At 68.2% G+C, this 461373-nt stretch carries 432 protein-coding genes, 7 tRNA genes and 5 pseudogenes (2 of these 444 cut by a window edge); 231 read left to right on the plus strand and 213 right to left on the minus strand.

The annotated features are described in order from the left end of the window. From lysS to tilS, 12 genes are all read right to left on the minus strand, one after another. Nucleotides 1-744, minus strand: the start of a protein-coding gene (gene lysS / locus BKA10_RS10580; protein WP_183499861.1) for a lysine--tRNA ligase. It extends 780 nt beyond the left edge of the window; 744 of the gene's 1524 nt are visible here — the first part of the coding sequence; it begins with the start codon at nt 742-744; its stop codon lies off the left edge, out of view. A 46-nt stretch (nt 745-790) separates the two neighbouring features. Further along, nucleotides 791-1468, minus strand: coding sequence for a DUF2520 domain-containing protein (locus BKA10_RS10585; protein ID WP_183499862.1), 678 nt, complete (start codon nt 1466-1468; stop codon nt 791-793). Then, nucleotides 1465-3285 carry a PH domain-containing protein gene (locus BKA10_RS10590; RefSeq protein ID WP_308221582.1) on the minus strand — a complete coding sequence of 607 codons (1821 nt, stop codon included), beginning with the start codon at nt 3283-3285 and terminating at the stop codon, nt 1465-1467. The genes BKA10_RS10585 and BKA10_RS10590 overlap by 4 nt, the downstream gene beginning before the upstream one ends. Beyond that, the gene (locus BKA10_RS10595; protein WP_183499863.1) at nt 3282-3869 is read right to left on the minus strand and encodes a PH domain-containing protein; all 588 of its coding nucleotides are present in this window, start codon (nt 3867-3869) and stop codon (nt 3282-3284) included. The genes BKA10_RS10590 and BKA10_RS10595 overlap by 4 nt, the downstream gene beginning before the upstream one ends. Continuing rightward, entirely contained in the window at nt 3814-4308 is a 495-nt protein-coding gene (locus tag BKA10_RS10600; RefSeq protein ID WP_183499864.1) for a DUF3180 family protein, read from the minus strand. The genes BKA10_RS10595 and BKA10_RS10600 overlap by 56 nt, the downstream gene beginning before the upstream one ends. After that, nucleotides 4305-4844, minus strand: a complete 540-nt coding sequence (folK, locus tag BKA10_RS10605; RefSeq protein ID WP_183499865.1) for a 2-amino-4-hydroxy-6-hydroxymethyldihydropteridine diphosphokinase — start codon at nt 4842-4844, stop codon at nt 4305-4307. Before folK ends, BKA10_RS10600 begins: the two co-directional genes overlap by 4 nt. Beyond that, nucleotides 4841-5203: a dihydroneopterin aldolase gene (gene folB / locus BKA10_RS10610; RefSeq protein ID WP_183499866.1), complete on the minus strand. Its 363-nt coding sequence runs from the start codon at nt 5201-5203 to the stop codon at nt 4841-4843. Before folB ends, folK begins: the two co-directional genes overlap by 4 nt. After that, the gene (folP, locus tag BKA10_RS10615) at nt 5200-5997 is read right to left on the minus strand and encodes a dihydropteroate synthase (RefSeq protein ID WP_183501160.1); all 798 of its coding nucleotides are present in this window, start codon (nt 5995-5997) and stop codon (nt 5200-5202) included. Before folP ends, folB begins: the two co-directional genes overlap by 4 nt. 11 nt (nt 5998-6008) lie before the next feature. Then, complete coding sequence (folE, locus tag BKA10_RS10620) at nt 6009-6599, minus strand: GTP cyclohydrolase I FolE (RefSeq protein ID WP_183499867.1); 591 nt, start codon at nt 6597-6599, stop codon at nt 6009-6011. Between the two features lie 9 nt (nt 6600-6608). Beyond that, entirely contained in the window at nt 6609-8618 is a 2010-nt protein-coding gene (gene ftsH / locus BKA10_RS10625; RefSeq protein ID WP_183499868.1) for an ATP-dependent zinc metalloprotease FtsH, read from the minus strand. Between the two features lie 74 nt (nt 8619-8692). After that, nucleotides 8693-9244: a hypoxanthine phosphoribosyltransferase gene (gene hpt, locus BKA10_RS10630; RefSeq protein WP_183499869.1), complete on the minus strand. Its 552-nt coding sequence runs from the start codon at nt 9242-9244 to the stop codon at nt 8693-8695. Nucleotides 9245-9321: 77 nt separating this feature from the next. Beyond that, nucleotides 9322-10308 carry a tRNA lysidine(34) synthetase TilS gene (gene tilS, locus BKA10_RS10635; RefSeq protein WP_183499870.1) on the minus strand — a complete coding sequence of 329 codons (987 nt, stop codon included), beginning with the start codon at nt 10306-10308 and terminating at the stop codon, nt 9322-9324. A 156-nt stretch (nt 10309-10464) separates the two neighbouring features. On the opposite strand from tilS, the gene BKA10_RS10640 reads away from it, so the two are divergent. After that, entirely contained in the window at nt 10465-10998 is a 534-nt protein-coding gene (locus BKA10_RS10640; RefSeq protein ID WP_183499871.1) for an inorganic diphosphatase, read from the plus strand. A gap of 56 nt (nt 10999-11054) precedes the next feature. Here the strand turns inward: BKA10_RS10640 and BKA10_RS10645 are convergent, their stop codons facing one another. After that, a complete protein-coding gene (locus BKA10_RS10645) occupies nt 11055-12479 on the minus strand; it encodes a peptidoglycan DD-metalloendopeptidase family protein (RefSeq protein ID WP_248199313.1) in 1425 nt (474 codons plus the stop codon). 258 nt (nt 12480-12737) lie between these two features. On the opposite strand from BKA10_RS10645, the gene BKA10_RS10650 reads away from it, so the two are divergent. The 3 genes from BKA10_RS10650 to BKA10_RS10660 all read left to right on the plus strand — a co-directional run bounded on the left by BKA10_RS10650 (nt 12738) and on the right by BKA10_RS10660 (nt 13049). Continuing rightward, nucleotides 12738-12810 (plus strand) — tRNA-Glu (locus tag BKA10_RS10650). Nucleotides 12811-12831: 21 nt separating this feature from the next. Beyond that, nucleotides 12832-12905: transfer RNA gene (locus BKA10_RS10655), tRNA-Asp, on the plus strand. 71 nt (nt 12906-12976) lie between these two features. After that, a tRNA-Phe gene (locus BKA10_RS10660) sits at nt 12977-13049 on the plus strand. 42 nt (nt 13050-13091) lie between these two features. On the opposite strand, the gene BKA10_RS10665 is transcribed toward BKA10_RS10660, so the two are convergent. Continuing rightward, complete coding sequence (locus BKA10_RS10665; RefSeq protein ID WP_183499872.1) at nt 13092-14225, minus strand: site-specific integrase; 1134 nt, start codon at nt 14223-14225, stop codon at nt 13092-13094. A gap of 770 nt (nt 14226-14995) precedes the next feature. Between BKA10_RS10665 and istA the strand changes: the two genes are divergently transcribed. Together istA and BKA10_RS10675 are read left to right on the plus strand one after the other, a co-directional pair. Beyond that, on the plus strand, nt 14996-16558 hold the full coding sequence (istA, locus tag BKA10_RS10670) for an IS21 family transposase (protein WP_183498613.1): 1563 nt from the start codon (nt 14996-14998) through the stop codon (nt 16556-16558). After that, nucleotides 16555-17301 (plus strand): ATP-binding protein, encoded by a 747-nt coding sequence (locus tag BKA10_RS10675; RefSeq protein WP_183498614.1) that lies wholly within the window; start codon nt 16555-16557, stop codon nt 17299-17301. Before istA ends, BKA10_RS10675 begins: the two co-directional genes overlap by 4 nt. Nucleotides 17302-18289: 988 nt before the next feature. Here the strand turns inward: BKA10_RS10675 and BKA10_RS16925 are convergent. Together BKA10_RS16925 and BKA10_RS10680 are read right to left on the minus strand one after the other, a co-directional pair. After that, nucleotides 18290-18373: pseudogene (locus BKA10_RS16925) on the minus strand (GNAT family N-acetyltransferase); the annotation flags it as partial. A 76-nt stretch (nt 18374-18449) separates the two neighbouring features. Then, complete coding sequence (locus BKA10_RS10680) at nt 18450-18830, minus strand: ArsR/SmtB family transcription factor (protein WP_183499873.1); 381 nt, start codon at nt 18828-18830, stop codon at nt 18450-18452. A gap of 65 nt (nt 18831-18895) precedes the next feature. On the opposite strand from BKA10_RS10680, the gene BKA10_RS10685 reads away from it, so the two are divergent. The 15 genes from BKA10_RS10685 to BKA10_RS10755 all read left to right on the plus strand — a co-directional run bounded on the left by BKA10_RS10685 (nt 18896) and on the right by BKA10_RS10755 (nt 33748). Continuing rightward, on the plus strand, nt 18896-19177 hold the full coding sequence (locus BKA10_RS10685; protein WP_183499874.1) for a metal-sensitive transcriptional regulator: 282 nt from the start codon (nt 18896-18898) through the stop codon (nt 19175-19177). A 29-nt stretch (nt 19178-19206) separates the two neighbouring features. Continuing rightward, nucleotides 19207-19533: a heavy-metal-associated domain-containing protein gene (locus tag BKA10_RS10690; protein ID WP_183499875.1), complete on the plus strand. Its 327-nt coding sequence runs from the start codon at nt 19207-19209 to the stop codon at nt 19531-19533. Beyond that, nucleotides 19502-21808, plus strand: a complete 2307-nt coding sequence (locus BKA10_RS10695) for a heavy metal translocating P-type ATPase (RefSeq protein WP_277816606.1) — start codon at nt 19502-19504, stop codon at nt 21806-21808. Before BKA10_RS10690 ends, BKA10_RS10695 begins: the two co-directional genes overlap by 32 nt. A gap of 258 nt (nt 21809-22066) precedes the next feature. Beyond that, entirely contained in the window at nt 22067-24070 is a 2004-nt protein-coding gene (locus BKA10_RS10700; RefSeq protein WP_241740234.1) for a heavy metal translocating P-type ATPase, read from the plus strand. 35 nt (nt 24071-24105) lie between these two features. Beyond that, nucleotides 24106-24543, plus strand: coding sequence for a DUF6153 family protein (locus BKA10_RS10705; RefSeq protein ID WP_241740176.1), 438 nt, complete (start codon nt 24106-24108; stop codon nt 24541-24543). A 100-nt stretch (nt 24544-24643) separates the two neighbouring features. Then, nucleotides 24644-25252: a DUF305 domain-containing protein gene (locus BKA10_RS10710; protein ID WP_183499877.1), complete on the plus strand. Its 609-nt coding sequence runs from the start codon at nt 24644-24646 to the stop codon at nt 25250-25252. Between the two features lie 68 nt (nt 25253-25320). After that, nucleotides 25321-26154 carry a F510_1955 family glycosylhydrolase gene (locus BKA10_RS10715; RefSeq protein WP_241740175.1) on the plus strand — a complete coding sequence of 278 codons (834 nt, stop codon included), beginning with the start codon at nt 25321-25323 and terminating at the stop codon, nt 26152-26154. Nucleotides 26155-26243: 89 nt separating this feature from the next. Next, entirely contained in the window at nt 26244-26666 is a 423-nt protein-coding gene (locus tag BKA10_RS10720) for a hypothetical protein (protein ID WP_183499878.1), read from the plus strand. Nucleotides 26667-26776: 110 nt separating this feature from the next. After that, complete coding sequence (locus tag BKA10_RS10725; RefSeq protein WP_372491450.1) at nt 26777-27418, plus strand: TlpA family protein disulfide reductase; 642 nt, start codon at nt 26777-26779, stop codon at nt 27416-27418. Next, nucleotides 27415-28164, plus strand: coding sequence for a cytochrome c biogenesis CcdA family protein (locus BKA10_RS10730; RefSeq protein WP_372491449.1), 750 nt, complete (start codon nt 27415-27417; stop codon nt 28162-28164). Before BKA10_RS10725 ends, BKA10_RS10730 begins: the two co-directional genes overlap by 4 nt. Beyond that, nucleotides 28145-29866: a cytochrome c biogenesis protein ResB gene (resB, locus tag BKA10_RS10735; RefSeq protein ID WP_183499879.1), complete on the plus strand. Its 1722-nt coding sequence runs from the start codon at nt 28145-28147 to the stop codon at nt 29864-29866. Before BKA10_RS10730 ends, resB (BKA10_RS10735) begins: the two co-directional genes overlap by 20 nt. Then, nucleotides 29863-30519: a DsbA family protein gene (locus tag BKA10_RS10740; protein ID WP_183499880.1), complete on the plus strand. Its 657-nt coding sequence runs from the start codon at nt 29863-29865 to the stop codon at nt 30517-30519. The genes resB (BKA10_RS10735) and BKA10_RS10740 overlap by 4 nt, the downstream gene beginning before the upstream one ends. Further along, nucleotides 30491-32077: an apolipoprotein N-acyltransferase gene (lnt, locus tag BKA10_RS10745; RefSeq protein WP_183499881.1), complete on the plus strand. Its 1587-nt coding sequence runs from the start codon at nt 30491-30493 to the stop codon at nt 32075-32077. The genes BKA10_RS10740 and lnt overlap by 29 nt, the downstream gene beginning before the upstream one ends. Beyond that, on the plus strand, nt 32070-33083 hold the full coding sequence (gene ccsB / locus BKA10_RS10750; RefSeq protein WP_183499882.1) for a c-type cytochrome biogenesis protein CcsB: 1014 nt from the start codon (nt 32070-32072) through the stop codon (nt 33081-33083). Before lnt ends, ccsB (BKA10_RS10750) begins: the two co-directional genes overlap by 8 nt. Before the next feature lie 197 nt (nt 33084-33280). Next, nucleotides 33281-33748: a signal peptidase II gene (locus tag BKA10_RS10755; protein WP_241740174.1), complete on the plus strand. Its 468-nt coding sequence runs from the start codon at nt 33281-33283 to the stop codon at nt 33746-33748. 25 nt (nt 33749-33773) lie between these two features. Here the strand turns inward: BKA10_RS10755 and BKA10_RS10760 are convergent, their stop codons facing one another. After that, complete coding sequence (locus tag BKA10_RS10760) at nt 33774-34364, minus strand: vitamin K epoxide reductase family protein (RefSeq protein WP_241740173.1); 591 nt, start codon at nt 34362-34364, stop codon at nt 33774-33776. 68 nt (nt 34365-34432) lie between these two features. On the opposite strand from BKA10_RS10760, the gene cmtR (BKA10_RS10765) reads away from it, so the two are divergent. Continuing rightward, nucleotides 34433-34792, plus strand: coding sequence for a Cd(II)/Pb(II)-sensing metalloregulatory transcriptional regulator CmtR (cmtR, locus tag BKA10_RS10765; RefSeq protein WP_183499884.1), 360 nt, complete (start codon nt 34433-34435; stop codon nt 34790-34792). Beyond that, nucleotides 34789-35394 (plus strand): cadmium resistance transporter, encoded by a 606-nt coding sequence (locus BKA10_RS10770; protein ID WP_183499885.1) that lies wholly within the window; start codon nt 34789-34791, stop codon nt 35392-35394. The genes cmtR (BKA10_RS10765) and BKA10_RS10770 overlap by 4 nt, the downstream gene beginning before the upstream one ends. Nucleotides 35395-35712: 318 nt before the next feature. Here BKA10_RS10770 and BKA10_RS10775 read toward each other — a convergent pair whose 3' ends face one another. The 5 genes and pseudogenes from BKA10_RS10775 to BKA10_RS10790 all read right to left on the minus strand — a co-directional run bounded on the left by BKA10_RS10775 (nt 35713) and on the right by BKA10_RS10790 (nt 39103). Next, nucleotides 35713-36522 carry an AAA family ATPase gene (locus BKA10_RS10775; RefSeq protein WP_060921758.1) on the minus strand — a complete coding sequence of 270 codons (810 nt, stop codon included), beginning with the start codon at nt 36520-36522 and terminating at the stop codon, nt 35713-35715. Beyond that, nucleotides 36522-37613, minus strand: coding sequence for a TnsB C-terminal domain-containing protein (locus BKA10_RS10780; protein WP_308221581.1), 1092 nt, complete (start codon nt 37611-37613; stop codon nt 36522-36524). Before BKA10_RS10780 ends, BKA10_RS10775 begins: the two co-directional genes overlap by 1 nt. Nucleotides 37614-37775: 162 nt before the next feature. After that, nucleotides 37776-38003 (minus strand): annotated as a pseudogene (locus BKA10_RS16930) (helix-turn-helix domain-containing protein); the annotation flags it as partial. Next, nucleotides 37918-38513: pseudogene (locus tag BKA10_RS10785) on the minus strand (recombinase family protein). The pseudogenes BKA10_RS10785 and BKA10_RS16930, both read right to left, overlap by 86 nt. A gap of 185 nt (nt 38514-38698) precedes the next feature. Then, nucleotides 38699-39103 (minus strand): heavy metal-responsive transcriptional regulator, encoded by a 405-nt coding sequence (locus tag BKA10_RS10790; RefSeq protein WP_183151636.1) that lies wholly within the window; start codon nt 39101-39103, stop codon nt 38699-38701. A gap of 54 nt (nt 39104-39157) precedes the next feature. Here BKA10_RS10790 and BKA10_RS10795 point away from each other — a divergent pair, with 54 nt between their 5' ends. Both BKA10_RS10795 and BKA10_RS10800 read left to right on the plus strand, forming a co-directional pair. Further along, nucleotides 39158-39472 (plus strand): hypothetical protein, encoded by a 315-nt coding sequence (locus BKA10_RS10795; protein WP_060921760.1) that lies wholly within the window; start codon nt 39158-39160, stop codon nt 39470-39472. Next, a complete protein-coding gene (locus BKA10_RS10800) occupies nt 39469-40818 on the plus strand; it encodes a dihydrolipoyl dehydrogenase family protein (protein WP_082750005.1) in 1350 nt (449 codons plus the stop codon). The genes BKA10_RS10795 and BKA10_RS10800 overlap by 4 nt, the downstream gene beginning before the upstream one ends. 117 nt (nt 40819-40935) lie before the next feature. On the opposite strand, the gene BKA10_RS10805 is transcribed toward BKA10_RS10800, so the two are convergent. The 3 genes from BKA10_RS10805 to BKA10_RS10810 are packed head-to-tail and all read right to left on the minus strand — an operon-like array spanning nt 40936 to nt 41783. Next, the gene (locus BKA10_RS10805; protein WP_183499887.1) at nt 40936-41316 is read right to left on the minus strand and encodes a MarR family transcriptional regulator; all 381 of its coding nucleotides are present in this window, start codon (nt 41314-41316) and stop codon (nt 40936-40938) included. A gap of 45 nt (nt 41317-41361) precedes the next feature. Beyond that, nucleotides 41362-41493: a hypothetical protein gene (locus BKA10_RS16690; protein ID WP_277816593.1), complete on the minus strand. Its 132-nt coding sequence runs from the start codon at nt 41491-41493 to the stop codon at nt 41362-41364. Continuing rightward, entirely contained in the window at nt 41490-41783 is a 294-nt protein-coding gene (locus BKA10_RS10810) for a metal-sensitive transcriptional regulator (protein ID WP_183499888.1), read from the minus strand. The genes BKA10_RS16690 and BKA10_RS10810 overlap by 4 nt, the downstream gene beginning before the upstream one ends. Nucleotides 41784-41884: 101 nt before the next feature. Between BKA10_RS10810 and BKA10_RS17020 the strand changes: the two genes are divergently transcribed. The 14 genes from BKA10_RS17020 (at nt 41885) to BKA10_RS10870 (ending at nt 52977) form a co-directional block, all read left to right on the plus strand. Continuing rightward, on the plus strand, nt 41885-42070 hold the full coding sequence (locus tag BKA10_RS17020) for a DUF8730 family Cys-rich protein (RefSeq protein ID WP_227991668.1): 186 nt from the start codon (nt 41885-41887) through the stop codon (nt 42068-42070). Nucleotides 42071-42075: 5 nt separating this feature from the next. Continuing rightward, nucleotides 42076-42444, plus strand: a complete 369-nt coding sequence (locus BKA10_RS10815; protein ID WP_183499889.1) for a thioredoxin family protein — start codon at nt 42076-42078, stop codon at nt 42442-42444. A gap of 12 nt (nt 42445-42456) precedes the next feature. After that, nucleotides 42457-42576 (plus strand): DUF8730 family Cys-rich protein, encoded by a 120-nt coding sequence (locus BKA10_RS17025; RefSeq protein WP_488192547.1) that lies wholly within the window; start codon nt 42457-42459, stop codon nt 42574-42576. Nucleotides 42577-42597: 21 nt separating this feature from the next. Next, nucleotides 42598-44007 (plus strand): MBL fold metallo-hydrolase, encoded by a 1410-nt coding sequence (locus BKA10_RS10820; protein ID WP_183499890.1) that lies wholly within the window; start codon nt 42598-42600, stop codon nt 44005-44007. Nucleotides 44008-44049: 42 nt separating this feature from the next. Then, on the plus strand, nt 44050-44796 hold the full coding sequence (locus BKA10_RS10825) for a sulfite exporter TauE/SafE family protein (RefSeq protein WP_241740172.1): 747 nt from the start codon (nt 44050-44052) through the stop codon (nt 44794-44796). A gap of 75 nt (nt 44797-44871) precedes the next feature. Beyond that, a complete protein-coding gene (locus BKA10_RS10830) occupies nt 44872-45333 on the plus strand; it encodes a DUF4395 family protein (protein ID WP_183499891.1) in 462 nt (153 codons plus the stop codon). 162 nt (nt 45334-45495) lie between these two features. Next, nucleotides 45496-46263: a TetR family transcriptional regulator gene (locus BKA10_RS10835; protein ID WP_183499892.1), complete on the plus strand. Its 768-nt coding sequence runs from the start codon at nt 45496-45498 to the stop codon at nt 46261-46263. After that, nucleotides 46260-46835 carry an ECF transporter S component gene (locus tag BKA10_RS10840; RefSeq protein ID WP_183499893.1) on the plus strand — a complete coding sequence of 192 codons (576 nt, stop codon included), beginning with the start codon at nt 46260-46262 and terminating at the stop codon, nt 46833-46835. Before BKA10_RS10835 ends, BKA10_RS10840 begins: the two co-directional genes overlap by 4 nt. 1 nt (nt 46836) lies before the next feature. Further along, nucleotides 46837-47571 carry an SIP domain-containing protein gene (locus tag BKA10_RS10845; RefSeq protein ID WP_183499894.1) on the plus strand — a complete coding sequence of 245 codons (735 nt, stop codon included), beginning with the start codon at nt 46837-46839 and terminating at the stop codon, nt 47569-47571. A gap of 26 nt (nt 47572-47597) precedes the next feature. Then, nucleotides 47598-48083: a CinA family protein gene (locus BKA10_RS10850; protein ID WP_183499895.1), complete on the plus strand. Its 486-nt coding sequence runs from the start codon at nt 47598-47600 to the stop codon at nt 48081-48083. Between the two features lie 123 nt (nt 48084-48206). Then, the gene (locus BKA10_RS10855; protein WP_183499896.1) at nt 48207-49346 is read left to right on the plus strand and encodes a glycosyltransferase; all 1140 of its coding nucleotides are present in this window, start codon (nt 48207-48209) and stop codon (nt 49344-49346) included. A 4-nt stretch (nt 49347-49350) separates the two neighbouring features. After that, nucleotides 49351-49608, plus strand: a complete 258-nt coding sequence (locus BKA10_RS10860) for a glutaredoxin domain-containing protein (protein WP_183499897.1) — start codon at nt 49351-49353, stop codon at nt 49606-49608. Between the two features lie 86 nt (nt 49609-49694). Then, nucleotides 49695-51152, plus strand: coding sequence for an MFS transporter (locus BKA10_RS10865; RefSeq protein WP_183499898.1), 1458 nt, complete (start codon nt 49695-49697; stop codon nt 51150-51152). Nucleotides 51153-51324: 172 nt separating this feature from the next. Further along, nucleotides 51325-52977 carry an aldehyde dehydrogenase family protein gene (locus tag BKA10_RS10870; protein WP_183501169.1) on the plus strand — a complete coding sequence of 551 codons (1653 nt, stop codon included), beginning with the start codon at nt 51325-51327 and terminating at the stop codon, nt 52975-52977. 121 nt (nt 52978-53098) lie between these two features. On the opposite strand, the gene BKA10_RS10875 is transcribed toward BKA10_RS10870, so the two are convergent. The 3 genes from BKA10_RS10875 to ypfJ form a co-directional block, all read right to left on the minus strand. Next, complete coding sequence (locus BKA10_RS10875; RefSeq protein WP_183499899.1) at nt 53099-54655, minus strand: DEAD/DEAH box helicase; 1557 nt, start codon at nt 54653-54655, stop codon at nt 53099-53101. Between the two features lie 202 nt (nt 54656-54857). After that, nucleotides 54858-55832 carry a prolyl aminopeptidase gene (gene pip / locus BKA10_RS10880; RefSeq protein WP_183499900.1) on the minus strand — a complete coding sequence of 325 codons (975 nt, stop codon included), beginning with the start codon at nt 55830-55832 and terminating at the stop codon, nt 54858-54860. After that, entirely contained in the window at nt 55829-56701 is an 873-nt protein-coding gene (gene ypfJ, locus BKA10_RS10885; protein ID WP_183499901.1) for a KPN_02809 family neutral zinc metallopeptidase, read from the minus strand. Before ypfJ ends, pip begins: the two co-directional genes overlap by 4 nt. Before the next feature lie 173 nt (nt 56702-56874). Here ypfJ and BKA10_RS10890 point away from each other — a divergent pair, with 173 nt between their 5' ends. After that, complete coding sequence (locus BKA10_RS10890) at nt 56875-58560, plus strand: cation:proton antiporter (RefSeq protein WP_183499902.1); 1686 nt, start codon at nt 56875-56877, stop codon at nt 58558-58560. A gap of 103 nt (nt 58561-58663) precedes the next feature. Then, complete coding sequence (locus tag BKA10_RS10895; RefSeq protein ID WP_183499903.1) at nt 58664-59113, plus strand: recombinase family protein; 450 nt, start codon at nt 58664-58666, stop codon at nt 59111-59113. A gap of 427 nt (nt 59114-59540) precedes the next feature. Here BKA10_RS10895 and BKA10_RS10900 read toward each other — a convergent pair whose 3' ends face one another. The 23 genes from BKA10_RS10900 to BKA10_RS11010 all read right to left on the minus strand — a co-directional run bounded on the left by BKA10_RS10900 (nt 59541) and on the right by BKA10_RS11010 (nt 96290). Further along, nucleotides 59541-60290 (minus strand): hypothetical protein, encoded by a 750-nt coding sequence (locus tag BKA10_RS10900; RefSeq protein WP_183499904.1) that lies wholly within the window; start codon nt 60288-60290, stop codon nt 59541-59543. Next, complete coding sequence (locus BKA10_RS10905) at nt 60287-61936, minus strand: protein kinase domain-containing protein (protein WP_183499905.1); 1650 nt, start codon at nt 61934-61936, stop codon at nt 60287-60289. Before BKA10_RS10905 ends, BKA10_RS10900 begins: the two co-directional genes overlap by 4 nt. Continuing rightward, nucleotides 61933-63615, minus strand: coding sequence for an FHA domain-containing protein (locus tag BKA10_RS16700; protein ID WP_241740170.1), 1683 nt, complete (start codon nt 63613-63615; stop codon nt 61933-61935). Before BKA10_RS16700 ends, BKA10_RS10905 begins: the two co-directional genes overlap by 4 nt. After that, nucleotides 63615-64442: a PP2C family protein-serine/threonine phosphatase gene (locus tag BKA10_RS10915; protein WP_183499906.1), complete on the minus strand. Its 828-nt coding sequence runs from the start codon at nt 64440-64442 to the stop codon at nt 63615-63617. The genes BKA10_RS16700 and BKA10_RS10915 overlap by 1 nt, the downstream gene beginning before the upstream one ends. Beyond that, on the minus strand, nt 64439-65695 hold the full coding sequence (locus BKA10_RS10920; RefSeq protein ID WP_183499907.1) for an RDD family protein: 1257 nt from the start codon (nt 65693-65695) through the stop codon (nt 64439-64441). Before BKA10_RS10920 ends, BKA10_RS10915 begins: the two co-directional genes overlap by 4 nt. Then, complete coding sequence (locus tag BKA10_RS10925) at nt 65692-67989, minus strand: transglutaminaseTgpA domain-containing protein (protein ID WP_183499908.1); 2298 nt, start codon at nt 67987-67989, stop codon at nt 65692-65694. The genes BKA10_RS10920 and BKA10_RS10925 overlap by 4 nt, the downstream gene beginning before the upstream one ends. Next, nucleotides 67986-69362, minus strand: coding sequence for a DUF58 domain-containing protein (locus BKA10_RS10930; RefSeq protein WP_183499909.1), 1377 nt, complete (start codon nt 69360-69362; stop codon nt 67986-67988). The genes BKA10_RS10925 and BKA10_RS10930 overlap by 4 nt, the downstream gene beginning before the upstream one ends. After that, nucleotides 69362-70333: an AAA family ATPase gene (locus tag BKA10_RS10935; RefSeq protein ID WP_183499910.1), complete on the minus strand. Its 972-nt coding sequence runs from the start codon at nt 70331-70333 to the stop codon at nt 69362-69364. Before BKA10_RS10935 ends, BKA10_RS10930 begins: the two co-directional genes overlap by 1 nt. A 51-nt stretch (nt 70334-70384) precedes the next feature. Further along, a complete protein-coding gene (locus BKA10_RS10940; protein WP_183499911.1) occupies nt 70385-76447 on the minus strand; it encodes an Ig-like domain-containing protein in 6063 nt (2020 codons plus the stop codon). Between the two features lie 154 nt (nt 76448-76601). Continuing rightward, nucleotides 76602-78947, minus strand: coding sequence for an ATP-binding cassette domain-containing protein (locus BKA10_RS10945; RefSeq protein WP_183499912.1), 2346 nt, complete (start codon nt 78945-78947; stop codon nt 76602-76604). A 55-nt stretch (nt 78948-79002) separates the two neighbouring features. Next, nucleotides 79003-79431 (minus strand): TA system VapC family ribonuclease toxin, encoded by a 429-nt coding sequence (locus tag BKA10_RS10950; RefSeq protein WP_183499913.1) that lies wholly within the window; start codon nt 79429-79431, stop codon nt 79003-79005. Further along, on the minus strand, nt 79428-80003 hold the full coding sequence (locus tag BKA10_RS10955; protein ID WP_183499914.1) for a DNA-3-methyladenine glycosylase I: 576 nt from the start codon (nt 80001-80003) through the stop codon (nt 79428-79430). Before BKA10_RS10955 ends, BKA10_RS10950 begins: the two co-directional genes overlap by 4 nt. A 223-nt stretch (nt 80004-80226) precedes the next feature. Continuing rightward, nucleotides 80227-82332 carry an acyl-CoA dehydrogenase family protein gene (locus BKA10_RS10960; protein WP_183499915.1) on the minus strand — a complete coding sequence of 702 codons (2106 nt, stop codon included), beginning with the start codon at nt 82330-82332 and terminating at the stop codon, nt 80227-80229. A gap of 323 nt (nt 82333-82655) precedes the next feature. Further along, entirely contained in the window at nt 82656-84344 is a 1689-nt protein-coding gene (locus BKA10_RS10965; RefSeq protein ID WP_183499916.1) for a formate--tetrahydrofolate ligase, read from the minus strand. A gap of 92 nt (nt 84345-84436) precedes the next feature. Next, complete coding sequence (gene recQ / locus BKA10_RS10970; protein WP_372491448.1) at nt 84437-86485, minus strand: DNA helicase RecQ; 2049 nt, start codon at nt 86483-86485, stop codon at nt 84437-84439. Between the two features lie 200 nt (nt 86486-86685). Continuing rightward, nucleotides 86686-87222: a DUF1697 domain-containing protein gene (locus BKA10_RS10975; protein WP_183499918.1), complete on the minus strand. Its 537-nt coding sequence runs from the start codon at nt 87220-87222 to the stop codon at nt 86686-86688. Nucleotides 87223-87385: 163 nt separating this feature from the next. Next, nucleotides 87386-89878: a DEAD/DEAH box helicase gene (locus BKA10_RS10980; protein WP_183499919.1), complete on the minus strand. Its 2493-nt coding sequence runs from the start codon at nt 89876-89878 to the stop codon at nt 87386-87388. 67 nt (nt 89879-89945) lie between these two features. Continuing rightward, a complete protein-coding gene (locus tag BKA10_RS10985) occupies nt 89946-91403 on the minus strand; it encodes a sodium:solute symporter family transporter (protein WP_183499920.1) in 1458 nt (485 codons plus the stop codon). Further along, nucleotides 91400-91774: a heavy metal transporter gene (locus BKA10_RS10990; RefSeq protein ID WP_183499921.1), complete on the minus strand. Its 375-nt coding sequence runs from the start codon at nt 91772-91774 to the stop codon at nt 91400-91402. The genes BKA10_RS10985 and BKA10_RS10990 overlap by 4 nt, the downstream gene beginning before the upstream one ends. Next, nucleotides 91771-92487 carry a response regulator gene (locus tag BKA10_RS10995; RefSeq protein ID WP_183499922.1) on the minus strand — a complete coding sequence of 239 codons (717 nt, stop codon included), beginning with the start codon at nt 92485-92487 and terminating at the stop codon, nt 91771-91773. Before BKA10_RS10995 ends, BKA10_RS10990 begins: the two co-directional genes overlap by 4 nt. A 14-nt stretch (nt 92488-92501) precedes the next feature. Then, nucleotides 92502-93686, minus strand: coding sequence for a sensor histidine kinase (locus tag BKA10_RS11000; protein ID WP_183499923.1), 1185 nt, complete (start codon nt 93684-93686; stop codon nt 92502-92504). Between the two features lie 68 nt (nt 93687-93754). Further along, nucleotides 93755-93994 (minus strand): YbdD/YjiX family protein, encoded by a 240-nt coding sequence (locus BKA10_RS11005; RefSeq protein ID WP_183499924.1) that lies wholly within the window; start codon nt 93992-93994, stop codon nt 93755-93757. Nucleotide 93995: 1 nt separating this feature from the next. After that, nucleotides 93996-96290, minus strand: coding sequence for a carbon starvation CstA family protein (locus tag BKA10_RS11010; protein ID WP_183499925.1), 2295 nt, complete (start codon nt 96288-96290; stop codon nt 93996-93998). A gap of 211 nt (nt 96291-96501) precedes the next feature. Between BKA10_RS11010 and BKA10_RS11015 the strand changes: the two genes are divergently transcribed. The 9 genes from BKA10_RS11015 (at nt 96502) to BKA10_RS11055 (ending at nt 103685) form a co-directional block, all read left to right on the plus strand. Next, nucleotides 96502-96849, plus strand: a complete 348-nt coding sequence (locus BKA10_RS11015) for an N-acetyltransferase (protein WP_183499926.1) — start codon at nt 96502-96504, stop codon at nt 96847-96849. Next, nucleotides 96846-97835, plus strand: coding sequence for a pirin family protein (locus BKA10_RS11020; RefSeq protein ID WP_183499927.1), 990 nt, complete (start codon nt 96846-96848; stop codon nt 97833-97835). The genes BKA10_RS11015 and BKA10_RS11020 overlap by 4 nt, the downstream gene beginning before the upstream one ends. Nucleotides 97836-97901: 66 nt before the next feature. After that, entirely contained in the window at nt 97902-98450 is a 549-nt protein-coding gene (locus BKA10_RS11025) for an ECF transporter S component (protein ID WP_183499928.1), read from the plus strand. Between the two features lie 62 nt (nt 98451-98512). After that, a complete protein-coding gene (locus tag BKA10_RS11030) occupies nt 98513-100462 on the plus strand; it encodes an ATP-binding cassette domain-containing protein (RefSeq protein ID WP_183499929.1) in 1950 nt (649 codons plus the stop codon). Beyond that, complete coding sequence (locus tag BKA10_RS11035) at nt 100459-101268, plus strand: CbiQ family ECF transporter T component (RefSeq protein WP_183499930.1); 810 nt, start codon at nt 100459-100461, stop codon at nt 101266-101268. The genes BKA10_RS11030 and BKA10_RS11035 overlap by 4 nt, the downstream gene beginning before the upstream one ends. A gap of 61 nt (nt 101269-101329) precedes the next feature. Beyond that, entirely contained in the window at nt 101330-102193 is an 864-nt protein-coding gene (locus tag BKA10_RS11040) for a siderophore-interacting protein (protein ID WP_183499931.1), read from the plus strand. A 1-nt stretch (nt 102194) separates the two neighbouring features. Then, a complete protein-coding gene (locus BKA10_RS11045; protein ID WP_183499932.1) occupies nt 102195-102749 on the plus strand; it encodes an ECF transporter S component in 555 nt (184 codons plus the stop codon). Nucleotides 102750-103319: 570 nt separating this feature from the next. Next, entirely contained in the window at nt 103320-103538 is a 219-nt protein-coding gene (locus BKA10_RS11050) for a hypothetical protein (RefSeq protein ID WP_183499933.1), read from the plus strand. A 74-nt stretch (nt 103539-103612) separates the two neighbouring features. Further along, nucleotides 103613-103685: transfer RNA gene (locus tag BKA10_RS11055), tRNA-Arg, on the plus strand. 104 nt (nt 103686-103789) lie between these two features. Here the strand turns inward: BKA10_RS11055 and BKA10_RS11060 are convergent. Next, the gene (locus BKA10_RS11060; RefSeq protein WP_183499934.1) at nt 103790-104179 is read right to left on the minus strand and encodes a helix-turn-helix domain-containing protein; all 390 of its coding nucleotides are present in this window, start codon (nt 104177-104179) and stop codon (nt 103790-103792) included. A gap of 247 nt (nt 104180-104426) precedes the next feature. Between BKA10_RS11060 and BKA10_RS11065 the strand changes: the two genes are divergently transcribed. Beyond that, nucleotides 104427-105140, plus strand: coding sequence for a phage integrase central domain-containing protein (locus BKA10_RS11065; RefSeq protein WP_183499935.1), 714 nt, complete (start codon nt 104427-104429; stop codon nt 105138-105140). Here the strand turns inward: BKA10_RS11065 and BKA10_RS11070 are convergent. Then, complete coding sequence (locus tag BKA10_RS11070; protein WP_183499936.1) at nt 105137-106384, minus strand: IS256 family transposase; 1248 nt, start codon at nt 106382-106384, stop codon at nt 105137-105139. The genes BKA10_RS11065 and BKA10_RS11070 overlap by 4 nt on opposite strands. A 52-nt stretch (nt 106385-106436) precedes the next feature. Here BKA10_RS11070 and BKA10_RS11075 point away from each other — a divergent pair, with 52 nt between their 5' ends. The 10 genes from BKA10_RS11075 (at nt 106437) to BKA10_RS11120 (ending at nt 120111) form a co-directional block, all read left to right on the plus strand. Then, a complete protein-coding gene (locus tag BKA10_RS11075) occupies nt 106437-106973 on the plus strand; it encodes a tyrosine-type recombinase/integrase (RefSeq protein ID WP_308221578.1) in 537 nt (178 codons plus the stop codon). 58 nt (nt 106974-107031) lie between these two features. After that, nucleotides 107032-107499: a DUF1643 domain-containing protein gene (locus BKA10_RS11080; RefSeq protein ID WP_183499937.1), complete on the plus strand. Its 468-nt coding sequence runs from the start codon at nt 107032-107034 to the stop codon at nt 107497-107499. A 352-nt stretch (nt 107500-107851) separates the two neighbouring features. Further along, on the plus strand, nt 107852-108955 hold the full coding sequence (locus BKA10_RS11085) for a TY-Chap2 family putative peptide chaperone (RefSeq protein WP_183499938.1): 1104 nt from the start codon (nt 107852-107854) through the stop codon (nt 108953-108955). 223 nt (nt 108956-109178) lie between these two features. After that, nucleotides 109179-111866 (plus strand): AAA family ATPase, encoded by a 2688-nt coding sequence (locus BKA10_RS11090; RefSeq protein WP_183499939.1) that lies wholly within the window; start codon nt 109179-109181, stop codon nt 111864-111866. After that, on the plus strand, nt 111863-112810 hold the full coding sequence (locus BKA10_RS11095) for a hypothetical protein (protein WP_183499940.1): 948 nt from the start codon (nt 111863-111865) through the stop codon (nt 112808-112810). Before BKA10_RS11090 ends, BKA10_RS11095 begins: the two co-directional genes overlap by 4 nt. 243 nt (nt 112811-113053) lie before the next feature. Further along, nucleotides 113054-115267: a sigma factor-like helix-turn-helix DNA-binding protein gene (locus tag BKA10_RS11100; RefSeq protein WP_183499941.1), complete on the plus strand. Its 2214-nt coding sequence runs from the start codon at nt 113054-113056 to the stop codon at nt 115265-115267. A gap of 23 nt (nt 115268-115290) precedes the next feature. Next, nucleotides 115291-117393 (plus strand): DEAD/DEAH box helicase family protein, encoded by a 2103-nt coding sequence (locus tag BKA10_RS11105; protein WP_206686897.1) that lies wholly within the window; start codon nt 115291-115293, stop codon nt 117391-117393. A gap of 35 nt (nt 117394-117428) precedes the next feature. Next, nucleotides 117429-117590: a hypothetical protein gene (locus tag BKA10_RS11110; protein WP_183499942.1), complete on the plus strand. Its 162-nt coding sequence runs from the start codon at nt 117429-117431 to the stop codon at nt 117588-117590. Then, entirely contained in the window at nt 117587-119650 is a 2064-nt protein-coding gene (locus BKA10_RS11115) for an AAA family ATPase (protein WP_183499943.1), read from the plus strand. The genes BKA10_RS11110 and BKA10_RS11115 overlap by 4 nt, the downstream gene beginning before the upstream one ends. After that, nucleotides 119647-120111 (plus strand): DNA phosphorothioation-associated protein 4, encoded by a 465-nt coding sequence (locus BKA10_RS11120; RefSeq protein ID WP_183499944.1) that lies wholly within the window; start codon nt 119647-119649, stop codon nt 120109-120111. The genes BKA10_RS11115 and BKA10_RS11120 overlap by 4 nt, the downstream gene beginning before the upstream one ends. A gap of 105 nt (nt 120112-120216) precedes the next feature. On the opposite strand, the gene BKA10_RS11125 is transcribed toward BKA10_RS11120, so the two are convergent. From BKA10_RS11125 to dndB, 10 genes are all read right to left on the minus strand, one after another. After that, a complete protein-coding gene (locus BKA10_RS11125; RefSeq protein WP_183499945.1) occupies nt 120217-121959 on the minus strand; it encodes an ATP-binding protein in 1743 nt (580 codons plus the stop codon). Next, the gene (locus BKA10_RS11130; RefSeq protein ID WP_183499946.1) at nt 121956-122327 is read right to left on the minus strand and encodes a GIY-YIG nuclease family protein; all 372 of its coding nucleotides are present in this window, start codon (nt 122325-122327) and stop codon (nt 121956-121958) included. Before BKA10_RS11130 ends, BKA10_RS11125 begins: the two co-directional genes overlap by 4 nt. Further along, nucleotides 122327-122803: a hypothetical protein gene (locus BKA10_RS11135; RefSeq protein WP_183499947.1), complete on the minus strand. Its 477-nt coding sequence runs from the start codon at nt 122801-122803 to the stop codon at nt 122327-122329. The genes BKA10_RS11130 and BKA10_RS11135 overlap by 1 nt, the downstream gene beginning before the upstream one ends. 216 nt (nt 122804-123019) lie before the next feature. Then, nucleotides 123020-123409, minus strand: a complete 390-nt coding sequence (locus BKA10_RS11140; protein WP_183499948.1) for an HIT family protein — start codon at nt 123407-123409, stop codon at nt 123020-123022. Continuing rightward, nucleotides 123409-124068 carry a hypothetical protein gene (locus tag BKA10_RS11145; protein WP_183499949.1) on the minus strand — a complete coding sequence of 220 codons (660 nt, stop codon included), beginning with the start codon at nt 124066-124068 and terminating at the stop codon, nt 123409-123411. Before BKA10_RS11145 ends, BKA10_RS11140 begins: the two co-directional genes overlap by 1 nt. 9 nt (nt 124069-124077) lie before the next feature. Further along, a complete protein-coding gene (locus BKA10_RS11150; protein ID WP_183499950.1) occupies nt 124078-125535 on the minus strand; it encodes a DNA phosphorothioation-associated putative methyltransferase in 1458 nt (485 codons plus the stop codon). 1 nt (nt 125536) lies between these two features. Further along, entirely contained in the window at nt 125537-125920 is a 384-nt protein-coding gene (gene dndE, locus BKA10_RS11155) for a DNA sulfur modification protein DndE (protein WP_183499951.1), read from the minus strand. Further along, on the minus strand, nt 125917-127887 hold the full coding sequence (gene dndD / locus BKA10_RS11160; RefSeq protein WP_183499952.1) for a DNA sulfur modification protein DndD: 1971 nt from the start codon (nt 127885-127887) through the stop codon (nt 125917-125919). The genes dndE and dndD overlap by 4 nt, the downstream gene beginning before the upstream one ends. Beyond that, nucleotides 127884-129395, minus strand: coding sequence for a DNA phosphorothioation system sulfurtransferase DndC (gene dndC, locus BKA10_RS11165; protein WP_183499953.1), 1512 nt, complete (start codon nt 129393-129395; stop codon nt 127884-127886). Before dndC ends, dndD begins: the two co-directional genes overlap by 4 nt. Further along, nucleotides 129392-130528: a DNA sulfur modification protein DndB gene (gene dndB / locus BKA10_RS11170; protein ID WP_183499954.1), complete on the minus strand. Its 1137-nt coding sequence runs from the start codon at nt 130526-130528 to the stop codon at nt 129392-129394. Before dndB ends, dndC begins: the two co-directional genes overlap by 4 nt. Nucleotides 130529-130614: 86 nt before the next feature. Between dndB and BKA10_RS11175 the strand changes: the two genes are divergently transcribed. Then, nucleotides 130615-131778 (plus strand): aminotransferase class V-fold PLP-dependent enzyme, encoded by a 1164-nt coding sequence (locus BKA10_RS11175; protein WP_183499955.1) that lies wholly within the window; start codon nt 130615-130617, stop codon nt 131776-131778. 524 nt (nt 131779-132302) lie between these two features. Here BKA10_RS11175 and BKA10_RS11180 read toward each other — a convergent pair. After that, nucleotides 132303-133103, minus strand: coding sequence for a hypothetical protein (locus BKA10_RS11180; protein ID WP_183499956.1), 801 nt, complete (start codon nt 133101-133103; stop codon nt 132303-132305). Nucleotides 133104-133429: 326 nt separating this feature from the next. Between BKA10_RS11180 and BKA10_RS11185 the strand changes: the two genes are divergently transcribed. Continuing rightward, nucleotides 133430-134659, plus strand: coding sequence for an ApeA N-terminal domain 1-containing protein (locus BKA10_RS11185; RefSeq protein ID WP_183499957.1), 1230 nt, complete (start codon nt 133430-133432; stop codon nt 134657-134659). Nucleotides 134660-134895: 236 nt separating this feature from the next. Here BKA10_RS11185 and BKA10_RS11190 read toward each other — a convergent pair whose 3' ends face one another. From BKA10_RS11190 to BKA10_RS11205, 4 genes are read right to left on the minus strand one after another with little or no spacing between them, the layout of a single operon-like run. Further along, nucleotides 134896-136908, minus strand: coding sequence for a zinc-ribbon domain-containing protein (locus BKA10_RS11190; protein ID WP_183499958.1), 2013 nt, complete (start codon nt 136906-136908; stop codon nt 134896-134898). A gap of 31 nt (nt 136909-136939) precedes the next feature. Continuing rightward, nucleotides 136940-137995 carry a TniB family NTP-binding protein gene (locus BKA10_RS11195; protein WP_183499959.1) on the minus strand — a complete coding sequence of 352 codons (1056 nt, stop codon included), beginning with the start codon at nt 137993-137995 and terminating at the stop codon, nt 136940-136942. A gap of 15 nt (nt 137996-138010) precedes the next feature. Then, nucleotides 138011-139996 (minus strand): TnsB C-terminal domain-containing protein, encoded by a 1986-nt coding sequence (locus BKA10_RS11200; RefSeq protein ID WP_183499960.1) that lies wholly within the window; start codon nt 139994-139996, stop codon nt 138011-138013. 26 nt (nt 139997-140022) lie between these two features. Next, nucleotides 140023-140775 (minus strand): TnsA-like heteromeric transposase endonuclease subunit, encoded by a 753-nt coding sequence (locus BKA10_RS11205; protein WP_241740227.1) that lies wholly within the window; start codon nt 140773-140775, stop codon nt 140023-140025. Between the two features lie 84 nt (nt 140776-140859). Between BKA10_RS11205 and BKA10_RS11210 the strand changes: the two genes are divergently transcribed. Further along, nucleotides 140860-141255, plus strand: coding sequence for a hypothetical protein (locus tag BKA10_RS11210; RefSeq protein ID WP_183499962.1), 396 nt, complete (start codon nt 140860-140862; stop codon nt 141253-141255). A gap of 1117 nt (nt 141256-142372) precedes the next feature. Then, on the plus strand, nt 142373-143050 hold the full coding sequence (locus BKA10_RS11215; protein ID WP_183499963.1) for a GntR family transcriptional regulator: 678 nt from the start codon (nt 142373-142375) through the stop codon (nt 143048-143050). Between the two features lie 331 nt (nt 143051-143381). Here BKA10_RS11215 and BKA10_RS16705 read toward each other — a convergent pair whose 3' ends face one another. After that, complete coding sequence (locus BKA10_RS16705; protein ID WP_241740169.1) at nt 143382-143906, minus strand: hypothetical protein; 525 nt, start codon at nt 143904-143906, stop codon at nt 143382-143384. A gap of 204 nt (nt 143907-144110) precedes the next feature. Here BKA10_RS16705 and BKA10_RS16935 point away from each other — a divergent pair, with 204 nt between their 5' ends. The 4 genes from BKA10_RS16935 (at nt 144111) to BKA10_RS11235 (ending at nt 147578) form a co-directional block, all read left to right on the plus strand. After that, nucleotides 144111-144878, plus strand: a complete 768-nt coding sequence (locus BKA10_RS16935) for a zinc-ribbon domain-containing protein (protein ID WP_366932112.1) — start codon at nt 144111-144113, stop codon at nt 144876-144878. Nucleotides 144879-145338: 460 nt separating this feature from the next. Next, nucleotides 145339-146175: a metallophosphoesterase gene (locus tag BKA10_RS11225; RefSeq protein ID WP_183499965.1), complete on the plus strand. Its 837-nt coding sequence runs from the start codon at nt 145339-145341 to the stop codon at nt 146173-146175. Beyond that, on the plus strand, nt 146172-147071 hold the full coding sequence (locus tag BKA10_RS11230; protein ID WP_183499966.1) for an HAD domain-containing protein: 900 nt from the start codon (nt 146172-146174) through the stop codon (nt 147069-147071). The genes BKA10_RS11225 and BKA10_RS11230 overlap by 4 nt, the downstream gene beginning before the upstream one ends. A gap of 78 nt (nt 147072-147149) precedes the next feature. Continuing rightward, entirely contained in the window at nt 147150-147578 is a 429-nt protein-coding gene (locus tag BKA10_RS11235; RefSeq protein ID WP_183499967.1) for a hypothetical protein, read from the plus strand. A gap of 119 nt (nt 147579-147697) precedes the next feature. Here the strand turns inward: BKA10_RS11235 and BKA10_RS16940 are convergent, their stop codons facing one another. The 3 genes from BKA10_RS16940 to BKA10_RS11250 all read right to left on the minus strand — a co-directional run bounded on the left by BKA10_RS16940 (nt 147698) and on the right by BKA10_RS11250 (nt 151094). Beyond that, nucleotides 147698-147964: a helix-turn-helix domain-containing protein gene (locus BKA10_RS16940; RefSeq protein ID WP_183499968.1), complete on the minus strand. Its 267-nt coding sequence runs from the start codon at nt 147962-147964 to the stop codon at nt 147698-147700. An 811-nt stretch (nt 147965-148775) separates the two neighbouring features. Beyond that, entirely contained in the window at nt 148776-149939 is a 1164-nt protein-coding gene (locus BKA10_RS11245) for an acyl-CoA dehydrogenase family protein (RefSeq protein WP_183499969.1), read from the minus strand. Between the two features lie 141 nt (nt 149940-150080). Then, nucleotides 150081-151094 carry a D-alanyl-D-alanine carboxypeptidase family protein gene (locus BKA10_RS11250; protein WP_248199294.1) on the minus strand — a complete coding sequence of 338 codons (1014 nt, stop codon included), beginning with the start codon at nt 151092-151094 and terminating at the stop codon, nt 150081-150083. A 102-nt stretch (nt 151095-151196) separates the two neighbouring features. On the opposite strand from BKA10_RS11250, the gene BKA10_RS11255 reads away from it, so the two are divergent. Next, nucleotides 151197-152240: an Rv2578c family radical SAM protein gene (locus BKA10_RS11255; RefSeq protein WP_183499970.1), complete on the plus strand. Its 1044-nt coding sequence runs from the start codon at nt 151197-151199 to the stop codon at nt 152238-152240. 165 nt (nt 152241-152405) lie between these two features. On the opposite strand, the gene BKA10_RS11260 is transcribed toward BKA10_RS11255, so the two are convergent. From BKA10_RS11260 to BKA10_RS11285, 6 genes are all read right to left on the minus strand, one after another. Then, entirely contained in the window at nt 152406-154631 is a 2226-nt protein-coding gene (locus BKA10_RS11260; RefSeq protein WP_183499971.1) for a DEAD/DEAH box helicase, read from the minus strand. A 339-nt stretch (nt 154632-154970) separates the two neighbouring features. Further along, nucleotides 154971-158762 carry an efflux RND transporter permease subunit gene (locus BKA10_RS11265; RefSeq protein ID WP_183499972.1) on the minus strand — a complete coding sequence of 1264 codons (3792 nt, stop codon included), beginning with the start codon at nt 158760-158762 and terminating at the stop codon, nt 154971-154973. A gap of 94 nt (nt 158763-158856) precedes the next feature. Further along, nucleotides 158857-159234, minus strand: a complete 378-nt coding sequence (gene crcB, locus BKA10_RS11270) for a fluoride efflux transporter CrcB (RefSeq protein WP_183499973.1) — start codon at nt 159232-159234, stop codon at nt 158857-158859. Beyond that, a complete protein-coding gene (locus BKA10_RS11275) occupies nt 159231-159662 on the minus strand; it encodes a CrcB family protein (protein ID WP_248199291.1) in 432 nt (143 codons plus the stop codon). Before BKA10_RS11275 ends, crcB begins: the two co-directional genes overlap by 4 nt. Before the next feature lie 20 nt (nt 159663-159682). Further along, complete coding sequence (locus BKA10_RS11280) at nt 159683-160645, minus strand: DNA topoisomerase IB (protein ID WP_183499974.1); 963 nt, start codon at nt 160643-160645, stop codon at nt 159683-159685. A 2-nt stretch (nt 160646-160647) separates the two neighbouring features. Further along, nucleotides 160648-160917: a DUF7218 family protein gene (locus BKA10_RS11285; RefSeq protein ID WP_183499975.1), complete on the minus strand. Its 270-nt coding sequence runs from the start codon at nt 160915-160917 to the stop codon at nt 160648-160650. 214 nt (nt 160918-161131) lie between these two features. Here BKA10_RS11285 and BKA10_RS11290 point away from each other — a divergent pair, with 214 nt between their 5' ends. After that, nucleotides 161132-161296 carry a hypothetical protein gene (locus BKA10_RS11290; RefSeq protein ID WP_183499976.1) on the plus strand — a complete coding sequence of 55 codons (165 nt, stop codon included), beginning with the start codon at nt 161132-161134 and terminating at the stop codon, nt 161294-161296. A gap of 82 nt (nt 161297-161378) precedes the next feature. On the opposite strand, the gene BKA10_RS11295 is transcribed toward BKA10_RS11290, so the two are convergent. Continuing rightward, the gene (locus BKA10_RS11295) at nt 161379-162143 is read right to left on the minus strand and encodes a MerR family transcriptional regulator (RefSeq protein ID WP_183499977.1); all 765 of its coding nucleotides are present in this window, start codon (nt 162141-162143) and stop codon (nt 161379-161381) included. 138 nt (nt 162144-162281) lie between these two features. On the opposite strand from BKA10_RS11295, the gene BKA10_RS11300 reads away from it, so the two are divergent. After that, complete coding sequence (locus tag BKA10_RS11300) at nt 162282-163139, plus strand: DUF4097 family beta strand repeat-containing protein (RefSeq protein WP_183499978.1); 858 nt, start codon at nt 162282-162284, stop codon at nt 163137-163139. Between the two features lie 2 nt (nt 163140-163141). Further along, complete coding sequence (locus tag BKA10_RS11305; RefSeq protein WP_183499979.1) at nt 163142-163768, plus strand: PadR family transcriptional regulator; 627 nt, start codon at nt 163142-163144, stop codon at nt 163766-163768. Between the two features lie 137 nt (nt 163769-163905). On the opposite strand, the gene BKA10_RS11310 is transcribed toward BKA10_RS11305, so the two are convergent. After that, nucleotides 163906-164472, minus strand: a complete 567-nt coding sequence (locus BKA10_RS11310; protein WP_183499980.1) for a universal stress protein — start codon at nt 164470-164472, stop codon at nt 163906-163908. A 169-nt stretch (nt 164473-164641) separates the two neighbouring features. Here BKA10_RS11310 and BKA10_RS11315 point away from each other — a divergent pair, with 169 nt between their 5' ends. Continuing rightward, nucleotides 164642-164806 (plus strand): DUF3073 family protein, encoded by a 165-nt coding sequence (locus tag BKA10_RS11315; protein WP_183499981.1) that lies wholly within the window; start codon nt 164642-164644, stop codon nt 164804-164806. Between the two features lie 6 nt (nt 164807-164812). Here the strand turns inward: BKA10_RS11315 and BKA10_RS11320 are convergent, their stop codons facing one another. From BKA10_RS11320 to purM, 3 genes are read right to left on the minus strand one after another with little or no spacing between them, the layout of a single operon-like run. After that, the gene (locus tag BKA10_RS11320; RefSeq protein WP_183499982.1) at nt 164813-166036 is read right to left on the minus strand and encodes an MFS transporter; all 1224 of its coding nucleotides are present in this window, start codon (nt 166034-166036) and stop codon (nt 164813-164815) included. Next, complete coding sequence (gene purF / locus BKA10_RS11325; RefSeq protein WP_183499983.1) at nt 166033-167496, minus strand: amidophosphoribosyltransferase; 1464 nt, start codon at nt 167494-167496, stop codon at nt 166033-166035. The genes BKA10_RS11320 and purF overlap by 4 nt, the downstream gene beginning before the upstream one ends. A 23-nt stretch (nt 167497-167519) precedes the next feature. Then, nucleotides 167520-168620: a phosphoribosylformylglycinamidine cyclo-ligase gene (purM, locus tag BKA10_RS11330; RefSeq protein WP_183499984.1), complete on the minus strand. Its 1101-nt coding sequence runs from the start codon at nt 168618-168620 to the stop codon at nt 167520-167522. A gap of 119 nt (nt 168621-168739) precedes the next feature. Between purM and BKA10_RS11335 the strand changes: the two genes are divergently transcribed. Then, nucleotides 168740-169348: a zinc-binding alcohol dehydrogenase gene (locus BKA10_RS11335; RefSeq protein ID WP_183499985.1), complete on the plus strand. Its 609-nt coding sequence runs from the start codon at nt 168740-168742 to the stop codon at nt 169346-169348. Between the two features lie 8 nt (nt 169349-169356). Here the strand turns inward: BKA10_RS11335 and BKA10_RS11340 are convergent, their stop codons facing one another. Both BKA10_RS11340 and BKA10_RS11345 read right to left on the minus strand, forming a co-directional pair. Then, entirely contained in the window at nt 169357-169671 is a 315-nt protein-coding gene (locus BKA10_RS11340; protein WP_183499986.1) for a potassium transporter Trk, read from the minus strand. A 147-nt stretch (nt 169672-169818) separates the two neighbouring features. Continuing rightward, nucleotides 169819-170175, minus strand: a complete 357-nt coding sequence (locus tag BKA10_RS11345; protein ID WP_183499987.1) for a sterol carrier family protein — start codon at nt 170173-170175, stop codon at nt 169819-169821. A gap of 183 nt (nt 170176-170358) precedes the next feature. On the opposite strand from BKA10_RS11345, the gene purD reads away from it, so the two are divergent. Next, a complete protein-coding gene (purD, locus tag BKA10_RS11350) occupies nt 170359-171633 on the plus strand; it encodes a phosphoribosylamine--glycine ligase (RefSeq protein ID WP_183499988.1) in 1275 nt (424 codons plus the stop codon). Nucleotides 171634-171640: 7 nt separating this feature from the next. Here the strand turns inward: purD and BKA10_RS11355 are convergent, their stop codons facing one another. Both BKA10_RS11355 and BKA10_RS11360 read right to left on the minus strand, forming a co-directional pair. Further along, entirely contained in the window at nt 171641-172165 is a 525-nt protein-coding gene (locus BKA10_RS11355) for a hypothetical protein (protein WP_183499989.1), read from the minus strand. Between the two features lie 112 nt (nt 172166-172277). Continuing rightward, a complete protein-coding gene (locus BKA10_RS11360; RefSeq protein WP_183501175.1) occupies nt 172278-173177 on the minus strand; it encodes a LysR family transcriptional regulator in 900 nt (299 codons plus the stop codon). A gap of 127 nt (nt 173178-173304) precedes the next feature. On the opposite strand from BKA10_RS11360, the gene BKA10_RS11365 reads away from it, so the two are divergent. Further along, nucleotides 173305-176739 (plus strand): bifunctional proline dehydrogenase/L-glutamate gamma-semialdehyde dehydrogenase, encoded by a 3435-nt coding sequence (locus tag BKA10_RS11365; RefSeq protein ID WP_183499990.1) that lies wholly within the window; start codon nt 173305-173307, stop codon nt 176737-176739. Nucleotides 176740-176750: 11 nt separating this feature from the next. Here the strand turns inward: BKA10_RS11365 and mgtE are convergent, their stop codons facing one another. Beyond that, the gene (mgtE, locus tag BKA10_RS11370) at nt 176751-178094 is read right to left on the minus strand and encodes a magnesium transporter (protein ID WP_183499991.1); all 1344 of its coding nucleotides are present in this window, start codon (nt 178092-178094) and stop codon (nt 176751-176753) included. 403 nt (nt 178095-178497) lie between these two features. Here mgtE and BKA10_RS11375 point away from each other — a divergent pair, with 403 nt between their 5' ends. From BKA10_RS11375 to BKA10_RS11390, 4 genes are read left to right on the plus strand one after another with little or no spacing between them, the layout of a single operon-like run. Then, complete coding sequence (locus tag BKA10_RS11375) at nt 178498-179946, plus strand: aldehyde dehydrogenase family protein (protein WP_248199288.1); 1449 nt, start codon at nt 178498-178500, stop codon at nt 179944-179946. Further along, the gene (lhgO, locus tag BKA10_RS11380) at nt 179946-181148 is read left to right on the plus strand and encodes an L-2-hydroxyglutarate oxidase (protein WP_183499993.1); all 1203 of its coding nucleotides are present in this window, start codon (nt 179946-179948) and stop codon (nt 181146-181148) included. Before BKA10_RS11375 ends, lhgO begins: the two co-directional genes overlap by 1 nt. Nucleotides 181149-181157: 9 nt before the next feature. Continuing rightward, nucleotides 181158-181604 carry a flavodoxin family protein gene (locus tag BKA10_RS11385; protein WP_183499994.1) on the plus strand — a complete coding sequence of 149 codons (447 nt, stop codon included), beginning with the start codon at nt 181158-181160 and terminating at the stop codon, nt 181602-181604. Further along, a complete protein-coding gene (locus BKA10_RS11390) occupies nt 181601-182863 on the plus strand; it encodes an MFS transporter (RefSeq protein ID WP_241740168.1) in 1263 nt (420 codons plus the stop codon). The genes BKA10_RS11385 and BKA10_RS11390 overlap by 4 nt, the downstream gene beginning before the upstream one ends. A gap of 37 nt (nt 182864-182900) precedes the next feature. On the opposite strand, the gene BKA10_RS11395 is transcribed toward BKA10_RS11390, so the two are convergent. From BKA10_RS11395 to BKA10_RS11470, 16 genes are all read right to left on the minus strand, one after another. Next, a complete protein-coding gene (locus tag BKA10_RS11395) occupies nt 182901-183191 on the minus strand; it encodes an antibiotic biosynthesis monooxygenase (RefSeq protein WP_183499995.1) in 291 nt (96 codons plus the stop codon). Continuing rightward, nucleotides 183188-184240: a uroporphyrinogen decarboxylase/cobalamine-independent methonine synthase family protein gene (locus BKA10_RS11400; RefSeq protein ID WP_183499996.1), complete on the minus strand. Its 1053-nt coding sequence runs from the start codon at nt 184238-184240 to the stop codon at nt 183188-183190. Before BKA10_RS11400 ends, BKA10_RS11395 begins: the two co-directional genes overlap by 4 nt. 3 nt (nt 184241-184243) lie before the next feature. After that, nucleotides 184244-184714: a GlcG/HbpS family heme-binding protein gene (locus BKA10_RS11405; RefSeq protein WP_183499997.1), complete on the minus strand. Its 471-nt coding sequence runs from the start codon at nt 184712-184714 to the stop codon at nt 184244-184246. A gap of 1 nt (nt 184715) precedes the next feature. Then, entirely contained in the window at nt 184716-185486 is a 771-nt protein-coding gene (locus BKA10_RS11410) for an alpha/beta fold hydrolase (RefSeq protein ID WP_183499998.1), read from the minus strand. 60 nt (nt 185487-185546) lie between these two features. Next, nucleotides 185547-186002, minus strand: coding sequence for a VOC family protein (locus BKA10_RS11415; protein ID WP_183499999.1), 456 nt, complete (start codon nt 186000-186002; stop codon nt 185547-185549). Next, nucleotides 185999-186808, minus strand: a complete 810-nt coding sequence (locus tag BKA10_RS11420; RefSeq protein WP_183500000.1) for a fumarylacetoacetate hydrolase family protein — start codon at nt 186806-186808, stop codon at nt 185999-186001. The genes BKA10_RS11415 and BKA10_RS11420 overlap by 4 nt, the downstream gene beginning before the upstream one ends. 24 nt (nt 186809-186832) lie before the next feature. Continuing rightward, nucleotides 186833-188323 carry an NAD-dependent succinate-semialdehyde dehydrogenase gene (locus BKA10_RS11425; protein ID WP_183500001.1) on the minus strand — a complete coding sequence of 497 codons (1491 nt, stop codon included), beginning with the start codon at nt 188321-188323 and terminating at the stop codon, nt 186833-186835. Beyond that, nucleotides 188320-189258: a VOC family protein gene (locus tag BKA10_RS11430; protein WP_183500002.1), complete on the minus strand. Its 939-nt coding sequence runs from the start codon at nt 189256-189258 to the stop codon at nt 188320-188322. The genes BKA10_RS11425 and BKA10_RS11430 overlap by 4 nt, the downstream gene beginning before the upstream one ends. A gap of 15 nt (nt 189259-189273) precedes the next feature. Next, a complete protein-coding gene (locus BKA10_RS11435) occupies nt 189274-189873 on the minus strand; it encodes a MarR family winged helix-turn-helix transcriptional regulator (protein ID WP_183500003.1) in 600 nt (199 codons plus the stop codon). Between the two features lie 87 nt (nt 189874-189960). Continuing rightward, nucleotides 189961-190866 carry a LysR family transcriptional regulator gene (locus BKA10_RS11440; RefSeq protein ID WP_183500004.1) on the minus strand — a complete coding sequence of 302 codons (906 nt, stop codon included), beginning with the start codon at nt 190864-190866 and terminating at the stop codon, nt 189961-189963. A 96-nt stretch (nt 190867-190962) separates the two neighbouring features. Next, the gene (locus BKA10_RS11445) at nt 190963-191871 is read right to left on the minus strand and encodes an ATP-binding cassette domain-containing protein (protein ID WP_183500005.1); all 909 of its coding nucleotides are present in this window, start codon (nt 191869-191871) and stop codon (nt 190963-190965) included. Continuing rightward, the gene (locus BKA10_RS11450; RefSeq protein ID WP_183500006.1) at nt 191868-193772 is read right to left on the minus strand and encodes a dipeptide/oligopeptide/nickel ABC transporter permease/ATP-binding protein; all 1905 of its coding nucleotides are present in this window, start codon (nt 193770-193772) and stop codon (nt 191868-191870) included. The genes BKA10_RS11445 and BKA10_RS11450 overlap by 4 nt, the downstream gene beginning before the upstream one ends. Further along, a complete protein-coding gene (locus BKA10_RS11455; RefSeq protein ID WP_183500007.1) occupies nt 193769-194716 on the minus strand; it encodes an ABC transporter permease in 948 nt (315 codons plus the stop codon). The genes BKA10_RS11450 and BKA10_RS11455 overlap by 4 nt, the downstream gene beginning before the upstream one ends. 111 nt (nt 194717-194827) lie before the next feature. Further along, nucleotides 194828-196381, minus strand: a complete 1554-nt coding sequence (locus tag BKA10_RS11460; protein WP_183500008.1) for an ABC transporter substrate-binding protein — start codon at nt 196379-196381, stop codon at nt 194828-194830. 184 nt (nt 196382-196565) lie between these two features. Next, entirely contained in the window at nt 196566-198143 is a 1578-nt protein-coding gene (locus BKA10_RS11465; RefSeq protein ID WP_183500009.1) for an arylsulfatase, read from the minus strand. 139 nt (nt 198144-198282) lie between these two features. Then, nucleotides 198283-199668 carry an aminomethyl transferase family protein gene (locus BKA10_RS11470; RefSeq protein ID WP_183500010.1) on the minus strand — a complete coding sequence of 462 codons (1386 nt, stop codon included), beginning with the start codon at nt 199666-199668 and terminating at the stop codon, nt 198283-198285. A gap of 158 nt (nt 199669-199826) precedes the next feature. Between BKA10_RS11470 and BKA10_RS11475 the strand changes: the two genes are divergently transcribed. Continuing rightward, on the plus strand, nt 199827-200309 hold the full coding sequence (locus BKA10_RS11475; protein ID WP_183500011.1) for a MarR family winged helix-turn-helix transcriptional regulator: 483 nt from the start codon (nt 199827-199829) through the stop codon (nt 200307-200309). 31 nt (nt 200310-200340) lie between these two features. Here BKA10_RS11475 and BKA10_RS11480 read toward each other — a convergent pair whose 3' ends face one another. The 4 genes from BKA10_RS11480 to purU all read right to left on the minus strand — a co-directional run bounded on the left by BKA10_RS11480 (nt 200341) and on the right by purU (nt 204922). Continuing rightward, on the minus strand, nt 200341-201693 hold the full coding sequence (locus BKA10_RS11480; protein ID WP_183500012.1) for an AAA family ATPase: 1353 nt from the start codon (nt 201691-201693) through the stop codon (nt 200341-200343). A 63-nt stretch (nt 201694-201756) separates the two neighbouring features. Further along, nucleotides 201757-203112 (minus strand): aminomethyltransferase family protein, encoded by a 1356-nt coding sequence (locus BKA10_RS11485; RefSeq protein ID WP_206686894.1) that lies wholly within the window; start codon nt 203110-203112, stop codon nt 201757-201759. A gap of 23 nt (nt 203113-203135) precedes the next feature. Further along, nucleotides 203136-203984: a methylenetetrahydrofolate reductase gene (locus BKA10_RS11490; protein WP_183500013.1), complete on the minus strand. Its 849-nt coding sequence runs from the start codon at nt 203982-203984 to the stop codon at nt 203136-203138. A gap of 38 nt (nt 203985-204022) precedes the next feature. Next, on the minus strand, nt 204023-204922 hold the full coding sequence (purU, locus tag BKA10_RS11495; RefSeq protein ID WP_183500014.1) for a formyltetrahydrofolate deformylase: 900 nt from the start codon (nt 204920-204922) through the stop codon (nt 204023-204025). A gap of 368 nt (nt 204923-205290) precedes the next feature. Here purU and BKA10_RS11500 point away from each other — a divergent pair, with 368 nt between their 5' ends. Next, nucleotides 205291-206622, plus strand: coding sequence for an aminomethyl transferase family protein (locus tag BKA10_RS11500; RefSeq protein WP_183500015.1), 1332 nt, complete (start codon nt 205291-205293; stop codon nt 206620-206622). Nucleotides 206623-206667: 45 nt separating this feature from the next. On the opposite strand, the gene BKA10_RS11505 is transcribed toward BKA10_RS11500, so the two are convergent. Both BKA10_RS11505 and BKA10_RS11510 read right to left on the minus strand, forming a co-directional pair. Beyond that, complete coding sequence (locus tag BKA10_RS11505) at nt 206668-207723, minus strand: hypothetical protein (RefSeq protein WP_183500016.1); 1056 nt, start codon at nt 207721-207723, stop codon at nt 206668-206670. 67 nt (nt 207724-207790) lie between these two features. Continuing rightward, on the minus strand, nt 207791-208357 hold the full coding sequence (locus BKA10_RS11510) for a carboxymuconolactone decarboxylase family protein (RefSeq protein ID WP_183500017.1): 567 nt from the start codon (nt 208355-208357) through the stop codon (nt 207791-207793). Nucleotides 208358-208516: 159 nt separating this feature from the next. Between BKA10_RS11510 and BKA10_RS11515 the strand changes: the two genes are divergently transcribed. Both BKA10_RS11515 and BKA10_RS11520 read left to right on the plus strand, forming a co-directional pair. Continuing rightward, nucleotides 208517-211345 (plus strand): family 78 glycoside hydrolase catalytic domain, encoded by a 2829-nt coding sequence (locus tag BKA10_RS11515; RefSeq protein WP_183500018.1) that lies wholly within the window; start codon nt 208517-208519, stop codon nt 211343-211345. Continuing rightward, nucleotides 211342-211779: a cupin domain-containing protein gene (locus BKA10_RS11520; protein ID WP_183500019.1), complete on the plus strand. Its 438-nt coding sequence runs from the start codon at nt 211342-211344 to the stop codon at nt 211777-211779. The genes BKA10_RS11515 and BKA10_RS11520 overlap by 4 nt, the downstream gene beginning before the upstream one ends. A 12-nt stretch (nt 211780-211791) precedes the next feature. Here the strand turns inward: BKA10_RS11520 and BKA10_RS11525 are convergent, their stop codons facing one another. The 5 genes from BKA10_RS11525 to BKA10_RS11545 form a co-directional block, all read right to left on the minus strand. Continuing rightward, nucleotides 211792-212532, minus strand: coding sequence for a GAF and ANTAR domain-containing protein (locus tag BKA10_RS11525; protein WP_183500020.1), 741 nt, complete (start codon nt 212530-212532; stop codon nt 211792-211794). Between the two features lie 43 nt (nt 212533-212575). Beyond that, nucleotides 212576-213673 carry a fatty acid desaturase family protein gene (locus BKA10_RS11530; protein WP_183500021.1) on the minus strand — a complete coding sequence of 366 codons (1098 nt, stop codon included), beginning with the start codon at nt 213671-213673 and terminating at the stop codon, nt 212576-212578. A 144-nt stretch (nt 213674-213817) separates the two neighbouring features. Then, nucleotides 213818-214855 (minus strand): Ldh family oxidoreductase, encoded by a 1038-nt coding sequence (locus BKA10_RS11535; RefSeq protein WP_183500022.1) that lies wholly within the window; start codon nt 214853-214855, stop codon nt 213818-213820. Between the two features lie 65 nt (nt 214856-214920). Beyond that, nucleotides 214921-216642: a thiamine pyrophosphate-dependent enzyme gene (locus BKA10_RS11540; protein ID WP_248199281.1), complete on the minus strand. Its 1722-nt coding sequence runs from the start codon at nt 216640-216642 to the stop codon at nt 214921-214923. A 1-nt stretch (nt 216643) separates the two neighbouring features. Further along, nucleotides 216644-217543, minus strand: coding sequence for an amidohydrolase family protein (locus BKA10_RS11545; protein WP_183500023.1), 900 nt, complete (start codon nt 217541-217543; stop codon nt 216644-216646). 194 nt (nt 217544-217737) lie between these two features. On the opposite strand from BKA10_RS11545, the gene BKA10_RS11550 reads away from it, so the two are divergent. Beyond that, nucleotides 217738-218610 carry a siderophore-interacting protein gene (locus BKA10_RS11550; RefSeq protein ID WP_183500024.1) on the plus strand — a complete coding sequence of 291 codons (873 nt, stop codon included), beginning with the start codon at nt 217738-217740 and terminating at the stop codon, nt 218608-218610. Between the two features lie 18 nt (nt 218611-218628). Here BKA10_RS11550 and BKA10_RS11555 read toward each other — a convergent pair whose 3' ends face one another. From BKA10_RS11555 to BKA10_RS11570, 4 genes are all read right to left on the minus strand, one after another. Beyond that, nucleotides 218629-219201: a carboxymuconolactone decarboxylase family protein gene (locus BKA10_RS11555; protein ID WP_183500025.1), complete on the minus strand. Its 573-nt coding sequence runs from the start codon at nt 219199-219201 to the stop codon at nt 218629-218631. A gap of 104 nt (nt 219202-219305) precedes the next feature. Beyond that, entirely contained in the window at nt 219306-220832 is a 1527-nt protein-coding gene (locus tag BKA10_RS11560; RefSeq protein WP_183500026.1) for an MFS transporter, read from the minus strand. Next, nucleotides 220829-221449: a PadR family transcriptional regulator gene (locus BKA10_RS11565; protein WP_183500027.1), complete on the minus strand. Its 621-nt coding sequence runs from the start codon at nt 221447-221449 to the stop codon at nt 220829-220831. Before BKA10_RS11565 ends, BKA10_RS11560 begins: the two co-directional genes overlap by 4 nt. A gap of 98 nt (nt 221450-221547) precedes the next feature. Continuing rightward, on the minus strand, nt 221548-222261 hold the full coding sequence (locus BKA10_RS11570; protein ID WP_183500028.1) for an MBL fold metallo-hydrolase: 714 nt from the start codon (nt 222259-222261) through the stop codon (nt 221548-221550). A 70-nt stretch (nt 222262-222331) separates the two neighbouring features. On the opposite strand from BKA10_RS11570, the gene BKA10_RS11575 reads away from it, so the two are divergent. After that, nucleotides 222332-222925 (plus strand): TetR/AcrR family transcriptional regulator, encoded by a 594-nt coding sequence (locus tag BKA10_RS11575; RefSeq protein ID WP_183500029.1) that lies wholly within the window; start codon nt 222332-222334, stop codon nt 222923-222925. A gap of 3 nt (nt 222926-222928) precedes the next feature. On the opposite strand, the gene BKA10_RS11580 is transcribed toward BKA10_RS11575, so the two are convergent. Further along, nucleotides 222929-223915 carry an intradiol ring-cleavage dioxygenase gene (locus tag BKA10_RS11580; RefSeq protein WP_183500030.1) on the minus strand — a complete coding sequence of 329 codons (987 nt, stop codon included), beginning with the start codon at nt 223913-223915 and terminating at the stop codon, nt 222929-222931. Nucleotides 223916-224101: 186 nt separating this feature from the next. Between BKA10_RS11580 and BKA10_RS16945 the strand changes: the two genes are divergently transcribed. After that, nucleotides 224102-226258, plus strand: a complete 2157-nt coding sequence (locus tag BKA10_RS16945) for a phosphoribosylaminoimidazolesuccinocarboxamide synthase (protein ID WP_345048310.1) — start codon at nt 224102-224104, stop codon at nt 226256-226258. A gap of 149 nt (nt 226259-226407) precedes the next feature. Continuing rightward, on the plus strand, nt 226408-227754 hold the full coding sequence (locus BKA10_RS11595) for a uracil-xanthine permease family protein (protein ID WP_183500031.1): 1347 nt from the start codon (nt 226408-226410) through the stop codon (nt 227752-227754). 42 nt (nt 227755-227796) lie between these two features. Here the strand turns inward: BKA10_RS11595 and BKA10_RS11600 are convergent, their stop codons facing one another. The 5 genes from BKA10_RS11600 to BKA10_RS11620 all read right to left on the minus strand — a co-directional run bounded on the left by BKA10_RS11600 (nt 227797) and on the right by BKA10_RS11620 (nt 233619). After that, the gene (locus BKA10_RS11600) at nt 227797-228810 is read right to left on the minus strand and encodes a LacI family DNA-binding transcriptional regulator (RefSeq protein ID WP_183500032.1); all 1014 of its coding nucleotides are present in this window, start codon (nt 228808-228810) and stop codon (nt 227797-227799) included. A gap of 8 nt (nt 228811-228818) precedes the next feature. Next, the gene (locus tag BKA10_RS11605; RefSeq protein WP_183500033.1) at nt 228819-230279 is read right to left on the minus strand and encodes a GH1 family beta-glucosidase; all 1461 of its coding nucleotides are present in this window, start codon (nt 230277-230279) and stop codon (nt 228819-228821) included. A gap of 31 nt (nt 230280-230310) precedes the next feature. Beyond that, nucleotides 230311-231225: a carbohydrate ABC transporter permease gene (locus BKA10_RS11610; protein ID WP_183500034.1), complete on the minus strand. Its 915-nt coding sequence runs from the start codon at nt 231223-231225 to the stop codon at nt 230311-230313. Further along, complete coding sequence (locus tag BKA10_RS11615) at nt 231222-232274, minus strand: carbohydrate ABC transporter permease (RefSeq protein WP_183500035.1); 1053 nt, start codon at nt 232272-232274, stop codon at nt 231222-231224. The genes BKA10_RS11610 and BKA10_RS11615 overlap by 4 nt, the downstream gene beginning before the upstream one ends. 79 nt (nt 232275-232353) lie before the next feature. After that, the gene (locus tag BKA10_RS11620) at nt 232354-233619 is read right to left on the minus strand and encodes an ABC transporter substrate-binding protein (protein WP_183500036.1); all 1266 of its coding nucleotides are present in this window, start codon (nt 233617-233619) and stop codon (nt 232354-232356) included. A gap of 219 nt (nt 233620-233838) precedes the next feature. On the opposite strand from BKA10_RS11620, the gene purS reads away from it, so the two are divergent. Next, nucleotides 233839-234084 carry a phosphoribosylformylglycinamidine synthase subunit PurS gene (purS, locus tag BKA10_RS11625; protein WP_183500037.1) on the plus strand — a complete coding sequence of 82 codons (246 nt, stop codon included), beginning with the start codon at nt 233839-233841 and terminating at the stop codon, nt 234082-234084. Further along, a complete protein-coding gene (purQ, locus tag BKA10_RS11630) occupies nt 234081-234788 on the plus strand; it encodes a phosphoribosylformylglycinamidine synthase subunit PurQ (RefSeq protein WP_183500038.1) in 708 nt (235 codons plus the stop codon). The genes purS and purQ overlap by 4 nt, the downstream gene beginning before the upstream one ends. A gap of 31 nt (nt 234789-234819) precedes the next feature. On the opposite strand, the gene BKA10_RS11635 is transcribed toward purQ, so the two are convergent. Next, nucleotides 234820-235251: a DUF1761 domain-containing protein gene (locus tag BKA10_RS11635; protein ID WP_183500039.1), complete on the minus strand. Its 432-nt coding sequence runs from the start codon at nt 235249-235251 to the stop codon at nt 234820-234822. Between the two features lie 65 nt (nt 235252-235316). Here BKA10_RS11635 and BKA10_RS11640 point away from each other — a divergent pair, with 65 nt between their 5' ends. After that, nucleotides 235317-236228: a 2-hydroxyacid dehydrogenase gene (locus tag BKA10_RS11640; RefSeq protein WP_183500040.1), complete on the plus strand. Its 912-nt coding sequence runs from the start codon at nt 235317-235319 to the stop codon at nt 236226-236228. 486 nt (nt 236229-236714) lie between these two features. Here BKA10_RS11640 and BKA10_RS16710 read toward each other — a convergent pair whose 3' ends face one another. Both BKA10_RS16710 and BKA10_RS11650 read right to left on the minus strand, forming a co-directional pair. Further along, nucleotides 236715-238553: a chromosome partitioning protein gene (locus BKA10_RS16710; protein ID WP_241740167.1), complete on the minus strand. Its 1839-nt coding sequence runs from the start codon at nt 238551-238553 to the stop codon at nt 236715-236717. 36 nt (nt 238554-238589) lie between these two features. After that, nucleotides 238590-239114, minus strand: coding sequence for an adenine phosphoribosyltransferase (locus BKA10_RS11650; protein ID WP_183500041.1), 525 nt, complete (start codon nt 239112-239114; stop codon nt 238590-238592). Between the two features lie 65 nt (nt 239115-239179). On the opposite strand from BKA10_RS11650, the gene BKA10_RS11655 reads away from it, so the two are divergent. The 8 genes from BKA10_RS11655 (at nt 239180) to sufU (ending at nt 246597) form a co-directional block, all read left to right on the plus strand. Next, nucleotides 239180-240874: a glycoside hydrolase family 13 protein gene (locus BKA10_RS11655; protein WP_183500042.1), complete on the plus strand. Its 1695-nt coding sequence runs from the start codon at nt 239180-239182 to the stop codon at nt 240872-240874. A 1-nt stretch (nt 240875) separates the two neighbouring features. After that, the gene (locus BKA10_RS11660) at nt 240876-241886 is read left to right on the plus strand and encodes a LacI family DNA-binding transcriptional regulator (RefSeq protein ID WP_183500043.1); all 1011 of its coding nucleotides are present in this window, start codon (nt 240876-240878) and stop codon (nt 241884-241886) included. 143 nt (nt 241887-242029) lie between these two features. Then, the gene (locus tag BKA10_RS11665; RefSeq protein WP_183500044.1) at nt 242030-243301 is read left to right on the plus strand and encodes an amidohydrolase; all 1272 of its coding nucleotides are present in this window, start codon (nt 242030-242032) and stop codon (nt 243299-243301) included. Beyond that, on the plus strand, nt 243298-244026 hold the full coding sequence (locus BKA10_RS11670) for a hypothetical protein (protein ID WP_183500045.1): 729 nt from the start codon (nt 243298-243300) through the stop codon (nt 244024-244026). The genes BKA10_RS11665 and BKA10_RS11670 overlap by 4 nt, the downstream gene beginning before the upstream one ends. Before the next feature lie 62 nt (nt 244027-244088). Next, a complete protein-coding gene (locus tag BKA10_RS11675; protein WP_183500046.1) occupies nt 244089-244574 on the plus strand; it encodes a DUF3237 domain-containing protein in 486 nt (161 codons plus the stop codon). A 69-nt stretch (nt 244575-244643) separates the two neighbouring features. Next, nucleotides 244644-244802 (plus strand): hypothetical protein, encoded by a 159-nt coding sequence (locus BKA10_RS11680; protein WP_183500047.1) that lies wholly within the window; start codon nt 244644-244646, stop codon nt 244800-244802. 50 nt (nt 244803-244852) lie between these two features. Next, on the plus strand, nt 244853-246154 hold the full coding sequence (locus BKA10_RS11685; RefSeq protein WP_183500048.1) for a SufS family cysteine desulfurase: 1302 nt from the start codon (nt 244853-244855) through the stop codon (nt 246152-246154). Further along, on the plus strand, nt 246151-246597 hold the full coding sequence (sufU, locus tag BKA10_RS11690; RefSeq protein ID WP_183500049.1) for a Fe-S cluster assembly sulfur transfer protein SufU: 447 nt from the start codon (nt 246151-246153) through the stop codon (nt 246595-246597). The genes BKA10_RS11685 and sufU overlap by 4 nt, the downstream gene beginning before the upstream one ends. 51 nt (nt 246598-246648) lie before the next feature. On the opposite strand, the gene BKA10_RS11695 is transcribed toward sufU, so the two are convergent. Together BKA10_RS11695 and BKA10_RS11700 are read right to left on the minus strand one after the other, a co-directional pair. Then, nucleotides 246649-247614, minus strand: coding sequence for an SRPBCC family protein (locus BKA10_RS11695; RefSeq protein WP_183500050.1), 966 nt, complete (start codon nt 247612-247614; stop codon nt 246649-246651). Between the two features lies 1 nt (nt 247615). Continuing rightward, entirely contained in the window at nt 247616-247996 is a 381-nt protein-coding gene (locus tag BKA10_RS11700) for an ArsR/SmtB family transcription factor (RefSeq protein ID WP_183500051.1), read from the minus strand. A gap of 329 nt (nt 247997-248325) precedes the next feature. Between BKA10_RS11700 and BKA10_RS11705 the strand changes: the two genes are divergently transcribed. Together BKA10_RS11705 and BKA10_RS16950 are read left to right on the plus strand one after the other, a co-directional pair. Continuing rightward, nucleotides 248326-249453 carry a class I SAM-dependent methyltransferase gene (locus BKA10_RS11705; protein ID WP_183500052.1) on the plus strand — a complete coding sequence of 376 codons (1128 nt, stop codon included), beginning with the start codon at nt 248326-248328 and terminating at the stop codon, nt 249451-249453. A gap of 32 nt (nt 249454-249485) precedes the next feature. Then, complete coding sequence (locus BKA10_RS16950) at nt 249486-250520, plus strand: alpha/beta fold hydrolase (RefSeq protein WP_183500053.1); 1035 nt, start codon at nt 249486-249488, stop codon at nt 250518-250520. Here the strand turns inward: BKA10_RS16950 and BKA10_RS11715 are convergent. Beyond that, complete coding sequence (locus BKA10_RS11715) at nt 250423-250728, minus strand: response regulator transcription factor (protein WP_372491446.1); 306 nt, start codon at nt 250726-250728, stop codon at nt 250423-250425. The two genes, BKA10_RS16950 and BKA10_RS11715, sit on opposite strands and share 98 nt — an antisense overlap. Nucleotides 250729-250881: 153 nt before the next feature. Next, entirely contained in the window at nt 250882-251430 is a 549-nt protein-coding gene (locus BKA10_RS11720; RefSeq protein ID WP_183500054.1) for a hypothetical protein, read from the minus strand. Between the two features lie 140 nt (nt 251431-251570). On the opposite strand from BKA10_RS11720, the gene BKA10_RS11725 reads away from it, so the two are divergent. The 3 genes from BKA10_RS11725 to BKA10_RS16720 all read left to right on the plus strand — a co-directional run bounded on the left by BKA10_RS11725 (nt 251571) and on the right by BKA10_RS16720 (nt 254312). Then, the gene (locus BKA10_RS11725; RefSeq protein ID WP_183500055.1) at nt 251571-251753 is read left to right on the plus strand and encodes a hypothetical protein; all 183 of its coding nucleotides are present in this window, start codon (nt 251571-251573) and stop codon (nt 251751-251753) included. A 94-nt stretch (nt 251754-251847) separates the two neighbouring features. Continuing rightward, nucleotides 251848-254181 carry a phosphoribosylformylglycinamidine synthase subunit PurL gene (gene purL, locus BKA10_RS11730; RefSeq protein WP_183500056.1) on the plus strand — a complete coding sequence of 778 codons (2334 nt, stop codon included), beginning with the start codon at nt 251848-251850 and terminating at the stop codon, nt 254179-254181. After that, on the plus strand, nt 254178-254312 hold the full coding sequence (locus BKA10_RS16720) for a hypothetical protein (RefSeq protein WP_277816607.1): 135 nt from the start codon (nt 254178-254180) through the stop codon (nt 254310-254312). Before purL ends, BKA10_RS16720 begins: the two co-directional genes overlap by 4 nt. Before the next feature lie 369 nt (nt 254313-254681). On the opposite strand, the gene BKA10_RS11735 is transcribed toward BKA10_RS16720, so the two are convergent. Then, complete coding sequence (locus BKA10_RS11735; protein ID WP_183500057.1) at nt 254682-256043, minus strand: stress response protein; 1362 nt, start codon at nt 256041-256043, stop codon at nt 254682-254684. Between the two features lie 603 nt (nt 256044-256646). Between BKA10_RS11735 and BKA10_RS11740 the strand changes: the two genes are divergently transcribed. Beyond that, nucleotides 256647-257027, plus strand: coding sequence for a VOC family protein (locus tag BKA10_RS11740; RefSeq protein ID WP_183500058.1), 381 nt, complete (start codon nt 256647-256649; stop codon nt 257025-257027). 150 nt (nt 257028-257177) lie between these two features. Here BKA10_RS11740 and BKA10_RS11745 read toward each other — a convergent pair whose 3' ends face one another. Together BKA10_RS11745 and BKA10_RS11750 are read right to left on the minus strand one after the other, a co-directional pair. Then, nucleotides 257178-257804 carry a LuxR C-terminal-related transcriptional regulator gene (locus tag BKA10_RS11745; protein ID WP_183500059.1) on the minus strand — a complete coding sequence of 209 codons (627 nt, stop codon included), beginning with the start codon at nt 257802-257804 and terminating at the stop codon, nt 257178-257180. Beyond that, nucleotides 257801-258988 carry a sensor histidine kinase gene (locus BKA10_RS11750; protein ID WP_183500060.1) on the minus strand — a complete coding sequence of 396 codons (1188 nt, stop codon included), beginning with the start codon at nt 258986-258988 and terminating at the stop codon, nt 257801-257803. The genes BKA10_RS11745 and BKA10_RS11750 overlap by 4 nt, the downstream gene beginning before the upstream one ends. 163 nt (nt 258989-259151) lie before the next feature. On the opposite strand from BKA10_RS11750, the gene BKA10_RS11755 reads away from it, so the two are divergent. After that, nucleotides 259152-260222: an FtsX-like permease family protein gene (locus tag BKA10_RS11755; protein WP_183500061.1), complete on the plus strand. Its 1071-nt coding sequence runs from the start codon at nt 259152-259154 to the stop codon at nt 260220-260222. After that, on the plus strand, nt 260219-260914 hold the full coding sequence (locus BKA10_RS11760) for an ABC transporter ATP-binding protein (protein ID WP_183500062.1): 696 nt from the start codon (nt 260219-260221) through the stop codon (nt 260912-260914). Before BKA10_RS11755 ends, BKA10_RS11760 begins: the two co-directional genes overlap by 4 nt. A gap of 196 nt (nt 260915-261110) precedes the next feature. Here the strand turns inward: BKA10_RS11760 and BKA10_RS16725 are convergent, their stop codons facing one another. Next, on the minus strand, nt 261111-261239 hold the full coding sequence (locus BKA10_RS16725; RefSeq protein ID WP_277816592.1) for a hypothetical protein: 129 nt from the start codon (nt 261237-261239) through the stop codon (nt 261111-261113). A gap of 253 nt (nt 261240-261492) precedes the next feature. On the opposite strand from BKA10_RS16725, the gene BKA10_RS11765 reads away from it, so the two are divergent. The 3 genes from BKA10_RS11765 to BKA10_RS11775 all read left to right on the plus strand — a co-directional run bounded on the left by BKA10_RS11765 (nt 261493) and on the right by BKA10_RS11775 (nt 263075). Next, complete coding sequence (locus BKA10_RS11765) at nt 261493-261957, plus strand: hemerythrin domain-containing protein (protein WP_248199278.1); 465 nt, start codon at nt 261493-261495, stop codon at nt 261955-261957. 120 nt (nt 261958-262077) lie between these two features. Next, nucleotides 262078-262716 carry an HD domain-containing protein gene (locus BKA10_RS11770; RefSeq protein ID WP_183500064.1) on the plus strand — a complete coding sequence of 213 codons (639 nt, stop codon included), beginning with the start codon at nt 262078-262080 and terminating at the stop codon, nt 262714-262716. A gap of 71 nt (nt 262717-262787) precedes the next feature. Beyond that, nucleotides 262788-263075: a putative quinol monooxygenase gene (locus BKA10_RS11775; RefSeq protein WP_183500065.1), complete on the plus strand. Its 288-nt coding sequence runs from the start codon at nt 262788-262790 to the stop codon at nt 263073-263075. 89 nt (nt 263076-263164) lie between these two features. Here the strand turns inward: BKA10_RS11775 and BKA10_RS11780 are convergent, their stop codons facing one another. Next, nucleotides 263165-263311: a hypothetical protein gene (locus BKA10_RS11780; RefSeq protein WP_183500066.1), complete on the minus strand. Its 147-nt coding sequence runs from the start codon at nt 263309-263311 to the stop codon at nt 263165-263167. Nucleotides 263312-263434: 123 nt separating this feature from the next. Here BKA10_RS11780 and BKA10_RS11785 point away from each other — a divergent pair, with 123 nt between their 5' ends. The 4 genes from BKA10_RS11785 (at nt 263435) to BKA10_RS11800 (ending at nt 267299) form a co-directional block, all read left to right on the plus strand. Then, the gene (locus BKA10_RS11785; RefSeq protein WP_183500067.1) at nt 263435-264052 is read left to right on the plus strand and encodes a TetR/AcrR family transcriptional regulator; all 618 of its coding nucleotides are present in this window, start codon (nt 263435-263437) and stop codon (nt 264050-264052) included. Continuing rightward, nucleotides 264049-265245 carry a nucleotide disphospho-sugar-binding domain-containing protein gene (locus tag BKA10_RS11790; protein ID WP_183500068.1) on the plus strand — a complete coding sequence of 399 codons (1197 nt, stop codon included), beginning with the start codon at nt 264049-264051 and terminating at the stop codon, nt 265243-265245. The genes BKA10_RS11785 and BKA10_RS11790 overlap by 4 nt, the downstream gene beginning before the upstream one ends. Before the next feature lie 119 nt (nt 265246-265364). Then, on the plus strand, nt 265365-266546 hold the full coding sequence (locus tag BKA10_RS11795) for an efflux RND transporter periplasmic adaptor subunit (RefSeq protein WP_183500069.1): 1182 nt from the start codon (nt 265365-265367) through the stop codon (nt 266544-266546). A 9-nt stretch (nt 266547-266555) separates the two neighbouring features. Beyond that, entirely contained in the window at nt 266556-267299 is a 744-nt protein-coding gene (locus BKA10_RS11800; RefSeq protein WP_183500070.1) for a hypothetical protein, read from the plus strand. A 133-nt stretch (nt 267300-267432) separates the two neighbouring features. Here BKA10_RS11800 and BKA10_RS11805 read toward each other — a convergent pair whose 3' ends face one another. The 3 genes and pseudogenes from BKA10_RS11805 to BKA10_RS11815 all read right to left on the minus strand — a co-directional run bounded on the left by BKA10_RS11805 (nt 267433) and on the right by BKA10_RS11815 (nt 270654). Continuing rightward, on the minus strand, nt 267433-268344 hold the full coding sequence (locus BKA10_RS11805) for a glycine betaine ABC transporter substrate-binding protein (RefSeq protein ID WP_183500071.1): 912 nt from the start codon (nt 268342-268344) through the stop codon (nt 267433-267435). Nucleotides 268345-268416: 72 nt separating this feature from the next. Continuing rightward, a complete protein-coding gene (locus BKA10_RS11810) occupies nt 268417-269349 on the minus strand; it encodes an ABC transporter permease (protein ID WP_183500072.1) in 933 nt (310 codons plus the stop codon). Further along, nucleotides 269349-270654: pseudogene (locus BKA10_RS11815) on the minus strand (quaternary amine ABC transporter ATP-binding protein). Before BKA10_RS11815 ends, BKA10_RS11810 begins: the two are co-directional and overlap by 1 nt. Nucleotides 270655-271025: 371 nt before the next feature. Between BKA10_RS11815 and BKA10_RS11820 the strand changes: the two are divergent. From BKA10_RS11820 to BKA10_RS11830, 3 genes are read left to right on the plus strand one after another with little or no spacing between them, the layout of a single operon-like run. Further along, on the plus strand, nt 271026-271412 hold the full coding sequence (locus BKA10_RS11820) for a GntR family transcriptional regulator (protein WP_183500073.1): 387 nt from the start codon (nt 271026-271028) through the stop codon (nt 271410-271412). Then, a complete protein-coding gene (locus BKA10_RS11825) occupies nt 271409-272305 on the plus strand; it encodes an ABC transporter ATP-binding protein (protein WP_183500074.1) in 897 nt (298 codons plus the stop codon). Before BKA10_RS11820 ends, BKA10_RS11825 begins: the two co-directional genes overlap by 4 nt. After that, entirely contained in the window at nt 272302-272997 is a 696-nt protein-coding gene (locus BKA10_RS11830; RefSeq protein WP_183500075.1) for a hypothetical protein, read from the plus strand. Before BKA10_RS11825 ends, BKA10_RS11830 begins: the two co-directional genes overlap by 4 nt. 64 nt (nt 272998-273061) lie before the next feature. On the opposite strand, the gene BKA10_RS11835 is transcribed toward BKA10_RS11830, so the two are convergent. Beyond that, nucleotides 273062-274138 carry an ATP-binding protein gene (locus BKA10_RS11835; protein ID WP_183500076.1) on the minus strand — a complete coding sequence of 359 codons (1077 nt, stop codon included), beginning with the start codon at nt 274136-274138 and terminating at the stop codon, nt 273062-273064. Between the two features lie 17 nt (nt 274139-274155). Beyond that, a complete protein-coding gene (locus BKA10_RS11840) occupies nt 274156-274458 on the minus strand; it encodes a chorismate mutase (protein WP_183500077.1) in 303 nt (100 codons plus the stop codon). Nucleotides 274459-274535: 77 nt separating this feature from the next. Between BKA10_RS11840 and BKA10_RS11845 the strand changes: the two genes are divergently transcribed. Continuing rightward, entirely contained in the window at nt 274536-275723 is a 1188-nt protein-coding gene (locus BKA10_RS11845) for an AI-2E family transporter (RefSeq protein WP_183500078.1), read from the plus strand. A 19-nt stretch (nt 275724-275742) separates the two neighbouring features. On the opposite strand, the gene BKA10_RS16730 is transcribed toward BKA10_RS11845, so the two are convergent. Continuing rightward, on the minus strand, nt 275743-277173 hold the full coding sequence (locus BKA10_RS16730; protein WP_241740166.1) for a lactonase family protein: 1431 nt from the start codon (nt 277171-277173) through the stop codon (nt 275743-275745). Continuing rightward, nucleotides 277173-278459: an adenylosuccinate synthase gene (locus BKA10_RS11860; protein ID WP_183500079.1), complete on the minus strand. Its 1287-nt coding sequence runs from the start codon at nt 278457-278459 to the stop codon at nt 277173-277175. Before BKA10_RS11860 ends, BKA10_RS16730 begins: the two co-directional genes overlap by 1 nt. 150 nt (nt 278460-278609) lie before the next feature. Between BKA10_RS11860 and BKA10_RS11865 the strand changes: the two genes are divergently transcribed. The 8 genes from BKA10_RS11865 to BKA10_RS11900 all read left to right on the plus strand — a co-directional run bounded on the left by BKA10_RS11865 (nt 278610) and on the right by BKA10_RS11900 (nt 288755). Next, the gene (locus BKA10_RS11865; protein ID WP_183500080.1) at nt 278610-279320 is read left to right on the plus strand and encodes a DUF1684 domain-containing protein; all 711 of its coding nucleotides are present in this window, start codon (nt 278610-278612) and stop codon (nt 279318-279320) included. A 28-nt stretch (nt 279321-279348) separates the two neighbouring features. After that, a complete protein-coding gene (locus tag BKA10_RS11870; protein ID WP_183500081.1) occupies nt 279349-280845 on the plus strand; it encodes an ABC transporter substrate-binding protein in 1497 nt (498 codons plus the stop codon). 64 nt (nt 280846-280909) lie between these two features. Next, complete coding sequence (locus BKA10_RS11875; protein ID WP_183501181.1) at nt 280910-281872, plus strand: ABC transporter permease; 963 nt, start codon at nt 280910-280912, stop codon at nt 281870-281872. After that, nucleotides 281869-282741, plus strand: a complete 873-nt coding sequence (locus BKA10_RS11880) for an ABC transporter permease subunit (protein WP_248199275.1) — start codon at nt 281869-281871, stop codon at nt 282739-282741. Before BKA10_RS11875 ends, BKA10_RS11880 begins: the two co-directional genes overlap by 4 nt. Beyond that, a complete protein-coding gene (locus BKA10_RS11885; protein ID WP_183500082.1) occupies nt 282738-283547 on the plus strand; it encodes an ABC transporter ATP-binding protein in 810 nt (269 codons plus the stop codon). Before BKA10_RS11880 ends, BKA10_RS11885 begins: the two co-directional genes overlap by 4 nt. Beyond that, nucleotides 283544-284299, plus strand: coding sequence for an ABC transporter ATP-binding protein (locus BKA10_RS11890; RefSeq protein WP_183500083.1), 756 nt, complete (start codon nt 283544-283546; stop codon nt 284297-284299). The genes BKA10_RS11885 and BKA10_RS11890 overlap by 4 nt, the downstream gene beginning before the upstream one ends. Before the next feature lie 57 nt (nt 284300-284356). After that, a complete protein-coding gene (argG, locus tag BKA10_RS11895; RefSeq protein WP_183500084.1) occupies nt 284357-285799 on the plus strand; it encodes an argininosuccinate synthase in 1443 nt (480 codons plus the stop codon). A gap of 346 nt (nt 285800-286145) precedes the next feature. Next, complete coding sequence (locus tag BKA10_RS11900; RefSeq protein WP_241740165.1) at nt 286146-288755, plus strand: penicillin acylase family protein; 2610 nt, start codon at nt 286146-286148, stop codon at nt 288753-288755. Between the two features lie 9 nt (nt 288756-288764). On the opposite strand, the gene mnhG is transcribed toward BKA10_RS11900, so the two are convergent. From mnhG to BKA10_RS11935, 7 genes are read right to left on the minus strand one after another with little or no spacing between them, the layout of a single operon-like run. Then, on the minus strand, nt 288765-289121 hold the full coding sequence (gene mnhG / locus BKA10_RS11905; protein ID WP_183500085.1) for a monovalent cation/H(+) antiporter subunit G: 357 nt from the start codon (nt 289119-289121) through the stop codon (nt 288765-288767). After that, nucleotides 289118-289378: an MrpF/PhaF family protein gene (locus BKA10_RS11910; RefSeq protein WP_206686946.1), complete on the minus strand. Its 261-nt coding sequence runs from the start codon at nt 289376-289378 to the stop codon at nt 289118-289120. The genes mnhG and BKA10_RS11910 overlap by 4 nt, the downstream gene beginning before the upstream one ends. A gap of 5 nt (nt 289379-289383) precedes the next feature. After that, nucleotides 289384-289947: a Na+/H+ antiporter subunit E gene (locus BKA10_RS11915; protein WP_183500087.1), complete on the minus strand. Its 564-nt coding sequence runs from the start codon at nt 289945-289947 to the stop codon at nt 289384-289386. Next, the gene (locus BKA10_RS11920; RefSeq protein ID WP_183500088.1) at nt 289944-291500 is read right to left on the minus strand and encodes a Na+/H+ antiporter subunit D; all 1557 of its coding nucleotides are present in this window, start codon (nt 291498-291500) and stop codon (nt 289944-289946) included. The genes BKA10_RS11915 and BKA10_RS11920 overlap by 4 nt, the downstream gene beginning before the upstream one ends. After that, nucleotides 291497-292030: a Na(+)/H(+) antiporter subunit C gene (locus BKA10_RS11925; protein WP_183500089.1), complete on the minus strand. Its 534-nt coding sequence runs from the start codon at nt 292028-292030 to the stop codon at nt 291497-291499. Before BKA10_RS11925 ends, BKA10_RS11920 begins: the two co-directional genes overlap by 4 nt. Then, on the minus strand, nt 292027-294939 hold the full coding sequence (locus BKA10_RS11930; RefSeq protein ID WP_183500090.1) for a Na+/H+ antiporter subunit A: 2913 nt from the start codon (nt 294937-294939) through the stop codon (nt 292027-292029). The genes BKA10_RS11925 and BKA10_RS11930 overlap by 4 nt, the downstream gene beginning before the upstream one ends. 40 nt (nt 294940-294979) lie before the next feature. Further along, entirely contained in the window at nt 294980-296092 is a 1113-nt protein-coding gene (locus tag BKA10_RS11935; protein WP_183500091.1) for a substrate-binding domain-containing protein, read from the minus strand. A gap of 57 nt (nt 296093-296149) precedes the next feature. Here BKA10_RS11935 and BKA10_RS11940 point away from each other — a divergent pair, with 57 nt between their 5' ends. Beyond that, nucleotides 296150-297385 (plus strand): MFS transporter, encoded by a 1236-nt coding sequence (locus BKA10_RS11940; RefSeq protein WP_183500092.1) that lies wholly within the window; start codon nt 296150-296152, stop codon nt 297383-297385. Between the two features lie 166 nt (nt 297386-297551). On the opposite strand, the gene nucS is transcribed toward BKA10_RS11940, so the two are convergent. Beyond that, complete coding sequence (gene nucS, locus BKA10_RS11945) at nt 297552-298241, minus strand: endonuclease NucS (RefSeq protein WP_183500093.1); 690 nt, start codon at nt 298239-298241, stop codon at nt 297552-297554. Nucleotides 298242-298293: 52 nt separating this feature from the next. Here nucS and BKA10_RS11950 point away from each other — a divergent pair, with 52 nt between their 5' ends. After that, on the plus strand, nt 298294-298974 hold the full coding sequence (locus BKA10_RS11950; RefSeq protein WP_183500094.1) for an HAD hydrolase-like protein: 681 nt from the start codon (nt 298294-298296) through the stop codon (nt 298972-298974). Then, nucleotides 298971-300221, plus strand: coding sequence for a hypothetical protein (locus tag BKA10_RS11955; protein ID WP_183500095.1), 1251 nt, complete (start codon nt 298971-298973; stop codon nt 300219-300221). Before BKA10_RS11950 ends, BKA10_RS11955 begins: the two co-directional genes overlap by 4 nt. Nucleotides 300222-300268: 47 nt before the next feature. On the opposite strand, the gene BKA10_RS11960 is transcribed toward BKA10_RS11955, so the two are convergent. Further along, the gene (locus BKA10_RS11960; protein WP_183500096.1) at nt 300269-300475 is read right to left on the minus strand and encodes a cold-shock protein; all 207 of its coding nucleotides are present in this window, start codon (nt 300473-300475) and stop codon (nt 300269-300271) included. Nucleotides 300476-300648: 173 nt separating this feature from the next. Here BKA10_RS11960 and BKA10_RS11965 point away from each other — a divergent pair, with 173 nt between their 5' ends. Beyond that, nucleotides 300649-301290, plus strand: coding sequence for a GntR family transcriptional regulator (locus BKA10_RS11965; RefSeq protein ID WP_183500097.1), 642 nt, complete (start codon nt 300649-300651; stop codon nt 301288-301290). 332 nt (nt 301291-301622) lie between these two features. Here the strand turns inward: BKA10_RS11965 and BKA10_RS11970 are convergent. After that, nucleotides 301623-301706 (minus strand) — tRNA-Leu (locus BKA10_RS11970). A gap of 146 nt (nt 301707-301852) precedes the next feature. Between BKA10_RS11970 and BKA10_RS11975 the strand changes: the two genes are divergently transcribed. The 7 genes from BKA10_RS11975 to pknB all read left to right on the plus strand — a co-directional run bounded on the left by BKA10_RS11975 (nt 301853) and on the right by pknB (nt 310729). Continuing rightward, on the plus strand, nt 301853-302587 hold the full coding sequence (locus BKA10_RS11975) for an FhaA domain-containing protein (RefSeq protein WP_183500098.1): 735 nt from the start codon (nt 301853-301855) through the stop codon (nt 302585-302587). After that, nucleotides 302584-303114 (plus strand): FHA domain-containing protein FhaB/FipA, encoded by a 531-nt coding sequence (locus BKA10_RS11980; RefSeq protein ID WP_183500099.1) that lies wholly within the window; start codon nt 302584-302586, stop codon nt 303112-303114. Before BKA10_RS11975 ends, BKA10_RS11980 begins: the two co-directional genes overlap by 4 nt. Nucleotides 303115-303127: 13 nt before the next feature. Next, a complete protein-coding gene (locus tag BKA10_RS11985; protein ID WP_183500100.1) occupies nt 303128-304369 on the plus strand; it encodes a PP2C family protein-serine/threonine phosphatase in 1242 nt (413 codons plus the stop codon). Next, nucleotides 304366-305745 carry an FtsW/RodA/SpoVE family cell cycle protein gene (locus tag BKA10_RS11990; protein ID WP_183500101.1) on the plus strand — a complete coding sequence of 460 codons (1380 nt, stop codon included), beginning with the start codon at nt 304366-304368 and terminating at the stop codon, nt 305743-305745. The genes BKA10_RS11985 and BKA10_RS11990 overlap by 4 nt, the downstream gene beginning before the upstream one ends. Further along, nucleotides 305742-307199 (plus strand): peptidoglycan D,D-transpeptidase FtsI family protein, encoded by a 1458-nt coding sequence (locus BKA10_RS11995; RefSeq protein WP_183500102.1) that lies wholly within the window; start codon nt 305742-305744, stop codon nt 307197-307199. The genes BKA10_RS11990 and BKA10_RS11995 overlap by 4 nt, the downstream gene beginning before the upstream one ends. Continuing rightward, nucleotides 307196-308962: a serine/threonine-protein kinase gene (locus BKA10_RS12000; RefSeq protein ID WP_183500103.1), complete on the plus strand. Its 1767-nt coding sequence runs from the start codon at nt 307196-307198 to the stop codon at nt 308960-308962. Before BKA10_RS11995 ends, BKA10_RS12000 begins: the two co-directional genes overlap by 4 nt. Nucleotides 308963-309034: 72 nt before the next feature. Then, on the plus strand, nt 309035-310729 hold the full coding sequence (pknB, locus tag BKA10_RS12005) for a Stk1 family PASTA domain-containing Ser/Thr kinase (RefSeq protein WP_183500104.1): 1695 nt from the start codon (nt 309035-309037) through the stop codon (nt 310727-310729). Here pknB and BKA10_RS12010 read toward each other — a convergent pair whose 3' ends face one another. Genes BKA10_RS12010 through BKA10_RS12020 form a run of 3 tightly spaced genes read right to left on the minus strand, consistent with a single transcriptional unit; the run spans nt 310730 to nt 312308 of the window. Next, complete coding sequence (locus tag BKA10_RS12010) at nt 310730-311365, minus strand: anthranilate synthase component II (protein ID WP_183500105.1); 636 nt, start codon at nt 311363-311365, stop codon at nt 310730-310732. Beyond that, nucleotides 311362-311520, minus strand: coding sequence for a hypothetical protein (locus BKA10_RS12015; protein ID WP_183500106.1), 159 nt, complete (start codon nt 311518-311520; stop codon nt 311362-311364). The genes BKA10_RS12010 and BKA10_RS12015 overlap by 4 nt, the downstream gene beginning before the upstream one ends. Beyond that, nucleotides 311520-312308 carry a class E sortase gene (locus BKA10_RS12020; RefSeq protein ID WP_183500107.1) on the minus strand — a complete coding sequence of 263 codons (789 nt, stop codon included), beginning with the start codon at nt 312306-312308 and terminating at the stop codon, nt 311520-311522. Before BKA10_RS12020 ends, BKA10_RS12015 begins: the two co-directional genes overlap by 1 nt. Nucleotides 312309-312363: 55 nt before the next feature. Here BKA10_RS12020 and BKA10_RS12025 point away from each other — a divergent pair, with 55 nt between their 5' ends. After that, entirely contained in the window at nt 312364-312612 is a 249-nt protein-coding gene (locus BKA10_RS12025; RefSeq protein ID WP_183500108.1) for a cell division protein CrgA, read from the plus strand. Nucleotides 312613-312696: 84 nt separating this feature from the next. Here the strand turns inward: BKA10_RS12025 and BKA10_RS16955 are convergent, their stop codons facing one another. After that, nucleotides 312697-313578, minus strand: a complete 882-nt coding sequence (locus tag BKA10_RS16955) for a rhomboid family intramembrane serine protease (protein WP_183500109.1) — start codon at nt 313576-313578, stop codon at nt 312697-312699. 22 nt (nt 313579-313600) lie between these two features. Beyond that, nucleotides 313601-314158 (minus strand): peptidylprolyl isomerase, encoded by a 558-nt coding sequence (locus tag BKA10_RS12035; RefSeq protein ID WP_183500110.1) that lies wholly within the window; start codon nt 314156-314158, stop codon nt 313601-313603. An 89-nt stretch (nt 314159-314247) separates the two neighbouring features. Here BKA10_RS12035 and BKA10_RS12040 point away from each other — a divergent pair, with 89 nt between their 5' ends. Further along, complete coding sequence (locus tag BKA10_RS12040; RefSeq protein ID WP_183500111.1) at nt 314248-314823, plus strand: DNA helicase; 576 nt, start codon at nt 314248-314250, stop codon at nt 314821-314823. Nucleotides 314824-314826: 3 nt separating this feature from the next. Beyond that, nucleotides 314827-315303 carry an aminoacyl-tRNA deacylase gene (locus tag BKA10_RS12045; RefSeq protein ID WP_183500112.1) on the plus strand — a complete coding sequence of 159 codons (477 nt, stop codon included), beginning with the start codon at nt 314827-314829 and terminating at the stop codon, nt 315301-315303. 99 nt (nt 315304-315402) lie between these two features. On the opposite strand, the gene BKA10_RS12050 is transcribed toward BKA10_RS12045, so the two are convergent. The 10 genes from BKA10_RS12050 to dnaA form a co-directional block, all read right to left on the minus strand. Beyond that, nucleotides 315403-315834 carry an NUDIX hydrolase gene (locus BKA10_RS12050; RefSeq protein WP_183500113.1) on the minus strand — a complete coding sequence of 144 codons (432 nt, stop codon included), beginning with the start codon at nt 315832-315834 and terminating at the stop codon, nt 315403-315405. Between the two features lie 45 nt (nt 315835-315879). After that, nucleotides 315880-315952: transfer RNA gene (locus BKA10_RS12055), tRNA-Ala, on the minus strand. Nucleotides 315953-315967: 15 nt separating this feature from the next. After that, nucleotides 315968-316041 (minus strand) — tRNA-Ile (locus BKA10_RS12060). 80 nt (nt 316042-316121) lie between these two features. Further along, nucleotides 316122-316526: a DUF3566 domain-containing protein gene (locus BKA10_RS12065; RefSeq protein WP_183500114.1), complete on the minus strand. Its 405-nt coding sequence runs from the start codon at nt 316524-316526 to the stop codon at nt 316122-316124. 8 nt (nt 316527-316534) lie between these two features. Further along, the gene (gene gyrA, locus BKA10_RS12070; RefSeq protein WP_241740163.1) at nt 316535-319108 is read right to left on the minus strand and encodes a DNA gyrase subunit A; all 2574 of its coding nucleotides are present in this window, start codon (nt 319106-319108) and stop codon (nt 316535-316537) included. A gap of 55 nt (nt 319109-319163) precedes the next feature. Then, complete coding sequence (gene gyrB, locus BKA10_RS12075) at nt 319164-321206, minus strand: DNA topoisomerase (ATP-hydrolyzing) subunit B (RefSeq protein WP_183500115.1); 2043 nt, start codon at nt 321204-321206, stop codon at nt 319164-319166. 124 nt (nt 321207-321330) lie between these two features. Then, nucleotides 321331-321849 (minus strand): DciA family protein, encoded by a 519-nt coding sequence (locus BKA10_RS12080; RefSeq protein WP_241740162.1) that lies wholly within the window; start codon nt 321847-321849, stop codon nt 321331-321333. Continuing rightward, nucleotides 321842-323047, minus strand: a complete 1206-nt coding sequence (gene recF / locus BKA10_RS12085; protein ID WP_183500116.1) for a DNA replication/repair protein RecF — start codon at nt 323045-323047, stop codon at nt 321842-321844. Before recF ends, BKA10_RS12080 begins: the two co-directional genes overlap by 8 nt. Nucleotides 323048-323237: 190 nt before the next feature. Further along, entirely contained in the window at nt 323238-324380 is a 1143-nt protein-coding gene (dnaN, locus tag BKA10_RS12090) for a DNA polymerase III subunit beta (RefSeq protein WP_183500117.1), read from the minus strand. A gap of 424 nt (nt 324381-324804) precedes the next feature. After that, nucleotides 324805-326220 (minus strand): chromosomal replication initiator protein DnaA, encoded by a 1416-nt coding sequence (gene dnaA, locus BKA10_RS12095; RefSeq protein WP_183500118.1) that lies wholly within the window; start codon nt 326218-326220, stop codon nt 324805-324807. Nucleotides 326221-326527: 307 nt separating this feature from the next. Here dnaA and rpmH point away from each other — a divergent pair, with 307 nt between their 5' ends. The 9 genes from rpmH to BKA10_RS12140 all read left to right on the plus strand — a co-directional run bounded on the left by rpmH (nt 326528) and on the right by BKA10_RS12140 (nt 333313). Next, nucleotides 326528-326665 (plus strand): 50S ribosomal protein L34, encoded by a 138-nt coding sequence (gene rpmH / locus BKA10_RS12100; protein ID WP_026302947.1) that lies wholly within the window; start codon nt 326528-326530, stop codon nt 326663-326665. A 9-nt stretch (nt 326666-326674) separates the two neighbouring features. Further along, nucleotides 326675-327013, plus strand: a complete 339-nt coding sequence (gene rnpA / locus BKA10_RS12105) for a ribonuclease P protein component (RefSeq protein ID WP_183500119.1) — start codon at nt 326675-326677, stop codon at nt 327011-327013. Beyond that, nucleotides 327010-327366, plus strand: coding sequence for a membrane protein insertion efficiency factor YidD (yidD, locus tag BKA10_RS12110; protein WP_183500120.1), 357 nt, complete (start codon nt 327010-327012; stop codon nt 327364-327366). The genes rnpA and yidD overlap by 4 nt, the downstream gene beginning before the upstream one ends. A 6-nt stretch (nt 327367-327372) precedes the next feature. After that, on the plus strand, nt 327373-328548 hold the full coding sequence (yidC, locus tag BKA10_RS12115; RefSeq protein ID WP_372491453.1) for a membrane protein insertase YidC: 1176 nt from the start codon (nt 327373-327375) through the stop codon (nt 328546-328548). Between the two features lie 44 nt (nt 328549-328592). Beyond that, nucleotides 328593-329099 carry a Jag family protein gene (locus tag BKA10_RS12120; RefSeq protein ID WP_183500121.1) on the plus strand — a complete coding sequence of 169 codons (507 nt, stop codon included), beginning with the start codon at nt 328593-328595 and terminating at the stop codon, nt 329097-329099. Nucleotides 329100-329118: 19 nt separating this feature from the next. After that, a complete protein-coding gene (gene rsmG / locus BKA10_RS12125; RefSeq protein WP_183500122.1) occupies nt 329119-329742 on the plus strand; it encodes a 16S rRNA (guanine(527)-N(7))-methyltransferase RsmG in 624 nt (207 codons plus the stop codon). 1339 nt (nt 329743-331081) lie between these two features. Further along, nucleotides 331082-331972, plus strand: a complete 891-nt coding sequence (locus BKA10_RS12130) for a ParA family protein (RefSeq protein ID WP_183500123.1) — start codon at nt 331082-331084, stop codon at nt 331970-331972. Continuing rightward, on the plus strand, nt 331972-332952 hold the full coding sequence (locus tag BKA10_RS12135; RefSeq protein ID WP_183500124.1) for a ParB/RepB/Spo0J family partition protein: 981 nt from the start codon (nt 331972-331974) through the stop codon (nt 332950-332952). The genes BKA10_RS12130 and BKA10_RS12135 overlap by 1 nt, the downstream gene beginning before the upstream one ends. Before the next feature lie 19 nt (nt 332953-332971). Continuing rightward, complete coding sequence (locus BKA10_RS12140; protein WP_183500125.1) at nt 332972-333313, plus strand: tryptophan synthase subunit alpha; 342 nt, start codon at nt 332972-332974, stop codon at nt 333311-333313. A 7-nt stretch (nt 333314-333320) separates the two neighbouring features. Here the strand turns inward: BKA10_RS12140 and trxA are convergent, their stop codons facing one another. The 4 genes from trxA to BKA10_RS12160 form a co-directional block, all read right to left on the minus strand. Beyond that, entirely contained in the window at nt 333321-333644 is a 324-nt protein-coding gene (gene trxA, locus BKA10_RS12145; RefSeq protein ID WP_183500126.1) for a thioredoxin, read from the minus strand. A gap of 105 nt (nt 333645-333749) precedes the next feature. Continuing rightward, a complete protein-coding gene (gene trxB / locus BKA10_RS12150) occupies nt 333750-334736 on the minus strand; it encodes a thioredoxin-disulfide reductase (RefSeq protein ID WP_183501186.1) in 987 nt (328 codons plus the stop codon). 109 nt (nt 334737-334845) lie between these two features. Next, nucleotides 334846-336444, minus strand: coding sequence for a murein biosynthesis integral membrane protein MurJ (murJ, locus tag BKA10_RS12155; RefSeq protein ID WP_183500127.1), 1599 nt, complete (start codon nt 336442-336444; stop codon nt 334846-334848). Then, nucleotides 336437-338599 carry a DUF6049 family protein gene (locus BKA10_RS12160; protein WP_183500128.1) on the minus strand — a complete coding sequence of 721 codons (2163 nt, stop codon included), beginning with the start codon at nt 338597-338599 and terminating at the stop codon, nt 336437-336439. The genes murJ and BKA10_RS12160 overlap by 8 nt, the downstream gene beginning before the upstream one ends. A 147-nt stretch (nt 338600-338746) precedes the next feature. Here BKA10_RS12160 and BKA10_RS12165 point away from each other — a divergent pair, with 147 nt between their 5' ends. The 13 genes from BKA10_RS12165 (at nt 338747) to BKA10_RS12225 (ending at nt 353122) form a co-directional block, all read left to right on the plus strand. Further along, nucleotides 338747-340312, plus strand: a complete 1566-nt coding sequence (locus BKA10_RS12165) for a DUF7059 domain-containing protein (RefSeq protein ID WP_183500129.1) — start codon at nt 338747-338749, stop codon at nt 340310-340312. A gap of 10 nt (nt 340313-340322) precedes the next feature. Continuing rightward, entirely contained in the window at nt 340323-341750 is a 1428-nt protein-coding gene (locus BKA10_RS12170) for a CCA tRNA nucleotidyltransferase (protein WP_183500130.1), read from the plus strand. Nucleotides 341751-341760: 10 nt separating this feature from the next. Beyond that, entirely contained in the window at nt 341761-343953 is a 2193-nt protein-coding gene (gene malQ, locus BKA10_RS12175; protein WP_308221577.1) for a 4-alpha-glucanotransferase, read from the plus strand. Between the two features lie 99 nt (nt 343954-344052). Further along, nucleotides 344053-344364: a hypothetical protein gene (locus BKA10_RS12180; protein ID WP_183500131.1), complete on the plus strand. Its 312-nt coding sequence runs from the start codon at nt 344053-344055 to the stop codon at nt 344362-344364. Next, nucleotides 344364-345536 (plus strand): hypothetical protein, encoded by a 1173-nt coding sequence (locus BKA10_RS12185; protein WP_183500132.1) that lies wholly within the window; start codon nt 344364-344366, stop codon nt 345534-345536. The genes BKA10_RS12180 and BKA10_RS12185 overlap by 1 nt, the downstream gene beginning before the upstream one ends. Beyond that, nucleotides 345533-346078 (plus strand): hypothetical protein, encoded by a 546-nt coding sequence (locus tag BKA10_RS12190; RefSeq protein WP_183500133.1) that lies wholly within the window; start codon nt 345533-345535, stop codon nt 346076-346078. Before BKA10_RS12185 ends, BKA10_RS12190 begins: the two co-directional genes overlap by 4 nt. Continuing rightward, a complete protein-coding gene (locus BKA10_RS12195; protein ID WP_183500134.1) occupies nt 346075-346680 on the plus strand; it encodes a hypothetical protein in 606 nt (201 codons plus the stop codon). Before BKA10_RS12190 ends, BKA10_RS12195 begins: the two co-directional genes overlap by 4 nt. Beyond that, the gene (locus BKA10_RS12200) at nt 346677-347195 is read left to right on the plus strand and encodes a hypothetical protein (RefSeq protein WP_183500135.1); all 519 of its coding nucleotides are present in this window, start codon (nt 346677-346679) and stop codon (nt 347193-347195) included. Before BKA10_RS12195 ends, BKA10_RS12200 begins: the two co-directional genes overlap by 4 nt. Nucleotides 347196-347288: 93 nt before the next feature. Then, on the plus strand, nt 347289-348251 hold the full coding sequence (locus BKA10_RS12205; protein ID WP_248199273.1) for a glycosyltransferase: 963 nt from the start codon (nt 347289-347291) through the stop codon (nt 348249-348251). Next, entirely contained in the window at nt 348248-349612 is a 1365-nt protein-coding gene (locus tag BKA10_RS12210) for a polysialyltransferase family glycosyltransferase (protein ID WP_183500137.1), read from the plus strand. The genes BKA10_RS12205 and BKA10_RS12210 overlap by 4 nt, the downstream gene beginning before the upstream one ends. Then, nucleotides 349609-350820, plus strand: a complete 1212-nt coding sequence (locus tag BKA10_RS12215) for an acylneuraminate cytidylyltransferase (RefSeq protein ID WP_183500138.1) — start codon at nt 349609-349611, stop codon at nt 350818-350820. The genes BKA10_RS12210 and BKA10_RS12215 overlap by 4 nt, the downstream gene beginning before the upstream one ends. Nucleotides 350821-350912: 92 nt before the next feature. After that, on the plus strand, nt 350913-351785 hold the full coding sequence (locus BKA10_RS12220) for an N-acetylneuraminate synthase family protein (protein WP_183500139.1): 873 nt from the start codon (nt 350913-350915) through the stop codon (nt 351783-351785). Further along, on the plus strand, nt 351782-353122 hold the full coding sequence (locus BKA10_RS12225) for a DUF6716 putative glycosyltransferase (RefSeq protein WP_183500140.1): 1341 nt from the start codon (nt 351782-351784) through the stop codon (nt 353120-353122). The genes BKA10_RS12220 and BKA10_RS12225 overlap by 4 nt, the downstream gene beginning before the upstream one ends. Nucleotides 353123-353127: 5 nt before the next feature. Here the strand turns inward: BKA10_RS12225 and BKA10_RS12230 are convergent, their stop codons facing one another. Both BKA10_RS12230 and BKA10_RS12235 read right to left on the minus strand, forming a co-directional pair. Next, nucleotides 353128-354306, minus strand: a complete 1179-nt coding sequence (locus tag BKA10_RS12230) for a hypothetical protein (protein WP_183500141.1) — start codon at nt 354304-354306, stop codon at nt 353128-353130. A 237-nt stretch (nt 354307-354543) separates the two neighbouring features. Further along, nucleotides 354544-355536 carry a hypothetical protein gene (locus tag BKA10_RS12235; RefSeq protein ID WP_183500142.1) on the minus strand — a complete coding sequence of 331 codons (993 nt, stop codon included), beginning with the start codon at nt 355534-355536 and terminating at the stop codon, nt 354544-354546. A 205-nt stretch (nt 355537-355741) separates the two neighbouring features. Between BKA10_RS12235 and rpsF the strand changes: the two genes are divergently transcribed. The 4 genes from rpsF to rplI all read left to right on the plus strand — a co-directional run bounded on the left by rpsF (nt 355742) and on the right by rplI (nt 357373). After that, nucleotides 355742-356080 (plus strand): 30S ribosomal protein S6, encoded by a 339-nt coding sequence (rpsF, locus tag BKA10_RS12240; protein WP_183501188.1) that lies wholly within the window; start codon nt 355742-355744, stop codon nt 356078-356080. A gap of 5 nt (nt 356081-356085) precedes the next feature. Then, entirely contained in the window at nt 356086-356589 is a 504-nt protein-coding gene (locus BKA10_RS12245) for a single-stranded DNA-binding protein (protein WP_183500143.1), read from the plus strand. A 65-nt stretch (nt 356590-356654) separates the two neighbouring features. Then, on the plus strand, nt 356655-356909 hold the full coding sequence (rpsR, locus tag BKA10_RS12250; RefSeq protein WP_005054609.1) for a 30S ribosomal protein S18: 255 nt from the start codon (nt 356655-356657) through the stop codon (nt 356907-356909). 11 nt (nt 356910-356920) lie between these two features. Then, nucleotides 356921-357373 (plus strand): 50S ribosomal protein L9, encoded by a 453-nt coding sequence (gene rplI / locus BKA10_RS12255; RefSeq protein ID WP_183500144.1) that lies wholly within the window; start codon nt 356921-356923, stop codon nt 357371-357373. Between the two features lie 68 nt (nt 357374-357441). Here rplI and BKA10_RS16740 read toward each other — a convergent pair whose 3' ends face one another. After that, nucleotides 357442-357567, minus strand: a complete 126-nt coding sequence (locus BKA10_RS16740) for a hypothetical protein (protein WP_277816591.1) — start codon at nt 357565-357567, stop codon at nt 357442-357444. Between the two features lie 333 nt (nt 357568-357900). Here BKA10_RS16740 and dnaB point away from each other — a divergent pair, with 333 nt between their 5' ends. Beyond that, nucleotides 357901-359271 (plus strand): replicative DNA helicase, encoded by a 1371-nt coding sequence (gene dnaB / locus BKA10_RS12260; RefSeq protein WP_183500145.1) that lies wholly within the window; start codon nt 357901-357903, stop codon nt 359269-359271. Nucleotides 359272-359808: 537 nt separating this feature from the next. Here dnaB and BKA10_RS16960 read toward each other — a convergent pair. Beyond that, nucleotides 359809-359937: pseudogene (locus BKA10_RS16960) on the minus strand (hypothetical protein); the annotation flags it as partial. A gap of 121 nt (nt 359938-360058) precedes the next feature. Continuing rightward, entirely contained in the window at nt 360059-360445 is a 387-nt protein-coding gene (locus BKA10_RS12270) for a four-helix bundle copper-binding protein (RefSeq protein WP_241740161.1), read from the minus strand. 263 nt (nt 360446-360708) lie between these two features. On the opposite strand from BKA10_RS12270, the gene BKA10_RS12275 reads away from it, so the two are divergent. The 10 genes from BKA10_RS12275 to ccsB (BKA10_RS12320) all read left to right on the plus strand — a co-directional run bounded on the left by BKA10_RS12275 (nt 360709) and on the right by ccsB (BKA10_RS12320) (nt 375371). Beyond that, a complete protein-coding gene (locus BKA10_RS12275) occupies nt 360709-361152 on the plus strand; it encodes a DUF6153 family protein (protein ID WP_183500147.1) in 444 nt (147 codons plus the stop codon). A gap of 302 nt (nt 361153-361454) precedes the next feature. After that, nucleotides 361455-362303, plus strand: coding sequence for a F510_1955 family glycosylhydrolase (locus BKA10_RS12280; protein WP_183500148.1), 849 nt, complete (start codon nt 361455-361457; stop codon nt 362301-362303). Nucleotides 362304-362317: 14 nt separating this feature from the next. Then, nucleotides 362318-364747 carry a phosphoketolase family protein gene (locus BKA10_RS12285; protein ID WP_183500149.1) on the plus strand — a complete coding sequence of 810 codons (2430 nt, stop codon included), beginning with the start codon at nt 362318-362320 and terminating at the stop codon, nt 364745-364747. 69 nt (nt 364748-364816) lie between these two features. Further along, nucleotides 364817-367213, plus strand: a complete 2397-nt coding sequence (locus BKA10_RS12290) for a heavy metal translocating P-type ATPase (RefSeq protein ID WP_241740208.1) — start codon at nt 364817-364819, stop codon at nt 367211-367213. Continuing rightward, nucleotides 367210-370134: a glycosyl hydrolase family 65 domain-containing protein gene (locus BKA10_RS12295; RefSeq protein WP_183500151.1), complete on the plus strand. Its 2925-nt coding sequence runs from the start codon at nt 367210-367212 to the stop codon at nt 370132-370134. The genes BKA10_RS12290 and BKA10_RS12295 overlap by 4 nt, the downstream gene beginning before the upstream one ends. Continuing rightward, the gene (locus BKA10_RS12300) at nt 370131-371162 is read left to right on the plus strand and encodes a type II glyceraldehyde-3-phosphate dehydrogenase (RefSeq protein WP_183500152.1); all 1032 of its coding nucleotides are present in this window, start codon (nt 370131-370133) and stop codon (nt 371160-371162) included. Before BKA10_RS12295 ends, BKA10_RS12300 begins: the two co-directional genes overlap by 4 nt. Before the next feature lies 1 nt (nt 371163). Further along, a complete protein-coding gene (locus BKA10_RS12305) occupies nt 371164-371829 on the plus strand; it encodes a TlpA family protein disulfide reductase (RefSeq protein WP_183500153.1) in 666 nt (221 codons plus the stop codon). Then, a complete protein-coding gene (locus tag BKA10_RS12310) occupies nt 371826-372650 on the plus strand; it encodes a cytochrome c biogenesis CcdA family protein (protein WP_183500154.1) in 825 nt (274 codons plus the stop codon). Before BKA10_RS12305 ends, BKA10_RS12310 begins: the two co-directional genes overlap by 4 nt. Continuing rightward, on the plus strand, nt 372631-374340 hold the full coding sequence (resB, locus tag BKA10_RS12315) for a cytochrome c biogenesis protein ResB (protein WP_183500155.1): 1710 nt from the start codon (nt 372631-372633) through the stop codon (nt 374338-374340). Before BKA10_RS12310 ends, resB (BKA10_RS12315) begins: the two co-directional genes overlap by 20 nt. 2 nt (nt 374341-374342) lie before the next feature. Further along, on the plus strand, nt 374343-375371 hold the full coding sequence (ccsB, locus tag BKA10_RS12320) for a c-type cytochrome biogenesis protein CcsB (RefSeq protein ID WP_183500156.1): 1029 nt from the start codon (nt 374343-374345) through the stop codon (nt 375369-375371). A gap of 64 nt (nt 375372-375435) precedes the next feature. On the opposite strand, the gene BKA10_RS12325 is transcribed toward ccsB (BKA10_RS12320), so the two are convergent. The 9 genes from BKA10_RS12325 to BKA10_RS12365 form a co-directional block, all read right to left on the minus strand. Beyond that, nucleotides 375436-375687 carry an SHOCT domain-containing protein gene (locus tag BKA10_RS12325; protein ID WP_183500157.1) on the minus strand — a complete coding sequence of 84 codons (252 nt, stop codon included), beginning with the start codon at nt 375685-375687 and terminating at the stop codon, nt 375436-375438. A gap of 41 nt (nt 375688-375728) precedes the next feature. After that, the gene (locus tag BKA10_RS12330) at nt 375729-376043 is read right to left on the minus strand and encodes a metal-sensitive transcriptional regulator (RefSeq protein WP_183500158.1); all 315 of its coding nucleotides are present in this window, start codon (nt 376041-376043) and stop codon (nt 375729-375731) included. Between the two features lie 16 nt (nt 376044-376059). Beyond that, nucleotides 376060-378279, minus strand: coding sequence for a heavy metal translocating P-type ATPase (locus BKA10_RS12335; RefSeq protein ID WP_206686888.1), 2220 nt, complete (start codon nt 378277-378279; stop codon nt 376060-376062). Between the two features lie 14 nt (nt 378280-378293). Then, entirely contained in the window at nt 378294-380594 is a 2301-nt protein-coding gene (locus BKA10_RS12340; RefSeq protein WP_183500159.1) for a heavy metal translocating P-type ATPase, read from the minus strand. A 29-nt stretch (nt 380595-380623) separates the two neighbouring features. Beyond that, a complete protein-coding gene (locus BKA10_RS12345) occupies nt 380624-381388 on the minus strand; it encodes a DUF8832 domain-containing protein (RefSeq protein ID WP_248199271.1) in 765 nt (254 codons plus the stop codon). A gap of 170 nt (nt 381389-381558) precedes the next feature. Next, entirely contained in the window at nt 381559-381768 is a 210-nt protein-coding gene (locus BKA10_RS12350; protein ID WP_183500161.1) for a heavy-metal-associated domain-containing protein, read from the minus strand. Between the two features lie 81 nt (nt 381769-381849). After that, entirely contained in the window at nt 381850-382692 is an 843-nt protein-coding gene (locus BKA10_RS12355) for a F510_1955 family glycosylhydrolase (RefSeq protein WP_241740205.1), read from the minus strand. 66 nt (nt 382693-382758) lie between these two features. Next, a complete protein-coding gene (locus BKA10_RS12360) occupies nt 382759-383355 on the minus strand; it encodes a DUF305 domain-containing protein (protein ID WP_241740159.1) in 597 nt (198 codons plus the stop codon). 106 nt (nt 383356-383461) lie between these two features. Then, nucleotides 383462-383878 (minus strand): DUF6153 family protein, encoded by a 417-nt coding sequence (locus BKA10_RS12365; protein WP_183500163.1) that lies wholly within the window; start codon nt 383876-383878, stop codon nt 383462-383464. 1273 nt (nt 383879-385151) lie between these two features. Here BKA10_RS12365 and BKA10_RS12370 point away from each other — a divergent pair. The 3 genes from BKA10_RS12370 to BKA10_RS12380 are packed head-to-tail and all read left to right on the plus strand — an operon-like array spanning nt 385152 to nt 387198. Then, complete coding sequence (locus tag BKA10_RS12370; RefSeq protein ID WP_183500164.1) at nt 385152-386135, plus strand: arsenic resistance protein; 984 nt, start codon at nt 385152-385154, stop codon at nt 386133-386135. Nucleotides 386136-386161: 26 nt separating this feature from the next. Beyond that, complete coding sequence (gene cmtR / locus BKA10_RS12375; protein WP_183500165.1) at nt 386162-386518, plus strand: Cd(II)/Pb(II)-sensing metalloregulatory transcriptional regulator CmtR; 357 nt, start codon at nt 386162-386164, stop codon at nt 386516-386518. Beyond that, nucleotides 386479-387198: a cation efflux transmembrane domain-containing protein gene (locus tag BKA10_RS12380; protein ID WP_183500166.1), complete on the plus strand. Its 720-nt coding sequence runs from the start codon at nt 386479-386481 to the stop codon at nt 387196-387198. Before cmtR (BKA10_RS12375) ends, BKA10_RS12380 begins: the two co-directional genes overlap by 40 nt. 403 nt (nt 387199-387601) lie before the next feature. Here the strand turns inward: BKA10_RS12380 and BKA10_RS12385 are convergent, their stop codons facing one another. Next, nucleotides 387602-387991 carry a heavy metal-responsive transcriptional regulator gene (locus tag BKA10_RS12385; protein ID WP_183500167.1) on the minus strand — a complete coding sequence of 130 codons (390 nt, stop codon included), beginning with the start codon at nt 387989-387991 and terminating at the stop codon, nt 387602-387604. Between the two features lie 101 nt (nt 387992-388092). Between BKA10_RS12385 and merA the strand changes: the two genes are divergently transcribed. Continuing rightward, nucleotides 388093-389469: a mercury(II) reductase gene (gene merA, locus BKA10_RS12390; RefSeq protein WP_183500168.1), complete on the plus strand. Its 1377-nt coding sequence runs from the start codon at nt 388093-388095 to the stop codon at nt 389467-389469. Between the two features lie 151 nt (nt 389470-389620). Here merA and BKA10_RS12395 read toward each other — a convergent pair whose 3' ends face one another. From BKA10_RS12395 to BKA10_RS12435, 9 genes are all read right to left on the minus strand, one after another. Then, a complete protein-coding gene (locus tag BKA10_RS12395; RefSeq protein ID WP_308221576.1) occupies nt 389621-390679 on the minus strand; it encodes a DMT family transporter in 1059 nt (352 codons plus the stop codon). Between the two features lie 889 nt (nt 390680-391568). Then, nucleotides 391569-391868: a hypothetical protein gene (locus tag BKA10_RS12400; protein ID WP_183500169.1), complete on the minus strand. Its 300-nt coding sequence runs from the start codon at nt 391866-391868 to the stop codon at nt 391569-391571. Between the two features lie 85 nt (nt 391869-391953). Next, entirely contained in the window at nt 391954-392973 is a 1020-nt protein-coding gene (locus BKA10_RS12405) for a Gfo/Idh/MocA family protein (RefSeq protein ID WP_183500170.1), read from the minus strand. A 2-nt stretch (nt 392974-392975) separates the two neighbouring features. After that, nucleotides 392976-393614, minus strand: coding sequence for a transaldolase family protein (locus BKA10_RS12410; protein WP_308221575.1), 639 nt, complete (start codon nt 393612-393614; stop codon nt 392976-392978). Further along, nucleotides 393611-395116, minus strand: a complete 1506-nt coding sequence (gene xylB / locus BKA10_RS12415; protein ID WP_183500172.1) for a xylulokinase — start codon at nt 395114-395116, stop codon at nt 393611-393613. The genes BKA10_RS12410 and xylB overlap by 4 nt, the downstream gene beginning before the upstream one ends. Nucleotides 395117-395135: 19 nt before the next feature. After that, the gene (locus BKA10_RS12420) at nt 395136-395774 is read right to left on the minus strand and encodes a KpsF/GutQ family sugar-phosphate isomerase (protein ID WP_183500173.1); all 639 of its coding nucleotides are present in this window, start codon (nt 395772-395774) and stop codon (nt 395136-395138) included. 15 nt (nt 395775-395789) lie between these two features. Further along, complete coding sequence (locus BKA10_RS12425; protein ID WP_345047996.1) at nt 395790-397340, minus strand: sugar ABC transporter ATP-binding protein; 1551 nt, start codon at nt 397338-397340, stop codon at nt 395790-395792. 1 nt (nt 397341) lies between these two features. Continuing rightward, complete coding sequence (locus BKA10_RS12430) at nt 397342-398340, minus strand: substrate-binding domain-containing protein (RefSeq protein WP_183500175.1); 999 nt, start codon at nt 398338-398340, stop codon at nt 397342-397344. Between the two features lie 80 nt (nt 398341-398420). Then, on the minus strand, nt 398421-399476 hold the full coding sequence (locus BKA10_RS12435) for an ABC transporter permease (RefSeq protein ID WP_206686885.1): 1056 nt from the start codon (nt 399474-399476) through the stop codon (nt 398421-398423). A gap of 121 nt (nt 399477-399597) precedes the next feature. Here BKA10_RS12435 and BKA10_RS12440 point away from each other — a divergent pair, with 121 nt between their 5' ends. The 3 genes from BKA10_RS12440 to BKA10_RS12450 all read left to right on the plus strand — a co-directional run bounded on the left by BKA10_RS12440 (nt 399598) and on the right by BKA10_RS12450 (nt 401918). Beyond that, nucleotides 399598-400626 (plus strand): sugar-binding transcriptional regulator, encoded by a 1029-nt coding sequence (locus tag BKA10_RS12440; protein WP_183500177.1) that lies wholly within the window; start codon nt 399598-399600, stop codon nt 400624-400626. Continuing rightward, nucleotides 400623-401261, plus strand: a complete 639-nt coding sequence (locus BKA10_RS12445; RefSeq protein ID WP_183500178.1) for a beta/alpha barrel domain-containing protein — start codon at nt 400623-400625, stop codon at nt 401259-401261. Before BKA10_RS12440 ends, BKA10_RS12445 begins: the two co-directional genes overlap by 4 nt. Before the next feature lie 453 nt (nt 401262-401714). Beyond that, a complete protein-coding gene (locus BKA10_RS12450) occupies nt 401715-401918 on the plus strand; it encodes a DeoR/GlpR family DNA-binding transcription regulator (protein ID WP_183500179.1) in 204 nt (67 codons plus the stop codon). Nucleotides 401919-402479: 561 nt separating this feature from the next. On the opposite strand, the gene BKA10_RS12455 is transcribed toward BKA10_RS12450, so the two are convergent. The 4 genes from BKA10_RS12455 to BKA10_RS12470 all read right to left on the minus strand — a co-directional run bounded on the left by BKA10_RS12455 (nt 402480) and on the right by BKA10_RS12470 (nt 405900). Continuing rightward, on the minus strand, nt 402480-403193 hold the full coding sequence (locus BKA10_RS12455) for a DUF2332 family protein (RefSeq protein ID WP_183500180.1): 714 nt from the start codon (nt 403191-403193) through the stop codon (nt 402480-402482). A gap of 223 nt (nt 403194-403416) precedes the next feature. After that, a complete protein-coding gene (locus BKA10_RS12460) occupies nt 403417-403812 on the minus strand; it encodes a tautomerase family protein (protein WP_183500181.1) in 396 nt (131 codons plus the stop codon). Between the two features lie 7 nt (nt 403813-403819). After that, a complete protein-coding gene (locus tag BKA10_RS12465; RefSeq protein WP_183500182.1) occupies nt 403820-404887 on the minus strand; it encodes a methionine synthase in 1068 nt (355 codons plus the stop codon). A 20-nt stretch (nt 404888-404907) separates the two neighbouring features. Then, nucleotides 404908-405900 (minus strand): putative oxygenase MesX, encoded by a 993-nt coding sequence (locus BKA10_RS12470; protein ID WP_183500183.1) that lies wholly within the window; start codon nt 405898-405900, stop codon nt 404908-404910. 124 nt (nt 405901-406024) lie between these two features. Between BKA10_RS12470 and BKA10_RS12475 the strand changes: the two genes are divergently transcribed. Then, a complete protein-coding gene (locus BKA10_RS12475; protein ID WP_183500184.1) occupies nt 406025-406966 on the plus strand; it encodes a LysR family transcriptional regulator in 942 nt (313 codons plus the stop codon). A 183-nt stretch (nt 406967-407149) separates the two neighbouring features. On the opposite strand, the gene BKA10_RS12480 is transcribed toward BKA10_RS12475, so the two are convergent. Then, nucleotides 407150-407314 carry a type II toxin-antitoxin system VapC family toxin gene (locus tag BKA10_RS12480; protein ID WP_206686884.1) on the minus strand — a complete coding sequence of 55 codons (165 nt, stop codon included), beginning with the start codon at nt 407312-407314 and terminating at the stop codon, nt 407150-407152. A 115-nt stretch (nt 407315-407429) separates the two neighbouring features. On the opposite strand from BKA10_RS12480, the gene BKA10_RS12485 reads away from it, so the two are divergent. Together BKA10_RS12485 and BKA10_RS12490 are read left to right on the plus strand one after the other, a co-directional pair. After that, the gene (locus BKA10_RS12485; RefSeq protein WP_183500185.1) at nt 407430-408620 is read left to right on the plus strand and encodes a Fic family protein; all 1191 of its coding nucleotides are present in this window, start codon (nt 407430-407432) and stop codon (nt 408618-408620) included. A gap of 44 nt (nt 408621-408664) precedes the next feature. Beyond that, complete coding sequence (locus BKA10_RS12490) at nt 408665-408856, plus strand: hypothetical protein (protein ID WP_183500186.1); 192 nt, start codon at nt 408665-408667, stop codon at nt 408854-408856. A 104-nt stretch (nt 408857-408960) separates the two neighbouring features. On the opposite strand, the gene BKA10_RS12495 is transcribed toward BKA10_RS12490, so the two are convergent. Next, complete coding sequence (locus BKA10_RS12495; RefSeq protein WP_183500187.1) at nt 408961-410352, minus strand: LLM class flavin-dependent oxidoreductase; 1392 nt, start codon at nt 410350-410352, stop codon at nt 408961-408963. A 141-nt stretch (nt 410353-410493) separates the two neighbouring features. Here BKA10_RS12495 and BKA10_RS12500 point away from each other — a divergent pair, with 141 nt between their 5' ends. Genes BKA10_RS12500 through BKA10_RS12510 form a run of 3 tightly spaced genes read left to right on the plus strand, consistent with a single transcriptional unit; the run spans nt 410494 to nt 414438 of the window. Then, nucleotides 410494-411744: an acyl-CoA dehydrogenase family protein gene (locus BKA10_RS12500; protein WP_183500188.1), complete on the plus strand. Its 1251-nt coding sequence runs from the start codon at nt 410494-410496 to the stop codon at nt 411742-411744. Next, complete coding sequence (locus tag BKA10_RS12505) at nt 411741-412931, plus strand: acyl-CoA dehydrogenase family protein (protein WP_183500189.1); 1191 nt, start codon at nt 411741-411743, stop codon at nt 412929-412931. Before BKA10_RS12500 ends, BKA10_RS12505 begins: the two co-directional genes overlap by 4 nt. Nucleotides 412932-412968: 37 nt before the next feature. Then, entirely contained in the window at nt 412969-414438 is a 1470-nt protein-coding gene (locus BKA10_RS12510) for an APC family permease (protein ID WP_183500190.1), read from the plus strand. 47 nt (nt 414439-414485) lie between these two features. Here the strand turns inward: BKA10_RS12510 and BKA10_RS12515 are convergent, their stop codons facing one another. Further along, nucleotides 414486-415085 carry a YdcF family protein gene (locus tag BKA10_RS12515; protein WP_183501192.1) on the minus strand — a complete coding sequence of 200 codons (600 nt, stop codon included), beginning with the start codon at nt 415083-415085 and terminating at the stop codon, nt 414486-414488. A gap of 70 nt (nt 415086-415155) precedes the next feature. On the opposite strand from BKA10_RS12515, the gene BKA10_RS12520 reads away from it, so the two are divergent. From BKA10_RS12520 to BKA10_RS12540, 5 genes are all read left to right on the plus strand, one after another. Next, nucleotides 415156-415815 carry a VOC family protein gene (locus BKA10_RS12520; protein ID WP_183500191.1) on the plus strand — a complete coding sequence of 220 codons (660 nt, stop codon included), beginning with the start codon at nt 415156-415158 and terminating at the stop codon, nt 415813-415815. Nucleotides 415816-415841: 26 nt separating this feature from the next. After that, nucleotides 415842-416189, plus strand: coding sequence for a DUF2200 domain-containing protein (locus BKA10_RS12525; RefSeq protein WP_183500192.1), 348 nt, complete (start codon nt 415842-415844; stop codon nt 416187-416189). Nucleotides 416190-416276: 87 nt separating this feature from the next. Beyond that, nucleotides 416277-417293: an arsenic resistance protein gene (locus tag BKA10_RS12530; RefSeq protein ID WP_241740158.1), complete on the plus strand. Its 1017-nt coding sequence runs from the start codon at nt 416277-416279 to the stop codon at nt 417291-417293. A 174-nt stretch (nt 417294-417467) separates the two neighbouring features. Further along, on the plus strand, nt 417468-417932 hold the full coding sequence (locus BKA10_RS12535; protein ID WP_183500193.1) for an SRPBCC family protein: 465 nt from the start codon (nt 417468-417470) through the stop codon (nt 417930-417932). Beyond that, nucleotides 417929-419011 carry a hypothetical protein gene (locus BKA10_RS12540; RefSeq protein ID WP_183500194.1) on the plus strand — a complete coding sequence of 361 codons (1083 nt, stop codon included), beginning with the start codon at nt 417929-417931 and terminating at the stop codon, nt 419009-419011. The genes BKA10_RS12535 and BKA10_RS12540 overlap by 4 nt, the downstream gene beginning before the upstream one ends. 77 nt (nt 419012-419088) lie before the next feature. On the opposite strand, the gene BKA10_RS12545 is transcribed toward BKA10_RS12540, so the two are convergent. Both BKA10_RS12545 and BKA10_RS12550 read right to left on the minus strand, forming a co-directional pair. After that, nucleotides 419089-420111, minus strand: coding sequence for an NADPH:quinone reductase (locus BKA10_RS12545; protein ID WP_183500195.1), 1023 nt, complete (start codon nt 420109-420111; stop codon nt 419089-419091). 72 nt (nt 420112-420183) lie between these two features. Beyond that, complete coding sequence (locus BKA10_RS12550) at nt 420184-421278, minus strand: hypothetical protein (protein WP_183500196.1); 1095 nt, start codon at nt 421276-421278, stop codon at nt 420184-420186. A 179-nt stretch (nt 421279-421457) separates the two neighbouring features. Here BKA10_RS12550 and BKA10_RS12555 point away from each other — a divergent pair, with 179 nt between their 5' ends. The 7 genes from BKA10_RS12555 to BKA10_RS12585 all read left to right on the plus strand — a co-directional run bounded on the left by BKA10_RS12555 (nt 421458) and on the right by BKA10_RS12585 (nt 427591). Beyond that, on the plus strand, nt 421458-421673 hold the full coding sequence (locus BKA10_RS12555; protein WP_183500197.1) for a dodecin: 216 nt from the start codon (nt 421458-421460) through the stop codon (nt 421671-421673). Between the two features lie 42 nt (nt 421674-421715). After that, nucleotides 421716-422531 carry a DNA/RNA non-specific endonuclease gene (locus tag BKA10_RS12560; RefSeq protein WP_183501194.1) on the plus strand — a complete coding sequence of 272 codons (816 nt, stop codon included), beginning with the start codon at nt 421716-421718 and terminating at the stop codon, nt 422529-422531. Between the two features lie 207 nt (nt 422532-422738). Next, complete coding sequence (locus BKA10_RS12565; RefSeq protein WP_206686934.1) at nt 422739-423740, plus strand: siderophore ABC transporter substrate-binding protein; 1002 nt, start codon at nt 422739-422741, stop codon at nt 423738-423740. Nucleotides 423741-423750: 10 nt separating this feature from the next. Next, nucleotides 423751-424731 (plus strand): ABC transporter permease, encoded by a 981-nt coding sequence (locus BKA10_RS12570; protein WP_183500198.1) that lies wholly within the window; start codon nt 423751-423753, stop codon nt 424729-424731. Nucleotides 424732-424744: 13 nt separating this feature from the next. Then, on the plus strand, nt 424745-425770 hold the full coding sequence (locus BKA10_RS12575; RefSeq protein ID WP_183500199.1) for an iron chelate uptake ABC transporter family permease subunit: 1026 nt from the start codon (nt 424745-424747) through the stop codon (nt 425768-425770). Further along, nucleotides 425767-426522: an ATP-binding cassette domain-containing protein gene (locus BKA10_RS12580; RefSeq protein ID WP_183500200.1), complete on the plus strand. Its 756-nt coding sequence runs from the start codon at nt 425767-425769 to the stop codon at nt 426520-426522. Before BKA10_RS12575 ends, BKA10_RS12580 begins: the two co-directional genes overlap by 4 nt. A 97-nt stretch (nt 426523-426619) precedes the next feature. Then, nucleotides 426620-427591: an epimerase gene (locus BKA10_RS12585; protein ID WP_372491444.1), complete on the plus strand. Its 972-nt coding sequence runs from the start codon at nt 426620-426622 to the stop codon at nt 427589-427591. Nucleotides 427592-427655: 64 nt separating this feature from the next. Here BKA10_RS12585 and BKA10_RS12590 read toward each other — a convergent pair whose 3' ends face one another. Next, nucleotides 427656-427832, minus strand: coding sequence for a CsbD family protein (locus BKA10_RS12590; RefSeq protein ID WP_183500202.1), 177 nt, complete (start codon nt 427830-427832; stop codon nt 427656-427658). Nucleotides 427833-427973: 141 nt separating this feature from the next. Then, the gene (locus BKA10_RS12595; protein ID WP_183500203.1) at nt 427974-428894 is read right to left on the minus strand and encodes a DUF808 domain-containing protein; all 921 of its coding nucleotides are present in this window, start codon (nt 428892-428894) and stop codon (nt 427974-427976) included. A gap of 81 nt (nt 428895-428975) precedes the next feature. On the opposite strand from BKA10_RS12595, the gene BKA10_RS12600 reads away from it, so the two are divergent. The 8 genes from BKA10_RS12600 (at nt 428976) to helR (ending at nt 439942) form a co-directional block, all read left to right on the plus strand. After that, the gene (locus tag BKA10_RS12600) at nt 428976-429257 is read left to right on the plus strand and encodes a metal-sensitive transcriptional regulator (protein ID WP_183500204.1); all 282 of its coding nucleotides are present in this window, start codon (nt 428976-428978) and stop codon (nt 429255-429257) included. A 19-nt stretch (nt 429258-429276) separates the two neighbouring features. Then, nucleotides 429277-429504: a heavy-metal-associated domain-containing protein gene (locus BKA10_RS12605; protein ID WP_183500205.1), complete on the plus strand. Its 228-nt coding sequence runs from the start codon at nt 429277-429279 to the stop codon at nt 429502-429504. Further along, the gene (locus tag BKA10_RS12610) at nt 429501-431642 is read left to right on the plus strand and encodes a heavy metal translocating P-type ATPase (RefSeq protein ID WP_183500206.1); all 2142 of its coding nucleotides are present in this window, start codon (nt 429501-429503) and stop codon (nt 431640-431642) included. The genes BKA10_RS12605 and BKA10_RS12610 overlap by 4 nt, the downstream gene beginning before the upstream one ends. Next, nucleotides 431642-433792 (plus strand): heavy metal translocating P-type ATPase, encoded by a 2151-nt coding sequence (locus tag BKA10_RS12615; RefSeq protein WP_183500207.1) that lies wholly within the window; start codon nt 431642-431644, stop codon nt 433790-433792. The genes BKA10_RS12610 and BKA10_RS12615 overlap by 1 nt, the downstream gene beginning before the upstream one ends. A gap of 110 nt (nt 433793-433902) precedes the next feature. Next, on the plus strand, nt 433903-435423 hold the full coding sequence (locus tag BKA10_RS12620; protein ID WP_183500208.1) for an MATE family efflux transporter: 1521 nt from the start codon (nt 433903-433905) through the stop codon (nt 435421-435423). 316 nt (nt 435424-435739) lie between these two features. Further along, nucleotides 435740-436537 carry an alpha/beta fold hydrolase gene (locus tag BKA10_RS12625; protein ID WP_248199267.1) on the plus strand — a complete coding sequence of 266 codons (798 nt, stop codon included), beginning with the start codon at nt 435740-435742 and terminating at the stop codon, nt 436535-436537. A 39-nt stretch (nt 436538-436576) separates the two neighbouring features. Beyond that, entirely contained in the window at nt 436577-437662 is a 1086-nt protein-coding gene (locus tag BKA10_RS12630) for a DNA glycosylase AlkZ-like family protein (RefSeq protein WP_183500209.1), read from the plus strand. A 114-nt stretch (nt 437663-437776) separates the two neighbouring features. Then, complete coding sequence (gene helR / locus BKA10_RS12635) at nt 437777-439942, plus strand: RNA polymerase recycling motor ATPase HelR (RefSeq protein WP_183500210.1); 2166 nt, start codon at nt 437777-437779, stop codon at nt 439940-439942. Here helR and BKA10_RS12640 read toward each other — a convergent pair whose 3' ends face one another. Further along, on the minus strand, nt 439943-440233 hold the full coding sequence (locus BKA10_RS12640) for a DUF4287 domain-containing protein (RefSeq protein WP_183500211.1): 291 nt from the start codon (nt 440231-440233) through the stop codon (nt 439943-439945). Between the two features lie 115 nt (nt 440234-440348). Between BKA10_RS12640 and BKA10_RS12645 the strand changes: the two genes are divergently transcribed. The 3 genes from BKA10_RS12645 to BKA10_RS12655 are packed head-to-tail and all read left to right on the plus strand — an operon-like array spanning nt 440349 to nt 441644. Then, the gene (locus BKA10_RS12645) at nt 440349-440783 is read left to right on the plus strand and encodes a helix-turn-helix transcriptional regulator (protein ID WP_183500212.1); all 435 of its coding nucleotides are present in this window, start codon (nt 440349-440351) and stop codon (nt 440781-440783) included. 5 nt (nt 440784-440788) lie between these two features. After that, a complete protein-coding gene (locus BKA10_RS12650; RefSeq protein WP_183500213.1) occupies nt 440789-441205 on the plus strand; it encodes a VOC family protein in 417 nt (138 codons plus the stop codon). A gap of 1 nt (nt 441206) precedes the next feature. Then, on the plus strand, nt 441207-441644 hold the full coding sequence (locus BKA10_RS12655; protein WP_183500214.1) for a hypothetical protein: 438 nt from the start codon (nt 441207-441209) through the stop codon (nt 441642-441644). A 25-nt stretch (nt 441645-441669) separates the two neighbouring features. Here BKA10_RS12655 and BKA10_RS12660 read toward each other — a convergent pair whose 3' ends face one another. Beyond that, nucleotides 441670-443091 carry a PQQ-dependent sugar dehydrogenase gene (locus tag BKA10_RS12660; RefSeq protein ID WP_308221573.1) on the minus strand — a complete coding sequence of 474 codons (1422 nt, stop codon included), beginning with the start codon at nt 443089-443091 and terminating at the stop codon, nt 441670-441672. A gap of 113 nt (nt 443092-443204) precedes the next feature. On the opposite strand from BKA10_RS12660, the gene BKA10_RS12665 reads away from it, so the two are divergent. Together BKA10_RS12665 and BKA10_RS12670 are read left to right on the plus strand one after the other, a co-directional pair. Beyond that, complete coding sequence (locus tag BKA10_RS12665; protein ID WP_183500215.1) at nt 443205-443843, plus strand: acyl-CoA synthetase; 639 nt, start codon at nt 443205-443207, stop codon at nt 443841-443843. Then, entirely contained in the window at nt 443840-444214 is a 375-nt protein-coding gene (locus tag BKA10_RS12670; protein WP_241740157.1) for an amino acid transporter, read from the plus strand. The genes BKA10_RS12665 and BKA10_RS12670 overlap by 4 nt, the downstream gene beginning before the upstream one ends. Before the next feature lie 364 nt (nt 444215-444578). Here BKA10_RS12670 and purB read toward each other — a convergent pair whose 3' ends face one another. Together purB and BKA10_RS12680 are read right to left on the minus strand one after the other, a co-directional pair. Then, nucleotides 444579-445961: an adenylosuccinate lyase gene (purB, locus tag BKA10_RS12675; RefSeq protein WP_183500216.1), complete on the minus strand. Its 1383-nt coding sequence runs from the start codon at nt 445959-445961 to the stop codon at nt 444579-444581. A gap of 28 nt (nt 445962-445989) precedes the next feature. Further along, nucleotides 445990-446505, minus strand: coding sequence for a low molecular weight protein-tyrosine-phosphatase (locus tag BKA10_RS12680; protein ID WP_183501198.1), 516 nt, complete (start codon nt 446503-446505; stop codon nt 445990-445992). Nucleotides 446506-446610: 105 nt separating this feature from the next. Between BKA10_RS12680 and BKA10_RS12685 the strand changes: the two genes are divergently transcribed. Both BKA10_RS12685 and BKA10_RS12690 read left to right on the plus strand, forming a co-directional pair. Next, a complete protein-coding gene (locus BKA10_RS12685; protein ID WP_183500217.1) occupies nt 446611-446904 on the plus strand; it encodes a hypothetical protein in 294 nt (97 codons plus the stop codon). Then, nucleotides 446901-448205: an alpha/beta hydrolase family protein gene (locus BKA10_RS12690; RefSeq protein ID WP_183500218.1), complete on the plus strand. Its 1305-nt coding sequence runs from the start codon at nt 446901-446903 to the stop codon at nt 448203-448205. Before BKA10_RS12685 ends, BKA10_RS12690 begins: the two co-directional genes overlap by 4 nt. Here the strand turns inward: BKA10_RS12690 and BKA10_RS12695 are convergent. Then, nucleotides 448202-448600, minus strand: coding sequence for a phage holin family protein (locus BKA10_RS12695; protein ID WP_183500219.1), 399 nt, complete (start codon nt 448598-448600; stop codon nt 448202-448204). The genes BKA10_RS12690 and BKA10_RS12695 overlap by 4 nt on opposite strands. 49 nt (nt 448601-448649) lie before the next feature. Here BKA10_RS12695 and BKA10_RS12700 point away from each other — a divergent pair, with 49 nt between their 5' ends. The 13 genes from BKA10_RS12700 to BKA10_RS12760 all read left to right on the plus strand — a co-directional run. After that, nucleotides 448650-449315, plus strand: a complete 666-nt coding sequence (locus BKA10_RS12700) for a peptidoglycan DD-metalloendopeptidase family protein (protein WP_248199264.1) — start codon at nt 448650-448652, stop codon at nt 449313-449315. Nucleotides 449316-449470: 155 nt separating this feature from the next. Then, nucleotides 449471-450544 carry a histidinol-phosphate transaminase gene (locus BKA10_RS12705; RefSeq protein ID WP_183500220.1) on the plus strand — a complete coding sequence of 358 codons (1074 nt, stop codon included), beginning with the start codon at nt 449471-449473 and terminating at the stop codon, nt 450542-450544. A gap of 63 nt (nt 450545-450607) precedes the next feature. After that, nucleotides 450608-451738 carry a thiamine pyrophosphate-dependent dehydrogenase E1 component subunit alpha gene (locus tag BKA10_RS12710; protein WP_183500221.1) on the plus strand — a complete coding sequence of 377 codons (1131 nt, stop codon included), beginning with the start codon at nt 450608-450610 and terminating at the stop codon, nt 451736-451738. Continuing rightward, nucleotides 451735-452715 carry an alpha-ketoacid dehydrogenase subunit beta gene (locus tag BKA10_RS12715; protein ID WP_183500222.1) on the plus strand — a complete coding sequence of 327 codons (981 nt, stop codon included), beginning with the start codon at nt 451735-451737 and terminating at the stop codon, nt 452713-452715. The genes BKA10_RS12710 and BKA10_RS12715 overlap by 4 nt, the downstream gene beginning before the upstream one ends. 144 nt (nt 452716-452859) lie before the next feature. Then, entirely contained in the window at nt 452860-454197 is a 1338-nt protein-coding gene (locus BKA10_RS12720; protein ID WP_183500223.1) for a dihydrolipoamide acetyltransferase family protein, read from the plus strand. A gap of 82 nt (nt 454198-454279) precedes the next feature. Beyond that, nucleotides 454280-455275 carry a metal ABC transporter solute-binding protein, Zn/Mn family gene (locus BKA10_RS12725; RefSeq protein WP_183500224.1) on the plus strand — a complete coding sequence of 332 codons (996 nt, stop codon included), beginning with the start codon at nt 454280-454282 and terminating at the stop codon, nt 455273-455275. 92 nt (nt 455276-455367) lie between these two features. Beyond that, nucleotides 455368-456162: a metal ABC transporter ATP-binding protein gene (locus BKA10_RS12730; RefSeq protein WP_206686930.1), complete on the plus strand. Its 795-nt coding sequence runs from the start codon at nt 455368-455370 to the stop codon at nt 456160-456162. Beyond that, a complete protein-coding gene (locus BKA10_RS12735; RefSeq protein WP_183500226.1) occupies nt 456159-457052 on the plus strand; it encodes a metal ABC transporter permease in 894 nt (297 codons plus the stop codon). Before BKA10_RS12730 ends, BKA10_RS12735 begins: the two co-directional genes overlap by 4 nt. Before the next feature lie 9 nt (nt 457053-457061). Continuing rightward, nucleotides 457062-457466 carry a Fur family transcriptional regulator gene (locus BKA10_RS12740; protein ID WP_183500227.1) on the plus strand — a complete coding sequence of 135 codons (405 nt, stop codon included), beginning with the start codon at nt 457062-457064 and terminating at the stop codon, nt 457464-457466. Next, nucleotides 457453-458496 (plus strand): permease, encoded by a 1044-nt coding sequence (locus BKA10_RS12745; protein WP_372491443.1) that lies wholly within the window; start codon nt 457453-457455, stop codon nt 458494-458496. The genes BKA10_RS12740 and BKA10_RS12745 overlap by 14 nt, the downstream gene beginning before the upstream one ends. A gap of 16 nt (nt 458497-458512) precedes the next feature. Further along, nucleotides 458513-459301: a TIGR03943 family putative permease subunit gene (locus BKA10_RS12750; protein WP_183500229.1), complete on the plus strand. Its 789-nt coding sequence runs from the start codon at nt 458513-458515 to the stop codon at nt 459299-459301. A 1-nt stretch (nt 459302) separates the two neighbouring features. Continuing rightward, on the plus strand, nt 459303-460712 hold the full coding sequence (locus BKA10_RS12755; protein ID WP_183500230.1) for a hypothetical protein: 1410 nt from the start codon (nt 459303-459305) through the stop codon (nt 460710-460712). 92 nt (nt 460713-460804) lie between these two features. Further along, nucleotides 460805-461373, plus strand: partial view of a DNA-3-methyladenine glycosylase gene (locus BKA10_RS12760; RefSeq protein ID WP_183501200.1) — the 5' portion only. Its footprint extends 106 nt past the window's final position; only the first 569 of its 675 coding nucleotides appear in the window; its start codon is at nt 460805-460807; the stop codon falls past the right edge of the window.

Here is a 461373-nt window from a genome sequence, read left to right on the forward strand (position 1 = left end):
ATACAGCTCGGGGGCGATGCGCAGGTACAGGTCGGCGTCGAACGCATTCGAGCGGGTGACGAACGGGCGGGCGGCGGCGCCGCCGGGCTGCACCTGCAGCATCGGGGTCTCCACCTCGACGAACCGGTGGGCGGTGAACGTCTCCCGCAGGCTCGCGTTGACCTTCGCGCGGGCGAGCATCGTCGTGCGGGCCTGTTCGCGCACGATCAGGTCGAGGTAACGCGAGCGGACGCGGCCCTCTTCGCTCAGCTCGGTGTACATGTTCGGCAGCGGCAGGAGTGCCTTGGCGGCGATGGTCCAGTCGGTGGCCATGATCGACAGCTCGCCGCGGCGGCTCGAGATGACCTGTCCGGTGACAGAGACGTGGTCGCCGAGGTCGACGAGTTCTTTCCAGGCCTGCAGCGACTCCTCGCCGACTTCGGCGAGCGAGACCATGGCCTGGATGCGACTGCCGTCGCCGGCCTGCAGCGAGGCGAAGCAGAGCTTGCCGGTGTTGCGGCTGAACACGATTCGGCCGGCGACCGACGCGGTCACGCCGGTCTCGGCGCCGGCCTCGAGGTCGGCGTAGCGCTCACGCAGCGCAGGGATCGTGTCGGTGACCGGCACATGGACCGGGTAGGCGCCGCCCGCGGCATCCACCCGCTCGGCAAGCAGCCGCTCCCGCTTGGCCAGGCGGACGGCCTTCTGCTCGAAGACGTCGTCTTCGGCGGTGGCGGGCGCGGGCGCGGGCGTCGTGTCGGTCATGCTGCTCCTAGGATTTCGACCCCTCAGTCTACGTCGAGCGGATATCTCACCCGTCGGGCGCCGTGAGGGCGCGATCGACGGTCGAGTGGATCAGGGCCGAGAGGTAGCGGCCGGGCTCCTCGATGCCGGCCTGGGCGAGCAGCGCCGATGATTGACGGACGATCGAGGCCGAGAACTCGGTCGCCGTCGTGATGGCCTCGGCGTAGGCGGCACGGTCGGCCTCGGCGATCACGATCGGCTCGCACCCGAGCTCGACCGCGAGCGCCTGCGCGATCGGCTGCACCGCGGCGGGCGCCGTGACCGCGGCGTATGCGCCGTGCAGCTGCCGCACGTCGATCGAGGTCCCGGTGAAGGTGATCGCCGGGTGCACCGCCAGCGGGATCGCCCCCCGGGTGGCCGCCGGCGCGAGCACGTCGATGCCGTAGGCAGGATCGACGTGCATCACCAGCTGGCCCACCTGCCATGCGCCGAGCTCCGCGAGGCCGGCCACGAGGCCGGGCAGCTCGTCGTGCGGCACCGCCAGCACCACCAGCTCACTGCGACGCACGACTTCGTCAGCCGTCAGGGTCGGGATGCCGGGGAGCACGGCCTCGACCCGGTCGGGGTCGGAGCCGCCCGTGATCCCGGTGAGCGCGTGTCCTGCACCGGCGAGCGCGGCGGCGATCACCGGCCCGACCCGGCCGGCGCCGATCACGCCGACGCCGAGGCGTCCGGCGCGACTCATCGCTGCACTCCGCCCGCGGGCTCCTCCGGGCCGTCGACCCGGAGCTCCACCGGCACGTCTCCCGGGCTCCCCGACCGGCCGGCCCGGTGCTCCTGCGGATCGACCACCGCATGCGCCTGCGGCTCGACGGCCAGACCGGCCGCAGCGGCATCGGCGACTCCGGTCTCGGCATCGGCGATGCCCTCGCCTGCACCGTCGGCACCGTCGGCACCGTCGGCACCCGCGATCACCGCGTCACCGGCATCCACATTCCGGGATTCCCACCGGTGCGACCGGTCATCGGCCGAGGCCACGATCACCCCGGCCGCGGTCGATTCCCAGGCCCGCATCGCATCGTCGCGGTCGATGATCCCGAGAGTGCCCGACACCTGGCCGAGCACGGTGTGTCCGGTGATGTTCGCGACGCGGTTCCGCCGGTCGACCGGCCCCTGGCCGATCCGGACCGACTGCAGGCGCGCGAGCGGCAGCATGACGAGCGCCCGGCGGAACACGCCGTGGCGCAGCAGCAGAGCGCCGGGGGTCAGCAGGAAGCCGTTGCGCTTCCACGAGAACGGCCGCAGCCACCGCGCCCGGCGGGGCGTCGTCGTGTACGGGTCGTCCGCGGCAGGCCCGAGCAGCCCGTGCACCGAGAGCTCGGCCCAGAGCTCGTCGGGCACGCCGGGCAGGAACAGCCGCATCACGCGCTCGACGTCCTCCCGTGTGCCGGCCGGCAGCACATCGGCGAACTGCTGCGTGGCCGAATCGGTCGCCGACCGGCCGCTGAGCCGGTTGACGCGGATGCGCCACCAGCCGAACCTGCGCCACAGGATGGGCTGTGCGATCTCGAACGCGTGGATACGCCCGGGCGGCAGCGTCTCGGTGATCGTCGTGAACAGGCCGAACGTGATCCGCACGCCGCCGCGGGCCGGGGCGATCGAGTACCGCAGCGACCGGGTTATCTGCCGGAACCAGTACGCGCCGAAGCCGATCAGCGTGGGGATGATCGTGAACAGGACCCACGGCGTGCCCAGCACCGACCCGACGATGACGGCCGCGATCAGCAGCAGGAGCCAGATCGTGCTGCCCGAGATCAGGTGCGCGGCGACCACCCTCCCGGGTGGGATGTGGACGACGGATGCCGGTTCCTCGACCGGCTCCTCCGCTCCTTCGATCAGCCCGGTGAGCCCGGCGGCCACCGTGGCGGCAGCGGCGTGCGTCAGCGGCACTCCGGCCTTCTCGGCACGGGCCGCCGCCTCCCCGAGCTGCCGGCCCGAGGCGAGCCGGAGGATGTCACCGCGGATCGTCTCGGCGTTCACGGTCGACAGGTACTCGAGCTTGACGTTGGCGTCGAGCCCCGCCCCGACCACCTCGAGCTTGCCCAGCCCGAAGAGCCGCGCGACCATCGGGCGGGTCAGGTTCACGCCCTGCACGCGGTCGAGCGGCGCACGACGGTGCGTACGGAAGATGACCCCGCTGCGCACCTCGACGTCGTCGTCGGTGATGCGGAACGTGTGGAACCGCCACGACAGCCAGAACAGCGCCAGCAGGATCAGCAGCACGCCCAGCACGACGAGGGCTGCGACCAGGATGAGGTTGTTGTCGAGGATGAAGTCGATCGGATCGCCCTCGTAGTCGACGTCGATGCCGGTCGGCACAAACAGTGCGATCAGCCGGTCGCGCAGATTCGCGACTACGATGCCGATGACCACGACGAGGAACAGCCCGCCCTTGAGCAGCGGCGACAGCGGGTGCATGCGGTGCCACTCGCCGTCGCTGAGCGGCGATCGGACGCTCGACGGCGGCGGTGCGGGCGACGGGGACGGCGCGGGGAAGGTCACAGGCCGGTCCGCCGGGTCTCGGCGACATCGATCAGCGTGTCGCGCAGCTGCTCGGCGGCGGCCTGCGTGAGCCCCGGGATCGTCACCCCCGTCGACGCGGCGGCGGTCACGAGCTTGAGCTGCGCGATTCCGAATCCGCGGTCGAGCGGACCATGGGTGATGTCGACGAGCTGCATGCGGCCGTAGGGGACGGCGACCATGCGCTGCCACAGGATGCCGCGGCGGAAGACGAGGTCGTCTTGACGCAGCTGGTAGCCGATCGAGCGCGCCTGCCGCGGCAGCACGATCATGATGACGACGGTGATCGCCGCGACGACGGCGGCGGGGATCCACACCCACGTCTGGTCGGCGAACAGGTACAGCCCGAGGGCGACAGCGGCGACGATGACCAGCACGGCCGCGTTGGAGATGAACTGCACCACGATGTACTTCTTCGACACCTGGTACCACGTCCCGTCGCCGAGCGGCAGCCGGTTCTGACTGCGCGGCTCGATGATCTTCGTGTACGTGCCGGCGTCGAAGGCGGCGTCAGTCGCGATGGGTGAGTCCGAAGCCGGGCTCGTCGGGTCCGGGCTGTTCGTCATCATCGTCCTTCCGGGTGGTGCACATGTGCTCGGCGACCAGACTGCCGACGACGAGGACGAGTCCGCCCACGCCTGCCGCGATGACCGCGCTCAACGAGCCTAACGAGGGCGGCACCGGTCGTGTGAGAAGGAACAGCACGAGCCCGGCTCCGAAGCCGGCAACGAGCGCCCCGACGAGGCTCGATGCCTTCGCCAGCATCGCGATGCGCACGGCCTGGAACGGGTTGACCGGCGGCGCCCCCGGCGTGCGCGTGGCCCGGCGGATCGGCAGCGCGAGGATGACCAGCACCATGGCGAGCAGTGCCAGCAGGATCGCCAGCAACACCGATGGGGTGAAGGTGGGCCGGCCGCCCGCGGTTAGCAGCTGGTCGATGAGGAACCCGGCCACCAGGCCCACGAGTGCCGCGATCGCGAGGGCCCCCGCACCGGTGCGCTTCACGAAGCGCCCTCCGCCCTGACCCGCTCGAGCAGGTCTGCGACGCGACCGGCGCCGGGCAGCACCGCGCCCGGTTCGATGCGTAGCCACGGTTCGAGCACGAAGTCGCGCTCGGCCGCCCGCGGGTGCGGCAGGGTCAGTACCGCAGTGTCGCTGCGCACATCACCGTAGGCGATGAGGTCGAGATCGAGCGTGCGGTCGCCCCATCGCTCCCGGCGCTCGCGACCGTTCCGGTCTTCGATCGCATGCAGGTAGCCCAGCAGCACGGTCGGCGCGAGGCGTGTCTCCACCAGGGCGACCGTGTTCAGGTAGGCCGGGGCCGTGGCATCCGGACCCGACAGGGTCACCGCCACCGACTCGATCGGATCGGCCGCCGCGGTCACCCGGCTGAGGGGCATCCGGTCGAGTTCGGCGAGCGCAGCGGCCATCGTCGCCGTGCGGTCGCCGAGGTTCGCGCCCAGTGCGATCACCGCGACGCTCGGCGACGTCGCGGCATGCGGTTCTTCAGGTGTGAGCCCTTCGGCCAGGCGGCGGTTCATGCGCGGCTCCGCGTGATCGTGACGGTCACATCGTCGAACGGCACCACGATGGGCGCACGCGGCTTGTGGATCGTCACGGTCACGCGCTCCACGAGCGGGCGCGTCAGCACGATGTCGGCGATGCGCTGCGCGAGGGTCTCGATGAGGTTGACCGGTTCGCCGGTGAGCACTGCGGCCACATCCTCGGCGACCTCGCCGTAGTGCACCGTGTCGGTGACGTCGTCGGTGGATGCCGCGGCCCGCAGCGACAGCCCGAGGACGACGTCGGCGACGAACTCCTGCCCGTCACGCCGCTCGTGCTCGTACACGCCGTGGAAGCCCGTGGCGCGGATGCCGGTGATCGCGATCTCGTCGGTCATCGTGGCCCCCCGGTCTGCAGCCGGGAGATGTGCAGGGCGTCGCGGGTCGCGGTGACGTCGTGGACGCGCACGGCCCACGCCCCGGCCTGCGCGGCGCGGACGCTCGTGACGGCGGTGGCCAGATCGCGGCGCGGCTCGGTGGCCTCGCCGTCGATCTCGGCGAGCGCCTCGGCGAGAAACCCCTTGCGGCTCGTGCCGACGAGCACCCGTGGGCCCATCGCGACGATGCGCTCGAGGCCGCGGAGCACCGCCCAGTTCTGCGGGCCGCGCTTGCCGAACCCCAGCCCCGGGTCGAGGATGAGGCGGTCGGGCGGGATGCCGGCGGCGAGCGCCTCGTGGTGGCGTCCGCCGAGTTCGGCGATGACTTCGTCGACGACGTCGTCGTACTGGGCTCGCGCGTACATGTCGGAGGACGGTCCGCGCCAGTGGCCGATCGCGTAGTGCGCCTCGGTGTCGGCGACCGCGTCCAGGATCTCGGGGTCGGCCGCGCCGCCCGAGACGTCGTTGACGATGAGGGCGCCGGCGGCGATCGCGGCGGCGGCCGTCGACGCGTTCAGGGTGTCGACGCTGATCACGGCCCCCTCGGCGGCGAGCGCCTCGATGACCGGCAGCACGCGCTCCTGCTCCACCCGCGCCGAGACGCGCTGCGAGCCGGGGCGGGTGGATTCTCCGCCGATGTCGAGGATGTCCGCCCCGGCCGCGGTCAGGGCGCGGCCGTGCGCGACGGCATCAGCGGTGGCGAGGTAGCGTCCGCCGTCGCTGAACGAGTCGGGTGTCGCGTTGACGATGCCCATCACGAGTGTCGTCACGCCGCTCCCCCGGTGAGGAGGGCGATGATCTCGGTGCGGGCGACCGGGTCGGTGAACACCCCTCGCGCGGCGATCGTGACCGTCGACGCGTCGGGCTGGCGGCCGCCGCGCATCGTCACGCATTCGTGGACGGCGTCGAGCACGATCAGCACGCCCCGGGTGTCGAGGGCGCCGGCGATCGAGTCGGCGATCTGCTCGCCCAGCCGCTCCTGCACCTGAGGGCGGGCAGCCAGCACGTCGACCACGCGAGGCAGCGCGCCGAGGCCGACGACCTGTTCGCCGGGAAGATACGCGATGTGGGCGTGGCCGGCGAACGGCAGCAGGTGATGCTCGCACATCGAGCGGAACCGGATGTCGCGCAGCATGACCGCCCCGGAGGGCAGCGTGTCGGGGGCCGGACCCCGCGAGACCGAGATGGTGTGCTGCAGCGGCTCCGCGGCATCCACCCCCACCCCGGCGAAGAACTCCGCGTACGCATCGGCGACGCGCTGCGGGGTCTGCTTCAGGCCGGGACGGGCAGGGTCCTCCCCGATCGCCTCGAGGAGTTCACGCACCGCCGCGGCGACGCGATCACGGTCGACGGGCACGTCACGAGCCTACGCGGTCGCCGGTCGCGCCTGCCCGCTCGGGCGGCGCGCCGGAGCCTTGTCGGCGGCCGGCTCGGCCTCAGCCTCGGTCGAGGCGGCCAGCCCCGCTTCACCCTGGCGGCGCGGGACCTCCACCGGCGGCAGCGTCGAGACCGGGCGCTCCTGGCTGGACAGCCACTGCGGGCGCGGGGGCAGGCGCTTGATGTCGGTGAAGATCTCGGCGAGCTCGTTGTGGTCGAGCGTCTCCTTCTCGAGCAGCTCGAGGGCCAGCTTGTCGAGGATGTCGCGATTGGCGTTGATGACCTCGTAGGCCTCGTTGTGCGCCTGCTCGATGAGGTCGCGGACCTGCTCGTCGACCCGCTCGGCGATACGCTCGCTGAAGTCGCGGCCGTGGCCCATGTCGCGGCCCATGAAGACCTCGCCCGACGAGGAGCCCAGCTTGATCGGGCCGACGTCGGTGGTCATACCGTACTCGGTGACCATCTTGCGGGCGATGCCGGTGGCCTTCTCGATGTCGTTCGCGGCCCCGGTGGTCGGGTCGTGGAAGACGATCTCCTCGGCGACGCGTCCGCCCATGGCGTAGGTGAGCTGGTCCTGCAGCTCGTTGCGGGTGACTGAGTACTTGTCATCGAGCGGCAGCACCATCGTGTAGCCCAGCGCCTTGCCGCGCGGCAGGATGGTGACCTTCGTGACCGGGTCGGTGTTGTTCATCGCCGCGGCCGCCAGGGCGTGGCCGCCCTCGTGGTACGCGGTGATGAGCTTCTCCTTGTCGCGCATGACGCGGGTGCGGCGCTGCGGGCCGGCGATGACGCGGTCGATCGCCTCGTCGAGGGCCCGCATGTCGATGAGCTGCGCATTGGAGCGCGCGGTCAGCAGCGCGGCCTCGTTGAGGACGTTCGCGAGGTCGGCGCCGGTGAAGCCCGGGGTCTTGCGGGCGATGACGGACAGGTCGACGCCCGGCGACAGCGGCTTGCCGCGGCCGTGCACTTCGAGGATGCGCTGGCGACCCTTGTGGTCGGGGGCGTCGACGCCGATCTGACGGTCGAAGCGGCCCGGGCGCAGCAGCGCCGGGTCGAGGATGTCGGGGCGGTTGGTCGCCGCGATGACGATGACGTTCGCCTTGGGGTCGAAGCCGTCCATCTCGACGAGCATCTGGTTGAGCGTCTGCTCGCGCTCGTCGTGGCCGCCGCCCATGCCGGCGCCGCGGTGGCGGCCGACGGCGTCGATCTCGTCGATGAAGATGATGGCGGGGGCGTTCTCCTTGGCCTGGCTGAACAGGTCGCGCACGCGGCTGGCGCCGACGCCGACGAACATCTCGACGAAGTCCGAACCCGAGATCGAGTAGAACGGCACGCCGGCCTCACCGGCCACGGCGCGGGCGAGGAGGGTCTTGCCGGTTCCGGGAGGGCCGTACAGCAGCACGCCCTTCGGGATGCGGGCGCCGACGGCGGCGAACCGCGCGGAGTCCTTCAGGAAGTCCTTGATCTCCTGCATCTCTTCGATCGCCTCGTCGGCGCCGGCGACGTCGGCGAAGGTGACCGTCGGCGTCTCCTTCGTGACGAGCTTCGCCTTCGACTTGCCGAACTGCATGACCTTGCTGCCGCCGCCCTGGGCGCTGGACAGCAGCCACCAGAAGAGCAGACCCAGCAGGAGGATCGGGATCATCAGCGAGAGCATGCTGTCCCAGAAGGTCGCCCGGGGCACCACGTCGTTGAAGCCGTCCGCGGGCGCGGCGCTGTCGATGGCCGCGACGACCTCGGCGGCGCGGGGCTCGACGTAGTAGAACTGCACCTGCGTCGATCCCTCGAACTCCTTCGAGAGGGTCATGTCCACGCGCTGGTCGCCGTCGGTCATGACGACCTCGGAGACGGTGTCGCCGTCGAGCAGCTCGAGTCCCTGCTGCGTCGTGATCTGCTTGGCGCCGGTCAGACCGCTGATCAGTGTCATGCCGATGAGCAGGAGCACGCCGATGAGCAACACGTACATGAACGGGTTGCGGGACAGCTTCTTCAGATTCATGGTCCGATCAGGCTACCGTGCACCGTTATGCACCGCCTGAGCATTCGCCCACGGCGTACGCGGCGCCGATCGCCTCAGGAGTAGACGTGCGGGGCGAGCACGGCGACGTCGCGCAGGTTGCGGAACCGCTCGTCGAAGTCGAGCCCGTATCCGACGACGAAGTCGTTGGGGATGTCGAATCCGACGTATCGGCAGTCGATCTCGACCTTCGCGGCGTCGGGCTTGCGCAGCAGCGCCAGCACCTCGATCGAGGCCGCGCCGCGCGAGGCGAAGTTCTCGAGCAGCCAGCTCAGGGTCAGGCCGGAATCGATGATGTCCTCGACGATCAGCACGTGCTTGCCGGTCAGGTCGGTGTCGAGGTCCTTGCGGATCTGCACGACGCCGCTGGATTTCGTGCCCGCCCCGTACGACGAGACGGCCATCCAGTCCATCGTGATGTCGCGCGGGAGCTTGCGCGCGAAGTCGGCCATCACCATGACCGCCCCCTTCAGCACGCCGACCAGCAGCAGGTCTTTGCCCTCGTAGTCGGTCACCACCTCGGCGGCGAGCTCCTCGAGCCGCTCGGCGATCTGCTCCTCGGTGACGAGGACATTCGACAACTGGTCAGCGATTTCGGCCGCACGCATGGGTCGAGTCTAGGCAAACACCGAGGGTGCATGAACACCCGAGGCAGCGACGAGACCGGGGTGCGGACGGACGCGGGTCAGGATGCCGTGAACTCGATGCGGCGGCCCACGCGGCGTGCGCGGCACGCGGGCAGGTCGATCGGGCCCTGGCCCGACCAGTCGGTGACCAGGCGTGCGACCTCGAGCGTCTGAGCGCGGGTGAGGCTCTCGCCGAATTCACTGGCGACCACGTGCCGGATGATCCGGTGCCGCAGCGCCGGCGGGTTCGCAGCGAGCGCGGGCACCGACACGGCGATGCCGGCCTCGACGTGCTCGACGATGTCTTCGATGGTCTCGTCGATCATCGCGGCGAAGGCATCGGCGTCCTCACGCAGCTGGTCGGCGGTGCGCGCGAGCGCTTCGGCGACGCCCGGTCCGAGTTCGCGCTCGAGCACCGGCAGCACGTCGGCCCGCACCCGAACGCGGGTGAAGCGGCGATCGGCGTTGTGCGGATCCTGCCAGGACCCGAGGCCTTCGGCGGTGCACGCCGCCTGGGTCGTGTCGCGGCGCACGCTCAGCAGCGGCCGCAGCCACACCACGCCGTCCTCTTCGCGGGCCGGGGCCATGCCGGCCAGGCTCGTCGCGCCGGCCCCGCGGGCGAGACCCAGCAGCACGGTCTCGGCCTGGTCGTCGAGAGTGTGGGCGAGCAGGATCGCGGAGGCACCGGCATCCCTCGCCGCCTGGTGCAACGCGGCCCGGCGCGCGGTGCGGGCCGCGGCTTCGGGACCGCCGTCGTCACCCACGTCCACGCGGACCACCCGGGCCTGCAGGCCGAGCGCGTTCGCCTGCTGTGCGGCGCGGGCGGCGACGTCTGCCGAGCCGCCCTGCAGTCCGTGGTCGACCACGACGGCCGTGGCCGCGATGCCGGCCTTGGGCGCCTCGAACGCCACGGCCGCGGTGAGCGCGAGCGAGTCGGCACCGCCGGAGAGTCCCACGATCACGGTGCCCGTGACGCCTGCCAGCGCGGCGCGCACCGCGCGGCGGATGTCGGCGACCGCAGGGTCGAGGCCGGGCCGGTGCTCCATCCGCCTACCGTACCGACTGCATCGCGTGCACGACTCCGCCGGAATCGCCCGGACAGGCTGCCTGCCGGTCTCCCACACGATCTCAGGCGGAGTTCTGGACGGGCGACCCCCCGACTAGGCTTGTCCGCGGCATTCCACACACGAAGGAGAACCCCTATGGGCGCCTACGACGCCGTCATCGAGATCCCGCGCGGCAGCCGCGTCAAGTACGAGGTAGACCACGGCACCGGCCGCGTGTTCCTCGACCGCGTGCTGTTCACACCCATGGGCTACCCCGCCAACTACGGCTTCTTCGAAGACACGCTGGGCGAGGACGGCGACCCGCTCGATGTCCTGCTGCTGCTCGACCGCGACCTGTACCCGGGCATCATGGCCAAGGTGCGCCCCGTCGGCGTGCTGAAGATGAGCGACGAGGCCGGGGGCGACGACAAGGTCGTCGCGGTGCTGGCGAAGGACCCGCGCTGGGCCCACATCCAGGACGTCGACGACATCGACGAGTGGACCAAGGGCGAGATCGGCCACTTCTTCGAGCACTACAAGGATCTCGAGCCCGGCAAGTGGGTCAAGGTCGACCAGTGGGGCGACGCGGCCGAGGCCGAGCGTCTGGTCAGCGAGGCGTTCGACCGGTTCCCGGCCGAGGGTGCGCAGACCGCGACGCAGGGTGAGGGTCACGCGCCGAAGACCATCTGAGTGTGTTCAGAGGGGAGAGTGGATGCCGCGGCATCCACTCTTCTTTCGTTTCGGCGTCAGACCGAGATGCCGCGGTTGCGCAGGAACGGCGCCGGGTCGATGCGCACGCCGCCGGAGTAGACCTCGAAGTGCAGGTGGCAGCCGGTGGAGGCGCCGGTGTTGCCGACATGGGCGATGACCTGGCCGGCGGAGACGCGCTGTCCGTGGCTCACCGCGAACCCGCCGGGCGCGATGTGCGCGTAGCCGGTGATGATGCCGCCGCCGTGGTCGACCTTGATGTAGTTGCCCCACGAGCCGCTGTTGGCCGCGAACACGACGCGGCCCGATGCCGCGGCGTAGATGGGCGACCAGCATCCGGCTGCGAAGTCGATGCCGCGGTGCCCGCTGCCGGTGCAATAGCCATTGGCGCACAGGCCGCCGCGGTTGCCGAACCATGAGCTGATCCAGCCCGCTGCCGGACGGACCCAGCCGGAGTTCTGCACTTCGCCCGCGGGGCTTCCGCCGCCGCCGGACGAGCTGCCGCCACCGCCACCGCTGGATCCGCCACTGTTGTTCTTGGCGGCTTCCTCGGCAGCCTTACGGCGCCGTTCCTCTTCTTCGCGGGCCTTCCGGGCAGCCTCTTCGCGGGCCTTCCGGGCAGCCTCTTCACGCGCCTTGCGGGCGGCTTCGACGCCGGCCTGGTAGTCGGCGATGGTCTTGGCGGTGGTGTCTTGGAGCGCGGCCAGCTGAGCCTGCAGGGTCTCACGGTGCGCGGACTGCGCCTCGAGTGCGGCCTGCGCGGCGCTGGCGGCTTCTTGCGCGGCCAGCATCTTGCCCTCGGCCTCCTGCTGCAGCCGGTCACGCTCATCGCGGGCGACGGCGGCCTGCGCGTAAAGGTTCAGCGCGTTGTCACGCGCACCGACCGCTTCGGCGTACACCGAGCGGTTCGCCGCAAGAAGCTGATCCATCGTGCCGAGGCGGGCGAGCAGGTCGTCGGCGCTGGCGGCCGAGTCCGAGAAGAAGAGTTCGAGCGACGTGTTGTCTCCGCCGGTGCGGTACTGCTGGGCGGCCAGGCGCCCGAGCTTGGCCGCCGTCTCCTCGGCGCGTGCCGCCTCGGCATCGGCCTGCTCCTGCAGAGAGACCGCGCGCGCCGCGGCATCTTCGAACTCCTCCTGCGCGAGCTGATACTCGAGGCCGAGCTGCTCGGCGAGCGCCTGCTTCTGGGCCACGTCGTTCTCGAGCTGCGCGATGAGCCCCTCGATGCGGGTGACCTCGGCGGCCTTGGCCGACTGGTTCGCCTTCGCCCGCTCGACGTCGTCCCACGAGGGATAGCTCGTGGCGGCGAAGGCGGGGGATGCCAGGAGGAACCCGGTGCTGGCCAGGCCGATCACGCCGAGCCCGATCGCTCCGCGCCGCGACAGCGGCCTGCGGAAGGAGCGCATCTCATCGGCCGTCGGCGCGCAGCCGCAATCCACGGCCGCTTCGGCGCTATCGGGTCGCACGACGGGTACCTCTCCTGACGGTCATCGGGTTGCACGCGGCCGCTGATGGCCGCAGACAACAGCATTCACAGTAGCAACATCTGTAACATTCGCCCAGAGTCACTTTCTGAAGACATCATCCCGCGTTCGAAGGCGAAGCACACCGGCATCCTTCCCTCCCTCGAACGCCAGCGCGCGCGGGCGCGCCCTCGATTGGTATTTTCATCGTGTGGCACGTATGCTTGTCCCTCGGTAAGCGTGAGCCTTTCGGGTTCGCTCGGCCCCATCGTTTAGCGGCCTAGGACGCCGCCCTTTCACGGCGGTAGCACGGGTTCGAATCCCGTTGGGGTCACTCCCATAATTGAATATGCATGGCCCTGTAGCGCAGTTGGTTAGCGTGCCGCCCTGTCACGGCGGAGGTCGCGGGTTCAAGTCCCGTCAGGGTCGCTCCACAGCGACGGGCCCTTTGATTCTTCAGAGGGCCTTTCGTCTAGGACATGGCTTTTCGGATGCCATGCGGCTCTGTAGCTCAGTTGGTAGAGCGCACGACTGAAAATCGTGAGGTCACGGGATCGACGCCCGTCGGAGCCACTGCCCCCGATTCCAGGCTTCTACTGGGATCGGGGGCTTTTTCTATGCGTGCGTGCGAGGCGCCACCGGGTCTTCTGGCCACATTTTGGCCACCGCATCGAGGGCACGTGCGCCAAGAGCCGCTGCAACGCTGTTCAGGTCGTCGTCAAACAGGTCAGCGTAGACATCCAGCGTCATGGCTGCAGACGCGTGGCCGAGCATCCGCTGCACTGCTTTGACGTGGGCACCGGCAGAGACAGCGAGCGATGCGGCCGTGTGTCGAAGATCATGCGGGGTGATGACGGGAAAGGTCGGGTCGGCCTCACGACATCTCGCAACCGCCGGCTGGAATACCCGGCGTCGAAAGTTGCCGTTCCGCATTGTCACGCCGAGCGCAGAAGTGAAGATCAGATCGTCTTGGCCTCTACTGGCCACCCGCTCGATGAACCTGTCAGCAAGGAATTGCGGAACGGGAACAGACCGCCGCTCGTGCGATTTCGGTGTTCCCCACACCAACTCACCACGGACGTCCACCACCGCCTCGTCGACCACAATCCGATTGCGCTGGAGATCCACCGACCGCCTGCGAAGCGCCGCCAGCTCACCCCACCGCAGGCCGGTGTACGCCAGAGTGAGAATCAGGTCGGCGTAGTCACCGCATTGCGAAGCAAGCTCGACGACCTGTTCGTGAGTCAGGTACCCACGCCGGTCGCGCGTGATGCGCGGCAGCCGCAAGTCGGCGACCGGGTTGGATTGAAGTCTGCCGTCACGGATCGCCAGCTTGAAGATGCCGCCGAGGACCAGCACGACCTGGCGCAAAGTGGATGGACCCAGTGTCTTACTCAGCTCGGTCGCCCAACGCTGAACATCGCCATGCGATACGTCGCTGACTCGGGTGGTTCCCCAACGCGGAAGGATGTGCTTCGCGAGGGAGTATTCATAGCCGGATCGGGTGGACGCCTTCACGTGCACCTGGGCGGCTATCCAATCGGCGGCGACGATCGCAACATCGACACGAGAGCGACGGGGGTCAACCCACTCCCCGCGCATCTGAGCGACCTCTTGCGTTGCGAGATATTGCTCGGCGTCGCGTTTCGTTCGGAACCCCCGCTTTTGCGTTTGCGAGCGGTCGGGCTTGCGGTATCGCACTCGATACCGTCTGCCGGCTGCTGTTTCGTACGGCTCAATCGATCCCATGACCTCAGCGTTGACCTGACGATGCGACGTGGCCAGCGAAAGCCGCAAAGTAATCGTCACGGTGCTACTGCCGCTACGGCGCAACATCCCTAGCGTGTGTTCGACGAGCTGTTGCGCTCGTAGCGCCGGGTGCCGCTACGCCTTTGTCGATCCGACTGATTCGACCAGCCTCGCCTTGCGTCGGACCACAGCAGTTGAGTGGATAGGCGAGTGTCTCTCAGCGAATCGCAGCAGCAACCGGGTGATCGCGCGGTGTCATCGGTCTTGCGTCGGCTCGAGTACTACTTTCCCGGCGATCCATCGGCGACCGGGATAGCGGCGGCTGTGAGGTCCGGTGCAGCGGGGCCATCGGAGTTGCAGCGCCTGTTTCGCGCCTTGGTCGACGAGGGCGGCAAGCCAGCTCCAAAGCCGTACGTACGCCCTTACGACGCGGAGCTCGACGAGGCCCTGAGCCTCAGAGGCTGGCGATCGCGACGAGATGAAGGCTGGGACTCCCACACGTTCGATATGTGGACGTGGCCTCCGTCCCAGCGATTTGCGCAGCCCACGGTGGTTCACCACGAAGGGCTTCAGTTGCGGGTCATCTACGCCATCTCTCCGATCCTGGCTGAGTATTCGCTCCTCTGAGGGCCACTGATATTGCGGTTCAGGGCCACTCGCTCATCGACGCGATCGTGTCGGTGAGGGCCACCGAATATTGGGGTTGAGGGCCACCGTTCCTAGGCTCCTTCTGCCGCGTGGCCAATCACACGGCAGAAGGAGTGATTCGGATGGTACGCAAGATCAAGGCGAAGCTGGTGCTTCGGCTTCGCGCGGAGGGGTTCACGGGGAGGCAGATCGCCGCGCAGGGCATGTCCCGGACGAGTGTGGCGGCGGTCATCGACGCCGCCGACCGGGAAGGGATCGGTTGGGACGACGTCGCCAAGCTCGAGGAAGCGGACGTGTATGCGCGGCTGTTTCCTGGTCGTGGTGAACATGACAGCGTTCACGCGCAGCCGGACTGGGACAGGGTGCACCGGGAGCTCGCGCGGGTCGGGGTGACGCTGAAGCTGCTGCATGGCGAGTATGTCGACGCCTGCCGGGCGGCGGGATCGACGGCGATGGGATACGACAGGTTCTGCAAGGCCTACCAGCAGCACGTCCTCATCTCCGGGGCGGCGTCGCGGGTGGGGCACAAGGCGGGGCAGACGGTCGAGGTCGACTGGTCGGGCAAGACGATGCAGCTGACCGACCCGGTCACCGGGCAGCAGACGCGGGTCTACTTGTTCGTTGCGACGCTGCCGTTCTCCCGCTACTCGTTCGTGGAGCCGACGCTGGACATGCAGCAGGACGCCTGGTTGCGCGCGCACGTGTCGATGTTCGACTGGTTCGGCGGGAGTGTCCCGCGTGTCGTCCCGGACAACCTCAAGACCGGGGTGCTGAAGCACCCGGCGGAAGGTGAGGTGGTGCTCAACGATGCGTATCGGGAACTCGCGGCGCACTACTCCGCGGCGGTGCTCCCGGGGCGGGTGAAGAAGCCGAAAGACAAGGCCAGTGTCGAGAACACGGTCGGGAACGTCGCGACCTGGGTGATCGCATCCCTCCGCGACCGAAGCTTCGCGAGCTTGGCGGAGTTGCGGGCGGTCGTCTACGAACGCGTGGCCGCTTACAACGCGGAGCCGTTCCAAAAGCGCGCCGGGTCAAGGCTGAGCGTGTTCGACTCGGAGGAGAAGCCGCTGCTGCGGCCGCTTCCGGTGGTCCCGTTTGAGATCTCGAGGTGGTTCTACCGGCGCCGGGTTCAGAAGAACGGGCACGTCGTGTTCGAGCGCAACTTCTACTCCGTGCCCTACCCGAACATCGGTCGGAGTGTTGATCTGCGGGTCACCGACACCACGGTCGAGATCTTCGCCGGGCAGGAGCGGCTGACGAGCCACCTGCTCGCTCCGGTCGGGATGGTGAACGAGTATCGCACCCACGACAGCGATCTGCCCGACGGTCCCCGCTACCGGCAATGGGACGCCGAACGTGTTCGCGAGTGGGCGGGCCGGATCGGGGAGGACACCACGATCGTGGTGAATCGGATCTTCGAGTCCGTGCCCGTCGACGAGCAGGGCCTGGACGCGGCTTTGGCGGTGTTGCGGCTCACCCGCCGCTACTCCGCCGCTCGGGTCGAAGCCGCCGCCGGGATCGCCCTCGCGTCCCGGGTGAGATCTCCGCGCTACGCGCATCTGCGGCCCATCCTCGAGACGAACCAGGACCAACCCGACGGGAGGAGCCCATGGGCTGAACCCGCGACTACGGGGCCGACCGGATACGTCCGCGGCGCGGACTACTACGCCGGTGACATCCGATGAGCCGGCTCGACTCGGAGACGAAGCGGAAGCTGCGTGAGATGGGGGTGACGTCGCTGGTCGACGCGTTCGAGGTCCAGGACGACAGCCTCACGTTGGGAATGGCGTTCGAAGAACGCGTCAAGCTCGCCGTCGACGACGCCCACGCCACCTTCACCCACGCCAAGGTCGAAGGCCTCATCCGGCGGGCCGGTCTCCGCTACCCGAACGCGGACCTGCGGCGAGTCGACCTGCTCGAGCAGCGGGGTCTTGACCGCGGGGTGATCGCGCAACTCGGCACCTGCCAGTTCATCACCCGGCAGCAGAACGTCGTCTTCCAAGGCTTCACCGGGTCCGGGAAGAGCTACCTCGGATCGGCGTTGGCGAAGCAGGCCTGTCAGCACCGCTACCGGGCGCACTACATCCGCATGCCCGACCTCGAAGAATCCTGGGCCACCGCCCGCGACCGGCCCGCGGGGAAGGAGAAGTGGCTCCGCAAATACGCGGCGTTCACGCTCCTCGTGATCGACGAATGGCTCCTCGACAACCCCGATGACAGCGTTCGCGGCATGCTGCTCGAGCTGCTCGAGCGCCGCTACGACGCCACCTCGACGGTGTTCTGCACCCAGTACGCGAAGAAGGACTGGCACCAACGCCTCGGCGGCGGAGTCCACGCCGACGCGATCATGGACCGCATCGTCCACAACACCATCTGGATCGAGACCGGCAGCACCAACATGCGCGAACACACCGCCAGGACGGCCTGACCGGCGCCGGTGAGCGTTGCCATCACCGGGTGGCGCTCACCGGCAATACCGGGCGGCCCTGAATCGCAATATCGAGTGGCACTGAACCCCAATATCGACTGGCCCTCAACCCTTCAAATACTCACCTGGCAAGAGCCCCGCACGTCGTCTTTGAGAATCGATCCCAGCTTCTCGACCAGATCGAATACATCGAGGCATGGTCGTGATGCTTCCCTTCCACCGGCCTAAAGCGGCTCCCCCGTTCAGCGACACATCTCGTCGGTTGGCGCAACGACTAGCCGAAAAGGCGCAGCGAACCTACGGCTGTCTGGCTGGACCGTCGACGTTGACGGCTCGGGGCGGTACCGCGTTCATCGTCCTTCAAAGGGAGACGTGACCAGTGGCTCAAGCGGATAACGGGCTACATGGAACCCTTCACGCGATACCGGAAGATCACGCCATTTCTGCGCTCGGTCAAGGGCGCGCGGCGTCGCAAGCGACGCCCAGGTGGGGCACTCTGGGAATGGGAAGAAGACGCGAAGAATCGCTGACTATCGAGAGGATGCTCCAGCAATATCGCTCTGGCAGCTCGAAGGACGGCGACGCAGAGCGACCAGTACATGGCGGGGTCACTCCAGCAAACGACCGGGAGGTGAACGCAACTGTGCCCAGTGTCTACAGCGAAGCGGCGCGCATCGCTGCTCGCGAGTTGCGGGTTCGACTCCAGCAAGACCTGGCGGCCGGGCGATTCGTCTCGTCATCCCCGGTAACCGACCAATGCCATCCCGTCGCGACAGATAGGAAGCGGAGTACTCGACGAACCAGCGATGGCCGGAAGGGCTGAGACTCCGTCCAGGTTGCCCGCGCTATATCGTTGCCTTGCCAGGAGCAGCGGGGTCGGACAAGCTGAGTGTGCGGACCCGCCCCACACTCGTGGACAGGCGGGTCTAGCTGTTCTCGGACCAGCGACCTTGCAGGCCCGGTGGGTGTCACCGCACGGTTGAGATAGTCACTCCGCCCGCCGCTCGACGAGGATGGTGTCGCGCCACTGTCCCGCCCAAGGGCCGTAGGTCATGAGGGCGATGCGTTCTCGGTGCCGGTGACGAAGATCGAGGGCGGTTTCGCCAGAGTCCGTTCTCCGGCGCGGACCGGCGCATCGGTCAGCGTGCTCATGGCTCCACCACCGCTCGCGACTCCTCGGCTTGACGATGGTGGTGGGGGGTGCCCCCGAGAGAGTGCTCAGCCTGGAAGATTGCGTCGGCCACAAGCTGTTGTGCGTGCTCGTTCGCGAGCCGGTAGAAGATCCGTGTGCCGTCTTGGCGGGTCGACACGATGCGCGCCAGGCGCATCTTCGCCAGGTGCTGCGATACCGCGGCCGGGGACTTGTCCACGATGTCGGCCAAGTGATTCACCGATAATTCGCCGGCATCTCGCAATGCCATGATGATCCGCACCCGCGTCGCGTCAGCCAGCATCGCGAAGACCTCTACCGCGAGTTCAACGTATTCGCTTTCCGGGAGGCGACCACATCCGGAACTATCTGCAAACATACGCAGATTATCTCAAAAGGGAGTAGCGGGCTTGACAAAGTACCATAGGGGGGTATGGTATTTATATGAACGGTTATGTGGCGAATAAGGACGATTTGCTGAAGCGACTGAGCCGCGCCGAGGGTCAGGTCCGGGGAATCGCCCGGATGGTGGAGGACGACAAGTACTGCATCGACATCCTCACTCAGGTCTCCGCAGCGACGAAGGCGCTGGAGAACGTCGCATTGTCGCTGCTGGGAGACCACCTCACGCACTGTGTAGCCGAGGCCAGTGCCGAGGGTGGCCGGGTTGCCGCGGAGAAGATCCGTGAAGCCAATGACGCGATCGCTCGCCTCGTCCGTTCCTGACTAACCGATCACCACACGAGGAGACTGTGATGAACATTGACAACCGCGACGACCTGGGCCTGAAGGACTCGGCTGGCTGTGCGTGCTGCTCGACCGCATCTGCCCCCACGACCACTGACGTGTCGGCGGCGGCGGTGACCTCTGAGGTTCTGGTGGCGGGTATGACGTGCTCGCACTGCGTGATGAGCGTCACCGAGGAGCTGGCCTCGATCGAGGGCGTGGAAAGCGTTGATGTGGACCTGAACGCCGGCGGAGCCTCGCGTGTCACGATCCGCAGCACCGCACCGGTGGACACCGCTGCGGTGACGGCAGCGGTGGAGGAGGCTGGCTACTCCCTGGCCAGCAGCTCGTCATGAGCACGGTGATGTCGAGCTCGACATCACCGGGATGACGTGCGCGTCCTGCGCGACACGGATCGAGCGCAAGCTCAACAAGCTGCCCGGCGTGGAAGCGACCGTCAACTACGCCACCGAGAAAGCCCGGGTGCGCGGGCAGGACGTCGACCCTGCGGCGCTTATCGCCGCAGTGCAATCGGCCGGGTATCAAGCCGCCGTTCCCGCCCCACCGGCCGCCGACCCCTCAGGCGAGGGTGCTGCCGCGCCGGCCGCGGATGGTGAGTTGGTGTCGTTGCGGCAGCGTCTGCTGATCAGCACCGCCCTGGCGGTGCCGGTCGCAGTGCTGTCGATGGTCCCGGCGTTGCAGTTCGAGTACTGGCAGTGGCTGGCGCTCACCCTCACCGCCCCCGTCGCGGTGTGGGGGGCGTGGCCGTTTCACCGCGCCGCGGCCGTCAACGCCCGCCACGGCGCAGCGACGATGGACACGTTGATCAGTGTCGGCGTGATCGCCGCGTTCGGCTGGTCGCTGTACGCCCTGTTCTTCGGCGGCGCCGGGATGCCGGGAATGACGATGACTTTCACGCTTGTCGGCACCCCGCAGGCAGGCGGGCACGAGATCTACCTCGAGGTCGCCGCGTTGGTGACGGTCTTCATCCTCGCCGGCCGGTACGCCGAAGCCCGCGCCCGCAAGTCGTCGTCCGAGGCGTTGCGTGCGCTGCTGGAACTGGGCGCGAAAGACGCCGTGAAGATCGTCGGCGGGGTGGAGCAGCGGGTTCCGGCGGCGCAGCTGGTCGTCGGTGACACCGTGCTGGTCCGGCCGGGGGAGAAAATCCCCTCCGACGGGCTCGTCGTCGACGGGTCGTCCGCGATCGACGCGAGCATGCTCACCGGCGAATCCACGCCGGTCGAAGTCGGCGTCGGCTCTCGGGTGGTGGGCGCCACCGTGAACGTCGGCGGCCGCCTCACGGTGGAGATCACCCGTGTCGGCGCGGACACCGAGCTGGCACGGATGCGGCGGCTGATGGAGGAGGCGCAGACCGGGAAAGCCAAGGTGCAGCGTCTCGCCGACCGGGTCTCGGGTGTGTTCGTGCCGGTGGTGATCCTGCTCGCAATCACCGCGTTCGTCGGGTGGCTGCTGGTCGGTGGCTCGATCGAGCTGGCGTTCACCGCCGCGGTAGCAACCCTGATCATCGCCTGCCCGTGCGCACTGGGACTCGCAACCCCCACCGCGCTGCTGGTGGGCACCGGTCGCGGCTCCCAGCTGGGCATCCTCATCCGGGGACCGCAGGTGCTGGAGCAGACCCGCAAGGTCGACACGATCGTGCTGGACAAGACCGGCACCGTCACCTCCGGCACCATGACCGTCACCGCGGTACACCCCGCCCCCGGCGTCACCACCGCCCAGTTGCTGGCCACGGCCGCGGCGGTGGAGTCCGGGTCGGAGCACCCCGTCGCGCGGGCCATCGTCACCGAGTCCGGCCCGGTGCCGGCGGCCGAGACGTTTGCCTCTCACGCCGGGCTCGGGGTGCAGGGCATCGTGGACGAGTCGCTCATAGTCGCCGGTCGCCCTTCATGGCTGCAAGAACAGTGGGGCATCACTCCTCCTGCTGACCTGCAGCGGGAAGCGGACAATCTGGAAGCGGCCGGGGCGACAGTGGTCGCGATCGGCCGCGACGGGGAGCACCTGGGCATCATCGCGGTCGCGGACACGGTCAAACCCACCAGTGCCGAAGCCGTTGCCCGGTTCAAGGCGCTGGGGATGACGCCGGTACTGCTCACCGGCGACAACGACGGCGCCGCCCGCCACATCGCCGCGACTGTCGGGATCGACCAGGTCCACGCCGGTGTCACCCCGGCCGGCAAGCTCGATGTCGTCCGCCGGCTGCAGGACGAGGGCCGGGTGGTGGCGATGGTCGGTGATGGTGTGAACGACGCCGCCGCGCTAGCGGCCGCTGACCTGGGTCTTGCGATGGGCGGCGGCACGGACGCCGCAATCGCCGCCAGCGACATCACCGTCGTCTCCGGCGACCTGCTGGTCGTGGCCGACGCGGTCCGGCTGGCTCGCCGCACCCTGGGCACCATCAAGGGCAACCTGTTCTGGGCATTCGCGTACAACGTCGCCGCCATCCCGGTGGCGATGGCCGGGCTGCTCAACCCGCTGGTCGCCGCGGCCGCGATGGCATTGTCCTCGGTGTTCGTGGTGACCAACAGCCTGCGGCTGCGCGGCTTCCGCGCCACCCCGGCCACCACACCCGCTCTCACCTCACCGGACTCCCGCGTTCCTGCCCGAGTCTGACCCGCATCCCCCCGGATGCATCGTGGAAGGAGGCTCGCCATGAGCCAGCACGACCACCACCCCGCGGGGCAGACCCCTGCCGGGCCCGCCGACGACGAGAACACCGCCCGCGGCATGCGGGAAGCCGTCGCCGAACCCGACACCCAGCACGCGCACCACGCGCCGGCTGCCGCCCCACACGACGAGCACGCCCAACCGACGCACGGCGGGCATGCCGGGCATGATGAGCACGCCGGTCATGAGGGTGCACATGCGGGGATGGCGCACGGCGGACATGGGGGGCATGCCGGTCACGGGGACCATGTGGGTCAGTTCCGACGGCTGTTTTGGATCATGCTGATCCTTGCCATCCCGGTGGTCGCTTTCTCGGGCATGTTCTCGATGCTGCTGGGGTATCCGCTGCCCGATGCCGCCTGGGTGGGGTGGATCTCTCCGGTGCTGGGCACCGTCATGTACGTGTGGGGTGGTGCCCCGTTCCTGACCGGCGCGGTCAGCGAGCTGCGAAACCGCAAGCCCGGCATGATGCTGCTGATCGGGCTGGCGATCACCGTCGCGTTCGTCGCGTCCTGGGGGGCCAGTCTCGGCCTGCTGCACCACGAGCTGGACTTCTGGTGGGAACTGGCGCTGCTGATCGTCATCATGCTGCTGGGCCACTGGATCGAGATGCGGTCCCTGGCGCAGACCACCTCCGCGCTGGACTCCCTCGCCGCGCTGCTGCCGGACGAGGCTGAGAAGGTCGACGGGGATACCACGGTGACCGTCGCGCCTTCGGACTTGCAGGTTGGGGATGTGGTGGTGGTCCGCCCCGGCGGGCGCGTACCTGCAGATGGGCGGGTGGTGCAGGGGTCGGCGAGCATGGACGAGTCGATGATCACCGGCGAATCGCGCCCGGTACGCCGCAGCGACGGTGACCCGGTCGTGGCCGGCACCGTCGCCACCGACTCCGGGGTGCGGGTGGAGATCACCGCGGTGGGGGAGAACACCGCTCTGGCCGGTATCCAACGCTTGGTCACTGAGGCGCAGAACTCCTCTTCGAAGGCGCAGCGCCTCGCCGACCGGGCCGCCGGGTGGCTGTTCTGGTTCGCTCTCATCGCCGCCGGGATCACCGCCGTGGTGTGGACACTGGTCGGTCTGCCCGACGACGCGGTGATCCGCACCATCACCGTGCTGGTCATCGCCTGCCCTCACGCGCTGGGCCTGGCCATCCCACTGGTGGTGTCGATCGCCACCGAACGAGCCGCCCGCGGCGGTGTGCTCATCAAGGACCGGCTCGCGCTGGAAAGCATGCGCACCGTAAACACCGTGCTGTTCGACAAGACCGGCACCCTCACCAAGGGCGCCCCTGCCGTGACCGGTGTCGAACCAGTGGACGAGATCGACGCGGACCGGCTGGTGGCCCTGGCCGCTGCGGCAGAGTCCGATTCCGAGCACCCGCTGGCGCGCGCCATCGTCACTGCTGCGCGGGACAAGCACCTGCCGGTGTCGGCGTCGACCGGCTTCGAGTCCTCACCCGCGGTCGGGGTGCGTGCGACCGTTGACGGCCAGGTGGTGCAGGTTGGCGGACCGTACCTGCTCAAGCAGGCCGGCGCGCACGAGCTGCCCATCGCGGACCGGTGGCGGGAAGAGGGTGCCATCATCTTGCACGTCCTCATCGACGGGAAGGTCGCCGGTGCGTTGCGGTTGGCCGATGAGATCCGCCCGGAGTCCCGGCAGGCCGTCGACGCGCTGCACGAGCGGAACGTGCAGGTTGTGATGATCACCGGTGATGCCGACGCGGTCGCCGCGTCGGTGGCTACTGAACTGGGCATCGACCGGTTCTTCGCTGGGGTGCGCCCGGAGGACAAGGCGTCCAAGGTGAAGCAGCTGCAGGACGAAGGCCGCAAGGTCGCAATGGTCGGCGACGGGGTGAACGACGCCCCCGCCCTGGCCCAGGCTGATGTGGGTATCGCCATCGGCGCGGGAACCGATGTCGCGATCGCGTCCGCGGGGGTCATCCTTGCCAGCGACGACCCCCGGTCGGTGCTGTCGGTGATCGAGTTGTCCCGCGCCAGCTACCGCAAGATGAAGCAGAACCTGTGGTGGGCCGCCGGATACAACCTCATCTCGGTGCCCTTGGCTGCCGGCATCCTCGCCCCGATCGGTTTCGTGCTACCGATGTCGGTCGGCGCGATCCTGATGTCACTGTCCACCATCGTCGTCGCCCTCAACGCGCAGCTGCTGCGGAGGCTTGACCTTAGCCCGGACGCAGTTCTCGACCGGTGACGGGTGTGCCGTACCGTGGAAGGGAGGGAGGTGACATGTCGCTGATCGCACTGACGGACCGGCTGTACGCTGGCCGGTCGATGGCGCGCACGCTGCTGCTGCTCATCGCCCTCACCGCCGCGGTCATCGCCGGCCTGCTGGCCATGCACTCCCTCAACGCCCACACCGCCGCGGACACCGGTCACCAGACCACCCTCACCGCCGCTGCTGCGAGCACGGCTGTGGATGACCATCATCCCGGCGCTCCCGCGACGGATGAACCGTGCCCGGACTGCGGCACCGGCCACACCGACATGCTCACTATGGCGTGCGTGCTCGCTCTGCTGGCGGCCGTGCTGCTACTGTTTGGGCCGCGCAACGCCCTGCGGTGTCTGTCCACACAGCCCCGCCCCAGGCCGCTCGGCACCGCCGTCTTCCCCTTCACGCTCCTGCGACCACCCTCCCTCAACGTTCTCTGTATCAGCCGTACGTGATGCGACCCGAGTCGGCCCCCTCGTGGCACCGGCTCTCTCGTCGCGCGCCCGTCATCCCGACCGGCGTCCTTTCACGTACCCCTGTTTGGAGAACCCCCTTATGAAGATTCGTACCGCGGCGACCGCCGCGCTCACCCTCGCCGCCGCGCTCACCCTCGCAGGCTGCGCCGGCAGCACCGGCTCCGGTTCGGAATCCATGCCGGGCATGGATCACGGCGGAAGCTCGTCGTCCACGTCGGCAGCGGACTTCAACGGCGCGGACGTCATGTTCGCGCAGATGATGATCCCGCACCACCAGCAGGCCATCGAGATGTCCGACATGCTCCTCGCGAAGGACGGCATCGACGAGCAGGTGATCGCTCTGGCCGAGGACATCAAAGCCGCCCAGCAACCCGAAATCGACCAGCTGCAGGAATGGCTGGACGAGTGGGGTGCCGACAGCGGCACCGAGTCCATGGAAGGCATGGACCACGGCGGCGACATGATGATGAGCGAGGACGACATGGCCGCCCTCGAATCGGCCACCGGCGCCGACGCGGCCCGACTGTTCCTCGAGCAGATGACGATGCACCACGAAGGCGCCATCGAAATGGCTCAAGACGAAGTCGACAACGGTCAGAACCCGGACCCGGTAGAGATGGCTCAGACCATCGTCGACACGCAGACTGCCGAGATCGCTCAGATGCAGGAACTGCTCGGCCAGCTCTAACCGCACCCGGTGAGGACGCCCAACCCGACGGGCGTCCTCACCCTCAACTCGAAAGGGTATATATGCGCATGCCTCTGCGCGAGACAGCCAGCGTTGTCGCGCTCCTCACTCTGGCCCTCACCGGTTGTGCAGGTACCGCGCCACCGTCCACCGGCGCCGACCACACGGCCGCCACCGCTACCGCACACGTGCACGCCATCGTGCCTGACCCGAACGGCGAGGGGTTCCTGCTCGGCACCCACGAGGGCCTCTACGCGGCGACCGCCGACGGGCAACTCGCCTCACGAGTCGGGAGCTACGGCTTCGACGCAATGGGACTCACTGCCATTGACGACGACCTCATCGCCTCCGGCCACCCGGCCAGAGGCACCCCAGCCGAACTGGGGGAAGGGAACCTTGGCATCATCCGCAGCGGCGATGGTGGCACCACCTGGGAACCGGTCGCATTCACGGGCGAGAAAGACTTCCACGTCCTCGCTGCCGGGCCCGACGACACCCTGTACGGACAAGAAACCGGCAGCGCACTGATCATGGCCAGCGCTGATCGTGGTGTCACGTGGTCTCCCACGGGAGCGACCCTGCTCATCTTCGGTCTCGTCGTCGACGCCGCGGGACGAATCATCGTCACGACCCCCGATGGCCCCCAGGTCAGCACCGACGGAGGGGCAACGTTCGATCCGCTACCCGGTGCGCCGAACCTGTATCCCATCGCCAACTCCCCGAACCACCAGCAACTCATCGGCGTCGACAACAAAGGCACCATCTGGGCCAGCACGAGCGGAGATCCGTCCTGGGAAAACGTCGGAACCGTACACGGCTCCGCGCAAGCAATCACCGTCACCGACGCCGGCGACATCCTCGTCGTAGACGACAGCGGACTCAGCCGGGTTCCCTCCGCCTAGCGACCTCAGCATCGGCTGACTATACAGTTGATAGTGTCTGATAACTGGATATTCCACTTCCCTGATCCCTGAGCGTAGGACCGTTTGCGATGATTCGCCCCGACCGCGCTGGCCGCGCAATCGCCCCGAGCGTGCGCTGGCCGGTGGCAAGGCTGCTGGTAGGGCTGGGTCTCGTCCTGGCGCTCCTGATGTGCTCGTGGGCAGCGACGCACTCTGAGACCGAAGGCCGTCAGGCCGCGTCGATCGCAGAGCCGATCATCATCATGGACGAGGCGGGCGCCGTCCCGACGGTGACGTCAGGTGGGCACGCCAGCGAGGCCGGAGATCTCGGCGCCGCCCTCTGCCTGTTGGGAGTGGTGTGCGCGCTGATGCTTGTCGTGCTGGCCTGGCGGGCACCCTCGCGGCCCTACAGCGTCGAGCGTGTCGCGAAGATGATGCTTGAGCTGATCACGGTCGCGCCGTCCCGAATGCCGGCGCTTACTCTTGCGCAGCTGGGCGTCTCCCGAACCTGATCCACCACTCAACCCACTCGCCCCTGTGAGAGCGTGCGGTCGCTGGCGCCGCCAGACCGCACGCCTGTTGAGTCCTGGTATTGGAGAACGTCGTGGCAAACCCATTCCGGGTGACTTCCGTCACCCGCACCGTCCCCCCGGTTGCCCATCGGAGATCCTGGCGCGCGTTCCGTGCGGCCGCCGCGATGCTCGCCGCGACCGCTGTACTCGCGGTCGCAGGGTGCACATCGCAGGACGGGCTGGCCGCCACGGCAAACAACGGCACCGGTTCCACCAGCGTTGACGAGCGCATCGTCGAGATCTCCGCGGAAAAGCGCGGCGAGACAGTGGTGTTCGCCGGCGTCGACGAGCGCGGCAATCCGGTCAGCAGCGACGAGTTCGCCGGCGAGGTGTACGTCGTGAACTTCTGGTATGCCGCGTGTGGCCCGTGCCGGGTCGAGGCTCCTCTGCTCGAAGAGGTGTGGCAGACCTACCAACCCGAAGGGGTGGGGTTCATCGGGGTGAACATCTACGACCAACCCGCCACCGCGCTGTCGTTCGCGGAGGACTACGGGATCACCTACCCGAGCGTGATCGACATCGTCGACGGGAAGACGAAGCTCGCCTTCGCCGCGGTCACCCCCATCCAGGCGACCCCGACGACCCTGGTGATGGACAGGCAGGGCAGGGTCGCCGCGCGGATTATCGGGCAGCTGCCGGCCGCGTCAATCCTGTCCACCCTCGTCGCGGACGCGCTGGCGGAGAGCCAGTGAGCGCCGAAGGGTTCATCTTCGACGGCGCGCTATGGGTGGCCGTGCTCATCGCCATGCTCGCGGGCCTGATCTCCTTCGTCTCCCCGTGCGTGCTCCCGCTTGTCCCCGGATACTTCGGCTACCTCGGGTCCTCCCTCTCCACCTCCCCGACACAAAGCCATCCCGCCGGCCGTGGACGGCTGCTCGGAGGGGTGGCGTTGTTCGTCGCCGGATTCACCCTCGTGTTCATGACCGTCACAGTGCTCGGTGGGGTCGCGGGACTGTTCTTCCTCGAATACGCGAACATCCTCACCCGGGCGCTCGGGGTCGTCGTCATCGTTCTGGGCCTGGTTTTCATTGGCGCGTTCCCTCGCGCGCAACGCACCCTCCGCCCCCGTTTCCGCGGCAACCTGGGTCTGCTCAGCGCGCCACTGCTGGGCATCGCGCTCGGGATCGGCTGGACCCCCTGCATCGGACCGACGCTGGCGGCGATCATGTCGGTGTCCTGGAATCTCGGCGACCCCGGTCGTGCCGCGCTGCTGGGACTGGCGTACTCCCTCGGCCTGGGCATCCCGTTCTTCCTGCTCGCGCTCGGACTGGGCTGGGCCACCCGCTCGGTCACCTTCCTCCGCCGTCACATCCGCGTGGTCAACATCATCGGCGGCAGCCTGCTCATCGCCCTAGGCGTGCTGATGGTCACCGGCATCTGGGGCACGCTGATGTCCGTCCTACAGGGGGTGATGCTCAGTGTCACGCTCCCTCTCTGATCAGGCACCCACCGACCCCTCCCGCCCCGCCGATCACATCGAACAGGACGAGCCTGACACCGTCACCTCCCCGACGCTGGGACCCGTCGAGTGGCTGCGATGGGGATGGCGGCAGCTGACCAGCATGCGCACCGCGATCCTGCTGCTGCTCCTGCTGGCCATCGCCTCAGTTCCCGGGTCGATCTTCCCGCAACGCACCGCGGACCCCAACGGGGTCCTCCAATACTTCCGAACCAACCCCGACCTGGCCCCGATCCTCGACGGGCTCCAGGTGTTCGACTTGTACAACTCCGCCTGGTTCTCAGGCATCTACCTGCTGCTGTTCATCTCATTGATCGGCTGCATCATTCCCCGCACCCGTCACCACTGGAAAGCCCTCCGCACCCGGCCACCACGCACCCCGGTACGTCTCAGCCGGCTGAGCGCCCACCTTCTCGCAGACGTCCCGGCAAAGGCCGAGGACCCCGCCGCGGACGCGGCGGCCACGATCACCGCCGCAGCCGCCGATCTGCGCCGCCGCGGATACCGCATCGAGCGGTACGACACCGCACGGTCTTGGTCGGTGTCGGCCGAGCGCGGCTACCTCCGGGAGACCGGCAACCTGGTTTTTCATGCCTCCCTGGTCGGAGTGTTGGTCGCTGTGCTCGCGGCCAGCGGTTTCTCCTATACCGGGCAGCGGGTCATCGTCGAGGGGACCACGTTCGTCAACACCCTCAACGACTACTCCTCGTTCACCCCGGGCAGGTTCGTCGACGGAACGCAGCTGGACCCGTACTCGCTGACCCTCGACAGCTTCGACGTCAGCTACGTGCCACCGGGAGAAGCCGGTGCCGGCCAAGCAGGCGACTTCGCCGCGAACCTCACCATCCGCGACGCCCGCGCCGGGACAGAGGACACCGAAAGCGTGCGCGTGAATTACCCCATCACGGTCGGCAATGACCGGGTCTATCTGCTCGGCAACGGCTACGCACCCACCATCACCGTCCGAAACTCCGAGGGCGCGGTCGTGTACAGCGAGTCACAGCCCTTCCTCCCGCAAGACACCACGATGACCTCGCTTGGCATCATCAAGGTCCCAGACGGGCTCCCCGAACAGGTCGGGCTCGTCGGATTCTTCTACCCCACACAGGGCGCCCTCGACACCGGGGCGTTCACCTCGGTGTATCCCGATCTTGTGAACCCGGTCGTCACCTTCAACGTGTTCTCCGGCAGCCTCGGCATCAACGACGGCGTGCCCCGATCGGTGTACACCCTCGACACCAGCGGAATGACCCAACTCACCGGCGGCACGAGCGGCGCCGAGTCGATCCAGCTCACTCCCGGGCAGACCGCCGACCTGCCCAATGGGTGGGGCACGGTCACCTTCGAGGACGCCTCCAGCGGCACGAATCCCCTGGCGGCGGTGAAACGATTCGCGTCGCTGGACATCAAACGCGACACCGGCGGTCCTTGGGTGCTCGGCTTCGCCACCCTGGCCACACTGGGTCTGATCACCGGCCTTCTCGTTCCCCGACGCCGCGTGTTCGTCAAAGCATCCGTCACCGGCGACCCGGACGAGCCCACCCTGCGCCTGGAATACGCCGGTCTCGCGCGCGGAGAGGACCCGCAACTGCCCGACGCGATCGCCGGCATCCGCAACGCCCACCTCGCCGCCCGTGATCGCCTGAGCTCACAGACACCCAGCCGAAGGAACCCACGATGAAGACCCCCATGAAAGTGACCCTCATTGCGATCGCCGCCGTGGTCGTGCTCGTCATCGGCGCGATCATCTACACGGTCTCCGCCCGCCCTCAAGCGCCCGCAGGCGACAACGCCGCGGACGCGTTACCGGGTGCCCGCAGCAACTCCCACGTCCTGGACAGCGCCGGCCCGAACGCGCCGACCCTGGTGGAGTTCCTCGACTTCGAATGCGAGGCGTGTGGGGCGTTCTACCCGTACGTCGAACAGATCCGTGAGCAGTACGACGGACAGATCAACTATGTGTTCCGGTACTACCCGATCCCCAGCCACTACAACTCGATGAACGCCGCCCTCGCGGTGGAAGCGGCCGCGCAGCAAGACCGGGTCGAGGACATGTACCACCGCATGTTCGAGACGCAGGCCGAGTGGGGCGAGCAGCAAGTCTCCGAAGCTGACCTGTTCCGCAGTTTCGCCGAGGACCTTGGCCTGGACATGGCTGCCTACGACCAGGCGGTGGCAGACCCCGCCACCCGGGAGCGGGTCGAGGGAGACTTCGCCGAAGGGCAGCAGATGGGTGTGCAGGGCACGCCCACGTTCTTCCTCAACGGCGAACGACTCGAGCTCAACCAGCTGACGGATCTCACCGATGCTCTCGACCGCGCCCTCGCTGACTGACGCGGCGGCGGAGGCATTTCCCGCCGCGCGCCGGAAGGTACCGCTCTGGGCGGCGCTCCTCGTCGCCGCGGCTGCTGGTGGGCTCCTGGACCTGTCCTTCCCCGCTGTGGGGTGGTGGCCGCTCGCGTTTGTGAGCATCACCCTCGCGTTGGGCACGATCATCGGCCGCAGCATCGGCGGCGCGTTCCTGGTCGGTGTTGCCTTCGGTGCGGCGTTCTTCTTCACCCACCTGGTGTGGGTGGGCACATATCTCGGACCCGTCCCGTGGGTGGCGTTGGCCGGTCTGGAAACGGTGCTGTTCGGGGTCGGTGCGATCCCCATCGCTCTCGCGTACCGGTGGACCGACCGCGCCCGCGGACGCGCCGTCCTGTGGTTTGTCGGGGTGCCGCTGCTGGTAGCGGGGCTGTGGAGCGTCCGAGAGCTGATGATGGGGTCCTGGCCGTACTCCGGGTTCCCGTGGGCGCGGATCGGGATGACCCAGGCGAACGGCCCGCTCCCGGAGGCGGCGTCCTGGGTCGGGATGACCGGTCTGGGCTTCCTCATCGTCGCCGCCTGCGCGTGCCTGGTGCAGTGGTGGCGGGCCGGCGGGTTCCGACGCATGCGCGGCGTCCTGCCCGCCGCGATGATCGTGACCGCTCTGGTACTCGTGCCGCAGTTCCCCACCGGGGACGCCGGTCAGATGGACATCGGCTGGGTGCAGGGCAACGGGCCCTCCGGGTACTTCGACGACCGCACCCCCGGGGATGTGCTGGCCGCGCAAACAACCGCGACCGACCCCCTGCTGGGGGAGGACATGGATCTGCTGGTGTGGCCCGAGGGTGCCGTCGACAGCGACCCCCTTACCGACCCGGCCACCGCCCGGCGGCTCACTGATCTCGTCGCCCAGGCCGGCGCACCGCTGCTGATTAACGCCGCCACCGCACGCGACGGTGACGTGTTCAACACCTCGATACTGTGGGGCGGGCAAGGCGACCCGCAGTTGCATGACAAGGTCAACCCCGTCCCGTTCGGGGAGTACGTCCCGGACCGGTGGTTCTACGAGCGGATCGCGCCCGACCTCATCGGCCTGATCCAACGCGAATACACCCCCGGACAGAACCCCCCGTTCGTGACCGTCGACGGGGTGAAAGTCGGACTGGCGATCTGTTTCGACGTCATCTATGACTCCGTCATCTGGGACGGCGCCCGCCAGGGCGCTCAGGTCTACGTGTTTCAGACCAACAACGCCGATTTCCGCGGCACCGACGAGAATCTTCAACAGCTCGCGTTCGCCCGGATGCGTGCGATCGAGACCGGCCGTGCCGTGGTGAACGTCTCCACCGTCGGCACCAGCCAAGTCATCGCCCCGGACGGGCAGATCATCGACGGCGCCGGCGTCGACCAGGCAGCCGCGGCGATCACCCGCGTCCCGCTGCGAGACGGTCTCACCCCCGCCGTCGTGCTCGGCGGTGCCCTCACCGCCCTGATCGCCCTCGGCGCGATCACCGGTCTCACCATCGCCGGAATCAGCCGCCACCACCACCGCCACCGATCTGCACGAGGAGCAACCGATGCCTGACCCCGAATCCCTGACCCTGGACAGCATCTCCCTGCTGTTGGTGTGGACCGCGATCGCCGTGTACCTGCTCGCGTTCGTGGCCTACGCCATCGACCTTGCACAACGCTCAGTACGCCGCGACGAACCCCAGCGGGTGCCCGCGCTCGTGACCGCGGGCGGAGACACGCAGAACACAGGCGACGAACGCGCCGCGCTGAACGAGGTCCGCACCCGGCCGGGCCAGCGGCAACGTCTGCTCTGGGCGCGAATCGGCACCGTCCTGACCGGGTTCGCGTTCGTATTTCACCTCGCCGGCACGATTGGGCGAGGACTCGATGCGGGAAGGGTCCCGTGGGCGAACATGTACGAGTTCGCGCTCACCGGGACATTGCTGATCGTTGCGGTCTACCTGTCCGTGCTCCGCCGGTACGACCTACGATTCCTGGGCTCGTTCCTCATCGGTATGGTCGCGTTGCTCCTCGGTGGTGCGACCCTTGCGTTCTACGTCGAAGTTACCCCGCTGATGGACCCGCTCAAAAGCGTCTGGCTCGTCATCCACGTCTTCGTCGCCTCCCTCGCTACCGCCCTGTTCGCGATCTCCTGCGGCCTTTCCGCCACACAGCTCATGCAAGCCCGACGCGAACGACAGGCTGCGCGTCGCAAGGATGAGGGCACGAAGAGATCCGGCCTGGGATACTTGCGCACGCTGCCGACCGCGGAGACGCTGGAGTCACTGGCGTATCGGTTCGCGATCGTCGGGTTCATCTTCTGGACCTTCACTCTGATCGCCGGCTCAATCTGGGCCAACGATTCCTGGGGACGATACTGGGGATTCGACACGAAGGAAGTATGGACGTTCGTGATCTGGGTGCTCTACGCCGGCTACATCCACGCCCGCGCGACCCGCGGCTGGCGGGGCACCCGCTCCGCATGGCTGTCGATCATCGGCTTCACCGCCGTCCTCTTCAACTTCACCATCGTCAACATGTTCTTCAAAGGCCTGCACGCCTACTCCGGCCTCAGCTAACGACCAACGTTCGACTTTCAAAGGACTTTTTCCTCAATGCTCACACCACTGTTCGATCCCGAGTGGTCTCCACGTTCGCGGGCGGGGACGGACACGGAAGCTCGGCACGGCGTTTCCTTGGCCTCCGTCGTGCGGGGCGCACGATGAGGCGGCGTCGGAGCTGGAGATTGGCCGTCGCGTGCCTGGTCGCGCTTGTTATGACTGTCGTGGACCAGGGCACGAAAGCCCTCGCGCTCGCACAGCTGAGCGAGCAAGAACGCATTCCACTGATCGGCGACGTGCTGGGGCTGCAGCTCGCCTTCAACCCCGGCACCGTCATGTCTCTCGGCTCGAACAGCACCTGGGTGTTCACTCTGGTCGGAATGGTGGCAGTGATCGCCTTGTTCTACGCCGCCTGGCGGGCGACATCCACGTTGTGGGCGGTCGCCATCGGTTTCGTCTGGGGTGGAGCGATCGGCAACCTCATCGACCGTCTCTTCGCCCCTCCAGGGTTCGGCCGCGGTCACGTCACCGACTTCCTCGCCTACGGCAACCTCTTCATCGGAAACATCGCCGACATCGCCATTGGAGTCGGCGTCGGACTCGGTATCCTCCAGATGCTCCGCACCAACCGATCTCAGCCGCGCAGCGAACATCCGGCCGCGACCCCCGCCCACGAGAAGTAACCTCGGCCCGAATGGGTCGTTCGCGCTAGATGATGCTCGCCAGGACATTCAGGCGGAGCTGAGCGAGCACCGCGACAACCAGGTATGCGGCGACCGTCACGAGGGTCATCCACGGCCACAACAACGCACCGACTCGTCTTGCTCTGCGACCAAAGACGCCCTCACGCAGGTTCCGAGCGGTCACGAAGAAGAACAGCGGGAGCGTCGTCAGCCACACCACAAGGCACCAGGGGCAGAGCGTACCCAGCACGTAGATGCTCTGCCCAATCAGCCAGACCACGAAACCAAAAGCTCCTGCGACACCGATGTTGAACAGCATCCAGAACCAGCGCGCGAAGTGCGGGACCGCCCACACCGTGACGCCGACACACACCACGAGCGCGAACCCGACCAGTCCGAGGAACGGATTGGGAACCCCGAGTGCGGCTCCCTGAGCGCTGTCGAGGTTCGCGGAGCATTGCACCAACACGGAGAAGTCGCAGCTGAGGCCCGTATCGGGGTTGGTCAGCTTTTCGATCTTCTCGATGGACAGCGCCATCGCTGCCGTCAACCCGATGGCGCCGGACAGCATGAGGAACAGGCCGAAGAAGAATTCACGGCCGACGAACTGTGACAACTTTCACCCATCGCGAGATTTGTACGGGACGGTTAGCAATCATACAGTGAACCGTGTATGTTCATCGTGTGCTGACTATAACTGATCGTCTGGACGTGATGAACCGACTCGGCCGAGCCATGGCCGACCCCACACGCTCACGAATTCTCATGACCCTGCTTGAGGGCCCGATCTATCCTGCGGCACTCGCTCGCGAGCTGGGCCTCAGCCCGTCCAACGTGTCCAACCACCTGACCTGCCTCCGTGACTGCGGCATCGTCGTCGCCGAGCCCGAGGGCCGCCGAACCCGGTACGAGGTCGCCGACCCCCGTCTGAGCCGGGCGCTTACTGCGCTGCTGGACACGACCTTGGCCGTTGACCATGCAGCCGGGTGCATCGATCCCTCCTGCGCGGCCCCGGAATGCTGCACGACGGAGGCGACCGCATGATCTTCCTCTCCATCCTGCAAGCGATCGGCCTGTTCCTTGCCACGAACATCGACGACATCATCGTGCTGTCGCTGTTCTTCGCCCGCGGCGTGGGACAACGGGGCACGACCGCTCGAATCCTGCTCGGGCAGTATCTGGGATTCGCCGGCATTCTCGGCGCAGCCGTACTCGTAGCTCTCGGCGCCGGAGCATTCCTGCCTCCAGAGGTCATCCCCTACTTCGGCCTGATCCCCTTGGCGTTGGGGCTATGGGCGGCCTGGCAGGCATGGCGTCGACGTCGCGACGACGACGATGACGATGAGGGCAAGATCGAAGGCAAAAAGGTCGCCGTCTGGGCTGTAGCCGGGGTCACCTTCGCAAACGGCGGGGACAACATCGGGGTCTACGTGCCGGTCTTCCTGAGTGTCGGACCCGCCGCCGTGGTCGCCTACTGTGTTGTGTTCCTCGCGCTCGTCGCGGTCCTGGTGTACGTCGCCAAGTTCATCGCTACCCGACGTCCGATCGCGGAAATTCTGGAGCGCTGGGAGCACATCCTGTTCCCGATCGTTCTGATCGGCCTCGGCATCTTCATCCTGATCAGCGGCGGCGCATTCGGGCTCTGACGCGCCAAGAAGGCGATGCAGCCGGAACCAGTCTGTCGCCGCGCCTCTCGGGCAGTAACGACCCGGTGGGATGTCGTGCAAGTTGCGATTTAGGCGCGGGAGCGTGGAGTGTCTTTCTCGCCGATCCCGGCGGGCTAGTCCAGAACGAAAACGATCGTTTTTTGCCCCGTCGCTCGGAGTAACCGACATCGCCCGCCGAAAACGTGGATCGAAACCGAGTTTCGGCGGACGTTTCCGGCGAGCTGTGAAGCTGCCCCCGAGGCAGATCGCTGTGGAGTTGATCGCTCGGTGGCGGTGTTCTGTGATCGCTTGGCGGCGTTAGTTGCCGATGACGAGGATGCTAGCTGCGGCTTCGATGACGTCGTCGGTGATGGTCTCAAGCCCGTTGATCTTCAGCACTCGGGCGATCTGAGGGAAGAGCCGTTCAAGGAGACGAAAGTTGCCACGGGTGATGCGTTCGATCGCAGCTATCGCCTGCGCGTCGGTGAAGTCCTCTGGGTCGAGTTGCTGTCCTAGGTGTTTCCAGTGGCGGTCGAGGACGAAGAGGAGTTCTTCTCGGCCGAGGGTTCGGTAGTGGTGGGAGAAGCCGAGTCGGCTGTAGAGCTGTGGGTAGTGGCGGAACCGTTGGTCGATGCCGGGCATGCCAATGAGGATCATAGAGAGGTGTTCACGGTCGTGGCGGTCGCGGAGCAGCTCGAGCGCAGTCGGTGTGAGCCTTTCGGCTTCGTCGATGATGAGCAGATCCACGAGGTGAGACATGCCGATCGGCGTGGTGGTCGGTTCGGTCTCACGCGAGCGGAGGTGTTCGTCGGCGCAGATCTCGACCTTTGCCTGCCAGCGGTCGATGTCGTGCATGAGATCTTTGGGTCTGCAGAGGACCTCGGGTGTGTAGAAGACAGTCCGGGATCGGTTGGCGAGGGCGTAGTGCTTGGCGTCGTGCTCGCCGCGAGGTCCCCACTTGTTGATGTAGGGCTCCAGAGCGTCCCAGTTTGCGTAGCGGCGGGCGGAGTTGGTCTTGCCGACGCCGGCGTCGCCGTGGCAGATGCCGATGGTTTTCTCTTTGCGGACGGCGTTCGCGAATTCGGTGAAGCGTCGGTGCTCTTTGGTGACGATGAATGGCTGGTTCATCACTCGTCCTCTTCGTAGGTGCGTAGCCGGCGGCGATGCGGAGGTGCCGCGACGTCGCGTGGCTCGTCGCGGGTGACGGCGGTGAGGATGCGGTCGTTGATGGTGTGTCGGAGTGCGCGGCGGCGGGCTCGGCGGGCGGTTTCGATGTCGCGGAGGCTGAGGCGGAGATTGGGGTGGGCTTCGTCGACGGCGATGCAGACGAATGTGTCGCGGTCGTACACGCGGATCTCGGAGATGTCGCGCGGGTCGTAGCGGATTGTGATCGTGTGCCCGACGAAGGGGGCGAGTGTCGGAGCGAGGTAGCGCTGGCCCTGGAAGTGAATGCCGTCGCGCTGCACGACCCGGTTCTTGGGGACCGTGAGCAGGAGGCCGTCGAGTTGTTCCAGACTGTCGGGCATTCGCGGAAGCCAGCCGTTCGCGACCCACGCGTCCCGAGGCGATACTCCGAGCTCCCGGTGCGGGCGTGCGTTGTACATCCCGATGAACCCGCCGATCGCCTGGTCGAGGGCGGCCAGATCTAGAGCGGGGTGAGGATTCCTGTCGCCTGGTCTGAGGTGCCCGGGGAGAGTGGAGAGAAGCTCTGTGTTGATGGTGCGGAAGAAGCGTTCGATCTTGCCGCGGCCTTGGGGCCGAGCCACGGTGGAGTGGATGATCCGGATGCGCAGCTCGATGGCGGTGCGTTCGAGGTGATGGCTGGTAAAGTCGGAGCCGTGGTCGACGTGGAGCACGTCGGGTATTCCACACATGGCCCACGCGGGGTCGGTCTTGCGCCAGATCGCCTGCCTGAGCGCGAGGGCCGTGTTCATCGCTGATGGTGCACCGGTGAAGACGGTGTATCCGCAGATCGCGCGTGAGTGGTCGTCGATCACGATCGTGAGCCAGGGTCGATCAGATTTGCCGCCTACGGCACTGGTGATGAGGATGTCGAGTTCGGTGTGATCGGCCTGCCAGATCTGGTTGGGCCCGTCGGCTCGGCGCCGGTATACGAGCTCGTATCGATCGCGATACGCAATGGGTCCATCCAACGCGAGCGTTACCAGTGCCGGGTCGAGGGACTGCACGATATCTCTGACAGTGGCGTAGCTGGGCACCACCAGGCCTTGCCGCTCCGCTTCGGTACTCGCAAGGCGGTGCAGCGTCGCGATCGCTGGCCTCGGCCTGGTCAACGCGAGGTGCTCGATGAATCTGACCAATTCGCCCCTCGTGCGACGAATGCCGGCGTCGGCTCTCGGTTGAGGGTCGAGTGCAGTGATGCCGTGGTCTCGGTAGAGCTGGTGCCAGCGTTGGAGCGTGCGCAGGCCAATCCCGGTTTCTCGGGAGAGAGCGGTGAGAGGTATCTGGTCCTCGACGTGTAGTCGAAGAATTCGCCACCGCTCCCCGCCGCTCATCACATCGCTAGATGGTGATGCTCTCGCGGCTGGCGAGGGCTTGCTGGTGGCGGTAGAGCGTGGCGCGACTCCACCCGACGAGCCGTGCTGCATCTTCGGCGGTGCGACCTTTCGCTCGGGCGTCGGCGGCGATCGCGAGCTTGTCGGCGATTACCGCTGGGTCCGAGAGTGGACGACCGAAGCGAGTGCCGCTCTGCCTGGCGGCGGCGATCCCAGCATTTACCCGCTCGACAATCAGTTCACGCTCGTACTCCGCGAGCGTGGCGAGCATGTTCAGCATCAACCGGCCCGTCGATGTCGCTGGATCTACCCATCCGAGACAGAACGCACATGGATGCCCCGCTCGCGCAGCAGGTTTACGGTGTTCAGCACGTCGATGAGGGAGCGGCCGAGGCGGTCCACGCGCCAGACGACGACGGTGTCACCGGCTTCTGCGTGCTCGAGGAGTTTTTTCATCCCACGACGCTCGATCGCGGTCTTGCTCCCGGAGGTGACATCGGCGAACACGTCGCGCTTCTGAACACCAGCGGCGACGAGTGCGTCGAGCTGCAGCTGCGCATCCTGGCTCGATGTGCTCACGCGGGTGTATCCAAGAAGTCTCACTCGGCCATTGTGCCTCACAAACCCCGCCGCGTCATCGCGCTGAGACACTTTCCGGTGAGACGCATTGTTGAGACAGACGCTGACCGAGGATCACACGGATCAGCGATCACACAGCCGGGATCCGGCCGATGTCTCGAAAAGCTGTAGCTTTTCGAGATGCCCTGCTGGTGCGTACAACGACGGGTTTACGGTAGCGGCCGCGGGATGACGTTGCAGATGCTGCGCTCCGAGCACGTCGCTGGGTCGACGGCCGAACTGGTGGTGAGCATGTCGACGAGTTCTGTTTCGAGACGGGCGAGTTCTTGTTGACGGACCCTGACTTCATTGAGTTTGCCATCGAGCAGCGAGTGCACGTGCGAGCAGGGCGCCTGCCCGTCTTCCCGGAGAGTGAGGACTCCGGCGATGTCGGCCAGCGTCAATCCGGCAGATTGAGCGGCGCGAATGAATCCGACGCGGGAAGCGACCTCATCGTCATAGACCCGGTATCCATTGCTTTGTCGACTCGGTGCAGAAAGTAGCCCTTCGCGTTCGTAGAAACGAAGGGTCTGGGTGCTGACTCCCGTGGTGGCGGCGAGGTCTCCAATGCGCATACCCCCATTTCACCACTTGACCTTGTACCGGGCTGCAACGTTTACGGTCGATGCATGCAGATCACGTTGCAGTACTTCGATGGGTGCCCGAACTGGGAGACGGCCGCGGATCGCCTCACGGTGATCGCCGCGGAACGATCCGACGTCACGGTGAGCCGGCAGCTCATCGAGACGCAGGAGGAAGCGGAAGCTCTCGACTTCCGCGGGTCCCCGACTCTCCTGGCCGACGGTGTGCCGCTGTTTCCCGCGCCAGAAGCTCCGCCCGGCCTGTCGTGCCGGGTGTATTTGACACCGGCAGGTCTTGCCGGGTCGCCCACGACAGAGCAGATCCGGGACGCCATCAGGACCGTCGAAGCGGGTATCCGGTGAGTGACGCGTTCGATCTGCTGGTCATCGGTGCAGGCATGGCGGGCACGTCCGCTGCGAACAAGTGTGCGGCGCAGGGCTGGCGGGTCGGGATTGTCGACGCGTTGCCCTACGGCGGTACCTGCGCGCTCCGGGGATGCGACCCGAAAAAGATCCTCCGCCGCGGCGCCGAAATCGTCGATGCCGCCCGGCTGATGAACGACACCGGCATTACAGAAGGCGGCCTCCGTGTCGACTGGCCGGCCCTGATGCGGCGCAAGCGCGGCTTCACCGACGGTGTCCCGAAAGGCATGGAAGACGAACTCACCGGCAACGGTGCCACCACTTTTCACGGCCACGCCGAGTTCACTGGCCCGAACACCCTCACCATCGATGGCACTACCCACCACGCCGACCGCTTCCTCATCGCCACCGGGGCCACCCCGAGGCCGTTGACGTTCCCCGGTGCGGCACACCTCATCGACAGCACCCAATTCCTCGACCTCGATGCTCTACCGCAGCGGATCGTGTTCATCGGCGGCGGCTTCATCTCGTTCGAGTTCGCGCACATCGCCGCCCGCGCCGGCGCGCAGTGCACGATCATCGACCACGGCCCGCGACCCCTGCGCGAGTTCGACCCCGACCTGGTGGAGTTGCTGACCTCCCGCACCGAGCAAGCCGGCATCCACGTCTACCGAAACACCAACGTCACCGCCATCGAGGCCGCCCCCGCCGGGTTCCAGATCAGCATCAACACCCACGGCACGACCACCCGTCTTGACGCGGACCTCGTCGTTCATGGAGCAGGTCGCGTCCCCGCCCTCGATGGCCTCCATTTGGACGCTGCCGGTATTGCCGGCAGCCTACGTGGAGTCACCGTCGCCGGGCACCTGCAAAGCACCACCAACCCCGCCGTCTATGCCGCAGGAGACGCCGCCGACACCGCGGGACGTCCCCTGACTCCGGTGGCCGTGTTTGAGGGGAAAGTCGCCGCGTCGAACATGCTCAAAGGAACCACCACAGCACCCGACTACACCGGGGTCCCCACGACCGTGTTCACCATCCCGGAGCTGAACCGGGTCGGCCTCCTCGAAGAAGAAGCCGCCACAAGCCACAACACCGCCGTTCGCTTCACTGACACCAGCAACTGGTACTCCACCTACCGGGTCGCCGAAACCACCGCCGCCGCGAAGATCATCATCGATACCGACACCGATCAGATCCTTGGCGCGCACCTGCTCGGCCCCGGCTACTCCGAACTGATCAACACCTTCGGCATCGCCATCAAACTGGGTCTCACCACCCGGCAACTCAAATCCACCACCGCCACCTACCCCTCCCTCGGCTCCGACCTCGGCTCCCTACTCTGACCAACTAACACACAGAGCCGACTACCTCTGCTTTCCGTCAGTCGCCGGCCAGCCACACCCGTCACTAAGCGATCACAAAACACCGCCAAAAAGCGACAATGTCCACAGCAGATCGCTTTATCGAGCGTCGACGGAGTCGATCGCTTCGGTCATGGAGGCGAGGAAGCCTGCGACGTGCCGGTGTTGGGTGGGGGTGAGCTTCATCGCGGCGGCGTACATGCGCAGGTGCATGCCGTTCAGCGTGTTGCGGACTTCGGCGTCCGCGGTATCGGTGGCGCGGATGGAAGCGCTGCGGCTGATCGCGAACCCGGCGACGCGTTCAACGCGGCCGTCTTGTTCGAGCTTGTCCACTAGATCGTTTGTCGCTGCTGCCGGGATCCCGAGGTAGTTGCTGAGCTCAGCCGGTCGCGCGGTTCGATCGGCGCGACGGAGTAGGAACCGGAGGGCGAGCATCTCGTCCTCAGCCATCGACATCGCCTCGCGGGTGCGGCGGCGCATGGCGACCTCTGCCGCCCGGTAGGTGCGGAGCGCTTCGGGGGTTTGTCAGGCGAGGGCTTTCTGCTCCGAGACGTCGTCCTGCCAGTAGTGGCGCGTCGCTGAGCTCCCCGTCTCCGGCCGCGCAGGGGTGGGTGGAGGCTGCGTCGCGTTCGGGTCGAACGGGTGCGCGTCACTCATGCGAGGGAGAGGAAGAGCTTTTCCAACTCGTCCGGGGTGGTGACGCCCTCGGCCTCGGGGTCAGTCATGCAGTCGCGCAGCGCGGTGGAGATGACGAGGAACCCCGCCCGGTCGAGGGCCTTGGAGACGGCGGCGAGCTGCTGGACGACGTCGCGGCAGTGTGCGTCGCTTTCCACGGCCGTGATGACGGCGGCGAGCTGCCCTTGAGCGCGCTTGAGCCGGTTGACGACCTTCCGCTTGGCCTCAGCGTCGTGGGCGAACTCTGCGATGGGGGTCTCGATTGCGCTCATCTTCGGTCCTTCCGTGGAGTTGACAATCACGATACCCCCTGGGGTATGCTGAGTCCACTCCAACCCGATACCCCCAGGGGTATTACAGATTGAGGATTCACATGTGCAGAGCAACGAAGTGCCGGACCTGCGGGAAGACCACGTGGACTGGCTGCGGGCAGCACGTCGCGTCCGTGCGCAAGGGCGTGCCGGCGTCGGATTGGTGCAACGGCCAACACACCCGCGGTGAGGTCCAGGCCGCGCAGTCGCAGCGTGGCGGGTTCCTCTCCCGCCTGTTCGGGAAGTGACGCGCATGGCCACGATCGATCTGACCGGTGAGAGCTTCGGCGGCACGGTCGCGGGGGAGGGCATCGTCCTCGTCGACTTCTGGGCGGCGTGGTGCGGCCCGTGCCGCGCGTTCGCTCCCGCGTTCGAGGCCGCGTCCGAACGTCACCCCGACGTCGTCTTCGCGAAGGTCGACACCGAAGCGGAAGTCGGTCTCGCCACGGCGAACCGCATCACTTCCATCCCCACGCTGATGGTCATCCGTGACGGTGTCCTGGTCTACAAGCAGCCCGGCGCGCTCCCCGAACCCCAGCTCGAGCTTCTGATCAGCAAGGCCCGCGAACTCGACATGGACGACGTGCGCCGGCAGATCGCCGAATCGCCCACCGCGGCCTGAAAGGACCCCCCTATGTGTGCACAGATCACCTGCTCAACCTGCGGCAAGCCCACCTGGGCCGGCTGCGGACAGCACATCGAACAAGCCCTCGCGGGCATTCCCAACGACGAGCGCTGCAGCTGCGCTCACTGACAGCGACACGAAAGCCGAACCATGCTCCTCGAACGCCTCTATGACGACGACCTCGCCCACGCCAGCTATGTCACCGGCTGCCAGCGCACCGGCGAAGCGATCGTGGTCGACCCGCGCCGCGACGTGCAGGTCTACCTCGACCTCGCCGCGAAGCACGGCATGACCATCACCGCCGTCACCGAAACCCACATCCACGCGGACTACCTCTCCGGCACCCGCGAGCTCGCCGCCCGCACCGGAGCGACAATGTACGTCTCCGGTGAGGGCGGACCCGACTGGCAGTACGGTTCCGGGTTCCAGGAGGCCACCCGGATGATGCACGGCCACCGCATCACTGTCGGGAACATCACCGTTGAGGCGGTCCACACCCCCGGGCATACTCCCGAGCACCTGTCCTTCCTGGTCACCGACGGCGCCGCCTCCTCTGAGCCGGGCTACGTCCTGACCGGTGACTTCGTGTTCGTCGGTGACGTCGGGCGACCGGACCTGCTCGATGAGGCCGCCGGCGGTGTCGACACCCGCTTCGACGGTGCTCGCGACCTGTTCGCCAGCCTCCGCGACCGTTTCCTCACCCTGCCCGACTACGTGCAGGTTCTCCCCGCTCACGGGTCGGGTTCCGCATGCGGTAAAGCGCTCGGCGCCGTCCCCAGCTCGACCGTCGGCTACGAACGGCGCTTCGCGTGGTGGGCACCGTACCTTGCAGCGGGCGACGAGCAGGGGTTCATCGACACGCTGCTGAACGATCAGCCCGACGCGCACGCGTACTTCGCGCGCATGAAGCGGCAGAACCGCGTCGGGCCGGCCCTGCGTGGCCAGCTCAGCCCGTTGACCGAGTACTCGGCGTCCGAGCTTCGCGCGGACATTGAGGGCGACCGGGTCATCGTGGTCGACACCCGCCACCACTCCCTCGTCCATGAGGGCACCGTGCCGGGCGCGCTGAACGTCCCCGGGGTTGCGAAAGCGGCCAGCTACGGCGCGTGGGTCTACGACCCCGAGGTCGAAACGCGTCCGCTCGTGCTGCTCATCGACTCCGCGAACGCCGCAGCCCAGTTCCGGGACCACCTGCTGCGCGTCGGTATCGACCAGGTCGACGGGTTCACCACCCCCCTCGACGGTCTTCCCACGGTGCAGCCCAAGACGATCGCCCCGACCGACCTTGACCAGGTCGACGCGGCGCTCCTCCTCGATGTCCGCAACCGCACCGAGTACACCGCGGGCCACATCCCCGGCGCCAAGCAGCTCTCCGGCGGCCGTGCGCTCTGGCACACCGACGAACTGCCCGCCGGCAAGATCCTGACCTACTGCCAGAGCGGGGTTCGTAACAGCGTCGTCGCCAGCGCCCTCCGCCGCGCCGGGCACGACGTCATCGAAATCGAAGGCAGCTACAACGCCTGGGTCGCCGCCAACACGCCCCAGGCCACCGCGGCCTGATCAGACCGGGGAGCTCGAGTGAGTACGTCCATGGTCATCGCCATGACCCTCGCGGTCCTGGTCGGTGTCGCACTCGGGCTCCTCGGCGGCGGGGGCTCCATCCTCACCGTCCCCATCTTCACTCTCGTCCTCGGCACCGGAACACGAGAAGCGATCGTCTCCTCCCTCTTCGTCGTCGCTATCACTAGCGCGGTCTCCACCGCGCTCCGGATCGGTCGACGCGAGGTGCGGTGGAAGGTCGCAGCGATCTTCGCCGCGACCGGGCTGATCGGGGGCGTAGCTGGCGGGGTGGTCGGCCAGTTCCTCCCGGAACCCGTCCTCACGGTCCTGTTTGCTGCGATCATGATCGTCACCGCAATCGCCATGATGCGGCCCCGGGAAGAGCACACCGAACCTCGTCAGACGCGGCCGATCGTGCGGACAACCCGAACGGCAGCCACCGGCCTCGGCGTGGGAGTCCTCACGGGAGCCCTAGGAGCCGGCGGCGGGTTTCTCATCGTCCCCGCACTCACCTTCCTCGGCCTCCCCATTGCCGCGGCCGTGGGGACCTCGCTCCTGGTCATCGTCGTGAACTCGTCCGCCGGGTTCCTCACGCAAATCAGCACCGTGGCCATCCACTGGCCCACCGTCCTCACCTTCACCGCCCTCGCGGTCGCCGGATCGTTCATCGGCCTGGCGCTCTCGTGCCGCCTCCCCGCCGCCGGCATCCGCACCGGATTCGGAGTCCTCGTGCTGGCCGTGGGGCTGACCATGCTCACCGCCCTCATCATTCAGACCCTCTCCGCCTGACCGCCACAGGAAGCCCCACATGCCCAACGCGACCGACACCGCGCCCCGCACCGGGAACACGTCGACGGATACGAGGTGCCCGTCCTCGACGAGCACGCCATCCGCACCGCCGCCGGCATCCTCCTCGCCACAGGCATCACCGCCTTCACGATCACACTCGTCTCCGGCAGCGTTCGGCCGCTGCAGACGTTCGGCATGTTCTTCCTTCTCGACATGACCACCCGCATCCTGATCAGTGACCGGCTGTCTCTCACCCTCGCCCTCGGCCGTGCGCTGAAGCGCCGACGCCGCCCGCTCTGGGTCGGTGCGCCGCAGAAGGTGTTCGCGTGGTGGCTCGCGCTTGGCATCGCTGCCGTCTCATGCGTGACGATGAGCGCCGGAATCGTTCCCCTCGCCGTGACCCTCGGTCTCTGCGGGATCTGCTTCACCCTCCTCCTTCTAGAAGCCGTCTTCGGGTGGTGCGCGGGATGCGCCCTGCACCAACGCTTCAGCAGGCAACCCACCCGCCACTGCGCCACCGGCGCCTGCGACCGATAACCCTCCACCCCAAGCCCGAAAGGACGCGCATGCGCCGCCTCGCCCTCACCACCCTTACCGTCATCGCCGCGATCACCCTCACGTCCTGCGCCGCCACACCCGCACCGTATAGTAGGAACCGGCGACAGAATTCAACATAGCGTGTAAAACGAGGAGGACGAGATGCGGGAACACACCGGCGTTGACGTCCCTGTTGAGCCTCGGCTCCGCTCCTATGCGGGTCGTCCCGTGCTGACCCGGGAAGCCATTTTCGACACCGCGCTGCAGATTGCGGGAGAAGAAGGTCTAGCAGCGCTCACGATGCGACGTCTCGCCGCCGCGGTGAACGTGACCGTGCGTGCGCTGTACCACCACGTCGACGACCGGCAAGACGTGATCGACGGTGTCGCACGCCTGCTGGTGGCAGGCCTCCCAGAGCACGACTTCGATGTCGACGACTGGCGTGGGAGCATCCGCGGTGTGTTCCGCGACGCACGAGAGGCCTACCGGCGGCATCCGCGTGCCCTGCTGATCGGCATGGAGGAGCAGGTCACGCCGGCCGGCGTCGAGGCTGAAAGGATCCTCTCCCCGGAATGGATGCTCGCCTACTTCGTGCGCATCGGGCTCCCCCTACCCGACGCCCTCGCGCTGCGGATGCAGCTTCTCACCCAGGTGCTCGGGTTCGTGCTGTCGGTGGACTACCCCGCCGACCGTGCGTCGCCTGCCCAGCGTGAGCGTCTGCTGGATCCGGTGCCGTCCGCCTGGCTCGCCGCCTTCCCCGAGCTCACCGCGCCGACCGTGCGTGCCGCCGCGGCCCGGCCGGCACTGACGCCCGACGAAGCGTTCGAGCACATTATCGACACCATCATCCGCGGTCTCGAGCCACGGATCGGCCAGACGATGGATGACGAGGCGCAGCAGCGCCCACCAGAGGACGAGGAGAACTCATGAAGCGCGTCACCACACGGACTCTGCTCACTTGCGCCGCCATCGGTGTCGCCTTCGGCGTCATCGGCATCGGCGACAGCGCGCTGATGGCCGCTGTCGCCCTCGCCGCCCCGCCGTTCTACCCCGTCCTCAGCGGCGTGTACCTGATGCCGGGGATCATCGCCGTCTCGCTGCTGAGACGGCCGGGTGTCGCCATCCTCACCCGGGTGCTCGCCGGGCTGGTCTCCGTCGGGGCGACATCGGCGATCATGGCACCGGGACTTGCGTTCATCCTGTTCGGGGTCGTGCTCGAGGTGGCTCATCTCGCCACCCGCTATCGCAACTGGTCGGCGTGGCCCGTCTACATCGCAGCCGCTCTCGTCGGTCTGCTGGGTGCGGTCAGTTCGTTCGCACTGCTGGGCGGATCGACACTGCCCGTCGCCGTCATGATCCTCGCCCCGATCACCATCGTCGGCGCCACCCTGCTGTGGGCGCTCCTGGCCCGCACCATCGCCGCCGCCCTTCGCCGGACCGGCGTGGGCGCACCTCCCGCTCACCCGCAGCAGACGGCGACCGTCACCGCTGACGCAGACTGACGTGCCTTCCGCCCCCGCGCTGCTCGCCGACAGCATCGAACGGGCCGGCGTACCCTCCGTCGTGGTCGATACGCGACCGTTGTGCCGCTCACTATTGCGGGTGGAATTCGAACTGGAGACAGTGCCCGCGATCGCTGCCGAGCCCGGCGCACACGCCGCGTTTCGTGTCGCCCAGACCCAGTTCCGGCACTTCACGATCGCCGAGATCGACCCGGTCCGCTTTCGTGCGACGATCATCGCCCAGCAGCACCGCGGCCACAAGGGTGAGTCGACCGGCGCTGAGCAGGCACTCGCCACCTGGGCGCCCGGAGACCACGTGAACTGGTGTGGAATCCAGGTTTCACGAGGCCTGCGCTGGCGCCCGAACAGCGATGCCGTGCTGCTCGGAGACGCAAGCACGGTCGGCCTGGCATCCGCCTTCGCACGCCGGGCCCTGCGTGACGGATGCAGGCTGACTGGCGCTGTGGAAGTCGAGGCGGATGCCGTAGCAGCCGCCAAGCACCTGCTCCCGGCATTCGAGGTCCTGACCTCGCAGACTCTCCCCGGTCGAGGGTTGGATGCGTGGCTGGCGGACTTCGGTGCGGAAGGGAAAGGAGCAGTGGCGCCGCTGTACTATCTCGCCGGCGGCGCCCACATCATCCAGCGGCTGCGCGCTGACCTTCGATTTCTGGGTGTGCCGCGGAAGTCCATTCTCAGCCACCCCTTCTGGGCTGCCGGGAAACAGGGGCTGGGGTAGACCCGCGCGGCACTAGTGTCTGTCTCATGAGCGCCGTGGATGCCATCGTCGACGACATCGCGAACGCGTGCCTCGCCCGTGAGATGACCGTCGGCGTCATCGAGTCGCTCACCAGCGGCGCCGTCGCCAGCGCACTCGGGCGCGGGCATGAGGCCGCGGAGTGGTTCCGCGGAGGTGTGGTGGCGTACGAGACTGAGACGAAGCAATGGGTGCTCGGCCTCGTGCCGGGAACCGACCCCTGCTCGCCGTCGTGCGCCGCGCAACTCGCGGCGAACGGCCGCGCGCTGTTGCGTGCTGACGTCTGCGCGTCGGTCACCGGCATCGGCGGGCCCGAGCCGGTGGATGACCATCCTGCCGGCGAAGTGCACGTGGGCGTCTCGACCGCGCAGGGCTGGACGACGCGGGTCCATTACTTCGACGGGCCACCGGAAGATGTCGTCGAGCAGAGCGTCCTGGCCACGCTGTCGAGACTGTACGACACGCTGACCCCGACTCCGGGGCCGGGCGCCTGAGGGCCGCATCCCCGGCATCCAGCGAGCCCCTGATTCCACAGCCTCCGGCATCCCCAGCCATCGCACTGACAGCGCAGGTAGTCTGAACTGACCCCGGCCCGCCCCCGATTCGCGAGCGCTCATATGGATCTGTCGATCATCGTTCCGACCTTCAACGAAGGTCCGAACGTCGGCGAACTGCTGCGCCGCATCGGCGAGGCGATGGGCGATCGCCGGTTCGAGGTCATCTTCGCCGACGATTCGACCGACGACACCCCCGCGATCATCGCTGCCGCCGCGGCGAAGGCCCCGTATCCGGTGCGGCTGCTGCACCGCGAAGAAGCGACCGCCGGCCTCGGCGGCGCCGTCGTCGAGGGCGTGCACCTGGCCGCCGCGCGGTGGTGCCTGGTCATGGACGGCGACCTGCAGCATCCGCCCGAGGACATCCCCCGACTGCTCGATCGCGCCGCCCAGGGGGACGTCGACGTGGTCGTCGCCTCGCGGTACATCGCCGGGGGCGACTCGAACGGGCTCGCCGACGCGACGCGCAGCACGGTCTCGCGTGCGTCGACGCTGCTGACGAAGTCGATGTTCCCCCGCAAGCTCCACGGCTGCTCCGACCCGATGACCGGGTTCTTCCTGGTCGATCGCGAGGCCGTCGACGTCGACGCGCTGCGCCCGCGCGGCTTCAAGATCCTTCTCGAGATCCTCGCGCGACGCCAGTTGCGCGTCGCCGAGGTCCCGTTCCAGTTCGCGAGCCGCCACGCCGGCGAGTCGAAGGCGTCGATCCGGCAGGGGCTCCGCTTCCTCACGCAGCTGGCCATGCTGCGCTTCGGCCGCATGTCGGCGTTCGCCCTCGTCGGGGGCGCCGGCGCCGTCGTCAACCTCGTGATCATGTGGGGCCTCATCCGCCTCGGCGTGGACTACGTCGTCGCCGCCATCATCGCCAGCGAGCTGACGATCATCGGCAACTTCCTGCTGCTCGAGTTCCTCGTGTTCGCCGACATGCGCGCCGAGTCCGGGCGCATGTGGCACCGATTCCTGAAGTCGTTCGCGTTCAACAACGTCGAGGCGATCATCCGCATCCCGGTCATGTGGGTGCTGGTCGAAAGTGCCCACATCCCGAGCGTGCTCGCCGCGGGGCTGACGCTGATCGCCGCGTTCGTGCTGCGTTTCGTGTTCCACGCGCTGGTCGTCTACGCACCCAAGCGCGTGATCAAGCCCCCGCCGGAGCCCGCCCCCGCGCCCTCACGGCCGACGCTCAATGTGGGTCAGGAAGAATAGGGGGATGACCTCCCCCGACACGATCACCGTCTTCGGCGCCGACTGGTGCCGCGACTGCCGCCGCACGAAGTCCCAGCTCGAAGAGCTGGGCGTCTCGTTCACCTACGTCGATCTCGAGGCCGACCCCGCCGCCGCGGACGTCGCACGCGAGATTTCGGGCCGCACGAATATTCCGGTGGTCGTATACCCCGACTCCTCGCACCACGTCGAGCCGGCGAACATCGACGTCGAGGCGAAGCTGCGCGAGCTGTCCCTCATCTGACCGGGTGCCGGGGTCATGCGACTCCGATGGCCAGTGGATGCCGTGGCCTGCCCACCCGGCATCCACACCCTCACTAGGGTGATGCCATGGCACCCGATGCAGCGTCGCCCTCGGACCTGACCCGCGGCACGATCGCCCGCTATGCGGCCGGCTCGCTCGGCACGGGCGGGTTCGCCACGCTGCCGGGCCTGGTCCTCACCTACTATCTGACCGACAACCTCGGCGTCGCCGCGCTCATGGCCGGTGTGATCGTCGCGGCGGCCAAGATCTGGGACGTCGTGATCGACCCGGTGATCGGTGCGCTGACCGACCGCGACCTGGCCCGGCATGGCAACCGCCGTCGGCTCATGCTGCTCGGGTCGCTGACGATCCCGGTGCTGTTCGCGCTGACGTTCGCGGTGCCGCCGGCGCTGGGGCCGGCGTGGGGCGGGGTCTGGGCGCTCGTCGCGTTCCTGATGACGGCCACGGCGTTCAGCCTGTTCCAGGTGCCGTACATCGCGCTGCCCGCCGAGCTCACCGCGCACTACGATACCCGTACGACGCTGCTGAGCTGGCGGGTCGTGGTGCTCACGTTCGCCATCCTGCTGTTCGGCGCGGGCGGCCCGGTGCTGCGCGGCGTCACCGGCGACCCGGCCACCGGGTACCTGCTGATGGGAATCGTCGCCGGCGTCGTGATCGGCCTGGGCATGCTCGTCGCGACCGGGGTCGCCAGCCGTGCTCGCCGGGTCAGCTCGGCCATGACCGCCGGCGGCACCAGCCACGCCGAGGCGGCTGAGCTGATGCATGACACGGTCACGCGGCCGAACCGGATTCGGGTGGGCAGGGATGCCACGACCCCCGGCGGCGGGATCCGCGACAACTTCCGCTCGGCGTGGGAGACGCTGCGACGCAGCCAGCCCTTCCGGGCACTGCTGTCGACCTTCGTGCTGCAGGCCCTCGCGACGGGCATGATGCTCGCCGGCGCCCAGTACCTGGCGACCTGGGTGCTGCGCTCGGAAGACGCCGTGACGCTCCTGTTCGTCGCGCTCATCGCCCCGGCTCTGCTGGCGGCGCCCGCCTGGGGCGTGGTCGCCCGCCGCGTCGGGAAGGAGCGCGCATTCGCGATGGCCAGCGTGCTGTTCGCGGTCGCCGCCCTGTCCACAGCGGGGGCGCTGTGGGTGCCGGGAGCGTGGATCTACGTGCCGGTGGGCGTCGCGGGCATCGCCTATGCGGGCATGCAGTCGCTGCCGATGGCGATGCTCCCCGATGTGATCAGCCATGACGCCGCCCGGCACGAGCCCGGCCGCGCCGGCGCATTCGGCGGCGTGTGGACCGCGGGTGAGACCACCGGCTTCGCCCTCGGCGCGGCGGTGCTCTCGATCGTGCTGGCCACCACCGGATACGTCGCGTCGACCGGCGAGCAGACGGTGACTCAGCCCGAATCGGCCGTCGCGGGCATCGTGATCAGCTTCAGCGTCGTGCCCGCGGCACTCATCGCGCTGAGCCTGATCGGGCTCGCCCGATACCGGCTGCGGCGCAGCGACATCGAGCCGGATGCCCGGTGACCGGGCGCGGAGGTCGGCCGCCGGTGGCGACGTAGGCTGAGATGTCCGACCCGAAGGAGAGCCCGTGACGACCGACCTGCCCGACGCGCGATCCGCGGTCGCGCCATCGCCCGATGCGGCGTCGCATGCCGCACCGTCGTCTGCTGCGCCGTCTGCCGATGACCGGAGGCGAATGGATGCCGCGATCGCCGACCTCGGCACCGGCAGCCGCACCTGGAGCCTCCTGACGCTCGGCCAGCGCCGAACGGTCATCCGCCGGATCCGGGCTGCGGTCGTCGGACTCGTCGAAGAGTGGGCGGACGTCGCGGCGACCTCGAAGGGACTGGAACCGGGTCACCCGCTGCGCGGCGAGGAGTGGCTGTCGGGGCCCTACGCCGCCCTGGTCGCGCTGGACGCGTATGCGGACACGCTCGGTGCGCTGGCGCGCGGTGCGAGTCCGCTCGACGGCGTCAAGTTCGGCGCGGCTCCGGGTGGTCGTACCGTGGTGCACACCTCGCCGCTGAACGGGACCGATGCTCTGCTGCTGTCGGGGTTCACGACCGAGGTCTGGCTCGAGCCGGGCGTCTCACCGCAGCGGGCGCGCGACAGTGCGGGCCTCGGGCAGCGTACCCCGTCGACCGCCGGTGGGGTCGGGATCGTCCTGGGCGCCGGGAACGTCTCGTCCATCCCATTCCTGGACGTGCTCTACGAGCTGCTGGCGTTCAACCGGACCGTGCTGCTGAAGGTGAATCCGACGCAGGATGCGCTCGTTCCGGTCTTCGAGCGCGCCCTCGCCCCGCTGATCGAGCCGGGTTTCCTGCGCATCGTGACCGGTGGGGGCGATGTGGGCGCATACCTCACCCGGCATCCATCGATCGACCACGTCCACGTCACCGGATCCGAGGCCACCTTCCGGGCGATCGTCCCCGAACTGGCGGTGCCGATCAGCGCGGAACTCGGCGGGGTGTCGCCGATCATCGTCGTGCCCGGCCCGTGGAGCGATGCCGACCTGCGCTACCAGGCCGAGCACATCGTGACGATGCGACTGCAGAACAGCGGCCACAACTGCATCGCCGGTCAGGTGGTGCTTGTGAGCGCCGACTGGCCCCAGCGCGAGGCCTTCCTGCGCGAGCTGCGGGCGGCATACGAGCGGGCACCGCAGCGGCCGATCTGGTATCCGAACAGCGAGAAGAGCATGGCGCGGGCGCGCGAGGCGTACCCGGATGCGACCGTGTGCGCGGGTACGCGTCTGCTGGTGGAACTGGACGAGGGGGCGGATGCCACGGCAGTGGAGTCGACGGAGTACTTCGCCCCGGTGCTCGGCGTGGTGTCGTTGCCGGGTCGCGGGCGCGCCTTCCTCGACGCCGCCGTCGACCATGCGAACGAGAAGCTGCACGGCGCCCTCGGTGCGAACATCCTGATCGAGCCGCGAGTTCATGCCGCACTCGGCATGGACTTCGAGCGCGCGCTGGAGCGGCTGCGCTACGGGACGATCGCGGTCAACGCGTGGACGGCCTTCGGGTTCTTGACGCCCACCGCGACGTGGGGCGCGTTCCCGGGCGGCACCGTGGACGATGCGCCCAGCGGCATCGGCGTCGTGCACAACGCCCTGCTGCTCGACAGGGTCGAGCGGACTATCGTGCGCGGGCCGTTCCGGCCGTTCCCGCGCTCGATCATCTCGCTGCTCGACACCCGTCGGCTGACGCACGGGTCGGTGCTGCCGAAGCCGCCGTGGTTCGTGACCGCACGCACCGGTGCCGCCGTATGCGAGGGCTTCACCCGCTTCCGCGCCGACGGCAACTGGCCGCGCATGGCCGTGACACTGGTGAAGGCCTTCGGCGCCTGAGCGCACGTGCCGTCGTTCCGGCGCCGAGTGCGTATGAGCGACGTCGAGTGCGTGCGTTCCACCGGCGTGAGGCCGATGGGCGCATCACTCGACGCGCGTCATGCGCGATCGGGGCGAGGGGTCAGCGACCGCCGCGGCGGTTGCCGCCGTTCGGGCGGACGACCGAGCCGACCGTGAGCTTGCTTCCGGACTGCGAGGCGCGACGCCCCGCGGTGCGGGCGTTACCCGAACCGGCGGGCCGATCCGACGCATGAGTGCGCTCGGTGTGCGGACGCGCCGGACGATCGGTGCGGGCGCCGCCGGCTGCAGCCGGACGACCCTGGCGCTCCGTGCGCGGCTGACCCTGGCCACCGCGCCCGGACTGACCGCGACCGCCCTGGCCCTCGCGACGCTGTCCGTCACGACCCTGGCCGTCGCGCGCGGCGCGCTTGCGCTGCGCGTTCGCGCCCTGGCTCTTGCCGCCACCGCGCTGCGGCTCGACGCGCGGCACGGGCTTCACGTATTCGGCCACCTCACCCACGAGCTCGGTGACCTCGGCCGACGTCGCCGTCACCGCGATGGGGCTCACGGAGATCGCGGCCTTGCGCAGCAGATCCTTGACATCGCGCTGCTGCTCGGGAAGGACGATCGTGACGACCGAGCCCTCCGCGCCCGCGCGCGCCGTACGGCCCGAGCGGTGCAGGTACGCCTTGTGCTCGGCAGGCGGGTCGACGTGGATGACCAGTTCGACATCGTCCACGTGCACGCCGCGGGCGGCGACGTCGGTGGCGACGAGAACCCGGGCCGTGCCGGCCGAGAACGCGGCGAGGTTGCGGTCGCGCTGCGGCTGCGACAGGTTGCCGTGGAGGTCGACGGAGGGGATACCCTCGTCGGTCAGCTGGCGGGCCAGCTTCTTGGCCTGGTGCTTGGTGCGCATGAACAGGATGCGCCGTCCCGTGCCCGATGCGAGCATCTTCACGAGGTCTTTCTTGGCATCCGTCCCACTGGCGAGGAACACGTGGTGGGTCATCGCGGCCACGGGCGAGTGCGCCTCGTCGACCGAGTGCATCACCGGGTTCTGCAGGAAGCGCTTGACGAGCTTGTCGACCCCGTTGTCCAGCGTCGCGCTGAACAGCAGGCGCTGGCCGCCGGTGGGCGTCTTGTCGAGGATGCGGGTGACCACCGGGAGGAACCCGAGGTCGGCCATGTGGTCGGCCTCGTCGATGACGGTGATCTCGACGGCGTCGAGCTTCGCGTAGCCCTGCTTCATGAGGTCTTCGAGACGGCCGGGGCAGGCCACGACGATGTCGACACCGGAGTTCAGCGCCTGCACTTGGCGGCTCTGATTGACCCCGCCGAAAATGGTGGTGGTCTTGAGGCCGTAGGCCGCGGCGAGCGGCTCGAGAACGGCGTTGATCTGGGTGGCCAGCTCGCGGGTCGGGGCGAGCACGAGGCCCAGGATCCGGCCCGAGCGGCGGGTGCCGCCGGCGAGCTCGCCGCCGAGGCGGGCGACCATGGGGATGGAGAAGGCGAGGGTCTTGCCCGAGCCGGTCTTGCCGCGGCCGAGCACGTCGCGCCCGGCGAGCGTGTCGGGCAGCGTGTCGACCTGGATCGGGAACGCGGAGGTCTTGCCCTCGGCGGCGAGCGCCTCGACGAGAGCGGTGGGCACGCCGAGCGTGCGGAAAGAAGTATCAGTCATCAGGGAGTTTCTGAGCACACGGTGGTGCCCTGTCGGTGGCCCGGGTGCGGAAGTGCACACGGGGTCGCCGTACGAAGAATGTCAGCCGACTTCGTCCCAGAGGACGGCGGCGAGGGAAGCGTTCTACGACGCGAGAAACGCGGGTGAGAGCGTTGCAAGTGCTTTCAGCGTAGCAGTAGCGGGCTGAGTGGATGCCGGGGCGTCAGCGGAAGCGGTCGGTGGCAGCCCGCAGCGCGCGGGCGATGCCGGGCTCCGATGCCGCGTGCGACGCATCGGGGACGACGACGAACTCGGCCTCGGGCCACGCCCGGTGCAGATCCCATGCGGTCATCATCGGCGTGCACACGTCGTGACGCCCCTGCACGATCACGGCCGGGATGTGCCGGATCGCGGCCACGTCCTCGATCAGCTGCCCCTCGCGGAACCAGCCGCCGTTGACGAAGTAATGATTCTCGATGCGGGCGAATGCGACAGCGGCATCCGGAGTCGACATGGATGCCACGAGGTCGGGGTCCGGGTTCAGCGTGAGCGTCGCCGCCTCCCACGTGGTCCAGGCCACGCCGGCGGGCCGGTGCACGGCAGGGTCGGTGTCACTCAGCCGCCGGTGGTACGCATCGATCATGCGCGAGCGCTCGAGCACCGGGATGGGCCCGAGGAACTGCTCCCACAGGTCGGGGTACAGCGCTGCGGCACCGCCCTCGTAGAACCACTCCAGCTCGTGCCGGCGCAGGGTGAAGATGCCGCGCAGCACGATCTCGGTCACCGCGCCGGGGTGACACTGCGCGTACGCGAGCGCCAGCGCGCTGCCCCACGAGCCGCCGAAGACCTGCCAGCGGTCGATGCCGAGGTTGCGGCGCAGCAGTTCCATGTCGGCGACCAGGTGCCAGGTCGTGTTGAACCGCAGGTCGGGGGCCGGTTCGCTGACATGCGGCGTGCTCTTGCCGCAGCCGCGCTGGTCGAACAGCACGATGCGGTAGACCTCGGGGTCGAAGAACCGGCGGTGCCAGTCGCTCGTGCCGCCGCCGGGCCCGCCGTGCAGGAAGACGACCGGCTTGCCGTCCGGGTTGCCGGACTGCTCCCAATACACCCGCTGCCCGTCCCCCGCCAGCAGGAAGCCTGTCTCGTAGGGCTCGATCGGCGGGTACAGGATCTCGTCGAGGTGGGCGGGCGCGGTCACAGGTCTCCTCCCGAGACGCCGAAGGTGTCGCACGCTCCGGCGCCGTACTGGTAGCCGACGGTGAACCAGCGCTGCCGCTGCTCACTCGATCCGTGGGTCCAGCTCTCGGGATTGACCACGCCGGACTGCGACTGGATGTTGTCATCGCCCACCGTCGCCGCCGCGGCCAGCGCGTCCTGCAGCTGCGCCTCGGTCGGCTCCTGCAGGAATGTCACCCCGTTCTCGTCCTCGACGGTCGCGGCGTCGGCCACCCACGCCCCGGCAAAGCAGTCGGCCTGCAGCTCGATCCGCACGCCGTTGCTGTCGGGACCGGTGCCGTTGCTGGGATTGGCGTCCATGACACCGGTGATCTGCTGGATGTGGTGGCCCCATTCATGCGCCAGCACGTACATCTGCGCGAGCGGGCCGGCCTCGGTGCCGAACTGCTGCCGCAGGATCCCGAAGAACGTAGGGTCGATGTAGACGGTCTCCTCGGGTGGGCAGTAGAAGGGCCCTGTCGCGTTGGACGCCGTACCGCACCGGCTCGACGCCTGACCGTCGACCACGATGAGCTGTGGTGCACGGTACCCCTGCACGGTGTCGTCCCAGAACCCGTTGAGCACGAGCTCGGTCGCCGCCATGCGGCAGTCGTCGTTCGCGTTGGCGTCGGCCCCGGTGTCGCACTGCGCGATCTCGGCGCCGCCGTCACCCGCGGTGCCGAGTCCACCGCCGGCCAGCAGCGATCCGGCGTCACCGCCGGTGAACAGCTGCAGCAGGATCACCGCGATGACGCCGAGGCCGCCGACGCCGGCACCGCCGGCGATCAGTCCGCCGCGGCCGCGCCGCTTGGCGGTGTGGCCGCTCACGTCCGCGTTGCTGTTGAACGTCATGCGCTCACCGTACAACGGCATGAGGGTGCGGGCGAGGAGGATGGATGCCGGTGGCGCACACCGCTTCTCCCCGATATGCCGGCACGGCAATAGGCTCTGTCCATGAGTTTGTGCGCGACAGCCGGTGCCGCCGACGCGACAGCTCTGCGGCCGGCAGACGGAACGCCGCGCTGATGGAGCCGCTGACCGCATTCGTGATCGGTGTGATCGTGATCGCCGTCTCCACGGTGCTGGCGCGGCGCCTGGGCATCGCCGCGCCGCTCATCCTCGTCGCGATCGGGCTGCTGGCCTCGCTGTTCCTCCCGCCGATCGAGGTCGATCCCGAGCTGATCCTCGTCGGCATCCTGCCACCCCTGCTGTACTCCGCCGCGGTGCGGATGCCGGCGCTCGAGTTCCGCCGCGACGCACTGCCGATCACGGGCCTCGCGGTGCTGCTCGTGGTGATCAGCGCGCTGCTGCTGGGCGCGCTGTTCTTCGTCGCCGTGCCCGGCCTGGGCTTCCCGCTCGCCGTCGCGATGGGCGCGATCCTGAGCCCGACCGACGCCGTGGCGACCTCGATCGTCAAGAAGCTCGGCGTCTCGCCGCGCGTGGTCACGATGCTCGAGGGCGAGAGCCTGCTCAACGACGCGACGGCACTCGTGCTGCTGCGCAGCGCGGTCGCCGCCGTCGCCGCCGGTTTCTCGTTCTGGGGCACGGTCGGCGCTTTCGCGTGGGGCGTGCTGGCCGCCGTCGTGGTCGGCGTCTTCATCGGACTCATCAACCTGCGGGTGCGCCGCTGGATCACCGACCCGGGCGCGAACACCGCTCTCGGGTTCGTCGTGCCGTTCATCGCCTACTTCCCCACCGAGCACCTCGGCGGCTCGGGCCTGGTCGCCGCCGTCGCGGCCGGCATCACGACGGGGCAGGGCGCGACCCGATGGTTCACCCCCGAACAGCGACTCTCCGACGAGCACAACTGGCGCACCGTCGAACTGCTGCTCGAGGGCGCGGTGTTCCTCATCATGGGCCTCGAGCTGCGCGACCTCGTCACGGCCAACCTCGAGGAGCACAACGGCGTCGGCACCGCTCTGGCCCTGGCGGCCGCGTCGCTCGGCATCGTGCTCGCCGTGCGGGCTGTGTACGTCTCGGTTCTGGTGCTGTGGCAGGGGAGGCGCGCACGAACCCATCAGCGCGAGCGCCTCCACCTGATCTCCGACCGGCTCGACCAGCTCGACGAGGTCGCGCTGCCCGGCCGCGCACGCAGCCGGGTGGCCGGCATGCGCTCCCGCCTCACGCGTGGGTTCAACGACCTGGACTACTACCAGGCGTCCGCGCTCGGCTGGAAGCACGGCACGGTGATCGTCTGGGCCGGCATGCGCGGCGTCGTCACGCTGGCCGCGGCCCAGACGCTGCCGGCATCCACCCCCTCCCGCGAACTCGTCGTGTTCACCGCGTTCCTCGTCGCGCTGCTGAGCCTGCTCGGTCAGGGACTCACGCTGCCTGCACTGATCCGGTGGCTGCGGATTCCGGCATCCATCGACCCGATCGCGGGGCGCGCCGAGCAGGAGCAGCTCGACGACGAACTTCACGCCGCCGCCCTCGAGGCCCTGCGGCCGGGCCTGACCGACGCGCACGGTGTGCCGTTCCCGGCCGAGCTGCTCGAGACGGTCAGCGAGCGACTGGCCCAACCGCCTCGCGAGGATCCGGCGGTGACCACTCGGGCCGTCATCGACCTGCGGATCGCGCTGATCGAGGTGATGCGCAGGCACCTCACCGAGCTGGCGAAGGAGGGTGGGTACTCCTCGGCCACGGTGCGTGTCGTGCTCGCCCAGCTCGATGCGGATCAGCTCAGCCTCGAGGTGCGGCGCGGCGAGGAGTGAGACTGCGGCGCGACGTGTCGGCCGTCGTTGCGGCGCATGCCACAAGATGTGGCGCACAGCGCGCCGGTCGACCTGTGAGAATGGACGCGAGCAAGGAGTGAGCATGAGCAGCGATCAGGTGGATGCCGCGACCCACGCGCCCGGCGACTATGCCGAGAGTCACACGATGCCGCTGCCCGCCGACGTGGCAGAGCTGCCCGAGGGACTGGCCGAGCTGCAGCAGAACCCGGAGTGGTGGGCGGCGCGTCCGGCCGGCGCCCGTCTGGTCGGCCTGGTCGTCTCACGCGACAACATGCCCAGTGTCGCGGTGCAGCGCGAAGCACTCGCGCAGTTCGGGGTGGCGATCGACGGCTTCCGGCATCCCGCACCCGAGACCGGGGAGAGCTGGATCGAGCGCCTCACCCGCCTCTTCGGCCGCCTCGGGCCCGGCGACGTGGTGGTGGTCGCCGACAAGCACGCACTCGGGCGCAACACCGACGAAGAGGTGCGGACGATCGGCGAGCTCCGCCGCCGCGGCGTCATCGTGAAGGTGCTCGGCACCGACCGGCACTGACCGGGCCGCAGTCGAGGCGACGCCCCGGTTCGCGGTAGCCCCTCGGGGCGCGGTTCGCGGTAGCCCCTCGAATCGTGGTCGCTCGTGGCCGCCTCCTCACACGTGACCCAGCAACACGCGACCCCAAAACCGCCCGCAAGCACGCCGTCGGCAGAAACGTGGTCACGTCTGGCCGCCTCCTCACATGTGACCCGGCAACACGCGACCACAAACCGCCCGCAAGCGCGCCGCCGGCAGAAACATGGTCACGTCTGGCCGCCTCCTCACACGTGACCCAGCAACACGCGACCCCAAAACCGCCCGCAAGCGCGCCGTCGGCAGAAACGTGGTCACGTCTGGCCGCCTCATCACGCGTGACCCAGCACCACGCGACCCCAAAACCGCCCGCGAGGCGAGCCAGCCACCCGCCCGCGCCGAGAAGCCCGGACTACTCGACGTTGCCCACGAGTTCGGGGTCGTCGAGCAGTTCGAGATCCTCGCGGGTGACGATCCGCGAGGCGATCGCGTGCTCGACGAGCCGCACGCGGCGGTTGGTGGCCGACGACGACACGCCGCCGCGCAGCCCGGGCACGCCCTGCCGGTCGAGCTTGTCGCACACGTTGTCGAGCTTGCGGTTGAAGCGCGTGAGGGTCCAGCCGAGGCGTTCCGCCGCCTTCGCCGACCCGGGCAGCTCGCTCATACCCGTGCCCTCGCGGCGCAGCAGCGGCTCGGCGAGCGCCAGGATCAGCAGCTTCTGCGAGATCGTGAGCGGCACCGCGCCGATCGTCGACACGCCGTCCTCGTCGACGTGCGTCACGTTCTCGCGGAACGCGGGCTGCTCGATGTGCACCGAGAGTTCGTACGTGGTGGGCCCGGCGCTGAACACCACCGCCATCGCGGCGAACACGATGGGCAGCCGGGCACCCGGCGCCAACTGCGCCTGCACGCGGCCTTCGGTGTCGGTCACGGTGGCCGACAGGCGCGACCCGATGTTGATGAGCCACCACAGCCCGCCGGTCTCCTCGATGCACAGGAAGTGGCGGTGCAGGAACCGGTTGTCGTCGAGGGCGAGGTCGCCTTCGCGGCCGATCGTGAACCGCTCGCCCCGCGTGATGGTGAACAGCTCGCCGGCGAACTCGACGGTGACGCCGTCGGGCCGGGCCGCGGTCGGGGGGACGGTGTCGCCGAGATCTGTCACGATTCCACACACTCTCGTTCCGGTTGGCTGCTCGTGCCACCGGCGCGCACGAGCTCGATCTCGATGCACGTCGTACCAGAGGGATCGACGGGCACTGTCAGCTCGGTCTGATCAGTGCGCTGCGAGTCCCCGGCGCCCTCGAGCGTGTACGTGTGCCACGCGAACCAGTCGCCGTCCTGCGGGTCGGGGTTGGTCCACGTGAACCGCGCCTGGTCGCCCTCGACCTCACCGGCCAGGTCTGCGGGCACCGGCACGACACCCTCCACCGGGTTCTGCGGGTTGACCACGCCGCTCGAGGTCGGGGCGGGCTCGGGCGTTCCGCCCAGCGCGCTGGCCAGCGCCACGCCCCCGACCACGAGGACAGCGGCAGCTCCGACGCCGAGCCCGATCCACAGCCCACGTTTCGAGCGGGGGCCGCGGGCGGATGCCGGTGCTGCCGGCGCCGCGCTCTGCACCGGCGGCGGTGGGGCGACTGTGTCACCGGCGACCGGTGCACCCACGATGGGTGCCCGCCGGACGGTGGCGGAGACGTCCTCGGCGGGGATCGATGCGACCGGCGCCCGCAGCACGGTCGATTCTGCCGCCGGGGTCGTGGCGTATCCGGTCGTGCCATAGCCCGTGGTGCCCGATGACGTCGTCGTGCCGGGGGCGAACGCATCGACCTCGCCGCGGCGTGTCTGACCGGCCGAGGGTGAGGTCGACGGCTCGATGCTGACGATCCCGCGCACGCGGGTGAGTTCGCCGTCTTCGTCGTCGTCCTCGTCGTCGATGGGCGAGTCGTCGAGGATGTCGATCGGCGTGACCGAGTGCGCGAGCTCGATCTGCACGCGCTGCAGAGCGCGGGCGAACGCGACCGCGCTCTCGAATCGGTCGGACGGGCGCTTGGACATCGCGCGCTCGAGCACGAGCTGCAGCGACTCGGGGGCATCGGCGCGCTCCAGGCGCGGCACCGGCTGCGTCTCGATGCGCTGGATCAGGTCCGCGCCGCCGTTGCGGCCGCCCGGCACCTCGAACGGCGACCGGCCGGCCAGGAGGGTGTAGACGGTCGCGCCGAGTGCGTAGACATCCGATCGCACGCCCGACTCGGGCACGTCGGCGAACGACTCGGGCGGCGACCACGGGATCGACATCCCCGCCGAGGAGTCGGCGCTGTCCGCAGTGGTCGCGATTCCGAAGTCGGTCAGCGCGGGCCGGTTGTATTCGGTGACGAGGATGTTCGCGGGCTTGATATCGCGGTGCAGGATGCCGGCACGGTGCGCCGTCTCGACCGCGGCGCCGACCTGGATGCCGACCCGCAGCGCCTCTGCCACCGAGAACGCGGCCGCCCGCGACCGGATCTGCAGGTTGGGGCGCGGGCAATACTCCATCACGAGGTACGGGCGCTGGTCCGCGGAGACGCCGGCCTGATAGATCGTGACGATCGCGGGGTGCGTCGACAGCAGTGCCATCACGTTCGCCTCGGCGGTGAACTGCTCGGCCGAGCCGTCGGTCATCCGCTCGGCGAGCAGCACCTTCACCGCGACGCGACGCCGTGGCAGCTGCTGTTCGTACAGGTACACGTCGGCGAAGCCGCCCGACCCGAGCACCTCGACGTAGGTGAATCCGGGCAGCTGGGGCGGCGGCGCCGGAGGGCGCTTGGCGCTCACGGCAGATCCTCGAAGGCGACGGTCACACCGTCTCCCATGTCGAGGATGTCACCGCTGACCACCAGCGTCGGCTCGCCCGGGTGCAGTCGTACCGGATCGTTCCCGGCGCGCAGCAGCACGGTGCCGTTGGTCGTGTCCAGATCGGTGACCAGCACGTGCTCGCCCTCGGCGCGGATCTCGACGTGGCTGCGCGAGATGTCCTGCTGGGGGCTGTCGACCGCGATCAGGGTCGGCAGTTCATCGCCGGCGACCCGGGTCGACTTCGGCCGGCGCCCGATGACGACCGGGCGTTCGAGTTCGACGACGCGGCCGGTCGACAGCCGGATGCGACCCTGCGACGGGCGTCGTGCCGGGACGTTCTCGGTGGATTCGAACTGCTCACGCTCGGCGTCGCGCAGCCTGCGCATCTCCGAGACGGCGATGGTCGCGCCGTCGTGGTCGCCGAGATCGGGTGCGGGTGGCAGCGGAGGCATCGGCGGTACCGAGATGGATGCCGGTGCCTCAGCGGCAGGGGGTATGGGTGCCGGGGGTGCACCGGCGGGCCGAGCCACTGTCGCGCCGAAGACGATGTCGTCGTCGGCCGGGACCGTGCCGGTGGCCGCGGGCAGCCACGTCTCGCCAGCGGCCTGTGAAGCCTCGGGGGCGTGCTCGGCCTCGGAGGCGGGCCCATCGACGGTCAACTCCGCGGGAACGGCGGAGACGAGGCCCGCGCCGCCGTCGCCCGCGTCGGACTCGTCGTCTTCGTCGTCGGCCGACCAGCGACTGCCCAGGAACGGTGCCACGGCAGGAACCGCCGTCGCACCCGGATCCACAGCACCGGCACCCGCGGCCGCGGTGGCGCCACCGCCGCCGACCGCATCGGCGCCTGCGTCCGCGTCTGCATCTGCGGAGCCGTCGCCGGCATCCGCACCACCCGCGGCCTCCTGGCCGCCGTCGGCATCTGGGCCATCGCTGGAACCGGTGTCGCCAGCGGCGTCCGGGGCGCCACCGGCATCGCGGTCACCGGCATCTGCGCCTGCGGAATCCACCTCACCGGCATCCGCATCCGCGGCATCCGCACCTGCCGTGTTCAGTGCGTCCGCGTCCCTATCATCGGCGCCCGGGCCACCGGCATCCACCGGTCCACCCGCAATGCCGACGTCCGCACCGGGTACCACAGCTCCGGCATCCATCCCGGCACCGGCGGCAGCGCCGCCCCCCGCCCCGACGGGCGAGGCGGGCGGAATCGGGCCGGCGACGAGCACGAGCCCGGCGATGGGTGCGACACCCTCGACCAGCGGGAGCGACTCGGCGTCGTCCACGGCGCCGTCGACCGTGAGCGTGACCCGGTAGGTGCCGGGGATGAGACGCTCCACCCAGGTGGCGACGCCGGCGCCCGAGACGGCCTCGGTGCCGGCCGTTCCCTCGACGATGAGCTCGATCGGTCCGCGCACGGCGACGCGCACGCCGTCATCCTCGACGGTCGCGAGCGCGAACGGCGGAATCGCGGTCAGCGACGTGCCGAATGCGCCGGTGAGGCCTTCGATGAGCGCGGCGATCCCGCCGCTGGCCAGGCGACGCCAGACGGCCTCGGCGGTCTGGGCGGTGGTGGTCGGCGGCAGCACGGCGACGGTCTGCCCCGACACGGCGGCCCGCCATGACTCGGCCTGCACCGCGGGCCGGTATCGCACATCCACCATCAGGCGTTCCCCTTCGCCCCGGACCGCGGCCGGGTGTCTTCGTCGATGTCGGCGCTGCGACCGCCGGCCGGTGCAGTGTCGTAGATGTCGTCGTGCCCGTTGACGGAGAGCGCGTCCACGACGATGGCGGTCACGTTGTCGCGGCCGCCGTGGACGAGGGCCTCGTGCACGAGCCGCGTGGCCGCGGCTTGCGGGTCGTGCTCTTCGGTGAGGATGCCGGCGATCCGCACCGCGTCGAGCTCTCCGGACAGCCCGTCCGAGCACACCAGCATGCGGTCGCCCGGCTCGGCGGGCACCATCCAGTAGTCCGCCTCGCCGTTGCTCCCCGCGCCGATGGCGCGCGTGATCTCGTTGCGCCGGCGATCGGTGGCCGCCGCCGCTCCGTCGAGCGCGCCGGCGTCGACGAGTTCCTGCACGACGGAGTGGTCGACGCTGATCTGCTCGAGCACACCCCGGGCGAACCGGTAGGTGCGCGAATCGCCGACGTTCAGCGTCAGCCAGTAGCCGACACCGCCGACCTCGCTGACGGCCACGCCGCTGAGCGTGGTGCCGGCCGCACGCGCACCGCTGACGATCGCGCCGACCTGCGCGCGGGCGCGCTCGAGCGCGGCGCGCATGTCGTCGATGTCGACGGTGCGGCGCCCGGCGAAGGCCGCGAACTCCCCCACGACCGCGGCACTGGCCCGGTCGCCCGCATCGTGGCCGCCCATGCCGTCCGCGACCAGGAACAGGGGCGCCTGTGCGAGCAGCGCGTCTTCGTTCACCCGTCGCCGCAGCCCCGGGTGGGTCGAGGTTCCGGCGGCGATCTCGATGGGTTCGTCGCTCATCGGCCGACCTCGATCGTGATGCGACGGTCCCCGATCTCGAGAATGTCCCCCGCGTAGACGGTGGCCCGCTCGCCGGGCGTGACCGCCTGGGTCTGCGCGCCGCGACGGATGACGACGCCGTTGGTGGAGTGCCGGTCGACGATCCACACGCTGCCGTCGCCCGGGCCGACCTCGAAGTGCGTCTTCGACAGCGACAGGGTCTCGTCACGGATCGGTGCCACGTGCGCCCCGGTCTCGGGTGTGGGGTTGCGGCCGAACAGCGTGCGGCCGTAGAGCGCGTGGCGCGCACCGTCGTCCCAGACGAGCGTCGCGAACGCGCGGGCACCGGTGGACATGCGCGTCTCGTCGACGGGCACCTCGTCGGGCACCACGGGCCGCGGCTCCGGCTGCGCGGGCGCGCGCGATGAGGTCACGCCGGGGACGAACGCGATCGGACCGTCGGGCTGAGGCTGCGGCGCGCGCGGGGGCGCGACGACGGTGGCGGCGGGCGTCTCGGGCGACGCCGGGTCGACGACCGACAGGCCGGGGGACGCCGGGTTCGCGGTCGCCGCCGGGTACCCTGCCGGCGCGGCCGGATAGGCGCCGAACCCCGAGTCGGCGGCAGCCGAGGGAGGGAGGGATGCCGCGGGAGCGGCCGCCTGGGGCGAGATCACATGTGCGGGGGCGGCGGGCGGCTGCGCGTACGCCACACCGGCCGGTGCAGGTGCCGACGTTCCCGGTGCGCCCTGCATGCCGGGTGCGCCCTGCGTGCCGGGTGCGCCCTGGGGGGCCGGCAGATCGGGCAGCGGCGGCGCGAGGGGCACGGCGGGCGGTGCGTAGGAGCCGGGTACCCCGCGCACGTCGGTCATGACGGCGCCGGAGAGCTGATCGTGCCAGCCGCGATGCCATGCCGTCTGGTCGAACAGCGGCGAGAACATACCGACGATGATGACCGAGCCGCCGGCCCACACCAGGTTGCGGCCGAGCGCCCGGCCGAAGCCGAGGGCGTCGCCATCGATGTGGGCGAGCTCGAGCCCGAGCAGGCGCATGCCGATCGAACCGGCCCCGCCCTGCATGAAGGTGTACACGAAGAACCAGGCGATCAGCGCCAGATAGGCGCCGGCAATGGCCAGCAACGGCGAGAAGCCTCCCTGGGTGGCCAGCGACACGGCCGTCAGCAGGCTCACGACGATACCGCCGAGGATGCCCGCGATCGCGCCGTCGATGACGTACGCCATCACACGGCGGCCGAGCTCGGCCGGACGCCCCGTCATGACGCGCCCCTGCCCGAGCGGCGCAGCGACCGCAGACTCAGCCGGGCTCGCAGCCGCTGCCACACCGTGGTGGTCCCCTTCATCTCACTGACGATATCGTCCACCTCACGCCAGAACGCGGCCACGTCCTCGGGTGAGGGGTCGCCGGGGCCGTATACATCGGCATCCGCCCGCACGGCCAGCTCCGCGACCCGCGGCTGGGTGAAGGTCTCCTGCACGACGGTGGCGCTCTCGGAGCGAGTGGCGCCGGCGACCACGGGCGCCCGCAGGTCGATGGCCGAATCGACCAGTTCGTCCCAGCCGCCGGAGATGCGGTCGGCGGTCCGATCGGCGCGCAGGCGTCGCAGGCGACGGGTGCCCTTGATGAGTCCCATCACGATGAACGGTGCCATCAGCAGGATGACCACGCCCAGACCCATCGCGCTGTACAGCAGGATCGGACCCAGCCAGTCGACACCGGCCTCCTCTTCCTCCTCCTGCTCGCGGTCGTTCGCGATGGCGGGCGGCAGCTCGGCGGGCTCCTGCGCGGGTGGCGGAGGCTGCAGCACCTGTGGCTTCGGGTTCGCGCGCGGCTTCGTCGACTGCTCGTTCGGCTTGTTGTCCTCGTCGGGCGTCGGGTCGAACGGAATCCAGCCGTACCCGTCGAAGGCGACCTCCACCCACGCGTGCACGTTGTCACCCGTGGCGGTGAACACGCTCTCGGGGGTGTCGTCGTCGTTCGGATGCCAGCCCATCACGACACGGGCGGGGATGCCCAGCTGGTTGGCCATGAGAGACATGGCCACGGCGTACTGCTCGTCGTCGCCGATCAGCTGGTCGGCCGCGAACATCGAGATGACGCGCGCCGCGCCGTGCCCGGACGGCGAGAGCACGTCGCCCTCGAGTCCGTGGCTGAAGAACCCGTCGGTGCTCAGCCAGTCCTCCAGCGCCCGCACCCGCTCGATCGGGGTCTCGGCGTCGACGGTCGCCTCCGAGGCGAGCTCGGCGAGGTTCTCGGGGATGCCGGCCTGCTTGGGCATCTTCAGCGGCGCGAACGGCACATCGGCCAGCGCAGCGTCGCTCGGCAGGTTCGGCAGCACCGTGTCGACGGTGTACTGGTCGCCGGCGGTGAGGCCGACCGTGGTGACCGCGGTGCCGGTGGCGTCGTTGTAATGCGCCGCGCGGCGCAGCTCTTCGCCCCGTTCACCGTCGAAGGTGAACTCGCGCACCGCCCCGGCATCCGGAACCCAGACGCCGTCGAGCGACTCGATCGCGAACTGCAGTGTCGTGGTTTCGCCCTCTGCGGCCGGCGACATGTTGGAGCGCACCGGGGTGAACGAACTGGACGACCCCGCCCCGTCGTCGGACACGTTGTAGACGATGCCGTTGTAGGTGTCCATCGTGGCGAGGCGGATGCGGGCGTCCTCGGGCAGGCCGGTGACGGTGAACAGCGTCTCGTCCTCGAAGTCGCGCACCGTCGCGCGGAACGACTGCAGCGGGCTCGGGTACTGGCGGATGTCGAACGGCGGGACGACGAAGTCGCGCAGCACGTACCGCGGCACCGGCGGGCTTGCGACCGCTGCCGTGGTCACGCCCGCGCCGGCGGCGACGGCGAGCAGGATCGCACCGGTGATGACCCGCCGCGAACGGGAGTGGCGGACGGCGCCGGCATCGGCAGTGCCGCTGGCCTCGACCCGGACGGCGGCGCGGTCGCCTGCCCAGGCATGACGCACCGACAGCCACAGCACCGCGACGATGCCGAACAGCACGCCCTGCACGATCGGCGCCGCGGGCTCGGCGACGCCGAGCAGGATCTGCGCGGCCAGCAGAAGGGAGGCCGGCAGCAGCGCCCACGCGGCCGTGCGCACGCGCAGGGCGAGCGATCCGGCCAGCACCGCGGCCACGAGGGTGAGCAGGAAGGGGACCATGAGGTGCCCGTCCGATGCCGCGACCGGCGGCACCGTGGTCAGCAGCTGCTTCCACGAGGTAACCGTGCCGAGGCCGAGCTGAGCCCATGTGTCGAGGGTGGGGATCACGCCGAGCATCGCCGTGTGCGGCAGCGCGAGCGCGCCGCCGAAGAGGAAGTAGGCCGCGACGGTCACGCCGGCGACGGGGAGCACGCCCCAGCGCAGGTATCCGCCGAGCCACGCGATGCCGAGCCCGAGCGCGAGTCCGCCGAACCCGGCGACGAGGTACTGCGGCCCGTCGAACGTGGGACCGAAGCCGATCACCGCGACCGACAGCAGCAGCGCGATCGCCACAAGGTCCAGGACGACGATGCGCAGCGGACGCAGAGTACCGGGCCGGGCGTTCACGACAGGACCTTTCGAACGGCGCCGGGGAGCTGCTCGAGGTCCCCGAGGGTGATGACATCGGCTTCGCCGATGCGGCGCAGCGCCGGGGAGTCGACCCGGGCATCGGCGACGACAGCCAGCACGCGCACACCGTACGGCAGTCGCGAGCAGGCCAGCCGCAGCTCGGCGGTGTCGGTCTTCGATCCGGTCACGAGCACGGCGACAGCCGCCTGCGGCGAGTGCGCCGAGACCGCACCGGCCAGCGACACGATGCCGCCCTCGCGGGGGCGGGAGTGGTCGAGGGCCGACAGCTCGTCGAGGAAGCGGCGGCCGGACTGGGCGCGCAGCGCACCCTTCTGCACCCGCGCGTCGAGGGTGCGCGAGTCGCGGATCGCGCGCAGGCCGATGGAACCCGCCACCGAGATCGCAAGCTCGAACTCCTCGTCGAGGCGGTACTCGTCGGGGTGGGTGGACAGGCCGACGACGAAGTGCGAGCGGCGGGTCTCCTCATACTGACGGACCATGACCTCGCCGACCCGGGCGGTCGACTTCCAGTGCACGTGCCGCAGGTCGTCGCCGGGCTGGTACTCGCGCAGCGCGTGGAACGAGACGTCGTCGCGGGCGAGCTGCTGCGACGGCAGCCCCTCGAGGTCGCGAAGGTGGCCGAGCGAGAGGCCTTCGAGGTTCTTGGTGCGCGGGTGCACGTAGAGGTCGACGGCCTGACGGCGGTCGTGCGTGCGCTCGAACAGTCCGATCGGATCGCCGCGGAGCACGCTGACGGGCCCGACTTCGAGCACTCCGCGCTTGCTGGTCGGGATCGCGAAGAGCTCTTCGTGCGTCTCGTTCGGCGCCAGTCTCGGCACCTGGAACAGGCCGCGGCCGGCGCCCACCGGAAGCACGACCTGCGAGGGCAGGATCGCGCGCGAGGTCGTGTTGCTGAGCGTCAGGGCTCCGACCGCGCGCTCACCGACCACGACATGCGAGCGGGTGAGGTCGAGGTCGACGTCGTAGGTGGTGCGGCCGAACAGGAAGGGCAGGCTCAGCACGACGACCGCGGTGACGACGGCGGCCGCGATCATGGCCTCTTCCCACCCGAGGGTGAGCGCCACGACCCACAGCAGGATCGCCGCACCGATGAGCACCCAGCCGAGCGGTCGGATCACGGCGGCGACGTCGCGGACACCGCGCCAGACCACTCGCGCGATCTCTCCGGCGTCCTCTCGCAGCTTCTCCGCGCGCGACAGCTCCTTCGGCTTCCGCAGCGGCGCGGGCGCCTCCGGCTCGGGCGCCGGGGCGACCGCGTCGAAGACCGGCGCCGCGGACACGTCCGAAGGCGCGGCAGCACTCCGCCGCGCCTTGCGCGACGGTGCCTGCGTCTCCGGTGTGGTGGTCATCAGGCGGTCGCCCGCGCCAGGGGTGCCTCGACGTCGGCCAGTGCACGCTGGATGACCGTCTCGCCGGTGATGCCCGAGAACTCGGCCTCGGGGTCCAGCACGAGGCGATGGGTCCACACGGCGCCGGCCAGCGACTTGACGTCGTCGGGGATGACGTAGTGGCGGCCCTGCGCGGCGGCGAACACGCGTGCCATGCGCATCATCGAGATCGCACCACGCACCGAGACACCGAGCCGGGTGGCGTCGGCGGCACGAGTGGCCTCGACCAGCTGAGCGGCATAGCGGGCCACGGCCGGGTCGACGTGCACGGTCGCGGCGAGGTCGGCCATGTCGGCGACCGCACCGGTCGTGATGACGGGCTTGAGCTGCGCCGACGGGTTGCGGTCGACCACGCCGGCCAGAATGCGTTCGGCGATGGCCAGCGACGGGTAGCCGATGGACGTCTTGATCATGAAGCGGTCGAGCTGCGCTTCGGGCAGCTTGTAAGTGCCCGCCTGTTCGATCGGGTTCTGGGTCGCGATCACCAGGAACGGGCGCCCCACCTCGTGCGCGACGCCGTCGACGGTCACGCGGGATTCCTCCATGACCTCGAGCAGTGCCGACTGCGTCTTGGGCGAGGCGCGGTTGATCTCATCGGCGAGCAGGATCGAGGTGAACACCGGTCCGCGGTGGAACTCGAACTTGTGGTTCGCCTGGTCGTAGATCGTGACGCCGGTGACATCGGACGGCAGCAGGTCGGGCGTGAACTGGATGCGGTTCGACGTGCCCTGCACGCTCGCGGCGAGCGCCTTCGCGAGGCTCGTCTTTCCGGTGCCCGGCGCGTCTTCGAGCAGCACGTGGCCCTCGGCCAGCATCGCCGACAGCACGAGTCCGACGACATCGCGCTTGCCCATCAGCGCGATGTCGACGTTGTCGACCAGCCGCGTGAAGGTATCGCGGAACCAGGCGGCCTGTTCGGGGGTCATGCTCATGTGTCGTGTGTCCTTTGTCTTCTGTCGTCTGCTGTGGAGGGGATGCCGGTGCTACCAATTGGCATGCTCGGAGTTGCCCCACCCCTTGATGTTCACGTGCGCGTCGTTGCCGTCCGCGCCCAAATAGCACGTCAGATCGACCGTCCCATTGGCCGGGACGTTGAACGGCCCGTCGTAGTCGTTGAACTTCCGGCCGTTCGTGTAGCAGTCGATGCGGTAGCTTCCGGCGGGGAAGTTCTCGGTGTGCAGACGGAAGTAGTAGCAGCCGTTGACGCACCCGCTCTTAGGCGTGCCCTTGCTCAGCCACGCCCGCGGCTGGGGCGGCGGGGGCGCGTCCTGCGTCCTCGCCGAGGCGGAGTCCGAGGTGGTGGTGCTGCCGGCCGCGCTGGTGCGGACCTGAACGTTGAGCGTCGTGCTGTAGCCCACGTTCCTCGATCCACTGCCCGACGCTGCCACGGTCTTCCACGCGTCACCGCCGATCTTGATCTGGGTCGTGACGTCACGGCCGTTCTTCGCCGGGGAGGACCACGACCACGACACCGTCGTACCACTGGCCGACGCGGAGATCTTGGGGTTCCCGATCTGCCCGTAAGGCGCAACCGAGTTGGACGCCCCCGACGCCGGACTCGTGTAAGTGGCACCGTCGACGGTCGCGACCGCACGGATGCGGATCGTGTAGCTGCCGTTGTTATTGACCTGACCGTTGCCGATCGTGCCGCTGCCGTTGCCTCCCGAGACCCAGTCGCTGCGCCATCCGCCGGTGCCCACTGAGTACTGGTAGGTGACCTCGCCCGCGCTCGCACCACCGCGGTCGCCCGCGCTCCACGTCACTCCGACGGTGTTGTTGCCTTCCGTGGCCGAAACGCCGGTCGGCGCAGCGAGCTGCGTGAACCCGCGGCGCGGGGCCGATGCGGGGCTCCACTCGCCCCAGCCCGCCTTGTTCTGGGCGCGCACGCTGAATGTGTAGTTGGTCTCGGATGCCGCGACCACGACCGCCTGGGTGGTCTGGCCGGCCGCCACGTTCACCGTGTTGACCACCGTGGAGCCCTGCATGACTCGCAGCTGGTAACCCGAGATCGCGTCGCCGTTGTTCGCCGGCGCGTTCCACGAGGCCTGAAGCTGAGCCTGGCTGCCGACCGGCTCCAGTCGCGAGGTCGTCGGGGCGCCGGAGGCCGCGGGCGGTGCAGCAGGGATCTCGGCGGCGGACCACGGACTCCAGGCCGACGGCTCGGGCGCCCGGTTGTGCGCCTGGACGCGCACTGTATACGACGCGCCGTTCTCCAGACCCTCCCACTTCACGCTGTTGCCGGTCAGGCCGGTCTTCTGCACGACGCCCGAAGGAGGAGCCGGTGAGATCTCGAGCGTGAAGCTCTCGACGGGCGAGCCCTCCGTGGCCGGAGTCGCCCACGTGACATCGAGGCTGCGGTCGCCGAACTTCAGGCTCGGCGGCGCCGGCGTCTCGGGGCGCACATCGGGGCGGGCCGTCTCGGATGGCACCGACGGGTCGGAGGTTCCCACGCGGTTGGTCGCAGTGACCACGAAGTTGTACTCGACGTTGTTGGTCAGCCCGTCGAGTGTGCACGTGGTGGCCGCGCACTCCTTCGTGTAGTTGCCCGCCGTCGAGGCGACGGTATACCCGGTGATGGGGGTCCCGTTGTCGATCGGAGGGGTCCACGAGAGCACGACCTGGCGGCTCTGCACGCTCGACACAGTCGGCTTGCCCGGCGCGTCGGGGCGCCCCTGCACGGTGATGCGGATGTGACCGTCGACCTCGCGGTCGCTGTCGGCAGTCGCGTCCTGGATGCGGTAGCGCACCACGACCGTGCCGACGAATGTCGAGCTGCTCGTCACCTCGACGTGGTCGCCGGCGATCACCGCGTTGGCATCTCCGGTCTCCGTGCCCGCCCAGACGACCTTCAGCGGGGTGTCCGGGAACGGGTTCACGTCGTTGGCGAGCACCGGCACGCTGATGGTCTCACCCTGATCGGCCTCTTCGATGACGTCGTCGTTCGCGCTGGCCAGCTCGCGCGTCGACGCGGTCACGGTGACGGTGATGTCGGCGGTGACGGGGTCGGCCTCGCCGTCGCTCACACTCACGCGCAACGGAACCTGCGTGCCCTTGGGCGTATCGGTCTCGGCCGAGACGCTGAGGACGTTCCCGTCGACCGATGCGGACATGCCATCGGGCGCGCTGCCGGCCAGATCGAAGGTGAGGGTGTCCTCCGGGTCGGGGTCGGTGGCCAGCGCCGACAGGTCGAGCGTGGACGCGTCTTCGCCCGGGGCCACGCTGATCGCTGCGCCGACGAGCGTCGGCGGCACGTTGTCGGGCGGTGTCACGGTGATCGGGATCGTGAGCGTCGCCTTGCGGCCGTCGGGATCGTCGGGTCCGTTGCCGTCCGTCACCTCGAACGTGATCGCGTCCTGACCGTGGTAGCGATCGGCCGAGGTGTAGACAAGCGTCTGCTGGTCCTGGACGAGGCTGTCGCCGTTGGAATGGGATGCCGAGACCTTGGCGGCTTCGGTGATGACCACGTCGCGGCGCCCGGCGGCCTGGACGTACTCCGACAGCGGCAGCTCGATCGTCTCACCGCTCTTGACCTCCACCGCGGCGGTGGACAGCAGACTCGGCGGCAGCGACGTGAGCGCCGGGACGTGGATGAACGCCGTCGCGGTCTGGCCGTCGACATCGGTCACTGTATAGCTGATGAGCTGGCGCTCGTCGGTGAGCGTCACCCGCACGACGCCGTCGGCACGTACGGCGGCGTCTGCTCCGCCGGTGCCGAGCGAGATGTCCAGCGCGCTCTTGGTGCCGTCGGGGTCGTCGTCGTTCTCGAGCACGGAGACGTCGGCGACGCCGTCCTCGTTCACGTCCTCCGAACGGACGCGATCGTCGCGGGCGATCGGCTTCAGAAGCGGCACGTCCTCGTCCACCGTGATCTGCACCGACGTGGTGGCCCGGAGCCCGCGCTCGTCCTCGATCGTGTACTGGACGCTGGTGTTCATCTCAGAGTCCGGCGACGTGATCAGGAGATACTCGCCTGAGACCTTCGCATCCAGCCCCTCGACATCGGCCACCTCGACCGCGTTGGCGGCGAAGCCGAACAGGTCGCCGTCAGGATCCGAGTCGTTCACCAGAACGGGAAGGGCGACCTCGCGACCGGGACGCATCACGACCGAATCGCGCACGGCGTATGGCGCCTGGTTGGTGGTGGCGGCGGGCGCGATACCGACCTGGATCGTCGCGGTGCCTTCCTTGCCGAGGCGATCACGCACACGGTAGGTGAACGTGTCCACGCCGATGGAGTCCCCGAACGCCTCGTACGTGAAGCTGTCGGCACCGGTCTCGGTGATACGGCCCTTCGCGGGGGCCGACGCGATCCCGACGAGTTCGACCGAGTCGCCATCCTCGTCGATGCCGTCGAGCTCCACCGGAATGGTCACCTTCGACCCGGCGAGCGTGCGTGAGGTGACATCGCGCGGCCGCGGCGCCGCGTTGGTGTCGTCGGTGAGGGGAAGGATCTGGATGGTGACATATCCGGCGTCGCGCTGCCCCGTCGAATCCTCGACCTCGTACGTCGCGTACACCGTCTTGGGTTCGTCGCCGGCACGGAAGCGCAGAGTGTCCTCCGAGATGACCATCTCACCGTCGGCGTCATCCGGCAGCGGCGGAACCAGCTCCGGAGCGACATGGATGGTGTCGCCGTTGGGGTGGTAGTCGTTGTCGAGCACCGGAATGGTGACGACGTCGCCGGCACGCACGACAGCCTGGTCGTCGTTCGCCACCGGCGGGCGCAACCGGTCCGGTGCCGGCACCGGGATCACGACGATCTCGCCCTGGGCCTGCTGCGCCCCGTTGGAGATCGTGTACGTGACGCGAATCTGCTGGGTGAGCGTGCCCTGGTCACTGATGCGCACGGTTTCGTGACCCAGGACTGCCGCCGCGACACCGCCGCCGTCTTCGACCGAGACCGACTGCACGACCAGAATCCCACCGGACGGGTCGGTGTCGTTGGACAGCACGTTGACCAGGACCTCATCACCGGTGGGCAGCAGTGCCACGTCGCGCACGGCGATGGGTGGCAGGTTGCTCTCGCCTTCGGGCAGGACGTCCACCCGCACCAGTCCCGGAACCGAGTTGGCGCCGGCAGAGGCCAGATACTGCACGTAGTAGGTGCCGACCTTGTCGGACACGAAGCTGAAGGTCTTGTCGGCGAAGTCGGGGGTGATCGTGGCGCCGTCGACCTCATCGACGCGCGTCAACCGCAGCGGCTCGCGCCCTGAGCTGGTGTCGTTGGCCAGCGGGGAGACGGATACGGCCCGGTCGACACGGGTGACGACATGGTCGGAGTTGGTGATGGGCACAGTGCTGCCCAGCGGGCGGATGTCGTAGCGCGCGATGCCGGCACCGTCGTCGGTGCCGTCCGACATCACGATCGGCACATCCTTGCGCCCCTGCATACCGCCGATCGCGCGATAGGTGATCTGGCCGTCCGACGTGAAGTCGGCCTCGTCGCCGCCGTCGGGCACGACCGACTTGAGGAAGATGTCGTCGCCGTCGGGGTCGATCCAGTCAGGCAGCACGTTGTACGACGCGGTGCCGCCGGTCTCGACTGTGACGGGAGTCTTGCGCTGCTGGACGGGAGCGGCGTTCGTCTCCCAGCCGTGGACGGCGAGAGACACCTTGGCCGTGGCCTCGCCGCCGCGGCCGTCTTCCACCGTGTAGGTGAACGACGTCGCGCCGGTCTGATCCTCGTCGATCGCGATCTGCAGTGCCGCGCCGTTGTGGATGGGCTCGACCGTGCCGAAGCTCGGCTCGGTCTTGACCGAGGCGACGAGCACGTCGCCGTCGGCGTCGGTGTCGTTGGAGAGGATCGGAAGCACCGTGGTCCGGCCGGGGCGCACGCCGAAGGTGTCGTCCTCGGCCAGCGGCGGGGTGTTCTTGTCGGTGCGCTCGGGGAGGGTGGTCTGCACCGTCTCCTCGGTGGTCTCCTCCTCTTCGTCGCCCTCACCCTCGGGCGGGGTGAGGTCGAGCCAGTTGTCCACCCGCTGCATGCTGTCGCTGGCCATCCAGGCGGCGCCGCCGACCACGTCGTTGAGCACCACGACGTCACGATTGACACGGAACTGCAGCACGCTGGTCGGTTCGATGCCCTCCACCGCCTGCACCAGATCGTCCTTCTCGCCCGGGCAGTCGCGCACGAACTGGCCCGAGCCCGACCATGCGCCGTAGGCGCAGCCGCCGACGTGCACGGGCTCTGCCGCCGTGCCTTCACCGTCGACGGCCACCGTGGAGACCTCGCCATCGCTGGACACTCGGATGAGTCCGTCGGCGGCGCTCAAGGTCACGGCGTCCGTGACGTCGGACGGCAGCTGGAGCACAGCCCCAGCCGGGACTTGGGCGCGAGAGCCATCGCTGCCGTACAGCGTGTTCGTATCGGCGTCCAGCACGTAGGCCGTCTGCCCGACGGCACTCACCGTCAGTTCATCGCGCTCGTCGACGCCCTCCAGAGCATGCTCGGACTGCTGCTGGATCTCTCCATCGTCGCCGGAGCGGGAGTAGGTGTACAGGTGTGCGGTCTCCGGCGACACGGCGTACACGGTGCCGTCCGTGCCCACCGTCGCTTTGGCCCCCTCGCCCAGCTCGCCGATCGGGTCGAACGCATCTGGCGCGAACGAACCCACCGACGTGAACGGCAGCGCCCACAGCATGCCCGATGCGTCGACGATGGCGACGTTGCCGCCGCCCATCGTGATCTGCGCCCCGGGTGGCAGGTCGGCGCTGTCGGCCAGCAGGACGCGGGCAGGATCGATGGCCGTAGCCGAGGATTCCTGCGTGTCGACGACGAGGACCTGCGCACCCGCCTGCAGGATGTCGTACTCGCTCGAGGTCGCCCGCAGCCCGCCGTCGAGCACGCTCGACTCGTGGTTCAGGTGCCCCACCAGAAGGCTCGACTGCTTCGTCACCCAGACGCCGCCGTCGTGGAGGTCGAGCTCGGTGGTGGGCTTACCCTCGTAGACGAGGGCCAATGTGCCCAGCGCCACGGCCGCGACCGACACTGCACCGATGGACGCCAGGGTGCGCGGGCGCGCTCGAAGCCACGCGAATGACGTCATGAGGGCTCGGCTCGCTTTCTTGTTGGCGTCTTGCGTGGCTCGGGAACTGATCGCTGAATCAGTCGCTCACATGGGGGGACGTGAAGACAGAATACGTGGGCTTCCTGAAAAGTGCCGCCCTCGGGTGTGGGGAGAACTCCCCATCCGCGTCGACTCAGCCCCCGACATACGCCCGTAGATGCTGTGCGGTGAGCGTCTCGCCGCGGGCGACGAGGTCGGCTGGAGTGCCTTCGAAGACGACCTTCCCGCCGTCGTGGCCGGCTCCGGGGCCGAGGTCGATGATCCAGTCGGCGTGCGCCATCACCGCCTGGTGGTGCTCGATGACGATGACCGAGTTCCCGGCATCCACGAGTCGATCCAGCAGTGCCAGCATGTTGTCGACATCCGCGAGGTGCAGCCCCGTGGTGGGCTCGTCGAGCACATAGACCGCGCCCTTCTTCGACATCGAGATCGCGAGCTTGAGCCGTTGCCGCTCGCCGCCGGACAGCGTGTTGAGCGACTGACCGAGCGTGAGGTAGCCCAGGCCCACGTCGACCATGCGGGCCAGCGTCGTGTGCGCCGGTCCCTTCGTGATGAAATCGGCCGCCTCAGCGGCGGACATGGCCAGCACCTCGGCGATGTTCTTGCCGTCCAGGCGGTACTCCAGCACCGTGTCGCTGAACCCCGACCCGTCGCACAGGTCGCACAGGGTCTCGACGGTCTGGGTGAACCCGAGGTTCGTGATGATCACACCGAGCCCTTTGCAGGCGGGGCAGGCACCCTCGGAATTCGCGCTGAACAGGCCGGGCTTCACGCCGTTCGCCTTCGCGAACGCGGTGCGGATCGCATCGAGGACGCCGGTGTAGGTCGCCGGGCTCGACCTGCGGTTGCCCTTGATGGGTGCCTGATCGACGATGATCACATCGTCGACGCCGGTCAGATTGCCGTGGATCAGCGACGACTTGCCCGAACCGGCGACGCCGGTGACGACGGTCAGGATGCCGAGCGGGATGTCGACGTCCGCGTTCTGCAGGTTGTGCTGGTTCGCGCCACGGATGGGATGGATGCCGGTGCCGGCACGCACGGCGGGCTTCAGCTGTGCGCGGTGGTCGAAGAAGCGCCCGGTGATCGTGTCGGAGGTCCGCAGCCCTGCGACGTCGCCGGCGAACATGATCTCGCCACCGGCGCGCCCGGCGCCGGGCCCCAGGTCGATGACGTGGTCGGCGATCTCGATGACCTCGGGCTTGTGTTCGACCACGAGCACCGTGTTGCCCTTATCGCGCAGGAGGACGAGCAGATCGTTCATGCGCTGGATGTCATGCGGATGAAGCCCCGCCGTGGGCTCGTCGAACACGTAGGTGATGTCGGTGAGCGACGAGCCGAGGTGGCGGATCATCTTGATGCGCTGCGACTCACCGCCCGACAGGGTGCCGCTCGCGCGGTCGAGCGAGAGGTAGCCCAGGCCGATCTCGAGGAACGAGGTGACCGTCTGCCGCAGGCCCGACATGAGCGGCGCGACCTCCGGGTCGTCGACGGTGCCGAGCCACGTCGCGAGATCGCTGATCTGCATCGCGGCGGCATCCGCGATCGACACGCCCTTGATCTTCGACGAACGCGCCCCCTCGTTCAGCCGGGTGCCGCCGCAGTCGGGGCAGGGCATGAACTTCACGGCGCGGTCGACGAACGCGCGGATGCCCGGCTGCATCGCGTCGCGGTCCTTCTGCAGCAACGACTTGGTGATCTTGGGCACGAGGCCCTCGTAGGTCATGTTCATGCCCGCGACCTTGATCTTCGTGGGCTCCCTGTAGAGAAAGTCGTGCAACTCCTGCTCGGTGTAGCCGGAGATCGGCTTGTCGGGGTCCATGAGCCCCGATTCGCTGAAGCCCTTCACCATCCAGCCGCCGGTGTTGTAGCCGGGAATGGTGATGGCGCCGTCGTTGAGCGACTTCGTGCGGTCGAACAGCTCATCCAGGTCGACGTCGCTGACCTCGCCGAGGCCCTCGCAGCGGGGGCACATGCCGCCGGTCACCGTGAACGACCGGCGTTCTTTGACCTTCTCGCCGCCCTTCTCGAAGGTGACCGCGCCGGCACCCGACACCGAGGGGACGTTGAACGAGAACGCCTGCGGCGAGCCCACGTGCGGCTGCCCGATGCGGCTGAACAGCAGCCGCAGCATGGCGTGGACGTCGGTGGCGGTGCCGACGGTCGAGCGGGAGTTGGCGCCCATGCGCTCCTGGTCGACGAGGATCGCCGGACTGATGTTGTGCAGGGCGTCGACGTCGGGACGCCCGAGCTGGCCCATGAACTGCTGCACGAAGGTGGGGTAGGTCTCGTTGATGAGCCGCTGCGACTCGTTCGCGATGGTCGCGAAAACGAGGCTCGATTTGCCCGAGCCGCTGACACCGGTGAAGACGGTGAGCCGGCGCTTGGGGATGGCGACGTCGATGTTCTTGAGGTTGTTCTCCCGGGCGCCGGTGACGACGATCCGGTCGTGCGTGTCGGCGATGTGCTGTTCGGCCATGGGAGTCAGTCTGCCGTCATCTGCGGGCGGAATGTGTCCTCATTCCGGGCCGCGCTCACGGGATGGTGAAGACGACTTTCGATCCGGACGGTACGGCCGTGGTGACCATGCGGGTGTCGAACGTGGCCAGCAGAACGTCGTGCGACGCGGCGAGGTGCAGGAGATAGGTGTCGCTCACCTGCGAGCTGGCCAGCAGCCGCTCGGTGTGCACCGAGCTGTCGAGCAGGCTGACCGAGTCGGGCAGGAAGACATGCCCGTCCTGCGCCGCGAGGCTGGCCAGACTTGCCAGCACGACCGGCGCGGGCTGGGTGTTCGGGTATTTCGGGTGGCTCACCACGCGGACGACGCCGTTCTGGACGAGCGGGCAGGTATGCCAGGGAGCACCGGCGCGCGAGGCGAACCAGGCGTGTGCGCGGTCGTGATGGATGTGGAGCGGATCGATCAGGGCGATCACCGCGTTGACGTCGAGCAGGTGGCCGCTCAACCGTCGGCGCGATGGCAGCCGGTGAGGTGGTCGTCGACCATGCCGGCCGACTGCATGAGCGCATACATCGTGGTGGAGCCGACGAACCGGAACCCCGCCTTGCGCAGGGCCTTGCTCATCGCGTCCGAGTCGCCGGTGGTGGCGGGAACGTCGGCGAAGGATGCCGGGCGCCGGCGCTTCTCGGTGGGCGCGAACGACCACATCAGGGCGTCGAGGGCACCCGGCTCCATCTCGGTGACCAGCTGCGCGTTGGAGATCGTGGCGAGGATCTTGGCGCGGTTGCGGATGATCCCGGCATCCATCATCAGACGCGCGACGTCGGATGCGCCGTACCCGGCGACCACGGCGGGGTCGAACCCGTGGAACACCTCTCGGAAGCGCGGCCGCTTGCGCAGGATGGTGATCCAGCTCAACCCGGCCTGGAACCCCTCGAGGGCCATCTTCTCGAACAGTGCACGGTCGCCGTGGAGTGCGCGCCCCCACTCCTCGTCGTGATAGCGCATGTACTCGGGGTCGTCGCCGACCCATGCGCAGCGCGCGACGCCGTCGGTTCCTATGCGGAGGTCACTCACGCCCTCACCTTAGAAGAGACCTCCGACGGCGGTGCGGAAAGGAGAAATGGGGCCGCGCGCCCGTAGCGCGGCCCCAGGAAGGCGTGGGCTTGCCCGCAGAAGCCGAACGGCGGGCAGGCGCCTCATGGTGCCTTCATAGAGGTAATGTCCGCACGATGCGATTCCTGACGCACAGATCTCGCATCGTTACCATTCCGTGACATTCACGCCGTCAGGCCCGGGATCACTTCTTCTTCAGTGACTTCTCCGAGACCGGGGCATCGCCTGCCTCGGCCCGGGCGGCGAAGTAGGCCCGAGCCTCGTCCTGGCGCTCGCGCTCACCGCCGAGCGCGATGGGCGCACGGACGTGCTCGGGCTCGAATCCGAAGGCGTCGACGAGGTCCTGCGCGTGCGGGCGCAGCCGCGCGCCGAGCCGGTCGATGTACCGCGAGACGGCCGCGGCGCGCTGGGTCGAAAGGCGCCCGTTGATCAGGTACCAGGCCAGGTGGTTCTCGATCAGGTGCAGCCCGAAAAGGTCGCGCAGCCAGATCAGCACCTGCCGGGTGTCATCGTCCTCGATGGCGTTGACGCCGTCGGTGAAGGCCTCCCATTGCAGCAGTTGGCCGTGCGCGCGGGCGGCTTCGATGAGTTCGGTCTGGTGCTCGTTGAACAGCGCCGCGGCATCGGCGGCGGGGAGCTTGGATGCCGGGCGCACCGCCCCCGCGATGTCGGAGACCATCTGCTCGACGCGCCCCGCGAGCAGTTCGTGCTGCTGGTCGGCGCGCAGTCCGAGCTCGACCGAACGAGCGGTGGAGCCCAGGTCCGCCACCGCCTGCCCGAACTGCCGGAGCCCCGCGCCGTGGAAGATCTTGCCCGCGGTCTGGCCGAGGGCGAACTTGGCCAGCTTCGCGGCATCCGCCCCCTTGAACTGCTTTGCGAAGTCCGACAGCAGCCGCTTTCCGACCAGCTGCAGCAGGACGTTGTTGTCGCCCTCGAAGGTGACGTAGACGTCGAGGTCGCTGCGCAGCCCGGTGAACCGGTTCTCGGCGATGAAGCCGGCGCCGCCGCATGCTTCACGGGCTTCCTGGATGGTATCGAGCGCGTTCCAGGTCGACAGCGGCTTGAGCGCTGCGGCGAGGGTTTCGAGATCTTCGCGCTCGGCCGGCGTGTCGTGGGTGCCGCCGAAGACGCCGTCGAACTTGCGCAGCAGCTCGTCGTGAGAGAAAAACTGCGCGTAGGTCTGTGCGAGGCGCGGCAGCAGGCGGCGCTGGTGCTTGCCGTAGTCGAGCAGCACGACCTCCTCGGTGCCGGCACCCGAGTCGAACTGGCGGCGCTGGTTGCCGTACGTGATCGCGATGTGCAGCGCCAGGGCGGTGGCCGTGGTCGAGGCGCCGTCGAGCGACACGCGACCTTGAACCAGGGCGCCGAGCATCGTGAAGAACCGGCGGCCGGGGCTGGCGATGTCGCTCGAATAGGTGCCGTCGGCGGCGACATCGCCGTACCGGTTGAGCAGGTTGAACCGCGGGATGCGCACGTGGTCGAACGCGAGACGACCGTTGTCGATGCCGTTGAGACCGCCCTTGACGCCGTCGTCCTCGCTGGTGATGCCCGGCAGGTTCTGTCCGTTCTCGTCGCGGATCGGCACGAAGAAGCAGTGCACGCCGTAGTTGACACCGCCGGTGATCAGCTGAGCGAACACCGTGGCCGCCCGGCCGTGCAGGGCCGCGTTGCCGAGGTACTCCTTGGTCGCCGCGCGGAACGGCGTGTGGATCACGAACTCCTCGGTCGCAGCGTCGTAGGTGGCCGTGGTGCCGAGGGCGGCGACGTCGGAGCCGTGGCCCATCTCGGTCATCGCGAATGCGCCCGGCAGGTCCATGTTCATGACGTCGCGCAGCCACGCCTCGTGGTGCTGGGCGGTGCCCAGCTGGTGGATGGCCGAGCCGAACAGGCCCCACTGCACGCCGCCCTTGATCTGCATGCTGGGGTCGGCCAGCACCAGTTCTTCGAAGCCGGCGAGGTTCGCACCGTCGTTGGCCTGGCCGCCGTACTCCTTCGGGTAGGCGCGGCCGGAGGCGCCCTTCTCGGCGAGGAGCCGCAGCTGGCTGAGGGTGCGCTCGCGGTGCTCGGCCATCGGCTGGCCTTCGACACGCCAGAACACCGGGTCCTTGATCATCTCGCGTGCCTCACGGCGGGTGGCGGCCCACGTTCCCAGCAGCAGATCGGTCACAGCCGGGATGTCGATGCGCGCCTCGTGCGCCTCGGCTGCGGTGTGCGCAGCGGTCGGGGCGCCGCCGGCGGGCGTGCGCTTGTTCATTGCGGGCTTCTTGGGGCGGACGACGGTGTCGGTCATGGGGCGGCATCCTTCGCAGAGACGGACAGGGAAGTTCGGTATCGACGGTAGGAGTTCTACAAGATGGCGCCAAGACGTATGGCGTGCTTCCACAATCGACGCGGTCCGATTCGCGTTGACGGGTTGTACACGACACACAGACCGCGCCGGTGACGGGTGGTCGCGGGCCGACGCCCGGCGGCCGGGTGCGGTATCGGGTCGGCCGTGTCTCGCCTCGTGCTCCGCCGGTCAGGCGGCGCGCCAGTGGGGTCTGGGGGTCCCATGCCCATTTCCAGGTCGCTTTGGAGACGAGGGCCACCGGTGGTGTGGTGCCGAGGTCGGACTCAGAACAGACCGGTGATACGGCCGTCGTCGGTCACGTCGATCGACTCGGCAGCGGGCACCTGTGGCAAGCCGGGCATCGTCATGATCGTGCCGCACACCAGCACCACGAACTCGGCGCCGGCGGCCAGCCGCACTTCGCGGATGTCGACGTGGTGGCCCGTGGGAGCTCCGCGCAGGGCCACGTCGGTCGAGAACGAGTACTGCGTCTTGGCGATGCACACCGGCAGGTGGCCGTACCCGTCCTGCTGCAGCCGCTTGAGCTGATCCCGCACCGCAGTGGATGCCGTGATGCCGGCCGCGCCGTAGATCTTGGTGGCGATGGCTTTGGCCTTGTCCCAGAGGGAGGCGTCGTCGGGGTATGTGAACTGCAGATCGGAGACCCCGGCATCCACCCCCTCATTCAATTCGGCGAGCACGGCACGCGCGAGATCCTCGGCACCGGCCCCACCCTCGGTGAAGTGGCGGGCGGGCACCGCAGTGACGCCGAGCCGGGCTGCTCCTGCGATGAGCGCGTCGATCTCTGCCGGGGCGTCCTCGACGCGCTGGTTGATGGCCACGACGCAGGGTAGCCCGAACACCTCGCGCACGATGTGGATGTGCCGTTCGAGGTTCACGAGGCCGCGCTCGAGGGCGGGCACGTCCTCGGTCGCCAGGTCGGCGACGGCGACGCCGCCGTGGTACTTCATCGCTCGGACGGTGGCGACGATCACGGCGGCGCTGGGTCGTAGCCCCGAGGTACGGCAGAGGATGTCGACGAACTTCTCGGCCCCGAGATCGGCGCCGAATCCCGCCTCGGTGATCACGTAGTCGGCCAGGCGCAGCGCCGACCCTGTCGCCATGAGCGAGTTGCAGCCGTGGGCGATGTTCGCGAACGGGCCGCCGTGGACGAACGCGGGCGTGTGCTCCAGGGTCTGCACGAGGTTGGGGGCGAGCGCGTCCCGGAGCAGCGCGGCCATCGCGCCGTGCGCGTTCAGGTCGCTCGCGCGCACCGGCAGCCGATCGCGCGTGTATGCCACGACGATGCGGCCCAGCCGCTGCTTGAGGTCGCCGAGGCTGGTCGCCAGGCAGAAGATCGCCATCACCTCGCTGGCGACGACGATGTCGAAGCCCGTCTCGCGCGGGTATCCGTTGCCGGTGCCGCCGAGCCCGGCGACGATGTCGCGCAGCGCGCGGTCGTTGACGTCGAGCACGCGGCGCCAACTGACCCGGCGCACGTCGATGCCGAGAGCATTGCCGTGGTGGATGTGGTTGTCGATCATCGCGGCGAGCAGGTTGGTGGCGACGCCGATCGCCGCGAAATCGCCGGTGAAGTGCAGGTTGATGTCCTCCATCGGCACGACCTGCGCGTAGCCACCGCCGGCCGCGCCGCCCTTCATGCCGAACACCGGCCCGAGCGCAGGTTCGCGCAGGCAGATCATCGCCTTCTCGCCGAGCCGGGTGAGGGCGTCGCCGAGGCCGACGGTGGTCGTGGTCTTGCCCTCACCAGCCGGGGTGGGCGACACGGCGGTCATCAGGATGAGCCTGCCCTGCCGCCGGTCGGCCAGGCTTGCGAGATACGGGAGAGCGACCTTGCCCTTGAATCGGCCATACGGCACGACGACGTCTTCGGGGATGCCGAGGCCTTCGGCGACCCGGGTGATCGGCCACAGGTCGGCCTGCTGTGCGATCTCGATGCTGCTGATGGTCACGTCCGCCCCTGCCCGCGGGCGCCGTCGCCCGCTCCGATCAGCCTATGCGGGTCGTCCCAATCAGAACGGTGCACTGATGCAGACTGCCGGCCTCACCCCGCAGTGATCACCGCCAGCACCGCCTCGCCGTAGGCGTCGCGCTTCTTGGCGCCGATGCCGGTGATGCCGTCGAGGTCGGCGAGCGTCGCCGGGCGGTGCTCGGCGAGCGCCCGCAGCGTCGCATCACCGAACACGATGTACGCGGGCACGCCCTGCTCCTTGGCCGTCGCGGCGCGCCAGGCCCGCAGCTGCTCGAAGAGATCGCGGTCGCCTTCGGGCAGCGCATCGGATGCCGCGGCCTTTCGCGCGCGCGCCGTGCCGCCGCCGCGGCCGAGAACGTCGCGCCGCAATGGCACTTCGGCCTCGCCGCGCAGCACCGCCGCGCCCTCGTCGCCGACTGCCAGCACGCCGTACTCGCCACGGGCGACGAGGATGCCATGTGCCAGCAGCTGCCGCACCACCGAGCGCCAGTCCTGATCGGACATGTCGGACCCGAGTCCGTAGGTCGCGAGCTTGTCATGGCCCTGCTGGCGGATGCGCTCGGTCGACGCACCGCGCAGGATGTCGATGAGGTGCCCGGCACCGAATGCCTGGTTCCGTTCGCGCTGCAGCCGGACGATCGTCGACAGCAGCTTCTGCGCGGCGACGGTGCCGTCGAACGTGTCGGGCTTGGTCAGGCAGGTGTCGCAGTTGCCGCAGGGACCGGAGTCCTGACCGAAGTAGCCGAGGAGGTTCTGCCGCCGGCATCCCACCGTCTCACACAGGGCGAGCATCGCATCGAGGTGCTGCCCCATCCTCATCTTGTAGGTGCGGTCGCCGGGCGACTGGTCGATCAGCCGGCGCTGTTGCACGACGTCGCCCAGGCCGTACGCCATCCACGCGATGGCCGGGTCGCCATCGCGACCCGCGCGACCGGTCTCCTGGTAGTACCCCTCGACCGACTTCGGCAGATCGATATGGGCGACGAACCGGACGTCGGGCTTGTCGATGCCCATGCCGAACGCGATCGTGGCGACCATGACCACGCCGTCGTCGCGCAGGAACCGGGACTGGTTCGCCGCCCGCACCTCGGCGGGAAGGCCCGCGTGGTACGGCAGCGCGTCGATGCCCTGTGCCTGCAGGTGGGTCGCCGTCTGCTCGACAGATTTGCGACTCAGCGCGTAGACGATGCCGGCCGACCGCTCGGGCTGCGCGCGGATGAACTGCACCAGCTGCCGGCGCGGGTCGACCTTGGGCTCGATGCGGTACTGGATGTTCGGCCGGTCGAAGCTGGCCACGAAGTGCCGGGCGTCCGGCAGATGCAGCCGCTCGGTGAGCTCGGTGTGGGTTGCACGGGTCGCCGTCGCGGTGAGCGCCATGCGCGGCACCCCGGGAAACCGCTCGTCGAGGTCGCCGAGAGCGAGATAGTCGGGCCGGAAGTCGTGGCCCCATTGCGACACGCAGTGGGCCTCGTCGATCGCGATGACGCTGAGCTGGGCCCGCTGAAGCAGCCGGGTGGTGGCCGCGTTCGACAGCCGCTCGGGCGCGACGTAGATCAGGTCGAGTTCACCGGCCAGCAGCGCCTGCTCGACGCCGGCCCGCTCGCCTGCCGACTGCGTCGAGTTCAGATATGCGGCCCGCACGCCGTTGGCCACGAGCGCATCGACTTGGTCGTGCATGAGGGCGATCAGCGGCGAGACGACGAGGCCGGTGCCGGGGCGCACGAGGGCCGGCACCTGGTAGGTGATCGATTTGCCGGCGCCGGTGGGCATGAGCACGACGGCGTCGCCGCCCGCGATGACATGCTCGACGATGTCGCCCTGGTCGCCGCGGAACGCGTCGTAGCCGAAGACCTCCGCCAGGACGGCGACGGGATCGGCTCCGGCATGGTCGCGCTTGTCGAGGGTGAGGACGGATGCCGCGACCGCGGCCGCAGCGGTCTGTGCTGCGTAGACGGGCGCAGACGCGGGCACGGTGTGCGTGGCCCGGGCGATCGCACCGGCGTACCCGTCGAATGCGGGATCGGGCGGAGGCGGTGAGTCGTCGTCGTCGGGCGGGACGAGTTCGTCGGCGTCCCAGGGGACGTCAGCGTAGGGGTCGTCGCTCCGGCTGCCGTCAGTCACCCGGTCCACGATAGCTCCGGCATCCGACATCCGCTCCCGTCATCCCCCGCGACGACCTCGCATTCCCGACGGAGACACCCCCCGCGACGCACGCGGGGCGCCGTCAGCCGCCCAACGCGCTCTGCAGATCGGTGTGCGCGAAGTCATCTCCGACGTACCGCAGAGGCCTCGCCGCGTTCCTCGGCGAGCGCAGAGGCTGCTCAGCACCACTTCGCGGCGAGGGTCTGGATCACGTTCAGATTGCGGTTGGTGGCGACGCCGAGCAGCCGCGCGGCGCCCAGCGGGTCGACCGTGCCGTTCTGGTAGCCCGGAGTCAGCAGCGCGTGGGCGGCGCGGTCGCGGACGAGCATCCTGCCGTGCTCGGTGCGGGTGGCCTCGACCGCGGCACACTGCTCGACGGCCAGCGGCTCTTTGAGCAGGTACACGTAGTGCCGAGCCAGTCCGGGGTGGTCAGCGTTTATCTGCTGCGCCTCGGCGGCGAGGTCGGCGAACTCGGTGGCCGAGAACGTCACCGTGGGCACGTCGAATCCGCGGTCGGAGGCGAAGGCCTGCTCGAGCGTCGCCTCGATGCGCGGGCGCGAGCGCATGCGGGTGTCGAACCGCACGTTGCCGGTGTTGATGTGGGTCGCGACGTCTTCGAACCCGACCGAGGTGACCACACGCAGGATGTCAGCCTTCGGGAACACCCGCTTCGCCCCGAGATTGATTGCCCGGAGGAATGCGAGTCGGGTGGCCATCGACCCATTGTGCACCTCGACCGGATGATGCGACACCCCGGTGGCACCCCATCGCGGCCACGAGATTCGGAGTCCCGATGACACCCCCGCGGCCGACCCGTCGCGCGGATCGGGCCGCAGCCCCGGAGCCTGGGGACGACCTGGTCGCCGAGAACGGCACGCGTCAGAGCCGCAGCACCTCGGTGACCCGCACGACAGCCGTGCCCTGGTCGATGGATGCCGGCAGATCCACCTCCGCGCGGATGCGCCAGTCGTGGTTTCCGTCCGGGTCGTCGATGGTCTGCTCGACCCGCCACACCTCGGACTCCTCGGTGATGCGGCACATCCGCGGCGAGCGCGCGGGTCCGCCGGTGAGGATCTCGTCGTGCTCGTCGTAATACCGGTCCAGGGCGTCCGGCCAGCCGGCATCCGGATCCAGCTCGACCAGCGCATCGTCGCTCTGCAGCGCCGCGAGCTGCACCCGGCGGAACAGCTCGTTGCGCACGAGCACAGTGAACGCGCGCCGGTTCGTCAGCACCGACGGGGGAGCCGGCGGGACGACGGGGGCGGTCGGGTCGTCGACAGGATGGATCAGCGTCTCCCACTCGTCGACCAGGCTCGAGTCGACCTGACGCACGAGCTCGCCGAGCCACTCGATGACGTCCATCAGCTCGTCGGTGCGCGCGTCGGCGGGAACGGTCTGGCGGATGGCGCGGAAGGCGTCGCTGAGGTAGCGCAGCACCAGCCCCTCGCTACGACCGAGCTCGTAGAAGGAGACATATTCCGCAAACGACATGGCCCGTTCGAACATGTCGCGGACGACGGATTTCGGGCGCAGTTCGAAGTCGCGCACCCACGGCTGGCTGGAGGCGAACACCTCGAACGACTGGCTCAGCAGCTCGTCGAGCGGCTTCGGGTAGGTGACCTCTTCGAGCAGCTCCATGCGCTCCTCGTACTCGATGCCCTCCTGCTTCATCGCGCCGATCGCCTCGCCGCGCGCCTTGTGCTGCTGTTGGTTCAGGATCGCGCGGGGGTCGTCGAGCGTCGCCTCGATCACGCTCACGACGTCGAGCGCGTAGTGCCCGGTGCCCACGCCCCCGGGCGCATCCTCGGGGTCGAGCAGATCGATGGCGGCCAGCGCGAACGGCGAGAGAGGCTGGTTGAGCGCGAAGTTCGGCTGCAGATCGACGGTGAGATGGATGCCGGTATCGAGCGTCTCGACGATTCCGGCGTCCAGCAGGGTGCGGAAGATCGCGATCGCCCGGCGGGCGAGCGCATACTTCCTCGCGCGGGGCTCGTGGTTGTCGAACACGAGCGATCGGACGTTCGCGAACACATCGCCGCCGCGTCCGATGATGTTGATGAGCATCGCCGCGGTCAGCTGCAGCTGCGGCATGAGCGGCTCGGGCGGGGCCTCGATGAGCCGCTCGAACGACCCCTGTCCCCAGTTGACGACGCCGACCGGCGCCTTCTTGCGGACGATCTTCTTGCGCTTGGCGGCGTCGTCGCCGGCCTTGGCGAGGGCGACGGCGTTCTCGATCTCCCACTCCGGCGCCATCACGACGACGTTGCCGTAGGGATCGAACCCCGCCCGGCCCGCCCGGCCGGCGACCTGATGGAACTCACGGGCGGACAGCTGCCGCATCTTCGTGCCGTCGTACTTCGACAGCGCGGTGATCAGCACGGTGCGGATCGGCACGTTGATCCCGACCCCGAGGGTGTCGGTGCCGCAGATGACCCGCAGCAGGCCGCGCTGGGCGAGGGTCTCGACGAGCCGGCGGTAGCGGGGCAGCATGCCGGCGTGATGGATGCCGATACCCGCGCGCACCAGTCGCGACAGGGTCTTGCCGAATCCGGTCGTGAACCGGAAGCCTCCGATGGCGGCGGCGATCGCGTCGCGCTGCTCGCGCGTGGAGACCTTCGCCGACGACAGCGCCTGCGCACGCTCGACGGCAGCGGCCTGGGAGAAGTGCACGATGTAGACGGGCGTCTCGTGCTCTTCGAGCAGCGCGCCGACCACCTCGTGCACGGGGCGCCGCTCGTAGGAGAAGTGCAGCGGCACCGGTCGCTCCACACCGGTGATCTGCGCGACCGGGCGCTCCGTGCGACGCTCGAGGTCGGTGACGATATCGCTGACGTCGCCGAGGGTCGCCGACATCAGCAGGAACTGCGCCCGGGGCAGTGTGAGCAACGGGACCTGCCAGGCCCAGCCGCGCTCAGGGTCCCCGTAGTAGTGGAACTCATCCATGACGACCTGGTCGATCGCGGCATCCTCCCCCTGCCGCAGGGCGATGTTCGCGAGGATCTCAGCGGTGCAGCACACGATCGGTGCCTCGGAGTTCACCGACGAGTCTCCGGTGACCATGCCGACGTTCTCGGCGCCGAAGACCTCGGCGAGCGCGAAGAACTTCTCGCTCACGAGGGCTTTGATGGGCGCGGTGTAGTACGAGCGGCCACCGGCGGCCAGGCACGCGGCGTGCGCGGCCACCGCGACGAGTGACTTGCCGGTGCCGGTCGGGGTGGACAGGATCACGTGGGCACCCGAGGCGAGCTCCAGGACCGCCTCGTCCTGCGCCGGGTAGAGCGTGATGCCCTGCGCGGTGGTCCAGTCGGCGAAGCCGTCGTAGACCGCGTCCGCGGACGCGCCGGCCGGGATCGCGTCGGTGAGAGTGGTCATCCCCCGAGTCTGCCCCACGCGGGGAGCCGGGCGCTGCTCGCCGGCAGCACTCCCCGGGTCACAGCCCTCACGCGCGTTCGGGTGCGTGCAGTCGGGCGAGATAGCGGTCGGCGCGCAGCGGGGTGCCGCGGCGGTCGAGGAGCGACACGGCCACCATGACGGCGATGGCGAGGGGGATCGTCCAGGCCGCGGGCTGGGCCAGGTACGGGGCCGCGAGACCCACACCGTCGATCGCCGCGTGCACGAGCAGTGCGAGACCGCACGAGAGCGCCCCGGTGATCATGCCGGCGACCGCCCCTCTCGCGGTGAGCCGCCGCCACCACACGCCCAGCAGCACGACCGGTGACAGGCTCGACGCGGCGAAGACGAACACGACTCCGACGCTGGAGACGAGTCCGGCCGGAGCGGTCAGCAATGCGACCAGCAGCGGTACCAGCGTGCACAGTACGGCCGAGCCGCGGAAGGAGCGCACCGAACCGGAGAACACGTCCTGGCTGATCACACCGGCAAGCGAGACCACGAGCCCGGCTGATGTCGCGAGGAATGCCGCGAACGCGCCCGCGACCACGAGTGCGGTCAGCAGTTCGCCGCCGAGACCGGGGAAGACGCGCGAGGGCAGCACGAGCGCGACCGTGTCGGCGAGACCGGGTTCGGCGAGGTCGGGGGTGACCCGGCGTGCGAGCAGGCCCACGATGCTCGAGACGGCGTAGAAGATGCTCACCATCGCGATGACCAGAACGGTGGTCCGGCGCGCCGACACCCCGGTCGGGCTCGTGTAGAACCGCACGAGCACGTGGGGCAGGCCCATCGTGCCCAGCAGCAACGCCAGCATGAGCGATCCGGTCTCGTACACGTCCATGCGCGACGGGCCTGCCTCGATCGGGAAGACGACCGCCGGGTCGACGTCGTGGGGGCCGCCGCTGAGGGCGAAGAAGATGAAGATGACGGGCACCAGCAGCGCCGTCAGCTTGAGCCAGTACTGGAAGGCCTGGACGTAGGTGATCGCTCGCATACCGCCGGCGGCGACGGCGATGGCCACCAGGACGGCGACGACCACCGCACCCACCCAGGGCGGCATCCCCGCCACCACGACGAGCGTGATGCCTGCGCCGTGCAGCTGCGGCACGATGTAGAGCCACCCGATGATGAGCACCGCCGCGCTCGTGACACGGCGCGCCGCCGTCGACTCCAGCCGTGCTTCGACGAAATCCGGAATGGTGTAAGCGCCGCTGCGGCGCAGCGGTGCGGCGACGAACACCAGGACGAGCAGGTAGCCGGCCGCGTAGCCGATCGGGAACCAGAAGCCGCGCGCACCGGCGAGCAGGATCATGCCCGACAGCCCCAGGAACGTGCCGGCCGAGAGGTACTCGCCGCTGATCGCGGATGCGTTCCACACCGGCCGCACGGTGCGTGAGGCCACGAAGAAGTCACTCGTTGTCCGCGAGATGCGCAGTCCGTACACGCCGATGATGAGCGTCGCAGCGACCAGGAGGGCGACCGCGGTGAGGTCGAGGACGGCGTTCACTCGCGCTCCCGCAGTGCGCGATACAGCCGCTCGTTGCGACCCGCCGCTCGTGCGTAGAGCAGCGCGAACCCGAGGATCACCGGATAGAACGCGAACGCGTGCAGCAGCCACGACAACGGCACGCCGAGCAGCACGATGTCGTTGAGTTCGGGGATCAGCGCGATGGCAGCGGCCAGAGCGGCACCGACCACGACGAATCCCGCCACGGTGCCCAGCGCCAGCCGCAGCTGCGACCGCCGCAGGGCGCGGGCGTAGACGGCGTCCGCCTCGTCGACCGGGGCGCCGGGCAGCGCGATCCCGCGCGTCGACGGGCCCACCCGCCGCACCGTGGTGTCAGCGGTCACTCGCACGCGCCGCGGCGGGTCGGTCATCGTGCGCCTCCGGGCAGCAGCGCCTCGCGCACGGCGGGAACCAGACGCCGGCTGACCGGCACCACCACATCCCCCACCGAGACGGACGGCTCCGGTCCGGTGAGGCGCACTTCGGTGATGGATGCCGCGTGCACGAGATAGGACCGGTGGACGCGGACGAAACCGGCATCCGACCACCTCTGCTCGAGCTCCGAGATCGGAATGCGCACGAGATGACCCGACCCGTCGTCGAGGTGCAGCCGAGAGTAGTCACCCTGCGCATGCACCCACCGCACATCGCGCCGATGAACGAAGCGGACGACCGCGCCGACGGTCACCGGGAGAACCTCGTCGTCCTCTGAGTCGCCGGCACCGCCGAGTTCGAGCGCCCGATCGACGGCACGGCGAAGCCGTTCGGCGCGGACGGGCTTGAGCAGGTAGTCCGCCGCGCGCAGATCGAACGCGTCGACCGCGCGGGCCTCGTCGGCGGTGACGAAGACGACGGCCGGCGGCTCGGCCAGGCTGCGCAGCGCGCGGGCGAGTTCGAGGCCGTTCAGACCCGGCATGTGGATGTCGAGGAACGCGATCACGACCGTACGCTCCGACAGCAGACGCAGGACATCGGCGCCGGTGGATGCGGTGAGGATCTCGCCGATGCGATCATCGGCCCGCAGCACATGGGCGAGCTCGTCGAGCGCGGGCCGCTCGTCGTCGGCGACGAGAACATCGATCACGGGGTCCCCCTCACTCAGACCGGATCGGGCTGGTGCAGCGGCTGCGACTTCGGGATCCGCATCTTGACCAGGGTACCGGCGCCGGTGTTCGTCTCCACGACCAGCCCGCCGTCGGCGCCGTACAGCTGACGCAGTCGCGTGTCGACATTTCGCAGTCCGATGTGCGCACCGTCGTCGGCCGCTGTCAGCAGCGTGCGCAGCGCGCCCGGATCCATGCCCACGCCGTCGTCCTCGACGGTGATCTCGGTGTGTGTCGCCTCGTCGCGCGAGGCGATGCGGATGGTGCCGCCCGCCTCGCCGGGCTCGAGGCCGTGCCGGACCGCGTTCTCGACCAGTGGCTGCACCGACAGGAAGGGGATGACCGTGGCCAGCGTCTCGGGCGCCATGCGCAGCGTGACCTGCAGGCGGTCGCCGAAGCGGGCGCGCTCGAGCTCGAGATAGGAATGGATGCTGCGCAGTTCTTCCGCCACGGTCGTGAACTCGCCCTGACGCCGGAACGAATAACGGGTGAAATCGGCGAACTCGAGCACCAGTTCGCGCGCTCGAGTCGGATCGGTGTGGATGAATGAGGCGATCGCGGTGAGGGCGTTGTAGATGAAATGAGGGGATATCTGCGCCCGCAGCGACCGCAGCTCGGCCTCGGCGAGCGCGGCGCGCGACGCGTCGAGGTCGCCGAGCTCGACCTGTGCGGCGCACCAGTCGGCGACCTCGCCGGCCGCGCGCACGAGCGCGGCTCGCACCGGCACGGCGAACGCGACGACGGCGCCGATGACGATCCCGTCGACGGTGATGGGCGCGCCGACCGCCTCGAGCGAGTCGTTACCCTCACTGCGCGGGAACACCTGGCGGCGGCCGGTCTCGCGGACGCGTTCGGCGATACGCAGCGCCGCCGCCTCGAGCCCGGTGGGGTGCCCGTCGAGTGCGACCACGCGGCCTTCACTGACGAGCGCCACGGCGGCGCTGCCGAGCAGGACGCGCAGGTGCCGTGCGGCGGGCGCGACATCGGGTGCGACGAGACCACCGCGCAGGTGCGGAGCGGCCAGACTCGCCTGGTGGAGCGCGGCGTACGCACCCTGCTCCGCATCGCTGCCGAGATCGGTCGAGCCGCGGGCGAGGCGCCACGCGAACACGAGCAGCAGTGTCAGCACGATTCCGCCCGCGACGCCGAGCACCGCGGCGAGGACGACGGCGTCGGTCATGGCGTCAGCCTACGGACCCGGGGCGGCCGCGTGTCGACGGTGATGCACTCGACGCGAGAGGCACGCGGTCAGCAGCAGCGGGCGCCGGGGTTGCGGTCCTGGTCGTCCATCCGCTGTCGCCAGAACTGCCGCTCGGTGAGCACCTCGACGCCGGGGTGCGTGCGCCGCTGATGGGCGACGTAGGTCGCGTAGGCGCTGTCGCCCATCAGGTTGGTCATGTACCAGCGGATGCCGCGGCCCGCCCGGCCCGCGGCGGCCACGAGGGCACGCAGCGGGCGGGAGACCGCGGCATCCATTCGGTATGTCATCTCAGTGCCCGCGGCGCGCGATCTCGCGACGTTCCTGTTCGAGGATCGGCTCCCACTGCTTCTCGAGCTCGCGCTCGGACGGCGTCGGAATGAATCCCGCCGGCGCGTATCGGCGCGACGCGACAGGCGCCTCTTCGGTGTTCTCACCGCCCCCGGCGAGGATCGCCCTGATCGTGACGACCACCGCCGCGATGATCACGACGATCGCGAGCGTGACGAACACGATCGACAGCGTTCCCTGGACCGCGGTGTTGCGCATGACGGCCTCGACGACCTCGGGCGTGCCGAGGCTGTCGTCGCCGGACTCGAGCGCCGCACGGTACTTGAAGTGGTTCGCCCAGTACCCGATCGCCGGGACCGGCGAGAAGATCTTGTACAGCGAGGCCGTGATGGTGATCACCGCGGTGAAGGCGAGCGGCGCTGCCACGATCCACAGCCACTTCACGTAACTGCGCCCCCGTTTGGCGACGACCGCCATGACCACGGCGAGCGCGATCGCGGCGAGGAGCTGATTGGCGATGCCGAACAGCGGGAAGAAGGTGTTGATGCCGCCGAGCGGGTCGGTCACACCGAGGATCAGGATGTATCCCCAGCCGGCGACCATGATCGCCGTGCAGATCCACACACCCGGCCGCCACGACACGTCCCGGAACTTCGGGAAGAAGGCGCCGAGAGAGTCCTGCAGCATGAAGCGCGCCACCCGTGTGCCGGCATCGACGGCGGTGAGGATGAACAGCGCCTCGAACATGATGGCGAAGTGGTACCAGAACGCCATCAGAGCGTTTCCGCCGAGGACCTGCTGCATGATGTGCGCCAGGCCGAGGGCCAGAGTGGGCGCACCGCCGGTGCGCGAGACGATCGACTCCTCGCCGACCGCGGCGGCCGTCGAGGTGAGCATCTCGGGCGTCAACGGCGGGCCGGTCAGACCCAGCGTGTTGACGAAGGCCACCGCGCCCTCCACCGTGCCGCCGGTCAGCGCGGCCGGAGAGTTCATCGCGAAGTAGATGCCCTGGTCGATCGAGATCGCGGCGACGAGCGCCATGATCGCCACGAACGACTCCATGAGCATGCCGCCGTAGCCGATGAAGCGGGTCTGACGCTCCTTCTCGATGAGCTTCGGCGTCGTGCCCGACGCGATGAGCGCGTGGAAGCCCGACAGCGCGCCACAGGCGATCGTGACGAACAAGAACGGGAACAGCGGTCCGGAGAACACCGGCCCGAGTCCCGTTTCGGCGAACTCGGTGACCGCGGGAACCGTGATCTCCGGGCGCACCAGCACGATGGCGCCGGCGAGCATGACGATGACACCGATCTTCATGAACGTCGAGAGGTAGTCACGGGGGGCGAGCAGCAGCCACACCGGCAGGATCGCCGCGATGAAGCCGTAGATGATGATGCCCCACGCGATCGTGGTCTTGTCGAGGTGGAAGATCGCCTGGCCCCACTCGGTGCCGGCGACCCAGCCGCCGCCGATGATCGCGAACATCAGCAGCACGAACCCGATGAGCGAGACCTCGGTCACCTTGCCGGGGCGCAGATAGCGCAGATAGACACCCATGAACAGGGCGATCGGGATCGTCATGGCCACCGAGAAGACGCCCCACGGGCTCTCGCCGAGAGCATTGACGACGACGAGTGCCAGGATCGCCACGATGATCAGCATGATCAGCAGCGAGGCGATGATCGCGGCGGTGCCGCCGATGCGGCCGAGCTCCTGACGGGCCATCTGGCCGATCGTGCGGCCGCCGCGGCGCATCGAGAAGAACAGCACCAGGTAGTCCTGCACGGCACCGGCGAGCACGACGCCGACGATGATCCAGATCGTGCCGGGCAGGAAGCCCATCTGCGCGGCCAGGACCGGACCGACCAGCGGCCCCGCGCCGGCGATCGCGGCGAAGTGGTGCCCGTAGAGCACGCGGCGGTCCGTCGGCACGTAGTCCTTGCCGTCCTGCTTGACCTCGGCGGGCGTGGCGCGCCTGTCGTCGGGGCGCGCGATGAAACGCTCGATGACCTTGGAGTAGAAGCGGTAGCCGATCAGGTAGGTGCACACCGCGGCGAACACGAACCAGATCGCGTTGACGGTCTCGCCCCGCACGATCGCCAGCATGACCCAGGCCACCCCGCCCAGCAGCGCGATGATCACCCACACCGCGATCTTCAGCGGAGTCCAGCGGCCGTCTTTGGTGTGTTCGGCTTCGCTGAGAGCGACAGGGGGAAGTGCCGGGTCGGTGACGATGTCCGGCTCGTCGATATCGGGCGCGGCGCCGCGGCCACGGCGCGACGAGGATTCGGTCATGGGGGTTCTCCTTGGATGACGCAGCATTGCGTACCCCCCACGTTAGGAACAAGTCCGTGGACGAGCGAGGCGCGCGTCGGTCCGCCGCGACGAGCGGCATCGCCGGCGCGACAAGCGGTTCAGCACACCGGCATCCACCCCTCCCTGGCGCAATGCCGCCGACCACGCCTACGGTGGAGTCACCCGCGCAGGACCGAGCAGAGGAGCCGCCGTGACCGATGCCCCCGAGATCACCGTCAGCCGCAATGACGAGCGTGGCCGGTACGAGATCCACCTCGATGACACCGTCGCCGGGTTCACCGAGTTCATCGTCGATCGCGAGGGCCGCCTGGTCTTCCCGCACACGCAGGTCGACCCCGCGTTCTCGGGACGGGGCTTGGCCAAGATCCTCGTCTCGCGCGCACTGACCGATGTCGCAGCCCGCGCAGAGACGGTCGTGCCGGTGTGCCCCTACATCGTGAAGTTCCTCCACTCGAACACCATCGAGGGGCTCGACGTGCACTGGCGCCCGACGGCTGACGAAGCCGGCAGCGCAGCCATCGACGCCGCAGAGCGATGACCCGCCTGGGCGAGGGGGCGCTCGCGCAGGGCACGGATCCGCAGATCGAATCGCCCTCGCCGTGCGACGGTCCGCGCGCACTGATGCTGCACGCACGCGAAGTGCCGCTGGGCGGGGTGCGCAACATGCAGGTGCACCGCAGCCTGCCGCAGCGCGCGCTGCCGATGGTCGGCGCTTGGTGCTTTCTCGACCGGTTCGGCCCGCAGACCGCGAAGATGCGCGTGGAGCCGCATCCGCACATCGGCTTGCAGACGGTCACCTGGCCGTTCGTCGGCGACACCCGGCACCGCGATGTGCTCGGCAACGACGTCGTCATCCACCGCGGCGAACTGAACATCATGACCAGCGGCGCGGGGATTGCGCACTCCGAGTACTCGGTCGGCGACGGCGAGGCCGAGATCGATGCGCTGCAGTTCTGGGTGGCGCTGCCCGAGTCGCGCCGCCACGGTCCGCCCGCCTTCGCGCAGTACCGCGAGCTGCCGGTCGTCGACCTCGGCGACGGCGCGACGGCGGCCGTCGTCGTCGGCTCGTTCGCCGGCGTCGACTCGCCCGCGGAGATGTACACGCCGATCGTCGGCGCCGAGGTGTTCATCCCGGCCGGCGTGCGGGTCACGCTGCCCCTGAACCCGGCGTGGGAGCACGCGCTGGTCGGTATCGACGGCACACCTTCGGTGGTGACGGATGCCGCCGACGCGGTCGAGCTGGCTCCGCAAGCGCTCCTGTATCTGGGCATCGCCCGCTCGGGCATCGAGGTGGCGGCCGCCGGCGACACGACCGTGTTCCTCATCGGCGGTGAGCCGTTCGAGGCCGACATCGTCATGTGGTGGAACTTCGTCGGCCGCACCCACGAGGAGATCGTCGAGGCGCGCGAGGCGTGGGAGGCGGACACCGACCGCTTCGGCCACGTCGTCGATCACGGCGACGAGCGCATCCCCGCCCCGCCGATGCCGGGCGTGCGCCTCACGCAGCGGCGCCGGCGCCCCTGACCGGCGAGACGAATTCTCACGGACGCGGACCACCGCATCGCGCGCAGCCACGGATACGCTGGTGTCGTGGCCCGAACCTCCGCCCTCTCGACGCGCGTCCTGCTCGTATGCGCGGCGATCGGCGTCGCCACCGGGATCGCGACCGCGCTGTGGACTCCCCTCCACGGCGCCTCCGCGGGAGTGGCCATCCCCCTCTACGGACTCGTGCTCGGATTCCACGCGTTGCCGGGCGTGATCGCGCAGCAGGTGCTGCGGCTGCCCTGGGTCGCCCTGCTCACCCACGCCCTCGCCGCGCTGATCGCGTGCGCCTTCGTGCCGGTCATGACCGGGCGCTACCTTCTGGCGGCGCTGGTCTTCGGCGGCGTGCAGGAAGGTGTGTCCGCGCTCACCCGCTACCGGCACTGGGAGGCCTGGCGGTTCCTGCTGTCGGGCGTTATCACCGGCGCGGTGCTCGCCCTCCCGCTGTGGTTCGCCTTCGACGTGAGCGCGCTGGCGCCGTGGGCCGGAGTCCTGTTCGTCGTGTTCTTCCTCGTGGGACCGGTCGCATGGACCGCGGTCGGATTGGCCATCGGATCTGCCCTCCGTCGCGCCGGAGTGGCCCGTCGAACTGCTTGAGCGCCTAAGTTAGGGCAGGCTAAGCTGGCAAGGCCCGTATTCCTCCTTCGTTGGGACCGCTCGTGACCGCTGCCGCGTCCGGCGCCACCGCGGCCGACGCCCCGGATCACGCCCTCGCCGGCACCGCCGTGCTGCGCGCCGTCGACGTCGCGGTGCGACATGAGGGGACGGATGCCGCGACACCGGCATCCGCGACTCTCGAAGTTCTTCCGGGTGAACTCGTGCTGCTGCTCGGGCCGAGCGGATCGGGCAAGTCGACCCTTGCGCTCACGACCAACGGGCTGATCCCGCAGGCGGTGCCGGCCACGATGACCGGCACCGTGCACGTCGGCGGGCTCGATGCCGCGACGACGCCGGTGCCGCAGCTGAGTGCGCACGTGGGCATGGTGTTCCAGGACCCCGACGCCCAGCTGGTCACCGGCACCCTGTTCGACGAGGTCGCGTTCGGGCCCGAGAACCTCAAGCTGCCCGTCGACGAGGTGCTGTCGCGCACCGAGCGGGCGCTGCGGCAGATGGGGCTGTGGGGGCGCCGGAGCGAGAACCCCGACCGCCTCTCGGGCGGCGGCAAGCAGCGACTGGCGATCGCCTGCGCGCTGGCCCTCGGGTCCGAGCTGCTGGTGCTCGACGAGCCCACCGCGAACCTCGACCCGGCCGGTATCGAGGACGTGTACTCGGCCCTGGCCGACGTCGTCGCCGCCGGTCGCGCGGTGCTGCTCGTCGAGCACAATCTCGACGCCGTCATCGCGATCACCGACAAGGTCGTGGTCCTCGACGCCGAAGGCCGTACGTACGCGGCCGGGTCGGTCGACGAGGTGCTGCGCGCCCGGGCCGGCGAACTGCACGAGATGGGCGTCTGGCTGCCGGTATCGACCATCGCTGCGCTGCGGCTGAGAGATGCCGGCTGGGTTTTCGACCGGCTGCCACTGACCCCCGTCGAACTGCGCGATGCGCTCGACGCCGCACCCGCGGCATCCCACCCCGTCGAACTGCGCACTATCGCGCGAAGTTCGCACGATTCGGCCGAATTCCTGCGAACTTCGCGCGATTCTGCGCAGATGGGCACGCCCCAAGCCGGCCCGGCAGCGCTGCCGGCCATCGAAGTGCACAACCTGACCCTCAAGCGGGGGCGCACCGAGGTGCTCCATGACGTGAGCCTGAGAGTGGATGCCGGGGAGTTCGTCGCCGTCGTCGGGGCGAACGGCGCGGGCAAGACGAGTCTGATCCAGGCGATCGCGGGGGTGGTCGATCCGCCTCGCGGCGCGATCCGGGTGCAGGGCGTCGACCCGGCGCGCACCGACCTGCGACGGCTGTCGCGGCGCATCGGGTTCGTGTTCCAGAACCCCGAGCACCAGTTCATCGCGCACACCGTGTTCGACGAGCTCGCCCACGGGCTGCGCCTGCAGAAGCTGCCCGAAGACGAGGTGCGCGAGCGCGCTCTCGAGGTGCTGCGCCGGTTCGGGCTCGAGGGCAAGGCCGGTGTGCACCCGTTCCTGCTGTCGGGCGGGCAGAAGCGCCGGCTGTCGGTGGGCACGGCGCTGGTCGCCGGCGCCCCGATCCTGGCCCTCGACGAACCCACGTTCGGGCAGGACCGCGCCCGCGCCGACGAACTGCTGCGCCTGTTGCAGGATCTCAATGCCGAGGGCACGACCATTCTCGTCGTGACCCACGACATGCAGCTCGTAGCCGAGTACGCCTCGCGCACGGTCGTCGTCTCTGGCGGCCGCATCACGGCCGACGCCCCCACCGCCGACATCTTCGCCGACGAGGCACTGCTGCGAGGAGCCGGCCTCCGCCTGCCGCCGCTGGTCACCGCCTTGCACGGCGTCACGCGGCATCCGTCCCTCGCCACGGCGACGCGTCTGGCGGACTTGCCGGGCGGCCCGCCGACCACGCCTCCGCACCACGCGCCCACCGCCGCGCCCCCACACCAGGCGCCCACCACCGCCGCGCCGCACCAGGCGACGCCCACCCCACCGCTCAGCCGGCCCGCAGGTCCGGAGGCGACCCCGTGACCTCCGTCCTCGATCCGTACGCCACCGCGCCGGCACCCGGGCGCTTCCTGACCGGGCTGAACCCGCTCGCCAAGTTGGCCGCGCCGCTGCCCGTGATCGTGCTGCTGGTCTTCGTGCGCGACCTGGCGACCCCGCTCGCATTCATCGCGCTCAGCTACCTGCTCCTGCTGGTCGGTGCCCCGCTGGGCCGGATGGTCTGGCTTCTGCTCGGCGTCGCCCTGCCGGCTGCCGCACTCGTCATCGGACTCGGGATGTCGCTGTGGGCCGATCCGGCGGGCGTCGAACACACCGTCCCGCTCCTGTCGATCGGCTCATGGACCCTCTACAGCGGCGCCATCCAGATCGGCCTCGCGACCGGTCTGCGCCTGGCGGCGATCTTCGCGCTCGCCCTCATCGCGGGACTGACCACGACCGGGCCCGACCTGGTCCGCTCGACCGTTCAGCAGCTGCGCGTGCCGTACCGGATCGGGTACACCGCCCTGGCCGCCTTCCGCTTCGTGCCGCGGTTCGGCTTCGAGCTCGAGGTGATCCGTCAAGCGCACCGGGTCCGCGGATCGCACGGCGGGCGCGGCCCCTTCGCCGCGATCGCCCGCTGGTGGGGCTACATCGTCCCGCTGCTGGCCGGGGCCATCCGCCACGCCGAACGCGTCGCGCTGGCCATGGACGCGCGGGCGTTCGGTGCGTACGCCGACCGCACCGAGCGCTACATCGTGCCGTGGCGCATCCGTGACACCGTCTTCGTCTTCGCCTTCTGGGTTGCCTCGGCCGGCATCCTGATCGCCTTCTTCCCGTGGGTGCTCCCGTGACGGCGTTCCCGTGCTCAGGCGCCGGCATCCCCGGCATCCACCCCCACCGAAAGGACCCGGAATGGCCCGGACCAACGGCATTGTGAAGCCCGCCTCGCAGGACCTCGTGCATGTGACGGTGCTGCGGACCGAACGGCTCAGCCCGCACTGGATGCGGATCACCCTCGGCGGCGGCGAGATCGATCGGTTCACGCCGATGGGTTATGACCAATGGTTCCGCATCTTCTTGCCGCTCGGCGGCGACGAGGGGCTCGAACGCCTTCCCGCGAAGGCGCACAAGATCTTCGGGTATCTCAAGTACCTGCGCATCCCCGACGGCGTGCGGCCCGTCATGCGCAATTACACCGTGCGCGAGTTCCGCCCAGGTACGGGGGATGCCGGGGCCGAACTCGACGTCGACTTCGTGCTGCACGGGTCGGGGCCGACCGCCGGCCCGGCCTCACGCTGGGCGCAGGCAGCCGAGCCGGGCGAGAGCGTCGTGCTCATCGACGAGGGCCTGCGGTTCAACCCCGAGCGCGGCGTCGACCGGGTGCTGCTGGTCGGGGACGAGACCGCCGTGCCCGCGATCGCCGGGATCTGCGCGTCGCTGCCGGTCGATGCCACCGGGGTCGCGATCCTCGAGGTGCCCACCGCGGACGATGTGCTGGAGTTCCCGGCTCCGGCCGGCATCGACGTCCGCTGGATCGCGCGCGACGCCGACGCGAAGCCCGGAACCGCGGCGCTCGAAGCTCTGCAGGCGCTGCCCTCCCCGGCATCCGGAACGCATGCGTACATCGCCGGCGAGCAGGAGCTGCCGACCTCGGCGCGCCGGCACCTCGTCGCGCAGGGCATGGACAAGAACGCCGTCAGCTTCCTCGGCTACTGGCGGGTGGGCGCAGCATCGCCTGCGCCCAAGTCGCAGCAGGCCGTCGCTGCGGAGCACTGACGTGGGCACGGTCACCACCGCCTACCTGCTGACCTGCGCCGCGATCGGCGTCGCGTCGGCCGCGGTGCTCGCGATCGGCTGGTGGGTCTCGCTCGTGCTGTTCGCGGCCGTGCCGTTCGTGTCGGTCGGCATCGCCGGCCTGTGGGTGCTACCCGCGGTGATCGCGCTGCGGCTGATCCAGCGACCGTTCGCCGGCGTGCTCGTCGGCCTCATCTCGGGACTCGTGCTCGCGCCGTTCTACACGGTCACCGCCATCGCGACGACGCTGTTCTGGTCGGCGTTTCCCGAGCTGCCGTTCCTGGTGACCCTCTATCGGCGGTGGTCGACCTGGCTGCACTACGCCGGCGGGGCGGCAGTGGGCATCGCCTATCCGTTCCTCGCGGCGCAGTCGTTCGACCTGTGGGCCATGAGCGCGCCGCTTCTGGTCGCGTTCGTGGCGCTGTGCTTCGTGTCGTGCCTGGCCGGCACGTGGCTCGGCATCTTCATCGCCGATCGGCTGAGGGATGCCGGAGTCGCGCGCCTCGCCCGGCGCCGCGTCGCGGCGGGTCCCGCCTGACCGCGGCATCCACCCCCGACGGCGGACTTCATCCGTCGCGAAACGTCGCCAACCTGCCGGATAGCGGCACTCTGCGACGGATGACGCGGCGGCAGACGTCCGCTGACCGCGGCATCCACCCCGACAGCAGACCTCATCCGTCGCAGCGGCAGACGCATGGATGCCGGAGCCCGAGGCCCCGGCATCCGTTCCGCTGATGTGAGACGTCACTCGACCTGCGCCCAATCTGCACTACCTGATCCATGGAGGTAGCGCCCTCGCCCGAGCGACCCACTCGTGGACTCGTCAAATGACTTGATCTCTTGTACCGGCCGTCTCACCCGTACGAGACGGCATGACCTAGCCGCGACTTCACTGGCCCTACCGACCGTGATCACGTCTGGGCACGACCTGGCGTTCGTATCGTTGCGCTTTGAGAAGTATGCGTCGGTTGCCTCATCCGCGGCGCCAAGGAAATCGGGTCTTCGAGTGTCCGCATCGGACGGGCTCACCACCCTCTGGCGCTGACCGGTGTCACACGGCGCGATGCACACCGCGCATGTAAGGGGCATGACTCAAGAAGCCACCCCTATGTCCAAAACAGCCGCTGCGGCCGTGCTCGCCGAGTTCATCGCCGAGCGTGTGCGTCGCCTCGACCTCGACGACCGTGAACTCCTGGACTTCGACATCGAAGACGCCGTGCACGAGGCCAGGGCGTCCGGCCGCCGTCGGGTCAGGCGGGCAGCAGACGTTGGCCCCTCACCGCGGAGCATCCGAATCGCGTATCGCCGTCGCGCCGGTATCATCTGAGCGGGCGCCGCGGCATACCGAGCACCCTTCCCCGACGAACGGGGCTCGAGTGGGTCGAATAGGCTGGGTCAAACGCCTCCGTAGCTCAGTGGATAGAGCAACGCACTCCTAACGCGCAGGTCGCAGGTTCAAATCCTGTCGGGGGCACCTTGACGCCGCGCGTCGCGAGCTGGGTTCGTCGGTGATCCGTCGGTTATGGCTAGGCTGGCGCATAGGACGCAACTGCTCATCGAGGATCGCCCGGAGAGATGCTATGGTGTCGAGCCTCTCCGGGTATTCTCACGGATGAAGTCGTCGATGGCCTCCCGTGAGATCAGGACCCTGGAACCCACGGACGTCGACCTGATGTCGCCTCTCGTGATGAGCTTGTGGAGCGTCCCGTAGGAGACTCCAAGCGCTTGAGCAGCGTCCTTGAGCTTGAGCATCCCTCCACCGGGCCCTGCCAGCGCGCTCGCATCAAGGGCGACGGCATCCTCCGCGGCGACGATGCGCACCTCTGTTGCCTGACACTCCCACTCTCCAATAAAGGCGTAGGGACGTTCCAGCTGCTCTTTGACCTTCTGGTAGGCATCATCCTCATCGGTCGCTCGCACCCAGCGCTCGACCGTCTCGACTCGCGTTGCCACAAACTTGAATCGCATGAGCCTTCTCCTCCCTAGGCTGCGCAGACTTGCAGGAATCGCCGACAACCGCAGTGCGTACCGCTGCTCCGCATCTTCATTGCACCGCATCGGCTGGCCGAAGACAACGGACCGATGATCGGCCCAACTACCCGTCTCAATGCGTCGTCCAGATCACTCACCCGCAGGAGGTTCGCTACAACTGCATGCATTGACGCTCCCGCTACCGCGGCTCACACTGAGGTGGAAGCAGGTTTGCGAGGCCGAAATGGGCAGTATCGCGCCATACGAGACGGTGCACGGGCGCCGGTATCGCGTCCGCTACCGAAAGCCCGACAAGACCGAAACTGAGAAGCGGGGCTTCGCTTCGCTGCGGGAGGCGAAGCTCTTCTTGGCGACCGTCACCGTGTCGACGGCGACCGGTGACTACATCGACCCTGCTCTCGGCAAAGTGGCCCTGGGTAGCTTCGCTGACAGCTGGTTCCGGTCGAAGCGACCCCCCATGCTGAAGCCCTCGTCGTTTGCCGCGCTCGAGCACTCCTGGCGTGCGCACGTCGCTCCAGCGTGGTCAAATCGCGAGCTGTCCTCTATACACAGGTCAGAGGTACAAGCGTGGGTGGCGGAGCTCGCGTCCAAGCGGTCGCGTACCGTCGTGCTCCGTGCGCTCGGGGTGCTCGCCGGCATCCTGGACCTTGCCGTCGACGATCGCCGGCTGGCCGCAAATCCCGCGCGCAATCTTCGCAGCCTGCCGCGGAGAGCTCCCGCGAAACGCCGCGTATATCTATCGCACGAACAGGTGAGCGTTCTCGCCGGAAACTGTGCGCATCCGACGCTCGTATTGGTGCTCGCATACACAGGGCTGAGATGGGGTGAAGCTACGGCGTTGCGGGTACGCAATGTCAACCGAATTCGCCACCGCTTCGGTCAAGCCCCGGCGAGTGGTGTAGCGGTCGGTGATCCTTCTGCTGTTGGTTTCGGTTAGGCGCTGAGTTCGAGGACGGGCTGGTCGGTCACCTCATCTCCGGTGTCGGGGACGAGGGTGAGGCGGGACTTGGCGAGGATGTCGAGTCCGAGGTAGCGGCGTCCTTCGGCCCATTCGTCGGTCTGCTCGGCGAGGACGGCGCCGACGAGCCGGATGATCGCGTCGCGGTTGGGGAAGATGCCCACGGAGTCGGTACGGCGGCGGATCTCCCGGTTCAATCTCTCGTTCGGGTTGTTGGACCAGATCTGCTGCCAGAGCCCGTCGGGGAACCCGGTGAACGCGAGGATGTCGGCGCGGGCGGCGTCGAGGTGAGAGAAGGCGTCGGGGAGTTTCTCGTCGACGTAGTCCAGGAGCCGGTCGAACTGGGCGTTGACGGCGTCGGCGTCGGGCTGGTCGTAGACGGAGTGCAGCATCGCTTTCACTGCCGGCCACATGGCCTTCGGTGTCACGCTCATCAGGTTCGCGGCGTAGTGGGTGCGGCATCTTTGCCAGACGGCGCCGGGCAGGTTCGCCGCGATCGCCTCCACGAGGCCGGCGTGGGCGTCGCTGGTGACCAGGCGCACCCCGCCGAGGCCGCGGGCGACGAGGTCGGCGAAGAACGAGTTCCACGCCGCTCCGGTCTCGCTTGTGGCAACGCGGAGGCCGAGGACTTCCCGGTGGCCGTCGGCGTTCACCCCGGTCGCGACCAGCACGACGGCGTTGATGACACGGCCGCCTTCGCGGACCTTCATGGTCAGCGCGTCGGCGGCGACAAACGTGAACGGGCCAGCATCGCCCAGGGGGCGGTGCCGGAACTGGTCGACGTGCTCATCGAGATCCGCCGCCATCCGCGACACCTGCGACTTCGACAAGCTATGGATCCCGAGGGTCTTGACGAGCTTGTCCATCCGACGGGTCGAGACACCGGCGAGGTAGCAGTCCGCGACCACGGTGATCAGCGCGGTCTCGGCGCGCTTGCGGCGCTCGAGCAGCCATTCCGGGAAGTAGGTGCCGGTGCGCAGCTTCGGGATCTGCACGTCGATCGTGCCGACCCGGGTATCAAGGTCGCGGTGTCGGTAGCCGTTGCGCTGCGCGACACGGTCCGGGGACGCCTGCCCCCATTCCGCGCCGACAACGGCGTCCGCGTCCGCGGACAAGAGCGTGTTGATCATCGTCTGCAACAGTTGCCGCATCAGATCCGGCGACGAATCGGCGAGGGCTTCACCAAGCAGGCGGGCAGGGTCGAGAATATGAGGTGCGGTCATCGTGATGATGCCTTTCGAGTGGGATGTGAGAGTTTCCTCGAAGGATCACGCGGTGACCGCACTTCGTCGCGATCGACGAGCCGGCCACCACGGGCTACACCACTTTATGGGGCACTACTACCGCTTCAGCGTGGAGGAGAACGCAGTCCTAGTGGGTTGGCAGATACAGGTCGGCACACCGAAGAGCTCTCAACGCAGATCTGTGCCCTACCCTGAAGGTCTCGATCCACTGTTGGCGGCAGCCTGCGCCGGGAAGCCGTCAGACGGCCTGCTGTTCGGCAATGGGAATACACACATGAAGAAGGAAAACGGCGAGCGCAGCTGGTTTGCCACAGCAGTGCGCCGGGCGCAACGAATAGATCCCTCGATTCCGCGACTGACGCCCCACGACCTTCGCCACACAGCCGCATCACTCGCAATCAGCTCAGGCGCTAACGTGAAGGCCGTTCAGCGTATGCTCGGGCACGCCTCAGCGGCAATGACGCTGGACACATACGTCGACCTTTTCGACGACGACCTAGATTCAGTGGCGTCGAAGCTGAATGAGGCGATGGTGGCCGCCAGTCTGCGACACCAGGGGCCCACCTAACGGCGGCGTTCCACCTGGCATTCCACGACGACATCGAGGATAGAGCTAGCATCTCCCCGTGAGCATCGACCCGGACTTCATCTCGGCGACCGCCGACATCCAGGGCGACTACCGCTACTCGCTCACTCGAGTCTGGAATGATTCCGTCCCCCAGGTCACCTACGTGCTCCTCAACCCGAGCACCGCCGACGGGTACGAGCTCGACAACACGCTCAAGCGCTGTGTGAGCTTCGCCAAGGGCTTCGGTTTCGGGGGTATGAAGATCCTCAACTTGTACGCGTTCCGGACGAAAAGCCCAAAGATCATGCTCGCGGCCAAAGACCCCGTCGGCCCGGAAACCGACCGCGAGCTCGCCGCAGCAACTGGTACCGTCATCGCCGGCTGGGGAACGAATGCCGAACCTGCACGAGTGTTGCACGCGCTGACGCTACTCCCCCAGCTTCACGCCCTCGCCATCACGAAGGATGGCCACCCCGGCCACCCCCTCTACGTGCATAGTTCCGCTCAACTCGTCGAATGGCCGTAACTGGTTGGCCAGTCTTGTCCCGTTCCGGGCATACTGACGCCGACCTTCGAGCGACGATCGTGTTGGTGTTCGCCGCGTTGCGATGGGCTACGTGCGGACAGGTTCGCGTCGCCTCGGCACATTGCCGACGAACCGTTGCGACGCGGCGATGTACCGGGGATCCGAGGTACCCGCCAGCGTCGACGAGGCAGGGTGGGCGTACGTCTCAGACGGCGCTCCCCCGATCGACGACATCCGTGTCGGACACACCGCGTGTGGTCACTCCTGATCGTCAACGGCCGCGCGCATCTGCGAGATGATCGACCCATCCAGCAATGCGCAGAGCCAACCGAGCCGCCAAGGGAGACTGTGAATGCCGCTGATCGCGATCCACCAAGTCCGAAGGACGAAGGGCGCGCGTCCAGAGCCCGTGGGAGCGTGGGAAGTACACGGCACAACCGCCGTTCCCTACTATCCGCCTGAACACCAGAAATACCTCAAGCGCGGTGAGAAGGCGCTGCTGGAACGCCCAACAGAGTCGCTCGAAGAGTGGGTGCACTTCCTCGCCCATAAATCCCCGAGCTGGCGAATTCACAACCACAACAGCGAGTCACTCTTCGATACAGCCGACCCCGACGTTATTGCGGCGTACCGCGAAGAGCACTGGGCTTTTCACCAGCACGTCGCGCTGCTGCAGGAGAAGCAAGCTGCGATTCGTGCCGCCGCCGCTGAAGCTGCAAACGACACTGCCCACGACATGACCCCAGGCTGGGGTGCTACTCGCATCGCGCTCGCACAATCGTGGTGGATCGCATCAGAACTCGTCCGACGGCAACCTCAACTCCTTGCGTACGAGATGCACCCTGGCGGAGGACAGTACGACGTACTGTGCGTCACCGACCCCGCCTCGTTCTCGCCACACCTAGCATCCGGAGACCTACCACGCGTGATGCTGAACCGAAACGGCACACTTCAGGTCCATCAGGGCGCCAAAGCAGAAGTCGTCGCAACCTGGATCCAGGCGCTCGAATCGCCCACGCCATACAGCATCGTGAAGGACCTCGAACGGCGCGCAGGATGGCCCCCGCCCCAAACAACGCCGGCCACGACGAAGCGAGCGCTCGCCTACCGCCTCTTCGCGTCAGCGCTGACCATGACACTCAACGATCGTTTTCGGTGGGATGTAAGGAGTGAGTTCCTCGACACTTCGGAATACGGAGCGCCCCGCGCCGGCTATCTTGCTGCCTTCCCCGTAGCCGTTGAGTCCGCGAGGACGACACCTACTCTCGGAATCCCAGGCGAGCCCGAAAGCCACTTCTGGGCACTCCGCCGCGGCGCCGAGACAGTCGTCATCGTGTCGATAGACGGTCAGGCGTATTTCGCGGACGGCAAGCAGGCCGACCTCATGACCGAGTATCACAAGCACAACCGCCGCATCAATCCGACGACAGTCGCATTGCTCAAGAACTGGATCTGATATCGGGCGCTCAACGATCGTCAATGGCCTTCATCGAAGCCGTCAGTTCCTAAATGTCGCATCTGCGTCGAGAAGGATGTCATGATCAAATCCCTACGGATAGGGCGTCCCGCGCCTTGGACTGTAGCCGCATGATGAGGGGTTCAGCGCAGTGATAAAGCCAGCGGTGCTGCAGAGGCAGATCGATGGGGCTGTCGCACGGTACGTTGCCGCTGCACGAGGCATGAACCCTGTCGACGCCGAGAGCCTGGTCCTCTACGGGTTCTGGACAGTGGCGATGGTCTGGAACGCCAGGCCTGGCTTAGACGAAGACGAACTCGCAGAAGAAGTCGTCGAACGAGTCCTGCACAGTTCGGAGCTCGCGCCCGATGAATCAGCGATGCGCGAAGCTCTGGACATCGATCGGATAGTCGAGGGCTACGCGTCCGATTCTCGCTTCGGGCGCCGGGCGCGCGCGCAATTGCCGCGGGCATCGTGGGGCTGGGATAGCGATGTGGACATCATCGGCCGCGACCGCGCCCAGGAGTTGATCAGCCTCGGGTGCGAAGTGCTGTACGAAGAGGGCGCCTCCCTTGAAGATCTTGGTCAACTGTGCGAAGCCGTCGTCAATGCGGCACGCTCACCCAGCGACCTAGTGCGATCGGCCCAATCGACTGCGACGGGGATTGCCACTCTTCTCGTGGCAATCGGGGACGAGATTGCCGGTCCGGTGCGCGACCTCGCCTGCGGTACCGGGGCTGTGCTTGTCGAAGCGGCACGTCGAGGGCGGCAGGAGCTGATCGGACGCGATATTGATGCCAGCGTCTTGCCGTTGACGCGGGCACGGGTAGAAGTTTGGCCCTCCTCTGTTGCCTTTGAAGCGGCGGACGCGCTCGATGGGTTCGACCAACCGGACCTTGACGGACTCGTCATCTTCGATCCGCCGCTCGAGGAATCGCTTCCTCCTGACATTCCCGCGCAAACCGCGGAACGTGCCGGCATCGGAAGCCGGGACGTTCGATTCACATTGGACGACGTGTGGATGGCTGCGGTTGCGGAGCGGTTGGCGGCGGGCGCTGTCGGTGCCGTGGTGTTATCCGCCGACTCCCTTATCCAAGACAGCCCAAACTCGTACATTCATGGGCTTGTCGAGCGGGGCGCGGTCGCTGCCGTGGTCATCCTCCCCCCAGGATCACGTCCACTGTCCGATGGCCCTACCGTCGCATGGGTTGTTTGTGGAACCCCAGATACCAAGCGTGGGGCGCTTGTCGTCGATGCTAGGCACGCGCCACGGGATCCTTTCGTCGCGTTGCACCGTTCCGACAGTGAGGCTCTCGGCCTCGCCGTTCGCGATTGGATGGCGGGGAGAGAGGTTGCCGTCCCGGAATGGGCTGTGGTCGCGCGATGGGGCGGCGAGAAGCGACCTGGACAGGTTCCGCAGGAGGACCCGGACTTCGCCATTACGTCGGTTGCGGGGGAGGCAGCAAAGGGCCGACTACTGCGAGGGTTGGCGGTGTCTCACTTTAAGAGCATCCATGACGCTGAGGTGCCACTGCGACCACTCACGCTTGTTTTCGGCCCTAACTCTGCTGGGAAGTCGTCGCTCATCCAGGCCCTCTTGGCGTTGGCCCACTCACTAGAAGTCGGCGGCATCAGGGCCGCTTTCGGTGAGATCGACCTGGGTTCCTTTGAGAACGCGATCTCCGCTCATAACACGGCCTTCACCATGGGGGTGAGCGCTCGATTCGCTCTGGACCGTGCCCCCGGAGGCTCGATCGCTGATGAAGCGTCCTACGGCGCAGACTTCGCGGCCTCAGGCAACGGAGCCGATTGGGAGTCATTGAGGGTCGGCATCGGCTCACGCGGGTTGCGAATGGATAATCCTCGACTCCGATCTGGTGCAACAACCCTTAGTTTCAAGCACGTTCGATCTCTCCTCGACCTTCGGTACCCCTTCCAGGAAGACCACCAACGCGTGCTGGACGATGTGCGCGATGCGTTCGGGATATCCGGTGCGACGCGATCCCCCGGGTTTGAGCCTGCGTGGGAGGAACTCCGCGAACGCTTGCGGAGTGAAGAACCGGAACTGATAGACCTGCGGCGATTCCAGGAGCTCGACGAAGGCGCGTCCGCGGACGTTAAACTCCGCGGTCTGCTCGTAGGCTCCGTCGGCCAGGCATCGGGCGACAAGGTGACTGACGCTCGCCGGGCGGCCTTCGAACTACTTGGGACGGTCCTGCGCGAAGTGAGCGAGCGAGCGTATGACGTTCTGCAGCGTGTCGACTACTTCGGCCCCCTCCGGCCGATGCCGCAGCGGCTGTACCCGGTCAGCGCCGACATCACGGACTGGAACAGTGAGTTGGCACGGCTGGCGCGGGATCCGCGCGCACTCCGCGCGGTCAACGGATGGCTAGCGCGGGTCGAGCTTCCATATGAGATGCGACTCACGGAGGTGCAGTACGGATCGCACTCCGCGGTAGACGCCATCGCGGTGACGCTTACTGACACGCGGTCTGGTGTCGCCGTCACTCCACGGGATGTCGGTTTCGGCGTATCTCAAGTGCTTCCGCTCGTTGTCGCGCTAGCAACCAAGAGCTCAAGGATTGTGTGTATCGAGCAACCGGAGCTTCATCTACACCCCGCGCTTCAGGCAACCTTAGGGGACCTGCTGATCGAATCGACTCACGACCTTGGGCGCGGCATGCAGGTGATCGCCGAGACCCATTCGGAGCATCTCCTCCTACGTATCCAGCGGCGTATCCGCGAGGGCGCCATCGACCCCGAGCGCGTATGCGTGCTCTACGTGGACAACTACGACAACTCGGGGGCGGTCATCCGGCGGCTTCGGCTGGGTAGTGACGGTGGATTCATCGATGAATGGCCGAACGGATTCTTCGAGGAGCGCCTTCACGAGCTGTTCGGCGACGCATGATCACTGACTTCGAGGTCCACCTCTCGGCAATCGCTGAGCTCCAAGAGATGGATCCAGGCTTCGCCCAAGTTCTCAGCGACCGCTTGCGCGACGACCTGATCCGGCATGGCGTGCTCGACGTGCTCGACGAAGCCCACAGGGTGGAACTCGCGAGGTTTGTGCGGTCCCAGCCCGGGCTGAGTGGGCAGCGCTGGATCGAGGTACTCCTGACCCTAGGGAAGCTAAACCGATTCAACGTTCTGTCCGAACCCATCGATTGGGGGGTGAGGCTACAGGGTGCCGCCGGCGACGACCGGCCCTCGATCGCTGACCCAACCTTCGATGACACCCGGCCGAAGGTAGAACTTTGTACCGTTCGCGACCTGTCGCGCTCATCGACCCTGCAGGCCCTACGAGATCTCGATGCCGACGCACACCTCTCGTTCGGAGGGGTGCGAAAAGAGTTCTGGGCACAGGTCCTCGAACCATTGGCCGTGCGATCGCGAACGGTCCACATCGTCGATCGATTCATCTTTCGACGCCTGGACCAAAACTCGTCGGAGCGCGATCACGTCTTGCCATGGCTTATCACTCGCCTCGGTCAACTTGATAACAATGACGGGATCGAGGTAACGCTCACCAGCGACGACGCCGAGGGTTTCACTCCGGAAGAGGGGCTCCGCTTGCTTCGCCCATGGTTTCAATCCGGGAACCTCAAATTCATCGAGGTGGTCACCGCGCCTCGCAACGATTTGCCCCACGACCGGCACATTAGGTTCGGCTGTGGAGCGGCGATCCTTCTTCCCGCGGGTTTCGACCGGCTTGCCAGGGCGGATGTCAGAGCGCGGGACGGTGTCAACTGGATCTACCGTGACCTCCGTCAACTAGGACCGCTGCGGAATGCGGAGCAGATGGCCCTCCGATCGAAACGAATGCGCTCTGCGCGGGCAACTCTCCGCGAATGACGTGCCGGGACACACAGCGGGCCGTACTTTGATCCAGTTGACAAGATCATGCCTCGTTTACAAAGGTACTGTTCGGCATGCGGACTGACGTAACGAACGCGACCGGCCAGCGGGCCGACTAGTCATCGCCGCTCCGGGTACGACCCATCGGACGCGGAACCGCCCCCAACTGCCATATGACGCCGCGGTGTGTCGCTCATCCGGATATAAAGGAAGTGGCAACGCACCTGGGGGGAGCTCTACATGCTCGAAGCGCTCGACGAATCGAGTTCATTACGGGCCGCATCGACGTGGCTGGATGCCTTCCCCTGGTTGCCGGCCATTGGGCGGTCGTACGATGAAGCGTGGAACTCGCCCATCGAGCTTGCCGGCGAAGAGGTGGCCGAGCGTCTTGCTGGAGTCATCGCGGAGCTCGCGAGCGAGCGGCTGCCACACTGGACCATCGGCCAAATCCTCCCGAGCCTTCCGCCGGATGTAGAGCTGTCTACCCTTGACCTGCCAACGAGGGCGGCCAACTCGATGGCCCGGCACGGGATCTTTACGACCGGGGAGCTGGCGAACGAGTTCCTCGAGTCGCTCATGGGCTGGCGTGGCATCGGCGCGGGGACCATTAACGCCATCATTTCTCGGCTCGTCCGGGTCTCGACGTCGGCGTCTCCGCCCGTCCTGAGCACCGGCGTGCCTACGGCCGCCGCGCCAGCCGGCCTGGATTGGCCCTTCCACGAACGCCCCAACGACCAGTGGTTGCACGCGGTCGGCAATGACCTCAAGCTCATCGCCGACTGGTGCGCACTTATCGGCATCGAGGACAAGGCGCTCCTGGATCGCTCGGCCCTCGCGTCCGCTCCGGATGAGGTGAGACGCGCTGCCGAGCACGTACTCGCTCTTCGCCTGAGCGATATCTCCGCGGACGCACGAGCGAAGTCGCTAAGTGTGGTCCTCAACGACGCACTCCTCCGCTTGGAGCCTCGAGCTCTAGAGATCCTCAAGCTCCGGCTACTAAGCGGCTCTCCGATGACCCTCGAGGACTTGGGCCGACAGTTCGGCGTCACCCGTGAGCGCGTCCGGCAGATTGAGGGGAAGGCCCGCGGAGCACTCCTAACTGCAGTCTCACAGTCGACTGGTCTGGCTGACGTCGCGGCGTCCGTTGCTTCGTCCACCGGGACCATCCGTCCTCTTGCAGACTTGCTCGAGGCCTATCCCGCGTTGGCTGATACTGTGCCGAGCGCTGACCAGCCAGCATGGCGAGTACTAGATCAGCTGGACGACGCCTACGAAATCGTGGACGGGTGGAGGGTGTCCCCGTCGATGGCGGCCGCGGAGGCTGCAACTCTGGCGCTCATCACCGAGTCTGCTGACACGTACGGGGTTGCTCGAATCTCAGATCTCAACGTCGTTTCGGTCGCGGGCACCACCGATGCCGAAAGTACCTCAAAGCAGTGGTTGACTCGTTGCGGGTATGTCGTCGACGGCGACTTCGTTCTGCTGCGTACACGGTCCGTTGGTGATTACGGGGCAGCTGTGCTTTCGATAGCGGGTAGTCCAATGAGCGTCTCATCGATCCTGGAGCGATTCGCATTCGAACGTAGTGCTGGATCCCTCAAGAACGCGATGAGCCAGGATGAGCGATTCGAGCGGGTGGATCGCGAGCTTTGGGGATTGAAGGAATGGGGGCTGGGCGCGTACGGCGGAATCCGCTCAGTGATCCGCGAACATCTCGCCCGGAATGGGGGCCAAGCACCCCTCGACGAATTGGTCGAGGGGATCACTGGCCGCTATTCGGTTAGCGCCAGCAGCGTTATCGCATACGCCAACGCTGCCCCGTTTGAGACCGTCGATGGCACGGTGCGAACGATGCGCGCGAGCCGAACGGCCGAGAAGCCTCCCGAGCGTACGCGTCGCCTATTCCGACGCACCGATGGCTGGGCGTACCGGATCACCGTGTCGCAAGACCACCTCCGGGGCAGCGGGTTTGTCGCACCTACCGCGATGGCGAGCCTGCTGGGCCTCGGCGCGGGAGCCTCGATTCAGCTCGACTCTCGCCTAGGACCTCAGGTCATAGCGTGGACCGGGATTCAGCCCTCCTTCGGCAGCATCCGGCGCTTCCTCCTGGATGCCGACATCGAAGCAAACACCGACGCCTTCCTGACCATCAGCGACGAGCTCGTATTCGACTTCGAGGAAGCGGGGTCGAAGACGGGCGATCCCACGCACGACCTCCTCACACTCATTGGAGCTCCCGAGGACGCTCAAGACGCTTGGCATCACGTTACGTTGGCGGCGAATCAGGATCTGTCGACGCCGTTCGTGAGCGTGGTCGACGTCTTCCGCGGGCGCGGCGATGACGATATCGCCGATCTCCTCATCGCGCTGCGAAACGAACTGGACCCCGGCGCACCGATTGCCGAGAGCCCTACCTCTGCGCCTGACGTCTCGTACATCATGGATCTTCTGTGACGCGTCTGAGGGGTCTGCGCTCGGTGAACTTCGCCACGCGCTACCGCAGCGACATGGAGGACGTCGTGGCGTCCTTCTACCTGCCCGCGTTCTCCGCAGCGTCGGTGTACAAGCGCGCGGTCGGCTACTTTTCGTCGACAAGTCTTGCGTTGTATTCGCGCGGCCTCGAGGAGTTCGCCGAACGGGGCGGAAGCATGCAGCTCATCGCATCGCCAAACCTCAATGGGGACGACATCGCGGACATCGAGCGCGGGTACGATCTTCGAAGCGTCATCGAACGCGCCGCCCTGCGCGAGCTGACAGATGAGCAGCCAGACACACTTCTGGACGGACTTGGGCAGCTCGGCCGCTTCATCGCCGAAGGCCGGCTGGACATCAAGCTGGCCTTCGTGCAGCGCGACGGACGCGTTGGGATCTATCACGAGAAGTTGGGGATTTTCCGCGACCAGGAAGGCGATGTCGTCGGCTTCACGGGCAGCAGCAACGAGACCCTCGGCGGCCTTCTCGCCAATTTCGAGTCAGTCGAGGTATACCCGGGGTGGCACGCCAGTGACGGTGAACGGGCTCTCCGGCTCGAGGCCGACTTCGGCATGCTCTGGACGAATCAGACACCAGGGTTGAGCGTCGAGGCTTTCCCCGATGTTGCCCGCGAACGGCTCATCGAGATCGGCCAGCAACGGCCGGCAGCGAAGCTTGAGGCCTCGGAGTACGCACTCGTTCCGAGAGTCGCAGAAACCGCACCCGCCGAGCTCCAAATCCCAACCTGGCTAGCCCCGCGCGACTACCAGAAACAAGCCGTCAAAAGCTGGCTGGCCAACCGCGGCCGCGGGATCTTGAAGATGGCGACGGGCACAGGCAAGACGAAGACCGCCATGATCGCGGCGACACAACTGAGCCAAGTCCTCCGCAAACGCGAAGAACCCCTTGTCGTCCTCATCATCGCGCCCCTCCAACACCTTGTAGACCAGTGGATCTCCGAGGTCGAGGACTTCGGCGTGCGCCCAATCGCGGTGTACGAATCAAGCGCAACGTGGCTTCCTCTCGTCGAAGAACAGCTCGCCGCGGCCCGACTCGGTCGCCGGCCGGTCGTCGCTCTCGTCGCGACCAACAGCTCCTTCTCGGGGGAGCGGTTCCAGTCCATCCTTCAGCGGATGACGCTTCCCCTGCTGGTGATAGCCGACGAAGCGCACAACCTTGGCTCCGCGGCCTACCGCAACAGCCTTCCCGATAACGCCCCGTACCGCCTGGCGCTGTCCGCAACCCCGGAGCGATGGTTCGACGAAGAGGGCACCGACGCTCTCATCGACTACTTCGGTGAGGTCGTGTTCGAGTTGAATATGGAGCGTGCCATCGAGATGGGTGCTCTCACCCGCTACCGCTATCGACCACAGCTTGTGGAGCTCGACTATGCCGAGACGCAGTTCTACGTCGACCTCACTGCACAAATCGCCACCCGAATGGCGATGGGAAGCGATCCCGAGAAGCCAGACTCAGATGCGACGCTGGGATACCTCCTGCGTCAACGCGCGGGAATCCTCGGACACGCCGCGGGCAAGCTCGAGGCAGTACGGAGAGACGTAGCATCACGGCGCGACGCGCACTTCCAGCTCGTGTACTGCGCGGAGGGTTCCCGGCCTGCCCCGCGCGGCGAGGAACCAGGGCCCAATCAACTCCGGGACGTGTTGCGGCTCGTCGGTCGAGACCTCGGCCTGGCCGCCCATCAATACACCTCGGAGACCCCCCGTGCGGACCGCAAAGCACTGATGCGCCGCTTCGCCACCGGAACAGACCTCCAAGCGCTCGTCGCAATGCGGTGTCTCGACGAAGGTGTGGACATCCCCGATGCGAGAATCGGCTACCTGCTGGCGAGCAGCAGTAACCCGCGCCAGTTCATTCAACGCCGAGGCCGGCTCCTGCGCCTGGCTGAAGGCAAACAGTACGCCGAGATCGTGGACTACGTCGCCGTGCCCCCGTCGGACGCGCCCGTGGAATTCGAAGTAGAGCGACGCCTGCTCATTCGAGAGCTCGAGCGGACCAACGAGTTCGCTCGCCTGTCGGAAAACTATGGCGATACCCTCGCCACGTTGAGACCGCTCAAAGAGCGCTACCAGCTCATGGACATGTGACAGCGGCTGCGTCATGAATGCGAAAGGAAACCGAAGTGCCTGAGAACAGAAGCGAGCGACGTGTCCTCGAGGAACTGTCCGACGATGAGAGAGCGCTCCTCACACGGGCTCTGGAGATCGAACGGTCGAAACTCCACATCCCGGGTTATGACGCGACCGAAGAACTCCTGGCAGCGGTGAAGGTGATCCTGCCGTGAAGCTGCAGCGGATCACGCTTCGAAACTTCCGCCAGTTCGCCGATGAACAGTCGTTCGATCTCGACTCCAGTTCACTCAAACCGGTATCGCTGATCTTTGGGGCCAATGGTTCGGGAAAGACCACCTTTCTCAACGCGTTTAGTTGGGCGCTGTACGGAACGTTGTCCGATGACGTCGAGCAGCACCACCGTCTCATCAACGACGATGCGTGGCGAGAAGCGTCGATGGGCGACACCGTCGAGGTGTCCGTGGACCTAGTCTTCGATCACGAGGGCGAAACGTATCGGATTCTCCGGTCCGCATCCGTGCGGAAAGAGTCCGACCAGCAGTCCGTGCGCGGCACATCGGTGAAGTTGGAAGGGTGGCGTACCGGCTCCTCCGGGGCCTCCGAGGTGCTTGGCTCTCCACAAGAGATGGTGTCATCGATCCTCCCCCAGGGGGTGAGTCGCTTCTTCTTCTTCAACGGTGAACGCATCGAGAACCTTGTGAAGAAGAGTGCGTACGCGGAGGTCCAGAAAGACATCAAGGTACTCCTGGGGCTCGAGCAGGTGGAGCGCGCGTTGACTCATCTTCCGAAAGTCGACCGGAAACTGACCGCCGAGCTCCGGAGATACGGCGGTGCACGCGCCTCCGAGATACAAGACGTCATCGACGCGAAGCAAGAAGAGGAGACTCAGCTCGCGGAGGAGGCCACTCTCACCGCCCGCAATATCGTCGCGTTGAAGGAGGAGCGCGACGAGGTGGCAGGCCTCCTTCGCAAGCACGCCGACTCGGCGCCGATCCAGACCGCCCTGGACACGGTGAATCGGGAGCTCGAAGAGGCGCGGCAGTCGCTGGAGGCGGCCGAGGCCGCTCGTTCAGCTCTTGTTGCCACAAGAGGTTTTCAAGCGTTCACGAAGGCGCTTGGCGACTCGACCGAGTCAATGGCTGAGGGCCTGTACGAAAAGGGTGCACTGCCCGCGCCGCTCAAGCGGGAGTTTGTCGACAAGCTGCTCGCAGACGGCGTGTGCATCTGCGGTGCGCACTTGACGGCCGACTCGGAGGGGTCCGCACACGTCCGTGAGTGGCGCCATCGCGCGGGCCTGCAGGTTGTAGAGACCTCCTGGCAGCAGCTCTCCGGCCAGTTGCGCCCCCTCGCATCGTCCCGCACCGAGTTGCGAGAGTCGCTCACGGAGCTGTTCGGCCGAGTTGGCAGCGAGAAGGACCGTCTCGTCCGGCTCCAAGAGCAGCAGGGGGAGCTCACAGGTCAGCTCAAGGACAGCCCAGCCGAAGATGTTCAAGCGCTGCAGACCAAGTCCATGGATTTGGAAAGCCGCATCGCAAACAAGCAGCAGAGGCTCGGCCAGATCACCGTCCAACGGCAGAACCTCGACCGGGAGATCGAGCAGAAGACCCGCGACCGTTCCAAAGCAGCCGTGGAAGACGAACTCGCAGAAAAGGCCCGTAGCCGCTCCGACCTCGTACAGTCCGTGACCCGAGCATTGAAGGAGATCCTCAGTATCCGCGAAGACGACATGCGTCGCCGCTTGGACGCGGAACTGAAGGCAATCTTCGCGAAGATCACGCACCAGAATCACCAACCGATCCTGGACGAGGGCTTCGAGCTGCGGCTGGAGAAGGAGATCGACGGGGTCATGCTGCCTGTGCCCAAGTCGACCGGCGAAAATCAGATTCTCAGCCTGAGCTTCGTGACCGCCGTCTCACAGATCGCGCGGCAGATCCGCACCGAGGCGCGCGCGGAAGGTGCTTCGCGGGAGGGCGCTGGCGAATACCCCATCGTCATGGACGCGGCGTTCGGCTCACTCGATGAGGACTACCAAGAGTCCGTCGCACGCGCTCTCGCGGAGATGGCGCCGCAGCTCGTCGTCCTCGTCAGCAAGAGCCAGGGCCTCGGAAAGGTCGTCGAACAGTTGATGCCGCACGTGAGTCACGTCGGAATCATCGAGACGCACACGACCAGCGACGGCGACGTCGCTGACGACGTCGAGCTGAGGGGAAATTCGTATCCATATATCGTCAAGTCCTCCCGTGACCGCTCCGAACTGAAGGAGATCCAGTGACCGCGTCCGCCGATGTTCGCATGCGCCGGCCCGCCGAACATGAAGCGCTGATGAAGGAACTGCAAGACGAAGGAGCCTTCCCGACCTTCAGGGACGTGCTGCTCCTCGCCGGAGCAGTGGGATTCCGCCAGGGCCGCCGCTCCCCCTTCACAGCGACCGCCGGGGATCCCATCCGATTCGAGACGCTGAGTGCGCGCACCTTCAGCGACACGCTCATCAACATGATTGCGGTGAACACGGTCGATGATCCGGAGGTCATGGACGATACCCGTCTGGAAGAACGAGTCCGGATCTTCGAGGAGTATGCGAACGGGGGCCTGGAGTACATCCAGGAGCAGAGGAATGTTCGCCATCAGCCGGCCGCGCTCGTCGTGATGGACCTTGTTGTCGAAGCCCTCGATGATGAGAAGGGTGCAGCCGCCGTCTCGGTGGACGAACTGCTCGACGGTTTGAAGTGGTGAGGGCCTGACGGCCGCCGGACTGTCCGAATCGCTTATCGGCGTCGCGCCGGCACCAGATGAGCGAGAGGCCGTGGGATTGATCGACCGCCTCTCGCTCGGTATCTCTCAAATGTCCTCGACTCGGAGGATCTCCTTCATATACGCGCTGAGGTGCTGTCCCCAGTAGGAGCGCAGGTCCTCGAACTGCTCCGGGTTGTGCTGCATGTTTTCCGCCTTCGCGTAGGCAAGGAACATCGCCTCCAGGGCGTCCGCGGAACGCAATATCAGGGCATGCAGGTCAGCGGGGTCCTGCTCGTCCACCGGCTTGAGAGCCGACGCGCGCAGCGGTCCGTAGACGGCCGTCAGGAACGGGTGCCGGTGGTTGAGCCGTACGACCGCCTTGCCATTGAGGTGCTCAATTTCGAGCATCTCCTTGCCCGGCCAGGACGTGTCCACGATGGTCAGCGGGTGGGACATAATCTGATCCCGGACGCGCTGTGCCGTAGTGCCGTCGACTTCCTCGTCGAGACCGAGATCTTCGATGATCTCGTTGACCTTGCCTTGTTCTTCTTCGGCGGTCATTCCTGCACCGGCGTTGCCGCGTGGCATCGTCTTCTCTGCCGTCTCCACTGCGCCCTGCACCAAGGGGGAACCGCCGACAGGCTCGGCCTTCTCTTCTGCCTCCTCGACTGCACTCCAGTGGTCGCGGATGCGATTGCGGGCGACCTTGACGGGTCGCTCGAGCCAGAGACGCAGCTTGTCGCGCAGCTTGTCCATCGGCTCGGCGCCGCGCTTGACGTGACGAACCTGGAAGAACTCGTCGAGCTCCGCGGGGAACGACACCTCGATGCCGATGTAACGGTCACCGCGGGTGACACCGCCCTGCAACATACGGGGGACGATGTCGTAGTAGATCTCGCGCCCGTTGCGCAGGAAGCTGATGCGGCCTTCGTTCTCGGTGTTGATCTGGAATTCGCGGATGTCCCGTCCGTTGAAGTCCTTTGCGCCACCGGCTCCACGGTGGTGGCGGAAGATCTCGGGTGCGACGGTGACAACGACGTGTACTTTCTCGCCGTTGATGTCGATGTCGGTCTCCTGGATGACAGTCCCCTTCAAGCGGTCAGGTTCCAGACCGCTCAACCCGTACTGCTCCTCGATGCGCGGGTCGTCGAGGAGGAAGGTCGGGTCGTGAAGCACCGCCGTCTTGCCGTCGAGGACGATCTGCAGGCCGTTGTCGATGAACTTCCGATATGCGCGGGCGAGGAACTTCCGCAGCTCCGCGATTCTCGCGTCGATAGAGCGGCCGTAGTTGCCACCGTTGGCGAGCCGGTCGATCTTCTGCCACAGCACGAGCGTGCCGCTGACGAACGGCTCGCCTTTTGCGTCCACCATCAGCTCCGCGTACTCCGCAGGCCACCCGCCTACCTCCTCGGCCTGGATAAGCTCCTGCTCCCCGCTGGAGATGAGATCCAGGTCGATGTACGAGCGGTAGAACTTCTCCTGACCAAACGGCCTGGTGATGACCTCGATGCGCTTGCCGACGCTGAGTGCCGCGAGCTTCAGTCCGACGCCGAACCGTCCCAAACCTCCACGCTGGCCATAGCGAGTTGAGTACCCCATCTTAAGGACCTGGGCGAGGGTTTCCAGCTCAATGCCGCGGCCGTTGTCGGCGAACGCGATGTCGGTGATCTGGCTCTTGTTGGCCGCGTAGCGGGGCTCGATACGGATGATGGTGGCGCTTGCCTCGATGGAGTTGTCGACGGGCTCACCGACGGCGGCGGTGAGGTCGAAGCCTGCATCACGCATGCTTTCAAGGGCCTTGTCGACCTCGATGATGTTCGAGGTGTAAGGGGTGGGGATGGCGGTCATTGGTTCATTCCTTGGGTGAGTCGGTTGTCGAGGATCGCGGTGACGGTGCTGCGGCAGAACGGGCAGGCCGGGTCACTACGGCTGGCGCGGGGCGGATGCTCGACGTTCGAGGTGCTGTCGCCGAGAGCGTGGAAGAGACTGCACTCCATGGCGAAGGCGTCCTGGGCAGTGCGGGATACGTCGAATGTGAACCGTGTATCGGGCGCCCATGTCGCGGTGTGCTCGATGAGGCGGCGGCGCAGGCATGTGTCGCTGCGGCCGATGTAGATCGGCGCATCCGGGGCCCACAGCGTGTACGTGCCGATGGTGTGCTCAGGGATCATGGCGCGCACGAGCCACGACGTGAGCAGGTAGCGGCGGCCCGGCATCAGAACCCCACCTCGGCGCCGTAGGCGAGGCGGCCGACGCGGCGGGCGCGGGAGATCTGTTCCCGCATGCGCTTGACGGGGATGCCGGTGAGTGAGGCGAGGCTCATGGCGTCTTCGCCACGAGCAAGGAGGACGAGGATGGATCGTTCGTCCTCGGTGAGGGACGTTGTGGTCCGCAGCCACCAGAGAATGCCGAAGGATTCGACGGTGTCGGTGTCGCCCGTCAGGCGTTGTTGCGCGTATTCGACTTCCGCACGATGCGTCTCATGGAGGTCCTCATCGTCGAGCCGGTATACCTCACGTGCACGACGTTTCTTTAGGACCTTGCTGGCGTTGGCGCGGGCGTCACGCAACTGCCACTCCGGCAGTTTGGTATTGCTGGGATGTGCGACGAGCTGGTCGAGAGCCCGGTCAATCCGGTCGAGTTCGAAGACATCCCTTGCCGACGTTGCGTCGGCAGACTGCTGCAGAATCATCACAGCAGCCTCGGTTTCGAGGCTAATCATTGTTCTTTCCCTACGTGTCTGACGGTGGTCGCCTGCGGCGTTCACGGTCGGTAGTTCTGGCGAATGGCGTGTTGAGTTGTGCTGATCACCTCAACGGTGATCAGGTGCAGCGTGGGCCCGATTTCTCAAGCACACCCTGGCATGAGGTAAGGGGGTGTGGCGGACGTGTTTGTTGCAACAGTGCCGTCAACCGGCTGCGGACAAGTAGTTGCGGCGATTGGGGATGACGCCTCGAATCCCGCCGACCGGGTCGCTGACGTCGCCAGCCCTACGCGGGATGAGGTGGCAGTGGGCGTGGCCGACGGTCTGGCCGGCGGCGGTGCCGGCGTTCCAGCCGACGTTGAACGCCGTCCACCCCTCCGCGCCGAGCTCGTCGCGGAGCGCATGCAGTGCCTCCTGCGTGTCGAGCATCTCCTGCGGGCTGAGGTCGAACACATCCGCGCGGTGACGCACGGGAATGATGAGGTGGTGGCCTTCGGCCACGGGGTACGCGTCAGGGATCGCGTAGACGGAGCCGAACCGAACGGCCTCGTCGCTGTCGCGGAGGGTGCAGAAACGGCAGGTGTCGCGGCTCATCAGGTCTCTCTCTTCTTGTCGTTATTGTTCGCCTTGGGGGCACTATGCGCGCCGAACTGTCCCGCCAACACATCGAAGTTCTTGTTGATCTGCGTCTCGAACTCGGTCGGGAAGTAACTCAGGTCCGTCCGCGGCACCTCCTCCGGGTTCGCGAGAGCACCCTTCAGCAATGATTGGTGCACGCGCCACCGTCCGGATGCGGGCACCGCGCCGCGAGCAAGACCGGACTTTTCATCCAGGAGCTGCTTGATACGTTCGTTCGTCGCGACCATCGCTTCGAACAACGCCCAGGAGACCTTGTCGTTCTTGATCTCTGGTACATGGTCGAGGGTGTGCCAAGCCAGCTCGTTGGCTACGGTGACGCGGCGATTGATCTCGTCGCGGAGAACCTTCACCTCGTTCAGCAGCTCGCGGATTGGCGAGTAGAACTCGTTGAGGGCACGAACGTTCAACTCGCGAGCCGCAGCTTCGGTGGCTTCGTCGCGACGGAGCTTCCTTGAGATGTATGGCGCAAGGAGGGTTATGAGTCCACTGATTACTGCGGCGATGACCGCGGGGGCGAGGAGGAGCGCCCAGATAGCGCCGACGTCGAGGCCGACAGTCGACGATGATTCGGCGAGAGGCGTAGCCGCAGACGTAGCGAGCAGATTATCGAGCACGCGTTGAGGTTACCGCCTGCTCCCGACATCATTCGGAGCAGCACCTATGCGGTGCCCGGAGATCTTGAGACCCCGTGCCCGCAGCTGCTCCTCCCAGGCCCCGGCCGTTCGGATCGCCGAGGGGTTGTCATACAGACCGTGGCGGTCTTCGGCACGCGACAGCGCCGCGAACAGGGCGTGACGTGGGTAGTCCGGGGCCACGAACTCCTCCTTGCGGTGCAAGACGGGACGCGTCCGCGGATCGAGGAACCGCGCCCATCTCACGTCGAGGTCGCCGATGGCGACCGTGGACGAGGAGAGCAGTTGCGGGTGCGCGTAACGGTCGAAGTCGTCGTAGACGCGATACTCCACTTCCGCCCTCACGAACGACAGCCGGACAATGTTAACTCCGACGCTCGTTCCAGCAAGCAGCCTGGCGCAGCCGTCGAAGACCCGCAGCACCGGCGGCAGCTGGGCAAGCGCGGACGTGTGGACGTAAATGGACGTGCCGCTGAGTCTGCCGACCGGAGAGGCGAGCGCGTTCACGTAGCGGACGGCGGGGTCGCTGCACGCGAGCAGAAGTCGGTATGCCTCACCGTGGGCGACGTCTTCCGACCCGAACAGCTGTCTGGCGTCGAGACGGGTGGTGGGGTCGGAGCGGAGGTTCACGCCGCGGAACCTGCCAAGGGCGAGCATCACGAGCAGCTCGTTCCGACGGTGCATAATGACTTCTTCCCAGAAGCTGTCGTCGGTGACGGCACGGATGATCCGTGCCGCCCGGGCGACGCCGCCGACCGCGACACGGAGGTCCTCACGGTGCTCTTCGGTGAGCTCGTCCGAGCGTGGGGATCTGCCGTGCGAGGTCATGAAGTCCAGCAGCGGCTGTATGACGTCCCTGTGCGCGTCGAACTCGTGGTGCGGGTCGATGCGCACACGGGGCCGATAGACGGGGACCCGCGACCGCAGGAATGACAGCGCGTCCTCGTCGTCGCGGAAAACGTAGAACACGCCGGGTGCCGCAGCGTGTGGGCGGACGCCGAGGACGTCGGCGATCCAGCCCCCAAGCTCCGCGTGCGTGAACAGCTTTTGGAACGTACGCCGCGCCGTCAACAGGCCGTCGCCGTGCACAACGCCGGCGGGCGCGCGGTCCTCACCGATGGTGCGGCCGGCGACAACTAGGGCCCGACTGCTCAGACCCCACGCTTCGGCGAGGGCGGTGCGCCGCTCGCGGGGGTCTTCGATGACGTTGACGACGTAGCCGAGGTTCACGATGTCCGCGGGAGCCTTCGCGACCTGCGGCCGGTGAACGGGGTCCCATCCGGTGGCCTGGTAGCCAAGGTGGTGCAGACGGTCAACGTCACCGCCACGGCCACACCCGTAGTCGAACACCGATGTGCCCTCGCTGATGATGCCGTCGGCGAGGGCGGTGGCGACCGGTCGAGAAAACGCTGTTCGGGTCATGGCCGTCCGATGCCGCTCAACGCGCATGTCAGTGGCCGGTGGAACTCATTCGAGCGAGCGACGCGATGTTGGTGAGCGTCGAGTCGCCGACCAGGTACCCGATTCCACGGTGCAGGTGGAGGCGGAACTGCTGCGCGAGGGTCTCGTCGTCGAGGTCGAACCCGTCCACATGGCACCGGTAGCGCAGGAGTGCCCAGTAGACGTCGCCGTGTTCGCCGGCGAAGGTCCGCCAGGACATCTCTACGTTACTGTCCAGGGTGAGCTTCACCGCGGGGGGCACGTTCGGTTCGGCAAGTGACCGGCACAGCGCCCATCGACATAGAACGTTCCAGTGCGCGATGCCGGTACGTCGCTTCAAGGTAATCAGCTGGTCGCGCGCTTGTTGGGTGACACGGATGTGCTCGAGCGTCATGACTGCTCCCAGAAGTAGCCAGGCACGACCGTGGTCGCACCATTGGCGAACTCGAGCCGGTACTCCCGTCCGATGAAGGGGTGCAGCGCCTCACGTGACGGTTCGTCGATCTCCGTGTCCGTGGACAGCAGGATCACCTGGTGACTCGCGTGCGGGAAGTACCTCTCGAGCAACCGGTCCCGGTGCGAACGATCAAGCCGGCCCAGGGGCGTGTCGATGACGACGGGGAGCGGCTGCCCTGCTGCGCGTGCGAGACCCCACAGCAGCGCGACGGCCAGGAGTTGCCGCTCACCGGCGGACAGGTCGCCGGCGGACAGGGGCAGCGAGTCAGATCCTACGAGCTCGACGGAGGTGGTCTCCGAGTCGATGGTCACCCCGGTAATGAGTCGGTCTTTGCGCAACAGCATCTGCAGCGCTTCCAGCACGAGGTCGGCGATTCGCGCGAGGTGTCTGCGGGTCCCCGCGATCCGCAGACGCTCGAGCGTGTGCTGCGCGCGGCTGACATGCTCGACGATGCGACGGTCGTCCGCGGCCGCCAGGTCCGCCTGCGTGAGCCGCTCCAGCGACTTGTCATAGGCCGCTGACGCGCGCTCCCGCGTCGCTCGCGCCTTCTCGGCCGCGTCCTCGGCGACGGCCACCATCGCGCGCGCGAGCGTGCAAGCGTGCGCGGCATCATCACGGGCCGCCGCAACCGGGGCCAGTGCTTCCGGGTGCGGGATGGAGGCGAGCACCCGGTCCGCTTCGTCGGCAGCCTCCACGGCGGCCCCGTGCGCGGTGAGCAGCGACGCAACGCTATCGCCGGTTCCCGGAAGAAGGTGGGAGGTGAGCAGTGAGACGGGGGCTGCGCCAGCGAGGCCGGTGACGCTCTCTACTGGGGCGCCGGTGCGTCCGGAGCGGTCCGCATCAAGCTTCCCGCGCACCGCTGAAACAAGTTCCGGATCGGCGTTCGACTCCTCGAGCCAGCGGAGCACCTCGGCATCCCGGTCGTCGAGGACGCCGACCAACAGGCTGTCACGGGCGGATATCTCCTCCCGCTGCGCCTGCGTCAACAGTTCGGTCAGCAGCGGCAGAACGAGGAGGAGGGGTGCGTCGCCGGCCGCGAGCGCGCGGAGGTCATCCTCGATGCTTCGCTTCCTGGTCGTTGCCTGCTCGGCGACACGTTCGGCGTCGTCGCGGCGGTCTGCGAGATGCCCACCGGCATCCCGGTAGGCCTCATCCGCCCGCCGGAGTGCTTCGTCTGCACGCGCGGCAGAAGTGCGAGCGTCGGCGAGAGTGTGGAGGGCTACTTCCTCCACGTCACGCGCGGCGTGCAGGGCAGCTTCGACCTGTGCGACGGACTCCTGGTCGACGGAAGACAGCTGCTCACTCTGGTGACGTTTGCGCAACACGGCGAGGTCCGCGGTGAGCCTGGTGACCAAGTCCATTCCAAGGAGCGCATCGAGAGCTGAGCGGAGCACTTCGCGGGATCGATCCAGGTCAGCGAGCGCTTCGATCTGCTCACCGTCGAAGAAGAACAGTCCCGCGATCCCGCGGGGCAGGAACGTCTCGACATACTCCTGCCAGTTCTCGGTCAGGACCGCGTCATGGCGACCGTCGACGGACACCAGAAGGATCTCCCTGAGCGACGCACCGGCGGGCTTCCAGCTGCGTCGGATCCAGTAGTGGTGCTTCTCACCCGCCTGGTATGCGGTGAACTCCAGCTCGATGGCAGCGCCCTTCGTGGCATCCGCGTGCCGGTGCACCAGACCGCGGAGATAGCGTTCGTAGCTGCCCTTCCCGCGGGCGTTGGTCCGAAGCAGTGGTCCGTAAAGCGCGAGCTGGATGGCCTCCAGCACGGTGGTCTTGCCCGCGCCGTTGAGGCCACCGATGAGGAGGACAGGGTGGTTCCGGTCGGGTGGGGTGAGGTCGAGGGTTTGCTTGCCGGCGAACGTGCCGACGTTCTGGAGAGTGAGGCGGTTCAGGATCACGCGGGGACCTGACGCACGTAACCATCGGCGACGTCGACGGGGTCAGGCTCGGAGGAGCTTGCCGTCGCAGCAGCGCGGGACCGGGCACGCTCGAGCGCGTCCTCCTCACCGTCATAGAAGCCGCGGCGGACCGCCTTGTTCAGCGACTCGAACAGTCCCGCGCGACGCACCTGCGCGCGGTGCCGCTGTTCAATGTCGAGCATCTCCCGCACCATCTCCAGGTGAAGGCGGTCCTCCCCTGCGACCTCTTCCAACGCCGCCATCATCTCAGCGCCCAGCGGCAGGTGCTCGTCAAGAGGACGGCCCGGGTAATTATCCCCGACGGCCGTCTCGTAGATGCCGGGGACGCTGTCTTCGAATTCGTGCTTCTCCACCACCCACAGCCTGCGGATCTCCTCCAGCTCGGGGAGGCTCACAAGCTCGAGGTCGCGCACGTAGTCGGGCCCATTGGCGCGGATCCAGGTCTGCGCTTCCAGCAGGCGGCGCAGCCAATCCTCCCGTGCAGCCTGCGTGTACGGACCGGGGATGGTGCGGTCGTGGAACAACTGCACGTTGCCGTTCATACGGCGGAAGTCCCGCAGGTGCCGATCGTCGGCCACGTCGAGCGCGTTGCGCAGCTCCAAGAGAGGGAGCATCCACTCCTTCTCTTCGTCGTTCTGGATCATCGCGCTCATCGACTTGTCCTTCTCCACGAGCGTGCAAGTCCAACAGCCGAACCTGCTGTCACCGCAGCTGGGAGTGCTGGCGTCCACGACCAGGGGGCACTCACCATCAGGCGATGCGCCCTGGTACATGGTGAGCAGTTCCTTGTTGGAGTAACCCCACGGGTTTCCCGCCTGCATGAGGAACGTCCACACGTCGTCGTTCGTCCAGTTCTCCACCGGCGAATACACGAGGCAGTTGGGAAGCGAGTCGTTGGGGCTGAGCAGATCGCGCACGCGACGGGATTCGAGGGCCTTCATCCGCGCGGCACGACCCGAGGACTCCGCCTTCCTAGTGCCGAGGACGAGGATCGCCTCACCGTTGGCTTTCACCATCTCGCGAATGAAAGCGTTGGACGGCTTGATCTTCAGCCGATTCGTGCACCATCGGAACTTCGGCCGAGGCGCCGGGTATCCGCGACCGATGAGATTCACCCAGAACGTGTCGCCAACAGCGGGCGTCAAACGGTTCGGTGTGATGGGCAGGCCCTGCGCGCGCGCCTGCTCCGCCATCTGGTCCAGCGAGTGTGTCACCCAGGCGGCGACCACAGGGTTCTCCACGAGCGTGTCCGTGCTGATGACGTGCACCGGCTTGGTGCGCTGCTCAGCGGGGAGAGACTTCAACGCGAGCCATACGACCTGGAGGACCGCGGTGGAGTCTTTGCCGCCGGAGTAACCGACGACCCATGGGACGGAGTCGGCCAGGTAGAGCTCTTTCGTCTGCTCGACGATGGCGCCGACGGTCTCGTTGAACCCCAGGTCGTCGAAGGCGGACTTCGGTCGGATGGGCAGCTTGATGGTGGTCATGCGGGTGTTCCGATCCGCCGCTCACGGCTCATCTGGTCGAGGCCGAGGACCTCGGCAATGTAGTCACTTGTCATCTGAACGTTGGCGCGGTTCTTCGCAACCCTGCCGCCGGTCATCGCCTTGCCCTCCCACGTAGCGGTCGCGTTGCGGCGCCAGTCGATAGTCTGGAGGCGGCCAAGAATGTCGGCCCACTCATCGTCGGGGACCTCGGTGAGCAATGTGTTCCCGACGATGCCGAGCGCGTGGATGACGACGGCGTGCGTGTGAATGAAGTCCTTGCGGATCCCGCCCGCGGTGATCTCGGACCGCTGAACCAACTGCCACTGCGGGAACTGCTCCGCGACCAGCTTCCAGAAGTGTGATGCGCGCTCTACCATCTTCGCCGGCTCCCGCTCATCCACACCTTCCAGGAGGGAGGCGGTCGCCGAGTGCAGACCCGACAAGGTGAACAGGTTCCGAGAACGTGCGGAGAGGTTGTTCGACTCGAAGTCGGTGAGGTCGCGGAACACTGGTGTCTGCGCGACGACCAGCCGGGTCACGGAGGAGAGTTCGTCCCGGTGGTCGTAGAGCACGCTGATGGACTTGGACGGTCGGATGGCGTAGCGGTTCAGGTCGGCGAACATCTGCTGGCAGCGCTCGAGGCCGATATCGATGAACAGAACTATAGCGATGGTCTCGTCACCGAGTTCCGGATTCTCAGCCAGCGCTTGTTGAATCGCGGCGCGACGATGCTGCCCGTCGTTGATGACGAACTTCGCCTCCATCGGGACGCTGAGCGTACCAACCCGCTCCCCGGGACCGGACAGTTCCGGGATGAGCGATTCGAACGTCACCTCGGCGTTCACGGACGCGGTGAGGGCGGAGAATATGTAATTCTCCGGGTTCTCGGTGATGTACCGAGCGATCTCCGGCACCCGTGCCCTATTCAGTGAGCGCTGCGCCCGCATCTCGGCCGGGAGCTCCTCCTCGTCGAAGAGAAACAGCCGCGGGATCATCCGCAGCGGGCACATCGTGATGTAGTAAGTCCGACCAGCTTGAATGCCGCGGATGGCGGGGAAGTTGTACTCGAACTGCGCGGACCGCGACTTCGGCGCCAGACGCTCGTCGGTCGCTAGGGGGTTCTCGCTGGCCATAACCCCATCTAAGCATGTACGGAAGACATCGTCCGTACATGGCGGAGATCCGGTCCGCACCACTTCCGTACAGGTACACTTCGAGAATGCAAGAGATCTCCGACACTACTACCGGGATCATCTACCTCGACCACAACGCCACAACCCCGGTCGACCCGCGTGTGGCGGATGAGGTTGTGAAGTTCATGCTCCTCGAATACGGCAACGCGGGCAGTCGGACCCACACTTTCGGTCAGATGGCAAAGGATCGTGTACAGCGCGCGCGAACGGAGATCGCTGAGCTCCTCGCCTGCGACCCGGCGGAGGTCATCTTCACGAGCGGCGCGACGGAGAGCAATAACCTCGCCACCCTCGGCCTAGCCGCGCACGGCGAAGCCACCGGACGCAAGCACATCGTTTCCACGCTCATTGAGCACAAGGCCGTGCTGGAACCACTCGCCGAGCTCGAGAAGAAGGGGTTCGAGGTTGAACTCGTCGCTCCCGATCCGGGTGGGTGGGTGGACCCCGACGATGCCATCCGCCGCTTGCGACCGGACACACTGCTTGTGTCGATGATGGCGGTCAATAACGAGACCGGCGTCATTCAACCGATCGAGCAGGTCGCGGACGCACTCCGCGGCACGGACACGTTCTTCCACGTTGACGCCGCGCAGGCATACGGGAAGCTCATCGAACCTCTCCGGCACGAGCGGGTTGACCTCCTGTCATTCTCCGGGCACAAGATTGGCGCCCCCAAGGGCATCGGCGGACTCCTCACCCGCAGACGCGGGTATAAGCGTCCTCCCCTGACTCCGCTCATGTATGGCGGCGGCCAGGAACGCGGACTCCGGCCGGGGACACTCCCAGTCGCGCTCATCGCCGGCTTGGGCCTGGCATCATCGCTCGCGGTCAAGGAATCGTCTGAGAGGCATGCGCGCGCTCGTGAGACGAGGGACCTGCTTTTGAAGGCACTCACACCGTTGAACCCTCAGTTCAACGGTGACCTAGACCGCACCATTGACTCAACCCTGAACTTCTCAATCCCCGGTGTCGACTCTGAGGCCGCCATCGTCGCGCTGAAGGACATCGTCGCGATCTCCAACGGCTCCGCATGCACGGCCCAGACCTATGAACCCAGCCACGTGCTGCTGGCGAGCGGCATCGGCGACGAGCGCGTCGCAGGCGCCCTGCGCCTGTCCTGGGGGTATGACCAGATACTTCCCGACATCGACGAGCTGGTCAGCCGCCTTCGCAGCCTCAGCAGCAATTAGAGAATGAAGATCCGCAGAGCCTACGCAATGAGGTGCGTCTCCCAGGCGGTGACTTCCTCGCGGCCCACGCCGCTCGCGACGAGGTGAGTCGCACGCCCCTCTGTGGACAGTGGTGTTCGCGTTTAGTGGAGAACGATCTGTCCACGGCCGCATAGTGGTCGTTGCCGCTGAAGAAGGACAGCCCCGAGCTGATGCTTGATTTCCTCCATCTACGGCACCCGCCCAGCGCCCCGGCGATCGGGGATGATGACTCCACACGAAGCGGTTAGGGAGTGGTGGGACCCGCACGCCGACGGGGGAACCCATGGCGCGCAACCTCACTGTCAGTTTGCATAGTTAGCTCGGATATTCCAGATCTAGGTGGGGCTGATCTCCAGGTTCGCCGGCGCCCATGCACCGTTCAAGGGGCCTTCAGCGGCCGACAGAGTGGGCCGGGCTTTCGAGAACGCACCTGCTTGCGGGAAACAGGAAACAGCGGCGCCGCCGCCCACCCAAGGACCGGCATCCGTGCGCTGAGGATTCGGTCAGCGCGTCGGCGATGTGAACGGCGCCAGCTCGGGCAGCGCGGCTTCGGCCAGGAATGTGAGTATGGTTCGCCCAATACCGACCAGCTGCTCCGTGAAGCCGGCGTCGGGCTCTCCGAGCACAACCGTGTACGACCACGTCCCAGCCATGGCCGCCGGGACATGCATCTCTTCTGCGGTCACCGTAAAGGTCTGAGGTTGCTCGGGAAGTAAACGGACCGTGTGCCTGCGTTGCTCCTGGGTTGTAGGCACCGTTGGGTCGAGCGGAGCGGGGACGAACGCGACGCCGCCGGCCCCGCTCAGCGACGTCACATGAAGCAGTCGATGCTTGTCGATATTGTTTAGCTCGCTCAGACGCCACAGTGGGTGACTCCGAGGATCGTCGTGGAGGAAGGGCTGCAGCGAGGTCAGCACCGTTCGAGCACGGTCCGAGATACCCGGGCTGATCGTGACCGGTCTTCCTGGGTCCGCCATATGGATGGGGAACATCGTCGCCCCCGGCGGCCTATCGACAGGTTGCCCGCCGTGCGCGACAACCAGAAGCCTCGCGAGATGGTCAAGCACTGATCGCATATTGTGGAGCGCGTCTCCGAAAACGACCGCAAGCCGCAGCGGTGGCGGGTCGACGTGAGCGGTGACCGTATAGGAGTTGGATTCGGGGTGTGGAACCACATCGAAGCTCGCCGGGTGGGCAATCAGGTACTCGAGCGCAAGGCCATCCAGTTCGTTCAAGAGATCGCGCGCGCGAATGAACTTCGCGACAACTCCAGCAAGATGCTCGGGTACTGATAGGTCGTTCACGACTTCCACCTTGGCGCGCTCAGACGTCTTTCGCATCTCGCTGGGTCGTGCTCGCAAGCGGGCCGCCTCACGCACAGATTGGCGGAGCCACAACCGCGTTCACGCATAGGCCCGAATTCGGGCATCGTGGCGTTAAGTTTCTTTCAAGCCCAATCGGCCCGACGTCCGATCAGTCGTGAACCGCGCTGGCAGCATTCGACCTCGACAGCTGAAGCCAAGGGCGCACACAACATGGCGAGAGAGGCCGTGGAAGCAAAATGCCAGACGCACCCACAGAACGGCACCGGATCGGCTTTCTGGTCGACGGTAACCCCGACACCGACCTCATGACCGCACTCTACGAGTACGACAACCTCGGCGTCCGGGTCCGAGTTCCCTATCACGTCGGGAGCGACGACCCGCGGGGCCGATGGTGGAGTCAGGGCATTCTGTTCGCGGACGACCCCGGCCGCACCAAATACAGCTATACCCCACCGAACGAACTCGACTACTACGACAGCAAGGGGACTGTAGGCCTCATCGGTTGTCGAAGCGGGCCGTCAACCCAGAGGTTCGGCGGCATAGGGCCTGACGCAGGGGTCGGGATGATCCGTGCGTCCTTCGCCGTAGAGGGCGCGGGCCTAGCGAAGCACTATCTCAAACCCAACGGCCTCCGCTCGGAGATCGACGGTCTTGCCTACTGGCTGGGCTACTCAGCTCTCCGATCCACCGTTACCGTCAGGAGGGGCGGGTCCACCGGGGAGATGACGACGACCGCCGCTCCTGTCGATGACATGGCACTAGGTCGAGCGCTAAACCTGCGGGCCACAGCCCGGGCCACCGCCTTTGGGCAGCAGACCCCCGAGTTGACCTACCGAAGCCGGGTATTTCTCCAGACGTTCGCCAAGGCCCCCACCGAGTGGAGCGACCACTTTTCTCTCCACTTCGGGCTACGCGACCTATTACGGATCGCCGCCTGGAAGTCTTTGGATTTTCAGTCCCATGAGGCCGCGAGCACGAAGGAGACTTTCAAACAGGGGGGTGTGGAGAAGCAGTGTTGGTATCCGGTTCGGACGGCTGCGACCTCCATATCGGAGGCAACATGGACAGTCAGCGACAGGTTTCTCTTCAACTACTCGGACATCGACCGAGTAGGGATAGGACGCTGGCTGAGGCTCACAAGGCAGTATTCGCGTGGGATCGACCCTCTGATTCGCCTGCTAGACCTTGAGGGAGCCACGGTCGATGCCCACATGATGCAGCTGGGCATCGCGATGGAGGCGATCGGCTATCAAGCACTAATTGATTCGGGACAGACGCCTGCCTCAGCAAACTCAACCCCCGTCAAGAGCCGAGTCGACTTCGTAGTCGCGGAAGTAGGCAATGCCATCACCTTCAGCACAACCTCATTCGCTCAGGACTTCGCGGACTCGTACAACTCCGTGAAGCACGCCAACCGCACTCCTGTCGCTCCCGCGACGAAACTGGAGCACTACCGCCAAGGGGTCCAGCTGCTCCGTGCCTGGATCGGGTTGCGCCTAGGACTCAAGAAGGCCGTCCTGCGAGATCGCTGGTAGAGGCGGAAGTGCGCGCGGTGGCGGACCCGCGACCGCACGACGCGATGACGCTAGAGCCCGCTGAGTAAGCTTGGCGGGCGACGAGACCACCAACATCTGGCCATGTGCCGTATCGCTCTCGTCTTGCCTTTGCTTGCCGAGGGCTGTCCCGGAGTCTCGACACGAGGATGTCACCTGCCTCAAGCTCCTCCAGTAGCCCGATCTAGTTCTGGAAATCACCACCTCACTGACCGGAGTCACCCCTTCTTTCGTGAGCACGAGGGGCAAGCGACCGTTACGCGCTGACGCCGCCCTTGCGTTGTGACGTAGCTGAGCCCGCACGTGCATAGCCACCACAGCCGCGCGAAGGACGTGGCGAGTACCTGGGAAGGGGTCAGCGTGCCGTTGTTCGTGGGGTGCCACTCTCGGACGAGCTCCGGGTGGACAGTGGCGAGGTCGTTGAATCCCGATAGCAGCTTGCGTCTCCGGCAATAAGGGCACGCGGTCCCCCGTCGGACGGCACTGATGTGCCCGTTCCATTCATGCTGCTGGGCGCAGCGCCACCACAACTTGCGTCGCGAAGTCGCCGCGGTGTTGTCGGGCGTGCAGTCCCCGTTCCGCGTCGGATGGAACTCGGCGAGACGGTCCGGGCGAAGGGTGCGAATGCTGTTCGCGGTATCCACCGCCTGCCCGCTGCAGATGAGGCACTCGCCGCCCTCGGCCTGCGTGCGGATTTTGCTGCGGAACTCGTGACCCTTGTCGCAGACCCACCACACGGGTGCCGCGCTACGGGGCCCCACTTTGTCAGGCGTGAGGCCACCGTTGCGGGCTGAGTGCCAGCGGCCGGCGACCTCAGGGTGGCGGGCCGCGAGGCTGGATGCGTCCGTGAGAGTACGCCCGGTGCATACGGTGCACACACCTGACTTCACGCGCTTGCCGACAGCACGCTCGAGTTCATGCCCTTCAGGGCATACCCACCAGGCTCTCCGACTGGAACCGGCAACCACGTCGTGGGCGGTGAGCGTTCCGTTGCGGGTCGGGTGCCAGTGAGCGGCGATGTGAGGGTGGGTGAGGCTGAGGGCGTTGATAGCAGGGTCCGCCCGTTGGTTGCTGCAGTAGCCGCAGGTCACGCCACCGGTGGTCGTGCGCTGGTTGGGGGTGCAGACAAACGTATGGCCAGCGTCGCACAGCCAAGTGACGGGGGTGCCGGAGCCGCCCGCGACCTGGGTAGCGCTCAGTTCACCGTTCGCCGTGGGGTGCCACTGGGCGGCGATCGGCGGGTGGGTGTCCGCGAGCGAGTTGATTCCGCTGATGACGATGCGTTTGCTGCACACTGCGCACCCGTCGGAGGACCCGGCACGTGCGAGCTTGGACATCGGTGTCGCGAACCGGTGTCCCTTGCTGCACGCGTAGTCCACAACGTGGTGCCCCGTTGTGCGGGTACGCCCAGTCCGTCCAGTGGACGAGAGGTATTGCGACTCGTGCAAGTGCACACCCCGGGGATAGGTGCAGGTGCGGCGCTGGCCCAGGTGCTCGGTCGCATCGACACCGTCGGAGGACGGTGTGAGTGCGAAGTCGTGGATGCCACGTGGTGCCCCTTCGGGCACCGGCCGGCGCAAGACCCAGACAGCGTCAGCGAGCACGGTGCATGGTCCCCCGACGATCCCGCGAAGGAGCGCGTCGAGCGTCGTGTATTGGTCGGAGACCGTGCCGCGTGACGGGGTGGTGGCTGCGAGCATCTGAGCGATCCGTACGGCGAGGGTAAAGCGTGCGGGCGCTGCCAGCGGCGCACCGAGTTCGGCGGCCGCCCACCGGTCGAGCATGTCTTCCAGCTCGGTGAGCCTGTTCGCATCCACGCGCCCGAGGCGTCGCAGCGCCCGGTAGCGCGCGTCGGCCTTCATGACCGCGTGCGCGACCTGTATCTGCGTGTCGACGGGTCCCGGCCCTGTCCACCGGCGGTGGCGGCGACAGACCCGAGGGCCGTCGTGCGCGTACTGGCGGGCGTTGGCACCCGCTGTGCAGCGCACGCACGCGTACCGTTCGTCGACTCCGGTCACACATTTCTCGCACGCGTCGCCGTCCTCGTGACAAGGGAGCCGGGACCGCTGCGCGGCGAAGTGACCGGGGGTGAGACCGCCGAAACGTTCGACGGCCCGCTCCTGCCGGGCGGGGTCGGCGCGCCACAGCAGTACCAGCGCCCTCTCGTTCGGCTGCATGCCGTTCGCCGCATGCAGCCGACGTTCGAATGACTCTGGCGTCTCGTACGTCATTGGCCGCACGCGGACGGGAAGGGGTCCGGGTTCAGGCAGCACGGGGCGCTCCGTCCTCGCCGGCGTCGAGCTTGCGCTCGGTAGCGACATCCAGCTTGATGCGGCGCAGCAGCTGCGGGGTGACGGTCTCCGCATCGGGGTCGCCGGCGAGAATCAGTTCGAGCGCCACGGTCGTTAGCAGCCGAGAGAGCGCGCCAATGGACCCACCGGTGAGCGTCCACAGCAGCTTCGCGTTCGGGAACAGGGTCGTCGGCGCGTGCGCGAATAGTCCCAACTGTTCTTCGAACGCGTGGATGACACCCCGCCAGACGTTCTGCTCCGAGGTGGTTGCGAACCCGAGCGGGCCGAGTTTGACCATCGTGGACCGAGCGGCGAACTGCGCGCCGAGCTCACCGTTGGTCAGTGCAGTGCCCTCCAAGTTCATCCCGACGTACAGGGGGACGGCGCGGACCCCATTGAGCATGTTCTTGATGGCCTGAGCGCTTTCGAAGTTGCCGTTGTTGAGCTTGGACAAGTTCTGCATCTCGTCGATGACGATGAGGCTCGTGTAGCCGCGGCGGAGGTGGTGCATGACCATCTGGGTGCGCTCTTCGAGGGTCGTTCGGGGACGGTAGGGGATGCTGAAGTAGTCAAGTAGCCTCCCCATGAAGGCCTTGGCGGAGGAGTTCGAGGAGACTTCCACGTAGACCACAGGCGTGTGGTGCAGTTCGCGCCAGTTCGGGTATCGCTTCTCGTGCCGCTGCAGCGCCTCGACCATCGCGTGGAATGCCGCCGTGGTCTTCCCCATGGTGGCCGGGCCAGTGAGGAACACTCCGGTTCGACCGACCGGGCGTTCGGCGAACCAGGCTGCGAGCCGCACTTGCTTGAGGACCTCGGTCAGCTTCGGGATCGGGACGACGATCGAATCGACGATTCGCGCGAGGCGCAGGTCGTTGAACTCCTGCTGCTGAGCCGTGTCCCACGAGCGGAACGCGTCCAGGTCGAGGGCCAGCGGTTCAGGACGAGTGTGTGAAGCCAGGAGCGGAAGAAGCGTCTGACGCCGGTCGAGGTGGCCGTAGGTTTCCTCGGGCTGTTCTTCTTTACTCATGATGGTGTTTCCTTCCTAGATGGAGCCCATGGGGGTGAACGTGTCGGTCGGTGCCTCGGTCGCGGCGGAGTGCCGGCCGATGGTGCTCGTCTCCGCCCTCGCGGCGGCACGCGCTGCGGCCCTCAGCGCGGCGGCGTCTGCGGCCTTCCGGTCCTTCTCCTCGCGCGTGATGTCGGCTCGGAGGGTGAGAGTCATGTCGTCGGCGGTGTCGTCGGTGAACCCGTGGCTGGTGGCAGTGATGCGGGTAACGGTGTCCATGTAGGCGCGCTCGAACGGGCGGGACATGCCTTCTGTCTCGGTCCACGAGCAGGTCACCCACTCGCTGTTGTACGGCGACCGCACCCACACCTGGTGGATGTCGCTCGGGTCGTAGTGCACGTCGAACCGGGTCTTCTTGCCGTTCGCGTCGTGGTGGTCGCGGAGTGGTGCAAGGTGGGCGGAGTCGTACCGGCGGCCGCGGAACTCGATGCCGTCGGACTGGACGGTGCGGGTCTCCTTCGGCATGAGCGCGACGTAGTCTTCCGGCTGCAGCGGGACAGGGAAGTAGCCGGTAAACTCCAACGACGCGGAGAACATCGAGTTCGGGGTGTGGCGCACGGACGGGTCGTACGGGTCGATGAGACCGTCGTGGACCCGGTTCTGCCACACGATGGCCACCCACCGGTCGAACAGGTCGGACACCGTCGCGAGGTCTAGGACCGCCTCCTTTTCGGGCTGCTCGCCACGGAACTCCGTCCGCGAGCCGGAGTACCCGGGGAGGAACTGCGCGAACTTGGTCCCGATGGTCCCGAAGATGCGCTCCACTTGAGCCTTGCTCGTGGGCGAGACGATGGGCGATTCGGTCAGGCTGATGCCGTACCTCGCGCACACGCTCCGCAATGCTTCGGACGTGTAGTCGCGGCCGTTGTCGGTGATGATGCGCTGCGGGACGATGTACGGCCGACGGGTGTCGAACTGGCGACGCGCCGCCTCATCCAGGTGCGCCGTCCACGGCATCTCGGGAAAATCGAGGTCTTCGTAGTGCCGTGCCCAGGGGCGCAGTGTGCGTGGCACGAGGGCCCGGGCGACCAGGACCGCGTGGTCGAACCCGGTCGGGGCACCGGCGGTGAAGTTGTGAGCCATGATGGACCGGGTCCGCTTGCACACGAGCACGGACAGGCACGGCCTGCCGACCGTGCCGTCGGGCAGCTTCACGAAGGAGTCGAACGTCGTTGTGTCCACCTGGCATTCATCGCCGGGCGCGGTGGCCAGGCGGGAGCGGAACCGGCCGTCGGGGGACTTCGACTTGGACTTGTTCTGCTCGGCGTTGCCGGTCGTCTTCCGGTCACCGTCTAGGTAGGCGATGTACCGCTGCACCGTGCTCAGCGACGGAATCTTCGGCCGGCGCGCCGCGTCCGGGTGCGCCTCGATGAGTCGGAACCGCAGCTCCGCTCGGAGGCGGGTCACCGACGGCGTCGACCGACCCTGGTACTCGGCGAGGAGCTCCGTGAGGGGCGTCATGACGTCTTTGTCCGCGCGTGCGAGCGGCGCGGTCAGGCGCGTACCGCGGCCGTCAACGAGGCCAGCCGGGCCGAGCTGTTTGAACCTGCTGAGGCGGCGCTTGAGGGTGGCGATGCTGATGTCGATACCCAGCCGGTCCAACTCCAGCAGCTTGCACTCCAGCCGCGACTTCACCGGGACCCGCGCGTGGTACTGCGGCCGCGGGTCGCGGCCGTCCGGTGGGGTCCCGTCGAGGAGCTCCTGCAGGTGCGGGATGAGGATGCGGGCCTCCTCATTCAGCTGCTCGAGCGCGTGGTGCAGCGTCGCCACCGGCTTCTCCTTTTTCTTGTCGTTCTTCGGCCCTGCGAGGTGGACGCCGAGTTCGAGGTGCTCCACGAGCCGGTACTCGTCCGTCAGGTCGTGGCGGAGTTTGAGGACTCCGCTGCCGAACCCGACGATGCGGAAGTCGCCGTCGTCCAGGTGGAGCGTGTCGCCGATGGACACGGTGTTCGTGTGAGACATGGTGGTTTCCTTCGGGGAGATGGTTGTCACGCGACCCAGATGTGGGTCTCGTCATTGAGGCGTTTGTTGAGGTCGAACAGGAGCTTCCGTTCCCAGAAGAGGTGGTAGAGCGCAGGCATGTGTTCCCCGGGCTTGTCGGTGGCAAGCGCGCGGCGAAGCGGCCCGAGCCGCTCCACAGTCCCGGCAAGCCGGAGAATGCGATCGCGGGTTTGGTCCGAGGGTCGGCAGCGCGGGTGGCGGTAGCGGGAGAGCCACTCGATGTTCCACACCGCGACCTGCCGCAATTCGTCGATGAGCTGGTAGTCCCACCCGACCCGCACGCAAAGCTGCCGGGTCAGCGCGAACTGCTCACGGTCTTCATCGGTGGTCAGCGACGCGAGGTGCACGTCCACGAGCAGCTGGCGGCCGCCAGCGAGCATCGCGAAGAAGTCGGGATAGTGCACCCGCCCGTTCGCGAAGCTGAGCAGCATCGGCTGCGCGGAGATGGCGACGATGGGGTGAAAGTGGTCCAAGAGCATCAGACCCGTGTACTCGGTCATCGACTCGTGGAATACGAACCCGCCTGTGCCCGCACACCAGTAGCGACCGTGGAAGTTGCTCTGGCCCTTGAACTTCGGCGGCGTGCGCGCGAGACGCTCCGGGAGCACGTCGCGAACCGCGTCAGGTGAATCTGCCCGCGCCCGATGGACACGCTCGTCCGCGCCCAGCCACTCGACGCGGTCGAATCCGTCGGCCGCGGTCTTGACGATTCGTGTCTTCTTGGTCATGTAGTCGCCCATGCGCACCGAAGCTCCGAAAAAGCCGGAACCACGACGTTCTTAGCGCCTTTGGCTCACCTTCGAGCCAAAGGGTACGATTCTGAGGTGTCGAGTCCTCGCTATGCGCCCCGCGACTTTGCTGTTCTGCCGCTCGCCTTCGGGAAGAGCGAGGTTCTCGACTGGCGAGAGCCTGACGAAAGCTGGGGGCCGAGGGAGAATGCGCAGCTGAATGCGTCGATGCTGCAGCACCGTCTTGCGTACTGGTTGCTGCACTTCAACCGAGCCGACGGGAAACGCCGGAAGGTGACGGATGTGGCCGAACGCCTCGGCCTGCCGTACCACCGTCTGCAGAAGCTCGTGACCGGGCAGGTGGTCATGCAGCTGGAGGACATTGGCCACATCCGCGTTGTTATGGGCGAGATCGTCGACCTCTGGCTGCTGGATGGGGCGAACGCGGAGATCGCGCGCTCCGTGATCAGTGCGCGGATGCGGAATCGGTAGCCCCCTCGTCGTCAGCAGACGGGGCAGCGAGGAGGGGAGCGCTGAGGATTTTGCCTCACGTGCGGATTTTATGCCGCAGATGGCGAAAGGTCAACCATTCCCCGACAAGCCCGTGAACGGACGCCGGTCGATGACGTCCGACGAGCTGATGGCATGGGCCGGCCTCGTGGATCCACCGACTCGTGGCGGGTGAGCTCGTCGGTGCGCGTGGCGACGACATGGAGATGGTGCACCCGTGCTAGCTTGCCCCTCCTCCGCACTCGACAGAACGGGCCAGATGACGCTCTCGCGTGAGGACCGCCTGGAGGCGTGTGGAACCATCGCATCGCCCCCCGATGGGCTCCCCGTGTCAACGGTGGCCAACCGTGACCCGTGGGACTACGTCGAGGTCCGTCGCGCGCTCGACGGGCTCATCCAGGATGTTGTTCGGCTGCGCACCCGCTCCGAGGGCGAGTCTCGGTTGTCGCGGCGGGATGTGTGCGTTAGGGCTGGGCGCTATGGCGTTGTGGGTAAGCACCCGCCCCAGCGCACAGGACTCGACCGTCTGCAACGGCCGCGGCACGCTCGGCAGCCCAATGACTGCTCGACCGGGGAAGTGCTCTCCGCGGCCCTCTCATCCATTGCCCTGCGGCGAGCGGAACAAACGCGCAGTATCGGCGCAAGTTCCCCGCAGCCAAGTCGCTCAAACGCGTAGATCCAGGCTGGCAAGCCCAAAAGACAGTTTGATCTGGGTATTTCCGAGGATGAGCAGATTTATGCCAACCTCTGCCAAGTTCATGCCAAGGTCAAGATCGGCCTCTTTCCCAGGTCAGAGGGCGAAATCTGGTGACCTGCCAAGTTTGCCAAGTGCGGAGTGTGTATCTATAAGGGCAGGGAGAGGGAAGTTTCCCCTTTTACTACTACTACTTACTTTTTCTCCTCATGGAATCTACCTACTACTTGGCAACCTTGGCAGGGGCACCCGATCCCAGTCGAGAGTAAGGCAGACTCCAGCCAAGCTGACCTTGGCAGAGCTTGGCAGAGCTTGGCATATTCGGTTGAATGCTCACCCCAAGAACGTGGTTTGAGCCAAATCGGCTAGATTGTCGACAATGTTGACAAACTGCCGGTTGAGCGTATGAACGAGTCCTCGAACCACGATCTCGACCCCATGGAGCGTGCATCGCTAGTCTCGTTCGCTCATCGAGAGATCCGCGCAAGGATCGCGAACGGCATCTACACGCCCGGCGCTCGGATCACCGAGTCCGCGGCCGCCGTCGACCTCGACGTCAGCCGGGCCTCCATCCGCGAAGCACTTCGTGCGCTCTCCGCCGAAGGCGTTGTTGTCACCCGGCCACGCGGCGGTGTCACCGTCCCGACCGTGAGCAGAGGTGAGTTGGAGAACCTGTTCGAGTGCAGGGCAACCCTGCAAAGCGGCATGGTCTTCAGCGCTACGAAGACAGCGTCGGCCGAAGACCTCATTGAGCTACGCCGCCTCAGCGATGCACCTCCGGCCACTGCGAGTGGGGATTCCCGGGCGGAGTCCGTGGACGACGCCTTCTTTCGAAAGGTCGGCGGGATCTCCGGCAACCCGTGGATGGTTCGGCTTCATACGCAAGTCTGCGCTCAGCTGGAGCGGTACCGGCTTACGTTCCCCTACGCGTGGACGGGCGCACAGCACGCGGCCCGCCGCTCGGACGTCCTCGACGCCATGGCTCGCCGTGACGCCGTGACCGCCGCCCAGTTGACGACTCGGTACGTGGACGATCTGTTGTTCCTGCTCCTCAGTACGCACGAGGAGCAGGCGGACCACTGAAATCGGCCGGCGTGCGGTTGGACATGTCCAACGCAACGGCCCACCGACCTGGTGTTTACGACGGACGGCCACTCGACTACGGTGATCCGCAGGCAACGAGGATTCACTTACCATGGCACTGATCTCAGCGACAGCGTCACGGACTTCACCGTCCGCGCGCCACACTGGCCGGCTCCCGCTGCGCGTCCGACCGGCGGCCTACGAAACCGCCCACAGCTACGGGGAACGCCTCCGCGTGCTCAACGCTGTCCCCCGCGCCGTGTGGAAAGCAGAGATCGCCCGGTTCGCCACCGAAGCCTCGCTCTCCCTCACTGCCGGAGTCGAGCCATGGCTAGAGATTGCGGGAGGACTTGAGCCGGGGCACTTCGCAGCGAGCCGCCGGTCCGCGCCGTTCCACGCTGATGGGACCTCGTGTACCGCATGTCTCACCGGGCTGCAGAACCGGTTCGCGTGCCGGCGGTGCACGGCCGGTGACGTCGTCGCACAGGTACCTCACGACGGCCCCCGCGTCTGCCGGAACCACGAGATGTGGATTGCGCCAGGCGTTGACGTCGCAGACCAGCGGCTCGTCGGACGCGACGTCCGGCGCGCGGACCGGCAGTATCAGAAGCTCCGGTTCAGCGGACACAGCGACGCTCACCGGCTCCGACAGCTCGAGGAGTGCGTGGACCGGTGGGCGATCGCCGAACTCAACGAAGCGCTCGATGGCCCATTCGTGTTCGTCTCTGCCGTTCACCTCGTCGTTGCGATCCAGCGACTGTCGGCGGCGGGTGACCTCGCTGAAAACCCGGGCGCGGTCATCGAAGCCGCTGGCCTCGCTCGCCTCCCCCACGCCGTCCTCGCCGACCACCTCCACGGGCTTCTTCGACCGCCGCCGCCGGGCTTCGCGACACCCCACTCGTTCATCCCCGAGCAGGTAGGCAGGTCCGCGTCGTCCTGGTCTCCGACGACGTCGACATATCCCCGCGGGCTGAGGACGCACTTCAGTCAGTTCGTCGCATCTGCCACCGGTCGCACCCCCGCCGACCACGTCGCGCACCCGACCGACTTCGCCACCTACATGTGCGATAGAGGACACCAGTTCCGATCCTCCGTCTCCCGGCTGCTTCGGCATCGTGTCGACATCTCTTGCCCGCACTGCTCCAACCTGAAGCTCCTTCCTGGTTTCAACACCCTCGCCGACACGCACCCTCACCTCGCAGCCGAGTGGGACCACGACCGGAACCACCCCCTCACCCCGTCCGACGTCGTTCCCGGCTCAGGGAAGCGGGTGTGGTGGAAGTGCGGGGCGGGCCACTCATTCCCAGCGACGCTCGCATCCCGGACGAAGCGGCACACGACCTGCGGGATCTGCGTTAACCGTGCCGTCGCAGCCGACGTGAATTCACTGAGCATCACGAACCCGAAGCTCGCCGCTCAGTGGCATCCGACGCGCAACGGCAACCTTCGCCCGACCGACGTGGTCACCGGGAGCGGGCGAAGCGTCTGGTGGCAGTGCCCTGAGGGACATGAGTACCATGCTCAGATCCTCTCTAGAACTAACGGCGCTGGATGCCGAACATGCGCCTCTGCGCCGAATGCGCTGGGCCGCACTCACCCTGAGATCGCACGCTGGTTCCATCCGACGCTTAACCGAGAACTCACGCCCAACGAGGTCTCCGCCGGTTCCGACAAGCGCCTGTGGTGGACATGCCCCCGCAGCCACGCGTACGACGCGACCGTCAGCAACCGGGTCCGCACGAAGAGCTGCCCGGAGTGTCGGCGGAAGACGGCAGAATCTCCGACGATGGGAGCCGGGCCGACAAGACATGAACGCCCCACTGCTTGACATGGTGCTCTTCGCATAGGTGCATGTCGAGTGGGGTCCCGGTCGGTTGGTAGTCGACCGGTACTCGAGCGTGTGCGCGGCAGCCATGCGAACGAGTTGGAGGGTCGCCGGAGGCCGCGTGACCGGAGCCCGCGGTCAATGCTCGGGGCGCGGTGGTTGAGGTGGCGACAGACCGCCGCCGACGCCTCGGCGACGTCGCACGATCCGTGCACTCTTGTCGCGCGAACGACGCCTGGACTTGGCGCCTCGCACGCGAGCGAACGCTGACGTGCGAGATCGGCGTGGGGCAAACCACCCACCACGCCGCGCCCATGTCGAATGCGCGCATCGAGTTCAACACCACGATCACACCATCTATACATGGTCTATTAGAAGTGGTGTAATGGGTGAGACGTTCTGGGCTGGGGAGGTACGTCCTCACACGGAGACCCACGCACAGATCATTCGGGAGGAGCTTGCGGTGGCACTGACCGCGCAAGAGTCCGTCGACACGTTTGACCTCGATGACAGAGAGGCCATTGTTGCCGGCGATTGGCACGGGAACCTGGCATGGGTTGGTCGAGCGATCCCTGCCGCGGCGAGGACGGGGGTGCGGACGTTGTTGCACCTCGGCGATTTCGGCTTCTGGCCGGGTGGGAGCGCGGACCTGCTCGCAACCGTGGATCACTGTGTCGCGAAGTCGTGGGAGCGGACCGTGACCTCGGGCATCGAACGCGTTCTTGTAACCCCCGGTAATCATGAAGATTGGGCGAGCCTGGACAGCCTGTTCGCGGCGCATCCTGGGCGCGCGGTACGAGTGAGTGAAAGCGTGTGGGTGTTGCCGCGGGGGTTTCGCTTCGCGGCCGGAGGTCGGTCGTTCTTGAGTTTCGGGGGCGCGGCGAGTATCGACTACGCGTATCGCGTCGCGCTTCGCTCGTGGTGGCCGTCGGAGATGCCGTCACTGGATGACATTAGGACCGCGGTAGTGGGTGGGGCGACCGACGTGCTGCTGACCCATGATGCTGGGCTGAGTGTGACGCCGCAGATCGCCGCCGTCCTGACCGGGCCGAGCCAGTGGGTAGCCTCAGAGCGGCAGTACTCGGGGATGGGGCGAACACTTATCGACTACGTGTTGACAGCCACCAACCCGCTGTTGCAGCTGCATGGGCATCATCACCTCCGCGACACCGGTGTGTTCGAGCGGGAGGGAATGCCGCCGTTGCGGGTCGAGGCGCTCGGCATGGACGGCCAGGACGGGAACGTCACCCTGCTCAATCTCGACGACTTGTCGGTGACAGACCTGGAGGTGTCCCGGTGACCGACGCCAAGTTCCGGCCAGTGGTTGCGATGGACATTGACGGGGTGCTGCGAATCGCGCCCCCACCGCGCACCGGTAAGAAGACACCACGAGCGTTCAGCGCAACGATCACGATGCAGAGAGACGGTTACCCGACATTCCTGCATCGGGAGCCGGACTGGGACGAGGTCGACCAATGGACCGACGAGCATTGGTTCTCCGGTATCGGTGCCGCGTGGGTGCGGGACCTGCTCGCCCGCGGCATCGACGTAGTGTGGGCGACCACCTGGCAACACCACGCCAACACGCATTTCGCCCCGATTCTCGGGTTGCCCGAGCTGCCGGTCGCGGTGCACGGCAGCGGATACTTCAGCGAGTCCTCACCTCATTGGAAGGCGAGGAAGCTGGCCCGGCAGTTCGACGCGCGCCCGCTGCTCTGGGTCGATGACAACCCGATCCGGGACAGACCTTTCGACCAGCTCCGGCGCCCGCACGACCGGGCCCTCACCAACGCGCACTGGATCAAGAGCTGGCACAACGGGATCACCGCCCGGGACGTGACCGAGATGGACGACTGGCTCTCCCTGGCCGCCACCACCGACGGCCAGCAGGAGCTCCGTGTCCGCCGGCGACGCGCGCTGGACCGGCAACGCGCCCGGCAGCGCCGCCAGCAGTGGGGAAGCGAGACCAGCTATCGGTCCTGGCATGCAGTACGGGCACGCCTCGAGACCGAACTTGGGCTCGATGACGACGACATCGGCCTCCTCGCCTCACACCTCCGCACCCACCCCGACCGGATCGACCGCGAACACGTCGCACTGCTGATGGCCGAATTCGGCCATGCCATCACTGTGCCCGCCGAGAGCATCGTGGACATCCTCCGCCACTACCGCCAGGCGTCCAGGAAGCACTCATGACCGTTCCGGAGAGTAGCGCGGGGCCGCCACTCGAGCTCGGTCCGTTGACTGAGAAGTCCCCGAACGGACGGCAGCAGCATGGCGCAGCTGACACCTTTCCACCATGTCTCGACCCGGCACCGCCCAGACACCACGATCGACCTCGACGACGCGTTCGCCGTTGTCATAGCCGAACTGCCGGCAACGCGGGTCTCCGTATGGATGGTCGCGTGCCATGCCTGCGCAAGACCGAACACCTTGTGGTGGGCTGTCGACATCACCCCGTTGTGGGCGCGGGCCAGATTCGAAGCTCACCCGCTGGTGATCGACGCGGTGGCATTGCATATCCTCGGGGATGTGCCGCTGGCCGACATCGGATGGGTCGTTACAGCGGAAGCCGGTGGCTACGTCGGATTCTCGTGTCCACGCACCGAGTGTCGCCAGGTCCAGGGGGACTGGTTCGTGTACGGGGGCCTGACACGCGCGGTAAGTGCTGGCGCGACGACGACTGTCACGGTGCCGCTGTAGTCGCGTGTGTCGAGCCCAGACACGACTGCTCTCGTGAACCCAACTGAGTCCGTTTAGGCCCGCTCCGCAACCCGCGAATGCGTCGTCTCGTCACGCATGCTCCTCGGCAATCTGCCGAATCAAATCTCAGCATCCAACATGAGGTCAGCAACCGAAATCCCGAGGACTCCCGCGAGCCCCGACAGTGTTGCCATGCGCGGATTGGAAGGTCCGACCCCGTCCTTACGCCCTGTGGAACGGCCAGCCTCAATCAGTTGGAGCTGGTTCTTCGTAATGCCGGCTTGGTAAGCAAGAGCTTCCTGTGAAAGCCCGAGGTCCGTGCGATGGCGCCGGAGGACGACTCCGAGCCGCTCCGCCTTCTCTTCGTTCCACATCGCTCCCAGCATCTAGAAGAGACCCATAAAAGCACACCCTATGTATCCAGCCCGTTATACATGTCTAAATGATTGCTTCGGCTCCTCGAAGGAGTCGACCTGGCGCGTGAGATCACCCGCGTCTCCAGCGCGGAAACCGACCACACCTGAGGCTGGGTGGAGAGGCACCGCTACAGGTCCCGCCCGGTCAACTCCTTCTTCGGATGCTCACCCGTGAGCACTCGTCGAGTTGAACCGGCCCCTCCTCGCCCACCTGACGCTCGCACGGCTGCCGGTGCCCCCGGGCGACGCGTCGATATCACCGCGGTGAGCATGACCAGCCTTCCTGGCATCCAGGACTCGCCGTAGCAAGAGATTGCTGCACGATGAAACCGGCAGGGGAGCAAATCTCATGCCGGTTTCGTGCGGCGCGCAACCCCGGTTAGCTCGGATACAGCCGCAACCCCAAGGTCGACTCCAACACCGCGATGGTGTGAAGATCCGGCCAAGCCGCACCAGCCAGCACACGGCGGACCGTCGCCTCGTTCAAACTCGCTGCCGCAGCCACAGACCGCACACTCCGATCATCGATGGCCCGGCGTAGGCTGAGCGCGAACAGACGGGCCTTCTCACCGGCCGGGTCCACGGACGGCACGTCGGGCCAGCTGGTGGTCAGGGACGCGGGTGTTGGGCGAGTCGGGCTAGGCATATAGGGCCTCGCACACGGCGGTTCCTAGTGATTCCATGGGTCAACTCACGCAACTGGCTCAAGCTGAAAATCGAGGATCAACTTCAAGGTGCTCAAGGATCAAGTCCGCTGACGTCTCACAGCTGACGCGGGCGCTTACTTCTTGCCGACGAGGGCGCGGCTGACGATGTCGCGCATGATCTCGTTCGTGCCGCCGTAGATGCGGTGCACGCGGGCGTCGAGGAACGCGCGGGCGATGGGGTACTCGGTGATGTAGCCGTAGCCGCCGTGCAGCTGGACGGCCGCGTCGAGGATCTCCCACTCGCGTTCGGTGGCCCAGAACTTGACGGCCGCAGCCGCCTCGGCGGTGAGCTTGCTGTCCTTATAGGCCAGCAGCGCCTTGTCGAGGTAGGCCCACATGACGTCGACGGTGGTCGCGATGTCGGCCAGCGTGAAGCGGGTGTTCTGGAAGTCGGCGATGCGCTCGCCGAAGGCCTCGCGGCTCTTCGTGTACTCGAGCGTCCAGGCCAGCGCGGCCTGCGATGCCGACGCCGCGGCGATGCCGATGGAGAGGCGCTCCAACGGCAGGTTCATCATGAGCTGGATGAAGCCCTGACCCTCGGTGCCGCTGATGAGGTTCTCTTCGGGGACGAACACGTCGGTGAACGACAGCTCGGCGGTGTCGTGACCGTGTGAGCCCATCTTGTGGAGCTTCTTGCCGTGGTCGAAGCCCTCCATGCCGTTCTCGATGATCAGCAGGCTGAAGGCGTCGGGGCGGTTGCCCTCGCCGGTCTTGACGAACGTGACGACGATGTCGGCGGTCTTGCCCGACGAGATGAACGTCTTCGCGCCGTTGACGATGTAACCGCCGTCGGTCTTCTTGGCGGTGGTCTTGATACCGCGCAGGTCACTGCCGGCGCCGGGTTCGGTCATCGCGAGGGCGCCGAGGACCTCGCCGGTCGCCATGCGGGGCAGCCACTTCTCCTTCTGCTCCTGCGTGCCCATGTGCACGAGGTAGGGCACGGCCAGGTCGTCCTGGATGCCGAACGCGCCCGCGAGCGACCCGGCGCCGGCGCCGATGACCTCTTCGTTCACGATCGTGCGGAAGCGGTAGTCCTGGAGCATGCCGGCACCGCCGAACTCCTCGGGGACCGACAGTCCGATCAGGCCCGATTCGCCCGCGGCGAGCATGGTGGCGCGGTCGATCTCGCCCTCGGCGTCCCACCGCTCGATCGCCTCGACCGTGGCGTAGCGCTTGACGAACTCCTTGACGACGTCGCGGAATGCCTCGTGGTCCTCGTCGTAGATGTCGCGTTCCATACGTCGAACTCCTTGTGTCGGGGGCACCGTCGGCCCCAGTGGTCCCGTGGACGGCGTAGCCGTCGTGTTGAGACTAGTGTACGCCGACATACCGCGCGGTATGGAATTGGATTCCGTGAATAAAGAAACTGAGTACCAGGGTCAGCGGCGGTAATCTGGCGCCGGCTCCAGGCCGAAGAAGTCCTCGAGCGAACGGTATCCGCCCTCGTGGTATACGGCCGCGAGGTCGATTCCGATGTAGCGCAGATGCCACGGCTCGGCGTCGTAGCCGGTCACGTCCGCCTGCCCGTCCTCGTATCGGACGACGAACCCGAAGCGCCACGCGTTCGCCGCGACCCAGTCCGCCTGCGCGGTGCGTCCGAAGCCTTCGATGCCTCCGCATCCGCCGCTGCAGGCCACGACGTCGACGGCGAGACCTGTCTGATGCTCGCTGTGCCCCGGCCTCGCGCTCGTGCGGTCGGCCGCTACCTGACCGAGCGACGAGACGTAGCCGCTGTAGGTCGAGACCTGGAAGTCGTACGACCGGAAGCCGCTGTTCACGCCGATGGCACCGGGCCCATCGGTCACCGCAGCGCTCGCCAGATCTTCGAGCGCCGCGGCGACATCGGCGCGCATGTGCCCGCCGCTGGTGCGCTGGACGCCGGCGGCCTGCGCTTGCGGGATGGGCCAGTAGTCGATCGGGTCGAGTGGATGCCGCTTGTTCACGACCACCCAGATCCGGTCCGCGGCGGAGAGGTCGATACAGTGCGCCGCGCCGGTGGCGATCGCGGCACGGAAGGCCTCACCGCCACCGGCGGCTGCGATCACCCCGGCATCCGTCCCCTCATCGAGGGCGGCCACCACTGCCGGGTCGTCGCACGGGCTCGGGGTTTCGACGGCCGGCTCGGGGCTGTGCGGTTCGGGATCGGGAATCGAGGCGATCGGTGGCGGATCGACCGCCGGGCTGCGGTCGTTAACTGCTCTCACCTCGTCGACAGGAGCCGTGAGTGCCGCCGTCACCGCGGCACTGCCGCCCAGGACGAGTGCCGCAGCCACGGCGATGCCGACCCAGACCAGCCGACGCGAAGACCCGCGGGCGTGGCGCGCGACGGTGCCGTCCGCAGGCAACGCGGCCTGCGCGACATCATGCGCCTGAGGCGGATCGGGTTCCGTCACATCACCATTGTCTCGCGATGCCACCGGGAACAGACCCACCGATAGTGCAGCTTTCTTCGAATCAAGACCCCTGTTTGAATAGACATATGTTCTAATGAAAAGATGCGATGGCAGGGTCAGACGGTCGGCGAGCAAGACGTCGACGCCCTGCCCGGGCTCGAATCGACGGGGGGCCTCGTCCGCAGCGTGACGACCCCCGAGTTCCAGGGCATGACCTTCCACGAGGTGCTCGCGAAGTCCGCACTCAACCACGTGCCGGGCAGTTCCGCGATGCCGTTCGACTGGACCGTCAACCCCTACCGGGGCTGCAGTCATGCGTGCGTATATTGCTTCGCCCGCAAGACGCACGAGTATCTCGACCTCGACGCAGGGGCGGACTTCGACAGCCAGATCGTCGTGAAGGTCAACGTCGGCGAGGTCCTGCGGCGCGAGCTGGCGCGCCCGTCCTGGCGGCGTGAGCCGGTCGCGCTGGGCACGAACACCGATCCCTATCAGCGCGCCGAAGGTCGGTACCGCCTCATGCCCGAGATCATCGACGCCCTGGCCTCTCAGGGCACGCCGTTCTCGATCCTCACGAAAGGGACGCTGCTGCGACGCGACCTGCCGTTGCTGATGGATGCCGCGACCTCAGTCCCGGTACGCCTGGCGATGTCGATCGCGGTGCCCGACGAGACCCTCCGTCACCTGCTCGAACCGGGGGCGCCGTCGTTCTCGGCCCGGCTCGAGACCGTCCGCGCCGCGACGGCCGCCGGGTTCTCGGTGACGGTGTTCCTCATGCCGATCGTGCCGCATCTGACCGACTCGCCAGAAGCACTCGACGACGCTCTCGCGCGCATCGCGGCCGCCGGCGGTCGCAGGGTCGTGTTCGGGGCGATGCACCTTCGCCCCGGCGCGAAGCAGTGGTTCTGGCAGTGGCTCGAACGGGAGCGACCCGACCTCGTTCCGGTCTACCGCGGCCTCTATCCCGGGGCTTCGGTGAGCGCGCCGGAGGGGTACCGCACGATGCTCGCCGCCCGGGTGCGGCCGCTTCTGCGACGGCACCGGCTCGGCGGAGGAGTCGAAGAGGATGCCGAGACGCGGCCGAGTCGCCCCGGGCCGGTCATGCGAACCACTCCGAGCAAGGCGACGGCGCCGACGCTCTTCTGACCGCGAGTGCGAGCGAACCTCGGTTACCCGGCTGAGCCGGGCATCTCGCTGAGAGCATCCCGCAGTCGCTCGCCGACGGCGCGCCCATCTCGCGCACCCGCGGCACGCACGACAGCACCGAATACCCGGAGGTATCGGTGCTGTCGCGTGTTGTCGTAGAGCGGGTTACGCGTCGACGTCGGCCAGCTGACGGCCCGAGAGCTCTTCGAGCACGTCGTCGCCGATGCGGGCGTCCTCGAACGGCGCGTCGATCTCGGCGCGGTCGAGCATCTCGGTCATGCGCCGGCGACGCTGACGGGTGATGAGCGTCACGACCGTGCCCGAGCGACCCGCGCGGCCGGTGCGGCCCGACCGGTGCAGGTAGGTCTTGTATTCATCGGGCGCATCCGCCTGGATCACCAGATCGATGTCATCGACATGGATGCCGCGGGCGGCGACATCGGTCGCCACCAGTACGCCCACGCGGCCCGACGTCAGTCGCTCCAGGTTGCGGGTGCGCTTGGCCTGATTCAGGTCGCCGTGCAGGGCGACCGCGTGGATGCCGGCGTCGTCGAACTGCTCGGCGAGCATCTCCGCGTACGCGCGGGTGCGCGCGAACACGAGGGTCTTGCCGGGACGATCGACGAGCGATGTGAGGATCTCGGCCTTGTCACGGTGGTCGATGACGAGCACGCGGTGGTTGATGGTGCCCGAGTCCTGGTCTTCGCCGGCGACCTCGTAGACCGCCGGGTCGACGAGGAATTCGTCGACCAGCGCCGCGACCTCACGGTCGAGAGTCGCGGAGAAGAGCAGCTTCTGCGCGCCGTCTTCGACGAGGCGGAGGATGCGCTGCATCGGCTCGAGGAAGCCCAGCTCGCTCATGTGGTCGGCCTCGTCGAGAACGACGATGCTGACCTCGGAGAGGTCGAGCTTGCCCTGCTCCTGCAGGTCTTCGATGCGTCCCGGGGTGCCGATGATGATGTCGACGCCCTTCTTGAGTGCGCCGACCTGGCGTGCCTGAGGAACACCACCGTAGATCTGCGTGGTGAACAGGCCGACGCTGCGCGCGATCGGCTGGATCGTCCGGTCGATCTGAAGGGCGAGCTCACGGGTGGGCGCGAGCACGAGCGCGCGCGGCTTGCGGCCGAACTCACGCCGCGTGCCGGCCTGGCTGCGGAGGATCGACTCGACCAGCGGAGCGCCGAAGGCGATGGTCTTGCCCGAGCCGGTACGGCCGCGTGCCAGAACGTCCTTGCCCTCGAGGATCGGCCCGATCGTGGCGGCCTGGATGGGGAACGGCGATGGTGCGCCGAGATCGGCGAGCACACGCACGATGTTGTCGCCGAGCCCGAGGCTGGAGAACGTCACACCGGCGACCTCTTCAGCCTGCACGGCTTCGGCCTGCAGCTTCTCGTGCACGACGTCGACGTGATCCTGGTGCGCCTTGGCTTTCGCGTCGGCGTTCCAGTCGGAGCGGTTGCCGGCGTACGCGCCGCCCGCAACGACCGCTCCGGCGGCGCGAGCAGGGCGACGGTCGCGGTCGCCGTGCTCCCGGCGCGGCCGGTCGTCGAACGAGCGTGCCGGACGATCGTTGTTCGAACGAGCCGGACGGTCATCGAACGAGCGAACCGGACGATCGTCCCGACGGGGACGGTCATCGAACGAGCGACGGGGACGGTCGTCGTACGAGCGAGCCGGACGATCGTTGGAACGGACCGGACGGTCATTGTACGTACGTGCCGGTCGGTCATCCCGGCGGGGACGGTCATCGTACGAGCGGGCCGGGCGGTCGCTGTTCGAACGAGCCGGTCGGTCATCCCGGCGCGGGCGATCGTCGAACGAGCGCGCCGGACGGTCATTGGTACGGGGACGGTCATCGTACGAGCGCGCTGGACGGTCATCGCGGCGCGGACGATCGTCGAACGAGCGCGCCGGACGGTCGTTCGTCCGGGGACGGTCGGCCCGGTACGAGGGACGTGCATCGCCGAAGGTGCGGCGGTCGTCGCGGGGCTGGCGCTCGCCACGGGGACGGTCGTCGAACGAGCGTGCGGGACGGTCGTCGGAGGACCGGCGCGGACGGTCGTCGAACGAGCGGGTAGGGCGGTCGCTGTAGGACCGAGCAGGGCGGTCGTCGTACGAACGCGCCGGACGGTCGGTACGAGCGTGGCTGCGAATGCCGCGGGCCTCGTCGCGGCCCGCCTTCTCCTGCGCGCTCCAGCGCTGCTTCTTCTCCGCGTGCGGCGTGGCTTCGTCAGCCGCGCGATATCCGCGGTGGCCAGGGCTCTTGCTTCCGGGCTTTCCGGCCGAGGCCTGGCCCGGGCGGCGCTTCGCGTCCTGGTACGGGGTCTTCTTGCCGTAGCGCGGCTCGAAGTTCTGAGCGCGACCGCCGGCGGGCTTCTTGTTCTTGGGCATAGTGGTGTCCTTCTGGGTTGTCTCGTGCGAGAACAGCACTCCTCAGATCGCGCGTTCGCGCGGCGCCGCACATGCGGCGTGGAGTAACCCGGACATGTCGTCGGCCGGGGGCCATTCACAGTGATGGTCGTCAGAGCGGATTCGCTCCCACCATCGGCCCCTTGGACTCACAAACCCATCCGTGCAGCATGCACGGTGTCCAGAGCCGACTGCACCACTGTACAGGTCGACTCTGTGAGACCGCCGCTGGGCGCACCGCGCGCGACCGACCTCGTCGATAGCCTGCTGTGAGGGGGGTGGCCCACCTCCCGCACTCCCGTGACGCCGGGCGTCACCGCCTCACTCGGAGCGGTCGTCGCGATCCGCGGTGTCTTCGCCCGAGGACTCTGCGCGAGGTTCTTCGTCGTGCACGTCTTCGACCGGCGCGACCTCCGTCGACTCGAGCTCGGACTCGTCGTGGGGAAGCTCCGCGTCGCGCGCACTCTCGGGGGCTTCCGGTGCGGGCTCGGGGGCTTGCGGCTCGCGCTCGTCGGGGGCTTCCGGTGCGGGCTCGTCCGCAGGGGCTCCGGGCTCGGATTCGTGTTCGAGGAATTCGGGCCCGGTCTCCTCAGCGAGCGGGGACTCCACGTCGGTCTCGCTTCCGTCGAGCAGAGTCTCGGCCTCATTGTCGGCCACCTCGACCGACGGCCCGGGCTCCGACGACTCCTCGACCGGCAGCTCCACGTCGGGCGACTCCTCGATCAGAGGCTCGGCGAAGTCCGGCTCGGCCGCACGACCGGCATCCCCTGCGGCATCGGCCGCGCCACCGGCATCCACCACCACATCTTCATCCAGCCCGTCGGAAGCAGCCACCACGTCAGCCTCACCCGCGCCGCTGACCACGACGACGGGCGCCACCACGACGGGGATGCCGCCGGTCGCGGCCGCCTCGAGCAGCTTCCGCTCGCGGCGCGTGGCCGGAACAGGTTCGCCGTTCGCCTGTGCCATCACGGCAGCCGGCACCGGTTCGGCGACCGACGCAGGCCCAGCCGCAGCCGCCGGCAGCACCTCACCGCGTCGCAGTGCACGACGCTCGCGCGCGCCCTCGACGAGGTTGTACAGCGTCGGCAACACGAGCAGCGTGAGCACGGTCGATGAGATCAGGCCGCCGATGACGACGATCGCGAGCGGCTGCGAGATGAACCCGCCGTGGCCGGTGATGCCCAGCGCCATCGGCGTGAGCGCGAAGATCGTCGCGAGCGCCGTCATGAGGATCGGCCGCAGACGCCGGGCACCACCGGCGATCGTCGCATCGTGCGCCGACAGGCCCTTCTCGCGGTACTGGTTGACCAGGTCGACGAGCACGATCGCGTTGGTGACGACGATGCCGATGAGCATCAGCACACCGATCAGCGACGCGACACCCAGGGGCACGCCGGTCGCGATCTGCAGCAGGATCGCGCCGGTCGCCGCGAACGGCACCGACACGAGCAGCAGCAGCGGCTGGCGCAGCGACTTGAAGGTCGCAACCATGACGATGTAGACGATCAGGATCGCGGCGAGCATCGCGAGGCCGAGTTGGCTGAACGCGTCCTGCTGCTGCGTGAGCACGCCGCCGATCTCGGCGTCGGCGCCGGTGGGCAGCTCGACGTCTTCGAGTGCGGCCGTCACCGTCGCGTTGGCAGTCGTGAGGTCGTCACCGGCCGGCGTGACGGCCACGGTCGCGGTGCGCTGACCGCGCTGCGTCGTGATCGACGCCGGGCCTTGGCTCTCTTCGACCGTGGCAACCTCGTCCAGGCGGATCATGCCGGTCGCGCTGGCGATCTGCAGGCCTTCGAGCTCTTCGATCGTCGCCGGGATGTCGGACGCCTGCAGGTAGACGGTGAGGCCTGTCCCGTCGATCTCGACGGTGCCGACCTGGCGGGGCTGCATCGTGTTAGACACGAGCGCGCCGACCGAGACTTCCGACAGGCCGAGGGATGCCGCCGTCTCACGGTCGACGGTCACCGCGACGAAGGGCAGCGAGGCGGAGAGGTTCGAGGCGACCTGGCTGATGCCGTCCTCACCGTCGAGCGCGACGACCACGGCATCGGTCGCGCTGGTGAGCGACTCGGCATCGGGCGCCGTGACGTCGACTTCGATGTCGGTCGATCCGAACCCGCCCTGGCCTGCCGAGACGGTGACGGTGCCGACGTCTTCGAGACCGGCGACCGCATCCTGCACGTCGGTGCGCACGGCCTCCTGGTCCGCGTCGGGATCGGTGGTGATCGAGTAGGTGATGCCCGCGCCGCCACCCGAGAATGCGTCGGCGATCGCCGAACCCGACGAACCGATCGACGTCTGCACCGTATCGATGCCGTCGACGCCGAGCAGCACCTCTTCGACCTGCGCGGCGGCGGCGTCTTCGGCCTCGAGGCTCGCGGCCTCGCCGAGGGTCTGGGTCACCGTGAACGTGTTCTGACCCGAGTCGCCTAGGAAGTTCGTCTTCATGAACGGTGCCGCGGCGATCGTTCCGCCGAGCACGAGCACCGCCAGCAGCAGCGTGATCCATGAGTGCTTGAGCGTCCACCGCAGGATCGGCAGGTAGCTGCGCTGCAGGCGTGAAGGCGGCGCAGCCGGGTCTTCGGGGTCGATCTGGCGGTCCTGCTCATCGAGCAACGGCTTGCCGGGGCGCAGGAACCAGTAGGCCAGCACGGGCACGATCGTCAGCGCCACCAGCAGCGACGCCGACATGGCGATCGTCACGGTCATCGCGAACGGCCGGAACAGCTCGCCGGTCATGTCACCGACGAACGCGATCGGCAGGAAGACCGCGACCGTCGTGATGGTGGATGCCGTGATCGCGGCCGCGACTTCGCGCACGGCGAGCAGGATGGAGGCCTTCTTGTCGGCATCCCCCACGTAGTGCCGTTTGATGTTCTCGATCACGACGATCGAGTCGTCGACCACGCGCCCGATCGCGATCGTCAGGGCGCCGAGGGTCAGGATGTTCAGCGAGTACCCGAACGCCTGGATGCCGACGAAGGTGATGAGCACGCTCGTCGGGATCGAGATCGCCGTGACGAGGGTGGCCCTCACCGACAGCAGGAACACGAGGATCACGAGCACTGCGAAGACGAGGCCGAGCAGACCCTCTTGCGCGAGCGCCTCGATCGACTGCTCGATGTACGGGGCCTGATCGAACACGATCGTGAATTCGGCGTCGTCGCCGATCGCGTCCTGCAGGTCGGGGATCGCCGCGGTCACGAGCCGCGACACGTCGACGGTGTTGGCGGCGGGCAGCTTCGTGATCGAGATCGTCAGGGCCGGCTCGCCGTTGACGCGAGAGATCGAGGTGACCGGGTCCTGGCCGAGCGACACCTCGGCGACGTCGCCGATCGTGACCTCGCCGGCGGCGAACTGGTCGGCGTTGGTGGGCACGAGCGGCAGTGCGGCGATCTCCTCCACCGAGGTGAGCTTCGTGCCGGTCTGCACGGTGAGGGTCTGGTCGCCTTCGGTGACCGATCCGCCGGGGAAGAGCACGCCGTTCTGGTCGAGCGCATCGGTGATGGCCGCCTGCGTGAAACCGGCCTCGGCGAGTTCGCCCTGGTCGGGCACGATGGTGACGCGTTCACCCTGACCGCCGATGATCTGGGCGGCCGCGACGCCGTCGATGTCCTCGAGGTCGGGGACGACGCTCGTCTCGAGCTGTCCCTGGATGGTGCGGGCATCGTCGTACCCGGTGACGGCCACCGCGATGACCGGCAGGTCGTCGATCGACAGCCCCACGACGTTGGGCTCGACGCTCTCGGGAAGGCTGCTCTTGATGCGGTTGATCGCCTGGAGGATCTTCTGCTCGGCGGTCGCGAGGTCGGTGCCGTACGTGAAGGACGCTTGGACGATCGACGCATTGGTCGTGCTGGTCGCACTCGTCGACTCGAGACCGGGGACGCCCTGGATGGCCGTCTCGATCGGCGTCGACACGTCGTTGTTCACGACGTCGGGCGAGGCCCCCGGGTAGGTCGTGATGACCGACAGCGCCGGGAACTCGATCGAGGGGATCAGCTCCTGCTTGAGGTTCGTCAGCGCGAGCCCTCCGAACACCGCGGCGACGATGGTGATCAGGGCGATGAGCGCGCGGTTCTTGAGGCTCAGGACAGCGAGGTTCGACAAGGGAGGCCTTTGCGAGCGTTGCGGGATGTGCGAGAGGCCGGGATCGGCCGATACACGCATGTATCGGTTCAGTATCCCATGACCGGCCTTTCGTTCAGCGCGGCAGCAGCCCGCCGATCATGAGGCCGAGACCGGCCGCGATCGCGGCGAGCACGAACGTCCCGAGCACGTTCACCCACGCCCAATCGCGGCGGCGGCGCTGGGCGAGGAGCACCGTCTCGACCGACACGGTGCTGAACGTGGTGAACCCGCCGAGCAGGCCGACACCCAGGATCGTCAGCCACACGGGCGCGAGCAGCGGGCCGAGCCCCGTGAGCAGTCCGAGCACGAACGCGCCCGAGACGTTGACGATCAGGATTCCCGCCGGGAACGCGTTCTTTCGCCCCCTCATGACGAGTCCGTCGACGAGATACCGGATGCCGGCGCCGAGCCCGCCACCGATGACGAGCGCGATGATCTCGAATGTACTCATTCGGCGTCCTCGGGCGACAGGGTCTCACCAGGCACGCCGGCCAGGCGCCGCCCGATGACGAGCCCGACACCGGCGGCGAGCAGACCGGCGAAGATCGACACGACGATCAGCAGGAGACCGACGATCGGCGCCGCGGTGAACGTGGTGACCGAATGCACGGCGAACGCGCTGTAGGTCGTGAACCCGCCCAGCACCCCGGTGCCGAGGAAGACGCGCAGGTGCGGATGCCGGCCGTCGAAGCCGCCGACGACAAGGCCCAGCAGGAAGGAACCGGCGACGTTGATGGCCACGGTGATCGCCGGCACGACCAGCGAATGGGAGCCGTCGACGAACGGCGCGGTCAGCAACGCGCGCGCGGCGACGCCGATCGCTCCGCCGGCGATGGCCAGCAGCAGTGCGACCGGCGAGAACCAGCGAGCGGATGCCACGGCCTCACGCTATGGGCGGATCACCCCAGAAGGAGCGCACGGATCGCCGATTCCGGAGATATCGACGTGTCCAGCAGCACGCCCCGCTTGTATCGCGCGAACACGCGCGGGTCGATGTAGGAGCCTCGCGCGACGGCGGGCGTGTTGCCCAGAGCCTCAGCCGTGGCCCGGACGGCGAGGGCCTCTGCCCTCTTGCGATCCGTCTTGGTGTCGACCGTGCCGATGCGGGCGAGGGCGTCAGCGGCGAGGATCGTGCCGTGGAGCGTCCGGAAGTCCTTGGCGCTGAACGCGCCCCCGGTCATCGCGCGGACGTACGCGTTGACCTCTCTGGGAGTCAGCGGCATCCGTCGCCTCCCCCGCTCGTAGGCCAGCAGCGGCGAACGAGTGCGGCCGGTGACCAGCATTTCCATCGCCGGCGCCAAGTCGTCGTCGTCGATCTCGAGCGCCTGGCGCTGGCCGCTCTTGCCGGGGAAGGTCAGCGCCGTCACCGTACCCGCCACCGTCGCATCGCGCCGCCGCAGGGTGGTCAGTCCCCTGCTGCCGTGGCGTTCGAGGTACCGCTCGCTGCCGACGCGCAACGCGGCCTGGTCGAGCAGCCGGAACGAGACGGCCAGCACCCGCTCACGGTCGAGCGCATCGCGTCGCAGCGAGGTCGTGACCCGGCCTCGCGCGCGCGGCAGCGCCTCTGCCAGTTGCAGCGTGCGCGCGAACTTGCCCCTGTCCCGGCCGGTCGACCAGTCGGGATGGTAGAGGTACTGCAGGCGCCCGGCGTCGTCGACACCCGTCGCCTGGATGTGCCCGTTCGGGTGCGCGCTGATCCACACGTCCCGCCAGGCGGGCGGGATCACGAGGGCCTTTATGCGCTCGACCTCCTCCGGTGGAAGGGGGGCGCCGTCGGTGTCGACGTACCGGAAGCCGGTGCCCGCGCCCAGCCGCCGGAACCCGGCGTCCGTCCCCGGATTCACCCGTCGCAGTCTCGGCACCGTCAGTGGTTGCGCAGCATCTTGATGACTTCGGCCTTGCGCTTGCCGGAGTACCCCGAAATGCCCAGTTCTTTCGCGCGCTTTCGCAGCTCGTCCACGGTCCAGTCCTCATAGTCGCCGGCCTTGCCGCCGCGGCTGCCGACCTTCTTGCGGCCGTCGCGGGCGGCGGCGTTCGAGATGCGGGCGGCCTTCTCCTTCGAAGCGCCGTCGTCGCGCAGTTCTTCATAGAGCTCGGGATCCTTCAGACTGTTCGATCCGCGTCCTCGGGGCATGGTGTCCTCCTCTGTTCCGGATGCCACGACCCTACGACCGGTGCCGATCCGCGCTGAGGGGCTTGACGCGATGCGCACGCCGGAGTAGCGGGCGCATTAGCACCGTGGCGAATGCCGCGTCAAGGGGATAGGCGGTGTCGAACCTCGCTGGGTACGGTGGCTTCACATCGATCCCTTGCGCGCCGTTCGTTCGGCCGGGAGAACGGGAGAACACATGAACATCGCCCTACTGATCATCATCGTCGTCGCGATCGTCCTGGCCATCGTCGGCGGCCTGACCGAGGCACTGAGCTGGCTGCTGTGGGTCGCCATCATCGTCGGCGTGATCGCGTTGATCGCATTCCTGTTGCGAGTACTCCGGGGCGGCACCCGAACGTAACCCCGAGCTGTCCCCAGCAGAGATACCCCCGCGTTCGTGCGGGGGCATCTCTGCGTCCAGCCCGTCCTGCGCCGGGCGATGCCTACAGGTGGGTGTCCGCGTACGCGCGCAACGCGTCGCGGACGAACTCCGCCCCGGCCGTGCCGCCGTAGTTCGCGCCGAAGCGCGGGTCGGCGACATACATGTCACCGAGACCGGTCACGTACCCCTTGACATCTCCGTCGGCGATGGATGCCGGTGTCCCCGCCACCCCGGTCAGCCACGCCACGTGCCGCTCCGCGAGCTGCTGGGCCTCGTCGCCGGCGGGGTCGATGCCGCGCTCAGCGGCGGCGATCCAGTCCCTGGAGAGATCGGAGACCCGTCTCTGCCAGGCCGCCTTCTCGTCGGCGCTCATCGAGCGCCACCATCGGTCGCTGTCGGCATAGGCCTTCTCGCCCCAGCGCTGTTCGACCTCCTCCTTGTACCGGGTGTGGTCGAACCCGTCGAACATGTTCTCTGCCATCAGTCGTTCACCTCCTTCCACTGCCGCGATGGTCGATTCGACCGACGCGATCTGCCGCGCCAGACGGGTCTGTTCCTCACGCAGCCACGCGAGGTGGCCGGCGAGGGCATGGGCTTCGCTCGTCGCCCGCTCGAGGATGTCCGCGATCTGCGGCAGCCCGAGCCCGAGGTCGCGCAGCAGCAGGATGCGCTGCAGTCGCACGAGCGCCCGTTCGTCGTAGTACCGGTAGCCGTTGCTTCCGATCCGTGACGGGGCCAGCAGCCCGAGCTCGCCGTAGTGCCGGAGGGTCCGGCTCGTGGTGCCGGCGAGCTTCGCGATCTGCTGGATCGACCATTCGCTGTTCATGGAGACCACGCTAAAGGTTGACGTCGCGTCAAAGTCAAGCCCACCGGCATCCCGGCCCCTTGACAAAGTCGAGATATATCGTGTTATCCTGAACCAACGCGATATATCTCGAATCGCCCTCACCATCCAGGAGAACTCATGACTCTCGAGAAGTGGCTTGTTCAGCCCGGGCAGACGCGCGTCATCGACCTTGAAGACGTCCGCAAGCTCAAGATCGGCCTCGTCGGCGGCCAAGTCGACGTCGTCGCACACGACGAACCGGGCGTGCGCATCGAAGTGCACTCGGTCACGATCAAGGACCTCCGCATCGAGGCCGACGGCTCGTCTGTCGAGATCGACCACGCGCAGCTGCGCTGGGACAACTTCCTCGAGGCGTTCCGCAACTTCGGCAGCGGCGGCCCCAAAGCCGAGATCAGCGTCGCGGTGCCCCGCTCGATCGCCCTCACTCTCGGCGTCGTCAGCGCCAGCGCCCTCATCTCGGGGCTGGAGTCCGACGCCAAGCTCAACACCGTGTCGGGTGACATCATCGTCGACGGACTCGCCGGCGACCTGTCGGTCAATGCCGTCTCGGGCGATGTCCAGATCCGCGGCCTGACCGGTGCGCTCAGCGCCAACTCGGTCTCAGGCGACGTCGCCGCCACGGGCACGATCCGCAAGACCGACATCGACACGGTGTCGGGGGCTGCACTCATCGACTCCGATGGGCCCATCCAGTCCGCCGGGTTCAACACCGTCAGCGGCGCCACCACGCTGCGGCTCGACGAGGGCCTGCCCGCGAACTACGTCCTGCGCAGCGTCAGCGGCAAGCTACTCGTCGACGGCAACGTGCCGCAGGGTGCAGGCGGCATCGGTGCGAGCTACACCGGCTCGACCGGCGAGCTCAGCGGCTCGTTCGTCGACGTCCGCGCCAACACCGTGTCGGGCGACATCACGATCCTGCGGCGCGAGTCGGCCGGTGCCGCTCCCGGCGACGCCCCGACCCCCGAGGAGTGGTGACGATGCCTCCCGTCTTCTCCCACGGCGACCTCCGCCTCTACCTGCTCAATCTGCTCGACGAGGCGCCCCGCCATGGCTACGACCTGATGCAGGCGCTGTCCGATCGCACGGGCGGCACCTACACCCCGAGCGCCGGCACGATCTACCCGCGCCTGGCGAAACTCGAGGAGGAGGGCCTGGTCACCAAGACCGTCGACGGCCGCAAGACCGTGTACGAGATCACCGAGGCGGGGCGCGCCGAAGTGGCCGCACGCGCCGGTGACCTCGAAGGCATCGAAGCGGGTCTGGCCGACAGCGTCCGGCTCATCGCCGACGAGGTCCGCGGCAGTGTGCGCGAGGCGATGAAGAGCCTGCAGGCCGATCTCGCCGCGGCGGCGCACTCCGAGCGGGCCGGTGCGGGCAAGCCCGCCACGCCCGGGGGGTCTCACGCCGATGACCCGCGTGTCGCCTCCCGCGAGCAGCTGCGCCGGGCCGACGCCGCCCTCGCTGAGTTCCGCGCGAACATCCGCGCCGACATGCGCACGCACGTCGCCCGCGGCGGCGAGCTCACCGCAGCCGTCGTCGACGAGCTGGCATCGGCGCTCGATGAGGCCGCCCGCGCGGTCATCCGCGCGCTGCACCGCGACTGACCTCCGGGAACTGGCGCTGCATGACTCGCGGCGCCAGTTCCCGGCATCCGCGCCACCTATTTGCAGAGCGGATGCCGGGAATTGGCGCGCCGGCGCGCCGGCCGCCTCGGAACAGGCGTGCCTGCGCGCGCCGTGGGTCAGGAGTCGGGCCAGAGGTCCTCGTCGTCGCCGGCCGGCTCGCCCAGCGGGACGACGAGGATCGGCCGCGGCTGGCGATGCGCGAGCCGGGCCGCCACCGACCCGGTGAAGAACTCGCGGATCGACTCGCCGATGCCGCGCTTGCGCGTGCCGATGACGAGCAGCCGCGCGTCGGACTGCTCGGCCAGGTGCTTGAGCGCCAGCGCCGGGTCGCCGACCAGCTGACGCACGCTCCACTCCACATCGCTGTCGCCGAGGGTCTCGCGCGCGGCATCCTGAATCAGAGAGAGCTGCGCCTCGCCGGTGGAGAGGTCCAGGTCGATCGGTGCGGAGTGCACGTAGCCGTCGGGGTCTTCGTAGGTCACGAAGCGGGTCACGTCGACGTGCGTCACGATCAGCGGCGCGCCGAGGAGCTTGGCGTAACGGGCTGCCTCGCGCAGCACCCGGGGTGATTGATCGGGGATCACTCCGGCGATCACCGCGTGCTGCGGCACGGGCCGGTCTTCTTGCGGGGCGATGGCGGGTTCAGAGCCGCCTTCGGCACCGTTCACTCGGTCGTCGGACATCTCCGCACCCACCCTTTCCCGCCTGTTCGACCCCATTCGAACCCTGCGCGGTCCGCTTGGGGCCGGGAGCGCCGTGTTATTCTGAATGCTACTCTTCCCGGCGTTGCGCCGGACGTTATTGCAACGGGCGCAGCAGCCGGCCCGCAATTTAGAAATGAGGGGGTCAGGCATGGGGCGTGGCCGTCAGAAAGCGAAGCACACGAAGATCGCTCGCGAACTCAAGTACGACACCTACAACGTGAACTACTCCGCTCTTGAGAAGGAGCTCGGGCACCACGACGACGAGCAGTACGTCGACAAGTGGGCCGACGAGTACGAGGACGAGAAGGCGTAGTCGCGCTCACCGCCACGCGCCGTGGCGGTGCTCCCATTCGTCTTCGATGGTGCGTGCCCGCACCGCGACGATGCCGGCGGGGATGGATGCCAGGATGACCACGGCCAGCACCAGCAACGGCCAGGTCCATGAGCCCGTGCCCGCGTAGAGCATCCCGATCGCGAACGGCACGACCGCCGCGATCGCATAGCCGAGGCTCTGCACGAACGCGCTGAGCGCGACCGAGCCCTCGTGCGTCCGCGTGCGCAGTCCGAGCAGCACGAGCGCGAGCGGGAAGTAGAGCTGCACGAGACCCAGCAGAGCCACCCAGAGCCAGGGCGCGGCCGCCGGCGCGAACAGCAGACCGGCGACCCCGGCGAGGCCGAGCGCGACGGAGACGACGTACAGCACCGGCACCACCGCCCGGATCCGCGCGACCAGGACGGGCACGAGCAGTGAGCCGGGCAGTCCCATCGCGCCGAACAGCGCCAGCAAGACTCCCGCCTGCGCGGGTGTGACTCCGGCCGTATCGATCAGCAGGTCGGGCAGCCAGGCGAATCCGGTGTATGCGATCGACGACGACACCAGGAATGTGACGGTCACCGCCCACGCCAGCGGCAGTCGCCACAGCCGCCCGAACACGGGGCCGGGCGCCTGCTCGAGGTCGGCGTCCTCGGCATCCCGGTGTCTCACGATCAGGATGATCCACGGCACAGTCGCCAGCAGGGCGAACACTGCCCACATGCCGAGCGAGAGCTGCCAGCCGGCGGTGTCGGCGACGGGCACGGCGAACAGCGGCGGCAGGAACGTCGAGAATGCCATCGTCGTGGTGAACAGCGCGGTCATCGGGCCGATGCGATCGGGGAAGTAGGTCTTCACCAGCGGCGGCATGAGCACGTTGCCCACCCCGACGCCGGCGAAGATCAGCGCGGTGGTGACCAGCAGCATCACCGGGCCGGTCGACAGGCCGCGACCGGCCAGGCCGACAGCGACCACGAGCACGGCGATGACACCGAGCCGCTCGAGGCCGAGACGCCGCTCCAGCGCCGGGGCGAACAGGCCGGATGCGGCGAAGCACGCCGGCGGCGCGGTGGCGATGAGCCCCAGCACCCACGCGGGGACGGTGAAGTCCGCCTCGATATAGGCGACGACCGGTGAGAGCGAGGCCACCGCCGAGCGCAAGGAGAACGCGAACAGCACGATCCCCAGCAGGGCGAGGGTGCGCCCGCGCCACAGCGGCCGGGTCGTCAAGACTCTTGGGTGCCCTCGACCCAGGCGAGGTACTCCTCAGACACGGTTCCGGTGATGTACCGGCCGTCGAAGCAGCTCATGTCGAGGTCTTCGACGTCGGGCGAGCCCTCCAGGATCGCGGCCCTGAGGTCGTCGACCTCCTGGTACACGAGGTGGTCGGCGCCGAGCTCTTCGGCGATCTCGGGGATCGTCCGGCCGTGGGCGACGAGCTCATGCCGCGAGGGCATGTTGATGCCGTAGACGTGCGGGTAGCGCACCGGCGGTGCGGCCGAGGCGAACGTGACGGTGAGCGCACCGGCATCCCTCGCCATCTGGATGATCTCCTTGGAGGTCGTCCCCCGCACGATCGAGTCGTCGATCAGGAGCACGTTCTTGCCCTTGAACTCGCTCGACATCGCGTTGAGCTTCTGGCGCACGCTCTTCTTGCGCACCGCCTGGCCCGGCATGATGAACGTCCGGCCGACGTAGCGGTTCTTGTAGAAGCCCTCGCGGTACTCGATGCCGAGCTTGCGGGCCACCTGCATGGCGGCCGGCCGGGCGGAATCGGGGATCGGCATGACGACGTCGATCGCCCCGTCGGGAGTGTGTTTGGCGATCGTGGCGGCGAGGCGCTCGCCCATGCGCAGCCGCGATTCGTACACCGAGATGCCGTTCATCTCGCTATCGGGACGCGCGAGATAGACGTACTCGAACGAGCAGGGCACCAGTCGCGGGTCCTCGGCGCACTGCTTGGTGTGGAGGTGACCTTCGAGGTCGATGAACACGGCCTCGCCGGGCTCGACGTCGCGGACGACCTCGAAGCCGCCGTTCTCGAGGACGAGTGACTCGGATGCCACGGTCCACTCGTACCGGCCGTTGGCCGCCTTGCGGGTTCCGAGGATCAGCGGGCGGATGCCGAACGGGTCGCGGAACGCCAGCAGGCCGTAGCCGGCGATCAGGGCGATCGCGGCGTACGAGCCCTCGACGCGGCGGTGCAAGCGCGCGACGGACTCGAAGACCTGCTCGGGGTCGAGCTCGAGGCCGGAGATCACCGTCTGCAGCTCATTGGCGAGCACGTTGACCAGCAGCTCGGTGTCGCTCGAGGTGTTCAGGTGGCGGCGGTCGATGCGGAAGAGCTCCTCGGTGAGCTCACGCGTGTTGGTGAGGTTGCCGTTGTGCACGAGCACGATGCCATAGGGCGCGTTCACGTAGAACGGCTGGGCCTCTTCCTCGCTCGAGGCAACGCCCTTGGTCGCATAGCGGACGTGTCCGAGGCCGATCTCGCCCAGCAGCGTACGCATGTCGCGGGTGCGGAACGCCTCGCGGACCTGCCCCTTGGCCTTGGCGATGTGGAAGATCCCGTTGCTCTCCGCGGTGGCGATGCCGGTCGAGTCCTGACCGCGATGCTGCAGGAGGAGGAGGGAGTCGTAGACCTCTTGATTGGCGTGCCCCTGACTCACGACGCCGACGATTCCGCACATGGAGTGTTGCTCAGTCCGTTCTTTCAGTAGCTGCCGACAAGGCGCACGGCGCCGCCGTCGACGCCCTTGGCGCCCTGCTCGTAGTCACCGTCGGGGCGCGGGGCGGCCTGGACCGTGCCGACCTGCCACGTCGCGATTCCCTCGGAAGCGAGGGTGGATGCCGCGGCCTGGGCCTGGTCGGCGGCGACGACCGCGAGGAATCCGATACCGAGATTCCAGGTGCCCTCGGTCTGCATCAGGTCGAGCCCGCCGAGGTCGGCGAGCACCCGGAAGATCGGCGAGGGCGACCACGTGGATCGGTCGACGTCGACCCAGGTGTGCTTCGGGAGCACGCGGGCGAGGTTGGCGGCGATGCCGCCGCCGGTGACGTGGCTGAGCGAGTGCACCGCGTCGCCGAACTGCGTGATGAGGCGCAGCAGCGGCGCGGTGTACAGGCGCGTCGGCTCGAGCAGCTCTTCGCCCCAGGTGCGGCCGAAGTCGGCGGCGTGGTCGCCGTAGCCGATGCCCGCGCCGGTGACGATGTGGCGGATCAGCGAATAGCCGTTGGAGTGCGGCCCGCTGCTGGCGAGCGCCAGCACGGCGTCGCCGGGCTGTACGCGCTCGGCGCCGAGGACCTTGCTCGCCTCGACGACACCGGTCGCCGCACCGGCGACGTCGTAGTCGTTCGGGCCGAGCAGGCCGGGGTGCTCGGCGGTCTCGCCGCCGACGAGGGCGGTGCCGGTGGCGGTGCAGCCGTCGGCGATGCCGCGGACGATGTCGGCGATGCGCTCGGGGAACACCTTGCCGCACGCGATGTAGTCGGTCATGAACAGCGGCTTCGCGCCCACCACGACGATGTCGTCGACGACCATGCCGACCAGGTCCTGGCCGATGGTGTCGTGTTTGTCGATCGCCTGGGCGATCGCGACCTTCGTGCCCACGCCGTCGGTGCTCGTGGCCAGCAGCGGCTTGTCGTAGGCCTTCAGCTCCGCGGCGTCGAACAGGCCCGCGAATCCGCCGACGCCGCCGAGGACTTCGGGGCCGTGGGTACGCCGGACGGCCGACTTCATCAACTCGACGGCAAGATCTCCTGCCGCGGTGTCGACGCCGGCTTCGGTATAGGGGTTCGGTGGGGACGAGGCCACGCACTAAGCCTACCGGCCCGGCGACTGGGTGGATGCCGGGAGCCGGCGCCCCGGCATCCACCCACCCACGGGTCGCGCGACCGGGCGTGAGTCGACCCTCCCGCCATAGGATGGGCGGCATGAATGCCGCGGGAAAACCGGAGTGGGTCGTGCGTGAAGACGCCGGCCTGCCGGTGCTGATCGCGCTCTATCTGCGGCAGACGCTCGGCGTCCGCTCGCCCGACGAGCTGCCGCATCTGCGGCATGTGCCGGCCCTCACTCCGCCGGACGATGACGACCACGCCGTGCTCGAACGGCAATGGCGTGCGTTCTGGGCCATGACGGTCGAACCGCAGGCCCACCCCTCGCCTGTGCCGCTCGACCTGGTCGACGGCTTCGAGATGCTCATCGCGCTGCCCACCGAAGGATTCGACGAGCTCCGTGCGGCGATCGCTCCGCATGGTCCGGATGCCGTGGCCTATGCGCGCGTGGCCAACGAGCGCTACCGCGCGACGGCGCACGTCGGCACCGGCACGTCGTACCGCGCCTACGCGAGCGCGATCGCGCAGCACGAGCGTCAGATCGGCCGTCGCGCGCACTCGTTCGAGCTGAACATCCAGGTGCTGCCGCTCACACAGCGCGGCGTGTGGTGGATCGGATCGCTGACGATCGCGGTGACCGACGGCCTGCGGGGCGATGTCGTCGCGTTCGACAAAGCGATCGGGCCGGTCATCGCCGACATCGCCTGAGGGCGGAGTCAGTCTTCGGTGTGGAAGCGCTCGCGCGAGATGCGGACCTCGTGCGTGCGCTTGCCGGCCACCCTGTCGAGGATGAGCGCGAGGATTCCGGTGAGGGCGAGGCCGATCGGGATGCAGTACAGCGCGAGAAAGCCGAACACCTGCCCGGTGGAATACGTCACTCCGATCGCGGGGCTCTTGAAGCCGTCGAAGACGAACGTCAGGATGAGCGCAGCGAGCAGGCCCACGGCCGCGCCGGCCGCGAGGAACACCCCGTAGCGGGGGCTGCGGCGCACGCGCGCCGTCTCGATTCTGTCGCCGGCGGGTTCGGTCATGGCATCCATTGTCCCACCCCAGACGCGTTCGAGCTCGGGCATCTCCCGTGCTCGCCTGCGATCGCTTACCCCACCTGGTCACACAGCTGCTCCGCTGGTGGTGCCGCGGCGCCGACGATAGACCCGGCAGAGGATGGACGGCGCGGTTCAGGGGCGCAGCGGCAACAGGTCGGCGAGGTCGGCCCGGGTGCCCGAAGCGTGCACGCGCCCCGAGGCAGCGGCGTCCACCCACGGCTCGGCGCCCGTCGCGACGGCGATCCAGGTCGCGGCATCCATCTCCACCACGTTCGGCGGCGTGCCGCGGGTGTGGCGCGGTCCCTCGACCACCTGCACCGCGCCGAACGGCGGCACCCGCACCTCGACGGAGTTGCCCGGCGCCTTCTCGGCCAGCAGCTGCAGCAGGTAGCGCACGGCGGTCGCCACATCGGGACGTGCCGGCTTTTCGGCACCTCTCACGGCGGCGAGCGCCGCGCGGCCGTCGTCGGTGGAGATCTTGCGCGCCATGGGGCTACGGTACTCGGGGTGGCACGCACGTAACTCCTTCGATTCGTGCGGGGGCCGATACCCGAACCGCGGAATTCCGCGGATGCCGCCGACAGTCCTGCGCGGATTGGAGGAGTTACGTCCTCGCAATGCCCGGGACACCGTCGGTGACACCCCGCAACCACCGCTCGGTAGGCTGAGAGAGTGAGAATCCTCGTCCTCGGCTCGGGCGCGCGCGAGCACGCCATCATCCTCGCGCTGCGTGGGGAGGACGCCGGCCACGAGCTGTTCGCCGCACCCGGCAACGCCGGCATCGCCGCCGACGCGGCCCTCGTGCCGTCACTCGACCCGAACGACCCCGCGGCCGTCTCGCAGTACGCGATCGACGAGAACGTCGACCTCGTGATCGTCGGGCCCGAGGCACCCCTTGTCGCCGGAGTCGCCGACGCGCTGCGCGAGCGCGGCATCCCGGTCTTCGGGCCCGGTAAGACCGCCGCGCAGCTGGAGGGGTCGAAGTCGTTCGCGAAGCGGATCATGGAAGCGGCGGGCGTCCCCACCGGCCGCGCCACACGCGCCCACAACCGCGCCGAGCTCGACGCGGCGCTGGACGAGTACGGGGCGCCGTACGTCGTGAAAGCCGACGGCCTGGCCGCAGGCAAGGGCGTCATCGTGACCGAGGACCGCGACGCCGCCGTCGCGCACGGTGAGTCGTACCTCTCGGGCGGTGCGGTCCTGGTCGAGGAGTTCCTGTCCGGCCCCGAGGTGTCGCTCTTCTTCGTCTCGGACGGTGATCACGTCCTGCCGCTGTCGCCCGCGCAGGATTTCAAGCGCGCACACGACGGCGACGCCGGCCCGAACACCGGCGGCATGGGCGCGTACTCGCCGTTGCCCTGGCTCGCCGGCGCGTTCGGCGGCGAGGAGGAGTTCGTCGCGCTCGTGACCCGTGAGGTCGCCGAACCGGTCATCCGGCAGATGGATGCCGAGGGCACGCCCTTCATCGGCCTTCTCTACGCGGGGCTCATCCTCACCGAATCGGGCGTCAAGGTCATCGAGTTCAACGCGCGCTTCGGCGACCCCGAGACGCAGGTCGTGCTGCCGCGCCTGGTCACACCGCTCTCGCAGCTGCTGATGTCGGCGGCGAGCGGTCACCTCGAGGACGAGCCTGCACCGCAGTTCGCCGAGGCTGCCGCCGTCACGGTCGTACTCGCGAGTGAGGGCTACCCCGAGGCACCCGTGACCGGTCGCGTGATCGAGGGGCTGGAGGCTGCGGCATCCATCGACGGGGTCCACGTCGCCCATGCCGCCACCGTCCAGCGCGGAGACGAACTCGTCGCGACCGGCGGCCGGGTGCTGGCCGTCGTCGCGCTCGGCAACACGTTCTTCGAGGCCCGCGATCGCGCCTACCGGGCGATCGGCGAGATCCGCCTCGAAGGATCGCACCACCGCACCGACATCGCCGCGGACGTCGCCGACCACTGACTCAGGATCAGCCGGTCACATCGGGCACGATCACGACGTAGGCCTCGGCCACGCCGTCGGCCGCGGTGATGACGATCTGCGGCGGCCACTCCGACACGATCTCTCCGGTCAGGAGGAACGGCGATTCCTCGCATCCCACGTCGCCGCCGGAGATGTTGGACTGCTCGGGGTCGGTCTGGAGGACCTCGAACGACAGCACCGCGCCGGCCATTGTCGCGGTGCACTCGGCCAGAATCGTGTAGACCTCACCGGCGACCGGCGCGTCGAGAGTCTCGCTGGTCGCCGTGGGGACGCCGTCGGGGCCTGCGGCGACGAACGTGGCGCGCGCGAGCTCGCCCTCGACCGGTTCGGGAACGGTCAGCGGGAGTGGCGTCCGGTCGGGGGACGGCGCGATCTCGGTCGGCGGCGCCGGCGGCGTCGTCTCGGCCACCGGTGGTTCGGCGATCTCCTCGTCGACCCCGATGCACGCCGTGAGAGCAAGACTCAGCGCGACGGTGACGACGGCGGCGTGCAGCACCCGGGAGTATTTCATGGCGCGACTCTACGGCAGGCGCTCACGCAGGCTGAATGGGGGTCGCGTGTTGCCGCCTCGGGCCGGGCGACGCGGCACGTAGCGACCCCGAGTTGCGCGGATGCCGCCGAGCTCAGCGGGCGGCGAGCTCGGTGGCGACGTCGGCGAGAACGCGGCGGAACATCTCGACGGCCGGGAACACGCCGCCTGATGCGCGCATCGAGGTGAACACCGTCCGGTGCGGGTCGCCCGGCAGGTCGACGAGGCGGCAGGTGGGTGCGCTGCCCTCCCAGATCAGGTCGGGCAGCAGCGCGACGGCGTTGCCGGTCTCGACCAGACGGACGTGCGCCTGCAGATCGGCGGTCTCATAGCGCACATCCGGTTCGAAGCCGGCCGCCCGGCACTGCTGCTCGGCGTAGTGGCGTGAAGCGGCGCCGCGCGGCTCCATGACCCACGGCAGGTCGGCGGCGTCGGCGACGGAGCGGATGCCGGAGTGCTCGACGGCCGACACGGCCAACCGGATGGCATCGGTCGTCAGGGCCTGCCGGTCGAGGCCGGCGTGGTGCGGGGCGGCGTGGGCGGGGTACTGCTCGGCCACGACCATGTCGAACTCGCGCATCCAGGTCTCGTGGAGCGCGGTCTCGGGTTCGCGCTGGACGAGCTGCACCCGCACCCGCGGCGCGAACTCGCGCATCGCCTGCAGCGCGGCAGGCAGCAGGGCGAGCATCGCCGACTGGAACACGGCGACGCGGACCGTGCCCGACAGCTCGCCCTCGCTGCCGTGCAGCTCGGCCTCGGCCATCTCCATGATGTCGAGCAGGTCGGCCGTGCGAGCCACGAGGCGCTCGGCGGCCGGCGTCAGCCGCACCCCCCGGCCGGCCTTGCGCAGCAGTTCGACGCCCGCCTCGCGCTCGAGCTGGGCGAGGTGCTGCGAGACGGCCGAAGGGCTGTAGGCGGCGGCTTCGGCCACCGCGGTGATCGTGCCACGCAGGTGCAGTTCGCGCAGCAGCCGGAGCTTGCGCAGGTCGAGCATCACGGGCATCCAATCGTGAAGTATTTGTGAAGAGAATACGCGAGAAAGCGTTGCTTTTCTTTGAATCGGCGTGCGCGCACACTGGTGCCGACCCTTTGCCTGCCTACGCTCGAACCCAGGAGCAGTCATGACCGCCGACGTCAACGACGACACCATCCACGACACCGATCTGGCGGGCGACACCGTCGCCCTCGTCCGCCGGTGGCTGCGCGAAGCGGCCGACATCCCCGCGAGCGTCGCCGCGCGCCGCCTGGCCGGTGTGCTCAGCGACCCGAACGGCCTGGAGTTCACCACCGGATTCGTCGACGGCGTCGTGCGGCCCGAAGACGTCCGCGTCGCCGCTGCCGCGCTGCGGCGGGTCGCCCCGAAGGTGCCCGCCTTCCTGCCGGCACCGCTGCGCGGGGCCGTGCGGCTGGGCGGCGCGGTCGGTCCCGTCGCCCCGGGAATCGTCGTGCCGATCGCGCGCACCGTGCTGCGCCGCATGGTCGGGCACCTCATCGCCGACGCCCGCGACGACAAGCTCGGCGGGGCGATCCGCGCGCTGAAGCGTGACGGCGTACGACTGAACATCAACCTGCTCGGTGAGGCCGTGCTCGGCGCCGCCGAGGCCCAGCGCCGCCGGGACGGCACGCTGCGCCTGCTGCAGCGCGAGGACGTCGACTACGTGTCGGTGAAGGTGTCGTCGATGGTCGGCCCGCACTCGCCGTGGGGGTTCGATGAGGCCGTCGAGACCATCGTCGAACGCCTGCTGCCCCTGTACCGCCAGGCGGCGACCGCGGCCACGTCGAAGTTCATCAACCTCGACATGGAGGAGTACCGCGACCTCGACCTCACGATGGCCGTGTTCATGAAGCTCCTCGACCGGCCCGAGTTCGAGACCCTCGAGGCCGGCATCGTGCTGCAGGCGTACCTGCCCGATGCGATGGATGCGATGGTCGAGCTCCAGGAGTGGGCTGCCACCCGCCGGGCCAACGGCGGCGCACCCGTCAAGGTGCGCCTGGTCAAGGGCGCGAACCTCTCGATGGAGAAGGTGGATGCCGAGGTCCACGGCTGGCCGCTGGCCACCTGGCACACCAAGCAGGACAGCGACACCCACTACAAGCGCATCCTCGACTGGTCGCTGCAGCCCGAACGCGTCGCGAACGTGCGGCTCGGCATCGCCGGCCACAACCTCTTCGACATCGCGCACTCGTGGCTGCTCGCGCAGCAGCGCGGCGTCACCGGCGCCGTCGAATACGAGATGCTCCTGGGCATGGCCGAGAGCCTCGCCGAGGTCGTCCGCCGTGAGGTCGGCTCGCTGCTGCTGTACACCCCGGTCGTGCGCCCCGAAGAGTTCGACGTGGCGATCGCCTACCTGATCCGGCGACTCGAAGAGGGCGCGTCGAGCGAGAACTTCATGTCGGCGGTGTTCGAACTCGACTCGAACCCCGCGCTGCTGCAGCGCGAGACCGACCGGTTCGTCGCCTCGCTCGCCGAAGTGGATGCCGCTGCCGCCCACACCCACCGCGTGCAAGACCGCACGGCTGAGCCGGCCCCCGGTCTGACCTCTGGGTTCGGCAACACCCCCGACACCGACCCCGCCATCGGCGTGAACCGGGAGTGGGGTCGGGCGATCCTCGAGCGGGTGCCCGACTCGGTGCTCGGCATCACGACGGCCGACGCGGCCATCCTGCCCGACGAGGCCGCCGTCCATGCGGCGCTCGAACGCGCGCAGGGCGCCGCGGCGGCCTGGCAGGAGCTCGGACCCGATGGCCGCGCCCAGATCCTGCATCGCGCCGGCGATGCCCTGGAGCGCCGTCGCGCCCAGCTGCTGGAGGTCATGGCCTCCGAAGCGGGCAAGACGCTCGACCAAGGCGACCCCGAAGTGTCGGAGGCCATCGACTTCGCCCACTACTACGCCGAGCGCGCCCGCGAGCTGCCTGGCATCGACGGAGCGACCTACACCCCCGCCGACGTCACGCTCGTGACCCCGCCGTGGAACTTCCCGGTCGCCATCCCCGCCGGCTCCACCCTCTCGGCGCTCGCATCGGGCTCGACGGTCGTCATCAAGCCGGCGCGCCAGGCCCGCCGCTGCGGCGCGGTCATGGTCGAGGCGCTGTGGGAGGCAGGTGTGCCCCGCGAGGTGCTGCAACTCGTGCAGCTGGCCGACTCGGCGCTCGGCGAGAAGCTCGTCGCCTCGCCGCTGGTCGACCAGGTGATCCTCACCGGCGGCTACGAGACCGCCGAGATGTTCCGCGGCTTCCGCTCCGACCTGCGGCTCCTCGGCGAGACGAGCGGCAAGAACGCCATCATCGTCACCCCGAGCGCCGACCTCGACCTCGCGGCGAAGGACGTTGTCTACTCGGCGTTCGGTCACGCCGGGCAGAAGTGCTCGGCTGCGTCGCTGGTGATCCTCGTCGGCTCGGTCGCGAAATCGCGCCGGTTCCACGACCAGCTGCTCGACGCCGTGCGCTCACTGCACGTGGCCCTGCCCACCGACCCGACCGCCGAGGTGGGGCCGGTCATCGCCCCGCCGACCGGCAAACTTCGCGAGGCGCTGACCTCGCTCGGCGAGGGCGAGACGTGGGTCATCGAGCCTCGGCAGCTGCCCGAAGACGAGCGACTGTGGACGCCCGGCGTCCGCGCCGGCGTCCGCCGCGGCTCGGAGTACCACCTGATCGAGTACTTCGGCCCGATCCTCGGCGTCATGACCGCCGCAACACTCGACGAGGCCATCGCGATCCAGAACGAGATCTCGTACGGGCTCACCGCCGGCATCCACGCCCTCGACGCCGGCGAGATCCGGACGTGGCTGGCCGGCATCCAGGCCGGCAACCTCTACGTCAACCGCGGCATCACCGGCGCCATCGTGCAGCGGCAGCCGTTCGGCGGCTGGAAGAAGTCGGTCGTCGGCGCCGGGTTCAAGGCCGGCGGCCCGAACTATCTCATCGGTCTCGGGCGCTGGGCCGACGCGCCCGTGACGGGCGCTGCGGCCGACGATGCCTCGCCGGCCGGGGGCGTCGTGACCGCGGCATCCGCTTCTCTCACCGGTGACGAGCGTGACTGGCTGACCCAGGCCGTCGCCACCGACGCCGCGGCGTGGCGCGACGAGTTCGCGGCCCCGCGCGATCGAAGCGGCCTGACGGCAGAACGCAACGTCTTCCGGTACCTGCCGGTGGATGCCGACATCCGTGCCGAGAAGGACGCGACGATCGCCGAGATCTCCCGCGTCGTGGCGGCCGCGGTGCGCACCGGCAGCCGCGTGCACCTGTCGGTCGCCACCCCGCTGCCCGAGACACTGGCATCCGCCGTGCGCGACGCCGGCATCGATGTCGTGGTGGAGGATGCCCCGACCGCCTACGCCCGGTACATCGCGCAGCCGTGGCCGCGCGTGCGGCTGATCGGTGCGAGCGGCGTCGAGCTGATCCGCGCGGCGGGCGGCCGCCCCGACCTCACGGTGTTCGACGGCGCGGTCACGCGCGCCGGTCGGGTCGAACTGCTGCCGTTCCTGCGCGAGCAGGCCGTCAGCATCACCGCGCACCGGTTCGGCAACCCCGACCCGCTGGCACACGCCGTCTTGTAAGCCGGTTCGGGCTAGAGGTTCAGCACCGTGATGGCGACCGTGAAGTAGACGATCAACCCGCTCGCATCACAGAACGTGGAGATGAAGGGCGTCGAGAAGACGGCCGGGTCGACACGACAGGCACGAGCGACCAGGGGGATCACCCCGCCGACCGTCGCCGCGATCGGGCAGTTCAGCAGCAGGGTGACGCCGATGACGGTACCGATCCCGATGTCATAGATCAGCGTCGCGACCGTGAACGCGAGGATGGCCAGCACGAGGCCCAGGAGCAATCCGGTGCGCACCTCCTTCCACGCGACGCGCAGGATGTCGCGCAACCCGACGTCACCGAGCGCAAGCGCGCGCGTCACGGTGGTGGCCGCCTGCGAACCGGTGTTGCCCCCGATGCCGATGAGCAGGGGAATGAACAGCGCCAGCGCGACCTGTTGTGACAGTGTCGCCTCGAACAGCTCCAACACGTGCACCGTCAGCACGGCGGACACCGCCAGGACCAGCAGCCACACGATGCGGGTCCTGGCGATGCGGCGCACAGAGGTCAGCAGATAAGGCCGACGCAGCGGTTCGCTCGCACCGGCTCTCGCCTGGTCTTCAGCGACGGCCTCTTTGTCGATGAGGGCGGCGTCCGCGATCGGGAATGACCCGACGAGGCGATCCTCCCTGTCGACGACCGGCAGCAGAAGGTCACCGTGGTCGAGGCTGCGCCGGGCGATCCGCTCGACGTCGTCGTCGGTGCGGGCGCTGACCGGGTCGGCATCCATGAAGGATGCGACCGGCTCGGGCACATCGTGCCGCAGGAGCTCGATCAGGTCGATGACACCGACGAGGACTCGCCCCTGCGTGAGCACCGGGATCGCCGCGTAGGCGGCGACGCCGCCGTCTGCGGCCCGGACGCGTCGCAGCACGTCGCCGACGGTGTCATCCACGGACGCGGTCAGCGGTTCGGGCGACATGTGGCGGCCGACCGACCCCGGCCGATAGCCCAGGAGCGCCATCGCGGCATCCCGCTGGTGCGGGTCGAGGGAGGCGAGCATCCGCTTCGCGACCTTCGCGGGAAGCTCGTCGAAAAGCCGGGTCTGCTCGTCGGGCTCGAGAGTGGAGATCATCTCAGCGAACTCGGTGTGACCCAGCGTCTCGATCAGGTCGGCCTGGGCGGCTGGGTCGAGCACATCGAACACGGCGATGGCGGTGTCCTTGTCGAGAAGGCGAAACACGAGCGCCGCCTCTGCCGACGGCAGCGAGCCGATCGTGGCGACGATCTCCCTCACCGGCATCGGCTGCATCGACTCGGACAGCTCGATCAGGAAACGGTCATGGATGAGAGACCGGATGTGGTCGAGATCGGAAACGGCAGGCATCGCGCCCCCTCAGGAAAGCGGAACGGGCTCGCGGCGTCGGCCCATCGACCGGACGCGTCGGAGCGTGGATTCGCGCCTCGGTTCGCCTAGGGGGTCAAGCGGCGCATCACCAGGCCCCCGGAGGCGTTGCATGATCGACTCGCGGAATCGCGCATCATGACCTCCTCTCGCCCGGGCCGTGCCCACGGGCGCCGCCTCAAACGCACCAGGCTAGCAGACGCCGTGCGGCGCCGATCGGACGTGGTGAGCCGCCCGCTCGGGCACCGCGTGAACAACCCGGCAATCTAGGCTTGCGCTATTGGTGGGGCCCATACGTTGCCGCGACCCCGGCATTCGCGTGATGCTGGAAGGTGCCCGTCACCGACCCGCACAAGCGCCGCGGTGGCGCTTCCAGGAGGTCTTTGTGAGCATCATCGTCGAATCCAACCTCATCGCCGGACGGTTCACCGCCGACGGTGCGGGCGACCCGATCCCGGTGCTGAACCCGGCCACGGGCGATGTCATCGGGCACGTTCCCGCAATGGGTCCCGCTGAGGTGGATGCCGCCGTCTCGGCCGCCGTCGAAGGTGCGAGGGTCTGGAAGAAGACTGGGCAGCTCGCCCGTGGCCGGGTGCTCCTGGATGCCGCGGCACTCATCCGCGCGGAGGGCGACGAACTCGTCGAGGTCATCGTCGCAGAGATGGGCAAGACCCGCGCCGAGGCGACCGGCGAGGTCGGCAAGACGGCCGAGTTCTTCGAGTACTACGGCGGCGTCGGCCGGCTGCCCTACGGCGAGCTCATCCCCGACGGCCGTCCCGGCACCTTCGCCCTGCAGCGGCACGAGCCGATCGGGGCCGTGCTGCTGGTGACGCCCTGGAACGACCCGCTGCTGACCCCGGCGCGCAAGATGGCTCCCGCCCTCATCGCCGGCAACGCCGTCGTCATCAAGCCGGCGACCGAGACTCCCCTCGTCACGCTGCGCCTCGCCGACATCCTGCACCGTGCAGGTCTTCCCGCGGGCGTGCTCGGCACCGTCACCGGACGCGGCTCGCAGATCGGCGACGTCCTGACCACCGACCCCCGGTTCGCTGCGGTGTCGTTCACCGGCTCCACCGAGGTGGGCCTCGCCCTGCAGCGCAAGCTCGGCGGCACCGGCGTGCGCGTGCAGACCGAGATGGGAGGCAAGAACGCCGCCGTGGTCCTCGCCGACGCCGATCTCGATCTTGCCGTGCCGATCCTGATGGCCGGCGCATTCGGCCAGGCCGGTCAGCGGTGCACGGCGACCAGCCGGCTCATCGTGGAGCGCCCGATCGCAGAGGAGCTCACCGCCCGTCTGACGGCTGCGGTCCAGGCGCTGCGGGTCGGGCCGGGCGGCGCCGACGGGGTCGACCTCGGCCCGGTGGTCAGCCTCGCCCAGCAGCGCGACATCGCCGCGCGCGTCGACGCCGGCCTGGCCGGGGGCGCCGAGGTGATCGCCAAGACGGCGGTCGACGTCGGCTTGCTCACCGGCGGTGCGTTCGTCGAGCCGATCCTGCTGACCGTCGACGCGCAGAACCCGCTGTGGCGGGAAGAGGTCTTCGGGCCGGTCCTCGGCATCCGCGTCGTCGACTCCATCGACGAGGCCATCGACGCGGTGAACGATTCTGCCTACGGCCTGTCGAGCGCCGTGTTCACCCGCAGCCTCGAGTCCGCCTTCCGCTTCATCGACGATGTCGACACCGGCCAGGTGTCGGTGAACCAGCCCACCAGCGGCTGGGACATCCACCAGCCGTTCGGCGGCTTCAAGGAGTCGGGTTCGGCGTTCAAGGAGCAGGGCCTCGACGCCCTCCATTTCTACACGCGCGTGAAGACCGTCGCGGTGAGGACGCACTGATGGGGGAGCAGATCGGCGTCATCGGCGGTGGGATCGTCGGTATCGCGCTCGCCCGCGAGCTGTCGGCGGCAGGCGCTGAGGTCACGGTTCTCGAGAAGGAGGCCCGGCTCTCGCAGCATCAGACCGGCCACAACTCCGGCGTCGTGCACGCCGGGCTGTACTACGCGCCCGGCTCGCTGAAGGCGACGCTGTGCGCGAAGGGCCGCGACCAGATCCGCGACTACTGCATCGAGAAGGGCCTACCGTACCGCGAGGTCGGCAAGCTCGTCGTCGCCGTGGACGAGAGCGAGCTGCCCGCGCTGGCCGAGATCGAGCGTCGCTCCCTCGAGAACGGGGTGCCCGGCCTCACCCGCATCGACGACGTCACGCGGCTGCATGAGATCGAGCCGCACGTCGCGGGTGTCGCGGCCGTCCACTCGCCGCACACCGCGGTCGTCGACTACGCGAGCATCACCGAGGCGATGGCCCAGGACGTACGGGCCGCGGGCGGGAAGATCCGCCTGCACAGCGAGGTCACCGGCATCCGCCTCGAGAACGGCCGGGTGCGAGTCATCTCGACCGGCGGCGAGTTCGTCTTCGACCGGGTGATCGCCGCCGCAGGCCTGCAATCCGACGTCATCGCGAAGCTCGTCGGCGCCGACGCATCGCCGAAGATCCTGCCGTTCCGCGGCGAGTACTGGGAACTGAGGCACGACCGCACCGACTTGGTGAAGGGCATGATCTACCCCGTGCCCGATCCGCGTTTCCCGTTCCTCGGCGTGCACTTCACCCGCGGCGTGTACGACAACGTGCACGTCGGCCCGAACGCCGTGCCCGCACTTGCCCGCGAGGGCTACAACTGGCTCACCGTCTCGCCGAAGGACACCTGGGAGTCGCTGCGCTGGCCGGGCGCCTGGCCGCTGGCCAAGCAGCACTGGCGCATGGGCGCCGACGAGATCAGCGCGTCGTTGATCAAAGTGCGGTACTTCCAGAAGGCGCGACGATTCGTCCCCGAGCTGACGATGAGCGATCTCGACTACAAGAGCGCCGCCGGCGTCCGCGCGCAGGCGTGGGGACGGGGCGGCGAGCTGCTGGACGACTTCGCCGTCGATCAGGTGGGCCCGGTCACTGTGCTGCGCAATGCGCCGTCGCCGGCCGCGACCAGCTCGATCGCGATCGCCCAGTACGTCGTCGAGCACTTCCTCGCCGACACGCGCGCGTAGGCTGCCCGGATGCGGACCATCGCGCTCTACGGCACCGAGTCCGGCCGCGCCGAGGCCATCGCGGAGACCATTGCACGCACCTTCCCCGACCGAGACGTCGAGGTCGTCAACATGGCGGATGCGGAGACCGGCATCTTCCGGCCCGGCATCCTGTATCTGATCGTCTGCGCGACCCATGGGGGCGGTGAGCTGCCCGGGTTCGCCCAATTCCTGCACGATGACCTCGCCGACCTCTCTCCGGATCTGACCGGCGTGACGTACGCGGTGTTCGGCCTGGGCGACACCGGATACGTCGGCAAGTACAACCGTGGCTCGCACCAGTTCGACGAGCTGCTGACCGGTCTCGGTGCGACGCGGGTGGGCCCCTTCGGGGAGCATGACGAGAGCACCCACGAAGACCACGTCGCCCTCGGGACGCAGTGGGTGCAGGCGGTCTTCGACGCGACTGCGCCATGACCGCGGGCTCGGTCGATCCCGGCACTCGGCAGATGCTGTGGCGCTTCGCGCCGATGATCTACGGGCCGACGCTGCTGTTCGGTCTCGGTGAGGGCGCCCTGCTGCCGCTGCTGCCGGTCATCGCGGCCTCGCTCGGCGCAGACATCGCACAGGCCGCGCTCATCGCCTCGGCCCTCGTCGTCGCCCGGCTGATCGGCAACCTCCCCGCGGGGTGGCTCGTCGCCCGCATCGGCGAGCGGTACACGATGGCCATCGCCGGACTCCTCGCCCTCGCCGGCGCGTGCGGCGTGCTCGTCGCGCCGAATGTCGGCGTGCTCGCGGTCTCGGTCTTCGGAATCGGCCTGTGCGCGTCGGCGTTCGGGCTCGCGCGGCACGCCTTCATGACCACGCGCGTGCCGCTCGCCTACCGTGCGCGCGCCCTGTCGGTGCTGGGCGGCTCGTTCCGCCTCGGCATGTTCACCGGGCCGTTCGTCGCGGCAGCGGTCCTCGCGATCTGGCACGACGAACGCGCCGTCACGTGGTTCTTCATCGCCTGCCTCGTCGCCCTCGTCGTGCTCGTGCTCGTCGGGCGCGACCCCGAGGATGAGCTCGCCGCCGAGGGCCATGCTCTGCACCGTAGCGGCCGAGCCGCCGCGGCAGAGCGCGCAGCCGTGCCGCCGGCGGGCGTGTTCCGGACGATGTGGCACCACCGCGGCGTGCTCGCCCGTCTCGGCGTGTCGGCCGCAACGCTGTCGGCGATGCGGCAGGCGCGCGTCTACCTGTTGCCGTTGTGGGGCGTCTCACTCCAACTGGATGCCGGGGTCATCGCTCTGATCGTCGGGCTCACCGGCGCGCTCGAGTTCGCCCTGTTCTACTCCAGCGGCCAGATCATGGACCGCTGGGGACGCCTGTGGGCGTGCCTGCCCTCGATGCTGATCATGGGTTCCGCATTCTTCGGGCTCGCCTTCACGCATGACGTGCCGAACGCGACCGGGTGGTTCATCGCGGGAGCGGTGCTGGTCGGCGTCGGCAACGGCCTGTCGGCGGGCATCTCGATGACCCTCGGCGCCGACGTCGCGCCACGACCCGAGCCGGCCGCGTTCCTGGGATCGTGGCGCACGCTCACGGATGCCGGTGGTGCGGCCGCACCGCTGCTCATCGCCGGCTTGTCCGCCGCCGTATCGCTGCCGTTCGCCACCGCGGTCATCGGCGTCGTCGGACTCGTGGGGGCCTTGGGATTCTGGCGGTACGTGCCACGGTACGTCCCGCACGCCGGCTGAACCGCCGGCCGGCAGTCGCGACATACGGACGGATCATTTACAGCGCCGTCGCCACCGTGACCTGCGTGGGTGCGACCGTCAGTCCGGCGAGCCCATCGCGCAGCACCTGGACGGCAGCGCCCGTGTTGTGGGCGGCGAGCGCCTCGCGCGACGCCCACCGCTCGACGATGACGAACGTGCCGTCGTCGGCGAGGTGGGGATCGTACTGCCGGCATCCGTCCTCGGCCCGGATGCCGGCCACAGCGGCCTGCACTGCCGCCACCGCGGCATCCACCCGCTCCCGGTCGGGATGGACGCGCGCGACGACCGTGACCTCGGCCCCGCTCACGCCTCGTTCCCCCACACCATGGTCGCGAACGTCTCGACGTGCTCGAGCTTCTTGCGCTGCTGCTCGATCGTGAGCGGCGCGGCCACATAGTGGATCGGCTGGAAGCCGCGGTGCGGCAGCAGCCCGATGCGGTCGTAGTCGTGCTGCTCGATCGCCAGGTCGAGGCGTGACATCACGGTGTCGATGTCTTCGAGCTCGGCATTGAACGCGTCGACGATGCCGAGTCCGAGCTGCTTCTCATCGGGCACCAGCTGCGGCAGGTTCTGCGCGACCGCGGCATCGGTGTGGAACGGGAAGGTGAACTTGTCGTACTCGGCGGCGAACAGCTTCTCGGCCCGCGCGACGTCGACCGGCTGGTCGAGATGGTCACCCCACCCGATCGTGAGGGCGATCTTCTGATCTTCGTCGCGGTCGAGGCCGGCCACCACCGCGTTGTCGATCTGCAGTGCGTCCTCGAACGACAGCTCACCCACCTCCGCACCGGCCAAGTAGGCCGAGTAGTCGGGGTTGTCGAACTGCACGAACTTCACGCCGATCTCGAACAGCAGCTCGACCTCGTCGCGCAGCAGCTCGGCGATCGCGTCGCCCAGTGCGGCCGCGCCGGGATACGCGCGGACGGTCGTGTCGGAGTATGTGTGCGCGGCGATGTGCGATGCCGACGGCAGCTTCACCTTGATCGGGAAGCCGGTGTTCTCGAGCAGGAACCGCGCGCCGTCCGTCGCGATCGGCTTCTTCTGCTTGAGAGGCCCTTCGACCGTCCAGATCCCCAGGCCCTCGGGCGTCTTGGCGTCGGGTATGCGCGCGAAGCCGCCGACCGACTGCAGCACAGCGCTGCGGTAGTCGCCGTCGCGGAAGTTGCCGTCCGAGAGGCACGACAGCGTCAGGTGCCGCTGGTAGGTCAGGAAATCGAGGATCGCCTCGTCCTCGACGTCGCGCCGCTCTTCGGCCGTGATCTCGCCGGCGCGGAAGCGGTGGCGCGCCTCCTGGATCCTCTCGGGCCGGACGTTGTCGCCGTGGTTGTCGATGCGATACGAGAACAGATTCGCCATGCTTCAGTCCTTTTCGATGGATGCCGCTTCGCGGGCGCCGGCCCACTCGGCGAAGTCGGTTTCGTACCCGAGCTCGGTGAGGATCAGCTGCGCGATCGCCTCGTCCTCGCCGGGCGTGCCGCCCGAGACGCCGACGCCGCCGACGAACTCGCCCTCGCGCTTGAGGGTGACGCCGCCGCCTGTCGCGACGATCGGGAACTGGCCCATGTCGCCGACCTTGCCGAAGAACACCGGGTCGGACTGCGACCAGCCCTTCAGCATGCCCGAGGGGCGCTGCATGACCGCCGAGGTGTACGCCTTCGACAGCGCGATGAGCGGCGTCATCGGGCGCGCCCCGTCGAAGCGGCGGATGCTCACGACGAAGCCGCCCGAGTCGACGACGGCGATCGACAGGCCCTTGCCCAGCCGCAGCGCCTCGCGTTCGGCGACCTCCATGATCTTCTCTGCGTCATCCTGCTGCACGTTCTTCGGCATGTCAGTTCCCTTCCAACTCGTCGACGAGCTTCTTCACAGCGGCGTTGAACAGGTCCGGCCGCTCCCAGTACATGGAGTGCGGGGCACCGGGCACGATCTCCAGCAGCGAGCCCGAGACGAGCTCGTGCGCCTTGGTCACGGTGGCCGGGCTCAGCACGGCGTCCTTCTCCCCCGCGAGGAACGCGATGCCGAATGCGGCGGCGGCGATCTGCTCGATCGACGGTCCGTCGCTCGAGAGGTTTCGCAGATCCTGCATGCGGGCCTTGTTGAAGGTGCCCATCTGCGTGAAGAGGAATGTCTTGGCGGCCTCGTCCTCGCGGAACCGGGTGGTGAGCAGTCGGTCGATGACCGGCAGCTTCTCTGCCTCTGCCCGGTCTGCGGTGACCAACGGCGTGATCTCGGGGTGATCGATGCCGCCCAGCGAGTGGGCCAGGATGACGCCGCGGATGCGGTCGGCCACCCGGAGTGCCGCTTTCAGCGCTGCGGCCGCGCCGATGGACTGGCCGAGCAGCACCGCGTCGTGCAGATCGGCATCCTCGATGACGGCGACGATGTCGCCGGGGAAGCTCCGGCTGTCGTACGTCTCGTCCTTGTCGGAGTTGCCGAAGCCGCGCAGATCGAGCGTGACGACGGTGTGATGCTCGCGCAGCGCGACGACCTGCTGCCACCAGGCGGCGTGGTGCCCGCCCGAGCCGTGCACGAACAGCACGGGCGATCCGGAGCCGTGCACCTCGTAGTAGATCTTGGTGCCGTCGTTGTCGACGATGGGCATGGGTCCCTCCTCAGGGCGTGGGTGTCGACGCCGGTCGGGGCCGGCGCGGGAGTGTGTGCCTCAGGCGGGACGCTTGCCGTGGAAGACGAGCTCGATCATCGTGTGGTCGGGGTCGTGGATGTAGCAGAACTTCGACTGGTTCTCGGGGCGCTCGACGGGTCGGGTGTGGCGGATGCCGAGGCTGTCGAGGTGGCCGAGGAAACCGTCCCAGTCCTCCACCTCCATGGCGAAGTGGTACGGCGCCATGCGGTCCATCTCCTCGACCGGGGTGAAGTGCAGGTCGAAGCGGCCCTTGGTCATCAGCACCACGCGGGTGTTGCTCTTGGGCATGACCCGCTTGAGGCCGAAGACCTTCGTGTACCACTCGACCGTGCGGTCGATGTTGGTCGTCGGGAAGTTCACATGGTGGATGTACTTCGGCTCGATGCTGCGGCCCTGGTCGTCGAACTTGGGCTCGGGCAGCGCGAAGCCCTTGGCCACGTCGGTCGGGCCGGCGGTCGTGTCGGTGGTGCTCATCGCGGCATCCTTTCTGTTGGTTCGTTGTCGCGCCCCTCGGCGACGACGCGGTTGGTGAGTGTGCCGATGCCCGAGATGTCGATGTCGATGACGTCGCCGACGGCCATGGGCGTGTTGCCGTCGGCGCCCATCCACAGGACATCGCCGGGCTGGAGGGTGATGTACTTCGTCATCTCGACGATGAAGTCGTACGGGTCGAAGATCATGTCGCCGGTGGCGAAGGTCGCGTCGACGACGCCGTTGCGGCGGACGGTGGTCGTGGATGCCAGGGGGTCGACGTCGGTCGAGATCCACGGCCCCATGGGCTTGAAGGTGTCGGCGTTCTTGGCCCGGTAGAACGTGCGATCGGCATGCTGCCATTCGCGCGCCGAGACGTCATTGCCGATCGTCCAGCCGAACACGGCCGCCTGCGCCTGCTCGCGTGTCGCATGCTTGAGCGTCGTGCCGATCACGGCGACGACCTCGGCCTCGGTCTCGAACCGGCCCTCGACGCCGGCCGGCTTCACGATGGCGGCATCGTGGCCCACCAGGGCGCTCTGCGCGCGGTAGCCGACCTCGGGCCGGTCGCCGACCTTCACCGGGTCGTACCCGAGCTCTTCGTGATGGCGGTTGTGCGCCTTGTAGTTGAACCCGGCGGCGTAGAACGTCGGCGGCACGACGGGCGGCAGCAGGACGACGTCGGCGAGTGGATGCCGGAGCCCGCGCTCGTGGGCGAGCCACGGCGCCGCCGAGATCTCGATGACCTCACCCTGCTCGACGATCGCGAAGAACTCGCGTCCGTCTCGCGCACACCGGGCGTACCGCATCGTGGTCCTCTGTCTTCTGCGAGATCAGCGCAGCTTGTGGCTGACGCGCTTGGTGATGAGATACGCCTGCACGCCCTCGGGGCCGGACTCGCGGCCGAGGCCGGATTCCTTGACGCCGCCCGATGGGGCCTCGGTGACCGAGCCGCCGCAGTGATTGATGGAGAGGATGCCGGCTTCGAAGCCGCGCGCGAGGATGTCGGCCGTCGACGCCGACTCGGTGAACCCGTAGGCGGCCAGGCCGAACGGCAGCGAGTTGGCGATGCGGATCGCCTCGTCGAGGTCGGTGAAGGTGGTGATCGGCGCGATGGGACCGAACGGCTCTTCGGACATCACCTCCGCATCCAGCGGGACGCCCGTGAGGATCGTGGGCGCGTAGTAGTAGCCGCCCTCGGCGCGCCCCTCACCACTGAGCCGTTCGCCGCCGAAGGCGACCGTCGCGCCGTGAGCCACGGCATCCTGCACCAGATGCTCAGTCGCCTCGACGCGCTTCTCGTTGATGAGCGGACCCATCGTGACGCCTTCGGCGAGAGGCTCGCCGACGACGAGCTCGGCCGCGAGCCGCACCAGCTCCGCGGTGAACTCGGCGGCGATCGACTCGTGCACGAAGATGCGGCTGGGCGACGTGCAGACCTGGCCGGCGTTGGCCCACTTCGCCGCCGACGTGCGCCGTGCGGCCTGGACCGGGTCGGCGTCGGCCGCGATGATGACGGGTGCGTGGCCGCCGAGTTCCATGATGGTGGGCTTCATCAGGGCACCGGCGCGGGCGTTCAGCTGTTTGCCGACGGGCACCGAGCCGGTGAAGGCGATCAGGCGGGTGGCGGGCGAGTCGATGAGGTGCTCACTGGTCTCGGCGCCGCGGCCGAAGACGAGGTTGAGCACGCCCTTCGGCAGGCCCGCATCGTGGAACACCTCGGCGAGGGCGCAGACGGTTGCCGGCACCTCCTGCGACGCCTTGATCACGAGGGCGCAGCCGGCCGAGATCGCGGCCGACATCTTGCGCATCGGAGATCCGGCCGGGAAGTTCCAGGGCACGATCGCCCCCACGACGCCGACGGGCTCGTAGCGCACCGTGAGCGACGTGTCGACGTCGGTCGGGATGATCCGGCCGTAGAGGCGGCGGGACTCCTGCGCGCACCACTCGAGGGTGCCCGAGACGCGCGTGACCTCGGTCACGGCATCCTTCAGCGGCTTGCCCTGCTCGATCGCCATGAGCCGGCCGATCTCGGGGGCACGCTCGCGCAGCAGCGCGACGGCCTTCAGGAGGATGCGGCTCTTCTCGAACGCCGAAGTGTCGCGCCACAGCGGGAACGCGCGCTCGGCGGCGGCGAGTGCGTCGTCGAGGTCGCTCGTCTCGGCGCGCGGAACCTGTCCGATGACCTCGTTCGTGGCGGGGTTCAGCACGTCGAAGACGCGGCCGGCGGCGCCGGTGCGCCACTCGCCGTCGATGTAGAGGCCGAGTCGGGCCGTGGCGTAGATCTCGGCCGCGGTGCTGGGTGCTTCAGTGAGGATGGTCATGGCAGAGCCGTTCCTTCCGACGTGTTGGGTGCGGGGGTGTCGCGGTTGGTCTCGAGCACCCAGATGTGATGCGGCGGGGTCTCGGCGTGGACGTTGGGCCCGTAGGTGTCGTCGACACGGTCCATGTCGGCGGCGTACTCGACGCGGCCGCCCGCCGGATTGTGGATGAAGCGGAAGACGTTCGATCCCACCGTGTGCCGTCCGAGCCGGCGCGCCTCGCGCCAGCCCTTCTGGATCATGTGGTTGCCGCCCTCGATGACATCGTCGAAGCCGGACACCTCGTACGAGGTGTGGTTCGTGCCCGCGCGGTCGGGACGGTGGCACAGCAGGAAGTTGTGCTGGTCGTCGTCGCCCTCGACCTGCATGAACACGCCCATCGGCTCGACGATGTCGGTCGCACGGAAGTTGAGGCGGTTCAGGTAGAAGTCGACGGCCTCGTGCCGGCCCTCCTTGGGGATGTTGAGCGCGACGTGGCAGATGCGGATCGGCGTGATGTCGGTGATCTCGGTGTGCGGCTGGTTCCAGCGCTCGACCCGGCCCGAGCTGTTGTACTTGCGCGGGTCGTAGTTCAGCTGCACCGGGTCGGTCAGGGCGAGACCGAGTCCGAATCCGGTCTCGTCGTAGGTGTGGGCGACACCATCCTGGTCCACGTCGACTTCGCGGTCGGTCCGAAGGTTTTCGACGAGGGCATCGAGCGCGGCCTGCGAGTCGACTCCCCACACGACCTCGCGGATGCCGGGGGTCGCCTCGACGGATGCCGGGAGCGTCGGGTCGTCGTTCCGCTTGAGTACGAGGCGCTGCTTCACCTGCGTGGTCAGGACGACGCGGTCCTCGGTGTGCTCGACGAGCTCGAGGCCGAAGTCGACGAAGAAGCGCGCGCACTCATCGAGGTCGTCGACGCCGTAGACGACGGACTCGATGCGTTCGATGGACATGATGCTGTGCCTCTCTCAGCGAAGGGGGGACGGTTCGGGGCGCGCCCGGTCGGCACCCGTGCCGGCCATCACCGTCGAGTCTGCGGCGCTGGCCACCGGTTCGGGACCCTCCGCTGCGAACGATGTGCTTGCGCGGTCTGCAATCAGCCCCGAGCGGATGCGATCGAGCACCTCGATGGCCTGTCCGGGTGAGTTGCCGGCCGGATCGTCGCCGCCCGCCCAGGCATGCGCGATGAGATCCGCCCACGACGCACGGAGGCGCTCGATGGTCTGGTCGGCGAGGCCGGTCGACGCGATACGGATGGCGCGGCCGTCGACGTCGTCTCGTCGTGACGTGATGTAGCCGCGACCGCGCAGCTCGCGCAGCGCCGTGCTGACGTTCGCCCGCTGCAGCCCGCTGCCGTCGGCGATATCGGATGCGGAGCACTCCGGGTGGTTGTGCACGTACCTCATGACCTGACCCTGGGTCTGGGTGAGCGGCACCACCGGAGTGGTCTGGACGGCCCGCAGCTGGATCTCGCGGGCGACGTCGATGACGAGTTCGGCGAGCAGACGGAACTCCGGAGCGGCCGATCCGTCGTCGGGTACGTCGCTCCTTCGGGCGTCTTTGCTCATTTGATTATCAAAACATAATCATCATCCGATGGCAAGTGACCGTCGGATGACCGCGGTGGCCCATCAGCGGGCGGGTGCGGCGGCCCGTCAGCGGGCGGGCGCGGTGCGGCTGCGGAACCAGGCCGTCATGAAATCGAGGAAGATGCGCACCCGCTCGGGCGTGCGGCCACCGGGTCCGTGCACGGCGTAGAGGGCACGTGCCGGCGGCTGGTAGTGCGGCAGCACCTCGATGAGGTCGCCGGCTGCCAGCCGGGCCGCGGCCGGGCGCCGCGGGATGAGGGCGACGCCGCACCCCTGCTCGACGAGCTTCTCGATCACGAGGTAGGAGTTGGCCACCACCGTCGGATCCTGCACCTTGTGATGGATCGTGTCGGCACCCTCGCCCAGCCGCCACACCGGATCGTTCGGGTGCATCAGACAGTCGTGCTCGCCGAGGTCGGCGACCGTCTCGGGCGTGCCCTTGCGGCGCACGTAGTCGGCGGACGCCGCGAGGACGAACGGCAGCTCCGACACCCGGCGGATCAGCACGTTGGAATCGCGCAGATCGCGGGTGTGGAATGCCACGTCGTACCCGCGATCGAGGAAGTCGTAGTTGCGATCCGACATGCCGCCGAGTTCGAAGCGGACGGTGATCTTCGGATGCTCCCGCACGAACGCCGCGATCGCGTCGCCCACCTCGAGCGTGCCGATCCATTTCGGGCAGATGATCGAGAGCGTCCCCTCGGGGGCGTCCTGCGAGCCGGAGAGCGAGGCATCCTCATCATCGATCTCGTCGAGGATGCGCCCGGCGAACTCGGCGTACCGGCGGCCCGCGTCGGTGAGACTGACCGAACGCGCGGTGCGGTTGACGAGGCGGACGCCCACCTGGCGCTCGAGATCGGCGACGTGCCGCGACACGAGCGATCCTGAGATCGCGAGTTCGCGCGCCGCCGCGCTGAAGCTCGACGACTTCGCCACGGTGACGAAGGTCCTCATCACGACAAGTCGGTCCATCGGCTCTGGTCTCCTTCGCCCGGATGTCGCCGCCGGGGAGCGGCGCGCGGTGACGATTCTATGCGCGAGCGCGAAGCCCCATGTCGTCGGGTGAGGTCACACCTCCGGAACGATCCCCTCGGCGAGCGCTTTCGCGAACGAGACGCGCACGGCTCGACGGCCCTCCCGACCCTCGGGGTGCTCGGCCGGCGTGGCTCCGAGCAGCTTGCGGGTGTACGGATGCTGCGGATGCTCGAAGACCTGCTCGGCGTCGCCCGATTCGACCAGTTCGCCCAGGCGCATCACGGCGATGCGGTCGGAGATGTGCCGCACGATCTCGAGGTTGTGACCGATGAACAGGTAGCTCATGTCGGTTTCGAGCTGCAGATCGACGAGGAGGTCGAGGATCTGGTTCTGTGTCGACAGGTCGAGCGCGCTGAGTGCCTCGTCGCACACGACCAGTCGTGGCTTGAGCACGAGAGCACGCGCGATCGCGACCCGCTGCTGCTGCCCGCCCGACAGCTCGCTCGGATACCTGTCCAAGTGCGCGCGGGTGAGGCCCACGTGATCGAATGTCTCGGCGGCGAGGCGGGCGCGGTCGGCCCGGTCTCCCAGCCCATGGCGCTTGAGCGCCGCCGTGACGGCCATCGAGACCGGCTGCCTCGGATTGAGTGACATCGACGGGTCCTGGAACACGGCCTGCACGTCACGACGGTAGGCCAGCGGGGTGCGGTGGCCGAACGCGCTCAGGTCGCGTCCGTCGAAACGGATCGACCCCGCAGAGGGGGCGATCAGCCGCAGGATCGCACGGCCCACGGTCGACTTGCCCGAACCCGACTCGCCGACCAGACCCAGAGTCTCTCCGGGTTTGATGTGGAACGTGACATCCTCGACGACATTGCGCCGCGCATGGCGGAAGACGTTGCGCGCTTCGTAGCTGATCGACAGTCGATCGACGACGAGCAGCGCCTCGGCCGTCTCGCGGGGATGTGCTCCGGTGTCGGGCGAGCTCACCTTCGTCGTCATCGCGCCACCTCCTTCGTCGGGCGTGGGCGTCTCGCCCGTGCCGCCAGCAGCGACTTGGTGTAGGAATCCTGAGGTGCGTCGAACAGGGCGGCGGCCGTCTCGGTCACTTCCACCAGTTCGCCGTTGTACATCACAGCCGCGCGATCGCATGCCTCGGCCACGACCCCCATGTCGTGGGTGATCAGCAGGATCGCCATGCCGTACTCGTCGCGCAGGTCCAGCAGCAGATCGAGCACCTGAGCCTGCGTCGTGACGTCCAGGGCGCTGGTGGCCTCGTCGGCGACCATCAGCTGCGGCTGCGAGGCGAGGGCAATGGCGATCGCCACGCGCTGGGCCATACCGCCGGAGAACTGATGGGGGTAGTGCGTCAACCGCGACTCGGCGTCCTTCACGCCCACGCGATCGAGCAGCTCGATGGAGCGCGTGCGGATCTCGGCCTTCGACAGGTCGAAATGTGCTCGCAGCGGCTCGCCGAGCTGCTTGCCGATGGTGTGCACCGGCGAGAGCGCCGCCATAGGGTCCTGGAAGACCGCGGCCATGACATTGCCCCGCACACCGCGCAGTTCCTTCTCTGGCTTGCCGGCGAGCTCCTGACCTTCGAGCAGGATTGAGCCGTGCGAGACACCGATGCCCGGCGCGAGCAGCCCCAGCACCGCGCGAGCGAGCGTCGACTTACCCGACCCGGACTCACCGATCAGCCCGACGATCTCGCCGCGCCGGATGTTCAGCGACGCGCCTTTGACGAGCTCGATGGTGCCCTTCTCCACACTCTGGAACTCGATGTGCAGATCGCGGATCTCGAGGATGTTCGCCGAGTCGAAGGGCGCACCATCGGCATCCACCTCATCGCGGACGATGGGCGCGACGACGACCCCCTCCGGCGTGCCGACCGGGGACGTCGTCGACACGAAGCCGCCGGCCTCGGCCGCGGCGACGGCCGCCGCCGCGGGAGCCTCGTCCGCTGCGACACGGGCGACGTCGTCGGCGATCTTGATGGGGCGACGGAAGAGCTTGCGCCGCCCGACGCCAAGGGCCTCGTTGAGGCCGTCGCCGATGGTGTTGAATGCGAGCACGGTGCACACGATCACGACACCCGGCGGGATGGCCATGAACGGCTGCAACGCGAGCTTGGCTGCGGCAACGCCCAGCAATCCGCCCCAGGACGGCACCGCGGATTCCAGCCCGATCCCCAAGAAGCTCAGCGCGGACTCGATGATGATAGCTGTGCCGGTCATGATCGCCGCCTGCACGATGAGGGGCGAGGCGAGGTTCGGGAGCACCTGGCCGAACACGATCGACCGTTCCCGCAGCCCGCTCACACGCGCCGCGTCGACATAGAGCTTGTTGCGCTCGGCCATCGTGATGGCGCGCGCCATGCGGGCGAAGTTCATGCAGAACATGAGGCCGATCGCCAGCAGCACGGGCCCCAGACCACGGCCGAGGATCGAGATCACCGCGAACGCCACGAGGATGCCGGGCATGGCGTCGAAGACGTCGACAAAGCGCGTGCCGATGCGGTCGGTCCAGCCTCCGCGGAACCCGAGGAGCAAGCCGATCGGCACGCCGATGAGCATGGCGACCATCACCGCACCGAACCCGACGGCGAGCGCGACGCGCGCCCCGTAGATGATGCGGCTGAGGATGTCGCGGCCGTTCTCGTCCGTGCCGAGCCAGTGCTCGGCAGTGGGCCCCTGGAGCACACTCGTGAAGTCGTTCTCGAGCGGATCGTAGGGTGCCAGCCACGGAGCGAAGATCGCCCACGCGACCACGACCAGCAGCCAGGCGAAGGCGATGACGGTGAGCGGCTGCCGCAGCAGCCGCCGCACGACCTTCGCGCCCTGCTTGTGCCCGGACGTCTTCGTCTTGATGGCGACGGTGCTGCCGTATTGCGATTCGGTCATGCCGGGCGCGCCTTCGGATTGATGAGTCCGTACGAGATGTCGAGGACCATGTTGACGATGATGACGATCACGCCGACGACCAGCGCGACGCCCTGGACGACGGGGAAGTCCTTGGCCAGCACGCTCTGCAGCATCAGTGTGCCTATGCCCGGGAAGCTGAACACCTTCTCCATGACCAGGCTCACGCCGATCAGCACGCCCACTGCCAGTCCCACGGCCGCCAGCGCCGGTACGAGCGCATTCTTGAATGCGTAGGTCCACAGGATCCGCCGACGATCGACGCCGGCCGCCACGAGCGTGTCGATGTAGCGAGAGCCGAGCGCCGCGGCCACCGCGGTGCGGGTCTGGCGGGCGATGAGCGCGGAGGTTCCCACCCCGAGCGCGATGGCCGGGAGGATGAGACCGGCAAGCCACCTGCCGACGTCCTGCGACGGCGGCGTCCACGCGAGCACCGGCGCGACCTGCAGCTGGATGACGAAGACGACGACGAGGATCTGGCCGAGCCAGAACTCGGGCACCGACTGCATGAACGCTGTGATCCCGGTCACCGCCCGGTCGCGCGGCTGGCCGGCCTTGATCCCCGCGAAGATGCCGAGACCCATGCCGAGGATGACGGCGACGACCAGACCACCGACCACGAGCGACAGCGTCGCGGGCAGTCGCTGCGTGATGAGGTCGGTCACCGCCTGCCCCGACAGCAGCGACGTGCCGAGATCTCCCTGCAGCGCGGCTGCGTACCAGTCGAACAGGCGTGTGAAGAAGGGCTTGTCGAGGCCAAGGTGCGCTTCCAGTTCGGCGATCGCCGCCGGTGTCGCCGCCGCATCTCCGAGGATGGCGGCCGCGACGCTGCCCGGCACCAGATAGGTGAGCGAGAAGACCAGCAGCGAGACGATCAGAAGCTGCGGCACAGCCAGAAGGAGGCGGTAGCCGATGAGCTTCAGCATCTGGGGCCCCCGGGTGGTGGCATTCGCCGTGGCATGGTGGCGCTCTCTCCTTCGACGGTGAAAAGTGTCTTCCCGCGGTGCCGCTCGGGCGCGGCACCGCGGGAGCTACGGTCAGTCGGCCGTAACGGGATAGATGGAACGGTAGTCGATCAGGTTGATCATGAAGGGCTGGTGCGGAGCCGGCTGCACGCCGGCGACCGTATCGGTGTTCCAGCCGATCGTCTGCCCGCCGACGACGAACCCGCACGCGAGTGCCTCGTCGTCGATGATGATCTTCATGACCTCCTGCCAGAGGGCGTCGGCCTCGTCGGAGGAGCCGGCGGCCTTGGCTGCGTCGGCTGCGGCCTTCAGCTCCGCGCTCTCGTAGCCGGAGGGGTTCTGCCGTGCGGAGCCGGCGAACCAGCTCTGGTACCAGTCGTAGGGCGTGATCTCCTGGTTCTGGCCGACGCCCAGGCCATACTGGCCCGAGTTCCAAGTCGACTGGAAGTCGGGGACCGGCAGATCCTGCACCGTGATGTTCACGCCGTCGAGCTGGTTCATGTTGTCGGCGAAGAACTCGAGTTGCCCCTTCAAGAAGGGTGCAGCCGGGAACGTGCCCTCGACCGTGGCGCCATCGAGAAGCGACTGCGCCCCGTCGAGATCGAAGTCGTAGCCGACGATATCGGCGTTATAGCCGGGCTCACCCTCGACGAAATGCTGGTTCGGGGTGTCGAGCGTGTCTGCCGCGAACTGCGCGTATCCTTCACGGTCGAGCGACATGCACAGCGCCTTGCGGACGTCGACGTCACCGAATTCGCCATCGGGCGCGCGGTCGAAATAGACGACGTTGTTGCGGACGGCTGCGTAGTCGTACGAGTCGATGTTGGCGACCCCGTCGATGCGAGGCTGCTGGTCGAGTTCCACATCGGTGACGTGCAGTTCGCTACCGAGCAGGCCGGCGACGGCCGAAGTGTCATCGGCGATGGAGTAGAGCTCGACGTTCTCGAAGTGGACCGGCTCGCCCCAATATGCCTCGTTGAGCGTGAACGCCGCCTTCGTGCCCTCGACCGAGTTTCCGGCGTCGTACTTCCAGGGCCCCGTGCCGACCGGCTCGGTCACCACGGTGCCGTCGGCGATCGCCGTCGGGCTGGCGATGAGCACGTTGTTGCGAGTGAGCATGGTGAGGAACGTCGGCGACGGGAAGGCGAAGTTGACCTTCGCCGTGAATTCGTCGACGATGTCGACCGACTCGACGGCCTGGAGCGGACCCGAGTATGCCCCCGGGTTGTCACGGACGTACTCGAGGTTCGCCTTTACGGCCTCGGCGTTGAAAGGCGTTCCGTCGTGGAAGGTGACGTCATCGCGCAGCGTGAGGGTCAGCGCCATCGGCTCCTCGACCCACTCGGTGGCCAGGTTGGGCAGAATCTCGTTGTCCTCGCCCAGGAGCACGAGTGACTCGTAGGGGACGTAATAGTAGCCGGGCTCGATCCGGGCTCCCGGCGCCCAGGTGCTCGGTGCGGAACCCCAGTTGATCCGCAGCGTGCCGGTCGGTTCGCTCGGTGGACCCGAGGTCGTGCCGTCGTCGGTGGGCGCGGGCTCTTCGCCGCTCCCGGAACAGCCGGTGAGCATCACACCGGCGATGACCAATGGGGCCATCACCTTGATCCATCTGTTCTTCGTCGCCATGAGACGCCTCCTCGCGTCGATCCGAGTGCAGCGATGCACTCGGCACTGTCTGTCAGGTCACCCCAGTAGGTGCTCGGGTCCTGCAACGGTACATACGTGCTGCCCGCCGGACCCAGCCCCCAACCGGCAAGCTAACCGTGCATGATCTGCGGGGTGCCCCGCCGGTGCCGGATGCCGGTGGTGATCACGAGTTCGCCTGCCATGCGGGCAAGCCCCGCGCCTCATACATCGCGACCAGCTCGGGGAACGGGATCACCCCATGCGCGTCGGCCCATGCCTGCCAGGCGGTGGCGAGCTCGGCGACCAGCTCGGCGCGCTCTGCGGCGAGGTCGCGCCGCTCGGCACGATCGATGTCGAGGTCATAGAGCTCCCACGCCATGCCGACCTCGCGGACCAGCTTGAACCGGCCGCGCCGGATCGCGGCATTGCCGATGTGCTCCCAGCACAGGTCGCGCTCCGGCATCCGCTCGCCGCGGAGCATGCCGACCAAGCTCACGCCGGTGACCGCCTCAGGCAGCGAACCGTCGGTCGCCTCGAGCACCGTGGGAAGCAGGTCTGTGACGTGCGCAGGGTCGTGGACGACATCGCCGCCGCCGACGCCACCGGCGGGCCAGCTCACGATGAGCGGGGCCGCGATGCCGCCCTCGTGGACCCAGGACTTGTACAGCCGGAACGGCGTGTTCGAGAGGTGCGCCCAAGCGCGCCCGTAGCTCGCGTAGGTGTCTTCGCCGCCGGGAAGGATCGAGGGGTCGTTGCCGATCGCCACGGGTCGTCCGTCGCGGGTGCTGTCGGGCGTGACGTGCGGTGCGAAGCGTCGCCCGATCGGGATCTCCATGGCTTCGGCGCCGTTGTCACTGAGGAAGAGGATGAGGGTGTTGTCATAGGTGCCGGCGGCATCCAATTCTGCCAGCACACGTCCTACGGCACGATCCATCGCCACGACCTGGGCCGCGTAGACCTCCATCCGGCTGGCCTGCCAGTCGGGCTGTTCGGCGTCTTCCCATGCCGGAACCTCCTGGTCACGCGGGGCCGGATGGATCTGGGTCGGGAAGAGCCCCAGCTCGGTCTGCCGTGCGCTGCGCTGCGTGCGGAGTGCGTCCCAACCTGCCGCGTAGCGGCCGGCGTGCGTCGCGATGTCTTCCTCGAACGCCTGCAGCGGCCAATGTGGCGCGGTCAGGGCGAGGTATAGGCAGTACGGCTGCCGCTGGGCCGTCTGCTGCCGCACGAAATCGGCCGCGTGATCGGCCAGCGCGTCGGTGAGATAGAAATCGGCCCGCTGCGCGTCGGCCTCGGCATCCGCTTCTCCGGCACGGAACGCCTTCGGATTGAAATAGCTCGTGCCGCCGCCGAGTATGCCGTAGAAGTCATCGAAGCCACGCCGGGTCGGCCAGGTCTCATCGGGCTCGGTTACCTCGCTCGACAGGTGCCACTTGCCCGTGAGCGACGTCACGTACCCGGCGTCGCGCAGCAGCGACCCGAGCGTCGGAACATCGGGATCGAGCGAGCCGCGGTACCCGACGGGCCGGGTGAGCACGCCGATCCCCACCTCGTGCGACGGTCTGCCGGTCAGCAACGACGCCCGTGTCGGACTGCATCGCGGGGTGGTGTAGAAGCTGCTGAAGCGGGTGCCGCGTTCGGCCAGCCGATCGAGGTTCGGAGTCGGGATCTCCCCTCCATACGCCGCGAGGTCCGAGAAGCCGAGGTCGTCGACGAGGATCACGATCACGTCGGGTCGGGCGGGCGGGCTGGCAAGCGGCGTCATCGCAGTTCCTTGCGGGTCATTGGCGGGATCCAACCAGTCTGACGTGGTCGAGGTCACTCCTGATGCACACCAAGAATGCAGGCGGCACGATGGAGAGCCGAGAGGGTCGCGACTCCTCCCGGCTCTCGTCAGCGCTGTGTCATCCGGCAGTGGACATGGTCAGCCCGCGGTTGCCCGAACCCTCGGTGGTGTCCGAGAACGGGCGCGGGATGACGGTGGCGCGCACCCGTGTCTGGGCGTGCCGCTCGTAGAACGGACTGTCGACACTTCCCGCGGGCTCACCCCAGATGAGTTCGACCTCGTCGCCCGCTTGCACGTCTTCGTCGATCGAGCCCAGCGAGATCCAGCTGCGCGTGTTCGAGGAGTAGATCGTGAGGTTCATGTTGCCGACGTGGGCTCCGGCCTTGTCGAGACGATCGAACTGACACGCGGTGTAGGTCGCGAACGGCATCTCCAGGTACTTGCTGCGCGCTGCCCCGCGGTCGTACATGCTCGCGAAGATGCCGGCCACATCGTCCTTGTTCCACTCCACCCATGCCTTGCGGCGGTGGGGGTCGCCCTGGCGCGCCTCGAGCGCCGCGCGCCCGATGAAGTCGTGGTCGAACTTCGCGATGTGCGTGTAGCCGAGGTCCCACGGGGTGACGTAGTAGTCCTCGATGCGCTCGGCGACGAAGCTGCCCGCCAGAGCGAGAGTGCCTTCGAACGACCGGGCGTTCTGCCATTCGCGGAACGGCTTCATCTCGGGCTGCGAGTAGACGGCCGGGAGGGTGTTCGCGATCCAGCCCGACTCGGTGGCCACCGATGCGTATGCCCGGCCGCCGATCTGGGTGATGCCGAACTCCGCCCCGGCCTCGAGCAGGGTCTCGCGCACGCCCTCGAGCTCGGAGTACGGTCCGAAGAACTCGAGCCCGGGGAAACCCGACATGCGGTGGTTCAGCGCCGTGGCCTCGTACTTCCCGATCTTGAACCTTCCCATGTGGAAGAACTTGATCTCGGGCATGGGGCCGCCGTTGACCTTCTCGAAGATCTCCCCAGCCGTCGGGCCCTGCAGCTGAAGGCGGTACAGCTCGCGGGTCCCCGTCGGATTCATGACAAGACGCTCGTCCTTACGGACCTCGACGTTCCAGCCGCCGGTCTCGGCGTGGAACTGCACCCAGTTCAGCGCCGGCGGGCGACCGACGATCCGCACCAGGTTCTCGCCGAGGCAGAACAGGATGGCATCGCCGACCATGTTGCCGTCATGGCCGACGGCGATGAGCTGCTTCGCCTTCATCGGGCCGAAGTTGCGGAAGCTGTTCGCGCCGAGGTGCTCCAGAAGTCGGAAGACGTCGGGGCCTTCGACGATGAGGTCGGGCATGTGGAGCGACAGGTCCATCAGCGCCGCCGTCGTGCGCCAGGACTCCTGCTCGTCGCGCCAGTTCGTGAACTCGGGCTTGACCGGGAACACATACGCGCCGGAGCGACCGCTGCGCAGCAGCTGCAGGGGTCCGCCGACTCGCTGGATCTCATCTTCGAGGCTTGCCATCTTTCGTCCTTTCAGGCTGTCTCCGCTGCTCTGCGGAACGATTCGACTGTATCAGTTCCCTGAAACATTGGCAGTGGTAACCATATATTTGCGATCCGCTCATAGATTGCAGGTTCGTGCAAGAATGGGCCGATCCCGCGACGAACGAGAGGCAGCGGATGCCGAAAGACGACACGCCGGACTGGCAGAGCGGTCTGCCGTTCACCCTGTGGCGGACTCAGCACGCCGTCCATCGTCGCGTGCAGGAGGCGTTCGAGGGCATGGACGTCACGATCACGCAGCTCGGGCTGGTGGTCCATCTCGACGACCTCGGCCACATGTCGGCGTCCGACCTGGCGCGTCGCTTCCGGCTGACGCCCCAGAGTGTGACGACCGCCCTGGGCGGGCTGGAACGCGCCGGCTGGGTGCGGCGGCTTCCGCATCCGGTGCACCGTAAGGTCATCTGGTACGAACTGACCGCCGACGGGGTCTCCCGTGTCGCGGAGGCGCGCACGCGCATGAGCCGGGTGACGGCACAGATCGATGACCTGATCGGCGCAGACCGGCGCCGCGAACTGACCGAGAGGCTTTCGGAACTGGCCACCGCGATCGACGGCGAACTGCCTCCCCCGGGACCGCTGTGGCCCGCACCGCGGGCGTGAGCTCGCCGGCGGGCCGCGATTCGAGCCGTCCCTAGAGACGCGCCAGTGCGTCGATGTCTTCGAGAAAGTCGCGCACTGCGCTCTTGGAGACGGTGGCACGCGTCGAACGCAGCGCGCGCAGGTAGTGCGCCGTGCTGAGCAGCACGGGCGAATCGTCATCCGTTTCGGGCAGCACGATCGTGCCGGTGGCCGTCGACACCGGCGCCGCGCGAAGCGCGCCGGCCAGCGCGTCCTGGGCCGCGTGCCGCACGGCATACTCGATGTCGGCGGGGGTGAGGCCTTCGCTGGCGTCGACCAGCGCGTCGAGGTCGATGCCGTCGATCACACCGACCGGCACATATCGCCCCCAGATCGCCCGCCGGGCCTCGGCATCGGGAAGCCCGATCGGCACAACGTAGTCGAACCGCCCGTGGCGCAGGAACGCGGCGTCGAGAGCGCGTACGAAGTTCGTCGCGCAGATGAGCAGCCGGCCGTCGAGATCACGGAACTCGGACAGCAGCTTGAGCAGTTCGTTCGTCACGCCCTGCGTCGGCGACGGCGGGTCGCCACGGCGCCGTGAGGCGATCTCCTCCACTTCATCGATGAAGACGACCGCGTGCTCGAGTTCGGCGACCGTCTCGAACGTCTGGCGGAGTGCCGCCGGGAGCCCGCCCGGTGAGTCCGCGAGGCGCGAGGGGAAGAGCTCTACGAACGGCCAGTCCAGTCGCGAGGCGATCGCCTTCGCGAACGTCGTCTTGCCCGTTCCCGGTGGCCCGAAGAGCATGACGGCGCGCGGCGGCAGGACGCCGTAGCGGCTGGCCAGCGCCGGCCGCGCGAGCGGCGTCACGAGGCGCTCCTCGAGGAGCATCTTCTCCTTGGTCATGCCCGCGACGTTCCGCCACAGGTGTCGCGGCAGGATGCGTCCGCCGACCTCCTTCAGCAGATCGAGCTCACGGCGCTGCACCGGAAGCGGGCGCTCGAGGTATCGCAGCTGATGCCGCACCTCGAAGCCGTTCCCGACCAGGTGCGACACGCCGTTGCCTGAGTCGGCGACCAGAACCGACAGCTTGCCCAGTCCGAGCGGTGCCATCCGGCGCTCGAGCCGGTCGAGCAACGCGGCACCGATGCGCTCCGGCTCGGCTGCGGGGGCCTCGTCGGTGAAGACGGTGAAGAACACGATCCAGCCCTGCGCGTGAGCAGCTCGGCCGACGGCGGCACCGAGGATTCGCTCGCCCGCGACCGCGACGACGGCATGGTCGGCCTGGCACGATGCGATCACTTCGGCCAGGGAGTACACCGGCGCTTCGCCGGTGTCGTGCGCGTGCTCCCACAGCCGGACGATCCCATCGAGGTCGTCGTCGTGGAAGTCGCGGATGTGCGCGTGGCTCTGCGTCCGGTGGTTCACGCCGTGTCCTCCGATGTCGTTTGCGCGGGTCGCCGACGTGAGTCCGCAGGCGACCCGCACACGTCAGACCGTCGCGTTCGCCCGGTAGGCGGTGCGCGCGAACTCGTCATAGGGCGAGTTCTGCACGGTCGCGCGGATACGCGGGAAGCCGAGGTCGGCCTCCGGCGCCGTGCCGTGACCGGGATGCTCGCCCCATACGACCTCGACCCGGGTGCCGGCGGCGGCGACCGAGTGATCGACGAGCGCCAGTGACAGCACGGTGCCGACGGGTGCGATGTTCGAGGTCCAGAACGTCATCCCCTGCAGCCGGCCGTCGCGCTCGATGCGGAAGCGGCTGTACGTGTTCAGGTAGTCCGCCGCACCCGTCCCCAGCACGCGCGCGACGTCGTCGCGGTCGAACTCGAGGGTGACCTTCGTGCGGCGCGCCTCGTCGCGGGCCGCCTCGAGCGCGTCGCGGCCGATGAAGTCGTGGGTGAACGAGATCGAGCGGCCGTAGCCGAGCTCCCACGGCGACACGTAGTAGTCGGCGATATCGTCGGAGTAGAAGCTGCCGCCGAGCGGTTTCATGCCCTCGTACGAGAACTTCGGCAGCCAGCGCCGGTAGTCCTCGAGGCGAGGGTCGGTGTAGATCGCGGGTGTCGGAGTCGGGATCCAGCCGCTCTCCACGCCGTTGGTGAAGTACGCCTTGCCGCCGACGGGATGGATGCCGAACGACTCACCGGCGGTCAGCAGAGCCTCTTTGACTGCGTTGTAGTGGACGAAGTCCCCGATGAACTCGTAGCCGGCCTGTCCCGCCATGCCGTGGCGCAGTGCGCGGACGGGGATGCCGTTCAGTTCGACCTGCACGGAGTGGAAGAACTTGACTTCGGGCAGCGGTCCGCCGAACGCGCGCTCGACGGCGTACGCGGCGAGCGGACCCTGCACCTGGAAGCGGAACAGCTTCGGGTCGCCGTGCTTGCGGACCGACGAGTCGGGGTCGGTCGTGTACGCGACGTCGTATCCGCCCGTCGCGGCGTGGTACTTGACCCAGTTCTGCGCAGCGGGGACCCCCGTGAGGGTGAACGCCTCCTCGCCGGTGCGCAGCAGGATGCCGTCGACGATGATGTTGCCGTCGTACGACACCGGGACGAACTGCTTGGCCTGCCCGATCGCGAAGCTGTCGTAGTTGTTGGCGCTGACCTCGCGCAGCAGGCGCACGGCATCCGGCCCTTCGAGGAAGGTGTCGAACATGTGGAACGACAGATCGAACAGCGCGACGTTCTGGCGCCATGCGGCCTGCTCGGCACCCCAGCCCGCGAACTCGGGCTCGACGACGGGAACCGTCCAGGCCGGCGCGCCGGGCTTCCAGAGCAGCTCGATCGGGGAGCCGGCCTGATCGATGGCGTCCTGCAGGGTGGGGGCGTTCACGGGGGCGTTCATGGTTCTCTCCTGGGTGTGGCGCATCAGCGCGCGCGGAAGTCGCGGATCCACTCGCTCGTGGCCGTGAGGCCGCCGAACGTGTAGAAGTGAAGGTGCACGCGGCCGTGCCGTGCGGGGTCGTAACCGGCGGCCAGCGCGCCGATGAGCTTGTCGGGTCCTGCGGTGCCGATCAGGTTCGTCAGCGAGAAGCCGTACTTCTTGACGATCATGGCGTTCGCGCCGATGCCGAAGCGCCGCGCGAAGCCGATCAGTCGCTTCACACCCGCCGGACCGGGCACCCCGATGCGGATCGGCAGGTCGATCCCCTCGGCGCGCACCTTCTCGATCCATGCCAGCACCGGCGACTCGTCGAACGCGAACTGCGTGATGATCGTGCCCTCGAGCCCTTGCTCGCGCAGCGCCGCGGCCTTGCCGCGCAGCGCGGCCCACAGCACGTCGTCGGGGATGTCGGGATGGCCTTCGGGGTAGCCGGCGATGCTGACGTGGCGCACGCCGTACTTCGGGAGCAGGCCGGTGCGGATCACGGACTCGGAGTCGGCGTACGGGCCTTCGGGCGTCGCCGGATCGCCGCCCACGGCGAAGATGCTCTCGCTCGCCCCGGCGGCCTGCAGCGCGCCGAGGTACTCCTCGAGCTCGGCTCGGCCGTGCAGCCGGCGCGCCGAGATGTGGGGCACCGGTGTGAATCCGCCGCCCAGCACCGCCGCGGCTGCGGTGAGCCGCATCGGCAGGTCCTCGTTGCCGAGGAAGGTGACGTTGATGCGTGTGCCGGCCGGGATCGCGGCGGCCGCCGATCTCAGATCCTCGGTGTCCTTTCCGGTCATCTCGAGCGAGAAGTCGGTGAGCAGAGCGATGCTCGTGGCGGGGTTCGTCATTGAAAGTGCCGTTCTCTTGTTGTGGGTAGTGAATGGCGTCAGAACACGACGGTCTCGCGCCCGTTGCGCATGACGCGGTCCTGGCAGTGCCAGGTGACGGCTCGGGCCAGCACGGCGCGCTCCACGTCGGCGCCGCGTCGCTGCAGGTCGGCCGCGGTGTCGGCGTGCGTGACCCTCACGACGTCCTGCTCGATGATGGGGCCCTCGTCGAGGTCGCCGGTGACGTAATGCGCGGTCGCCCCGATGAGCTTCACGCCGCGCTCCTTCGCCTTGCGATACGGCCCGGCCCCGATGAAGGCGGGCAGGAAGGAGTGGTGGATGTTGATGACCGGGACGCCGACCTTCTGCAGGAAGTCTTCGGAGAGGATCTGCATGTACCGTGCGAGCACCACCAGGTCGACGTTGCCGACGAGCAGGTCGAGGATGCGGGCCTCGGCATCGGATTTGTCGGCGCCCTGCGAGGGGACGTGGACGAAGGGGATGCCGAAGGACCGCACGTCGTCGGCGACGGCGGTGTGGTTGGACACGACCATCGGGACAGTCATCGGGATCTCGCCGCGACGCTGCCGCCACAGCAGGTCCAGCAGGCAGTGGTCGGACGTCGACGCGAGGATCGCGACGCGCTTGGGCGCCGACCGGTCTGACAGCGTCCAGGTCAGCCCGAGTCCCTTGCCGAGGGCATCCTGCAGCGACTGCTCCAGGACCGGGCGGACCGCCGCGTAGTCGTCGACGTGGAAGACCGTGCGCTGGAAGAAGTTCCCGCCCTCTGGGTCGTCGGTGTACTGGTCGAGCGACACGATGTTCACACCGTTCTCGGCGAGCGCCGACGAGGTCGCTCGCACCAGTCCCGGGCGGTCCTCGCCCTGGACCAGCAGTACGCCTTCGTCGGTGGGAAGCTTCAGCGCCGTGTTCGGGGTGCGGGGTGCGACGATCGTCATTGTCCGTGCTCTCCTTTGTGACAGTTATCTGGGATGCTAACAGGCATCTGTAACATATGGCATCCTTCGCGCCATGCTCGATCGTCCACCTACGCATGCAGATCCTGCCGCGGTCACAGTGGCACGATGGTGCCCGCGACGCAGAGAGGAGAGCACGATGGCACGCACCGGCGAGTGGTACTGCGACGACGACGAGTGCGAGTACTGCGACGGCGCCGAGACCGACTGAACCCGACTCAACCCCTTCGATGCGGCCGATCCGACGCCGAGGTGGCGAGATTGTTTCAGTTACCTTACAGTTCTTCATACAACTGATTGCACACCCGATCGCGCGGGCAAGTGCTGACCGTGAGGCAAGGGAGCCGAGCATGGCGTGGGACTTCGTCAGTCTTCAGCAGGGAATCGACCAGGCGGGATCACCGATCCAGCTGCTGTGGAAGCCGGGATCGGCACCGTGGAAGCCGCCGATCGTCGACGATGAGTACGTCGGGTGGGCGGCGGAGCAGAATGCCTGGCGCAGCGGCGTCTCGATCTCGGACCTCTCGTTCCACATGTCCGACACGTTCGTGCGCGGGCCGGGAGCAGCCCGTCTGCTCAGCGACGTCAGCGCGAACAACATCGAGACCTTCGAGATCGGCCAGGCGAAGCAGTTCGTTCCGGTCGCTGCCGACGGGAACATCATCACCGACGGCATCCTGCTGCGCGAAGGCGAGGAGTCCTACGTGCTCTCCGGGGTTCCCGCGGCACAGAACTGGGTCACCTACCACGCGTCGGCCGGCGGCTACGACGTCGACCTCGATACCGATCCGGACCGATCGTTCACACCCGGCGACCCCCGGCTGTTCCGGCTGCAGGTGCAGGGGCCCGCCGCCCTCGAACTGGTCGAGCGCGCGTTCGGCGGCCCCCTGCCCGAGACGAAGTTCTTCCATTCCGTCGAGGTGTCGCTGGGCGACGCCCGCTTCCGTGCCCTGCGGCACGGAATGGCCGGGCAGCCCGGCTACGAGTTCATCGGCCCCTACGTCCACCACGACGCCGTCAAGGACGCACTCCTGACGGCCGGGACCTCGCTCGGCGTGATCCACATCGGCGCGCTCGCGTACGCGACCAACGGCGTCGAGAGCGGGTGGATCCCCACTCCCACGCCGGCGATCTACACGGATCCGACCCTCGCGGACTATCGCGCCACCGTCGGCCTGTACACCTATGAGGGGCAGAACCCGCTGCACGGCAGCTTCTATTCCGACGACATCACCGACTACTACACGTCGCCGTGGGAGCTCGGCTACGGCCGCTCGATCTCGTTCAACCACGACTTCATCGGCCGCGATGCGCTCCGGGCGGCCAAAGAACGCGTGCGCCGCACCAAGGTGACGCTCGAGCTGAACCGAGATGACGTGCGTGACGTCTTCGGCGACAGCGGCTACCTGAACGACTACGGTCGGCACCGCATCGAGTCGAACGGTGCGCTGGTCGGCACCACCTTCCAGGCCGCGCGCATCGACCCGGTCGACGACGTGCTGGCCCTGTCGCTCGTCGACGCCGCGGCGGCCGAGCCCGGCACCGAGGTGGAGGTCGTCTGGGGACAGCACCCCGGGCGCGGCACGGCGCCCGACGCGGACCTCGGCTTCCTGCGCTTGCGTGCGACGGTGCGTCCCGCGCCGTACAACGAGTACGCCCGCACCGCCTACCGCGCGGACTGACCGGCCTGCACAGGGTGGACCGGCCGCCGGCGGTGCGATGAGGCGTTACCAGGCCGAGGCGACAGCCGCGTGCGTCTCGAAGATGCCCTCGGTCGTCCCCGCCGGTGCCCTTCCGATGCCGCACTCCGTCGCCACACCGAACACAAGGGCATGCCGCAGCGCGGTCTCGATGCGACGGGCAGCGCCTTCGACGCCGTCCTCGCGGTGGACGAGGCCGAGGTAGAGCTCGGTTCCTTCCGGCAGCGCGAGGTCGTCGAGCGGCGCGAAGTACGCGTCGTCGTCACGGTCGATCGGAACGGGCAGGTGCAGCCAGGTGATCGGGCGGGGGGATGCCGCGAACAGGCGGTTCGCGAAGGCCACCAGATTCGCGGTGTCGACGGGCTCGACGAAGTGCTTCTCGGCGACGTCGCCATAGCAGAGGTGGAAGCCGGCCTCGACATCGGCCGGGACGGCGCCGGCCTGCTCGGCGGCGCGTTCGGTGAGCCCTGCCCAGAGGTCGTCCCACCACGGGTCGAGCACGCCCTTGCCTCGTTCGGCATAGGTGGCCTGCTCGATGATCTGGAACTCGACTGCGTTGTTCCACTGGATCGCGAGGTCCTGGTGCGGGATCGCCGCGACGATCTCATCGAGCTCGCGGAACAACGCGTCCCGGTAAACGGGCTCGATCGCCGCCCGCTGATCGGCGGGGAAGAACGCGCCGACGACGGCGAGCGGCGTGGGCAGCGACACCTGGAAACGCACGCCGGGACGCACGACGCCCTCGTCGCGGAGGCGGCGGAACAGCGCGTACGACTCCACCGCGGCAGCGGCATAGCCGAGCGGGGGGAACCGGATCGACGCGGGGTCGACACCGTCGGCCACGCGGACCGGTCGGGCGTCGAGCATCCTCACCGGAATCGGGTTCTCGCCGACCCGCTCGATGCCGTCGGCTTTCCCGAGAACGTCGGCCTGGAAGAGGATCCAGTGGAAGCGCGGGCCGACCTCGCCGTCCGGAATGCGCGTGAGGTGTCCGCCGAGTACGGCGGCGGCGGTGCGGATGGTGGCCTCGGCGTCGTCGTAGTTGACGCTTCCCACGAGGTGGGCGCCCTGCGGCTGTGACATGACACCAGATTCGCATGATGTGCCCCGCGCGCCAAGAGAGTGCGAAGCAGTGCGCAACAGCCGCCGGTCACACCCTGGCGAAGCCCCGCACATCCGGGAACGGCGGCTCGACGCCGGTCTGCAGGTCGACTTCGAACGCGTTCAGGCACATCGAGAGCATCGTGTAGTTGCCCAGCGACGCGATCGTGTCGACGAGCTGCTGCGCGGTGAACAGCCGGCGCGCAAGTGCGAACACGGTGTCCGATACGAAGTGCTCGCGCACGAGCTCGTCGCAGAACTCCCAGAACACCTGGTCCGACGGGTCATCGAACGCAGGCGTGCGCTGGTGAGCGATCGCGTCGATGACATGCTGTGGGATGCCGGCATCCAGCGCCTGCCCGACGTGCGCGTTCCACGAGTACTGCGCGTCGAACGCGCGACAGGCGACCAGAAGCGTCAGCAGCCGCAGGTGTTCGGGCAGGGACGATTCGAAGCGCGCGAAAGCGCCGAGCGCTTCGACTCGCTCGCACGCCTCGGGGCTGTTCAGCCACGCCCGGTACGGGCCGCGCACGGCACCGCGGCGCGCGACGATTCGGTCGCTCAGCTCGCGCTGACGGTCGGTCAGCGTCGTGGGATCGAGCTCGTCAAGTCGCATGGGGCCTCCGTCTTCGGGTGGGCGCGCGCCTTCAGGTGAGGGCACACCGGGCAGGGGAATCTGATCGTGACAGTAGGGCACTCGCAGTGGCCGAGAAAGATGCGCACCGGCAAGGTAATCGTGCACCCCGCGAACCGACGTCGCGCATAGCGTGGACCTGTGCCCGCACACATCACATCGCTCACCGTCGAGCTGCGCACCGACTCCCCCGCCGTCGCGACCAGCACGCCGCGCCTGTCCTGGACGGTCGCCGCCGAATCGCCGGGCTGGCAGCAGGCCTGGGCCGAGCTGCGCCGCGGCGACACCGTCGTGCGGCTCGAGGGCCGTGACAGCGTGCTCGTCGACTGGCCTTTCGCCCCTCTCGCGGCGGGCGAGCGCACGACGATCACCGTGCGCGCCGGCTCCACCGACGGCGATGAGACGCCGTGGAGCGAGCCCCGCGCGCTGTGGGCCGCGTTCGCGGACGAGTGGATCGCCAGGCCGATCGCGCTCGCGCAGCCGATCCGCGAGGCGCAGCCGGTGCTGCTGCGCCGAGCCTTCCACGTCGACCGGCCGGTGCGCACCGCGACGCTGCACTGGACGGCCCTCGGCGTGGCTGACGCTTCGCTCAACGGCGCGCCCGTGGACGATCTGGTGCTGACCCCCGGATGGACGAGCTATCGCGAGCGGCTCGTCTACGAGACCTCGGATGTCACCGCCCTCGTGCGCGAGGGCGAGAACGCGCTCGGCATCAGCCTGGCCGGCGGCTGGTACACCGAGGAGTACGGCGTGCTCACCGCGCCGCGCCGCTTCTTCGGCGATCAGCCGCGCGCCCTGGCACAGCTGCGCCTCGAGTTCACGGATGGCACCGTTCAGACGATCGCGACCGGTGAGCCGGGCGCCCTGTGGCGCGCGCACGGTGACGGGCCCGTCGTCTCGAGCGGCATCTACGCCGGCGAGCACGTCGACGCCCGCCGGCACCCCGTCGGCTGGGATTCGCCCGGATTCGACGACGCGGGCTGGACTGCGCCATCCGTCGTCGACATGCCCCTGCCGGCCCTCGAAGCGCGCATGGCGGCACCGGTGCGTGAGATCGAGCGGATGCCGGTGCGCGCGGTCTCACGCACCGCGTCGGGCCGGGTGCTGCTCGACTTCGGCCAGAACGTCGTCGGTCGCCTGCGGCTGCGGCTGAGCGGACCGGCCGGCACGATCGTCACCCTGCGTCATGCCGAGGTGATCGAAGGCTCATTCGACGAGGGGGCCGAACTCGCGCTGCGGCCGTTGCGCGATGCCGCCGCGACGGATTCGTACACCCTCGCGGGCACCGGAGACGAGGTGTTCGAGCCGCGCTTCACGTTCCACGGCTTCCGCTACGCCGACATCGACGGCTGGCCCGGCGAGTTCGACCCGGCCGCGGTCGAGGCCATCGTGCTCGGCAGCGATCTGCGCCGGACCGGCTGGTTCACCTCATCCGATCCCCTGCTGGACCGCTTCCACGAGAACGTGGTCTGGACGCTGCGGGGCAACTATCTCGCCGTACCCCAGGACTGCCCGCAGCGCGATGAGCGGCTCGGCTGGACCGGTGACACGCAGCTGTTCGCGCCCACGGCGGAGTTCCTCTTCGACTGCCACGCGTTCCTGCGCTCGTGGCTGCGCGACCTCGCGCTCGAACAGCGCCGGCTGGGCGGTCTCGTACCGCTGTTCGCGCCCGATGTCGTCCCGGGATTCAGTGACCGCGGCCCGGTGGCGGCGTGGGGAGATGCCATCGCGATCGTGCCGCAGGTGCTCGCCGACAGCAGCGGCGATGTCTCGGTGCTCGAGGAGTTCTATCCGGGCATGCGCGCGTGGGCCGATCTCGTCCTGTCGCACCGCGATGCCGAGGGACTGTGGACCAGCGGCCGTCAGCTCGCCGACTGGCTCGACCCCAACGCTCCACCGAACGCGCCGTCGCGCGGTCGCACCGACACCGACATCGTCGCGACCGCGTATCTGGTCAAGACCGTGCGCCTCACCGCCGCCATCGCGCGTCGCCTCGGGCACGGCGCCGATGCCGCCCGGTACGAGGCCGCCGCCGCCGAGACCGGCCGCGCCTACCTCGACGCGTTCGTGACCGCGTCGGGACGCATGATGTGCGACACGCAGACCGCATACGCGATCACGATCGACTTCGACCTGGCAGACGACCCCACCCTTCGGCGGCGACTGGGCGATCGGCTCGCGTTCGTCGTCCGCCGTGATGGCTACCGGATCGCGACGGGCCTGGTCGGGACTGCCGTCATCGCGCAGGCTCTCACCGCGACCGGCCACATCGACGCCGCCGAGCGGCTGCTGTTCCAGACCGAGGCCCCGTCATGGCTGTACCCGGTCACCGTCGGCGCGACCACCGTGTGGGAGCGCTGGGACGGCCTGCGCCCCGACGGGTCACTCAACCCCGGCGCGATGATCTCCTTCAACCATGTCGCCCTCGGCTCGGTGGCCGCGTGGCTGCACGCCGACGTCGCCGGCCTCTCCGCCGCCGAGCCCGGCTATCGGGTCGTGCGCATCGCACCCCGGCCGCTGGCCCGGCTGCGCCATGCCCGCGCTCGCCACGAGACTCCGTACGGGCCGGCCGAGTCCGGCTGGGAACGGACGGATGCCGGAGTCCGCGTCCACGCCGAGATTCCGCCGAACACCACCGGCGCCGTCGAACTGCCCGACGGCCGGACGTTCGAGGTCGGCGCCGGCCGGCACGAGTGGACGATCGAGCCCGCGGAGGCCGGCGTCGCCGTCGCCCCCGTCACCCTCGAGTCGTCGATGGCCGACCTGGCCGACGACCCCGCCGCCCATCGCGCCTTCTTCGCCACGCTCGCCACCCGCCCGAACCGGTTCATCGCCCGCGCCGTGGCCGGCAACGCGCTGTACACGCCGGGCCGCAGCATCCGCGATGCGCTCGTGTTCGCCGACCGGGCGACCCTCGATGCGGTCGCCGAGGCCCTGGCATCCGCCCCCGATCCGAAAGGCACATCATGACGACCATCCGCATCTTCCGCGAGATCGAGGTGCTCGACCGCGGCGGCGCCGTGAAGACGTGGCCGCTCATCACCACCGAGACCAGCGGCGGCGAGAACGATCTCGCGACCGGCATCAGCATCTACCCCGTCGGCGCGGGCGCGCCGCTGCACTCGCACAACTGCGACGAGCAGGTGCTGATCCTCGAGGGCGAGGGGTTCGTCGAGGTGCACGAGGAGGGCAAGGACGTCGCCGCCGGAATCCTGCGCCGCGACCTCGTGAAGGACGACACGGCCTACGTGAAGGCGGGCGTCTTCCACCGCTACCAGAACACCGGCGACACCCCGATGCGCATCCTCTGGATCTACCCGCAGGCGTATGTCACGCGGACGTTCGGCGACACCGGGAAGACCGTCGAGCATCTCACGGCCGAAGACGCCATGGGCGGTCGCTGACCCCGACGTCCGCTACGACGCAGGGGCACCCCGGCCCGGTCGTTCGTCTGGCGGCAGGCCCGCGATCAGGTCGCGTGCCACCTCCGTGATGCGCGCGCGGCTGCCGCGCGCTCTCGCGCGCAGCCGGCGGAACGCCTCGTCCATGTCCACATTCTCGGCGTGGGCGATGACCCCCTTCGCCTGCTCGATGAGGACCCGGCTGTCGAGCGCCCGCTGCAACTGCTCGCGTGACAGCGTCTGGTCCTTCAGCGCCCGCTCGTGGAGGATGCTGATCGTCGCGACGTCTGCGAGTCCGCGCAACGCCTTCTGGTCTTCGGCCGACGCCGGAGCGCCGTGGTCGAAGAAGAGGTTGAGCGAGCCCAGTAGGTCATCGCGCAGCCGCAGGGGAACGGCGAGCACCGACTCGTAGCCGAGTTCGCGGACCGAGGTGGCGAACGCGGGCCAGTGCGCGTAGTTGGCGGCCCAGCCGTACGCGGTGACGATCGATCCGGTGCGATAGGCCTCCACGCACGGCCCCTCGTCGGCGGCGAGCTGCATCAGGCTGATGAGGTGACTGCGCTCGCTCGATGCCGCGATCACCTCGAGCCTGCCGTCGCCGTTCGCGAGCAGTATGCCGGCATCCGTGGCGGCGAACAGGTCGCGGCTCAGCTGCGAGAGCGTGCTGAGGAGGTCGACGACGTCATAATCCGCGACGAGCGTGTCGGCCAGATTCACGAACGCGTCGACGAGGGCGTCCTCGCGGCTCGAATCCATTTCGCCGCGATTCTACGGTCACGCGGGCGGCCGGCGAAAGACATCATCCGGTCTGCCGCTGCAGGAGAAGCGGGCACTCGAAGGGGTCTCGCTCACCGAGTCCCACGCGGTTGATGTAGTGGGTGACGATCCGGTACGACTCCCACAGGCCGGTCTCGGTGTACCGCACGCCGTGGCTGAGGCAGTACGCCTTGATCGTCGCGGACGCAGCCCGGAGATGGGGGCGTGGCATCGACGGGAAGAGGTGGTGTTCGATCTGGTAGTTGAGCCCTCCCATCGCGACATCGAGCAGTCGGTTCCCTCGGATGTTGCGGCTCATCAACACCTGGCGCCGCAGGAAGTCGATCTTCACGGTCGCCGGCACCAGCGGCATCCCTTTGTGGTTCGGCGCGAACGACATGCCCATGTACACGCCGAAGAGCCCGAGCTGCACAGCCAGGAACACCGCCGCGATCCCCGGCGAGAGGACGAGGAACACCAGGGCGAGATACCCGCCGATCCGCACGGCGAGGAATACGGTCTCGGCCGCGCGGCGGCGCATCGGCGCCCGGGACAAGACGCGTCGCACGCTCGACGCGTGAAGCGACATGCCCTCCAGCAGCAGGATCGGGTAGAAGAAGATGCCCTGGTGCGCCATCAGCCACGCCAGCGGCTGCCCGTAGTGCTTCGCGCGCTCGCCGGCCTGATCGGCGGTGACCGAGATCACGGGCAGCTCGATGTCGGGATCGGAGCCGATCTTGTTCGGGTTGGCGTGGTGGCGGGTGTGCTTGTGCTGCCACCAGCCGTAGCTCATGCCGACCAGCAGATTTCCGATGACGATCGAGGTCCAGTCGTTCCATCGGCCCGAGACGAAGATCTGGCGGTGCGCTGCATCGTGGCCGAGCATTGCGATCTGGGTGAACAGGGCGGCGAAGACAGCGGCGGTGACCACCTGCCACCACGTGTCGCCGATGAGAACGAACGCGACGAGCACGGCGGTGAGCACGGTGGCAAGGCCGACGAGTTTGCTCCAGTAGTAGCCATAGCGCCGCCGCATGAACCCGCTCGCGGCCACGATCCTCGCCAGCTCGGTGAAGTCGTTCGTCGCACGGGTGCGCAGCGGCGCGGCCGTACCCGTGCTGCGGGAGAGTTGGTCGGTCATCGCTTCGGCCCCAATCCTCGGGCCGCGCCCGTGCACGGTCCGTGAATGTCAGGGTCCGGGACATCCTGTGCTCAGGCTACGCCGACCTCGCGCCCCGTGGAATGCCTGTGGGAGAGTTCACAGCCCCGCCGGCGTGCGGCTCGGTCAGCCGACCTCGGGCACCGCGACGCCGAGCGTGCTGGCGACCTCGACGAGCTCGGCCCACAGCTTGTCACCGACGGGGATGCCGGCATCCGACCGCTTCGCGCGGGTCTCGGCGCTGCGCTCACCGGGGACGAGGATGCGCTCCACGCCCTCGGCCCTGGGCAGGCCGTGAATGGTGTCGATCGTGGCATCCACATTCGCGGCGAACTCGTCTGCCGGACCGAACGCGGCCGGATCGATGACGATCAGCGTCGCATTCTGGCGGTGCTTCTTCTGGCCCCCGTGGTAGGCCGTGAGGATCGGCGCCGTCACCAGGACCGAGGTGAGCAGCTCGAACATGAGTGAGAGGCCCGAACCTTTGGGCCCACCCAGCGGGGTCGGGATCTTGGCGATCTCGGGGTCGGTCGTCGGCGTGCCGTCGGCCGTTGTCGCCGAACCCTCCGGCAGCTGCTTGCCCTCGCGCTTGTACTGGGCGATCTTGCCCATCGCGATCAGCGAGCTGGCCATGTCGAGCAGGACAGCCGGCTTCTCACCCGTGCCGGGCACCGCGATGGCGAGTGGGCTGGTGGCCACCGAAGCGCCGACGGCGCCCTCGTACGACATCATGGGCGAGCCGGCAGCGACGCCGATGCCGACCAGTCCGGCATCGGCGATCAGCGACGCGTAGTACCCGATGGCGCCGGTGTGCACCGTGTTGCGCACCGAGACGATCGCGACGCCCTGCGTCCTGGCCTTCTCGATCGCGATCTCGGCGGCGCGGGTGAGCGCGACCGGCCCGGGCGCGAAGTCGGCGTCGATCACCGAGACACCCGGGGTCGAGTCCGTCACCGTGATGGCCGGCGTCGGGTTGGCCACACCATTGGCGAACATCTCGACATACCGTGGCACGCGCGAGACGCCGTGCGAGTCGACGCCGCGCAGGCTCGCCCACACGAACGCCGGAGCGGCGGCCCGGGCGTCGTCGGCACTGACGCCGACGGCCTGGAAGATATCGCCGATGAAACCCTCGAAAGTGGCGGGAGGAACGGTGATGGGCATGGGGGCTGCCTTTCTGATCGGAAGTGGTGCGCGAGGCCCGGTCGTGTTCGTCCGGGCCCCGCGGGTCAGCGGGTGACGGCGACGTTGACGACGGCCGTCGTGCCGCCCTTGACGGCGGCGACGGCCTCGGCGAGCACCCGGTCGAGCTGCGCCAGGTCGTCGACCTCGGCGGCGTACATTCCGAACGGCGCGGCGAACGCGCTCAGATCGGGCTGGGTGGCCAGGTCGACGCCGAGGTGGTTGTCCGTCTGTACGGCCGCGCCCTGCGGGTAGAACCGCAGGTGGTTCATCTTCATCGACAGGTACTTCTTGTTGTTGTAGACGACCATCAGCACCGGCAGTCCGTGGTCCTTCGACGCCAGCAGCGACTGCACGATCGGGTTGTAGAGGAACGCGCCGTCGCCGACGGTGTAGAGGACGAAGCCGTCCTGCACGGCGAGCTTGACGCCCAGTGCCACGGCCATGCCCTGGCCGAGCCCGCCCTGCACGTAGAAGAAGGAGTCGGGGCGGTCCCAGCCGATGTGCCGCTGTACGAGCCGGCCGTGGGTGATGGTCTCGTCGACGACGATCGCCTGCTCGGCGCCAGCGATGTCGCGCAGCCGCACCGACAGCGCCACCGGGTCGATCCCGGAGGTGGATGGCAGGGCCTTCGCCTCGATGGCGTCGGTCTGCGCCTGGAATGCGGCGTGCTCCGACTCGACCTGCGCGCGCCGCGCGGCCACCAGGTCGTCGTCTGCGCGGGCGAGGGTCGCCTGGCGCAGCGCGGCGAGCGTCTCGGGCAGGGCGCCCTCGAGGTAATGGTCGGCGTTGAGCACCTGGTAGACGATGTGCGGGCGCTGCGGGATCTCGTCGATCACGACCATGGTCGCGTTCGAGGGTCGCTTGCTCGGCGGATAGAACGGCGCGCGGCAGTTCACCAGCACGATGACGTCGGCGTCGTCGAGGATCGCGTCGACGTCGTTGCCGATGTACGCGGGGCTCGACTTGGAGATATTGGCGGCGACGGCCGACTGCGGCTCGACGACGGCGATGCCGAGGTCCTCGGCGAGCGCGGTGAGCGCCTCGAAGCCGCCCTTCTCTCGACCGGCGGTCTCGGTGATGATCACGGGGCGCTTGGCGCCCGCGAGCAGCTCGGCCACGGCATCCACATCTTCGGGCACACTCACACGCCGCCCGCGCGGGACCACCTTCTTGGGCTTCACCGGCGGCTCGGCCTGGTCGAGCAGCACCTCGAGCGGGATGTTCAGGTAGACCGGTCCGGTCGGCTGGCGGTCGGCGAGCTCGCCGGCCCGCTTGACCATCGTGTAGAGCGTCGAGACCGACGCCGCCTGCTGCGACCATTTGGTCCACGGCTGGGCAACGTGGTGCGTGCCGCCCACGATGGACAGGTTGCGGTACCACTGGCCACCCGGGTCCTGGCCGGGGCCGTCGCCGTAGGTGATCGATTCGCTCGAGGTCACGACCATGCCGACGCCGGCCAGCAGCGCGCCGTGGACCGCCATCGAGCCCTGCAGCAAGCCGGGTGCCGCGTGCAGCAGCACCGCCTGCACGCGGCGGGTCACCAGGCCGTATCCGGTGGCCATGCCCACCGCGACGGTCTCGTGCATGAGGTCGAGGTAGCGCGGGGTGGCGACTCCGTCGGCCTGCCGGCGAGCGAGCGCCTCCCACGCCGGGGCCCATTCCGAACCCGGCGACGAGAAGATGACGTCGACGCCGAGATCGGCGAACGCCTCGATCAGCAGCTCGCCGCCGTCATACGTCGTCGTCATCTTCTCGTCCTGTGGCACGTCAGGCCTTCTCCGACTTCTGTGCGGCGCCGGCGGCGACGGGCTCGGGGATGTCCCAGTCAAGCACCTTGCAGATGCCCTTGCCCATGATCCACTCCAGCTCTTCGGGCGAGAAGCTGAAGTACTTCGTGAACTGCTCGATCGTGTCGGTCCAGGTGAGGCCGTGGCCGAGCAGGCGGGTGATGTCGGTACCCCAGTGCGCGCGCTCGGGACCCATCTTGTCGACGACCTCACGGACGTACTTCTCGATGTTGAGGTTCGGGAACGGCTGCGTCGAGTAGCCGGGGATGGCCGAGACCTTCACCGAGATGTTCGGGTAGACGTGCAGGTCGGCGGTCTCCTGCACCCAGTAGCCGATGGCATCGTCGACGCAGCGCGCCATGATGCCCATGTGGTCGATGATGATCTTCAGATCGGGGTGCTTCTCGGCGATCTGGCCCAGCTCGCGCTTCCAGATCGGTGCGTGCACCATCGTGGGGATGCCGAGCTTCTCGGCGATCGGCCAGTACCAGTCGTTGGTGCCGTCGATCATCCAGTTTCGGTCCTGGGGCCGATGGAACGTCAAGCGCGTGCCCAGGATGTGCGGGTTCTCCTTGTACTCGTGGAGCAGCCGCTCACCCTCTTCCTGGTCGTTCTGGGGGATGCGCGCCATGATGCCGAAGCGGCCGGGGTTGGCCTCGGCCGCCTCGAGGGCGTAGTCGATGCGGTCACCCTCCCACGACGGGGGCAGGATGAGGGCGCGGTTGACGCCGGCCTCATCCATGAGCGATACGGCTTCTTCAGCCAGGAAGGCCTCCTCGCGGTGGCCGTTGAGACGGATGCGCTCGCGGGCGCCGGGGACCCAGGGGCGGTCCGGCGTCTCTTCTTTCCAGAGGTGGATCTGTGAGTCGACGATGAACAAAATGCTTCCTTCGCTTGTGGGGGCGAGAGCGTCGCGGCGACGATGCCGCCCGGTCTCCGCCTGGCTGTGTGCCAGCGCCTCGACGCTAACCCGGGCCGGTGAGCCGTTCCAGCCGTACGGGCGCACGATTAGCTGAACCGTTCGTGCACCGGCGCCCCGGGCGCCTCCACAGGGGCCTGTGATTGGGTGGATGCATGACCTCTGAACCGAAGGGCCCGGCGAGGCGTCGCCCGCCCGAGGACGCGGGCCGCTTCGCGCGCGACGGCGGTCGCATCCGCTTCACCGCCCGCAGCGCCACCGTGGTGCGCGTGGAACGGATCGCGCCGCCCATCGTGCGGGTGACGGTGACCGGACCCGACTTCGCGGACTTCACCAGCGTCGGACCCGCCGATCACGTGCGGCTCTTCTTCCCCGATCCGGTCACCGGCGAACTGGTGGCGCCGAAGCCGGTCGGCGTGGGCGAGGACGGCATCGTCCGCCCCGACCGCGCATCGATCGCCCGTGACTTCACGCCGTTGCCGCGTGCCGTCGACGGGGGTGTCGAGCTGGACCTCGATTTCTTCACGCACCCCGACCCCGGACCGGCATCGGCCTGGGCCGAGAGCGCGCAGCCGGGGGACCAGCTCGTCGTCATCGGCCCGCGCGGATCCAAGCGCGCTCCGCAGGACATCGACGCCCTCCTGCTGCTCTGCGACGAGACGTCACTGCCCTCGGTCTCGCGCTGGGTGCGCGACGTACCGCCTGGCACCACGGTCGACGTGGTCGCGGCGGTGCCCGGCGACGCCTCATGGGTCGCCGGATACATCGGTGCCGGCGCGGGTGTCACCGTGCGGGTGCATCTCGTCCCCGAGGCCGCGAAGTGGCTCGATGCCGTGCGCGGCCTGGCGATCGGCGCGGGCACGTTCGTGTGGGCGGCGGGCGAGGCGTCGGCGCTCGTGCCGCTGCGGCGGTACCTGCGCCGCGAGCTCGGGCTGCCCGCGGCGCAGGCGGTCGTCAGCGGCTATTGGCGCAGCGGCGTGGTGGCGTTCGACCACCATGCCCCCGTCGATCCCGCCGATCCGGACTGATCACGCGTCACCGGCCGATCAGGCCTCGACGCGCGCGTACCCGCTGATGTCGGGGTACGGCGGTTCGCGATCGGCCTGCAGATCCACCTCGAACGTGTTCAGCAGCATGCCGAGCATCGTGAAGTTGCCGAGCGAGGCCACCGTGTCGACGACGCCCACCTCGCCGAAGTGGCCGACCATCTGGTCGAAGAGCTCCTGCGGCACGAAGTGCTCGGCGAGCAGCTCGGTGCAGAACGCGTAGAAGACCTGGTCCTCGTCGCGATCGAAGACCGGCGTCTCGCGCCGGGCGAGCGCGTCGACGGCCCCTTGCGGAATGCCTTCGCGCACGGCGACGTCGACGTGCGCATTCCAGGAGTACTGGGCGTCGAACCGGCGGGCGGCGATCAGCAGCGCCAGTTCACGCAGCCGCAGCGGCAGACTCGAGTCCCAGCGCAGGTACGATCCGAGCTGCTCGACCCGGTCGCACAGCTCGGGGCTCTGCAGCCACACCTGGAACGGCGCTCCCAGCCGGCCGCGGGAACCTGCGATCCTCTCGAACACTTCCTGCTGGCGCGGAGACATCTCCTCCGGCGCGATCTTGCTGATGCGCATGCGGGCGCGTCCCTTCGTCGGTTACTCCGATGAGTCAAGCCGCGCGGGCGTGCGCCAACCAGCATCCACTCTGCAACGTAACCGTGCAGGACCGGGCAGCCACCTCAGCCGAGCTGCGGAGCCTGCTCCTCGACGCTGCGCGTACTGCGCTCATCCTGCTTCGGCTTCGGATCGCGCATGAACAGTGACGCAGCGACGCCCACGAGGATCACCGCCGCCGGCAGCAGGGTGGCCTGCGCCATCGCCGTGGAGAACGGCTCCGCGATCTGCTCGGGCAGAGTGCCTCCCCCGATACCGTTCGCCGCGTCGTCGAGTCCGGGGAGGTTCGCTTCGAGCCGCCCCTGCATGACGGCGGCGATCGCGGCCGATCCGACCACCGAGCCGACGGTGCGCATCGTGTTGTAGACCCCTGATCCGGCGCCGGCCTGGCGTGGCGTCAGGCTGCGCGTCGCCGTCGCGGCCATCGGACCCCACATGCCGGACTGTCCGATGCCCATGAGCGCGGACGGCAGCAGCAGCGCCCAGATCGGGACGTCCATGTTCATCACGAGGGCGTACCAGACGAGCGAGCCAGACACGAGCAGCATCCCCGGGACGAGCAGCCAGCGAGCGTCGACGCGATCCTGCAACCGACCGACCAACGGCGACAGGACCCCGACGCACACCGCCATCGGGATCAGGATCAGCGCCGACTCGGTGGGCGTGAGGCCCCGAGCCAGCTGCAGGAAGAACATGAGCGGCAGCGCCATGCTCGCGGCGGTGAAGCCCACCGCCGCCACACCGACGCTTGCCGCGGAGAAGTTGCGACTGCGGAACAGCTCCATCGGCACGAGCGCCTCGCTGCGGGTGCGGAACTGCTGCCACACGAACACCCCGAGGACGACGACGCCGGCGCCGATCAGCACGGGTACCGAGATCGGCCCCCAGATCACGCCCCAGTCGTAGTGCTCGGCCTCCTGCAGCCCGAAGACGATGAGGAACAGCGCAATCGCACTGAGGAACACGCCGACCACGTCGAAGCGGTGCGGGTGGGTCTCGAGCTTCGGCACGAGGATCCATGCCATGACGAAGGCGATGATGCCGACGGGGAGGTTCACGAAGAAGATCCACTCCCAGCCGAGACCGTCCACGAGCAGGCCGCCGGCAAGCGGGCCGACGAGCATCGCGACGCCTGACGTCGAGCCCCACAGCCCCATCGCCGCACCACGTCGGTTCGGCGGGAAGGTACGCGTGATGACAGCCATGGTCTGCGGCGTCATCATCGACGCCCCAAGACCCTGAACAGCGCGCATGGCGATGAGGGTGCCGAGGGTGGGAGACAGCCCGCAGCCGAGGGATGCCAGGGTGAACACCGCCAGCCCGATCAGGTAGATGTTCTTGGGCCCGAACCGGTCACCGAGACGCCCCGTGATGAGCAGCGGGACGGCATAGGCGAGCAGATACGCCGACGTCACCCAGATCACGTTGTCGAGGTTGTTGGTGCCCGGGTCGAGCGCGGCCTTGATCGCCGGATTGGCGACCGAGACGATCGTCGTATCGACGAGGATCATGAAGAACCCGATGACCAGTGCCCAGAGGGCAGGCCACGGGTTGCGCTGCACGGCCGGGCCGGTTGCGGGGGTGGTGTTCATGAGATGACGCTTTCTCTGAAGGCGTCGAGCCGCTCGCGCGTCTCGACAGGGAGTTCGTCGATGCCCCACGCGACGGTGGGGTCGGCCAGCCTCGAGAGGAATCCGTCGAGCCAGGCGAAGTCGGCATCCAGAATCGCGCTCTCCCGCTCGATCTCGACGAGGAACTGCACCGGCACCTCGCGGGCGGCCGCGGCGGCGAGGCGATCACGTAGTTCGGCGGTGTACTCGGCGAGGGCGGCGCGGCGCTGCGTCAGCAGGTCGATGACCTCGCCGCGCGGCAGATCGTGGGACTCTGACAGCGCGACTCGGAACTCGGTGAGCCGCCCCAGCCGGGGGAGCTCCTGCCGCACCCATTGCGCACCGGCTTCCGCGCCGCGTTCCGTCAGCCGGTAGGTCGTGCGAGCCGGGCGGTTGCCGGCGCGGTCGATGCCGACCGACGCCGCGTATCCGCGCCGCTCCAGCCGCGTGACCGTGTGATAGAACGTGCCGTTCGCGATGGTGACGAGTCGGTCGTCGCCCCGCTGACGGATGAGGCGCATCATCTCGTACGGATGCATGTCGCGCTCGCGCAGCAGTCCGACCACGATGACGCTCAACGGCGTGAGGCTCTCTGCCATCCGCGCCCTCCCTATTAGTCCATATGGACTATAGAGCATTACGGCATGAGGGGTGATGCGGAGGCCGCGGGCCGCGCCTCATCGTGGCCGACGAGTGATCACACAGCGGCGGCCCTGAGCCGCCTCAGCAATTCGTCGACACCCTCGGTCCAGGGTGTTCCGTGTCCGGGGAGCACCCAACTCGCACGGACATCCTCGAGCCGTGCGAGGGAGTCCAGCGCCCGCTGCGGATCGTCGGTGAACGGCGCCGGCTGCGGGCCGCGCTGCCCGGTGAGGACATGGCGCGTCGTCAGCGCGTCGCCGACGAAGAGCGCGTCGACCGCGGGCACATGCACGGCGATGCTGCCCGGCGAATGTCCTGGCAGGGGGATCACCCGGGGGCTGCCCGGCAGGGCGAGCACGTGCTCGCCCTGGATTTCGACGACCTCGGTGAGGTGGCGGGTCCGGCCCCCGCCCTTGCGCAGCGCGTACCAGAAGAACCCGAGGGTCGCGCCGGCCCGCATCCGCGGGCGTGCGGTCGCCGGTGGCTTCTCGCCCCGCGCGCGGCCGGCGTCGGCCTCGTGGATGAAGACCGGCACGCCGTGATCGCGGCGCAGCCGCTCCGCGAACCCCACGTGATCGCTGTCCCCGTGCGTCAGGATCAGACCGCGGATGTCTTCCGGCGACTTTCCCATACGTGAGAGTTCGACGAGCAGTTCGGTCCAGTGCCCGGGCAGGCCGGCATCGACGACGGTGATCCCGGCCTCGGTGTCGATCAGGTAGGCGGCGACGATGTCGTTGCCGATCCGGTGCAGGCCTGGGGCGAGTTCCATGATGGCTACGATACCTAGCCATCATGGCTATAGTCAATAGCTATACTGATGGCACGAACAGAGGAGCCCCATGCCGACGCCCGCGCGCACCTCGCTGGACGACATCATCCGTGCCGGCTGCGACATCCTGGAGGCCGAGGGTCAGGCCGGCCTGACGATGAACGTCGTCGCCGCACGCGTGGGAGTGCGGGGACCTTCCCTCTACAAACGGGTTCGCAGTCGCGACGACCTCATCCGCCTCATCGCCACCAGGACCGCACGTGATCTCGGCGACCATCTCGACACCATCGTGCGCGGGACGGCCGGCCCCACCGACGCCCGGACGCAGCTCACCGACCTGGCCCACATGCTCCGCGCCTTCGCGCACGCGCGGCCCGAGCAGTACCGCCTCGTCTTCGCCCCGGGGTCCGAAGCGACACAGCCGGACGCGGAGGCGCGTGCTCGAGCTGTCGCGCCACTCCTCGACGTCACCACGCGACTGGCCGGCCCGGAACACGCACTCGAAGCCGCGCGCACCGTCACGGCCTGGGCGAGCGGCTTCATCGGCATGGAACTTGCCGGCGCCTTCCAACTCGGCGGCGACGTCGACCGCGCCTACGAGTTCGGCATCGTCACACTCGCAGCCGCGCTCGCGCATCGCGCCGGCGAACACTCCACCGAATGAGCGCTACGGCCGCCCGCCACCACCCGGCCCGCCTCCGCCATCGGGCGCGCCGCCGGCCGCAGGCGTCGTGGTGGTGTCGACGCGCACGACCAGGGAGGCCGCATACCCGGCATCCACCCCGCCGGTGACCGTCGCCATCTGCAGCACCCCGCCGTCCTCGCCGAAGACGTTGTCCGACGTCAGCGTGATCTGCGAGAGGTTCCGCGCCGAACCGTCGTAGCCCGAGCCTGCGTACACATCACTGAGCATCGCTTCGGGGAAGGCCAGCTGCGACGTGGCGATCGCGCGCGTCGAGTCGGTGATATCGGCCGCGCTCGGATAGACCTCGAAGTGGATGTGCGTCCAGCGGCCCGTGTAGCAGCCGGGGACGATCGAGGTGAAGGTCACCTGTCCGTTCGCATCGGCGACCTGCACGCCCCGCAGATACGTCTCGTTCTCGACGCCGCTCGAGTACATCGAGTACCGGCCCTGGGCGTCGCAGTGCCAGGCGTAGACGGCGACGCCCTGGAACGCGGCGTCGCCGTTGGCCATGTCGGTCACCCGCAGAGTGAACGTCAACGGCACCCCGCCGGCGGTCGCGCCGCCGCCGAGACTCGACCGGATGTCGCCGCGCACGATGCCGGACTGCTCGAGCACGTCGGGTCCGTTCGACCCGTCGCCCGGGTAGGGCCCGGCGGTCTCATCGGGAATCTCGCCGGCGGGCAGCTCTGTCACGGTCGTGGGGGTGGGGGTCGGGGTCGGTGCGGGTGTCGCGCTCGGTGACGCGGATACCGTGGGCGAAGGCGTCGACGATGCCTTGGGCGTGCAGGCGGCCAACGCCGCCGCCCCGGCGCCGATGCCGACCAGGCTGAGGATGCCGCGGCGGCTCACCAGCGTGCGCAGATCGAAGGCGGCGCCCTGATCGACGACTTCCTCGTCGACGCGATCGAGAAGGCGGCCCTCGTAGGCCGGTCCGTCCGGCGTCTGCTCGGGCTCGGGGATCCGGGTCATGGGCGCTCCTCAGTCTCGGGGGACTTCCACTGTGCCGAACAAGTGCGTGCATCCACACGGTTCCGGCTATGGATTCGCGATGAGTCGTGCCCGGCGTCGGTCGGGATGACCACCGCGGCGGCGGCGTGCCGACGTGACTATTCTGATCGGATGCCCTCACTCGGCGACATCGTCGCACCGCGCCGCATGGGAGTGGATTTCCGCTGGCTGCTCGCGTCGTCGTGGACCAGCAACGTCGGTGACGGCATCGCCCTGGCGGCCGCTCCCCTGCTGATCGCGTCGATGACCTCATCGCCCGTCCTGGTGGCGTCGGGGGCGATCCTGCAGTTCCTGCCGTGGCTGCTGTTCGGCCTGCACGCCGGCGCCGTGGCCGACCGCTTCGACCGGCGACGCATCATGATGCTCGCCAACGGCGCCCGCGCGGTCGTGGTGGCGGCACTCATCGTCTTCCTCGTCACGGGCGTCGCGAACATCGGGATCGTGCTCGCGGTCGCGTTCCTCTACGGCTGCGCAGAAGTGTTCGTCGACACAGCCGGCAGCGCCATGCTGCCGATGATCGTGAAGCCCGTCGACCTGGGCACCGGAAACGCGCGGCTGCAGGCCGGATTCCTGGTCGCCAACCAGTTCGCCGGCCCGCCGCTGGGCGCCTTCCTGTTCGCGCTGGGCAGCGCGTGGCCGTTCCTCGTGCAGGGCCTGTGCGTCGCGTTGGCCATCGTGCTGATCTCGCGGCTGACCCTGCCCATCGCACCCCCGGCGGCCCCGGCACCGCGCAAGCCGGTGCACACCGACATCGGCGAGGGCCTGCAGTGGTTGTGGCGCAATCCGCCGGTGCGCACCCTCGTGCTCATCATCCTGTGCTTCAACATCACGTGGGCAGCTCCCTGGGGCGTGCTGGTGCTGTACGCGACCGAGCACCTCGGCATGGGACCGGTCGGCTTCGGCGCGCTCACCACGGCCTCGGCCCTGGGCGGCATGCTGGCGGTGCTGATCTTCGGCCGGCTGCAGCAGCGCGTGTCGTTCGCCACGCTCATGCGCGTATGCCTGTCGGCCGAGGTGGTCATGCACCTCTCGTTCGCCCTGACGACCACCGGGTGGGTGGCGCTGGTGATCATGTTCGGGTTCGGGCTCTACGCGTTCGTGTGGGGGACGATATCGACGACGGTGCGCCAGCGCCTGGTGCCGCAAGCGCTGCAGGGCCGGGTGGCATCGGTGAACATGGTCGGCGTATTCGGCGGGATGGTGATCGGCCAGGCGCTGGGCGGCGTCATCGCACAGACGTGGGGACTGACCGCGCCGTGGTGGTTCGCGTTCGCCGGCTCGGCGCTGACCCTCGCGCTCGTGTGGCGGCCCATCTCGCACATCGTGAACGCGCCACCGGCGATGGATAATGGACCGGTGACGGACGCCCCTGACTCGCTGCCCGGCTGGACCCACGTCTACTCCGGGAAGGTCCGCGACCTGTACCGTCCGGCCGACCCTGAGGCCCCCGCCGACCGCATGCTCGTCGTCGCCAGCGACCGGGTCAGCGCGTTCGACTTCGTGCTCGAGCCCGCGATTCCCGACAAGGGCACCCTGCTGACCACTCTCAGCCTGTGGTGGTTCGACCAGCTCTCCGGCGGCGACGGCGGCCGCCGCATCCCCAACCACCTGGCCGCGTCGCACGAGCTGACGCTCGGAGACGACGGCATCCCGAACACCGCCGACGACCTCCGGTCGTTGATTCCGGATGCCGTGGCCGGACGCGCGATGCTCGTGCGGGCCCTCGACATGCAGCCGATCGAATGCGTCGTGCGCGGCTATCTCACCGGCTCGGGATGGGTCGAGTACCAGGACTCCGGCACCGTGTGCGGCATCGCCCTGCCGGCCGGGCTCGCGAACGGCGATCGACTGCCCGAGCCGATCTTCACCCCCGCGTTCAAGGCGCCGCTGGGTGAGCACGACGAGAACATCTCCTACGAGCGGACCGTCGAGCTCGTCGGCGCCGACGTCGCCGCGCAGTTGCGCGACACCTCGCTCGAGATCTACACCCGTGCGGCCCGCATCGCCGAGGCGAAGGGCCTCATCCTCGCCGACACCAAATTCGAGTTCGGCCTCGACGAGGCCGGCACCCTGACCCTCGCCGACGAAGTGCTCACGAGCGACTCGTCGCGGTACTGGGATGCCGAAGCGTGGCGCACCGGGACGACTCCATCCGCGCGCATGGCGAGCTTCGACAAGCAGCGCGTGCGCGACTGGCTCGCCGCGAACTGGGACAAGCAGGGCACTCCGCCCGCACTGCCCGGCGCGGTGGTCGCTCAGACCACCGCGAAGTACCGCGAGCTGCTGCAGCGCCTCACCGCCTGAACCGCGTTCGCGAGGCGGCGCCCGGCGCACTGCCGCCGGCGACCTCACGCGCGCCGCACGGGCTGACGGAATGCCCGAGTGGCATCCCCGGTTCTCAGCGTTCTCCCAGATATCGTGACCTCAGCACACGACCCGTGAGGAGCACCCGCATGCCCATCTGGACCCTTCACGGCGACGGCCGTCACATCGAGCGCGGCGCCGTCGTCAAGCCCGGCGAGCGCCTGAGCTGGCCGGGAACCATCGCGATCGGCGCACAGCACGTCGTCGCGATGTTCGGCGCCACCTTCCTCGTGCCGATCCTGACGGGGTTCCCGGTCTCGACGACCCTGCTGTTCTCGGGTCTGGGCACCATCCTGTTCCTGCTTCTGACCCGCAACCGGCTGCCCAGCTACCTCGGCTCGTCCTTCGCGTTCATCGCACCGATCCTCGCCGCCGGCCCCGGCGGCGGTGCGCCGCTGCAGACCGGCGAGCAGATCTCGCAGGCACTGCTGGGCGTCTTCGTCGCCGGTGTGCTGCTGGCCGGCGTCGGCTTCCTCGTGCAGGCGACCGGCACGGGCTGGATCGAGAAGCTCATGCCGCCGGTCGTCTCGGGCGCCATCGTCGCCCTCATCGGCCTGAACCTGGCCCCCGTTGCGTGGCAGAACTTCCAGGTCGACGCGCTCCTGGCCACGATCACCCTCGTCGCCTGCATCCTGTTCTCGGTGCTGTTCCGCGGATTCCTGGGCCGCGTCTCGATCTTCCTCGGCGTCTTCGTGGGCTACCTCGTGGCCATTCTCATGGGGAAGGTCGACTTCTCGGGCGTCGAGTCCGCCGCCTGGTTCGGTCTGCCCGAGTTCCATCTGCCGGCGTTCGGCGACCCGGTCGCGTGGGGCCTGCTGCCGATGTTCCTGCCGGTCGTGCTCGTGCTCATCGCCGAGAACGTCGGCCACGTGCGCGGTGTCGCGACGATGACCGAAGACCCGTCGATCAACACGCACACCGGACGCGCCCTGGTCGCGGACGGTCTGGCCACCACCATCGCCGGCGCGTTCGGCGGTTCGGGAACCACCACCTACGGCGAGAACATCGGCGTCATGGCCGCGACGCGGGTGTACTCGACCGCGGCGTACTGGGTCGCCGGCGCGATCGCGATCCTGCTCGCGTTCTCGCCCAAGATCGGCGCCGTCATCTTCGCCCTCCCCGCCGGCGTGCTCGGCGGTGTCACCACCGCCCTGTACGGCTTGATCGGCGTCATCGGGATCAAGATCTGGGTCGACAACCAGGTCGACTTCTCGCGTCCGGTCAACCAGTACACGGTCGCCGTATCGTTCGTGATCGCCATCGCAGGCTTCACCATGACGTTCGACCAGCTGCAGTTCGGCGGCATCGTGCTCGGCACCTTCGCCGCGCTGGCGATCTACCACGGCGGCAACGCGATCGCCCGCGCACGCAAGACGGGAGCCGACGACGGTGGCCCGATCGTGCCGATCGGACAGCTGGGCGGCGACCCGCAGTAGGCGAATGCCGCGGACGCGTGACCCGGGACGGACACACGGCGCTCAGGCGGAGGCGCGGACCACCAGGGCGGTCTCGAGGATCGTCACATGCGGCGGCTGGCCGCCGCCCAGCAGCGCGAGCAGGGTGTCGGCCATCTGCTCCCCTTGAGCATGGGAGGGCTGGCGCATCGTCGTGAGCTGCGGGCTCACGCTCGTCGCCACCGGTGAGTCGTCGAAGCCGATGATCGCCACGTCCTCGGGCACGCGGATCCCCGCGCGGCCGAGGACGGCCAGCGCGCCGCGCGCCATGAGGTCGCTCGCCACGAACACGGCGTCGAACGGCCGGCCCGAGTCGATGATGCGCTGCATGGCGCGTCCACCGGCATCCGCGGTGAAGTTGCCGTCCTCGATGGGCCCTTCGGCAAGACCGGCCGCAGCCAGCGCCTCGCGGTACCCGTCGAGCCGGTCGACGCCCGCGGGCATCGTCAGCGGTCCCGTGATCGTCGCGATGTGCTCGTGCCCCTTGCGTACGAGGTACTCGGTCGCCGCACGTGCGCCGGCGAGGTTGTCGACGTCGACGTAGTAGTCGCGCTCACGCTCGCGCACCGGGCGGCCACCGTAGACGACCGGGACTGCGGCGGCGATGCGGTCGATGAACGTGTCGCTCGTGTGGTGCGACACGATGATCGCCCCGTCGACGGCTCCGCTGCGCACATACGCCGTCGTCTTGTCCTGGGGGTCGTCGCTGGCGATGATCAGGTTGAGCACGTACTCCGAGCGACTCAGGCGCGCGTTGATGCCCGACACGACCGCCGCGAAGAACGGATCACCGAAGAACCGGGTCGTGTCTTCGGGCACCACGAGCGCGATCGCCATCGTGGCCCGGCTGGCCAGCGACCGCGCCGCGCGGTTGGGAACATAGTTCAGCTCGGCGATGGCGCGCTGCACCGCCTCGAGTGCGGCGGGGCTCACCGCGGTCGACCCGTTCACGACGCGCGACACCGTCGAGCGTGAGACTCCGGCGACGGCGGCGACCTCTTCGATGGTGGCCGTCGCCCGCGTGCTTTCGATCGTCACGCCGCTCCCTACCTCTTCGCTGCGAGCACGTCGATCGCCCGGTCGGCGATGATCTGACGATAGTCCAGCGCGCTGTCCTTCAACGCGCGCTCCTGGGTGTCGTAGTCCACCCACACGATGCCGAACCGCTTCTCGTACCCCCACGCCCATTCGAAGTTGTCGAGCAGCGACCAGTAGAAGTAGCCGCGCACGTCGACTCCGGCGTCGGCGGCATCGATGATCGCCTCCAGATGCGTCCGCAAGAACGCGGTGCGCTCGGTGTCGTGCACGCGCACGACACCATCCTCGACGACCGGTTCGTCGTCGTACGCGGCGCCGTTCTCGGTGACGTACAGCGCGGTCCCCACCGGCTGCGCGTACTCGGTCCACACCCGCTCGAGCAGCGTGGTCAGCCCGCCAGGATCGACTTCCCAGTTCATGACGGTGCGCTCAAGGCCCCGCTCGTGCCAATGGATGCCGGTGTGCGACGGGTACGGCGACTCCGCCCTCCGCGATGTGGGTGCATCGCCGGGTGCCGGCGCGTTCGGGTCGGGCTGGCCGCCCACGAACTCGCCGTGGTAGTAGTTGACGCCCAGCACGTCCAGGGGCTGTGCGATGGCGGCGAGATCACCGTCGTGCACAGCGGCTTCCAGGGCGTCGATGGCCCCGGCATCCACCGCCCGGATGTCTTCGATCGCGTCGGCCGGATACTCGCCCCGGAAGACCGGGTCGAGGAACCACCGGTTGAACTGCCCGTCGATGCGGCGCGCGGCGTCGACATCTGCCGGCGACTCCGGGTCGACCGGCTCCGCCACCGTCAGGTTCAAGGTGATGCCCAGGTCGAGCGACGCGTCGCGGGCGCGCAGCTCGCGCACGACCTGGCCGTGGCCCAGCAGCAGGTGGTGCGCGGCCAGCACGCCGTCTCTCACGCTGTACCGGCCGGGCGCGTGGATGCCCGCGGTGTAGCTGAGGAACGACGAGCACCAGGGCTCGTTGAGGGTGGTCCAGTCGGTGATCCGGTCGCCGAGCGCATCGTGCAGATCGAGGGCGTACTCGGTGAACCGATCGCTCGTCTCGCGCACCGTCCAGCCGCCGAGCTCTTCCAGCGCCTGCGGCAGATCCCAGTGGTAGAGCGTGAGCCAGGGGCGGATGCCGGCATCGCGAAGCTCGTCCACGAGGCGCTTGTAGAAGTCGACGCCCTTCGGGTTGACCGCGCCGCCGCCGGGCCGCACCCGCGCCCACGACACCGAGAACCGGTACGTGTCCAGGCCCATGTCCTTCATGAGCGCGACGTCGTCGCGGTAGCGGTGGTAGTGGTCGCACGCGACGTCGCCGTTGTCGGCGTTGATGACCGCCCCGGGCACGCGGCTGAACTCATCCCAGATCGAGGCCGTGCGGCCGTCTTCGAACGCGGCGCCTTCGATCTGGTACGCGGCCGTGGCCGCGCCGAAGCGGAACCCCGGAGGGAACGCGCGCGGAGTGAACGTCATGGAGCGAAGCCTTCCGTGAGCGGGTCGGGCCTCAGCCCTTCACCGCGCCTTGCATGATGCCGCTGACCAGCTGCTTGCCCGCGAAGATGAACAGCAGCAGCAGCGGGATGGTCGCCAGAACGACGCCGGCGAGCACGATCGAATAGTCGACGAAGTAGTTGGACTGCAGGAGCGACAGCGCGACGGGCAGCGTCGGGTTCTGCCGGTCGAGCACGATGAACGGCCAGAAGAAGTTGTTCCACGAGCCCACGAACGTGAACAGGAACAGCATCGCCGCGGCCGGGCGTGCCGCGGTGACGCCGACCGTCCAGAACGTGCGGATCATCGAGGCGCCGTCCACGCGGGCGGCTTCGATGAGCTCGTCGGGCACCGACTGCCGCAGGTACTGGGTCATCCAGAACACGCCGAAGGCGCTCGTCAGCGCGGGGATGATGATCGCGCCGATCTGGCCGGTCCAGCCCAGCTCGCTGAACAGGATGTACAGCGGGACCACGCCCAGCTGCTGGGGCACGGCCATGGTGGCGACGACGAACACGAGCAGCGCGGGTCCGCCCAGGAACTTGAGCTTCGCGAATGCCCACCCGGCGAGGGTGGAGGTGATGACGACGGATGCCGCGATCAGGAACGAGCTGTAGATCGAGTTCCACAGTGCCGGCCAGAAGTTGACGGCCGGGTTGCCCACGACCGAGGACGCGTTGTCGAGGAAGTTCCCGCCGGGGATCCACGCGAACGGCTGGCGCAGTGTGGTGGCGTCGCCCGAGCCGATCACGAACGACCAGTACAGCGGGAAGACGGCCGAGATGAACACGACGGCGAGGGTCGCGTAGGCCCAGAATCCGGGGCGTGCGCCGCGGATGCGGATCGCCTTGGCTCCGCGACGCCGCTTGTCGGCGTTCGGGATGCTCTCCTGGACCACCGCGAGGGGCGTCGGTGTGCCGATGCTCATCGTCCGGCCTCCTTCACGTTCTTCTTCGCGGCTTTGGCCTGCTCTCGCCGTTGCTGTTTCGAGGTCTCGGAGCGCAGGCCTTCATCGCGCACGAGGTTGCGGGTGATCAGGAGGTTTATCAAGCCGATCCCGAGGATGATGATGAACAGGATCCAGGCCATCGCCGCGGCACGGCCGAAGTTCCACTGCCCCCAACCGATGTCGTACAGATACAGGGTGATCGTCAGCCATTGCTGACCTGCGCCGCCGCGGCCGAACTGGTCGAACATGCGCGGTTCGTCGAAGATCTGCAGGCCACCGATGGTGGAGGTGATGATGACGAAGATCAGAGTGGGCTTCAGGGAGGGCAGCGTGATGCTGAAGAACTGGCGGATGGGGCCGGCGCCGTCGACGGTCGCGGCCTCGTAGAAGTCACGGTTCACGGCCTGCATGGCTGCGAGGAGGATCAGGGCGTTGTAGCCCATCCAGCGGTAGTTGACCATGGTCGCGATCGCGACGTGACTCCAGAACGGCTCGACGTGCCACGGGACGGGGCCGAGGCCGACGACGCTGAGCCAGCTGTTGATGAGGCCGGACTGGTCGGCGAACATGGCGTTGAAGATGAGGCCGACGGCGACGGGGGCGACGACGAACGGGATGAGCACGCTCATCCGCCAGAACGTCTTCGCACGGATGTTGCGGTCGAGCACCGCGGCGATGAAGATCGCGAGGATCAGCTGCGGGATGCTCGACAGCAGGAAGATGCTGAAGGTGTTGCGCAGGGCTGTCCAGAAGTGGGGCTGCGTCAGGATCCAGACGTACTGATCGAAGCCGATGAACTCGCCGGAGTTGCGGACCAGGTCCCAGTCCATGAACGAGATGACGGCCGTGTACGCGATGGGGAACAGCCCGACGACCGCGAACATGATGAAGAACGGCGAGATGTACAGGTAGGGCGAGATCTTGAGGTCCCAGCGGCTGAGCCTCTGGGAGAACGAGAGCACCCGAGGGGGCCGGCCGTCCGGCGTCGCGGAGCTGCGCTCCCCGCGTCGCGTATCAGTCAGAGTCACGATCGTCCTTCGAAGATGAGAGAGGGTGGGATGCCGGGGGCGCGGCGTTCGGGACGCCGCACCCCCGGCAGGGATCAGCTCAGAAAGCCGAAACCTCGGTCACCCAGGTGTTCCAGGCAGTCTCCTTGTCCTCGAGGCCGTCGAAGACGCGGGTCACCGCGTTCTGCAGGGCGTCGTGGAACTGGAAGTACTGCGGTCCCTTGAAGGTGCTGACGGTGATCGCGTTGGCACGGTCGATGCCGATCTGGCCGCTGGGCGCGTCATTGAAGAACTCGTTGACGTAGCCGGTCAGGTCGGCGCTCTCCTGCGCCTCGGGCTGGCTCGGGAAGGTGCCGGCGTTGTTGAACGCCTTGATCTGCGTCTCGGGCGAGGTGAGCCAGTCGGCGAGCTGCTGGGCAGCCTCGACGTTGGCGCCGTTCTCCGGAACGACCAGGTACGAACCGCCCCAGTTGCCGCCGCCCTCGGGGAAGGCGTTGGCGATGTCCCAGCCGGTCACGTCCGGGGCCTCACCGGCGATGATGCCGTGCATCCACGGCGGGCACAGCATGGCGGCGAACTCGCCACCGGCCATCGATGCGTACCAGTCTTCGCTCCACTGACCGGCGTACGCCGAGATCGGCACAGCGCGGTCGACGACGGTGTCGTAGGCGGCGCGGATGTCGGGGTTCTCGGTGGCGACGATGGTGCCGTCGGGCTCTTCGTACGCGATGTCGAGCTGGTTGACCAGGCCCTGGAGGACCGAGTTGGCCGAGTCGATGAACGGCGTGCCCGTGGCCTCGACGTACGAGTCGGCGACGTCGAAGAACGCGTCCCAGGTCGGGAACAGCTCAGCGACCTCTTCACGGTCGGTGGGCAGGCCCGCGGCCTCGAACAGGTCGGCGCGGTAGCAGACGGCCTGCGGTCCGATGTCGGTGCCGTACGCGACCAGGTTGCCGTCGGCGTCGGTGGCCGCGGTCTCCTTCCAGTCGAGCCAGCGACCCTTCAGATCGTCGGGTACCGGCGCGAGCAGGTCGGAGTACTGCATCATCTCGGTGAACCAGTCGACCTCGACCGCCTCGACGTCGGCGAGGCCGGTCTTGCCCAGCTTCTGGAAGAAGTTCGCGCGGGCGTCGTTCGACGTGGCCGCCTTGTTGTGGACGACCTTGATGCCGGTCTCCGCCGTGAACTCCGCGAGGAGGTCGTCGGTGTAGCCGAAGTCGTTGAACGTCGCGATGGTGAGAGTCGTCTCGCCCTCGGTCTCGTCACCGGGGTCTTCGCCGCCTCCGGAACATCCGGCGAGGACGATCGCTGAGGTGGTCGCGACGCCGGCGATGAGGCCGATGCGGCGCAGTGCGCGTGATTTCACGTGTCACTCCTTTGTGGTCTGGTCTTGCTGGTGCGTGGATCGCTCCGGTCGGGTGCCATGAGAGCGCTCTCACCGGACATCCCCGACGCTATGGGATCGCTCCCACGGATGTCAAGGGAGCGCTCCCATGAATATTGTCACGGTTCGATCACAGCAATGATCCCGGCGCCGTAGACTGGACGTGCATCCCCCATTTCCCGCGATTTCACGGAGCCTCGAATGCCCACCATCGTCGTCGACGTCATGCCCAAGGCCGAGTTGCTCGACCCGCAGGGAAAGGCCGTCGCCGGCGCCCTGACCCGGCTCGGGCACGAGGGCTTCGCCGCTGTCCGCATCGGCAAGCGCTTCGAGCTGACCGTCGACGCCGCCGATGAGGCCACGCTCGCCACGGTCCGGCAGATCGCGGCCGAGATCCTCTCGAACTCGGTGATCGAGGACGTGGTCGGCATCGAGGTCGTCGAGTGACCGTGCGCATCGGGGTCATCACCTTTCCCGGGTCGCTCGACGACGGCGACGCGCAGCGCGCGATCCGCCTCGCCGGCGCCGAGCCGGTAGCCCTGTGGCACGGTTCGCACGACCTCGACGGCGTGGACGCACTCGTGCTGCCGGGCGGCTTCAGCTACGGCGACTACCTGCGCGCGGGCGCGATCGCGGCGCGGGCGCCGATCATGGCAGAGGTGAAGGATGCCGCGGGCAAGGGCATGCCTGTCCTGGGCATCTGCAACGGATTCCAAATGCTCGTCGAGGCGCACCTGCTGCCCGGCGGCCTGATCCGCAACGCGCACCAGCAATTCATCCGGCGCGACCAGAAGCTGCGCGTCGAGAACATCGACACCGCCTGGACGAGCGGGTTCGAGGCCGGTCAGGAGATCGTCATCCCCCTGAAGAACGCCGACGGCGGCTACATCGCCGACGGCGAGACGCTCAAACGCATCAACGGCGACGGCCTCGTGACCTTCCGGTACGTCGGCGTGAACCCGAACGGGTCGCTCGACGACATCGCCGGTGTCACCAACGGGGCCCGCAACGTCGTCGGCCTCATGCCCCACCCCGAGCACGCCGTCGAGCCGGGGTTCGGCCCCGACACCCCCGCGGCCATGCGCTCGGGCACCGACGGTCTGCCGATGTTCACGTCTGCGATCGCCGCCGTGGTTCGGGCCGCGGCCTGACGACCCCGGCATCCACTCGTCGACGGAGTCGTCAGACCGTGCCAGCCGGCGGCCAGACGCCGATGATCACCGACATCACCACGACGAGCACGAGCTCGTGCGAGATGTTCAGGATGGTCAGCTGACTGGGGCGCCCCTCGAACACGTCGTGCGTGATGAAGCGGCCCGCGGTGAACCCGGCCCACAGGGTCAGCCCGGTCACGATCGCCGAGGAGAAGTATCCACCGCCGTAGAAGTGCCAGGCGATGGCGACCGACCCGGCCAGCACCCACGCGAGCAGGAATGCCAGCGCGGTCGAGACCATCAGCGGCAGCATCGCCTCGGTGAAAGTCGCCGGGTCGCGCACGCCGGCGAGCTTCTTCCACCTCTCGCCGAAGACCTTCGGCATGTACCAGACCGATCCGATCACCATGGCGGCCACCGTCGCCACCAGCACGGCCCAGTAGTTGATCTCGGGGATCATCCTCGCCTCCCTACGTCGCCCTCGACGCTACTCCTCCCGCCGGACGGGCACGGTAGCGTCGAGGCATGAGTGTCGTCACCGTCAGCGTCCCCACCGAACGTCTCGCCGCCGATGTCGGCCCGATCGACGGCGCCGAGATCGTGGTGTGGACGATGAAAGGGGCGCCGCCGCGCCCCGAGTTCGACATGGTCGTGCCGCCGTATCTGACGCTGTCGAGCGCGCTGCCACGGCTGGCCGAGGTCACGACCCGGGTCGTCCAGAGCCAGTCGATCGGCTACGAGGGCGTCGCGGCGCAGCTGCCCCGCGGTGTCGTGTTCGCCAACGCGGCGACCGTGCACGAGACCTCGACGGCCGAGCTGGCGCTCGCACTGACGCTGGCCGCACAGCGTCGGATCCCGGCCTTCGTGCGGGCGCAGGCTGCCGGCAGCTGGGCGCCCGAGTTCGCCTCCAGCCTCGCGGATCGGCGGGTGCTGCTGCTCGGCTACGGCGGTGTCGGCTCGGCCGTCGCGGCGCGCCTCGCGGCGTTCCAGGTCGAGCTCACGGTGGTCGCCTCCCACGCACGCGATGACGGCGGCATCCACATTCACGGCGTCGATGAGCTCCCCGAGCTGCTGCCGCGCGCCGAGATCGTGATCGTGACGCTGCCGGGCGGTCCCGAGACCCACCACATCGTGGACGAGGCGTTCCTGACGGCCCTGCCCGACGACGCCCTCGTGGTCAATGTGGGGCGCGGCCCGCTGATCGACACCGAGGCGCTGCTGGCTCAGGGTGGACGCATCCGCGCGGCGCTGGATGTCACCGACCCCGAACCGCTGCCTTCGGGCCACCCGCTGTGGACCGCGCCGGGCGTGCTGATCTCACCGCACGTCGGCGGTGCCTCGACGGCCATGCAGCCGCGGATCGCGGGCCTGGTGCGACGCCAGATCGGTCACCTGCTCGCGGGCGAAGAGCCCGAGAACGTGGTGATCCGGACCTGAGCGCGGGGCGGTGCCGGGCCCAGGCGGCGCCGGGCTCAGGCGGCGCCGGGCTCAGTTGGCGCTTGCGCCGGAAACCCCACAGCATTCCCCACCTACGCGCCAACTCTGGAATGGCGTGCCGGGCTCAGTTGGCGCTTGCGCCGGAAACCCCACAGCATTCCCCACTTCAGCGCCAACTCTAGAATGGGACGCCGGGCTCAGTTGGCGCCTACGCCGGAAACCCCACAGCATTCCCCACTTCAGCGCCAACTCTAGAATGGGACGCCGGGCTCAGTTGGCGCCTACGCCGGAAACCCCACAGCATTCCCCACCTACGCGCCAACTCTGGAATGGCGTGGCGGGCTCAGTTGGCGCTTGCGCCGGGAACCACTGCATGATTCCGCGCGCCCGCGCCAACTTTGGCCGTGCGCCGACTTGGGGACAGCGCCGACCTTGGCAGCGCGCCAGATTTGGCGCCGCCCGCGGCACGACCTCTGGTGAGCTGGCCTACAGCCCCTCGGCGACCGTCGCGGCTACGGTGAGCCAGGCGTCGCGCGACTCGGGGGACAGCGCCTCGAAGTCGATCGGACCGCCGTCGACCAGCGCGGGGTCGAACGGGACGTGCACGACCGCCGACGTCACCTGCGCGAAGTGGCGCTCGAGACGCTCGGCGAGCTTGCGGTCGGGGCGGGCCGACGGCGCCGCCAGGATGGTGACGGCCTCGTCGATCTTGCGGTCGAAGCCCTTCTCGCGCAGGCCGTCGAGTAGCCAGGCGGCGGACGCGGCGGTGTCTTCGCGGACGGTCGACACGATCACGAGCTGGTCGGCCGCGGCGACGGCTGCGACCCAGTTCGAGGCGCGCATGTTGTTGCCGGTGTCGACGATCAGCAGTCGGTAGTAGCGCGACAGCACACCGTGCAGACGCTCGAATGCGGCGGCATCGATGGTGGAGGATGCCGCGGCATCCTCATCCGAGGCCAGCACGTCGAACCGGGCGTCGACCTGCGTGCGGACGTACGTGTCGAGCGCCGACAGGGTGGCGTCGGTCGAACCCGCGAAGCGGTCGAGGTCTTCGAGCAGATCGACTGCGGTGCGGTGGTGGGGCGCGTGCTGCGCACGCCAGCCGAGCGTGCCGCGGGTCTCGTTGTTGTCCCATGCGAGCGTGGCGCCGCCGCGCTGGGTGCCGAACGTCGCGGCGAGCAGCAACGTGCTGGTGGTCTTGTGCGCGCCGCCCTTGGGGTTGAGCACGACGATCGTCCGCGGTGCGTCCAGGCGACGCTGCACGGCGCGCTCACGGTCGAGGCGCGACCGTTCGGCCTTGCCGGGCTGCGGTGAGATGGCGCCGCCGGTCATGCGGCGGACCGCACCCTGCCAGCCCTCGGTGGCGCGCGGCTTCGCGTGCGCACCGCGCGAGCTCAGCAGGTCCTCCACGGTCGGCGTCACGCGCTGGGTCGGGTCGCGCCGGACGCCGTCGCTGCGCAGCGGCCCGGCGGTGGCCGGGGTCGGGGCCGCCGACGATGCGGTCGGCGCAGCAGCCGGTGCCGGCGTGGAGGCGGTTGCCGGCGCGGATGCGGTGGATGCCGGTTCCGCGGCGGGCGCGGACGCGGTGGATGCCGGTTCCGCGGCGGGCGCGGACGCCTCGACGGCGGGGAGCGCCGTCGAGGCAGGCTCCGCGGCGACGGGCAAAGGAGTGGCTGCGGGCGTCGGCATCCCGGCGGTGCCCGGTGACGGTGCGGCGACGGACGCGGTCGGTGCGGCGAGGGGCCTAGTGATATCGGCGACCGAAATGGCCGTCGTGACCGGCTCCGCGGCGACGGACGCGGTCGGTGCGGCGACGGACCCGGGGATCTCGGCTACCGGAATGGCCGTCGTGACCGGCTCCGCAGTAGACGCGGGCTCGCGCGCGAACGCCGGTGCCGGCGCCGGCGCCTCCGTGGCGGGCTCCAGCTCGCGCACAAGAGCCGGTGTCGGCGCCGCGGCGGCCGACTCAGCCATAGCCGGCGCAGGCGCGAACGCCGGGACACCCGAGAGCAGCCCGGTGGGTGCGGGGTCGGCGGGCGGCTGCGGGCCGGCGACCGCGGCATCCCCCTCTTCTCCCTCACGCGCGGCGAGCGAGGTCGCCTCGATGAAGGTGCCGTCGGGGTGCACGATGAGCGGCCAGCGCGCCGAACCCTCGATGACCGTCGCGGTCACGGGCTCGCCGGTCGAGGCGGCGATCAGACGCACCGACTCGACGATGCGGCGACGCAGGCCCTCGCTCGTCGACGCGAAGACCTCGTCGACGTCACGGCCGACCTGGATCTCGGCGACCGTGGTCGACGTGATGCGGACGATCGGTTCGGACATGGTGGTATCCACAGCGGACCCTTCTTTCAGACCAGTTCAGACCTGGAATACGGCGTGCACGTCATCGCCGCACACGGCGCGGCCGTTGAGCTCAGCCAGTTCCATCAGCACGGCGACGCCGGCGGTCGCGTAGCCGAGCGTGCCCAGCAGCTGGCGCCCGGCGAGCAGGGTGCCGCCGGTGGCCAGCACGTCGTCGACCAGCAGCACGCGGCTGCCGGCAGGCAGGTCGTCGGCCATCTCGATCGTCGCCTGCCCGTATTCGAGGTCGTAGGAGACGGATGCCGCGGGCCGGGGCAGCTTGCCCGCTTTGCGGATCGGGACCGTGCCCACTCCGGCGGCGACGGCGACCGCACCGGCGAGCACGAATCCGCGCGCCTCGACGCCGGCGACCACGTCAAACGTTCCGGAGAACGGGGCGATCATCGCGTCGATGACGGCGCGCATAGCAGCGGCATCCGCCAGCAGCGGCGTGATGTCGCGGAACAGGATGCCCGGCTCCGGAAAGTCCGGAATCGTCGCGATCAGCGATTCGGCGCGGGTCAGAGAGGCTTCGGGGGGCACTCGGCAAGCGTACGCGGTTCCGCCTGGGAACAGAGTGCGCAAGCGCTTGCGCTACGCTGTTCCGCATGACTTCGCCCTCGACGGCCACCCTGCACCCGATCGGCCGGAGCACCCCCGGCACCGAATGGTGGCGCACTGCCGTGATCTACCAGATCTACCCCCGCTCGTTCGCCGACAGCAACGGCGACGGACTGGGTGACCTGCCCGGCATCACCGCGCACCTCGACGACCTCGCCGCCCTCGGCGTCGACGCCCTCTGGCTGAGCCCCTTCTACCCATCCCCGCAGAAGGATGCCGGCTACGACGTGGCCGACTACTGCGACGTCGACCCGCTGTTCGGCACGCTCGCGGACTTCGATGTGCTCCAGGCCGAGGCGCACGCCCGCGGCATCCGGGTCATCGTCGATCTCGTTCCGAACCACTCGTCCGATCGGCACGCGTGGTTCCAGCGGGCGCTTGCGGCGGAGCCCGGCAGCGCGGAGCGCGCCCGCTACCTGTTCCGCGACGGCAAGGGCGACGGCGGCCAGCTGCCCCCGAACAACTGGGAGTCGGTCTTCGGCGGCCCCGCCTGGACCCGTACGACCAACGCCGACGGCACGCTGGGCCAGTGGTACCTGCACCTGTTCGACACCAGCCAGCCCGACTTCGACTGGGCGAACCCCGAGGTGCAGGAGGAGTTCCGCCGCATCCTGCGCTTCTGGCTCGACCGCGGTGTCGACGGCTTCCGCGTCGATGTGGCCCACGGCCTGGTCAAGACCGACGGCCTACCCGACCACCTGCCGGCTGTCGACGGCGACAGCATGGGCGGCGACAGCGACGACGTGCCGTACTGGGGCCAGGACGGCGTGCACGAGATCTACCGCGACTGGAACCGCGTGCTGGCGGAGTACGCCGGTGACCGTGCCCTGTGCGCCGAGGCATGGCTGCCGACGGTCGACCGCACCGCGCTGTGGGTGCGGCCGGACGAGATGCACCAGGCCTTCAACTTCCCGTACCTGCAGACCGAGTGGGACGCCGCGCACCTGCGCGAGGTCATCTCCGAGTCGCTGCGCGCCTTTCCCGCCGTCGGCGCCCCGGCGACCTGGGTGCTGTCGAACCATGACGTCGTCCGGCACACCTCGCGCCTGGCGCTGACCGCCGAGAATCCGCAGGGCCACGGCATCGGGCCGGACTCGCCGGGTCAGCCGATCCCCGAGGTGGGGCTCGCCCGCGCCCGCGCCGCCACCGCCGTCATGCTGTCGCTGCCCGGCTCGGCCTACCTGTTCCAGGGCGAAGAGCTCGGCCTGCCCGAGGTCATCGACCTGCCGGGCGACGCGCGTCAGGACCCGACCTGGTTCCGCACCGACGGCGAGCGCTATGGACGCGATGGATGCCGCGTGCCGATCCCGTGGCAGGCAGACGCCCCGGCGTACGGCTTCAGCCCGAGCGGCGCCACCTGGCTGCCGCAGCCGGCCGAGTGGGCGACGCTCGCACGCGACGTGCAGGAGGCGGATGAGGACTCCACCCTGTGGCTGTACCGCACGTTGCTGGCGACGCGACGCGCGTACGCACTCGGATCGGGCGACCTGGAGTGGCTCGAAGGGTTCGGCACCGACGTCCTCGCACTCCGCAACGGACCGGTGACCGTCATCGCGAACACGGGTGACGCGCCGGTCGCGCTGCCCGCCGCCCTCGAGAGCGCCACCCTGCTGATCGCGAGCACCCCGTTCGCCGGCACGGCCGTCCCCGCCGACACCACGGTCTGGCTCCTGGCCGGCTGACATGGCAAGCCTCGAGGAGGTCGCCCGTCGCGCACAGGTCTCGACGGCGACCGCCTCGCGTGCGCTGAACGGGCGCGGCCGCGTCTCGGACGCCACCCGCGCCCGGGTGCGCGACGCCGCGGATGCGCTCGGCTACGTCGTCTCGGCGTCGGCGTCGAGCCTCGCGACCGGCCGCACCCTGTCGATCGGCGTGCTCGTGCCGCTGCTCGACCGGTGGTTCTACTCGTCGGTGCTCGACGGCATCGCGACCCGGCTCGCCCCGCGCGGCTACGACCTCACCCTCTACAACCTCACCGACTCCCCCGAGCAGCGCCGGCATCTGTTCCAGACATCGCTGCGCCGTGGGCGAGTGGATGCCGTGGTCGCCCTCTCCCTGCTGCTGACCGACGACGAGATCGACCAGCTGCTGGCCCTGCGCCTCCCGGTCGTGGGGCTCGGCGCACCGAGCCCGCGCCTCGCGACCCTCCGCGTCGACGACACCGCGGTCGCCCGGACCGCGACCGGCCACCTGCTCGACCTCGGCCACCGCCGCATCGCGCACATCGGGCAGAGCACGACCGAGGCCGCGGGCTCCGGCATCCATTCGCTCGACATCCCCACCCTGCGCCGGCAGGGATTCGAACAGGCGCTGCGGGATGCCGGTGTGGAACCTGCCGGATTCGTCGCCGCCGACTTCACGATCGACGGCGGGCACCGCGCCGCACGAGAGCTGCTCGCCGGCCCCGATCGCCCGACCGCGATCTTCGCCGCATCGGACGAGATGGCCTTCGGCGCCCTGTTCGCCGCCCGCGAGCTCGGACTCGAGGTGCCCGGCGACCTGTCGGTCGTCGGCGTCGACGGGCACGAGATGAGCGACTTCTTCGGCCTGACGACAATCGCCCAATTCCCCCACGGTCAGGGCGAGCGGGCCGCCGAGGCGATCCTCGGGCTCCTCGAAGACGGGCACGAACCGGCCGGCACGGCCCTGCCGTTCGAGCTCGTGGTGCGCACCTCGACATCGCCACCCCGCTGAGCCCCGGCATCCACCCCCCTGCGCCCAAGCGCGCAGAATGTGACCAAGTTCGCACCGAACCGGCCGATCCGATGCGAACTTCGCGCGATTCTGCGCAGTTCGCGATCACGACCCGCCCCGCAACCCCACGTAGGCTCGAAGCCATGACGATCGACCTCGAGGCCCTCTACATCGACTTGCACCGGCATCCGGAGCTCTCGTTCCAGGAGACCCGCACCGCCGGCGTGATCACTCGGCACCTCACCGATCTCGGCCTCGAGTTCGAAGAGGGCATCGGCAAGACCGGCGTGGTCGCCGTCATCCGCAACGGCTCCGGTCCGGTCGTCTGGCTGCGCGCAGACATGGACGCGCTGCCGGTCGAGGAGCAGACCGGCCTCGCATACGCCTCCACCGCCCGCGGGACCGACCCGTCCGGCACCGACGTGCCGGTCATGCACGCCTGCGGCCACGACATGCACGTCACGGCGATGCTCGGCGCACTCGAGACACTGTCGGCTACGCGCGACGAGTGGAGCGGCACGATCGTCGCCGTCTTCCAGCCCGCCGAGGAGTACGGCGCCGGCGCCAAGGCGATGGTCGACGACGGCGTGCTCGACCGGTTCCCACGGCCCGACATCGTGCTGGGCCAGCACCTCACCCCCCTTCCCGCCGGAAAGGTCGGCGCGCGGCCGGGCACCCAGATGGCGGCGGCCGACGGCATCAGCGTCACCCTGTTCGGGCGCGGCGGGCACGGCTCGCGCCCGCATTCCACGATCGACCCGGTCGTCATGGCCGCCGCCACCGTCATGCGCCTGCAGACCGTCGTCTCACGCGAGATCGACCCCCGCGAGATGGGCGTCGTGACGGTCGGTTCGATCCATGCGGGCCTGAAGAACAACATCATCCCCGCCGAGGCCAAGCTCGAGCTGAGCCTGCGATACCCCAACGACGCCGCCCGCGAAGACATCATGGCGCGGGTGGAGCGGATCATCCGCGCCGAAGCCGCGGCATCCGGGGCAGAGAAGGAGCCCGTCTTCACGATGGACCACTCCCTGCCGCCCACCATCAACGACGACGCGGCCACCGCACGCCTCAAGGCCGCGTGGGGCCGCGCCTTCGGCGAGGACTCGGTCGTGGACCCCGGCATGTTCACCGGCAGCGAAGACGTGTCGTGGTTCGCGCGCGAAGCGGGCGTTCCGCTCGTCTACTGGTTCTGGGGCGGCGTCGACCCGCAGCAGTACGCCGATGCCCTCGCCGGCGGCACGATCAACGAAGACATCCCGACGAACCACTCTCCGTTCTTCGCCCCCGTCCTGCACCCCACCATCGAGCGGGGCGTCGACGCGCTGACCGTGGCAGCGCGCGAGTTCCTGGGCGCCGGCGCCGCGACGGGAGTGGCAGCCACCGAGGCGGCCATCACCGAGGCCGGGGCATGATCACCGAACGCAACCGCACTCCGATCATCCTCGGCATCGTCGCGGGCGTCCTGCTCGTCGCTGTGGTGATCGCGCTCTCGATCTACCTCACCCGCGGCGCGGCGTCGCCGAACGCGGCCGTCGAGACACCGGCATCCGCCGGTCAGAACACGCCGTCGACGGCCCCACCCGCGCCGGCCGAGTCGACGGAGCCCACCGAGCCCGCGGCCGATCCCACCGGGGTCGTGCTCAGCGCCACCGGCTTCACGCTGCGCGACGACGCCGGAGCAGACGTGTTCACCTACGGCTGGGGCGACGACGCGACACCCGCGGTCACCGCGCTCACCAAGGCGTTCGGTGCCGAGCCCACCCAGCGCACCGAGGCCGGCAACGGGTCGAGCTACCCCGACTACACGGTGTACCAGTGGAGCGGTTTCGCCCTGTACGACATGGTGGCCACCGACGCGCTGCCCCGCGACGAGTACACGCAGCCGTCGTACCTGCGCTACACGGCGAACACCATCGGCGACACCGCGATCACGGCCGAGTTCGACCTCGAGATCGGTGCCGCCGTCGACACGCTCGACCCCGCCGACGAGTGGGACCGCGGGTCGGGCACGACCCGCATCGTGTTCGAGCCCGAGCGCACCGGCTTCTCGAACGGCGCAGCCTCCTACGCCGCGCTGGCCGACACCGACGGCGAGGTCGTCACCGCGATCCTGTACTACTACTACTCGGGTCACTGAGCACGGCGTCCGCCTCACAGGACCGGCGGGCGACGTCGTGATGGGCTCCTATGATGCCAATCATGACGTCACTGCCCGCCGCCGCGCACTCCGTCGCCGCACCCGCACTGCGCCACGTCTCGACCATCCGCGTCGAGGTCGACGAACCCATCGACCTCGGCGAGGGCGTGGACGGCCGGCGTCGCATCGTCCCGATCCGCTCCGGCACGGCGACCGGCGAGATGAGCGGTCGCATCCGTGCCGGTGGCGCCGATTTCCAGGTGCTGCGACCCGATGCGGTCACCGAGCTCGAGGCCCGGTATCCGCTCGAACTCGACGACGGCACCATGATCGAGATCGTGAATCACGGCATCCGCGCCGGCTCGGTCGACGACGTGGCGAAGCTCATGCGGGGCGAACCGGTCGATCCCGACCGCATCTACTTCCGGTGCAGTCCCCGCCTCCGGGCTCCCCAGGGGGCGTGGGACTGGGTGAACCGCACGGTCTTCGTCGGCACCGGTGTGCGCCGTCCGACGTCGGTCGAGGTGCAGGTCTTCGCCGTCGAGTGACCGATATCAGGTGGGGCCCCCGCAGTCAACGGGCGTGCATTCCCAGACGTGCGCGCGCATAATCTCACCATGGTCGGACTTGCAGTGATCCTGCTCATCATCGGAATCGTCCTGCTGCTGCTGGGCGTGTTCGTCGAAGCCGTGAAGTTCCTGATCTGGGTGGGCCTGGTGATCATCATCGTGTCGATCATCGCGTGGCTCATGAGGTTCATCAGGCGCCAGACATGAGGGATGCCGCGTCCGGAGCCGGGTGGGATGCCGGGGCGTAGCCTAGAAGGGTGACTTCCGCCCTGCCTGAAACGACCGCGCCACCCGCGCTCGACCCGGTCGCGCTGCGCGCCGACTTCCCGATCCTGTCGGAGCAGGTGAACGGCCACCGCCTCGTCTACCTCGACTCGGGGGCGACGAGCCAGAAGCCGCAGCAGGTGCTCGACGCGGAGCGCCACTTCCTCATCCACGCCAACTCGGCCGTCCACCGCGGCGCCCACACGCTTGCCGCCGAGGCCACCGATCTGTTCGAAGACGCCCGCGCGACTGTGGCCGGCTTCGTCGGTGCGGAGCCCGAGCAGCTGGTGTGGACCAGCGGCGCGACGATGGGTCTCAACCTCGTCGCGTACGCGATCGGCAACGCGACCATAGGCCGCGGAGCCCCGGCATCCACCCCTCTCGCACTGAAGCCGGGCGACGAGATCGTCACGACCGCCATCGAGCATCACGCGAACCTCATCCCCTGGCAGGAGCTCGCCGCGCGCACCGGCGCTGTGCTGCGGCACATCCCCGCCCATGACGACGGGACTCTCGACATGGATGCCGCGGCGCAGCTGATCACGCCGCGCACGCGCATCGTCGCATTCACCCATGTGTCCAACGTGCTCGGCATCGTCAACCCGGTCGCCGAGCTCGTCGCCCTCGCCCAGCAGGTCGGCGCGCTGACCGTGCTCGACGCGTGCCAGTCGGCGCCGCATCTGCCGCTCGACTTGCCCGCGCTCGGCGTCGACCTGGCGGTGTTCAGCGGCCACAAGATGCTCGGACCGTACGGTGTCGGCGGTCTCTACGGCCGCGCCGAGGTGCTCGACGCGCTGCCGCCGTTCCTCACCGGCGGGTCGATGATCACCACCGTCACGCTCGACCACGCGGAGTATCTGCCCGCACCGCAGAAGTTCGAGGCCGGCACGCAGCCGGTCGGCCCCGCGATCGGCCTGGCCGCCGCGACCCGGTACATCGACGCGGTCGGCCGCGACGCGATCCACGCGCACGAGCGTGCGCTCGCGGAGCGCCTCGGCGACGCACTGCGTGAGATAGACGGCATCCGTCTGCTCGGCGATGCGCCGGATGCCGAGCGGGTCGGCCTCTGGTCGTTCGACGTCGCGGGTGTCCACGCCCATGACGCTGGCCAGTTCCTCGACGCCCGCGGCATCGCGGTGCGCGTCGGACACCACTGCGCGGCCCCGTTGCACCAGCGGTTCGGTGTCACGGCCTCCGTCCGCGCGAGCGCCGCCCTCTACAACACGATGGACGACATCGACGCGCTCGTTGCGGCCGTCGCCGAGATCCGCCCCTACTTCGGAGCAGACGCGTGAGCGAACTCGACAGCCTGTACCAGGAGCTGATCCTGGACCACTCCAAGCACCCGGTCGGCCAGGGGCTGGCCGACGCCGACGGCGCCTACGCCGACTCGCACCAGAAGAACCCGGTGTGCGGCGACGAGGTCACCCTCCGCGTGCGGGTCGCCGGCGACGACGTCACCGATGTGACGTGGGAGGGTCACGGCTGCTCGATCTCGCAGGCGTCCGCGTCGATGCTCGCCTCGCTCGTGCAGGAGGAGGGCGGTATCTCGCGTGCCGAGGCCACCGACCTGATCACCGGCTTCCGCGAGGCGCTGCGCTCGCGCGGCAAGACCCCGCTCGACGAAGAGACCTTCGGCGACGCGGCCGCGCTGTCGGGTGTCTCGAAGTTCTCCGCCCGCGTGAAGTGCGCGATGCTCGCGTGGGTCGCGCTCGAAGACGCCCTCACCCGCGCGTAAGGGCGCTCGGGCCCGCGACGGGTCGATGAACTCGACGCCGATGGATGCCGGTCAGGCGGCGATCACGGTCGCTTCGAGCCGCGCGTAGCTGGCCTCCATGCCCTCGGTCATTCCGGTGGCGAGGATCATGTCACGCAGTTCCCTGCTCGGGTATTCGATGAGCAGCGTCAGCAGCGTGGCGCCGTTCTCCTCGTACAGCTGCAGGTCGTTGAGGGTGCCGGGCCCCTCCATGCCGATCATCTTCTCGGTCGTGACGGCGCGGCGAGTGGGCTCGCTGAGCACCGTCTCTCCCTCGAAGCCGAACCGGGTCGACTCGTCATCGCCCTGCTGCCACACGTAGCGGTACGTGTCGCCGACCTCGCACTCGACCATCTGCCAGCCGTCGGGGCCGAGCAGCCACCGCTGCAGCAGCTCGGGCTCGTGGTGCGCGCGCCAGACGAGATCGCGCGGGCCTTCGATGAGCCGGGTGATGCGCACATGCTGGTCGTCGAGCAGCTCGGTGCGAGTGCCCTTGCCCTGGGCATATTCGCGCAGGTCCTGCAGCACGGCATCCAGCTGATCCATCGCCATGCGCGAGCCCTCGACAGCTCCCATCGCAACGCTCTGCTCGAGCGCCTCGACCGAGACGAAGTGGCTGGTGTTCACCATGCGCGAGCCGCCGGCGGTCGAGGTGAAGGTGAACACCATGCGCATCGGCGGGAACCCTTCGGTCGGGCTGCCGTCCTCGTCGACGAACGAGTCGAGCACCTCGAAGGTGGCCTCAGGCTCGATCTTCAAGAACTCCCAGGACCCGCGCGACTTCTCTCCTTGCGGACTGGTCATGTGGTACCGGGCTCGCCCGCCGACCGTGAAGTCGAACTCGGTGAACGTCGAGGGCCATCCGGGCGGGCCCCAGAAGCGCTCGAGCTGCTCGGGTTCGGTGAATGCGCGCCACAGCCTGTCGGCCGGCGCCGCGAAATCGGCGACGAGCGTCATCGTGAGGTTCTCGGGATCGGTCGTGATGTCGGTGACAGGCATGTCACTCTCCTTGGGGTGTGAGGTTTCCGTTCTCGGGCTCTGCCAGCAACGCATCGAGCCGGTCGATGCGTGCGCGCCAGAGGTCTTCATACCGAGCCAGCAGTGCACGAGCGCGGGCGATCATGACGGGATCCGCCCGCACGAGCCGCTCGCGCCCCTCGGCGCGCTTGACGATGAGCTGGGCCGCCTGGAGCACGGCGACGTGCTTCTGCACCGCGGCGAAAGACATCTCGTACTCCGCGGCCAGCGCCGACACCGACTGCTCTCGCTCGATCGTGCGCCGCAGGATGTCGCGCCGCGTCGCCGCGGCGAGCGCCTGAAAGACCCGGTCGATCTCATCATCGGTCAGCTCATCGTTCTGGGAAGGATTTTGTACAACCATTTGGTTGTACGTTAGGCCGATGGATGCCGGGTGTCAACCCTTTGTTGTCGGGAACGCGTTGCGATGACACAAACCGGCTTTGAGTGACACAGGCACTCGGTCATGTGACATCGAGTGTCACGACACGCCGAGGATGAGCGTTGTTCGTGAACGAGGAAGAACATCGGGACTGGTGTCGCCGCTGGGTACAACTTTGCAGTCGCCCTCGACGTCGACGGGACCCGCGCACATGGGCGCGTGCCGCTCGGCTTCGAACTGGCCGATTCCGGCCATGCGGATGGCCGCTTCGTCGGATGCCGTCCGGAAGGTCTGCGCGCTGCAATGGAGGCATGAACGAACACATCACATACGCCGGCGAGGCAGACCTCGCCCCTACCGCACGTGCCGAGGCTCTCGCCGCGCGCCTCTTCGAGTCCATCGTTCCCGCCATGGAGCTCATGACCGTCGAACTCGGGTTCCGGCGCGGCCTCTACGCCGGACTGCGGAAGCTGGGCGATGCGAACGTCGCCGAGCTCGCCCTGGAGTGTGCTGCATCGCCGCGCTACGTGCGCGAGTGGCTGGAGCAGCAGGCCACCGCCGGCATCATCGACGTCGCCGTCGACGGCGATGCGGCAGCCCGTCGCTACGCCCTCTCGTCCGCGCACGCCGAAGTGCTGCTGGATGCCGAGAGTCCGTTCGCGATGGCAGGCGTCTCAGCGTTCCTCAGCGGAATGGCCGAGACGTTCGATGCCGTCGTGACCGACTTCGGTCGGGGCGAGGGCGTGACCTATGCCGACTTCGGCGCCTCCGTGCGGCACGCCATCTCGTCACTCAATCGCCCCGGGTTCACCCTGGCTCTGGGCGAGTGGCTCGCACAGCTGCCGGAGATCGATGAACGTCTCCGCACACGAGCGTCGGTCGTTGTCGACGCGGGTTGCGGCACCGGCTGGTCGACGATCGCACTTGCGCGGCGCTACCCGCTCGCCCACGTGATCGGCGTCGACCTGGATGCGGCATCCATCACCGAGGCCGAGGCGAACGCTGCCACGGCGCAGCTGGGCGAGCGCGTGCGCTTCGTCATCGGCGACGCCGGGGACCGGAGGATCCTGCGCCGGCTCGCGCCCGATGGCGCCGCGCTCGTCACGCTCTTCGAAGCGCTGCACGATGCGAATGATCCCGCGGGGGTGCTGGGCTCCCTGGCGAGCATCCTGGATCCGGAAGGGGCGATCCTGATCGGAGACGAGAAGGTCGCCGACGAGTTCACGCCCGACGGCGACTTCCTCGAACGGCTGAACTACGGCTTCAGCGTGCTGCACTGCCTCCCGGCGACCATCGCCGAAGGCGACGGAGAGGCGAACGGCACGGTGATGCGTGCACCCGTGCTCGCGCGCTGGGTCGAGGAGGCCGGCCTGTCCGGGCCGGACGTGCTGCCGATCGACAACGAGCTGTGGAGGTTCTACCGCGTCGGAAGACCCTGACGAAGGCTCCGGTCCGTGCCTAGACTGGCCCCGTGCCCGCGGGAGATCAGCTGATCCGCTACGTGCAGACAGCAGACGGAGACGTCGCGTGGTCGTCTATCGGCACTGGTCCGCCGCTCGTCATGGGCGGCTGGTGGTCGAGCCATCTGGAGCAGGACTGGGTGTTCGACGACTTCCGCGACTTCATCCTCCGGCTTGCTCGCCATCGCACCGTCATCCGCTACGACCCGCCCGGCATCGGGATGTCGTCCGCCGACCGCGCGCCACAGGGGATCGAGCCCCACACACGCGCGGTGCTCGCGGTGATGGACGATGCGAAAGCACGTACCGCGGATCTGTTCGCCGGGGCAGCGGGATGTCCCGGCGCCGTTGCACGCGCGTCGCACGAACCGGCGCGGGTTCGCTCTCTCGTGCTCTATGGCGGATACGTGCGCGGGCGCGACATCGCCTCTCCGACGGATCGGGAGGGGATGATCGAGCTCGTGCGCCGCTACTGGGGCGTTACCTCGCGGATGCTGACGGACATCTTCGTGCCCGACACCACCGCCGAGGAGCGGGAGATCTTCGCCGAATGCCAGCGCCGGATCGCCAGTGCCGATCGTGCGGCGGCGGCCCTCGCCGCGGTCTACTCCCTCGATGCCTCCGACGACGTCGGACGAGTGCGCGCGCCGACCCTGGTATTGCACCGGAGCGGCGACCGTGCGATCCCGCTCCCTCTGGGACGAGAGCTGGCGGCGCGCCTTCACGGTGCCGCATTCATCGAGCTCGAGGGTGCGAACCACTTTCCGTGGCACGGCGATGTCGACAGCGTCATGCAGCCTGTGCTGCGGCACCTCGGGGTCGCCGACGATGTCGCGCGACCGCCATCCGAGCCGCCGCTGATTGCGAGGCTCACCCCGCGGGAGCGGGAGATCCTCACTCTCGTCGCCGAAGGACTCACGGACGCACAGATCGCGTCCGCGTTGTTCCTCAGCGCTCACACGGTGCACCGGCACGTGGCGAACGCGCGAGCGAAGCTCGACGTACCGTCCCGAGCCGCAGCCGCGGCACTCGTCGTGCGCGGCTGACCGGCGGCGCGGTGGCCTCGACGCCGCCGACTCCTGGCATCCGCAGATCTATGAGCACGACGTCGGGGCGGGTCGCCGCCGCGATGCGCGTCGCCTGATCTCCGTCGGCGGCCTCGCCGACGACCTCGAAGCCGGGCTCGTCCGAGAGCATCCCCGCCAAGCCCGCTCGCACCACGGGATGGTCGTCGACGATGAGCAGCCGGATCATCGCGCGGCCACCCGGCCCGCGGGCGTCGCGGGCAGCCGCACCACGTCGATCCTGAGCACAGCGACGTGGACTTCCTCGTGGACTACAGGCCAGCTCACCCGCGAGCGGTCCCGACACTTTCTCGCTGCTGTGCCGCCCGGAACCCGCCACCGATCAGACCAGCGCGTCCCGCCCCGCCACCGCGCACACCGCACCGGCGATCAGCAGCACGGGCGCGGCGAGGATGCCGCACCAGAAGCTGCGGGCGACGCGCTCGACCGGCAGCAGGGCCGCCAGCACCGCGATGAACGCGAGCACGACGCCGACCACGCCGATGATCACCTGGCCGAAGACGAATGCCAGGGGAATGAAGTGGATGCCGACAACGGCCAGCACGAGCGGCGCGAACTGGTCGGTGCGCCGTGCGTAGGCGGCCCAGATCGCCAATCCGATGATCGCCACGATCTCGATGGCGAAGACGACGAGGTACGCCGTCCAGGCGGAGCCGCCGAAGTCGATGGCCGTGGCAGTGTCCCATGCGCGGATCGCGATCGGGATGTTGATGGCCGCCATCGCGATGCCGGTGAGCGAGAGCACCGCGAGCACAACACGCCACACCCAGTGCGGCGGCTTCTCCTGCGCCCAGCCCGACCAGATGAATGCGGCCACACCGAAGATCGCCGCGGTCATGACGAGGTCGCGGGGGAAGTCGTGGTCGATCATGCCCACCTCCTCCTGCCACCCTGGCGCACCGAACGCCCGGTGTCCACGGAGTGCCCGGGATACCGGGCGGCCGCCGATGTCAAGGCTCTGTCGTCGCCGGTCGTGCCGACGCATACTGACCGCAATCGAAAGGAGCCGCCATGGCCGACAAGGAGGAGTATCGACCCGACGAGGAGCCCTCGACGGAGGACCTGCAGGAGCCGAGCACCGAGAAGGACCCGGGCGAGGAGCCCCACGCACCTGAGCAGAAGGACGCGGAGCCCAGCCACGAAGCTGTGGGCATCGGTGTCGTGGAGGGCGGCTCGGACGACGACGAGACCTGAGGCGGCTCCGAGTGCCAGCGGCACGACGGGGGTGGAGGCGGCCCGAGTAGACTGGGCAGGTCCCCCGGCATCCCGAGTCTTGGAGTCCAGCCGCGTGAGCACCCCTGTTATCTCTCCTGGCGCCGACACCGTCGACAATGCCCTGGCCACGCCCGAGAAGGAGCAGCCGTACGCGGCGCTCGGCCTCAAGCCCGACGAGTACGAGAAGATCCGCGAGATCCTCGGTCGTCGCCCCACCAGCGGTGAGCTGGCGATGTACTCGGTCATGTGGAGCGAGCACTGCTCGTACAAGTCGTCGAAGATCTACCTGCGCCGATTCGGCGACAAGGTCTCCGACGAGATGAAGGAACGCCTCATGGTGGGCATGGGCCAGAACGCGGGCGTCGTCGACGTCGGCGAAGGCTGGGCGGTCACCTTCAAGGTCGAGTCGCACAACCACCCCAGTTACATCGAGCCGTTCCAGGGCGCCGCGACCGGCGTCGGCGGCATCGTCCGCGACATCATCTCGATGGGCGCCCGCCCCGTCGCGATCATGGATCAGCTGCGCTTCGGCGCCATCGATCACCCCGACACCGCCCGCGTCGTGCACGGCGTCACCAGCGGCATCTCGTTCTACGGCAACTGCCTGGGCCTGCCCAACATCGGCGGCGAGACCGTGTTCGACTCGGTCTACCAGGGCAATCCACTCGTCAACGCTCTCGCGGTCGGCGTCCTGCGCCACGAAGACCTCAAGCTCGCCAACGCGTCGGGGGCCGGCAACAAGGTCGTGCTGTTCGGCGCCCGCACCGGCGGCGACGGCATCGGCGGCGCCAGCATCCTGGCATCCGACACCTTCGCCGACGGCGGACCCACCAAACGCCCCGCGGTGCAGGTGGGCGACCCCTTCGCCGAGAAGGTGCTCATCGAGTGCTGCCTCGAGCTGTACCAGGGTGAACTGGTCGAGGCCATTCAGGACCTCGGCGCCGCCGGCATCTCGTGCGCGACCAGCGAGCTGGCCGCCAACGGCGGGTCGGGCATGCGCGTCGACCTCGAGAACGTGCTGCTGCGCGACCCCACGCTCACGCCCGAAGAGATCCTCATGAGCGAGAGCCAGGAGCGCATGATGGCGATCGTGGCTCCCGGCAAGCTCGACGCGTTCCTCGCCGTCACCGCCAAGTGGGATGTCGAGACGAGCGTCCTGGGCGAGGTCACCGGTGACGGCCGCCTGCAGATCTTCTGGCACGGCGAAGAGATCGTGAACGTCGACCCGTCCACGGTCGCCGTCGACGGCCCTGTATACGAGCGGCCGGTCGCCTACCCGACGTGGATCGACGCGCTGCGCGAAGACTCGGCGTCGGCCCTGCCCCGCACCGACGACGCCGACACCCTGCGCGCGCAGTTCCTGCAGCTGCTGGGCAGCCCGAACCTCGCCGACACGTCGTGGATCACCAACCAGTACGACTACTTCGTGATGGGCAACACGGCGCTGAGCTTCCCCGATGACGCCGGCATGATCCGCGTCGACGAGGAGTCGGGACTGGGCTTCGCGATCGCGACCGACTGCAACGGCCGCTACTGCCAGCTCGACCCGTACCAGGGCGCCCAGCTCGCCCTCGCCGAGGCCTACCGCAACGTCGCCGTCACCGGCGCGACCCCGACCGCCGTCACCGACTGCCTCAATTTCGGCAGCCCCGAGAATCCTGAGGTCATGTGGCAGTTCGGGCAGGCCGTCGACGGCCTCGCCGACGGCTGCTTCGACCTGTCGATCCCCGTCACCGGCGGCAACGTGAGCTTCTACAACCAGACCGGCGACACCCCGATCTTCCCGACCCCGGTCGTCGGCGTGCTCGGCATCATCGATGACGTCGCCCGCCGCATTCCGTCGGGCTGGCAGGATGCCGGGGAGAACATCTACCTGCTCGGCATCACCGCCACCGAGCTCAGCGGATCGGCCTGGGCCGACACGGTTCACGACCACCTCGGCGGCCGTCCGCCGGCGGTCGATCTCGCTGCCGAGAAGCGTCTCGCCGAGCTCATCCGCGCGGCATCGCAGCAGGAACTCGTCTCGAGCGCCCACGATCTGTCGGCCGGCGGGCTCGCCCAGTCGCTCGCGGAGGGCGTCATGCGCTTCGGCGTCGGTGCCCGCGTGTGGCTGCGCGAGATCATGGAGCGCGATGGCGTGGATGCCGCGACGGCACTCTTCAGCGAGTCGACCGGCCGCGTGATCGTGACCGTGCCGCGCGAAGAGGACGTGAAGTTCCGCGGGCTGTGCGAGGGCCGGGGCTACCCGGTGCTGCGCATCGGCGTGACCGACCCCGCCGCCGACGGGGATGAGCCCGCGCTCGAGGTGCAAGACCTGTTCACCGTGCCGCTGTCCGAACTGCGCGGCACGTCGACCCAGACCCTACCGGCCGCCTTCGGCCCGACCGTCACGGAGGTTCCCGCGTGAGTGATGCCGACGAGTACAGCGGCTTTGCCGACAAGCGCGCGAGGCGCATGAAGGTCATCGCGTGGACCGTCATCATCGCGCTGATCCTCGTGGGCGGCGGCGCGACGGTCCTCTCCCTCATCTTCGGCTGACGGCTGCAGTGCGGGGTGGATGCCGCTTCTCCTCGCCCCTTTGCCAAGTGCGTCGCCGCGAGTTTGAGCCTCGCAGGCAGCGGGGCATCGCCCCGCACGGCGCATCCGACATAGGCGCGGACGCGCTGACCATCCCACACAAAGAGAAAGCCCCGACTGTTACCACACAGCCGGGGCGAGACGAATGAGAAGTTCGCCTATCCCCACCAGCGTACCGCTCGCACCTGGGAGGTGGCTCGGCGTCGGGTGGCTGGATCCGAGTGGTTGCGCAGCCGGACGCGGAGGGACCGTCTTTCGGGTCCGTCTGCTCCAGTCGTCGGCCTGTATGTGTGGCCTTCGTCGGGTCGGTCCTGGCGCTCCCGCGGACGGTCAGGGTGTTGCGGGGCGCTTCGGTAGCTCGTCGTCTTGGGAGGAGAGCGCAGCCGACGGGATGTCCTTGGACACCGCCTGGTCCACCTCGACCTCTTCGGGCTTGCGCAGCCGAGGCGGCGCGGCAGACCAATCCTTAAGTCGCTGGCCAACAAGGTCGTAGGACTCGAGGATCGCGTCCATCACTGAGTCGATGAATCCGGATCTACCGGCGAGCCGCGCGCCGCCCATCTTCCCGATGTAAGTGATGGTGAACGACTTGATCTCCTTTGTGGGATCAACGACAAGGACTCCGGGATCCTCGCGGGCGGTCTTCAGAAGCTCAGCGGTGCCGCCTCGTTGACGCACGGCGAATGCCTCCAGCCGGAGCGTGTCTGGCGCATCCTTCAGTTGACGAAGTAGCCAGTTGACCCTCGTGGTGGGTCGTCCCTCGGCGGGAGCGCTTGTGGAGAAGGAGCAGGTGATCTGCGCGGCGCGGATATCGACAGTCACGGTCAAAGGGGACACCGCGTTTGGAATCCGGATTGCGCCGGACATCTTGCCGTCGTTGACCAGCATGTCTGTGACGGCCGCAATTCGGAGCGCCGGGTTGGCGACCTCCGCCTTCGACAAGACTTGAGTCACGTCAGCGCCAAGTCGCTGGCCGAGTTTGAGCGCACCGTAGCGCAGCAGTGCATCAAATCGGCCGGCCACCTGCGAGGCGTCCTTATCGCTCTTCCGGAGAGTGCCACTCGACACGGACTCCCGAACGGGGACCCAGCTCGGACCCATGTCCGTGAACTCGACGGCACCTGACTTCGGGTGCTCGAGGTACCGGATCAACTCGCCCAGGATCCATGCCTGGTCAGGGTCAGCTACTCCACGAAATTCCTTCTGCATGATCGCGGCCGTCAGCACTTCTGTCCACGACAGGTGGTGCATGGCGGCGTACTTGGACTTCCGCTTATCGACGACGGTCGGGTGCGTGCCAGCCGCCGGCGGGATCTCGTTCGAGATCGTCAGCAACGCGTCGAAGCGGTGCTCCCGCGCGACGTCCAGATAGTTCTCCAGCTGCTCCCGCTGTAGCTCGTTGTTGCCTGTCTTGACCTCGACGAGCGCGGTCCAGACCTTGCTGCCACGCTTTACGCGGATGAGGCCGTCGGGGAACACCTTCCTGTCGCCCAAGAGGAACGGCACCTCGATGAACGTCTCGAGCACCCCCGCTGGCGCACCCATACGACCCGTTATCACCCGGCCGTACTCCTTCACCGAACTCATAACCGCAAGGAGAGCGGATGTCGCTCGTCGCTCTTGCTCCTCGGCGCCGTTGATCCCAGACGTTGGGATCAGGCGCGCGGTGTTCCAAGAGTTCTCTTCTGCCATTTCAACTCCGTCATTGACACGATCTCTCCAGGAACGCTAGCGGGAAACCCGTATCGCCCTGAGCATTTCCACTCGCAGCGCGTTGCAGTAACGACTCAGCACTTCGCGCCGTACACCTTGGAGCATCGAGGCGCACAGCGCGTCGGAGACCGCCGCCTGCACGATCCGGCGATGACACACACACCGGGACCCGCAGCCAGACCGCAGGCGTGACCGAGAGCGTATTCCGGAAGGCAGACGGCCGGGGGATCCCCGAGCTCAGCCGCGCGACGCTCCGTTTGAACGACGGGTCCACGCTGGAAGCCCGGGTGCCCCGTCCCGTTGGGGACGAGATCACCTTCCCCGCCCTTGTCGGTCCCGTTCGAATTCATCGACCTCGGCATCTGTCCGATCTGTCTCGCGCCCGGTCCGACCAGTCGCGAGCATGTCCCGCCCCACTCGGTCGGCGGGAACACCCCCGTCGTGACCCCGCTTGAGACCATCACGGGATTTCACGCCCTAGAACGACCCGCGAAATCCGACGTTGATAGCCGCGCGTATCGGGACCCGCCTCCGCGCAGCTCCATAGCGTGCGATGTCGGGGGTGTGCCCGATGATGAGCGAATGACCGCGCACGCGCACTCGATTCCGTTCACGATCGACTACATCGAGATCTCAGTCACCGACATGCAGGCCGCTCGCGACTTCTATCGCGCCGCGTTCGGATGGTCATTCGCCATATACGGCGACCAATACTCTGGCATCCGCACCGCGGCTGAATCGGGAAGCGACGGCGAAGAAGCCGGCGGGCTGCTCCTCGCAGAGACAGTCACCCGAGGTGGCCCCCTTGTTCTCCTCTACGCCGATGACATCGAGGACGCCGTCGAGCGCGTCACCCGGGCCGGCGGCACTGTCGTGAACGGTCCCTATGAATTTCCCGGCGGCCGCCGCTTCCACTTCCTCGACCCGAGCGGCAACGAACTCGGCGTGTGGTCGGCCTCCTAGCGGTCGAGCGTTTCACTCGATGGACGGCGTGGAGTTCGCTGGCAGTAGCTGTCGCTTCCCTTGGCGCGGCCGTCGCGGCGCTCATTGTGGCGCGATAGTCGACCGTGTTGCGGACGTCCGTGTCCCGCGGGCTGATGTCGTGCCGCGGGATTAGCGCAGGATGCCGCGTTGTCTGGCTGCGGATACCGCTGCGGTGCGTGAGGTGACGGCGAGCTTGGTGAAGATGTGGGCGAGGTGGGATTTGACGGTGGTCTCGCTGACGAATAGTTCTGTTGCGATGTCGGTGTTGGAATGGCCGGCTGCGACGAGCTCGAGTACTTGTATCTCGCGACTGCTGAGGTTCGCTTGGGGTGCTCGCATGCGGTCTAAGAGTCTCGAGGCGATGACGGGTGCGAGGGCGCTTTCGCCTGCGGCGGCGGCGCGGACGGCTGCTGCGAGCTCGTGGGGTGGGGCATCCTTGAGGAGGTAGCCGCTGGCGCCGGCTTCCACGGCGCCGAGAATGTCGGCATCCGTATCGTAGTTGGTCAGTACGAGGACATAAGGGGCCGCGTCGAGGGCACGGATACGCCGGGTGGCGTCGGCTCCGGTGGCTGTGGCTTGCGCGCCGAACTGGAGATCGATCAGTACGACGTCGGGGTTGCTGTGCTCTGCGGCGGACACCGCTTCGTCGGGTGTGGCAGCTTCCGCGATGACGTCTATGTCCCCCTCGAGGGCGAAGAGAGCCACCAGTCCCGCGCGGACGATGGGGTGGTCGTCGGCGATGAGAAGCCGGATCATGTCGTCTGCTCCAGGGTGAGCTCGATGGTCAGCTGTGTGCCTTCGCCGGGCTGCGTGTCTACGACGAGGCTGCCACCGAGTTGTTCTGCTCGTTCGCGGGTTGCCTGGAGCCCGAATGAATCGGAGCGCCCGCGCGATTCGATGACTGCCAGGTGAGGCTCGAAGCCTTTGCCGTCGTCGGCGATGGTGAACTGCAGCCGCTCGTGATCGGCGGCGAGAGTGATCGTCGCGGTGGTGGCTTGTGCGTGCTGGATGACGTTGGCGATGGCTCCCTGCGCGATCCGCAGCAGCGCCGTCTGGACGTGCATCGGTAGTTCGAGTGTGTCGGATACACGCACGTTGACGTGGAGGCCTTGCGCAGCCCATTGAGAGTCGGCGAGCCTCCGCAGCGCTCCGCCGAGGCCGCGGTCGTCGAGGTCGGGCGGGGTGAGTTCGCGGATGAACCGGCGTGCATCAGCAAGATTGCTGGCCGCGGTGTCTCGGGCAAGCCGAATGTGTTCGGCCCCAGGGCGTTCGGGGTCGGCCTTCTCGGCGGCGTAGAGCAGCATCTGGATGCTGGACAGGCCTTGGGCGAGGGTGTCGTGGATTTCGCGAGCCAGCCGGGCGCGTTCGGCGAGGACTCCGGACTCGTGTTCGGTCGCCGCGAGCTGGCCTCTGGTGGCGAGTAGTTCGCGCATGAGGACTTCGCGTTGCTCCGCCTCGCGGGCCAGAGCTTGGTAGCCGAGACCGATCAGAAGGGCGACACCCGCGCCGACCAACGGCCCGATGACTCCGCCGAGACTCCATCCGCTGTGGATGCCCAGCGCACAGATGGCGGTCACGGTAGCGACGACGATCGCGGCAGCGCCCCACCACGGGCCGAGGAGATTGAGGTAGAGGAAGAACAACGGGAAGACGAGGTACGCAGCTTCGGGTGTCAGCCAGAGGAGGATTACCCACTCCAGACTGAGCGTCGCCAACCACAGCAGGCGCAGGACGCGACCACGGTGACGTGTGGTCCTGGTCTTCACCGCTCCGATCCCGTAGGTGACGAGAATCACCAGGGTGAGGACGATCGCGGCGACGCTACTCTCCGTTGGTGAGATCACCGCGCGGACGATGACCAGAACGGCGAGAGCGGCGAAAAGGACATGCAGCCCGGTGCGAAGACCCACGAATACCGGGGTGAGCGCGGTGTGGGGCATGGACCGAATCTTACGCATCGCCATGACTGCGGCATCGTCCGAAAGGACGACTTCCCCAACCACCCTTCAGTCGGCAAAGCCTGTGCCGGCGGCCGATGAGATGGCACGTCGAGAAAGGAAAAGTGGTACGTGTCCCCAGGTCGGGTGACCGGAAAGGAATCTCATGTTCGTCGCGCTCCGCGACCTACGCTTCGCCCGCGGCCGATTCGTCTTGATCGGGTCGGTCGTCGCCCTCATCACCGTTCTCGTCGGGTTCCTCAGCGGCCTCACCGGTGGCCTTGCCACCCAGAACATCTCCGCCGTCCTGTCGATTGCTGCAGATCGGGTTGTGTTCTCTGCGCCCACCATGGACGGCGCGGCTGCAAGCTTCTCCGATTCCACCATCACCGAACAGCAGACCACTGCCTGGAACACCGCCGCCGGCGTCACCTCAGCAGAACCGATCGGGATCAGCCAGACTCGGGCAGAGGCTGGCGACGCCCGAATCGCGATAGCCATCTTCGGCGTGCAGCCCGGGTTCAACACCACCGCTCCCTCTCAGGGCGGCCGGGTGAGTCTTTCCGCTCCCGCAGCCAAAGACCTCGACATCACCACCGGCGATGACGTGACGATCGCAGGGACCACGTACACGGTCGAAACGATCGCTGGTGATGCCTGGTACAGCCACACCCCCGTAGTGGAGATGACCCTTTCCGATTGGCAGGCCTACTCGGCAGCCACCGGCAACCCCGACGCTTACGCGACGGTCCTCGCCGTCACCGGGTCGCCGGACTGGGAGATCACAGACACCGCGAACTCCACCGTCTCCCAGACCGTTCTCGGGTCGTTGACCGCGCTCAGCGCGTTCCGCTCCGAGATCGGGTCGCTTCTGCTGATGGTCAGCATGCTGTTCGGGATCTCCGGCCTGGTCATCGGCGCGTTCTTCACCGTCTGGACCATGCAACGCAAGGGCGACATCGCAGTACTCAAAGCACTCGGCGCCAGCACCTCCTCACTGGTCCGGGACGCACTGGGTCAGGCGCTGATCGTTCTGCTCCTGGGGATAGGAGTCGGGTTGGGACTGGTCACCCTCTTCGGCGCCCTCGCCGGCACCGCCCTACCGTTCCTCCTGAACCCCCTCACGACACTGCTGCCCGGCGCGATCATGATCACGCTCGGCCTCGCTGGAGCCGCATTCGCGCTCCGCTCTGTCACATCCGCCGACCCCCTCACCGCCCTCGGGAGCAACCGATGATCCGCCTCGACAACATCACCCTCACCTTCCCCGACGGCGACAATCGCGTCACCGCTGTCAACCAGGTCAGCCTCACCGCTCACCCAGGAACCGTTACCGGCATCACCGGCCCCAGCGGCTCCGGGAAATCCAGCCTCCTCGCCGTCGCCGCGACCCTCCTCCGCCCCGACTCCGGGCAGGTCATCATCGACGACGTCGATGCCACCCTCCTCGCCCCCGGCGAAGCGACTGAGACCCGCCGGAACAAGATCGGCATCGTTTTCCAGCAGCCCAACCTCATCCCGTCCCTGACCGCGCTCGAGCAGCTGTCCGTCATGAACGAGCTCGGCGCACGCCACTCCCGACGGAACCGGGGCAACGCGGCCAAACGAGCCGAGACGCTTCTGGATGCGGTTGGACTCGCCGACCACCGAGACAAACGACCCCATCAGCTCTCCGGAGGTCAACGCCAGCGAGTGAACATCGCCCGCGCCCTGATGAACGACCCCAGCGCGCTCCTCGTCGACGAACCCACCAGTGCCCTTGACCAGGAACGCGGCGCCAGCATCATCCAGCTCATCCTCCGCCTTACCGACGAGCTGAACACCTCGACGCTGCTCGTCACCCACGATCTCGTCCACCTGCCCCGCATGCACGGTGTCGTCAACCTCGTCGACGGCGCACTCGTCGACACCGTCTCTGCAGCCGCGTAACCCCCCAGTCGAGCTGTGGACGAAAGCCACCCCGACGGGTCACGGCACCCGGGTGCTCCAGACGGAGGTCGATACGGGCTGTCGACGGTGGCGCTCACCGAGCCGATCATCACCAATCGGTATGCGAGTGCCCGTTCAGGGAACCTCCTGCGGCGCTCGTCGACCTTCAACACCGCGTATCGGATCAGGTCAGTCGCTAGTCGCTCGCGCTCCCACCTGCCTGGTCGTCGAGCTCCTTGAGACGCCTGAGCTTCGACCACGGCACGAAAGCAACCCAGGCGATCGAAGCAATCGAGGCGCCCATGATCATTGACGCAATGTCCATGACTGGAGGCTACGCACCGCGCGGACCGTAAGCCTCCCTCTCGAGGCGGAGATCGCACCAATCTGACGAGCGCTGGCCGACCGATAGCGAACGCTTACGTCTCCCAGCGTGCGCTGCGCGAATAGGGACCGTCCGATCCACTGGCGTCGTCGACTAGATGCGCGCGTAAACTGGTCGCGCGCCGTCGGATCTCATGGTCTGGTTGGCGCTCGAACAAGGCGGTCACTATGAAAGCTCGTACCGATATCCTCGCGTGAGCGACATTCCCCGGCTCGTCGCGTGGCGCCGTCAGCTTCTCGACGCGCACGATCGGCTTCGCCTCGCACTCGCTGCAGCGCAAGAGGCAGCACGCGCCAGTGAGGACATCCCAGACGCGTCGCGAGATCTGTTGCTCTTCTGCCACGGCTTCTGCGCGGCTCTCGATGGGCATCACCGCGGTGAGGATGCGCTGCTGTTCCCCGCCGTCGTCACACAACACCCTGACGCCGCACGCATCGTCACCAAGCTCCGGCAGGATCACGACATGATGGCGACTCTCCTCGCTCGATTCGACGTGGTGGTGCGCTCGGCTGAGCCGCCCACGGCGCTCGCGCAGCATTTGCAGGGCCTCGCAGCGATCATGGAGTCGCATTTCCGATTTGAAGAGCGCGAACTGGAGCCACTTCTGGATCAACTCGAGCTTCACGCGGACCCTGAAGAGGTCATCGGACCCCTGTGATCCACACGCTCTCGGCGGCAAGACTCCCGAAGGGACGTCCGCAAGGGGATGGCTGTTTTCGGACGATCGCTGTCGCACCCGCCTGTATCGAAGGTGCACACGCGCCCGCAGGATGTAGGCATGCGCATCGCAGACTTCCCCGTGCTCGATACTCCTGCTGCCCGGGGTGCCCTCGACCTCGCCACGCAGTACCAGTCCCCCGCAATCACGGCTCACGCGCTGCGCTCCTGGCTCTGGGCCGAGGCCTTCGCGCAGGTCGACGGCATCACCGACATCGACCACGAGCTGCTGTACGTGTCGGCCGTCCTGCACGACATCGGCACTGTGGCGGAGTTCGATAACCACCGGATCTCCTACGAGCACGCCGGTGGGCACGTCGGTGTCGCGCTTACAGCGGGAGCAGGCTGGCCCGCGCACCGGCGCGATCGAGTGCTCGAGGTGATCGTGCGACACAACTGGACGAGTGTCGATCCCGCGTTGGACGCCGAGGGCTACCTACTCGAGATCGCCACAGGACTGGACATCTCCGGCGCGAGGCCGGATGCTCTGCCGGAGGACTTCCGGCGCGAGGTGCTCGCTGCCCACCCCCGAGGAACGATCGCCGCGGAGTTCGGCTCATGCGTCAGCGACCAGGCAACGCGCAAGCCCGATACGGCCGCGAAGCGACTCGTCGATGGCGGCCTCATCGACAAGCTCGCGGCCAACCCCCTCGAACGTCTGGGCGGACTCGAGCAGCATCAGAACAAGCACGGACGGTGAGCGGAACTTGCGAGCAACGCGCAGTGACGGATCGCGGGTGAGCAGGAGCCGCCGTGATCTAGGTTGGTCGAATGACCGAAGTCACGCTCACCGGCAAGCTGGTCTGCGCCTCGCCCTCGGAAGCCGAGGTCATCGAGGACTTACTTCCTCAGCATGTTCTGTTGACCCGTGCCGAACCAGGCTGCCTCCTCTTCGAGGTCACGCGCCGCGGGTCGTCGCTCGTGTGGGATGTCACCGAGCGCTTCGGCAACGAAGACGCCTTCCACGCGCACCAGGCGCGAGTAGCGGAGAGTACGTGGGGAGCGGAGACCGCAGCGATCAAGCGGGACTACACCGTCACCGGTCTCACCGCTGAATAAGCGAAGCAACGCGCGGATCGGTGCCACTTGCGGGCATTGCTCGTACGGGGATCGCCAGGTCGGCTTGCCCCGCATGGTCGTCATGCCGGTCACGGCATCCGCGACAGCGCGGCCTCCATCGCCACAACGCCTTCTTCGCGCCCTTGTTCGATGAGGCGCTCGGCGTCACGGATGAGCGCGGCGATTTCGGGCGATGTGGACGGCCACTCGAGCGCCCGAGAGGCGCTGTCGAGCAATCCCCTCACGTAGAGGCTGAAGGCGAAGCCTCCCTCCGCGGGAACGATGTGCCTAAAGCCGGAGACCGCCTCGATCGCCGCGTCAGGTGGACATAGACTAATTGATGGGTCAGAATATTGAACATGCGTTCAGTACTGGATGGTAGAGACATCACGGCACGGGGCCGCATTCTCGAAGCGGCACTCGAGCTGTTCAGTGCGAACGGCTTCCGCTCGACGACAGTGCGGGCAATCGCGGACGCGGCGGGAGTCAGCGCGGGGCTCGTCCTCCACCACTTCGGTAGTAAGGAAAACCTGCGACGCGAGTGCGATGAACGGGTGGTTCACTTTATTGGGGCCAAAGATGCGAGTGACGCGGCGGACGTAATCGCGCATGCAGCGAGCCAGTTTGGTCCCTATATCGCCCGCATGCTTTACGAAGCTGGCGAGGCCAGCGACAGTTTGTTTGACCGCCTCCTGGAATCGGCCCGCAACGCACTGGATGTGGGAGTGGATTCAGGAACCATGACCGCGTCGAGCGACGTCGATGCGCAAGCTGCGGCATTACTGACCCTGGGAGTCGCCCCGTTCTTTCTCGCAGCTCAACTGGCTCGTTGGGCGGGGGGTGACGCTCAGGCGGGAATCGCTCGCGTGGCAGGCCCGATCGCCGACATCTATGCGCGAGGACTCTTCGTGGACACCTCACACAGGATGGACCCCCCACACCGGGTGGATGCTTCGCAGCAAAGGCAAGATCAGTGAGACTTCTGCTCGCCACCGCCGGTTCACGAGGTGATGTCGAGCCGTTCGCTGCTCTCGCTCGACGAGCAATGTTCGAAGGGCATGAGGTGCGTCTGGCCGCGCCGGACAGCTCCGGGGTTGGCCTGTCGGGCATCGACGTCGTCAGCATGGGTGTCGACTACACACGCATGATCGAAGAGCAAGGCGTGTCGGCCTGGGCCGCCATCCGGTCGTTCCGGGAAGTCGTTCGCCCAACCATGCACGCAGTGATCGTTCAGACCGCGCGTGCTGCGATGGAGTATCGACCCGACGTACTGATTTCACACCCGAAAGTGCTTTCCGCGCCGCTCGTCTGCGAGGCGCTGGGCATACCCCATGTCCTCGTCGAGACCGTGCCGTCCATGACACCCACCAGGGCCTTCCCCGCCGCCGGCACGACAACCCGCAATCTCGGAGCCCTCAACCGGCTCACCTATCGAGCGGCCGGACTGAGCGCCCGGATGTTCCGTTCTGACCTCACCGAAGTGGCTGGACTCGTCGGCGCAACGCGGCGCCGCCCCGCGCCTCCCGCCGCCACGCTGCTGCCGATCAGCCCGGCGATCCTCGAAAGGCCAGAAGACTGGCCCGAATCGGTGCACCTGACAGGACCCTGGCGCACCGAGTCGGCTGATTCCACCCTGCGCGAGGACGTTGCCTCATTCATCGCAGAAGGACGGTTCGTGTACGCGGGATTCGGATCGATGGCGGCGGGGGATCCATCCATCCGCGGCAGAGAAGTACTCCAGGGCATTCGTGACCGCGGCTCGCGGGCGCTGATCGCCACAGGACTCGGCGGACTGCGGATCGGCGACGATCTGCTCGGCGACGACGTCCTGGTCGTTCCATCGGTAGACCACGATCTGGTACTACCCCACGCCGAAGCCGCCATCCACCACGGCGGGATCGGAACGCTTCAGGCCGCAACTCGCGCGGGAGCCGTCTCCATCGTGGTCCCCTTCATCGCCGACCAACCGTTCTGGGGAGCCCGACTGCACGAAAGAGGCCTGGCGCCCGCACCAATCCCCCGCAGACGTCTGAACGCTCACCACGTCGGCGAAGCGCTGACAGACTCGACGAAGTATCGACACGCAGTCAATGTCGCCGCCGAGGTGATGTCGAACGAGCACGGGACCGCCGTCGCGATGGAAATTATCCGTCAACAGGCGGATACCTGATCACCCACCCTGCGCTCGTTGCACTCCGTCGAGCCGAACACGCCGGGCGCTCGCGCGGGAACGGATGCCGGGGATGACGGGCCCGCGACGATGCGGCGCCCGGCCATTAGGCTGAACGCGTGGACCCCGTGTTCCTCGCGGCGCTGGCCGAGTTCTGGTGGATCGCACCGACCGCGGTCGGTGCGGGTGCGGTCGGCTGGATAGGCGTGCGTCACCAGCGTGCCGAAAACGCGCGGCGACTCGAGTATGAAGCCGCCCGCAGCGATCTGCGCGCCGCGCGCGCCGAGGGCACGAAGGCGCGTGTCACGGTCAAGGTCGCCCGCGCGGAGCTTGCCCGCAGCCAGGCAGAGCGCGCGGCGGGGCGTGCGAGCAGCGCCGATGTGGCGGCCGCGCGCCGCGAACTGCAGCGCGCCGAGCGTGAATATCGCGCGGCCGGCGCCGGGGTGCGGTCCTATCGTGCGCAGGTGAGCGCGGCCCGCGCGGTGTTGCCGACCACGACGACCTCCGACCCTTCGACGCTGCCGGTGGGCCGCCTCATGGCGAGCCACGACACGGTCATCGCCCGGTGGCTGGACTACGAGACCGACCCCGCGAAGCTCATCGCCTTCCCGGCCATGAGCGATGCCCGCCAGCCGCTGACCGCCGACTTCCTGACGGCGAGCGCCACCGCGCATGATCTCCGTCCGGCATCCGCCCGGGCCCGCATGACGACGACGGACTTCGCCGCGTACCGCGACGCCGTGCGCGGGCTCGAGCAGTCGTTCAACGCCGCCGAGGAGCGTGCGTGGCAGCTCGCACGCTCGAGCGGTTCGATCCCGCCCGACGCCGAGCCGCACCCGACACCGCCGGCTCCGACCCTGCAGTGGACCGAGTTCGCGCAGAACGCCATCAGCAAGGGCGCCGATGCCCTGGCGCGCGCCGCCGAGGTCGCGCGTCAGGCTGCATCCTCCCATCAGAGGGGGGATGCCGGCAGCGCTGCGCCCCCGGCATCCGCCCGCCCCTGGCAGAAACCCCAGCCGACACCTCCCGCCGCAGCGGCACCGCAGCCCGAACGGCGCACACCCGCCCCGACGCCACCTGCCCAACCCGCAGCGCCACCCGCCGACGCCGCAGCGGCACCGCGGCCCGGGGAACCCGCCCCGACGACGCCTGCCGAGCCCCCAGTGACACGGCAACCCGAGCGACCCGACCCCGAACCTCAGGCGCCCGCCGGACCACGCCCCGCGCCGAAGACTTGGCCGATCCCGTCGCGCACCCAGGGCCGGGTGCGACGCCCCGAGGGCACGGGGTCAGACGGCTAACATTGCACCGTGAATGACTTCTGGCAGTTCGCCGGCAACTTCTGGTGGCTGGTGTTCCCGTTGGGCGCCGGCGTCGCCGCCGTCGGCCGCAGCTGGGAGCGCGCCGCCAAGACGCGCCACAAGCGGCGCCTCGAGGTCATCCACGCCAAGGCCGAGCTCACCTCTGCCAAGGCCGCCGCCCGCCACAATCCGGTAGCCAGGGCGTCTGAACCCAAGGCGATAACGCGCCCACAGGCGGTGCCCACCCAGCTCGAACAGCTGTTCAAGAAGCACGACGACACGACCGCGCGCTGGCTCGACTACGAACTCGATGTCGCCAAGCTCATCGCGTTCCCGGCCATGAGCGACGGGCGGCAGCCGCTGACCGCGGGATTCCTGCGCGCGAAGAAGGTCGCCGACAATCTGCGCCCGTCATCGACGAGCGTCAAGATCAACGCCACCGACCTCGCCGAATACCGGGCGTCGGTCACCGACTACGAGGTGGCGTTCGACCTCGCCGAGCGCGATGCCCGGCGCATCCGCGACTCAACGTTCACGGCCGCCGAGCGCAAGCGCCTCGACACCGCGAAGCAGCTGATGACCGTCGCGGTCGACCAGGCGGCGACCCCTGCCGAGCGCCACGTCGCCTACAAGCGTGTGCGCGACGAGCTGGACGGGCTGATCGCCCTGTCGGATGACGCGGTGGAGATCCTCGAGAAGAAGGTCGCCCTGCAGCTCGAGCCGCGCCGGACCCCGCCGCCGGAAACCGCCTGACGCTCGGGCAGGACCCCGCCGCAGGACCGCCTGACCCTCGGGCACCAACGTCTGAACCTCCCGGCATCCGTCCCCCTGACGAAAAGAGCCGCCCCGCGCGATGCGGAGCGGCCCTCGTCGTACCGGAGTCGAATTACTCGGTGATGAGCCAGTCGACCTGGTCGCCGTACTCTTCGAGCCAGGCGTCGACGGCGCCCTCGGGGTCGCCCTCCCACTCGTCGGAGGTCACGAGACCCTCGAGCGCACCGTACTGGTCGTCGTCCAGCTTGATCTTGCCGATGTACTCGGCCGCCTCGGGGAACTCCTCGGCGAAGCCGGTCGTGCCCAGGAAGTGCAGCGACTCGGCGTCGCCCATCGCGCCCTGCGGGTCTTCGAGGTCCTTCATCGGCCACTCGGCGTAGGCCCAGAACGGACGCCACAGCGTGACGACGATGGGCTCTTCGGCAGCCACGGCGGTGTCGAGCGCCGTGAGCATGCCGGCCGTCGACGAGGTGACCAGCTCGTAGTCATCGAGCCCGTACGCCGGGATCATGCTGTCCTGCGTCGCCGCAGTGAGGCCCGCGCCCGGCTCGATGCCGATGATCTGGCCACCGAACATGTCGGCGTTGGCAGCCAGGTCTTCGAGCGAGTTGATGTCGGTCACGTACTCGGGCACCGCGATGGTGAGCACGGCGCCGTCGTAGTAGGCGCCGAGGTCTTCGATGTCGTCGCCGTACTCTTCCATGTACTCGGCGTGGGTCACTTCGGACCACGCCGACGGGTACATGTCGACGTCGCCCGAGGCGAGCGCGGTGTACAGCGGCCCGGCGTCGACGACCTCTTCCATCTCGATGTCGTAGCCGAGCTTGCCGAGCTGGTCTTCGAGCAGGTACGCGGTGCTCAGGCCGTCGGTCCACGCCGGCAGGAAGCCCATCGTGATGGTGCCCATCTCTTCGGCGGCGTTGTCACCACCGTCGGCGTCGTCGGTGCCGCCGGCGCAGCCGGTGAGCACGAGCGCGCCGGCCAGGCCGAGCGCGGGAAGTGCAGTGAGGTGCCTCTTGTTCATGCTGTTTCCTTCTTTCTTCATGTATGTCTTCACACGTTCCGTATGTGCTGTTTTCTTGGGAGGGATGAGTCTCTAGCGGGTCTCGACGGATGCCGGGACCCGGACCTTCGTGGCCGCTTCGGCGCGCCGCTGTGCGTCGCGCCGCCGGTTCAGCGCACCGAGCAGCGACGACTTGTAGTCGCCGGGGTTGCCCAGCGCTGCGGTGACCCGGTCGAGGTACACGGCGATGAATACGACGCCGAGGCCGGCCTCGACGCCCTTGGCGATGTCGATGGTCTGCAGCGCCGAGACCACTTCCTTGCCGAGGCCGGGGGCACCGGCCATGCCGGCGATGACCGACATCGACAGGGCGAGCATGATGACCTGGTTGACGCCGGCCATGATCGTCGGCATCGCCAGCGGCAACTGGATGCCGGTGAGGATCTGCCGCGGCTGGGCGCCGAAGGCGTAGCCGGCTTCGACGGTCTCGCTGTCGACGCCGCGGATGCCCAACTCGGTCAGGCGCACGCCGGGCGGCAGGGCGAAGATCACGGTCGCGACCACACCGGGCACGAACCCGAGACCGAAGAACACCATGGCCGGGATCAGGTAGACGAGCGAGGGCATCGTCTGCATGAAGTCGAGCACCGGCCGCAGGATCGTGCTGACCCTGTCGTTGCGGGCGGCCCAGATGCCCAGCGGCACCGAGATCGCGACGGTGACCAATGCCGCGATCAGCACCAGTGCGAGGGTCTGCATCGACGTGTCCCACTGGTCGATGCCCAGGATGAGCAGGAACATCACGACGGTGCCGACGGCCAGCTGCCAGGAGCGGACGAGCCACGCGATGGCGGCGAACAGCACGATCATCAGCAGAGCCGGCGGGGCCAGCAGCAGATCGGCGAGACCCTCGGTGAGGAAGCCGACGACGTCCGAGATGAAGTCGGTCAGCCACTTCATGTTGTCGCGGATCCAGTCGACACCGGTCTCGACCCAGTCGCCGATGTGAATGCGGAAATCGTCCATCAGCGCACCTCCTCCGTCTTGACGGCACCGGCTTCGCCGGCATCGGCCGCCGCGAGTGCCGCATCGATCTCGGCCTGCGGCATGGGCCGCAGCGGGATGGTGAGCTCATCGGTCGAGTTCGGCCCGGGGCCGAGCGCGGCGAGCAGCGTGACGCGCGGAATGACCCCGACGAGGCGGTCCTCGGCATCCGTCACCGCCAGCGGCACCGACGACTCGACCGACGGCACGAACAGATTCAACAGGATCTCGGACTCGTCGACGCTCTGCGACACGGGCCGCAGCATCGAGGTCAGCGACTTCTCGCCGCGGCGGACGAGCTTGAGCGCGTCGCGGTCGCTGACGGTGCCCAGCAGCGTGCGGTTGCGGTCGACGACGTAGACCGCCGACGTGTAGTTGTCGCGCATCTCGTGCAACGCGGCGCGGGGGGCCCGCCGTGTCGAGCACGACCGGCCGCGGTCGCTCCATGACGTTGCCGGCGGTGAGTACGCGGGCACGATCGACGTCTTGCACGAACTGCTCGACGTAGTCGTTGGCCGGGTCGGTGAGGATGTCTTCCGGCGTGCCGATCTGCACGATGCGACCGTCACGCATGACCGCGATGCGGTCGCCGAGGAACATGGCCTCGTTGAGGTCGTGGGTGATGAAGACGATGGTCTTCTTGAGCTTCTGCTGCAGTTCGAGCAGCTGCTCCTGCATCTCGCGGCGGATGAGCGGGTCGAGGGCGCTGAACGCCTCGTCCATGAGCAGGACCTCGGTGTCGGCGGCGAGCGCCCGGGCGATGCCGACGCGCTGCTGCATGCCGCCCGACAGCTCGGAGGGCAGCTTGTCGCCCCAGCCGCCCAGGCCCACGAGCGCCAGGATCTCTTCGGCCTTCGCGAGCCGCTCAGTCTTGCCGGTGCCGCGCAACTCGAGCGGGTAGGCCACATTGTCGGCCACGGTGCGGTGCGGCAGCAGGGCGAAGTGCTGGAACACCATCGAGACGCGGTCGCGGCGCACCTCGCGCAGCCGCGCGGCCGGTACGTCGGTGATCTGGTCGCCGAGCATCGTGACGGTGCCGCTGGTCACGTCGTGCAACCCGTTGAGCATGCGGATCAAGGTGGACTTGCCCGAGCCGGACAGCCCCATGATCACGAAGATCTCGCCGGGTTGCACCGAGAACGACGCGTCGATCACCGCGGCGGTGCCGACATCGGCCACCTGGGTGCGGGTCTGGCCGGCCTTCAGCCGGCGGACGGCGTCTTTCGGGTTGCGACCGAAGACTTTGTACAGATTCCTCGCCTCGACGGCGGGTGCGGAAGAAGTCACGTGCTTCACCTCGGCAGCCGCGCGCGCAGGCCGCTCGGTTATGCCCGGGTCGCGATCATCGGCACGGTGCCTCACGTGTCACATACGAGACACAACGGCGCCCTACTCCGGTGACGCACATCGGGTCCGTCACCCAAACCGCCAACCGTACGCCCGTTCGCAACAGATCCCCAGAGACCCCCTCGAACGACCGCGGACTGGTCGTAGCGGGCGCAATGCCCGACATTCCACCGTACGTCGACTGTCGACAAGAACGCAAACTCACTGTCGACAATCGGACAGACCGCTCCGTGAGATCCAGGGTTGACAACCGCGGCATCCGCGTTGCATGGTTAGTTAGTCAAGTAAGTAACCAAGGAAGCGGAGCAGGGATGATCGATGAGGGGCGGGCGCTCTTCCTGCAGATCGCGGAGAGCATCGAAGACTCGATCGTGGACGGGAGTCTCGCCGAAGAGGCGCAGGCGCCGTCGACGAACGAGCTCGCGTCCTTCCACCGCATCAACCCGGCGACCGCCGCGAAGGGGATCTCGATGCTCACCGACAAGGGCGTGCTGTACAAGCGCCGCGGGATCGGCATGTTCGTGGCCTCGGGAGCCCGCGAGCTGCTGCTCGGCGAGCGCCGGGCCGCATTCGCCGAGCGCTACCTCGACCCGCTCCTGGCCGAAGCCCGCACCATCGGGCTCGGCCCCGAAGAACTCGGCCGCCTCCTCACCGAGCGCGCCGCCCTGACGACTCCGACGGAAGGACCTGAACGATGACCACCGTGATCGAGGTCACCGGCCTCACCAAGCGCTACCGCGACACGCTCGCGGTCGACGACATCGCCCTCACCTTTGAGGAGAACACGATCTACGGTCTGCTGGGGCGCAACGGCGCCGGCAAGACGACGGTCATGTCGATCCTCACGGCGCAGAACTTCGCCACCCACGGCGAGGTGCGCGTCTTCGGCGAGCACCCGTATGAGAACGCCAAGGTGCTCAGCCGCATGTGCTTCGTCCGCGAGAGCCAGAAGTATCCCGACGACGCGAAGCCGTCGCACGCGTTCAGAATCGCGCGACTGTTCTACCCGCACTGGGATCAGGACTTCGCCGACCAGCTGATCGACGACTTCCAGCTGCCGATGACCAAGACGATCAAGAAGCTCTCCCGCGGCCAGCTCAGCGCGGTCGGCGTCATCATCGGGCTCGCCGCGCGGGCCGAGATCACCTTCTTCGACGAGCCGTACCTCGGCCTCGACGCCGTCGCACGGCAGATCTTCTACGACCGGCTGCTCGACGACTACACCGAGCACCCGCGCACGATCATCCTGTCCAGCCACCTGATCGACGAGGTGTCCAACCTGCTCGAACACGTGATCGTGATCGACAAGGGCCGCATCATCATGGACGAGAACACCGATGACGTCCGCGGCCGCGCCGCCAACATCGTGGGCGAGACGACAGCGGTCGACGCGTTCGTCGCCGGCCGCGAGGTCATCCACCGCGAGAGCCTCGGCCGCGTCTCGAGCGTCACCGTGCTGGGCCGGCTCACCGACGCCGACCGCGCAGAGCTGACCGCCGTGGGCCTCGACGTCACGCCCGTCTCCCTGCAGCAGCTGATCGTCCGCACGACGCAGAACGCCGTGACCCACGAGGAAGGAGCCCTCTCATGAATCGCACCTGGAACGTCGTCCGCATGCAGCTGGTGAACCGCCAGACCTACCTGTGGGTGCCGGTCATCGTCCTGGTGGGCTCGCTGATCATCACGCTCGCCATCTACGGCATCATCTCCAGCGCCGGCGTCGACAGTGCGATGTACGGCGGCGGCGCCCAGGCACCGCTGTGGTACTTCGCCGTCGTCGGCGCCCAGGCACTGACCCTCACCTTCCCCTTCTCGCAGGCGATGAGCGTCACCCGGCGCGAGTTCTTCCTCGGGACGCTGCTCACCGCCGGGCTCACCGCGCTGATCCTCGTCATCGTGTTCGTGGTCGGTGGGCTCGTGGAGCAGGCGACAAACGGGTGGGGAATGGACGGGTACTTCTTCTACATCCCCTGGATCTGGGATGCCGGGCCCTTCGCCGCGGGCGTGTTCTTCTTCGCCCTCGCCCTGCTGTTCTTCGTCGTCGGGTTCTGGGGGGCGACGATCTACAAGCGCTGGGGCACGGCCGCCCTCACCACCGTGATCCTCGCGATCGCGCTGGTGCTGGTCGGTCTGCTGTGGCTGGTCGGGCAGCTCAACGCGTGGGCCGAGGTGGGCCTGTGGCTCGCCACCACCGGCGCACTCGGGATGGCACTGTGGGGGCTGCTGCTGTTCGTGGTGCTGGCCGGCTCGTCGTACCTGACCCTGCGACGCACCGTCCCCTGAGCACCCGATCGAGATGAGGGATGCCGTGGCCTCGTGGCCACGGCATCCGTCATCTCCAGAAGTCTCAGCGCAACGGCACCTTCACGTCGCTTCCGCCCTCGCGGGTGAGGCGCGCACCCATCTGCACGAGACTCGGCCGGTCGATGAAGCCTCCGGCGAACAGCGCCTGGCCCTGCGCGAACGACGGCGACCGGTCGACGAGGTCGTCGGGCGCGAAGCCGAAGACCTCGCCCAGCTCGGTCAGGTCACGCGACGAGCTCATCCGCATGAGGGCGAGGTTGTCGCACTGCGACAGGGCGTTGGGGTGCACCTTCGAGGGCCGCTGCGTCGACAGCAGCAGCCAGAGCCCGTACTTGCGACCCTCGGCGGCGATCTGCACGATCCGCTCGGTCAGCAGGGCCTCGACGGCCGTCGCCGGGTCGGGGTTGCACAGGTTGTGCGCCTCATCGATCACGATCAGGCGCGGGATGCGCTGCTCGCGATGCTCCCACAGGTGGTCGAGCACGGCGAGGGCGGCCGTGCGCGACTCCGCCTGCGTCGGGAAGCCGCCGAGGTCGAGGACGGTGGCATCCGGATTCTCGTCGATGTCCTCGGTGATGCTGCGCCCGCCCCACGACCACAGGTCCCAGTCGGCGACGCCGAGATTCTCGAGCCGGAGGGCAAGCCGATGGAGGGTGGGCTCTTCGGTCCCCCGCAGGAAGTCGACGAGGTGACCCTGACCTACGAGGTGGGCTCGTTCCTCGAAGCGGATCATCGCGTTGTACTCATCGGCGTCGTGCAGCGGGTCGACGTCGATGACGGCGGCGCGCGAGCGCACCGGCATGCTCAGGTAGCGTGCCTGGAGGGCGGCCGATCCTCGCGCGCCGAAGACGCGGATGTCGCGGCCGGCGAGCTCGCCGGCGGCACCGGGGTCGATGCCGGGCAGAGTGCTGCCGAGATGGACGAAGTCGGAGTTGGGGTCGAGCACGACCACCGACAGCGCCGTCTGCAGCAGGATCTGCTCGAGCAGCACTCCGAGCGCGTACGTCTTGCCCGAACCGCTCTGACCCACCCAGAAGGTATGCCGGTTCATCTTTCCGGCACGCAGGTATGCCGGGTCGTGCGAGTCGAGAAGCGTGCCGATCGTGAGGTTATCGCCCATACGAGCAGGCTAGAGCGTCAGCGCCCCTCAGCGGCAGCGGTGTGGTGACGAATCACCTCGGCGACGACGAACTTGAACCACTTCTCGGCGAACTCAGGGTCGAGGTCCGCCTCGGAGGCGAGGCGGTGCAAGCGCGCGACCTGCTGAACCTCGCGTGAGGGGTCGGATGCCGGCATCCCGTGCTCCGCCTTGAGAACGCCCACTTCCTTCGTGCAGCGGAACCGCTCGGCGAGCATGAAGATGAGAGCGGCGTCGATGTTGTCGATGCTCGCACGCAGGGTGTGCAGGCGTGCGGTCGCGGCCTCGGTGTCCTCGCTCATTTCTTCCTCCCCGCACGAGGCTACCCGCTCCGGGTGATATCCCCGTGGCGCGAGCACCATCGCCCTAGAGTGTGACCATGACTGACGGTGAACCCGGTTCCGCTCGCTCGTCGCGCCGCCCGCGCCGTGCCGGGAAGCCCAAACCGCTCGCGACGACGACATCCTTCGAAGCACCCGACACCACCGTGGCCGTCGACGAGGGAGCCGGTCGCACGTTCTGGGCCAACCTCAACCGCCCGTTCGTGCTCGGGTTCTTCCTGGTGCTGGGCGGCCTCGCGGCATTCGCGCTCGGCTTGGCGATCACCGATCTCATCACGATCTGGATCTACATCGCGTTCGCACTGTTCGCCGCCCTGGGCCTCAACCCCGTCGTGATGCGGATGGAGAAGCACGGCGTCTCGCGCACGTGGGGCATCGTGATCGTCTATCTCGTGTTCGCGCTGGTCATGGTGGCGGTGCTGTGGCTGGTGATCCCCACCGTCGTCGAGCAGATCTCCCAGTTCGTCCGCGACCTGCCGTCGACGATCGCGAACTTCCAGGACACCGAGTTCTACGCCTGGATCAACGAGCAGTTCGGCGAACAGGCACCGGCGCTGCTGGCCGAGATCCAGGCGTTCATCACGAACCCGGCGAACATCGCCGCGATCGGCGGGGGCGTCGTGCAGGTGGGCGTCGGCATCGCCACGACCATCTCGGGCCTGATCATCATCATCGTGCTGAGCCTGTACTTCCTGGCGACGCTCCCTGAGATGAAGCATGCCCTGTACCGCATGCTGCCGGCGCGCAACCGCCCGCTCGGTGAGGAGCTGACCGAGGAGATCACCAGCTCGGTGGGCGGCTACCTCAGCGGCATGGTCGTGCTGGCGTTCTGCAACTCCGTCTTCGTCTTCCTGATGTTCACGATCCTCAACCTGCCGTTCCCGCTGCTGATGGCCGTCATCGCGTTCTGCATCACGATCATCCCGCTCGTGGGAACCGTGCTGTTCTGGGTCATCGGCAGCCTGTTCGCGCTGTTCGCCAGCCCGTTGGGCGCGCTCATCTTCGCGATCGCGTACCTCGTCTACATGCAGGTCGAGGCATACGTGCTCACGCCGCGCGTGATGAACAAGGCGATCTCGGTGCCCGGTTCGCTCGTGGTCATCGGTGCCCTGGTCGGCGGCACCCTCATGGGCCTGCTCGGGGCGCTGGTGGCGATCCCGGTGACGGCGTCGATCCTGATCATCATCAAGAAGGTGTTCATCCCCAAGCAGGACGCCAAGATCTGACCGGGGGTGGCGGCCCGGGTCAGCGGCGGTCGGGCAGGATCCGGGTCGGGGACGGCGCGACGGTGCGGTGGCGGACGCGGCCGGGCACTCCGGTGCGCTCGTCGAGAGCGAGGGATGCCACCTCGTCCGACCGCTGGCCTGCGACCAGCAGGGTGTCGCGCTCCACGAAGTGGTGCCGCGGCCAGCTGACGCCCGCCTCGACCAGCGCGACGGGGGTCAGCTGGGCGCCCGAGCCGGTCACGGCCACGGTCGCGATCACATCGGTGCCGCGAATGCCGGCATAGACGTACCGGCCGTCGCGTGAGAGTGCGATCTCGGCGGCGGCGTCATCGGCCGCGAAGCCGGGCGACAGGGCGGTGCCGGCGACGATGCGCCAGGTGCCCCCGGCATCGGGAGCCAGCACGAACAGCTCGCATGAGGCCTCGGTCACGACGAACAGATGCCCGCTCGGATGCCAGAGGCTGTGCCGCGGCGCCGAACCGCGCGGCAGCACGACCCGGCCGCGCTCGCGCAGCGTGCCACCTGCCGTGGCCCACACCCGCACGAGGTCGAGGCCCACGTCAGTCGTCACGAGGGCACCGCCCGGCAGGAACCGGGCCTGGTGCGCCCGCGACACGCGCTCGAGGACAGCCGAGGCATCACCGGTCGCCGCACCGTCACCCGCGGCCCCGGCCCCGGAGCCCGGAGTGCCGGGATGCCGCGGTCCGTCGACAGGACGCAGTGATCCATCGCGGGAGTCACGGGTCAGCATCACGCCCGACGCGCCCGTCCCGTCCCACGAATACTCCGCATCCACGGCGTCGTACGACGGCACGAGGTGGGCGAACTCATCGCCGGCGGCTTCGCGCAGCGCCCGCGCCGCATCGGCGAGGTCGATTCCGGCACCGCCATCATGGTCGTCATCCCCGGCGCCGTCGGAGGGGCTGCCGTCTCCGGCGGAACGACCACCGGCACCGGAGCCGCCGGTGCGCCGGCCCGTCGAACCCCGACCCCCGGGCAGCTCGCCCGGCACCCGCGGCCGGCTCACGTCGTACGGGTCACCCACCCCCGCCGCGATCACGGGCGAGCCCGGCCGCCCCGCGGCATCCACACTCATCCGCACGACACGGCCGTCGCCCCAGCATGAGGCGACCAGCGAGCCGCCGTCCGGCGAGACGGCGACGTGGCAGACGCCCTCGCCGGCCGGGACCGCAGCGCCGAGCGACGCAAAGCGCGTCTCGCTCGCCCGGCGGTAGGCCTGCACCGTGCCGTCGCCCTCGAGCGCGGCGTAGAGCACATCGAGGGTGGGATGCCAGGCGATCCACGACGGCGACGACGCGCGCACCGCGTCACCGGTGTATGCGAGTGCGCCGCCGGCCAGAACGTCTTCGACAGCCCCGGCGTGCAGCATGCCGACTCCCGTAGCGCTGCCGCCCATGTCGGCGGAGTACCCGCCGAGCAGGAACCTCATCAGTCCACGAGATCGTGGCGCACGACCACCGCATCGCGGGACGCGCCCACGCCGATGACCGAGATGCGGGTTCCGCTCATCTGCTCGAGGGCGAGCACGTAGTCCTGCGCCTCGGGGGGCAGGTCGTCGAAGCTACGCGCACCCGAGATGTCCTGCTTCCACCCGGGGAAGTACTCGAGGATCGGCGTCGCGTGGTGGAAGTCGGTCTGGTTGACCGGCACCTCGTCGAAGCGCTGCCCTTCGACGTCGTACGCGACGCACACCGGGATCTGGTCGAGTCCGGTCAGGATGTCGAGCTTGGTCAGCACCAGATCGGTGATGCCGTTGATGCGGGTCGCGTAGCGCGTGATGGGCGCGTCGTACCAGCCCACCCGGCGCGGCCGGCCGGTGGTGGTGCCGAATTCGAAGCCCCGCGAGCGCAGCCACTCGCCCTGCTCGTCGTGCAGCTCGGTCGGGAAGGGGCCCGACCCGACGCGGGTCGTGTAGGCCTTGACGATCCCGACGATGCGGTCGAGCCGGTTCGGCCCGACACCCGATCCGGTGGCCGCCCCGCCGGCGGTCGCCGACGACGAGGTCACGAACGGGTAGGTGCCGTGGTCGACGTCGAGCATGGTCGCCTGCCCGCCTTCGAACACGACGACGTCGCCGGCGTCGAGGGCATCGTTGAGCAGCAGCCCGGTGTCGGACACCATCGGCCGCAGCCGCTCGGTGTACGACAGCAGGTCTTCGACGATCTCGTCGACGGTGATCGACCGGCGGTTGAACACCTTCACGAGCAGGTGGTTCTTCTGGTCGAGGGCGCCCTCGACCTTCTGACGCAGGATGTTCTCGTCGAACAAATCCTGCACGCGGATGCCGACGCGGTTGATCTTGTCGGCGTAGGCCGGGCCGATGCCGCGCCCGGTGGTGCCGATCTGGCGCTTGCCGAGGAATCGCTCGGTGACCTTGTCGAGGGTCCGGTGGTACTGGGTGATGATGTGTGCGTTCGCGCTGACGCGCAGCCGCGAGGTGTCCACGCCGCGGGCATGAAGGGCCTCGAGCTCGGCGAACAGCACCTCGAGGTCGACGACGACGCCGTTGCCGATCACGGCGTTGACACCGGGGGACAGGATGCCGCTGGGCAGCAGGTGCAGGGCGTACTTCTCGTCGCCGATGACGACGGTGTGACCCGCGTTGTTGCCGCCGTTGAACTTGACGACCCAGTCGGTGCGCTCACCGAGGAGGTCGGTGGCTTTGCCCTTGCCCTCGTCTCCCCACTGGACGCCGACGATCACAATGCCTGGCATGGGCTACTCCCCCGTTTATCGGACGGTTACACCCCATCCTATCCAGCACCCCGTCACGTCGCCCCGGGAATACCCCGGCGCCCTGACGCATTGCCCACTGTGACGATCGATTCCGTCGCTCCCCCCTCCCTCTCCGAGAATGGACGAACCATGTCCGCATCAGACGAGCACACCCGCTGGCAGCTGGGCCGCCGCGCGGCCGTCACTGCGCCGACCGGCAACCTCTCCCTCGTCGAGACCCGCTGGACGGGCGCACCGGCCGACCTTGCAGCCGTACAGGCGGACGTGCCCGGCACCGCGACCGTGACCACGATCCAGCGCCGCGACATCTCCGCGGGTACCGTCGAGCACGGCATCCGGGTGTGGGATGCCGCGGCTCCCGCCCTCGCATCATTCGACCGCATCGACACCTACGCCTACGACCCCGCCTGGGTCATCGAGGCGCAGTTCGTGCCGGTGGCGGGTGACCGCACGGTGCCCTTCGAGCACATCCGCGACAACGGCGGCACCCGCGACCTCGTGGTGCCCGGCGACATCGTCTTCACGCTCGACGGCCGCGACTACCGCCTGGCGGCGTTCGACGACGGCGGAAAGCTGCTGCTCGTCTTCGGCGACGAGACCAACGGCGCCGAGACGTACGGGTCGGGCCGCTTCCTCTTCGTGCAGCGCGCCGACGACGGCGAGTTCGGTGCGGCCGGCACCGTCGTGCTCGACTTCAACCGCGCCTTCGTGCCGCCGTGCGGCTTCTCGGCCCAGTACAACTGCCCCCTGCCTCCCGCTGCGAACCGGTTCCCGCTGCCGATCCGCGCCGGGGAGAAGAACGTCGTGTTCCGCGACGGCTTCGACATCTACGCGGCGTAGCCCGCAGCATCCTCCCGGAGATACCTGAATGAGAAAATCCCTCCTCGTCGTGTCCGCGACGCTCGCCGCAGCCCTTACCCTGGCCGGCTGCGCGCCGGGCTCGGGCAACTCGGCCGACGCCCCCGACGACGCCACGATCTACATCGGCTCGCTCTACGAGCCGCAGAACCTCAGCAACACGCGGGGCGGCGGCCAGGGCGTGACCGAGGCGTTCAACGGTAACGTCTACGAGGGCCTCTACAAGCTCACCGACGGCGGCGAGGTCGAGGCGCTCCTCGCCGAGAGCGAAGAGGTCAGCGAAGACGGCCTGACGTACACGATCACCCTGCGCGACGGCGTGACGTTCCACTCCGGCAAGGAGCTCACCTCCGCAGACGTCAAGGCGAGCGTCGAGGCCGTCACCGCCGAAGACTCGCAGTCGGCCCGCAAGTCGGCCTTCTCGGTCATCAGCGACATCGAGACGCCGGACGAGTCGACGGTCGTGTTCACGCTGTCGCAGCGCTCGATCTCGTTCCTGTACAACCTCAGCTACATCTGGGTCGTGAACGCCGACGCCGAAGATCTCACCCAGTCCGAGGACGGCACCGGCCCGTACACGCTCGACGAGTGGAAGCAGGGCAGCACCCTGACCCTGGTCCGCTGGGACGACTACTGGGGCGAGGGGGCCCGCAACGCCGAGGTCGTCTTCACCTACTTCACCGACGCGACGGCCGAGAACAACGCGCTGCTGACCGGCGAGGTCGACATCATCACGACCGTGCAGAGCCCCGATTCGCTCACCCAGTTCGACGGCAACGACGACTACGTCGTGAGCGAGGGCACCTCGACGACCAAGGAGCTGCTCGCCTTCAACGACCGGGTCGCCCCGTTCGACGACGCCCTCGTGCGCAAGGCGGTCTACTCGGCCGTCGACACCGAGAAGCTGCTCACCTCGATCTGGGGCGACTACGGCACGCTCATCGGCTCGATGGTGCCGCCGACCGATCCCTGGTACGAAGACCTCACCGGCGTGAACCCGTACGACCCCGACCTCTCGCGCGACCTGCTCGCGCAGGCAGGCCTCGCCGACGGGTTCACCTTCACCCTCGACACCCCGAGCTACGACCCGCACCCGGTCGTCGCCGAGTTCCTGCAGTCGCAGCTGGCAGAGGTCGGCATCACGGTCGAGATCAACACGATCAGCGCCGACGAGTGGTACACGAAGATCTTCCAGGAGCGCGACTTCGCCGCGACCCTGCAGGAGCACGTGAACGACCGCGACGTGGTCTGGTACGGCAACCCCGACTTCTACTGGGGCTACGACAACGCCGACGTGCAGCAGTGGGTCGCCGACGCCGAGCAGGCCGCGACGACCGACGAGCAGACCGCGCTGCTGAAGCAGGTGAACGCGCAGATCGCCGAGGATGCGGCTAGCGTGTGGCTGTACCTGTACCCGCAGATCGTCGTCGCCTCCAGCGACGTCAGCGGATACCCGGTCAACGGCCTGAACTCGCAGTTCTTCGCCTACGACATCGTCAAGTCCTGAACAAGACGAGTGGATGCCGGGGCCGCGAGCCCTGGCATCCACTCGTTCTTTCGTCGTGAATCGCATGCTCCCCTATCTCCTGCGCCGCACCGCCTTCCTGGTGGTCTCGCTCGTGGTCGCCATGGTCGCGATCTTCGTGCTGCTGCGCCTGCTTCCCGGCGACCCGGCCAATGCGCTGCTCTCGATCGATGCGACACCGGAGCAGATCGCCGCGGCTCGTGCGCAGGTCGGCTCCGACCAGCCGCTGCCCCAGCAGTTCGCGGCGTGGGCGGGGCAGCTGCTGCAGGGGGACCTCGGCGATTCGTACATCAGCTCCCGTCCCGTCGGCGCCGAGATCGGCCTGCGGTTCGGCGTGACGCTGCCTCTCACGCTGCTGTCGTTCGGTCTCGCGCTCGTGCTGTCGCTGGTGATCGGCATCACGGCAGCCGTCAAGGCCGACCGCTGGTACGGCGTCGTGCTGTCCGGCTTCTCGCAGCTGGGCGTCGCGGTGCCGGTGTTCTGGGTCGGCGTGATCCTGGTGTGGATCTTCGCGTTGCAGATGGGGCTGCTGCCCTCGGGCGGCTTTCCGCGCGACGACTGGGAGGATCCGGCCGACGCGCTGCGCTCGCTCGCCCTCCCGGTCATCACGATCGCGATCGTCATGAGCGCGTCGCTGTCGCGCTATGTGCGCTCGGCGACCCTCGACGTCTTGGGCAGCGACTACCTGCGCACCGCCCGGGCCGGCGGGTCCGGCTTCACCGAAGCGCTGCTGCGCCACGGCGTGCGCAACGGATCGGTGCCGGTCATCGCGATCCTCGGCATCGAGCTGTCGACCACGCTGCTGGGCGCTGTGGTCGTCGAGAGCGTCTTCACGCTGTCGGGGCTCGGGAGCATGCTGCTCACCGCCATCCAGCAGCACGATTACGCAAACATCCAGGGCGTGCTCATCGTCTCGACCCTCTTCGTCCTCTTCGTCGGCTTCGCCGCCGACATCGTCCAGCGCCTCGTCGACCCGCGGCTGCGCACGAGCGTCTCGGGCAACCGGTGAGCGATCTCGTCGAGCGGCAGGTGGCGACCGCTTCCGTCGCCACGACGTCGCGCCCGCGCCGCGGTCGCGCGACGCTCGTGATCGGCATCGTGCTGACCGGGGTCGTCGTGCTGACGGCGCTCGTCTCGCTCGGCTGGCTGCCCTACGCGCTCTCGGACATCTCGGGCGGCCGGCTCGAAGGCCCGAGTGGCACGCATCCGCTGGGCACCGACCGCCTCGGACGCGACCTGCTCTCGCAGCTCATGGTCGGCGCGCGCATCGCGCTCATGGTCGGCCTCGGCGCGGTCGCGCTGGCGGCCGTCCTCGGCACCCTGGTCGGGCTGATCGCCGCCTTCGCGCGGCCGTGGGTCGACGACACTCTTTCGGCGACGCTCGATGTCGTGATCGCCTTCCCGGTGCTCCTGCTGGCCATGCTCGTCGTGGCCGTGCAGGGCGCCTCGCTGGGGTCGGCGATCCTCGCGATCGGGCTGGCGATGTCGGCCGTGGTGGCACGACTCACCCGCATCCTCGCCCGCCGGGTGCTGCAGGAGCAGTTCGTCACGGCGGCGCGCACCAGCGGCACGAGCATGCTCGGCGTCGTGCTGCATCACGTGGTGCCGAACATCGCCCCCACCCTCGCGGTGAGCCTCGCGCTGCAGTTCGGCGTGGCCGTGCTCGCCGAGGCGAGCCTGTCGTACCTGGGCCTGGGCGCGCCGCCGCCGAACGCCTCCTGGGGGCGGATGCTGCAGGAGGCCCAGGGCACGGTGCTCACCGCGCCGGTGGGCGCCATCGCCCCGGGCATCGCGATCGTCGCACTCGTGCTCGGCGTGAACTTCCTTGCCGACGGTCTGCGCGAGTTCGCCGACCCGACCCGGAGGAGTGCGCGATGAGCCTGCTGTCGGTATCGGAGCTCACCGTGCGCACCGGCCAGTCCGTGCTCGTGCGCGATGTGTCGTTCTCGCTCGCTCCCGGCGAGCGTCTGGGTCTGATCGGCGAGTCCGGGTCGGGCAAGTCCCTCACCGCGCTGGCGGTCATGGGCCTGCTCGGCGACGGGCTCCGCGCCTCCGGGTCGATCGTGCTCGACGGCAGCGAGGTCGTGGGGGCGACCGACAGCGCGCTGCGCGGGCTGCGCGGACCGGTCGGGCAGCTCGTGTTCCAAGAGCCCCTCACCGCCCTCGACCCGCTGATGCGGGTGGGCCGCCAGATCGCCGAGCCGCTGCGGCGGCACCGCGGGCTGCGCGGCGGGGCGCTCCGCACCGCGGTGGCCGAAGCCCTCGGCGAAGTGGCCCTGCCCGACGCCCGCATCGTCCGGGCGTTCCCGCACGAGCTGTCGGGCGGTCAGCGCCAGCGCGTGGCGATCGCGATCGCCCTGGCCGCGCAGCCCCGGCTGCTGATCGCCGACGAGCCCACGACCGCGCTGGACGTCACGGTGCAGGACGGTGTCCTCGCCCTGCTCGAGCGCCTCGTCGCGGAGCGCGATATGGCCCTGCTGTTCATCAGCCACGATCTGGCCGTCGTCGCCCGGATGACCGAGCGCATCGTCGTCATGCGCTCGGGCTCGGTCGTCGAGACCGGCGCGGTCCTGGACATCCTGCGCGAGCCCCGGCATCCCTACACGCAGGCACTCGTCGCCAGTGCGCGCTCTCTCGATGGGGCGCTGGATGCCGGGGACCCGAACGAAGGAGCTCCGCGATGAGCATCCTCGAACTGCGCTCCGCCGGTTTCTCATACGGGGGCCGGTCGGTGCTCGACGACATCACACTGTCGGTCGGCGCGGACGAGGCGGTCGGCCTGGTCGGCGAGTCGGGCGCGGGCAAGTCCACGATCCTGCGGCTGCTGCTGGGGCTGGCCACGCCCCGCGACGGCGAGGTGCGCTTCGACGGCGCTCCGCTCGAGGTGCGCGACGGCGGCCTGATGCGCCGCTTCCGCGCGAGCGTGCAGCCCGTCTTCCAGGACCCGTACTCGTCGCTCGACCCGCGGCAGCGCGTCGACCGCATCGTGGGCGAGCCGCTGCGCTCCCTGCGGCTCACGACGGGTGACGACGCCCGGGCGCGTGTGCGCGACGCGGTCACCTCGGTCGGACTGGACCCCGACGTGCTGACGCGCTACCCGCACGAGTTCTCGGGCGGTCAGCGACAGCGCATCGCGATCGCCCGGGCGCTGGTCTCCCGGCCGCGCGTGCTGCTGGCCGACGAGCCGGTGAGCGCCCTCGACGTGACGACCCGGGTCCAGGTCATCGACCTGCTCTCGAGGCTCCGGCGCGAGCAGGGCCTCACGCTGATCATGGTCTCGCACGATCTCAGCGCGGTGGCGGCCGTCTGCGAGCGCACCGTCGTGCTGCGCGACGGACGCATCGTCGAGTCGGGCGGCACCGCGCAGATCCTGTCGGCCCCGGCGACCGGCTACGCCCGCTCGCTGGTCGCCGCGGTGCCCCGCCTTCCGCGGTGACCACAGCCGCACAGCAGCGGCCTGCCTCCGGCATCCACCCTCAGTAGACTGGAGCCCATGTCGAAGGTCCTTCAGTCCCTGCCCGTCGGCGAGCGCGTCGGCATCGCCTTCTCGGGAGGCCTTGACACCTCCGTCGCGGTCGCGTGGATGCGCGACAAGGGCGCCATTCCCTGCACCTACACCGGCGACCTCGGTCAGCCCGACGAGGACGACATCGCCGCCATCCCCGGCCGTGCGCTCGAGTACGGCGCCGAGGTCTCGCGCCTGGTCGACTGCAAGTCGATGATGGTCGAAGAGGGCCTGGTCGCCCTCGCGTGCGGCGCCTTCCACATTCGCTCCGGCGGCCGCACCTACTTCAACACCACGCCGATCGGCCGCGCCGTCACCGGCACCATGCTCGTGCGCGCCATGAAGGAAGACGGCGTCGACATCTGGGGCGACGGCTCGACCTACAAGGGCAACGACATCGAGCGGTTCTACCGCTACGGCCTGCTCGCCAACCCCGCGCTGCGCATCTACAAGCCGTGGCTCGACGCCGACTTCGTCACGGAGCTCGGCGGCCGGCAGGAGATGAGCGAGTGGCTCGTCGAGCATGGCTTCCCCTACCGCGACAGCGCCGAGAAGGCGTACTCGACCGACGCGAACATCTGGGGCGCGACGCACGAGGCCAAGACGCTCGAGCACCTCGACGTGTCGCTCGAGACCGTCGACCCGATCATGGGCGTGCGGTTCTGGGATCCGGCCGTGCAGATCGCGACCGAAGACGTCACGATCACCTTCGACGGCGGGCGCCCCGTCGCCCTCAACGGCGTCGAGTTCAGCGACCCGGTCGACCTCGTCTTCGAAGCCAACCTCATCGGCGGGCGCCACGGCCTGGGCATGAGCGACCAGATCGAGAACCGCATCATCGAGGCGAAGTCGCGCGGCATCTACGAGGCACCGGGAATGGCGCTGCTGTTCATCGCCTACGAGCGTCTGGTCAACGGCATCCTGAACGAAGACACGCTGGCCACCTACCACGAGCAGGGACGGCGCCTGGGTCGCCTCATGTACGAGGGCCGCTGGCTCGAGCCGCAGTCGTTCATGCTGCGCGAGTCGATCCAGCGCTGGGTGGGGTCGTCGATCACCGGCTCGGTCACGCTGCGCCTGCGCCGCGGCGAGGACTACACGATCCTCGACACGACCGGCCCGCACCTGTCGTACGCGCCGGAGAAGCTGTCGATGGAGCGGGTGGGGGATGCCGCGTTCGGGCCGACCGATCGCATCGGCCAGCTCACGATGCGCAACCTCGACATCGCCGACTCGCGCGCCCGCCTCGAGCAGTACGCGGGCCTGGGCCTCATCGGCGGGGCGACGGCGGAACTGGTCGGCGAGCTGTCGTCGGGCGGATCGGCCGAGATCACCGGACACGTGCAGCCGTACGACGCCGCCCGCGAAGAGCTCGCCGACGCCGTCGACGGGGCCAGCGAGTCGGCGTCCTTCGACTTCGGCGCGGACTGACCCTTCGCGCCGCCCGCGCACAAAGTTGGCGCGCGCGCCGGAAACCCGGCATCCATACCCCTCCCCAGCGCCAACTGAGCCACCCGCCCACGCGCGCCCACGCCCGCCCATGCGCAAAGTTGGCGCGCACGCCGGAAACCCGGCATCCATACCCCTCCCCAGCGCCAACTGAGCCACCACACAAGAGGCAAAGTAAGCATGCGCCGAGTGGACGCCGGGGACCCGCACGCAGCCACTGTGACCGGCAACAGGTAGCATTCGAGGATGGTCTCGCTCACCTGGGGACGTGAGACCGAAGCCCGACCCGACGGGCACCGAGTTCCATCGCTCCCCGGAGACTGCCTCGATGACGATGACTGACGTGCCCGAGACCACCGACGAGCCGACGACCGCGAAGCCGAAGCGCTCGCTGGGCCGCAAGATCGGGATCGCCGTGTTCTCGGTGATCGCGGGCGTCACGGTGCTCGCGCTGATCGCCGCGGGCGTCGTGGTCTGGACGATCCAGCGCTCGTTCCCCCAGCTCGAGGGCACTGTGGCCGCCCCGGGCCTGGATGCCGATGTGACCGTCTACCGGGATGAGCTCGGCATCCCGACGGTCGTGGCCGACAGCACCGACGACCTGTTCTATGCGCAGGGCTACGTGCACGCGCAGGATCGGTTCTGGGAGATGGACTTCCGCCGCCATCTCACCGGCGGCCGCCTCGCCGAGCTGTTCGGCCAGTCGCAGGTCGCCACCGACAGCTTCCTGCGCACCCTCGGCTGGCACGAGATCGCCGCCGAAGAGGTCGCGGCGCTCGACGAGACGACGCTCGGGTATTACGAGGCCTACGCCGAGGGCGTCAACGCCTACCTCGCCGATCACGACGGCGCAGCCGCGTCGTTGGAGTACGCGGTGCTGGGCCTGCAGAACCCGGACTACGAGATCGAGCCGTGGACTCCGGTCGACTCCGTCGCGTGGCTGAAGGCGATGGCTTGGGACCTCCGGGCCAACATCGAGTCCGAGACCGATCGGGCGATCCTCGCGCAGGACTACACCGCCGAGCAGATCGCCGACCTGTACCCGGCATACCCCTATGACACCAACCCCGTCATCGTGCCGGTGATCACCGAAGCTCCGGCCGAGGATCCGGCCTCCAGCGCCGACGACACCGACGCCGCGACCGCGTCGGTCGAATGGGCCGAGGTGGGCAGTGTCATCGAGGCTGTCTCGACGATGATGGGTTCGCCCGGCGAGGGCATCGGCTCGAACTCGTGGGTCGTGTCGGGCGCGCTGACCGAGAGCGGTCACCCGCTGCTGGCCAACGATCCGCACCTGGGTGCGGCGCTTCCCAGCGTGTGGCACCAGATGGGACTGCGCTGCGCCACGGTCTCGGCCGACTGCGCGTTCGACGTCGCCGGCTTCGGCTTCTCGGGCGTGCCCGGCATCATCATCGGCCACAACGCCCAGATCGCGTGGGGCTTCACGAATCTGGGCACCGATGTCGCCGACCTGTACCTCGAGAAGGTCGACGGCGACAGCTACTGGTACGACGGCGAGCTGGTTCCGCTTCAGACCCGCACCGAGACGATCCGCGTCGCCGGCGGCGCGGACGTCGAGCTCGAGATCCGCAGCACCGGGCACGGACCGATCGTGTCCGGACTCACCGATGACCTGACCGCGATCGCCGAGAGCCCGTACACCGGGTCGACGGATGCCGCGGTGCCGGCCTCCGGTGCACCCGAAGGCGACTGGGCGGTGAGCATGCGCTGGACGGCGCTCGAGCCCGGCACGACGGCCGCATCGATCTTCGCGCTCAACCTGGCCCAGGACTTCGACGGCTTCCGCGCGGCCGCGCGGCAGTTCAACGTGCCCGCGCAGAACCTCGTCTACGCCGACGTCGAGGGAAACATCGGCTACCAGACCCCCGGCAACCTGCCGATCCGCGGCGCGGGCGACGGATCGATGCCGCAGCCGGGCTGGGACTCGGCGTACGACTGGCGCGGCTACATCCCCTTCGAAGAGCTGCCCACCGTCTACAACCCGGAGTCGGGCTACATCGTGACGGCGAACAACGCGGTGGTCGGCGAGGACTACCCCTACTTCCTCACGAACGACTGGGACTACGGCTGGCGCGCCGCGCGCATCACCGATCTCATCGAGCGGACGGCGGCGACGAAGAAGCTCACCGCCGACGACATGTCGGCCATCCAGGCCGACCAGGAGTTCTGGACGGGCCGGCAGCTGTCGGCCCTGGCCGCGGGCATCGAGGTCGACGGCGAGGGTACCCGCGAGGCGCTCACCCTGCTCGAGCGCTGGGACGCACAGAACCGGCCCGATTCGGCGGCCGCCGCCTATGCGAACGTGCTGTGGGACGAGCTGGTGCAGAACATGTTCTCGCGTCGCGACGCCGACGCCCGGCCGACCAGCCAGAGCCGCATGTTCGAGGTCGTCGACCAGCTGCTGGACGAACCCGACTCGACCTGGTGGACCAACGCCGAGATCGGAGTGGACGGCCAGGAAGAGATGCTGGCGCGCTCGGCCGAAGACGCGTACGAGCGGCTGGTGTCGCTGCAGGGCGACAACGCGACGCTCTGGAACTGGGGCAGCCTGCACGCGCTTCCCCTCACGCACGGAACGTTCGGCTCGAGCGGCATCGCGCCGATCGAAGCACTGTTCAACCGCGGGCCGTACCCCGTCGGAGGAGGGGCATCGGTCGTCGACGCCACCGGATGGGTCCTCGCCAGTGGCAGCTTCGAGACGGTGACGGTTCCCTCGCTGCGGATGACGGTCGACCTGGCCGACCTCGACGCCTCGCGCTGGAACAACCTGACCGGCGCGAGCGGGCACGCCTTCCACCCGAACTACACCGATCAGACCGAGGCCTGGCAGCAGAACCGCCAGACACCGTGGCTGTTCACGGTCGACCGTCTCGCGGAGGATGCCACGCACACGCTCGTGCTCACCCCGGCATCCTGAACCGGATGCTCACCCGCCGGCGGCGGGTGGGGTCTCCTTCGACTCGGCGAGCTCGTCGACCATGAGCGAGCGCTCGTCGAGCGTGCCGTTGCGGTAGGCCTGCCGGCCGACCATGTGCGCCGACAGCGGTGCGGTGGCCAGCTGGATCAGGATCACGGGCACGAGGAAGGCCGCCACCTGCCAGGAGCGCGACATGAGCGCGATCGCGATCGCGATCAGGATCAGCCCGAGCACCTGCGGCTTGGTGGCCGCGTGCAGACGGGCCGGCACATCGTGGAAGCGCAGCAGGCCGATCGCGGCGGTCAGGCACAGCAGGGCGCCGGCCAGAATCAGGGCGAGCCCGATGACGTCGATGATCTCTGTCACTGCCGATCTCCGTCTCTGCGCGCCACGAAGCGTGCGATCGAGATCGACGCGAACACGCTGACGGCGGCGACGATCAGCATCAGCGGCAGTGTGCGGGTGTGGTGGTTGATCGCCATCTCGGCTCCCAGCACGCAGACCACCAGGGTCAGCAGGACATCGGACGCCACCGCCCGGTCGAGGATCGACGGCCCGATGATGATGCGCCAGACCGTCAGCAGGCCGGCCACGGCGAAGGCGATGTAGATCGCGATGAGCATCCCGCTCACGGCGCACCCCCCTTCACCTTGGCGCGCATCTGCTCGAGCTGAGCGCGGGAGCCGACGGCGCGCACGATGCGCTCCTCCCAGTGCATCACCGAACGGCGCTGCCTCTCGACGTCTTCGGCGCTGTGCACGCCGATGATGTGCAGGTAGAGGATGCGGCGATCGCGATCGGTGTCGATGATGAGCGAGCCGGGGATGAGGGATGCCGTGACCGCGACGTGCGTCATGATCAGGTCGTCGTCGGTGACCATCGGCACCGCGATGATCGCCATGCCGGGGTATTGGCGCGGGTTGATGACCTGCCACGCCACCAGGAGGGAGCCCTTCACGACCGAGAAGAAGAACTCGGAGAGGAAGATGAACCCCCACCACAGGTTGACGCGCCCCGACAGCTCGACCGGCGGCAGCCGGAACACCCGCGTCACGAAGATCGCGACGATGACCCCGGTGAGGAACGAGAGCACCGTGAACTGCGCCCACAGCAGCATCCACAGCGCGATGAGCCAGATGAAGAACGGCAGCTGACGCCAGATCGAGGTGGCGAGATTGGCCGCCGGGCTCATGAGTCCGACTCCAGCTGGCTGAAGGTGACGGGATCCTGCAGGGCGTCGCCGATGCTCGCGCACAGATCGTACAGCGGGCCGGCGAACACGGTCAGGGCGACGGTGAGCGCGACCATGCCGGTGGTGGCGGAGGTCATGATGCGGGGGATGACGCGCCGCTCGGTCTGGGTCGTGGCGGCCGGCGCGCCACCGAGGTAGGCGATGCGCTCTTCGCCGGGCTCATCGACGGGCTCGTCGCTCTCGCGCCAGAACGAGAGGTTCCAGGCGCGCATGAGGGCGTACAGCGTGAGCAGGCTCGTGACGATGCCGGCGGCCATGAGCACGTACATGAGCGGCGTTCCCACATCGGCCGCCGCGTCGAACAGCGCGAACTTGCCGATGAAGCCCGAGAACGGCGGCAGGCCGCCGAGGTTGATCGCGGGGATGAAGTACAGCACCGCGATCACGGGCGCCGCCTTCATGAGGCCCTTGACCTTCAGCACCGAGGTCGACCCGGCACGACGTTCGATCAGCCCCACCGCCAGGAACAGCGTCGTCTGCACCACGATGTGGTGGACCATGTAGTAGATCGTCGCGCCCAGTGCCGCCGGGGTCGCGATCGCCAATCCGAACACCATGTAGCCGATGTGGCTGACGAGCGTGAACGACAGGATGCGTTTGAGCTCGGCTTGTGCGACGGCGCCCAGGACGCCCACGATCATGGTCGCCAGCGCCACGATCAGCAGCAGCGTGTTGACCTCGCTGTCGCGGAAGATCTGCGTCTCGGTGCGGATCATCGCGTACACGCCGACCTTCGTCAGCAAGCCCGCGAACACTGCGGTGACCGGCGCGGGGGCGGTCGGGTACGAGTCGGGCAGCCAGAACGACAGCGGGAACACCGCCGCCTTGATGCTGAAGGCGAGCAGCAGCATCAGATGCAGCACCAGTTGCACCTCTTGCGGCAGCTCGGTCATCCGCTGCGAGAGCTGCGCCATGTTCACGGTGCCCAATGCCCCGTAGATCGCGGCGATCGCGGCGAGGAACAGGATCGACGACACGAGTGAGACGACGATGTAGACGACACCGGTGCGGATACGCGATTCGGTGGATCCGAGGGTGATCAGCACGTACGACGCGACGAGCAGGATCTCGAAGCCGACGTAGAGATTGAACAGGTCGCCGGCGATGAACGCGTTGTAGATGCCGGCGGCCAGGATCAGATACGAGGGGTGGAAGATCGAGACCGGGGTCTCATCGTCACCGTCCGCGGCGCCCTGACCCACCGAGAAGAGCAGAACTGCCAGCAGCACCACGCTCGAGACCACCACCAGCAGTGCCGCGAGCCGGTCGACGTACAGCACGATGCCGAAGGGTATGGGCCAGCCGCCGACCGAGACGGCGAGCGCCTGCCCCGAGCTGTCGACGGTGTACAGCAGCACGGCCGCGATCACGAGCACCAGCGTCAAGGTGACGATCGACACGCCCACCTGCACGCGCCGGCGGCGGCCGAAGATCAGCGCGATGGCCGCCCCCAGCAGGGGCAGGGTCACCAGCAGCGGGACGAGGCCGTTCACCTGTCGCCCCCTGCCGGACCGGCCGGCGGCGAGTCGGTCGGCGCGTCGTCGGTCAGGGCATCGAAGTCGTCGTGTCGCAGCACCATGATGGGCGCGGTCGCCGTGTCGACGAAGTCGGTGGTCGCGTCGTCGTCTTCTTCGGTGATCTCGTCGTCCATCGTGTCTTCGTCTTCGGGCCGGCGCTCGCGCACGGCCAGGTCGGCCTCGTCGTCGGTGACCGTGTCGGCCTGGCCGAGTTGCCAGGAGCGGTAGATGAGCGCCAGCAGGAAGGCGCTGACGGCGAAGGTGATGACGATCGCGGTGAGGGTCAGCGCCTGCGGGAGCGGATCGCTCATCTCGTCGGGGTTGCCGGCACCGAAGAACGGCGCGATGCCCGGCCGGCCCATGACCACGAGCAGGAACAGGTTCGCGGCGTTGCCCAGCAGCAGGAATCCGATGAGCACCCGCGTGAGGCTGCGCTCCAGGATCGCGTAGGCCCCGGCGGCGAACAGCACGCCCATGATGATGATGAGAACGAGGGAGACGCTCACCAGACCCTCCCCCGTGCCTCGTAGGCCTGCCGGTCGACTTCGGCGCCCAGCGAGCGCAGCACGTCGAGCACGAGGCCGATCACCACGAGGTACACGCCGACGTCGAACAGCGTCGAGGTCACGAACTCGACGTGGCCGATGACCGGCAGCGTCGTCTCGAAGAACGTGCTGGTCAGCGGTGCCTGGCCGAAGAAGATCGGCACGATCGCGCATGCGACCGCAAGTGCCATGCCCGAGCCCAGCAGGCGCCCGGCATCGGTCGGCGCCGCCGCGCCCAGCTCGTACGGACCTCCGGCGACATAGCGCATGACGAGCGCCATGCTGGCCACGAGCCCGCCGGCGAATCCGCCGCCGGGCAGGTTGTGGCCGGCGAACAGCAGGTAGATCGACACGACGATGATCGTGTGGAAGAGGATGCGGACGATCACCTCGAGCATGATCGAACGGGTGCCCGGCCGCATCCGCTGACCGCCGATCAGCCAGGTCTGCCGTGTGCTGCCCGGCGCGCTCGCCCGCGGCTGCGGACCATCGGAGGTCTCGATGAGCGGTCGCCGGGTGCGGATGACGCCGGTGGGCAGCGGCGAGATGCCGCTGGAGAGCAAGTCGGAGCGATGCGTCACGAAGACGAGGGATGCCACGCCGGTGGCGGCCAGGATCAGCACCGACAGCTCGCCCATGGTGTCCCAGCCGCGCAGGTCGACCAGTGCGACATTGACGACATTCGTGCCGTGGCCGATCTCGTACGCGAGGTTCGGGAAGCTTTCGGAGATCGGGATCGCGATGCGCGCGCCGGTCGCCACGATCGCAACGGCCGCCATCGTGACGCCGACGGCAACCGCGATGACTCCGCGGATCACCGGCGCCACCGAGGCGTTGTGCTCGCCGAGTCGTGCGGGGATACGCCGGAGCACGAGGGCGAAGGCCACCATGGTCACGGTCTCGACGAGGATCTGGGTGAGGGCCAGGTCGGGGGCGCCGCTGGTGGCGAACAGCAGCACCATGCCGATGCCGGTCACCGAGACGAGCACGACGCCGGTGTAGCGCTTGCGGGCGCGGACGGCGACGAGGCCGGCGAGGATCATGATCGGCGCGACCACGATCTGCATCGGGGTCTGCCAGCCCTCCAGCTCGGTCTTCCAGGGTCCGCCGGCGATCAGCGCCGTGGCCTCGGCAGCGACGAACACCACGAAGATCGTGCCGACGTACACGGGCAGCGAACCGCGCTGCGTGGTGCTGGTGACCGAGACGGCCAGGCGGGCGATGCCGCGCATCGTCGCGTTGTAGACGTCGATCGCAGTGAACGGCAGCAGGCGCTTCTGCCACTGCGTGCGCTGGATGACCCAGAACACGACGAAGCCGAGGGCGATGCTGCCGAGCGACAGGAACAGCGCGGGCTCGAGCCCGTGCCACAGAGCCAGGTGGTACGGCTCAGCCCCGGCATCCGGCAGCGTGTCGGCGTAGCCCGACAGCGCCGTGTCGAGTTGCGGGGCGACGAACCCCGTGGCCAGCGAGAGACCGCCGAGCAGGACGGGTGCGCTGAGGAAGCCCATGGGCGGGTCGGGCCATTCGGTGCGCTTGAGGGGCGCGCCCGCGGCATCCTTCTTCGTCCAGAACGCTCCCCAGACGAACCGCAGCCCGTAGGCGGTGGTCAGCACCGATCCGGCGACGATGCCGATGAGGGTCAGCACGCCGGCGGGCTGGGTCGCGGCCTCGAGCAGCGAGGTGAGCGCGGCCTCTTTCGCCACGAACCCGAGCGTCGGGATGACGCCGGCCATCGAGGCGACTGCGAGGATCGCGAACACCGCCAGGGTCGGCGCCTGCCGGCCGACGCCGGAGAGCTCGCGGATGTCACGGGTGGACAGCTGCCGGTCGATGATGCCGACCACGAGGAACAGTGCCGACTTGAACAGCGCGTGCCCGAGCAGCAGCGCCAGTCCCGCGAGCGCGGTGTTGCGCTCGCCGAAGCCGAGCACGACCGTGAGCATGCCGAGCTGGCTGACGGTGCCGAAGGCGAGGATGCGCTTGAGGTCGGTCTCGCGCAGCGCCTGCACACCGCCCAGCAGCATGGTGAAGATCCCGAGGCTCAGCACGATAGGCCGCCATGGCTCGATGTCGGCGAACGCCGGGGCGAAGCGGGCGATGAGGTAGATGCCGGCCTTCACCATCGCCGCGGCGTGCAGGTAGGCGCTCACCGGCGTCGGCGCGGTCATGGCCCCCGGGAGCCAGAAGTGGAACGGGAAGATCGCCGACTTGCTGAGCGCGCCCACCAGGATCATGATGATCGCCGCGGCGACCAGCGGGTCGGTGGCCGGGTTCGCCGTCCACGCGGCGAAGATCGCGGTCATGCTCGAGGTGCCGAAGTGGGCGGCGAGGATCACGACGCCGATCAGCATGACGAGGCCGCCGATGGTGGTCACCAAGAGCGCCTGCAGGGCGGCACGGCGGCTCGCGCCGCGCGCGTGGTAGTGACCGATGAGCAGGTACGACAGCACGCTCGTGACCTCCCACAGCATCACGAGCACAATGATGTCGTCGGTGAGCACGAGCCCGTACATCGCGCCGGCGAACGCGAGCAGGACGCCCGCGAACAGGCCGGTGCCTCCCTCGTGACCGGCGAAGTACCAGCGGCAGTAGAGCATGACGAGCGCGCCGACGCCGGTGACGATCAGCGTCATGATCCAGCCGAGCGTGTCCATGTACAGCGATATGTCGACCCCGAGCGGGCGGATCCAGGCGACCGACTCGAAGGGCGGGGAGCCCGCGAGCACGGCGGGGGTCATGGCGATCGCGTGAGCGAAAGCGACCCCCGGCACGAGGGCCGCGACGTAGAACGCGCTCACTCCCAGCCGACCGACCAACCACGGGAGTGTCAGCGCGACGGCGGCGAACACACCGAGGAGGATCAGCATTCGCTAGGCCTCCTCAAAGCGCCGCGGGGGGTCGTGGGCTCTATTCTACGGGTCGGCTCGCGGCCGTTTCGCCGGATTCCGGAACCGGACCGGTGGTGTTCCCCCGCCGGAATGTGCAGGTGAGGCGAATGGATGCCGGGGGTTTGGCATCGAGCATCGCGGCGATCGCCTCGCCTGCGGCGCGGCCCTTCGCGGCGGCATCCTGCACGAGAGTGGTGAGTTCGTAGGGGGCGAGACCGTCGACACGGACGCCGTCGAATCCGGTGACGCTGACGTCGTCGGCCACGCGCAGACCGGCCTCTTCGGCGGCGCGGATGACGCCGGCCGCCAGCAGATCGCTCTGCGCAAGCACCGCCGTGGGCCGTGCGGCGGGGTCGGCGAACAGCACGCGTCCTGCCGCGAGACCCTCGTCGATCGAGCTGCCGCCGGCGGCGTAGGCCGCGGCATCCGGAAACACGTCGCGGACCCCGGCCAGCCGGTCGCGGGTGACATCGACGGTGATCGCGGCACCGGGTGCGTGCCAGCCGGGCGACGCCTTCGCCGAGAGAGGGAGGGTGACCGCGACCACGCGGGCGTGGCCCAGGTCGCGGACGTGCTCGGCCGCGGCGCGCTGGGCCTCGCGGTTGTCGAGCAGGATCTGGGGCACGCCGTCACCGGCATCCGCCTCGATGACCACCACCGGGATGCCGCGCGCGCTCAGCACGTCGAGCGATTCGCGCAGGCGGGGGCTGCAGCCGATGAGCACGGCGGCGTCGATCGGTGCGGTCGTCAGCGAGGGGTGGGTGAACTCGGCGTCGGAGCCGCCGGGCGCGGGTTCGGGCAGCACGGCGTGGTCGTGCAGCAGCAGGAGCCCCGCCCCGAGGGGTGCGACAGCGGCGGTGAGCCCGTCCATCATGAGCGTCTTGACCGGGTCGAGGAACGCCGCACCGAGCTGCTCTTCGAACACGACGCCGACGATGCCGCTGCGGCCGCGGCGCAGCGATGCCGCGCGCGGGTCGGGTCCGGTGTATCCCAGCGCGGCCGCCGCGGCCATGACGCGTGCGCGGGTGGCGTCGGACACCGGGGTCTTGCCGCTGAAGACGACGGATGCCGTCGACGCGGCCACTCCGGCTTCGCGTGCGACGTCGGCGATCGTGGCGCGACGGGGTTGCACGGTCTGATTCTAGGTCGCGAGTTCTCGCGCGTCGAATCGATTCGGTAGGCTGTCCGGGTGGATCAGACCCTCACGCACTCGCAGCTCGTCCGCTGGCGCACCGCGATCTTCGCGATCTTCGCCGCCAGTGGGCTCAGCGTCGCCACCTGGGCGTCGCGGGTGCCGTCGATCAAGGCCGACCTGGGCATCGAGAACAGCCAGATCGGCCTGCTGCTGCTGGGCATGGGCATCGCCTCGATCCTCGGCCTGTCGTCGTCGTCGGTGGTCATCGCCCGGTTCGGCACGCGCAAGGGCATGCTCGGCGCGATGATCATCTTCGCGACCGGCGTGGCGCTGATCGGCGTGGGCACGAACGTGGCCCCGTCCGCGACGATCGTCGTGATCGGCCTCGCGCTGTTCGGCTTCGGCAACGGCGCTGTGGACGTCATGATGAACGTCGAGGGCGCGGCGATCGAGACACACGTGAACAAGACGATCCTGCCGCTGTTCCACGCGTTCTTCAGCTTCGGCACCGTGGTCGGCGCGGGTCTGGGCGCCCTCGCCGCGAACCTCGGCGTGAACGTCTTCGCGCACACGGCCGTCATCGCTGTTCTGATCCTCATCGGCGCGTTCGTCGCGATCGCGAACGTGCCCGCGCGGGAGGTCGCCGGTGACACCGTCGACGACCACGCCGTCGACAAGCCCGGCTGGCGCGAGCGTCTCGCCGTGTCACTGTCGGCCTGGCGCGAGCCTCGCACCTACGCGCTCGGGGTCGTCATGCTCGGCATGTCGTTCGCCGAGGGCGGCGCCAACGACTGGCTCGCACTGGCGGTCAGCGAGGATCACCACGGCGGAATCGCGCTCGGAGCGATCGCCCTGACGGTGTTCTCGGTCGCGATGACGGCCGTGCGCATCGCCGGCGGGCCCCTCGTCGACCGCTTCGGCCGGGTCGCCGTGCTGCGCATTCTCGCGGTGACGGCGGCCGCCGGCATTCTGCTGGTGATCCTCGCGCCGAACCTGCCGCTGGTGTTCGTCGGAGCGGCCCTGTGGGGCATCGGGGCCTCGCTCGGCTTCCCGCTGGGCATGTCGGCCGCGGCCGACGACCCCGCGAAGGCGGCCGCCCGCGTCAGCGCCGCGGCGACGATCGGCTACGTCGCGTTCCTGTGCGGCCCGCCCGTGCTGGGCCTGATCAGCGACCACATCGGCCTGCTGAACACGCTCTACATCCTGGTCGTGCTCGTCGTGGCGTCGGGCCTTGCCTCCTCGGCTGCGAAGCCGCTCGCCGGCGCGAAGGTCGGCGCCGGCCCCCACTGAGCGGGGCGACCTCACCAGCCCGAAGTTGGCGCTACGGCCGGGTATCCGGCATCCATTCCCCACCCACGCGCCCACCGAACAACCACACCCTACGCAAAGTTGGCGCTACGGCCGGGTATCCGGCATCCATTCCCGTGCAAGAGCCAACTGAACGACCGCTCCGCACTCAGAACAACCGCGGGGCGCCCGAGTCGACGCCCTTCATCTCGTCGTAGTCGAGCGTCACGCAGCGGATGCCGCGGTCGGCGGCCAGCACCTTCGCCTGTGGTTTGATCTCCTGCGCGGCGAACACACCAGTCACCGGCGCCAGGTGCGGGTCGCGGCCGAGCAGCTCGAGGTAGCGCGTCAGCTGTTCCACCCCGTCGATGTCGCCCCGGCGCTTGACCTCGACGGCCACCGTGCCGCCCGACGGGTTTCGCAGCAGCAGGTCGACCGGCCCGATCGCGGTCGGAAACTCGCGCCGCACCAGTGTCAGCCCGTCGCCGATGACCGACACCTGCTCGGCGAGCAGACGCTGCAGGTCGGACTCGACGCCGTCCTTCACGAGTCCCGGGTCGACGCCCAGCTCGTGGGCCGAGTCGTGCAGCACCTCGTAGATGCGCACGGTCAGCGCGTCGCCGGTCTTGGCGTGGGTGACCCGCCACTTCTCGACGACGTCGCCCTCGGACTGGTCCGGCTCGACAACGGTGAGCGTGCACGGCGGGCTCATCCAGTTCAGCGGCTTGTACGACCCGCCGTCCGAGTGCACGAGCAGGCTGCCGTCGCCCTTGTGCAGCAGCAGCCGCGTCGCCTCCGGCAGGTGCGCGTTCAGACGGCCGGTGTAGTCGACGGAGCAGCGGGCAATGACGAGACGCACGGCGTCGAGCCTACCTGCGCCAGAGGGGGTCACGGTTTGTAGGGTGGATGCCATGACACCACGGTCGCCGTTCAGCTGTGTCCTCTGGGACGTCGACGGCACCGTCGTCGACGCATCGGAAGGCATCCTCCGCCGCCTCACCCTGTGCCTGAGCGACCTGGGCTACCCTCCGCCGACCCGCGAGGAGCTCGTCCACTGGATCGGCCCGCCGATGCACGAGTCGTTCCAGACCAACGTCGGCATGACTCCCGAGCAGGCCGCCGACGCCACCGCGCACTACCGGCGCATCGGCAAGGCTGACGGGTACACCACCGGCGCACGCCTCTACCCGGGCATCGCCGAGCTCATCTCCGAGCTGAGGGATGCCGGCATCCCGCAGTCGACGGCCAGCTCGAAGCCCGAGCTGCAGGTCACCGCGCTCATGGAGCATTTCGGGCTCACCTCGAAGCTCCAGTCGATCACCGGGGCGACGCCCGACGAGAAGACTCTGGCATCCAAAGCCGACATCATCGGTGAATCGCTGCGCCGGCTCGAGGTGCTCGGGCACGACACCAGCCGGCCGGTGCTGGTGGGCGACCGGCACCACGACATCGACGGCGCGGCCGTACACGGTGTGCCGGTGATCTTCGTGCGGTGGGGGTTCAGTTGGCCGCATGAGTCCGAGGGGGCGCAGGCCGTGGTCGACACCGTTGACCAGCTGCGCTCGCTGCTGCTGCTCCCGGAGGAGGCGTGACCCCCGAAGAGGTGTGGGCGTGGGCCGGGCCCGCGCTCGTCGTCTTCGGCGCGGCCGCCGTGCTCAGCACCGCGGCCATCTGGGCACTGCGGCGGAGTCGACGGTCTCCGCGCGCACGCGCCGCTGCCGAGGCCGAGCGGACGAAGGCCGGGTCAGCGCTCGTGCGGCTCGACAACGCGGTCGACGAACTCGATCTCGAGGTGGGGCTGTCGGGCGCGCTGTACGACGGCACCGCTCCTCCCTCGCTGCGCCGCGCGCGCATCACGGCGCAGCGCGCCCGCGATGACGCGTTCGAGCAGTTCCGCACGGTGACCGGCCACATCCACCCCGACGAGGTGCGCCGGGTGTCGCGACTCATCGTCACGCGCGTCGACGCGGCGCTCGGCACGATCGAGCACGCCCGCCGCGAGCACACCGACTGGGTGTCGCGCAATGTCACTGCCGGCGCGCAGCTCGAGGCTGCCCGCGACCGGGCAACCCGACTGCGCCGCGAGCTGGGCGACCCCGAGGCGCTGCTGACTGAGCTCTCCGCGCGCTTCGCCCCCTCCGAGTGGGCCGCGGCTGAGCATGCGACCCGAGAAGTGGTGGCGGCATTGGCCGAGGGCGACCGGCTGCTGACTGAAGCGGCGCAGCACGTCACCGATCCGACACGGTCGGTACTTCCCGATCTCGCCCGGGCAGAGCGCGAGCTGCGGCGTGCCGAAGTGGCCGCACGCACGCTTGAAGAGAATCATCGTCTGGTCACCGACGCGGCGATGGCCGTCGGCGAAGAGCTGGAGACGGCGCGAGCGGCGCTGGGCCAGGCCGGCGAGGTGCGCGCCAAGCTCGAACCCGACGATGCCGAGCGGCTGGGCGCCGAGATGCGGCAGATCGCGGAATCGCTCGGTCAGTGGGCCGCGCGTGCGGGGCGCGAGCCGACGGCGACGGTGGATGCCGTGGCGCGGCTGCGCGGACGGCTCGACCTCGCCATGGGTGATGCGCGCACCGCGCAGCAGCGGCTGCGGGGCGCGCGGACCGCGCTGCCGGGCAGCCTCGCCGCCGCACGTGCCGCGATCGCGCGCGCTGAGACTGCCGTCGCGCACGCCGGAGCAGACGCCCGGGTCCGGCTGGCCGCGGCGCAGGACGAACTCGCCCAGGCGCGCGGCGCAGCCGATCCGGTGGCCGCGCTTGATGCTGCGCGGCGAGCACTGCGGCACGCCGAAGATGCTTCGGCGCTCGCAGACTACGATCGGCTCACGAGGGACTGACGCCGGCCTCGCAAGAAGGAATCTCAGCCCCCGGAGGAGCTGACGATTCAGATCGGGCGGATGTTCTCCGCCTGCAGGCCCTTGGGGCCCTGCGCGATCTCGAACTCGACGCGCTGGTTCTCCTCGAGAGAGCGGTAGCCGCTCGACTCGATGGCGGAGTAGTGGGCGAAGACGTCTGCGCCGCCCTCATCGGGAGCGATGAAGCCGAAGCCCTTCTCCGAGTTGAACCACTTGACGGTGCCGCTGACGCTCATGAACTGCCTTACTTATCACTGGCCGACGCACCTCGCGCCGGTGATCCCCAACTTACGGGGACGTACCACGCGCTGTCCTGTCTTGTCGTCAGATGGTGACACAAATGTTGCATGGCCGTCTTCGGCGCGTCGCCGTCGCGACACACATAGACCCCGGACGTACACTGGGCCGGATGCCCGCCACCCTGTCCCCCATCGACGTGACCGATGGCATGATCCTCGGCGATGCCGTCTATGAGGAGATCGGTGCCGCGATCCTCGACGGTCGCCTGCAGCCCGGCCAGCGCCTGCGCGACGTCGACGTCGCCACGCAGCTGGGCGTGTCACGCACCCCCGTGCGCGAAGCCCTGCAGCGTCTCGAACGCTTCGGGCTTGTCGAAGTCGCCGTGGGCCGATACACCCGCGTCTCCGAGATCGATGATCAGCTGCGCGCCGACACAGCGGAGTTCACGGCCTACTTCATGGGCAACGCGCTGCGCATCGCCCTGCAGTCCTGTTCGGATGAGCAGCTCGCCGAACTCGTGTCGGCGGTGGATGCCGTGGTGGCGGCCGCCGCGAGCGACGATGCGCTGCAGTTGTTCGATTCCTCCACGGCGATGTTCGTGCTGGCCACCCGGGCCACCGGCAACGTCGTCTTCACGACGTTCATCCGTGAGGCATCGCTGGCGATCCTTCGCAATCTGCGCGGCTGGCAGCCGTTCCTGACCTGCCCTCTCGCGCGCACGACGGGTTACACGACGCTGCGCGACTGCATCGCCGCCCGCGACGGCGCCGGTGCCGAGCAGACGCTGCGACACCTCCACGGCCTCGCCTGACCGCTCCGCGAGCCGCCCGGCGTGCAGCTCGGAGAGGTGACCGCTCACGTCGGCGGAGCTGATCGCGCGCGACGGGTCGGCGCGCAGCTCGAGGGGTCGCCTGGCGTGCCCCTCTTCATTGCCGCGGGCGCCGAAACCTGACATGCCGCCGCCAGGAGTTCGCGGATCCCGGCGCTACCATCCGCATGCCGGCGGAGTGCCTGACGATCTCGAGAAACCATAGACAGCATCAGAAATCACGGAATCCGTGGTGTCTCATGCTGAAAGTGGTTTCTCACCCGGTTGCGCGCAAAGAAGAAGGGCCCCCGGATCGGGAGCCCTTCATCAGAATGTGCGCGAGGGGGGACTTGAACCCCCACGCCCTTGCGGGCACTGGCACCTGAAGCCAGCGCGTCTACCTATTCCGCCACTCGCGCGCGAGTCCGCCATGCGGCGAACTCAACCTGCCGAGGATATCACGCGCCACACCGAGGGCAGAATCGGCCGCCCCGGACGGCGTCCCACGCTCGCCCAGCCAGTGCAATTAGCATGGTCGCACCGGTCGGCAAGCCTGAGGAGCCCCGTGGGACTACTTGACAGCTTCGAGAAGGGACTCGAACGCGCAGTGAACAGCGCGTTCGCGAAGACCTTCCGCAGCGGCGTTCAGCCTGTCGAAATCGCATCCGCACTGCGCAGCGAGCTCGACGCGAAGGCCGCTGTCGTCAGTCGCGACCGCATCCTGGCGCCCAACACGTTCGAGGTACGCCTCGCGCTCGCCGACGAAGAGCGCATGCGCGCACTCGGTGCGACGCTCGACGACGAACTGCATCGCCTCGTCGACGCGCACGCCGCCTCGCAGGGGTTCAGCTTCGCCGGGCCGGTGACCATCGACATCCGCTCCGACGAGCAGCTGTCGACGGGCACCGTTCGCGTGGCCTCACGCACCGCAGCCGGCGGTCTGGTCACCTGGCGCGGGGTGCTCGAGGTAAACGGCAAGCCCCACCCGCTCGCGAAGGGCCGCACCGTGATCGGACGGGGAGCGGATGCCGACATCACGATCTCAGACTCCGGGGCGAGCCGCCGGCACGCCGAGGTGCTCTGGGACGGCGAGCGCGCCATGGTGCGCGACATGGGCTCGACCAACGGCACCAAGCTCGACGGGCACAAGATCACCGAGGCGCGCCTCGCGCCCGACGGCGTCATCACCATCGGACGCACCGCCCTTGCCTTCAAGGTCGTCGCACAGGCCGCGCCGCCTCGCCCGCCGTTGCCTCCCGACGACGCGACCCGGGTCTTCGACATCGGAGGCCGGCCATGAGTGAACTGACCCTGCTGCTGCTGCAGATCGGCTTCCTGATCCTGCTGTGGTTCTTCGTCTTCGCGGTCGTGTACTCGCTGCGCGCCGATCTGTTCGGCGTCAAGGTGCGAAAGCTCCCCGAGCCGGCGGCGGCACCCTCGGCATCCGCCCCCGCCCATGCCGAGACCACCCCCGTCGCCCCGGTGGCAGCGCCCGCCCGGCCCCGGTCGTCCGGCCCCGAAAAGGCCACCCGCGACACCGTGGCGCGCATCGTCATCACGAGCGGCCCGAAGACGGGCCTCGAACTGCCGCTCGGAAGCGAGCCCCTCACCATCGGGCGATCGAGCGAGTCGGGCCTGGTCATCCGCGACGACTACACCTCGAGCCACCACGCGCGCCTGCTGCTGTGGGGCGAGCAGTGGATGATCCAGGACCTCGATTCGACCAACGGCACCTGGCACGACGGCGAGCGCGTCACCACTCCGGTCCCGGTCATCGTCGGCGCACCCATCAAGGTCGGCGCCACGACGTTCGAGCTGCGGAAGTAGACGGCGCCCGCGTATGGTCTTCGAGGGCTCGAGCGCCGCCATCTCGCACACCGGGAAGGTCCGCTCCAACAACCAGGATTCGGGCTTCTGCGGCTCGAACCTGTTCGTCGTCGCCGACGGCATGGGCGGTCACGCCGGCGGCGATGTCGCCTCGAGCCTGGCCGTGCATCGGCTGAAGGATCTCGACCATCCCTTCACCTCGAACGCCGACGCCGAGCGGGCACTGCGCGAGGCGATAGCCGACACCGCGGCCGAACTCATCGACACGGTGGCCCGCCGCCCCGAGCTGGCCGGAATGGGCACGACCGTCAGCGCCCTGATGATGGTCGAGGACTATGCCGTCATCGCCCACATCGGCGACTCGCGCCTGTACCTGTACCGCGACGGCGCACTCACCCAGATCACCGCCGACCACACGTTCGTGCAGCGGCTCGTCGACTCGGGCCGCATCACCCCCGAAGAGGCGCGCTACCACCCGCGCCGCTCGGTGCTCATGCGGGTGCTCGGCGACATGGACCCCGACCCCGAGGTCGACACGTTCATCATGCCGACCCAACCCGGCGACCGGTGGCTGCTCTGCTCGGACGGGCTCAGCGGCGTCGTCGACGACACGCACACCTCGAAGGTGCTCGGCCAGGGCCTGGCCCCCGGCCGCACCGCCGACCTGCTGCTCAAGCAGGCGCTCGACGGCGGCGCCCCCGACAACGTGACCGTCGTGCTCGTGGACGTCGGCGGCAACCACCCTCTGTTCAGCGGCACCCCGACCATCGTCGGCGCCGCGGCGGCCCCGACCGGCATCGACGTGCCCGCGGCGCGCACCGGTCGCGTGGGCGGCTGGTTCCACCCCGCCCGGCAGGCCGCCAATGAGCCGACGCACTTCGAGCCGTCGAGCGAGTTCCTTGAAGAGCTCATCGAGGAGGACCGCCGCCGCGCACGCCGCCGCCGCGTGTGGTGGGGCATCGGATTCCTCACGATCATCGCGGCGCTGGTGGCGGCGACCTTCCTCGCCTACTCGTGGACCCAGACGCGGTACTTCGGCGGAGCCGACGACGACACGGTCGTGATCTTCCGCGGCATCCAGCAGGACATCGGCCCGATCAGCCTGTCCGACCCGTACGAAGACACCGGCATCCTGCTCGCCGATCTGCCCGGCTACCAGCGCACGATGGTCGAGCAGACCATCTCGGCCCGCTCGCTCGCCGACGCGCAGGCGATCGTCGACAACCTGCGGCCACGGACGGAGACGGTGCCATGACCGCTGCCCCTCCCGATACCGACACCACCGTCGTCCGCGCCCTCCGCAAGATCCGGATGCCGCAGACGCAGCGCAACCGTGAACTCGGGCTGCTGCTGTTCGCATTCGTCATCACGGCCGTCTCGGCGGCGCTGGTCCAGCTCGGCGCGCGCGGCGCACTGGACTTCACGTTCCTGTACTACTGCGGCGGGCTCGGGCTGCTCACGCTGATCCTGCACGTGGTGCTGCGCTTGAAGGCGCCGCAGGCCGACCCGTTCGTCGTGCCGATCGCGACGGTGCTGTCGGGGCTCGGGCTGGTGATGATCTACCGCATCGACATCGCGCTGGGTGATGAGGGATGGGACGCCCTGTCGACCCGCCAGCTCGTGTGGGCCGCGATCGCGATCGCCGGTGCGGTGGCGGTGGTCGTGTTCCTGCGCAACTACCGCGTCCTGTTCCGGTACACCTACCTGTTCGGCCTGACCGGCATCGTGCTGCTTCTCCTGCCGTTCATCCCGGGCCTGGGTGTCGAGGCCGGCGCCGACGTCTGGGTGTCGATCGGCGGGGTCTTCTCGTTCCAGCCGGGCGAGCTGGCCAAGATCGCCCTCGGCATCTTCTTCGCCGGGTACCTCGTGCGCACCCGCGAGGCGCTGACCTCGGTGGGCCACCGCTTTCTCGGCATGACCTGGCCGCGGCCGCGTGAGCTCGGCCCGCTGCTGGTCGTCTGGCTCGCGTCGATGGCCATCATCGTGCTGCAGCGCGACCTCGGCACCGGGCTCCTGCTGTTCGGCATGTTCGTGGCGATGCTGTACGCGGCGACCGGCAAGACCAGCTGGGTGCTCATCGGCGTGCTGCTGGCCCTGGCCGGCGCCTTCGCCGCCTCGCGGGTGCTGCCCTACGTCGGCGCGCGGTTCACGAACTGGCTCGACGCGTTCAATCCCGAGCTCATGAACGACTCGAGCCATCAGCTCGTCAACGGCCTGTTCGGGCTCGCGCAGGGCGGGCTCATCGGCACCGGCTGGGGCCAGGGCCGCCCGCAGCTCACGCCGCTGTCGTGGAGCGACTACATCTTCCCCAGCCTCGGCGAAGAGCTGGGCCTCATCGGCTTGTTCGCGATTCTGCTGCTGTACATGGTGTTCGTCAGTCGCGGCATCCGCATCGGAGTCACGGGACAGGACGACTTCGGCAAGCTGCTCGCCATCGGCCTGTCGTTCACAATCGCCCTGCAGGTGTTCATCATGGTCGGCGGCGTCACCCGGCTCATCCCGCTGACCGGGCTGACGACCCCGTTCCTCGCCGCCGGCGGATCGTCGCTGGTGGCCAACTGGCTGATCGTCGCGCTTCTGCTGAGGATCTCGGATGCCGTGCGCTCACGCCCCCGGGTGGTGATCGGATGACCAAGGAGATCCGCCGCCTCAGCATCGTGATGCTGTTCATGTTCCTCGCGCTGTTCGCATCGACCAGCTACATCCAGGTCGTCGGCGCGAACGAGCTCAGCGCTCACCCCGAGAACCGCCGTGCCCTCTACGACTCGTACGAGGTGCAGCGCGGCACGATCATCGCCGGCGGCACGGTGATCGCGAACTCGGTGCCCAGCGACGACGTGTACAGCTGGATCCGCACCTACCGCGACGCCGAGATGTGGGCACCGGTGACCGGCTACATCAACCCCGTGCTGCAGTCCGCGACGGGACTCGAGCAGGCGATGAACTCGGTGCTGTCGGGCACCGACGACTCGCAGTTCCTCAGCCGGATCGAGCGGATCATCACCGGTCAGCCCCCGCGCGGGTCGAACGTCATGCTCAGCCTGCAGCCCGACATCCAGCAGGTCGCGTTCGAGGCGCTCAGCGGCTACGAGGGCGCCGTGCTCGCGATCGAGCCCGACACCGGGCGGATCCTCGCGATGGCCACGAGCCCCAGCTTCGACACGAACCTGCTCGCCTCGCACGACGCCGGTGCCGTCAACAGCGCGTTCGATGAGTTGTCGGCCGACCCGCTGAATCCCCTGGACAACCGTGCGATCGCGGGAAAGCTGAACCCCCCGGCATCCACTTTCAAACTCGTCGTCGCCTCGGCGGCCCTCGCCACCGGCGAGTACACCCCCGAGTCGACCTTCCCGAACCCCGCCGCCTACACGCTGCCGGGCACCGACAACGTGCTGCGCAACTGGGACGGCGGCACCTGCGGGCCGGGTGAAGAGGCGAGCATCGCGACCGCGCTGCAGTTCAGCTGCAACATCCCGTTCGCCCAGCTGGCCGTCGAGCTCGGTGACGACGTGATCCGCGAAGAGGCCGCGAAGTACGGGTTCAACATGTCGTTCGAGATGCCCCTCGACTCGACGCCGTCGGTCTACCCCGAAGGCCTCAACGATCCCGAGACAGCGCTCAGCGGCATCGGCCAGGGCGACGTCATCGCCACGCCGCTGCAGATGGCGATGGTGGCGGCGGGCATCGCGAACGAGGGAGTGGTGATGAATCCGCGAATGGTGGATGCCGTGGTCGCACCCGACCTGACCGTTCAGCAGGAGTTCGAGAGCACCGAGTTCGGCAGGGCGCTGTCGGCGGAGCTCGCCGAGCAGATGGTGTCCATGATGGTCACCAATGTCAGTGCGGGTGTCGCAAGCGGTGCAAGAATAGACGGGGTCGACGTGGCCGGGAAGACCGGCACCGCCGAACACGGTCCCGATGATCCGTACACCCTGTGGTTCACCGGGTTCGCCCCCGCAGAAGACCCGGAGGTCGCTGTGGCGGTCGTGATCGAGAACGGTGGAGGGCTCGGCCAATCGGGCACGAGCAACGGAATCGCGGCTCCGATCGCGAAGAAAGTCATTGAGGCGGTGCTGAGCAGATGAGACCGACACAGGGTGTGAGTTTCGGCGGGCGCTACGAGCTGGACTCGCGGATCGCGATCGGCGGCATGGGCGAGGTCTGGGAGGCCACCGACCATGTCATCGGGCGCACCGTGGCCATCAAGATCCTCAAAGACGAGTACATGGGCGACCCGGGGTTCCTGGAGCGCTTCCGCGCCGAGGCCCGCCACGCCGCACTCGTCAACCACGAGGGCATCGCGAGCGTGTTCGACTACGGCGAGGAGAACGGCTCGGCCTTCCTGGTCATGGAACTCGTCCCCGGCGAGGCGCTCTCGACCGTCCTCGAGCGCGAAGGGTCGCTGTCGACCGACAAGACCCTCGACATCGTCGCGCAGACCGCGCAGGCGCTGCAGGCCGCCCACGCGGCAGGCCTCGTGCACCGCGACATCAAGCCCGGCAACCTGCTGATCACCCCCGACGGGCGCGTCAAGATCACCGACTTCGGCATCGCCCGCATCGCCGACCAGGTGCCGCTGACGGCGACCGGTCAGGTGATGGGCACCGTGCAGTACCTCTCGCCCGAGCAGGCATCGGGTCACCCGGCGTCGCCGGCCACCGACATCTACTCGCTGGGCATCGTGGCGTACGAGTCCCTCGCCGGCAAGCGCCCGTTCACGGGCGAGTCGCAGGTGGCCATCGCGATGGCGCAGATCAACGACACCGCGCCGCCGCTGCCGCCCACCGTCGCCGAGCCCGTGCAGAACTTCGTGATGAGCATGATCGCGAAGAAGCCCGACGAGCGTCCGGTGTCGGCATCGGCCGTCGCCCGCGCGGCGACCGCGCTGCGCCGCGGCGATGTCGCGGGCGCTGCGGCCATCGTGCCGGCGATCGCCGGCGGCGCCGTCGCGGTCGACGAGGTCACCCAGCTGCTCACCGCCGGCGGCGACGAGGCGGCGACCCGCATCATGCCGGCCACCGCGCCCTCACCGGTCGACCCCGATGCCGATGCCGAGAAGAAGAAGCGGAGCCCCTGGACGTGGCCGCTGATCGTGCTCATCGTCCTGTTGGTCCTCGTGCTGGGCGGCACTCTGTGGGCCCTGTTCGGCAACCCCGGCGGCGACGAGCCCGCTCCCACCGACACCGAGACCAGCACGACCACCACGCCACCCACTCCCAGTGACACGCCCACCGACGACCCGAGCATCGACATCACCACGCTCGGGTTCCTCGGCAGCACGTGCGACGAGGCGATGGCCATCGCACAGGAGAACGACCTCACCGGCGTCGTCTGCGGCACCGGCTCGGCCGCGCCCAGCCAGGATCAGGTCGGCCAGATCTACGAGATGAACCCGGTCGCCGGCAACATCGAACTCGATGACCGCGTCACCCTCACCGCCTACGACGAGGTCACCGCGATCGGCACACCCGAAGCCGCGCAGATCCAGGTGAACGGCTCCAAGGTCGACACGGTCGAGGAGGGCACGACCGTGCAGGTGACCTGGCCGGGCTTCCAGTGCCCGTCCGGCACCGGCTCGCCCACGAGCTACAACCTGACGGTGATCAACGGCACGTTCGACAAGAACGGTCAGACGACCGCGTCGTTCAGTGCGGACGAGCGGCCCGCGCAGGTGACGGTGAACGGCGAGGCCACGCGGCTGCTGACGGTGAAGTACACGGTGACGTGCACCATCGACGGCGCCTCCGGTCGCGACTCCGAGGAATCGTCCGAGGCTGCGGCGACGATCACCGCCGCGTCCACGCCCGAGGCCGAGCCGCCGGCAGACGACGAGAGCGGCGAGGGCTGAGCCTTCGCCGGAGCCAGGTGGGGCTCAGATTCGGTCGGATAGGCTGTTGGCTGTCCAGGCCAGGGGAGTGAAGTGTCAGCAGAGCCACGCGTCCTTTCGGGGCGCTACCGCCTCGATGAGCTCATCGGCCGCGGTGGCATGGCCAGTGTGTACCGCGGGCAGGACCTGACGCTCGGCCGCGAAGTGGCCATCAAGGTGCTCGAGAAGGACCTCGCCGCCGACAAGACCTTCCGCACCCGGTTCCGCCTCGAGGCGCAGGCTGCTTCGCGCATGTCGCACCCCGCCGTCGTCCGGGTCTATGACGCCGGCGAGGATGTCGACGTCTATGCGGACGGTTCCCGGCATCCGGTCCCCTACATCGTCATGGAGCTCGTCCGCGGACGGCTGCTCAAGGAGATCATCGCGTCGGGCCCCGTGCCGGTCGCCGATGCCCTGCGCTACACCGACGGCATCCTCGAGGCGCTCGAGTACTCGCACCGCGCCGGCGTCGTCCACCGCGACATCAAGCCCGGCAATGTGATGGTCACCGGGCAGGGCCAGGTCAAGGTGATGGACTTCGGCATCGCCCGCGCCGTATCCGACTCGTCCTCGACCGTCGCCGAGACGACCGCGATCATCGGGACCGCCGCGTACTTCTCGCCCGAGCAGGCCAAGGGCGAACCCGTCGACGGCCGCGCCGACCTGTACTCCGCGGGCATCGTGCTCTACGAGATGCTCACCGGACGCCCACCCTTCCGCGGCGACACTCCGGTCGCCGTCGCATACCAGCATGTGAGCGAGACCCCCGTCACCCCGTCCGAGGTCGTCGAAACCGTGCCGCGGAATCTGGATGCCGTGGTTCTGCGCGCCATCGCCAAGGACCCGTTCCAGCGCTACCAGGACGCCGCGTCGTTCCGCGCGGCGCTCGATGCCGCCGGCGACGGCAAGACGCCCACCCGCCGGCAGGTGAAGACCCTCACGAGCGAGCTGTACGGCGCCAACCCTCGCCAGGCCGCCGAGACGGCGCGGTCGCTGCGGCAGCTGAGCACCGACAACACGATGACCCGCACGCAGACCGGCCCCCCGGTCGCCTGGATCTGGACGGGCGTCGCAGTGCTCGCCGTCCTGCTGATCTCGCTGCTGATCTGGGTGATGACGATCCAGCCGGGCTCGCAGATCCCGGCGAACGCGCGCATCGTCCCCGACGTGGTGGACATGTCGTGGGACCGTGCCGAAGAGCTGCTCCTCGCGCAGGATCTGGAGGCCAAACCGGTCGAAGAGAGCAGTGAGCAGATCGCCGAGGGCAACGTCATCCGCACCGATCCGGCCGGGGCCACCTCGGTCGAGCGCGGCCAGACGATCACCGTCTATGTGTCCACCGGTCAGGAGATGGCGACCGTCCCCCTGCTGATCAACCTCTCGCGCACCGAGGCCCAGGCGGCCCTGGAGGGTGCCGGGCTGACGCTGGGCGCGGTGACGAGCCGCAACGATCCCGACCTGGCCGAGGGCACGGTCATCTCGGCGCCCTACGACGAGGGCGACGAGGTGCCGGTCGGCACCGTCGTGAGCCTCGAGGTCGCCAGCGGCAAGGTGACGGTCGAGGACATGAACCGATACCCGCTGGACGCCGCCGAATCGAAGATCGACGGCCTGAATCTCACGGCAGAGGTCATCGAGGACCCCGGATGTGCAGCCAATCCTGACGGACCGTCGGTCGCTTCGCAGACCCCTGTCGGGGACGTCCCCATCCACTCGACCGTGCAGCTCACCGTCTGCACCGGGGAGTGATCAGACGATCTCGCGGTGCGGGCTGAGCCCGGCGCCGCGAATCGCCGCACCGTCCATCCCGAGGCCATCGAGCCAGTTGCCCAGCAGCCGGTAGCCGCCCTCGGTGAGCACGCTCTCGGGGTGGAACTGCACACCCACGATCGGCAGCGTGCGGTGCGCGACGCCCATGATCACCCCTGAGCCGGTGCGCGCCGTCACGACGAGTTCGGCCGGCAGTGTCTCGGGCACGATCGCCAGCGAGTGGTAGCGGGTGGCCGTGAAGGGATCGGGCAGACCCGCAAACAGCGGCGCGGTGTCGTGATGCACGGCGGAGGTCATCCCGTGCATGAGTTCGGGCGCCTCGCCGACCGTCGCGCCGAAGGCCTCGCCGATCGCCTGGTGCCCGAGGCACACGCCGAGCAGCGGCATCTCGCCCTGCGCGCACGCGCGCACCACCGCGATCGATGCGCCGGCGTTCGCCGGGGTGCCCGGCCCGGGTGAGATGACAACCCCCGCATACCCCGTCAGAGCAGTGGATGCCGCGGTGATGGCATCCGCTTCGACGACGTCGCACGTGGCACCCAGCTCACGCAGGTAGCCGACGAGGGTGTGGACGAAGCTGTCGTGGTTATCGACGACCAGGATGCGCGTGGTCATCCGCCGATGGTCGACTCGGTCGGGGTGATGAAATGCGAGACCCACGGGAAGGCGTAGAAGAACAGGCCGTACAGGATCGCCGCGGCCGCGAGCACGAGGATCAGCACCCGCACCCAGGCAGGTCCGGGGAGCACTCGCCACAGCGCTGCGTACATCAGGCCACCGCCTCTCCGGTCAAGGACGCCGGAGGACCGTCGCCGCGCGGCGTGAAGTCCTCGAACAGGGCATACGCGATGATCCGCTCGAGCATGTTCAGCTTCGGTGCGCAGCTGGTCAGCGTCAGGTAGCGGCCGTCGGCAGACAGGTCGGCGCGCTGCGGTACCGGCAGCAGCACGTCGACCTGCGTCGCCTGCACGTACTCGAGGGTGCGGAACCGGTAGGTGTACCAGCCCTCCTGGGTCTCGATCACGATCGCATCGCCCACCACGAGCTTGTCGATGGGGTCGAACGGCTGACCGGAGGTCCACCGGTGGGCGGCATAGACGGTGTTGCCGACCTCGCCCGGCATCGCCGTATCGGGATAGTGACCGATGTGGCCCTGGTCGAGGATGTCGGGACGGGTGACGCCGGCCACCACCGTGAAGTTCCAGTCCGCCCCGAACCGCGGCACGTGCATGATGCCGAACTCCTTGCCGTGCGAGGGGGCGTCACGCACCGGCACCACCGGCTCCACGGGCTCACCGGTGTCGGTCGGCTCGGGATCGGGCTCGGCCGGCGGTGCGGCCTCCCACTCCTGCGCCCACTGCTCCGACAGCGCCGTGGCCTCGGCCTGCTTCTGCGCGCCGATGATCATGTCGCCGATCCACATCTGCCACGACACATACAGCAACGCCACCACTCCGACGGTGATCAGCAGCTCGCCGATGACGCCCACGAACGACACCCGGCGGCGCGGCTTCGCGGCGCGCGTGCGGCGGCTCGACGGGGCGTCGGGTGCGTCCATACTCGGGATTCTCGCATAGCAGTCTGAACCGAAGCCGCCAGGTAGACTCGGTCCCATGGCACGTTCAGACAAGGGCGACGAATCGGTGACCCAGAACCCCGACGGTGAGCCCATCCCGAACCCGGTGTGGTTCAAGCCCATCATGCTGGGACTCATGATCCTGGGGCTCGTCTGGGTGCTGGTGTTCTACCTCAGCGGCGGCGGATCCGACAGCTACCCGATCCCCGGCATCGGCGCATGGAACCTCGTCATCGGCTTCGGCATCGCCTTCGTCGGCTTTTTGATGACCACGCGCTGGCGCTGACCGGCATCCCTCCACACCCCCTCCACAGGATGTGAATTACACCGGTGTGATTCATCCCCAGCTGTGGATGAACCTGTGGATAACTCAGGTGTACAGCAGCGCCGGGATCGCCAGGAGGGCGAGCAGTCCGACTGCCGTCGCCACCAGCAGCCACACCTGCAGCTTCTGCTGACGCAGCGCGCGGGTGCGCGCGAAGATGAATCCGACGAGCAGGCCGACCAGCCCGCCGCCGATATGCGCCTGCCACGAGATGTTCGATCCAGGCAGGAATGTGATCACCAGGTTCAGGCCCAGCAGCACGGCGATCGCGGTGACGTTCGCGCCGATGTGCCGGCCGATGATGAACATCGCGCCCAGCAGTCCCCACACCGCGCCCGACGCGCCGACCACCCAGGTTCCCGGCGCGAGCAGGGCGACCAGCACCGAACCGCCGATGGCGCTGAGCAGGTAGAGCGCGAGGAAGCGCCAACGGCCGAGCAGAGGTTCGAGACTGCGACCGAGCGCCCACAGCGCCAGCATGTTCAGCGCCACGTGCCAGATGCTCGCGTGCACGAGGGTGACCGTCAGCAGTCGCCACGGCTGGAAGGCCGGCCCCGGCAGGACGAACGCACTGTTGAACATGAGCCACAGCTGCACCTGGGTGCCGACCTGCGGGAGCATCCCGATCAGGTACAGCGCACTGGTGATGATCACGAGCGCGTAGGTGACGACCGGCCGTGAGTCGCTGCGCCGCGCGGGGCGCAGATGCCGCGGCATGCGCTTCACCGTCGCGGCGTGCGCTTTCTGCTGCTGCTTCTGCTGCCCCTGCTGCGCCGCGAGGCATTCCGGGCAGATCACGCCGACGGGCAGCGGCGTCTGGCATTCGGCGCAGATGGTCCGCAGGCACCGCTGACACAGCACGAAGCTCTGCCGGTCGGGATGCCGGTAGCAGAAGTTCTCGGGATTGCTGCCGAAAGCGGTGCTCACAGTGAGATCGCGGACCGCCGGGTCAGACCGCGACGACGTCGATGGACGAGATCACCACGTCGTCGACCGGCCGGTCGCCGGGGCCGGTGGGCACGGCGACGATCGCGTCGACGACCGCGCGAGACGCGTCGTCAGCGACCTCGCCGAAGATCGTGTGCTTGCCGTTGAGCCACGGGGTCGGGTCGGTCGTGATGAAGAACTGCGAGCCGTTGGTGCCCTCGGGCTGGCCGGTGATGGCGTTCCGGCGCAGGCCGGCGTTGGCCATGGCCAGGATGTAGGGGCTCGAGAAGGCGAGCTCGGGATGGATCTCGTCGTTGAACGTGTAGCCCGGGCCGCCGACGCCCTGACCGAGCGGGTCGCCGCCCTGGATCATGAAGCCGGGGATGATGCGGTGGAAGATCACGTCGGTGTACAGCGGGCCCTCGCCGGGCTCGCCGGTGCCGGGGTGGGTCCAGGACCCGGTGCCGTCGGCGAGGCCGACGAAGTTCTGCACCGTGCGGGGTGCGTGGTCTCCGAAGAGGTTGACGACGATGTCGCCGTGGTTGGTGTGCAGGGTCGCGACAGCGGTGTGGAGCGTCATACCTACCATTCTCACATCCGCAACCCCCTGGCGCGGTCGGCGGTGTCTGGCAAGATGGGGGAAAACGTCCCAGACCTAGGGAGGGCCCCGTGAGCCTCAGCCGCAAGCACAAGAAGGAACTTCGCAAGCTTCAGGAGCAGGCCAACAACCTGTGGGAGGACCAGCAGGTTCTGCTGACCCAGGCCGGGTCCGTCGCCCGTGAGGCCGGACGTCAGCTGGGCACCTACAACCGCGAGTACGTCCAGCCCGTCGTGCAGCAGAAGTACGAGCGCTATGCGGCCCCGTATGTCGACCACAGTGTGAAGACCTCGAAGAGGGTCTACAACGAGACACTCGTTCCCGCGGCGGGTGCCGTCGTCGGATCGGCTCTGTCGGTGTGGGATGCCGCGAACGACACGCGTGCACGACTCGCAGCCGGACGCGGGGTCGCGCCGGTCGACTTCGCCGACGTCCAGAAGCGTGCCGAAAAGCACGGCAAGGCGGCGGCACGGCGCTTCGGCGTGCAGGAAGTGCCCGCCAAGAAGGGCCTCAGCGCAGGTGCTGTCATCGCTCTCGTGTTCGGGATCGGCGCAGCTCTCGGCGTGCTCTACGCGGCGTGGCAGACGCTTCGTGCCGACGACGAGCTGTGGGTGGCCGACGACCCGCTGCGCGCCCCCGACGCCTGAGCGGTGACAGACCCGCTCGATCGCGTCCGCGACGCCGCCGCGCAGCGCGGTCTCGATATCGAGTTGCGTGAGCGGCCGAACGCGCGCAGTCTGCCCGAGGCGGCGGCGCTGCTGGGCCTGGAACCGGCCGACATCATCAAGACGCTCGTGGTCAAGCGCTCCGATGACACCTACCTGTTCGCGCTGATCCCGGGCGACCGCGCGATCTCGTGGCCGAAGCTGCGCGCGGTGGTGGGTGTGAACAAGCTGCGGCTGCCCGAGCCCGAGCTGGCTTTGGCCGCCACCGGCTACGAGCGCGGAACGATCGTGCCCGTGGGCAGCACGACCGACTGGCCGGTGTACGCCGACACGACGATCGCCGGCCGCCGTATCGCGATGGGTGCCGGCGCGCACGGCTACAGCATGTTCGTCGACGCCGACGCCCTGATCGCCGCCTACGGTGCGACGGTCACCGACATCTCGCAACCGCTCGAGGGCTGATCAACCGGCATCCATCACCCCAGCCCGAGCGCGGCGATGATCTTCGGGAACTGCACAGCCACCGCCTGCCAGAGGATCTCCTCGTCCGTCCCGTCATAGTCATGCGCGACCAGCACCCGCCATCGTCAGCGCGATGTCGACCAGCTTGACGTGCGGAATCGTGCGGACGGACTTCACCGGAAACCACTCGGCGCGATCGGTCGTGCCGCCGACCTCGTTGCGCAGCTTGCCGCCGGTGATGTGCGCGCGGTACACGATCCGCAGCGTGTGCAGCGGATCGGGCGCAGGTTCGGGAATGCGGCGCGCGGCCGGGATCACGCGCGAATGCACGCCGAGCAGCCCGTCGAGCTTGACGCGGAACCCGGTCTCTTCGCGGACTTCGCGGCGGGCTGCGACCTCGGGATCCTCCCCGGGCTCAAGCCCACCGCCGGGCAGGGTCCAGGCGCCGCGGCGCCCTTCGTTCCAGTGCGCGAGCAGGATGTTGTCGCGCTCGTCGATGATGACGGCGTAGGCGGCGACGCGAAGGTCCATCCCGCAACGATACCGACGCGGCACGCGGGGCAGAGCCTGAGGGAGTGGAGCCTAGGAGATTCGAACTCCTGACATCCTGCTTGCAAAGCAGGCGCTCTACCAACTGAGCTAAGGCCCCGAAGGGAAATTGCAGTGGGGCTACCAGGACTTGAACCTGGGACCTCTTCATTATCAGTGAAGCGCTCTAACCGCCTGAGCTATAGCCCCGAATGGAGACCGACGTCACGTCGTCAACCTCCAAGACTTTACCCGATCCTGCGACGATCCGAAAATCGCCGTCCGCCGGGTCAGTTCGAGGTGAAGCCGACGAGGAGGCCGCCGGTCACCTTGACCATCAGGTTGTAGATCCCTGCGACCACCGCGCCGAGCACCGTGACCACGATGAGGTTCAGGATCGCGACGATCGCACCGAACGCCATGACCTGCGGAAGGCTCAGGAACGACGCGATCTTGAACTCGCCGCCGGTGAACGAGTCGAAGATCTCATCCACCCGGGCGATGAGGTCGGTGGTCTGCAGCACCATGAAGATCAGGAAGATCGACACGATCGTGACGATCGCGAGAGCCACCGCCGCCAGGAACGACAACTTCACCGCCGACCAGAAGTCCACGTAGACCAGCCGCAGGCGCACCTGCTTGGAACTGGTCTTGCTCGATGATTTCTTGGCGAGCTTGTCGGCTACGGTGCTCATGCGTCAGGTCAACTCTCTTCGGGAGCCGCGGGGGGCTCTGCGGCGGGGGCCTCGTCGTCGGATGCCACGACTTCGGCGGCCTCGGTCACTGCGCTCTCACCGTTTCGGGCGATTGCAAGGATGCGATCGTCGTCATCGGGACGGGCGAACACGACTCCCATGGTGTCGCGGCCCTTGGCGGGCACCTCGGCCACGGCAGAGCGTACCACCTTGCCGCTGGCAAGAACCACCAAGACCTCGTCGTCCTCCGAGACGATCAGACCGCCCGCCAGCACACCGCGATCTTCGTTCAGCTTGGCGACCTTGATGCCCAGTCCGCCTCGCCCCTGCACCCGATACTGGTCCACGTCGGTGCGCTTCGCATAGCCGCCCTCGGTCACCACGAACACGTAGCCGTCCTCGGTGACGACCGAGGCAGACAGCAGGCTGTCGCCCTCGCGGAACGACATGCCCTTGACTCCCTCGGTCGACCGGCCCATCGGTCGCAAGGAGTCATCGGTGGCGGTGAAGCGCAGCGACATGCCCAGCCTGGAGATCAGCAGGAGGTCGTCGGTGTCATCGACGAGCATGGCGCTGACCAGCTCGTCTCCGCCGGCTTCCTCGTCCTGCCCGCGCAGGCGGATCGCGATGATGCCGCCCTGGCGGTTGGTGTCGTAGTCGGTCAGCGCGGTCTTCTTGATCTTGCCGTCGCGCGTGGCCAGCACGAGGTACTGCGCCACGGCGTAGTCGCGCAGCGCGAGGATCTGCGCGATCTCCTCGCCCGGCTGCAGTGCGAGCAGGTTCGCGACGTGCTGACCCTTTGCGTCGCGCCCGGCTTCGGGCACCTCGTAGCCCTTCGAGCGGTAGACGCGGCCCTTCGTGGTGAAGAACAGCAGCCAGTGGTGCGTCGTGGTGACGAAGAAGTGCTCGACCACGTCATCCGCCCGCAGCTGCGCGCCCTTGACGCCCTTGCCGCCGCGATGCTGCGAGCGGTAGTTGTCGCTGCGCGTCCGCTTGATGTACCCGGCGCGGGTGACGGTGATGACCATCTCCTCTTCGGGGATCAGGTCTTCCATCGACATGTCGCCGTCGAACCCGTGCAGGATGTGGGTGCGGCGCTCGTCGCCGAACTTGTCGACGATCTCGGTCAGCTCGGTGCTGATGATCGTGCGCTGCCGGCCCGGCGAAGACAGGATGTCGTTGAGGTCGGCGATCTTGAGCTCGAGGGCCGCAGCCTCGTCGATGATCTTCTGCCGCTCGAGCGCCGCGAGGCGACGCAGCTGCATGCTGAGGATCGCGTCGGCCTGATCGTTGTCGATCTTGAGGAGCTTCTTCAGACCCTCGCGCGCTTCATCGGCCGTGGGGGACCGGCGGATCAGCGCGATGACCTCGTCGAGCGCGTCGAGCGCCTTGAGGTATCCGCGCAGGATGTGCATGCGCTTCTCGGCCTCGCGCAGGCGGTACTGCGTGCGCCGGACGATGACCTCGATCTGGTGGTCGACCCACAGGCTCACGAACCCGTCGAGCGGCAGCGTGCGCGGCACGCCGTCGACGATCGCGAGCATGTTCGCGCCGAAGTTCTCCTGCAGCTGGGTGTGCTTGTACAGATTGTTCAGCACGACCTTCGCGACGGCGTCGCGCTTGAGCACGATGACCAGGCGCTGGCCGGTGCGGTCACTGGTCTCGTCGCGGATGTCGGCGATGCCGTTGAGCTTGCCGTCGCGGGCGAGGTCGCGGATCTTGGCCGCGACGTTGTCGGGGTTGACCTGGTAGGGCAGCTCGGTGACCACGAGGCACGTGCGGCCCTGGATCTCTTCGACTTCGACGACCGCACGCATCGTGATCGACCCGCGGCCGGTCCGCTGCGCCTCGCGCACGCCCTTGGTGCCGAGGATCTGCGCGCCGGTGGGGAAGTCGGGCCCCGGAATGCGCGCCATGAGTGCTTCCAGCAGCTCTTCGCGCGTGGCATCCGGGTGCTCCAGCGCCCACAGGGCGCCGTCGGCGACCTCGCGCAGGTTGTGCGGCGGGATGTTGGTGGCCATGCCGACCGCGATGCCGACCGAGCCGTTGACCAGCAGGTTCGGGAAGCGGGCGGGCAGAACCGTGGGCTCCTGCGTGCGGCCGTCGTAGTTGTCCTCGAAATCGACGGTGTCCTCGTCGATGTCGCGGACCATCTCGAGGGCGAGCGGGGCCATCTTGGTCTCGGTGTATCGCGGCGCGGCGGCGCCCATGTTGCCGGGCGAGCCGAAGTTGCCCTGGCCGTCGGCGAGCGGATAGCGCATCGACCACGGCTGCACGAGGCGGACGAGCGCGTCGTAGATCGCGGTGTCGCCGTGCGGGTGGTACTGGCCCATGACCTCGCCGACCACGCGGGCGCATTTCGAGTACGACTTGTCGGGGCGGTACCCGCCGTCGTACATGCCGTAGATCACACGGCGGTGCACGGGCTTGAGGCCATCCCGCACATCGGGCAGCGCGCGACCGACGATGACGCTCATCGCGTAGTCGAGGTAGCTGCGCTGCATCTCGACCTGAAGGTCGACCTGGTCGATGTTGCCGTGTTCGTAGCCGGCCGGAAGCTCGGGGCGGTGATCGTCTGTCATTGTGTTCTCTCACTTCGGTGGTCGGGGGTCACGGCGCGTGCGCCGGTCGACCACATCAGATGTCCAGGAAGCGAACGTCCTTCGCGTTGCGCTGGATGAAGCTGCGGCGGGCCTCGACGTCTTCGCCCATCAGCACGGTGAAGATCTCGTCGGCCGCGGCGGCGTCGTCGATCGTGACCTGGCGGAGGGTGCGCGTGGTCGGGTCCATCGTGGTCTCCCACAATTCCTTGGCGTTCATCTCGCCGAGACCCTTGTAGCGCTGCACGCCGTTGTCCTTGGGGATCCGCTTGCCGCCGGCGACGCCGTCGGCCAGCAGGACATCGCGCTCACGGTCGCTGTACACGTACTCGTGGTCGGCGTTCGTCCACTTCAGTCGGTACAGCGGCGGCTGTGCGAGATAGACGTAGCCGGCTTCGATGAGCCCGCGCATGTAGCGGAACAGCAACGTCAGCAGGAGTGTCGTGATGTGCTGCCCATCGACATCGGCATCCGCCATCAGCACGATCTTGTGGTACCGCGCCTTGGCGACGTCGAAGTCCTCGCCGATGCCGGTGCCGAACGCCTGGATCATCGCCTGGATCTCGGCGTTGCCCAGCGCGCGGTCGAGCCGGGCCTTCTCGACGTTGAGGATTTTGCCGCGCAGGGACAGGATCGCCTGCCGCTCGGGGTCGCGACCCGACACCGCCGAGCCGCCGGCCGAGTCGCCCTCGACGAGGAAGATCTCGCTGATCGACGGGTCCTTGCTCGTGCAGTCCTTGAGTTTCTCGGGCATGGATGCCGATTCGAAGACGCTCTTGCGCCGCGCGGTCTCACGGGCCTTGCGTGCCGCCAGGCGCGCCGTCGCCGCATCGATCGCCTTCGTGATGACCCGCTTGGCCTGGCCGGGGTTGCGGTCGAGCCAGTCGGTGAGCTGATCGCCGACGATCTTCTGGACGAACGCCTTGGCTTCGGTGTTGCCCAGCTTGGTCTTGGTCTGGCCCTCGAACTGCGGCTCGGACAGCTTCACCGAGATGACCGCGGTCAGCCCCTCGCGGATGTCCTCGCCGGTGAGGTTGTCGTCCTTCTCCTTGAGCAGCCCCTTGTCGCGCGCATAGCTGTTGACCTTCGTGGTCAGCGCCGCACGGAACCCCTCTTCGTGCGTACCGCCCTCGTGGGTGTTGATGGTGTTCGCGAAGGTGAACACGTTCTCGGTGTAGCTCGTCGTCCACTGCATCGCGAGTTCGAGCGAGATGTGCCGGACGGTGTCTTCGGACTCGAGCTCGATGATGTCCTCGTTGACGACCTCGGCCTTGCGCACCTTGTTGAGGTACTCGACGTAGTCCACGAGACCACGCTCGTACAGGAAGTCGTCGTGCGGCTGCCTCGTCTCGCTCGTCCCGTCGGGATTGTCGATGACATACGTGGATGCCGGGCGCAGATCATTCAGCGTGATCCGCAGTCCCTTGTTGAGGAACGCGGTCTGCTGGAAGCGGGTGCGCAGGGTGTCGTAATCGAAGACCACGGTCTCGAAGATGCTGTCGTCGGGCCAGAACGTGATGATCGTCCCGGTCTCGTCGGTCTCCTCGCCCTTGGCGAGTGAGCCCTGCGGCTTGCCGCCGTTGGCGAAGGTCATGCGCCAGTGGTGCCCCTGGCGCATGACCTCGACATCGAACTTCGTCGAGAGCGCGTTCACGACCGACGAGCCGACGCCGTGCAGCCCGCCCGAGACGGCGTACCCGCCGCCGCCGAACTTTCCGCCGGCGTGCAGCACAGTGAGGACGACTTCGACAGACGACTTCGTCGGGTCGGACGCGTGCGGATCGACCGGGATGCCGCGGCCGTTGTCGACCACGCGCAGTCCGCCGTCTTCGAGGATCGTGACGTTGATCGTGTCGCAGTACCCGGCCAGGGCCTCGTCGACGGAGTTGTCGACGATCTCGTAGACCAGGTGGTGGAGGCCGCGCTCACCGGTCGAGCCGATGTACATGCCGGGGCGCTTGCGCACCGCCTCGAGCCCTTCCAGCACCTGGATGTCGCCGGCCCCGTATTCGCTGGGAACGTTGGCTGTGGTGTGCGGCTGGAGTTCCTCGGGAACGCTGTCGGGGGTTTCAGACGTCATAGGTTTTCGAGCGCTCCACATCGGTGTTCGGGAATCAGCTCATTCTATCGTGAAACCGATGCCTTCGGCGCGCTGAATGGCCCTGTGGCGCGCGAAAATCCTTCCGCATACCGTGGGACGTCCTTCAGCCGTAGGTATCGCGAGGACCCCGCCCTGGAACGGCTCTGGGGCCCCATTTCCAGGAGGGGACGTCCGGCCCCACGAAACGGACGGTGTGGACGCCGGCCTCGGGGAAGCGCCGGACGATCTCGGTCACGATCACCGCGCGCATGAGGTGGAGGTTCTTCGCCCAGGCCGTCGAATCGCATTGCACCGTGAGGATGCCGTCGCCCAGGGCGACCGGATTCGCGTGTCGCGCGGTCTCTTCACCGGCCACCTGCTCCCACTGCAGGACCAGATCCTCCCGGGCCAGTTGCGAGTCCCACCCGGACTGCCGGGTGAGTTCGGCGAGCACGTCACCGACGCCCTTCGGGTCGCGCCCGCGGGTGAACGGCTGGTTCTCGTCGTCGTCCGAGCGCTTCCGGCGCCGGCGTTTCTTGGCGGCCGAAGGCTCAAGTCCGCGCAGGCGCAGGTAGGTGCCGATGGTCTCGGGGACGTCGCCGGCGGCGCCGGGCATCGGGTCGGGCACCGGCGCCTCAGCCATCGGCATCCTCGTCTCGGATGGTGCCGGCCTCGACGCGCACAGTGCGCGCGCGGAGCCCTTCGGGCACGTCCGCGTCGACGGCGGCGGTCACGATGACCTGCTCGAAATCGCCGACCAGGCCCGCAAGGCGGGTGCGCCGATCGACGTCGAGCTCGGCGAACACGTCGTCGAGGATGAGCACCGGATCGCCGAGCTGCGACTGCTCGCGCAGCAGGCGAGCGGATGCGAGGCGCAGCGCGAGCGCCACCGACCACGACTCGCCGTGCGACGCGTACCCCTTCACCGGCAGGCCGCGCACCCGCAGGATGAGGTCGTCGCGATGCGGCCCGACCAGCGTCACCCCGCGGTCGAGCTCGGCGGTGCGCTTGGCCGCGAGTGCCGCGCGGAACCGGTCGGCGACCTCGGCAGCGGTGGGCAGCGGGTCGGGCTCGGAGCCGGCGGAAGTGGGAGCGAACGGGGTGGCCGGCCCATCGGCATCCATCTCGTCTTCGGGATCGGCCCCGCCGATCGTCAGCGACCACTCGAGTTCGGGCTGGTGATCCGCGCCCGCGATCGCCGCGTACGCGTCGGCGACCGGCGCGGCAAGGTCTGCGGCCAGTGCCAGGCGCGCGCGGATGATGTCCGTGCCCAGCTGCACCAGCTTGTCGTCCCAGACCTCGAGCGTCGACAGGCCCTCGCCGCGGACACCGCGCGCCCGCGCCGATTTCAGCAGCGCCGTGCGCTGCCCCCGCACACGCTCGTAATCGGCGAGCACGCCGGCCATGCGGGGGGCCCGCTGGATGAGCAGCTGATCGGCGAACCGCCGCCGCGATGTGGGGTCGCCACGCACGATCTGCAGGTCTTCCGGCGCGAACAGGACCACTTGGGCGTATCGCGGCAGCTCGGCCGACCGCACCGGCGATCCGTTCACCCTGGCCTTGTTCGAACCGGTGCGGTTGAGCTGCGCCTCCAGCTGCACGCGGCGATCGCCGTGAGCGAGCCGGGCGCGCACGAATGCGGCATCGGCCCCATGACGGACCATCGGCGCATCCTGCGACACACGATGCGAGCCGAGCGTCGCGAAATATGCGATCGCCTCGGCCAGATTGGTCTTGCCCTGCCCGTTGCGGCCGACGAAGACGTTGGCACCGGCGTGGAGTGAGAGTTCGACGGCCGCATAGTTGCGGAAGTCCACCAGACTCAATTGCTCCACGATCACCAGATCACCCTATTCCGCGGCCCCGACGTCTCGCGCACGTCTCGACCCGTCTCTCCCGTCTCTCCGGCGAGAGTACAACTGGGCGCCGAGAGTACGGGTGTCACCCGTTCTCTCGTCCACCCGTTGTTCTCTCGCCGATCGGCGCGATGCCGGCGGCGCGATGCCGGCGGCGCGATGCCGGCGGCGCGGATCAGCGCAGGAGCAGGTTGGGCTGCAGCAGGTACTTGAAGCTCTCGGGCGTGCCCGAGGTCTGCGGGGTGATCAGGACCGGGCTCAGCTTGTTCGCGTTGTCGCTCGATGTGAACGTCACGCGCGCGAACTCGCTCTTGACCGCGCCGAGCGCCTCGAGCAGGTACTGCGGGTTCAGGCCCAGGGTGACCTCGTCGCCGGTGAGCGTGGCGTCGACCGACTCGCTCGCGCGAGCCTGCTCGGTGCCCGACGCGTCCATCGAGACGCCGTCGGCCGAGAACGTGAACCGCAGCGGGGCCGAACGGTCGAGCACCAGCGAGACGCGGCGCACGGCCTCGGCCAGATCCGCGGTGTTGACGACCGCGTAGTGGTCGGTCTGCTCGGGGAACAGGCGACGCACGGGCGGGAAGTTGCCCTTGATCAGCAGCGACGTCACCGTCTTGTTGCCCGCGGTGAACGCGATGATCTCGCGGTCACCCGAACCCGAGAACGACACCTGGATGTCACCGGAGTGCGCGAACGTCTTGCCGACCTCGGTCAGGGTGCGGGCCGGAACCAGCGCGGTGGTGGAGTCGTCGCTGGCGACCGTGCCGCCGTCGAACGGAATCTCGCGAAGGGCCACGCGGTAGCGGTCGGTGGCCACGAGGCTCAGCTGCGTGCCGGCGACCTCGAGCTGCACGCCGGTCAGCACCGGGGTCACATCGTCGCGCGATGCGGCGAAGGCGACCTGTGCGATGGCGGTTGCGAAGTCTTCGGCCGGGACGAGCCCGGAATCGCCGGAGACCTCGGGGATCGCCGGGTACTCCTGCACCGGCATCGAGGAGAGCGTGAAACGCGCCGAGCCGCAGCTGAGCAGGATGCCGCCGTCTTCGCCGATCTCGATCTGGATCGGAGCGTTGGGGAGGCGGCTCGCGATCTCGGAGAGCAGCCGGCCGTGCACCAGGATCGTGCCGGGTTCGTCGACGGTCGCCTCGATGGTCGTGCGGGCCGATGCCTCGTAGTCGAATGCCGAGAGCGAGAGTCCCTCTTCGGATGCTTCGATCAGCACACCCGCCAGAATCGGCTGCGGGTTGCGCTGTGGCAGAAGCTTCACGACGAACGACACGGCCTCGCTGAACACGTCGCGATTCACGTGGAACTTCACTGGTGCTCCCTTGTCGGTGTGGCGGGCCTTCCCATGCTAGTGCCCGAACGCCACGAGTTCGGAAGTCGGGTTCCGACGGGTTCGTTCATCCCCAGGGTGATCGAAGTTGCTTTTCATGATGAAGATATTTGTCATGGTGTTAACCCCTGTGGAAACTGTGGATAAGTCGGGCGATGCCGCTCGGCGAGCGGAAACCACACGCGTGTAAGTTGTGGGCGAGCTGCGGATGGCTGTACTTCCGCGTCTCCACGCGGAAGTACCCTTCCTCACCGTCGTCCACAGAACACCGGCATCCGCTCACAGGAATTCGACTCCGACGCAAAGTTATCCACAGGCTGTCCACACTGTGCAGAACCGAATGATGAGGATCCGCTCGACGTGTGTCAAGAGCGGATCGGGGAATATACCGGTCGCCGGAGGCGGGTCAGCGGCCGACGCGGCCCAGCTGCGTGGTGATCTCGGAGACCTGGTTGTAGATCGAGCGGCGCTCTTTCATGAGTTCGCTGATCTTCTTGTACGCATACATGACCGTGGTGTGATCGCGGTTGCCGAACAGCTGGCCGATCTTGGGCAGGGAGAGATTCGTGCGCTCGCGGCACAGATACATCGCGATCTGCCGGGCGGTGGCGACGGCCTGTGAGCGGCTCGACCCGTAGAGGTCGTCGACCGAGAGACGGAAGTACTGCGCCGTCGCCGTGATGATGTCGGTCGGCGAGATGATGTTCGCGTCGTCGGTGTCGACGATGTCGCGCAGCACGGTCTGGGCCAGCGAGATGTCGAGCGTCGAACGGTTCAGGCTCGCAAACGCCGACACGCGGATGAGTGCGCCCTCGAGCTCGCGGATGTTCGACGACACCTTCGTGGCGATGTACTCCAGCACCTCATCGGGAACCAGAAGCCGCTCGGACTGGGCCTTCTTGCGCAGGATCGCGATGCGGGTCTCGAGGTCGGGCGCCTGCACATCGGTGATCAGACCCCACTCGAACCGGCTGCGCATGCGGTCTTCGAAGCCGGTCAGATGCCGTGGGGGCACATCGCTGGTGATCACGACCTGCTTGTCGTGGTCGTGCAGCGTGTTGAACGTGTGGAAGAACGCCTCTTGCGTCTCGGCGCGCCCCTGCAGGAACTGGATGTCGTCGATCAGCAGGATGTCGACATCGCGATAACGCGCCTGGAATGCCGAACCGCGGTTGTTGGCGATCGAGTTGATGAAGTCGTTCGTGAACTCTTCGCTGGAGACGTAGCGGACGCGGATGCCGGTGTACAGGCTCAGGGCGTAGTCGCCGATCGCGTGCAGCAGGTGCGTCTTGCCCAGCCCCGAGTCGCCGTAGATGAACAGCGGGTTATACGCCTTCGCCGGTGCTTCGGCCACGGCGACCGCTGCGGCATGTGCGAAGCGGTTGGACTGGCCGATGACGAAGTTGTCGAAGGTGTACTTCGGGTTGAGCCGTGTGTCGCTGCGGGATGCCGTGGACACCGGCTCGACGTACTCCTCCGTCGGCCGGGGCGCGGGCGCCGGTGCGGAGACCGACTGGATCGGCACAGGCATGGTCAGGTGCGCATCGGCCAGTTCCGGGTTGACGACGACGCGAAAAGTGGATGCCGCCGGTTCGGCGTGAACGTGGGCGAGCGCTTCCATGATGGGCGTCCGGAGCCGCTTGTTCATCTGCGCGGCCGTCAGCTCGTTCGGAACGTCGAGGTACAGGGTGCCGCTCATGACCCCCTGGGCGACGGCGAGGTTCAGGAAGCCCTGCAGCTGAGGAGTGACGCGGTCGTCGTCGGCGAGCACATCGAGCACGGCGGTCCAGACGGGAACGTCCGGAAGTTCGTGCGGTGACATGGCCCCCCCGGGGTCGTTCGTAGGTGTGCAGGTGAGAATCGATCCTATTTCACACCTGTGGATAACTTGTCCGAGCCACGGTAGTCACCGCCGACGCGGGAGTGAAATCCACTGTAGGACCCGGCCGCGTGTCGCTGCCAGGGTCGGCACGGGTCGGTGGATAATGGCATGTTTGGCCGACCTGGTTTGGGATCTTCGCAGACTCGACGTATTCTTAGTCGGTTGACTTATGCCTTCGGGCAGTCCCTTGTACCCAGTGTCCCCGGTCTTGAGCGTTCGGGTGACCGCCGATCCGGAGTGATCTCTCATGAGCAAGCGCACTTTCCAGCCCAACAACCGCCGCCGCGCCAAGAAGCACGGCTTCCGTGCCCGCATGCACACGCGTGCCGGCCGTGCAATCCTGTCGGCTCGCCGCGCCAAGGGGCGCACCGAGCTCTCGGCCTGATCCCACACGGTGCTGGCGCGCGGGAATCGCATCACCCGCGGGGCGGAGTACAAGGCCGTCGTCCGCGGGGGTGCCCGGTGTGCCGGTGCACATACGGTGACCTATGTCGTCACCGGCGCCGAACTGCGTGCTGCGCGGTTCGGTTTCATCGTGAGCAAGCAGGTCGGTGGAGCCGTGACACGCAATATGGTGCGTCGCCGCCTCAAGGCGATCTGCGCCGAGTCGCTTCCCTCTGTGCGCGACGGCGCTGACGTGGTCATCCGCGCGCTGCCCGGGGCCGCATCGGCCGAGTTCCAGGATCTCCGTCGCGAGGTTCTGCGGTGCCTGGACCGGAGAGCGGCCGCGTGAGTTCGGCCACACTCCCGGCCGCGTCGACCGGCGAAGCGCACCTCGCGGCATCCACTGTTGTGCCGTCCGTCGTGCTGTTGCCACGCAATGCGGTGATCGGCGTCCTGCACGCGTACCGCACGGTGATCTCACCCCTCTACGGCGAGGTGTGCAAGTACTACCCCAGCTGCTCCGCGTACGCTGTGGGGGCCGTCCAACAGCACGGTGTGCTGAAGGGCTCTGTCCTGACGGCCGCCCGGCTCGCACGCTGCCACCCCTGGGCAGCCGGCGGCATCGACGACGTTCCTGCCCATCGACACTTCCGTCACGAGTTGACTCGACGCGGATTCGTCGTGCCCCTCAGAAAGGACTGATCCTTGCTGGATCTCTTCGCCACGACTCTGGGTCGCCTGGCTTCGACCCCCACCCCCGTGGTGCCGACGCCGACCACTCCGCCTCCCGGCGACTCGCTGGACATCTTCAGCACGATCATGTGGCCGTTCAAGTGGCTGGTCGAGGCACTGCTGGTCTTCTGGCACTGGCTGTTCACGTCGATCGGGCTTGAGCCGGATGCCGGTCTGACCTGGGTCCTGTCGATCATCGGCCTGGTCATCGTGGTCCGCGCGGCACTGATTCCGCTGTTCGTGCGGCAGATCAAGAGTCAGCGCAAGATGATGGAAATCGCTCCTGAACTGCGGAAAGTTCAGGAAAAGTACCGCGGCAAGAAGGATCAGCTCTCGCGCGAGGCCATGAGTCGCGAGACGATGGCGCTGTACAAGAAGCACGGCACCACACCGGTGTCGAGCTGTCTGCCGCTGATCGTGCAGATGCCGATCCTGCTGGGCATGTTCTATACGCTCAGCGACGTCAAGAAGCACGCCGAGTGGGGTGTCGGGGGCGTCGGCCTGCTCAACGCAGACCTGACGTGGGAGTTCTACAACGCAAAGCTCTTCGGCGTCGCCCCCCTGCACACGAACATGACCGAGGCGATCCAGCTGGGTCAGACGACGACCGTCGTGATTCTGGTGATCCTCGTCATCCTCATGATCGCGTCGCAGTTCTTCACGCAGCTGCAGATCATCTCGAAGAACCTGTCGCCCGAGGCCAAGACCGGCCAGGCGTACCAGATGCAGAAGGTCATGCTGTACGTCCTTCCGCTGGCGTTCATCTTCTCGGGTGTCTTCTTCCCCCTCGGTGTGGTGCTGTACTGGTTCACCTCCAACATCTGGACGATGGTGCAGCAGTTCGTGGTGATCCGGAACCTGCCCACGCCCGGCTCGGATGCCGCCAAGGCGCGCGAGGAGCGCCTGGCCCGCAAGGGCAAGGCGCTGGACGCGCACGGCAAGATCGTTCCGCTCGAGAAGTACCAGGCCGAGCAGCAGCGCCTGTATGAAGAGGCGCAGCGCGCGAAGGAGCAGGCCCCGAAGCGCCAGCAGCCCATCAGCAAGCAGCGCGCGAAGAAGCAGGCTCAGCAGAAGAAGAACCCGCCGGAACAGCAGCAGAAGAACCCGCCCGAGCAGCCGAAGAAGAACCCGCCGGAGCAGCCCGCCGGCTGAGGCACACTGCCCTCCACGATCGATCACGCCCAGACAGGATCACCATGACCGACAACGCCGATTCGACGCACGAACCCCGCCCCACGGCAACCGTTGCTCAGCTTGAGCAGGAGGGTGATGTGGCCGCCGACTACATCGAGGGGCTGCTGGACATCGCCGACATCGACGGCGACCTGACCCTGGATGTGCGCGGCGACCGCGCGTACGTGTCGGTGGAGAACGACGACGAGGAGTCGCTGGCGCTGCTCTCGGACCCCGACACAGTGCAGGCGCTTCAGGAGCTGACCCGCATCGCCGTGCAGGCGCGCACCGGCCGCTTCTCGCGCCTGATCCTCGATATCGGCGGTTCTCGGGCCACGCGCCGCCAGCAGCTCGAGCAGCTGGTCGACCGGGCGATCGCGCGCCTGGACGACGGGTCGTCGCAGGCATCGCTCCCCTCGATGTCGAGCTACGAGCGCAAGCTGGTGCACGACATCGTGTCGGACCGCGGCTTCGTCTCGGAGTCCTACGGCGAGGGCGCAGACCGTCACACCGTCATCAGCCGCGGCTGACGTTTCACGTGAAACATCCATGATCGAGCACGAACCCCCCGAAGCCGCAGCGCTGTTCGGCGACCACATCGACCAGGCCCGGCAGTTCGCCTCGGCACTGGCGGAGCACGGTGAGGCGCGCGGTCTCATCGGCCCGCTCGAACTGCCCCGCCTGTGGAGCAGACACATTCTCAACAGTGCGGTGGCCGCTCCCCTGTTCCCGGCCGGCGGTCGTGTCGGGGATGTGGGCTCTGGCGCCGGCCTTCCCGGCATCGTGCTGGCCATCGCCCGGCCCGATGTCCATTGGGTGCTGATCGAGCCCATGGAACGCCGCGTGGTGTGGCTGCGGGAGCAGAGCGAGCAGCTCGGCCTCGACAACGTCGAACTCGTGCGTGCTCGCGCCGAGGACTGGAGTGACGGCGCGGTGCTCGACGCTGTCACAGCCCGTGCGGTCAGTGCACTGCGCACCCTCATCCCCCTCACGGCACCGCTCGTTTGCGACGGTGGCGAACTCATCTTGCTCAAGGGTGCGAACGCACAGAACGAGATTGCGGCCGCCGAGAAGCAGATCCGCAAGTTCAGGCTCTCGAATGTGCGTGTGGAGCCGGTAGGCGTGGACGTGGTGGCAGAGCCCACACGCGTGATCCGCGCTACTGTGCGCTGAGTCTCCGCCACGCAGATCTCACGAGGCACGAGTCCACTCTCGAGGTCATCCAACTCTGGGTTGCGGCACTCCGGTGTTGACACTCTTCCGCCCGGACCGCACCGTGATGTGCCGCGTCCCCGTGTCGCGGTGGCACGAGGAACGGTGCCCCTGGTGGCTTGGCGCCAGAGTGGCCCGGCCCGTGGGCCCACGCGATGTTTCACGTGAAACGTCCGGCTCCGTGGAATGACCGACGACGAGACACTCGGCGGGTCGTGGCTATGTCGTCGCGGTGAGTCTGTGTCGCGCGGTGACTGCCGCTCTCGCCCGCCCCCACAAGGCGTGGGTTGTGGCGTGGGTCGCGCACTGCCGTTGCGAACCCACTGAGGCAATGTTTCACGTGAAACGCGGCTGGTGCAGCACGCTGTGCCGGCGGCACGCCGTCGTTCATCGCCTCCTCCACAGTCCGGCATTGTCCCCGTCGATCCACAGACCTCGATGATGCACCCCTCGCGGGACAGATACTGCTCCACCATCAAAGGATGGACTCGACGCAGATGTGGTCGCCTCGACCTTCGACGTCAACACCCCCCCGTCTCTGCGATCAGATGGCATACGCAGACATCATGGCGCCCGGTCGGGCTCGGATGCCGGGGCATCGCAGGGTCGACGCTCGTCGGTGGCTTCGGACCCGGTGCCGAGATCACTGGTGTCCTGCACGGCCATGATCCCGGCGGCGCTCACCGCGACGTGGTCGTGCCGTGCGTTTCACGTGAAACATCCCGCTTCGCGGATCAGGTGGACTGCGCGCGCACGACTGCGCGCAGGCTCAGGGCGTCGGGAATCAGGGCGTCGAGACTCAGGGCGGGCAGTCCCCGCGGCATTGCGTCCATGGCGAAGGTGCCCACCGTTTCACGTGAAACGACGGGCCATGCGGTGACAGTGAAAGGCGAGCCCCCTTCGTGGCAGCCAGCGTTCGCCGCGCAGCGGCAAGAGCCTGGTTCTGGCGTGAACCGCGTGGGAGCGTCGGGAATGTTCACGGAAGCGTTCAGTGTGGAGTGATGGCCACGATGAACCCCCTACATCTTCCGGATGGCAACTGATGTTTCACGTGAAACGGTGGGTATCCCCGCGACGACAGCGCGAGCGGCCGCGCGGCCCAGACGACGTCGCTCCCGAAGTCGGATCAGAGAGTGAAGCCGGGGACCACCGATCGATGGAGGACGCACCCGACGCCACCGATTCCGCAGACAACACGGCCGATCGGGATCCGAAGCTCGACTACAGTGGAGTGGGCCCCGCGGAACAGGAGTATCAGGTGCAGGAATCGGAGAATGCGACCTCTCCCGCACCCTCCTTCATGGATAGCCCGATCGCCCGCGAGATCGCCGATCTGGCCTCGCGCCGCAAGGTTCTCGACAGTGTCGATCTCGAGTTCCGCGGTCGCACGCGCGTCATCACGATCTCGAACCAGAAGGGTGGCGTCGGCAAGACGACGACCACGGTGAATGTCGCGTCCGCACTCGCGTCGTTGGGTGCCCGCGTCCTCGTCATCGATCTCGACCCGCAGGGAAACGCCTCGACCGCCCTCGGGGTGCCACACTCGGCCGAGGTGCCCAGCGTCTACGACGTTCTCATCGACGAGTTCCCGCTGGCGGACATCATCCAGACCAGTCCCGAGTCGCCCAACCTGCTCTGCGCGCCGAGCACCATCCACCTGGCCGGCGCTGAGATCGAGCTGGTCTCACAGGTCGCGCGTGAGCACCGCTTGAAGACTGCGCTCGAGGACTACCTCGACTCCACCGAAGAGCGACTGGACTTCGTGCTCATCGACTGCCCACCATCGCTGGGCCTGCTCACCATCAACGCGTTCACCGCCGCGCAGGAGCTCATGATTCCGATCCAGTGCGAGTATTACGCGCTCGAGGGTCTCAGTCAGCTCCTGGGCAGCGTGCGCATGATCCAGAAGCACTTGAACCCCTCATTCCACCTGTCCACCATCGTCCTGACGATGTATGACGGCCGCACCCGGCTCGCACAGCAGGTCGCGGAGGAGGTGCGGACTCATTTCGGCAACGAGGTGCTCGACACCGTGATCCCACGATCAGTGCGCGTGTCCGAGGCGCCCAGCTTCGGGCAGACGGTCATCGCCTACGACGGCCAGTCCGCCGGCGCCATCGCCTACCGCGAAGCTGCCGTGGAGATCGCACGACGGGGACCGAACGAACCGACGAACGAGGGGACATCCTGATGGCTGCGAAGAGAACCGGTCTGGGGCGCGGAATCGGCGCACTCATCCCGACGACGGATGCCGGCACGGGTGCGCAGCGACCGGTCGATGTGTTCTTCCCGGGCGCATCGATCGCCACCGCGGTCCGTGAAGAGGAGCAGCCGGCGCAGGAAGAAGCTGAACTCGTCGCGATCCCCGGTACGAGGCTGATCGACGTCGACCCCCATGACATCGTTCCCAACCCCCGCCAGCCGCGCCTGCACTTCGACCACGACGACCTGGCGGAACTGGTCCACAGCGTTCGCGAGTTCGGTGTCCTCCAGCCGGTCGTGGTCCGTACGAACGACGACGGCAAGTACGAGCTCATCATGGGTGAGCGCCGCACCCGCGCAGCCCGGGAGGCGGGCCTCACGGCGATTCCGGCGATCGTCCGCGACACCGCCGACGAGCACCTCCTGCGCGACGCCCTCCTCGAGAACCTCCACCGGTCTGAGCTGAACCCCCTCGAAGAGGCGTCGGCCTACCAGCAGCTGCTCGAAGACTTCGGCATCACCCAGGAAGAGCTCGCCGGGCGCATCGGCCGCTCGCGTCCTCAGATCAGCAACACGATCAGGTTGCTGCGCCTGCCGATGCCGGTGCAGCAGAGGGTGGCCGCCGGCGTGCTCACCGCCGGCCACGCCCGCGCGATCTTGTCACTCGAGAACGAGGACGCCATGCAGCGCCTCGCCGACAAGATCGTCAACGAAGACCTGTCAGTGCGTGCCGCAGAGGCCGCGGCGAAGAAGCCTGACGCGGGCGGTCAGCGCAGCGCTGCACCGAAGGCCGGCGGTCGTCGCGCGCACCTCGATGAGGTCGCCGAGCGGCTGGGCGACCGTCTCAACACCAAGGTGAAAGTGACTCTGACCGCAAGAAAAGGCCAGATCATCGTTGATTTCGCTACCATTCAGGATCTGAACCGGATTCTGGCCGAACTCGGCGAGACCGAGTACGGCGCGTTCTGATCGGACGTAGGCTGGTGAGGTGTTCGATCAGCCCCACCAGCCGCGCAGCGTCAGCCTTGAGGTGTTGCGCGCCGAGGCTGACGACGAATTGTCGGTGCTGATCGAAGCGCGTCTGCGCCACGGTGAAGACCCGTGGGACTTCATGGAAGTGCTGCCTTCGGTCGACGAACTCGTCGTCATGACCATCCGGCACGAGCGGCTCGACCTTGCGGGCATCACGCACCCGTCGGCTGCGCAGAACTACGAGATGCTCCGGCAGATCGCCCTCGACCATCCGCCTCTCGTCGAGACGGTCTGGCGTCTGCTCGGCCGGCCTCCGCACAGAATCTGGGATTCGTCATCCCCGGCGGAGGCCAGCTGACGCGGGATCAGCCGATGTAGGTGGCGAGATCCTGCTCGAGTGCGAACTTCGGCTTCGCGCCGATGATCGTCTTCTCGACCTCGCCCTTGCTGAACACCTTCATCGCGGGGATCGAGGTGATCTGGTACTGCATCGCGAGGTTCGGGTTCTCGTCGACGTTGAGCTTGAGCACCGTGATCTTCTCGGGGTGCTCGGTGGCGATCTCGTCGAGAATCGGGCCGACCATGCGGCACGGGCCGCACCAGGCTGCCCAGAAGTCCACGAGGACCGGGCCCTCAGCGTCGATGACGTCCTGCTGCCAGGTGCTCTCGCTCGTGGCCTTGGCGGTCATAGTGTCTCTCCCTTGTTGGCGTGTGAAGTCCTTGTTGGCGTGTGAAGTCGTGTCACGCGCAAGGCGTCACCGTCGACAACGCACGAGTGCGACGGAATGTTCCGGTCACGCGGCGTCGGCGTCGGGAAGGCCGTCGATCTCGGCGCCCTTCACGTCGGGCGCACCGGCATCGGCACGCGCAGCGAGGTAGTGCTCGACATCGAGGGCCGCGACCGTGCCGCTGCCGGCCGCGGTGACGGCCTGACGGTAGGTGGGGTCGATGACGTCGCCGGCAGCGAACACACCCGGCACCGAGGTGCGCGAGGTGCGGCCGTCGACCCAGACCGTGCCGTGCTCTGTCAGGTCGAGCTTCTCGTGGACGAGGTGGGTGCGCGGGTCGTTTCCGATCGCGACGAACACGCCCTCGAGCGGCAGTTCGCTGGTGGTGCCGTCGACGGTGTTGCGCAGGACGATCGCGGTCACCGCGCCGTCGCCGAGGATGTCGATCACTTCGCTGTTCCAGACGAACTCGATCTTCTCGTTCGCGATCGCGCGCTCCTGCATGATCTTCGAGGCACGCAACTCATCGCGACGGTGGATGACGTAGACCTTCGAGGCGAACTTGGTGAGGAACGTGGCCTCTTCCATCGCCGAGTCGCCACCGCCGACGACCGCGATCGCGCGGTCGCGGAAGAAGAAACCGTCGCACGTCGCGCAGTACGAGACGCCGTGACCCGAGAGCCGGGCCTCGCCCTCGATGCCGATCTTGCGGGGGGCCGATCCGGTGGCGAAGACGACCGTTGCGGCCTCGTGCACGGTGCCGCTGCCGAGCGTGACCGTCTTGACGTCGCCGTCCAGGTCGAGCTCCACGACGTCGTCGTAGACGACGTGTGCCCCGAACCGCTCGGCCTGCTCCTGCATCTTCGTCATGAGGTCGGGACCCATGATGCCTTCGGGGAAGCCCGGGAAGTTCTCGACGTCGGTGGTGTTCATCAGTTCGCCGCCGGCTTCGACCGAGCTGGCGATCACGAGAGGCTCGAGGTTCGCGCGTGCCGCGTAGATGGCTGCGGTGTATCCCGCGGGACCCGACCCGATGATGATGACCTGACGCACGACATTGCCTTCCTCTGACATGGGGCGCTCCGGCCCCACCGCGTGCAACCCATCGTAATCGCGCGGCATTCCCGTGCCCGTCTTCTTTCGCTGGGTGGATGCCGGAGTGTCAGCGCCCCGGCAGGAAGCGCCGCACCGCGCGGGTGGCCGCCTGCAGCTCGGGTGCCCGGACGAGGGCCAGCGCGCCGAGGTAGACGAGCAGTGACACCGCACCGATCACGATCATCGCCACGAGCGCGGGACCCCGGTCGGAGGCGGCCCACCCGTCGACGCCCCCCAGGAGCAGGAATGTGAGCCATCCGGCCGCCGTTGCCGGCACCGCCGCCACGAGGAACCGGACGTATGCCCCGGCCGCGCGGGTCAGGCCGAGGGGACCGATCTTGCGACGCAGCAGCCATACGGCAAGGCCCAGCTGGACGATGTTGGCGATGGACTGCCCCAGCGCGATGCCGAAGGCCAGCAGCGTCACCGGCAGGGTCAGGGAGGCGATGACAGCGGTCACCGAGACGAGGATCGCCTGCACGAGGGTGAACAGGAACGGAGTGCGCGTGTCGTGATACGCGTAGAAGGTGCGCTGCAGCACGAACTGCACCGACAGCGGCACCAGGGCCACCAGGTAGGCGCCCAGGACCAGCGCGAACGAGACCGCGTTGGTCGCCGAGTCGGTGAAGACTCGTGAGATCGGCACGATCGCGGCCACGATCGCCGCGAGGGCGCCGACGATGAAGACGCCGATGATGCGCGTGGACGTGTCGAGGTCGGCACGGACCGACTCCGTCCGCCCCGCCGCGGCGTGCTCGCTCAGCTGGGTGAAGTACGGGGTTCCGATCGACAGCACGATGACCGAGAACGGGAGCATGAAGACGAGCCAGGCGAACTGCATGGCCGCCACTCCGGCGCCCGCATCGGAGGCCTCGCCGACCAGGTTGACCTGGATCGCGCCCGCGATCTGGCCGACGACGACCATCAGGAAGGTCCAGCCGGCGAGGCGCCCGATGTGACGCAGTCCGATGCCGCGCCAATGGAAGTCGGGACGCACGTGCAGGCCCGCGCGGCGCCAGAACAGCAGGAGGACGAGGGCCTGGGCGATGATGCCGAGTGTTGCGGTGCCGGCGATGAGCGCGATCATCTCCGGCGTCCACCCGATCACACCGGAGTGCGCCCCGAACACGATGATGAAGGCGCTGAACCCGATGATCGAGACGATGTTGTTGATGATGGGCGACCAGGCGAACGGGCCGAAGATGCGCCGGGCGTTGAGGATCTCGCCGAGCAGGGCATAGAGGCCGTAGAAGAACAGCTGCGGCAGGCACCAGTACGCGAACGCGAGAGTGAGCGCGATGGTTTCGGGTCCCATGCGCGACCCGTAGATCTGGACGAGCACCGGCGCCAGGATGACGGCGAGCACCGTGGTCGCGGCCAGGGCGATGACGCCCAGGGTGAGCAGCTTCGAGACGAAGGCGCTGCCGCGGTCCTCGTGCCGGGCCGCCTTGATGATCTGCGGCACGATGACGCCCGCGAGCAGGCCCGACGAGATGATCGCGTAGATGTTGTTGGGCAGCTGGTTGGCCACGGCGAATGCGTTGGCCGCGCCGCCTCCGACCACGGGAAGGGCGGCGGCGAGCACGACGTTGCGCACCAGGCCGGTGGCGCGTGAGACGAGCGTGCCGGCTCCGACGAGCGCGCTGGCGCGGCCGACGCTAGACATCGTCCCGCTCGCGATCGCCACCGGCATCCACATCGCCCGCACCGGCATCACCGGCATCCAGATCACCGGCACCGGCACGACGCGAGCGCATGCGTGTCACGGTGCGGATCGCGCCGAGCGCGAGCATGCCGACGACCAGCACGGCCATCACGACGAAGCCGATGCCCTCCCACTCGGCGCGCACCGACACCTCGACGCGCACCTCGTCGCCGATCGCGACCATCGTCGGGCTGCGCAGCCGCAGGTCGATCGAGGATTCGCCGCTGCCGACGCGGGCTTCGACGGGAACTTCGACACGCGTGTTCTGCTGGGCACCGGCGTCGACGGGGGTGGTGCTCTGCACCACGAGCCGCGGGTCGTTCGGGTGGGCCAGCAGCACCAGCGACACCGGCCAGGGCAGATCGTTGCGGATCGTGAACTGCATCGGGGTGCTCGAACCCAGCAGCGTCTGATCGCTCTTGGGCTCGATGCCCACCGCGTTGAGGGTGGTCGCCGTCGCGGCCGTATGGTCGGCGACCGCCGAGACCCAGGCTTCGGGCGCATCGCGCCAGCCGTTGCCCAGCAGCTGCAGGATCGAGGCGCGCTCGGGACCGGTGATCAGCGTCGGGTCGTCGAGGATCGTCGCGAACGCCGCCAGCTCGGACTCGCCGCGCTGGAACGACTCGAGCGCCGCGCCGCGTGCGGTCTCGGGCTCGGCATCGGCGATCGTGGTGGTGACGGCGGGCTGTGCGACGAGCTCGTCGAATCCGATGGCTTCGCGGCCGGGAAGGCCCGTGGCCGCCGAGAGCGCGTCGCGCAGCGCGCTGACCGTGCGCCCGGTGCCGCGGTCGATCGTGACCAGCATCGCGCTGCCTGCCGGCGCCAGCTCGGCGTAGGCGGTCGCGGCGGCCAGGGCGCCGTCGCGGGCGACCTCGCCGGTCGAGGTCGACGCGCGCTGCAGCGCCGCCGAGACCTCGGCGTCGTAGACGAGCAGGTCGGCCTCGCCGGAGGTCGCGTGCGGCTCCGAGGCCGTGGATGCCGTGGACGAGGGCACCAGCACGTACGGCGACTCGTCCGAGACGACGGCCCCCAGCGTCTCCACCACGTCAGGGCCCGCCGTGCCGGTCGCCGGCCAGAAGAGGGTGCCGACGGCCGGACCGATGTCCAGCAGCGCTTCGGTGTCGGGCAGCATCGGCGCACCGAGCTCGGGTGTCGGGGTGGGCGACGGCGTGGTGGTGGGCTCGGTCAGGCCGGTGAAGTCCGCGGCATCCAGATACGGAGCCAGAGTGGGCACGGTGAGGGGCCGCGACAGCCCGGCCAGGACCTGACTCGCGAGATCGGCGTCGCCGAACTGCAGGGCGAAGCGCTCGTTGGGCAGCGTCAGCAGGTCTTCGAGCCACAGCACGGCCGACTCGGGCGCCGTCGTGCCGAGCGCGCGGATCGCCGCCGGGATCGCCGGGTCGATCGCCAGGATCGCCCGCGTGCCGCGCACCGCATCCACCTGGTCGCGCAGCGTGCCGCCCTCGCCGGTGTAGGAGGCGAGCTCCTCGGCGGTGAGCAGCCCTTCGCCGGTCGGGGGCGCCGTGATCGGCATCACGATCGCGAGAGAGCCCACGGGGTCGGTCGCTGCCCCCGGCACGGTGATGACGGCGGGGGCGGTCACGGTGCGCGTGTCGGCGGTGTATGTCGCCAGCAGCGGATACACCCCGGGCAGCAGGTCCTCACTGCCGAAGTCCTCGGCGTCGACCACGAGATCGAGCGTGCGCTCGCCGAGCGGCGGGATGACCTCGATCGTGACGTCGGTCAGCGCGTCGAGCGACGCGTCGGAGTGCTCGTCGCCCAGCCAGGCGGTGATGGCCGCCCGATCGGTCAGCGGCGTGCGCCCGAGCGACAGGACGACCTCGCCACCGCGCACGGACGACGATGTGCGGTTGGTGGCGGCGAGGGTGACGAACAGGCTCTGGCCCGGATTCACGATGCCGTCGCCACGGGGCGCCATCGTGAAGGAGAACGTCTCATCGGCGGTGGCGGTGGCAGCCGTGGCCGGCGTGAGGGGCGCGACGACCAGTGCGAGCAGCACGAGGAGTGCCCCGACGGCCGTCGCCAGAGGTCGGCGCACGCCGCCGCCGCTGATGCGCGGGGCACGCAGGCCTGTGACAGGCGGGTTCATGGTCATGGCGGGAATCGACTCCTGTGCGATCCATGACCGCACGATCAGGTGCGATTCTAGGGTCACCGGCTCTGCCGGACCTGAGTGACCGGCCGCACTGCGCCGTATTGCCCGCGACGCGGCCGCCGTGCCCGCGATGTATGGAGACCTGCGATGACCCTGCCCGTGCCCGATCCCGCCACCGCCGCGGCCCTGCGCACCGACCTGACCGCCGCCGGGTACACCGCCGACGCCGTCCGCGGTGGATGGGGACCGCTGGCCGACGAAGCCGTCGGGCACGGGCTGCACGGCCCGGCCCTGCAGGCGCTGGGCGAGCGCGCCGACCCGGTCGCCGTGCTGTGCCGGCTGCTGTTCCTCGGTGTTCCCGTCGAGGTGGATGCCGTGGACGCGGCCCTGCCGGACTGCGGGGCCGGCGGGCTGGTGCGCCTGGGTCTGGCGCGCGTCGACGAGGGCATCGTGGTGCCGCTCGCGCTGGTGCGCCCGCAGGACTTCGCGGACGCATCGGGATCGGGTCAGTGGTGGATAGCGAGCGACCTGGACGAAGCCGCACTGCGGGGCGCACTCCCGACCGGGCACGTGCTGGGCGTCGGCGGGGCGTCGCTCACCCTCGCGGGACTGCAGATGCCCGGTCCGGCCGGACGGGTGCTCGACGTGGGGACCGGGTGCGGCATCCAGGCGCTGCGCGCGCGTCGTGATGCGGATGCCGTGGTCGCCACCGACATCTCCGAGCGCGCGCTGCGGTTCACCGCGCTCAACGCGCTGCTGAACGGCATCGACGGTATCGAGGTGCGCCGCGGCAGCCTGTTCGAGCCGGTCGCGGGCGAGCAGTTCGGGCGCGTCGTGTCCAACCCGCCGTTCGTGATCACGCCACGGGCCGCGGGCGTGCCCGAATACGAGTACCGCGACGGCGGGCTGGCCGGCGATGAGCTCGTCGCCGCGTTCGTGACCGGTGTGGGCGCGGTGCTGGCCCCCGGCGGCGTGGCCCAGCTGCTGGGCAACTGGGAGTACCGCGACGGCGCCGATGGGCTCGACCGGGTGCGGGAGTGGGTCGCGGCCTCGCCGGTCGCGTTGGACGCCTGGGTGATCGAGCGCGAGATCCTCGATCCGCTGGGCTACGCCGAGCTGTGGGTGCGTGACGGCGGCACCGCACCCGGATCGCCCGAGTACGCCCGCCTCGTCGAGGCATGGCTCGACGACTTCGCCGCCCGCGGCGTCACGGCGATCGGCTTCGGGTACCTGCTGCTGCACCGCCCGGCATCCGCAACCCCGTCCCTGGCCCGCTACGAGCGGGTGACCCAGCCCGTCTCGGCCCCGCTCGGCGCGCACCTTGGGGCCGCGGTGACCGCATGGCAACGGCTGCAGCAGCTCAACGACGCCGCATTGGCGCGGACCGTGCTGTCGGTCGCCGGCGACGTCACCGAAGCGCGGCACCACCGCCCCGGCGAGGAGGCGCCGAGTGTGATCGAACTGCGTCAGGGCGGCGCCTTCGGGCGGGTGCTCGAGGTCGATCCGGCGCTGGCGGCCCTCGTCGGCGCGTGCGACGGCGACCTGCCCGCGGGCCTGCTCATCGACGCGATCGCCGATCTGCTCGAGGTGGATGCCGGGGCGCTGCGCGCCGATCTGCTGCCGCGTGCGCGCGAACTGCTGTTCACCGGGTTCCTCGAATTCGCGGAGTCGCCGGCCGTGGCCCCGGCGGCGCCGGTCGCCTACGACCTTTAGGCTCGAACCCATGCTGAACATGGCCGAGGGTCTCGCGCGCCTGGGCGCGCTGGCCGCCTCACCGGTCACCGCGCGCCTGGGCGCGGCCTTCGCCGACGCCGGGTTCGAGCTCGCGATCGTGGGCGGGCCGGTGCGTGACGCGCTGCTGGGCCGGGTCACGCACGACCTCGACTACACGACGAACGCGCGCCCGGACGACATCCTGAAGATCGTGAAGCCGATGGCGACCGCCACCTGGGACATCGGCCGTGCGTTCGGCACGATCGGCGCGAAGGTCGACGGTGAGCAGGTCGAGATCACCACCTACCGCGCCGACAGTTACGACGGCGCGACCCGCAAGCCCACCGTCGCGTTCGGCGACGACCTCGAGTCCGACCTCAAGCGCCGCGACTTCACGGTGAACGCCATGGCCCTGCGTGTGCCCGGCCCCTCGCTCGTCGACCCCGGCGGCGGGGTGGAGGATCTCGTCACCGGCATCCTGCGCACGCCCATCGATGCGCGGATCAGCTTCGGCGACGACCCCCTCCGCATGCTGCGCGCCGCCCGTTTCGCCGCACAGCTCGGATTCGAGGTGGCCCCCGACACGCGTGCGGCGATCACCGAGCTGCGCGAGACGATCCGCATCGTGAGCCTCGAGCGCATCCAGGGCGAGCTCGTGCGGCTGCTGCAGACCGATGCGCCGGGCCGCGGCATCCGGATCCTCGTCGAATCGGGGCTCATGGCCGAGTTCCTGCCCGAGGTTCCCGCGCTGCGCCTCGAAGTCGACGAGCACCACCACCACAAGGACGTCTACGAGCACTCGCTGACCGTGCTCGCGCAGGCGATCGAGCTCGAGAACGAGCGGCATCCGGATGCCGCGCCCGACGTCACGCTGCGCTTGGCGGCCCTGCTGCACGACATCGGCAAGCCCGCCACCCGGACGCTGGAGCCCGGCGGCGGCGTGAGTTTCCATCACCACGACCTCAAGGGTGCGCGGCTGGCCCGCAAGCGCCTGCAGGCACTGCGGTTCGACGGTGACACGATCGGCTCGGTGACCCAGCTGATCGAGCAGCACCTGCGGTTCTTCGGCTACGCCGAGGGCGCGTGGACGGACTCGGCCGTGCGGCGGTACGTGCGCGACGCCGGGCCCGAGCTCGAACGCCTCCACATCCTCACCCGCGCCGATGTCACCACGCGCAACAAGCGCAAGGCCGCCCGGCTGGCCGGTGCGTACGACGACATCGAGCGGCGCATCGGCGAACTCGCCGCGCAGGAGGAGCTCGACGCCATCCGGCCCGAGCTCGACGGCAACAAGATCCAGGAGGTCTTGGGGATCCGACCGGGGCGCGAGGTCGGCGAGGCCTACCGGTTCCTGCTGGACCTGCGCCTGGACGAGGGCGTACTCGGGGCCGACGAGGCCGAGGAGCGCCTCAGGAAATGGTGGTCCGCCCGGGCCTGAGACTGGCAGGATGAAGCCAGACGAAGGGACGGCGATGAGCGACTTCGCGGGCGGCAGCCAGACCCCGGCATCCGATCGGCCCTCACCGGCACTGGCGGCGCTCGCCGAGGCGCACGGCATCGCCACCCACTTCTGGTCGTTCTTCGGCGAGGACGTGACCGTGCCGCAGGCGACGCTGCGTGCCGTGCTGGCGGCGATGGGCGTCGATCCGAGGACGGATGCCGAGGTCGACAGCGCCCTGGCCGACGCGATCCAGCAGCCGTGGCGACGGCTCGTGCCGCCTTCGGCGGTCGTGCGCGCGGGCGGCGGGGAGCTGGCGGTGCATGTCGCCGACGAGCACGACGTGTCGTTGTCGGTGGGACTCGAGGACGGATCGTGGCGCGATCTCGAGATCCCCGAGCAGCGCCCCGAGGCGCGGCTGGTCGACGGCACCATCGTGTGGCGCGTGCAGGTTCCGCTGCCGGGCGACCTGCCGCTGGGGTGGCACACGGTGCACGCGACGCAGCGTCCGCACGGCGGGGGCGAACCCGATCGGAGAGCGCAGTGCACGCTGGTCGTGACACCGGGGCGCCTGGCAGAGCCACCCGCCCGTCCCGGCCGCGACGGACGCTCGTGGGGCCTGATGGCACAGCTGTACTCGGTGCGCTCGCGCGGCTCGTGGGGCATGGGTGACTACGCCGACATGGGAGACCTGGCCGCCATCGCGGGTGACCGCGGCGCCGACTTCCTGCTCGTCAACCCGGTCCATGCCGCCGAGGTGACCTCGCCGATCGAAGCGTCGCCGTACCGTCCGGCGACCCGGCGGTTCCTCGCCCCGCTGTACGTGCGGCCCGAGGACATCCGCGAGGTCGCCTATCTGCCCCCCGCCGACCGGGCGCGGGTCGCGCAGCTGCGCGCGCCGGCCGCGGCGATGAACGACGACGCCGCCCGCATCGACCGCGATGCGGTCTGGACGGCCAAGCGGGCCGCGCTCGAGATCGTCTTCGCCGCGCCGCGCTCGGCCGGGCGTCAGGCCGAGTACGAGGCGTTCGTCGACCGCGAGGGGACGCCGCTGCAGGACTTCGCCCTGTGGTGTGCGCTCGAGGAGCACTTCGCGGGCGCGGACCGCCCCGCCGAGGCGGCCGAGATCTCCTCGGACCTCGTCGCACGCCTGCGCGTCGAACTGGCCGAGCGGATCGCGTTCCACTCGTGGCTGCAGTGGATCGCCGACGAGCAGGTCGCGGCCGCGCAGGCGGCGGCAGTGGCATCCGGAATGCGGATCGGGATCATGCACGACCTGGCCGTCGGGGTGCACCCGCTCGGCTCCGACGCCTGGTCGCTGCGACACCTCTACGCGCAGAGGATCACCGTGGGCGCGCCGCCGGACATGTACAACCAGCAGGGGCAGAACTGGAACCAGCCGCCGTGGCTGCCCGGTGCGCTCGCCGAGACCGGGTACGCGGCGCTGCGCGACATGGTGCGCGGCCTGCTGCGGCACGCGGGCGCGCTGCGGATCGACCACGTGATCGGGCTGTTCCGGTTGTGGTGGATCCCGGCCGGCGCCGGGGCCGGCGAGGGCACCTACGTGCGCTACGACCACGAGGCGATGATCGGGGTGCTCGCGCTCGAGGCGCATCGTGCCGGAGCCGTCGTGATCGGCGAAGACCTGGGCCTGGTCGAGCCGTGGGTGCGCGACGAGCTGGCATCGCGGGGCATCCTCGGCACCTCGGTGCTGTGGTTCGAGCAGGAAGGCGATGCGCCGCGGCCGCCCGAGAGATACCGCCGCGACGTGCTGGCCACCGTCAACACACACGATCTGCCGCCGACGGCCGGCTACCTCGCCGACGAGCACGTCGCGCTGCGGGCGCGCCTGGGCCTGCTCGAGCAGCCGGTCGATGAGGCCCTGGCCGACGCGGCGAACGAGCGGGCCGCCATGCTCGCGCTGCTGCGCGAGCGGGGGCTCATCGGGCCGGATGCCGGGGAGGAGGAGATCATCGCCGCACTCAACGTGCTGATCACCGCCTCACCGTCGCGGCTGCTGGGAGTGGCGCTGGTGGATGCCGTGGGAGAGCGCCGCGTGCAGAATCAGCCCGGCACCGACAAGGAGTACCCGAACTGGCAGGTGCCGCTGGCAGGCGCCACCGGCACGGCCGTGCTGATCGAGGACCTGCCGGCCAGCGCCCGTTTCGTCGCTCTGACGGATGCGGTGGACGCGGCCCTCTGAGCACCCGAACGGGAGGGGGTAGTTCTCCCCACTGCCGATTCCGACCTGTGCGGATAGCCTGGACCACGACCAGAACAGCGACTCGGGAAGGATGGCTCTGTGGACGTGCTCTTGGACCGGCAGCGCCTGAGCGATGCGCTCGCGACGCTCGACACCGCCGCGACGGCATTCACCGATGCGTCGAGTATCAACGACACGCTCGAGGCGGCGATCGACAATCCGCACGGCAAGGACAAGCTGCGCGACCGGATCGGGTGGTTCGAGGCGAACTGGTCGGGCAACCGTGAGGACCTGCTCGAGATGGTCGACGGTGTCCGCGAGGGGCTGCGGGCCATCGTCGACGGCTGGAACGAGTGGGAGATCGAAGCCACCCGCCAGTGCGAGCAGATGACCAACTGCGAGGTGAGCTGATGTCGCTGCTGTACAGCTCGCCCGACGGGCACGAACTGCGTCAGTTCGCCGGCCAGCCCGACACGATCGCCACCACGGCGGCGGACTACAAGTCGCTCGGGGCGTCGATGGACGCGACCGCCGACACCCTCCGTGACATCGGCGAGTCGCAGATCAGCCTCGGCACCAACCGTCTGAAGGAGGATGCCGAGGCCCTCGAGGGCGACCTGCGCAAGGCCGCCGTGCGCTACGAGCAGACGGGCACGGCGCTGGAGCCCTACGCCCCCGCCCTCGAAGCCGCCCGGTCGGCGTATACGGCGCATCAGGGCACGATCCGTGACGCGATGGACGTCTACCGCGCCGCCCTCAACGACCTCATGAGCCCGACGTCCACCGACGACGAGGACGACGACGGCCCGACACCGGCGCAGGCGGCCGAGACCGCCGAGCAGGACCTCCGCGATGCGTGGCAGCCGTTCGACACGGCGTTCTCCGCCTGGGAAGAGGCGTACGAGCGGGCCGCGGACCTCGTCGCCGAGGCGATGGATGCCGCGGACAACGACGACGGCAAGTGGGACTGGATCGCCGACGCGCTCAAGATCATCGGCTACGTCATCATCGTCCTGGCCGTCGTCGCGCTGTTCGTCGTGTCGAGCCCCTGGGCGGCGATCATCCTCGCGGCGACCATCGGACTGTCGGCCCTCCACCTCGCCGGCACGGTCTATCTGTACGCCAACGGCAAGGCGACGCTCTCCGACGTGCTGTGGAGCACGTTCGGGCTGGTCACCGCCGGGGCGGGCGGGCTGCTGTCACGGGGCGTCAGCACGGCGGCCGCGAGCGGCGACGACATCGTGAACGCCTCGCGCCTCGCGCAGGACCTTCCGGTGTTCACCCGCGGCGCACGCGGGTTCTCGATGCCGCGCCTGCCCAGCGGACTGTCGGTGAACCCGTTCTCCACGCTGATGCGCGGGCAGAGCTGGTCGGTGCTGAACCGCTGGGGCGGCAGTCTCACGCAGTGGGCACAGACTCCGGCCCGCAGCGGCACGATCGCCGCGGCGTGGGGAGATATGGTCGTCGAGGCCGTGCCGCGCATCTCTGCCGTCGGCTGGGCGAGCCTGGGCAACTGGGTCGCGGGCATCGGCGGGGGCATCTTCACCAGTTCGCCGTTCTACACCCCCACAGGGCGACCGTGACGGGCTCGCCGGGTTTCACCGATATCCCGCCGCTGCGCCGCAACCGGCGGCGTCTGCCCGGCAGCGCCGGCGTGCTGCGGCTGGTCTTCGTGATCTGCGCGATCTTCGGTGCCGCGCAGTGGATCGTGCCCGCCGGAGCGCGGCTCGTGCTCAACGCCGGCCAGGTCTACCCCAGCGATGAGCCCTTCTCGCTGTGGGATCCGATCGCCGAATTCCCCGTGATGAGCGTGCCCGCCTGGCTGACCGTCGGCACCGGACTGGTGGGCATGGGCGCCGCGCTCGCCTACTTCGCCGTCCGCGGCCGCGCCGCCGCGGCCGATGCGGCCTACGTCAGCCTCGTCTCGCTCCTCGTGTTCGGCCTGTTTCCCTGGGCGATCGCGGCATTCGACGTCGATCCCACCGGCATCGTCCACACGCCCGGACCGGACGGCTACCCGATCGGCTGGCACTGGCTGGCCACACCGCTGAGCCTCGTGGTGCTGATCGTCGGCATCGTGGTCTTCGTACGGGGGCGCGACCTCGGGAGGCGGAGGCCGGCATGAGTCTGCGCGACGAGCTCGCCGGGCAGCCCGTGCCGGCCGGGTACACCCTGCTCACCCCGCCGGACTGGGGGCGCTTCCCGGCGACCACCGAGGGCCGCGATGCGCTCATCGCCCTGCTGTCCTCGCGCTTCCGCGAGGTCGGCCGCCCCGATCTGTACGGCGAGGCGCGCACGGCCGTGAACCGGCAATGGGCGCGCATGGCGGCCGTGGACGTCATGGAGGTGTTCATGCCGGTCACCCCGACGCACGACGGCGGGACCCCGATGACGATCGCCGCCTCGCCGTGGGTCGCGAACGGCGACTTCGAATCCGACCTGCGCGCACGCGCCGGGGCGGAGAGATCTGTCGAGCGACTCGAATCACCCGAGACCGGCGTGCTGTACCGCTGGGTCGCGGAGCGTTCGGCGCCCGACGGGATGAAAGGGCTCCAGGCCCGCGAGATCTCCTACGTCGCCCCGTTTCCCGGCACCGCACCGCGGCGCGGACTGCTGCTCATGTGCTCCGTCGTCCACCTGGGCGTCGAGGAGTCCGGAGCCGCGCTGGACGGATTCACCGCGCTCGCCGACGCCATCGTCTCGACGTTGCGCTGGAGGTTCGCGTGAGCGGACTGCCGCCCGGCTGGCTGCCGATCCCGTTCGCGCTGCCGCCGCAGACCGCGCTCGAGATCGCACCCGAACTGCTCGCGGCCAGCGGCGCCGAGCCCGGCGAGGAGGCCGACCTGGCCGCGGCGGTCGACAACGCCGCCGCCGCGATGAGCCGGCTGCCGGTGACGACCGCCGTCGCGGCCCGCCTCTGGCACGCGTTCGGTGTGACGGCGACCGGGCTGGTCGCCGACCTGAGCCTCGAGCGGCGCTCACCGTCGACACAGGACGAGGCCGTCGGCGCGGACTTCCCCCGGGTCGACGTCCAGCGCCGTGTCGTGCTCGATGACGGCGGGCTGGTGACGCTGGCGGCGGTGGCGCCCGCAGCCGGAGACGACGTCGCCTTCCTGCTGCGCGTCCAGGTGCCCGCTGTCGACGCCGTCTGCGTCGTCGACGTGCTCGACCGCGACCTGCGGGCGATCGGCGTGGTGTGGGACGACGCGATCGAGATCGCACGCGGCGGCATGCGCGGCTGAGCCACGCGCTCTGCGCCGTTCGCCTGGCGTTCACTGCGGCGCTACCAGCCCGTCACGCGGGCTTGCGAGCATCCTGGCGTGTCGAATCCGGTTGTGACCGTCATCCTTCCTGCGAAGGATGCCGGCGCGTACATCGGCACGACGCTCGCCACCCTCGCGCGGCAGTTCGACGACATCGCGCACCTGAAGCTCGTCGCGATCGACGACGGGTCGCGCGATGACACCGGTGGGCAGATGCGCCACTTCGGCGAGCGCTTCACCCACGTGGAGGTGCTCGCGAACCCCGAGCCGGTGGGCCTGGCCAGTGCGCGCAACCAGGGACTCGCCCACGTCGAGGGCGACTTCTACTGCTTTGTCGACGGCGACGATTGGATGCAGCCGCTGCGGCTGCAGTCCCTCGTCACGACGATGCGCGCGCTCGACACCGACTTCGTCCGCACCGACCACGTCACCGCGACCGAAGGGCGCCGCCGCCTCGTCCGGGCGCCGTTCGCCTGGCGGGGCCGCGCCGTCTCGCCGCGGGAAGCGATCCTGCCGGCCGACGAGTCGACGATGGTCGACTACCCGTATGCCTGGGCCGGGATGTTCCACCGCCGCACCCTCGACCAGGGCCTTGCCGAGTTCCCGCCCGGGCTGTTCACCGCCGAGGACCGGCCGTGGATCTGGCGACTGCATCTGGGAGCATCGTCGTTCGCCGTCGTCGACGCCCCGGCGCTGCTGTACCGAAGGGGGGTGACCGACTCGCTGACCCAGGTGTTCGACCGTCGCCAGCTCGACTTCCTGCCCGCGTTCTCGCTGGCGCTCGACGCCGTCGAGGCGGACGCCGAGGCCGACAGGTTCCGCCCGAAGATCGTCGCGACCACCCTCGCGGTCTGCTCGCACCACCTGTTCCGCGCCCGCGGCATGGCCGTCGCCGACCGGGCACGGCTGCGCGTCGGCATCCGCGAGCTGCTCGGACGCGTCCCCGGCGCGGAACTCGACGAGGCCCTGTCCCGGCTCTCCGATCGCCGCCGGCGCCTGCTGGCCCGGACGATCCGGGAGGTCCGCCGCACATGACACAGGTCTTCGTGCTCAACTCGGCATACGGCCTGATGACGGCGGTCGCCGCGATCGACGCGGGGACGATACCCCCCGCGCACGGGCCGCGGATCCTGCTCGGCGTCAACGCCGCCATGATCCCCGAGACCGTTCCCGACCTCGCCGACACTCCGCACCTGCGCGGGCTGCTCACGCGCTTCGACCGCGTGGAGTCGCTCAATGCCCTGCTGGCTCCCACCTCGCCGACGGCGTGGGACCCGGAGTCCGACGACCTGCCGGTGTTCGAGCGCCTGCTGCGCCGGGCGTGGCAGATCGGCGACGATCCCGTCGAGCTGTTCCTGCAGTCCCCGCAGGTGGCGCCCTCACGCACGATCGTCCAGCTCTTCCCGGGGGCGGAGGTGACCATCATCGGCGACGGCCTGATGACCTACGCACCACTGCGGAGCAGAATGCCCCGGCCCCTCACCGAGCGCGTGGTGTCCGTCGCCTACGCCGATGTGATCCCGGGCGTCACCCCGCTCCTGTTCACCGAGATCGGGGCCCAGCGCGCACCGGTGCCCATCGACCGGTTCCGCACCGTGATCGAGGAGGTCGCCGCGCACACCGAAGACGACGACCTCGACGTGCTCACCACGTCGCCGATGCCCACCGTGCTGGTCCTCGGGCAGTATCTCGCCGCGCTCGGTCTGGTCTCGCCCGACGAGGAGCAGGCGATGCAGCAGCAGATGATCGACCAGGCTCTGCGGTTCGCCCCCGAGCGCATCGTGTTCAAGCCCCACCCCTCCGCACCCCCGTCGATCGCCGCCGCGGTCGCCGAGCAGGCACGACGTCACGGCCTCGCGTTCGACGTGTACGAGGGGGCCGTGCCGGCCGAGATCGTCGCCGCGAGGCTCCGCACCGTGGGAATCGTCGCGGGATTCTCGACCGCACTTCCGACTGTGCACGCCCTCTTCGGCATCCCGTTCGCCGCCGTCGGCAACGATGTGCTGCTGCACCGGCTGGACCCTTACGAGAACAGCAACCGCATCCCGGTCACCATCGTCGACGCGCTCGCCCGCGACGACTCGCCCTACCGCGACCCCCGCCGCCTGCAGCAGCTGACCGATGCCGTCGGGTACGCGATGCAGCCGAAGATCGCGGCGCACCTGCGTCCCCGCGCCGAAGAGCTGCTCGCCGACCTCGACGCCGGCGAACGCGATCGGTACTTCGCGCCCGCGCGTCTGAAGCGACTCGCGCTGCCCGGCGCCCCCGCGCCCACGCTGCTCGACCGGATGTTCGCCGCGTCGGGCATGGTCGGGCGGCTCGAGCAGTCCCGGCTGACCATGCGCGGAGCCCACCGCCGGGCTGGGCGCGCATGGAAGGCGGTGCGCGGAACATGACCGTGAGAACCGGACCGCAGGTCGTCGCCGTGATCCCCGCCCGCGGCGGGTCCAAGGGCGTCCCCCGCAAGAACCTGCGGCCCGTCGCCGGCGTCCCGCTGATCGTCCGCGCCGTGCGCGCCGCCAGGCGCGCGGGCAGCGTCGACCTGGTCGTGGTGTCCACGGACGATGCCGAGATCGCGGCGGTCGCGGCCGCCGCGGGAGCCCGCATCGTGAGTCGTCCGGAAGACCTCGCCGACGACACCGCGGCATCCGAGACCGCTCTCATCCACGCCCTCGACGTGCTCGCGATCGACGGCATCGACCCCCGGATCGTGGTGTTCGTCCAGGCCACCTCGCCGTTCATCCCCCGCGCCGGCATCGATCAGGCCGTCGCCGCCGTGCGCGACGGATACGACAGCGCCTTCTCGGCCCATGAGACCTACGGGTTCCTCTGGCGCCGCGCCGACGGCGCCGCCGCCGCCGTCAATCACGACGCCGCCCACCGCCCGCGCCGTCAGGACCGCGAACCGCATTACCTCGAGACCGGCGCGTTCTACGCCTTCGACGCCGCGGGCTTCCGCCGCAGCAGGCACCGGTTCTTCGGGCGCACGGCGATCATCGAGGTGCCCGAATCGACCGCGATCGAGATCGACGACGCGGACCAGCTCGCACGCGCCGACGCCCTCGCCTCGCTCGTCGAGGCGCCCGTCGCCGACCTCATCGAGGTGGATGCCGTGGTCACCGATTTCGATGGGGTGCACACCGACGACACCGCCTGGACCGACGCCGACGGCCGTGAGCTCGTGCGCGTGAGCCGCAGCGACGGCATGGGGGTCGGGCTTCTCCGCCGCGCCGGCATCCCGGTGCTCATCCTCTCGACCGAGCGCAACCCGGTCGTGCGGGCGCGCGCTGACAAGCTCCGCGTGCCGGTGCTGCAGGACGTCGACGACAAGGCCGCGGCGCTGACCGCGTGGGCAGGAGACACCGGCATCCCCCTCGCCCGCATCGCGTACCTCGGCAACGACGTCAACGACCTGCCAGCCCTGGCCCTGGTCGGCTGGCCCGTCGCCACCGCCGACGCCCACCCCGACGTGCGGGCGGCGGCGCGCGCGGTGCTCACCCGCCGCGGCGGCGACGGCGCGGTCCGCGAGCTCGCGAACCTCGTCCTCGCCGGTACCCGCACCCCGTCGCCGGCTTCCGCGGACACGCGCGACCGACCCGCATGACGCTCAGCGGCCAGTCGCGCGATACCCGCGATTCACACCTCGTTCACGGTCGAAGCGCACGCTGAAGCCAACATCCGACGAGAGGAGACGTCATGACCGTCAGCATCGGATCGCACGTGGTAGGTGGCGGAAACCCCGTCTACGTGATCGCTGAGATCGGCCTGAACCACAACGGCGACGTCGAGATCGCCAAGCAGCTCATCGACGTGGCCGCCCGTGCCGGCGCGAACGCCGTCAAGTTCCAGAAGCGCACGCCCGAGATCGCCACCCCGCCGCACATGCGCGACACGCCGCGCGAGACCCCGTGGGGCACGATGAGCTATCTCGAGTACCGCTACCGCGTCGAGTTCGACCGTGACCAGTACATCGAGATCGGCGATCACGCGACCCTGCAGGGCCTGGACTGGTTCGCGTCGCCGTGGGATGTCCCCAGCGTCGACTTCCTCGAGGACCTCGGCGTCGCCGCGCACAAGGTGGCCTCGGCGAGCCTCACCGACATCGAGCTGCTGACCGCGCTGCGCGACACCGGCAAGCCGATCATCCTGTCGACCGGCATGTCGACGGTCGACCAGATCGACCGGGCCATGGCCACGCTCGACACCGACAGGGTCGTGCTCATGCACGCCACCTCGACCTACCCGATGGAGCCCGAAGAGGCCAACATCAAGATGATCGCGACGCTGCGCGACCGCTACGCCGGCGTCCCGGTCGGATACTCGGGGCACGAGCGCGGCCTGCAGATCTCGCTGGCCGCCGTGGCCCTGGGCGCCGTCGCGGTCGAACGCCACATCACGCTCGACCGCACGATGTGGGGCTCCGACCACGCGGCATCCCTCGAACCGGCGGGCCTCGACCACCTCGTCCGCGACATCCGCGTGATCGAGACCGCGCTGGGTGATGGCGTCAAGCGCATCTATGAGGGCGAGCACGCGCCGATGGCGAAGCTGCGTCGCGTCCCGGCATGATGACGCGGCCCGATCGCTCCCCGCGCCTGCGGGTGGTCGCGATCGCCGATGCCGACTCGTTCGTGAAGTGGTCCGCTGCGCTGGTCGACTCGATTCCGGATGCCAGCCGGCACCTGCTGCTCGTGCGCACGCCCCTGCTGGTCAGCGCCGATCAAGAGCACGCCGCGCTGGCCGGCACCGGGTTCACCGAGGGCTCGGTGACGCGGCTGGAATACGACGGGCTGGCCGCATGGCTGGCCCGCGACCGCCCGGACGTCGTCGTGATCTCGGGGCGCGGTCCGTTCGTGCGGGTCGTGCAGCGGCAGATCGACCGCGTCCACCCGCGGCCGGTCGTGGTCACGGGACTGCCGGGCATGTCGATCCCCGCGCAGCGCGGCGCCCTGCTCTACCGGCGCCACAGCGACCTGATGGTGGTGCACTCCCGACGCGAGATGCGCGCGTTCGACGAGCTCGGCCGGCGCCTGGGCGCGCCCGTGAACCTGGCACTGGCGACCCTTCCGTACGCGCGGCGGAAGGATGCCGGCAGCTCCGGCACCGACCTCGTCTTCGCCGCGCAGGCGATCGTGCCCCGCGCCGCCGAAGACCGCCGGGCGATCGCCGACCTGCTCCGCCGGGCGGCGCTGGCCGACCCGGACCGCCGCGTCGTGGTGAAGCTGCGTTCACGACCCGAGCGCGGCGAGACCGAGGCGCACCAGGAGCTGTCCAGGTACCCGGAGCTGCTCCACGACCGGCCCGCGAACCTGGTCTTCTCGTACGAGCCGATGGCCGAGGCGCTCACGCGCGCCGAGGGCCTGGTCACGATCAGCTCGACGGCGGCGATCGAGGCGATGGCCCGGGGCATCCCGGTCATCGCGCTCGACATGTTCGGGGTGAAGAAAGCCCACCTGAACACGGTGTTCGCCGGCAGCGGCGTCTTCGGCGGGGCCGAGGATGTCATCGCGCGTCGCTTCCGGCATCCACACCCCCTCTGGATGCGCGACAACTACTTCCACGATCCGGCGGAGTCCACCTGCTGGGGTCAGGTGCACGATCTCGTCGCCCGCCGGCGCTACGGGCAACTGCCGGCGCGCCCGATCCCGCAGCCGCGCGGCGGCCCCCTGCACCTGGCGTGGCAGCGCAAGAGCGTGCTCGGCGCCGACGACCACACCCTCGCGGGCGCCGTCGCGGTGGCCGTTGCGGCGCCGGTGGTGCGCGCGATCCTCACGCTGCGGCGGTTCCGCGGCCGCAACGGGGCGATGACCTGGTCGGACGACACGACCGACTTCACCGTCAGCCCGGCACGTCACCAGGACCCGATCGTCCGCCGCCGGCAGACCGCTCTGGTCGCCGTCGACTGACGTCGTCAGCCGAACACGACGCGCAGCTGCATCAGGACGAACACGACGATGACGATCCCCATGACGAGGAACGTCTTCCACGGGATGCCGCGTGCCAGACGCCGCCCCGGTGCGGCCACGCCCGGCGGTGGGCGCAGCGCCGTGGTGGGTGCGGCGAAGGGGATGGATGCCGGTGTCCCGGCCGGTGACGTCGCGGGCACCGCCGCGGGTGTGCCCGCCGCGTGCACCGCCGCCGGGGCCGTGAGCCGGTCGTCGCGCCAGCGCTCCCACTGCGCGAACTTGTCCAGCAGCGCGCCGACGACCGAGAACAGCCACGCCCAGACCTGCGGGTCGAGGGTGGAGAACTCGCGCTTGGCGTACAGGAACAGCCAGTCATCGACGATCTCGACGTCGAGCGCGGCGGCGTTGTCGATGAACCGGGCCATGATGTCGGGCGTGAACAGGTAGAGCGCATCCGCTTCGTAGCCCCGCGGGCAGTACAGCGCGAAGTACTTGTCGAAGTCGCCTTCGAGGCTGAGGCGCTGGTCTTTGTCGAACGAGGCCGGCAGGTTCGAGCCGAACAGCCCGTTGTTGCCCATGGCATCCAGCACGATGTGCGGCAGCGGCGACGAGAGTTTGACGGCGATGTAGCCCCAGTGATGGGTCGTCTCGTTCTTGCCCGAGCCGGTCGTGTAGCGGTAGTTGCCGAACTCGACGAACCGGGGGCGGTCGCCGCGCACGATGTCGGTGGCCGTGCGGTCGCGGCCGAGGTCGAAGACCATGCCGGGCAGTGGCGGGGCCGGGGACCGCGCATGCCATTGCATGCCGTTGGCCCGTGCGAACCGGTCGAGGCGGTACCAGCGTTCGTGGCGGCTCCCGCCGAACCTGCGGACCACGGTTGTCACGATCACCGCCACGACGATCAGGACGAACAGGAGCGGCATGGCCGAGAACCCGAGTCCCGGGCCGAAGCCCTGCGAACTGACCATGGTCACCGCGATCGAGAAGAACGAGCTGAGCATCCCGAACCCGACGACGAAGACGATCACGATCGCGACGATGCCGCCCCAGTTCGCCGTCGACGTCACCCGGCCCTCGTTCTTGAGCTGCTGCGCATAGGCGCGGGCCGCGGCCTTGTCCACCGGCTCGGTCAGCGGGCGCGCGTCGAAGGGGTACGCCGCGGGTGGCGGTTCAGGTGTCGTCATCAGCGGCCAGGCTACCGGGCGATCCCCCGGCGCCGGGCACTCATCCGTCGCGTATGGTCGCCATTCGCTGCCGTGGCGGCATTTCGGGCCGGATGAACGGCGCGGGGCCAGGCTCATCCGTCGCGTATGGTCGCCATTCGCCGACGTAGCGGCATTTCGTGCCGGATGAACCGCCGGGCCGGATGAACCGCCGGGCGCGGGGGAAGGGCACCGAGGGCAGCGGCGGCAGCGGCCCCGTCAGCGGTTGACCTCGTCGCCGTCCCAGCTCAGATCCGCGCCCTCGCGAAGGGGCAGGGCCTCGACCCGGTCGTCCGCGACGAGGGCGCGGATCAGCTCGCCGCTACCGCCGACGATCGTGGAGTCGTAGTCGACCTCGGTGACCAGGACCCACGCGTGGTCATCGGGCCAGAGCAGGCTCGGGGAGTGCGCGGACGGGTCGAACCCGTGACCCTCGGCGATGCGGTCGCGCCACGGCACGTGCAGGAACCAGTCCGGACCCGCCAGTTCGCGCACGCCGCCGCGGAACAGCACATGGCCGCGTCCGGGCAGCTCGAGGCGTGCCCCCTCGGAGATCTCGCGGGAGAGGATCCCCTCCTGCCACGTGGCCTTGCGGTACGGGTTGTTGAACGGATCCTTCAGCGAGTGGCCGAGCATCTGGTTGTGGTGGGAGAGGGTCGCATCGGCCGGGTCGCCCATCTGGAAGAACGCGCGCGACGGGGCATCGCCCATGTGGCCGAGCAGTGCGCCGTCACCTTCCCACAGGGCGACGCAGCCGTCGTCCGGGGTCGAGGTGTGCGCGGCCAGGATTTCGGCGACGACACCGACCAGCTCCTCCCCCAGTTCACCTTCAGCCGGCGCGTTGAACCAGCGCCCGTCGGGCGCCGCCACCTGCTGCCAGTCGTTCGCGTCGGCGGGGGTGCGCACCAGGCGCCCCCACTGCGCCGTCGCGTGGAACTCGGTGCCGAAGGCGGCGGCGGTCTCGGCCCAGGTGACGGGCCGGTCGGTGATCCGCCCCATGAGCGGCTCGTGCTGCTCCCACGTCATCGCCTGCCACTCGTCGAACGTCGGCATACGCTCGCCGCCAGGCAGCTCCTGCACCGAGCCGGGGTGGAAGATGCGCGCGTAGGCCGCGAACCCTCGCGGCACGACGTCGTGCATCGTGCCGCGCCACGGGTCGTCGATCTGCTCGCGCAGCCAGTCGCCGGCCGAAACGTCTGCAGTCCACTCCATGCGGCAACGCTACCCGGCGGTGCGCCCACCGCGCCGATTCGGGGGCTGACCGGGCATCGGGTACCATAGGAGGGTTGTCCGCATGCGCCCCTGTGCGCGAAGTGGCGGACGATGTGCAACAACCCTCCTGATGCCGGGAAATGCCCGGTGTCCGTTCTAGTCCGAAGGAGGTGGGTTAGTGACGCACTCACACCAGTACGAACTCATGGTCATCCTCGACCCAGAGGTCGACGAGCGCCAGGTCGCTCCCAAGCTCGACGGGTTCTTGAAGGTCATCACGAACGATGGTGGCTCGATCGACAACGTCGACATCTGGGGCCGTCGCCGGCTGGCTTACGAGATCGAGAAGAAGACCGAGGGCATCTACGCCGTCGTCAACTTCACCGCGACCAGCGAAGCCACGCAGGAGCTCGACCGTCAGCTGAAGCTGAACGAGCAGATCATGCGCACCAAGGTCCTCCGTGCCGAGGAGGCGATCGCTCAGGTCGCCGCCGAGAAGGAGCGCGCTGAGGCCAAGGCTGCCCGCAAGGCCGCGAAGGCGTAACGCTCATGGCCGGCGAAACCATCATCACGGTCGTGGGCAACCTCACGGCGGACCCCGAGCTGCGCTACACGCAGAACGGTCTTCCCGTCGCGAACTTCACGATCGCTTCGACGCCGCGCACTTTCGACCGCCAGGCGAACGAGTGGAAGGACGGCGACGCGCTGTTCCTCCGCGCGTCGGTATGGCGTGAGTTCGCCGAGCACGTGGCCGGCTCGCTGACCAAGGGCTCCCGTGTCATCGCGACCGGTCGTCTGAAGCAGCGTTCCTACCAGGACCGCGAGGGCAACAACCGCACCTCGATCGAGCTCGAGGTCGACGAGATCGGCCCCTCGCTCCGCTACGCGACCGCCCAGGTCACCCGCGCCGCTTCCGGCGGTGGCGGTGGCGGCGGTCAGCAGGCGCGCCCCCAGCAGGTGCAGCAGGACGAGCCGTGGTCGACCCCCGGCTCTGCTGCCCCGGACGCATGGAGCGCCCCCGGTACGAGCTACGGCGACGACACGCCCTTCTGATCCTCGGCGATCACCTCACAAGACCAGTGGATGCCGCGGCATCCACCCCTATCTAAGGAAAAACTATGGCTGGAAAGGCTACCGGCGATCGCCGCAAGCCGCGGAAGGGCGCGAAGAACGCCGCTCCCGCGAAGGCGATCCGCGTCGGCGTCATCGACTACAAGGACGTCGCCACTCTTCGCAAGTTCATCTCGGAGCGCGGGAAGATCCGCGCCCGTCGTATCACCGGTGTCTCGGTGCAGGAGCAGCGTCTGATCGCCAAGGCGATCAAGAACGCGCGCGAAATGGCGCTCCTGCCTTACGCCGGCGCTGGCCGCTAAGGGGCACTCACATGGCAAAGCTGATTCTCACGAACGAGGTTGCCGGGCTCGGAAGCGCCGGTGACGTCATCGAGGTCAAGAACGGGTACGCCCGCAACTACCTCATCCCCCAGGGCTTCGCTGTGGCCTGGACCCGCGGTGGCGAGAAGCAGGTGGCGTCGATCCGCGCCGCCCGTGACTCCCGCGCGATCCACGACCACGAAGAGGCTGTGGCGCTCAAGAATGCGCTCGAGGCAGGCAAGGTCAAGCTGACGGTCAAGGCCGGCAAGGAAGGCCGCCTGTTCGGTTCGGTCAAGCCCACCGACGTGGCCGACGCCGTCAAGGCCGCAGGCCTGGGCGACCTCGACAAGCGCAAGATCCACATCACCGCGCCGATCAAGGCCGTGGGCGACCACGAGGCGACCGTTCGCCTGCGTGACGACCTCACCGCTGTGATCACCCTGCAGGTGGTCGCCGCCAAGTAAGGCGCGTGACGCATCGGAATGCCGCAGACCTCCGGGTCTGCGGCATTCCTGCGTTTGCGGTCCGGGTATCACCGGTCGCCGGCATCGTGCGGGCGCTGCTGACGATCAACGAGGGCCTCGGTGACCGCGACACCGAAGACGAGGTCCCGGTCGCGGCGGTGCGAAAGCTCGCCCGGCATGATTTCCGGTCTCATCAGGCCCGACGAAGTCGGTCAGAACTCCCCATGACCCGGACTTGACAATTTGCGGGTTTGTCCCCAGGTGCTCCACATACCGGCCAACCCTCAACCCACACTTCAACCACAATGCTCGTCCACAGGCTGTGAATCATAAAACACCAGATCAAATACATAAACAATCTGTCGGATCAGATAACTCCCGGGCGTTTTCCACAGCCGTTGTGCACAGGCGTGGCGGCGTTTCACGCAATCTCTCCACAGAGTTATCCACAGGCAGGTTTGCAGGTGTCGGGGCCCATGCATAACGTGGCCGATGGCCCGTCGCGCGGGCCCGAGAAGGGGGCATGAATGTCGATCGCGGACATCTCGAACGACCGACTGGGCGCACCCCGTGAGCACGAGCGCACGCCGCCGCACGATCTGCTGGCCGAGCAGAGCGCACTGGGCGGCATGCTCCTGTCGAAGGATGCCGTTGCCGATGTCATCGAGTCGCTTCGCGGCACCGACTTCTACGTGCCCAAGCACGAGCTGATCTTCGAAGCGATCCTCACGCTCTACTCGCACGGCGAGCCGACCGACGTCGTCGCCGTCACCGACGAGCTCATCAAAACCGGCGAGCTGCAGCGCGCCGGCGGTGCCGACTACCTGCACTCGCTGACCTCGATCGTCCCGACCGCGGCGAACGCCGGCTACTACGCGTCGATCGTCAGCGAGCGGGCGCTGCTTCGCCGCCTCGTCGAGGCCGGCACGCGCATCGTGCAGATGGGCTACAACGGCCAGGGCGAGGCGCTCGATCTCGTCAACAATGCGCAGGCCGAGATCTACTCCGTCACCGGCGCGGAACAGGCCGAGGACTACGTTCCGCTCGAGATCGCGGTGGGTGCGGCGATCGAAGAGATCGAGGCCGCACGCGGTCGCGACGGCCAGATGACCGGCATCCCCACCGGCTTCTCCGGGCTCGATCAGCTCACCAACGGTATGCACCCGGGTCAGATGATCATCATCGCGGCGCGGCCCGCGATGGGCAAAAGTACCCTGGCTCTCGACTTCGCCCGCAGCGCCGCGATCAAGCACGACATGCCGACGATCTTCTTCTCGCTCGAAATGGGCAAGAGCGAGATCGCGATGCGTCTGATGAGCGCCGAGGGCGCCGTGCCGCTGCAGAGCATGCGCAAGGGCACGCTCGACTCGCGCGACTGGACGACGATCGCCGCGACCCGCGGGCGCATCAACGACGCGCCCCTCTACATCGACGACAGCCCGAACATGACACTCGTCGAGATCCGGGCGAAGTGCCGTCGCCTCAAGCAGCGCGTCGGCTTGAAGATGGTGGTTATCGACTACCTGCAGCTGATGACCAGCGGCAAGCGCGTCGAATCGCGCCAGCAAGAAGTCTCAGAGTTCTCTCGCGCGCTCAAGCTCCTCGCGAAGGAGCTCGGCGTGCCCGTGGTGGCGCTGTCGCAGCTGAACCGCGGCGCAGAGCAGCGCCAGGACAAGAAGCCCGCGCTCAGCGACCTTCGCGAGTCGGGCTCGATCGAGCAGGACGCCGACATGGTGGTACTGCTGCACCGCGAGGCCGCCTACGAGAAGGACAGCCCACGCGCCGGCGAGGCCGACCTGATCGTGGCCAAGCACCGCAACGGCCCGACCGACACGATCACCGTTGCGTTCCAGGGTCACTTCTCACGCTTCACCGACATGGCGCAGGACTTCGGGTAGCTGTAGGTACTTTTTTGAAATGTCCATTTCGCGGATGAAATGTCCACGCGATGTCCATATGGACATTTCGGGCTCTGTGAGCCGCGGTCGACGGTCGGCACTCCGAACCGGTGGAGTTTCTCGGCGAAGATGCCGAGCCGATCTATCGAGGCGACGCGGACGGTGTCGCGTGCGCGGGATGTATTCGATGCGTTCGGCGAGATCTTCGCGGCTGTCGCTGTTCCGGCCGCTCACTTGTCCGCGAAGACCCGGTCGGCGTCGCCGATGGTGTAGAGCTGGCGGGCGAGGTTCTGACTGGCGCGGAGATTGTCTGCCAACGGTCTTGATGCGTTGCGTCGTGTCTAGAGCTCCGGTCGGTTCTGTTGCAGTCTTACGGAATGGACCCTATTGCGACGCCCAGACACAGGCTTGGCACGTGTTGCGTACGGGTATACCCCAAAGCGACATGCTGAAGCGTGGTGCAGGAGTCGGAGCGCTCCGGAGTGCTCCGGGTGCCGGTGTGCTGGCGGGTGCGATCTTCTGCGGTGGCCATACGTGTCATCGGAGGAAGCTGCAGACGTTGTCGGGAGTACAGTCCTGGGCACGTACGTCGTCGGCGCCTTCCCGGAGTTCGACGATGTTGGCCCGGAGCAGGCGAAGCTGTTCAATCTGCTCGTCGACCTCGGATAGTCGCCTGTCGAGAAGGTCACGGACGTGGGTACAGGGCGAGTGACCGGCATCTTCCGTCGCGGTGTGGGCGCACGATGCTCAGCAGCGGCAGTTTAGGGCCGGCCGGTGTGGGGTGCAGTCAGAGGGTGTTGAGCAGCTCGGCGCAGGCCTTCTCGCAGCGGCGGCAGGCTTCGGCGCAGATGCGGCAGTGTTCGTGCATGTCGGCGTGTCGTTCGCATTCGTCGGCGCAGCTCGCGCATGCGGTGCGGCAGGCTTCGAGGGTCGCCCGGGTGAGGTTGGCGTCGTAGCCGGTGTGGCGAGACAGAATTCGTCCGGTTGCTTCGCAGAGGTCTGCGCAGTCCAGGTTAGTGCGGATGCACTTGGTGAGTTCGGCGACCATGTCTTCGCTCAGACACGCGTCGGCACACGCGGTGCAGGCCTGGGAGCATTCGACGCAAGCTTCGATGCACGCGACGAGCTTGTCCCGGTCGACGCCGCCGAGGTCCTGCGGGTAGGTGTCTAACATTTCTCGAGTGACCATGGTTGGTTCTTCCCTCCGATCGATCACCGCCCAGTTGGACGGTAGGCCAGACGAGCCGGCCCTGGAAGGGGGTTGCGAACGCTCGGAAGGTTCTGTAAGCGACTCTCTAGTTCACCCCTCTGCTTCGAGTCAGTCGGTCGTGAGTCTATACCGGTGGAGGGTATCGATCGATGGTCTAATATGGACTCACTGCGGTCTAGAGTCCTGTCGGTGAGCTGACACCGACAGGAGTTACCGGGAGGAGTGAGTTGCTGACCATCCGCTCGCTCCAACTATCGCGGTTCATGCTCGCCCGGTTGCTGATGTCGTGCGCGGCTGCGCTGGCGATCATCGTTGGCCTGCTGGCCATGCACACCTTCGCCCCTCCTGCAGCGCACTCGACGAGCCAGTCGATTTCATCAGCAACGTTGCAGGCAGACCACTCTCAAGTTACGACAGAAGCGACCGGCGCCGCCGCGGTCTGCGAGACCGACTGCCGCAGTGGCGCGCCCGCACCGTTGCCTGATCACTCCGGAGTGATGGCATTCTGTGTTCTGGCTCTGTTGGCCGTCGTGCTGCTCGTCGGGCCAACCACCGCGCTATCCATCGTGAGGTCGCCGCGGATTTCTACCGCCTTCCTTTCGCTCTTGTCGGGTGCGATGGCATTCGCACGGCCGCCATCGCTCACGGCACTGTCGATCAGCCGAACCTGATCTGCTCACTAAGCTGGCCCGTCCCGAGCTATCGAGGGCACGCCCGCTTCGCTCATTAGGCGCCTGAGCCCGGCGGCTATTGGTTGCTCAGCCGTTGATCGACCGGTCAGCGGATCCCTGAGCTGACCGCCAGGCTGTGCCGACCGGTATCCCGGTCCGATTGCGGGAACCGTATTGGGTCGGCACCCTTCCTTCCGCCCACGATCGGATTGCGTGGCAGTCCGGCCAAACCCTTTCTCAAACTGCTTCCCCGTGGTTGTGGCTGCTGGGAACAGAGAATCGAAATCACGCTTGGAGATGTCATGAAACAACGCCTCGCTGGGATCGTTGTGAGCCTCGCGGTCGTCGGTACGGTCGCAGTCGGCTGCGCGCCTTCTGCCGTCGCGCCGGACCCGCCGCTTGCGGACCAGTTCGGACACGTGCACGGGCTGGCCGGAGGCCCGGCCAGCGGGCAGTGGTTCGTCGCAACCCACAACGGCCTATACCTCGTCGACGAGGATGGCGAAACGACCGGACCGATCGGCGATCACGCTTTCGATGTGATGGGCTTCACCCCGTCGGGACAGACGCTCTTCGCGTCGGGGCACCCGGGCCCCGACACGCCTTCGGAGTGGGGCTCACCCAATCTGGGCATCATTCGCAGTGACGACCGGGGCGAGAGCTGGGAACCGGTCGCGTTATCTGGAATCGAGGACTTCCACGTACTCACTGCCGGGCCGGACAACGTCCTGTATGGCATCGGGTCCAGTTCGCCGGTCCTCCTCACAGGCACCGATGGCGGGACGACATGGACTGAAGGTATCAACCTGCCTGCAGCAGATCTGGCTGTCGGTCACGACGGGCGGTTGTACGCGGCCACCGAAGCCGGCCTGCAAGTCAGCGCGAACGCCGGCGCGACCTTCACCGTTGTCGACGGTGCGCCGCTCCTGTACCTCCTTGAAGCACTCCCCGAAGGCGGGCTGGTCGGTGTGGACACCGCGGGGACGCTGTGGCGCATGTCACCCGAAGCACGGTGGGAGAAAGTCGTCACGGCCGAGGGAATGGTGCAAGCCCTCGGAGCCGATCAGGACGGCACGATCCTGATCGTCGACGATCGCGGCATCGTCCGCATCGACGGCACCCAAACCAGTGTCGTACGACCTATCCGATAACCGGAGGAACACCGATGACTACGAATCCGACCGCCTGGCGACACGCAGGTAGCGAGCCCTCGCCCTCCACTCTTGAAGACATCCACGCGTGGTGGCGGGCAGCGAACTACCTGAGCGTGGGTCAGATCTACCTCCTGGACAACCCGTTGCTGCGGCGTCCACTTGCACCGGGGGACATCAAACCGCGTTTGCTCGGCCATTGGGGCACCACGCCGGGGCTCAACTTCCTCTACGCACACCTGAACAGGACCATCCTGGAGCGTGATCTGAACGCGCTGTACATCACCGGCCCCGGTCACGGTGGTCCCGGCATGGTCGCCAACGCTTACCTGGACGGCACCTACTCCGAGATTTATCCCGACATCGACCGTACTGAGGCGGGATTGAGCGCCCTTTTCCGGCAGTTCTCGTTTCCCGGCGGCATCCCCTCTCACGCGTCACCCGAAACACCCGGGTCGATCAACGAAGGCGGCGAGCTGGGCTACTCGTTGGTGCACGCCTACGGCGCCGCATTCGACAACCCCGACCTGCTTGTGGCGTGCGTGATCGGCGACGGTGAAGCCGAAACCGGACCGCTGGCCGCGGCGTGGCACGGGAACAAGTTCCTCAATCCCAGTCAGGACGGGGTGGTGCTGCCCATCCTGCATCTGAACGGGTACAAGATCGCCAACCCGACCGTGCTCGCGCGGATACCCGACGAAGAGCTGATCGCGTTGCTGCGCGGGTACGGGCACGAACCGTTCCTGGTCACGGTCGGGTTCGACGGCGAAGATCCGCTCGAGTCGCACGCCCGGTTTGCAGGGGTACTGGATGACGCGCTGGACAGGATCGCCGACATCAAGGCGTCGGCCGCGACCGGCGAGCTTGTCGAGCGTCCGGCGTGGCCGGCGATCGTGCTCAGAAGCCCGAAAGGGTGGACCGGCCCCGCCGTGGTCGACGGACTCCCGGTGGAGGGGACCTGGCGGTCGCATCAGGTTCCGCTTGCCGGGGTGCGCGACAACCCCGAGCACCTGCGCCTCCTCGAAGACTGGTTGCGCTCCTACCGGCCAGACGACTTGTTCGATGACGGTGGGGCACCGCTTGAAGTCACGACCGCGCTGGCCCCAGTAGGGCAGCGGCGGATGAGTGCGAACCCGGTCGCCAATGGTGGGCAGTTGCGTAAACCACTGCGGTTGGGGGAGTTCCGCGAGCATGCGCATCCAGTCGTTGCCGCGCAGCGCGGCGCCACGAACGCGGAAGCAACCCGCACCCTCGGGGACTGGTTGGCGGAGGTGATCCGCCGCAATCCGGACAACTTCCGCATCTTCGGTCCCGACGAAACAGCCTCCAACCGGCTGGCGCCCCCCGTGTACGAAGCGACCGACAAACAGTGGAATGCCGAGGTGGAGGTCGGTGACGAGCACCTGGCGTCCACCGGCAGGGTGATCGAGATCCTCAGCGAACACCTATGCCAAGGCTGGCTGGAAGGGTATGTCCTCACCGGCAGGCACGGTCTGTTCAACAGCTACGAGGCGTTCACCCACATCGTCGACTCCATGTTCAACCAACACGCCAAGTGGCTGGAAGCGTCGCTGCACATCCCCTGGCGCGCCCCCGTCCCCAGCTTCAACTACCTGCTATCCAGCCACGTCTGGCGGCAGGACCACAACGGGTTCAGCCACCAGGATCCCGGATTCATCGACGTGGCGCTGAACAAGAGCCCCGATGTTGTCCGCGTCTACCTCCCCTTCGATGCGAATACGCTCTTAGCCACGTACGACCACTGTCTGCGGTCGGTGGGACATATCAACGTCGTGGTCAGCGGCAAGCAGCCCGCGCCGCAATGGCTCACCATCGACGAGGCCATCGAGCACTGCGCGCGGGGGTTGGGTATCCTCCCGTGGGCCGGAACCGGGGATCCGGGAACCGAACCGGACGTGGTACTCGCCGCCGCCGGGGACGTCCCCACGTTGGAAGTACTCGCCGCGGCATCCCTTCTGCGCGAGCACGTTCCGGACCTCGCCGTGCGAGTCGTCAACGTGGTGGACCTTGGCCGGCTGCAATCCGAAGACCAACACCCGCACGGTCTTCCCGATCGCGAGTTCGACGCCATCTTCACCCCCGACAAACCGGTCATCTTCGCCTACCACGGCTACCCCTGGGCGATCCACCGACTGACATACAAGCGGGCGGGGCACCAGAACCTGCACGTGCACGGATTCATGGAGAAGGGCACCACCACCACCCCGTTCGACATGGTCATGCTCAACGACCTGGACCGGTACCGGCTCGCGATCGATGTCATCGACCGGGTCCCCGGCCTGGCAACCCGTCACTCCACGCTTCGCCAGGAACTGCAGGACGCGCGCCTGCGCGCGCGGGACTACACACGCCGGCACGGGATCGACATCCCCGACGTCGCCGACTGGCGATGGCTCGCCCCCGACACCACCCCCGCCCCGTAGCGGGCCAGCGACAGCACAAGGACCATCATGAGCGAGAACACGCAGACCGCCGTCCTCGAGGTGGGCGGAATGATCCGAGCGTCGTCCAAGAACGTGCCCGAGGCGCACCTGTCTCGTCAGCCAGGAGTGATCTCCGTCGAGGCGAACCCGGTCTCGCAAACCGCGAACGTCACCTACGACCCGGCGGTCACCTCCGTTCCGCGATTGCGACAGGAGGTGCTCGACTGCGGATACCACTGCGCCGGGCGGTCGGTACCCGACCACATCTGCGACCCGCTTCACGACCCCACCGGTCACGATCAACAGGTGACTGATCGGGAGTACACCGAACACGCCGAGCACGCCACGCACGATGGCGGACACGAGGGCCGCACCGCGCCAACCACGCCTACACCGCAGGATGTGATGGGGCATGGCGGTCATCGAGCGGACGCGTCGATGGAGTCGATGATCCGGGACATGCGCAACCGGTTCATTGTCGCCGCGGTGCTGTCAGTGGCGATCGTGCTGTGGTCTCCCATCGGACGGGATGTGTTCGGCTTCACCGTGCCAGCCCCGTTCGGGTTGCGCGATGACGTGTTCTCGCTGATCCTGTCGCTGCCAGTGGTCTTCTACTCCGCGTGGGTATTCTTCGACGGCGCCTGGCGGGCGTTGCGGGCACGGACTTTGGACATGATGGTGCTGGTCGCTGTCGGGGTGGGTGCCGGGTGGCTGTACAGCGTGGTCGTCACCATCACCGGGGGCGGGGAGGTGTTCTACGAGGCCGCTAGCATGCTGGCGACGTTTGTGCTCCTGGGGCATTGGGTGGAGATGCGTGCCCGGGGCGGAGCGAACGACGCGATCCGGACCCTGCTGGAGCTGGCTCCGCCGCGGGCGGTGGTGATCCGAGATGGTCGTGAGCTGGAGGTAGCCACCTTGGAGGTCCTCCCCGGCGACGTCATGCTGGTCCGTCCCGGTGGGAAGATCCCCACCGACGGTGTCGTCATCGATGGCGAGTCGGAGGTGGACGAGTCGATGGTCACCGGCGAAAGCATGCCGATCACCAAGACCACCGGCTCGGAGGTGATCGGGGCGACGGTGAACACGGATGGCACGTTGCGGGTGCGCGCCACCAAGGTTGGCGCCGATACCGCGCTGGCGCAGATCGTCCAGCTGGTGCAGGAGGCGCAGAATTCCAAAGCCCCCGGCCAGCGCCTCGCCGACCGGGCCGCGTTCTGGCTCGTCCTCGTTGCGCTCATCGGCGGTACGGCCACCTTCCTGGTGTGGCTGCTCGTCGGTGCAACGGTGCCGACCGCGCTGCTGTTTGCCATCACGGTGGTGGTGATCACTTGCCCCGACGCGCTGGGCCTGGCCACCCCCACCGCGATCATGGTCGGCACCGGGCTGGGTGCGAAACGGGGTGTGCTGTTCAAGAACGCCACCGGGATCGAAACCGCCGCACGGATCGACACCGTCGTCTTCGACAAGACCGGCACCCTCACGCAGGGTGAACCAGAAGTCACCGATTACATACCCATCGGCACTGACGACATCGAGCTGCTATCGCTGGCGGCCGCCGCCGAACGTGAATCGGAGCATCCGCTGGCCCGCGCCATCGTCGCATACGCGGATGCCCGCGACATCCCTCATCGCACGGCGACGGCATTTCGCAACATCACCGGCCAGGGGGCGGTCGCCACTGTCGACGGGCACCGGATCGTGCTGGGCAACACCCGCCTGATGGCCCAGGAAGGCATCGACATCGGACCGCTCCAAGCGACCCAGCAGGAACTGGCATCATCGGGGCGCACCGCGATCCTGGTCGCCGTCGACGGGTCGATCGCCGCGGTCATCGCGTTAGCCGACGCCCCCCGCGTCACCGCGAAAGCGGCCATCGACGCGTTGCACGAGAACGGCGTCGAAGTGGCGATGCTTACTGGTGACAACGAGCCGACCGCCCGGCGGATCGCCGCGCTGCTGGGCATCGACACGGTCATCGCCGATGTCCTCCCCGAAGACAAGAGCGCACGGATTGCCGAGCTGCAGAAGGCTGGCAAGACGGTGGCGATGGTCGGTGACGGTGTCAACGACGCTCCCGCGCTCGCCCAGGCCGACCTCGGAGTCGCGATCGGCGCGGGCACCGATGTGGCGATCGAGACTGCCGACGTGGTGCTGATGCGCTCCGATCCCATGGATGTGGCTGTGGCCCTGCGCATCGGCAAAGGCACACTCCGCAAGATGCGACAGAACCTCGCCTGGGCGATCGGGTACAACGCGATCGCCCTGCCGATCGCGGCCGGCGTGTTCTATCCAGCCTTCGGGATCATGCTCACCCCCGCGATCGCGGCGATCAGCATGTCCGGCTCCAGCGTCATCGTCGCCGTCAACGCCCTCCTCCTGAAGCGCCTGCTGCCTGCGCAGACCGACATCCCACAATCGCACCAGGCGGCAACGAACGCTGAGCTTCCCGGCGGTGAATCAGCGTGACCAGCGACGAACGGGTAGAACGCATCAGCGAGTACGTATTCGCTGACCCACCGGTCTCGGGCTATTCCGCTGCGCTGTTTCTCCACGAAACGCTCGACCCGCCCGTCGAGCTCGAACACGAAGGCGTCTGGCCCAGAGCCGCCACCGAGAGCGCAATGACGTTGGTGGCGAGACTGCGCGCGGCGGGATTCAGAACCGCGCTCATCATCAGCGGGGACCGCCATGGTCCCGATGCGAATGCGGAACACAATCCCGCTCTCTTCGACGTAGTCATCCGTGACCGAGCCGGGGACGAAGCGTCGGCGACGATGCTGCTGAAGGCCGCGGAGGAATTAGAGGTGTTGCCCCGCGAGGTCGTCGTCATCACCGCGTCGGCCGACACCGCCGGAGCCGCCCGCTCGGCGGGATTCGGTCTCGTGGTCGGTGTCCGTGGCAGGGCTTCTCGACAGCACCTGGAGGATGCCGGGGCCATGGTGGTGGTCGGTGACCTTGCCGAACTCGATCTCGGTGTCTCTCGCTCCGGCCCGTGGGTGCTCGGATACGACGGGTTCGATCCCATGCATGAAGGCCACCGTGAAGTTCTGACAGCACTGGGAAACGGGTATCTCGGGTTCCGATCGGCGCACCCGGAGCGACGGGACGACGGCGTGCACTATCCCGGCACGTATGTTGCGGGCGTGTTCAACCGGACGCGAGTAGACGTGGAAGGCCACCAGGTCGACGAAGAGCACATGGTGAACCTGCCGAGCTGGTTGCCCTTCGATGTCCAATTCGGCGACAGCCCCTGGTGGTCGGAGCAACAGGCCCGCCACGCCGACGAACAACGACGATTGGACCTGCGCCGGGGAGTGCTGACCCGCCTTGTCAGCCTGAAAGATCGTTCCGGTGACCTTGACATCGTTCAGCGCACGTTCGCGTCGATGGAGGACCCGCATCTGGTCGCCATGGAGACCACGCTGACCCCGCGGGGCTGGAGTGGCCGCGTGCGCGTTCGCGCCGGCGTGGACGCAGCGATCCGCAACGCGAACACCGGAACGCCGGTTACCACCCATCTCACACCACCAGACTTCACCGTTGTCGACGACGTGCTCGTGTGCGAAGTGGACACCACCCAGAGCGGGACCCGGATCGCCCTTGCCATCCGCACCGAGGTCGATGGCGCCGATGACGTCCTCGCCCGCCAACGACACGTAGGCACCTCCAGCGCAACGGAGGAATTCGACCTGCTGGTCACCGACGGTACCCCCATCCGCATGGTGAAGATCGCGGCGTTGGTGACCTCCCAGGACCCGGCGATCGCATCCGCCCGGGACGGTGCGATGGCTGTTCTGCGCCGCCACACCGAGAACTTCGACACCCTCCTGGAACGCCACCAGGCGGCGTGGCAGAGGTTGTGGCAGTTGTTCGAAGTGCGATTGCACGGGCAACCCGATGCCCAACTGATGCTGAACCTTCACCTGTTCCATCTGCTGCAGGCCATCTCCCCCCACACCAGTCGTGTCGACGCGGGAGTACCCGCGCGTGGCCTGAACGGTGAAGGCTACCGCGGACACATCTTCTGGGATGAGATGTTCGTCCTCCCTGTCCTGGGTCAACGTCTCCCCGAGATCACACGCGGGTTGCTGGATTACCGGTGGTATCGGTTGGACGCGGCACGGGAGGCGGCGCGAGCGGATGGTGGGGTCGGGGCGCAGTTCCCGTGGCAGAGCGGCAGCGATGGGCGGGAGGAAACCCCGCAACAGCTCTACAACGAACGTTCCCGCCGGTGGATGCCCGATAACTCATTGCGGCAACGTCATGTCGGGCTGGCGATCGCATTCGAGGCGTGGCAGTACTTTCAAGAAACCGGCGATCTTCCCTGGCTCGCCACCCGCGGTGCTGACCTGATGGTCGAAGTCGGCCGGTACTTCGCGTCACGTGCGACCTGGGACCCGGCGGACGAGCGGTTCCACATTGACGGCGTGATGGGACCTGACGAATATCACGACGGATACCCCGAAGCGCCGGGAGAGGGGCTGCGCGACAACGCGTACACGAATGTTCTGACGGCCTGGCTCTTCGCACGGCTGGCCGGGGCGCGCGAGCATCTGGACGGTCACTACTGGGACGACGTCGCCGACCGTCTCCAGATCACCACCGAGGACCTGCAACGCTGGGAGCAACTGCGCCGCGACTTGTCCGTCCCGTTCCATGAGGACGGGATCATCAGCCAGTTCGCCGGGTACGACCGTCTGGCTGAGTTCGATTGGGCCGGTTATCGGCACCGGTACGGCAACATCGGCCGGTTGGATCTGATTTTGGAGTCCGAGGGGGACGCCACCAACCGTTACAAGCTGTCCAAGCAAGCGGACGTGCTGATGTTGCTGTATCTGCTGGGCGCAGACGGCCTGCGGGAACAGCTCGCGGAAATGGGGTACCACCTCACCCGTGACGACCTGCGGCGGACCCTGCAGTACTACAGTGGCCGCACCTCCCACGGGTCCACGCTCAGTCGGGTCGTGCACGCGTCGGTCTGGGCGGCATTCGATCCCGCGCATTCCTGGGACCTGTTCCGGGAAGCACTGGTGGCGGATCTGGACGATACGCAAGGCGGCACCACGCGGCACGGGGTTCATCTGGGTGCGATGGCTGGCACGGCGGACATCGTGGTGCGCTCCTTCGCGGGTTTGACCTTGAACGGCGGCGACCTCAGCTTCTCCCCGTCCCTCCCCGAGCACCTCACCGGAGTGAGCTTCACCATCCAACACCGCGGACATTGCCTCGCCGTCACCGTGACGCACACCCAGCTGGTCGTTCGCGCCGCACCCACCACCGCCGTCCCCGTCGGAGTGCGCATGGGTGCGATACGGCACGAACTGGCTGGTGACAGCACAGTCACCGCACCCTCCCCAACCGTTACCGAGAGAAAGGCAGAGCGATGAGCACAATCCGAGTCGCCATCAATGGCTACGGCGTGATCGGCAAGCGGGTCGCCGACGCAGTACGGCAACAGGAAGACATGCAGCTGGTCGGTGTGGCAGACATCGCCGCGGACTGGCGGATCTGGCCCGCTATCGAAAAAGGCATTGCCGTCTATGCCACGGCCCCCGACCGGCTGGCGGTCATGAAAGAGACGGGTCTAGCCCCTGCCGGATTGCTCGACGACCTACTTGACCAGGTGGATGTGGTCGTGGACTGCACTCCCAAGCACGTCGCCGCCGAAAACGTGAAGACCTACCGCACTCGGGGGGTGAAGTTCCTGGTCCAAGGCGGTGAGAAGCATGCGGTCACCGGGCACTCGTTCGTCGCCGAATCCTCCTACGCGGGCGCCGTCGGTCGGGATGCGACCCGTGTGGTGTCCTGCAACACCACCTCGATTGTGCGCACGCTCACCGCGCTGAAAACCGCCGGGCTGCTGCGGCGTGCTCGCGGTACTCTGCTGCGCCGCGCCACCGACCCCTGGGAAAGCGAACGCGGCGGCATCATGAACACCATCGTCCCCGAACCCCGCATCCCAAGCCACCAAGGTCCGGATGCGCGAAGCGTGGACCCAGACCTCGACGTGGTCACCATGGCGGTCAAGGTACCCACCACCATCGCCCACCTGCATTACTGGAGCGTCCAACTCACCCGACCGGCGGCTAAACAAGAGGTCGTCGCAGCCTTCCGCGCTTCCAACCGCATCGCGTTGATCAACACCGCGGATGGCCTCACCGCAACGAACGTTGTCAAAGAGCTCATGGGAGATCTGGGCCGGCCTCGCGACAGCTTGTATGAGGTTGCCGTGTGGGAGGACATGTTGACGGTGCAGGGCGATGAACTGTTCTACGCGTACATGGTCGACAACCAGGCGATCGTCATCCCCGACAACATCGACGCTATCCGCGCGTTGACAGGGCAAGTGCCCGACGCGAACGAGTCCATCTCACGGACCGACACCGCGCTGGGCCTGGGCGCGGGGTTTCGCTGACATGACACGGCAAGATCTGGTCCGTCTCGGTGCGAGCAAACAATCCGCCACGCGGCGGCCGGCTTGGCCAAAAGGCAGGCTGGGTGTCCTGATTGGCGCCGCTGTGTTGGCGCTGACCCTGAGTTCCTGCTCGGCCGGTGGCGGCCTGGAGGCCGCGCAGGCAGGGTCCGCTGGCACACAGGAGTTCGTTTCGGGTGACCTCCGCGTCCACGAGATTCCCCCGGCGGAGCGCCGGGAACCGGTCCGTTTCGCGGGCGTGACCGAACGCGGCGACGCCGTATCCAGCGACGATTTCGTCGATCAGGTGCTCGTAGTGAACTTCTGGTACGCGGCGTGCGGCCCGTGCATTGTGGAGGCCCCGCTGCTGGAAGAGGTGTGGCAGACGCACCAGGGCAACGATGTCGCATTCCTCGGCGTGAACATCTACGACCAACCCTCCACCGCCGAATCGTTCGCCGCGGACAACGGCGTGAGCTACCCGAGTGTTATCGACATCGTGGACAAGAGCGTCTCGCAGGCGTTCGCAGCGGTGACCCCCATCCAGGCGACACCGACAACCCTCGTGCTGGATCGGCAGGGCCGGGTTGCTGCCCGCATCATCGGCGAGCTACAGTCCGCGTCGATCCTGTCGGCCCTGGTGGCAGACGCGTTGCAGGAGACAACGTGAACATCGGCGCACTGATCGCCGACGGGGCGCTGTGGATCGCCGTTCCCCTGGCCGTGCTCGCAGGCCTGGTCTCGTTCGCCTCGCCCTGCATCCTCCCGCTCGTGCCCGGCTACCTCGGCTACCTGGGAGGTGCCGTCACGCCACAGCAGGAACGGATCTCCGCAACCGTGGATCCGGCTTCCCCTCATCGACCCGAGAACGGGCCCCGGGGCACGGCCGTCGCGGTCGAGGACGCGGTCGTGACTCGCTCTCGTCTGCTGCCAGGGGTGTTGCTGTTCATCGCCGGCTTCACGGCCGTGTTCATCACCGTGAACGTTATCGGCAGCTTCTTCGGCTCCTTCTTCCTCGAGTATGCGGACGTTCTCGCCCGCATCATGGGCGTGTTCGTCATTGCGCTCGGACTGGCGTTCCTCGGTTTCTTCCGGTTCACGCAGCACACCGTCCGGCCGCAGCTTCGTCAACGTATGGGGGTTCTCGGTGCGCCGCTGCTGGGCATCGCGCTGGGGATCGGCTGGACCCCATGCATCGGCCCCACGCTCGCAGCGATCTTCGCGGTTTCCTGGAACCTGGGCGACCCGGCCCGTGCCGCGGTCCTTGGCTTGGCCTACTCACTGGGACTGGGCATCCCGTTCGTTTTACTCGCCCTCGGTTTCGGATGGGCGACACGCTCGGTGGCGTTCGTGCGTCGCCACATCAGGGCAGTGCACACCTTCGGCGGCGCCATGCTGATCCTGCTGGGGCTGCTGATGGTGACCGGGCTGTGGACCGCCTTGATGTCGCAACTGCAGGGGGTGTTCCTCAGTGTCCCGCTCCCCATCTGACCTCCACGACCGCGATACTGCTCCGTTGCGTCCGGGTGACCACGCCGACGCGGTCGACGTGTTCCCGCAGATCACCCAACCGTCGTTGGGTCCGATCGGCTGGTTGCGGTGGGCATGGCGGCAACTGGCCAGCATGCGCACGGCCCTGGTCCTGCTGCTGCTTCTGGCTATCGCGGCCGTCCCAGGGTCACTCTTCCCGCAGCGCAGCGCCGACCCCAACGGTGTCATCCAATGGCGCACCGACAACCCGGACGCATTCCCCACGGTGGACGCACTGGGACTGTTCGACGTCTACACGTCACCGTGGTTTTCGGCCATCTACCTGCTGCTGTTCACCTCACTGATCGGGTGCATCATCCCGCGCACGTTGCATCATGCCAAGGCGCTGCGTGGCACTCCTCCACGCACTCCAGTGCGCCTCTCGCGGCTGGCTCATCACGATTCGCGGCAACTCACCATTGACGATGCGGGCCGCGCAGAGCAGGCGGCCGGTGAAGCGATCGGCGCTGCGGCCAAGCAGCTGCGCCGGAACGGGTACCGAGTCGCGCGCTACGACACGGGTCGCACATATTCGGTCTCGGCGGAGCGGGGCTACCTTCGTGAGACCGGCAACCTCGTTTTCCACGCGTCTCTGGTAGGGGTGCTGGTCGCCGTTGGGGTGGGCGGCGGGTTCGGTTACACCGGACAACGGGTGATTGTGGAGGGCACGACCTTTCTCAACGCCTTGGGAGATTATTCCTCTTTCAACCCGGGCCGCTTCGTCGACGGTTCCGACCTGACCCCGTATGCGGTCACGCTCGACGACTTTCAGGTCCGCTACCAGGCTGCCGGTGAACCGGGCGCGGGCCAAGCCGGGGACTTCGTCGCCGACCTCAGCGTCCGGGCTCCCGACGGCACCAACCAGCAGCAACAGGTGCGGGTGAATCATCCACTCCGAATCGGTGACGACAACATCTTCCTTCTCGGCAACGGGTACGCGCCCACCATCACCATCCGTAACCCGGATGGTGAGACTGTGTACCGCGAGTCCCAGCCGTTCCTGCCGCAGGACGCGACGATGACCTCGCTGGGGGTGGTGAAGGTCGCTGACGGGTTGCCCGAGCAGATCGGGCTGATCGGATTCCTGTATCCCACGCAGCAGGAACTGACCTCCGGTGCGTACACTTCTGTGTTCCCTGACCTGATCTATCCCGTCGTCACCTTCAACGTGTTCGTGGGAAGCCTTGGTATCGATGATGGGACTCCCCGGTCGGTGTACACGCTGGAAGTCGGGGAGATGACGCAGCTGACCGGCGGTGACACGGGCGTGGACTCGATCGAGTTGCGTCCGGGGGAGACGGCGGACCTGCCGAACGGCTGGGGCACCATCACGTTTGAGAACGAGTCCGCCACCGGCGATGTCGGCGATTCGGTGAAACGCTTCGCATCGCTTCAGATCCAGCGAGACCCTTCTGGTATCTGGGTACTTGCCTTCTCACTGCTCGCCCTGGCCGGTCTGCTCACCGCCCTGTTCGTGCCCCGACGGCGGGTGTGGGTCAAAGCAACCCCGTCGGGAAAGCACGTGAACTTCGAGTACGCGGCTCTCGCGCGAGGTGAGGACCCGACCCTCGGCAAGGCCTTGGCTCTCGTGGTCGACCGTCACCTGACTGCGTTGCGAGTACGCACTGAGCCGGTGAACGAAAAGGAGTGAAGATGTTTCCGGAAACCCTTTCTTTGGATTCGGTGTCGGTGCTGCTGGTGTGGACGGCGATCCTCATCTACGCCTTGGCGTTCGTCGCGTACAGCTTCGATATCGCCTTCCGATCCAGCCCGCAGCCCGTTGCTGCACGAGCGACAGTACGTGAGCCGGCACTGGTCGGCGCCGCTGCCGCATCGGCGGCGACGGGTATCCTCGGACTCGAAGAGGCAGCGGCATCCGCTTCTTCGGACTCACCCAAGCGTGCGCGGCCGATGTGGGCGCGCATCGGCACATCGCTGACGTGGCTGGCGTTTGTGTTTCATCTCGGAGCGACCGTGCTGCGGGGAGTCGCTGCAGAGCGAGTGCCGTGGTCCAACATGTACGAATTCGCGTTGACCGGCACGTTGCTCATCACCGCCGTCTACCTGGCGGTGCTGATCCGTTATGACCTCAGGTTCCTGGGAACGTTCATGGTCGGCCTGGTGGTGGTGCTTCTGGGTGGGTCGACCCTCGGATACTACGTCGAGGTCGTACCGCTGATGGACCCGCTGAAGTCTGTCTGGCTGGTGATCCATGTCTTCGTGGCGTCGCTGGCGACGGCGTTCTTCGCACTCGCTTTCGCGATCTCCGTGCTGCAACTGCTGCAGGCTCGCCGGGAGAGGGCGACAGCGCGTCGGGCGAAGGCGGAGAAGAGACCACGGACGTTGCGGATACTTCTGATGATCCCCGGCGCCGAGACACTGGAGACGCTCGCGTACCGCTTCGTGGTGATCGGATTCGCGTTCTGGACGTTCACGCTCATCGCCGGTGCGATCTGGGCGCAGGAGTCATGGGGGCGGTATTGGGGGTTCGACACCAAAGAGGTATGGACCTTCATCATCTGGGTCGTTTACGCGGGTTATCTGCACGCTCGTGCTACTCGCGGTTGGCGAGGCACCCGGTCAGCATGGCTAGCGATCGTCGGATTCCTGACGGTGCTGTTCAACTTCTCGATCGTGAACGTGTTCTTCAAGGGTCTGCACGCGTACTCCGGGCTCAGCTGACGCCGCAGCGGCTGCGCGTGCTCGCGATCACAGGGTCGGACCTGTGATCGACGGCCGGTTGCTGCTAACCGCGCCGGCCCTGGTTCAGCGTGGAGCGCAGTTCTCGGTACTGCTCGATCGTGATGTCGCCTCGGGCGAGCCGTTCGTCGAGGATGCGCCCGGCCGAATCCGGCTCACCCGACGCTGCCGTGTCCGCTCGGCCGGACGAGCGCACAGCAAACACAATCAGAACCACGATTCCGGCAACAATCAGAAGCGTCAGCAGCAGCCCCGGGATCCACATCCACCAGGCGCCGTATCCGTAATCCCACATCATGAGCGATCTCCGATCCGTTCTTTTCGCATGCTACCGCGGTGTCAGGAGCGGACCAGCCGCTTGATAGCGTCGCTGGCTTCCTGGATCTTGGCGTCGCCTTCGGCGCCGCCAGCGCGGGCGGCGTCGACGACGCAGTGTTTCAGGTGATCATCGAGCAGGCCCACCGCGACGACCTGCAGGGCGCTTGTGAGGGCGCTGATCTGGGTGAGGATGTCGATGCAGTACTTCTCGTCATCGATCATCTTGTGAATGCCGCGAGCCTGTCCCTCGATCCGTTTCATCCGGTTGAGGTACTTGTCCTTGTCGGTGATGTAACCGTGGGTGTGCTCGCCGCTGTGGGGGGCTGTGGTGGTCATGTCGTTACCTTCTGGTTCAGCGGTTCAGGATTGTCCGGGTGCTGTTCTCCGGGCTCAGGTCGAGACGGCGCAGCAGTTGGGCGTTGAGCGCGACGACGATGGTGGACAGTGACATCAGGATCGCACCGACCGACATCGGCAGCACGAATCCGACGGGGGCGAGTACCCCCGCGGCAAGCGGGACCGAGATGAGGTTGTAACCGCCGGCCCACCACAGGTTCTGCTTCATCTTCCGGTAGCTGGCCCGGGACAGCTCGATCACCGACAGCACGGAGCGGGGGTCGGAGCTTGCCAGGATGACGCCCGCGGAAGCGATCGCGACATCCGTGCCGGCACCGATGGCGATGCCGACATCCGCTTGCGCGAGGGCGGGGGCGTCGTTGACACCGTCGCCGACCATCGCGACCTTGATCCCCTCTCGCTGCAGCTCGGCGACTTTGGCGGCTTTATCTTCAGGACGCACCCCGGCGAGGACCCGGTCGATGCCGAGGTCGGTTCCGACCGCGTTGGCAACGGCTTCGGCGTCGCCGGTGATCATGACGACCTGCACGCCGAGCTTGTGGAGCGCGTCGACAGCCTCACGCGACTCCGGACGGATCTCATCGGCAAGCGCGAGCCCGCCGATGACGACGCCATCTTGAACGACGTGCAGGATGATCGCGCCGTCCGTGCGCCATCGCCCGGCGGCTTCCACCTCCCCAGCGCCCATCTCATCGAGCAGGTACGGCCCACCGACGCGGACCTCCTGTCCTTCGACCGTCGCGGTCACACCCACCGCGGGGGAGGATGAGAAGTTGGTGGCGGGGGGGACGGTGAGGCCGCGTTCGGTCGCGGCACGGACGATGGCCTTGGCCAGCGGGTGCTCACTGTCGGCTTCTGCCGCGGCCGCCAGGCCGAGCACGGCGTCCTCGTCGAGAGGACCGATGGTTTCGATGCCGGTGACGGTCGGTTCGCCCTTGGTGAGGGTGCCCGTCTTGTCGAACAGGACGGCGTCGATGTTGCGCATGCTCTCGAGCGCGAGCCGGTCCTTGATCAGCACACCACCGCGGGCGGCGCGTTCGGTGGCGATGGAGACCACGAGCGGGATGGCCAGTCCGAGGGCATGAGGGCAGGCGATGACCAGGACGGTGATGGCGCGGATGACCGCAGCATCGGGATTGCCGACGAGCGTCCACACCATCGCGGTGATCGCGGCGGCGGCCAGCGCGAACCAGAACAGCCAGCCGGCGGCGCGGTCGGCGATGCGTTGCGCCCGGGAGGTGGAATTCTGGGCGTCAGCGACCAGCCGCTGGATCCCCGCGAGGGTGGTGTCATCGCCGATCGCGGTGACCTCCACCCGGAGACCTGAATCGGTGGCGACGGTCCCAGCGGTGACCGGGTCGCCCACGCTACGGGCGACCGGTCGGGACTCCCCGGTGACCATGGACTCGTCCATGTCCGCGCGGCCATCGACGACGCGACCGTCAGCAGGCACGTTGCCGCCAGGCCGAACCACCACAACATCCCCGACCCGCAACTGGTCGGGGGCGACCTTGACGATCAGGTCCCCCTCGACCCGTTCCGCCTCATCAGGTAGCAGCGCCGCCAGAGAGTCCAGCGCTGAGGTGGTCTGCGCGAGGGAGCGCATTTCCACCCAGTGCCCCAGCAGCATGATCACGATCAGCAGCGCCAGCTCCCACCAGAACTCCAACTCGTGGTCCAGCAGACCCAGGCTCGCACCCCACGAAGCGATGAACGCGACCGTGATCGCGAGCCCGATCAGCATCATCATCCCCGGCTTGCGGGCACGCAATTCGCTGATCGCGCCGGTCAGGAACGGCCACCCGCCCCAGACGTACATGACCGTGCCGAGCACCGGGGCGATGAGGTTCGCGCCGGGAAAGTCCGGGATCTCGTATCCAAACAGCATGGCGAACATGCTGGAGAACCCGACGACCGGAACCGCGAGGATCAGGTTGATCCAGAACAGCTTGCGGAACTGGGCGACGTGGTCGGCGCCATGCCCCGCGTGACCGCCGTGGTCCCCATGCCCGCCGTGGCCTGCGTGCTCATCCGCGCCGGAGTCGGCGGTATGCATCGGATGCGCGTGAGCGTGGTCGTGAGTGGCGGGGTCGTCAGGCGAGGTGACGGTGTCGGTGGCGTGGTGCTGGTGCCCGCGGGTTGCCTCAGTGTGGCCGGCGTGCGGGTCGGTGTCCGCGAGGTCAGCCGTGTGCTCGTGCGCGTGCGGGTCGGTCATCGAAGTTCCTTACCTCAGGCGCTCTGCAACGCGCGGTCGGGGGCGGCGCGGTGTCGGCCCGTCGGGGTGGTGTAGGAGTGGAAGCGGCGCAGGCGGAGGCTGTTGCCGACCACGAACACGCTGGAGAACGCCATCGCGGCGCCGGCGAGCATCGGGTTCAGCAGCCCGAACGCGGCCAGCGGGATCGCGGCGGTGTTGTAGGCGAACGCCCAGAACAGGTTTCCCTTGATGGTGCCGAGGGTGCGGCGTGCGAGGCGGATGGCGTCAGCGGCGGCGCGCAGGTCGCCGCGCACCAGGGTGATGTCGGAGGCTTCGATCGCGACGTCGGTGCCGGTGCCCATCGCCATGCCCAGGTCCGCCTGGGCGAGGGCTGCGGCGTCGTTGACCCCGTCGCCGACCATCGCCACCACCTTCCCGTCGGCTTGCAGGCCGGTGACCACGTCGACCTTGTCAGCGGGGAGGACATCGGCGATCACCTGGTCGATGCCGACCTGGGCGGCGATGTGGGCGGCGACGGTGGCGTTGTCGCCGGTGAGCAGGATCGGGGTGAGTCCCAGCTGCCGAAACTGGGTGATCGCGTGGGCGCTGGTCGGTTTGACCTGATCGGCGACAACCAGCACACCGCGCGCGGCGCCGTCCCAGCCGACCAGCACGGCGGTCTGCCCATGGGCTTCCGCGGCGGTCTTCGCGGCGATGAAGGTGTCGCCGGGGTGGATGGCCCAGTCCTCGAGGAGGCTGGTGCGGCCGACGAGTACCGCGTGTCCGTCGACGATGCCGGTGACGCCTCGTCCTTCGATGTTCTGGAACGACTCCACCGCAGACAGCGGCCCGGTCTGCTGGGTTGCGGCCTTGGCGATGGCCTGAGCGATGGGGTGCTCGGAGGCGTCCTCCACCGCGCCCGCCAGCCGCAGCACGTCCTCGCGGGTTTCGCCTGTGGCGGGGATCACGTCGAGGACGGTCATCTTCCCGGTGGTGACGGTGCCGGTCTTGTCCAGCACGATGGTGTCGACTCGGCGGGTGGATTCGAGGATCTCCGGTCCCTTGATCAGGATGCCCATCTGGGCGCCGCGGCCGGTGCCGACCAGCAGCGCGGTCGGGGTCGCGAGCCCGAGGGCGCACGGGCAGGCGATGATGAGCACCGCGACCGCGGCAGTGAACGCGGCGCTGAGGGGGAACCCGGCCCCGATCCATGCGCCGAGGGTGGCGACCGCGATCCCGATCACGATCGGGACGAACACCCCGGAGATCCGGTCCGCGAGCCGCTGCACCTCCGCTTTCCCGGACTGGGCGTCTTCGACCAGCTGCGCCATCTGCGCGAGCTGGGTGTCAGATCCGATCCGGGTGGCGCGGACGATCAGCCGCCCGCCGGCGTTGACGGTGGCGCCGGTGACGGTGTCACCCTCCGAGACCTCGACCGGGACGGATTCGCCGGTGAGCATCGACTGGTCCACCGCGGAGGAGCCGGAGGTGATGACGCCGTCGGTGGCGATCTTCTCTCCAGGGCGGACGATGAACTCGTCACCGACGCGGAGCTCCGCGGTCGGGATGCGGGTCTCGATCCCGTCGCGGAGCACGGCGACGTCTTTCGCGCCGAGCTGGAGCAGCGCCCGCAACGCGGCGCCGGCCTGTCGTTTCGCGCGCTTCTCGAAGTACCGGCCGGCCAGGACGAACATGGTCACCCCGGCGGCGACCTCGAGGTAGATGTTCCCGGCGCCGTCGCTGGGCGCGATCGTCAGGGTGAACGGGTGCGTCATCCCCGGGGTTCCGGCGGTGCCGAAGAACAGGGCGTATACCGACCACAGCAACGCCGCGGAGGTGCCGACGCTGATCAGGGTGTCCATCGTCGCCGCACCGTGGCGCAGGTTCATCCACGCGGCACGGTGGAACGGCCACGCCCCCCACACCACCACCGGGGCGGCGAGGACAAGAGACAGCCACTGCCAGTACGGGAACTGCAGGGCGGGGATCATCGCGAGCAGGATCACCGGCACCGACAGCACAACCGAGCCGATCAGCCGGTGCCGCAGGCTGCGCAGTTCCGAATCCTCGCCCGGCTCGTCTTCGGTGGAAGTGTCGTCGGTGGGTGGGGTGGGGAGGACGGCGGTGTAGCCGGTGTTCTCCACCTCGGTGATCAGCGTGGCCGGGTCGAGGGTGGCCGGGGCGGTGACCTGGGCCTTCTCGGTGGCGTAGTTCACCGTGGCGGTCACCCCGTCGAGCTTGTTCAGCTTCTTCTCGATCCGCATCGCGCAGGACGCGCAGGTCATCCCGCCGATCGCCAACTCGATTCGCGCCTGCCCGGTGTCCATTGTCGTCATCTCGTGCTCCTCAGCCATCCCGAACGTCCTCAGTGGTCGGCGCCGTGGCCCGCACCCGTACCGGAATCGGCAGATCCAACTGCGGCCGCGTCGACCGTGAGCGCCGCAGTGCGGACCTGCCCGTCGGCCTGGAAGTCGAAGAACAGCAGATATCTGCCCGCCGTCGGCGCTTCGGCGATGAAGACGACCTCTGGTCCCGCGGTCTGCCCGGCCGCGGGGGTGTCACCTTCGGGATGGACGTGCAGGTAGGCGAGGTCACCGACCCGCAAAGCCACCAGATGACCGAACGCCCCGAGGTACGGCTGCAGCGCCGTCACCGGGGATCCATCCTTGGTCACCGAGATCGTGAGTTTCGACGCGACGCCAGCCTGCAGCGCGCCGGTGACCGCAGCCTCGTACCCATCGACCGTCGTCGAAGACTTGACAGCGACAACAGCCGGTGTGTACGGGCCGGGGACCTCGACGGTGCGGGTGAGGGTCACGTCGACCGGCTCGCCCCCATCGGAGGTGCGGAAGTCGGCGTACACCCGGTAGCTGCCGGCAGCTTCCCACGTCCACGGTGTCGACCAGGTGCCGTCCCGGTCGCGAGTCGGGTGGACGTGCCGGAACTGGGTCCCATCGGAGCGGACCACGATCAGATGCAGATCCTTCTCATGGTCGACCGCGTATTCCGTGAGCGGTGCGCCGTCCGGGTTTAGAACCCGGAACGACAACACGCCGCGCGCCCCGACGGCAGCCGGTGCCGTGACGGTGTCCAGCAGGTACCCGGACTGCTCGACGGACAGTCCTCCCACGCTGTGAGCGGTGGGACTGGTGGCGTGGTCTTGTATCATGGGCTCCTTTGCGGATTGCGTCCAGGCGGCGACCGTGTCAGAGGGGACAAGGGCGCGCGCTCCTATCCCGGCGACGCCGAAGACCGCCACCAGCCCAACCCCGAACAGGGCCAGGCGAGCGGCGGTGTGCATCAGGCCGGTACCGCCTGGTAGCCGGCCTCATCGACCGCCGCGACCACCGCGGCCGCGTCGACCGGCGCGGAAGACGACACGATGAGCTTGCCGGTCCGCGCACTCACGTCCACACCCTCCACGCCGGAGAGCTTGGATACTTCACCGTGCACCGACTTCTCGCAATGCCCGCAGGTCATGCCCGTCACCTGAAACTCCGTCGTAGCCATTGATCTCACCTTTCGTGTCCGAGATACCCGATGGGGGTACCATGAGTGTACAACTTCATACCCACGAGGGGTATTCCGATCTCAGGAGCCAATCGACGGAAGAGTCGTGAGGCCGCTGTCGTCGACGACGATCACGTCCCCGGCGTCGGTGACAGCGATCGCTTGCGCGGCACCGTGTACGGATCCGATCGGGCGCCACCGCGTGGCGCCCGCGGTGGTCGTCCAGATCTGCTCGTTCGCGTCGACTCCGACCAGCAACCCACCGTTCGGCGAAGCGGCGAGCGTGTACATCGCAGGGGCACCGTCCCACGCTGCAAACGACTCGCCCCGGTCTGCGCTCCATTTCAGCCCGTCCGGCGTGCCGGCGATGACTCGACCGTCGACGTCCACCGTGAGCGCCAGTGCCCGCGGTGATGCGCCGGTCAGCTCCCAGGTAGCGCCTGCGTCATTGCTGCGCAGCAAATCGGCACTGTCGACCGCGATCCCGTAGGTGGTGCCGTCGGTGGCGGCGGCGAGAGCGTGGAAGTCCTTTTCGCCCGTGAACGCCACCGGATCCCAGGTGCGGCCGCCATCCGTGCTGCGGATGATCCCCAGGTTCGGTTCCCCCCATTCCTCCGGAGCGTTCGGCCCCGGATGCCCCGACGCGATGAGCGCATCGCCAGTCGACGTCAGTCCCATCGCGTCAAACCCGACCTTCCCGACACGCGAGAAGCCATCGCCCGTGGCTGAGGCCGTGTAGATCCCGTCGTGGGCGCCCAGCAACAGATCGCCGGTCGCCCGGTCGATCACGATCCCATGCACATGGGCGGGAAGACTGGCATGTTCGGCTCCGGTCGACGGCGGCGCGGCAGCGCATCCGGCGACAGCGAGAGGAACGGTGATGATTGCGGCGATGGCCGTTGCCGCGCGGTGTCGAATGCGCATGCGCACCCCTTCCAGTCCAGTCGGGGTGAGGGGCGCCGTATGCCGCGGCGCCCCTCACCTGGTGCGTCAGATCCGGGTGAGCAGATCCTGCATCGTGGCGATCTCGGCGTTCTGCGCGTCAATGATCGTCTGCGCGAGGGCCAGCGCGTCAGGGTTGGTGCCATCCTCGAGCTCAGCTTGCGCCATCTCAATCGCACCCTCGTGGTGCATGATCATCTGCTCCAGAAACAGGCGCGCCGCCTCCGGCCCGTCGGCGGCATCCAACGCGCCCATGTCCTCTTGCGACATCATCCCGTCACCGTGGTCCATGCCGCCCATGTTCCCGGACGATGGCACCCCCCACGCATCCAGCCAGCTCTGCATCAGCTCGATCTCCGGCCCCTGCGCGTCCTTGACCTGTTGCGCAAGTTCCAGCACCCGTTGGTCGATGTCGTTCTTGGTGAGGATCACGTCGCTCATCTCGATCGCCTGCTCGTGATGCGGGATCATCATCATCGCGAACATCGAGTCCGCCATGTTGAAATCGCCCTGCACCGTCACGGACGGCGACGCCGAGGACCCGCCACCCTGGGTCGTCCCCGGGGTTCCGGAGTCGTTCCCGGTGCCAGAGCAGCCGGCGAGCACCAGCGCGAGAGCGATCGGAGCGGCCGCGAACGCGGCCATACGAAACTTCTTCATATCAATCTGTCCTTCTCAGTCGAATAAGGTGAACGCGCCCGCGACGCGGGCGCAACGCAAGTCCCGGCACATGAGGCCAGGCGAGCGCACATCACGTGCGACTGATCGACAGCTCTATGAGGGACGGACGCTTGGGCCGGCGCGAAGAGGTTGGTCGAACTGACAAGGCAACGACCGTTGGACCGCGAGGGCGCAGCAGACCTGGGTTTGAAACCGCAGCCAGCAGCAGGGTGCCGAGAAGGGCCAGGACACAGGCCATCAGTAGCGCGTCGTGACCACCGTCTGCCTCACACGTCGAGCATGAGCCGTCCGGTTCAACATCCGACGACGACGCGACCTGACCGTGGTCAGCAATAGTCACCGAACCGATCGCGGCTTCGCCGTGCGTCGACGACAGCGCGTGCATGCCGAGAAGTCCCGTAATGAGCAATGCGGCGAGCAACGCCGGAAGCGACCACCCGCCGAGTTGCTTCACCCAGCGTGCACGCATCGACATTCTGACAGTCATCTATTCTGCTCCGAGCCTGAGCTTACCCCTCTAGGGTATTCGCCGAACTCCGAGCGCTGATACCCAGGACAGCCGCCGCCTCGTGGGAGGGGAAGGCTGTACCAATATGTGAGTCTGACGAGTTCGGCGTCTTCGTCCGGCAGCCGATCAAGTGCGTCCTGCACCTCGATCGCAGCGCCGTTCCACGCGACAGGCGCTCACATGTTGGGCATACGGATACACGTCGCCGTCGGTGATATGGCGCGGTCGGCCGCCGATGTTCATCCCGGCGTCGGGCGTATGCTGTAGCCGTCCTACCTACGTCAGGCAACGAGGGCGCCCTCTTTGAGCTGGCGGGTTCGGGGGTAATCCCCGTGCCTGGTTCCGCAGTGGCCCAATATGTTGGGCTCGGATCAACAATGCGGTTGGCCCTGCCGTCTCGTGTTCCCGCACGAGCAAGGACCGGACCCCAGCCGTGTCTGACGGCGGATACCCCTCGCACGGTCCACGCCCCTCGTGAGCGCCCTTCACGCACCTGTAGCCGCGACACGGAGGCGCTGTCCATCGGGTCACAGTGATTTCAGAGCAGCCCCGCATCGTGGCCGCGGGGGAGGGGCAGCCGGCTTGCGGCCATCTGAACGAGCCTCCGCGGCACTGCCTTTGACTATCCCGAGGTCGAGCGGGAAACTCCGAGCCTTAAGCCAGCTCTATCGGCTCCGTTCCCTCCCATCGCTATTTGCAGACTCCACCCTCCGCTGCGCTCCGGGCTCCGCTTAGCAACCGCTCCCTCCGGGCACTACGCCGCCCCCGCTGGCACCGCCACTACGTGTCCGGCCCGACGCCGGGAAAACGTTGAGGGAGAAGAAGAGATGACCAAGAGCGATTTCGTCACGGTCCGCACGACCGTCACCAACGAGGAGAACGGGCAGCAGGACACCGGCCGGTTGCTCATGCGACGGGAGGACGACCTGAACCAGTACGGGCGGTCTGGTTACACGCTGGCCCACACGTCACGATCACCACCGCCGAGACGATCACCATCGTCGACACCCTGCAGAAGACCTCCGAGGACTGACCACCATGAGCGAGCCGCAGATCACCACCGCACCCGATGTGCGGCTCGCTCCGCGTGCCACTCTCGCAACCCTGTGGGAAGCCGCCCAGCGCGTCCAGGTCGCCGCCGACCACGCAGGGCACGCCACCAACGAGAGCGTGCACCGCGAATGGGACGCCATCGACCTCGAACTGGATAGTCCGATTGGGAAGTCGGCGGCCGCGGCGACATGCTGGGGGTATGCGGGCCGCTATCGCGTGGTGGGAGCGACATCAGGTCGTTCTCTATCTGGTGGCGATCATGGTTGGCGCGGCCACCGGGCTGCTCGCCCCACGCCTCGGTCCTGCGCTGGAGTTGGCGATCACCCCTGTGCTGGGGGTGCTGCTTTACGCGACGTTTCTGGGGGTGCCCTTCGCCAGGATCGGTGGTGCGTTCCGGGACGGTCGATTCCTCGGCGCGCTGTTGGTGGTGAACTTCGTCCTCGTTCCCGTCGTGGTGTTCGGGCTGAGCCGTTTCGTCGCCGGCGATCAGGCGCTCCTGGTTGGGGTGTTGCTGGTGCTGCTGACCCCGTGTGTGGACTACGTGGTCGTCTTCGCCGGTCTTGCCGGTGGGGCGCGCGACCGGCTGCTCGCCGCAACCCCGCTGCTGATGATCCTGCAGATCCTGCTGCTGCCGCCCTACCTGTGGTTGATGGCCGGCCCGGAAGTCGCCGCGGCGTGGGATGTGCGTCCGTTCGTGGAGGCGTTCCTGCTGCTAATCCTGCTCCCGCTGGCACTGGCGACGCTCACTCAACTTCTCGCCAAGCGGTTTCGTGCGGGCCGGGCAGTCGAGCGGGGAATGCTCGCATTGGTGGTCCCGCTGATGATGCTGACCCTGGCGGTGGTTGTCGGCTCCCAGGTGTTTCAGGTCAGCGGAGCCCTGGGCCAACTGCTGACCGTCGTACCGATCTTCATCGCGTTCGTGCTCGTCGTCGCACCACTGGGCGCGTTCGCCGGGCGCCGAGCCCGATTGGATGTGCCGGGACGACGCGCCATCGTTTTCGGTGCGGTCACACGGAACTCGCTCGTGGTGCTGCCGCTCGCTCTCTCCTTGCCGGCATCCTTCGCCCTCACCCCGCTGGTCGTCGTCACCCAGACCCTCGTCGAGCTGCTGGCGATGGTGGTCATGGTGGCACTGGTGCCGCGACTGATCCGCGCACCTGTTGGTTCGTCTGCTGGCGCATAGGTCAGCCGCAACTGTATAGTCAGTGTGTGCTGACTATTGCCTCTCGTCTCGATGTGATGAACCGTCTGGGTCGCGCCATGGCCGACCCGACCCGTTCACGGATCCTGATGACGCTGGTGGACGGTCCCAGCTACCCAGCGGTACTGTCCCGGCAGCTGGACCTCACCCGGTCCAACGTGTCGAACCACCTGGCATGCCTACGCGACTGCGGGATCGTGGTCGCCCAGCCGGAGGGCCGGCAGACGCGGTACGAGATCGCCGACCCACATCTCTCCCACGCCCTCACCGCCCTGCTCGATGTGACACTGGCCGTCGACGAGAACGCCCCCTGTGTGGATCCGGCATGCCCGGTTCCCGGCTGTTGCGATCAGGTCGCGCCGTGAGCGCGTCGGTGACGGAAACGCGCCGGGCGACGCTGCATCGTCGGGTGCGGTGGATCGTCGGTTTCACGATCACCTACAACGTGCTCGAAGGCATCGTCGCCATCTGGGCGGGCGCGGCAGCATCCTCTGCCGCCCTGATCGGGTTCGGACTGGATTCGGCCGTGGAGGTGCTCTCGGCCGCCGCGGTGGCCTGGCAGTTCACTCGGAAAGACCCCGAGCGGTGGGAGAAGCCCACTCTTCGCGCGATCGGCATCGCGTTTTTCGCGTTGGCCGCGTACATCACTGTTGATGCGGTTCTCGCGCTGACCGGCGTCGAGCCGGTCCACCACAGTCCCGTCGGGATCGGCATCGCCGTGCTCAGCCTGGTCGTGATGCCCGTGTTGGCGTGGCTCGAATACCGCACCGGTCGCGAACTCGGCTCCCGCAGTGTGCAGGCGGATGCGAAGCAACTGATGCTGTGCGTCTACCTTTCCGGCACGGTGCTGATCGGGCTGCTGCTCAACAGCCTGTTCGGCTGGGTGTGGGCGGACTCGATCGCCGCCCTCGTGATCGCGGCCCTGGCGATCCGCGAAGGAATCGAAGCATGGCGCGGAGATATCGAGTCGCTAGTCGACGTTCTCGATCACCTCGAGGAGGACCGATCCGACGCGTGGAAGGAGGTGTCTGATGGACTGTTGTGACCCGCAGGCTTGCCCGCCTGAGCTGTGTGACGACCAGTGCTGCTGACACACCGGAGGGGGCTTGGGCGAATCCAAGCCCCCTCCGCGTCCGCGGCATCCCCATTCGAGTGGGTATTCCAGAACGCACCGATGAGGAGCCGTCGAGCGGCTCGAGGTTCCACCGCCCAGCGCTTATCCCGGCGCTTCGCCCCGAGCGTCGCCTGGGAACGGGACGCTCCGAGCGAGCAGGTGGGGAGGAGTTAGTCGGAGTCGCCGCGGATCCGGAACGCGATCCACAACGCGCATCGCCGGCAGATGAACGCTGAGTCGTGCAAGGCGTGCAGGCGGCGGCGTGGCAGGCTTCGCCCGCAGCAGGAGCAGCTGTGCTTGCCGGTTCGATTTTCTGCGGTGGCCATACGGGTCGTCAGAGGAAGCTGCAGACGTCATCGGGAGTACAGATCTGGGCACGTACGTCGTCGGCGCCTTCCCGGAGTTCGACGATGTTGGCCCGGAGCAGGCGAAGCTGTTCGATCTGTTCGTCGACCTCGGTTAGTCGCCTGTCGAGAAGGTCACGGACGTGGGTACAGGGCGAGTGACCGGCATCGCGAATCTGAAGGATCGCCGCGGTCTGGGTAAGCGTGAATCCAGCCGCACGGGCACGGTCGATGAACTGGAGCCGCCGCACCGATTCCTCGCCGTAGCTGCGGTAGCCCGCTGGTGTTCGGCCGGGTGGCTGGAGCAGGCCACGTTCCTCGTAATAGCGCAGCGTCGATGGCCTGGTCTTCGCCCGCTCCGCGAGCTCCCCAATCCGCATGACCCGATCCTCTCTTCGAACTTGACCTTCAAGTGTGCTTGAAGGTCCATTCTGTCGCACGTGGACCCGACACATCGCCGCTCCACCGAGAAGGAGACACCATGACGCATCTCACCGAGTTCGACCTCGCCGTCATCGGCACCGGTGGTGCGGCGATGTCCGCCGCGATCCACGCCCGGCTCGAAGGCGCAAGCGTCGTCGCGATCGAAGGCGGCACCCTCGGTGGCACCTGCGTGAACGTGGGCTGCGTGCCATCGAAGACGCTCCTGGCCGCCGCCCACGCCCGACACGACGCCCGCACCAACCCGTTCCGCGGCGCGGCCACGACCGCAGGACCCGTCGACCTCGGTGCGCTCGTCCGACAGAAGGACGACCTGGTCGACATGCTCCGACAGACCAAGTACGCCGACATCGCCGCCGCCTACGGGTTCGACATCATCCCCGGCACGGCCACGTTCACCAGCCCCACCACGCTGCTCGTCGCCGGACAGCCGGTGCGCGCCACGTCCTATCTCATCGCCACCGGCGCCGAGCCACAGATCCCCACCATTCCCGGTATCGAGCACGTCGACTACCTCACCTCCACCACCGCGATGGAGCTGACCGCCCTGCCGACATCACTCGTCGTGATCGGCGGCGGCTTTGTCGGACTCGAGCAGGCTCAGCTCTTCGCGCGCCTGGGCGTGAGCGTCACCATCGTCGGCAGGCTCGCCCCGCACGCCGAACCCGAACTTTCCTCCGAACTCCGCAAGGCCCTCCTCGCCGACGGGATCACCGTGATCAACGATCGCGCGGAACGCATCAGCCATGAGGGCGAAGCGGTGCGGGTGGTCACACGCACCGGCAAGGAGGCAACCGGGCAACGGGTTCTGATCGCCACCGGACGCACCCCGCGAACGGACCGGCTGAACCTGGCCGCTGCCGGCGTCGCGACCGACGAGGACGGCTTCATCGTCGTCGACGACGAACAGCGCACCTCCAACCCCACCGTGTTCGCCGCCGGCGACGTCACCGACGTGCCCCAGTACGTCTACGTCGCAGCCATGACCGGCAAGATCGCAGCACGCAACGCCCTCGGCCACCACGAGCACGTCGACTACACCGGTCTGCCCTCGGTGCTGTTCACCTCACCGCAACTCGCCTCCGCCGGCCTCACCGAAGCAGAAGCGGTCGCCGCCGGACACCGATGCGCCTGCCGGTACCTGCGCCTGTCGGACGTACCACGAGCCATCGTGAACCATGACACCAGAGGCGGCATCAAGATCGTCGCCGAAGCGGACACCGGCAGAGTCCTCGGCATCCACGCCCTCGCCGACAGTGCCGGCGAGATGATGCTCGCGGCCACCTACGCGATCAACGCTGGATTCACGGTGACCCAACTCGCCGACACCTGGGCCCCCTACCTCACCATGGCCGAGGGCATCCGACTCACCGCGAACCTCTTCCGCAACGAACTGCCCACCTCCTGCTGCGCCTGACCGACGCCACGCAAGTACGCTGCCATGCCCGATTTGCTGTCCTGCCCCTGCGGCTTCAGGATGACAAACGCGAGGATGAGTGGTCGCTCGTCTCGTTGAGAGCGACAGTCACCTCCAGTTGCTCGAAAGGTCTGAGCGCCGGCAGCGCCCCCTATTCGGTCCGGTGGGAGTGCCGGTGGTGGCTATCGGGGTAGTGCTCGTGCGCATGGGTCAACTCTGCGTGAACGTGGGGATGCCGGTGGCGGGTGCCAGCGGCCACTGGCATCTCGTGTTCATGGTCGTGGTGCGCGTCGGTGTGGGTGTGCCAGTGGTCGTGTTCGAGCGGCTCGTGCGTGTGCGGATGCTCGTGCCGCTCGGTCAGGTGCAGCCACACCCCGATGGCCATGAGCACTCCCGCGATGATCAGCGGGATGGTGATCGGGTCGCCCAGAGCAATCGCCAGGATGGCGCCGAAGAAGGGGGCGATCGAGTAGTACGCACCCGCGCGGGCGGTGCCGATGTGACGGAGGGCGACGATGAACAGCACCAGGCTGATGCCGTACGCGAACAGCCCGGTCATCATCGCGGCGCCGATGTTGAGCAGCGGAGGGAGGGAAGCGCCCAGGAGGAACGCGAGGGCGAGATTCACCGGTCCCGCGACCAGACCCTTCACGGCGGCGAGCCACGTCGCGTCGTGCAGCGCCACCTTGCGGGTCAGGTTGTTGTCGAGCCCCCAGGCCAGGCATGCGCCGAGAATCGCGAGGGTGGGGAGGATCCCGGTGAAGTCCGCCTGGCCGGGCCAGGAGAGCACGACGGCACCCGCGACGATCGCGGCCATGCCGAGTGCGATCCGCCGATCGAAGTTCTCCTTGAACACGAACCACGCCAGCAGCGCCGTCGCGACGCCTTCCGCGTTCAGGAGAAGCGATGCCCCGGACGCCGGCATCCCGACCAGACCGAACATCAGCAGAACCGGGCCGAGCACACCGCCAAAGAACACAGCCCCAGCCAGGGGCAGCAGCTCGCGTCGCTCGAGATGAACCCGGGCCGGTCGGCGAATCAAACGGTACACGCCGAGCCCGATCCCCGACCCCAGGTAGAGGAGCCCGGCGAGCATCCACGGGCCTACATCAGCCAGCAGCAGCTTCGCGATCGGTGTGCCCGCGCCGAAAAGCAGTGCGGCCACGAGTGCGGCCCGCACGCCGGGGTTGCGCAGAGAAGTCAGTCGCACGATTCCAAGGTACGCGTGGTCGAAATGACCGTGGGCCTCGTCGGGAGATCGCACGGAACTGGGCGGTGCAGACTGACGGCGCCGCTTCCGCGTCCAGCGCTCAAGAGCGCGGACCGGTGAACCCCCTCCTTCCCGTGACCCGACATGTCCGATAGCCGGTCCACCACCGCAGCTGCACGACCAAGACGTTAAGGAATCGCAGATGAAAGGGGGCTGCGACCTGGACTGGGGGAGTTGCCAGGAAGTTCACTATTTGCGAGTTTCGCACATCGAGTTCTGTCTATTGGACATAATAACGATTCTCGACGAATCGCCAACCGCTGACCTTAGTACATTGAACAGCATGGTCGCGGTCGCTTTTGCGGTGGCAATCTTCGTTGGAACCTTCGGTCGAAATGTCGAACGCCACCGGCGCCAATCCGCCACACCGACGTGATAGACATTTCTCGCGGCACAGTGCCACGCGGCCGGCGGACATTTCTCTCCTGGAGACCGCGGATCTCCGCCAGGCAACGGACATGTCTGAGCGATCCCTACAGTAGCGTGTCGGATCCCGATGATCTTTTCGCAAAACGCGATACCCACCGGTCTACTTTGCGAATACGAAAAGTAGTGCATGAAAGTGACGAGGAGAGCGGTCTGAGAATCTGGGGCAACATCGGGCGCCGAAGACAACCGGATCCCGATGCCGTTGGGTCCTTGCGGGAGGCTGAAGATCGCGCTTGGCGGATCTATTGCCGTTTGCACGAGTGGCGGATCCCGATGATTCTTTCGTAAACCGCGATACCGACCGGTCTAGTTTGCGATTACGAAAAGTAGCGCAGGGCGGTCGGATCCTGGTGAACCTTGCATAATCCCACCGACCATTTTCGCTTTGCCGCGCAGAGGATCAGGTCGCGACGCGAACGCCCAGCCGAGCAAGTGCTTCGAGCGCGTTCGTTTCCTCGCGCCGATAGAGAATGGTGCGCTCCCCAGGCAAGCCACCGGACTTCGCGATGAGACCCGCACGGAGTAGCCGAGTGATGAGCGTGTGCACGCTGCTCGCGGCCAGACCGGTCAACTCCATGATCTGTGGGGCCGAAAAGTCGTCGGAGTCGATGTCCGAGATGGCGACGATGACGGCGTGCATATGAGAACTGCCGAAGAGAGCCTTCGAGAGTTCCTTGTCACGCGCAACGGGGGTCACCACGCCATTGAGTATCTCACCGAGCGCATGTGCCGCTTCAGGCTCCGGATCGCAGCGCCGTGCGCTACTTCGGCGCTCGAAGACACCGCTAGCACGCTGACGACTCCCGATCACGGAAGTCGAATGTGCGTCCGGATTTTTCTGACCATTCGACGGCCTCCATCACGTCAAGCGAGGTTCCGGTCGCGCGCTGTTCGACCGTGGCGTCGCCGCCGTCCACGACGAGTCGGACGAATCTCTCGACTTCACCAATCAGGGTGTGCTGCGCCTCGGACACCACATGTCGAGCGACTCCGCCGCCATGGCGCTCAAACTCGATCAGCCGCGGACTTGCGATGTGGTCAATTGAGAGCGTGCCCGCCTCGCCGCTGATCTGACTCGGCGCCCGCGAGGTCGTGATCTTCGAGTATTCGAGCGACACCACAAACTCGTCGTAGGTGGCCAGTGCAGCTCCCGCTCCGTCAGCGCCCGAGTTGACGACTACGGATGCTGCGCTGATCCGCCGTGGCATTCCGAACAGGCTTGTCATGGTGTGCACGCAGTAAACGCCGAGATCACGCAGGGCGCCGCCGCCCATCTCCGGATCGAAGATGTTGACCTGGTGCCCTTCCAGGACGAGGTCGTACCGGGCGGAACGCGAGATGTGCCGGAGAAGGACCTGACGAATCGGCCCCACCTGCGGCAGGAGCTCTCTGAGAAGAAGGGTGCCTGGGTCGTAGGCGGTGCGCATCGCCTCGATCAGCACGACGTTGCGCTCCTCCGCAAGCTCGACAAGCTGCCGCCACCGTGCCGCGGTCTGAACCGCCGGCTTTTCGACGAGCACGTGTTTACCGGCTTCGAGCGCGCTTCGCACTTGGTCTGCGTGGATCGCGTTCGGCGTCGCGATGTACACCGCGTCCACGAGGTCTGACTCGAGGAGCGCGGCGAGGCTCGTGACAGATCCCGACGCACCCAACCGGTCCGCCGCGATAGCTCCCCTTTCTGCGTCCCTCGAGTACACGGCCGACAGTTGGATTCCATTCACTGCGCGCACAGCGTCGGCGAACCGTTGGGTGATAGGTCCTGTTCCGATCACGCCGACCCTGAGCTGCGGCATCTCATCGATCATGGCTACACCCGGGCCGCCGCTTCGAAGTCGACGGCAGCCGCGTCGCTTGCCGGGTCGACGAGCATCGCCTCGATGACGGATGGATGAGCCGTGATGTGCCCGATCCCTGCGAGAGCAAGATTTGCAGCGACTGTGGGAGTGCGCACGCTTGCCACGAGCACGTTCGTTCCGGATCCGGCTATCGCACGGTGCATGCTGCCCACCACGTCGAGCGCGTCCAGGCCCGAGTCATCGAGGCGTCCGAAGTAGGGGGCGATGTAGCGCGCGCCGATGGACGCCGCTGCCACAGCCTGGGCGATGGTGTAGACCGCGGTGAGCAGCACGGGTGCTCCTGCACGGGCGCATTCTGCGGCAACACGGAACCCGATCGCCGTTGCCGGAATCTTCACGATGACGCGGTCACCAAGCCCACGAATCTCCGCCGCGTTCCCCTGCATCTCTGCCCGGGTTGCGCCCGTCGCTTGGAAGAAGATTTCCTCCGCGCCAGCGTCCGTGAATCGTCGATGCAGATCCGGGATGTTGCGTGGGCGATGCCCGTCCTTCTGAAGGATGGTGGGGTTCGTGGTGACGCCGGTGATGATGTGATCTTCGAGCAGGGCGATCACGGTGTCGATATCCGCGCTGTCCGCATACAGCTTCACAGCGCTTCCTCCGACACTCGAGTTTGGGATTCGGACTGCTGTCGCGCCAGGCCTGGCCCGTCGACAAGTGCGCGGTATCGCGCGCGCGTCACCCCGTAGCGGTCCTCGCGTGGCGGGGTTGACGTGGTGGTGGCAGGCGCCCACGCGTCGCGCACTTCGGCGACGTCCCCCACTGCGAGTACGGCGGCGGCCTGGATGCAGGCGCCGCGGGCGGTCGCCTCCGAGAGGTCCTTCGTGAGCACCGGGGTCTGCAGGATGTCGGCGAGGAATTGGCGGTACGCCGGGGACTTTGATCCCCCGCCGACGGCGGTTACGGAGCCGTCGGCTGGTGCGCCCGCTGACCGGATCGCGTCGTGCCCGCTGACGATGCCGAACAGGACTCCTTCGAATGCTGCGCGGGCGATCTGTGCGCGGGTCGTCGCGGTCGTCAGGCCGCCAAGTAGACCGGTGGCGTCCGGGCGGTTCGGGGTCCGCTCGCCATCGAGGTACGCGAGGAACACCGGCCGATCGTCACTGTCCGGCGCCTCGAGCGCGAGTGCGGCAAGCTCGTCGAGGGACACCCCGAGCCATCTTGCGACGGAGTCGGTCACCTTGGTCGAGTTGAGTGTGCAGGCGAGCGGCAGGTATCCGCCGGCAGCGTCGGCGACTCCATCTACGTCGCCGCGATGATCGAAGACGGGCGACGATGATTCGGTGAAGACCACCCCGGATGTGCCGAGGCTGTAGACAACATCTCCTTCCCGGACGCCCACGCCGAGGGCTCCAGCGTGCTGATCGCCGGCTCCGGGTCCGACGATGACGTCGGATCGCAGACCGAAGGACGCGGCGACGTCGGGGAGGATCCGGCCTGCGAGCTCGTTCGGTCCGAGGACCTCAGGGAGGAAGGAGGCCCAGTCGAGGCCACGGGCGACGAATTGGTCGAGCAGATCCACCCGCCACCGCCCCTGATGTGCGGCGTAATACCCAGTACCCGATGCATCCGATCGGTCCGTGACCGCACGACCGGCCAGACGGTACGTGAGGTAATCGTGCGGCACGAGGATTTTGCTCACCATGTCGAGCAAGTACGGCTCGTTTTCGGCGATCCAGGCCAGCTTGGTGATCGTGAACGCCGCCGTGGGGACGGACCCGATGGCATCAGCCCACGCGCCGCTGCCCAACTCTTCTACCATCTGCTTCGCCTGCGGAGCGGACTCGGTGTCGTTCCACAGCTTCGCGCGGCGCAACGGCCGTCCGTTACTGCCGAGCAGAACCAATCCGTGGCACTGCGCCGCGACGCTGATCGCCCCGATCTCTCGTGCCGACACACCGGCATCCTCGACGGCACGACCGAACGCGCTCTCGAACGCTCTCCACCAGTCGTCCGGGTGCTGTTGGCTCACCGGGGGGAACGTGACAGGATGCGGCGCGCGACCCGTACCGCGAAGCATGCCGGTGTCGGCGTCGCGGAGTTCGACCGTGCAGGACTGCGTGGAGCTGTCCACGCCGGCAACGATGCTCATCTGCTCATCCTGCGCGGTATCAGGCCGGGGAGGGCGAGTCGATGCGATCGAGCGGGTCGGGAAGGTCCGTGATAAGTCCCACCGCCCCTGCGGGGTGCGTTTCGAGGACCTGGTCCCATCCGTAGCCGCGGCGGCGCATCAGGATGTTGGCGAGAGCGTCGCCCCACACCGCGGTCACGAGTGTGCTTCCCATCGCAATGACCCCGCCCGGGTCGCCGTCCCCTTCCGTGGCAAGAGTCACCGTGAGGTCCGCCAGCCGGCCGAGGCTGGACGAGGGCGCGGCCGTGATCGCGACCACCTTGACGGAGCGGCGCTGCGCCCGGGTGGAGAAGTCGTTGATCTCGCTCGACTCGCCGCCCCGGGAGATCGAGATGAGCACATCGCCGGGGGCGAGGGCGCCCATCGTGCCGTGCAGCGCGTCCATGGGGTGAATGAACACGGATGGTGTTCCGCAGACGGCGAGCAGGTGTGCCATGCGCCGCGCGACAGCACCGGAGGTACCCGAACCGGTCACGAAGACCTTTCCGCGGCAGTTCTCGAGCAGGTCGACGACCTCGATGAAGGTCTCATCGATCTGGTCCGCGACTGCCAGTACTGCGGCGCCCTCGTTGCGCACGACCAGCCGGGCAGCATCGAGAAGGGTCGAATTCGTGGACATGTGAGGTCCTTTCGGTTATGCAGCGTCCCACGCCGCGTGACGCAGCGAGGCCGGTGTCAGGGAGTCAGGGTTGAGGAGCGTTCCGTCGGCTGTTCCGTTGCTCATCACGAGCACGTCGTCGGAGACCTCGCAGATCTCCTCCTCTTCGCTGGAGACGACGATGACGGTCAGCCCGTTGTCGTGGGCAAGGCGACGGACCATGTGATGGATGTCGGCTTTCACGCCGAGGTCGACGCCTTTGGTGGGCTCATCCAGGAGGAGCACTTTCGGGTTCTGGGCCAATGCGCGGGCCAACAAGACCTTTTGCTGATTGCCGCCGGAGAGTCGCTCGATCGGTCCTGAGCGATTGCCTTTGACCTTGAGCTGGTCCATGTATTCGGCGGCTATTCCTTTGAGCCGCGAGCGGTCGAGCCTCCCCCACCGGTAGGCGCGGCGCAGCACGGGCAGAAGCGCGTTGATGGACGAGTCGAGTTGCGGAACGATGCCGTCGACCTTGCGCTCTTCGGTCACGTAGACGACGCCTGCTTTCATCGCGTCGTGCGGTCCACGCGGGGCGAATGGCTTCTCGAACAGTGTGACCGTTCCGCTCTTGATCGGGTCCAGCCCCACGAGCGTTCGAAGCAGCTCCGTGCGACCCGAGCCGACGAGCCCGTAGATGCCAAGAACTCGCCCTTCGTGGGCGCGCAGGGTCACGTCAGAGAGCGCGCCGGTACGTAGTCTTTCGACGGCCACAGTGACCGGGCGGGTCGACTCAACCGCTTGTTGAGGGACACGTGCCTGACGTCCGATGAGCTCAAGGGCATCTTCTCCGGCGATCGCCGTGATGACATCCTGCCGGGAGACTTCGCTCACGTTGGCATCGATCCGGACTTCTCCGTCGACCAGGGCAACGACTCGGGACGCCACGGCGTACAGCTCCTCGAGCTTGTGGTCGACGAGGATGATGCCGATGCCGCGAGAAGACAGCGACTTCACGATCTCGAGGAATCTGTCGACTTGAGCGCCCTCGAGGCTCGTCGTCGGCTCGTCGAGCAGCAGGAAGCGGGCGTTTCGGTGGGTAGCGATCGCGATCTCCAGCAGCTGCCGAGTGGCGACCGGATAGCTGCCGACCTTGGCGTCGGGGTCGACGTCCAGACCGAACTCGGTGGTGAGCGCCCGAGTCCGCTCGCGCATCTGGTCCTTGCTGAGAAGGCCCCCCCGGGACCGCTCGTGTCCGAGGAATGCGTTTTGCGAAACGGTGAGGTTCGGCAGAAGCGATAGCTCCTGGTACACCGTCGCGATACCGGCATCGAGGGCGTCGATCGGGGAGCCGAGAGTTTTCGGCTCCCCGTCGAGGAGGACCGCACCGGAGACCGGTTTGATCGCTCCGGAGATGACACGCATGAGGGTCGATTTGCCGGCGCCGTTGTGGCCGACCAGGCCGATCACCTCACCGGGTCGGACGGCGATGGACACGCCCTTCAGCACCGTCACGCCCGAGTAGCTCATGACGACATCCCGGACTTCGAGGCCTGATCCGGCCGCTCCATCCATCGCGGCACCGGTGGCCGCATCCATCGCCGCCATGTCAGCCGACCTCGCCCGGTGCGGGGGTCTCGCCGGAGACGAACATCTTCAGCGGGAGCAGGATCTCGGGCTCAGGGGTGTCACCGTCGACCCAGCCGCGGATCTGGTCGATAACCTGCTGTCCGTACGATTCGGGCTCCTGAGCGACACAGCCCATGTACTGGCCGGTGAGCGGCTCTTCCGAGGCGCAGAAACCGTAGAGCTGCACGTCGGGGTGCCCTTCAAGACCCTGCAGGGCGCCATAAGTGCCCGGGCCGGTGCTGGCGAAGATGACATTGATGTCGGGGTTTCCGCTGAGCATTTCGGTCGTCGCGGCCAGGCTGTCATCCGGCTTCACGTTGCCGTCGACCTTTGCGACCACCTTCGCGTTCGCATTGGACGCAATGCCGGCTTCGAAGCCCTCATCGCGCTGGACCGTCGGAACCTCGTCGGGCTCGGTGACGAAACCGATGTTGAGTGCCGCGTCGGCCCCCATGTCCGTGAGCACCTGTTCGGCCATCTGCGTGCCGCCTGCGGCGTTGTCTGCGCCGAGGTACTGCACGATCGAAGCGCCTTGCGCCTCCAGAGACTCCGGTGAGACGATCACGTTGACCGTGAACACGGGAACACCCGCGTCGTTCGCGGCTTTGACGATTGCCGCGGCGGGCTCTGACTTCACGGCGTTGAGGGCTAGGGCGCACGGCTTTTTCTGCAGCATCGACTGCACCTGGGATAGCTGTGCGGCGTCGTCGTCGTCCGCGACCTGGACCTCGACCTCGAAGCCCTGCTCTTCGCCCTGTTCCTCGAAGCCCTGTTTCATGGCGATGTAGTAGGGGTTGGTGAGGTTGGGGAGGGCAACCGCGATGTACGGGGTGTCCTCGTCGCACGCGGCGGGTCGCGGGATCGACCCATCAGATGCGGTGGGTGCTGTGCCTGCGCCGGTGTCAATGGCGCCGGAACAGCCGGTGAGCAGCAGGAGGATGCCCGCTGCCGCGGCTGTCAGTGTGATGCGTCGTCGCATGATTGCTCCTTGTTTGCGGTGGTGCTGTGTGGTGAGCCTGGTGGTTTTTGTGGCGAGTCGGCCCTTCCCGCCGGGTCTGGTTAGTGGGTGGACGGTGTAGGCCCAGCTGTGGCGTCTGCGGGCACCGTCGATCCGGTCGAGGGAGCCGCCAAGGCCGTAGCGGTCGTCCCGCTGCCGGGGGTCGAGTCCTGCCCCGGTGAACGCCGGAACCGGCCGAGGAGGGCGGCGAAGGAGAGTTGACGTCGGTGGGTGTCGATGATGACGCCGCCGAGGATGATGAGGCCGATGACGAGCGGCTGCCAGTAGCTCTGCACGCCTACGACGTTCATGCCGTTGGAGACGGTCGCAATGAGGACGGCTCCGAGCAGTGCGCCGCTGATTGATCCGATGCCGCCGAACAGGCTGACACCGCCGACGACTGCCGCAGCGATGGAGTAGAAGAGTTCGTTGCCGGATCCGGCGCTGGGGTATCCGACCATGAGCCGGCTCGTCACGATGAGCCCGCCCATCGCGGCGCACAGACCGCTGAGTGCGTAGACGAGGAGGATGATGAGGCCGCTGTTGACACCCGCCAAGCGGCTCGTCTCAGCGTTTCCGCCGACGGCGTAAATATGCACGCCGGTTGCGGTGAATCGCAGCAGGAAGCCGAAGATGATCGCCGCGACAGCGACGAGGATGACTGGCATCGGGATGCCGTAGATCGAACCTCGACCGATGATGGCGAAGAACGGGTCGGCGACGTTCACCGACCCGCCGCCGGTGAGGATGAGCGGAATGCTCGCGGCGACGCCGAACGTCGCGAAGGTCACGATGAAGGGAGGCAGTTTCAGGTAGTAGATCAGCGCGCCATTGATGGACCCAACGAACAACCCGGTGGCAATGGCGATAAGCACGGCCGCCCACCACGGCAAGCCCGCCTGCATGGAAAGAGCGGCAATCATGCCAGTCAGCGCGACGTTTGAGCCGGTGGAGAGATCGATGCCACCCGTGAGGAGCACGAACGTCTGTCCGAGTGCTAGGAATGCGATCACTGCACCGTTGAGTAGCAGGACTTGAGCGTTTTCCAGAGTGCGGAAGTTCGGTGAGAGGAGGCTGAACGCGATCACGACCAAGACCAGCACAGCCGCGATGCCCATCTCATTTGGTATGCGTCGACGCATCGTCCTCTGTCTCCCTGCAGCCGGTTCCCGGCGTATCGGTCAAAACTAGTTCGCTCATTTGAGCGGCAATTGCGCCCATATGTGCAATAGTAGAGTCATGAAGACGAAACCGCAACCTCTCAGGAAGGGAAGCCCTCTCTTGGCGCGTGGACGGTCGAACCAATCCGATGAGCTGACCGTGGAAGAGCGCAGCCAGTTGCTCTCCGTCGCACGCCGCTTCTACCTCGAGGATCAGAGCAAGATCCAGATCGCCGCGGAGCTTCAAATCTCACGGTTCAAGGTGGCAAGGATGCTGGATCTGGCGCGCGCGCAAGGGCTGGTCACGATAACTCTCAACGACGATGGCGCTGTCGACTGGGACCTCTCCCAGCAACTCGCGCAGCACCTCGGACTTGCTGAAGTCGTCGTCGTACACGCCAACGGCGACACGGAACAGGTTCGCAAACGAGTCGCCGCGGCCGGCGCAGAATTCGTCAGCTCGACGCTCCGCGACGGCGAGGTGCTTGGGATGGCGTGGGGTCGTACTCTCAGCGCGCTGACGGCGGCGCTTCCCCGCCTGCCGCGAATGTCGATCGTCCAGCTGACCGGGGCAGCTGGATCTGATGTTGGCCAGTCGCCTGTCGAGCTCGTCCGCCTCATCGCCCAGAACTCCGGGGGGTCTGCGCATCCGATCTTCGCGCCGCTCGTCGTGGAGACCGCCGAGACTGCGCGCTCCCTCCGCCAACAGCCGGATATCGCGCGGGCGTTCGCGATGTTCGCGGACGTGACGACCGCGCTCGTATCGGTCGGTTCGTGGAACCCGCCGGACTCGCAGCTCTATGAGTTTTTACCGCCGGGTGAGCGTGAGGCTCTCGTGGCAAGAGGGGTAGTAGCAGAAGTATCTGCGACGCTGCTGGCGGCGGATGGCGTCGAGATCGCGGACGACTTCGTGGACCGGACAATCGCTGTGTCCACCGCGCAGCTCCGGGCGATTCCCCGCGTCCTCGCCGTCGCTGCCGGCGCTCGGAAAGCGGGAGCGGTTGCCGCCGTAACCCGTGCCGGGCTGATCACAGGACTCGTGACCGACCACGCCCTCGCGATCGAGGCACTCGCCGCCGCATCGCCGCGATCTGGGGACGCCGCGTGACTTTGAGGATCGGAGGATCGCTATGGTCCGTCCCGCCCAAACACGTTCGGAGCGAAGCCGTTCGCCTCGCCGAGGCCGGTCTGCAGGTGTGGCACTGGGACCGCGCTGACGGCACCATGGGGCCTGCAGGGGGTTTCACCGCCGACTTCGCCCACGACATCGCCCAGGCAACGGGCGTCCGCTCGGAAGCGCACCTGATGCTCGCAGACCCACGCAGCGAGCTGGATGCGTGGACAGCGTTCTGCGAACTCGTCGTCGTCCACATAGAAAGTCCGCACTGGCGTGAATCGATCGAGCGGATCGCTCTATCCGGCGCGCGGGGAGGGGTCGCGATCTCGCCCGGCAGCGCTCTGCCAGCCGACCTCCCCCACGACATCGCAGTCCTGGTGATGACCGTCGCGCCCGGCAATGCCGGGACGAGCTTTCTCGAGGACCGACTATCGCTTCTCGATGGAGTGGTCGGCCACCCCCTCCGAGGCATCGACGGGAGCGTCAACCACCGCAGAGGTCAAGCCGCCCGTGCGCACAGCGCGAACTGGATAGTCAGCGGAACTGCGTTGACTTCTGCCGAGGACCCGCGCGCGTGGCTAGCTTCGTTTGTTGAGAACGGCGACGGGACACGAACGACGCTATGACGGAAAGGAGCCGGTACTCCTTTTCACCCTGCACGACAGCCACGGCCCGATCGGCACACTGCAACAGGCGCTCACCATCCACCCGATGGCCACTGTGTAGGAATTCGCAAAGTAGCGCGGTCGCGCGGACCGAAAACTACGCAAACTAGCGTGGAATCAGCCGCATTCCGCGCAACGTCGATCGGGATCCGACAGCGAATACGAAGAGTTGGGTCTGTCCTAGAAGCGGTGGATCTGGTCTGGCGACATCAGTTGATGCGGCCTTCGAATGCGATCTCGATGCGTTCAGCGCCGCCCGTCCACCTCGTCGCCCAACGCGCCCTGCCGGCGTCTGGTCCGGGACAAGTGAGCAGAGCTGAGCGCCGGGGTTCCCAATGGAGGGCGTGTCAAGGGGATCCCACCTCCACCGCGGTCCGAGGCGGCCAGCTCTATCACCCCGACTACGAGGCAGGAATGACTAAACGCGTCCTGCTCGGCATCGCCGATCGCAGGGTGCTCCTCCTCGACGCAACGCGCTTCACGGGGCAGGGGCTCTATCAGGTCGCCCCGTTGTCGGACTTCGACGACATCATCGTTGATGCCGCCGCCGGCCCCGAGCAGATCGAGGCGCTCCAGGAACACACCGACGCTGTCTTCCATGTCGTCGACGTTCCTTGAGGACCTATGAGCGGTCGACGACATCTGGGGAGGGCGGGGCACTCCAGCCGTAGGCTGAAAGCGTGATCGCGATCGCCGTCGCCTTCCCCGCTCTTCTGCAGCTCGCGGCCGTGCTTACGCAGCTCGCCGGGAACGGCGTGCTTCGGTGAAACCGAATGGCGGGCATCCGCGTGCGGGCGACCCTGAACTCTGATGCCGGCTGGCGGGTCGGATCCTGTTCGCTGAGCAACGACGGCTTCGGCTGCGGGCCTTCCTTGGAATCCTCGGCGCCGAGACTCCCCGAGACGACGATGGTCTCGATGAGGTCTTCGACGGGTATCTGGTCTACTACCGCCGCGCGTGGCGCGCATTTCCGGGGTAGTGGAGGTTCTCACCAATCTGCGTAGTCGTGGCGAACGGGTGGGGATCCTCACGAATGGGAACGACGAGCAGCAAATTGAAAAACTGACCGTTACAGGATGCTCGCGCCGCCGGAATCGCTGCGGGTCAGGTTCGCTACGGTGACGCAGTGCCGGTGGGACTGATGGCCGCCCTGAGGTCCGCGAGTCTCTGACGACGAGATCAGCGCGGCGAAGCCGCCCTACCGCAGTCGCTCGAAGCGATGAGATGAGGCGGGTCAGCGGCCACGAGTGCTGCCGCGCGGTGGAGGCGCTCACGTCGCTCCCGGTGTTCCGGCCACACGAGCGTCTCGAGCCAGGCGAGTTGGTCCGGGTCCGCCACGTCGATCGGGTTCAGGTCGACGCCCGCGCGCCATGCGACCTCGGGGAGACGTGTGGGCACGCTGGTCGCGTCGATCGTGCAGGGCAGCTCGACCGGGCTCGGCCCGGTCGAGGGGTCGAGGGTAAGGCGCTCCGTCGTGCCGTCCACGACGTAGCGATAGCTGTAGCGATCGGGATAGAGGACCAGTCCGCCGGCAGCCCCGGCCTCGATGAGGGACAGCGGCCCGTCCAGCCGCTCGAGGACTGGGAGGAGCACGGCGCAGCGCGCGGCCTCGTTGGTCTGGGTGGAGCGGGCCAGGATCACGGGGACCACGGACTCCCAGTGTTCGACGATCCAGTCGCGGAACTCGGCGTAGGAGCCGACAGGCGCACCGACGAATCGGGCGGCGGCGAACACGAGGTTCGGCTGTCCCTTGATCCCAGGTAGGGCGGCGATCAATTCCAACACGGTCGGGTCATCGGCGATTCCTGACGCCCAGTCGAAGTAGATCTCCGAGACCCCGGTGGCTTCCAGTTCGGCAAATCGTCGGTAGCCGTCAGCAAGAACCTGGGTCATACCGGCGACGATAACGCTGCCGACCCACCGTCCGAATCCTCGCGGTCGGCGCCGTGGACAAATCGAGCCGAAATCTGGCCGCATCCGGGTGGACATCTCTCGTTCGAGGCCCCGACTCCCACGGCGGCCCCGTGGACATCTTCAAGTGGTTCCTGCACTTGACTGTGACCGACGGCTTCGAGGCCACGCTCCCTGCCATCGTGCGGACCGACTGAGGTTCAGTTCACACGTCTACGGTGAATCCGAGATCGACGTCGCTGGCCGCGTGTCCGCCGCCGACGCCCCAGTTCTCCAGCTGGATTTCGTGCACGATCGTCGACACATGATCGCGCGGAATGCCCAGGCCTTCGAGCTCGTCGGCGATCCCGGCGTAGAGACGCCTCTTCGCATCGGCTGATCGACCCGCGAAGCAATCGATCGTGACGATCGTTCGATATTCGGGGTGCGAGAGATCAGCGGAACACGAAAAGCGATGCGGCTCGTGAACGATGAGCCGAACGTTCCGATCCTCCTGAGGGATTCGGAAGGCGGCGACGAGTGCTCGGTGAACCGCCGCCATGATTTCGGCTTCTTCTGCCTGGGTGTACCGACGGCGGACTTCGATCAGGACAGCTGGCATCCCGCAATTATCCGGTGCCGAGTATCGGCTGTGAAGCCATACTCACCGTATCGTCGACCTCCTCGCGGACGATGGCTGCGCCCGCACTGAGCGCGCTCAGCTTCTGAAGTGCAACGTCCCGAGACAACGGGGCCATTCCGCAGTTCGTGCTCGGGATGAGCTTGTCCGCGTCGACGAACCTGAGCGCGTTCCGCAGGGTATCGGCGACCTCCTCCGGAGTTTCGATCGAATCGCTCGCCACGTCGATGGCCCCGAGCATGACCTTCTTGCCGCGGATGAGCTCGATGAGCTCCATCGGCACATGGGAGTGGAGGCACTCCAGCGAGACGATGTCGATGGTTGACCGCTGCAACAGGGGGAACGAGTGCTCGTACTGCCGCCACTGGGATCCGAGGGTCGCCTTCCAGTCGGTGTTCGCCTTGATGCCGTAGCCGTAGCAGATGTGCACGGCGGTTTCCGCGTGCAGTCCCTCGGTCGCCCTCTCTAGCGTCGCGACACCCCAGTCCCGCACCTCATCGTGGAACACGTTGAATGCGGGCTCGTCGAATTGGATGATGTCGACCCCTGCCGCCTCGAGTTCTCTCGCTTCCTGATTGAGGATCGTCGCGAACTCCCACGCCAGCTTCTCGCGGCTGCGGTAGTGGCGGTCGTAGAGCGTGTCGATCATTGTCATCGGGCCAGGGAGCGCCCACTTGATCGGTCGATCGGTCTGCTGGCGCAGAAATCTCGCGTCGTCGACGAACACCGGCTTCTCGCGGCTCACAGCGCCGACGACGGTCGGGACGCTCGCGTCGTATCGATCGCGGATTCGAACTGTCTCACGCTGCTCGAAGTCGACCCCTGTGAGGTGCTCGATGAACGTCGTGACGAAGTGCTGGCGGGTCTGCTCGCCGTCGCTGATGATGTCGATGCCGCGCCGGCGCTGCTCGTGGACTGCGCTGCGCAGCGCATCGCGCTTGCCCTCGACCAGCGCATCACCCTCCAGCTTCCACGGAGACCAGAGGGTCTCCGGTTCGGCGAGCCACGACGGCTTCGGCAGGCTGCCGACGATGGCGGTGGGCAGGAGCGTAGGCATGATCGACGACTCTCCGGTCGTCATCGGACGGGAGCGAGGTAGTCGGCCGCCCACTGCTCGAGTGCTCTCCCGTGGGGCTTCATGAAGTGTTCCTCCGTGTACTTTCCCTGCTTCTTCGCGAGCTGATTGCGCTCGACGCGGTCGTAGTCGATCTGCGTCCGCGAGTAGTCCTGCTGCTCCAGGCTCGGTCGGTAGATGCTCGCAGCGGGCGAGTGTGCGTTGTAGATCTCGGGTCGGTAGATCTTCTGGAACGTCTCCATCGTGCTGATGGTGCCGATGAGCTGCAGGTCGGTGTAGTCACCGATCAGATCGCCGCGGAAGTAGAACGCGAGCGGAGCGGCGCTGCCGACCGGCATGAAGTATCGGACCTGCATGCCCATGCGTCCGAAGTACGCGTCGGTCAGCGAGTAGTCTTCCTGCTCATATTCGACCCCGAGAACCGGATGCCGGTACTCGGTCCGACGGTACGTCTTGCTCGTCGACACGCTGATGCAGATCACGGGCGGCAGCGGGAAGCGTTCGCGGTACGCGGCCGAGTCGAGGAAGTGCTGGAACAGCCTGCCGTGGAGTTCGCCGAAGTCGGCGGGGACGGTGAACCCGGCCGCACCTTCACCTGCCGCCGGCAGCAGCACGCTGAAGTCATAATCGCGGATGTAGGACGAGAAGTTGTTGCCCACGATCCCGTGGCGGCGTTCGCCGGTGTGTCGATCGACGATCTGGACATCGAGGATCTCGAGCAGCGGGAAGCCCTGATCAGCGCCTTGCGTAGTGAACTGCAGCGCCACGGAGACGATCTCGAGTTCGACCGTGTAGCGGTCCCGGTTCGGGTTGTCCCGGTGCGCGAGATCGTTGAAGCGGTGGTCGATCATCGCCAGGGCGTTGCGGAGGTTCTGCTGGCGGTGTTCGCCTCGGGCCAGATTGGCGAAGTTCGTGGTGATCCGCGAACTGTCCGACGGCGAGTAGTCCTCGTCGAAGCGGGTGGTGGTGATGCTGAACGTGAAGTCGTTCGCCATGAGTGGCCAATCCGGTGGCTGATCGGCCGGGCTCGGCCTTGCGGAAATCGGTACAGCCATCGTGCGGCCACATCGCACCCATCGACAAACTCATTGTGACTATGCATCCCTATAGTCTGTAGCTATGGCTCGGGCGTCAGGCAGTTTCACCTTGCAGCAGCTCCACTACTTCATCGAGGTCGCTGCGGAGGGGTCGATCAGCGCCGCGGCCGACTTGCTCTACGTTTCCCAGCCGACCATGTCGGCGGCGATGAAAGACCTCGAGACCCGCGTGGGCCGCGCCCTGCTCGTCCGCTCTGCCCGCGGGGTGACCCTCACCGACGAAGGCGCAGAGTTCCTTGGATATGCCAGGCAGGTCACCGAGCAGGCAGCGCTCCTCGAGCAGCGCTACCTCGGGCGGCCACCCTCGCGCCGCCTGCTCGGGGTTTCGGCGCAGCACTACTCGTTCGTGGTCGATGCGTTCGTCCGGATGGTGAGGAGCAGCGGGGCGGCCGAATACGAGTTCTCGTTGCGTGAGACTCGCACCTGGGACATCATCGAGGACGTCCGGACCCTCCGCAGCGAGCTCGGTATCCTCTATCGGAACGATTTCAACCGGAACGTCATCGACAAACTGCTCCGGGACTCCGGTCTTGCGTTCCACCCGCTCTTCCTCGCCGAGCCGCACATCTTCATATCCCGGAAGAATCCGCTCGCCGCGCGGGATCGCGTCGCCCTCGCCGATCTCGCCGACGTGCCGCGCCTGACCTTCGACCAGGGGGCGAACAATTCGTTCTACTTCGCCGAGGAGATTCTCTCCACCTTGTCGAGCAAGCGGGAGATCCGGGTCTCCGACCGTGCCACCATCTTCAACCTCATGATCGGGCTCGACGGCTACACGATCTCGACGGGCATCATCAGCGACGACCTCGATCCCGAGATCGTCGCCATTCCGCTTGACGTCGACGAACGCATCGAGATCGGCTGGATCGGCCATTCGGCGATCCCGCTCACCCAGCAGGCACAGCGCTACCTCGATGAACTGCGGGCCGTTGTGGCCGGGTTCGGCGTGGCGCTGCTCGGGTAGCGTTGCCTCAGCAGCCCCGCGCCGACAAGGTACGCGATGCGGTGTGGCTTCGTGATGGGTGCCGCCGCCGACGTGGGTCAGAGATCGACCTGCTCGCCATCACACCGCAGCGAGTGTTGGCCGGCGGGCCGAGCGCCTCGACTCGTGCCGGCCAGGTCACACGATGGCTTGCGGGTCGTTTGGTCATCCCTGCCCGGCGACGCCGACGCCGGGCAGGTCGCCGAAACGAGCCTTGACGTCGAGCGATACGACGCGCCGCCCGGTCTGTCGCGCGTGGGCAGCGATGATCAGATCATGGGCGCCACGGGGTACCCCGGCGCGCCGCACGTGGTCGAGCAGGGCCGTCATCCGCAAGACGGCCGAGCAGCGGATCTCGAAGGCATGAGCCTTGGCAGATTGCAGTGAAGAAGTAAGCTTCTCGCGTCTTGGCTTTCATCTTCTACGGGAATAAGAAAGGAGAGTCATGCGCACCGAGCTCTACATCAATGAACGCTTCGGCGAGATCACCAAGAATCCGACAGGCGCGTGGACTCACCCGTACTTCCTCCCTGTGTCGATCCCTCGTGAGTTTGCGCTGACCGCTGAGTCGATGGCGGCCGTCTCGAGAGCAGACTTGGCACTCGGTCGGCTCTCGGGCCTCGCGATGCTGATCGATGACCCCGAACTCTTACTGGGGCCGTCGATGATGCAGGAAGCGCTCTCGAGCTCGCGCATCGAGGGGACTCGGGCGTCCCTCAGCGATGTGCTCAGCGCCGCGAGCGTCGATGAGCCGATCGAAGATGAGAATCTCCGCGAGGTAAGCAACTACCTCGACGCCGCCGCTCAAGGCACCGATCTGATGAATGCCTGGCCGCTGACGCAGCGGTTCTTCTGCGCCCTGCACGCCACCCTGCTCGCCAATGTGCGCGGCGAGGAGAAGTTCCCGGGCGAGCTGCGGAGGTCACCGGTCTGGATCGGATCGCCGAACGCCCGACCTGAGACCGCGCGCTTCATCCCGCCGCATCACGACAGAATCGGAGAGCTCCTCGCGGATTGGGAGCGCTTCGTGAATGAGCCGTCGACGATGCCGCCGGCGTTGCGCGCCGCCCTGATGCACTACCAGTTTGAGACGATCCATCCGTTCCTCGACGGCAACGGTCGCATCGGCCGGTTGCTGATCGGCTTCCTCCTCATCTCCGATGGTGTGCTGAGCGCGCCGATTCTGCCGATCTCGGGATACTTCGAGCGCAATCGCGACGAGTACTACGACCGTCTACAGGCAGTCCGCGAACGCGGCGAGATGGAGGAATGGCTGCAATTCTTCTGCGAAGGAGTGGAGCAACAGGCGAATCACTCCGCCGCACGTATCCGTGCCCTGGTCGCGGTCCGGGAACGCTACCGGCGAGAGACCATCAACGATCGTTCCGCGCTCACGTCGGTCGTGGATCTGATCTTCCGAAACCCGGTCGTCACAGTCGCGGCCGTCATGCGTCATGCCGGTGTCAGTCGCCCGGCCGCGTCCGCGGCACTCCGGCGCGCCGAGGCACGCGGCTGGCTGCGGTCGGCGGGACGCTGGGGACGGGGAGGTCGCGAGAGGTGGGTGGCCACAGAGGTGTGGTCGGCTGTCTCCAGCGAAAAAGCTTTCGGCCAGGAGTCGACGGAAGGACCACGATGACCGCCCTCTCCGAGTCCGCCTGAGAGAGCGACGCCCTTGACCTGATGGCGAGCCGCCCGGGTGGCAGCCGCTGGCGGGAGCAGGCGGTCGCCGAGATCGCGTCGCCGACGTCGCAAGATGCGATCACCGAAAACCACCGCATCCATCAGTACCTCGTGAGCGGGTACCCGCTGAGTTACGTCGACCCGGATGGCGTCGAGCAGAATCTGCGGCGTCGATCACGCGGCTGCTCGTGAAGTACAAGTACCCACCCGAGGCGATCAAGCTCGTCATGGACCCCCGCAGGCGACAGCGCGTAGCTCGAACGTCGCTGCGCGGAAATCGTGGATGAGGATCGGTGTCAGTTCCCCACTGACACCCGGGCGTCCACCTTATAGCTCGACCCCCGATGCTCGTCAGGCAGCCGGTCGCCGCGGCCGTGGAGCTTCTGGCGCAGGGTGCCGGGCGAGTAGTCGGTCTGGTAGCGCCCGCGGCGCTGCAGTTCCGGCACGACGAACTCGACGATGTCCTCGAAGGTGCCCGGGGTGATGGCGTAGCTGAGGTTGAAGCCGTCGACGTCGGTCTCGGCGACCCAGGCCTCGAGCTGGTCGGCGACTTCCGCGGCGGACCCGACGATCCGCGTGCCGAACCCGCCGATCTTGCCGCGCTCGGCAAGGGTGCGGATGGTCCACTCGTCACCGGCATCCGCTTCTTCCTTGAGCGAGGTGACCAGCGACTGGATCGCGTTGCTCTTGACGTCGCCGATCGGGTCGTCGAGACCGTAGGTCGACAGGTCAGCGCCCATCCACCCCGACATAAGCACGAGTGCTGCTTCGTCGCTGGCGTACGACAGGTACTCCGCCTCTTTGGCGCGTGCCTTCTCGGGCGTCTCGTCGACGATGACCGTCGCCATCGTGTAGATGCGCGCCGCATAGCGGTCGCGGCCGGCGGCCTCGAGGGCGTCACGGATCTGCCGCACCTGGGTGGCGACGGTCCGCTTCGACGGAGCCGCGACGAAGATCGCCTCGGCGTTCTCGGCCGCGAAGGCGATGCCGCGCGCAGATGCGCCGGCCTGGTAGATCACGGGCGATCGCTGCGGCGAAGGTTCGACGAGGTGGATGCCGGGAACCCGGAAGTGGGCGCCGTCATGCTCAATGGGGTGCACCTTCGCCGGATCGGTGAACACACCGGTCTCGCGATCGCGCAGCACCGCGTCGTCCTCCCACGACCCCTCCCACAGCTTGTACAGCACCTCGAGGTACTCGTCGGCGATGTCGTAGCGCTGGTCGTGCTCCACCTGGTCGTCATGGCCCATGTTGCGGGCGGCCGAGGGCAGGTAGCCGGTCACGACATTCCAACCGACCCTGCCCTTCGTGAGGTGGTCGAGCGTCGACATCCGCCGAGCGAAGGGATAGGGGTGCTCGTAGGCGGTACCTGCGGTCACGCCGAAGCCGAGATGCTCCGTCACAGCGGCCATCGCGGAGACGACCAGCAGCGGGTCGGTCACCGGCACCTGGGATCCGTGGGTGATGGCCGCGTCGGCCGTCCCCGCGTACACGTCGTAGGTCCCGAGCACGTCGGCGATGAACACGCCGTCGAACCGGCCGCGTTCGAGCAACTTCGCCAGCTCAGTCCAGTACGCAATGTCGGTGTAGCGCTGCGCCTGGTCATCGGGGTGCCGCCAGAGGCCACTCGAGATGTGACCGACGCAGCTCATGTCGAACGCATTGAACCGGATGGGGCGAGTGCTCATAACGGATGCCACCTTTCTCGAAGGCCCATCCTGGTGCTGCGTCGACCGGACCGGAAACGGACCGACATCGGGCGTCACGCGGCGTTACGAAAGGTCACACCCGCAGATCGCGCAGGCCATGATGCGCCATCATCCTTGATCATGACCATCGCCGAATCCCCCTCGCCTGCCCTGGGCTCGTCACAGCCGACAACCTGGTGGCACGGCGCCGCCACGCCCGACGAGCTCGGGCGGTGGAGCGCCGTGGCACAAGAGGTTGCCGACGCGCTCGCCGCCGACGTCGTAGAGCGCGACCGCGCGAACGCGCTGCCGGTCGCACCGGTGCAGCTGCTGCGCGACGCCGGGCTGGCGAACCTGCTCGTCCCGGTCGAACTCGGCGGGCACGGGGCGCACTGGGAGACCGCCTTCACCGTGGCGCGCATCATCGCGCGAGTGGACGCGTCGGTCGCGCAGATCCTCGGGTACAGCTGGCTGAACCAGGCATGTGCGATCTTCTACGGGACCGATGCCGAGGTGACGCGCGACGTGCTGCGCCGCAGCGCGAGCCTGAGAGCGGTGTGGGCCGACTCGTTCAACCCGGTCAGCCCCGATCTCTCGCTCGTCTTCGACACCGACCGGTACCTGCTGAACGGCCGCAAGGCGTTCGCAACGGGCGCGGCGGTGGCCGATGTGATCGTGGCGGGGGCGGTGGCCGAAGGCGGCGCACGTGACGGGCAGTTCCTCGTGCTCGCTCTCGACGCCCACCGTGGCGGCATCGCCCACCTCGGCGACTGGGACAACATCGGCTATCGCGCCTCCGCGAGCGGGGGCGTGGAGTACACCGACGTCCTGGTGACGGATGCCGATGTTATCGGGGTCGACACCGAGGAGCCGTTCTCGTCCGTGGTGACGCCGGGCGTGCAGCTGCTGTTCGGGAACATCTACCTCGGCATCGCCGAGGGTGCGTTGGCGCAGGCGGCGGAGCTGACGCGCGCCCGGCCCAACTCCTGGTTCCTCTCCGGTGTCGACCGCTACGCGGACGACCCGATCACCCATCGTGTGTTCGGCGAGCTGGTGTCGCGCACCACGGCGGTGGAGGCGCTCGCCGACAGGCTGGGTCGCCAGTACGACGAAGTGGTCGCGCTCGGGCACGCCACCACCGCCGACGACCGCGCTGCCATCGAACTTGCGGTCGCGCGACTGAAGGTCGTCGCCACCGAAGTCGGCCTGGATGTGGCCGGCCGTGTCTTCGAACTCACCGGCGCCAGTTCGACCAAGAGCGCTACCGGGCTCGACCTGCACTGGCGCAACATCCGCACACACAGCCTGCACGACCCGGTGGACTACAAGCGGATCGAGGTCGGCGCGCACTTCCTGCGCGGCACCGTCCAGCCGGTGAGCCTGTACACATGAGCGCGCTGTCGTCCAAGTACGCCGACGTCTTCGCGTCGATCGCCGCCGGTGCCCTGCAGCGCGAGCTCGAACGGCAGCTGCCGTTCGAAGCCATCGCCGCGCTCAAACGCGCGGGCTTCACCGGCGTGCGGGTCCCCGAGGAGCTCGGTGGTGACGGCGCCACTCTGCCCGAGCTATTCGCGCTGCTGGTGGAACTGGCAGCCGTCGATCCTCACGTGCCACAGGCGCTGCGCGGTCACATCGCGTTCGTCGAGGACCGTCTGAACGCGGCCCCGTCGCCCGAGCGCGACGACTGGCTGCGCCGATTCGCCGCGGGCGAGCTCGTCGGCAACGCGGTCACCGAGATCGGCAACGTGGCGCTCGGCGACACCGCGACCCGGCTCACCGAGACGGCAGACGGGTATGCGATCAGCGGCAGCAAGTACTACACGACCGGCTCGATCTTCGCCGAGTGGATCGACGCGACCGCCGTCACCCCCGACGGCACCGAGGTGGCGGCGCTGGTGTCGACCGCGACCGACGCGGTCACCGTGACCGATGACTGGACCGGGTTCGGGCAGCGACTCACCGGTAGCGGTACCGCCGTGTTCGATGGCGCCCCCGTGCGAATCGAGCACGTGCATCCTTTCGGCGAGCGGTTCGCGTATCAGACCTCGCTGTATCAGCTGGTGCTCGTGGCGGTGCAGGCCGGCATCGCCCGAGCCGCGGCCCGCGACGCGGCCGACCAGGTCGCCAACCGGGCCCGCACGTTCAGCCACGGAAACGCCGCCCAGACCCGGGACGACCCGCAGATCCTCGAGATCGTCGGACGTATCGAGGCCGACGCCTTCGCGGCCGAGGCGACCGTGCTGCACGCGGCATCCGCTCTGCAGACGGCGTACGACGCGCGAGGCGGAGACGCGGCGACGCGCGATGCGGCCAAGCGCGCCGCCGAACTGGCATCCGCTCAGGCGCAGCTCACGGTCGCGCCGCTCGCCCTCGACGCGGCCACTCGGCTGTTCGATGCGCTCGGGGCGAGCGCCACCAGCACGTCGCTCGCCCTCGATCGGCATTGGCGCAACGCCCGGACGGTCGCAAGTCACAACCCCGCCGCGTTCAAGGCGCGGATCATCGGCGACGCCATCGTCAATGGTGCCGAGCCGCCCTATGAATGGGCGATCGGCGTACCGCGCTCCGCTTCCGCATGACCCCTCAGCACTGAACCCTCACCCGAAGGAGGCCGCCATGGCCGACACCACCATCACCGCGAACCCGGCACCGGACGGCGGTGTCGACGTTCTCATCGGCGACTCCGCCCGCCCCGATCGGCGCCGCCTGCGCGGCTCCCTCGGCGTCGCGAGCATCGTGTTCATCGTCGTCGCGGCTGCATCTCCGCTGGGTGTGATCGGCGGCCCGGTGCCGCTGGGCATCGCGTTCGGCAACGGCGCCGGCTTCCCGTTCACGTTCATCGTCGTGACGGCGGTGCTGCTGCTGTTCGCCGTCGGCTTCACCAATGCCACGCCGTTCGTGAAGTCGGCCGGAGCGTTCTTCGCGTACGTCGACCGAGGCCTCGGCCGCGGCGCCGGCCTCGGAGCCGCGTTCGCCGCACTGCTCTCGTACCTCGCGCTCGAGGCCGGGGTCTTCGGCCTGTTCGGACCCGGGGCGAACGAGCTGCTCAAGAGCTACGGCCTGCCCGACATCCCGTGGTGGGTGTACGCCGCGGTCGCCTTCGTGGTCGTGAGCGTGCTCGGCTACTTCAAGATCGAGCTGTCGGGCCGGGTGCTCGCGGTGCTGCTGATCGCGGAAGTGCTCATCGTGCTGGCGCTGGACGCCGCGGTGATCTTCTCGGGCGGTGGCCCCGAGGGCTTCTCCACCGGCATCATCACCCCCGCGCAGATCGTCTCGGGAGCGCCCGGGTTCGCGATCCTCTTCGCCATCCTGAGCTTCATCGGGTTCGAAGCGACCGCTGTGTTCCGCGATGAGGCGCGCGATCCCGAGCGCACCATCCCCCGCGCCACGTACATCGCGCTCATCCTGATCGGCGCGTTCTACACGCTGTCGAGCTGGGTGCTGATCTCGGCCAACGGCGAGAGCACCATCGTGCAGAACGCCACCGACAACGCCGGCACCATCCTGGCGACCACCACGGAGCAGTTCCTCGGCACGGCCGGCGCCCACATCATCCAGGTGCTGTTCGTGACGAGCCTGTTCGCGTGCATCCTGTCGTTCCACAGCATCGCGTCGCGCTACATCTTCACGCTCGCCGGTCGCGGCGTGCTTCCGCAGCCGCTGGGCGTCGCGCACCACACGCAGGGATCGCCAGCACGGGCTTCGCTCACGGCATCGATCACCGTCGCCGTGCTGATCGTCGTCGCGGTGCTGCTCGGCCTCGACCCGATCGGGCAGTTCTACACCTGGCTCGGCGGCATCTCGTCGGTCGGCATCGTGCTGCTGCTGACGATCACGAGCGTGGCCGTGCTCGTCATCTTCCGTCGCACGCCGAACACGCTCGGCCCCTGGAAGACCCTCATCGCCCCGGGCCTCGGGCTGATCGGCCTGGCGATCTTCGCGGTGCTCGTCTTCATCAACCTGCCCGTGCTGGTGAGCGAAGACGGGTACGGCCCGTTCTCGTGGGGCATCATCACTCTGTTCGTCGCCGCGTTCGCGGCCGGTCCGATCGTGGCGCGCTTCCGCAAGGGCGTCGAACTCGAGTAACCCCGGGAGCGGCGGGCCCGGCGAGCGCGCGGTGTCGTGGCATCCACTCAGCCGGTCGGCGCATTCCTCGCCGCCGCGCGGTGCATCCGACGCCTGCCGATGACCGCTTCGATCGGCTTCATCAGCGTCACCTCGCCGAACCGGTACTCGTGACCGCGCACGAGCCGCTCGGCGAGGTCGGGACGCTGCTGCCAGAGGTGCGCCCGGGCCTTCTCGGCGTGGACGGCGCCGGAGGCGATGACGATCCGGTCGGCGTCCTCGATGAGGGGGATCGCGTTGCGGATGTTCTCCTCGGTCGTCCGGCTCTCGCGGTCGAGCAGCATCGGCCCGGCGTAGCCGAGCTCGCGGGCGTGCCGCGCGAGGATGTCCGCCTCGGGCACGGGGCCTTCGACGCTGCCGCCGCACATCACCAGCACGTCGTCGGCTGTAGCGGTGAGGGCACGCAGCGCAGCGCGCACACGGTATCGATTCACCCAGTTCGCGCGGGCGCCGCGGTTGCCGTACCCGAGCACCACGATCGCGCGGCGGTCGCCCGCGCCGGGATGGGCGCCCAGCAGCCGCCGGCTCGCGCGCCAGTGCTCCCACTCGCCCCCGAGCAGCACGCCGGCACCGAGAGCGGCCGATACGACGAGTCCGCGGCGGAGCATCACATCTTCGACTGTACGGACCCCTACCGTGATGTCGAGCGATTCACTACCCTCCCTCAAGGAGGCGAACATGAGCGAGCAGGGCTGGCGCGCGTTTCTCGCAGCACAGGACGTCGATGACTGGGTGGTGCTGCACGGCGGCGCGACGGCCGTCTTCCGAACGGGGTCGCTCGTTGAGGCGGCGCACCTCGCCGAGGCGGTCACGCGGGTGCCGGGGACGGATGCCGCGGTGCTGACGCTCACGGCAGGAACGCTGAGTGTGCGTCTGACTCGAGACATGTGGAGCCTGGAAGAGCACCACATCGATCTCGCACGGGCGATCTCGGCGGTTGCTCGTGACCAACGCGCGGTGGCAGACCGCGCGGCGGTGGACGAGGTGCAGCTTGCGATCGCGGCGAAGCCCGGGGCGATCGCGCTGCCGTTCTGGCGGGCCGTGCTCGGCTACAGCGCTGCCGCCGACGACAACGCCGTCGATCCGCTCGGGTACGGCTCAGTGGTGTGGATGCAGGAGCTCGACGAGGCGAAGCCGCTGCGACACGCGATGCACCTCGACGTGTCGGTTGCGCGAGAGCACGCTGAAGCACGCATCGCGGCCGCGCTCGCCGCAGGTGGCCGCATCGTGGACGACTCCGACGCGCCGTCGAGCTGGATCCTCTCCGACCCGGCCGGCAACCGGGTGTGCATCGTGTCGTGGCCGGATGGTGCGAAGCCTGCACAGCCCGAGACGTGATCGCGAGGCCGCCGTACCCTGGAAGCATGCACCGGATCTTCACCAAGAGCGTCGCGTCGGTCTACCCGATGTACGTGGCCAAACTCGAGAAGAAGGGACGGACCGAGGATGAGCTGGTCGAGGTCTTCGAGTGGCTCACCGGGTTCGACGAGGCGACGCTGCGCCGGCACCTCGCCGACGGCACGACGTTTCAGGACTTCTTCGCGCAAGCGCACCTCAACCCGAACGTGTCACTCATCTCCGGTGTGGTCTGCGGCATCCGCGTCGAAGAGATCGAAGATCCGCTGATGCAGAAGCTCCGGTACCTCGACAAGCTCGTCGACGAGCTCGCCCGGGGCAAGAAGATGGAGAAAGTCCTCCGCGTCCCGGCCTGACCTCGCTCAGAGGCGCTGGAAGCTCTGCCCGTGGGGTCCGATGTGCGCGCACGCTAACGCGGGCTCGCCGCGGTGTCGAATCACGGCATGCTGGGAGGCATGCGGATCGCGGTGGAATGGTGGGAGCGTCATCAAGTCGTGCTCTATCTCGCCGCGCTCGTCGTCGGTGCGATTGTCGGGCTGGCGGCGCCGGGTGTGGCCGGCCCGCTGGAACCGGCGATAGCCCCCGTCCTGGGGCTGCTGCTGTACGCCACCTTCCTCGGTGTGCCGTTCGCCGCGATCGGGCGCGCCCTGGGCGACTGGCGCTTCCTCGCTGCAGTGGTCGCACTGAACTTCGTGCTCGTACCCGTCATCGTGTTCGGGCTGAGCCGGTTCGTCGCGCACGACGAGGCGCTGCTCGTCGGCGTGCTGCTCGTGCTGCTCACGCCCTGCGTGGACTACGTCATCGTGTTCTCGGGGCTCGCCGGCGGCGCTCGTGACCGGCTCCTGGCCGCGACCCTGCTGCTGATGCTGCTGCAGATCCTGCTGCTGCCGTTCTACCTCTGGCTCATGGCCGGCAGCGATGTCGTCGGCGCGATCGATCCGCAGCCGTTCGTCGCAGCGTTCCTGCTGCTGATCGTGCTGCCGCTCATGCTGGCGGCGCTCACCCAGCTGCTCGCGAAACGATCGCGCGCCGGCCGTGCGATAGCGCGCGGCGCGTCGGCGGCGATGGTGCCGCTGATGATGATCACACTCGCCGTGGTCGTCGCGTCGCAGATCTTCGCGGTCACCGGTTCGCTCGGCCGGCTGCTCGCCGTCGTCCCCCTCTACGTCGTGTTCGTGCCGATCGCCGCGGTGCTCGGCGCGGTGATCGGCCGGGTCGCGCACCTCGACGTGCCGGCGCGCCGCGCCGTGACGTTCAGCGGTGTCACCCGCAACTCGCTCGTCGTCCTTCCCCTGGCCCTTGCCCTGCCGGCATCCTTCTCGCTCACCCCGCTTGTCGTCGTCACGCAGACGCTCGTGGAGCTGGTGGCCATGGTCGTGATGGTCGCGCTGGTGCCGCGGTTCATCCGCGCCGACCCGCGCACCCGAACCGCCCACGCTGACGGACCGCTCGCGCGCTAAACTTGCCGGGCGCGGACGCTCCGCCCGCGTGCCCGGCATCGGCCCACGTCCGATGCCGAACGACGGCAGAGGTGGCTCGGTCATCGCGGAGACGGATTCGCTTCGTTCGACGTTCAGCGGATGCCGGTGGGATAGGCGTGGGTCGATTCCGCCGCGCATCGGAATGGACAGACGATGAACGACGAAATCAACGAGTCACTCGACATCGACGCTCCGCCGGCAGCGGTCTGGGCGGTCGTCACTGACGTGCGAGCGCTCCCGCAGATACTCTCCGGCATGACCGCACTCGCGATCGAGGGGGATGATCCTTCGATGCGCGTCGGGCTCTCGTGGACGCAGACGCGCGTCATCCGCGGCCACACGGGGTCGGAGCGACTTGCTGTCACGGCAGTCGAGCCGGGATCGAAGTATGCGACCGAAGGCGGTGGGCACGGCTTCGACTACGTGACGACCTGGACAGTCGAACCACTCGGGGCGGATGCCTCGCGGCTGACCTGCACGTTCCGCGGGATCCCGCGGAACTGGCTGGCCCGGGTGATGCTCGGGATCTTCTCCGGAGCAGGGAGCAACGCCAGCCGTAACGCGATGCGCGCCGATCTCGCCGACATCGCACGCGCGATCGAAGGCGGCGCCCGATGACCGAGCGAAAGGCGTTCAAGAGACGGGTCCGTGCGCAGATGGGCCGCACCGGACAGACCTACGCGCAGGCGGCGGCGCAACTCGAGGCGGGCAACCCGGCACATCGCAGCGACGCACATCCTGCGTCGGCGATCGTCGTCGCACTGCTGAATGCGTCGGGGATGACCCTCGATCCAGTGGCGGCCTACGGCGTCGGCGGCGGGATCGGGTTCATGTATGCCCTGTTCCGGTACCAGGACTCCCCGCAGCCGCTGCTGACACTCGTCTGTCAGCATCATCCGGCGCCGTGGGCGCCGGCGATCCTCGAGCGGCTCGGCGTCGACCACACGGCGACAGTGGGGAAGCGTGAGCTCGGCCGACTGCTCGGCGAGGAGCGACCGCTGGTCGTCCCTGTGGCCTGCGGCGCCGTCCCCTGGCTGACGAGCGATCCGCTCACCGAGCGGGAGGAGTGCGTCGTGCTCGCCCTCCCCGACGGAGAGCACATCCGGATCTTCGACGGCACCGGTGCGCATGCCCGCATCGCACCGGACGCGCTCCTCGCGGCATACACCGCGACGCGGCGAAGGCATCCGATTCTCGTGATCGATCACGGTGCACGCCTGCCCGCTGACCTCCGCCCGGCGATCGCGAGCGGGCTGCGGGCCACGATCGCGGGAATGTCCGAGCCGGTCCTCGGCAACGCCTTCGACGTGAACTTCGGGCTGCGCGGACTGCGCCGATGGGCGGAGCGCGTGACCGACACCGGCGGGGACGGATGGGCGAAGGCGTTCGCCGATCCCACTGTCTGGCAGACGCGACTCGTGCAGTGCATCGACACCGAGTACACCGCGCCCACCGCGGGCCGGCCGCTGTTCGCCCGCCTACTGCGTGACAGCGGTCACCTCGATGCGGCCGATGCCTTCGACCGCTCGGCGCAGCGGTGGCACGAGATCGTCACCGGCGCGCGCCGCGGAACCCTCGACCTCGTGCAGCTGGCGGCCCTCGTGACCACGATCGCCGACGATGAACAACGGGGGATCACGGCGCTGCGGACGGCGATGGACTCGCTCCGCGACACGGGCGCGCCCGCCGACTCGTGAGCACCGCGGAGCCCCGCTTCGACGTGATCTCCACCTCGGTCTGATCGAGGTTCACGCGCTCGATGAGACCGAAGACGTCACAGGTCGGCGACGCGAATGAGCACCTTTCCGATGGTGCCGCCCTCCACGGCAACGTGTGCCGCAGCTGCCTGATCGAGCGAGAACCACGTGAGCGGCAGCCCGACGTCCTCCCCGGTGCGCAGGATGCCGGAGCTCAGCGCCGCGGTGATGTCCTCGGCCGCCGCCGCCCAGGCGTCGGGTGCCACCGTGTAAAGCAGCACGCCCTGGATACGCAGGTTCTTCGCGAAGGACGGGCGCGTCGGCATCGTGAAGCTGGTGCCGCCCTCGTCGGCGTAGTACGCGATGCTCGCCGAGTTCGCCGCGACCTCGGCATCCAGACCTGCATTGGCGGCGATCGAGACCTCGATGATGTGGTCGACGCCGTCCGGGGCGACCTCGTGCACCCGGGCGATCACGTCCTCGGTGCGGTAGTCGATGACGGTGTGCGCCCCTGCCGCTCGGGCCAGTGTCGCCTTCTCAGCCGACGACACCGTCGTCAGGACCGTGGCTCCGGCCCACCGGGCCAGCTGGATCGCCGCGCGTCCTACGGCCCCCGCGCCGCCGGCGACCAGCACGGTGCGGCCCGTCAGCGTACCGGGAGCCAGCCGCGACGGCCCGTGCTCATGCACCGTCAGCGCTCGGTGCGCCGTGATCGCGGGCACGCCCAGCGTCGCACCGGTCGTGAGATCGACCTCGGGGGGAAGCCGCACCGCGCGCACCGCGGGGACGACGGTGTACTCCTGAGCAGTCCCGGTCGGGCGCCCGTGCTGCGACAGATACAGCCACACACGATCGCCGACCGCGAGCTCCGTGACGTCTGCGCCCACGGCATCCACCACCCCTGACCCATCCTGGTTCGGGACGATCTCGGCGAACTGATCGAGTCGCGCCGTCGCGGCCCGTGACTTCCAGTCGGTGGGGTTCACCCCCGACACCGCGATGCGCACCCGCACCTCGCCGGGGCCGGGGACGGGCATCTCACGATCGACGAGAGACAGGACGGACGAGTCGCCGTGCGACGAGTAGACGATGGACCTCATACCGGCACCGTACTTCAACGTCCCATAGCCGCGAGTGGGGCCGACCGGGGGGCGTCCGCGGGCAGCGGTCGGTCAGTCGCGCTGCCCGGCGACCCCGAGGAAGCGGATGAAGACCGAGATCCATCCGAAGATCAGCGCGAACACGACGATCTCGAAGGCCGTCAGGGTGAAGAACCGGGTCACGAACAGCACCGTGGAGCCCAGCACCGCGCCGAGGAAGACCCACGACGCGACGAAGTAGACGCGGGGCATGCCTCGAAGTATCCGTGGCCCTGCCACGAGCATGCCGATGTACATGAGGGCCATGCCGCTCGCGCAGAGATTGTGGATCAGCAGACTGATGTTGACGGGGACCAGCCCGACGCCGGCGAGCATGGCGCCCATGATGACGAACATCGTGGAGATGGTCTGCGGGCTCGACTCGCGCGTCAGGATGCCGCGGTCTGTCAGTGCGCGCATGTCGTTGGCGAGATAGACGGCGAAGGTCGTGACGAGCAGGCCGCCGATGACCAGGGTGCCGTTGAACATGAGGCTCGACAGGCTCCAGAAGGTGCCGAGGTGACTGAAATGGGTCTCCCACCACAGCGGATCGGTCGTGGTGACCATGGACGTCAACGTGCCGATGACGACGAACGACATGAGCAGCGACGACATCCGCTGGGTGGTGATCCGTGACACCGACAGGAAGGTCAGGTAGGCGCTCAGCCCGAGGACGACCGCCATGAGCACGGCCGCCCAGAACAGCAGGTTGATCTCGAGACCGATGAACCCGAGGCTGAGGATCAGGAACACCGCGATCGTGCTGAGCATGGCGAGGACGACGTGCACGAGCACCACAGACACGGTGTTGACCGTGAACCTCACCGTCGACAGGCTCTGCCGCCATTCCTGCCCCGGCATCCCGCGGGCGCGCCAATAGCCGACGCCACCCGCGACCGCCGCGACCACGCCGGCCGCGACGGCGGCGACGCTGCCGAACGACGAGGTTCCCGACAGCGGCAGCGGGGGCAGCACCAGGCCGACGATGATCCCGGTGATCGCCCCGATCACGCCCGAAGCCAAGGCGGCGTAGATGGCCAGTGACTCCACGCTGAGCCGAGGCGGCGTCTGTGCGGTCTGTGACGCCGCGTCGTGCCGGGTGGATGCCACGGCTTCCCCCTCAGTCATCAGACCCTCCGCTCTGCGGCGTGCCGCACGTGCGCAACTGCGCTGAGCATAGCGACGGACCGACGGCAGAAAATCGCACCCGGAGGGTGATCGTGTGCCGCACGCCAGGGGTATGGCCAGGCGGACACCGCGCGGTTAGGGTGAGCCCACGTGGCGAACGCCGCGGCGAGGAGGAACTCATGCCAGACAACACGTATCGGGTCACCGAGATCGTCGGCACATCTCCCGACGGCGTCGATGCAGCGATCCGCAGCGGGCTCGACCGGGCCGCCCAGACGCTGCACGGCATCGACTGGTTCGAGGTGGTGTCCGTCCGCGGCCACCTCGAAGACAACGCGATCCATCACTTCCAAGTCACGCTGAAGGTCGGCTTCCGGCTCGACGATGTGAGCTGAGTGGAGGAGGCGCTGAGCGCACCGCCTGCCGCAGAGATGTCGATGGATGCCGGGCCGCCGCCGGCCGGTTATGACGCGGACTTCCTGGGCGTCGACGTGCCGCTCCCGTCGCCGACGGCACCTCGCAGCACCGCCCTGCTCGGCTATCCGCGGTTCTCGGTCATGCAGGACCTCGACCGGCGGCTCGCCGTGGTCACCGGCGTGAACATCGATGGCGCGACCCTGCTCGACATCGCGCGCAGCGGCTCGTGGCGCCTCGAGCGTCGCATCGAACGCGATCAGCAGGCAGGGCCTGACGTGTATGAACGCAACGACCTCGATCGCGGTCACCTCGTGCGCCGGCGCGATCCCGGCTGGGGTGAGCGGGACGAGGCTCGGGCGGCGACGGTGGCGACATTCGTCTACACGAACGCTGCCCCCCAGGTCGCGGGCTTCAACCAGTCCAAAGACCTGTGGCTCGGGCTCGAAGACCACGTGCTCGAGTACGCCGAGATCCAGGATCTGCGGCTCTCGGTGTTCACTGCGCCGGTGCTGGCGGCGGCTGACCCGCCGTACCGCGGCATCCATATCCCGCTTCGATTCTGGAAGGTGGCCGCCTGGGTGGATCCGGATGCCGGAGTCACCGCCACCGGGTTCGTCCTCGACCAATCGGAGCTCGTCGCCCCGGTCGTCGCCGCTCGCGCGGTGCCTCCGCTGGGGGCTTTCCGCACCTTCCAGGTCGCGCTCGCCGAGATCGAGGAGCTCGCCGCGGTCGATCTGGGTCCACTGGTCGCCGCCGACATCCTCAGTGCTCCCGGCGCCCGCGACACCCCGGATTGGATCCCGCTGCGCACCCCCGCCGACATCCGTCTCGGCTGACGCGGGCCTCGCCTCCTGCACAGCCGGCGACGAGGCGGGTCGGTCCACGCGGGTGCCAAGGCAACTTATGGGCCAGGTTGGACGCAGCATCCGGGTCGGTACTAAGGTAACCCTTACCTAACATCAACGTCGCGTTCAGGTTCGGCACGCTTGTGCCGTCCCGGGGCGCGATCTTTCTTGGAGAAGGCAACCCTCGTGCACGCAACACTGAACAGATCGTCACGCTCGTCCATCGCTCTCAAGACCGGCGCCCTGGCGCTCGGCGCCGTCCTGCTCGCCGGATGCGCCACCACTGCGCCCGCCGCCGACGCAGGCGAACCCGCGGCTGAGGTCACCTCGATCGAGGTGACCGACAACAACGGGACCCACACGATCGATCTGCCGCTGACGTCCGTCGTCGCCACCGACAACCGCACCTTCCAGACGCTGTCGGACTGGGGCATCGAGCTGACCGCGGCAGCGGTCGCGCTGATGCCCGACACGATCGCGTACACGACCGACGACTCGATCATCGATCTCGGTTTGCACAATGAGCCCGACCTCGAGGCCGTCGTCGCAGTGGCCCCGCAGCTCATCGTCAACGGCCAGCGCTTCGCGCAGTACCACGACGACTTCGCGTCGCTCGCGCCCGATGCCGTGATCCTCGAGCTCGACCCCCGTGAGGGCGAGCCCTTCGACGAGGAGCTGAAGCGCCAGACGACCGTGCTCGGCGAAGTCTTCGGCAAGCAGGCCGAAGCACAGGAGCTCAACGAGGCGCTCGACGCGGCGATCGAGCGGGCCCAGGCGGCGTACGACGCGGCCGACTCCGTCATGGCCGTCACCACGTCCGGCGGCGAGATCGGCTACATCGCCCCCACTGTCGGCCGCACCCTCGGCCCGGTGTTCGACTTTCTCGATCTCACCCCGGCACTCGAGGTGACCGACGCGACCGACGACCACCAGGGCGATGACATCTCGGTCGAGGCCATCGCGGCATCCGACCCGACATGGCTCCTCGTCATGGACCGGGACGCCGCCGTGGCCGCGGACGACCCCGCGTACGTGCCCGGTGCCGAGATCCTCGAAGGCTCCGAGGCGCTGGCCGGCGTCACCGCGGTCAGCGAGGGCAACATCGTGTACATGCCCGCGGACACGTACACGAACGAGGGCATCCAGACCTACACCGAGTTCCTCAATGACTTCGCCGACGCCCTCGAGGCGGCCGCGTAAGCCACACGGCATGACCACCACCACTCCTGAACGGCGACGCGCCGGCAGGCTCTTCGACCCGAAGCTGATAATCGGCATCGCGGTCGTCGCAGCCCTGCTGGCGCTGTCGCTGTTCACCGGCGTCTACGACATCTTCGGCGCGGCCGATGGCGGCGAGATGTTCGCCATCACCCGCATCCCGCGCACGATCGCGCTCATGCTGGCGGGCGCGGCGATGGCCATGTGCGGGCTGGTCATGCAGCTGCTGACCCAGAACCGCTTCGTCGAACCGACCACCACCGGCACCACCGAATGGGCCGGCCTGGGACTTCTCGCGGTGATGATCCTGGCGCCGAACGCGGGGATCATGCCCAAGATGATCGGCGCGATCGTGGCCGCATTCGTCGGCACGATGGTGTTCTTCCTGTTCCTGCGACGCGTGTCGCTGCGATCCTCGCTCATCGTCCCGATCGTCGGAATCATGCTCGGCGCGGTGGTCGGCTCGATCTCGACCTTCATCGCCCTGCAGTTCGATGCGCTGCAGACCCTCGGCGTCTGGTTCGCGGGCAGCTTCACCTCGGTGATGCGCGGGCAGTACGAAGTGCTCTGGATCGTCGCCCTCGTCGGGGCCGCGGTCTTCGTGATCGCCGACCGCTTCACGGTCGCGGGTCTCGGCGAAGAGGTCGCCACCAACGTCGGTGTCGACTACAACCGCGTCATCCTGCTCGGCACCATGCTCATCGCGATCGCGGTGGGCGTGGTCACCGTCGTGGTCGGCAACCTCCCCTTCCTCGGTCTGATCGTGCCCAACATCGTCTCGATGGTGCGCGGTGACGACCTGCGCAGCAACCTGCCCTGGGTGTGCCTGCTCGGCATCGCGATCGTGACCGTGTGCGACCTGATCGGACGCACGATCATCGCGCCGTTCGAGGTGCCGGTGTCGCTGATCCTCGGCATCCTGGGCGCGGTCGTGTTCATCTTCCTCCTTCTCCGGCAGCGTCGTCGTGCTTAGGGCGCTCGGGAACATGGGCCCGGCGTCCCTGGCATCCACCACCCATGCCGGCCCGTTCGCCTCGCCGCGCGCGCGGCGACGGTACTGGATCGTGCTGAGCGTGCTGATCCTGCTTGCGGTGGTCTTCGGGACAGGTCTGCTCGCCTGGGACAACCCCATGCCGTTCGGCACCGAGGGGTTCTGGCGCATCGCCCAGCTGCGCGTGACCAACCTCACCGTGCTCGCGATCGTGGCCGTGTGCCAGGCACTGGCGACCGTCAGTTTCCAGACGGCGACGAACAACCGCATCATCACCCCGTCGATCATGGGGTTCGAGTCGCTCTATGTCGCGGTGCAGACCTCGACCGTGTACTTCCTCGGCGTCGCGGGACTGGTCTCGCTGCAGGGACTGCCGCAGTTCGTCATGCAGGTGGCGCTGATGGTGGGGTTCTCGCTGCTGCTGTACGGCTGGCTGCTGTCGGGCAAGTACGGCAACCTGCAGATCATGCTGCTGGTCGGCATCGTGATCGGCGCGGGCCTGGGATCGGTCTCCGCCTTCATGCAGCGGCTGCTCACCCCCAGCGAGTTCGACGTACTCGCGGCACGGCTGTTCGGCAACGTCTCGAACGCGGACCCCGACTACTTCCCCGTCGCGATCCCGCTGTGCGTGGTGGCCGCAACCCTGCTGTGGGCCGACGCCCGGCGACTCAATGTGCTGTCGCTGGGGAGGGATGCCACGATGAGCCTCGGCATCAACCACCGCCGCCAGATCATGCGCGTGCTGTTCCTGGTCTCGATCCTCATGGCGGTGTCGACCTCGCTGGTCGGCCCGATGGTCTTCCTCGGCTTCCTCGTCGCGACGCTGGCCTACCAGCTCGCGGACACATACGACCATCGGCATATATTCCCGATCGCCGTGCTCACCGGGTTCGTGGTGCTGGCGGGCGCGTACTTCGTCATGAAGAACGTCTTCTACGCGCAAGGCGTGGTCTCGATCATCATCGAACTGGTCGGCGGCTCGGTCTTCCTCTACGTCATCCTGAGAAAGGGACGCCTGTGATCACGCTCACCGATGTGCGCAAGGACTACACGAGCGAGGTCGTCATCGGCCCCGTCGACCTGCAGATCCCCGCCGGCGGCATCACGGCTCTCGTCGGCCCCAACGGGGCGGGCAAGTCGACGCTGCTCACGATGATCGGTCGCCTCATGGGGGTGGATGCCGGCACGATCGAGATCGCCGGATTCGACGTGACGACCACGAAGTCGAAGGATCTCGCCAAGATCGTCTCGATCCTGCGGCAGGAGAACCACTTCATCACGCGCCTGACCGTGCGGCAGCTGGTCGGCTTCGGCCGCTTCCCCTACTCGAAGGGCCGGCTGACGCGGGCAGACGAGGAGATCGTCTCGCGGGCCATCGAGTTCCTCGACCTGACGGCGTTGGGCGACCGGTACCTCGACCAGCTGTCCGGCGGTCAGCGCCAGCGTGCGTATGTGGCGATGGTGCTCGCCCAGGACACCGAGTTCGTGCTGCTGGACGAACCCCTGAACAACCTCGACATGAAGCACTCGGTGCAGATGATGAAGCACCTGCGCCGCGCGGCCGAAGAGCTGGGCCGGACCATCGTCATCGTGCTGCACGACATCAACTTCGCGGGACACTACGCCGATCACATCTGCGCGGTGAAGGACGGCAGCGTCGTCGAGTTCGGCACGCCGGCCGAGATCATGACCGACGACGTGCTGACCCGGGTCTTCGAGACCCCCGTGCACGTCATCGACGGCCCGAACGGGGCACTCGCCGTCTACTACTGACGTGCGTGCGGCCCCGCTTCACGCTGTCAGAGTGCGTCGATGAGCTCGCGCACCGATATCGTGGGCATCATCACGCCGACCACCCCCGAGGATGCCGATGACCCAGGCCCGTATCGCGGTCATCGCCGGCGCCAGCGGCTTCGTCGGCACTGCGCTGGCCTCGGCACTCGAGGACGACGGATACGAGATACGCCGCATCGGTCGTGCGGAACGATACGGCTGGAACGACCCCGCCGGACCTGCCCGCGCCGTCGAGGGCGCCGATCTCGTCGTGAACCTCGCCGGCACGTCGGTCAACTGCCGATACACCGACCGCAACCGCGACGAGATCCTCCGCTCACGTATCGACACCACCCGCGCGCTGCGCGAGGCGATCGCAGCCAAGCATCCGCCGCGTGTGTGGATGAATGCATCGACGGCGACGATCTACCGGCACGAGGAGCAGCGCGCGAACACCGAGGCCGAGGGCGCGCTCGGGGAGGGGTTCTCGGTCGACGTCGCCCGGGCGTGGGAGCAGGAGTTCTTCGCCGGTGACCTGCCGCACACCCGCCGGGTCGCGCTGCGCATGGCGATCGTGCTCGGCGACGGACCGGCCACGGGCATGCTCTTCCGGCTGGCTCGCATCGGGCTCGGCGGACCGCAGATCGACAGCTGGTGGTTCCCGCACCGGCGCTACCGCGGCATCGGCGTGAGCCCCACCGGAGACGGACGGATGCCATGGCACCGCACCCGCGGTCGCCAGAAGTTCAGCTGGATCCACATCGACGACGTGACCGAAGCGATCCGCTTCCTCCGTGACCGCGAAGACATCTCTGGTCCGGTCAACCTCGCGAGCCCCAACCCCACCGACAATCGCACTCTCATGCGGACCCTGCGCCGCACGGTGCGGATGCCCATCGGCCTGCCCGCATGGCGATGGATGCTCGAACCGGCGATGTGGGTTCTCCGCACCGAACCCGAGCTCGTGCTCAAGAGCCGATGGGTCGTCCCCGGCATCCTGAACGACACAGGGTTCGTGTTCAGCCACCCGCAGATCGAGGCTGCGCTCGCCGACGTGCACTCGCGCTGACTCATGCCCCGGACAGGACGATGCCCCCACTCGAGATGAGCGGGGGCATCGTGGGGGCAGTGCCCTACTTGTCGGTGAAGACGTCCTTGACGTCGTCGCCGACCTTCTTGACCTTTGCGGAGACCTGATCGGCCTGGCCCTCGGCTTCGAGCGACTCGTTGTTCGTCGCGTCGCCGACGGCTTCCTTGGCCTTGCCCTTCAGGTCTTCGGCGTTGTGCTTGATGTCGTCTCCCATGCCCATGGGTGCTCCCTTCGTCATGCGGTACGAGCTCTCATGCGGTGATGCAGAGTGCCTCCGTACCCGTGACGTTATGCGGGTCCGCGCGACAACCCGAGGGGGTTGCCACGGGCGGCGACAACGCGTACTGTGCCGCGGCGAGGGCTAACCGCCGGCTGCGCCGTGCGGTGACGCACCGCCCTCCTGGAAGCTCGGCTCCTTGCCGAAGAGCTTTCCGATCCCGAGGACGACCCCGACGATCACGAGTCCGAGTGCCAGTCCGCAGATGGCGGATGCCAGGGTCTCGCCGATCCACACCACGACGACTCCGAGCGGCTCGAGGAGATGCTCGATGCCGTGCAGCATGTCGACGGGGAGCGCCCAGCCGACCTCGCCGAGGTTCTGCAGCACGAGGTGGCCGCCGACCCACAGCATCGCGACGGTGCCGACGATGCTGATGACCCGGAAGACGGCGGGCATCGACCGGACGATGCGTGTGCCGGTGTGCCGGACCCGCTTGTCAGGATTCTTCGCCATCTTCAGGCCGATGTCGTCGATCTTCACCAGCAGCGCGACGGCGCCGTAGACCACGCCGGTCATCACGAGCGCGATCACGGCGAGCACCGCGAGGGTCATCCAGATACCCATCCCGCCGTCGAGGGCGGCCAGGGAGATCAGCATGATCTCGGTGGAGAGGATGAGGTCGGTGCGCACGGCGCCGAGCACGAGACGCTTCTCGTCGCGCGCCTCCTCGTCGCCGTGACCGTGGTGGAATCCGAACCATTCGAGCACTTTCTCGGCACCCTCGAAGCACAGGTAGGCACCGCCGACGATCAGCAGGAACGGCAGCACCCCGGGTGCGAACGCCGTCAGCACCAGTGCGATGGGGATGATGATGAGGAATTTGTTCGCCAGGGATCCGAGCGCGATCTTGCCGACGACCGGCAGCTCACGGGCGGGGGTGAGGCCCTGAACGTACTGCGGGGTGACGGCGGCATCGTCGATGACCACTCCGGCGGTCTTGGCCGAGGCTTTCATCGCGGCGCTGAGGATGTCGTCGACGACGGCGAGCAGACCAACGGACATGCGAGAAACGCTACCGCCTCGGTCGCACCGGCGACGACCGAACGCTTGCGACGGATACCCTAGGGGGGTATCGTATCCGGTATGCACGGATACAGCGACAACAAGGACGACCTGCTCAAGCGGCTGCGTCGTGCCGAGGGGCAGGTGCGCGGCATCGCCCGCATGGTCGAAGAGGACAAGTACTGCATCGACATCCTCACTCAGGTGTCGGCGGCCACCAAGGCCCTCGAAACCGTCGCCCTCTCGCTGCTGAGCGACCACCTCAGCCACTGCGTCGCCGAGGCCACCGCCGAAGGCGGTCCCGTCGCCGACGCCAAGATCCGCGAAGCGAACGAAGCCATCGCACGCCTCGTCCGCTCCTGACCCCCACGAAAGGCAACCCATGAGCACCATCGACTCCGAGATCGTCGTCACCGGCATGACCTGCCAGCACTGCGTGCGCAGCGTCACCGAAGAGCTCACCGAGCTCGCCGGCGTCAGTGACGTCTCGGTCGACCTCAAACCCGGTGCCGCCTCGCGGGTGACCATCCGCAGCGAGGCCGCCCTCGACCCGGCGAGCGTGCGCGCGGCCGTGGAGGAGGCCGGGTACGCGCTCGCCGAGCAGGCATGAGCGCGCCCAGCGTCGAACTCGACATCTCCGGGATGACCTGCGCCTCGTGCGCCACCCGGATCGAGCGCAAGCTCAACAAGCTGCCCGGCGTGGCCGCCACGGTCAATTACGCCACTGAGAAGGCGAGCGTCGAGGCCGCCGAGATCGACACCGCCACGCTCATCGCCACCGTCGAGGCGGCGGGCTACCACGCCGCAGTCCCCCCGCCCCCGACCCCCGAAGAACCCGAGCAGGCAGCGCCCGAGCTCGGTGTGCTGCGTCGCCGGCTGGTCATCAGCGCGGCGCTCGCCGTGCCGGTGGCCGTCATCTCGATGATCATGCCGCTGCACTTCCCCGGCTGGGAGTGGGTGGCTCTCGCCGTCACGACCCCCATTGCACTGTGGGGCGCATGGCCGTTCCACCGTGCCGCGGCGATCAATGCGCGCCACGGCGCGGCCACGATGGACACGCTCGTGAGCGTCGGCATCCTCGCCGCCTTCGGCTGGTCCGTCTACGCCATGTTCTCCGGCACCGCAGAGGTGTACTTCGAGGTCGCGGCGATCGTGACGGTGTTCCTGCTCATCGGCCGCTACGCCGAGGCGCGCGCCAAGGCGTCGTCCGCAGAGGCACTGCGCGCTCTGCTGCAGCTCGGCGCGAAGAACGCCACCCGCCTCGTCGACGGTGTCGAGCATCAGGTGCCCGTCGGCGAGCTCGCCGTCGGCGACCTCGTCCGGGTGCGTCCCGGTGAGAAGATCCCGTCGGACGGTCTCGTCATCGACGGCGCGTCGGCAGTGGATGCCGGGATGCTCACCGGCGAGTCCATGCCGGTCGAGGTGACCGAAGGCTCGCGCGTCGTCGGCGCCACGGTCAACGTGAGTGGTTTGCTGACGATCGAGATCACGCGCGTCGGCGCCGACACCGAACTCGCCCGCATGCGCCGTCTCATGACCGAGGCGCAGACGGGCAAGGCGAAGGTGCAGCGTCTCGCCGACCGCGTCTCGAGCGTCTTCGTGCCGATCGTCATGGTGCTCGCCGTCATCGCGTTCGTGCTGTGGCTGCTCGTCGACGGCTCGGCCGAAGCCGCGTTCACGGCCGCCATCACGACCCTGATCATCGCGTGCCCATGCGCGCTCGGTCTCGCCACCCCCACCGCACTGCTGGTCGGCACCGGGCGCGGCTCGCAGCTGGGCATCCTCATCCGCGGACCGCAGGTGCTCGAGCAGACCCGCCGCGTCGACACGATCGTCCTCGACAAGACCGGCACCGTCACCACCGGGCGCATGGCCGTCGGCGAGGTGCGGCCGGCCACCGGCATCCACCCCGACGACCTGCTGCGCACCGCCGCGGCCGTCGAGTCCGGCTCGGAGCACCCCGTCGCGCGCGCCATCGTCGACGCAGTGCATGCCGCGGTCTCGGTCGACACGTTCTCCTCGCACGCCGGGTTCGGGGTGCAGGGCATCGTCGACGGCGCCCTGGTCGTCGCGGGGCGCCCGGCATGGCTGGCCGAGGAGTGGAGCATCCGCCCCACCGATGCCGAGAGAGTGGATGCCGCATCTCTCGCCGCCGGCGGTGCCACCGTCGTCGCGGTCGGGCGCGACGGCGTCTACCTCGGCGCGATCGCCGTGGCCGACACCGTGAAGCCGACCAGCGCCGCGGCGATCGAGAAGCTGCGCGACCTCGGACTTCGTCCGGTGCTGCTCACCGGCGACAACGACGGGGCGGCGGCGCGGGTCGCCGCCGAGGTCGGCATCGACGAGGTGCACGCGGGCGTCACGCCGGCGGGCAAGCTCGACGCGATTCGCGCGCTGCAGGCGGAGGGACGCGTGGTCGCGATGGTCGGCGACGGCGTCAACGACGCGGCGGCACTCGCGGCCGCCGACCTGGGGCTCGCGATGGGTGGGGGCACCGACGCGGCGATCGCCGCCAGCGACATCACCGTCGTGTCGGGCGACCTCTTGATCGTCGTCGATGCGATCCGGCTGGCCCGCCGCACGCTCGGCACGATCAAGGGCAACCTGTTCTGGGCCTTCGCGTACAACGTCGCGGCGCTGCCGATCGCGATGCTCGGGCTGCTCAACCCGATGATCGCCGCGGCCGCGATGGCGTTCTCGTCGGTGTTCGTGGTCACCAACAGCCTGCGGCTGCGGCGGTTCCGGTGATGCACGAGCACGGTGGGCGCGCGGCGCGCGATGCGCACGCGGCGCGTGACGGGGACGCGGGTCACGACGCGCATGCGGCGCGTGACGACCACGCCGGTCACGACGCACCCGCGGGTCACGGCGAGCACCCCGGTCACACCGACCACGCCGGTCACGACGCACCCGCGGGTCACGGCGACCACGCAGGGCACGGCGACCACGTGGGTCAGTTCCGCCGCCTCTTCTGGATCATGCTCGGGCTGGCTGTGCCCGTCGTCGCGTTCTCACCGATGTTCGCGCACATTCTCGGCTATCCACTGCCCGACGCCGCGTGGGCCGCGTGGGTCTCACCCCTGCTCGGCACCGTCATGTACGTCTGGGGCGGCCGGCCCTTCCTGACCGGAGCCGTCGCCGAACTGCGCGACCGCGCACCGGGCATGATGCTGTTGATCGGGCTGGCGATCACCGTGGCGTTCCTCGCGTCCTGGGGTGCGAGCCTCGGCATCCTGCATCATGAACTCGACTTCTGGTGGGAGCTCGCCCTCCTGATCGTGATCATGCTGCTCGGTCACTGGATCGAGATGCGATCGCTCGCGCAGACGACCTCCGCGCTCGACTCGCTCGCGGCGCTGCTGCCGGACGAGGCCGAGCGGGTCGAGGGCGATGCGACCGTCACCGTCGCGCCCGCCGAGCTGCGGGTCGGTGACGTCGTCGTGGTCCGCCCCGGCGGCCGGGTCCCCGCCGACGGGCGCATCATCACCGGCGGCGCCAGCGTCGACGAGTCGATGATCACCGGCGAGTCGAACCCGGTGCGCCGCGAGGTCGGCGACGCGGTCGTGGCGGGGACCATCGCCACCGACTCCGGCATCCGCATCGAGATCGCCGCCGTCGGCGATGACACCGCGCTCGCCGGCATCCAGCGCCTCGTCAGCGATGCGCAGAACTCGTCGTCGCGCGCGCAGCGGCTCGCCGACCGCGCGGCGGGCTGGCTGTTCTGGTTCGCGCTCGGTGCCGCCCTGATCACGGCCATCGTCTGGACGCTGCTCGGCTCGCCCGATGACGCGGTAGTCCGCACCATCACCGTGCTCGTGATCGCGTGCCCGCACGCGCTGGGCCTGGCCATTCCGCTGGTCGTGTCGATCGCGACCGAGCGCGCCGCCCGTGCCGGCCTGCTCATCAAGGACCGGCTCGCGCTGGAGGCCATGCGCTCCGTCGACACGGTGCTGTTCGACAAGACCGGCACGCTCACCAAGGGCACTCCCGCCGTCCTCGAGGTGGCGACGACCGACGGCTTCGGCGAGGGCGAGCTGCTGGCGCTCGCAGCGGCCGCGGAGGCCGACTCCGAGCATCCGCTCGCCCGGGCGATCGTCGAGGCAGCACGTGCGCGGGATCTCACCGTGCCCGCGACGACGGAATTCAGCTCGGAGCCTGCGACCGGCGTCCGTGCCGTCGTCGACGGCCGGGTCGTGCACGTCGGCGGTCCCTACCTGCTCGAGCAGGAAGACGCCCGCGAGCTCGCGATCGCCGAGCAGTGGCGCGGCGGCGGCGCCATCATCCTGCACGTGCTGGTCGACGGCCGTGTCGCCGGAGCCCTGCGGCTCGCCGACGAGATCCGTCCTGAGTCGAGGGATGCCGTGGCCGCGCTGCGCCGGCTCGGCATCGGCGTCGCGATGATCACCGGCGACGCCGAAGCGGTCGCGGCATCGGTCGCGCGTGAACTCGGCATCGACCGGTACTTCGCCGGCGTCCGGCCCGAGAACAAGGCCGCTACCGTGCAGGAGCTGCAGGCCGAGGGTCGCCGGGTAGCGATGGTCGGCGACGGGGTCAACGACGCCCCGGCGCTCGCCCAGTCCGACGTCGGCATCGCCATCGGCGCGGGCACCGACGTCGCGGTCGCCTCGGCCGGGGTGATCCTCGCGGGCGACGACCCCCGCGCGGTGCTATCGCTGATCACGCTGTCGAAGGCGACGTATCGCAAGATGGTCCAGAACCTGTGGTGGGCAGCGGGCTACAACCTGATCTCGGTGCCGCTCGCGGCCGGGGTCCTCGCCCCGATCGGCTTCGTGCTGCCGATGTCGGTGGGTGCGGTGCTCATGTCGCTGTCCACCGTCGTCGTCGCCCTCAACGCACAGCTGCTGCGCCGGCTCGACCTGCGCCCGGAATCGATCTGATCCCGGCGCTTCCGAGCGAACTCCCCGAAACGATTCGATACCATGAAGGGTTGCCACCGGCATCCCTTCTCTTCCTCCTGCCCGCACGTTTCGCTCGAGAGCTCTCCCGCATGTCCACCACCCTGACGACCGGCCGTCCCTGGCGCGTCATCCTCCTGTTCTCCGTCCCCCTGCTGATCGGCAACGTCGTTCAGCAGCTGTACCAGTTCGCCGACGCGATCGTGGTGGGTCGCCACCTGGGCGTCGACGCGCTCGCCGCCGTCGGCGCGACCGGCAGCCTGCTGTTCCTGCTGCTCGGGTTCGCATGGGGACTCACCTCCGGGTTCGCGATCCCCACCGCACAGGCCTTCGGCGCCCGCGACTACGCCGCGGTGCGCCGGTCGGTCGCGTCGGGCGCGATCCTGACCGCGATCACGAGCGTGCTGCTCACCATCGCCGCGCCGCTGCTGGCCGAGCCCGCACTCGTGCTGCTGCAGACCCCGCCCGAGCTCGTCGCCGAGGCCACGGTGTTCGCGCAGGTCAGCTTCCTCGGCGCCGCCGCGATGATGTCGTTCAACTTCCTCGCCGCGATCATCCGCGCGATCGGCGACTCGCGGACGCCGTTGGTGTTCCTCACCCTCGCGTGCCTGCTCAACGTCGCGCTCGTGATCCTCATGGTCGGCCCGCTCGACTGGGGCGTCGGCGGCGCCGCGCTGGCCACCGTCGTCTCGCAGGCGGTGTCGGTGCTGCTGTGCCTCGAGTACGTCCGCCGCCGGGTGCCGGTGCTGCACGTCGGCCGCGCGGACTTCAAGGTCACCCGCGCCGACCTGGCCGAGCATCTGCGGCTCGGCCTGCCGATGGGCTTCCAGGCGTCGATCATCGCGATCGGCGCGCTCGCCGTGCAGGTCGCCTTGAACAGCCTCGGTGCCGAGGCCGTCGCGGCCTACACCACGGCATCCCGAGTCGACGGACTCGCCGTCGCCCTGCTCCAGTCGCTCGGGCTCGCCGTCTCGATGTACGCGGCGCAGAACCTCGGTGCCCGTCGCCCCGACCGCATCCGTCGCGGTGTCGTGCAGGCAGTGTGGATGTCGATCATCGCGGCCGTCGTGCTCGGTGCCCTGCTGGTGCTGTTCGGGTCGGCCATGGTGCGCCTGTTCGTCGGCGACGGGTCGGAGGAGGTCGTGGAGCTTGCCCACCTCATGCTGATCGTCAACGGTGTGAGCTATAGCGCTCTGGGGGTGCTGTTCGTGCTGCGCGGTGCGCTGCAGGGCCTCGGGCACACTCTGATCCCGACCGTGACGGGCGTGGTCGAGCTGGCCATGCGCGTCGGCGCGGCCGTGATCTTCGGTGCGCTGTTCGGATTCGTCGGCGTCGCCCTGAGCAACCCGCTCGCGTGGGTGGGCGCGGCCGTCGTGCTCATCCCCGCGTACGTGCATGCGCACCGCGCGCTGGCACGCTTGCCGATCCAGCCTGAGACGTTGACGCCGACCACCCCGATCCCGGTCGTCGGCCCCACCGACGGCTCGATGATCGTGGATGCCATCGTCACGCAGCCCATCGCCCTTCCGCAGTCGCCGTCGGGCGCCCAGCGCGGCAACCTCGTGCGCGTCTTCGCCCGCCGCCGCGCGCCGCGCGACCGCGTCTCGCGCTGAGCCCCGCGACCTCGGCATCCGCTCGCCCTGGTATCGCCGGAGGAAGGCAGATCGTCGGAGGAAGGCGGGATGCCGCGGAGAGTGGCCTTCCTGGGCCGATTCGCCTTCCTGGGCCGACGCGGTCCACCCTGCCCGGCAGCGGCGGATCGGGTGTTGAACCCGAGGGTGACCCGGAGGAAGCGGGATGCCGGAGGAAGGCAGATCGCCGGAGGAAGGCGGGATGCCGGGGACAGTGGCCTTCCTGGGCCGAATCGCCTTCCTGGGCCGACGCGGCCCACTCTGCCCGGCACCGGCGGATCGGGTGTTGAATCGGAGGGTGACCACCGCCCTGCAGCTGCTGACCGAGATGCCCGACCCGCAGTACGTCATGGTCGGCGACGGGTATCGCATGGCGACCTACACCTGGGGCGATCTGGCCGACCCGACCGTCGTCCTCGTACACGGCTTTGCCTCCAGCGCCCGTGACAACTGGGTCAACACCGGGTGGGTGCGCGACCTCACCCGCTCCGGGTACCGGGTGCTTGCCGTCGACCAGCGCGGCCACGGACTCAGCGACAAGCCGCACGACCCGGCCGCGTACCGGCCGCGGGCCCTCGCCGCCGACATCGAGGTCGTCCTCGACACCTACCTCGTCGACCAGGCGTTCTACGTCGGCTACTCGCTCGGGGCACGCGTGGGCTGGGAGGTCGCGCAGGACTTCGCCGCGCGCATCGACCGGGTCGTCCTGGGCGGCGTGCCCGACGGCATCCCTCTCGCCCGGCTCGATCTCGATCAGGTGCGCGCGTACGTCGCCGACGGCACGCCGGTGACCGATCGAGTGACGCAGAACTACATCGCGCTGTCCGATCGCGTCGCGGGCAATGACCTGCGCGCGCTGCTCGCGATCGCCGAGGGCATGCGGGCCTCGCGCATGATCGATCCCGATCCGTCGCACGCGCCCGAGCAGCCGGTGCTGTTCGCGACCGGCTCCGAAGACGCGATCATCGAGGGCTCGAAGGCCCTCGCCACCGCGTGCGCGCAGGGCCGGTTCGTCGAGATCCCCGGGCGGCACCACTTCAACGCGCCGGGGTCGAGGGCGTTCCGCGAGGCGGCGCTGGCGTTCCTGGCCGAGTGAGCCTTCCCCTGTGGTTCGCCGCGGCGTAGCCTCGAGCCGATGGCCGAGCCGCACCACCTGACCCGCGAGCAGGCACGCCGCATCATCGTGCGCGCGCAATTGCTCGACGCCGATCGGCCGGGCGACGTCATCGAGGTGGCCGAGCAGCTCACTTATATCAAGATCGACCCGACGGCCACGATCGCGCCGTGCGAGCACACGATGGCCTGGACGCGCATCGGCTGGTCGTACGAACCCGGCCAGCTGCGCAAGGCGGCCGAAGACGACCGGCTGCTGTTCGAGTTCGACGGCGCCTTCCGCCCGACCAGCCTGCTGCCGTTCATGCGGCCGACCATGCGCGTGTGGCCCACGCGGGAGAGCAACCGGCAGTGGCTTGAGGCGAACGACCGGTTCAAGCGCGAGATCCTCGACCGGCTGCGCGCCGACGGGCCGACGCTGACCACCGATATCCCGAACACCGCGCAGGTCGACCGTGCCCCCGACGGCTGGACGGGCACGAACCAGGTGCCGATCATGCTCGACTTCCTCTGCCGCCAGGGCCTGGCCGCCGTGGTCGGCCGTGAGGGCCGGCACCGCCGGTGGGATCTCGCCGAGCGGGTCTACCCTGCCGATCTGCCCGAGTACGACCCCGATGACGCCGCGCGGCTGCTGGCCGAGCGCAAGCTGCAGGCGGCGGGCATCGCCAGGGCTCACCGGTACTGGAACGCGGTCGGTTCTGCGGGTGAGCCGGCCACCGTCGAGGGCAGCAAGTGGAAGTTCCGCGTCGACCCCGAGGCGCTGGCGGCGCTCGACGACGACGCCGGCGGACGCGTGGCGTTCATCAACCCGTACGACTCGATGCTGTTCGACCGGCCACGACTCGAGGAGGTCTTCGAGTACAAGTACGTCCTCGAGCAGTTCAAACCGAAGGCGCAGCGCGTCTACGGGTATTTTGCGCATCCGATCCTGCTGGGTGACCGGTTCGTCGGGATGCTCGACGCCGAGGTCGACCGCAAGGCCGACGTGCTGCGCGTGAACGCGATCCACGAGTTCGAGCCGTTCGAGCCGGACGAGATGGAGATGGTCCGCGCCGAGATCGACGACCTCGCCGAGTGGCTGGGTGTCCCGGTCGTCGGGGTGAGGTGACTGCCTTCCCTTTCCATTATCCCGCATGAGGGGGGTCTTGCGGCAAGGGCCCCCTGATAGGGCAGAATCGCAGATCGCATCGGAAAACCGTCGATGCGGACCGAGGGGAGACGGATGCCGTCACTGGGCACCACAAGTGCATTCCACCTGCCGGAGCGACTGACTGCGAAGAACGATCCGGCGTTGATCGGCGCGGACGAGGAGCACTTCGCGGCGATCGGCGAGAGCCTGGCCCGCACGACCGCGCAGCTGCAGACACAGCTCGAGGGGGAGCGCCGCAAGCCGGCCCATCCTGGCCAGCAGGCGCTCGAGCGCGACCTCGAAGTCCACCGGCTGAGCTCCCGGCTGCGGCTGCTGCGCCGGTTCGGTCTCGACATGTGCCTCGGACGCATGGTCTATGCCGACACCGATGAGCCGGTCTACATCGGCCGATTCGGTCTGACCGGCGACGACGGCCGCCAGCTGCTGGTCGACTGGCGCGCGCCCGCGGCCGAGCCGTTCTTCGCCGCGACGCACGCGCAGCCCATGGGCCTGGTGAGCCGGCGCCGCTACCGGTGGACGAACCGCCGCGTCAGCGACTACTGGGATGAGGCGTTCACCGCCGATGCCCTGGCATCCGGTGCCGCGCTCGATGACGAATCGGCGTTCATCGCCAGTCTCGGCTCGTCCCGTTCGCCTCGCATGCGTGACGTCTTGAGCACCATCCAGTCCGACCAGGACGCGATCATCCGCGCCGGCTCACGCGGCGCGCTCGTCGTCGACGGCGGTCCCGGCACCGGCAAGACCGTCGTCGCCCTGCACCGTGCCGCGTACCTGCTGTATGCCGACCCGCGACTGCAGGCCGGTCGCGGTGGCGTGCTGTTCGTCGGGCCGCACCAGCCCTATCTGGCCTATGTCGATGACGTGCTGCCGAGCCTCGGCGAAGAGGGCGTGCAGATCTGCACTCTGCGCGAGCTGCTGCCGCAGGGGGCGGATGCCGGTGTCGAGCACGATTCGCGCGTCGCCGCGCTGAAGGCTTCGGCCGCGCTCGAAGCGGCTGTCGAACCGGCTGTCGCGCTGTACGAGGAGCCGCCCGCGCAGGCGCTGCTGGTCGAGACGCCCTGGGCCGAGGCGTGGCTCACCCCCGAGGACTGGGCGGACGCGTTCTCGGCGGCGGAGGCCGGCGCGACGCACAACGACGCGCGCGATCAGGTGTGGGAGGAACTGCTCGACATCCTGCTCGCCGGGCACGGGGAGCTCGATGTCTCGCCGACCCAGTTGCGCCGCCAGCTGGCGCGCAACGAGACGTTGGGAAGGGCCTTCGCGAAAGCATGGCCGCTGCTGAGCCCCGAGGTGGTCGTCGCAGACCTGTTCACGGTGCCGGCGTACCTGCGCAGGTGCGCACCGTGGCTCACCGCCGACGAGGTGACGACACTGCAGCGCGAGGACGGCCGGGCCTGGACCACTTCTGATCTGCCCCTGCTGGATGCCGCGCGGCTGCGCGTCGGCGACCCCGAGCAGAACCGGGTGCGGCGCCGCCGCGAGGTGACGCTCGCCGAGCAGCGCGAGCAGATGGACCGCGTCGTCGACGAGATCATCGCGGCCGACGACTCCGAGCTGGGCGAGGTGCGGATGCTGCGAGGCGCCGACGCACAGCACAGTCTTGTCGACGAAGCGCTGCTGCCCGCGCTCGACCCCGATGCCCTGGCGGGTCCGTTCGCCCACGTGATCGTCGACGAGGCGCAGGAGCTGACGGATGCCGAGTGGCAGATGCTGCTGCGCCGCTGCCCGTCTCGAAGCTTCACCATCGTCGGCGATCGCGCCCAGGCCCGCCACGGCTTCAGCGAGTCCTGGACCGAGCGCCTCGAGCGGATCGGATTCCGAGATGTGCATATGGCATCCCTGACGGTGAACTACCGCACCCCCGAAGAAGTCATGGCCGAGGCCGAACCCGTGATCCGCGCGGCGATACCCGACGCGAATGTGCCGACATCCGTGCGCAGCAGCGGTGTCGGTGTGCATCATGGCTCGGTGGCCGAGCTCGGCGGCATCGTCGCGCAGTGGCTCGCCGCACATGAGGAGGGCATCGCATGCGTGATCTCGCCCGAAGGCCGCCCCGTGGAGTGGGCGGCCGGCACGGACCGCGTGCGAATGCTCACTCCCGAGACGGCGAAGGGTCTCGAGTTCGACCTCGTGGTGCTCATCGACCCCGATCGGTTCGGCGACGGCATCACCGGCGCTGTCGATCGCTACGTGGCGATGACCCGCGCCACCCAGCGGCTCGCGATCCTCACGAGCTGATCAGCCCGCGGGGTTCGTCGCCGCACCGTCGAGCCACAGCGTGTCGCTCGGGTCGGCGTGAGTGCCGCCGCTGCCGACGTGCTTCGCGCTGATCTGCGGGCCCTTCGTGATCACGTGCACGAGCGCCATCGCGTGCCCGCGTCCGAGGCCGTAGTCGGCTGCGAGCCACTCCACGATCGGCGTGGCCTTCGTGCTCTCGTCGAAGCCGCGCTCGCGTGCGAGGTCGACGAGCTGGCGGGGCGTGAGTCCGGTCTTCTTCTCGATGGCGTCGAGATATGCCTGAAACGACATGAGTCCTCCTCCGTGCGAATTCCTGGTCCATCGTGACGCATAGCGCGGCCGACGTCCACCATCGGGCGCGCGTGACCGCTGGCGGGGAGAGCCCGTCGATGGAATCATCGAAGCGATGGGCATCCCCGACCTGCAGACGCTCGCCCTGCTGCGCCGCGTCCGCGACAAGATGGACCGCGAGTACGCGCAGCCGCTCGACGTCGAGTCGCTCGCGCGCGACGTGCACATGTCTGCCGGGCACCTGAGCCGGCAGTTCGTGCTCGCCTACGGTGAGCCGCCGTACTCGTACCTCATGACGCGGCGTATCGAACGGGCGATGACCCTGCTGCGCCGGGGCGATCAGACCGTCACAGAGGTCTGCTTCGCCGTGGGATTCTCCTCACTGGGCACGTTCAGCTCGCGGTTCTCGCAACTCGTGGGTGTCGCGCCCAGTGTGTATCGCGAACAGGGCGCGCCGTTCCGGCCCGGCATGCTGCCGTGCATCGCCAAGCATCTGACCAAACCGATCAGGAATCGAGAAGCGCCGGTAGCCGCAGCGCTCGTACCGTGATCGTCATGGACATCACCATTCACTCCAGCTTTCTCCCGCACACCGATCCAGAGGCATCACTGACCTTCTACCGCGACGTGCTCGGCTTCGAGGTGCGGCTCGACGTCGGCTACGAAGACATGCGGTGGATCACCGTGGGCCCCGCCGGGCAGCCCGACACCGCCATCGTGCTGCACCCGCCGGGGGTCGGCTACGACATCTCGGACGACGAGAAGCAGACCCTGCTCGAACTCATCGCCAAGGGCAGCTACTTCGGCGTCAACCTCGCCACCGACGACCTCGACGCGACTTTCGCGCAGGTCGAGGCTGCCGGGGCCGACATCGTGCAGGAGCCCATCGAGCAGGACTACGGCGTCAGAGACGCGGCGTTCCGCGACCCGGCCGGCAACCTCATCCGCATCCAACAGAAGAAGGAGAACTGAAATGGCCGACAAGGGCAGCGGGTTCAGCGCCGAAGAGCGCGCCGCAATGAAACAGCGCGCCGAAGAACTACGGGCATCGAAGGGGCTCAAGGGCGCCGCGAAGCTGGCCAAGGAGCTCGAGGCCTGCGTCGCTGCGATCGACGGGCTCGACGGCGTGGACAGGGACGTCGCCGTGCTGCTGAACAAGGTCGTCAGCGAGGAGGCCCCCGACCTGAACCCGAAGACCTTCTACGGCTTTCCCGCGTATGCGCGTGACGGCAAGGTCATCGTGTTCTACCAGCCGGCCTCGAAGTTCAAGACCCGCTACGGCACCGTCTCCTTCGATGAGACGGCGAACCTGGACGACGGCCCGATGTGGTCGGTCTCCCACGCCGTGGTCGAGGTGACCGATGCCGTCGAGAAGAAGATCCGCGCACTCGTCAAGAAAGCGGTCAGCTGACGCACTCCACCCGACGGCCGCATCGTCACCCCAGCGGGATGCCGACGATGCGGTCGTCGCCGTCTGAGGGGTCGCCGCGCCCATCGGTGTTGTTGGTGAGCACCCACGCCGCACCGTCCGGGCCGGCGATGACGTCGCGCAGCCGCCCGTACTCGCCGGCCAGGTGCTCGCTCGACGTGCTCAGATCGTTCAGCGGGACCTCGCGCAGCACCTGACCGCGCAGGTTCGCGATGTACAGCGAGTCGCCGATCACCGCGATGCCGCTCGGACTGGCCGCGCCCGGCTCCCACACCTGCACCGGATCGATGAACCCCTCATCCTCACCGCCGGTGCCCTCCACGACCGGCCAGCCGTAGTTGCCGCCGGCGACGATCTCGTTCAGCTCATCCCACGCGTCCTGACCGAACTCGCTCGCGAGCATCGTGCCGTCGTCGGTCCACGCGAGCCCCTGCACGTTGCGGTGGCCGAGGCTGTACACCGGAGAGCCGGCGGTGGGGTTGTCGGCGGGGATCGACCCATCCGGGTTCACCCGGAGGATCTTGCCCGACAGCGACTCGGGATCCTGCGCGCCGTTCGCGTCACCGGCATCCCCCGCCCCCAGGTACAGGGCACCGTCGGGACCGAACGCGATCCTTCCGCCGTTGTGGATGCCGGCTTTGGGCAGAGAGTCGATGATCACGGCCGGATCGTCGAGGGCGAGCGAACCGGGCTCACCGGTCAGCTCGAAGCGGACCACGCGGTTGTCGTCGGCGGCCGTGAAGGCCGCGTAGATCCCGCTGTCGCCGTCGAAGGCGAGACCGAGGAGCCCACCCTCCCCGTCGGGAACGACACCGTCGACGGTCGTGATCTCGCGCACGTCGCCGGCCTCGGTCAGCTCGAGGATGCGCGCGCTGTCGCGCTCGCTGATCAGCACGGAGGTGCCCACCACGACCATCGACCACGGTGCGTCGAGCCCGGTGGCGATGTCGGCCGGGGTCTCGGGAGCAGGCTCGGTGGTCTCGGTCGGGGTCGGCTCGGGCGTCGGCGCAGTGCTCGTCGGGGCCGGGGTGGTGGGCACCGGCTCGGTCGTCGGGCCGAGCGCGATGATGAGCGTGCACACCGCCAGCGCCGCGCACGCGGGCGCCATCGTCCAGCGCTCCGCGGGGCTGCGTGAGATGAGGTTCATCACGATGCCGACCACGAAGTACGCGAAGAGGATCCAGGTCATGACGACGACGAAGCCCGATTCGCCGCCGGGAAGGATGCCGGCGCGACTCAGCAGCAGCGCCGCGAAGCCCAGGTAGAGCACGACCGAGATCGCGCTGACGACGCGCAGCTTCGTCGGCAGGACCTTGTGCTGTCCGCCCCAGACGAACCGGCCGTACGGCAGCCCGGCGGCGACGAGCACCTGCAGCACCGCCAGGGCGAGAAGAAGGACACACGCGATCACTGCGGCGGCGGTCGTCATGTGCGTCACCTTAGTGGGCTGCGGTGGCGCGGGGTAGCGCGCCCGGCGGCCAGTCCTGCGCGACGACCTAGACTGGAGAGGTTCTGATCCGCCTGCCCTGATGGGTTTCTGCCGTGACCGCCACCGCCGCCCGCACTTTCGAAGTGCGTCACCTTCAGCTTGCGCGCGCCCTGTTCGCGGCGCTCGCGGCGATCATGATCACGTTCTCGGGCGATCACTCGGCCCCCGTCGGGCTGTCGGTGTTCAGCGGCTTCGCCATTGCCACGGGCCTGGTCTTCCTGCTGTCCTGCTGGCTCGTCTACCCCGCCGGCTCCCGCAGCGTGCCGATGATCCTCGGCATCGTGACCATCGGCGTCGGCATGGCCGGAGGCCTCCCGCCGCTGCGGACGGACACCCTGTACTTCGTGCTCGTGATCGCCTGGGCCTTCGTCACCGGGGTCGTCGAGCTCATCGGCGGCATCCGGGGGCGGCGCACCGGCGACCCCGCCGCGCGCGACGGCGTGCTCATCGGCATCCTGACCATCGTGCTCGGCATCGGACTGCTGCTGGTCAACCCGGCCTACAGCCTCGAATACTTCATCGCCGAGGCCGGTCGGGCCTTCACGCTCACCGGCATCACCATCGGTGTCGGACTGTTCGGCGGCTACTGCGCCATCGTCGCGGTGTTCCTCGGCATCGCCGGCTTCTCGCCGCGGCGCGAGGCCCTCACCGAGGCGCCCGGCGCGAACACCTCTGCAGGAGAGACCGTATGACCGAACCCCGCCCCACCCGCCGCGACCTGATGAAACCGGTGCAGCTGCTCGGCTTCGCGTTCGCGGCCGCCGTGTTCGGCGGTGTCATCGCCCTGATCTCGATGGGATTCTTCCAGGACCTCACCGGCGCCCAGCGCGAGCACGTCATCATCGTCGCGCTCGTCGTCGCCGGGATCTCGTTCATCGCGACGCTGGTCATCATGGCGCTGCTGATCCTGGCCGTCGACCCGGCGCAGCTGGAGAAGCCCGTCGACCGTCCCGTGCTGCTGCCCGACGAAGACACCTCTGGTGGTGCCGGTGCTGCCGGCGGCTCGAATGGGGCTCGGGATGCCGGGGACGCAGACGACAAGGGCGGCCCCGCCGCCGGGTGACTGCCTCGGGCCGGTGACTGCCTCGGGCCGGGTGATCCGACATCCACTTGCCTCACGCGCCCTTGACCACGGTCGCCACGCGCACGATTGTGGTCGCGTGTTGCGGTGTGCCGGGCGTGGAGGCGGCCAGAGGTGACCCTGATTCGTGTCGTGCCTTGGTGGAACGCGGCCGCCTGCACGATTGTGGTCGCGTGTTGTCGTGTGCCGGGCGTGGAGGCGACCAGAGGTGACCCTGATTCGTGTCCTGCCTTGGTGACACGCGGCCGCCTGCACGATTGTGGTCGCGTGTTGCCGTGTGCGCGGCGTGGAGGCGGCCACGGGCGACCCCGATTCCGTGAGAAGGGGCGCGGAGAGAACGGCTCCGTCAGCGGAGTTCGTCGACGAGGCGGTCGGCCAGACCCGTGTAGCTCGCGGGGGTCAGTGCCAGCAGGCGCCGCTTCGCGTCGTCGCCGATGTCGAGCCCCTGCACGAACTCGGCCAGCTCGGGTCCACCGACGCGGCGACCGCGCGTGAGGTCCTTGAGCAGTGCGTACGGGTCGGTGATCTCAGAGCGCCCGGCGGTGATCTCCGCGCGCACCACGGTCTGGATCGCCTCGGCCAGCACCTCCCAGTTCGCGTCGAGGTCGGCCAGCAGCACGTCGCGAGAGAGCGAGATCTCCTTCAGCCCGCGCTGCAGGTTGTCCAGCGCAAGCAGTGAGTGACCGAACGCGACGCCGATGTTGCGCTGCGTCGTGGAGTCGGTCAGGTCACGCTGCATGCGGCTGGTCACGAGAGTGGATGCCAGTGTCTGGAACAGCCCGCCCGAGATCTCGAAGTTCGCCTCGGCGTTCTCGAACCGGATCGGGTTGATCTTGTGCGGCATCGTCGAGGACCCGGTTGCCCCGGCGACGGGGATCTGCGCGAAGAAGCCCATCGCGATGTAGGTCCAGATGTCGGTGGCGAGGTTGTGCAGGATGCCGCCGGCGTGACGCGCCCGGTCGTACAGCTCGACCTGCCAGTCGTGCGACTCGATCTGCGTCGTCAGCACGTTGAAGTCGATGCCCAGCCCTTCGATGAACGCGCGCGACAGCGCCGGCCAATCCACGTCGGGCGCGGCCGACAGGTGTGCCGACCAGGTGCCGGTGGCGCCGGAGAACTTCGCGAGGTACTCCCCTGCCTCGATCTGCTTCGCGACCCGCTCGAGGCGCCACGCGAACACCGCGAGCTCCTTGCCCATGGTCGACGGCGTGGCCGGCTGTCCGTGCGTGCGGGAGAGCATCGCGGCATCCCGATGCTCCTCGGCCAGTGCCGAGATCGCGCCGATCACGGCGCGCAGCTTCGGCAGCCAGACGTTCTCCACAGCCCGCTTGACAGTCAGGGCGTACGACGCGGAGTTCACATCCTCGCTCGTGCAGGCGAAGTGGGTGAGTTCGGCGACGGCATCCAGCCCCAGCGACGACAGCCGGTCGCGCACGAGGTACTCGACCGCCTTGACGTCGTGGCGTGTCACGGCTTCCTTCTCGGCGAGCCAGTCGATCTCGGCCTGGCCGAAGTCGCGGTAGAGGGCGCGGAGGTGCTCCCTGTCTGTCTCGCCCAGCGGGCTCGACTCGAACAGCGAGCGGTCGGTGAGCGCGATGATCCACTCGACCTCGACCTCGACGCGGGCGCGGTTGAGGCCCGCTTCAGACAGGTAGTCGGCGAGATCGCCGACTGCGGCTTGGTAGCGGCCGTCGAGCGGGCTGAGGGGCTGGGCGGGAAGAGAGGTCACGAGGCTCCGATCGGTGAGGGGAGGGCGCTCAGGACGTCGATCGGATGGCGGGTTCGAGCTGCCGGAAGAGCGCCCGGCTCGCACCTTCGATCATACCGAGCACCTCGTCGAACATTCCGGGGTGCCCGTAGTAGGGGTCGGGCACGTCGAGCTGCCCGTCGTCGCGCGGCGCGATCGACAGCATGAGGGCGAGTTTGTCGGCATCGTCGGGCGTGCGCGCCCAGCTCGCGAGAATGCGCTCGTGCGAGCGGTCGAGGGCGACGACGAGGTCGTTGCGGTCGAAGTCCGCGTGCGTGAACTGCCGGGCGCGGTGGTGCGAACCGTCGTACCCGCGGCGGCGGAGGGCGTCGAGGGTGCGTCCGTCGGCGCGCTCGCCGACATGCCAGTCGCCGGTCGCCGCGCTGGAGGAGACGACCCGGTCGCCCAACCCGGCCTGCGCGGCGAACCAGCGGAAGACGACCTCGGCCATCGGGGAACGGCAGATGTTTCCGGTGCACACGAAGATCACGCGGTAGGGGTCTCGCACATCGGGCACGAGTTCCATCATGGCGAATCCATCGCCTCCTGCACAGGATGCCGGGATTCCGAACTGTCCACGGATGCTCCTGCCACGCGCTTCGCGGGCGTTGCGGATGGTCAGGATCGGTGCATGACGACCATCAGCACAACATCTCCGCCGTGGATCGAGGCGGCTCACCGCCTGGGCGTCGCGCGTGAGCGTCTACGCGCGCTTTCGGGGGAAGTCGACGTCCTGCGCGCCAGGGCGCGGGCGCTCGCCGCGGCGACGGATTGGCAGTCGCGATCGGTGGACCGGTACCGCGACGCCATGACAGATCTGATCGAACGATTCGACCGCATCGCGGACGGGTTCGACCTGGCAGACCAGGACCTCGACTGGGAGCAGCAGCGCCTGCGGTCGCTTCCCGTGGACCTGTGGCGATGAGCGACCTCGAGATCCGCAGCGGAAGCGTCATCGCCGTCAACACGCATCACCTGCGTCACACGGCCGGACGGCTGATGTCGCTGGCTGCCGAGTGCGAGGTGGTCCAACGGAGGCTGCACGACATCTCCGCCGGCATCACCGACGAGGGGGCGTGGGCGAACCTGCCGCTCGCCCTGGTCGCCGAGGCCATCGAACGCACCCGCTCGATCGCGGCCGATCTGCGGACCCTGGCGACCATCTATGAAATGGTCGAACTCGAAATCCAGCGAGATGCCGCCGCCGCCATCGGCGACGACCTGAGTGCGCGCAGCCTGACCGGGCGGCTCGCGGCGCTGAGCGGGACACTCTCCCTACCCGAGCAGGTGGTGGCCTGGCAGCTCACGCGAGGATGGCGTGCGGACAGCCACCGGGAGCTGACGTGGCAGTCGGTCCAGGCCGGCCTGCCGTTCGGGCCGTTCGGCTGGGCGGTCTCCGCGGTCGTCCCGCTGCTGCTCGTGGGCGTCCGCGGCCTGGACCGCGGGGCCGTCCCGAACGACGCGCGGCTGCGCGGACCCACGCGGCCCGTGTCGCTGAGCCCGCATCGACTGCGGGAAGCCACGACAGCGCCCGCGACCGTCGCCGACGTCGCCCGCCGCCTGCCTGACGACACGCTCGGTCGCGTCAGAGTCGAGCGCTACACGATGCCCGACCGGTCCCGGCAGTTCGTCGCCTACATCGCAGGGACCCGGTTCGGGGGCGACGACGAGCCGTTCGACATGACCTCGAATCTCGAGCTGTACGACGGGGTGCGCTCCGCATCGTACGAGGCGACCGTGGAGGCGCTGCGCGCGTCGGGAGCCGGGCCGGGCGACACCGTGCACCTGGCCGGGCACTCCCAGGGCGGCATGATCGCCTCGCGCGTCGCCCTCGAGCATGAGTTCAGGGTCGAAACCATCATCACGTTCGGCTCGCCCGTGCAGGCCGATGTCGGCGCGGACACGCTGCAGGTGGCGGTGCGGCATACCGATGACCTCGTGTCGGCCCTGTCCGCCGGCGGGTTCGAAGGCGCCAGCGGCGCACCGGGCAGCTTCGTCGCCGAGCGTGTCGCGGATCCGGTCGGCACGATCGGCGACGTCACATTCGACGTGCATCAGATGGAGGCCTACACCGAGACCGCCGAGCTGCTCGACTCCTCGACCGATCCGAGAATGGATGCCGTGCGCGAGAGCCTCGCGCCGCTGGCCACGGCGACCTCTGTCAGCACCACCGTCTACGGCGCCGAGCGCGGGACCGCACGTCGCGCGGGCGGTGGTGGGGCTTAGCGCTTCTTCTTCAGCTGCGGACGCAGGAAGATGCCCAGGATCCAGTTGATGAGCGTGATCACGAGGGCCGCGACGACGCCGAGCCAGAAGTCCTCGACCCGCAGGCCCCACTGCCACCAGTGGGTGAGCCAGGCGGTCAGCCACAGGAGGAACCCGTTGATGATGAGCGAGATGAGGCCGAGCGTGAGGATGTAGAGCGGGAACGCGACGATCTTGATGACCGTGCCGATGATCGTGTTGACGATCGCGAACACGGCGGCCACGGCGAGCAGCGTGAGCACCATCTGCAGGGTCTCGCCCGGAGGGAACGGGATCACATCGACCTGCAGGGGATCGATGAGGGTCACCACCCAGATGGCGAACGCGTTGATGATGACGCGGATCAGGAAGCGCATAGTGTCGCCAGTCTGGCACGGTCAAGGGTGTCGTTCCTAGAGTTGACGCGTGTCCGACGTGTCGAAGGTTCGCGTGCTGATCGCGCTGCCGCTGCGGGGCCGGTCGCAGGCGCGCAACAGTCCCGCCGACCGGGTGCCGAGCCACGGCACGCACCTGTTCGGCACGACCTATGCGATCGACCTCGTCCCGGTGGACGAGCACGGCCGCTCGGCACGACGCGGCTGGCGCGCGTGGCTGGCGAGCGAGCCGCCCGAACGGTTCATCGGCTTCGGCGCCGATGTCCTCGCACCCGCAGACGGCGAGGTCGTCGCTGTGCACGACGGGGAGCCCGACCACGTCGCGCGTCGCTCGGTGTTCGCGGGGCTCCGCTATCTCGCCACGCAGGGCGCGCGCGCCCAGGCGGGAGTCGGCGCGATCGCCGGCAACCATGTCGTCATCGCGCTCGGCGCCGGTGGCCCGTTCGTCTTGCTCGCGCACCTGCGCGGAGGGTCGGTGGCCGTTCGCGTGGGAGATCGGGTGAGGGCGGGCGACCGCGTGGGCGCGTGCGACAACTCGGGCAACAGCACCGAGCCGCACGTCCACCTGCAGGTCACCGACACCATGGCGTGGGCGACGGCCCGCGGCGTTCCGCTCGCGTTCCGCACCGGACCGCACGGCGAGCCCCGGCCCGATGGCTGGATGCCGCGCAACGGCGAGATCGTCTGGGCCCGCTGAGGTCCACGGCCGGCTACGGCCTCCAGCCGCCTCGAGCCGGCCAGTCGCGTTCTTCCGGAAGTCGCACGGTCATGGCCATACCAGAATGGTCCTGCCACCAGATTGGAATCTCCCCAACCCGTGTCCGGTCGGCACACGCTCCGTAGACTCGAAGCGTGACCGACATCCCCGTGCGCATCCGGCCCGAGATCGCGGCGCTGCCCGCGTACAAGCAGGGCACGCAGGCAGGGCCCGACGCCTTCAAGCTGTCGAGCAACGAGAACCCCTTCGACCCGCTGCCCAGCGTGCTCGCCGCGGTGCAGGGCGCGACCGCCGTCAACCGCTACCCCGACGCCTCCGCCGGGCGGTTGCGGGCACGCGTCGCCGAACGCTACGGCGTCGGCACCGACAGCGTGCACGTCGGCGCCGGATCGGTGTCGATCCTGTACCAGCTCGCGCAGGCCACCTCGGGTCCCGGCGACGAGATCGTCTTCGCGTGGCGGTCGTTCGAGGCCTATCCGGGCCTCGCCGTCGTCGCCGGAGCCACCGCCGTGATGGTCCCCGGCACTGCGAACGGACACCACGACATCGCGGCGATGGCATCCGCGCTCACCGACCGCACCCGCATGGTGCTGGTCTGCAGCCCCAACAACCCGACCGGCCCGATCGTGACCCAGGCCGAGTTCGACACGCTGCTTGCGGCCGTGCCCGCCGACGTCCTGGTCGTGCTCGACGAGGCCTACGCCGAGTTCATCACCGCGACCGACGCGGTCGACGGCAAGAAGGTGCTCGCGTCCGGTCACCCGAACGTCGTCGTGCTGCGCACGTTCTCGAAGGCCTACGGCCTGGCGGGGCTGCGGGTCGGGTACGCCGTCGGGCACCCCCGGATCCTCGATGCCGCCCGGTCGACGGGCATCCCGCTGTCGGTCACCGCCGCCGCCGAAGACGCTGCCCTGGCCAGCCTCGACGCCGAGCCCGAGCTGCTCGAGCGGGTGCGTGTGATCGCCGAGCGTCGTGACCTGCTGGTCGCGCGGCTGCGCGAGACGGGCTGGGATGTGCCCGACGCGCAGGGCAACTTCGTGTGGCTCCCCGCCGGCGATCGGGCCCTCGAGGTCGCCGAGGCCTTCGCGGCGGCCGGGCTCATCGTGCGCGCCTTCGCCGGCGACGGCGTGCGCATCACGGTGGGCGAGGAGGAGTCGATCGATCGGGTGGTGACGACCGCGGCCGGCCTTGGCGTCCGGAGCCAGTGATTTCCGGCATCCATTGTCGATCTCATGCAGACCGGTGCATAGGCGTCGCGATAGCGTGAATCCATGACCCCGCTCGACGACCCTGACATCGTGCGCGTTCTGACGGCGGAGGGCACGTTCGCCCCGACGCCACAAGCCGAGCGTTACGTCCCGCTCATCGAGGCACTCAGCGACACCGATCTCGAGACCTTCTACCGCGACATGGTGATCTCGCGGGCGTTCGACCGCCAGGCCACGAACCTGCAGCGCCAGGGGCAGCTCGCGCTGTGGCCGCCGTCGTACGGGCAGGAGGCCGCTCAGGTCGGCTCGATCCGCGCCGCGCGCGCTCAGGACCACATCTTCCCGTCGTACCGCGAGCACGTCGTCGCCACGATCCGCGGCGTCGATCCGGTCGACATCATCCGGCTCATGCGCGGACTCACGCACGGCGGCTGGGATCCGACGGATGCGCGCAACGGCAACACCCACGTGTACACGCTGGTGCTCGGTTCGCACACTCTGCACGCCGCCGGGTACGGCATGGGTCTCGTGTTCGACAAGCGCTGCGGCACCGGAGACCCCGAGCAGGACGCGGCCGTCATGGTCTACTACGGCGACGGCGCCTCCAGCCAGGGCGATGTGCACGAGGCCATGGTGTTCGCCGCGAGCTACCAGACGCCGCAGGTCTTCTTCCTGCAGAACAACCAGTGGGCGATCTCGGTGCCGGTGGCCACCCAGTCACGGGCCCCGCTGTACCAGCGGGCCGCCGGATACGGCATGCCGTCGCTGCGGGTGGACGGCAACGACGTGCTGGCCAGCTACGCGGTCAGCAAGCTCGCCCTCGACGAGGCGCGCGCAGGCTCCGGCCCCCGCGCGATCGAGGCGATGACCTACCGGATGGGCGCGCACACCACCAGCGACGACCCGACGAAGTATCGCACCTCCGACGAGGAGGAATCGTGGGCACGGCGCGATCCCATCGCGCGCATGCGCACCTACCTCGAGGGCCGGGGCGCGTCCGAGACGTTCTTCGAGGGGGTGGATGCCGAGGCGCGCGACTACGCGGATGATGTGCGCGTGCGCACCAATGCGCTCGGCGGCATTCCCGTGGACACGATGTTCGCGCATGTGTACAGCGACCGGCATCCACTCGTCGAAGAGCAGCGACAGTGGCTCGCCGACTACGAGGCGTCGTTCGAGGGAGGCCAGGCATGAGCGCGGAAGTGCTGCCGTTCGCGAAGGCGCTCAGCGCCGGGCTCGCCGCGGCGATGGACGCCGACGATCACGTCCTGCTCATGGGCGAGGACATCGGGCGCCTGGGCGGGGTGTTCCGCGTGACCGAGGGGCTGCAGGCGCGGTTCGGCGAGCAGCGCGTCATCGACTCGCCCCTGGCGGAGTCGGGCCTGGTCGGCACCGCGATCGGACTCGCGATGGCCGGCTTCCGACCCGTGGTGGAGATCCAGTTCGACGGATTCGTGTTCCCCGCGTTCGACCAGATCACCACGCAGCTGGCGAAGTTCACGAACCGGCACGAGGGTGCACTGCAGATGCCGGTCGTCATCCGCATTCCGTACGGCGGGCACATCGGCGCCGTCGAGCACCATCAGGAGAGCCCCGAGGCCTACTTCGCGCACACGCCGGGGCTCCGGGTTGTCTCGCCCGCGTCGCCGAACGACGCGTACTGGATGATCCAGGATGCGATCGCCTCGCCCGACCCGGTGATCTTCCTCGAGCCGAAGGCCAAGTACTGGCTCAAGGGCGAAGTCGACACGGCCGAGCGCGCCATGCCGCTGCACGCGTCGCGCCGGGTGCGACAGGGCACCGATGTGACCCTCGTCGGGCACGGCGCGATGGTCACGACGCTGCTGCAGGCCGCCGCTCTGGCCGAGGCCGAGGGCACCTCGTGCGAGGTCATCGACGTGCGATCGCTGTCACCGGTGGACTACGGCCCGATCCTCGACTCGGTGCGCCGGACCGGCCGCATGGTCTACGCGCAGGAGGCGCCGGGGTTCGCCTCGGTCGGCTCGGAGATCGCGGCCACCGTCATGGAGAAGGCGTTCTTCGCGCTCGAGTCGCCTGTGCTGCGCGTCTCGGGGTTCGACGTGCCGTTCCCGCCCGCGAAGCTCGAGGGTCAGTTTCTGCCCGACGCCGACCGGATTCTCGAGGCCGTCGACCGCGCCCTCGCCTACTGACATGCCCGCCCCCGCGACCCTTCCCCCCGCGAGAGAACAACTGGCCGCCGAGAGAACGGGTGAGACCTGTACTCTCGGCGCTGAGTTGTTCTCTCGCGGATGGGGTGGGGCCGTCCACGGGGCCGGGGGACCATAAGGAGCACCATGAGCACGCAGACCTTTCTTCTTCCGGACGTCGGTGAAGGACTGACCGAGGCTGAGATCGTCCAGTGGCGGGTCGCCCCCGGCGACACCGTGGCGGTCGACGACGTGCTGGTCGAGATCGAGACGGCGAAGTCGCTCGTCGAGCTTCCGTCGCCGTTCGACGGGACCGTCGGCGAACTGCTCGCCGCCGAGGGAGACACCGTCGAGGTCGGCGCCGCGATCATCACGATCAGCGGCGGTGCCGCCGCGGCCGATGTGACCGCCGGCCAGTCGGAGCACGGCGAGCAGCCTGCTGATCCGGATGCCGGTGGCGCAGTGCTCGTGGGCTACGGCACCGGTGGCGCCGCCACGTCGCGCCGCAAGCGGCCCGAGAGCCGCACCGAGGCGGTGCGGGCGTCGGTCGGGGTGGTCGCCAAGCCGCCGGTGCGCAAGCTCGCCCGCGACCTCGATGTCGACCTGACCCAGGTCACCCCCAGCGGTCCCGCCGGCGAGGTCACCCGGGACGACGTCATGGCGCACGCCTCGCAGGCGTCGGTGTTCCGCAACATCGCGACCCCCGATCTGCCCGCCGAGCGGGAGCGGACGATCTCCGTCGCGCCGGAGGCGCCGGCATCCACCCCCGTGCTCGATGAGAGCCGCGAAGAGGCGATCCCGGTCAAGGGAGTGCGCAAGGCGACCTCGTCGGCGATGGTGCGCTCGGCGTACACGGCGCCGCACGTGTCGGTGTGGACCGACGTCGATGCGACCCGCACGATGGAGCTCGTCAAGCGGCTCAAGGCCTCGCCGGACTTCGCCGACATCAAGGTGTCGCCGCTGCTGATCTTCGCCCGGGCGCTGGTGTGGGCCGTGCGCCGCACGCCCATGGTCAACGCCGCGTGGATCGACAAGGAGGATGGCTCAGCCGAGATCCGCGTGCGCAACTACGTCAACCTCGGCATCGCCGCCGCGACGCCCCGGGGACTGCTGGTGCCGAACATCAAGGACGCGCAGGACCTCAACATGCGCGAGCTGGCGCGGGCGCTCGAGAAGCTGACCCTCACCGCACGCGAAGGCAAGACGACCCCGGCCGACCAGCAGGGCGGCACGATCACGATCACGAACATCGGCGTGTTCGGGATGGATGCCGGTACCCCGATCATCAACCCCGGCGAATCGGGCATCGTCGCGATGGGCACGATCCGGCAGAAGCCGTGGGTGGTCGACGGCGAGGTGCGTCCGCGCTACGTGACGACCGTGTCGGGCTCGTTCGACCACCGCGTCATCGACGGCGACGGCATGAGCCGGTTCATCGCCGACATCGCCGCGATCCTCGAGGAGCCCGCGCTGCTGCTGGACTGACCTCGACGTGGCCTGGCCTCGCCGGTGGACAGGGCCACCCGCGTGGTGAGAACGATTATCAATAGCGGTTATAGTGGTGGGTATGAACCGCCGAACCCTCGCTCCGCTCGTGCTCGTTGCAACATCCGCCCTCGCCCTCGCGGGCTGCGCGTCCACGGCACCCGATGCGGGAACGGACGACGCGGTGCAGGTCGTGGCATCCACCAACGTGTACGGGTCGATCGCGGAGGCCATCGGGGGAGACCTCGTCGACGTGACGGCGGTCATCACGTCGCTGTCGCAGGATCCGCACTCGTACGAGGCGTCGGCGCGCGACCAGCTGACGGTCTCGCGCGCTGACCTCATCGTCGCGAACGGCGGCGGGTACGACGCGTTCATGGATGACCTCATCGACGCGAGTGGGACGGATGCCGTGGTGCTCAGCGCGGTGACGTTCTCGCACGACTACCCGGACAATGCGGGACATGACGCCGAGCCCGATCATGATCACGCCGAAGGCGACGACCACGAGCACGACGACGCGGAGGACCACGACGGCCACGATCACATCGAGGGCTTCAACGAGCACGTCTGGTACGACCCGCACACGATGGCGCACCTGGCCGAAGACATCGCGCACGAGCTCGGCGCGCTCGACCCCGGCAATGCGAGCACCTACGAGGCGAACGCGGCGGAGTTCACCGCCGGCATCGACGAGATCGAGGCCGCACTCGACGACATCGCCGCAGGCCACCAGGGCACGCAGATCTTCGTCACCGAGCCCGTGCCGCTGTACCTGACCGAGGCTGCCGGTCTTGTGAACGCGACTCCGGAGGCGTTCAGCGAGGCCGTCGAGGAGGGGCAGGACGTCCCGCCGGTGAGCCTGCTGGAAGCCTTGCGCACCATCGAGTCGGGAGACATCGCCGTGCTCATCGCGAACGCGCAGACCGGCGGTGCCGAGACCTCGCAGGTGATCGACGCAGCCACCGCGCAGGAGATCCCTGTGCTCGAGTTCACCGAACTGGTGCCCGAGGGTGAGACGTATCTGACCTGGATGGGGCAGAACGTCGCCGACCTCGCGGGTACGCTTTCCCGGTGAGCTCGTCCGACCCCGCAGGCACGTCGCCGCCGAGCACCGCCTCGTCGAGCACCGCGCCGCCGACCGCACCGCCGTCGAGCACCGCGCCGCCGCTGCAGATCCGCGGTGCGGCGCTGCGGCGCGACGACCGCGAGCTGTGGAGCGGCCTCGACCTCGACGTCGCCCCCGGCGAGCTGATCGCCGTGCTCGGCCCGAGCGGCTCGGGCAAGACGACGCTGCTGCAGGCGATCCTCGGCCTCGTTCCCCTCAGCGAAGGCGAGATCACGGCACTGGGCGAGCCGGTGCACCGCCGCGGCAACCGGCGCATCGGGTACCTCCCGCAGGCGCGCCCGCTGCCGCGCGACACCGCCATGCGGGGCCGCGACCTGGTCTCGCTCGGTGTCGACGGGCACCGGTTCGGGCTGCCCTTCCGCGGACGTGCCGAACGCGCCCGCGTCGGCGCCCTCATCGAGTCCGTCGGGGCCACCGGTTTCGCCGATCGTCCGGTCGGCCTGCTCTCCGGCGGCGAGCAGCAGCGGCTGCGCGTCGGGCAGGCGCTCGCCGACGACCCCCGCCTGCTGCTGTGCGACGAGCCGCTCACGAGCCTCGACCTGGCCAACCAGCAGGCGGTCGTCCGCCTCATCGACGAGCACCGCCGCTCCGGCGCGGCCGTGCTGCTGGTCACCCACGACATCAACCCCGTGCTGGGCAAGGTCGACCGCATCCTCTACCTCGCGAACGGCAAGTTCACCCTCGGCAAGCCCAAGGACGTGCTGACCTCGCCGGTGCTCACCGACCTCTACGGCGCGCCGGTGTTCGTGCTGCGTGCCGGCGACCGGCTGGTCGTCGTGGGGGCACCGGACGCCGAGGAGTCCCACCACCATCACGACCACGGGGAGCATCTGTGAACTGGGCGGATGTGTGGGACGCGATGTTCGGCGGCCTGCCGTACTACGGCGAGGTCCTGGCGCTGGTGAGCAACTCGGTGTGGGCCGGCGCCGTGCTGGGCCTCGTCGGCGGCCTCATCGGCGTGTTCGTGATCCAGCGCGACATGGCCTTCGCCGTGCACGGCATCAGCGAGCTGTCCTTCGCCGGTGCGGCGGCGGCCCTCCTGGTCGGCGCCGACGTCGTCACCGGGTCGATCCTCGGCTCGCTCGCCGCGGCCGCGCTCATCGGCTGGCTGGGCGCGCGTGCGCGCGAGCGCAACTCGATCGTCGGGGTGCTGATGTCGTTCGGGCTCGGTCTCGGCATCCTGTTCCTCTCGCTCTACGACGGGCGCAGCGCCAACCGCTTCAGCCTGCTCACCGGGCAGATCGTCTCGGTCCAGTCGGGCGAGCTGGGCTGGCTGATCGGCATCTCGGCGTTCGTGCTGATCGCCCTCGTGCTCATCTGGCGCCCGCTGCGCTTCGACTCGCTCGACCCGCAGGCCGCAGCCGCCCGCGGCGTGCCGACCACGACCGTCTCGCTGGGATTCATGCTGCTGCTGGGCCTCGCGGTCGCCGTGGCCGTGCACATCATCGGCGCGCTGCTGGTGATGGCCCTGCTGGTGACGCCGGCCGCCGCGGCGATGCGGGTCGCGTCGGGGCCGATTGCGGTGCCCGCGCTGTCGGCGCTGTTCGGGTTCGTGGCCGCTGTCGGCGGCATCCTGCTCGCCGTCATGGGGACCCTGCCGGTCAGTCCCTACATCACGACGCTCTCGTTCGTCATCTACCTCATCTGCCGGATCGTGGGCGCGCGCCGAGACCGCGTGGTGCGCGCGGGCCGGACCGCCCAGCCGGCTCTCACGACGCCTCGGTAGACTCCGGCCATGGCTCAGCGCAACACCTGGCAGCGCGACCGCGTGCGCAGCGCACTCGGCGATGCGCAGGGTTTCGTGAGCGCGCAGGACCTGCACGCGTCGCTGCGCGAAGACAACACCGGCATCGGCCTGGCGACCGTCTACCGGGCGCTCGCGGCGCTCGCGGCCAACGGCGAAGCCGATCAGCTGCAGAGCCCCGAGGGCGAGGCGATCTACCGCGCCTGCGCGAGCGAGGGCCACCACCACCACCTGATCTGCCGGTCCTGCGGGACGACGGTCGAGATCCAGGCGCACGATGTGGAGACCTGGGCGCAGCGCACCGCCGCCACGCACGGCTTCACCCAGGCCGAGCATGTCGTGGACATCTTCGGGCTGTGTGCGGCCTGCACCGCGAGGAACCGTGTCCCGCACTGACACGCGCACCCGCCGGTCGGCGCCCGGGGGCACGCCCGACCGCACCGGCGCTGCGGGGCGCGCCGTCGTGGCTCTGGGCATCGGCGTCCTCGTGGTCGCCGCATTCGTGGCGCTGGCGCTGATCTCCCCGGCATCCACTCTTCCGACACGGGCACAGGACGCGCTGACGCTGTCGATCAGCGTGCTGATCGAATCGCTGCCGTTCGTGGTGCTGGGCGTCGTGCTGTCGATCGTCGTGCAGGTGTGGATCCCGCCGGGCGTCATCGAGCGGTGGATGCCGCGCAACGCGTGGGGCCGCCGCGCCGTCCTCTCGCTGCTGGGCATGCTCGTGCCGGTGTGCGAATGCGGCAATGTGCCGTTCGCGCGCGGGCTCATGATGCGCGGCTTCTCGGTGCCCGAGACCCTGACCTTCCTGATGGCGGCGCCGATCGTGAACCCGATCGTGATCATCACGACGCACCAGGCGTTCGGGTTCGACGACGGCATCCTGATCGCCCGCCTGCTCGGCGGCTACGCAATAGCGAACCTGATCGGGTGGCTTTACAGCCGGCATCCCGATCCCGATGCGCTGGTGACCGACCGGTTCCGCGCGGCGTGCGAGATCGCCGAAGAGGGGGTGGATGCCGGCGGGCGCGGCCGCCGCAGCCTGGCCCAGTTCGTCGTCGAACTGCGCGCCGTCATGCCGGCGCTCGTGATCGGGTCGGGACTCGCCGGTGCGGTCCAGGTGCTCGTGCCGCGTGACGCCCTGCTGGCGATCGGCTCGAACCCCGCCCTGTCGATCGTGGCGATGATCGCGCTGGCGATGGTCGTGTCGATCTGCTCCAATGTCGACGCGTTCTTCGCGCTGTCGTTCGCCTCGACGTTCACGCCCGGGTCGATCGTCGCGTTCCTGCTGGTCGGGCCCCTCGTCGACGTGAAGATGCTCGCGCTGCTGCGGACCACGTTCCGCACGAAGGTGCTCGTGGGGCTCGTGATCATCGTGGTGCTGTCGGCGGCCGCGATCGGAACGGTGGTGAACCTCGTTGCGTGAGGGTTCTGTCGCCCGGATGCTCGGGATGCGCCTGCTCGGGGTGGGCCTGGCCGCGGCCATCGCCGCCGTCACCCTGGCGCTTGCCGTGCGCGGGCAGCTCGGGCTCTACATCAACCCCGAGTCGTCATGGTTCGCGGTTTCGATGGCCGTCGTGCTGCTGATCGGCGCGGTGGCGAGCTTCGCGCTGCCGCTGGGCGCCGAGGAGGACCACGGGCACGACCACGGCGATGCTCATGGGGATCACGATCACGGCGACGCGCCGGTCGCCGGCGGCCCCCACGCTCCGGCGCAGACCGTGCACGTGGGGCCGGGCCTGGCGGGAACCGTCGCCACCGTGACCGGCGGGGTGATCGCGACCGGCATCGTCGGCGCGATCCTGCTCGTGCCCCCGGCGACGCTCTCGGCCGAGATCGCCATGGCGCGCGACACGGGCACGCCGCCGCTGTTCCAGGGCGCCGACACGATCGACCTGGCCGTCACCGGAGACACCGCGTCCTTCGGCGTGGGGGAGTGGGCGAGCGTGTTCGCCACGGCCACGAACCCAGAGGCGTTCGACGGCGACGAGATCGTCCTCACCGGCTTCGTCACACCGGGCGACGACGGTTTCGATCTCACGCGCCTGGTCGTCACGCACTGCGTGATCGACGCGCAGCCTGCGGCCATCCCGGTGGCCGCGGCCGACGTGCCCGAGACGGGCCAGTGGGTCACCGTGAGCGGCACCATCCGCGATGTCGACGGCCACCTCCAGATCGCGGACGCCGAGGTCGAGGCGATCGACGAGCCCGCCGATCCGTACGAGTACTGACGTGTCGACCCGCAGCGAGACCCGACGCGAGCGCGCGCACCGCCGGCGCGGCCGCAGCTTCATCGTCACGTTCGCCGTCGTGGTCGGAGTGATCGCGGCGATCGCGCTGGGCGGGGCCACGCTCACGCTCGCCCAGGGGCCGCGCACCACCGGAGTGCAGGTGGATCCGGAGGCGGCGATCTCGGCATCCGGATCCCGCGTCATCTTCACGACGACCCAGTCACTGGAAGAGGTCAGCCCCGAGCAGGTCACGGTGGAGCCTGCGACCGAGTTCACGGTCGACACGTCGGGACGCAGCGTCGGCGTGCGGTTCGCCCTGCCGCTGTGGGACGACACCGAGTACACGATCCGCATCGACGAGGTGACCGGGGTCGGCGGGGGACCGGCATCCACTCTCGAGGAGACCTTCACCACGCCGGCACTCCAGTTCCAGCTGCTGCAGCGCGGCGAGGACGGGGACACGATCTTCCGCAGCGACCTCGCCGGCGACGGGCAGTCGGTGTTCACGCACGCGCACATCGAGGACTTCCGCGCCACGCGCACGCACCTGGTCGTCTCGACGATCGACGCGGGCGGGTCGCACCTTGTCGTGACCGACCTCGAAGGCGGCGACGAGCGCGAGCTGCCGCTGCCCGGCGACGGCCTGGTCGGCAATCTGCAGAGCGCCGACCGCGGCGATGTCGTCGGCTACACCTTCACCGACGCCGACCTCGGTGCCGACGGCGGGCAGGAGAGCGCCCTGTACACGGCGTCGCAGCGGCCGGCCGACGCCGATGCGCCGCCGACACCGGTGGTGCTGGACGGCGGGGACCCGCGGGTCGTCGACTGGCGGTTCGTCCCCGGCACCGACAGCATCCTCATGCTCACCTTCGACGGCGCCCTGAACCTCGTGTCGGGCACCGAAGCGGTCGCTCTGGGCACCGCGATCGGCATCGACGGCATCGCGCGCGGATCGTCGCAGGCGGTGGTCGAACGCATCGAGGGGCCCGTGGTCATCGACCTCGCGACCGGCGAAGAGGAGCCGCTCGCGGCGACCGACCCCACCGCCGGGCAGGTCAGCTCGGTGACACCGCTGCCGGGGGAGAGCGGTGCGACGCTGCGGGTGCTGGCGCAGGTGGACGGGTTCGACCTGCTGTCGACCGATGTGGCGGTGGTGGATGCCGGTGGCGCCGCGCGCGTGGTCGCCTCACTGGCGGCCGAAGACACCCTGCTGCAGACCTGCGTGTCGCCGAGCGGCCGGTACGCGGCCCTGCTGGTCGCGCCGGACGCGGTCGACAACCCCTATGACGGGTACCTCCTGCCGCTGCCCGAACGGCTGGAGACGCGGATCGTGGCGCTCGAGGACGGGACCGACGTGGTCGCCCTGACCGGCTTCGACATCTCATGGTGCCAGAACGGACCGCCGGTATGAGCGGTGAGACGGTCGACGCGGGCGGGGCGGGCGCCTCGTGCGGGGCGGGCGCTGCGGGCGGGGCGGGCGCTGCGGGCGGGGCGGGCGCTGACATGACCGGGCTGGTCGCGGCGACACGGGCGGGCCTCGGCGCGCTGCCGCTCGAGGTGGCCCCGCTGCTGCTGGGCGGCGTGCTGCGGGTCGAGATCGACAGCGACGTCGTCGCCGTGCGGATCACCGAGGTCGAGGCCTATCACGGGCGGGGGACCGGCCCGACCCTGGACCCGGGTTCGCACGCGCGCATGGGCCGCACGGCCCGCAACGCCACGATGTGGGGCGAGCCCGGGCACCTGTACGTGTATCTGAGCCACGGCATCCACTCGTGCGTGAACGTCGTCTGCGGTCCAGAGGGCGAGGCCGGCGGTGTGCTGCTGCGCGGCGGCGAGGTCGTGGAGGGGCAGGATGCCGCATTCGCGCGCCGCGCGGCTGCGCGCACGGCGCGGGAGCTGGCCCGCGGGCCGGGCCGGCTGGGCGACGCGATCGGACTCCGGCATCCGCGCCACGACGGGATCGATGCGATCACCGGGGAGCCGCGCGAGGGTGCGGTGGCCCGGCTGTGGCTGCGGCAAGAGCCGCTCGCCGAAGTGGCCGCCGGGCCGCGGGTGGGAGTGGCCGGCATCGC

This window comes from Microbacterium invictum, from assembly GCF_014197265.1.
Taxonomy (GTDB): domain Bacteria; phylum Actinomycetota; class Actinomycetes; order Actinomycetales; family Microbacteriaceae; genus Microbacterium; species Microbacterium invictum.

Coding starts and splice junctions, on each gene's coding strand:
- mgtE (WP_183499991.1), bottom strand. CDS start 178,094: ATGCCTGCCGTTTCCGATCTCGACCACATCCGGTCTCTCATCCATGAC.
- BKA10_RS11390 (WP_241740168.1), top strand. CDS start 181,601: ATGACCGCGGGCTCGGTCGATCCCGGCACTCGGCAGATGCTGTGGCGC.
- BKA10_RS12470 (WP_183500183.1), bottom strand. CDS start 405,900: ATGGCGAACGACTTCACGTTCAGCATCACCACCACCCGCTTCGACGAG.
- BKA10_RS10870 (WP_183501169.1), top strand. CDS start 51,325: ATGGATGCCGCGATCGCCGACCTCGGCACCGGCAGCCGCACCTGGAGC.
- crcB (WP_183499973.1), bottom strand. CDS start 159,234: ATGAGTACATTCGAGATCATCGCGCTCGTCATCGGTGGCGGGCTCGGC.
- BKA10_RS12590 (WP_183500202.1), bottom strand. CDS start 427,832: ATGGGCATGGGAGACGACATCAAGCACAACGCCGAAGACCTGAAGGGC.
- BKA10_RS11810 (WP_183500072.1), bottom strand. CDS start 269,349: ATGGACGATTTCCGCATTCACATCGGCGACTGGGTCGAGACCGGTGTC.
- BKA10_RS12235 (WP_183500142.1), bottom strand. CDS start 355,536: ATGGAGTGGACTGCAGACGTTTCGGCCGGCGACTGGCTGCGCGAGCAG.
- purF (WP_183499983.1), bottom strand. CDS start 167,496: ATGTGCGGAATCGTCGGCGTCGTGAGTCAGGGGCACGCCAATCAAGAG.
- BKA10_RS12670 (WP_241740157.1), top strand. CDS start 443,840: ATGACCGAACCCCGCCCCACCCGCCGCGACCTGATGAAACCGGTGCAG.
- BKA10_RS12660 (WP_308221573.1), bottom strand. CDS start 443,091: ATGACGACCGCCGCCGCAGTGATCGCGTGTGTCCTTCTTCTCGCCCTG.
- BKA10_RS12550 (WP_183500196.1), bottom strand. CDS start 421,278: ATGACTGAGGGGGAAGCCGTGGCATCCACCCGGCACGACGCGGCGTCA.
- BKA10_RS10690 (WP_183499875.1), top strand. CDS start 19,207: ATGAACATTGACAACCGCGACGACCTGGGCCTGAAGGACTCGGCTGGC.
- BKA10_RS11005 (WP_183499924.1), bottom strand. CDS start 93,994: ATGACATACCGAATGGATGCCGCGGTCTCCCGCCCGCTGCGTGCCCTC.
- BKA10_RS11090 (WP_183499939.1), top strand. CDS start 109,179: ATGAACCCTGTCGACGCCGAGAGCCTGGTCCTCTACGGGTTCTGGACA.
- BKA10_RS17020 (WP_227991668.1), top strand. CDS start 41,885: ATGTGCAGAGCAACGAAGTGCCGGACCTGCGGGAAGACCACGTGGACT.
- BKA10_RS10790 (WP_183151636.1), bottom strand. CDS start 39,103: ATGCGCATTGGAGACCTCGCCGCCACCACGGGAGTCAGCACCCAGACC.
- BKA10_RS10700 (WP_241740234.1), top strand. CDS start 22,067: ATGGCGCACGGCGGACATGGGGGGCATGCCGGTCACGGGGACCATGTG.
- BKA10_RS11885 (WP_183500082.1), top strand. CDS start 282,738: ATGAGCCTGCTGTCGGTATCGGAGCTCACCGTGCGCACCGGCCAGTCC.
- BKA10_RS11465 (WP_183500009.1), bottom strand. CDS start 198,143: ATGACGCCGCTTGCCAGCCCGCCCGCCCGACCCGACGTGATCGTGATC.
- BKA10_RS12490 (WP_183500186.1), top strand. CDS start 408,665: ATGGCGAGCCGCCCGGGTGGCAGCCGCTGGCGGGAGCAGGCGGTCGCC.
- BKA10_RS12225 (WP_183500140.1), top strand. CDS start 351,782: ATGATGACGCGGCCCGATCGCTCCCCGCGCCTGCGGGTGGTCGCGATC.
- istA (WP_183498613.1), top strand. CDS start 14,996: ATGGTACGCAAGATCAAGGCGAAGCTGGTGCTTCGGCTTCGCGCGGAG.
- BKA10_RS10895 (WP_183499903.1), top strand. CDS start 58,664: ATGAGCAGCGATCAGGTGGATGCCGCGACCCACGCGCCCGGCGACTAT.
- BKA10_RS12080 (WP_241740162.1), bottom strand. CDS start 321,849: ATGGCTGAGGCGCCGGTGCCCGACCCGATGCCCGGCGCCGCCGGCGAC.
- BKA10_RS11010 (WP_183499925.1), bottom strand. CDS start 96,290: ATGACCGAATCCTCGTCGCGCCGTGGCCGCGGCGCCGCGCCCGATATC.
- BKA10_RS12380 (WP_183500166.1), top strand. CDS start 386,479: ATGCCCGGTTCCCGGCTGTTGCGATCAGGTCGCGCCGTGAGCGCGTCG.
- lnt (WP_183499881.1), top strand. CDS start 30,491: ATGCTCTCGACCGCGCCCTCGCTGACTGACGCGGCGGCGGAGGCATTT.
- BKA10_RS10980 (WP_183499919.1), bottom strand. CDS start 89,878: ATGACCACTCTCACCGACGCGATCCCGGCCGGCGCGTCCGCGGACGCG.
- BKA10_RS12695 (WP_183500219.1), bottom strand. CDS start 448,600: ATGCGCTTCCTGATCCGCGTCATCATCAACGCGTTCGCCATCTGGGTG.
- BKA10_RS12685 (WP_183500217.1), top strand. CDS start 446,611: ATGACGACCATCAGCACAACATCTCCGCCGTGGATCGAGGCGGCTCAC.
- BKA10_RS12135 (WP_183500124.1), top strand. CDS start 331,972: ATGGCTGCGAAGAGAACCGGTCTGGGGCGCGGAATCGGCGCACTCATC.
- BKA10_RS11785 (WP_183500067.1), top strand. CDS start 263,435: ATGCGTTCAGTACTGGATGGTAGAGACATCACGGCACGGGGCCGCATT.
- BKA10_RS12680 (WP_183501198.1), bottom strand. CDS start 446,505: ATGGAACTCGTGCCCGATGTGCGAGACCCCTACCGCGTGATCTTCGTG.
- BKA10_RS11525 (WP_183500020.1), bottom strand. CDS start 212,532: ATGGATTCGAGCCGCGAGGACGCCCTCGTCGACGCGTTCGTGAATCTG.
- BKA10_RS12485 (WP_183500185.1), top strand. CDS start 407,430: ATGCGCACCGAGCTCTACATCAATGAACGCTTCGGCGAGATCACCAAG.
- gyrB (WP_183500115.1), bottom strand. CDS start 321,206: ATGACGTCTGAAACCCCCGACAGCGTTCCCGAGGAACTCCAGCCGCAC.
- BKA10_RS10855 (WP_183499896.1), top strand. CDS start 48,207: ATGGATCTGTCGATCATCGTTCCGACCTTCAACGAAGGTCCGAACGTC.
- BKA10_RS11580 (WP_183500030.1), bottom strand. CDS start 223,915: ATGACCCGGATCCCCGAGCCCGAGCAGACGCCGGACGGACCGGCCTAC.
- BKA10_RS11085 (WP_183499938.1), top strand. CDS start 107,852: ATGCCGCTGATCGCGATCCACCAAGTCCGAAGGACGAAGGGCGCGCGT.
- BKA10_RS11135 (WP_183499947.1), bottom strand. CDS start 122,803: ATGATTCTGCAGCAGTCTGCCGACGCAACGTCGGCAAGGGATGTCTTC.
- BKA10_RS11640 (WP_183500040.1), top strand. CDS start 235,317: ATGAGTGTCGTCACCGTCAGCGTCCCCACCGAACGTCTCGCCGCCGAT.
- folK (WP_183499865.1), bottom strand. CDS start 4,844: ATGAACCGCCGCCTGGCCGAAGGGCTCACACCTGAAGAACCGCATGCC.
- BKA10_RS11930 (WP_183500090.1), bottom strand. CDS start 294,939: ATGCTGATCCTCCTCGGTGTGTTCGCCGCCGTCGCGCTGACACTCCCG.
- BKA10_RS11520 (WP_183500019.1), top strand. CDS start 211,342: ATGACGACCATCCGCATCTTCCGCGAGATCGAGGTGCTCGACCGCGGC.
- BKA10_RS10675 (WP_183498614.1), top strand. CDS start 16,555: ATGAGCCGGCTCGACTCGGAGACGAAGCGGAAGCTGCGTGAGATGGGG.
- BKA10_RS12300 (WP_183500152.1), top strand. CDS start 370,131: ATGAGCACAATCCGAGTCGCCATCAATGGCTACGGCGTGATCGGCAAG.
- BKA10_RS11360 (WP_183501175.1), bottom strand. CDS start 173,177: ATGCTCGACCTGCGCAAGCTCCGGCTGCTGCGCGAACTGCACCTGCGT.
- BKA10_RS12210 (WP_183500137.1), top strand. CDS start 348,248: ATGACACAGGTCTTCGTGCTCAACTCGGCATACGGCCTGATGACGGCG.
- BKA10_RS11235 (WP_183499967.1), top strand. CDS start 147,150: ATGGCGCAGCTGACACCTTTCCACCATGTCTCGACCCGGCACCGCCCA.
- purU (WP_183500014.1), bottom strand. CDS start 204,922: ATGACGATCGTCGCACCCCGCACCCCGAACACGGCGCTGAAGCTTCCC.
- BKA10_RS12385 (WP_183500167.1), bottom strand. CDS start 387,991: ATGCGGATTGGGGAGCTCGCGGAGCGGGCGAAGACCAGGCCATCGACG.
- BKA10_RS11670 (WP_183500045.1), top strand. CDS start 243,298: ATGATCACCGAACGCAACCGCACTCCGATCATCCTCGGCATCGTCGCG.
- BKA10_RS10710 (WP_183499877.1), top strand. CDS start 24,644: ATGAAGATTCGTACCGCGGCGACCGCCGCGCTCACCCTCGCCGCCGCG.
- BKA10_RS11770 (WP_183500064.1), top strand. CDS start 262,078: ATGCGCATCGCAGACTTCCCCGTGCTCGATACTCCTGCTGCCCGGGGT.
- BKA10_RS12220 (WP_183500139.1), top strand. CDS start 350,913: ATGACCGTCAGCATCGGATCGCACGTGGTAGGTGGCGGAAACCCCGTC.
- BKA10_RS16940 (WP_183499968.1), bottom strand. CDS start 147,964: ATGCTGGGAGCGATGTGGAACGAAGAGAAGGCGGAGCGGCTCGGAGTC.
- BKA10_RS10840 (WP_183499893.1), top strand. CDS start 46,260: ATGAAGCGCGTCACCACACGGACTCTGCTCACTTGCGCCGCCATCGGT.
- BKA10_RS11745 (WP_183500059.1), bottom strand. CDS start 257,804: ATGATCCGGCTTCTCATCGCCGACGACCACCCCATCGTCCGCGCGGGA.
- BKA10_RS11910 (WP_206686946.1), bottom strand. CDS start 289,378: ATGCTCATCGCGATCTACATCGCCTTCGCCGTGGCCGGCCTGCTGACG.
- BKA10_RS12535 (WP_183500193.1), top strand. CDS start 417,468: ATGAACGACGAAATCAACGAGTCACTCGACATCGACGCTCCGCCGGCA.
- BKA10_RS11840 (WP_183500077.1), bottom strand. CDS start 274,458: ATGAGCGAGGACACCGAGGCCGCGACCGCACGCCTGCACACCCTGCGT.
- BKA10_RS12640 (WP_183500211.1), bottom strand. CDS start 440,233: ATGTCGTTTCAGGCATATCTCGACGCCATCGAGAAGAAGACCGGACTC.
- BKA10_RS12425 (WP_345047996.1), bottom strand. CDS start 397,340: ATGGCGGCGATGGATGCGGCCACCGGTGCCGCGATGGATGGAGCGGCC.
- BKA10_RS11355 (WP_183499989.1), bottom strand. CDS start 172,165: ATGAAATACTCCCGGGTGCTGCACGCCGCCGTCGTCACCGTCGCGCTG.
- BKA10_RS12500 (WP_183500188.1), top strand. CDS start 410,494: ATGACCATCGCCGAATCCCCCTCGCCTGCCCTGGGCTCGTCACAGCCG.
- BKA10_RS11200 (WP_183499960.1), bottom strand. CDS start 139,996: ATGTCTCACACGAACACCGTGTCCATCGGCGACACGCTCCACCTGGAC.
- BKA10_RS11100 (WP_183499941.1), top strand. CDS start 113,054: ATGCTCGAAGCGCTCGACGAATCGAGTTCATTACGGGCCGCATCGACG.
- BKA10_RS11475 (WP_183500011.1), top strand. CDS start 199,827: ATGCCGAAAGACGACACGCCGGACTGGCAGAGCGGTCTGCCGTTCACC.
- BKA10_RS11695 (WP_183500050.1), bottom strand. CDS start 247,614: ATGCCTGTCACCGACATCACGACCGATCCCGAGAACCTCACGATGACG.
- BKA10_RS11150 (WP_183499950.1), bottom strand. CDS start 125,535: ATGCGCGTTGAGCGGCATCGGACGGCCATGACCCGAACAGCGTTTTCT.
- BKA10_RS11535 (WP_183500022.1), bottom strand. CDS start 214,855: ATGCCCATCACCGTTCCTCCCGCCACTTTCGAGGGTTTCATCGGCGAT.
- BKA10_RS11070 (WP_183499936.1), bottom strand. CDS start 106,384: ATGACCGCACCTCATATTCTCGACCCTGCCCGCCTGCTTGGTGAAGCC.
- BKA10_RS11820 (WP_183500073.1), top strand. CDS start 271,026: ATGATCGATGAGGGGCGGGCGCTCTTCCTGCAGATCGCGGAGAGCATC.
- BKA10_RS11400 (WP_183499996.1), bottom strand. CDS start 184,240: ATGGCGAATCTGTTCTCGTATCGCATCGACAACCACGGCGACAACGTC.
- BKA10_RS12405 (WP_183500170.1), bottom strand. CDS start 392,973: ATGATCGATGAGATGCCGCAGCTCAGGGTCGGCGTGATCGGAACAGGA.
- BKA10_RS11995 (WP_183500102.1), top strand. CDS start 305,742: ATGACCAAGGAGATCCGCCGCCTCAGCATCGTGATGCTGTTCATGTTC.
- BKA10_RS12585 (WP_372491444.1), top strand. CDS start 426,620: ATGACCCAGGCCCGTATCGCGGTCATCGCCGGCGCCAGCGGCTTCGTC.
- BKA10_RS11470 (WP_183500010.1), bottom strand. CDS start 199,668: ATGGCAAGCCTCGAAGATGAGATCCAGCGAGTCGGCGGACCCCTGCAG.
- BKA10_RS12750 (WP_183500229.1), top strand. CDS start 458,513: ATGCTCGGGATGCGCCTGCTCGGGGTGGGCCTGGCCGCGGCCATCGCC.
- BKA10_RS10940 (WP_183499911.1), bottom strand. CDS start 76,447: ATGACGTCATTCGCGTGGCTTCGAGCGCGCCCGCGCACCCTGGCGTCC.
- BKA10_RS10860 (WP_183499897.1), top strand. CDS start 49,351: ATGACCTCCCCCGACACGATCACCGTCTTCGGCGCCGACTGGTGCCGC.
- BKA10_RS11555 (WP_183500025.1), bottom strand. CDS start 219,201: ATGCGCATCAGCAAGATCGCGCCGGAGGAGATGTCTCCGCGCCAGCAG.
- BKA10_RS12270 (WP_241740161.1), bottom strand. CDS start 360,445: ATGTTAGACACCTACCCGCAGGACCTCGGCGGCGTCGACCGGGACAAG.
- ccsB (WP_183500156.1), top strand. CDS start 374,343: ATGTTTCCGGAAACCCTTTCTTTGGATTCGGTGTCGGTGCTGCTGGTG.
- BKA10_RS11485 (WP_206686894.1), bottom strand. CDS start 203,112: ATGAACGCCCCCGTGAACGCCCCCACCCTGCAGGACGCCATCGATCAG.
- BKA10_RS11020 (WP_183499927.1), top strand. CDS start 96,846: ATGACCCGCCTGGGCGAGGGGGCGCTCGCGCAGGGCACGGATCCGCAG.
- BKA10_RS12170 (WP_183500130.1), top strand. CDS start 340,323: ATGCTGAACATGGCCGAGGGTCTCGCGCGCCTGGGCGCGCTGGCCGCC.
- BKA10_RS11805 (WP_183500071.1), bottom strand. CDS start 268,344: ATGAACAAGAGGCACCTCACTGCACTTCCCGCGCTCGGCCTGGCCGGC.
- BKA10_RS12215 (WP_183500138.1), top strand. CDS start 349,609: ATGACCGTGAGAACCGGACCGCAGGTCGTCGCCGTGATCCCCGCCCGC.
- BKA10_RS11675 (WP_183500046.1), top strand. CDS start 244,089: ATGACGTCACTGCCCGCCGCCGCGCACTCCGTCGCCGCACCCGCACTG.
- BKA10_RS10665 (WP_183499872.1), bottom strand. CDS start 14,225: ATGGGATCGATTGAGCCGTACGAAACAGCAGCCGGCAGACGGTATCGA.
- murJ (WP_183500127.1), bottom strand. CDS start 336,444: ATGTCTAGCGTCGGCCGCGCCAGCGCGCTCGTCGGAGCCGGCACGCTC.
- BKA10_RS11425 (WP_183500001.1), bottom strand. CDS start 188,323: ATGACCATCCTCACTGAAGCACCCAGCACCGCGGCCGAGATCTACGCC.
- BKA10_RS11950 (WP_183500094.1), top strand. CDS start 298,294: ATGACACCACGGTCGCCGTTCAGCTGTGTCCTCTGGGACGTCGACGGC.
- BKA10_RS11725 (WP_183500055.1), top strand. CDS start 251,571: ATGGCCGACAAGGAGGAGTATCGACCCGACGAGGAGCCCTCGACGGAG.
- BKA10_RS17025 (WP_488192547.1), top strand. CDS start 42,457: ATGTGTGCACAGATCACCTGCTCAACCTGCGGCAAGCCCACCTGGGCC.
- BKA10_RS10945 (WP_183499912.1), bottom strand. CDS start 78,947: ATGGCCGAACAGCACATCGCCGACACGCACGACCGGATCGTCGTCACC.
- hpt (WP_183499869.1), bottom strand. CDS start 9,244: ATGCGTGCGGCCGAAATCGCTGACCAGTTGTCGAATGTCCTCGTCACC.
- BKA10_RS11420 (WP_183500000.1), bottom strand. CDS start 186,808: ATGCGGTACGCCCGGTGTGCGCGAGACGGACGCGAGTTCTTCGCGATC.
- dnaB (WP_183500145.1), top strand. CDS start 357,901: ATGTCGATCGCGGACATCTCGAACGACCGACTGGGCGCACCCCGTGAG.
- BKA10_RS11775 (WP_183500065.1), top strand. CDS start 262,788: ATGACCGAAGTCACGCTCACCGGCAAGCTGGTCTGCGCCTCGCCCTCG.
- BKA10_RS10865 (WP_183499898.1), top strand. CDS start 49,695: ATGGCACCCGATGCAGCGTCGCCCTCGGACCTGACCCGCGGCACGATC.
- BKA10_RS11130 (WP_183499946.1), bottom strand. CDS start 122,327: ATGCCGGGCCGCCGCTACCTGCTCACGTCGTGGCTCGTGCGCGCCATG.
- BKA10_RS11095 (WP_183499940.1), top strand. CDS start 111,863: ATGATCACTGACTTCGAGGTCCACCTCTCGGCAATCGCTGAGCTCCAA.
- BKA10_RS11245 (WP_183499969.1), bottom strand. CDS start 149,939: ATGGAACGCGACATCTACGACGAGGACCACGAGGCATTCCGCGACGTC.
- dndC (WP_183499953.1), bottom strand. CDS start 129,395: ATGACCACCATCAAGCTGCCCATCCGACCGAAGTCCGCCTTCGACGAC.
- BKA10_RS12540 (WP_183500194.1), top strand. CDS start 417,929: ATGACCGAGCGAAAGGCGTTCAAGAGACGGGTCCGTGCGCAGATGGGC.
- BKA10_RS12650 (WP_183500213.1), top strand. CDS start 440,789: ATGGACATCACCATTCACTCCAGCTTTCTCCCGCACACCGATCCAGAG.
- BKA10_RS11870 (WP_183500081.1), top strand. CDS start 279,349: ATGAGAAAATCCCTCCTCGTCGTGTCCGCGACGCTCGCCGCAGCCCTT.
- BKA10_RS12455 (WP_183500180.1), bottom strand. CDS start 403,193: ATGACCCAGGTTCTTGCTGACGGCTACCGACGATTTGCCGAACTGGAA.
- BKA10_RS11680 (WP_183500047.1), top strand. CDS start 244,644: ATGGTCGGACTTGCAGTGATCCTGCTCATCATCGGAATCGTCCTGCTG.
- folP (WP_183501160.1), bottom strand. CDS start 5,997: ATGGGCATCGTCAACGCGACACCCGACTCGTTCAGCGACGGCGGACGC.
- BKA10_RS12355 (WP_241740205.1), bottom strand. CDS start 382,692: ATGCGCATTCGACACCGCGCGGCAACGGCCATCGCCGCAATCATCACC.
- BKA10_RS11720 (WP_183500054.1), bottom strand. CDS start 251,430: ATGATCGACCACGACTTCCCCCGCGACCTCGTCATGACCGCGGCGATC.
- BKA10_RS11890 (WP_183500083.1), top strand. CDS start 283,544: ATGAGCATCCTCGAACTGCGCTCCGCCGGTTTCTCATACGGGGGCCGG.
- BKA10_RS10935 (WP_183499910.1), bottom strand. CDS start 70,333: ATGAGCATGACCCCCGAACAGGCCGCCTGGTTCCGCGATACCTTCACG.
- BKA10_RS11505 (WP_183500016.1), bottom strand. CDS start 207,723: ATGTCACAGCCGCAGGGCGCCCACCTCGTGGGAAGCGTCAACTACGAC.
- gyrA (WP_241740163.1), bottom strand. CDS start 319,108: ATGACAGACGATCACCGCCCCGAGCTTCCGGCCGGCTACGAACACGGC.
- BKA10_RS11345 (WP_183499987.1), bottom strand. CDS start 170,175: ATGGCGCGCAAGATCTCCACCGACGACGGCCGCGCGGCGCTCGCCGCC.
- BKA10_RS11860 (WP_183500079.1), bottom strand. CDS start 278,459: ATGCCAGGCATTGTGATCGTCGGCGTCCAGTGGGGAGACGAGGGCAAG.
- BKA10_RS10805 (WP_183499887.1), bottom strand. CDS start 41,316: ATGCGCCGCCGCACCCGCGAGGCGATGTCGATGGCTGAGGACGAGATG.
- BKA10_RS11300 (WP_183499978.1), top strand. CDS start 162,282: ATGACTCTCGAGAAGTGGCTTGTTCAGCCCGGGCAGACGCGCGTCATC.
- BKA10_RS16935 (WP_366932112.1), top strand. CDS start 144,111: ATGTGCGATAGAGGACACCAGTTCCGATCCTCCGTCTCCCGGCTGCTT.
- BKA10_RS12715 (WP_183500222.1), top strand. CDS start 451,735: ATGAGCGCGGAAGTGCTGCCGTTCGCGAAGGCGCTCAGCGCCGGGCTC.
- BKA10_RS11415 (WP_183499999.1), bottom strand. CDS start 186,002: ATGAGCACCACCGACACGACCGCCGGCCCGACCGACGTGGCCAAGGGC.
- BKA10_RS10755 (WP_241740174.1), top strand. CDS start 33,281: ATGACTGTCGTGGACCAGGGCACGAAAGCCCTCGCGCTCGCACAGCTG.
- argG (WP_183500084.1), top strand. CDS start 284,357: ATGTCGAAGGTCCTTCAGTCCCTGCCCGTCGGCGAGCGCGTCGGCATC.
- BKA10_RS12360 (WP_241740159.1), bottom strand. CDS start 383,355: ATGGCCGCGTTCGCGGCCGCTCCGATCGCTCTCGCGCTGGTGCTCGCC.
- BKA10_RS10815 (WP_183499889.1), top strand. CDS start 42,076: ATGGCCACGATCGATCTGACCGGTGAGAGCTTCGGCGGCACGGTCGCG.
- BKA10_RS11705 (WP_183500052.1), top strand. CDS start 248,326: ATGAACGAACACATCACATACGCCGGCGAGGCAGACCTCGCCCCTACC.
- dndE (WP_183499951.1), bottom strand. CDS start 125,920: ATGACGCTCGAGCACATCCGTGTCACCCAACAAGCGCGCGACCAGCTG.
- BKA10_RS12460 (WP_183500181.1), bottom strand. CDS start 403,812: ATGCCAGCTGTCCTGATCGAAGTCCGCCGTCGGTACACCCAGGCAGAA.
- BKA10_RS12610 (WP_183500206.1), top strand. CDS start 429,501: ATGAGCGCGCCCAGCGTCGAACTCGACATCTCCGGGATGACCTGCGCC.
- BKA10_RS10890 (WP_183499902.1), top strand. CDS start 56,875: ATGGAGCCGCTGACCGCATTCGTGATCGGTGTGATCGTGATCGCCGTC.
- BKA10_RS10915 (WP_183499906.1), bottom strand. CDS start 64,442: ATGAGCGACGAACCCATCGAGATCGCCGCCGGAACCTCGACCCACCCG.
- BKA10_RS10685 (WP_183499874.1), top strand. CDS start 18,896: ATGAACGGTTATGTGGCGAATAAGGACGATTTGCTGAAGCGACTGAGC.
- BKA10_RS11500 (WP_183500015.1), top strand. CDS start 205,291: ATGGCGTGGGACTTCGTCAGTCTTCAGCAGGGAATCGACCAGGCGGGA.
- BKA10_RS12130 (WP_183500123.1), top strand. CDS start 331,082: ATGGATAGCCCGATCGCCCGCGAGATCGCCGATCTGGCCTCGCGCCGC.
- BKA10_RS11830 (WP_183500075.1), top strand. CDS start 272,302: ATGAATCGCACCTGGAACGTCGTCCGCATGCAGCTGGTGAACCGCCAG.
- BKA10_RS11915 (WP_183500087.1), bottom strand. CDS start 289,947: ATGAGCCCGGCGGCCAATCTCGCCACCTCGATCTGGCGTCAGCTGCCG.
- BKA10_RS12440 (WP_183500177.1), top strand. CDS start 399,598: ATGAAGACGAAACCGCAACCTCTCAGGAAGGGAAGCCCTCTCTTGGCG.
- BKA10_RS11190 (WP_183499958.1), bottom strand. CDS start 136,908: ATGACGTACGAGACGCCAGAGTCATTCGAACGTCGGCTGCATGCGGCG.
- BKA10_RS12195 (WP_183500134.1), top strand. CDS start 346,075: ATGAGTCTGCGCGACGAGCTCGCCGGGCAGCCCGTGCCGGCCGGGTAC.
- BKA10_RS11990 (WP_183500101.1), top strand. CDS start 304,366: ATGACCGCTGCCCCTCCCGATACCGACACCACCGTCGTCCGCGCCCTC.
- BKA10_RS11560 (WP_183500026.1), bottom strand. CDS start 220,832: ATGAACACCACCCCCGCAACCGGCCCGGCCGTGCAGCGCAACCCGTGG.
- BKA10_RS12350 (WP_183500161.1), bottom strand. CDS start 381,768: ATGGCTACGACGGAGTTTCAGGTGACGGGCATGACCTGCGGGCATTGC.
- xylB (WP_183500172.1), bottom strand. CDS start 395,116: ATGAGCATCGTTGCCGGCGTGGACAGCTCCACGCAGTCCTGCACGGTC.
- BKA10_RS12430 (WP_183500175.1), bottom strand. CDS start 398,340: ATGCGACGACGCATCACACTGACAGCCGCGGCAGCGGGCATCCTCCTG.
- BKA10_RS11660 (WP_183500043.1), top strand. CDS start 240,876: ATGGCAAGCCTCGAGGAGGTCGCCCGTCGCGCACAGGTCTCGACGGCG.
- lhgO (WP_183499993.1), top strand. CDS start 179,946: ATGGGGGAGCAGATCGGCGTCATCGGCGGTGGGATCGTCGGTATCGCG.
- BKA10_RS11530 (WP_183500021.1), bottom strand. CDS start 213,673: ATGACCGACCAACTCTCCCGCAGCACGGGTACGGCCGCGCCGCTGCGC.
- BKA10_RS11835 (WP_183500076.1), bottom strand. CDS start 274,138: ATGGGCGATAACCTCACGATCGGCACGCTTCTCGACTCGCACGACCCG.
- BKA10_RS11260 (WP_183499971.1), bottom strand. CDS start 154,631: ATGCCCAAGAACAAGAAGCCCGCCGGCGGTCGCGCTCAGAACTTCGAG.
- BKA10_RS11865 (WP_183500080.1), top strand. CDS start 278,610: ATGTCCGCATCAGACGAGCACACCCGCTGGCAGCTGGGCCGCCGCGCG.
- BKA10_RS11490 (WP_183500013.1), bottom strand. CDS start 203,984: ATGACGAACCCCGCCACGAGCATCGCTCTGCTCACCGACTTCTCGCTC.
- BKA10_RS11435 (WP_183500003.1), bottom strand. CDS start 189,873: ATGAGCAAAGACGCCCGAAGGAGCGACGTACCCGACGACGGATCGGCC.
- BKA10_RS16700 (WP_241740170.1), bottom strand. CDS start 63,615: ATGGTGGATGTGCGATACCGGCCCGCGGTGCAGGCCGAGTCATGGCGG.
- BKA10_RS10810 (WP_183499888.1), bottom strand. CDS start 41,783: ATGAGCGCAATCGAGACCCCCATCGCAGAGTTCGCCCACGACGCTGAG.
- merA (WP_183500168.1), top strand. CDS start 388,093: ATGACGCATCTCACCGAGTTCGACCTCGCCGTCATCGGCACCGGTGGT.
- BKA10_RS10775 (WP_060921758.1), bottom strand. CDS start 36,522: ATGAACCAGCCATTCATCGTCACCAAAGAGCACCGACGCTTCACCGAA.
- BKA10_RS11315 (WP_183499981.1), top strand. CDS start 164,642: ATGGGGCGTGGCCGTCAGAAAGCGAAGCACACGAAGATCGCTCGCGAA.
- BKA10_RS11410 (WP_183499998.1), bottom strand. CDS start 185,486: ATGCCCATCGTCGACAACGACGGCACCAAGATCTACTACGAGGTGCAC.
- BKA10_RS11980 (WP_183500099.1), top strand. CDS start 302,584: ATGAGTGAACTGACCCTGCTGCTGCTGCAGATCGGCTTCCTGATCCTG.
- BKA10_RS12290 (WP_241740208.1), top strand. CDS start 364,817: ATGATCCGAGCGTCGTCCAAGAACGTGCCCGAGGCGCACCTGTCTCGT.
- BKA10_RS12015 (WP_183500106.1), bottom strand. CDS start 311,520: ATGTACGCAGCGCTGTGGCGAGTGCTCCCCGGACCTGCCTGGGTGCGG.
- BKA10_RS16690 (WP_277816593.1), bottom strand. CDS start 41,493: ATGAGTGACGCGCACCCGTTCGACCCGAACGCGACGCAGCCTCCACCC.
- BKA10_RS10595 (WP_183499863.1), bottom strand. CDS start 3,869: ATGACGAACAGCCCGGACCCGACGAGCCCGGCTTCGGACTCACCCATC.
- BKA10_RS10975 (WP_183499918.1), bottom strand. CDS start 87,222: ATGGCCACCCGACTCGCATTCCTCCGGGCAATCAATCTCGGGGCGAAG.
- BKA10_RS16740 (WP_277816591.1), bottom strand. CDS start 357,567: ATGAGACCGGAAATCATGCCGGGCGAGCTTTCGCACCGCCGCGACCGG.
- BKA10_RS11610 (WP_183500034.1), bottom strand. CDS start 231,225: ATGAGCATCGGCACACCGACGCCCCTCGCGGTGGTCCAGGAGAGCATC.
- BKA10_RS16725 (WP_277816592.1), bottom strand. CDS start 261,239: ATGGACATTGCGTCAATGATCATGGGCGCCTCGATTGCTTCGATCGCC.
- BKA10_RS10960 (WP_183499915.1), bottom strand. CDS start 82,332: ATGACCGACACCGTCGTCCGCCCCAAGAAGCCCGCAATGAACAAGCGC.
- BKA10_RS11185 (WP_183499957.1), top strand. CDS start 133,430: ATGACCGCACTCTACGAGTACGACAACCTCGGCGTCCGGGTCCGAGTT.
- BKA10_RS11290 (WP_183499976.1), top strand. CDS start 161,132: ATGAACATCGCCCTACTGATCATCATCGTCGTCGCGATCGTCCTGGCC.
- BKA10_RS12020 (WP_183500107.1), bottom strand. CDS start 312,308: ATGGACGCACCCGACGCCCCGTCGAGCCGCCGCACGCGCGCCGCGAAG.
- BKA10_RS12570 (WP_183500198.1), top strand. CDS start 423,751: ATGACCACCACCACTCCTGAACGGCGACGCGCCGGCAGGCTCTTCGAC.
- BKA10_RS11965 (WP_183500097.1), top strand. CDS start 300,649: ATGCCCGCCACCCTGTCCCCCATCGACGTGACCGATGGCATGATCCTC.
- BKA10_RS11565 (WP_183500027.1), bottom strand. CDS start 221,449: ATGGCAGAGAGCCTCACGCCGTTGAGCGTCATCGTGGTCGGACTGCTG.
- BKA10_RS10720 (WP_183499878.1), top strand. CDS start 26,244: ATGATTCGCCCCGACCGCGCTGGCCGCGCAATCGCCCCGAGCGTGCGC.
- BKA10_RS11960 (WP_183500096.1), bottom strand. CDS start 300,475: ATGAGCGTCAGCGGCACCGTCAAGTGGTTCAACTCGGAGAAGGGCTTC.
- BKA10_RS11760 (WP_183500062.1), top strand. CDS start 260,219: ATGATCCGCCTCGACAACATCACCCTCACCTTCCCCGACGGCGACAAT.
- malQ (WP_308221577.1), top strand. CDS start 341,761: ATGAAGCCAGACGAAGGGACGGCGATGAGCGACTTCGCGGGCGGCAGC.
- BKA10_RS11900 (WP_241740165.1), top strand. CDS start 286,146: ATGACGATGACTGACGTGCCCGAGACCACCGACGAGCCGACGACCGCG.
- BKA10_RS11060 (WP_183499934.1), bottom strand. CDS start 104,179: ATGCGATTCAAGTTTGTGGCAACGCGAGTCGAGACGGTCGAGCGCTGG.
- BKA10_RS10820 (WP_183499890.1), top strand. CDS start 42,598: ATGCTCCTCGAACGCCTCTATGACGACGACCTCGCCCACGCCAGCTAT.
- BKA10_RS16945 (WP_345048310.1), top strand. CDS start 224,102: ATGGGAGTGGATTTCCGCTGGCTGCTCGCGTCGTCGTGGACCAGCAAC.
- BKA10_RS12475 (WP_183500184.1), top strand. CDS start 406,025: ATGGCTCGGGCGTCAGGCAGTTTCACCTTGCAGCAGCTCCACTACTTC.
- BKA10_RS11655 (WP_183500042.1), top strand. CDS start 239,180: ATGACTTCGCCCTCGACGGCCACCCTGCACCCGATCGGCCGGAGCACC.
- BKA10_RS11125 (WP_183499945.1), bottom strand. CDS start 121,959: ATGACCGCCATCCCCACCCCTTACACCTCGAACATCATCGAGGTCGAC.
- BKA10_RS12230 (WP_183500141.1), bottom strand. CDS start 354,306: ATGACGACACCTGAACCGCCACCCGCGGCGTACCCCTTCGACGCGCGC.
- BKA10_RS11440 (WP_183500004.1), bottom strand. CDS start 190,866: ATGGACCGACTTGTCGTGATGAGGACCTTCGTCACCGTGGCGAAGTCG.
- BKA10_RS12285 (WP_183500149.1), top strand. CDS start 362,318: ATGACTACGAATCCGACCGCCTGGCGACACGCAGGTAGCGAGCCCTCG.
- BKA10_RS10640 (WP_183499871.1), top strand. CDS start 10,465: ATGGGCGCCTACGACGCCGTCATCGAGATCCCGCGCGGCAGCCGCGTC.
- BKA10_RS10930 (WP_183499909.1), bottom strand. CDS start 69,362: ATGACCACCACACCGGAGACGCAGGCACCGTCGCGCAAGGCGCGGCGG.
- BKA10_RS12025 (WP_183500108.1), top strand. CDS start 312,364: ATGGCACGTTCAGACAAGGGCGACGAATCGGTGACCCAGAACCCCGAC.
- BKA10_RS10770 (WP_183499885.1), top strand. CDS start 34,789: ATGATCTTCCTCTCCATCCTGCAAGCGATCGGCCTGTTCCTTGCCACG.
- BKA10_RS11700 (WP_183500051.1), bottom strand. CDS start 247,996: ATGGTTGTACAAAATCCTTCCCAGAACGATGAGCTGACCGATGATGAG.
- rpsF (WP_183501188.1), top strand. CDS start 355,742: ATGGTCATCCTCGACCCAGAGGTCGACGAGCGCCAGGTCGCTCCCAAG.
- BKA10_RS11510 (WP_183500017.1), bottom strand. CDS start 208,357: ATGCGACTTGACGAGCTCGATCCCACGACGCTGACCGACCGTCAGCGC.
- BKA10_RS11570 (WP_183500028.1), bottom strand. CDS start 222,261: ATGGAACTCGCCCCAGGCCTGCACCGGATCGGCAACGACATCGTCGCC.
- BKA10_RS12000 (WP_183500103.1), top strand. CDS start 307,196: ATGAGACCGACACAGGGTGTGAGTTTCGGCGGGCGCTACGAGCTGGAC.
- BKA10_RS16730 (WP_241740166.1), bottom strand. CDS start 277,173: ATGAGGTTCCTGCTCGGCGGGTACTCCGCCGACATGGGCGGCAGCGCT.
- trxA (WP_183500126.1), bottom strand. CDS start 333,644: ATGACCGCCAAGGCCACGAGCGAGAGCACCTGGCAGCAGGACGTCATC.
- BKA10_RS10990 (WP_183499921.1), bottom strand. CDS start 91,774: ATGACCGACCCGCCGCGGCGCGTGCGAGTGACCGCTGACACCACGGTG.
- purS (WP_183500037.1), top strand. CDS start 233,839: ATGCCCACCATCGTCGTCGACGTCATGCCCAAGGCCGAGTTGCTCGAC.
- BKA10_RS11875 (WP_183501181.1), top strand. CDS start 280,910: ATGCTCCCCTATCTCCTGCGCCGCACCGCCTTCCTGGTGGTCTCGCTC.
- BKA10_RS16710 (WP_241740167.1), bottom strand. CDS start 238,553: ATGTCCGAACCGATCGTCCGCATCACGTCGACCACGGTCGCCGAGATC.
- BKA10_RS12645 (WP_183500212.1), top strand. CDS start 440,349: ATGGGCATCCCCGACCTGCAGACGCTCGCCCTGCTGCGCCGCGTCCGC.
- BKA10_RS11430 (WP_183500002.1), bottom strand. CDS start 189,258: ATGTCCATCGAACGCATCGAGTCCGTCGTCTACGGCGTCGACGACCTC.
- BKA10_RS11755 (WP_183500061.1), top strand. CDS start 259,152: ATGTTCGTCGCGCTCCGCGACCTACGCTTCGCCCGCGGCCGATTCGTC.
- BKA10_RS12510 (WP_183500190.1), top strand. CDS start 412,969: ATGGCCGACACCACCATCACCGCGAACCCGGCACCGGACGGCGGTGTC.
- BKA10_RS11295 (WP_183499977.1), bottom strand. CDS start 162,143: ATGAACAGCGAATGGTCGATCCAGCAGATCGCGAAGCTCGCCGGCACC.
- BKA10_RS12370 (WP_183500164.1), top strand. CDS start 385,152: ATGCGGGCCGCTATCGCGTGGTGGGAGCGACATCAGGTCGTTCTCTAT.
- ypfJ (WP_183499901.1), bottom strand. CDS start 56,701: ATGACGTTCAACAGCAACGCGGACGTGAGCGGCCACACCGCCAAGCGG.
- BKA10_RS12720 (WP_183500223.1), top strand. CDS start 452,860: ATGAGCACGCAGACCTTTCTTCTTCCGGACGTCGGTGAAGGACTGACC.
- BKA10_RS11460 (WP_183500008.1), bottom strand. CDS start 196,381: ATGGCGACGAAGAACAGATGGATCAAGGTGATGGCCCCATTGGTCATC.
- BKA10_RS11750 (WP_183500060.1), bottom strand. CDS start 258,988: ATGCCCCACACCGCGCTCACCCCGGTATTCGTGGGTCTTCGCACCGGG.
- BKA10_RS12245 (WP_183500143.1), top strand. CDS start 356,086: ATGGCCGGCGAAACCATCATCACGGTCGTGGGCAACCTCACGGCGGAC.
- ftsH (WP_183499868.1), bottom strand. CDS start 8,618: ATGAATCTGAAGAAGCTGTCCCGCAACCCGTTCATGTACGTGTTGCTC.
- BKA10_RS11175 (WP_183499955.1), top strand. CDS start 130,615: ATGCAAGAGATCTCCGACACTACTACCGGGATCATCTACCTCGACCAC.
- BKA10_RS11595 (WP_183500031.1), top strand. CDS start 226,408: ATGCCCATCTGGACCCTTCACGGCGACGGCCGTCACATCGAGCGCGGC.
- BKA10_RS11140 (WP_183499948.1), bottom strand. CDS start 123,409: ATGAGCCGCGACACCTGCCGTTTCTGCACCCTCCGCGACAGCGACGAG.
- BKA10_RS12280 (WP_183500148.1), top strand. CDS start 361,455: ATGAAACAACGCCTCGCTGGGATCGTTGTGAGCCTCGCGGTCGTCGGT.
- BKA10_RS12340 (WP_183500159.1), bottom strand. CDS start 380,594: ATGACGACAATGGACACCGGGCAGGCGCGAATCGAGTTGGCGATCGGC.
- BKA10_RS11000 (WP_183499923.1), bottom strand. CDS start 93,686: ATGACCGACGCCGTCGTCCTCGCCGCGGTGCTCGGCGTCGCGGGCGGA.
- BKA10_RS12575 (WP_183500199.1), top strand. CDS start 424,745: ATGGGCCCGGCGTCCCTGGCATCCACCACCCATGCCGGCCCGTTCGCC.
- ccsB (WP_183499882.1), top strand. CDS start 32,070: ATGCCTGACCCCGAATCCCTGACCCTGGACAGCATCTCCCTGCTGTTG.
- BKA10_RS10585 (WP_183499862.1), bottom strand. CDS start 1,468: ATGAGTCGCGCCGGACGCCTCGGCGTCGGCGTGATCGGCGCCGGCCGG.
- tilS (WP_183499870.1), bottom strand. CDS start 10,308: ATGGAGCACCGGCCCGGCCTCGACCCTGCGGTCGCCGACATCCGCCGC.
- helR (WP_183500210.1), top strand. CDS start 437,777: ATGCCGTCACTGGGCACCACAAGTGCATTCCACCTGCCGGAGCGACTG.
- folB (WP_183499866.1), bottom strand. CDS start 5,203: ATGACCGACGAGATCGCGATCACCGGCATCCGCGCCACGGGCTTCCAC.
- BKA10_RS10705 (WP_241740176.1), top strand. CDS start 24,106: ATGTCGCTGATCGCACTGACGGACCGGCTGTACGCTGGCCGGTCGATG.
- BKA10_RS11285 (WP_183499975.1), bottom strand. CDS start 160,917: ATGCCCCGAGGACGCGGATCGAACAGTCTGAAGGATCCCGAGCTCTAT.
- BKA10_RS12450 (WP_183500179.1), top strand. CDS start 401,715: ATGACTAAACGCGTCCTGCTCGGCATCGCCGATCGCAGGGTGCTCCTC.
- BKA10_RS12740 (WP_183500227.1), top strand. CDS start 457,062: ATGGCTCAGCGCAACACCTGGCAGCGCGACCGCGTGCGCAGCGCACTC.
- BKA10_RS11715 (WP_372491446.1), bottom strand. CDS start 250,728: ATGATCCGGCTGCTCATCGTCGACGACCATCCCGTGGTGCGAGCGGGC.
- BKA10_RS12725 (WP_183500224.1), top strand. CDS start 454,280: ATGAACCGCCGAACCCTCGCTCCGCTCGTGCTCGTTGCAACATCCGCC.
- BKA10_RS10680 (WP_183499873.1), bottom strand. CDS start 18,830: ATGTTTGCAGATAGTTCCGGATGTGGTCGCCTCCCGGAAAGCGAATAC.
- BKA10_RS11445 (WP_183500005.1), bottom strand. CDS start 191,871: ATGACGACGAAGGTGAGCTCGCCCGACACCGGAGCACATCCCCGCGAG.
- BKA10_RS10920 (WP_183499907.1), bottom strand. CDS start 65,695: ATGACGGGGCGTCCGGCCGAGCTCGGCCGCCGTGTGATGGCGTACGTC.
- rsmG (WP_183500122.1), top strand. CDS start 329,119: ATGATCGAGCACGAACCCCCCGAAGCCGCAGCGCTGTTCGGCGACCAC.
- BKA10_RS11735 (WP_183500057.1), bottom strand. CDS start 256,043: ATGGCAGAAGAGAACTCTTGGAACACCGCGCGCCTGATCCCAACGTCT.
- BKA10_RS11335 (WP_183499985.1), top strand. CDS start 168,740: ATGAATGCCGCGGGAAAACCGGAGTGGGTCGTGCGTGAAGACGCCGGC.
- BKA10_RS12690 (WP_183500218.1), top strand. CDS start 446,901: ATGAGCGACCTCGAGATCCGCAGCGGAAGCGTCATCGCCGTCAACACG.
- BKA10_RS11195 (WP_183499959.1), bottom strand. CDS start 137,995: ATGAGTAAAGAAGAACAGCCCGAGGAAACCTACGGCCACCTCGACCGG.
- BKA10_RS10795 (WP_060921760.1), top strand. CDS start 39,158: ATGCAGATCACGTTGCAGTACTTCGATGGGTGCCCGAACTGGGAGACG.
- BKA10_RS11065 (WP_183499935.1), top strand. CDS start 104,427: ATGGGCAGTATCGCGCCATACGAGACGGTGCACGGGCGCCGGTATCGC.
- BKA10_RS12010 (WP_183500105.1), bottom strand. CDS start 311,365: ATGACCACGCGCATCCTGGTCGTCGATAACCACGACAGCTTCGTCCAC.
- BKA10_RS12305 (WP_183500153.1), top strand. CDS start 371,164: ATGACACGGCAAGATCTGGTCCGTCTCGGTGCGAGCAAACAATCCGCC.
- dndB (WP_183499954.1), bottom strand. CDS start 130,528: ATGGCCAGCGAGAACCCCCTAGCGACCGACGAGCGTCTGGCGCCGAAG.
- BKA10_RS12120 (WP_183500121.1), top strand. CDS start 328,593: ATGACCGACAACGCCGATTCGACGCACGAACCCCGCCCCACGGCAACC.
- rpmH (WP_026302947.1), top strand. CDS start 326,528: ATGAGCAAGCGCACTTTCCAGCCCAACAACCGCCGCCGCGCCAAGAAG.
- BKA10_RS12035 (WP_183500110.1), bottom strand. CDS start 314,158: ATGACGCTCCACACCGCTGTCGCGACCCTGCACACCAACCACGGCGAC.
- BKA10_RS11665 (WP_183500044.1), top strand. CDS start 242,030: ATGACGATCGACCTCGAGGCCCTCTACATCGACTTGCACCGGCATCCG.
- BKA10_RS11365 (WP_183499990.1), top strand. CDS start 173,305: ATGACCGCCGACGTCAACGACGACACCATCCACGACACCGATCTGGCG.
- BKA10_RS11825 (WP_183500074.1), top strand. CDS start 271,409: ATGACCACCGTGATCGAGGTCACCGGCCTCACCAAGCGCTACCGCGAC.
- BKA10_RS12620 (WP_183500208.1), top strand. CDS start 433,903: ATGTCCACCACCCTGACGACCGGCCGTCCCTGGCGCGTCATCCTCCTG.
- BKA10_RS11340 (WP_183499986.1), bottom strand. CDS start 169,671: ATGACCGAACCCGCCGGCGACAGAATCGAGACGGCGCGCGTGCGCCGC.
- BKA10_RS12630 (WP_183500209.1), top strand. CDS start 436,577: ATGGCCGAGCCGCACCACCTGACCCGCGAGCAGGCACGCCGCATCATC.
- BKA10_RS12325 (WP_183500157.1), bottom strand. CDS start 375,687: ATGATGTGGGATTACGGATACGGCGCCTGGTGGATGTGGATCCCGGGG.
- rpsR (WP_005054609.1), top strand. CDS start 356,655: ATGGCTGGAAAGGCTACCGGCGATCGCCGCAAGCCGCGGAAGGGCGCG.
- BKA10_RS11310 (WP_183499980.1), bottom strand. CDS start 164,472: ATGTCCGACGACCGAGTGAACGGTGCCGAAGGCGGCTCTGAACCCGCC.
- BKA10_RS12615 (WP_183500207.1), top strand. CDS start 431,642: ATGCACGAGCACGGTGGGCGCGCGGCGCGCGATGCGCACGCGGCGCGT.
- BKA10_RS10875 (WP_183499899.1), bottom strand. CDS start 54,655: ATGACTGATACTTCTTTCCGCACGCTCGGCGTGCCCACCGCTCTCGTC.
- BKA10_RS11740 (WP_183500058.1), top strand. CDS start 256,647: ATGACCGCGCACGCGCACTCGATTCCGTTCACGATCGACTACATCGAG.
- BKA10_RS12505 (WP_183500189.1), top strand. CDS start 411,741: ATGAGCGCGCTGTCGTCCAAGTACGCCGACGTCTTCGCGTCGATCGCC.
- BKA10_RS12050 (WP_183500113.1), bottom strand. CDS start 315,834: ATGGACCTTCGCGTCGCCGCCTACGCCGTCATCATCGACGAGCGCGAC.
- BKA10_RS11405 (WP_183499997.1), bottom strand. CDS start 184,714: ATGCCGAAGAACGTGCAGCAGGATGACGCAGAGAAGATCATGGAGGTC.
- BKA10_RS12520 (WP_183500191.1), top strand. CDS start 415,156: ATGAGCGAGCAGGGCTGGCGCGCGTTTCTCGCAGCACAGGACGTCGAT.
- BKA10_RS12160 (WP_183500128.1), bottom strand. CDS start 338,599: ATGACCATGAACCCGCCTGTCACAGGCCTGCGTGCCCCGCGCATCAGC.
- BKA10_RS11450 (WP_183500006.1), bottom strand. CDS start 193,772: ATGACCGAATCGCAATACGGCAGCACCGTCGCCATCAAGACGAAGACG.
- BKA10_RS11215 (WP_183499963.1), top strand. CDS start 142,373: ATGAACGAGTCCTCGAACCACGATCTCGACCCCATGGAGCGTGCATCG.
- BKA10_RS12365 (WP_183500163.1), bottom strand. CDS start 383,878: ATGACTGTCAGAATGTCGATGCGTGCACGCTGGGTGAAGCAACTCGGC.
- BKA10_RS11255 (WP_183499970.1), top strand. CDS start 151,197: ATGCGATGGCAGGGTCAGACGGTCGGCGAGCAAGACGTCGACGCCCTG.
- BKA10_RS11845 (WP_183500078.1), top strand. CDS start 274,536: ATGACTGACGGTGAACCCGGTTCCGCTCGCTCGTCGCGCCGCCCGCGC.
- BKA10_RS12530 (WP_241740158.1), top strand. CDS start 416,277: ATGCTGGGAGGCATGCGGATCGCGGTGGAATGGTGGGAGCGTCATCAA.
- BKA10_RS10740 (WP_183499880.1), top strand. CDS start 29,863: ATGAAGACCCCCATGAAAGTGACCCTCATTGCGATCGCCGCCGTGGTC.
- BKA10_RS12555 (WP_183500197.1), top strand. CDS start 421,458: ATGCCAGACAACACGTATCGGGTCACCGAGATCGTCGGCACATCTCCC.
- BKA10_RS11605 (WP_183500033.1), bottom strand. CDS start 230,279: ATGACGTTCACTCCGCGCGCGTTCCCTCCGGGGTTCCGCTTCGGCGCG.
- BKA10_RS12560 (WP_183501194.1), top strand. CDS start 421,716: ATGGATGCCGGGCCGCCGCCGGCCGGTTATGACGCGGACTTCCTGGGC.
- BKA10_RS10825 (WP_241740172.1), top strand. CDS start 44,050: ATGACCCTCGCGGTCCTGGTCGGTGTCGCACTCGGGCTCCTCGGCGGC.
- BKA10_RS12435 (WP_206686885.1), bottom strand. CDS start 399,476: ATGGGCATCGCGGCTGTGCTGGTCTTGGTCGTGATCGCGTTCAGCCTC.
- BKA10_RS10715 (WP_241740175.1), top strand. CDS start 25,321: ATGCCTCTGCGCGAGACAGCCAGCGTTGTCGCGCTCCTCACTCTGGCC.
- BKA10_RS12185 (WP_183500132.1), top strand. CDS start 344,364: ATGTCGCTGCTGTACAGCTCGCCCGACGGGCACGAACTGCGTCAGTTC.
- BKA10_RS12525 (WP_183500192.1), top strand. CDS start 415,842: ATGCACCGGATCTTCACCAAGAGCGTCGCGTCGGTCTACCCGATGTAC.
- BKA10_RS12545 (WP_183500195.1), bottom strand. CDS start 420,111: ATGAGGTCCATCGTCTACTCGTCGCACGGCGACTCGTCCGTCCTGTCT.
- BKA10_RS11550 (WP_183500024.1), top strand. CDS start 217,738: ATGACCTCTGAACCGAAGGGCCCGGCGAGGCGTCGCCCGCCCGAGGAC.
- rplI (WP_183500144.1), top strand. CDS start 356,921: ATGGCAAAGCTGATTCTCACGAACGAGGTTGCCGGGCTCGGAAGCGCC.
- BKA10_RS11985 (WP_183500100.1), top strand. CDS start 303,128: ATGGTCTTCGAGGGCTCGAGCGCCGCCATCTCGCACACCGGGAAGGTC.
- BKA10_RS11205 (WP_241740227.1), bottom strand. CDS start 140,775: ATGGGCGACTACATGACCAAGAAGACACGAATCGTCAAGACCGCGGCC.
- BKA10_RS11050 (WP_183499933.1), top strand. CDS start 103,320: ATGTCCAAAACAGCCGCTGCGGCCGTGCTCGCCGAGTTCATCGCCGAG.
- BKA10_RS10835 (WP_183499892.1), top strand. CDS start 45,496: ATGCGGGAACACACCGGCGTTGACGTCCCTGTTGAGCCTCGGCTCCGC.
- BKA10_RS10850 (WP_183499895.1), top strand. CDS start 47,598: ATGAGCGCCGTGGATGCCATCGTCGACGACATCGCGAACGCGTGCCTC.
- BKA10_RS12465 (WP_183500182.1), bottom strand. CDS start 404,887: ATGCCTACGCTCCTGCCCACCGCCATCGTCGGCAGCCTGCCGAAGCCG.
- BKA10_RS11040 (WP_183499931.1), top strand. CDS start 101,330: ATGGCCCGGACCAACGGCATTGTGAAGCCCGCCTCGCAGGACCTCGTG.
- BKA10_RS12335 (WP_206686888.1), bottom strand. CDS start 378,279: ATGACCGACCCGCACGCGCACGAGCACACGGCTGACCTCGCGGACACC.
- BKA10_RS12600 (WP_183500204.1), top strand. CDS start 428,976: ATGCACGGATACAGCGACAACAAGGACGACCTGCTCAAGCGGCTGCGT.
- BKA10_RS12065 (WP_183500114.1), bottom strand. CDS start 316,526: ATGAGCACCGTAGCCGACAAGCTCGCCAAGAAATCATCGAGCAAGACC.
- BKA10_RS11385 (WP_183499994.1), top strand. CDS start 181,158: ATGCGGACCATCGCGCTCTACGGCACCGAGTCCGGCCGCGCCGAGGCC.
- BKA10_RS12165 (WP_183500129.1), top strand. CDS start 338,747: ATGACCCTGCCCGTGCCCGATCCCGCCACCGCCGCGGCCCTGCGCACC.
- BKA10_RS12515 (WP_183501192.1), bottom strand. CDS start 415,085: ATGCTCCGCCGCGGACTCGTCGTATCGGCCGCTCTCGGTGCCGGCGTG.
- BKA10_RS11575 (WP_183500029.1), top strand. CDS start 222,332: ATGCCGACGCCCGCGCGCACCTCGCTGGACGACATCATCCGTGCCGGC.
- BKA10_RS12595 (WP_183500203.1), bottom strand. CDS start 428,894: ATGTCCGTTGGTCTGCTCGCCGTCGTCGACGACATCCTCAGCGCCGCG.
- BKA10_RS11455 (WP_183500007.1), bottom strand. CDS start 194,716: ATGCTGAAGCTCATCGGCTACCGCCTCCTTCTGGCTGTGCCGCAGCTT.
- BKA10_RS12495 (WP_183500187.1), bottom strand. CDS start 410,352: ATGAGCACTCGCCCCATCCGGTTCAATGCGTTCGACATGAGCTGCGTC.
- BKA10_RS12420 (WP_183500173.1), bottom strand. CDS start 395,774: ATGTCCACGAATTCGACCCTTCTCGATGCTGCCCGGCTGGTCGTGCGC.
- BKA10_RS12710 (WP_183500221.1), top strand. CDS start 450,608: ATGACCCCGCTCGACGACCCTGACATCGTGCGCGTTCTGACGGCGGAG.
- BKA10_RS12605 (WP_183500205.1), top strand. CDS start 429,277: ATGAGCACCATCGACTCCGAGATCGTCGTCACCGGCATGACCTGCCAG.
- BKA10_RS12480 (WP_206686884.1), bottom strand. CDS start 407,314: ATGACGGCCCTGCTCGACCACGTGCGGCGCGCCGGGGTACCCCGTGGC.
- BKA10_RS12330 (WP_183500158.1), bottom strand. CDS start 376,043: ATGACCACCACAGCCCCCCACAGCGGCGAGCACACCCACGGTTACATC.
- BKA10_RS11305 (WP_183499979.1), top strand. CDS start 163,142: ATGCCTCCCGTCTTCTCCCACGGCGACCTCCGCCTCTACCTGCTCAAT.
- dnaA (WP_183500118.1), bottom strand. CDS start 326,220: ATGTCACCGCACGAACTTCCGGACGTTCCCGTCTGGACCGCCGTGCTC.
- BKA10_RS11635 (WP_183500039.1), bottom strand. CDS start 235,251: ATGATCCCCGAGATCAACTACTGGGCCGTGCTGGTGGCGACGGTGGCC.
- BKA10_RS12655 (WP_183500214.1), top strand. CDS start 441,207: ATGGCCGACAAGGGCAGCGGGTTCAGCGCCGAAGAGCGCGCCGCAATG.